General features: G+C 64.9%; 413 protein-coding genes, 3 tRNA genes and 3 pseudogenes (1 of these 419 running past the window's edge). 216 read left to right on the forward strand and 203 right to left on the reverse strand.

The annotated features are described in order from the left end of the window. The 5 genes from AC51GR_RS08665 to AC51GR_RS08685 form a co-directional block, all read right to left on the reverse strand. Positions 1-267: the 5' portion of a carboxymuconolactone decarboxylase family protein gene (locus tag AC51GR_RS08665; protein WP_496324229.1), read on the reverse strand. It extends 78 nt beyond the left edge of the window; only the first 267 of its 345 coding nucleotides appear in the window; it begins with the start codon at positions 265-267; the stop codon falls past the left edge of the window. A 126-nt stretch (positions 268-393) separates the two neighbouring features. Further along, entirely contained in the window at positions 394-1,599 is a 1,206-nt protein-coding gene (locus tag AC51GR_RS08670; protein WP_496324230.1) for a sensor histidine kinase, read from the reverse strand. 30 nt (positions 1,600-1,629) lie between these two features. Further along, entirely contained in the window at positions 1,630-1,926 is a 297-nt protein-coding gene (locus AC51GR_RS08675; protein ID WP_496324231.1) for a hypothetical protein, read from the reverse strand. Positions 1,927-1,976: 50 nt separating this feature from the next. Beyond that, positions 1,977-2,564, reverse strand: coding sequence for a TIGR03086 family metal-binding protein (locus AC51GR_RS08680; RefSeq protein WP_496324232.1), 588 nt, complete (start codon positions 2,562-2,564; stop codon positions 1,977-1,979). Positions 2,565-2,630: 66 nt separating this feature from the next. Then, on the reverse strand, positions 2,631-3,467 hold the full coding sequence (locus AC51GR_RS08685) for a helix-turn-helix transcriptional regulator (RefSeq protein ID WP_496324615.1): 837 nt from the start codon (positions 3,465-3,467) through the stop codon (positions 2,631-2,633). Positions 3,468-3,580: 113 nt separating this feature from the next. Here AC51GR_RS08685 and AC51GR_RS08690 point away from each other — a divergent pair, with 113 nt between their 5' ends. Next, positions 3,581-4,582: an aldo/keto reductase gene (locus AC51GR_RS08690; protein WP_496324233.1), complete on the forward strand. Its 1,002-nt coding sequence runs from the start codon at positions 3,581-3,583 to the stop codon at positions 4,580-4,582. A gap of 72 nt (positions 4,583-4,654) precedes the next feature. On the opposite strand, the gene AC51GR_RS08695 is transcribed toward AC51GR_RS08690, so the two are convergent. Then, entirely contained in the window at positions 4,655-6,250 is a 1,596-nt protein-coding gene (locus AC51GR_RS08695) for an HNH endonuclease signature motif containing protein (protein ID WP_496324234.1), read from the reverse strand. A gap of 147 nt (positions 6,251-6,397) precedes the next feature. Here AC51GR_RS08695 and AC51GR_RS08700 point away from each other — a divergent pair, with 147 nt between their 5' ends. Next, positions 6,398-7,888 (forward strand): phospholipase D-like domain-containing protein, encoded by a 1,491-nt coding sequence (locus tag AC51GR_RS08700; protein WP_496324235.1) that lies wholly within the window; start codon positions 6,398-6,400, stop codon positions 7,886-7,888. Between the two features lie 3 nt (positions 7,889-7,891). On the opposite strand, the gene AC51GR_RS08705 is transcribed toward AC51GR_RS08700, so the two are convergent. Further along, a complete protein-coding gene (locus tag AC51GR_RS08705) occupies positions 7,892-9,082 on the reverse strand; it encodes an acyl-CoA dehydrogenase family protein (RefSeq protein WP_496324236.1) in 1,191 nt (396 codons plus the stop codon). Continuing rightward, positions 9,083-10,321: a CoA transferase gene (locus AC51GR_RS08710; RefSeq protein WP_496324237.1), complete on the reverse strand. Its 1,239-nt coding sequence runs from the start codon at positions 10,319-10,321 to the stop codon at positions 9,083-9,085. Positions 10,322-10,395: 74 nt separating this feature from the next. Between AC51GR_RS08710 and AC51GR_RS08715 the strand changes: the two genes are divergently transcribed. Beyond that, on the forward strand, positions 10,396-11,604 hold the full coding sequence (locus tag AC51GR_RS08715) for an acetyl-CoA C-acetyltransferase (protein WP_496324238.1): 1,209 nt from the start codon (positions 10,396-10,398) through the stop codon (positions 11,602-11,604). A gap of 82 nt (positions 11,605-11,686) precedes the next feature. Here AC51GR_RS08715 and AC51GR_RS08720 read toward each other — a convergent pair whose 3' ends face one another. Continuing rightward, on the reverse strand, positions 11,687-12,535 hold the full coding sequence (locus AC51GR_RS08720; protein WP_496324239.1) for an SDR family oxidoreductase: 849 nt from the start codon (positions 12,533-12,535) through the stop codon (positions 11,687-11,689). A gap of 229 nt (positions 12,536-12,764) precedes the next feature. Here AC51GR_RS08720 and AC51GR_RS08725 point away from each other — a divergent pair, with 229 nt between their 5' ends. The 3 genes from AC51GR_RS08725 to gdhA all read left to right on the forward strand — a co-directional run bounded on the left by AC51GR_RS08725 (position 12,765) and on the right by gdhA (position 15,484). After that, the gene (locus AC51GR_RS08725; RefSeq protein ID WP_496324240.1) at positions 12,765-13,412 is read left to right on the forward strand and encodes a LysM peptidoglycan-binding domain-containing protein; all 648 of its coding nucleotides are present in this window, start codon (positions 12,765-12,767) and stop codon (positions 13,410-13,412) included. A gap of 78 nt (positions 13,413-13,490) precedes the next feature. Then, a complete protein-coding gene (locus tag AC51GR_RS08730) occupies positions 13,491-13,991 on the forward strand; it encodes a hypothetical protein (RefSeq protein WP_496324241.1) in 501 nt (166 codons plus the stop codon). A 149-nt stretch (positions 13,992-14,140) separates the two neighbouring features. Then, a complete protein-coding gene (gdhA, locus tag AC51GR_RS08735; RefSeq protein WP_496324242.1) occupies positions 14,141-15,484 on the forward strand; it encodes an NADP-specific glutamate dehydrogenase in 1,344 nt (447 codons plus the stop codon). 39 nt (positions 15,485-15,523) lie between these two features. Here gdhA and AC51GR_RS08740 read toward each other — a convergent pair whose 3' ends face one another. From AC51GR_RS08740 to AC51GR_RS08755, 4 genes are all read right to left on the reverse strand, one after another. Then, the gene (locus AC51GR_RS08740; protein WP_496324243.1) at positions 15,524-15,997 is read right to left on the reverse strand and encodes a TspO/MBR family protein; all 474 of its coding nucleotides are present in this window, start codon (positions 15,995-15,997) and stop codon (positions 15,524-15,526) included. 92 nt (positions 15,998-16,089) lie between these two features. Further along, the gene (locus AC51GR_RS08745) at positions 16,090-16,944 is read right to left on the reverse strand and encodes an oxygenase MpaB family protein (protein ID WP_496324244.1); all 855 of its coding nucleotides are present in this window, start codon (positions 16,942-16,944) and stop codon (positions 16,090-16,092) included. Between the two features lie 69 nt (positions 16,945-17,013). Beyond that, on the reverse strand, positions 17,014-18,093 hold the full coding sequence (locus AC51GR_RS08750) for an NAD(P)H-dependent amine dehydrogenase family protein (protein WP_496324245.1): 1,080 nt from the start codon (positions 18,091-18,093) through the stop codon (positions 17,014-17,016). 99 nt (positions 18,094-18,192) lie between these two features. Further along, entirely contained in the window at positions 18,193-18,885 is a 693-nt protein-coding gene (locus tag AC51GR_RS08755) for a TetR/AcrR family transcriptional regulator C-terminal domain-containing protein (RefSeq protein WP_496324246.1), read from the reverse strand. A gap of 111 nt (positions 18,886-18,996) precedes the next feature. On the opposite strand from AC51GR_RS08755, the gene AC51GR_RS08760 reads away from it, so the two are divergent. Both AC51GR_RS08760 and AC51GR_RS08765 read left to right on the forward strand, forming a co-directional pair. Beyond that, positions 18,997-19,662, forward strand: coding sequence for an O-methyltransferase (locus tag AC51GR_RS08760; protein ID WP_496324247.1), 666 nt, complete (start codon positions 18,997-18,999; stop codon positions 19,660-19,662). Positions 19,663-19,907: 245 nt separating this feature from the next. Next, on the forward strand, positions 19,908-20,363 hold the full coding sequence (locus AC51GR_RS08765) for a hypothetical protein (protein WP_496324248.1): 456 nt from the start codon (positions 19,908-19,910) through the stop codon (positions 20,361-20,363). A 97-nt stretch (positions 20,364-20,460) separates the two neighbouring features. Here AC51GR_RS08765 and AC51GR_RS08770 read toward each other — a convergent pair whose 3' ends face one another. Next, positions 20,461-21,321, reverse strand: a complete 861-nt coding sequence (locus AC51GR_RS08770; RefSeq protein WP_496324249.1) for an alpha/beta fold hydrolase — start codon at positions 21,319-21,321, stop codon at positions 20,461-20,463. A gap of 207 nt (positions 21,322-21,528) precedes the next feature. On the opposite strand from AC51GR_RS08770, the gene AC51GR_RS08775 reads away from it, so the two are divergent. Further along, a complete protein-coding gene (locus AC51GR_RS08775) occupies positions 21,529-22,032 on the forward strand; it encodes a flavin reductase family protein (RefSeq protein ID WP_496324250.1) in 504 nt (167 codons plus the stop codon). Between the two features lie 7 nt (positions 22,033-22,039). Here the strand turns inward: AC51GR_RS08775 and AC51GR_RS08780 are convergent, their stop codons facing one another. Continuing rightward, positions 22,040-22,528, reverse strand: coding sequence for a nuclear transport factor 2 family protein (locus AC51GR_RS08780; protein WP_496324251.1), 489 nt, complete (start codon positions 22,526-22,528; stop codon positions 22,040-22,042). Between the two features lie 243 nt (positions 22,529-22,771). Here AC51GR_RS08780 and AC51GR_RS08785 point away from each other — a divergent pair, with 243 nt between their 5' ends. The 4 genes from AC51GR_RS08785 to AC51GR_RS08800 all read left to right on the forward strand — a co-directional run bounded on the left by AC51GR_RS08785 (position 22,772) and on the right by AC51GR_RS08800 (position 26,642). Next, positions 22,772-23,944 carry an acyl-CoA dehydrogenase family protein gene (locus AC51GR_RS08785; RefSeq protein WP_496324252.1) on the forward strand — a complete coding sequence of 391 codons (1,173 nt, stop codon included), beginning with the start codon at positions 22,772-22,774 and terminating at the stop codon, positions 23,942-23,944. Between the two features lie 28 nt (positions 23,945-23,972). Then, a complete protein-coding gene (gene bphC, locus AC51GR_RS08790; RefSeq protein ID WP_496324253.1) occupies positions 23,973-24,884 on the forward strand; it encodes a biphenyl-2,3-diol 1,2-dioxygenase in 912 nt (303 codons plus the stop codon). 173 nt (positions 24,885-25,057) lie between these two features. Then, positions 25,058-25,711: an IclR family transcriptional regulator gene (locus tag AC51GR_RS08795; RefSeq protein WP_496324254.1), complete on the forward strand. Its 654-nt coding sequence runs from the start codon at positions 25,058-25,060 to the stop codon at positions 25,709-25,711. Between the two features lie 178 nt (positions 25,712-25,889). Then, positions 25,890-26,642, forward strand: a complete 753-nt coding sequence (locus AC51GR_RS08800; protein ID WP_496324255.1) for an IclR family transcriptional regulator — start codon at positions 25,890-25,892, stop codon at positions 26,640-26,642. A gap of 18 nt (positions 26,643-26,660) precedes the next feature. Here the strand turns inward: AC51GR_RS08800 and AC51GR_RS08805 are convergent, their stop codons facing one another. Next, the gene (locus AC51GR_RS08805; RefSeq protein ID WP_496324256.1) at positions 26,661-27,449 is read right to left on the reverse strand and encodes an SDR family NAD(P)-dependent oxidoreductase; all 789 of its coding nucleotides are present in this window, start codon (positions 27,447-27,449) and stop codon (positions 26,661-26,663) included. 113 nt (positions 27,450-27,562) lie between these two features. On the opposite strand from AC51GR_RS08805, the gene AC51GR_RS08810 reads away from it, so the two are divergent. Continuing rightward, positions 27,563-28,150 (forward strand): TetR/AcrR family transcriptional regulator, encoded by a 588-nt coding sequence (locus AC51GR_RS08810; protein ID WP_496324257.1) that lies wholly within the window; start codon positions 27,563-27,565, stop codon positions 28,148-28,150. 47 nt (positions 28,151-28,197) lie between these two features. Here the strand turns inward: AC51GR_RS08810 and AC51GR_RS08815 are convergent, their stop codons facing one another. The 3 genes from AC51GR_RS08815 to AC51GR_RS08825 all read right to left on the reverse strand — a co-directional run bounded on the left by AC51GR_RS08815 (position 28,198) and on the right by AC51GR_RS08825 (position 30,527). After that, entirely contained in the window at positions 28,198-29,334 is a 1,137-nt protein-coding gene (locus tag AC51GR_RS08815) for a 3-ketosteroid-9-alpha-monooxygenase, oxygenase component (RefSeq protein ID WP_496324258.1), read from the reverse strand. A 56-nt stretch (positions 29,335-29,390) separates the two neighbouring features. Further along, positions 29,391-29,633 (reverse strand): hypothetical protein, encoded by a 243-nt coding sequence (locus tag AC51GR_RS08820; RefSeq protein WP_496324259.1) that lies wholly within the window; start codon positions 29,631-29,633, stop codon positions 29,391-29,393. A gap of 177 nt (positions 29,634-29,810) precedes the next feature. Beyond that, complete coding sequence (locus AC51GR_RS08825; protein ID WP_496324260.1) at positions 29,811-30,527, reverse strand: DedA family protein; 717 nt, start codon at positions 30,525-30,527, stop codon at positions 29,811-29,813. 166 nt (positions 30,528-30,693) lie between these two features. On the opposite strand from AC51GR_RS08825, the gene AC51GR_RS08830 reads away from it, so the two are divergent. After that, positions 30,694-30,927 carry a type II toxin-antitoxin system Phd/YefM family antitoxin gene (locus AC51GR_RS08830; protein ID WP_496324261.1) on the forward strand — a complete coding sequence of 78 codons (234 nt, stop codon included), beginning with the start codon at positions 30,694-30,696 and terminating at the stop codon, positions 30,925-30,927. Beyond that, positions 30,924-31,328: a type II toxin-antitoxin system VapC family toxin gene (locus AC51GR_RS08835; protein WP_496324262.1), complete on the forward strand. Its 405-nt coding sequence runs from the start codon at positions 30,924-30,926 to the stop codon at positions 31,326-31,328. The genes AC51GR_RS08830 and AC51GR_RS08835 overlap by 4 nt, the downstream gene beginning before the upstream one ends. 125 nt (positions 31,329-31,453) lie before the next feature. On the opposite strand, the gene AC51GR_RS08840 is transcribed toward AC51GR_RS08835, so the two are convergent. Beyond that, complete coding sequence (locus AC51GR_RS08840; RefSeq protein ID WP_496324263.1) at positions 31,454-31,984, reverse strand: ester cyclase; 531 nt, start codon at positions 31,982-31,984, stop codon at positions 31,454-31,456. A 199-nt stretch (positions 31,985-32,183) separates the two neighbouring features. On the opposite strand from AC51GR_RS08840, the gene AC51GR_RS08845 reads away from it, so the two are divergent. Both AC51GR_RS08845 and AC51GR_RS08850 read left to right on the forward strand, forming a co-directional pair. After that, a complete protein-coding gene (locus AC51GR_RS08845) occupies positions 32,184-33,515 on the forward strand; it encodes a hypothetical protein (protein ID WP_496324264.1) in 1,332 nt (443 codons plus the stop codon). A 2-nt stretch (positions 33,516-33,517) separates the two neighbouring features. Then, a complete protein-coding gene (locus AC51GR_RS08850) occupies positions 33,518-34,894 on the forward strand; it encodes an outer membrane protein assembly factor BamB family protein (RefSeq protein WP_496324265.1) in 1,377 nt (458 codons plus the stop codon). Positions 34,895-34,903: 9 nt separating this feature from the next. Here AC51GR_RS08850 and AC51GR_RS08855 read toward each other — a convergent pair whose 3' ends face one another. From AC51GR_RS08855 to AC51GR_RS08870, 4 genes are all read right to left on the reverse strand, one after another. Then, on the reverse strand, positions 34,904-35,779 hold the full coding sequence (locus tag AC51GR_RS08855; RefSeq protein ID WP_496324266.1) for an alpha/beta hydrolase-fold protein: 876 nt from the start codon (positions 35,777-35,779) through the stop codon (positions 34,904-34,906). A 323-nt stretch (positions 35,780-36,102) separates the two neighbouring features. Then, entirely contained in the window at positions 36,103-37,635 is a 1,533-nt protein-coding gene (locus AC51GR_RS08860) for an HD domain-containing phosphohydrolase (RefSeq protein ID WP_496324267.1), read from the reverse strand. 108 nt (positions 37,636-37,743) lie between these two features. Further along, complete coding sequence (locus tag AC51GR_RS08865) at positions 37,744-38,163, reverse strand: nuclear transport factor 2 family protein (protein ID WP_496324268.1); 420 nt, start codon at positions 38,161-38,163, stop codon at positions 37,744-37,746. Between the two features lie 176 nt (positions 38,164-38,339). Next, a complete protein-coding gene (locus tag AC51GR_RS08870) occupies positions 38,340-39,812 on the reverse strand; it encodes an MFS transporter (RefSeq protein ID WP_496324269.1) in 1,473 nt (490 codons plus the stop codon). 117 nt (positions 39,813-39,929) lie between these two features. On the opposite strand from AC51GR_RS08870, the gene AC51GR_RS08875 reads away from it, so the two are divergent. Both AC51GR_RS08875 and AC51GR_RS08880 read left to right on the forward strand, forming a co-directional pair. Continuing rightward, positions 39,930-40,367, forward strand: a complete 438-nt coding sequence (locus AC51GR_RS08875; RefSeq protein WP_496324270.1) for a winged helix-turn-helix transcriptional regulator — start codon at positions 39,930-39,932, stop codon at positions 40,365-40,367. 101 nt (positions 40,368-40,468) lie between these two features. Further along, positions 40,469-40,633, forward strand: coding sequence for a hypothetical protein (locus AC51GR_RS08880; RefSeq protein WP_496324271.1), 165 nt, complete (start codon positions 40,469-40,471; stop codon positions 40,631-40,633). A 98-nt stretch (positions 40,634-40,731) separates the two neighbouring features. Here the strand turns inward: AC51GR_RS08880 and AC51GR_RS08885 are convergent, their stop codons facing one another. Beyond that, positions 40,732-40,920 (reverse strand): hypothetical protein, encoded by a 189-nt coding sequence (locus tag AC51GR_RS08885; protein ID WP_496324272.1) that lies wholly within the window; start codon positions 40,918-40,920, stop codon positions 40,732-40,734. Positions 40,921-41,137: 217 nt separating this feature from the next. Further along, positions 41,138-42,520 (reverse strand): replicative DNA helicase, encoded by a 1,383-nt coding sequence (gene dnaB, locus AC51GR_RS08890; RefSeq protein ID WP_496324273.1) that lies wholly within the window; start codon positions 42,518-42,520, stop codon positions 41,138-41,140. A gap of 504 nt (positions 42,521-43,024) precedes the next feature. Between dnaB and AC51GR_RS08895 the strand changes: the two genes are divergently transcribed. Beyond that, positions 43,025-43,588, forward strand: coding sequence for a hypothetical protein (locus AC51GR_RS08895; RefSeq protein ID WP_496324274.1), 564 nt, complete (start codon positions 43,025-43,027; stop codon positions 43,586-43,588). Positions 43,589-43,619: 31 nt separating this feature from the next. Here AC51GR_RS08895 and AC51GR_RS08900 read toward each other — a convergent pair whose 3' ends face one another. Next, a complete protein-coding gene (locus AC51GR_RS08900) occupies positions 43,620-44,063 on the reverse strand; it encodes a MarR family winged helix-turn-helix transcriptional regulator (protein ID WP_496324275.1) in 444 nt (147 codons plus the stop codon). 132 nt (positions 44,064-44,195) lie between these two features. On the opposite strand from AC51GR_RS08900, the gene AC51GR_RS08905 reads away from it, so the two are divergent. Both AC51GR_RS08905 and AC51GR_RS08910 read left to right on the forward strand, forming a co-directional pair. Beyond that, positions 44,196-46,331: an MMPL family transporter gene (locus AC51GR_RS08905; protein WP_496324276.1), complete on the forward strand. Its 2,136-nt coding sequence runs from the start codon at positions 44,196-44,198 to the stop codon at positions 46,329-46,331. A gap of 12 nt (positions 46,332-46,343) precedes the next feature. Beyond that, positions 46,344-46,961, forward strand: a complete 618-nt coding sequence (locus AC51GR_RS08910) for a lipocalin family protein (protein WP_496324277.1) — start codon at positions 46,344-46,346, stop codon at positions 46,959-46,961. Between the two features lie 76 nt (positions 46,962-47,037). On the opposite strand, the gene rplI is transcribed toward AC51GR_RS08910, so the two are convergent. From rplI to rpsF, 4 genes and pseudogenes are all read right to left on the reverse strand, one after another. Next, a complete protein-coding gene (gene rplI / locus AC51GR_RS08915) occupies positions 47,038-47,493 on the reverse strand; it encodes a 50S ribosomal protein L9 (protein WP_496324278.1) in 456 nt (151 codons plus the stop codon). A gap of 18 nt (positions 47,494-47,511) precedes the next feature. Beyond that, a complete protein-coding gene (gene rpsR, locus AC51GR_RS08920; protein ID WP_020106984.1) occupies positions 47,512-47,775 on the reverse strand; it encodes a 30S ribosomal protein S18 in 264 nt (87 codons plus the stop codon). Between the two features lie 67 nt (positions 47,776-47,842). After that, positions 47,843-48,376, reverse strand: coding sequence for a single-stranded DNA-binding protein (locus tag AC51GR_RS08925; protein ID WP_496324279.1), 534 nt, complete (start codon positions 48,374-48,376; stop codon positions 47,843-47,845). Positions 48,377-48,619: 243 nt separating this feature from the next. Then, positions 48,620-48,895 (reverse strand): annotated as a pseudogene (rpsF, locus tag AC51GR_RS08930) (30S ribosomal protein S6); the annotation flags it as partial. 172 nt (positions 48,896-49,067) lie between these two features. On the opposite strand from rpsF, the gene AC51GR_RS08935 reads away from it, so the two are divergent. Continuing rightward, entirely contained in the window at positions 49,068-50,525 is a 1,458-nt protein-coding gene (locus AC51GR_RS08935) for a hypothetical protein (protein ID WP_496324280.1), read from the forward strand. Next, positions 50,522-51,130, forward strand: coding sequence for a GNAT family N-acetyltransferase (locus AC51GR_RS08940; protein ID WP_496324281.1), 609 nt, complete (start codon positions 50,522-50,524; stop codon positions 51,128-51,130). Before AC51GR_RS08935 ends, AC51GR_RS08940 begins: the two co-directional genes overlap by 4 nt. An 11-nt stretch (positions 51,131-51,141) precedes the next feature. Here the strand turns inward: AC51GR_RS08940 and AC51GR_RS08945 are convergent, their stop codons facing one another. The 3 genes and pseudogenes from AC51GR_RS08945 to AC51GR_RS08955 all read right to left on the reverse strand — a co-directional run. Continuing rightward, positions 51,142-52,740, reverse strand: a complete 1,599-nt coding sequence (locus AC51GR_RS08945; RefSeq protein WP_496324616.1) for a glycosyltransferase family 87 protein — start codon at positions 52,738-52,740, stop codon at positions 51,142-51,144. A gap of 115 nt (positions 52,741-52,855) precedes the next feature. Then, positions 52,856-55,015: a transglycosylase domain-containing protein gene (locus tag AC51GR_RS08950; protein ID WP_496324282.1), complete on the reverse strand. Its 2,160-nt coding sequence runs from the start codon at positions 55,013-55,015 to the stop codon at positions 52,856-52,858. Positions 55,016-55,206: 191 nt separating this feature from the next. Continuing rightward, positions 55,207-55,596, reverse strand: a pseudogene (locus AC51GR_RS08955) (DUF5318 family protein); the annotation flags it as partial. A 308-nt stretch (positions 55,597-55,904) separates the two neighbouring features. Between AC51GR_RS08955 and AC51GR_RS08960 the strand changes: the two are divergent. Both AC51GR_RS08960 and AC51GR_RS08965 read left to right on the forward strand, forming a co-directional pair. Next, positions 55,905-56,546, forward strand: coding sequence for a PadR family transcriptional regulator (locus AC51GR_RS08960; protein ID WP_496324283.1), 642 nt, complete (start codon positions 55,905-55,907; stop codon positions 56,544-56,546). Further along, a complete protein-coding gene (locus AC51GR_RS08965) occupies positions 56,539-57,636 on the forward strand; it encodes an inositol-3-phosphate synthase (RefSeq protein ID WP_496324284.1) in 1,098 nt (365 codons plus the stop codon). The genes AC51GR_RS08960 and AC51GR_RS08965 overlap by 8 nt, the downstream gene beginning before the upstream one ends. A gap of 138 nt (positions 57,637-57,774) precedes the next feature. Here the strand turns inward: AC51GR_RS08965 and AC51GR_RS08970 are convergent, their stop codons facing one another. Beyond that, positions 57,775-59,076: a TrpB-like pyridoxal phosphate-dependent enzyme gene (locus AC51GR_RS08970; protein WP_496324285.1), complete on the reverse strand. Its 1,302-nt coding sequence runs from the start codon at positions 59,074-59,076 to the stop codon at positions 57,775-57,777. A 93-nt stretch (positions 59,077-59,169) separates the two neighbouring features. On the opposite strand from AC51GR_RS08970, the gene AC51GR_RS08975 reads away from it, so the two are divergent. The 3 genes from AC51GR_RS08975 (at position 59,170) to AC51GR_RS08985 (ending at position 62,093) form a co-directional block, all read left to right on the forward strand. Then, positions 59,170-60,090 carry an alpha/beta hydrolase gene (locus tag AC51GR_RS08975; protein WP_496324286.1) on the forward strand — a complete coding sequence of 307 codons (921 nt, stop codon included), beginning with the start codon at positions 59,170-59,172 and terminating at the stop codon, positions 60,088-60,090. Between the two features lie 192 nt (positions 60,091-60,282). Continuing rightward, the gene (locus AC51GR_RS08980; protein ID WP_496324617.1) at positions 60,283-61,416 is read left to right on the forward strand and encodes an ABC transporter permease; all 1,134 of its coding nucleotides are present in this window, start codon (positions 60,283-60,285) and stop codon (positions 61,414-61,416) included. Next, entirely contained in the window at positions 61,413-62,093 is a 681-nt protein-coding gene (locus AC51GR_RS08985) for an ABC transporter ATP-binding protein (protein WP_496324287.1), read from the forward strand. Before AC51GR_RS08980 ends, AC51GR_RS08985 begins: the two co-directional genes overlap by 4 nt. Before the next feature lie 17 nt (positions 62,094-62,110). On the opposite strand, the gene AC51GR_RS08990 is transcribed toward AC51GR_RS08985, so the two are convergent. The 3 genes from AC51GR_RS08990 to AC51GR_RS09000 form a co-directional block, all read right to left on the reverse strand. After that, complete coding sequence (locus AC51GR_RS08990; RefSeq protein ID WP_496324288.1) at positions 62,111-63,655, reverse strand: hypothetical protein; 1,545 nt, start codon at positions 63,653-63,655, stop codon at positions 62,111-62,113. Positions 63,656-63,794: 139 nt separating this feature from the next. Further along, positions 63,795-64,589 (reverse strand): LLM class F420-dependent oxidoreductase, encoded by a 795-nt coding sequence (locus AC51GR_RS08995; protein WP_496324289.1) that lies wholly within the window; start codon positions 64,587-64,589, stop codon positions 63,795-63,797. Positions 64,590-64,603: 14 nt separating this feature from the next. Further along, positions 64,604-66,040 (reverse strand): phytoene desaturase family protein, encoded by a 1,437-nt coding sequence (locus AC51GR_RS09000; protein ID WP_496324290.1) that lies wholly within the window; start codon positions 66,038-66,040, stop codon positions 64,604-64,606. A gap of 127 nt (positions 66,041-66,167) precedes the next feature. On the opposite strand from AC51GR_RS09000, the gene AC51GR_RS09005 reads away from it, so the two are divergent. Further along, entirely contained in the window at positions 66,168-68,249 is a 2,082-nt protein-coding gene (locus tag AC51GR_RS09005) for a PhoX family protein (protein ID WP_496324291.1), read from the forward strand. Between the two features lie 223 nt (positions 68,250-68,472). After that, positions 68,473-68,646, forward strand: a complete 174-nt coding sequence (locus AC51GR_RS09010) for a hypothetical protein (RefSeq protein WP_496324292.1) — start codon at positions 68,473-68,475, stop codon at positions 68,644-68,646. Here AC51GR_RS09010 and AC51GR_RS09015 read toward each other — a convergent pair. From AC51GR_RS09015 to ggh, 3 genes are all read right to left on the reverse strand, one after another. Beyond that, a complete protein-coding gene (locus AC51GR_RS09015; protein WP_496324293.1) occupies positions 68,643-69,263 on the reverse strand; it encodes a TetR/AcrR family transcriptional regulator in 621 nt (206 codons plus the stop codon). The genes AC51GR_RS09010 and AC51GR_RS09015 overlap by 4 nt on opposite strands. 76 nt (positions 69,264-69,339) lie before the next feature. Further along, positions 69,340-70,284, reverse strand: a complete 945-nt coding sequence (locus AC51GR_RS09020; protein WP_496324294.1) for an alpha/beta hydrolase — start codon at positions 70,282-70,284, stop codon at positions 69,340-69,342. 53 nt (positions 70,285-70,337) lie between these two features. Continuing rightward, complete coding sequence (ggh, locus tag AC51GR_RS09025; RefSeq protein WP_496324618.1) at positions 70,338-71,678, reverse strand: glucosylglycerate hydrolase; 1,341 nt, start codon at positions 71,676-71,678, stop codon at positions 70,338-70,340. Positions 71,679-71,769: 91 nt separating this feature from the next. On the opposite strand from ggh, the gene AC51GR_RS09030 reads away from it, so the two are divergent. Then, positions 71,770-72,450, forward strand: coding sequence for an SDR family oxidoreductase (locus AC51GR_RS09030; RefSeq protein ID WP_496324295.1), 681 nt, complete (start codon positions 71,770-71,772; stop codon positions 72,448-72,450). A gap of 9 nt (positions 72,451-72,459) precedes the next feature. Here AC51GR_RS09030 and AC51GR_RS09035 read toward each other — a convergent pair whose 3' ends face one another. Both AC51GR_RS09035 and AC51GR_RS09040 read right to left on the reverse strand, forming a co-directional pair. Next, positions 72,460-74,265 (reverse strand): penicillin-binding transpeptidase domain-containing protein, encoded by a 1,806-nt coding sequence (locus AC51GR_RS09035; RefSeq protein WP_496324296.1) that lies wholly within the window; start codon positions 74,263-74,265, stop codon positions 72,460-72,462. 74 nt (positions 74,266-74,339) lie between these two features. Further along, positions 74,340-74,819: a MerR family transcriptional regulator gene (locus tag AC51GR_RS09040; RefSeq protein ID WP_496324297.1), complete on the reverse strand. Its 480-nt coding sequence runs from the start codon at positions 74,817-74,819 to the stop codon at positions 74,340-74,342. A 135-nt stretch (positions 74,820-74,954) separates the two neighbouring features. Here AC51GR_RS09040 and AC51GR_RS09045 point away from each other — a divergent pair, with 135 nt between their 5' ends. Then, on the forward strand, positions 74,955-75,680 hold the full coding sequence (locus AC51GR_RS09045) for an SDR family oxidoreductase (protein ID WP_496324298.1): 726 nt from the start codon (positions 74,955-74,957) through the stop codon (positions 75,678-75,680). 34 nt (positions 75,681-75,714) lie between these two features. On the opposite strand, the gene AC51GR_RS09050 is transcribed toward AC51GR_RS09045, so the two are convergent. Then, entirely contained in the window at positions 75,715-76,626 is a 912-nt protein-coding gene (locus tag AC51GR_RS09050; RefSeq protein WP_496324299.1) for a serine hydrolase, read from the reverse strand. Next, positions 76,623-77,501, reverse strand: coding sequence for a LysR family transcriptional regulator (locus AC51GR_RS09055; RefSeq protein ID WP_496324300.1), 879 nt, complete (start codon positions 77,499-77,501; stop codon positions 76,623-76,625). Before AC51GR_RS09055 ends, AC51GR_RS09050 begins: the two co-directional genes overlap by 4 nt. Positions 77,502-77,625: 124 nt before the next feature. On the opposite strand from AC51GR_RS09055, the gene AC51GR_RS09060 reads away from it, so the two are divergent. Together AC51GR_RS09060 and fmdA are read left to right on the forward strand one after the other, a co-directional pair. Beyond that, positions 77,626-77,922, forward strand: a complete 297-nt coding sequence (locus AC51GR_RS09060) for an FmdB family zinc ribbon protein (protein ID WP_496324301.1) — start codon at positions 77,626-77,628, stop codon at positions 77,920-77,922. A 12-nt stretch (positions 77,923-77,934) separates the two neighbouring features. Next, entirely contained in the window at positions 77,935-79,194 is a 1,260-nt protein-coding gene (fmdA, locus tag AC51GR_RS09065) for a formamidase (protein ID WP_496324302.1), read from the forward strand. Positions 79,195-79,207: 13 nt separating this feature from the next. Here the strand turns inward: fmdA and AC51GR_RS09070 are convergent, their stop codons facing one another. From AC51GR_RS09070 to AC51GR_RS09080, 3 genes are all read right to left on the reverse strand, one after another. Continuing rightward, a complete protein-coding gene (locus AC51GR_RS09070) occupies positions 79,208-80,179 on the reverse strand; it encodes an alpha/beta fold hydrolase (RefSeq protein ID WP_496324303.1) in 972 nt (323 codons plus the stop codon). A 4-nt stretch (positions 80,180-80,183) separates the two neighbouring features. Then, positions 80,184-80,558, reverse strand: a complete 375-nt coding sequence (locus AC51GR_RS09075; protein ID WP_496324304.1) for a nuclear transport factor 2 family protein — start codon at positions 80,556-80,558, stop codon at positions 80,184-80,186. A gap of 110 nt (positions 80,559-80,668) precedes the next feature. After that, positions 80,669-81,208, reverse strand: coding sequence for a Dps family protein (locus AC51GR_RS09080; protein WP_496324305.1), 540 nt, complete (start codon positions 81,206-81,208; stop codon positions 80,669-80,671). A 167-nt stretch (positions 81,209-81,375) separates the two neighbouring features. Between AC51GR_RS09080 and AC51GR_RS09085 the strand changes: the two genes are divergently transcribed. Continuing rightward, complete coding sequence (locus tag AC51GR_RS09085; protein ID WP_496324306.1) at positions 81,376-82,365, forward strand: hypothetical protein; 990 nt, start codon at positions 81,376-81,378, stop codon at positions 82,363-82,365. A 120-nt stretch (positions 82,366-82,485) separates the two neighbouring features. On the opposite strand, the gene AC51GR_RS09090 is transcribed toward AC51GR_RS09085, so the two are convergent. Then, the gene (locus AC51GR_RS09090; protein WP_496324307.1) at positions 82,486-83,757 is read right to left on the reverse strand and encodes an MFS transporter; all 1,272 of its coding nucleotides are present in this window, start codon (positions 83,755-83,757) and stop codon (positions 82,486-82,488) included. A 328-nt stretch (positions 83,758-84,085) separates the two neighbouring features. Here AC51GR_RS09090 and msrB point away from each other — a divergent pair, with 328 nt between their 5' ends. From msrB to AC51GR_RS09110, 4 genes are all read left to right on the forward strand, one after another. Next, positions 84,086-84,544, forward strand: coding sequence for a peptide-methionine (R)-S-oxide reductase MsrB (gene msrB / locus AC51GR_RS09095; protein ID WP_496324308.1), 459 nt, complete (start codon positions 84,086-84,088; stop codon positions 84,542-84,544). Then, positions 84,545-85,054 (forward strand): peptide-methionine (S)-S-oxide reductase MsrA, encoded by a 510-nt coding sequence (gene msrA / locus AC51GR_RS09100; protein ID WP_496324309.1) that lies wholly within the window; start codon positions 84,545-84,547, stop codon positions 85,052-85,054. It abuts the gene before it with no gap. 107 nt (positions 85,055-85,161) lie between these two features. Then, positions 85,162-85,626 (forward strand): hypothetical protein, encoded by a 465-nt coding sequence (locus tag AC51GR_RS09105; protein WP_496324310.1) that lies wholly within the window; start codon positions 85,162-85,164, stop codon positions 85,624-85,626. Beyond that, positions 85,611-85,946 carry a transcriptional regulator gene (locus tag AC51GR_RS09110; protein WP_496324311.1) on the forward strand — a complete coding sequence of 112 codons (336 nt, stop codon included), beginning with the start codon at positions 85,611-85,613 and terminating at the stop codon, positions 85,944-85,946. Before AC51GR_RS09105 ends, AC51GR_RS09110 begins: the two co-directional genes overlap by 16 nt. Here AC51GR_RS09110 and AC51GR_RS09115 read toward each other — a convergent pair whose 3' ends face one another. Beyond that, positions 85,947-86,228: a hypothetical protein gene (locus tag AC51GR_RS09115; RefSeq protein WP_496324312.1), complete on the reverse strand. Its 282-nt coding sequence runs from the start codon at positions 86,226-86,228 to the stop codon at positions 85,947-85,949. A 132-nt stretch (positions 86,229-86,360) separates the two neighbouring features. Here AC51GR_RS09115 and AC51GR_RS09120 point away from each other — a divergent pair, with 132 nt between their 5' ends. Then, positions 86,361-87,011, forward strand: coding sequence for a hypothetical protein (locus AC51GR_RS09120; protein WP_496324313.1), 651 nt, complete (start codon positions 86,361-86,363; stop codon positions 87,009-87,011). An 11-nt stretch (positions 87,012-87,022) separates the two neighbouring features. Here AC51GR_RS09120 and AC51GR_RS09125 read toward each other — a convergent pair whose 3' ends face one another. Further along, positions 87,023-87,889: a DUF5995 family protein gene (locus tag AC51GR_RS09125; RefSeq protein ID WP_496324314.1), complete on the reverse strand. Its 867-nt coding sequence runs from the start codon at positions 87,887-87,889 to the stop codon at positions 87,023-87,025. A gap of 109 nt (positions 87,890-87,998) precedes the next feature. On the opposite strand from AC51GR_RS09125, the gene AC51GR_RS09130 reads away from it, so the two are divergent. The 8 genes from AC51GR_RS09130 (at position 87,999) to AC51GR_RS09165 (ending at position 97,035) form a co-directional block, all read left to right on the forward strand. Further along, positions 87,999-88,862: an LLM class flavin-dependent oxidoreductase gene (locus AC51GR_RS09130; protein ID WP_496324315.1), complete on the forward strand. Its 864-nt coding sequence runs from the start codon at positions 87,999-88,001 to the stop codon at positions 88,860-88,862. Between the two features lie 128 nt (positions 88,863-88,990). Further along, complete coding sequence (gene lon, locus AC51GR_RS09135) at positions 88,991-91,351, forward strand: endopeptidase La (protein WP_496324316.1); 2,361 nt, start codon at positions 88,991-88,993, stop codon at positions 91,349-91,351. A gap of 390 nt (positions 91,352-91,741) precedes the next feature. Next, positions 91,742-93,019, forward strand: coding sequence for an urea ABC transporter substrate-binding protein (gene urtA, locus AC51GR_RS09140; RefSeq protein WP_496324317.1), 1,278 nt, complete (start codon positions 91,742-91,744; stop codon positions 93,017-93,019). Positions 93,020-93,081: 62 nt separating this feature from the next. Beyond that, the gene (gene urtB / locus AC51GR_RS09145; protein WP_496324318.1) at positions 93,082-93,969 is read left to right on the forward strand and encodes an urea ABC transporter permease subunit UrtB; all 888 of its coding nucleotides are present in this window, start codon (positions 93,082-93,084) and stop codon (positions 93,967-93,969) included. Continuing rightward, entirely contained in the window at positions 93,966-95,084 is a 1,119-nt protein-coding gene (urtC, locus tag AC51GR_RS09150) for an urea ABC transporter permease subunit UrtC (protein WP_496324319.1), read from the forward strand. Before urtB ends, urtC begins: the two co-directional genes overlap by 4 nt. Then, positions 95,081-95,929, forward strand: coding sequence for an urea ABC transporter ATP-binding protein UrtD (urtD, locus tag AC51GR_RS09155; RefSeq protein ID WP_496324320.1), 849 nt, complete (start codon positions 95,081-95,083; stop codon positions 95,927-95,929). The genes urtC and urtD overlap by 4 nt, the downstream gene beginning before the upstream one ends. After that, on the forward strand, positions 95,929-96,621 hold the full coding sequence (gene urtE / locus AC51GR_RS09160) for an urea ABC transporter ATP-binding subunit UrtE (protein ID WP_496324321.1): 693 nt from the start codon (positions 95,929-95,931) through the stop codon (positions 96,619-96,621). The genes urtD and urtE overlap by 1 nt, the downstream gene beginning before the upstream one ends. A gap of 87 nt (positions 96,622-96,708) precedes the next feature. Continuing rightward, positions 96,709-97,035 carry a TfoX/Sxy family protein gene (locus AC51GR_RS09165; RefSeq protein ID WP_496324322.1) on the forward strand — a complete coding sequence of 109 codons (327 nt, stop codon included), beginning with the start codon at positions 96,709-96,711 and terminating at the stop codon, positions 97,033-97,035. 27 nt (positions 97,036-97,062) lie between these two features. On the opposite strand, the gene AC51GR_RS09170 is transcribed toward AC51GR_RS09165, so the two are convergent. Then, positions 97,063-99,021 carry an AfsR/SARP family transcriptional regulator gene (locus AC51GR_RS09170; RefSeq protein WP_496324323.1) on the reverse strand — a complete coding sequence of 653 codons (1,959 nt, stop codon included), beginning with the start codon at positions 99,019-99,021 and terminating at the stop codon, positions 97,063-97,065. Between the two features lie 72 nt (positions 99,022-99,093). Between AC51GR_RS09170 and AC51GR_RS09175 the strand changes: the two genes are divergently transcribed. Then, complete coding sequence (locus AC51GR_RS09175; protein ID WP_496324324.1) at positions 99,094-99,993, forward strand: alpha/beta fold hydrolase; 900 nt, start codon at positions 99,094-99,096, stop codon at positions 99,991-99,993. Between the two features lie 74 nt (positions 99,994-100,067). Then, a complete protein-coding gene (locus AC51GR_RS09180) occupies positions 100,068-100,337 on the forward strand; it encodes a DUF4235 domain-containing protein (RefSeq protein WP_496324325.1) in 270 nt (89 codons plus the stop codon). Positions 100,338-100,353: 16 nt separating this feature from the next. Here the strand turns inward: AC51GR_RS09180 and AC51GR_RS09185 are convergent, their stop codons facing one another. Next, on the reverse strand, positions 100,354-100,737 hold the full coding sequence (locus AC51GR_RS09185) for a DoxX family protein (protein ID WP_496324326.1): 384 nt from the start codon (positions 100,735-100,737) through the stop codon (positions 100,354-100,356). 81 nt (positions 100,738-100,818) lie between these two features. Between AC51GR_RS09185 and AC51GR_RS09190 the strand changes: the two genes are divergently transcribed. After that, positions 100,819-101,694: a sigma-70 family RNA polymerase sigma factor gene (locus AC51GR_RS09190; protein ID WP_496324327.1), complete on the forward strand. Its 876-nt coding sequence runs from the start codon at positions 100,819-100,821 to the stop codon at positions 101,692-101,694. On the opposite strand, the gene AC51GR_RS09195 is transcribed toward AC51GR_RS09190, so the two are convergent. Beyond that, entirely contained in the window at positions 101,688-102,326 is a 639-nt protein-coding gene (locus AC51GR_RS09195; RefSeq protein WP_496324328.1) for a maleylpyruvate isomerase family mycothiol-dependent enzyme, read from the reverse strand. The two genes, AC51GR_RS09190 and AC51GR_RS09195, sit on opposite strands and share 7 nt — an antisense overlap. 152 nt (positions 102,327-102,478) lie before the next feature. On the opposite strand from AC51GR_RS09195, the gene AC51GR_RS09200 reads away from it, so the two are divergent. Beyond that, entirely contained in the window at positions 102,479-103,372 is an 894-nt protein-coding gene (locus tag AC51GR_RS09200) for an LLM class flavin-dependent oxidoreductase (RefSeq protein WP_496324329.1), read from the forward strand. Here AC51GR_RS09200 and AC51GR_RS09205 read toward each other — a convergent pair. The 3 genes from AC51GR_RS09205 to AC51GR_RS09215 form a co-directional block, all read right to left on the reverse strand. Further along, entirely contained in the window at positions 103,358-105,130 is a 1,773-nt protein-coding gene (locus AC51GR_RS09205) for an ATP-binding cassette domain-containing protein (RefSeq protein WP_496324330.1), read from the reverse strand. The two genes, AC51GR_RS09200 and AC51GR_RS09205, sit on opposite strands and share 15 nt — an antisense overlap. 40 nt (positions 105,131-105,170) lie before the next feature. Then, on the reverse strand, positions 105,171-106,364 hold the full coding sequence (locus AC51GR_RS09210) for a type III polyketide synthase (protein WP_496324331.1): 1,194 nt from the start codon (positions 106,362-106,364) through the stop codon (positions 105,171-105,173). Between the two features lie 67 nt (positions 106,365-106,431). Beyond that, a complete protein-coding gene (locus tag AC51GR_RS09215; RefSeq protein ID WP_496324332.1) occupies positions 106,432-107,931 on the reverse strand; it encodes a cytochrome b5 domain-containing protein in 1,500 nt (499 codons plus the stop codon). Positions 107,932-108,090: 159 nt separating this feature from the next. Here AC51GR_RS09215 and AC51GR_RS09220 point away from each other — a divergent pair, with 159 nt between their 5' ends. Beyond that, the gene (locus tag AC51GR_RS09220; protein ID WP_496324333.1) at positions 108,091-108,888 is read left to right on the forward strand and encodes an LppX_LprAFG lipoprotein; all 798 of its coding nucleotides are present in this window, start codon (positions 108,091-108,093) and stop codon (positions 108,886-108,888) included. A gap of 56 nt (positions 108,889-108,944) precedes the next feature. Further along, complete coding sequence (locus tag AC51GR_RS09225) at positions 108,945-111,296, forward strand: FHA domain-containing protein (RefSeq protein WP_496324334.1); 2,352 nt, start codon at positions 108,945-108,947, stop codon at positions 111,294-111,296. 23 nt (positions 111,297-111,319) lie between these two features. Here the strand turns inward: AC51GR_RS09225 and AC51GR_RS09230 are convergent, their stop codons facing one another. The 3 genes from AC51GR_RS09230 to leuS form a co-directional block, all read right to left on the reverse strand. Continuing rightward, on the reverse strand, positions 111,320-112,348 hold the full coding sequence (locus tag AC51GR_RS09230) for an acyl-CoA dehydrogenase family protein (RefSeq protein WP_496324335.1): 1,029 nt from the start codon (positions 112,346-112,348) through the stop codon (positions 111,320-111,322). Beyond that, the gene (locus tag AC51GR_RS09235; protein ID WP_496324336.1) at positions 112,348-113,493 is read right to left on the reverse strand and encodes an acyl-CoA dehydrogenase family protein; all 1,146 of its coding nucleotides are present in this window, start codon (positions 113,491-113,493) and stop codon (positions 112,348-112,350) included. Before AC51GR_RS09235 ends, AC51GR_RS09230 begins: the two co-directional genes overlap by 1 nt. An 88-nt stretch (positions 113,494-113,581) precedes the next feature. Further along, the gene (gene leuS, locus AC51GR_RS09240; RefSeq protein ID WP_496324337.1) at positions 113,582-116,428 is read right to left on the reverse strand and encodes a leucine--tRNA ligase; all 2,847 of its coding nucleotides are present in this window, start codon (positions 116,426-116,428) and stop codon (positions 113,582-113,584) included. An 84-nt stretch (positions 116,429-116,512) separates the two neighbouring features. On the opposite strand from leuS, the gene AC51GR_RS09245 reads away from it, so the two are divergent. Both AC51GR_RS09245 and AC51GR_RS09250 read left to right on the forward strand, forming a co-directional pair. Beyond that, a complete protein-coding gene (locus AC51GR_RS09245) occupies positions 116,513-116,959 on the forward strand; it encodes an SdpI family protein (RefSeq protein ID WP_496324338.1) in 447 nt (148 codons plus the stop codon). Positions 116,960-117,014: 55 nt separating this feature from the next. Next, positions 117,015-117,950 carry a bile acid:sodium symporter family protein gene (locus AC51GR_RS09250; protein WP_496324619.1) on the forward strand — a complete coding sequence of 312 codons (936 nt, stop codon included), beginning with the start codon at positions 117,015-117,017 and terminating at the stop codon, positions 117,948-117,950. A 118-nt stretch (positions 117,951-118,068) separates the two neighbouring features. On the opposite strand, the gene AC51GR_RS09255 is transcribed toward AC51GR_RS09250, so the two are convergent. Further along, positions 118,069-120,102, reverse strand: a complete 2,034-nt coding sequence (locus AC51GR_RS09255) for a CocE/NonD family hydrolase (protein ID WP_496324339.1) — start codon at positions 120,100-120,102, stop codon at positions 118,069-118,071. A gap of 106 nt (positions 120,103-120,208) precedes the next feature. Continuing rightward, positions 120,209-120,793 (reverse strand): YqgE/AlgH family protein, encoded by a 585-nt coding sequence (locus AC51GR_RS09260; RefSeq protein WP_496324340.1) that lies wholly within the window; start codon positions 120,791-120,793, stop codon positions 120,209-120,211. Positions 120,794-120,895: 102 nt separating this feature from the next. On the opposite strand from AC51GR_RS09260, the gene AC51GR_RS09265 reads away from it, so the two are divergent. The 5 genes from AC51GR_RS09265 to AC51GR_RS09285 all read left to right on the forward strand — a co-directional run bounded on the left by AC51GR_RS09265 (position 120,896) and on the right by AC51GR_RS09285 (position 125,153). Further along, positions 120,896-122,278 carry an MFS transporter gene (locus tag AC51GR_RS09265; RefSeq protein WP_496324341.1) on the forward strand — a complete coding sequence of 461 codons (1,383 nt, stop codon included), beginning with the start codon at positions 120,896-120,898 and terminating at the stop codon, positions 122,276-122,278. A 45-nt stretch (positions 122,279-122,323) separates the two neighbouring features. After that, a complete protein-coding gene (locus tag AC51GR_RS09270) occupies positions 122,324-123,163 on the forward strand; it encodes an LLM class flavin-dependent oxidoreductase (protein ID WP_496324342.1) in 840 nt (279 codons plus the stop codon). 363 nt (positions 123,164-123,526) lie between these two features. Continuing rightward, a complete protein-coding gene (locus tag AC51GR_RS09275; RefSeq protein ID WP_495513899.1) occupies positions 123,527-123,940 on the forward strand; it encodes a hypothetical protein in 414 nt (137 codons plus the stop codon). Beyond that, positions 123,937-124,353, forward strand: coding sequence for a M78 family metallopeptidase domain-containing protein (locus AC51GR_RS09280; RefSeq protein WP_496324343.1), 417 nt, complete (start codon positions 123,937-123,939; stop codon positions 124,351-124,353). Before AC51GR_RS09275 ends, AC51GR_RS09280 begins: the two co-directional genes overlap by 4 nt. Continuing rightward, the gene (locus tag AC51GR_RS09285) at positions 124,350-125,153 is read left to right on the forward strand and encodes a hypothetical protein (RefSeq protein ID WP_496324344.1); all 804 of its coding nucleotides are present in this window, start codon (positions 124,350-124,352) and stop codon (positions 125,151-125,153) included. The genes AC51GR_RS09280 and AC51GR_RS09285 overlap by 4 nt, the downstream gene beginning before the upstream one ends. A gap of 69 nt (positions 125,154-125,222) precedes the next feature. Here the strand turns inward: AC51GR_RS09285 and AC51GR_RS09290 are convergent, their stop codons facing one another. Further along, positions 125,223-125,837 (reverse strand): hypothetical protein, encoded by a 615-nt coding sequence (locus AC51GR_RS09290; RefSeq protein ID WP_496324345.1) that lies wholly within the window; start codon positions 125,835-125,837, stop codon positions 125,223-125,225. 99 nt (positions 125,838-125,936) lie between these two features. Here AC51GR_RS09290 and AC51GR_RS09295 point away from each other — a divergent pair, with 99 nt between their 5' ends. Continuing rightward, on the forward strand, positions 125,937-127,028 hold the full coding sequence (locus tag AC51GR_RS09295; protein WP_496324346.1) for an aminotransferase class V-fold PLP-dependent enzyme: 1,092 nt from the start codon (positions 125,937-125,939) through the stop codon (positions 127,026-127,028). Here AC51GR_RS09295 and AC51GR_RS09300 read toward each other — a convergent pair. After that, positions 127,025-128,578, reverse strand: a complete 1,554-nt coding sequence (locus AC51GR_RS09300; RefSeq protein ID WP_496324347.1) for a glycerol-3-phosphate dehydrogenase/oxidase — start codon at positions 128,576-128,578, stop codon at positions 127,025-127,027. The two genes, AC51GR_RS09295 and AC51GR_RS09300, sit on opposite strands and share 4 nt — an antisense overlap. Further along, positions 128,575-129,213, reverse strand: a complete 639-nt coding sequence (locus AC51GR_RS09305; protein WP_496324348.1) for a TetR/AcrR family transcriptional regulator — start codon at positions 129,211-129,213, stop codon at positions 128,575-128,577. Before AC51GR_RS09305 ends, AC51GR_RS09300 begins: the two co-directional genes overlap by 4 nt. 62 nt (positions 129,214-129,275) lie before the next feature. Here AC51GR_RS09305 and AC51GR_RS09310 point away from each other — a divergent pair, with 62 nt between their 5' ends. The 3 genes from AC51GR_RS09310 to AC51GR_RS09320 are packed head-to-tail and all read left to right on the forward strand — an operon-like array spanning position 129,276 to position 132,631. Beyond that, entirely contained in the window at positions 129,276-130,853 is a 1,578-nt protein-coding gene (locus AC51GR_RS09310) for an FAD-binding oxidoreductase (RefSeq protein ID WP_496324620.1), read from the forward strand. After that, complete coding sequence (locus AC51GR_RS09315; RefSeq protein WP_496324349.1) at positions 130,850-131,773, forward strand: diacylglycerol kinase; 924 nt, start codon at positions 130,850-130,852, stop codon at positions 131,771-131,773. Before AC51GR_RS09310 ends, AC51GR_RS09315 begins: the two co-directional genes overlap by 4 nt. A 51-nt stretch (positions 131,774-131,824) precedes the next feature. After that, a complete protein-coding gene (locus AC51GR_RS09320; RefSeq protein WP_496324350.1) occupies positions 131,825-132,631 on the forward strand; it encodes a transglutaminase-like domain-containing protein in 807 nt (268 codons plus the stop codon). A 27-nt stretch (positions 132,632-132,658) separates the two neighbouring features. Here the strand turns inward: AC51GR_RS09320 and AC51GR_RS09325 are convergent, their stop codons facing one another. After that, positions 132,659-134,146, reverse strand: coding sequence for a CCA tRNA nucleotidyltransferase (locus AC51GR_RS09325; protein WP_496324351.1), 1,488 nt, complete (start codon positions 134,144-134,146; stop codon positions 132,659-132,661). Positions 134,147-134,270: 124 nt separating this feature from the next. Between AC51GR_RS09325 and AC51GR_RS09330 the strand changes: the two genes are divergently transcribed. The 4 genes from AC51GR_RS09330 (at position 134,271) to AC51GR_RS09345 (ending at position 142,484) form a co-directional block, all read left to right on the forward strand. Then, positions 134,271-135,335 carry an NUDIX hydrolase gene (locus AC51GR_RS09330; protein ID WP_496324352.1) on the forward strand — a complete coding sequence of 355 codons (1,065 nt, stop codon included), beginning with the start codon at positions 134,271-134,273 and terminating at the stop codon, positions 135,333-135,335. A gap of 11 nt (positions 135,336-135,346) precedes the next feature. Continuing rightward, entirely contained in the window at positions 135,347-137,923 is a 2,577-nt protein-coding gene (locus AC51GR_RS09335; protein ID WP_496324353.1) for a DUF6049 family protein, read from the forward strand. Positions 137,924-138,138: 215 nt separating this feature from the next. Further along, on the forward strand, positions 138,139-141,834 hold the full coding sequence (murJ, locus tag AC51GR_RS09340) for a murein biosynthesis integral membrane protein MurJ (protein ID WP_496324621.1): 3,696 nt from the start codon (positions 138,139-138,141) through the stop codon (positions 141,832-141,834). Between the two features lie 8 nt (positions 141,835-141,842). Continuing rightward, positions 141,843-142,484: a DNA-3-methyladenine glycosylase I gene (locus tag AC51GR_RS09345; RefSeq protein WP_496324354.1), complete on the forward strand. Its 642-nt coding sequence runs from the start codon at positions 141,843-141,845 to the stop codon at positions 142,482-142,484. Here the strand turns inward: AC51GR_RS09345 and AC51GR_RS09350 are convergent. Further along, on the reverse strand, positions 142,462-143,022 hold the full coding sequence (locus AC51GR_RS09350) for an NUDIX hydrolase (RefSeq protein WP_496324355.1): 561 nt from the start codon (positions 143,020-143,022) through the stop codon (positions 142,462-142,464). The two genes, AC51GR_RS09345 and AC51GR_RS09350, sit on opposite strands and share 23 nt — an antisense overlap. A 105-nt stretch (positions 143,023-143,127) precedes the next feature. Between AC51GR_RS09350 and AC51GR_RS09355 the strand changes: the two genes are divergently transcribed. Beyond that, positions 143,128-144,039: a phosphodiesterase gene (locus tag AC51GR_RS09355; RefSeq protein WP_496324356.1), complete on the forward strand. Its 912-nt coding sequence runs from the start codon at positions 143,128-143,130 to the stop codon at positions 144,037-144,039. Here AC51GR_RS09355 and AC51GR_RS09360 read toward each other — a convergent pair. From AC51GR_RS09360 to AC51GR_RS09370, 3 genes are all read right to left on the reverse strand, one after another. Continuing rightward, entirely contained in the window at positions 144,036-145,670 is a 1,635-nt protein-coding gene (locus AC51GR_RS09360) for a stealth family protein (protein WP_496324357.1), read from the reverse strand. The genes AC51GR_RS09355 and AC51GR_RS09360 overlap by 4 nt on opposite strands. A gap of 74 nt (positions 145,671-145,744) precedes the next feature. Continuing rightward, on the reverse strand, positions 145,745-146,473 hold the full coding sequence (locus AC51GR_RS09365) for a pyrimidine reductase family protein (RefSeq protein WP_496324358.1): 729 nt from the start codon (positions 146,471-146,473) through the stop codon (positions 145,745-145,747). Then, positions 146,470-146,979, reverse strand: a complete 510-nt coding sequence (locus tag AC51GR_RS09370; RefSeq protein ID WP_496324359.1) for a flavin reductase family protein — start codon at positions 146,977-146,979, stop codon at positions 146,470-146,472. Before AC51GR_RS09370 ends, AC51GR_RS09365 begins: the two co-directional genes overlap by 4 nt. 169 nt (positions 146,980-147,148) lie before the next feature. Between AC51GR_RS09370 and sigM the strand changes: the two genes are divergently transcribed. The 3 genes from sigM (at position 147,149) to AC51GR_RS09385 (ending at position 149,202) form a co-directional block, all read left to right on the forward strand. Further along, a complete protein-coding gene (sigM, locus tag AC51GR_RS09375; RefSeq protein ID WP_496324360.1) occupies positions 147,149-147,739 on the forward strand; it encodes an RNA polymerase sigma factor SigM in 591 nt (196 codons plus the stop codon). 60 nt (positions 147,740-147,799) lie between these two features. Next, the gene (locus AC51GR_RS09380) at positions 147,800-148,366 is read left to right on the forward strand and encodes a mismatch-specific DNA-glycosylase (protein WP_496324361.1); all 567 of its coding nucleotides are present in this window, start codon (positions 147,800-147,802) and stop codon (positions 148,364-148,366) included. Between the two features lie 71 nt (positions 148,367-148,437). After that, positions 148,438-149,202, forward strand: coding sequence for an RsmA family anti-sigma factor (locus AC51GR_RS09385; RefSeq protein ID WP_496324362.1), 765 nt, complete (start codon positions 148,438-148,440; stop codon positions 149,200-149,202). A 171-nt stretch (positions 149,203-149,373) separates the two neighbouring features. On the opposite strand, the pseudogene AC51GR_RS09390 reads toward AC51GR_RS09385, so the two are convergent. Continuing rightward, positions 149,374-149,973: pseudogene (locus tag AC51GR_RS09390) on the reverse strand (phosphatase PAP2 family protein); the annotation flags it as partial. A 117-nt stretch (positions 149,974-150,090) separates the two neighbouring features. Between AC51GR_RS09390 and trxB the strand changes: the two are divergent. The 3 genes from trxB (at position 150,091) to AC51GR_RS09405 (ending at position 152,856) form a co-directional block, all read left to right on the forward strand. Further along, positions 150,091-151,092, forward strand: coding sequence for a thioredoxin-disulfide reductase (trxB, locus tag AC51GR_RS09395; RefSeq protein ID WP_496324363.1), 1,002 nt, complete (start codon positions 150,091-150,093; stop codon positions 151,090-151,092). A 69-nt stretch (positions 151,093-151,161) separates the two neighbouring features. Next, entirely contained in the window at positions 151,162-151,494 is a 333-nt protein-coding gene (gene trxA, locus AC51GR_RS09400) for a thioredoxin (RefSeq protein ID WP_496324364.1), read from the forward strand. Between the two features lie 183 nt (positions 151,495-151,677). Then, complete coding sequence (locus tag AC51GR_RS09405; RefSeq protein ID WP_496324365.1) at positions 151,678-152,856, forward strand: N-acetylmuramoyl-L-alanine amidase; 1,179 nt, start codon at positions 151,678-151,680, stop codon at positions 152,854-152,856. 34 nt (positions 152,857-152,890) lie between these two features. Here the strand turns inward: AC51GR_RS09405 and AC51GR_RS09410 are convergent, their stop codons facing one another. The 9 genes from AC51GR_RS09410 to rpmH form a co-directional block, all read right to left on the reverse strand. Next, complete coding sequence (locus AC51GR_RS09410) at positions 152,891-153,610, reverse strand: hypothetical protein (RefSeq protein WP_496324366.1); 720 nt, start codon at positions 153,608-153,610, stop codon at positions 152,891-152,893. A gap of 220 nt (positions 153,611-153,830) precedes the next feature. Further along, on the reverse strand, positions 153,831-154,871 hold the full coding sequence (locus tag AC51GR_RS09415) for a ParB/RepB/Spo0J family partition protein (RefSeq protein WP_496324622.1): 1,041 nt from the start codon (positions 154,869-154,871) through the stop codon (positions 153,831-153,833). 107 nt (positions 154,872-154,978) lie between these two features. Further along, positions 154,979-155,974, reverse strand: coding sequence for a ParA family protein (locus AC51GR_RS09420; protein WP_496324623.1), 996 nt, complete (start codon positions 155,972-155,974; stop codon positions 154,979-154,981). Positions 155,975-155,985: 11 nt separating this feature from the next. Next, positions 155,986-156,651, reverse strand: coding sequence for a 16S rRNA (guanine(527)-N(7))-methyltransferase RsmG (gene rsmG / locus AC51GR_RS09425; RefSeq protein WP_496324367.1), 666 nt, complete (start codon positions 156,649-156,651; stop codon positions 155,986-155,988). 299 nt (positions 156,652-156,950) lie between these two features. Continuing rightward, the gene (locus AC51GR_RS09430; protein WP_496324368.1) at positions 156,951-157,517 is read right to left on the reverse strand and encodes a Jag family protein; all 567 of its coding nucleotides are present in this window, start codon (positions 157,515-157,517) and stop codon (positions 156,951-156,953) included. A gap of 48 nt (positions 157,518-157,565) precedes the next feature. After that, positions 157,566-158,762, reverse strand: a complete 1,197-nt coding sequence (gene yidC, locus AC51GR_RS09435; RefSeq protein WP_496324369.1) for a membrane protein insertase YidC — start codon at positions 158,760-158,762, stop codon at positions 157,566-157,568. An 18-nt stretch (positions 158,763-158,780) separates the two neighbouring features. Beyond that, entirely contained in the window at positions 158,781-159,134 is a 354-nt protein-coding gene (gene yidD / locus AC51GR_RS09440) for a membrane protein insertion efficiency factor YidD (protein WP_496324624.1), read from the reverse strand. Further along, entirely contained in the window at positions 159,134-159,502 is a 369-nt protein-coding gene (rnpA, locus tag AC51GR_RS09445; RefSeq protein WP_496324370.1) for a ribonuclease P protein component, read from the reverse strand. The genes yidD and rnpA overlap by 1 nt, the downstream gene beginning before the upstream one ends. A gap of 43 nt (positions 159,503-159,545) precedes the next feature. Beyond that, positions 159,546-159,689 carry a 50S ribosomal protein L34 gene (gene rpmH, locus AC51GR_RS09450; RefSeq protein WP_495513869.1) on the reverse strand — a complete coding sequence of 48 codons (144 nt, stop codon included), beginning with the start codon at positions 159,687-159,689 and terminating at the stop codon, positions 159,546-159,548. Between the two features lie 442 nt (positions 159,690-160,131). On the opposite strand from rpmH, the gene dnaA reads away from it, so the two are divergent. The 11 genes from dnaA to AC51GR_RS09505 all read left to right on the forward strand — a co-directional run bounded on the left by dnaA (position 160,132) and on the right by AC51GR_RS09505 (position 174,175). Continuing rightward, positions 160,132-161,748, forward strand: coding sequence for a chromosomal replication initiator protein DnaA (gene dnaA / locus AC51GR_RS09455; RefSeq protein ID WP_496324371.1), 1,617 nt, complete (start codon positions 160,132-160,134; stop codon positions 161,746-161,748). A gap of 655 nt (positions 161,749-162,403) precedes the next feature. After that, on the forward strand, positions 162,404-163,573 hold the full coding sequence (gene dnaN, locus AC51GR_RS09460; protein WP_496324372.1) for a DNA polymerase III subunit beta: 1,170 nt from the start codon (positions 162,404-162,406) through the stop codon (positions 163,571-163,573). Positions 163,574-163,728: 155 nt separating this feature from the next. Then, on the forward strand, positions 163,729-164,622 hold the full coding sequence (gene gnd, locus AC51GR_RS09465; RefSeq protein ID WP_496324373.1) for a phosphogluconate dehydrogenase (NAD(+)-dependent, decarboxylating): 894 nt from the start codon (positions 163,729-163,731) through the stop codon (positions 164,620-164,622). Positions 164,623-164,642: 20 nt separating this feature from the next. Then, positions 164,643-165,818 carry a DNA replication/repair protein RecF gene (gene recF / locus AC51GR_RS09470; protein WP_496324374.1) on the forward strand — a complete coding sequence of 392 codons (1,176 nt, stop codon included), beginning with the start codon at positions 164,643-164,645 and terminating at the stop codon, positions 165,816-165,818. Next, complete coding sequence (locus tag AC51GR_RS09475) at positions 165,815-166,411, forward strand: DUF721 family protein (RefSeq protein ID WP_496324375.1); 597 nt, start codon at positions 165,815-165,817, stop codon at positions 166,409-166,411. Before recF ends, AC51GR_RS09475 begins: the two co-directional genes overlap by 4 nt. 291 nt (positions 166,412-166,702) lie before the next feature. Continuing rightward, positions 166,703-168,856, forward strand: a complete 2,154-nt coding sequence (gene gyrB / locus AC51GR_RS09480; RefSeq protein WP_496324376.1) for a DNA topoisomerase (ATP-hydrolyzing) subunit B — start codon at positions 166,703-166,705, stop codon at positions 168,854-168,856. 45 nt (positions 168,857-168,901) lie between these two features. Next, entirely contained in the window at positions 168,902-171,412 is a 2,511-nt protein-coding gene (gyrA, locus tag AC51GR_RS09485; RefSeq protein WP_496324377.1) for a DNA gyrase subunit A, read from the forward strand. 75 nt (positions 171,413-171,487) lie between these two features. Further along, positions 171,488-172,636 carry a DUF3566 domain-containing protein gene (locus tag AC51GR_RS09490; RefSeq protein ID WP_496324378.1) on the forward strand — a complete coding sequence of 383 codons (1,149 nt, stop codon included), beginning with the start codon at positions 171,488-171,490 and terminating at the stop codon, positions 172,634-172,636. A gap of 67 nt (positions 172,637-172,703) precedes the next feature. After that, a tRNA-Ile gene (locus AC51GR_RS09495) sits at positions 172,704-172,777 on the forward strand. A 170-nt stretch (positions 172,778-172,947) separates the two neighbouring features. Beyond that, positions 172,948-173,020: transfer RNA gene (locus AC51GR_RS09500), tRNA-Ala, on the forward strand. A gap of 228 nt (positions 173,021-173,248) precedes the next feature. Then, positions 173,249-174,175 (forward strand): LLM class F420-dependent oxidoreductase, encoded by a 927-nt coding sequence (locus AC51GR_RS09505; protein WP_496324379.1) that lies wholly within the window; start codon positions 173,249-173,251, stop codon positions 174,173-174,175. 94 nt (positions 174,176-174,269) lie between these two features. On the opposite strand, the gene AC51GR_RS09510 is transcribed toward AC51GR_RS09505, so the two are convergent. After that, positions 174,270-175,028, reverse strand: coding sequence for a DUF4190 domain-containing protein (locus tag AC51GR_RS09510; protein ID WP_496324380.1), 759 nt, complete (start codon positions 175,026-175,028; stop codon positions 174,270-174,272). A 28-nt stretch (positions 175,029-175,056) separates the two neighbouring features. Further along, a complete protein-coding gene (locus AC51GR_RS09515; protein WP_496324381.1) occupies positions 175,057-175,683 on the reverse strand; it encodes a hypothetical protein in 627 nt (208 codons plus the stop codon). A gap of 104 nt (positions 175,684-175,787) precedes the next feature. On the opposite strand from AC51GR_RS09515, the gene AC51GR_RS09520 reads away from it, so the two are divergent. Beyond that, positions 175,788-176,324 (forward strand): peptidylprolyl isomerase, encoded by a 537-nt coding sequence (locus AC51GR_RS09520; protein ID WP_496324382.1) that lies wholly within the window; start codon positions 175,788-175,790, stop codon positions 176,322-176,324. Positions 176,325-176,384: 60 nt separating this feature from the next. After that, positions 176,385-177,218: a rhomboid family intramembrane serine protease gene (locus tag AC51GR_RS09525; RefSeq protein ID WP_496324383.1), complete on the forward strand. Its 834-nt coding sequence runs from the start codon at positions 176,385-176,387 to the stop codon at positions 177,216-177,218. Between the two features lie 21 nt (positions 177,219-177,239). On the opposite strand, the gene AC51GR_RS09530 is transcribed toward AC51GR_RS09525, so the two are convergent. Together AC51GR_RS09530 and crgA are read right to left on the reverse strand one after the other, a co-directional pair. Next, positions 177,240-177,701 (reverse strand): PH domain-containing protein, encoded by a 462-nt coding sequence (locus AC51GR_RS09530; RefSeq protein ID WP_496324384.1) that lies wholly within the window; start codon positions 177,699-177,701, stop codon positions 177,240-177,242. A 161-nt stretch (positions 177,702-177,862) separates the two neighbouring features. After that, positions 177,863-178,153, reverse strand: coding sequence for a cell division protein CrgA (gene crgA, locus AC51GR_RS09535; protein ID WP_496324385.1), 291 nt, complete (start codon positions 178,151-178,153; stop codon positions 177,863-177,865). Positions 178,154-178,297: 144 nt separating this feature from the next. On the opposite strand from crgA, the gene AC51GR_RS09540 reads away from it, so the two are divergent. Continuing rightward, positions 178,298-178,939: an aminodeoxychorismate/anthranilate synthase component II gene (locus AC51GR_RS09540; RefSeq protein WP_496324625.1), complete on the forward strand. Its 642-nt coding sequence runs from the start codon at positions 178,298-178,300 to the stop codon at positions 178,937-178,939. A 24-nt stretch (positions 178,940-178,963) separates the two neighbouring features. Here AC51GR_RS09540 and AC51GR_RS09545 read toward each other — a convergent pair whose 3' ends face one another. The 6 genes from AC51GR_RS09545 to AC51GR_RS09570 form a co-directional block, all read right to left on the reverse strand. Then, on the reverse strand, positions 178,964-179,476 hold the full coding sequence (locus AC51GR_RS09545; protein ID WP_496324386.1) for an FCD domain-containing protein: 513 nt from the start codon (positions 179,474-179,476) through the stop codon (positions 178,964-178,966). An 83-nt stretch (positions 179,477-179,559) separates the two neighbouring features. Then, on the reverse strand, positions 179,560-180,747 hold the full coding sequence (locus AC51GR_RS09550; protein ID WP_496324387.1) for a MaoC family dehydratase: 1,188 nt from the start codon (positions 180,745-180,747) through the stop codon (positions 179,560-179,562). Then, positions 180,744-181,358 carry a carboxymuconolactone decarboxylase family protein gene (locus AC51GR_RS09555; RefSeq protein ID WP_496324388.1) on the reverse strand — a complete coding sequence of 205 codons (615 nt, stop codon included), beginning with the start codon at positions 181,356-181,358 and terminating at the stop codon, positions 180,744-180,746. The genes AC51GR_RS09550 and AC51GR_RS09555 overlap by 4 nt, the downstream gene beginning before the upstream one ends. Before the next feature lie 11 nt (positions 181,359-181,369). Beyond that, entirely contained in the window at positions 181,370-182,113 is a 744-nt protein-coding gene (locus tag AC51GR_RS09560; protein ID WP_496324389.1) for an SDR family NAD(P)-dependent oxidoreductase, read from the reverse strand. A 126-nt stretch (positions 182,114-182,239) separates the two neighbouring features. Further along, positions 182,240-183,940 carry a thiamine pyrophosphate-binding protein gene (locus AC51GR_RS09565; protein ID WP_496324390.1) on the reverse strand — a complete coding sequence of 567 codons (1,701 nt, stop codon included), beginning with the start codon at positions 183,938-183,940 and terminating at the stop codon, positions 182,240-182,242. A gap of 63 nt (positions 183,941-184,003) precedes the next feature. Further along, positions 184,004-184,837 carry an SDR family NAD(P)-dependent oxidoreductase gene (locus tag AC51GR_RS09570; protein ID WP_496324626.1) on the reverse strand — a complete coding sequence of 278 codons (834 nt, stop codon included), beginning with the start codon at positions 184,835-184,837 and terminating at the stop codon, positions 184,004-184,006. Positions 184,838-185,585: 748 nt separating this feature from the next. Here AC51GR_RS09570 and AC51GR_RS09575 point away from each other — a divergent pair. Genes AC51GR_RS09575 through AC51GR_RS09595 form a run of 5 tightly spaced genes read left to right on the forward strand, consistent with a single transcriptional unit; the run spans position 185,586 to position 191,041 of the window. Beyond that, positions 185,586-187,010: an ABC transporter substrate-binding protein gene (locus AC51GR_RS09575; RefSeq protein WP_496324391.1), complete on the forward strand. Its 1,425-nt coding sequence runs from the start codon at positions 185,586-185,588 to the stop codon at positions 187,008-187,010. 30 nt (positions 187,011-187,040) lie between these two features. Next, positions 187,041-188,003, forward strand: a complete 963-nt coding sequence (locus AC51GR_RS09580; RefSeq protein ID WP_496324392.1) for an ABC transporter permease — start codon at positions 187,041-187,043, stop codon at positions 188,001-188,003. Further along, on the forward strand, positions 188,000-188,899 hold the full coding sequence (locus tag AC51GR_RS09585) for an ABC transporter permease (RefSeq protein ID WP_496324393.1): 900 nt from the start codon (positions 188,000-188,002) through the stop codon (positions 188,897-188,899). Before AC51GR_RS09580 ends, AC51GR_RS09585 begins: the two co-directional genes overlap by 4 nt. Further along, positions 188,896-190,008: an ABC transporter ATP-binding protein gene (locus AC51GR_RS09590; protein WP_496324394.1), complete on the forward strand. Its 1,113-nt coding sequence runs from the start codon at positions 188,896-188,898 to the stop codon at positions 190,006-190,008. The genes AC51GR_RS09585 and AC51GR_RS09590 overlap by 4 nt, the downstream gene beginning before the upstream one ends. A gap of 1 nt (position 190,009) precedes the next feature. Beyond that, positions 190,010-191,041: an ABC transporter ATP-binding protein gene (locus tag AC51GR_RS09595; protein ID WP_496324395.1), complete on the forward strand. Its 1,032-nt coding sequence runs from the start codon at positions 190,010-190,012 to the stop codon at positions 191,039-191,041. Here the strand turns inward: AC51GR_RS09595 and AC51GR_RS09600 are convergent, their stop codons facing one another. The 4 genes from AC51GR_RS09600 to AC51GR_RS09615 form a co-directional block, all read right to left on the reverse strand. Continuing rightward, on the reverse strand, positions 191,042-191,485 hold the full coding sequence (locus AC51GR_RS09600; RefSeq protein ID WP_496324396.1) for a helix-turn-helix domain-containing protein: 444 nt from the start codon (positions 191,483-191,485) through the stop codon (positions 191,042-191,044). It abuts the gene before it with no gap. Positions 191,486-191,872: 387 nt separating this feature from the next. Continuing rightward, positions 191,873-192,283: a hypothetical protein gene (locus AC51GR_RS09605; protein ID WP_496324397.1), complete on the reverse strand. Its 411-nt coding sequence runs from the start codon at positions 192,281-192,283 to the stop codon at positions 191,873-191,875. Between the two features lie 449 nt (positions 192,284-192,732). Further along, the gene (locus tag AC51GR_RS09610) at positions 192,733-194,727 is read right to left on the reverse strand and encodes an oxidoreductase (protein ID WP_496324398.1); all 1,995 of its coding nucleotides are present in this window, start codon (positions 194,725-194,727) and stop codon (positions 192,733-192,735) included. Between the two features lie 42 nt (positions 194,728-194,769). Further along, positions 194,770-195,525 (reverse strand): maleate cis-trans isomerase family protein, encoded by a 756-nt coding sequence (locus AC51GR_RS09615; protein ID WP_496324399.1) that lies wholly within the window; start codon positions 195,523-195,525, stop codon positions 194,770-194,772. 181 nt (positions 195,526-195,706) lie between these two features. On the opposite strand from AC51GR_RS09615, the gene AC51GR_RS09620 reads away from it, so the two are divergent. Together AC51GR_RS09620 and AC51GR_RS09625 are read left to right on the forward strand one after the other, a co-directional pair. After that, entirely contained in the window at positions 195,707-196,534 is an 828-nt protein-coding gene (locus AC51GR_RS09620) for a TauD/TfdA dioxygenase family protein (protein ID WP_496324400.1), read from the forward strand. Positions 196,535-196,580: 46 nt separating this feature from the next. Continuing rightward, the gene (locus AC51GR_RS09625; RefSeq protein WP_496324401.1) at positions 196,581-197,369 is read left to right on the forward strand and encodes an SDR family NAD(P)-dependent oxidoreductase; all 789 of its coding nucleotides are present in this window, start codon (positions 196,581-196,583) and stop codon (positions 197,367-197,369) included. A 37-nt stretch (positions 197,370-197,406) separates the two neighbouring features. Here AC51GR_RS09625 and AC51GR_RS09630 read toward each other — a convergent pair whose 3' ends face one another. Beyond that, positions 197,407-198,882, reverse strand: coding sequence for an MFS transporter (locus AC51GR_RS09630; protein WP_496324402.1), 1,476 nt, complete (start codon positions 198,880-198,882; stop codon positions 197,407-197,409). A gap of 249 nt (positions 198,883-199,131) precedes the next feature. On the opposite strand from AC51GR_RS09630, the gene AC51GR_RS09635 reads away from it, so the two are divergent. Then, entirely contained in the window at positions 199,132-199,782 is a 651-nt protein-coding gene (locus tag AC51GR_RS09635; protein WP_496324403.1) for a TetR/AcrR family transcriptional regulator, read from the forward strand. Between the two features lie 65 nt (positions 199,783-199,847). Here AC51GR_RS09635 and AC51GR_RS09640 read toward each other — a convergent pair whose 3' ends face one another. From AC51GR_RS09640 to AC51GR_RS09675, 8 genes are all read right to left on the reverse strand, one after another. Beyond that, on the reverse strand, positions 199,848-200,363 hold the full coding sequence (locus AC51GR_RS09640; RefSeq protein WP_496324404.1) for a DoxX family protein: 516 nt from the start codon (positions 200,361-200,363) through the stop codon (positions 199,848-199,850). A gap of 105 nt (positions 200,364-200,468) precedes the next feature. Beyond that, complete coding sequence (gene pknB / locus AC51GR_RS09645; RefSeq protein WP_496324405.1) at positions 200,469-202,370, reverse strand: Stk1 family PASTA domain-containing Ser/Thr kinase; 1,902 nt, start codon at positions 202,368-202,370, stop codon at positions 200,469-200,471. Further along, entirely contained in the window at positions 202,370-203,764 is a 1,395-nt protein-coding gene (locus tag AC51GR_RS09650; RefSeq protein ID WP_496324406.1) for a protein kinase domain-containing protein, read from the reverse strand. The genes pknB and AC51GR_RS09650 overlap by 1 nt, the downstream gene beginning before the upstream one ends. Before the next feature lie 4 nt (positions 203,765-203,768). Then, a complete protein-coding gene (locus tag AC51GR_RS09655) occupies positions 203,769-205,268 on the reverse strand; it encodes a peptidoglycan D,D-transpeptidase FtsI family protein (RefSeq protein ID WP_496324407.1) in 1,500 nt (499 codons plus the stop codon). After that, positions 205,265-206,695 (reverse strand): FtsW/RodA/SpoVE family cell cycle protein, encoded by a 1,431-nt coding sequence (locus AC51GR_RS09660; RefSeq protein ID WP_496324408.1) that lies wholly within the window; start codon positions 206,693-206,695, stop codon positions 205,265-205,267. The genes AC51GR_RS09655 and AC51GR_RS09660 overlap by 4 nt, the downstream gene beginning before the upstream one ends. Then, positions 206,695-208,164, reverse strand: a complete 1,470-nt coding sequence (locus AC51GR_RS09665; protein WP_496324409.1) for a PP2C family protein-serine/threonine phosphatase — start codon at positions 208,162-208,164, stop codon at positions 206,695-206,697. Before AC51GR_RS09665 ends, AC51GR_RS09660 begins: the two co-directional genes overlap by 1 nt. Beyond that, entirely contained in the window at positions 208,161-208,622 is a 462-nt protein-coding gene (locus AC51GR_RS09670) for an FHA domain-containing protein FhaB/FipA (protein ID WP_495513842.1), read from the reverse strand. The genes AC51GR_RS09665 and AC51GR_RS09670 overlap by 4 nt, the downstream gene beginning before the upstream one ends. A gap of 155 nt (positions 208,623-208,777) precedes the next feature. Then, positions 208,778-210,157 carry an FHA domain-containing protein gene (locus AC51GR_RS09675; RefSeq protein WP_496324410.1) on the reverse strand — a complete coding sequence of 460 codons (1,380 nt, stop codon included), beginning with the start codon at positions 210,155-210,157 and terminating at the stop codon, positions 208,778-208,780. A gap of 355 nt (positions 210,158-210,512) precedes the next feature. On the opposite strand from AC51GR_RS09675, the gene AC51GR_RS09680 reads away from it, so the two are divergent. The 4 genes from AC51GR_RS09680 to AC51GR_RS09695 are packed head-to-tail and all read left to right on the forward strand — an operon-like array spanning position 210,513 to position 215,909. After that, positions 210,513-212,504 carry a glycosyltransferase gene (locus AC51GR_RS09680; protein ID WP_496324411.1) on the forward strand — a complete coding sequence of 664 codons (1,992 nt, stop codon included), beginning with the start codon at positions 210,513-210,515 and terminating at the stop codon, positions 212,502-212,504. Further along, positions 212,501-214,759: a hypothetical protein gene (locus AC51GR_RS09685; protein ID WP_496324412.1), complete on the forward strand. Its 2,259-nt coding sequence runs from the start codon at positions 212,501-212,503 to the stop codon at positions 214,757-214,759. The genes AC51GR_RS09680 and AC51GR_RS09685 overlap by 4 nt, the downstream gene beginning before the upstream one ends. Beyond that, on the forward strand, positions 214,756-214,950 hold the full coding sequence (locus tag AC51GR_RS09690; protein ID WP_496324413.1) for a hypothetical protein: 195 nt from the start codon (positions 214,756-214,758) through the stop codon (positions 214,948-214,950). The genes AC51GR_RS09685 and AC51GR_RS09690 overlap by 4 nt, the downstream gene beginning before the upstream one ends. Beyond that, the gene (locus tag AC51GR_RS09695) at positions 214,947-215,909 is read left to right on the forward strand and encodes a glycoside hydrolase family 16 protein (RefSeq protein ID WP_496324414.1); all 963 of its coding nucleotides are present in this window, start codon (positions 214,947-214,949) and stop codon (positions 215,907-215,909) included. The genes AC51GR_RS09690 and AC51GR_RS09695 overlap by 4 nt, the downstream gene beginning before the upstream one ends. A 32-nt stretch (positions 215,910-215,941) precedes the next feature. Here AC51GR_RS09695 and AC51GR_RS09700 read toward each other — a convergent pair whose 3' ends face one another. Next, on the reverse strand, positions 215,942-217,252 hold the full coding sequence (locus AC51GR_RS09700) for a lipopolysaccharide biosynthesis protein (protein ID WP_496324415.1): 1,311 nt from the start codon (positions 217,250-217,252) through the stop codon (positions 215,942-215,944). Next, on the reverse strand, positions 217,249-218,079 hold the full coding sequence (locus tag AC51GR_RS09705; protein WP_496324627.1) for a glycosyltransferase family 2 protein: 831 nt from the start codon (positions 218,077-218,079) through the stop codon (positions 217,249-217,251). Before AC51GR_RS09705 ends, AC51GR_RS09700 begins: the two co-directional genes overlap by 4 nt. Before the next feature lie 170 nt (positions 218,080-218,249). Here AC51GR_RS09705 and AC51GR_RS09710 point away from each other — a divergent pair, with 170 nt between their 5' ends. Further along, complete coding sequence (locus AC51GR_RS09710) at positions 218,250-219,434, forward strand: 4-hydroxybenzoate 3-monooxygenase (protein WP_496324416.1); 1,185 nt, start codon at positions 218,250-218,252, stop codon at positions 219,432-219,434. Here AC51GR_RS09710 and AC51GR_RS09715 read toward each other — a convergent pair. Then, entirely contained in the window at positions 219,431-220,261 is an 831-nt protein-coding gene (locus tag AC51GR_RS09715) for an arylamine N-acetyltransferase family protein (protein WP_496324417.1), read from the reverse strand. The two genes, AC51GR_RS09710 and AC51GR_RS09715, sit on opposite strands and share 4 nt — an antisense overlap. Positions 220,262-220,335: 74 nt before the next feature. Here AC51GR_RS09715 and AC51GR_RS09720 point away from each other — a divergent pair, with 74 nt between their 5' ends. The 6 genes from AC51GR_RS09720 (at position 220,336) to AC51GR_RS09745 (ending at position 228,299) form a co-directional block, all read left to right on the forward strand. After that, complete coding sequence (locus AC51GR_RS09720) at positions 220,336-221,187, forward strand: 2-amino-3,7-dideoxy-D-threo-hept-6-ulosonate synthase (RefSeq protein WP_496324418.1); 852 nt, start codon at positions 220,336-220,338, stop codon at positions 221,185-221,187. A gap of 69 nt (positions 221,188-221,256) precedes the next feature. Beyond that, on the forward strand, positions 221,257-222,441 hold the full coding sequence (locus AC51GR_RS09725) for a 3-dehydroquinate synthase II family protein (RefSeq protein ID WP_496324419.1): 1,185 nt from the start codon (positions 221,257-221,259) through the stop codon (positions 222,439-222,441). Continuing rightward, the gene (locus tag AC51GR_RS09730) at positions 222,438-223,610 is read left to right on the forward strand and encodes an LLM class flavin-dependent oxidoreductase (RefSeq protein WP_496324420.1); all 1,173 of its coding nucleotides are present in this window, start codon (positions 222,438-222,440) and stop codon (positions 223,608-223,610) included. Before AC51GR_RS09725 ends, AC51GR_RS09730 begins: the two co-directional genes overlap by 4 nt. Beyond that, entirely contained in the window at positions 223,607-226,090 is a 2,484-nt protein-coding gene (locus AC51GR_RS09735; RefSeq protein WP_496324421.1) for an alpha/beta fold hydrolase, read from the forward strand. Before AC51GR_RS09730 ends, AC51GR_RS09735 begins: the two co-directional genes overlap by 4 nt. Beyond that, on the forward strand, positions 226,087-226,971 hold the full coding sequence (locus AC51GR_RS09740) for a beta-1,6-N-acetylglucosaminyltransferase (protein WP_496324422.1): 885 nt from the start codon (positions 226,087-226,089) through the stop codon (positions 226,969-226,971). Before AC51GR_RS09735 ends, AC51GR_RS09740 begins: the two co-directional genes overlap by 4 nt. Beyond that, positions 226,968-228,299 (forward strand): lipopolysaccharide biosynthesis protein, encoded by a 1,332-nt coding sequence (locus tag AC51GR_RS09745; RefSeq protein ID WP_496324423.1) that lies wholly within the window; start codon positions 226,968-226,970, stop codon positions 228,297-228,299. The genes AC51GR_RS09740 and AC51GR_RS09745 overlap by 4 nt, the downstream gene beginning before the upstream one ends. Here AC51GR_RS09745 and AC51GR_RS09750 read toward each other — a convergent pair. Together AC51GR_RS09750 and AC51GR_RS09755 are read right to left on the reverse strand one after the other, a co-directional pair. Beyond that, positions 228,254-229,168, reverse strand: a complete 915-nt coding sequence (locus AC51GR_RS09750; RefSeq protein ID WP_496324424.1) for a glycosyltransferase family 2 protein — start codon at positions 229,166-229,168, stop codon at positions 228,254-228,256. The two genes, AC51GR_RS09745 and AC51GR_RS09750, sit on opposite strands and share 46 nt — an antisense overlap. Continuing rightward, on the reverse strand, positions 229,165-230,160 hold the full coding sequence (locus AC51GR_RS09755) for a glycosyltransferase family 2 protein (RefSeq protein ID WP_496324425.1): 996 nt from the start codon (positions 230,158-230,160) through the stop codon (positions 229,165-229,167). The genes AC51GR_RS09750 and AC51GR_RS09755 overlap by 4 nt, the downstream gene beginning before the upstream one ends. A 195-nt stretch (positions 230,161-230,355) precedes the next feature. Between AC51GR_RS09755 and AC51GR_RS09760 the strand changes: the two genes are divergently transcribed. Beyond that, entirely contained in the window at positions 230,356-231,714 is a 1,359-nt protein-coding gene (locus AC51GR_RS09760) for a ricin-type beta-trefoil lectin domain protein (protein WP_496324426.1), read from the forward strand. A gap of 9 nt (positions 231,715-231,723) precedes the next feature. Here AC51GR_RS09760 and AC51GR_RS09765 read toward each other — a convergent pair whose 3' ends face one another. Next, entirely contained in the window at positions 231,724-232,971 is a 1,248-nt protein-coding gene (locus tag AC51GR_RS09765; RefSeq protein ID WP_496324427.1) for a hypothetical protein, read from the reverse strand. Positions 232,972-233,117: 146 nt separating this feature from the next. Here AC51GR_RS09765 and AC51GR_RS09770 point away from each other — a divergent pair. After that, positions 233,118-233,200, forward strand: a tRNA-Leu gene (locus tag AC51GR_RS09770). Positions 233,201-233,605: 405 nt separating this feature from the next. Here the strand turns inward: AC51GR_RS09770 and AC51GR_RS09775 are convergent. Both AC51GR_RS09775 and AC51GR_RS09780 read right to left on the reverse strand, forming a co-directional pair. Beyond that, positions 233,606-234,094 carry an FBP domain-containing protein gene (locus tag AC51GR_RS09775; protein ID WP_496324428.1) on the reverse strand — a complete coding sequence of 163 codons (489 nt, stop codon included), beginning with the start codon at positions 234,092-234,094 and terminating at the stop codon, positions 233,606-233,608. Between the two features lie 320 nt (positions 234,095-234,414). Continuing rightward, positions 234,415-235,185 carry an IclR family transcriptional regulator gene (locus AC51GR_RS09780; RefSeq protein ID WP_496324429.1) on the reverse strand — a complete coding sequence of 257 codons (771 nt, stop codon included), beginning with the start codon at positions 235,183-235,185 and terminating at the stop codon, positions 234,415-234,417. Positions 235,186-235,333: 148 nt separating this feature from the next. Between AC51GR_RS09780 and AC51GR_RS09785 the strand changes: the two genes are divergently transcribed. From AC51GR_RS09785 to AC51GR_RS09855, 15 genes are all read left to right on the forward strand, one after another. Next, positions 235,334-235,693: a Dabb family protein gene (locus tag AC51GR_RS09785; RefSeq protein WP_496324430.1), complete on the forward strand. Its 360-nt coding sequence runs from the start codon at positions 235,334-235,336 to the stop codon at positions 235,691-235,693. Then, the gene (locus AC51GR_RS09790) at positions 235,693-236,361 is read left to right on the forward strand and encodes an isochorismatase family protein (RefSeq protein WP_496324431.1); all 669 of its coding nucleotides are present in this window, start codon (positions 235,693-235,695) and stop codon (positions 236,359-236,361) included. Before AC51GR_RS09785 ends, AC51GR_RS09790 begins: the two co-directional genes overlap by 1 nt. Positions 236,362-236,717: 356 nt before the next feature. Continuing rightward, positions 236,718-237,788 carry a class I SAM-dependent methyltransferase gene (locus AC51GR_RS09795; RefSeq protein WP_496324432.1) on the forward strand — a complete coding sequence of 357 codons (1,071 nt, stop codon included), beginning with the start codon at positions 236,718-236,720 and terminating at the stop codon, positions 237,786-237,788. Continuing rightward, entirely contained in the window at positions 237,785-238,099 is a 315-nt protein-coding gene (locus AC51GR_RS09800) for a hypothetical protein (protein WP_496324433.1), read from the forward strand. Before AC51GR_RS09795 ends, AC51GR_RS09800 begins: the two co-directional genes overlap by 4 nt. Positions 238,100-238,193: 94 nt before the next feature. Further along, a complete protein-coding gene (locus tag AC51GR_RS09805) occupies positions 238,194-239,753 on the forward strand; it encodes an ABC transporter substrate-binding protein (RefSeq protein ID WP_496324434.1) in 1,560 nt (519 codons plus the stop codon). Between the two features lie 38 nt (positions 239,754-239,791). After that, positions 239,792-240,850, forward strand: coding sequence for a class I SAM-dependent methyltransferase (locus AC51GR_RS09810; protein WP_496324435.1), 1,059 nt, complete (start codon positions 239,792-239,794; stop codon positions 240,848-240,850). After that, positions 240,847-241,926, forward strand: a complete 1,080-nt coding sequence (locus AC51GR_RS09815; protein WP_496324436.1) for an ABC transporter ATP-binding protein — start codon at positions 240,847-240,849, stop codon at positions 241,924-241,926. The genes AC51GR_RS09810 and AC51GR_RS09815 overlap by 4 nt, the downstream gene beginning before the upstream one ends. Continuing rightward, entirely contained in the window at positions 241,923-243,017 is a 1,095-nt protein-coding gene (locus AC51GR_RS09820; RefSeq protein ID WP_496324437.1) for an ABC transporter ATP-binding protein, read from the forward strand. Before AC51GR_RS09815 ends, AC51GR_RS09820 begins: the two co-directional genes overlap by 4 nt. An 11-nt stretch (positions 243,018-243,028) precedes the next feature. Next, the gene (locus AC51GR_RS09825) at positions 243,029-243,313 is read left to right on the forward strand and encodes a hypothetical protein (protein WP_496324438.1); all 285 of its coding nucleotides are present in this window, start codon (positions 243,029-243,031) and stop codon (positions 243,311-243,313) included. Then, entirely contained in the window at positions 243,310-244,242 is a 933-nt protein-coding gene (locus AC51GR_RS09830; RefSeq protein ID WP_496324439.1) for an ABC transporter permease, read from the forward strand. Before AC51GR_RS09825 ends, AC51GR_RS09830 begins: the two co-directional genes overlap by 4 nt. Continuing rightward, a complete protein-coding gene (locus AC51GR_RS09835; protein WP_496324440.1) occupies positions 244,239-245,153 on the forward strand; it encodes an ABC transporter permease in 915 nt (304 codons plus the stop codon). Before AC51GR_RS09830 ends, AC51GR_RS09835 begins: the two co-directional genes overlap by 4 nt. Further along, positions 245,150-246,634 carry an aldehyde dehydrogenase family protein gene (locus AC51GR_RS09840; protein WP_496324441.1) on the forward strand — a complete coding sequence of 495 codons (1,485 nt, stop codon included), beginning with the start codon at positions 245,150-245,152 and terminating at the stop codon, positions 246,632-246,634. Before AC51GR_RS09835 ends, AC51GR_RS09840 begins: the two co-directional genes overlap by 4 nt. 73 nt (positions 246,635-246,707) lie before the next feature. Further along, a complete protein-coding gene (locus AC51GR_RS09845; RefSeq protein ID WP_496324442.1) occupies positions 246,708-248,444 on the forward strand; it encodes a nitrilase-related carbon-nitrogen hydrolase in 1,737 nt (578 codons plus the stop codon). Positions 248,445-248,452: 8 nt separating this feature from the next. Further along, the gene (locus AC51GR_RS09850; protein WP_496324443.1) at positions 248,453-250,624 is read left to right on the forward strand and encodes an FAD-dependent monooxygenase; all 2,172 of its coding nucleotides are present in this window, start codon (positions 248,453-248,455) and stop codon (positions 250,622-250,624) included. Next, positions 250,600-251,355, forward strand: coding sequence for a maleate cis-trans isomerase family protein (locus AC51GR_RS09855; protein WP_496324444.1), 756 nt, complete (start codon positions 250,600-250,602; stop codon positions 251,353-251,355). Before AC51GR_RS09850 ends, AC51GR_RS09855 begins: the two co-directional genes overlap by 25 nt. Positions 251,356-251,377: 22 nt before the next feature. Here AC51GR_RS09855 and AC51GR_RS09860 read toward each other — a convergent pair whose 3' ends face one another. After that, positions 251,378-253,162, reverse strand: a complete 1,785-nt coding sequence (locus AC51GR_RS09860) for an HNH endonuclease signature motif containing protein (RefSeq protein WP_496324445.1) — start codon at positions 253,160-253,162, stop codon at positions 251,378-251,380. A 125-nt stretch (positions 253,163-253,287) separates the two neighbouring features. Further along, positions 253,288-254,052: an alpha/beta hydrolase gene (locus tag AC51GR_RS09865; protein ID WP_496324446.1), complete on the reverse strand. Its 765-nt coding sequence runs from the start codon at positions 254,050-254,052 to the stop codon at positions 253,288-253,290. Between the two features lie 31 nt (positions 254,053-254,083). Between AC51GR_RS09865 and AC51GR_RS09870 the strand changes: the two genes are divergently transcribed. Further along, positions 254,084-254,368 carry a hypothetical protein gene (locus tag AC51GR_RS09870; protein ID WP_496324447.1) on the forward strand — a complete coding sequence of 95 codons (285 nt, stop codon included), beginning with the start codon at positions 254,084-254,086 and terminating at the stop codon, positions 254,366-254,368. A 282-nt stretch (positions 254,369-254,650) separates the two neighbouring features. Here the strand turns inward: AC51GR_RS09870 and AC51GR_RS09875 are convergent, their stop codons facing one another. From AC51GR_RS09875 to AC51GR_RS09885, 3 genes are read right to left on the reverse strand one after another with little or no spacing between them, the layout of a single operon-like run. Next, positions 254,651-255,457 (reverse strand): cytochrome c oxidase assembly protein, encoded by an 807-nt coding sequence (locus tag AC51GR_RS09875; RefSeq protein WP_496324448.1) that lies wholly within the window; start codon positions 255,455-255,457, stop codon positions 254,651-254,653. After that, positions 255,454-256,002, reverse strand: coding sequence for a DUF2243 domain-containing protein (locus tag AC51GR_RS09880; RefSeq protein WP_496324449.1), 549 nt, complete (start codon positions 256,000-256,002; stop codon positions 255,454-255,456). Before AC51GR_RS09880 ends, AC51GR_RS09875 begins: the two co-directional genes overlap by 4 nt. Before the next feature lie 58 nt (positions 256,003-256,060). After that, positions 256,061-256,432: a nuclear transport factor 2 family protein gene (locus AC51GR_RS09885; RefSeq protein WP_496324450.1), complete on the reverse strand. Its 372-nt coding sequence runs from the start codon at positions 256,430-256,432 to the stop codon at positions 256,061-256,063. 82 nt (positions 256,433-256,514) lie between these two features. Here AC51GR_RS09885 and AC51GR_RS09890 point away from each other — a divergent pair, with 82 nt between their 5' ends. From AC51GR_RS09890 to AC51GR_RS09900, 3 genes are all read left to right on the forward strand, one after another. Further along, the gene (locus AC51GR_RS09890) at positions 256,515-257,024 is read left to right on the forward strand and encodes a winged helix-turn-helix transcriptional regulator (RefSeq protein WP_496324451.1); all 510 of its coding nucleotides are present in this window, start codon (positions 256,515-256,517) and stop codon (positions 257,022-257,024) included. A 174-nt stretch (positions 257,025-257,198) separates the two neighbouring features. After that, positions 257,199-257,720 (forward strand): NADPH-dependent FMN reductase, encoded by a 522-nt coding sequence (locus AC51GR_RS09895; protein ID WP_496324452.1) that lies wholly within the window; start codon positions 257,199-257,201, stop codon positions 257,718-257,720. After that, positions 257,717-258,265: a flavin reductase family protein gene (locus AC51GR_RS09900; protein ID WP_496324453.1), complete on the forward strand. Its 549-nt coding sequence runs from the start codon at positions 257,717-257,719 to the stop codon at positions 258,263-258,265. The genes AC51GR_RS09895 and AC51GR_RS09900 overlap by 4 nt, the downstream gene beginning before the upstream one ends. 163 nt (positions 258,266-258,428) lie before the next feature. On the opposite strand, the gene AC51GR_RS09905 is transcribed toward AC51GR_RS09900, so the two are convergent. After that, on the reverse strand, positions 258,429-259,724 hold the full coding sequence (locus tag AC51GR_RS09905; RefSeq protein ID WP_496324628.1) for a lipase family protein: 1,296 nt from the start codon (positions 259,722-259,724) through the stop codon (positions 258,429-258,431). Between the two features lie 29 nt (positions 259,725-259,753). Then, the gene (locus AC51GR_RS09910) at positions 259,754-261,025 is read right to left on the reverse strand and encodes a hypothetical protein (RefSeq protein ID WP_496324629.1); all 1,272 of its coding nucleotides are present in this window, start codon (positions 261,023-261,025) and stop codon (positions 259,754-259,756) included. A 211-nt stretch (positions 261,026-261,236) separates the two neighbouring features. Here AC51GR_RS09910 and AC51GR_RS09915 point away from each other — a divergent pair, with 211 nt between their 5' ends. After that, positions 261,237-261,929: a hypothetical protein gene (locus AC51GR_RS09915; RefSeq protein WP_496324454.1), complete on the forward strand. Its 693-nt coding sequence runs from the start codon at positions 261,237-261,239 to the stop codon at positions 261,927-261,929. Positions 261,930-261,957: 28 nt separating this feature from the next. Here the strand turns inward: AC51GR_RS09915 and AC51GR_RS09920 are convergent, their stop codons facing one another. From AC51GR_RS09920 to AC51GR_RS09940, 5 genes are all read right to left on the reverse strand, one after another. Then, a complete protein-coding gene (locus tag AC51GR_RS09920) occupies positions 261,958-263,403 on the reverse strand; it encodes a fatty acid desaturase family protein (RefSeq protein WP_496324455.1) in 1,446 nt (481 codons plus the stop codon). Positions 263,404-263,417: 14 nt separating this feature from the next. Continuing rightward, on the reverse strand, positions 263,418-264,515 hold the full coding sequence (locus tag AC51GR_RS09925; RefSeq protein WP_496324456.1) for a ferredoxin reductase: 1,098 nt from the start codon (positions 264,513-264,515) through the stop codon (positions 263,418-263,420). A gap of 181 nt (positions 264,516-264,696) precedes the next feature. Further along, on the reverse strand, positions 264,697-265,620 hold the full coding sequence (locus tag AC51GR_RS09930; RefSeq protein WP_496324457.1) for an SDR family oxidoreductase: 924 nt from the start codon (positions 265,618-265,620) through the stop codon (positions 264,697-264,699). A 113-nt stretch (positions 265,621-265,733) separates the two neighbouring features. Next, positions 265,734-267,101 (reverse strand): MFS transporter, encoded by a 1,368-nt coding sequence (locus AC51GR_RS09935; protein WP_496324458.1) that lies wholly within the window; start codon positions 267,099-267,101, stop codon positions 265,734-265,736. Between the two features lie 25 nt (positions 267,102-267,126). Next, positions 267,127-268,029, reverse strand: coding sequence for an alpha/beta fold hydrolase (locus tag AC51GR_RS09940; protein WP_496324459.1), 903 nt, complete (start codon positions 268,027-268,029; stop codon positions 267,127-267,129). Positions 268,030-268,158: 129 nt separating this feature from the next. On the opposite strand from AC51GR_RS09940, the gene AC51GR_RS09945 reads away from it, so the two are divergent. Beyond that, complete coding sequence (locus tag AC51GR_RS09945) at positions 268,159-268,653, forward strand: DUF6328 family protein (protein WP_496324460.1); 495 nt, start codon at positions 268,159-268,161, stop codon at positions 268,651-268,653. A 16-nt stretch (positions 268,654-268,669) separates the two neighbouring features. On the opposite strand, the gene AC51GR_RS09950 is transcribed toward AC51GR_RS09945, so the two are convergent. After that, on the reverse strand, positions 268,670-268,822 hold the full coding sequence (locus AC51GR_RS09950; RefSeq protein WP_496324461.1) for a hypothetical protein: 153 nt from the start codon (positions 268,820-268,822) through the stop codon (positions 268,670-268,672). 45 nt (positions 268,823-268,867) lie between these two features. On the opposite strand from AC51GR_RS09950, the gene AC51GR_RS09955 reads away from it, so the two are divergent. Next, positions 268,868-269,737: an SCO6745 family protein gene (locus AC51GR_RS09955; RefSeq protein WP_496324462.1), complete on the forward strand. Its 870-nt coding sequence runs from the start codon at positions 268,868-268,870 to the stop codon at positions 269,735-269,737. Between the two features lie 165 nt (positions 269,738-269,902). Here AC51GR_RS09955 and AC51GR_RS09960 read toward each other — a convergent pair whose 3' ends face one another. Further along, positions 269,903-270,316: a YccF domain-containing protein gene (locus AC51GR_RS09960; protein ID WP_496324463.1), complete on the reverse strand. Its 414-nt coding sequence runs from the start codon at positions 270,314-270,316 to the stop codon at positions 269,903-269,905. 63 nt (positions 270,317-270,379) lie between these two features. On the opposite strand from AC51GR_RS09960, the gene AC51GR_RS09965 reads away from it, so the two are divergent. Beyond that, positions 270,380-270,595: a hypothetical protein gene (locus tag AC51GR_RS09965; protein WP_496324464.1), complete on the forward strand. Its 216-nt coding sequence runs from the start codon at positions 270,380-270,382 to the stop codon at positions 270,593-270,595. Between the two features lie 3 nt (positions 270,596-270,598). On the opposite strand, the gene AC51GR_RS09970 is transcribed toward AC51GR_RS09965, so the two are convergent. Both AC51GR_RS09970 and AC51GR_RS09975 read right to left on the reverse strand, forming a co-directional pair. Beyond that, positions 270,599-271,243: a response regulator gene (locus AC51GR_RS09970; protein WP_496324465.1), complete on the reverse strand. Its 645-nt coding sequence runs from the start codon at positions 271,241-271,243 to the stop codon at positions 270,599-270,601. Further along, the gene (locus tag AC51GR_RS09975) at positions 271,231-272,376 is read right to left on the reverse strand and encodes a sensor histidine kinase (RefSeq protein WP_496324466.1); all 1,146 of its coding nucleotides are present in this window, start codon (positions 272,374-272,376) and stop codon (positions 271,231-271,233) included. Before AC51GR_RS09975 ends, AC51GR_RS09970 begins: the two co-directional genes overlap by 13 nt. 221 nt (positions 272,377-272,597) lie before the next feature. On the opposite strand from AC51GR_RS09975, the gene AC51GR_RS09980 reads away from it, so the two are divergent. From AC51GR_RS09980 to AC51GR_RS09995, 4 genes are all read left to right on the forward strand, one after another. After that, positions 272,598-274,748 (forward strand): MMPL family transporter, encoded by a 2,151-nt coding sequence (locus tag AC51GR_RS09980; RefSeq protein WP_496324467.1) that lies wholly within the window; start codon positions 272,598-272,600, stop codon positions 274,746-274,748. A 52-nt stretch (positions 274,749-274,800) separates the two neighbouring features. Continuing rightward, positions 274,801-276,120, forward strand: a complete 1,320-nt coding sequence (locus AC51GR_RS09985; RefSeq protein ID WP_496324468.1) for a sigma-54-dependent transcriptional regulator family protein — start codon at positions 274,801-274,803, stop codon at positions 276,118-276,120. A 106-nt stretch (positions 276,121-276,226) separates the two neighbouring features. Beyond that, on the forward strand, positions 276,227-277,000 hold the full coding sequence (locus AC51GR_RS09990; RefSeq protein WP_496324469.1) for an SDR family NAD(P)-dependent oxidoreductase: 774 nt from the start codon (positions 276,227-276,229) through the stop codon (positions 276,998-277,000). 23 nt (positions 277,001-277,023) lie between these two features. After that, positions 277,024-277,377, forward strand: a complete 354-nt coding sequence (locus AC51GR_RS09995; protein WP_496324470.1) for a Fe-S protein — start codon at positions 277,024-277,026, stop codon at positions 277,375-277,377. Here the strand turns inward: AC51GR_RS09995 and AC51GR_RS10000 are convergent. Both AC51GR_RS10000 and AC51GR_RS10005 read right to left on the reverse strand, forming a co-directional pair. Then, positions 277,367-278,029, reverse strand: coding sequence for an alpha/beta hydrolase family protein (locus AC51GR_RS10000; protein WP_496324471.1), 663 nt, complete (start codon positions 278,027-278,029; stop codon positions 277,367-277,369). The two genes, AC51GR_RS09995 and AC51GR_RS10000, sit on opposite strands and share 11 nt — an antisense overlap. A 74-nt stretch (positions 278,030-278,103) precedes the next feature. Further along, positions 278,104-278,685 carry a TetR/AcrR family transcriptional regulator gene (locus tag AC51GR_RS10005; RefSeq protein WP_496324472.1) on the reverse strand — a complete coding sequence of 194 codons (582 nt, stop codon included), beginning with the start codon at positions 278,683-278,685 and terminating at the stop codon, positions 278,104-278,106. 186 nt (positions 278,686-278,871) lie between these two features. On the opposite strand from AC51GR_RS10005, the gene AC51GR_RS10010 reads away from it, so the two are divergent. After that, positions 278,872-280,053, forward strand: coding sequence for an RHO alpha subunit C-terminal catalytic domain-containing protein (locus tag AC51GR_RS10010; RefSeq protein WP_496324473.1), 1,182 nt, complete (start codon positions 278,872-278,874; stop codon positions 280,051-280,053). A 21-nt stretch (positions 280,054-280,074) separates the two neighbouring features. Further along, on the forward strand, positions 280,075-280,404 hold the full coding sequence (locus tag AC51GR_RS10015) for a hypothetical protein (RefSeq protein WP_496324474.1): 330 nt from the start codon (positions 280,075-280,077) through the stop codon (positions 280,402-280,404). A gap of 85 nt (positions 280,405-280,489) precedes the next feature. Here the strand turns inward: AC51GR_RS10015 and AC51GR_RS10020 are convergent, their stop codons facing one another. The 3 genes from AC51GR_RS10020 to AC51GR_RS10030 are packed head-to-tail and all read right to left on the reverse strand — an operon-like array spanning position 280,490 to position 283,209. Next, positions 280,490-281,290 (reverse strand): UbiA family prenyltransferase, encoded by an 801-nt coding sequence (locus AC51GR_RS10020; protein WP_496324475.1) that lies wholly within the window; start codon positions 281,288-281,290, stop codon positions 280,490-280,492. A gap of 18 nt (positions 281,291-281,308) precedes the next feature. Next, entirely contained in the window at positions 281,309-282,487 is a 1,179-nt protein-coding gene (locus AC51GR_RS10025; RefSeq protein WP_496324476.1) for an alkaline phosphatase family protein, read from the reverse strand. 53 nt (positions 282,488-282,540) lie between these two features. Then, positions 282,541-283,209 carry a hypothetical protein gene (locus AC51GR_RS10030; protein WP_496324477.1) on the reverse strand — a complete coding sequence of 223 codons (669 nt, stop codon included), beginning with the start codon at positions 283,207-283,209 and terminating at the stop codon, positions 282,541-282,543. A 166-nt stretch (positions 283,210-283,375) separates the two neighbouring features. Here AC51GR_RS10030 and exaC point away from each other — a divergent pair, with 166 nt between their 5' ends. The 4 genes from exaC to AC51GR_RS10050 all read left to right on the forward strand — a co-directional run bounded on the left by exaC (position 283,376) and on the right by AC51GR_RS10050 (position 287,929). Continuing rightward, positions 283,376-284,899, forward strand: coding sequence for an acetaldehyde dehydrogenase ExaC (exaC, locus tag AC51GR_RS10035; RefSeq protein WP_496324478.1), 1,524 nt, complete (start codon positions 283,376-283,378; stop codon positions 284,897-284,899). Between the two features lie 53 nt (positions 284,900-284,952). Next, positions 284,953-285,363, forward strand: a complete 411-nt coding sequence (locus AC51GR_RS10040) for a DUF779 domain-containing protein (protein WP_496324479.1) — start codon at positions 284,953-284,955, stop codon at positions 285,361-285,363. 50 nt (positions 285,364-285,413) lie between these two features. Next, on the forward strand, positions 285,414-286,643 hold the full coding sequence (locus AC51GR_RS10045) for a glucose-1-phosphate adenylyltransferase family protein (RefSeq protein WP_496324480.1): 1,230 nt from the start codon (positions 285,414-285,416) through the stop codon (positions 286,641-286,643). Positions 286,644-286,777: 134 nt separating this feature from the next. Then, a complete protein-coding gene (locus AC51GR_RS10050; RefSeq protein WP_496324481.1) occupies positions 286,778-287,929 on the forward strand; it encodes an HPP family protein in 1,152 nt (383 codons plus the stop codon). Here the strand turns inward: AC51GR_RS10050 and AC51GR_RS10055 are convergent. Continuing rightward, positions 287,865-289,109 (reverse strand): MFS transporter, encoded by a 1,245-nt coding sequence (locus tag AC51GR_RS10055; RefSeq protein ID WP_496324482.1) that lies wholly within the window; start codon positions 289,107-289,109, stop codon positions 287,865-287,867. The genes AC51GR_RS10050 and AC51GR_RS10055 overlap by 65 nt on opposite strands. Positions 289,110-289,194: 85 nt before the next feature. On the opposite strand from AC51GR_RS10055, the gene AC51GR_RS10060 reads away from it, so the two are divergent. Then, the gene (locus AC51GR_RS10060; protein WP_496324483.1) at positions 289,195-290,079 is read left to right on the forward strand and encodes a LysR family transcriptional regulator; all 885 of its coding nucleotides are present in this window, start codon (positions 289,195-289,197) and stop codon (positions 290,077-290,079) included. Positions 290,080-290,216: 137 nt separating this feature from the next. On the opposite strand, the gene AC51GR_RS10065 is transcribed toward AC51GR_RS10060, so the two are convergent. Beyond that, positions 290,217-291,029, reverse strand: a complete 813-nt coding sequence (locus AC51GR_RS10065; RefSeq protein WP_496324484.1) for an SDR family oxidoreductase — start codon at positions 291,027-291,029, stop codon at positions 290,217-290,219. A 984-nt stretch (positions 291,030-292,013) separates the two neighbouring features. Here AC51GR_RS10065 and AC51GR_RS10070 point away from each other — a divergent pair. Further along, entirely contained in the window at positions 292,014-293,225 is a 1,212-nt protein-coding gene (locus AC51GR_RS10070) for an HNH endonuclease (protein ID WP_496324485.1), read from the forward strand. Between the two features lie 154 nt (positions 293,226-293,379). Here AC51GR_RS10070 and AC51GR_RS10075 read toward each other — a convergent pair whose 3' ends face one another. Then, entirely contained in the window at positions 293,380-294,333 is a 954-nt protein-coding gene (locus AC51GR_RS10075) for an alpha/beta hydrolase family protein (protein ID WP_496324486.1), read from the reverse strand. Positions 294,334-294,509: 176 nt separating this feature from the next. Here AC51GR_RS10075 and AC51GR_RS10080 point away from each other — a divergent pair, with 176 nt between their 5' ends. The 9 genes from AC51GR_RS10080 to AC51GR_RS10120 all read left to right on the forward strand — a co-directional run bounded on the left by AC51GR_RS10080 (position 294,510) and on the right by AC51GR_RS10120 (position 306,257). Next, on the forward strand, positions 294,510-295,433 hold the full coding sequence (locus AC51GR_RS10080) for an ABC transporter ATP-binding protein (RefSeq protein WP_496324487.1): 924 nt from the start codon (positions 294,510-294,512) through the stop codon (positions 295,431-295,433). Beyond that, the gene (locus AC51GR_RS10085; protein WP_496324488.1) at positions 295,430-296,218 is read left to right on the forward strand and encodes an ABC transporter permease; all 789 of its coding nucleotides are present in this window, start codon (positions 295,430-295,432) and stop codon (positions 296,216-296,218) included. Before AC51GR_RS10080 ends, AC51GR_RS10085 begins: the two co-directional genes overlap by 4 nt. Positions 296,219-296,279: 61 nt before the next feature. Next, entirely contained in the window at positions 296,280-296,576 is a 297-nt protein-coding gene (locus tag AC51GR_RS10090; protein ID WP_482136657.1) for a putative quinol monooxygenase, read from the forward strand. A gap of 104 nt (positions 296,577-296,680) precedes the next feature. Next, positions 296,681-297,811, forward strand: coding sequence for a sensor histidine kinase (locus AC51GR_RS10095; RefSeq protein WP_496324489.1), 1,131 nt, complete (start codon positions 296,681-296,683; stop codon positions 297,809-297,811). Beyond that, positions 297,808-298,419, forward strand: coding sequence for a response regulator transcription factor (locus AC51GR_RS10100; protein ID WP_496324490.1), 612 nt, complete (start codon positions 297,808-297,810; stop codon positions 298,417-298,419). Before AC51GR_RS10095 ends, AC51GR_RS10100 begins: the two co-directional genes overlap by 4 nt. Positions 298,420-298,774: 355 nt before the next feature. Further along, on the forward strand, positions 298,775-303,358 hold the full coding sequence (gene gltB, locus AC51GR_RS10105; RefSeq protein ID WP_496324491.1) for a glutamate synthase large subunit: 4,584 nt from the start codon (positions 298,775-298,777) through the stop codon (positions 303,356-303,358). Beyond that, the gene (locus AC51GR_RS10110) at positions 303,351-304,817 is read left to right on the forward strand and encodes a glutamate synthase subunit beta (protein WP_496324492.1); all 1,467 of its coding nucleotides are present in this window, start codon (positions 303,351-303,353) and stop codon (positions 304,815-304,817) included. The genes gltB and AC51GR_RS10110 overlap by 8 nt, the downstream gene beginning before the upstream one ends. 100 nt (positions 304,818-304,917) lie before the next feature. Continuing rightward, on the forward strand, positions 304,918-305,826 hold the full coding sequence (locus tag AC51GR_RS10115) for a cutinase family protein (RefSeq protein WP_496324493.1): 909 nt from the start codon (positions 304,918-304,920) through the stop codon (positions 305,824-305,826). Positions 305,827-306,089: 263 nt separating this feature from the next. Continuing rightward, positions 306,090-306,257, forward strand: coding sequence for a hypothetical protein (locus AC51GR_RS10120; protein ID WP_496324494.1), 168 nt, complete (start codon positions 306,090-306,092; stop codon positions 306,255-306,257). A gap of 9 nt (positions 306,258-306,266) precedes the next feature. On the opposite strand, the gene AC51GR_RS10125 is transcribed toward AC51GR_RS10120, so the two are convergent. From AC51GR_RS10125 to lysX, 6 genes are all read right to left on the reverse strand, one after another. Further along, on the reverse strand, positions 306,267-307,136 hold the full coding sequence (locus AC51GR_RS10125) for an alpha/beta fold hydrolase (protein WP_496324495.1): 870 nt from the start codon (positions 307,134-307,136) through the stop codon (positions 306,267-306,269). 9 nt (positions 307,137-307,145) lie between these two features. After that, positions 307,146-308,069: a hypothetical protein gene (locus AC51GR_RS10130; RefSeq protein WP_496324496.1), complete on the reverse strand. Its 924-nt coding sequence runs from the start codon at positions 308,067-308,069 to the stop codon at positions 307,146-307,148. A gap of 236 nt (positions 308,070-308,305) precedes the next feature. Further along, positions 308,306-309,736, reverse strand: coding sequence for a sensor histidine kinase (locus tag AC51GR_RS10135; protein ID WP_496324497.1), 1,431 nt, complete (start codon positions 309,734-309,736; stop codon positions 308,306-308,308). Next, positions 309,733-310,452, reverse strand: a complete 720-nt coding sequence (locus AC51GR_RS10140) for a response regulator transcription factor (protein ID WP_496324498.1) — start codon at positions 310,450-310,452, stop codon at positions 309,733-309,735. Before AC51GR_RS10140 ends, AC51GR_RS10135 begins: the two co-directional genes overlap by 4 nt. Positions 310,453-310,464: 12 nt before the next feature. Beyond that, positions 310,465-311,199: a hypothetical protein gene (locus AC51GR_RS10145; protein WP_496324499.1), complete on the reverse strand. Its 735-nt coding sequence runs from the start codon at positions 311,197-311,199 to the stop codon at positions 310,465-310,467. A 17-nt stretch (positions 311,200-311,216) separates the two neighbouring features. After that, complete coding sequence (gene lysX, locus AC51GR_RS10150) at positions 311,217-314,567, reverse strand: bifunctional lysylphosphatidylglycerol synthetase/lysine--tRNA ligase LysX (protein ID WP_496324500.1); 3,351 nt, start codon at positions 314,565-314,567, stop codon at positions 311,217-311,219. 63 nt (positions 314,568-314,630) lie between these two features. Here lysX and AC51GR_RS10155 point away from each other — a divergent pair, with 63 nt between their 5' ends. The 3 genes from AC51GR_RS10155 to AC51GR_RS10165 are packed head-to-tail and all read left to right on the forward strand — an operon-like array spanning position 314,631 to position 316,955. Then, positions 314,631-314,852 (forward strand): RNA-binding S4 domain-containing protein, encoded by a 222-nt coding sequence (locus AC51GR_RS10155; RefSeq protein WP_110259450.1) that lies wholly within the window; start codon positions 314,631-314,633, stop codon positions 314,850-314,852. A 49-nt stretch (positions 314,853-314,901) separates the two neighbouring features. Continuing rightward, complete coding sequence (gene rraA, locus AC51GR_RS10160; RefSeq protein ID WP_496324501.1) at positions 314,902-315,390, forward strand: ribonuclease E activity regulator RraA; 489 nt, start codon at positions 314,902-314,904, stop codon at positions 315,388-315,390. A gap of 11 nt (positions 315,391-315,401) precedes the next feature. Next, complete coding sequence (locus AC51GR_RS10165; RefSeq protein ID WP_496324502.1) at positions 315,402-316,955, forward strand: succinic semialdehyde dehydrogenase; 1,554 nt, start codon at positions 315,402-315,404, stop codon at positions 316,953-316,955. A 32-nt stretch (positions 316,956-316,987) separates the two neighbouring features. Here AC51GR_RS10165 and AC51GR_RS10170 read toward each other — a convergent pair whose 3' ends face one another. The 6 genes from AC51GR_RS10170 to AC51GR_RS10195 form a co-directional block, all read right to left on the reverse strand. Beyond that, positions 316,988-317,533, reverse strand: a complete 546-nt coding sequence (locus AC51GR_RS10170) for a hypothetical protein (protein ID WP_496324503.1) — start codon at positions 317,531-317,533, stop codon at positions 316,988-316,990. A gap of 115 nt (positions 317,534-317,648) precedes the next feature. Continuing rightward, positions 317,649-318,572 (reverse strand): CopD family protein, encoded by a 924-nt coding sequence (locus AC51GR_RS10175; RefSeq protein WP_496324504.1) that lies wholly within the window; start codon positions 318,570-318,572, stop codon positions 317,649-317,651. A 4-nt stretch (positions 318,573-318,576) separates the two neighbouring features. Continuing rightward, positions 318,577-319,089 carry a copper resistance CopC family protein gene (locus tag AC51GR_RS10180; protein ID WP_496324505.1) on the reverse strand — a complete coding sequence of 171 codons (513 nt, stop codon included), beginning with the start codon at positions 319,087-319,089 and terminating at the stop codon, positions 318,577-318,579. Then, positions 319,086-319,772, reverse strand: a complete 687-nt coding sequence (locus AC51GR_RS10185; RefSeq protein WP_496324506.1) for a YcnI family copper-binding membrane protein — start codon at positions 319,770-319,772, stop codon at positions 319,086-319,088. Before AC51GR_RS10185 ends, AC51GR_RS10180 begins: the two co-directional genes overlap by 4 nt. A gap of 73 nt (positions 319,773-319,845) precedes the next feature. Then, positions 319,846-320,229: a hypothetical protein gene (locus tag AC51GR_RS10190; protein WP_496324507.1), complete on the reverse strand. Its 384-nt coding sequence runs from the start codon at positions 320,227-320,229 to the stop codon at positions 319,846-319,848. A 98-nt stretch (positions 320,230-320,327) separates the two neighbouring features. Next, the gene (locus AC51GR_RS10195) at positions 320,328-321,023 is read right to left on the reverse strand and encodes a DUF6474 family protein (RefSeq protein ID WP_496324508.1); all 696 of its coding nucleotides are present in this window, start codon (positions 321,021-321,023) and stop codon (positions 320,328-320,330) included. Between the two features lie 141 nt (positions 321,024-321,164). On the opposite strand from AC51GR_RS10195, the gene AC51GR_RS10200 reads away from it, so the two are divergent. Beyond that, positions 321,165-322,802 (forward strand): TM0106 family RecB-like putative nuclease, encoded by a 1,638-nt coding sequence (locus AC51GR_RS10200; RefSeq protein WP_496324509.1) that lies wholly within the window; start codon positions 321,165-321,167, stop codon positions 322,800-322,802. Between the two features lie 48 nt (positions 322,803-322,850). Here AC51GR_RS10200 and AC51GR_RS10205 read toward each other — a convergent pair whose 3' ends face one another. Continuing rightward, positions 322,851-323,546 carry a hypothetical protein gene (locus AC51GR_RS10205; RefSeq protein WP_496324510.1) on the reverse strand — a complete coding sequence of 232 codons (696 nt, stop codon included), beginning with the start codon at positions 323,544-323,546 and terminating at the stop codon, positions 322,851-322,853. Positions 323,547-323,908: 362 nt separating this feature from the next. Between AC51GR_RS10205 and AC51GR_RS10210 the strand changes: the two genes are divergently transcribed. The 3 genes from AC51GR_RS10210 to AC51GR_RS10220 are packed head-to-tail and all read left to right on the forward strand — an operon-like array spanning position 323,909 to position 326,126. Beyond that, a complete protein-coding gene (locus tag AC51GR_RS10210) occupies positions 323,909-324,442 on the forward strand; it encodes a helix-turn-helix domain-containing protein (RefSeq protein ID WP_496324511.1) in 534 nt (177 codons plus the stop codon). Between the two features lie 29 nt (positions 324,443-324,471). Then, positions 324,472-324,999: a hypothetical protein gene (locus tag AC51GR_RS10215; RefSeq protein WP_496324512.1), complete on the forward strand. Its 528-nt coding sequence runs from the start codon at positions 324,472-324,474 to the stop codon at positions 324,997-324,999. Next, positions 324,990-326,126: an MAB_1171c family putative transporter gene (locus AC51GR_RS10220; protein ID WP_496324513.1), complete on the forward strand. Its 1,137-nt coding sequence runs from the start codon at positions 324,990-324,992 to the stop codon at positions 326,124-326,126. Before AC51GR_RS10215 ends, AC51GR_RS10220 begins: the two co-directional genes overlap by 10 nt. Before the next feature lie 80 nt (positions 326,127-326,206). Here AC51GR_RS10220 and AC51GR_RS10225 read toward each other — a convergent pair whose 3' ends face one another. From AC51GR_RS10225 to AC51GR_RS10250, 6 genes are all read right to left on the reverse strand, one after another. Further along, positions 326,207-327,226 carry a zinc-dependent alcohol dehydrogenase family protein gene (locus AC51GR_RS10225; protein WP_496324514.1) on the reverse strand — a complete coding sequence of 340 codons (1,020 nt, stop codon included), beginning with the start codon at positions 327,224-327,226 and terminating at the stop codon, positions 326,207-326,209. Positions 327,227-327,404: 178 nt separating this feature from the next. Continuing rightward, entirely contained in the window at positions 327,405-328,166 is a 762-nt protein-coding gene (locus AC51GR_RS10230; RefSeq protein WP_496324515.1) for an SDR family NAD(P)-dependent oxidoreductase, read from the reverse strand. A 63-nt stretch (positions 328,167-328,229) separates the two neighbouring features. Further along, positions 328,230-328,958, reverse strand: a complete 729-nt coding sequence (locus AC51GR_RS10235; protein WP_496324516.1) for a TMEM165/GDT1 family protein — start codon at positions 328,956-328,958, stop codon at positions 328,230-328,232. Between the two features lie 182 nt (positions 328,959-329,140). Further along, positions 329,141-329,698, reverse strand: coding sequence for a peptidase (locus AC51GR_RS10240; protein WP_496324517.1), 558 nt, complete (start codon positions 329,696-329,698; stop codon positions 329,141-329,143). A gap of 273 nt (positions 329,699-329,971) precedes the next feature. Then, positions 329,972-330,574 carry a superoxide dismutase gene (locus AC51GR_RS10245; protein WP_496324518.1) on the reverse strand — a complete coding sequence of 201 codons (603 nt, stop codon included), beginning with the start codon at positions 330,572-330,574 and terminating at the stop codon, positions 329,972-329,974. 201 nt (positions 330,575-330,775) lie between these two features. Then, a complete protein-coding gene (locus AC51GR_RS10250; RefSeq protein ID WP_496324519.1) occupies positions 330,776-330,940 on the reverse strand; it encodes a hypothetical protein in 165 nt (54 codons plus the stop codon). 171 nt (positions 330,941-331,111) lie between these two features. Between AC51GR_RS10250 and AC51GR_RS10255 the strand changes: the two genes are divergently transcribed. The 5 genes from AC51GR_RS10255 (at position 331,112) to AC51GR_RS10275 (ending at position 339,301) form a co-directional block, all read left to right on the forward strand. Continuing rightward, a complete protein-coding gene (locus AC51GR_RS10255; RefSeq protein WP_496324520.1) occupies positions 331,112-332,272 on the forward strand; it encodes an iron-containing alcohol dehydrogenase in 1,161 nt (386 codons plus the stop codon). Positions 332,273-332,396: 124 nt separating this feature from the next. After that, positions 332,397-333,947: a DUF3375 domain-containing protein gene (locus tag AC51GR_RS10260; protein ID WP_496324521.1), complete on the forward strand. Its 1,551-nt coding sequence runs from the start codon at positions 332,397-332,399 to the stop codon at positions 333,945-333,947. Further along, positions 333,944-334,744 (forward strand): DUF4194 domain-containing protein, encoded by an 801-nt coding sequence (locus tag AC51GR_RS10265; protein ID WP_496324522.1) that lies wholly within the window; start codon positions 333,944-333,946, stop codon positions 334,742-334,744. Before AC51GR_RS10260 ends, AC51GR_RS10265 begins: the two co-directional genes overlap by 4 nt. Continuing rightward, entirely contained in the window at positions 334,741-338,205 is a 3,465-nt protein-coding gene (locus tag AC51GR_RS10270) for an ATP-binding protein (RefSeq protein WP_496324523.1), read from the forward strand. Before AC51GR_RS10265 ends, AC51GR_RS10270 begins: the two co-directional genes overlap by 4 nt. A 13-nt stretch (positions 338,206-338,218) precedes the next feature. Beyond that, entirely contained in the window at positions 338,219-339,301 is a 1,083-nt protein-coding gene (locus AC51GR_RS10275; protein WP_496324524.1) for a winged helix DNA-binding domain-containing protein, read from the forward strand. Positions 339,302-339,306: 5 nt separating this feature from the next. Here AC51GR_RS10275 and AC51GR_RS10280 read toward each other — a convergent pair whose 3' ends face one another. The 5 genes from AC51GR_RS10280 to AC51GR_RS10300 all read right to left on the reverse strand — a co-directional run bounded on the left by AC51GR_RS10280 (position 339,307) and on the right by AC51GR_RS10300 (position 343,178). Beyond that, a complete protein-coding gene (locus tag AC51GR_RS10280; RefSeq protein WP_496324525.1) occupies positions 339,307-339,786 on the reverse strand; it encodes a hypothetical protein in 480 nt (159 codons plus the stop codon). A 107-nt stretch (positions 339,787-339,893) separates the two neighbouring features. Next, positions 339,894-340,703 (reverse strand): MerR family transcriptional regulator, encoded by an 810-nt coding sequence (locus AC51GR_RS10285; RefSeq protein ID WP_496324526.1) that lies wholly within the window; start codon positions 340,701-340,703, stop codon positions 339,894-339,896. Positions 340,704-340,718: 15 nt separating this feature from the next. Further along, a complete protein-coding gene (locus tag AC51GR_RS10290) occupies positions 340,719-341,480 on the reverse strand; it encodes an ABC transporter permease (RefSeq protein WP_496324527.1) in 762 nt (253 codons plus the stop codon). Between the two features lie 9 nt (positions 341,481-341,489). Next, on the reverse strand, positions 341,490-342,284 hold the full coding sequence (locus AC51GR_RS10295) for an ABC transporter ATP-binding protein (protein WP_496324528.1): 795 nt from the start codon (positions 342,282-342,284) through the stop codon (positions 341,490-341,492). 150 nt (positions 342,285-342,434) lie between these two features. Then, positions 342,435-343,178, reverse strand: coding sequence for a VOC family protein (locus AC51GR_RS10300; protein ID WP_496324529.1), 744 nt, complete (start codon positions 343,176-343,178; stop codon positions 342,435-342,437). Positions 343,179-343,251: 73 nt separating this feature from the next. Here AC51GR_RS10300 and AC51GR_RS10305 point away from each other — a divergent pair, with 73 nt between their 5' ends. The 5 genes from AC51GR_RS10305 to AC51GR_RS10325 all read left to right on the forward strand — a co-directional run bounded on the left by AC51GR_RS10305 (position 343,252) and on the right by AC51GR_RS10325 (position 347,672). Then, positions 343,252-344,121, forward strand: a complete 870-nt coding sequence (locus AC51GR_RS10305; RefSeq protein ID WP_496324530.1) for a S49 family peptidase — start codon at positions 343,252-343,254, stop codon at positions 344,119-344,121. 409 nt (positions 344,122-344,530) lie between these two features. Continuing rightward, positions 344,531-344,893: a rhodanese-like domain-containing protein gene (locus AC51GR_RS10310; protein ID WP_496324630.1), complete on the forward strand. Its 363-nt coding sequence runs from the start codon at positions 344,531-344,533 to the stop codon at positions 344,891-344,893. After that, complete coding sequence (locus AC51GR_RS10315) at positions 344,890-345,966, forward strand: DUF4328 domain-containing protein (protein ID WP_496324531.1); 1,077 nt, start codon at positions 344,890-344,892, stop codon at positions 345,964-345,966. Before AC51GR_RS10310 ends, AC51GR_RS10315 begins: the two co-directional genes overlap by 4 nt. After that, positions 345,963-346,748, forward strand: coding sequence for a glycerophosphodiester phosphodiesterase (locus AC51GR_RS10320; protein WP_496324532.1), 786 nt, complete (start codon positions 345,963-345,965; stop codon positions 346,746-346,748). The genes AC51GR_RS10315 and AC51GR_RS10320 overlap by 4 nt, the downstream gene beginning before the upstream one ends. A gap of 9 nt (positions 346,749-346,757) precedes the next feature. Next, positions 346,758-347,672, forward strand: coding sequence for a DUF5926 family protein (locus tag AC51GR_RS10325; protein ID WP_496324533.1), 915 nt, complete (start codon positions 346,758-346,760; stop codon positions 347,670-347,672). Between the two features lie 82 nt (positions 347,673-347,754). Here the strand turns inward: AC51GR_RS10325 and AC51GR_RS10330 are convergent, their stop codons facing one another. From AC51GR_RS10330 to AC51GR_RS10340, 3 genes are all read right to left on the reverse strand, one after another. Continuing rightward, the gene (locus AC51GR_RS10330) at positions 347,755-348,294 is read right to left on the reverse strand and encodes a ferritin (RefSeq protein ID WP_496324534.1); all 540 of its coding nucleotides are present in this window, start codon (positions 348,292-348,294) and stop codon (positions 347,755-347,757) included. A 358-nt stretch (positions 348,295-348,652) separates the two neighbouring features. After that, the gene (locus AC51GR_RS10335) at positions 348,653-350,071 is read right to left on the reverse strand and encodes an MFS transporter (protein ID WP_496324535.1); all 1,419 of its coding nucleotides are present in this window, start codon (positions 350,069-350,071) and stop codon (positions 348,653-348,655) included. Beyond that, on the reverse strand, positions 350,055-350,483 hold the full coding sequence (locus AC51GR_RS10340) for a MarR family winged helix-turn-helix transcriptional regulator (protein ID WP_496324536.1): 429 nt from the start codon (positions 350,481-350,483) through the stop codon (positions 350,055-350,057). Before AC51GR_RS10340 ends, AC51GR_RS10335 begins: the two co-directional genes overlap by 17 nt. Before the next feature lie 182 nt (positions 350,484-350,665). On the opposite strand from AC51GR_RS10340, the gene AC51GR_RS10345 reads away from it, so the two are divergent. Next, the gene (locus AC51GR_RS10345) at positions 350,666-352,159 is read left to right on the forward strand and encodes an alanine/glycine:cation symporter family protein (protein ID WP_496324537.1); all 1,494 of its coding nucleotides are present in this window, start codon (positions 350,666-350,668) and stop codon (positions 352,157-352,159) included. A gap of 4 nt (positions 352,160-352,163) precedes the next feature. Here AC51GR_RS10345 and AC51GR_RS10350 read toward each other — a convergent pair whose 3' ends face one another. From AC51GR_RS10350 to AC51GR_RS10360, 3 genes are all read right to left on the reverse strand, one after another. Further along, a complete protein-coding gene (locus AC51GR_RS10350; RefSeq protein ID WP_496324538.1) occupies positions 352,164-353,198 on the reverse strand; it encodes an LCP family protein in 1,035 nt (344 codons plus the stop codon). A 376-nt stretch (positions 353,199-353,574) separates the two neighbouring features. Next, positions 353,575-354,381 (reverse strand): CPBP family intramembrane glutamic endopeptidase, encoded by an 807-nt coding sequence (locus AC51GR_RS10355; RefSeq protein ID WP_496324539.1) that lies wholly within the window; start codon positions 354,379-354,381, stop codon positions 353,575-353,577. A gap of 36 nt (positions 354,382-354,417) precedes the next feature. After that, positions 354,418-355,182: a DUF2470 domain-containing protein gene (locus AC51GR_RS10360; protein WP_496324540.1), complete on the reverse strand. Its 765-nt coding sequence runs from the start codon at positions 355,180-355,182 to the stop codon at positions 354,418-354,420. Between the two features lie 111 nt (positions 355,183-355,293). On the opposite strand from AC51GR_RS10360, the gene pheA reads away from it, so the two are divergent. Both pheA and AC51GR_RS10370 read left to right on the forward strand, forming a co-directional pair. Beyond that, positions 355,294-356,211 (forward strand): prephenate dehydratase, encoded by a 918-nt coding sequence (pheA, locus tag AC51GR_RS10365; RefSeq protein ID WP_496324541.1) that lies wholly within the window; start codon positions 355,294-355,296, stop codon positions 356,209-356,211. Continuing rightward, the gene (locus tag AC51GR_RS10370; protein WP_496324542.1) at positions 356,208-356,870 is read left to right on the forward strand and encodes a histidine phosphatase family protein; all 663 of its coding nucleotides are present in this window, start codon (positions 356,208-356,210) and stop codon (positions 356,868-356,870) included. Before pheA ends, AC51GR_RS10370 begins: the two co-directional genes overlap by 4 nt. 36 nt (positions 356,871-356,906) lie before the next feature. Here the strand turns inward: AC51GR_RS10370 and AC51GR_RS10375 are convergent, their stop codons facing one another. Continuing rightward, positions 356,907-357,257: a metallopeptidase family protein gene (locus AC51GR_RS10375; RefSeq protein WP_496324543.1), complete on the reverse strand. Its 351-nt coding sequence runs from the start codon at positions 357,255-357,257 to the stop codon at positions 356,907-356,909. Positions 357,258-357,260: 3 nt separating this feature from the next. Further along, on the reverse strand, positions 357,261-358,433 hold the full coding sequence (locus tag AC51GR_RS10380; protein ID WP_496324544.1) for a septum formation family protein: 1,173 nt from the start codon (positions 358,431-358,433) through the stop codon (positions 357,261-357,263). 183 nt (positions 358,434-358,616) lie between these two features. Between AC51GR_RS10380 and AC51GR_RS10385 the strand changes: the two genes are divergently transcribed. Beyond that, on the forward strand, positions 358,617-358,958 hold the full coding sequence (locus AC51GR_RS10385) for an ankyrin repeat domain-containing protein (protein WP_496324631.1): 342 nt from the start codon (positions 358,617-358,619) through the stop codon (positions 358,956-358,958). Positions 358,959-358,968: 10 nt separating this feature from the next. Continuing rightward, on the forward strand, positions 358,969-360,225 hold the full coding sequence (gene serS / locus AC51GR_RS10390) for a serine--tRNA ligase (RefSeq protein WP_496324545.1): 1,257 nt from the start codon (positions 358,969-358,971) through the stop codon (positions 360,223-360,225). A 4-nt stretch (positions 360,226-360,229) separates the two neighbouring features. Here the strand turns inward: serS and AC51GR_RS10395 are convergent, their stop codons facing one another. Then, positions 360,230-360,655, reverse strand: coding sequence for a MerR family transcriptional regulator (locus AC51GR_RS10395; RefSeq protein WP_496324546.1), 426 nt, complete (start codon positions 360,653-360,655; stop codon positions 360,230-360,232). A 26-nt stretch (positions 360,656-360,681) separates the two neighbouring features. On the opposite strand from AC51GR_RS10395, the gene AC51GR_RS10400 reads away from it, so the two are divergent. The 3 genes from AC51GR_RS10400 to AC51GR_RS10410 all read left to right on the forward strand — a co-directional run bounded on the left by AC51GR_RS10400 (position 360,682) and on the right by AC51GR_RS10410 (position 362,806). Beyond that, positions 360,682-361,302, forward strand: a complete 621-nt coding sequence (locus AC51GR_RS10400) for an NAD(P)H-dependent oxidoreductase (RefSeq protein WP_496324547.1) — start codon at positions 360,682-360,684, stop codon at positions 361,300-361,302. 89 nt (positions 361,303-361,391) lie between these two features. Then, positions 361,392-362,303 (forward strand): DMT family transporter, encoded by a 912-nt coding sequence (locus tag AC51GR_RS10405; RefSeq protein WP_496324548.1) that lies wholly within the window; start codon positions 361,392-361,394, stop codon positions 362,301-362,303. After that, a complete protein-coding gene (locus AC51GR_RS10410) occupies positions 362,300-362,806 on the forward strand; it encodes a hypothetical protein (protein ID WP_496324549.1) in 507 nt (168 codons plus the stop codon). Before AC51GR_RS10405 ends, AC51GR_RS10410 begins: the two co-directional genes overlap by 4 nt. A 20-nt stretch (positions 362,807-362,826) precedes the next feature. Here the strand turns inward: AC51GR_RS10410 and AC51GR_RS10415 are convergent, their stop codons facing one another. After that, a complete protein-coding gene (locus tag AC51GR_RS10415) occupies positions 362,827-363,468 on the reverse strand; it encodes an endonuclease (RefSeq protein WP_496324550.1) in 642 nt (213 codons plus the stop codon). A 126-nt stretch (positions 363,469-363,594) separates the two neighbouring features. On the opposite strand from AC51GR_RS10415, the gene AC51GR_RS10420 reads away from it, so the two are divergent. Together AC51GR_RS10420 and AC51GR_RS10425 are read left to right on the forward strand one after the other, a co-directional pair. After that, a complete protein-coding gene (locus AC51GR_RS10420) occupies positions 363,595-364,014 on the forward strand; it encodes a ChaB family protein (protein WP_496324551.1) in 420 nt (139 codons plus the stop codon). A gap of 74 nt (positions 364,015-364,088) precedes the next feature. Then, on the forward strand, positions 364,089-364,481 hold the full coding sequence (locus AC51GR_RS10425) for an HNH endonuclease (protein ID WP_496324552.1): 393 nt from the start codon (positions 364,089-364,091) through the stop codon (positions 364,479-364,481). Here AC51GR_RS10425 and AC51GR_RS10430 read toward each other — a convergent pair. After that, positions 364,459-365,637, reverse strand: a complete 1,179-nt coding sequence (locus AC51GR_RS10430) for a zinc-dependent alcohol dehydrogenase (RefSeq protein ID WP_496324553.1) — start codon at positions 365,635-365,637, stop codon at positions 364,459-364,461. The genes AC51GR_RS10425 and AC51GR_RS10430 overlap by 23 nt on opposite strands. Before the next feature lie 234 nt (positions 365,638-365,871). Between AC51GR_RS10430 and AC51GR_RS10435 the strand changes: the two genes are divergently transcribed. Together AC51GR_RS10435 and AC51GR_RS10440 are read left to right on the forward strand one after the other, a co-directional pair. After that, positions 365,872-366,627 carry a SigB/SigF/SigG family RNA polymerase sigma factor gene (locus AC51GR_RS10435; RefSeq protein ID WP_496324554.1) on the forward strand — a complete coding sequence of 252 codons (756 nt, stop codon included), beginning with the start codon at positions 365,872-365,874 and terminating at the stop codon, positions 366,625-366,627. A gap of 153 nt (positions 366,628-366,780) precedes the next feature. Further along, positions 366,781-367,170, forward strand: coding sequence for an ATP-binding protein (locus AC51GR_RS10440; protein ID WP_496324632.1), 390 nt, complete (start codon positions 366,781-366,783; stop codon positions 367,168-367,170). Between the two features lie 22 nt (positions 367,171-367,192). On the opposite strand, the gene AC51GR_RS10445 is transcribed toward AC51GR_RS10440, so the two are convergent. Then, a complete protein-coding gene (locus AC51GR_RS10445) occupies positions 367,193-368,686 on the reverse strand; it encodes an FAD-dependent oxidoreductase (protein WP_496324555.1) in 1,494 nt (497 codons plus the stop codon). 88 nt (positions 368,687-368,774) lie between these two features. Next, a complete protein-coding gene (locus AC51GR_RS10450) occupies positions 368,775-370,337 on the reverse strand; it encodes a Rieske 2Fe-2S domain-containing protein (protein ID WP_496324556.1) in 1,563 nt (520 codons plus the stop codon). 94 nt (positions 370,338-370,431) lie between these two features. Between AC51GR_RS10450 and AC51GR_RS10455 the strand changes: the two genes are divergently transcribed. Beyond that, positions 370,432-371,202 carry a lysophospholipid acyltransferase family protein gene (locus AC51GR_RS10455; RefSeq protein WP_496324557.1) on the forward strand — a complete coding sequence of 257 codons (771 nt, stop codon included), beginning with the start codon at positions 370,432-370,434 and terminating at the stop codon, positions 371,200-371,202. On the opposite strand, the gene AC51GR_RS10460 is transcribed toward AC51GR_RS10455, so the two are convergent. Both AC51GR_RS10460 and AC51GR_RS10465 read right to left on the reverse strand, forming a co-directional pair. Then, the gene (locus AC51GR_RS10460) at positions 371,190-371,639 is read right to left on the reverse strand and encodes an ATP-binding protein (RefSeq protein WP_496324558.1); all 450 of its coding nucleotides are present in this window, start codon (positions 371,637-371,639) and stop codon (positions 371,190-371,192) included. The genes AC51GR_RS10455 and AC51GR_RS10460 overlap by 13 nt on opposite strands. 47 nt (positions 371,640-371,686) lie before the next feature. Beyond that, positions 371,687-372,115: an STAS domain-containing protein gene (locus AC51GR_RS10465; RefSeq protein WP_496324559.1), complete on the reverse strand. Its 429-nt coding sequence runs from the start codon at positions 372,113-372,115 to the stop codon at positions 371,687-371,689. Between the two features lie 352 nt (positions 372,116-372,467). Between AC51GR_RS10465 and AC51GR_RS10470 the strand changes: the two genes are divergently transcribed. After that, positions 372,468-373,298 carry an HAD family hydrolase gene (locus AC51GR_RS10470; protein ID WP_496324560.1) on the forward strand — a complete coding sequence of 277 codons (831 nt, stop codon included), beginning with the start codon at positions 372,468-372,470 and terminating at the stop codon, positions 373,296-373,298. A gap of 84 nt (positions 373,299-373,382) precedes the next feature. Here the strand turns inward: AC51GR_RS10470 and AC51GR_RS10475 are convergent, their stop codons facing one another. Continuing rightward, a complete protein-coding gene (locus tag AC51GR_RS10475; protein WP_496324561.1) occupies positions 373,383-375,467 on the reverse strand; it encodes an N-acetylmuramoyl-L-alanine amidase in 2,085 nt (694 codons plus the stop codon). Positions 375,468-375,840: 373 nt separating this feature from the next. On the opposite strand from AC51GR_RS10475, the gene AC51GR_RS10480 reads away from it, so the two are divergent. Both AC51GR_RS10480 and thiD read left to right on the forward strand, forming a co-directional pair. Then, positions 375,841-377,367 carry a SpoIID/LytB domain-containing protein gene (locus AC51GR_RS10480; RefSeq protein WP_496324633.1) on the forward strand — a complete coding sequence of 509 codons (1,527 nt, stop codon included), beginning with the start codon at positions 375,841-375,843 and terminating at the stop codon, positions 377,365-377,367. A gap of 209 nt (positions 377,368-377,576) precedes the next feature. After that, positions 377,577-378,389 (forward strand): bifunctional hydroxymethylpyrimidine kinase/phosphomethylpyrimidine kinase, encoded by an 813-nt coding sequence (thiD, locus tag AC51GR_RS10485; RefSeq protein ID WP_496324562.1) that lies wholly within the window; start codon positions 377,577-377,579, stop codon positions 378,387-378,389. 20 nt (positions 378,390-378,409) lie between these two features. On the opposite strand, the gene AC51GR_RS10490 is transcribed toward thiD, so the two are convergent. From AC51GR_RS10490 to AC51GR_RS10510, 5 genes are all read right to left on the reverse strand, one after another. Further along, complete coding sequence (locus AC51GR_RS10490; protein ID WP_496324563.1) at positions 378,410-379,381, reverse strand: FUSC family protein; 972 nt, start codon at positions 379,379-379,381, stop codon at positions 378,410-378,412. A gap of 85 nt (positions 379,382-379,466) precedes the next feature. Further along, positions 379,467-381,473 carry an Hsp70 family protein gene (locus AC51GR_RS10495; RefSeq protein ID WP_496324564.1) on the reverse strand — a complete coding sequence of 669 codons (2,007 nt, stop codon included), beginning with the start codon at positions 381,471-381,473 and terminating at the stop codon, positions 379,467-379,469. Positions 381,474-381,661: 188 nt separating this feature from the next. Further along, positions 381,662-382,066: a hypothetical protein gene (locus AC51GR_RS10500; protein ID WP_496324565.1), complete on the reverse strand. Its 405-nt coding sequence runs from the start codon at positions 382,064-382,066 to the stop codon at positions 381,662-381,664. A 198-nt stretch (positions 382,067-382,264) separates the two neighbouring features. Next, positions 382,265-382,621, reverse strand: coding sequence for a VOC family protein (locus tag AC51GR_RS10505; protein WP_496324566.1), 357 nt, complete (start codon positions 382,619-382,621; stop codon positions 382,265-382,267). A 33-nt stretch (positions 382,622-382,654) separates the two neighbouring features. Continuing rightward, positions 382,655-383,701 carry an aldo/keto reductase gene (locus tag AC51GR_RS10510; RefSeq protein WP_496324567.1) on the reverse strand — a complete coding sequence of 349 codons (1,047 nt, stop codon included), beginning with the start codon at positions 383,699-383,701 and terminating at the stop codon, positions 382,655-382,657. Between the two features lie 70 nt (positions 383,702-383,771). Here AC51GR_RS10510 and AC51GR_RS10515 point away from each other — a divergent pair, with 70 nt between their 5' ends. Beyond that, entirely contained in the window at positions 383,772-384,347 is a 576-nt protein-coding gene (locus AC51GR_RS10515) for a TetR/AcrR family transcriptional regulator (protein WP_496324568.1), read from the forward strand. A gap of 123 nt (positions 384,348-384,470) precedes the next feature. Here AC51GR_RS10515 and AC51GR_RS10520 read toward each other — a convergent pair whose 3' ends face one another. Genes AC51GR_RS10520 through AC51GR_RS10550 form a run of 7 tightly spaced genes read right to left on the reverse strand, consistent with a single transcriptional unit; the run spans position 384,471 to position 392,387 of the window. Then, on the reverse strand, positions 384,471-385,220 hold the full coding sequence (locus tag AC51GR_RS10520; RefSeq protein WP_496324569.1) for a maleylpyruvate isomerase N-terminal domain-containing protein: 750 nt from the start codon (positions 385,218-385,220) through the stop codon (positions 384,471-384,473). A gap of 31 nt (positions 385,221-385,251) precedes the next feature. Beyond that, on the reverse strand, positions 385,252-386,628 hold the full coding sequence (locus tag AC51GR_RS10525) for an LLM class flavin-dependent oxidoreductase (RefSeq protein ID WP_496324570.1): 1,377 nt from the start codon (positions 386,626-386,628) through the stop codon (positions 385,252-385,254). Next, complete coding sequence (locus AC51GR_RS10530) at positions 386,625-387,752, reverse strand: acyl-CoA dehydrogenase family protein (protein WP_496324571.1); 1,128 nt, start codon at positions 387,750-387,752, stop codon at positions 386,625-386,627. The genes AC51GR_RS10525 and AC51GR_RS10530 overlap by 4 nt, the downstream gene beginning before the upstream one ends. Then, positions 387,749-388,705: an ABC transporter permease gene (locus AC51GR_RS10535; RefSeq protein WP_496324572.1), complete on the reverse strand. Its 957-nt coding sequence runs from the start codon at positions 388,703-388,705 to the stop codon at positions 387,749-387,751. Before AC51GR_RS10535 ends, AC51GR_RS10530 begins: the two co-directional genes overlap by 4 nt. Next, entirely contained in the window at positions 388,702-389,799 is a 1,098-nt protein-coding gene (locus tag AC51GR_RS10540; RefSeq protein WP_496324573.1) for an ABC transporter permease, read from the reverse strand. The genes AC51GR_RS10535 and AC51GR_RS10540 overlap by 4 nt, the downstream gene beginning before the upstream one ends. Continuing rightward, positions 389,792-391,327 (reverse strand): ABC transporter ATP-binding protein, encoded by a 1,536-nt coding sequence (locus AC51GR_RS10545; RefSeq protein ID WP_496324574.1) that lies wholly within the window; start codon positions 391,325-391,327, stop codon positions 389,792-389,794. Before AC51GR_RS10545 ends, AC51GR_RS10540 begins: the two co-directional genes overlap by 8 nt. Positions 391,328-391,373: 46 nt before the next feature. Further along, positions 391,374-392,387 (reverse strand): BMP family ABC transporter substrate-binding protein, encoded by a 1,014-nt coding sequence (locus tag AC51GR_RS10550; RefSeq protein WP_496324575.1) that lies wholly within the window; start codon positions 392,385-392,387, stop codon positions 391,374-391,376. Positions 392,388-392,793: 406 nt separating this feature from the next. On the opposite strand from AC51GR_RS10550, the gene add reads away from it, so the two are divergent. Continuing rightward, complete coding sequence (add, locus tag AC51GR_RS10555; RefSeq protein ID WP_496324576.1) at positions 392,794-393,903, forward strand: adenosine deaminase; 1,110 nt, start codon at positions 392,794-392,796, stop codon at positions 393,901-393,903. Between the two features lie 23 nt (positions 393,904-393,926). Further along, on the forward strand, positions 393,927-394,685 hold the full coding sequence (locus AC51GR_RS10560; protein WP_496324577.1) for a GntR family transcriptional regulator: 759 nt from the start codon (positions 393,927-393,929) through the stop codon (positions 394,683-394,685). A gap of 81 nt (positions 394,686-394,766) precedes the next feature. Here the strand turns inward: AC51GR_RS10560 and AC51GR_RS10565 are convergent, their stop codons facing one another. Further along, complete coding sequence (locus AC51GR_RS10565; RefSeq protein ID WP_496324578.1) at positions 394,767-396,263, reverse strand: MFS transporter; 1,497 nt, start codon at positions 396,261-396,263, stop codon at positions 394,767-394,769. 91 nt (positions 396,264-396,354) lie between these two features. Between AC51GR_RS10565 and AC51GR_RS10570 the strand changes: the two genes are divergently transcribed. Next, positions 396,355-397,056, forward strand: a complete 702-nt coding sequence (locus AC51GR_RS10570) for a TetR/AcrR family transcriptional regulator (protein WP_496324579.1) — start codon at positions 396,355-396,357, stop codon at positions 397,054-397,056. A gap of 7 nt (positions 397,057-397,063) precedes the next feature. Here AC51GR_RS10570 and AC51GR_RS10575 read toward each other — a convergent pair whose 3' ends face one another. Together AC51GR_RS10575 and AC51GR_RS10580 are read right to left on the reverse strand one after the other, a co-directional pair. Continuing rightward, positions 397,064-398,497 carry a dynamin family protein gene (locus tag AC51GR_RS10575; RefSeq protein ID WP_496324580.1) on the reverse strand — a complete coding sequence of 478 codons (1,434 nt, stop codon included), beginning with the start codon at positions 398,495-398,497 and terminating at the stop codon, positions 397,064-397,066. Next, a complete protein-coding gene (locus AC51GR_RS10580; RefSeq protein WP_496324581.1) occupies positions 398,494-400,326 on the reverse strand; it encodes a dynamin family protein in 1,833 nt (610 codons plus the stop codon). The genes AC51GR_RS10575 and AC51GR_RS10580 overlap by 4 nt, the downstream gene beginning before the upstream one ends. Positions 400,327-400,431: 105 nt before the next feature. Between AC51GR_RS10580 and AC51GR_RS10585 the strand changes: the two genes are divergently transcribed. Then, positions 400,432-400,950 carry an RNA polymerase sigma factor gene (locus AC51GR_RS10585; RefSeq protein ID WP_496324582.1) on the forward strand — a complete coding sequence of 173 codons (519 nt, stop codon included), beginning with the start codon at positions 400,432-400,434 and terminating at the stop codon, positions 400,948-400,950. A gap of 92 nt (positions 400,951-401,042) precedes the next feature. Here AC51GR_RS10585 and AC51GR_RS10590 read toward each other — a convergent pair whose 3' ends face one another. After that, positions 401,043-401,348, reverse strand: coding sequence for a hypothetical protein (locus AC51GR_RS10590; RefSeq protein WP_496324583.1), 306 nt, complete (start codon positions 401,346-401,348; stop codon positions 401,043-401,045). Between the two features lie 169 nt (positions 401,349-401,517). On the opposite strand from AC51GR_RS10590, the gene glf reads away from it, so the two are divergent. The 13 genes from glf (at position 401,518) to AC51GR_RS10655 (ending at position 423,377) form a co-directional block, all read left to right on the forward strand. After that, on the forward strand, positions 401,518-402,738 hold the full coding sequence (gene glf, locus AC51GR_RS10595; RefSeq protein ID WP_496324584.1) for a UDP-galactopyranose mutase: 1,221 nt from the start codon (positions 401,518-401,520) through the stop codon (positions 402,736-402,738). A 20-nt stretch (positions 402,739-402,758) separates the two neighbouring features. Continuing rightward, positions 402,759-404,687 carry a glycosyltransferase gene (locus AC51GR_RS10600; RefSeq protein ID WP_496324634.1) on the forward strand — a complete coding sequence of 643 codons (1,929 nt, stop codon included), beginning with the start codon at positions 402,759-402,761 and terminating at the stop codon, positions 404,685-404,687. Then, on the forward strand, positions 404,668-405,261 hold the full coding sequence (locus tag AC51GR_RS10605; protein WP_496324585.1) for a phosphatase PAP2 family protein: 594 nt from the start codon (positions 404,668-404,670) through the stop codon (positions 405,259-405,261). Before AC51GR_RS10600 ends, AC51GR_RS10605 begins: the two co-directional genes overlap by 20 nt. Further along, the gene (locus tag AC51GR_RS10610) at positions 405,258-406,184 is read left to right on the forward strand and encodes a decaprenyl-phosphate phosphoribosyltransferase (RefSeq protein ID WP_496324586.1); all 927 of its coding nucleotides are present in this window, start codon (positions 405,258-405,260) and stop codon (positions 406,182-406,184) included. Before AC51GR_RS10605 ends, AC51GR_RS10610 begins: the two co-directional genes overlap by 4 nt. After that, complete coding sequence (locus tag AC51GR_RS10615) at positions 406,171-408,111, forward strand: arabinofuranosyltransferase AftB family protein (protein WP_496324587.1); 1,941 nt, start codon at positions 406,171-406,173, stop codon at positions 408,109-408,111. Before AC51GR_RS10610 ends, AC51GR_RS10615 begins: the two co-directional genes overlap by 14 nt. 395 nt (positions 408,112-408,506) lie before the next feature. Next, positions 408,507-409,481, forward strand: coding sequence for an alpha/beta hydrolase (locus tag AC51GR_RS10620; protein ID WP_496324588.1), 975 nt, complete (start codon positions 408,507-408,509; stop codon positions 409,479-409,481). A gap of 207 nt (positions 409,482-409,688) precedes the next feature. Next, positions 409,689-411,542, forward strand: a complete 1,854-nt coding sequence (locus AC51GR_RS10625; protein ID WP_496324589.1) for an alpha/beta hydrolase-fold protein — start codon at positions 409,689-409,691, stop codon at positions 411,540-411,542. Positions 411,543-411,636: 94 nt separating this feature from the next. After that, entirely contained in the window at positions 411,637-412,176 is a 540-nt protein-coding gene (locus AC51GR_RS10630; RefSeq protein ID WP_496324590.1) for a DUF732 domain-containing protein, read from the forward strand. A gap of 13 nt (positions 412,177-412,189) precedes the next feature. Next, entirely contained in the window at positions 412,190-413,164 is a 975-nt protein-coding gene (locus AC51GR_RS10635; RefSeq protein ID WP_496324591.1) for a cutinase family protein, read from the forward strand. 142 nt (positions 413,165-413,306) lie between these two features. Next, complete coding sequence (locus AC51GR_RS10640) at positions 413,307-414,302, forward strand: LLM class F420-dependent oxidoreductase (RefSeq protein ID WP_496324592.1); 996 nt, start codon at positions 413,307-413,309, stop codon at positions 414,300-414,302. Between the two features lie 289 nt (positions 414,303-414,591). Further along, on the forward strand, positions 414,592-416,490 hold the full coding sequence (gene fadD32 / locus AC51GR_RS10645) for a long-chain-fatty-acid--AMP ligase FadD32 (protein ID WP_496324593.1): 1,899 nt from the start codon (positions 414,592-414,594) through the stop codon (positions 416,488-416,490). 13 nt (positions 416,491-416,503) lie between these two features. Beyond that, positions 416,504-421,834: a polyketide synthase Pks13 gene (gene pks13 / locus AC51GR_RS10650; protein WP_496324594.1), complete on the forward strand. Its 5,331-nt coding sequence runs from the start codon at positions 416,504-416,506 to the stop codon at positions 421,832-421,834. Beyond that, complete coding sequence (locus tag AC51GR_RS10655; protein WP_496324595.1) at positions 421,827-423,377, forward strand: acyl-CoA carboxylase subunit beta; 1,551 nt, start codon at positions 421,827-421,829, stop codon at positions 423,375-423,377. The genes pks13 and AC51GR_RS10655 overlap by 8 nt, the downstream gene beginning before the upstream one ends. 105 nt (positions 423,378-423,482) lie before the next feature. Here the strand turns inward: AC51GR_RS10655 and AC51GR_RS10660 are convergent, their stop codons facing one another. The 3 genes from AC51GR_RS10660 to AC51GR_RS10670 form a co-directional block, all read right to left on the reverse strand. After that, entirely contained in the window at positions 423,483-423,881 is a 399-nt protein-coding gene (locus AC51GR_RS10660) for a VOC family protein (protein WP_496324596.1), read from the reverse strand. A gap of 119 nt (positions 423,882-424,000) precedes the next feature. Further along, entirely contained in the window at positions 424,001-424,648 is a 648-nt protein-coding gene (locus AC51GR_RS10665; RefSeq protein WP_496324597.1) for an FMN-dependent NADH-azoreductase, read from the reverse strand. Between the two features lie 41 nt (positions 424,649-424,689). Further along, positions 424,690-425,199, reverse strand: a complete 510-nt coding sequence (locus AC51GR_RS10670) for a YceI family protein (RefSeq protein ID WP_496324598.1) — start codon at positions 425,197-425,199, stop codon at positions 424,690-424,692. A gap of 122 nt (positions 425,200-425,321) precedes the next feature. On the opposite strand from AC51GR_RS10670, the gene AC51GR_RS10675 reads away from it, so the two are divergent. The 3 genes from AC51GR_RS10675 to AC51GR_RS10685 all read left to right on the forward strand — a co-directional run bounded on the left by AC51GR_RS10675 (position 425,322) and on the right by AC51GR_RS10685 (position 428,224). Continuing rightward, positions 425,322-425,843, forward strand: coding sequence for a MarR family winged helix-turn-helix transcriptional regulator (locus AC51GR_RS10675; RefSeq protein ID WP_496324599.1), 522 nt, complete (start codon positions 425,322-425,324; stop codon positions 425,841-425,843). Positions 425,844-426,011: 168 nt separating this feature from the next. Further along, positions 426,012-427,292, forward strand: coding sequence for an HNH endonuclease signature motif containing protein (locus AC51GR_RS10680; RefSeq protein ID WP_496324600.1), 1,281 nt, complete (start codon positions 426,012-426,014; stop codon positions 427,290-427,292). Positions 427,293-427,720: 428 nt separating this feature from the next. Beyond that, a complete protein-coding gene (locus tag AC51GR_RS10685) occupies positions 427,721-428,224 on the forward strand; it encodes an alpha/beta fold hydrolase (protein WP_496324601.1) in 504 nt (167 codons plus the stop codon). A 31-nt stretch (positions 428,225-428,255) separates the two neighbouring features. Here AC51GR_RS10685 and AC51GR_RS10690 read toward each other — a convergent pair whose 3' ends face one another. Genes AC51GR_RS10690 through AC51GR_RS10700 form a run of 3 tightly spaced genes read right to left on the reverse strand, consistent with a single transcriptional unit; the run spans position 428,256 to position 430,140 of the window. Next, a complete protein-coding gene (locus AC51GR_RS10690; RefSeq protein ID WP_496324602.1) occupies positions 428,256-428,864 on the reverse strand; it encodes an energy-coupling factor transporter transmembrane component T family protein in 609 nt (202 codons plus the stop codon). Continuing rightward, the gene (locus AC51GR_RS10695; protein ID WP_496324603.1) at positions 428,861-429,541 is read right to left on the reverse strand and encodes an energy-coupling factor ABC transporter ATP-binding protein; all 681 of its coding nucleotides are present in this window, start codon (positions 429,539-429,541) and stop codon (positions 428,861-428,863) included. The genes AC51GR_RS10690 and AC51GR_RS10695 overlap by 4 nt, the downstream gene beginning before the upstream one ends. Next, positions 429,541-430,140 (reverse strand): biotin transporter BioY, encoded by a 600-nt coding sequence (locus AC51GR_RS10700; protein ID WP_496324635.1) that lies wholly within the window; start codon positions 430,138-430,140, stop codon positions 429,541-429,543. Before AC51GR_RS10700 ends, AC51GR_RS10695 begins: the two co-directional genes overlap by 1 nt. Before the next feature lie 179 nt (positions 430,141-430,319). Here AC51GR_RS10700 and AC51GR_RS10705 point away from each other — a divergent pair, with 179 nt between their 5' ends. Beyond that, a complete protein-coding gene (locus AC51GR_RS10705) occupies positions 430,320-430,679 on the forward strand; it encodes an Rv2640c family ArsR-like transcriptional regulator (protein ID WP_496324604.1) in 360 nt (119 codons plus the stop codon). A gap of 33 nt (positions 430,680-430,712) precedes the next feature. Here the strand turns inward: AC51GR_RS10705 and AC51GR_RS10710 are convergent, their stop codons facing one another. Beyond that, positions 430,713-431,198 (reverse strand): Lrp/AsnC family transcriptional regulator, encoded by a 486-nt coding sequence (locus AC51GR_RS10710; protein ID WP_496324605.1) that lies wholly within the window; start codon positions 431,196-431,198, stop codon positions 430,713-430,715. Positions 431,199-431,322: 124 nt separating this feature from the next. Between AC51GR_RS10710 and AC51GR_RS10715 the strand changes: the two genes are divergently transcribed. After that, positions 431,323-433,620, forward strand: a complete 2,298-nt coding sequence (locus AC51GR_RS10715; RefSeq protein ID WP_496324636.1) for a thiamine pyrophosphate-binding protein — start codon at positions 431,323-431,325, stop codon at positions 433,618-433,620. A gap of 87 nt (positions 433,621-433,707) precedes the next feature. Here AC51GR_RS10715 and AC51GR_RS10720 read toward each other — a convergent pair whose 3' ends face one another. The 3 genes from AC51GR_RS10720 to AC51GR_RS10730 form a co-directional block, all read right to left on the reverse strand. Then, positions 433,708-436,998 (reverse strand): arabinosyltransferase domain-containing protein, encoded by a 3,291-nt coding sequence (locus tag AC51GR_RS10720; RefSeq protein ID WP_496324606.1) that lies wholly within the window; start codon positions 436,996-436,998, stop codon positions 433,708-433,710. After that, positions 436,991-440,323, reverse strand: coding sequence for an arabinosyltransferase domain-containing protein (locus tag AC51GR_RS10725; RefSeq protein ID WP_496324607.1), 3,333 nt, complete (start codon positions 440,321-440,323; stop codon positions 436,991-436,993). Before AC51GR_RS10725 ends, AC51GR_RS10720 begins: the two co-directional genes overlap by 8 nt. 95 nt (positions 440,324-440,418) lie before the next feature. After that, positions 440,419-443,748, reverse strand: a complete 3,330-nt coding sequence (locus AC51GR_RS10730; protein WP_496324608.1) for an arabinosyltransferase domain-containing protein — start codon at positions 443,746-443,748, stop codon at positions 440,419-440,421. 72 nt (positions 443,749-443,820) lie between these two features. Between AC51GR_RS10730 and aroQ the strand changes: the two genes are divergently transcribed. The 3 genes from aroQ (at position 443,821) to AC51GR_RS10745 (ending at position 447,114) form a co-directional block, all read left to right on the forward strand. Then, the gene (aroQ, locus tag AC51GR_RS10735; protein WP_496324609.1) at positions 443,821-444,264 is read left to right on the forward strand and encodes a type II 3-dehydroquinate dehydratase; all 444 of its coding nucleotides are present in this window, start codon (positions 443,821-443,823) and stop codon (positions 444,262-444,264) included. Positions 444,265-444,583: 319 nt separating this feature from the next. Continuing rightward, positions 444,584-445,537, forward strand: a complete 954-nt coding sequence (locus tag AC51GR_RS10740; protein WP_496324610.1) for a phosphatase PAP2 family protein — start codon at positions 444,584-444,586, stop codon at positions 445,535-445,537. Continuing rightward, positions 445,534-447,114, forward strand: coding sequence for a hypothetical protein (locus AC51GR_RS10745; RefSeq protein ID WP_496324611.1), 1,581 nt, complete (start codon positions 445,534-445,536; stop codon positions 447,112-447,114). The genes AC51GR_RS10740 and AC51GR_RS10745 overlap by 4 nt, the downstream gene beginning before the upstream one ends. A gap of 128 nt (positions 447,115-447,242) precedes the next feature. Here AC51GR_RS10745 and AC51GR_RS10750 read toward each other — a convergent pair whose 3' ends face one another. Both AC51GR_RS10750 and AC51GR_RS10755 read right to left on the reverse strand, forming a co-directional pair. Further along, positions 447,243-448,139 (reverse strand): transposase, encoded by an 897-nt coding sequence (locus AC51GR_RS10750; protein WP_496324072.1) that lies wholly within the window; start codon positions 448,137-448,139, stop codon positions 447,243-447,245. 122 nt (positions 448,140-448,261) lie between these two features. Then, positions 448,262-448,657, reverse strand: coding sequence for a hypothetical protein (locus tag AC51GR_RS10755; protein WP_496324071.1), 396 nt, complete (start codon positions 448,655-448,657; stop codon positions 448,262-448,264). Between the last annotated feature and the right edge of the window lie 48 nt (positions 448,658-448,705).

Below are 448,705 nucleotides of genomic sequence, written 5' to 3' on the forward strand. Positions count from 1 at the left end.
GAGGGATGCATTGATGTGGACGTCGAGCTGCGGCTCGCATCCGCCGAGCGCTGTGAGCATCCCGAGGGTGACGAGCTGGCGGTCGCGCGGTTCGAGACCGGGTCGCGAGTAGATGTCGCCGAACCCCCATGCCACGACCTGGTGTGCGAGCTCTGGCGCAACATCTTTCAGCGAATCGATCACGTTCACACCGGCTTCTCCATCGATCGCGTCGAGCACCGATCGTCCATGGTCGTACCGTTGTTCGCGCGTGGTGGCGTCATTCATGGGTGTCTCCTGCATCGTTGTCGTTGCGGTCACCGGACGCGGCGGCCAGGTCATCACCGTCTTTCTTCATAGAACGCAGCGTAAGAGTTGGAGCACACTCGAAGTCAACCCCTGATGGTGCGCAATTCAGACCGAGATGCCCGGCCGGAACTTGGGTACCCGCATGCTCACCTTGGTTCCGGCACCGGGTGCGGTCTCGACCACCAGTCCGTAGTCATTGCCGAACGCCGCGCGCAACCGGTCGTCGACGTTGGCCAGGCCCACGTGCGCGTTCTCGGTGGCGCTGGGTCCGCCGGACCCGGTGACAATCGCATCGAGATCGCCGGAGCGCAGGAGTTCCGGATCCATACCGATGCCGTCGTCTTCGACGCTGATCACGCAATCCGTACCCTCGTCGGCCGCGATGATGGTCACCGTTCCGCCCTCGGGTTTGCTCGAAATGCCGTGCCGGACCGCATTTTCCACCAGCGGCTGCAACGCGAGGAAAGGCAGTACCACGTTGAGGACCTCGGGGGAGACCTGCAGCTTGACCGACAGTGAACCGCCGAATCTGGCCCGTTCCAACGTCAGATAGCGATCGATGTTGCGCAGTTCGTCGGCGAGTAGTGTGTACTCACCCGCCGCGCGAAACGAATAGCGGGTGAAGTCGGCGAACTCGAGGATGAGCTCACGGGCCTGATCGGGATCGGTCCGCACGAACGACGCCACGGTACCCAACGCGTTGTAGATGAAATGGGGACTGATCTGCGCCCGTAGTGCGCGGACCTCCGCGCGGTCCAGACGGGCACGAGCGGCATCGAGATCGGCCAGTTCGATCTGATTGCCCGCATAGTGCGCCACCTCGGTGATCGCCGACAGCATGCCCGGTCCCGGCTGGTTCCTGGTGACCACACCGATCACACCCACCGATCCTGTGCCGTCGGCAGGCATCGGTTGCACGATCAGTGCGCGGACACCGGGCTCGTCGAGTTCAGAGGCCTTGATGAGGATCCGGCGCCCTTCGGCCGCAGCTCGAACCGCGGCTTTCGCGAACTCTGTCGCGAGCCGTTCGTGGGACCCGGTCCAGGTCAGAACCACCCCGTCGGCGTCGGCGATGCCCAAGGCGTCGGCAGCGGTCAGACTCTGCAGATGCGGCGCGGCCTGCGCGGCCGAGTCGGCATTCAGACCTCGGCGCAAGGGCCGGGCCGCGAGTGAGGCGGTGTGCAGGGTCGCGTGAACCGCACGCTCGGCTGGTGTTGTCAGAGTCGGGCGGGTCCGAACCCGCAGTGCCACAACGGCAATCACCACCACCAATACCGCGATGACAACAACGGTGATCGTGATGCCCGACATCAGCGGCCGATCACGTTGTCGTGGGTCTGCTCAGCGATCGGCGACAGCGTATGCCGCGCCGGCGGCCGCTGTGGTCACGGCGAACACCGACGGCCAGGCCCCGACCTTCTTGGCCAGCGGATGCGACGCGCCGAATGCGACGAGATATCCGGCAAGCAGGGATCCGGCCACGACCGGGCCTTTCTCCTGGTACCACCGGGTGGCGCACCAGCCACCGGCCGCGGCAAGTACTACCCCGCCGAGTTCGCGACGTCCGCTGTATCGAGCGGTGGCATATCCGCCGACGAGTCCGGCGGCAACAACTGGTGCAGTCAAGGGGGTACTCACCCTCAGGACTCTACCGCCGCCGGCGACACCGGGTCCCCGGACTCACCCGCTCAGCGCGGTGGTTGCCACGCGGGGTCGCGGCCCGAGAGTCCCAGTAACCGCTCGAGGTCCGAGGCATCCTCGGCAGTCGGCACGCGCGGCCCGAACGTCTTACCCGGCCCTTGGTAGTCCGGGGTCAGCATGTTGGGGGCAAATCTCACCGACGCTACCGCCGCTTCGGGTGCGGGGTCCCAGACCTGGCCGGTGGCCACCGCGAGATCCCAGCCGTGGACCACGTACTCCCACAGGATCATCGACATCGCCATGTCGCCGGGCATCGGGCTCTCCCCGAGATACAGCGGACGCTGGTCTGCGCCGGCGCGCACCGCCGCATCCAGTTGATCTGCGGCTGAACGGATCACCTCGGCAGCCGGCCCCGCCGCCTGCGGGACCTCGGCACCACCCGCCGGTGCCCGTCCATCGGGATCGGCGAACCCGGACGCAAAGGTGGCCAGCCAGCCCGCGACATGGTTACGCAGCTGTGCGACATCGAGTTCGGTGCATGGCGTCGGTGCGTGGTCGTGGCCGCCGGTGTTGGCGACGACGACCGCGAGATCGGACAGGACCGGTCGCAGTAGGTCAACAGTTGTGGTGGTCATGCCGTCGAGTCTTCTCCCCATCACCGGCCCGCGCTTGAAAAAACGCGACAGTCCGCGGCGGCATCTTCAGGCCATGGACTGAGTGCCGATGACCGACAGCAGGTCGAGACGCTCGCGGGCGGGCGTGCCCGGCTGTGGGAAATACACAAGGAGGTGCTGGTCCTCATTCTGGGTGACCAACGTTTCGCACTGCAGGGCGATCTCGCCGACCTCGGGGTGGATGAACCTTTTCAGGGCACTGACCCGGGTTGCCACCCGATGCTCCGACCACAACTCGACGAACTCTTCGCTGCCGGCCTGCAACCCTCCCACCAATTCCGTCACCACCGCATCGTCGCCTCGTTTGGCCGCGATCGCGCGTAGGTCGTTGACGTGCTTGCGACTCATCCTCGGGATGTCCTCCGGATTGAAACGGCGGCGGACCTCCGGATCGGTGAACCAGCGCCAGGTGACGAAACGATCCAGTCCGGTCACAGCCGATTGGTCGCCGAAGAGCAGCATGTTCAGCCGGTTCTGCGCCAACGTCTCGCCGAGTTCTGAGATCACGCAGGCCGGGATGTCATCGAGCTTGTCGAGTAGATACAGCAGACCAGGCCCGACATGGGAGTCACCACCGATGCGAGGCGGTGGCGCATGTCCACACAGCAGATAGAGGTGGTCGCGTTCGTCGTCGGTGAGCCGGAGGGCGCGCGCCATGGATGCGACGATCTGCGTCAACGGGTGTGGGCCGCGCGATTGCTCGAGCCGGGTGTAGTAGTCGGTCGACATCCCGGCCAGGACGGCCACCTCGTCACGACGGAGTCCCGGTGTGCGACGGCGAACGCCTTCGGGCAGCCCCACGTCGCGGGGCACAAGAGCCGCGCGACGACGACGTAGGAAGTCGGCCAGCTCTTCGCGGTCCATGCGTGTGCTCACGCCAACCAGTGTGCTCGTCGGCGGTCATACCGGCCAGGGACCGGCGGTCCCCCGATAACCGGTCTCTGCCATGCACCATCCGACCCGGCCACGCTGAGTCCATGAACATTCAACAGGTAACCCTCGGAAAGACAGGACCTTCGGTCTCGCGAATCGGTCTCGGCGCGATGGGTATGTCCAGCATGTACGGTCCCAGCGACGACAGCGCGTCGATCGCCACGATCCATGCCGCGCTCGATGCCGGCGTGAACCTCATCGACACGGGCGATTTCTACGGAGGTGGCCACAACGAGACGCTGATCGGCCGGGCGCTACGCGAACGGCGTCGTGACAACGTGCAGCTCAGCGTGAAGTTCGGCGGACTCCGTTCTCCGGACGGCGGATTCGTCGGGTTTGATACCCGCCCGGCCGCGATGAAGAACTTCCTCACATACTCGCTGACCCGCCTCGGCGTGGATCACATCGACATCTACCGTCCGGCCCGACTCGACCCGGCAGTGCCGATCGAGGAGACCGTCGGCGCCATCGCGGAAATGGTCGACGCCGGCTATGTCCGCCACATCGGCCTGTCGGAGATGGGTAGCGATACGATCCGCCGCGCTGCGGCAGTCCATCCCATCGTCGACCTTCAGATCGAATACTCACTGATCTCTCGCGGTATCGAGTCCGGAATCCTGTCGACCGCCCGTGAACTCGGGATCGGGATCACCGCCTACGGCGTCCTGTCGCGCGGCCTGCTCAGCAACGCAGTGGGGGCCGGGACCACCTTCGCGCCCAACGACTATCGAACGCACACCCCACGTTTTCAGGGCGACAACCTGCGCAAGAATCTCGAGCTCGTGGACGCACTCGCCACGATCGCCGATCAGCGCGGCATCAGTGTCGCGCAGCTCGCCATCGCGTGGGTGCTGGCTCAGGGTGACGACATCATCCCGATCGTTGGCACCCAAAAGGTTTCACGGCTGCAGGATTCGCTTGGCTCCCTTGACATCAAGCTATCGGATGCGGAACTCGACACCATCGAGGCCACTGTCCCGGCCGGCGCCGCTGCCGGCGCTCGCTACGCCGAGGACCATATGGCGATGCTGGACAGCGAACGCTGAGAACTTCTTTGGTGCCTGCCCGGGTGGCGGTACCGTCAAATGAGTGACGACGATGTCGACAAGTCGCATTCCTTACTCATACTGATCAGGCGCATCTGAGCCGGAGCGGGTTGGCGGGTCGGTTTGGGTTGGCGGGTCGGTTTGGGTTGGCGGGTCGGATTCACGGGTGGACAACTCCTGCATGGTTGCGGCCAATGCCGCACGGCGATCGGCCAGAACCTTTTCCCAGGCTGCTGCCAAGGTTTCGTTGACATGCTGGGCCCGGTTGACCCGCGGTTTTCTTTCCGGATCCACCGACGCCGGCGGTATCCACCCGACCCGACCCGCGTCGGGGCCTTCGGTGATCATGATCGTTTGCCACTGATGCGGTCCGTCACCGATGAGTTTGTGGTGCGGCGGGCACGCTGATCCCATCATGTCGATGTCGGTCAAACCACCATTGATCCAGGCAAGTAAGTGATGGGCCTCGACCCAGGTCGCCGGATTGGTACAACCAGGATGCGAGCAACCGCGATCCCGGACGAACAACGCAAGCCGCTGGCCTTTTTGGGCGGTCCGTTTGGTCCGAGCGAGATACAACACCTCAGCGGAGTGGTCAGCGAACACGGCCAGATATTTGTCCGACCGGGCTGCCAGATCCAGGGCCTCGTTGACCGGAATATCGACTCCCGACGCCGTTCTGGCGATCCCGGCGCACTCGTCGAGCTGCTGCTTGGTCATCGTGATGATCAACTGGGCCGGCAAACCCCGATGCGACTTGCCCAGCAGGTTGCACTCCAAAATCGTTTTCAGGATCGCCTTGAGCGCGTCGTGGAATTGTTGGCCCTTCGAGCGGGTATCGCGTTCGGCCGCAGCTCTGATCAGCTCTTTGTCCTGTTTCGGGTCATCACTGGCTCCGGTCGGCGAGTTGGGGTCGGCCGGGTTGTTCATCCCTGGCGCCGCCCACACGTCCATCACTGTCCTCAACAGGGCGAGGGTTTCGGGGTCGAGGGTGCCGGTGATCTTGGCCATCAGATCCACCCCCTGATCCCCGATACCCATCGACCGTTTGCGGGCCCGATCCGAATCATCGGTCAACCGGCCATCGGGGTCGACCCGGGCCAAGACCGCACGACCGGCGGCGATCAGCTGGGTGGGATCTTGGCCGACGGCCTCTTCGGTCATCCAATGATCGACCACGTCATACACTGCCGGGTCCGAGGCCGATGGGATCTGTTTGCGCACATCCAACATGACATCCATATGCGCCGCCCCGATCAAACCGCGTGACCACGCCTGCTCGGCGGCAGGGCATTTCGGCGCCAACACCTCACCCTGCAACGTATGGAATCGGCCGACCGCCTCCAGGGCCCGGATCCGGGACATGGTTTGCCCTTTGCTCAGCCGCAACTCGCTACGGGTGAAACCGAACAGTGACGAATACCCGGCTTCGGTAAACGATGACCGATCCGAGACCCGCAACAGGTGACGCAACCCGGTGAACTCGACCTTACGGGCGATCCGTTCATGCACCCGCACAAGCTCATTGACTTCCGCGCCAGACATATCGGAATCAGCGCAGTCCGCGATATCGGCAACGAGCAACTCCAACTCGAGGTACTTGCGCACCAGTACCGGAACCGGCGAGGAATCAACCGAAGAGTCAACAGGTGGATCGTCAGACATCATGCCCCCCAGCACATCTGATCAGAACGCTTTCAATCAGCATACCCGGAGAAGCATTCGTTGTCGAATGTTTGTTCGACTGAGCAAGGCGTGGCGTCGCTCGTGCTACTTTCTAGAACGCTAATCCGCCAAAGAAGCCGAGGGTCCCCCGTGAGCAGTGACAAGCCGGTGCTTGTACCCGATGAGACCTGCTGGAAGATCGCCGAGGCCGATCGACTCGCTGTGATCATCGACGCGGCCGACTACTTCAGGCATGCAAAGGCCGCGATGTTGCAGGCACGCAGCCGGATCATTCTTATCGGGTGGGATTTTGATACCCGGATCCAGTTCGAGCCCGAGGGCCAGACCCTCGACGGACCCAATGCACTCGGCGATTTCCTGAAGTGGTTGCCGCAGAACCGACCCGGGCTCAATATCAACCTCCTCAAGTGGAACTTGGGGTTGGGTGCGATCAATAGGGGGATGGCGCCGGTTTTCATTCAGAACTGGCTCACCGACCCCGCTCTGCAGTTCGAGAACGATCTGGTTCACCCGGTTGGCGCGGCACACCATCAAAAGATCCTGGTGATCGATGATCAGATCGCGTTCTGTGGCGGCATCGACATGACCGTCGACCGGTGGGACACCTCCGACCACCTCGATCAGAACGATCGACGCACCAAGCCCAACGGCAAGACATATGGGCCCTGGCACGATGCGACCACCGCTGTTGACGGAGACGCGGCCCGGGTAGTCGGCGAGATGGCGCGGGCCCGGTGGCTGGCAGCAACCGGTCGCACCCTCGAGCAGATCACCGGCGGCGGGGACACTTATTGGCCCGACACACTGGTTCCGACCATGAAATCGGTCAACGTGGCCGTGGCGCGGACACTGCCAGAAATCCCGGGCCGGGACGAGGTGCGGGAGATCGAATCTCTCTACCTCTCAGCCATCGCCGCCGCTCGGGACTACCTCTACATCGAAAGTCAATACCTCGCGTCCCGGACCATCGCCGAGGCCCTGGCCAGACGTCTGCGCGAAAGCGGAGGACCCGAGATCGTGATCGTCCTGCCCCGGCATGCCGACAGCTGGCTCGAACAGCAGGCGATGGACGGTGCCCGCCACCGCCTCCTCCAGTTCCTATGGCAGGCCGACACCGAAAAGCGTTTCCGCGCATACCATCCGGTGACCGCAGACGGGGAACCGGTATACGTGCACGCCAAGGTCTTGGTGATGGATGACCGTCTCCTGCGCGTGGGGTCATCCAATCTCAACAACCGGTCGATGGGCTTCGACAGCGAATGTGACCTCGCCGTCGAGATCGATCCCGACCTCCCAGGATCGAATGAGAACCGCATTGCGATCCGCGGAGTCAGAAATCGTTTGCTGAGTGAACACCTCGACGTCGACGCTGACGAACTTCAAGCTGTGATCAACCATTCCGGACTCGTCGCCGCCATCGACGCAATGTGCGGTGGCGGCAGGACCCTTGTCGAGTTCGATCACGACATCGTCGACGGCGAGGACAGCCCCCTCGCCGAGAACGAACTGATGGACCCCGAGCGGACCCGATCCTCGTTGTTGGAGAAGACGTATCGGCTGGTTGTGGGTCGACGACAGATCCGGGCGGCAGCCCACCGAGAGCTCGCTGGTACGCACTGACCCCTATAACGCGTAGCTGCGCATCACACCTTTACTGATGATCGTCTTCTGGATCTCACTGGTGCCTTCACCGATCAGCAGGAACGGCGCCTCGCGCATGAGGCGTTCGATCTCGTACTCTTTCGAGTACCCATAGCCGCCGTGGATACGGAAGCTGGCCTGTGTGACCTCGGAGCAGTACTCACTCGTCAGGTACTTCGCCATACCCGCGGCCACGTCGTTGCGTTCACCGGAGTCCTTCAGCCGGGCCGCGTTGACCATCATCAGATGTGCCGCCTCGACTTTGGTGGCCATTTCCGCGAGGGAGAACGATATCGCCTGATGCTGGGCGATGGGCTTCCCGAACGTGCTGCGCTGCTGGGCATATCGCGCAGCCAACTCGAACGCCCGGATCGCCACACCGCAGGCACGGGCCGAGACATTGACACGTCCGACCTCGACACCGTCCATCATCTGATAGAAGCCCCGACCAGGCTTGTCTCCGAGGACCATATCCGACGAGATCCCGTAGTTGTCGAACAACAACTCCGTGGTGTCGATCCCCTTGTACCCCATCTTGTCGATCTTGCCGGGAATTGTCAGACCCGGTGCCACCTCACCGAATCCGGCCGGCTTCTCGATCAGAAAGGTGGTGAGGTTCTCATGCGGCTTGGCCGCACCCTCATCGGTGCGGACCAGGGCTGCGACCAAGGTGGAACTGCCACCGTTGGTGAGCCACATCTTCTGACCGTTGATGACATAGTCGTCTCCGGATCGCTGGGCCCGGGTTCGGATCGCCGCGACGTCTGACCCCAGCTCGGGTTCAGACATCGAAAAGGCCCCGCGCACTTCACCGGTCGCCATTCGCGGAAGAAAATGCGCCTTCTGTTCCGGGGTCCCGTGCTGGCGGATCATGTAGGCCACGATGAAGTGGGTGTTGATCACACCCGACACACTCATCCAGCCGCGGGCCAACTCCTCGACACACAGCGCATACGTCAGCAGCGACTCCCCCAGTCCGCCATACTCTTCCGGGATCATCAGCCCGAACAGACCCATCTCGCGCATCGTGTCGACGATTGCCTGCGGGTAGGTGTCTGACTGTTCGAGGGCCTGCGCGTTCGGAATGATGTCGCGATCGACGAAGTTGCGAACGGTGGACAAGATGTCGATCTGAACCTCGGTCAGGTCGTGCGTCTGCGCCAGGCGCGTCATCTACTCTCCTTCTCGGGTGGCCGGCGTCGATACCCGAATGGCCCCGCGGGCCTCGAGATCGGCAATTTCCTTCTCGCTCAAGCCCAGGCACTCGCGGAGGACAGTGGCACTGTCATCACCGTTCGCGGGCGCGGGCCGCGGAGCCGGATACTGTCCGTCGATCGACATCGGCGTGGTCGGCGCAAGATAGGAGCCGATTCGCGGCTGATCGACCGGCTGGAACATCGGATTGTCTGTGACGCGCGGATCGGTGGCGATCTGTTTGAAGGTCCGATAGCGCTCGTAGACAACAGCTGTCGTACTGAGCTCCTTCTCCACCTCGTCGATGGTCCGGTCACGGAACCAGATCGAGAACAATCCGCTCAAGACGTCGCAGTGGCGAAAGCGATCTCCGTCGTTGCTGAAGTCAACGCCCAGTGCGATTTCCAATGCAGCCACGGCGTCGGCGGTACCGGTGACGGCGGCGAGGTCGCGGAAGTGTCGCGGCGTGACCGCGACGACCATGATCGTTTCTCCGTCAGCGGTGCGGAAATCGCTTCCGTAGGTGCCATATACGAAATTGCCGACCCGGGGCCGGTCGGGTCCACCGAGCTGCACTTCGGCGAGGTAGCCGAGGTGACCGATCGTCGCCAACGCGACATCCTCGAGGGGCAACACGATTTGCGCCCCTTCCCCGGTGCTCGCCCGGCGGTGCACCGCAGCCGTCACCGACAGGGCCGCATACAACCCGCAGGCCACGTCCCATGCCGGGAGCACATGGTTGACCGGTGCTCCCAGGGTGGTCGGGCCGGTGACGAGAGGAAATCCCATCGCAGCGTTGACGGTGTAGTCGACCGCACCGCGCCCATCCGCGCGGCCGAGCACCTGGACGTGGATCAGGTCGGGCCGGTCTTTGACGAGGTTGTCGTATTCGAGCCACTCCCGTCCGGCCGCGTTGGTGACGACAATTCCCGCTTCGAGGATGAGTTCACGGATCAGCGCGGTGGCTTCCGGATCACGAAAGTTCGCGGCCAGAGACCGCTTTCCCTGATTCAGATTCGCCCAGTAGATCGACTCGCCGTCCGCGGTGACCGGCCAGCGTTTGTAATCCGCGGCGCCCCCGATCGGATCGACGCGGATCACTTCGGCGCCAAGCGATCCCAGGGTCATTCCGGCAAGGGGTGCTGCGACGAAACTGGATACCTCTATGATTCGTAAACCCGCCAACGGTAACGCCTGGGGTTTGCTCTCCGAACTCATCGGACGGTGGGCACAGTGCGAAAGGTCATGGGTCCACCTTGCATTATGGGCCTATAAAGGGGAAGGGAAACCCTATGCGCGAGGTTGTCATCTGTGAACCGATTCGCACTCCGATCGGCCGTTACGGCGGAATGTTCAAGTCGCTCACCGCAGTCGATCTCGGTGTCGCTGCGATGAAGGGGCTGCTCGAACGGACCGGAATCGCACCGGACGAGATCAACGACGTCATCCTCGGTCATTGCAACGGCAACAGTGAGGCACCGGCAATCGGCCGGGTGGTGGCGCTCGACGCCGGACTACCGGTGACCGTCCCGGGTATGCACATCGACCGCCGCTGTGGATCGGGCCTGCAGGCAGTCATCCAGGCGGCCTTCCAGGTCGGCAACGGTGACAATGAACTGGTTGTGGCCGGTGGTACCGAATCGATGAGCAACGCCTCGTTCTATTCCGTCGACATGCGATGGGGCGGCGCCCGCTCCGGCATCCAGATGCACGACAGCCTGGTCCGGGCCCGATCCACCGCAGGTGGACAGTTCTATCCGGTACCCGGCGGCATGATCGAGACGGCAGAGAACCTACGCCGTGAGTACGGCATCAGCCGGCTCGAGCAGGACGAACTCGCCGTCGCCTCCCACGCCCGGGCCGTGGCCGCCCAGCAGGCCGGGATCCTGGCCGAAGAGATCGTGCCGGTGACCGTCCCGTCCCGCTCCGGTGACCAGGTGATCGACACCGACGAGCACCCGCGGGCCGACACCACGGTCGAGTCGCTCGGGAAATTGCGACCCATCATGGGCAAGCAGGATCCCGACGCCACCGTGACCGCGGGTAACGCCAGCGGTCAGAACGACGCCGCGTCACTGAGCATCGTGACCACCGCCGAGAAGGCCGCCGAACTGGGCCTGACCCCCTTGGTCAAGCTCGTGTCATGGGGTGTGGCCGGCGTGGAACCCAGGGTGATGGGCATCGGGCCGGTCCCGGCCACCGAGAAGGCACTCGCCAAGGCCGGACTCGGACTCTCCGACGTCGACCTCATCGAACTCAACGAGGCATTTGCCGCGCAGGCGCTCGCCGTGATGCGGGAGTGGAAGTTCACCGCCGACGATCATCAGCGCACCAATGTGCATGGTTCCGGTATCTCGCTGGGCCATCCGGTCGGCGCAACCGGTGGCCGGATGCTGGCCACGCTGGCCCGGGAGATGCAGCGACGCGACGCCCGGTACGGGTTGGAGACCATGTGCATCGGCGGCGGTCAGGGTCTGGCCGCGATCTTCGAAAAGGTCTGAGGCGAGATCTACTGGTCGAGCGGACGGATTTGATCGAGGTCGATCCGGACCTGTCGTTGAGCTGATCCAACCCCTCGGCGGTTCAGGCGTCGATGTAGAAGTCGAGGTCGAGGGGTTCGGTACCGCCGTACGTGGACAGGTCGGTGACACCGGCGTTCTTGAGGACGTCGGCGTCGATCAGAACCTCACCGGTGGCCGAGGACGGCCGCGCCAAGATCAGTGTGGCGGCGTCGGCCATGACCTCGGGCTCACGCGCATGCAAGGCGGCCTCGGGGTCGGCCTGCAGGTTCTTCACGGCAGCGGTGGCGATGGTCGTCTCCGGCCACAGACAGTTGCTGGCGATGTTCTGGTCTGCGAACTCGGCCGCGAAACCGAGGGCCAAGACCGTCATCCCGTACTTCGAAAGTGTGTAGGCCGGGAACTTGCCCAGCCAGTGCGGCGACATGTTGAGCGGGGGCGCGATGGACAGGATCTGCGCATTCGGCGATTTCGCCAGATGCGGCAGCGCTGCCTGGGTCAGCGAGAACATGCCCCGGACGTTGACACCCTGCATCAGGTCGTAGCGCTTGAGTGGCAGGTCGGCGGTCCCGGCCTCGTTGATGACGCTGGCGTTGTGGATGAGGATGTCGATGCCGCCGAAGGTCTCGACAGCGGTCGCGACCGCCCGCTGTACGTCGTCGTCGACACGCACATCACCGACCACACCGACGGCCTTACCGCCCGCCGCGGTGATCTCGTCGACTGCCGTGTGAATCGTGCCCGGCAGTTTCGGATGCGGCACGTCGGTCTTGGCCAGGAGCACGATGTTGGCGCCCCGCTTGGCCAGCGCGATCAGGATGGCGAGCCCGATACCGCGACTGCCGCCGGACATGAGCACGGTGCGGTTCTCGAAAGCATTGGGAGCCAACGACTCCAGCTGATTGTCCGACATGGTTCGACCAGAGCCCTTCGACGATGTGATGCGCGATTCCTGCAGGTTACCAGAACGTCATTCTCATTTGCGAGAGGCGCCCTCTACCGACTACTCCGGCGGCGGCCGCGCCACTGCTCGAAACCGGGTACGCGGATACGCATGACACACGGAGTCCTCACGACGAGAGTTGTCCTCGGGCCCATCGGAGAGCCCCGAAAGCCACGACACGTCTACGAGCGAGGAAACGATGAAGACCTACAACGTCCAGCCCGGCGACACCCTCTTCACAATTGCGCAGCGCGAGTACGGCGACGGCACCCTGTATCCGGTGATCGCGCGCCAGAATCACCTCGCCGATCCCAACGTGATCAGCATCGGACAGCAACTCCAGGTTCCGTATGTGACCTTTCGCCACAAGTTCTCGACACCGGACAGCTCCGCGGCCCGGCAGGCGATCACGCAGCATTATTACGGCACCACCGACACCGCGACCCAATTGATCTGGGAGCTGATCAACGGCGTCGCCCAACGTCCGATTCAACCGGGTTCATGGCTACTCATTCCCGACCTCGCCAACCCCGGTCACCACACCGTCGTCACCGGGGACAATCTGCACGAACTGGCCTTCCGCTGGTACGGCGATGACCATCTGCGCATCATGCTCGCGCACGCAAATCAACTGCCGCACAATGGAACCCTCACTCTTGGTCAAGTCCTGATCATCCCCGGCCTGAATCGACGCGCCCACGTTGCCGGCGACACACTTCATACGCTCTGCCACGCCGAATACGGCAACGATAATCTCGATACCTGGCTCGGGGTCGTCGCGGCGGCCAACCATATTTCTGCCCCCGATTCCCTGTTCTCCAATCAGGTGGTCCATTTCCCGAGATAAGCGAATTGATCCCGGCTGTAACACAACAGAGTCACCCTTTCGATAGGCGGAGAAAGCCGACCACCAAAGGGAGAAATCATGCGCATTGCGAAACGAATATCGGTATTGGCGGGCGCGATGCTCGCCGCCGCAGGATTGGCCGTGGCCGGGGCCCCCGTCGCATCAGCCGCACCCATCGGCCCAACCCTCACCGCCGCGCCGGTATCCGTCTACCAGGTGCCGGCACTCGGCCTGCAGATCAGCGGACTGGCAGTTCCCTGGCCGCTGTTCGTCTCGGTCGATGCATCTTCACCGGCGCCGGGCCGGACCACCTTCACGGCTCCCGGCAGCCCGACGACCTGCTCGACCAGTGCGGCCAGCGCCCTGATCCGGATCAACTATCTCAACCTCGGCACCGGTGCCGCAGGAGCCACCACAGTCAAACTGTGCCCGTACTACCTTGACCCGGCACCCACCGCGTCGACCGTGGCCACCGGCTCTGGACCGGTGGCCATCACCGTCTCCATCGACGGTTCCCAGGCCTATCCCAATGCAGGTCAGCCGTCACTTCCGGGCGTCGGGGGCTTCGTCGCGCCCTGACCCGGGAGTTGTCTGATCCGTCACCGGTGAGCCGGGGCGTACCTGTCGGTCGATAGGCTGGCTGGCGGTGCCGTCTGCCGTTGACGGCCACTGACACCGCGGGCGAGCATCTCGCGGTGCTCGGAGCACGAAGGAGCCAGACGAATCCGATGATCGACGCGAAGCTGCAAGACCTCTACGACGAAGTGATCGCCCGCAACCCGGGTGAACTCGAATTTCACCAAGCAGTCAAAGAGGTACTCGACAGTCTCGGCCCCGTGGTCGAGAGGCACCCGCAGTACACCGACTCCGCGATCATCAAGCGTCTGTGCGAGCCCGAACGTCAGATCATCTTCCGCGTGCCCTGGACCGACGACGACGGGCAGGTGCAGATCAACCGCGGTTTCCGGGTCGAGTTCAACTCCGCGCTCGGCCCGTACAAGGGTGGCCTGCGGTTCCACCCCAGCGTCTACCTGGGCATCGTCAAGTTCTTGGGCTTCGAGCAGATCTTCAAGAACGCCCTCACCGGCCTACCGATCGGCGGCGGCAAAGGTGGCTCCGACTTCGACCCGAAGGGCCGTTCGGACGCCGAGGTCATGCGTTTCTGCCAGTCGTTCATGACGGAGCTCTATCGACACATCGGCGAGCACACCGACGTCCCCGCCGGTGACATCGGCGTCGGCGGCCGCGAGATCGGCTACCTCTTCGGCCAGTACAAGCGGATCACCAACCGATACGAATCGGGAGTGCTGACCGGCAAGGGCTTGTCGTGGGGCGGTTCACAGGTGCGCACCGAGGCCACCGGATACGGCGTGGTGTTCTTCGTCGGCGAGATGCTGAAGGCGGCCGGCGAGTCCTTCGACGGGAAACGCGTTGCGGTATCCGGGTCGGGCAACGTCGCCATCTATGCCATCGAGAAGATCCACCAGCTCGGCGGTACCGTCGTCGCATGCTCGGATTCGAGCGGATATGTCGTCGACGACAACGGCATCGACCTCGAACTCCTCAAAGAGATCAAGCAGACCCGCCGCGGACGTATTGCCGAATACGCCGAAGCCCGTGGCGGCAAGGTGGCATTCAGCAGCAGCGGCACGATCTGGAACGTGCCGGTCGACATCGCCCTGCCTTGTGCGACCCAGAATGAACTCGACGCCGACGACGCGAAGGCGCTCATCGCGGGCGGTTGTTCCATCGTCGCCGAGGGCGCGAACATGCCCACCACACCCGAGGCGACGCGCCTGTTTGCCGATTCCGGCGTACGGTTCGCGCCGGGCAAGGCCGCCAATGCCGGTGGCGTGTCGACCAGCGCGCTCGAGATGCAGCAGAACGCGTCACGGGACTCGTGGTCGTTCGAACACACCGAAGCGCGTCTCGCCGCGATCATGCGCAACATCCATGACACGTGCCTGCACACCGCCGACGACTACGGAGTTCCCGGCAACTACGCGACCGGCGCGAACATCGCGGGCTTCACCCACGTTGCCGACGCGATGATCGCGCAAGGTCTCATCTGAGTCGTCTTTCCGGACCGGCGCGCGCTCGACCCCGTCACCTCAGCGATTGCGGCGCCAGATCGCAGCCGACAACAGCGTCGCGAAGCTGCACCAGCCCGCGTAGGGCACCAACGCGGCGGCCGCGGTCGACGACGCCGGCGCGGCGCGACGAACCAGGTCGGCACTGCTCGCCGCGAGCGCCGCGGCGGTCACGGTGGCGGCGCCGGTACGGTGCGCTTTGAAGAACACCCAGGTCCAGGCACCGTTCAGGATCAGATTTGCGGCCAACGCACGCTCGAAAGCTGCCGCGTCGATGTGACGCATGTCGTCATTCAGTGCATCGATCGTTGCCGCCGAACTGATCGCGACGTCGGCGTACAACGCTGTCCACACGATCGGGAACACTGCTGCCGGTGGCTGAAACGCCGGCTTCGACAACCGTCGATACCACTTGGAGTCGGTGTCTTTCGACGCGATCGAGCCGACCACAGCTGTGATGGTGACCGCGCTGGCGGTTCTGACAATCGAACGCATACCGGCACTCCCGTCGGATGTGGAACAGTCTCACCGCCAACGTACTCCCGGTGACCGGACCGCCCACCTCATCTCCGGGAGAAGCCCTGCCCCTAGACCAGCGGACGCCCGAGGCGGGACCGCAGGCGTGCGTCCCAGAGAAGCAGACGAAAGCCCAACTGGGACAGCCACAACGACTTCCGCCGCTCACGCTCGACGAGATCGGCCACATAGCCGTCGAACCACTCCTGGTCCGCCGTCGTCCACGGAACCCGCAACGCCTCCCGGAACGGGGGCGGCAGATAACCGATGGTCCGTCGGTATTTGACCGGGCCATAACGTTTTTTGATCACCGGATGCGCGTAGTCGAAGTTCGCGATGCCGAGAAGGAACTCACGGATCTCGTCCGATATCGAGATCTCAGCCGCCTGCCGATCCCAGTATTGTCCGAACTCCGCCCGCGTGGGTGGCCACGCCTCCGCCGGCATCTGCAACGTGGTGCCACAGACCTTGCCCTGCCGGTAGAACGTCTCCCGGTCCTCACCCGCCAAGGGGCCGTGAACCCTCTCGTAGATGTCCTCCCACCCGAGATACAGGCAGGCCGCAACCCACAGTTGCAGATCGACGTTCATTGCGTCGTAGTCGACCGGACTGGTCTCGTCGGAGCGAACCTGCACGTGCTGACGATTCACGGCCTTCCGAAAGTTCTTGCGGTCGTTGGCATTTCCCATGACGGCCACCGCCAGGTACGCCCCGGTGGTGCGCGCCCGCTTGACCGGATGCAGATCGAGCCGGCCGCTCTCGACCTTGCTGCGGGCCACGCCGTAACCCACGGCAGGATTGGCCAGTTGCATGATCACGTTGGCCGTGCTCATCGTCCGCCCCATCGACAGCAGCGACTTGGCGAAGAAGCTGCTGTCGATCCGATCCATCTCGTCGCGCGACATCCGGCCGCCACTGTTTCCCATCGGCCCCCCATCATCTGATCACCTTTGTTTTCAGAATAGGGCAGGGACCCCCGGGCCCGCCGGATCTGTTCAGGCGGTGACGTTGCGCGGCACCACACCGCGGGCCAGGGTCAGCGGAAGGTCGTTGTACGTGGCGATTCCGGGAGCGGCGCCGATCACGGCAGAGATTGCGTGAATGGGCGGCAACGCGGTCATGATGTGGCCGAGCTTGAGGAAGTCGGCCATGGTTTCCGCCTCGTAGTAAGGCGGAGGAAGGAATCCGATACTCATGTTCACCGTCGGGCGGCCGTCGATGGTGATCTTCCAGCTCTCGGCTCCGATCTGCCAGTCCGGTTCGAGGGTCTGCCCCTTGCGCCATCGAACATTCACGTCGATGAGCGTCGTATTACCCACGCGTCCTTGCCAACTCACATACACACCGGCAACACATCCCGCCGGAATCATCCACGAACCCAGATCCACGTCGGCCGTTGTCTGCGCATACTCGGCCTCACAGACGATTTCGTCGAGTTCGACGCCGAGTGAATCGGCGACAAGCCGGACCGCCTCGGCGAAAACCGCGGTTCCGGTGGCGGCCATCGGAGCCAGATTCGGGTCGTCGATCGGAGTACCGAATCCGACCGGCCGTTCCGTGTCCGGCGAGTCGTAGAAGGTTGTGTCCGCCGCTTCGGCGATCGTGACCTTGTCGACCCGGTCGCACGCATTCGTCGCGACGATGGCCAAGAGTTCGGCGAAGCCCGGACTCACACCGGAACCGAAGATCGTCGATCCACCGACCTCGCAGGCCTGCAGGATCCGGTCACGGCCCTCCCCGAGATTGTGGCCGGTGATGAAGGACGCCGAGGTCACGACGTTGGCGCCCGACGACAGGATCGTGACCAGTTCGTCGACATCGATCCACATGGGGTTGTAGACCACCACGTCAGGTTTCAGCGCCAACAGCGCGTCGACGTCGTTGGTTGCCGTGACGCCCAACGGCTCGATGCCGCAGAGTTCACCGACGTCGCGACCCACCTTGTCCGGAGACCAGGCGAAACAACCGATCAGGTCGAGCGTGGGATTGGCGGCGATCGCCTTTGCGGCTTCGACTCCGACATTTCCGGTGGTCCACTGGACCACGCGGTACGGGGTGGCGTTCTTCTGTGGCATAGCTGCCTCGATTCGAGTCCGGGTTTCCCCTATGACTACACGGCAGCGCACGTGCCGATACGCACTTTCGGAATCTTTTTCCCGACCGGGGAAAAGAGTTCAGATGGAAGGTGACATCAGCGCCCGACGCCGTTCCAGACCCGCGATGATCACATCCAGATCGAACTCGAGTTGTCCGTCGTCGGAGCCTGCGTTCTGTCTCACCGCGACCAGGCTGCGGAGCACGGGAAAGTCGGTATCCGGTGCGTTCAGCAAGGTGCGGGCCACATCGGGTACGTCGGGATGGATCCTGCTGTCGGTGGCCTGGACCGTGTCCCGACCGGTCGAGTAGGCCACCTCGGTCAACAACGCGAGGATCCGGCCCGCCTCGTCGACACCGAAACCGGCGTCGACCAGGCTCTGCAGCACCCGCTCGACCGGGGCCAGGGTTCGCACGCCCCCGGCGCCGGGCAGCCGGATGTACATCGACAGGGCCCCCACCGTGACAACCGCATCCCGCGTCGCGCCGGCATACCGGCGGATCACCTCACGCCAGTCGGCGCCGGCCGGTAGATCCACCCGACTCAACGCGGACTCGAACACGTCGAGGGCGACCAGCTCACGCAAGCCGTTGAGATCGTTCACGTGATAGCTGAGGGCTTTGCGGTCGACACCCAACACATCGGCCACCGCCTGCATCGTCATGGCGTCCGGCGGCAGGGCGCGGGCAGCTCGGACGATGCCCTCACGACTGATCCGGGCAGGGCGCCCCCGGCGCGCAGCAACCGGATTCTCACTTGCCGACTCCGACAACGCGCACCTCCCTGGGGCTCGTGGCCAACACTAGTTCAGGGACCGGTGCAGCCAGGCGCAGTCTGACCAGAAGTATGGGCAAGCCTTTCGGGAAGCGGCACACTGAAAAACATGACCGAGAACTGGGCCGCCGCCGACAGGTACTTGAGTGATGTCCTGATCGGTGATGATCCCGCGCTCGACGCCGTCATCACCGCCAACGCCGAAGCGCAGCTACCGGCGATCGATGTCGCACCCGTTCAAGGCAAGTTCCTGCACCTGCTGGCACGAGCGATCGGCGCGCGACGGATCCTCGAGATCGGCACACTCGGCGGATACAGCACCGTGTGGTTGGCGCGGGCAGTCGGGGGCGACGGTCGCGTCATCACGCTCGAATACGAACCCCACCATGCCGAGGTGGCCCGGGCGAACGTCGACCGCGCACTGGTCGGTGAACGCGTCGAGATCAAGGTCGGTGCGGCGTTGGACATCCTGCCGACCCTGCCCGCGGATGCCCCGTTCGATCTGGTCTTCATCGACGCCGACAAGCCGAACAACAGCAACTACGTACGCGCTGCGCTGCGACTGTCGCGGCCGGGCACCGTCATCGTCGTCGACAACGTCGCCCGCGACGGCGCGATCGCCGACCCCGCCCAGGACGACGAACGCGTGGTGGCCTCCCGTGAGGTACTCGAGCTTCTCGCCACCGACCCCCGACTCGATGCCACCGCCCTGCAAACAGTCGGGGTAAAGGGCTGGGACGGATTCGCAATTGCACTTGTTCAGGACGTCGGCTAGATCTACACCCCCCCGGGGGGCGACGAACCCGGATTGCACTCACCCCAGCAGCCGGCCCTTTCGGGCACTCCCGAAAGGGCAGACCTCAGTACTCACTGAGATGAAATGCGCTGTGCCCAGCGATAATAGGAGCGGTCACGGAACTGAGGTAGTCGACTACTCACGGCTTCGGGAAGCTCCACCCCGAGCCTTGACGTACTGCGAATCAATCGACCGCAGAACGACTACCGAGAGGTGTGACGATCATGTCAACGGACAATGCTGCTACCGCAGCACAATTGAAGGAACAATCCACCCGACTACGCAATGCCTGGATCAGTGTCGCTGCGATAGGGGTCGCCGTCGGTGGCCTGGCCCTGGCCGCGCCGAGCGCGCAAGCCGAAGTGCAGGGGATCAGCGTCGCCCCGGGTCCGAGCTTCCTGACATCGGCGCAGCACGGTTCTGGCTGCACCTACAAGGTCACGATCGACGCCAACATCAGCAAAGGTCCCATCTACTTTTGGGACAGCGCCCCGGCGGCGTTCGGTCAGCTCTCCCCGGTGCCGGCGGCGAACTCTGTGTCGGTCATGTGGACGCCCCTGGGTACCGGCCCACACAAGATCACGGCGTGGCAGTCCGGTGGTGGCGAGAAGTCGACGGTTCAGTTCGACGTGGCAGTCGGCCACGATTTCGGATCGTCCTGCTGGGCACTTCCGTTTTGAGCACCGGCAGCACCCCCCCGGGTGCAAACGCGGCCACCCCTGACCGATGGTTCGATCAGGGGTGGCTGCACCAGGTTTCGGCACCTAGGACGAATGCCTACGCCCGCGTCAGGAAGGCCAGCACCGCAGAGAGCCATGCCTCTCGTGCCTCGATCATCGTCCAGTGCCCGCAGTTCGGGAACACATGGAGTTCGGCGTTCGGGATGTCGCGCATCGGCAGGAGGGCCAGGTCCACCGGACTGACCCGGTCGTCGCGGCCCCAGGTCAGGAGCGTCGGCGACTTCACCTTTTGCAGCTGAGCCCAGTAGGGCACCGCGTCGGCGGAATTGTTCGCCGCGATCGTCGCGGCAAATGCCTTGCTGCTGTACATGCGTCGGGCGATCTCCAGCGTGGTGGGCTCGGTGGCCAGCTCCCAACGCTCGTCGATCAGTTCCTCGGTGACCAGGGCGCGATCGTGGACCATCGACAGGAGCCAGCGGATCAGGCCCTCCCGGGTGGGGTTGTCGGTGAACTCCATCAGCAACTTGATGCCCTCGCTGGGTCCCGAGGAGAAGATGTTCTTGCCCATACCGCCGATGGTGACGAGCTTTCCGACCCGTTCGGGCTCGGCGATCGCAACCTTCGTGGCGACAATGCCACCCATGGAGTTGCCGATGATGTCGACGGGCCCGAGCCCCAGCCCGTCGAGGAACACCCCGACGGCGGACTCTGCCATCACCATCGGATGCCCGTCGACCGGGTCACTCACGCCGAAGCCGGGGAATTCCAGTACCAGGCAACGGAATTGTTCAGAGAGTTCGGATAGCACCCCACGATAGTTACGCCATCCGGTGACCCCTGGACCCGATCCGTGGAGCAGCAGCAACGGCGGTCCGTCGCCGGCCTCGTGATAGCGCAGCACCCCGAGGCTCGTCTCGAGTTCTCGCCGGGTCTGCTCGTAGCTCACGTCTGCGGTCATGGTCCATGACGTTGCCAGCGCGGGCCGTCGGCCACAGCAGGGATTCCGCTGAACGAGACGGGCCGAATGAGGCAGACACCAACACAACTGCTGCCCACCAACGGCTTCCACTGAGCGAAACCCGGCTGTGAACACCCGGCCGTCCCCCTTACGCTCACCGCAACCCGTCGAATCCTCGACGACACAACGGAATCGGAGGTGGATCAGATGTCGATCGAAACGATGTCACAGGCTCAGATGCGCAAAGCATTGGGCCAATTCGCAAGTGGCGTGACCGTCGTGACGAGCATGGACGACGAGGGCCCGATCGGGTTCGCCTGCCAGTCGTTCGCGTCGGTGTCGCTCGAACCGCCACTGATCCTGTTCTGCGCCGATCACCGCGGCCGGTCCTGGCCTCGAATCCGTGACACCGGACGATTCAGCATCAATGTCTTGCACGAGGCCCAGACCGACCTGTGCGCCCGCTTCGGCGGTCGCGCCGGCCGTAAGTTCGACGGTCTCGATTGGGAGTTGTCGAAGTGGTCCACGCCGTCGCTGCCCGGCGTACTGATGCGGGCGCACGCGGAGATTCACGACGTCCACACCGCCGGCGATCACGACGTGGTGATCGGCCGGGTCCTCGAACTCGAGTCGGTGACCGAGGAGCGTCCGATGATCTTCTTCCGTGGGGCATTCGGGATCGAGCCGTCCCCGACCCTGCTCGACGCCTGAGCCGCGCTCAGCCCTGCGACGCGCGACCCAGCAACTCGCGGGCGCCGGCACTGCCATCGAGCAACCGGGCGGTGCGGCGACGGATCAGCCACCGACCATCGATTCGACCGAGATCAAATCGGTTGGCGGTGACGCGCCAGACCCGGAACGAATCCTCGTCGACATTGCGGCGCAGGAGCAGCGAGTGGCAGGTCGCAACCGCGGTGTCACCGTCGACGCGGATGTGGACCGGGTCCAGCAGGTGCCCGCAGCCCTCGTTGATGTAGTCCTGATGGGGCGCAGTGCGCACCATCTCGGTGATCGCGTCGCGCCCTTCCATCACCCGGATGTCGATGTCGTAGACGGCGTCATCCGCCCACAGCCGCCCCACCGCATCGGCGTCACCGGCGTCGACGGCCGGTCCGTAGGCGGTCAGCAGTTCGTGGATGGCGGCCTTGTCCTCGAGGATCTGAACGCGCTCGAGCAGAGAAGCCACCAGGTCAGCGGTGTCGGTCATATCGCTCCTTCGGGAAGATGCAGGCACCCACAGGTGATGCCGGTCCATCCTGTTCTACCGGGATCGACCCGGCACCACCCCAGGCGTCCCGCTCAACGGAAACCTAGGTGCACCATCACTGGCGCGCTGGGAATGTTGGTCACACCACACCTGCACATCACGTGCAGGCCTTGTCAGTTCCGTGGAGAAATACCCACGCAGTCCCCGGCTCGTCACGGGCCGAATTCCAGGAAGAGTCACGCCATGGGCCAGGTATTGGACAGAATCATGCAGCACGCGGACCAGATCCGCGCGGACGCAGCCGAAGGCGAGTCGTTGATGCGACTCACCGACACGACCGCGAAGAACCTGCGTGAGTCCGGCATCATCCGCACCTTCCAGCCGAAGGAGTACGGCGGCTTCGAAGGTCATCCCCGTGAGGCTGCCGAAACCATCATGGCGCTCGGCGCGCTCGACGGTGCCACAGGGTGGGTCGCCGGCATCGTCGGCGTCCACCCGTGGGAACTCGCATTCTTCGATCCCAAAGCCCAGGAAGAGATCTGGGGCGAGGACAACGACATGTGGATGGCGTCGCCGTACGCGCCGATGGGTGTCGCGGTCCCGGTCGACGGTGGTTACATCCTCAACGGTCGCTGGTCGTTCTCGTCCGGCACCGACCACTGCGGCTGGGTGATGATCGGTGCAGCTGTCGGCGACAAGGACGGCAACCGGACCGGCAAGGTGCTACACGTCGTGCTCCCGCGCTCGGATTACGAGATCGACCAGGACAGCTGGAATGTCATCGGTCTTCGTGGCACCGGCTCGAAGGACCTGATCGTCAAAGATGCGTTCCTCCCCGAGCACCGCACACTCGACGCCGACATCGTGCTCAGCGGTAACGGCTGGCGTCACGCCGGACGCGACGAGACGCTGTACCGCTTCCCGTTCTCCTGCATCTTCCCGCTGGGCATCACCTCCTCGCTGATCGGTATGACCGAAGGTGCGCTGGCCTGCTACGTCGCCGCCCAGAAGGAGCGCGTGCAGGTCACCGGCGTCCCCATCAAGGAGGACCCGTACGTCCTGTTCGCGATCAGCGAGGCGGCTGCGGAGATCAACGCTTCCCGATTGGCATTGCTGGAAACCGTGGACCGCTTCTGGGACAAGACCGATCGCGGTATCGAGATCGGCTTCGAAGAGCGGGCGGCCGGCCGTCGCACCCAGATTTCGTCCGCGTGGCGGGCCGTCCGTGCGATGGACGAGATCTTCGCGCGTGCCGGCGGCGCCGCGGTCCACACCAAGACCCCGATGCAGCGGTTCTGGCGTGATGCCCATGTCGGTCTGACGCATGCCATCCACGTGCCCGGCATGATCTATCACTCCGCCGCCCTCGCGCAGCTCGGCGGTGACCCGCAGGGCGCATACCGCGCAATGATCTGACCCTCTTCGCATTTCAAGGAAAGAAGCCATGACAGAACTTCGGGGTCTCGGTTACCTCAGAATCCAGACGCAAGACGTCGCGCGTTGGCGCGAACTGCTCATCGACGGTCTCGGTATGGCCGTCGGCAGCGGTCCCGAGCCGGACGCGCTGTACGCCCGCGTCGACGAACGCCGCTCACGCATCGCGGTGCTCCCGGGCGATTCCGACAAGGCACTGGCCGTCGGCTGGGAGGTACGCGACGAGTTCGCACTCCAACGAGTGCGGGAGGCCGTCGAGAAGTCCGGGCGCGCCGTTGAGGTGTTGTCGCGCAAGGAAAGCTCGTATATCGATGCCGAAGCGGCCATCGCGTTCGACGATCCGACCGGGACCCGCCTCGAGGTGTTCTACGGACCGGTTCTGGACCACAGCCCGGTGGTGACGCCGTTCGCCGGTCGCTGGGTGACCGGCGGGCACGGCTTGGGACATGTGGTGCTGCCGACCGCGAAGTTCGATGAGTCGTACGAGTTCTACACGCAGGTACTCGGCTTCCTTCCGCGCGGTTCGATCCGGCTGGACGAAGAGGGTGCCATGCGAGTTCGCTTCCTCGGGATCAACCAGCGGCACCACAGCCTGGCGCTGTGCCCGGCGCCGCCGACCGAGGCACCCGGCCTTGTCCACCTGATGACCGAGGTCGACACACTCGACGCAGTCGGCCAGGCACTCGATCGGGTCAACAAGCAGAAGTTCTCGATCTCGTCGACGCTCGGACGGCACACCAACGACAAGATGATCTCGTTCTACGTTCGGGCTCCCGGCGGGTGGGACCTCGAATTCGGCACCGAGGGCATGCTCGTCGACGAGCGGCACTACACGTCGGAAGAGATCACCGCCGACGCCTACTGGGGCCATGACCAGTCCGGATCTGAACCGCTCAAGGCGTTCATCCCGGCGGCCGGCTGACCGCTCGAACCGCAGGTCAGAGCACTTCCCCCGGAAAAGCACCGCGACATTTCGTCGCGGTGCTTTTCTGTGTCCGCTCCCATTCCCTTCGCAAGTCGAACGATGCTGCAGTACGATCCACTCATTGATTGGATGATCAATCAATGACTCACCACATCGCTTTCGGAGTGCCCGTGACCCTCACAGACGACGAACGACCCCAGACCGTCATGGGACGGGTACTACTGCTGCTCGAACCGTTCCGCGATTCCGACAATCTGACGCTCACCGAACTGGCCGAGCGAACCGGCTTTCCCCGGTCGTCGACCCATCGCATGCTCCTGCAACTCGTCGAGGTCGGCTGGATACACCGGACCGGGACCACCTACCACCTCGGCCCGAAGCTGGCGGAACTCGGATCCCTTGCACAGAGTCACGATCGGATTCATCAAGCCGCCCTCGCGAGCATGTACCAACTGCACAAGCGCACCCGGATGGCGGTGCATCTGGCGGTTCTCGACGGCGACGACCTGCTCTACCTCGAAAAGGTCGGCGGACGTTGGGCCGCAGCACTTCCCACCCACGTCGGACAGCGGCGTCCCGCCCATGAAACCGTCGAGGGTGCCGCCCTACTGGCCCATCGCGACGGCCAAGTGCCCGGCGCTGCCGAGCGCGTTCTCGACGGCGCCGCCGGCGAGCAGGTGAGTTGCGTCGCCATCGCCTTTGCCGCACACAACGGCGAGATCGCCGCACTCTCGCTAACCGGACCGGCAGGACGGACACCAGAAGGTGCCCACCGCGACCTGGTCCAGGCCACCGACCTGGTGGCATCGAAGCTCTCTGCCTGAGCGTCACCCACTGTGATCCGACCGGAAATCTCCGGGCCCGAGACCCACGTCACGATTCCGGTTTGACCTACGTCACAGTCCTGCTATCGTCATATCAATATTGATTGAGCGCTTGATCAATACGATCCTCAAGCGCTCGCAGGCCACGGCCCCGGCCTGCTGACCGATGGAGGTTTACGTGAGAAACGGCGACGACTTTTCCCCGGCCGTCATCGACCGGGTCGCTGGTCTGCTCGATGAGTTCCGTGACGGCAACGAACTCACCCTGTCCCAGTTGTCCTGTCGCACCGGACTACCGCGTTCGTCGGCCCACCGACTGCTCTCGCAACTCGTCGAGTTCGGTTGGGTGAGCAGGCACGGCCAGTCGTACGGGTTGAGCCGCACCATGTTCGAGTGGGGCGCGCTCGCCCAACAGCACGACAGCCTGCACCGGGCCGCGCATCCGGTGTTGCACGAGCTCCACGCCACGACCGGATTGGTGGTCCACCTAGCGGTTCTCGACGGCAACGACGTCCGCTACCTGGACAAAGTCGGATGCAGTCCGGTCGCGCTACCCTCACGGATCGGCGGGCGCCAACCGGCCTTGCGGACCGCGCTCGGCAAAGCGCTCATCGCACACTCCGGGGTCGATCCGATGCGCAACCGCTCGGCAGTGGCGTCCTTGAAGTCCGTGGGTGACAACGACGGGCTACGCCACGAGATCGCCCACATCCGCCAGCGCAACGTGGCGTACGAATGCGAGGACTCCGTGCCCGGTGTCGCGTGCGTGGCCGCCCCGATCGGCAACACCCGCACCTGCGTCGGCGCCCTGTCGGTCACCGGGCCGGCCGGCAGCGTCGACACCGTCACCTTGGCGATGCCCCTGCGGGCCGCGGCCAGGGCGATCTGGCAATCCCTGGGCGACAGCGGATCCGCCCGCCGAGCCGGATGACCCGGTGGGCGCTGCAACCTAGCGGACGAGCGCCTGCCCACCGTCGACGGCCAGTGTGTGTCCGGTGATGTACCGGGCGGCATCGCTGCACAGGAAGACCGCGGCGGGACCGATGTCGGCCTCCGGATCTCCCAGGCGCCCCAGGGGAACCGTGCGGAGATACTCCGAGGCAGCTTCGGGCTCGTGTTCGGCCCACTGTTCCATCGTCTTCGAATTGGCCAGCGGCAGAATCGCATTGACTCGTATTCCGTCGGCCGCCCATTCGCATGCAGCAGTTCGGGTCAACACCCTGACAGCTTCTTTTGCCGCCGCGTAGCCGCCGGTGCCCGAAGGGTTCCAACGGATGCCGGCCGCCGACCCGAGATTCACGATCGATCCGCCATCCTTCAAATACTCATGACAGACCCGCATCATGCGCCATGTTGCGGTGGGGCCCGATTCCATGCCTTCCCGATAGGTGGCCTCGTCGAGTTCGAGCAGCAATCCCGGTGCCGCGGTCTGGGCATTGTTGACCAGCACCGTGATTCCGCCGAACTCGGCTACGATCGCCGGCACCAGCACCTCAACCGCACCGCCGTCGGTCACATCGCAGACAAATGGCACCGCACGACCACCGCGGGCGACGATCTCCTCGGCCACGGCACCGATGGTCGCCTCGGTCCGGCCGACGACCGCCACCTGCGCGCCGGCCGCCGCCAACGCCAGGGCGATACCGCGTCCGATCCCCTGCCCGGCGCCGGTGACGATGGCGGAGTGGCCGTTCAGCGCGCCTGCTTGGAAAGAAGGATCGGGGCCGGGGGCAGTCATGCATACTCCTTTGGGAACGTGAACTTTCGGACCCATTGATCATTTGATCAACGGATGTGGCACAATCAGCAGCGCGTGGGCACCCAATGCCCGCATCCGACAGGGGTATTGCCGTGGATCCGCAAGAACGCAGGAAGTTGATCCTGGATCGCTCAGCTGAGATTTTTGCTCGAAAAGGCGTGTCTGCAACCACTATTCGCGAGATCGCTGAAGCGGTGGGCGTCTATTCCGGCGCGCTCTACCACTACTTCCCGTCCAAGGAAGCGATCGTCACCGAACTCATCCGCGAGTACATCGAAGATCTGTCGGCCCGGTGCAACGACGTGTTGGCGCGGGAGCTGCCACCTGTTGAACGCCTGGTGGCGCTTGGTGAGGTCGCGCTGGAGACGAGCGAGCAGTACCACGGGGCCACCTCGATCTGGCGGCGCGAGGGCGACTACATGCGTGAACGTGTGGTCGAGGCCGATATGGCGGCGACCGCCGACACCATGGAGATTGCCTGGCGCGACGCCATCACCGAAGGCGTTGCCGCCGGCGACCTGCGCACCGACGTCGACCCCAAGCTCTTTCAAGAACTTCTCTACGACTCGTTCTGGCACGCCTCACGTTGGTTCCGGCCGAGCCCCGAGCAGACTTTTGCCGATCTGGCCCGCACCGTGATCAACGTGTTCGTCGACGGGATGCGCCACCGCAACACCTGACCTCTCGACCCTGCACCATCGGAGTGGCAGGGCCGAGAGGCACGGCATCACTCCTGGGGAGCTGCGAGGTTTTCCTCGACCTCTTTGTGCCAGTTCTCGAGGGCACGGGTGGTGTCGACCTCGAACTCGAACCGCTGGGTCATGTCCGGGGTGACATCCTCGACGTCGACGTAGAACTGGCTGTACCAGCGACGGAGCTGGTAGACGGGGCCGTCCTCTTCGGTCAGGAGCGGGTTCTCGATGCGAGACTTGTGCTTCCAGATCTCGATGTCCTGCGCGAACTGCTCTTCGAGTCCGTCGGTGAAAAGCGTTGCCATATCGGCCATCTGCTGATCGGTCATGCCATCGATCTTCTTGACGATCGTGCCGAACTGCAGCACGAACGAGTTCGAGTCGATCGGGTAGTGGCAGTTGATCAGCTTGGACTCGATGGTCGAACCGTCGGCCACGGTGTAGATCGTGTCGAGCATGAACGAGGGGCCGTAGTAGAACGCATCCGAGATCGTCTGGGCTTCGGGAAGATCCATCTGCACGCCGGTCTTGATGTCGTCGCGTCCGTACGAGCGCATGTGCTGACCGGCCACGTGGCCGTCAAAGACGTTCTTGAAGTATTCCGGCATCTGGTAATGCACGTAGAAGAAGTGGGCCATGTCGACGACGTTGTCGACGATCTCACGGCAGTGCGATCCCTCGACGTGAATCGTCGTCCACGTCCAGTCACTCCACTGTCCGTCTTCGTAGCCCTCGATCTCCGGAATCGCAAGCTCTGGAGTCGGTTCGGTCCCCTGCGGGCAGTTCCACACCAGCAGGACGCCGTTGCGCTCCATCGTGGTCCAGGTCTTCGTGCGGGCCACCTTGGGGGTGCGGCGGGCATAGGGAACCGATTCGCAGCGGCCCTTGCCGTTCCAGCGCCAGTCGTGGAACGGGCAGGCGATCGTGTCGCCCTTGATCTCGCCCCGGGCGAGGTTGCCGCCCATGTGCCGGCAGAAGGCGTCGAGCACGTTGATCTTGCCGGTCGAGTCGGCGAACACAACCAGCTCGGTGTTGAAGACGCGGACCTGATGCGGCTTACCGTCACGGAAGTTCTTTGCCAAACCGATGCAGTGCCAGCCACGCGCGAAACGTGTTGGATTGGTGCCGGTGTCGATGTTTCGGATCTCGATGCGCTCTTGCTCGACGGTCATGGGGTTCTCCAGATGGGGTGGGTAGGGAGGTCAAACAGGCTGAAAGTAAACGGCGATCACCGGGAGGCGGTGAAGACTTCTTCTGCGGCAAGGGGCCGGACGGCCGGCTCAGAACGAGTGGTCATCGGAATCTTGCCGTCTTTCACCGCTTCATCGACCGTGCGATCGAGCGCTTCACAGCGCAGCAGGTAGCCACCGCAATCGACGGCAGCGGCCGCAGCCATCTCCCGGCACGTCTGGGAGGCCTCGGCGGTCCATTGGATGCTCGTGTGAGCGGGGCTGTACTTCGCGACGGACACGCGAGCGTCACAGGTGTGGCAAGCGAGAGACTGCAATTTTCCGGATCCCTTCCTCGGATAGACCGAGACTAGGAACCGGGATGTGGCGGGGACCACATGAATTCAGCCCAACGGAACAGATGCGGCACATTCACCACCACCGACGGCGGCAATGTTTCACGTGCAACAACTCTCTGGTCAGCTGACGCCCTTTTCGGGCTCCCCCGAGTCGGGGTCCACAACCGCAGCCTCCCGCACCGCGTGGAACCTCTTCATCGCGCGATCGAGCAGAACGCCCAATACCAGAGCGACAACGATGGAGACGCCCGCACCGATCAGTGGTTGATCGTCGAAGAAATCACCGACGAACCGTCCCATCAGGGCCCCGTACAGCGCCCAGGTGACACCCGCGACGATGGTGAGGGGCACGAACTTTCTTCGTGGGTAGTGCGTGGCACCGGCAGTCATGTTGACGGCGACCCGGCCGATCGGGATGTAGCGCGCCGTCAGGATGATCACCACGCCGCGTTTGTCGAGCCCGTGGCGTGCCCGGGTGAGCGCCTCACGTGCCTTGGGTTTGCGCATCCACGCGAAGCGATCTGCGCCCACTCTTCGCCCGATCTCGTAGGCGATGTTGTCCCCGACGATCGCACCCAGCGCCGAGACCAGAATGAGCACCGAAAGATATGGCCGACCCGTCGATCCGGACAGCGACGCCAAGGTCATCAGGACCGACTCGCTCGGCAGCGGCGGGAAGAACCCGTCGATGGCGCACAACGCGAACAGCACCGGGTAGACCCACAGCGCGCCGGCCTGGGCGGTGACGAATTCGTTGATCACGTCCATCTGCGCTGCCGAACTCCTGCCGTTTGCCGATATCGAGTTTGCCTCGGACGCCGGGTCGAATAGTGGCATACCAGCAATTCAATTCCTGCCCGTTGACTCCCGATCCTCCCCTACGGGTCAACGGAGTCTGGCTCAGACAGTTGCACTTTCTGCGACGCGTGGAACCTCCTGGCGCGATCGATGACAAGGCCTATTTGGACTATTCGCACTAGTTTCACTGGTGTAAATTGGTTCCATGAAGATGATCACCAGCACAGAGGCCAAAACGCGCCTCAACGCAGTTCTGGCTGAGGTCGAAAGGTCCGGCATCTCGGTGACGATCACCAATCATGGCCGGCCGGTGGCCGTACTCTCCCCCGTCCATGCCACTCCACGAACATTCGGACAGCTGCCGCATCTCGTCATTCCGGACTCGTTCGATGAACCACTGCCGGAGTCTGAACTGTCGGCTTGGGACGACGCCCGGTGACGTCGATTCTGCTCGACACCAACGCGCTGTTGTGGCTGGTGACAGCCCCCGAGAGAATCGCATCACCCGCTCGCGATCTGTTGTCCGATAGGTCCAACGAGCTCTTCGTGTCGGCGGCATCTACGTGGGAGATCGCAATCAAAACCCGTATCGGCCGCTTCGATGGCGACGCGCTCCTGTCGGTCTGGGACGACACACTGGCGGCCATGGGCGCTACCGGCCTGTCGATCGATTCGGCGGACGCGGCCACCGCCGGCCGCCTGCCCTGGGATCACAAAGACCCATTCGACCGAATGATCGTCGCCCAGGCTGCGCGCCGGGGATTCACGATCGCCACAAGTGACCGACTCCTGATCGACGGCGCGCTCACCCCGGTGATCAACACACGACTGTCCAAATGAACTGCCGGAACCTAGATCAGTAGCAGCTCGCGTAGCTCTAGTAGCCCGAATCGTCATTGGACTTCGAGACAACACGTCCGTTGACACCGGGTTCATCGATAGCCGCCCGGCGATCAGCGCTTCTGTCAGCGCAGGCGAACCCTCCCCGCGACACGGGTTTTGACGTTGAAGGCAGCTTTCATTGCGCGATCCGCATTCGACCCATCCGGGGGCAGCATCTTGATCTGACGCGCAAACTCCATCTGGTCATAGCGCACCGTGTTGGTGACGACTTTCCGATCCGCGATGACGAAGTGGTCGAAACCATCGAGGGCGATCGGCCGTCCGGTTCCGGCCACCCCGACGAAAGTACCGGCATGCCGACCGGTCAGATGCCAGTGGACCAGAACGTCTTTGCCGGACCCGGCGACCGACACGACCTCCATGTCGAAGTCGTGCACAGCCGCGAAGACCTCCTCGAAGTAAGCGGCGATGGCGTCGGCTCCACGGCATGTCCCGGTTGGGAAATCGACGATCGTGTCGGCGGTCCAGAACCTGCGCAGACCGGTGATGTCCCGGGCGTTGAGGCGACCCAATGCCCAGCGGACGAGTTCAGCGTTGGAGACGTCGTCCTTCGGCGGGGCTGTGGTGGTCGAACTTTTGCGGGGATCAGTCATCGCTCCTCCATGGATTGTTTGTGCGGCACGTTCGCCGATACCGCAATGGCCGCGTCCTTTCCAGACTGACACCGCACACCACCGAAAGGGCGTGTATTCGACTACTCGACTGACGGTCCGACTGAATCCTGCTTCGCGTAACGAACTTGCTGGTCGTGACGACATGGCTTCTGTAGCGGCCACGATCAGGGGGAGACCGATGGACGATCACATCTCGTCGCGCAAGAAAGAAGCGTGGACCTTCGCGCTGGTCATCATCTCCGTCCTCGCGCTCGGGGTCGTGATGGCGGGACTCCTACAATCTGAGCCCGAACCGGAACTGACGACGGCTCCAACGTCGTCGACCGCGGAGCCAGAACCCGCTGCGCCCGAAGACTTCGACATGGTGGAAGAACCTGTCGACCTGACCGCTGACATTCCCGGATGCGACGTCATCGAGCAACCTGACGAGTTCGGTGGCTACAGTGCGATCTCGGTCATGACAGGCAGCCAGCAAACCTACGACAACCCCAAATTTCCCTGGTTCAACGGCTCCAAAGCAACCGCAATGTCGCAGGCAGTAGCCGAAACATTGCCTGGCAGTGCCGAGATCGAGTTCGCGAGTCCAGAACGCTCGCTGATCTTTCAACCGATCACCGACTTCGGCGACTCCGACTCGGCGCCGGACGGATATACATCGGCGTCGGGTTCCGTGGTCAACGGGAAAGCAAAGGGGAGTTTGTACATCGGCGTACAACAGAAGTCCGCACCGATTCCACCGTGCGTCGCAGGGCATCTCGACGAGCGTCGCACCCTGGCCGACGGCACGGTGGTCGATGTGCACGACACCTGGCGGGAAGTGAACGGCGTTCGCACCCTCAGCAGGTCGGCACAGGCATACGTGGCCGACGGATCCTGGATCAGCGCAAGCGCCAGCGACAGTTTCGGGGCCACGCGGCAGGAGAACAGCGGTGAAATACCCTTGACCGTTGATGATCTGGTGCGCATCGTCGCAGATCCACGGCTCCGCGTCACCACGGCCGTTCCAGCTGGGACCCCGCCCCCGCCGGAAGAGTGTTATGGCTACTCCGAGACCAACGGCCCGGCCGTCTCTCGTGAGCAGGCACGTAAGCTCGACGCGGTCCTCGCGACAGTTGATCTCGGCGGTCCGAAGCTGAAACCCTTGCAACTCGGGGGAAACCAGACGCTGTGCACCGGGATTTCGGATGTACAAGCAGGTGTGGATCTGAATATTTCGATCACCGGGGGTCAGGCCCTTCCCGCCCCGGAACGCCCGGAACCGGGTTCGGGTGGACAGAAGACGCTCCGCACACTCGAGGACGGGACCGTCGTGCAGACCGAGCGGTCCTTTTACTCGTCCTTCCCGATGAACAAGCCAGAAGAATCCACAACACAGATGTCGAACTCCGTCGTCGTGACGCGGCCCGCCGGGACGAGGATCTCCGTCAGCTCCAGCGCAGCAAGCGCCGATCAGATTCTCCCGCTCGATGAACTCGAATCAATCGCGCTCACACCCGGATTGGAACTGTAGACGTGCCCGACAAGAGCACCTGGCAACTCGTCGCCGCCGCGGCAGCTGCCGTTGTGACCCTCACCGCGGCGGGATTTATATTGGTGAACCACCATTCTCAGACACCGGTCAAGAAGATCACCGCGACCACTGCGGAAGCTCCCGGACTCGCCTGGTCCCTCGATGCCGCCGAGTATCTCGACCGTCCGTTCGCTGATTTCTCCGACCCGCGCGGGGGGTCCTCCTACAACTCCGGTTTCCCTGGATTCATCCTTGTGGATGACACCCTGATGACCATTGCCGGCATCCCCAACGACGGTTACACCCTCGACGACGCCGTCATGATCGGCATCGATCCCGACGATGGGACGGTCCGCTGGCAGGCTCCCGCGACCGATCTCCAGCAATGCAGCGAGGAACCGCTCGACGGCAAGATCTATTGCTACGCAATGAATGAAGGCTATGAGCTCGTCCGTTATGACATCGAATCGGGGGAGGTCGAACGGCGGACGGTCGACGAGTCGGTCTTTGGTATCACCACCACCTCGGACACCCTCTACACCGCCGAAGGCAATCCCGAAGACAACGACGTCCGAGTCCATTCGGGCAACTACGACGACATCTCGGCCAACTGGTCGCAGAGCTTCGACATCGGCGCCGGATGGGATTCGGTGTTCAACAGCGAGGTACTGACCGTGACGGACGGCGTCGGTGCCGTTCAGACGGGGATCGAGATGGCGCAATTCGATGCCGAGTCCGGTGCTGAGCTGTGGAACACCGGCGACGAGTGCATCTACGCCGCGAGTCTGGAATCCGGTGGTGTTGTGGCGCAGTCTAATACCGATTGCGAGACATACAACGCAGTCTCCGAGCAGTTGCTCCGAGGCCCTGACGGCAAGGTGCTCGCAACAGTGAAGAGCGCCGCAGTGCAGCGGCCGGCGCTCGATCAGCTGTCGGGCACCGACGCACCCATTTTGATGGGAGATTCCGCATACGACCGCACCACCGGCGATCGACTCTGGACCAACATCGACCTCGTGACCGGCGACAACGGGACACAGGGAGCCGTGACAGCCATCACTGGCGACATAATCTATCTGCGCGACGGGGCGAATGAGACCGGCATCGACCTTTGGACAGGAAAACAGCTGTGGCACAATGACACAGCTGAGACGATGACGCCGGCAGCGGCCGGCGACAACGTGCTCGTCGGCACCGACGGGATCGCGTTGACCGCATTAGATGTCAAGACCGGCCGGGTGGTGTGGACGGCACCATTCCTTGCCATCGACTCCGATCCCGAAACCTTCGCCTCAGGTGGCGCGACCATACGGCACGACGACGGGTGGATCTTCTCGTCGGACCGCCGGATGATCGGTCTCAAACCGCTGCCGCGATGACCGGTGTGGTCATGGGCACAGGCGATCGATCCCGTCAAGGATTGCGTGGCGATACCACGCGTAATCGTGTCCACCGGAATAGGTTTCGAAGTGCACCTGCGCCCCGGCAGCCGTCGCCGCGTCCGCGAACCACCGCGACTGATCGACCATCGCACCCTCCAGGCTTCCGACCTGTACCACAACACGATTGGTGAGAGTCCGGGCTCCGGACAAACGCTCGAGTGACCGGGTCAGCGTCCCCGGTCGCTCATAGTCGCGCGTCTCGCTCTCTTCGTCGAACCAGAAAGACCCCGACTGGACGATCGCAGCGTCGATGAGGTCGGGCAGGTCGATGAGAAGGCCGGCCGCCGCCAGACCGCCGTAGCTTTGTCCGGCGACGATGATCCCCTTCCACCTGATTCCCACTCGTTCGAGTGCCGGAAGTACATCCCGCGTCAACAATTGCGTCATCAACGGTCTGTTGTCGAGTATCTGCCGGTCGGGTGTGCTGACGAGAATGGCAGTCGGCGATGGACCGGTTGCATCCTTGTTGCGCTGGGTCATTGCGCTGCGATAGCCGAAGTCGGCGTCGGCCCACAGATCTCCGTCGAACATCACCAAGAGCGGTCCGTCCGCATCACCAGGAAGAATCGTCAGCGTACGACCTGATTCGAGTATGGCATAGGACGATTCACCCTCGGATGTGGCATCCTGGTCAGGGTCCGGCCACGCCGGGTGTGTCCGCGCGCCCGGCAATTCCAACACCGACGACCAGCCGCGCATACCGAACGGACGGCGAATCACATCAGGATTGGCTGGGTCGGAGACGAGATTGTCGAGGACCGGGTAGATCGAAAATTCTTGTTGCGCTTCAACGGATTCGAAGACCAAGAAGCCATAACTCACACATGCGTCGTCCGGAAGTCGCACCGTCGTCGCATAAACACCCGGCTCGGTGAGCGTCAGCCCGATGCCGCCATGGATGGTGGTGCGGGATAACCGGTCAGATGAAGCGAGACGACCACAGGAACCTCGCTGTACCAACGAAAGTTGACATCGGTGTACCCGGCGGACGGATCTGGCGCAGTGACCGTCATCAGTTCGACTACCTCCTACAAATTATCGACACCCAGGATGGCACAGACCGCTTGCTCCCACGTCATCGAAGTTTCGGTCCCGGCATCAGGGCCTCACTGCGTGCATCAGGGTGCGCACGGCCACGCAGTGGGTCACGGAAGCAAGTCGTGTTCCATCGCGAACACCGCAACACCGGCCCGGGTGCGCCGGCCGACCTTGTCGTAAATGTGGGAAAGATGGTGTCCCACCGTCCGACCCGAAATTCCGAGCTCCTCCCCGATCTCGCGGTTGTTCAGCCCTCGTGCGGCCAGGCAGAGCACCTCCACCTCTCGTTCGGTCAGTCCCGCAGGCAGTTTCGATCGAGGCCGAGGCCGACCTGCCGCTTCGATCACCACCGCACACGCCTGTCGGTCCAGCCCGCCGGTCTCGACCTCCCGCATCAGTATCCCCACGGCAGCCTCGACCGTGTAGGCCGCACGGTACGGACGCGGTTCGGTGAGCCCGACAAATCTGTCCGCTGCCGCCAAGATTCGGGCGGAGAATGTCAGTTGCAGGGAGGAAACACCGCGGTGGTAACCGCCGCCATCTACCCGCTCATGGTGCGCTGAAGCGATCGGGGCGATTGCCGCCAGTGCCGGTACACGATCCAGGATGCGATGAGTCCAATACGGATGCATTCGAACACGTTCCATCTCAGCCAGCCCGAGAGGACCTGGACGATCCCAGGTGCTACTCGAAACCCCCACTCGGCCGAGGTCATGCAACAGTCCGGCACAACGTAATTCGGTTGCGGCCGCAGAATCGAAGCCGGCAAGTCTGCCTGCAGCTTCTGCCAGTGCCGCAACATGTTCGCTATGGCCGAGGAACCACGTGCTCTTCAAGTCCACCAGTCTGGCCAGCACAGCGCACAGCTGCGGCAGTGACCCGAAGGGAAAGGTCACGTGGGGTAACAGCTCGACGTCGAGCACCGCCTGGATCGCATCCGGCTCGTCCAGAGGGGCCATCGCGACCTGCGAATTCGCAACAAATGCCTCGGCCAGTTGGGGATCGAGGTGACCACCACCGCGGCGACGGACCTCGCTCACCGCAGCGGGCAACCCGCCCACCGCATGCGCGAGAACTGCCTGTTCGGCAAGGTGGACAACTCGCACAGCCAGAGATAGTTGTTCCCCTTGGCGGCTGCCCGGGATGCCGCGTCCATCCCATCGCTCGTACACATGGTCAAGGGCTTCGATTGACTCCGACCGCAAACCCAGGCCGGCGCCCAACGAGCGGCTGGCCTCGCAGCCACTGCGCATGGCATCCACACCGACTGTTTGGAAGACCTCCACGGGAGGCGCGGCAAGTCCCGAACCACCGATACCGTTCTGATCGCTGAGGGTGCTCAACTGGGAAGCGAACTTCTCCTCGTCGCCGGGCTCGAACGTCTTCAACGCCGCTTGGAAGGCAACGTCGTCCCCAAAGATCGCAGCGAGTTCCGGTGCGAACGAGGTACAACCGACCGAGCGCAGCAGCGCCGTCTCGAAGATGGTCCGCAGTGTAACCGCATCGACACCGAGCACTTCGTCGGCGAACACCGAGGCGACCACGCATGTGCGAAGCCCTTTTTCAAAAGGGACCCCGGCAGCGAGATCGGTGGTCAGAGACAGCGCGGAAAGTACTTCTGCTACTCGAATCTCAGGCACCGCCGAACAGTAGCATTCGGTCCGTCCACGCAACCGGTGCCGGCGCGGAGGCCTATCGGACGCTCAATTTTCAACCGGAAGAACACTTCTCAGAAGAGCTGCCCACATCTACGACATCGCCGCGACCATGGTGTGCGTGTCCGGGATGGTCTCGAAAGTGACCGGCACACCATCGGTGAATCGCCATACGTGTGCAAAACGTGCACGCATGGTCTTGCCTGTCTCACGGCGCTTGCCGGCATAGTGACCGAGTGCGATCACCACATTCCCGACGCCGAAGACCTCGTCCCAGTCAACCTCGAAATCCTCCCAGTCGGTGACGAAGCGGGAAAAGACGTTGTTCAGCACTGCTTCTCGGCCGTGGTAGGTACCGCCGTAGGACAAACCCGGTGGCACCGTCCACGCGATCTCTTCACTCAGCGCCATCAAGACCGCTTCGCCGTTGCCCTGCCTCAGGTCGTTGTACATCCCGACCACCACGGCCTTGTGCTGTGACTCCTGCTGCTCTGCACTCAGATTCGTATTCATCCCGACTTCGCCTTCCAGTTGTGTTGCTGCGGATCTGACATCGTCCGCATAGCTGCGACACCAATGATCACAATCAGCCGCTCGGATCGCATCGGCCAAATGACCTATCGGCCAACAGCGACGGCCCACCGAACCTGAAACGCGAAGTCGCTGCGAGGCAACCGATCACCGATGCTCTAGATCGTTTGTCGCTCACCCTTGGAACTGGGACGGCGACTGATTTCCGCCTCGGGTCCGGCGACCGCGACGCGGCGGAGGTCGAACGCCGTGATGCAGGCAGCGAGACCGGCGGCGGCGAGTGGCACGAGCAAGGCTGCTCGGTAGCCGTCGAGCATTTGTTCGGGCGACCCGCCGCTACCAGCAGCCAGGACGTATACGACGGTGACTGCCGAGAGGCCGAGCGCGGCTCCGAACTGGAACGAGGTGTACAGCAGTCCGCCGGCGAGACCTTGCTCGTCTTCCTTGATGCCTTCAGTAGCTGCGATGGTGAGAGGTCCGTACACCAGGGCGAAGGCGAGCCCCAAGACAATCATGGTCGGGAACATCGCCAGGTAGGTCGAGTCCATACCGATCGGTAAGAACATGACGTAGGCGAGAACCGCTATCAGCAGACCACCGAAGACCACCCGTGGGTAGCCGAACCGATCGACGAGCTTAGGTGTGAGGGTCGGCGCCAACAGCGCATCGATGCCGACTGCCAGGAGAGCGAAACTCGTTGCCAGCGTGGACCAGTCTCGTAGTTCCTGGAGGTACAGAACAACGATGAACTGAAACCCGAAGAAGCCTGCGGCGAACAGCAGTGCAGCAAGGTTCGTGCGCACGAGCGACCCCGATCCGAAGATGCCAAGGCGGACCAGCGGTGCCGACGACTTTCGTTCGATCACCACGAACGAGACGAACAACAGGGCACTGATCGCAAGGGTGGCAAGTGTCCAGATCACCTCCGCATGCGTGGCCCGCTCGACTGTGAAGACCAGCAGGAGGATCGCTCCCGCGATGCTGACGGCCCCGGCGACGTCGACGCTTTGACCCTTGCGGTCCGGGCGCGGGGACTTCGGCACGAGCGGGAAAGCCGCGAGCAGGATCACCAGCGACACGGCTACCGGGACGAAGAACACCAACCGCCAGTCGACCGCCGCGAGAAGGCCGCCGATGACCAACCCGAGGGAAAAGCCCCCTGATGCCGTTCCCGAGTAGATCAGGAGGGCCTTGTTGCGCTGGGGACCTTCGGCGAAGCTCGTCGTGACGATGGAAAGCCCGGCGGGGGTCATGAACGCGGCAGCAACGCCGGTCACGAACCGGGCGACGATGAGCATCCACCCTTCGGTGGCCAGACCACCCAGGCCGGAGAAGAGAAGGAACACCACAAGGGGGACCAGGAACATCTGCCGTCGCCCGAAGAGGTCGGCTGCGCGCCCTCCCAAAAGCATGAAACCGCCGTACCCCAGCACGTAGGCGCTCATGACCCACTGCAGTTCACCGGTGGACAGCCCGAGATCGGCCCGGATCGACGGCAACGCCACGTTCAGCATGGCCACGTCGATCCCTTCCAGGAAGATCGCACCGCAGAGCACGAACAGCACGCCCCGGGTGCGCCAGCCGAGGCGACCGGGGCGGTCACCGGGGATCGAAGCCTGTGATGGGGTCATGATCGGCAACTCCTTTGTGGATGAAGCAGCGGAGGCCTGGGTGAATCGAGACAGTTCCCTTTGGGCCATACAGTTACTTCTTGTAACTGACCTCATCTTCAGGCACCATTGCTGACCATGGAAGAAGGCACTTCAAAGATCCCCGGTTACTGCGGGGATACCGAAGATGACTACGGCGCCCGGCAATGGGACACCCGGGAGGATTGCGAAGTCCGCCAGATACTCGACCGCATCGCGGACAAGTGGTCGCTGCTGGCCATCTCGCTACTCGAGCGACGCACCCTGCGTTTCACCGAACTGAGCCGCGAGATCGGCGGGATCAGCCAGCGCATGCTGACTCGGACCCTGCGCCAACTGGAGCGCGACGGCCTCGTTCGCCGAACCGTGTACCCCGTCGTGCCCCCTCGGGTCGAGTACGCGCTCACGCCACTGGGCGTGACCCTGCTCGACACCATTCAGTCCTTGGTGCGATGGACCGAACAGCACCAGAACGAGGTCGCCGGCGCTCGCACCGACTACGACACCAGGACGGAACTCAACGTCGTCGGAGAATGAATTCGATTCGTGCTCAACGCAGATCGGTGCATGCGGGCACACCGGCAGTCGTCCACAAATCGTGACCGCTGCGTTTACGACACGCTCCCAATTGCGATGGTGTGGTTGCTGATATCACGAACACCGGGGAGGTGACCGGTGCGCCGCGCGATGGTCAGTGCGGCCTCGAGGAGTTCCCTGTCGCCGGTGGGCATCTGTTCAAGTGCGAGTCCGGCGGCCCCTTCAATTGCGTGTACTTCGACGTCGACGAGTTCCGCCTCGAGTAATTCGCGCTCGAGTTCAGCGGCGGTATGGAAGTGCCCGCTGCCCTCCAGACACGGTTACGCGGGCAGCCTCCCGCAATGCGGTGAGTCGATCGGAACGGTCATGGAGGTGGTAGAGCGGCCCGAACGTCGAGGATCCGCGAGTTGGGGGCGATCCGCGCGCCGATGATCTCCTGCACCCGGATGAACTCAAGTGCACTCTGGCCTGATCTGGTGGTCAGGCGGGCACCTTCATCGAACTGATCGGTGTAGTACCGCTGGATCGCCGCGTCGGTCATCGCCTGGTTCATGTTTCGAGACCAGAGAAGCAATGACTACGCAATCACTGCCACGAGTATCAGCACTGCCAGAATCATCGACATCGACAGCGCGAATTTGAGCCAGAAACCCTTGCTCGATTTCCGATCGGGATTCGGATGCCACTGGTGAAGGCTCACTGTTCATCTCCGCAACATGTTCCGCAAGCGAAATCCAACCGCGAATCCGCAATGCCGATCGCGGCAACGATCAGCCGCGGGCCATGTCCACGAACTTGCTCAAATGTAGTTGGTGCGCAACGGTGATCGTGGCGGTCGGACCGTTACGGTGTTTGCCGACAATGATGTCTGCTTCGCCGGCACGTGGGTCGTCGCGTTCGAAGGCGTCGGGGCGGTGCAGCAGGATGACCATGTCGGCGTCCTGCTCCAGCGATCCCGATTCACGAAGGTCGGAGACCTGGGGACGCTTGTCGGTACGTTGCTCGGGACCACGGTTCAGCTGGCTGATCGCGACCACCGGAACTTCGATCTCCTTCGCCAAAAGCTTGATGCTTCGCGAGAATTCGGAGACTTCCTGCTGGCGGGATTCGACTTTCTTACCCGACGACATCAGCTGCATGTAGTCGATCACCACAAGCTTGAGGTCGTGCTTCTGCTTCATCCGCCGAGCCTTGGCGCGGATTTCCATCATCGTCAGGTTGGGCGAGTCGTCGATGAACAGTGGCGCCTCGGAGATCTCACCCATCCGGCGAGCGAGCCGTGTCCAGTCGTCATCGCTCATCCGTCCGGCGCGCATGTCGCCGAGCTTGATCTTGGCCTCGGCGGAGAGCAACCGCATGACGATCTCGGTTTTGCTCATTTCCAGGGAGAACATGGCACTGGCTTTGCCGTGCTTGATCGAGCACGACCGCAGGAAGTCCATGGCAAGGGTCGATTTACCGACACCGGGTCGCGCCGCGACGATGATCATCTGGCCGGGATGAAGTCCGTTGGTGAGTTCGTCGAGATCGTGGAAGCCAGTCGGCACGCCCTTGGACATTCCGCCGGCCGAGGCGATGGAGTCGATCTCGTCCATCGTCGGCTGCAGCAGCTCTTCCAACGGCACATAGTCTTCGGTGGTGCGACGCTCGGTGACCTCGTAGATCTCGGCCTGCGCGCGGTCGACGACTTCGGCAACGTCCTGGCCGTCGGCGCCGTAACCGAACTGCACGATGCGGGTACCCGCCTCGACGAGACGGCGCAGAATCGACTTCTCGGCAACGATCTCGGCGTAGTAGCCGGCATTGGCAGCGGTCGGAACGGTAGAGATCAGCGTGTGTAGATAGGGAGCACCACCGACCCGGCGCAGCTCACCCATGCGGTCCAGCTGGCCCGCCACGGTGACGGCGTCGGCAGGTTCGCCCTTGCCGTAGAGATCCAGAATGGCGTCGTACACAGACTGATGCGCGGGCTTGTAGAAGTCGCCGGGGCGCAGCTTCTCGAGAACGTCGGCGATGGCGTCCTTCGAGAGCATCATGCCGCCCAGAACCGACTGTTCTGCAGCCATGTCTTGAGGGGGTTGACGACCGAAATCCTCGCTCGGTGGGGCCTGATCCTGAGGTTCAGCATGCCCGCGATCATCAACGACGGCCAAGACGCCACCCCTTCGATAGTTTGTTCGGTTCAAGTCTCGCAGGCCTGTCCGACATCTCCGATCTGCCATGCCGGAGCCAACCCGAATCGACACACTCCGGCAGACACTAAGGGGTGGTGCCGATCCGGCCAAATGCACCTGTGGATCACCCTGTTAACCATCTGTGCACCAGGCGACCCATCTTGTTAGCGCCCTGTGGGGAACTTGTGGATAACTGAGATCACATTTGCGATCATCGCAGCTCAGAGGCTGTTCAAGACTTTTAGTTACTGTGGATAGCGTTCTGGCGGCGTGTCCCAAGATGTCCGATTTCGGGCGTGTTCGGTTTAGCTCATGATGAATCCCGGGTGGCGCGCAGGCTTTCACGCCGCAAACACGCGACTTACTTTGCGAGCTGTCAAAAGTGATCTTCGCGATCCTTTTTGATGCTCATCTCCGGGAGTCCACGTGATGATGCCAATTCAGGTGCAATGATGTGACGGGGACCATTCGGGGGAGGCGTTCGTGCGGAAGTTGGTCGGGACGATCATCGTGGGTACCGCCGTGGCGGCGCTGCTGACAACGGGCGCGACGGCGCCGGCCGCACCATCGCCGAACCATCAACAGATGCCCGACCTATCCGGATATGCGGCGATCGACCCATCTCCCTACCGCTCCCCCGACCACGCCGACAACGGGCGCACTTTCTTTGTCACGCCCGGAGGTCGCACGTGCGCGCTGGGCCCCGGATACGGCTTCAACGGCTGCAGCGGCCATCCCAGGACCGCACCGCCAGGCACCGTCGGGGTGGCCATCTCCGGCGGACAAAACGGTCCGTATTGGGTTCCGGCCGACACCGGGTACCGAACGACCCCACGGGGTTGGTTCCGCGCACCACTCCTCGACATCGGCCAGTCGATCACCGTCGACGGATCAACCTGCGCCGTGAGCCCCGACGGCGTCACCTGCGCCGCCGGCCCACGGGCGTTCACCGTTACCCAGACCTGGTTCAAGTTCGTCTATCCCGCAGGGGACAACCGCCATGACAAGAACGCCGATCCTCGGTTCCCACCCGCCGACCAAGGCTGACGCCAGATTCTCGAACCTCAACCGCGGTCGCCTATTTCGGGTCGCCGAGCTCTTCTTGATAGGCCTGCATGGCGCCGACCATCGCGGTGAACACCCGGTGCGCGGCCTCGAGATCGTCGTCGGGCAAGTCTGCGAACGCATCGCGCATGTGGCGGCCGAGTGGCGCAAAGAATTCCCGCGCAACGGCCATGCCGTGGTCGTCGTAATGAAGCATCACCTTCCGGCGATCACGCTCATGCGATGCGCGCCGGATGTGTCGGGTCGCGATCATCCTCTCGACCAGATGCGTCACCGCACCCCCGGACACCTGCATCCGCTTGCCCAGGGCGCCCGCGGTCAGCGGCTCACCTTCGGCGTCGGCGACCATCACGTGCAGCAGTGCCCGGAAGTCGTTGGCGCTCAGATCGTTCTGCCCCGCGAAAACCCTCGTGATCCGATCCGATGCGGCGTTGAGCAGCCGCAGGTCAGAGGACATCTGGGATTCCAGCGCAGCGCGCGGGTCCACAGATGGCGGTTGCTCGGACACAGGGTTCCTTCTTCCGGTCAAAGCATCTCGATCCGAGATACTTTAGTTGCTCAATAGTTGAACATATGAGACGGTTTTGCAATGGCGACTATCGACAAGTCCATCCATTCTGGCACCCGTTGGGACCGCTTCGCCGATCTCGTGACGGGTCGGCGGTCGTGGGTGGTCGCATTGGTCATACTGATACTCGCGGGCGCCGCGATGGGGTTGATCGGCGGCAATGATTCGGCCGAAGAGGCCCCCACCTCGCTACCGAGCTCCGCCGATTCGGCGCAGGTCAAAGACATTCTGGAGGAGTTCCCCGACTCCAACGTCGCCCCCGCGGTACTGGTGACCGTGCGCGCGGACGGCGCTGCGCTCACCCCTGCGGATCAGGAAGCCGTGGCCGCGGCACACCAGCGCATGCTTGCCGTCGACCGATCGGTACCTGCCGACACCCCGCCCGGCCCACCGGTCGTCACATCGCCGGACGGCGTGGCCGCGATCTCGATCGTGCCGGTGAACACCGATCTGAGCGGCTTCAAACTCACCGACCTCGTCGATGACCTCCGCAGCGCCGCCGACGACGGCCTGCCCACCGACCTGAAGACCTATGTCACCGGGGGGCCGGCGTTCGGCGCGGATACCGCGAACGCGTTCTCCGGCGCCAACATCACCCTGCTCGCCGTGACCGCCCTGGTCGTCGCGATTCTGCTCATCGTGACCTACCGCTCGCCGATCCTGTGGTTGATCCCGCTGATCGTCGTGGCGTTCGCCGATCGCGTCGCCAACTCGATCGGCACCGGATTGGCCGAACTCACCGGCCTGTCGTTCGACGGTTCCACTGCCGGGATCACCAGCGTGCTCGTCTTCGGTGCCGGTACCAACTACGCCCTGCTGTTGATCTCCCGATACCGCGAGGAACTCCGCACCGAATCCGATCACCGGTTGGCGCTGCGCCAGGCCGTGCGGCACGCCGGCCCGGCAATCCTGGCATCCAACGCCACGGTGGTGCTGGCCCTGCTGACCCTGCTCTTCGCAGCCCTGCCGAGCACCCGCAGTCTCGGCGCCCTGGCCGCCGCCGGCCTGGTGGTCGCCGTGCTGTTCGCGCTCCTGGTTCTGCCACCGCTGTTGGCGCTCTGCGGAACTCGGCTGTTCTGGCCGTTCATCCCGAAGGTCGGGGATCCGATCCCGACCGAAGGTGGTCTGTGGTTCCGAATCGCCGGCGGCGTCTCCCGTCATCCGGTGCGCGTTCTGTCGATCGCGCTGACCGTGCTCATCGCCTGTTCACTAGGCTTGGTCGGAACCCAGATCGGCCTGTCACAGACCGAACAGTTCCGGGTCAGCGCCGACTCCGTCGAGGGTTTCGACGTTCTGGCGCAACACTTCCCGGCCGGCGAAGCAGACCCGACGACGGTCGTCGCGAAAACCGATACCGCACCGCAGGTTCAAAAAGCCCTGGACGGCACCGAGGGTGTCGAGTCGGCGACCGAAGCAGGACAGTCCGACACCGGATGGACCAAGTGGTCGGTGGTGATCGACGCGGACCCGGCCTCTCAGCAGGCCTTCGACATCATCGACGATCTGCGCACGGCGACCGGCGACATCCCCGGCTCCGACGCCCTGGTCGGCGGCTCGGACGCGCAGGCACTCGACACCCGCAACGCCGCGGAAAGCGACCGCTTCCTGATCATTCCGCTGATCCTGGCGGTGGTGTTCGTCATCCTCATCGTGTTCCTGCGAGCACTCGTGGCGCCGGTGGTCCTGGTGGCCACCACGGTGCTGAGCACCGTCGCCGCCATCGGACTGGGCAGCTTGATCAGTGAGCACGTCTTCGGCTTCGGAGCCCTCGACGACAACGTGCCGCTGTACTCGTTCCTCTTCCTGGTCGCGCTCGGCATCGACTACACGATGTTCCTGGTGATCCGAGCCCGCGAGGAAACCCCCGGACACGGAACCCGCGACGCCATCATCCGCGCCGTGGCCTCCACCGGAGCTGTGATCACAAGCGCCGGAATCGTTTTGGCTGCCGTCTTCTGTGTGCTCGGCATCCTCCCGCTGATCACCCTGACCCAGCTCGGCATCATCGTCGGCATCGGCATCCTGCTCGATACCTTCCTCGTCCGCACCGTGGTCATCCCGGCGCTCTTCAGTCTGATCGGGCCCCGAATCTGGTGGCCCGGCAATGTGGATACACAAGCGTGTCCACAACCTGTGTCATCAACGCAACCGAAGTAGGAGACGACCACCATGACGTTCTCGACTCGTCGCATCACCCAACTCGTGACCGGTGCCCTGGCGGTGGGATTCGCCCTGGCCTTCGCCGCACCGGCCTCCGCCGACATCAGCTCTGCCCCGCCGCCGTTGAAGCCCGTGGCCAAACTCGACACGAATCGTTACCTCGGGACCTGGAACCAGGTCGCCGCCCTGCCGCAGCCGTTCAATCTCATCTGCGCCCGCGACACCAAGGCCAACTATCAGCAGATCGACGCAGCGAACATCCGGGTCGAGAACACCTGCATCACCTGGACGGGCGGGGACAACCGGATCCTCGGCAACGCCCGCGTCAACGACACCGTCACCGGCGCGCAACTGCATGTCAGCTTCCCGGGCGTCCCGACGCAGGAGTCCAAGAGCGGACCGACCAACTACGTGGTCTCCCACATCGCCGACGACTACTCGTGGGCGTTTGTCGGCAACCCGTCGCGCACGTCGGCCTTCGTCCTGTCCCGGGAACCGAACATCAGCGCCGAGGGCTGGAAGGAGATCCGTAAGGTCGCCGAGGACGACGGCTACAACGCCTGCCTGATCCTCACCTCCCCGACCGCCGGTGGCTCGAACGAGATCCGCCCGCTCTGCACCGTCTGATCTCCCAGCCGCGGTACCCCGCATACAACAAACCCCCGACCCAAAGGGCCGGGGGTTTGTCGTAGACAGAAGCTGACTACTCGGCAGCAGCCACGGTCAGGTCGAACTTCGCAACGATGTCGTTGTGAAGGCTGACCACCACCGGGTACTTACCGGTGGCCTTGATGTGCCCCTTGGGCAGGTTGATGCTCCGCTTGTCGAGCGAGGGTCCACCGGCGGTCTTGATGGCGCCGACGACATCGTTGGCGGTCACCGAACCGAACAGCTTGCCGGAGTCGTGGGTCTTGACGCCCAGCTTGACCTCGGAGAGTCCTTCGATGGCCTGCTTGATCTCGTTGGCGTGTTCGACGCCACGGACTTCGCGGGCAGCCCGTGAACGACGGATGCCTTCGACCTGCTTCTCTGCGCCCTTGGTGGCAACAATCGCCAGTCCACGCGGGAGCAGGAAGTTACGGCCGTAGCCATCCTTGACCTCGACGGTGTCGCCGGGCGTGCCCAGGTTCTCAACCTCTGCGGTGAGGATCAGTTTCATATTCTTGGTCCTTTCCGCTTATCGAGAGGTCGAAGTGAAGGGCAGCAAGGCAACTTCACGCGAGTTCTTCACCGCGATGGCCACGTCACGCTGGTGCTGGACGCAGTTACCGGTGACCCGACGCGAGCGGATCTTGCCACGGTCCGACAGGAAACGACGCAGCAGCGCGGTGTCCTTGTAGTCGATCAGTAGGTTCTTCTCTTTGCAGAAGGTGCAGGCCTTGGCCTTGACAACCTTTTCTGCGCCACGGACCTTCCGTCCGCCTTTAGCTTTTCCAGCCATGTGTACTTACTCCAAAAAATGTTCAGACGGTTCGGGTTTCATCCCGATCGGTGTCTGGAAATGTTCGTCAGAACGGTGGTTCGTCGTCCCCGCCACCAAACGATCCGCTCGCGGGAGCACTGCCCCACGGATCGTCGTTCGATGCAGCTGCACTCGAGTTACCTCCGCCGCCGCCACGGTTTCCACCGCCGCCGCCGGACCCGAAGTTGCCGCCACCTCCGCCTGTTCCGCCGCCGCGTGAGGCCCGATTGACCTTTGCGGTGGCGTAGCGAAGTGAGGGACCGATCTCGTCGACCTCTAGTTCCACTATCGTCCGCTTCTCGCCCTCACGGGTTTCGTACGACCGCTGCTTGAGCCGGCCGGACACGATCACCCGCGAACCCTTGGTGAGAGACTCGGCAACATTTTCCGCGGCATCGCGCCAAATGTTGCACCGCATGAACAGCGCTTCGCCGTCTTTCCAGTCATTGGTCTGCCGGTCAAACGTCCGCGGCGTCGAAGCCACGGTGAAGTTCGCGACAGCGGCACCGGACGGTGTGAACCGTAGTTCCGGATCGGCTGTCAGGTTTCCAACGACGGTGATGACGGTATCGCCAGCCATGTGTATCTCCCGAGATCAGTTGCGGTTGCGCAGTGGTTTGGGGTCGATGTGCACCGAGCGAGGCCCCCTGCCTGAGAGGAAGCCTAGAACTCGGCACCGACACGCACTAGGACGTTCGCGGAGAGCCTTTGGTTCTCCGAGAACACCGGGTAGCTACTTGGCTACCTTCGGCGGCTTGGCCGCAGCCTTGGCAGCGAACTTGGCAGCAATCTTCGCCCGTCGCACCTTGGCCTTCTCGTCCACGCGCATCACCTTGGTGCGAAGCACCGATTCGTTCAGCTTGAGCTGACGATCGAGCTCGGTGACCGTGGCCGGTTCCGCGTTCAGATCGACGACTGCGTAGATACCCTCGGTGTGCTTGAGGATTTCGTAAGCAAGACGACGCTTGCCCCAGACATCGACGCCCGCAACATTTCCGCCATCCTGGCGAATCACATTGAGGAAAGTATCCAACGAAGGAGCAACAGTTCGCTCATCCAGGTTGGGGTCAAGGATGACCATCAATTCGTAATGACGCATAAGACCTCATCACCTCCTATGGACTAGGTAGGCCACGGACGTTCCGTGGCAGGAGGGTCGCCTGCGTCGGCAACCGAGCCAGGGTACCCCAGATGACCCTGACCAGCGAAATCCTGACCGCCCCCATGGGTGGCAACGGCCACGCGACACCCCATCTCCTACCCTGTAGCCCATGCCTTCGCCGCCGGTCCCTTCAACGTGGGAGCTGACGACCTCCGAAAAACCGTCCTGGCGCCTGCGCCTGAGTTCCGGTCGCGGCGAACTGGTTTTGATCCTGCTGATCTCGCTGGTGATCAGTTCGCTGTTCATGTGGCTCGGCTATCTGGGCAAGGCCACCTGCGGCGGAGCACCGTTCGACGCGTCCGGCCGCAGCGCCCACTGGCCCGTCGGGACCGGCGAGATCCTGATGCCGTGTTACTCGGACCTGCAGTTCCTCTGGATCGGCCGCGACATCAACAACCACGTGTTCCCGTTCATCCACGGCGGCATCACCGAGAACGGCGTGTTGTACGGCGGCGTGGTCGAGTACCCGGTGCTCTCGGGTCTGTTGATGTACCTCGGCGCCAGCGGCGCCCACACCGACAGCGACTTCCTCTTCCAGTCGGCTCTGCTGATCGCACCGTTCGGTGTCCTGATCGTCATCCTGCTGGCCCTGCTGGCGCGGTGGTGGGTCCTGCTGTGGGCCGCAACACCCGCACTGATTCTCTATGCGTTCCACAACTGGGAGCTGCCGGTCGTCGCGACGACCGTGGTCGCGGTGGCGATCATGATCTTCGGCGCCCGCATCAACCCCCGCACCGGATTGCCGTGGTTGTCGCTGCGGACCAGCGCCTTCTGGACGTCGTTTGTCCTGTCGATCGGGTTCTGTCTCAAGATCTATCCGGGCCTGTTCGTCCTGCCGCTGGCCATCTTCGTCCTGACCCGCGCCGCTCGCGGGGCGCGGGCCTCGAAATCCGATCTGGACTGGAAGGGCGCCGGCGGTGTGGTCGGGATCGCGATCGCAACGGTCGTCGCCGTCCAGTTGCCGTTCATGGTCGCGGGTTTCGAAGGCTGGAAGGCCTCCCTGTCGTTCCAGGGCAAACGCAAGGCCGACGTCGACACCAACTCCATCTGGTACTGGGGCCTTCGGCATCTCACCGGCGACGGACCCCATGACCCGGACAGTCTCTACAACTCGCTCGTCGGGGTGGCCTCACCGCTGTTGATCATCGTCGGCATGGCCGCGGCGGTCTGGTTCGGTGTCCGGCATTGGCAGCGGGGCAACGTCTTCCCGTGGATCGGGACCAGCGCTGCGATGCTGGCCGCCTTCATGCTCTTCCACAAAGTGCACTCACCGCAGTACACGTTGTGGATCCTGCCCTTCTTCGTGCTGCTCGCCGTCGACTGGCGGATCATCGCGGCATATCTGATCGGCGACGTCGCACTCGATCTCACCATCTTCCGGATGTTCGGCATCCTGACCCGCGGTGACGACATGACCTGGTGGGTGATGGGCGGCGTCCAGCTCGGCGTCTGGTCGCATGCGCTGTGTCTGCTGATCCTCATCTATCACTTCGTCGGGGCACCCCTGCGGGTACCGCCGAAAACCGCTTCACCCGAGAAGGTCCCGGAGACTACCGTTCCGGCATGAGCTGGTTCACCGCGCCTGTCCTGACCGGAGCCCGGGTCACCCTGCGCCCGTTGGAATTGTCCGACGCCCCCGAGCTGTCCGCGGCGGTCGATCGCCCGGACGCCTACCGATGGACCACGGTTCCGACCGACGCGGACAGCGCTGTTCGGTACATCCAGACCGCACTCGACACCCCGGATCGGGTGGCGTTCGCCGTGATCGACCGCGACTCCGATCGGATCGTCGGATCCACCAGCTACTACGACATCGATCCGGCGAGCTGGACGGTGGCCATCGGCCACACCTGGTATTCGACCGCAGTACAGGGCACCACGGTCAACCCGGACGCCAAACTCCTGTTGCTGCACCGCGCCTTCGAACAGCTCGGTGCAGTACGGGTCATCTGGCATACAGACGAACGAAATGCCCAGTCGCGGGCCGGGATCACCAAGCTGGGCGCGACGTTCGAGGGACTCCTCCGCAAACACCGCCCACTGCCCGGACCCACCGAGGAGACCTCGAACGGACCGCGACCGTCGTTGTGGCGCACCACGGCCCAATACGCGATGACCGACGAGGATTGGCCGACGGCGAAGAAGGTCCTGGAGCAGCGCGTCCGGCGATGACGTCGTCGCGGTCAGGCCCGCGAACCGACCTCGAACGCCTCGGTGGGCTGATCACTGTCCCGGAGTGCAGCTTTGGTCGACCGGCGCGGCCACGGCATCCGGTCTTCGGCTCGGTCCAGAACACCGCCACCGGGATCGTCGACGACGATGCTGCGCCACCCGCGGCCACGTCGGACGAGGTCGGAGGTGGGGTGATAGATCTGCCAGATCACCATCGCGCAGAGCGCGAGCACGGCAACGTCGCGGATCACCACCGCCGACAGGAACCACTGTTCGGGCAGCCCGTCGTCGGTTTCCTTGTACAGGTACCACATCATCCGGGGCACCCAGACCAGAGCGTCGATCAACATCCAGGACAACAAGATTCGGGTGTGCGGCAGTGCCAGCACCGCCAGCGGCACCAACCACAGGGAGTACTGCGGACTCCACACCTTGTTCACGAGCAGGAATCCGGCCACGGTCAGGAACATCAACTGTGCCAGGCGCGGGCGCATCGGGGCCTGGAACCCGATGAACACCACCACCAGGGCGACCAGGATGAACAATCCCATGCTGATGGCGTTGAGCAGCGTCGGTGGCTGGCCCGGCTGATTGCCCCACTGGTAACCGGTGATCGCGGAGATGACGTTGAACAGGGTGTCGGGGTCGGTGCCCCGATCCGAGTTGTACCGGAAGAACTCGGTCCAGCCGCGGAAATGGGTGACCATGATCGGCAGGTTGATCAGCAGCCAGGTAGCGGCCGTCAGCGCCGCGGTCACCAGGAAGTCGCGCACCTTGCCCGCACGCAGACACAGCACCAGCAACGGGATCAGCAACAACGCCGGATACAGCTTGGCCGACATGCCGATACCCAGGAAAATGCCGGTGAGCCAAGGGTTTCGACGCGACCACGCGAGCATGGCCACCGAGAGCGCTGCGATGGCGATGGCATCGAAGTTGGTGAAGATGTGCACGATCACCAGCGGTGAGGCCGCGGCCAGCGCCGCCGCCCACACCCGTCGCGAAGCGGTCAGGGCCGTCGCCCAGATGGTCACCAACCAGCACAGGGCCAGACCCAGCGCGACCAGATTGAAGAACAGGACGACATCCAATGCCGCCGGGACGCCCCAGTTCTCATGCGCCCATTCCCAGCCGTGCGCGGTCTGCGCCGCCGCGTACATGAACATTCCGGTCAGGACCGGGTACTCCATGAACCGCTGCTGCTGCCCGCCCGTCCCGTCGTCCTCATACCAGGACGATTTGTACGGGAACGCGCCCACATCGAGCCGCTCGGCGCTGTACAGCGGAATCGTGTCGGCATAACACATTGCGGTGTATTGCCGATGGTTGTCCCAGTCCAGGCCCATGACCCCGGTCTCGGCATCGGGGGCCTGTTGCAGGCAGCCGGCTTTGGCGTACCAACCGAGTGCCAGGAACACCAGCGCGATCAGCATCAGCACCCGAACCGGGGTCCAGGTGCGGCTGCGGCCGACAACCGCGTGCAGGCCGATCGGGCCACCGATCACCATGCTGCCCGGTGCGACGATCGGGTCGGTGCGGCTGGGCAGCTCGCGGGTGGTCACCTCACGGCGATCCGATGCCGGCTCCGCAGGCGTGTCGAACAAGTTCAACGCGTCGGACTCGTCCGTGTCGCTCGCGTGTCGGGCGTCGGTGTCCTGGTCCGGCCCTTGATGTTCCGTCGGCACCGCAGAGCCCCCCGGATCGCCGTCGGTGGCCACGACCCGCCTACGGATTCCTGGTGGGCGGGCCGGCCTCTTCAGATGGCAACTCCGGATCGGCCTCTGATTCGGGTTCGGGCTCGGTCTCGGTCTCTTCGCCTGCCTCACCGCCACCGGGCAGCGGGATCACGATGCCCGGCGCCAACGTCACACCGGGTCGGGACGTCGCCGTCTCCTCCGGTTCGGTGGTCGTCGGGGCCGCAGTGCGGGTGGAGGTGGCCGTGGACGTCGGCGGTGCCTCGTACGGGATGCCCGAGATACCGCCCACTGCAGCCGGCTTCGGGAAGTCCTCGATCGGTTGGCCGTCGAGCGCCGCGTTCATGGCGGTCCGCCAGATCTGCGCGGGCAGCCCGGAACCGTAGATCGTGGAGCCGTTGTAGTTGACCAGTTCGGTGCCGTTGTCGGTACCGACCCAGACCGCGGTGGACAGTTGCGGCGTGTAACCCACCATCCAGGCGTCCTTGTTCATACCGGTGTCGCCGAGCTGCGTGGTGCCGGTCTTGGCAGCCGACGGCCGCGAACCACCATCGAGCGCATTGCCGTTGGAGTATGCGGCGATGGGTTCGAGTGCGGCGGTGGTGTTGTCGGCGACCTCGGCGGGGAGCCGGCGTTCGCCCTGGTTGTCGGTGCGCTCGAAAAGCACCTCACCCTGCGAGTTCTCGACCTTCTGCACGAAGTGGGGCGTGTGATAGGTGCCCGAGGCTGCCAGGGTCGCGTATGCCGACGCCATGTCGATCACGCGGGAGTCGTACTGTCCCAGCACCACACCGCCTTCGACGCCACTGCCGTCCTGGTTCTCCAGCGTCGGGGTGCCGTCGGCCCGGGTCTCCGGGATACCGGCGCGGTGAGCCGCATCGGCGACCGCGGTGGGTCCACCGTTGAGGTCCATCATCAGCCGGTAGAAGACCGTGTTGAGCGACATCTTCATCGCGGTGGCCAGGTTGCAGCTACCGCATGAGGTGCCATCAGAGTTGTTGATGGTGACACCGCCGGATTCGAAGGGCGCCGAACTATAGGTCTTCGACAGCGCGATGCCCTGCTCGAGCGCGGCCACCATCGCGAACACCTTGAACGATGAACCGGTCTGCAAATCGGCCTGTGCGTAGTCGAAACCGTTGCCGTCGTTGCCACCGAAGTAGCCCCTCACAGCACCGGTCTTGGGATCGACCGATACCACTGCGGTCCGCAGATCCTTCGGTTCACCGTCGAGCGAGTTGTTGGCCGCCGAGACATTGGCGCTCTGGACCTGCGGATCGATGGTCGTGGTGATCCTCAGTCCGCCGGTACGGATCTCGTCCTCGGAGATGTCGAGGCCGCCCAGTTCGGCGAGCACCTGGCGCTTGATCAGGCCGTTCGGCCCGTCACTGGCCGGATCGCCGGTCTGTGCCTGCTGATCGACCACGGTCGGGTACTGCTGCGCGGCAGCTTCCTCCTCGGTGATCGCCTTGGTGGTGACCATGCCGTCGAGCACGTACTGCCAGCGGACCTGCGCTGCTTCGAGATTGGTCGCCGGGTCGTAGTAGGAAGGGGACCGGATCGAGCTGGCGAGCACTGCCGACTCCGACAAGGTGATGTCGCGGATGTCCTTGTTGAAGTACGCCTTCGATGCTGCGGCGACGCCGTAGGCGCCCCGGCCGAAGTAGATGGTGTTGAGGTAGGCGGCCATGATCTCCGGCTTGGACCACTCGTTGGCCATCTTGGTGGAGATCGCCAACTCACGGAACTTGCGCTGGTAGCTGGCCTCGTCGCCGGTGAGCACGTTCTTCACGTACTGCTGGGTGATGGTCGAGCCACCGCCGGCGCTCTCGTTGCCGGTGATCTTGCCGAGCGCGGCGCGCCCGTATCCGCTGATGGAGAAGCCCGCGTTCTCTTCGAACTCACGATCCTCGGCGGCGATGACGGCCTGCTGGAGTACCAGCGGGATGTCCTCGATCGCGACGTCGGTGCGGTTGCCCTCCGGCGGGATGATCCTGGCGATCTCACCCCCGTTGGTGTCGACCACCGTCGCGACCTGACTCTGCTTGATGTCACCGGGGGCCGGGACCGCCACATCGGAGTAGGTGAACAGGAACACCGCTGCCATCACCAGGACGAAGCCGGGCAACAGGGCGCCACCGAGGCCGAGGACCCAGGCCAGCGCCTTCTGCCACGCACGCTTCTTCTGCACCGGATTCCGACCGGGGGACGCAGATTGCCTGGTGCCACCGCTGCCGGCGTTCCATCCAGATCGGTTCGGTCCGTCAGGGCCGTTGCTCACAGATACTTCTCCATACCTTCAGTGCCCATTCCTGCTGGGCCTTTATCGGCGTCCGCCTTCGCGGGATCACCGGTAGTCGTGTTCTTCGATGCCCGTCCGCCGGCAACCCGGCGGGTCCGGCGTACGGGCGGTCGCGGTGGCAATCCCGACACGTACGACTGGACCAGATGGTTCCAGCTGCACGTGCGGCACACCTCCACCACGTGTACCGAAAATTCCTCCTGGCTCGCCGCCAGGCGCTGAATCTCTTCATTTGTACGGGCCGAACCCGAAACCTGTCCAAGCTTCTCGCCGAACACCCAAGAAACGATCGTGACCTGCTCTTTTCGGCAGATCGGGCATCGTTCTGAGCTGGTCAGACCGTGAAACTTGGCCGCCCGCAGCAGATAGGGGCTGGCATCGCAGACCTCGGCCACACCGGTACGCCCGGCGTAGACCTCGGCCAGCCGGGACTTCCGCTGTAGCGCGTAGTCCACCACCTGTCGCTGCATTGGCACTCGTCAAGAGTACGTGGCTCCGACCAGCAGGCGTTCGTGGTTGTCCGGCGATGTCGCTCCGGATGCGGTATATCCCCCGCCCGCCGAGCGTGCCGAAATGACCGTCGACCGTGCCGAACTTGTCCGTTTCGGCGGCAATTTCGGCCCGCTCGACGGTGTTTTCGGCCCGCTCGGCGGAGGGGCGGGCGGGATCAGCGCAGGTCAAGGCGGTATGGGGTACCGGTTATATCGGCGCGATACATACGTGTGTAGCATCAGGCTTACAGGTTTCTGAAACACGTCGGATGGAGGTGTGACCGAATATGCTCGAACTCGCAGTACTCGGCTTGCTCCTCGAGTCTCCGATGCACGGCTACGAGCTGCGTAAGCGGCTCACCGGCCTGCTCGGTGCATTCCGCGCGTTTTCGTATGGATCGCTGTACCCGTCACTGCGCCGAATGCAGGCAGACGGTTTGATCGCTGAGGATTCGGGCACACCCGGGACTTTGAAGCGACGCGCTCGCCGCGTCTACGCATTGACCCCGAAGGGACGGGAGCGGTTCGCCGAACTGCTCGCAGACACCGGCCCGCAGAACTACACCGACGATGGCTTCGGAGTGCATCTCGCATTCTTCAGCCGGACTCCCGCCGAGGCGCGCATGCGCATCCTCGAGGGTCGGCGCCGGCAAGTGGAAGAACGCCGCGAGGGTCTCCGAGAGGCTGTCGGTCGCTCGAACCGCACAGTCGATCGCTACACCAAGCAGCTCCATCAGTTGAGTCTCGAGTCGAGCGAACGAGAAGTCCGCTGGCTCAACGAGCTCATCGCCGCCGAGAACTCGGAACGGACCGAGGATTCGACGGACACGTCGAGAAATCCCGGACCGTTGCCCTCGGAAACGGTCTTTGCAGAACCCGAAACAACCTCAGTAACACCACACAAAGAAGGGGAACCCGACCATGGGTGACAACAGTTCAATTCGCGTGGCGATTGTTGGCGTGGGAAACTGCGCCTCATCCCTGGTCCAGGGCGTGCAGTACTACAAGGATGCCGACGAGAACGCCAGCGTTCCCGGCCTCATGCACGTGAAGTTCGGTAAGTACCACGTCCGCGACGTCAACTTTGTCGCCGCGTTCGATGTGGACGCCAAGAAGGTCGGATTCGACCTCTCGGACGCCATCTTCTCCAGCGAGAACAACACCATCAAGATCGCTGACGTGCCGCCGACCGGCGTCAACGTCCTGCGCGGCCACACCCTGGACGGCCTCGGCAAGTACTACCGCGAGACCATCACCGAGGCCGACGGCGACGGCGTCGACGTGGTCCAGGTGCTCAAGGACAACAAGGTCGACGTCCTCGTCTCGTACCTGCCCGTCGGATCCGAACAGGCCGACAAGTTCTACGCACAGTGCTGCATCGACGCCAACGTCGCGTTCGTCAACGCACTGCCCGTCTTCATCGCCAGCGACCCGGTCTGGGCCAAGAAGTTCACCGACGCCGGTGTTCCGATCGTCGGCGACGACATCAAGAGCCAGGTCGGTGCCACCATCACCCACCGCGTCATGGCGAAGCTGTTCGAAGATCGTGGCGTCACGCTCGATCGCACGTACCAGCTGAACGTCGGCGGCAACATGGACTTCAAGAACATGCTCGAGCGTGAGCGCCTGGAGTCCAAGAAGGTCTCGAAGACGCAGGCTGTGACCTCGAACCTGACCGGTGCGCTGGCCAACAAGATCGAGGACAAGAACGTCCACATCGGACCTTCGGACCACGTCGCATGGCTCGATGACCGCAAGTGGGCCTACGTCCGCCTCGAAGGCCGCGCCTTCGGTGACGTGCCGCTGAGCCTCGAGTACAAGCTCGAGGTCTGGGACTCCCCCAACTCGGCAGGCATCATCATCGACGCCGTGCGCGCCGCCAAGATCGCCAAGGACCGCGGCATCGGTGGACCGATCCTCCCGGCTTCGGCCTACCTGATGAAGAGCCCGCCCGAGCAGCTCGCCGACGACGTCGCGCGCGACCAGCTCGAAGCCTTCATCATCGGTGCAGACGCCTGATCCAGCTCGACAACTGACACAACCAAAGAGCCGCACACCTTTCGAGGTGTGCGGCTCTTGGCGTCGAACCCGATGATGTGGCCTTTTGGCGATCAAAAGCCCAGGTGGGCAACGCCATAAGGCCACATCATCGGGGTGCTACATCGTTCCGTTGAGGAACGCCGAGTAGGCGGGCAGGTCGAGTTGGCCGTGTCCGCTCAGGCCGATGACGATCACTTCTTCGGCGTCGGAATCACGGACGCGGTCGACGGCTGCGGCGATCGCGTGGGTCGATTCCGGCGCCGGGACGATGCCTTGCGTCCGAGCGAAGAGCACACCGGCGGCAAACGCGTCCTTCTGCTCGATCGCAACACCGGAGACGTATCCGAGTTCCACGGTGTGGCTCAACGCCGGTGACATGCCGTGGTAGCGCAGGCCGCCGGCGTGAATTGGATCGGGCACGAAATCCATACCCAGCGTGTGCATCTTGAGCAGCGGTGTCAGGCCGGCGACATCGCCGTGGTCGTAACGGTATTCACCCTTCGTGATCGAGGGGCACGCGGCCGGCTCGGCGGCGACGATCTTCGGGTTCGACCGGCCGTGGATCTGCTCGCGGATGAACGGGAACGCCAGGCCGGCGAGGTTGGAACCGCCACCGGCACAACCGAAAACGTAATCGGCGCCACCGGACTCCACCAGCGCGAGCTGGTCGACGGCTTCCACTCCGATCACACTCTGATGCAGCACAACGTGATTGAGCACGCTGCCGAGTGCATACCGCGCACCGGGATCCTTCACCGCCGCCTCGACGGCCTCGCTGACGGCCATCCCGAGGCTGCCGGTGGTGTCCGGTGTCTCCTTCAGGATCGCGCGGCCGGCCTCGGTCAACTCCGAGGGGCTCGAATGCAATGTGCCGCCGTATGTCTCGATGAGGTAGCCGCGGTAGGGCTTGGACTCGTAGGAGGCCCGCACCTGCCATACCTCGACATCGATGCCGAACAACGCGCCGGCAAAAGCCAGTGCACTACCCCACTGACCGGCGCCGGTCTCGGTGGTCAGGCGGGTCACGCCGTCGACCGAGTTGTAGTAGGCCTGCGCCACTGCCGAGTTGGTCTTGTGGCTGCCGACCGGGCTGACCCCCTCGTACTTCACGTAGATCCGCGCCTTGGTGTTCAGCGCCTCCTCGAAGCGGCGGGCCCGGATCAGCGGCGAGGGCCGCCACATCTTGTAGACCTCACGGACCGGTTCGGGGATCTCGATGTAGGGCTCGGTCGACACCTCCTGCGCGATGAGGCCCGACGGGAACAGCGGCGCGAGATCGTCAGGGCCGACCGGTTCCCTGGTGCCGGGATGCAGATGCGGCGGGATCGGCTCGGGCAACTCCGCTGCCAGGTTGTACCAGTGGGTCGGGACATCCACACTGATCAGGTCACGACTGGCTACGGGGGTGTCAATGGTCATGCACACGACTTTAGGCGTACCCCCGTCCACGGTCACGGGGGTTACCCCGAAACCCAGACGGCCGGCGGCGTTACCCGGCTAGCATCCGACGTGATGATCAACCGCATCCGAAATCGCCGGGCATTCCACCCTGACCTGCGCCTGTATTCGCTGTTCATCCCGCAGCGACTGGTCGGACCCAGGACCGTGCCGGTGATCCGGTCGCTGACCAAACTGATCCGCGGCAGTTCCGCCGCCACGGTCCATCAGGTCGCTCCCGGCGTGAGTGTCCGGTTGTTCCGTCCCACCAAACCGGCCACCGTCCCGGGGCCCGCGGTCCTGTGGATCCACGGCGGCGGCATGGTGATCGGCACCGCGGCGCAGGATGACGCCACCTGCAAGCATTTTGCCGACGCACTCGGCGCCACCGTGGCCTCTGTGGAGTACCGGCTCGCCCCGGAACACCCCTATCCCGTCCCCGCGGAGGACTGCTATGCCGCGCTGCGCTGGCTTGCCGAACGGCCGGAGGTCGACGTCGACCGGATCGTGGTCGGCGGTGCCAGCGCAGGCGGCGGACTGGCCGCGACGGTCGCGGCCTTTGCCCACGACCGCGGCCAGATCACCCCGATCCTGCAGTTGCTGATCTATCCGATGCTCGACGATCGCTCGGTCACGCCCGACAAGAACCACCGGTTGTGGAACGCGGCGAGCAACCGGTTCGGCTGGGAGAGCTACCTCGGTGATACCTCGCCCGACGTCGCGGTTCCGGCCCGTCGCACCGATCTGACCGGTCTGGCCCCGGCCTGGATCGGAGTCGGATCACTGGACCTGTTCTTCGAAGAGGACCGGACCTACGCCGCGCGGCTGGAGGCAGCGGGAGTGCCCTGCACGTTGGAGGTCGTGTCCGGGGCTTTCCACGGTTTCGACGCGGTCGGCCACCGTGCGCCCGTCGTCCGCGAATTCTTGGCTGCCCAGACCGACGCCATGCGTCACGCACTCCGCACGGACGGGCGGCCGAGACTGCCCGACCAGTGACCGGCAGAGCCGGCCCGAACAACTACTACTTGCCGTAGTAGGGTTACCCGGCGGAACAATCCGGACGCGATCTCGGATCGGCAAGGCGGGAACATGCCCCCGGCCGGACTGCTCCCGAGTACCCCTGTCACCCCCCTGGTCGACGGTGAGCACAGCGTTCTTCTGCCCGCGCTCATCGGCAAGGAGTTTCGGATGTTCCTGGCAGTTCGCGAGCTGATCTACGCGCGCACACGTTTCCTGTTGATGGGGGCGGTCGTCGCGTTGATCTCGGTCCTCATGGTGATTCTCTCCGGATTGTCCACCGGCCTCGTCGACGACGGTGTCTCCGGCCTTCAGCGCAGTCCGGTACAGGCATTCGCATTCGCCGAGGGCACCAAGACCGACTCGGCATTCTCCCGGTCGGTGGTCACCCAAACGCAGGCCGAAACGTGGGCGCAGCAACCCGACGTCGAGCACGCCGAACTGATGGGCAACTCGATCGTCAACGCGCACAACAGTGATGGCACGCCCGTTGACCTGACACTGTTCGGCGTGACCCCTGGTTCATTTCTCGAACCCGAGGCCGCCGAAGGCACCGCCATCGCCGGACCAAACGACATCATCGTCAGTTCGACTGCCCGCGACGAGGGTGTGGAGATCGGCGACCGGATCACGATCGATCGCATCGGCACCGAACTCAACGTTGTCGGATTCACTTCGGACAAGCGCACATTCGGCCACGTCGACATCGCCTATGTCCCACTGACCACCTGGCAGGAGATCAACAGCGGCGGCGCCGACAGCGACGGTTCCTTCGACCCACGGATCTACGATGAGGCCAGCGTGGTCGCGATCGAAGGAACCTCGAACCAGCTGCCCGAACTGACATCCGGTGATGCCGCGGCCGGCACATCGTCGAAGAGCCTCGAGGACTCGTTCGATTCCTCACCCGGATACGCGGCGGAGACGATGACCATGTCGATGATCACCGCGTTCCTGTACGCGATCTCGGCACTGGTGGTCGGGGCCTTCTTCACGATCTGGACCGTGCAACGTACGCGAGAACTTGCACTCCTACGCGCACTCGGTGCCTCGACGCCTTACCTGCTCAGGGACAGCATCCTGCAGGCAACATTCGTCCTTCTCGGCTCCGTCGCCGTGGGAGTCGGCATCGGCGTCGGGTTCGGATCCGGGCTCAGCGGAACCGGGATGCCCTTCTCCATGCAAGCCGGGCCCATTCTCCGGGGCGCGGTCCTGCTGATCGTCCTGGGACTACTCGGCGCGGCTGTCGCGGTGATCCGAGTCGCCCGCATCAATCCACTGACCGCCCTGGGGGAGAACCGATGACCACCACCGGAACCGCAGGCCTCGAACTCCGCGACGTCACACTGACCTTCGGGGACGGCGACAGTTCGATCACCGCCCTGGACAACGTTAACCTGCAGGTCACCCCCGGCGAGCTGGTCGCCATTGTCGGACCTTCCGGGTCTGGCAAGTCGACCCTGCTCGCGGTTGCCGGCGGGCTGACCGTCCCCACCACAGGCTCGGTTCACCTGGCCGGGACCGACCTGAGCGGGGTTACGGCGAAGAAGCTGACGAAGATCCGCCGCGACCACATCGGGTTCGTGTTCCAGACCGCCAACCTGGTGCCGTCGCTGACCACACTCGATCAGCTGCGCCTGATGCCGACGATCACCGGGCGCCGGGGGCGCGATCCCCTCCCGCTGCTGGAGGCCGTCGGTATGGGTCACCGCCTCGACAAGAGGCCCGGTCAGCTGTCCGGTGGAGAACGACAGCGGGTGGGTATCGCCAGGGCCCTGGTCACCGAGCCGTCGTTGCTGCTCGTCGACGAACCGACCGCCGCGCTCGACCGCAAGCGCAGCCACGAGGTGGTGCAGGTGCTCGCCGAAGAGACCCACCGCGCAAACGTTGCCACCATCATGGTGACCCACGATCACGATGTCCTTTCCCACTGCGATCGGGTGGTCGAGATGATCGACGGACGCCTCACACCGGTGCGTTGACGGTCCCGGGGGCCTGCCTAATAGATCGCGACCCGATCGGGGTCGAAGTAGTGCCCGACGCGCCGGGCGTCGAGCTGCCGGAAGATCTCACCGGCCGCCGTCGGCCAGGCCGACGTGGTCACCGATTCGCTGGCCCGCAGGACCGTCACCGTGATCAGCGCGACGCGGCCCAGCGGGGTGTCGAAACCGCTTGGCGCGCCCCACCCCTTGTTGCCCAGAAGGACACCGGCGGTGCCGTTCACCAGCCATTCCCGGGGACCGGCCAGGCCCGGTAGTTCCACGTACACCGCCTCGGGTGCGGCCGTGATCGAGCGAACGAAATCCGAACCGTCGGTGGCCGCCCGTTCCGCAACTGCCGAGAGCACCCCGAAAAGCCAATGCTCGCGGACACTCTCATCGGCCCGCAGTCCCGGATCGACCGACTCCAGGAAGAACTCCGCTCCCACACCGACCATCGAGCCACCCGGCACCGGACCGTACACGGTGCTGGTTCCACCGCCGGTCAGGCTCGGTGCCGACATCCCGTCGGTGGCGAGCAGCGTGGTCCGAACGCGTCGCACCACCCGGTACGCCCGGGTCCCGCCCGGCCAGAGCACGCCGTCGGCGTCCAGCGGCGGGAGCAGCGGTTCGTACACCTGTCCGACGCTGCGCCACAGGTTGTCCCGGGCCGTTTGGGCCTCGCGCGCTCCCGGTACGTCGGCGGTCGACTCCGGCTCCCCGCGGGTCGCGACCGCAACACCGCCGTACTGCACCGGGGCCGGAGCTGACGGCAGCCGGCTCGCCTGATGCGCGCGCTGGAATGCACGCTGGGTGAACGCCAACTCGTTCGCGTCGGGAGTCATTGCCGGGGCGGGAATTTCGACAACACCGTCGTCGGCGACCAGAAAGATCAACCGCATCTGACCACCGGCGCGCGACGGGTCGGCCGGCGCGCGGGTGAACACCCGCCAACCGGCCTGTATGCGTTGTGCGGTCAGGGAATACAGATTGTGCCCGGCGAAGTCCACCCGGCGCACGCGGATGAAGTCCAGTGCGATGGCCACGGCCGACGCCGGATCGGTGGCGCGCGAGGGCACCGAACCCGGGCCCGGAAACGGAAAATATGTACCAGAGAGCAACTGCGCCAGCGGAATCCCACCGACGTAGTCGATCAGCCATTGCGGCGCGGTTCGTGGATACCGGAGCAGGTCGTCCCGGTAGGAGTCCGGGTCGAAGATCAGTCCCGGGTCGATGGGTCCCATCTCGCCATGGTCGTATCGCACCACCGGCGGGGCGGCACTCAGTGTCATCTCCACGGAGAGCGCCGCATCGAGCCCGGCCTGATAGCGCCCGACCCGCAGGTCTCTGGCCAGTTCCAGCGCGACCGGCGGCGCCGGCACCGGAGTGGGCGGCACCTGCCCGAAGTAGGCCAGTGTGTACCGGGTCGCGGTCCCGGCGAAACCGAAACAGATCTTCGCGCCGACGGCCCCGGGCGGCGCCACCGCCGCGGCGGACTGCCCGATGGCGGCGATGAACTCGGCTTCGGACAACAGGCGGGACTGCGACGTCGACCAGTAGGTCACCGCAACTCACCTCGTCACCTGTCTCGCCGAGCCCATCGCCCGCCGCGGGCGACATACCCACCGGACGTTTGCCGACCATTATCGCCGACGTACACCCGCCGCACGTCTGTGTGGGTGATCGCCCTCTCGGAGGGGGTCGTTACGCGCTGTTGCGCCGGTCGCGCCACGCACACAGCTCGGTGACCAGCGACATGTTGTAACTCGGGCCGTTCAGACCGACGGTGAACAGGGTCACGCCCTCGTCGGCCAGGCCGTCGGCCATCGTCACGGCGGCGGCGGGGGTCTCGGCCTCGGACAGTTCGGTCGACCGGACGATCTCGTTCGGATCGCGGCCGACCGCGGCGCAGTGATCGGCCAGGACCTGCGCCTTGTGACGGTAGGTCTGGACGTCGACAAAGGAATGCCAGATGTTGGCGTGCTGGGCCACGTACTTCAGCGTCTTCTTCTCACCGCCACCGCCGATCAGGATCGGGATCTCGCGGGTCGGCGCCGGGTTGAGTTTCGCGAACCGGTCCTTGATCCGGGGCAGCGCCTCACCGAGCGCATCGAGCCGGCCACCCGCGGTCCCGAACTCGTACCCGTACTCGGTGTAGTCGCGCTCGAACCAACCTGATCCGATGCCCAGGATCAGCCGTCCATCCGAGATGTGGTCGACCGTGCGGGCCATATCGGCGAGCAGGTCCGGATTCCGGTAACTGTTGCAGGTGACCAGCGCGCCGATCTGGATGTTCGACGTCTGTTCCGCCCACGCTCCGAGCATCGTCCAACACTCGAAGTGCTCCCCGTCGCGCTCTCCGTAGAGCGGGAAGAAGTGATCCCAGTTGAACGCGATGTCGACCCCGGCATCCTCTGCCCGCAGAACGGCGTCGCGGATGTCGGAGTACCGGGCATGTTGCGGTTGCAGCTGAACAGCGATCTGAATGGGTGCAGTCATGAATTCAGTCTGCCTCAGTTCCGTCCCGAATTCTCCTGAGTGATCGCGGCTTCGGCGGCGTACATGCCACACATCCCGTGCACACCACCGCCGGGAGGGGTGGACGACGAACACAGGAACACACCCCGCACCGGCGTCGCGTAGGGCACCCGGGCCGCGACCGGCCTGGTGAACTGCTGACGGAGATCCGAAATGCCCGAATTGATGTCGCCACCTACGTAATTCGGGTTGTACACGGAATACTGCTTCGCCGTCATGGCGTGCCGCGCGAGCACGACGTCCCGAAAACCCGGTGCACACCGCTCGATCTCCGCCTCCACGGCAGCCGTCAGGTCGACGTCGCAACCATGCGGCACGTGGCAGTATGCCCAGGCCACGTGCTTGCCGGCGGGAGCCCTCGTCGGGTCCAGCACGGTCGGCGTGCCACCGATCAGGTTCGGACGCTGCGGTATCCGGCCGGCCTGCACGTCTTTCTCGTTGGCGCGGATCTGTTGTTCGTTCTCGGCCAGATGGAACGTGACCGCGGATCCGGTATGCGGGTCGGTCCATGGGATCGGTTCGGACAAGGCGAAGTCGACCTTGAAGGTGCCCGGGCCGAACCGGAACTTCGCGAGCCGGCGACGATAGCGGGCCGGCAGTCGGTGGCCCATGATGGTGGCGAACTGCCGGGGGTCGATGTCGAAGAGCTTGAGCGGGGCATCCGGCAAATCGTCGAACTTGTGGACGGGATGGTCGGTCTCGATGTGCCCACCATGCTCGCGGAGTGCACCGGCAAGTGAATCGGCAACCGCCTGACTACCCCCTTGCGCCAGTGGCCACCCGCCGGAATGCACCAGCATCGCGAGGAGCAGTCCCACCGCGGCCGTCGCGATCTCATCGGGCGGCCGGACCACATGGGTGGCGATCGAGGAGAACACCGTGCGCGTCCGTGGGTCCCGAAACATGATCTTGTTGAACGCATCTGCACTGAGCAGGGCCAGCGGACCGAAATGTGCGGCGGCCAGCGGGTGCCGGGGTACACGGAAGGGGCCGAAGAAATCGGCGATCAGATCCGCCGAGTGCGCCGCGGCGTAACCCACGGTGGCCGACCAGGCCCGGGCGTCGCGACCGAGGAACTCCTTGCTCCGGGCGAGGTCGGTGTACAGCGGCAGAGCGGTGCCGTCACCGAACACGTGCGACACACCGATCTCGGGCACCAGCCACTGCAGGCCGTGCCGGGTCAGGTCCATCGAATTGAACGCCGGGGAGGCCATACCGGTCGGATGCACCACCGAACACACATCGTGACGAAAGCCCGGCTCGGTCAGTTCGGCGGTCCGTGTCCCGCCACCGATCGAGGGATGCGACTCCAGTACGAGCACCTTGCGGCCCGTCTTGGCCAAGGTGACGGCCGCGGACAGCCCGTTCGGACCCGATCCCACAACCACTGCGTCGTACCCGTCTGCTCCCATGCCCATCAACGGTAGACCCCAAATGCCAAGACTTAACCACCGATTCACCCCGGGTTCGGGCGCCGGTTGTTTGCGCCGCCTAACGTTCGACCGGTTGCTCGACGTCTGACTACCGAGGGGACATGCGGTGCGAATTCCGCTCACCATCACCACCAAGCACGAAGAAGCGTCTGCCCGTTCTCTGGTGACCTGCCATTACAAGTGCGGTGACGCCTGCTGGCATGAACCCCCCAACAGCAGCAACAACACCTACTTTCGGGACATCGCCCGCGGAGCCATCTCACGGCGTTCGGTCCTGCGTGGCTCGGCCGCCGCAGTGGTGGCGGTCGGCGCCACCTCGGCCCTGGCCGCCTGCGGTGACAACACCACGTCGACAGCCACGAGCAGCACCGCCGCCGGAACCGGTGTCGGAGCTGCGGCCCGGACCGGAACCACCGGGATGAACTTCGTCCCGGTCGCACCGAATGTCGAAGACGCCCTGGTGATCCCGCCGGGCTACGAACAGGCGGTGGTCATCAAATGGGGCGATCCGGTGTTGCCCGGTGCCCCCGACTTCGATTTCGACAATCAGACCGCCGCCGCCCAGGAGAAGCAGTTCGGCTTCAACAACGACTTCGCCGGGCTGATCCCCATCGACGGTCGGGCCGGGCACTTCTACCTGGTGGTCAATCAGGAGTACACGACCGAAGAATTCATGTTCTCCGGCTACCGGCCCAAAGAGCCCACCGAGCAACAGGCCCGGATCTCGATGGCAGCGCACGGGATCACGGTTGTCGAGGTCCGGGGTGAGAGTGGTTCCGGCAAGCTCACGCCCGTGGTCGGCGACCGCAATCGGCGGTTGACGGCGATGAGCCCGTTCACCCTGACCGGTCCGGCGGCCGGCAGCGAGTTCGTGAAGACTTCCGCTGATCCCGGCGGGACAACGATTCTCGGCACCATCGGCAACTGTTCCGGGGGCCTGACCCCGTGGGGCACGATGGTCTCCGGGGAAGAGAACTTCAACAACTACTTCACCGGCGCCGCATCGGTCACCGAACCGGTCGCCAAAGAGCGTCTCGAGCGCTACGGATTCGACGACGAAGACGACTACCACCAGTGGGGCCGCTACGAGACCCGGTTCGATCTGGCCCGAGAGCCCAACGAGGGCAACCGGTTCGGCTATATCGTGGAGGTCAACCCGCACGATCCGGAATCCACGCCGGTCAAGCATTCGTCCATGGGCCGGCTCAAGCACGAAGGCGCCAACATCTTCGTCACCGGCGACGGCACCGTGGTGGCCTACACAGGCGACGACCAGAAGTTCGAGTACATCTACAAGTTCGTGTCGGACAAGAAGGTTCAGCCCGGGCTCGGCGCCGCGGCGATGCGCCACAACATGAGCATCCTGTCGACCGGCACCCTGTACGTCGCCCAGTTGACGGGCGACGAACCCACATCGATCGACGGCAGCGGCGCACTGCCGTCGTCTGGGTCGTTCGCCGGTACCGGCACCTGGTTTCCCCTGTTGACGGTGACCGACGACGGCGCCCGCTCACGCGTCGCCGGCATGAGCGCCGAAGAGGTCGCAGTGTTCACCCGTCAAGCCGCAGACAAGGTCAACCCCACGAAAATGGATCGCCCCGAGGACATCGAGGCGCATCCGGTCACCGGCAAGGTCTACTGCGCGCTGACGAACAACAGCGATCGCGGCACCGCCGATGAGGCCGCGGCCGATGCACCAAACCCCCGCAACAAGAACAAGAACGGCCAGATCATCGAGATCACCGACGATCACGCGGGTACCACCTTCACCTGGGATCTACTGCTGGTCTGCGGCGATCCGGCGGCCGCCGACACCTATTACGGCGGCTTCGACAAAACTCGGGTCAGCCCGATCTCCTGCCCCGACAACGTGGCCTTCGATCCGCACGGCAACCTGTGGGTCTCGACCGACGGCAATGCCCTTGGCAACAACGACGGCCTGTTCGCGGTAGCGCTGTCAGGTGAGAACCGGGGCGAGACAAAGCAATTCCTCACCGTCCCGCGCAGCGCCGAGACCTGCGGCCCGATCATCGGGACCGACCGGGTCATCGTGTGCGTCCAGCATCCGGGTGAGGAGGACGGATACTCCGCCGACAAGCCGTATTCACACTGGCCCGACGGTGGTGACAGCCAACCCCGTCCGGCCGTGGTGTCGGTCTGGAAGACCGATGGTCAGATCGGCACCTGACGCCGCACCGTGGGGCCGGGACACCGGGCATCCTTCAAAAAAGCCGTCGCGAAAGCCTATCCACGCGGGCGTGGATGGGTTACGTTTCCATGGATCCGACGGGGAGGGATCTACGGGGTGGGAGCGTGTGTCCGGTGTGTGTCGACCGGGGCAGGGTTCGACGCGTGAATCGTCGCCCCGCACCGGGTCACACCATTGCCGACCAACCACGGAGCGAACCAACGTGTCAGAACAAGCGCAGGAACCCACCCGCATTCAGAAAATTCTCGGGGCGATCTTCATCAAGGCCTACCAGCTGAAGCAGAAGATCAAACCAGCCCCCACGCCGCCGGCCACACCCCCGGTCGAACCCGGCGCCACGCCTACGCCAAACCCCGAGACCACGACCAACCCCTAGGTGAAGAGTTTGGCCATCACGTCGCTCACCTGTGCGGCCAGGTAGTCCCCGGCAGAATCGTCGCCGCCCAGCCATCGGAACAGCGCCTGCTGAAACAAACCGTCGATCAGCGCGTAGGCCTGGGGTGGCTGCAGCGCCGGGGCTGCCTGGGCCAACTCTCCGTAGCGGGTGACCACCCGCCACGTCATGTCTTCGAGGCCCTGTTCGATCTCTCCGACCGCGGACCGGAAGCGCTCGTCGAACAAGCTCTGCGCCCGCATGTCGTACCAGAGCCGATGCATCGACGCGTCCACGATCACGGTGTCCTTCAGCGCCGCGGCGAACCGGACGGACAGGTCGGCCGCACTGGTGGCCGCTTCGACGGCCGCGTCATATCGGGTCACGCATTCGACCTTGTATTCGCGGACGACAAAGATCATCAGTTCGTTCTTGTCCGCGAAATAGTAGTGCAGGACGCCGTGCGTGAAATCCGAATCATTTGCGATGTCGCGCAGACTCGTGTTGGCGTAACCACGTCGGGCAAGTGTCGCCAGAGCAGATTTCGCCAGTTCCCGGCGGCGGTCCCCGAACTTGTCCGGATGCCGATCACCGCGCGGTTTCCTCGTTGGCGTACTCATCACCCGGGATTCTATGACCGCCGGACCCCGGCAATCAATTGTTCATCCGCCGGTCAAACAATTCACGATAAATCCTTCACGTGTCGTGGCGGAGATATTCGATGATCAACTCCCCCACCTCCACGGGCTTCTCGAGATGCAGGAAGTGACCGGCATCCGGCACGACGCGGACTCGACCACCCGGCACCAGGACCTTGCCGGCACGGTCGGCGAACCCGGCCTGCATGCACCCGTCGTCGGCGCCATGCAGATACAGCAGTGGTGTGAGCGGCTTGCCGAAAGCGGCCGCCTGCATGCGGCGATACCGATCGGCGCTGCGCCCCGGTCGCAGCGTCGCCCGGTAATAGCCGAGCACTGCGGCGCGATGCTCCCGATTCGGTAGGGCGGCAAAGACCTGCGGCAGATCTTCACCGGCGTCGTAGCCCGGTGACCAGCGACGCCACAGCAGCGGGATCAGCCGATCGAGGCTGCGCTCCGACAGCCGCGGCAACTGGACGAACATCATGTACCAGCTCATGAACAGCTGGCGGCCGAGCAGCTTCATCAGCCCGGCGGTGTCGCCGGACGGCGACGTGAAGGCGCCGACCGGCGGCACCGACATCGACACCACCGCCGCGAACGGGGAATCCCCGTATGCGGCAAGACCGTTGGAGGTGAGTGCGCCCCAGTCGTGGCCGATGACCACCGCGCGGTTGTCCGCCTCGAGAAGGCGATGGATCTCGACCGCATCGGACATCAGCGCACCCACGTGGTAATCACCGTCCGCCGCGACCGTCGACGGCGCATAGCCCCTGGTGAAAGGCGCCACGACCCGGTATCCCTCGGCCGCCAACCGTGGACCGAGATGTCGCCAACTGTAGGCGGTGTCCGGAAAACCGTGCAGGCACAGTGCAAGTGGACCGTCGGGCGGCCCCCAGGCAAAGGCGGTGAGCGTGACCGCCGGCAACTCGAGGGTGATCACGTCGGCGCCGGCGGGAGCGGTCACCCGTGAGGGCGACGGCGGGTCGACTTGAGAGGCCATCGGATCACTCAATCGGACAACGGCCGTGGTGTCCAGACCCACCAGGCAATTTTTCAGTCGAGCCAGTCCAGGACCGCGGCCGCCGTCCACGACTGCTGCATGCTGCCCAGCGGCGCACCGGTGAACGGCTCGTAATACTCGGCGAAAGATCCGTCCTGTGTCTGCCGCAGCCCTTCTTCGCGAAGACGTGCCGACCGCTCGGGCCAGCCGCGCTGGGCAAAAGCCCACGAGAACAGCCACGTGATCACCGGCCAGACCGGCCCGCGCCAGTACTCCCGCGGTTTGAAGTCCACCGAAATCGGTGACGTGGACGGCGGCACCGCATATTTCAGATCCGGATGACCACAGAAGCGCGGGCCCTCGAACAGACGCAACAGGGCCCGTTCACGATCCCGCGGCAGACCACCACAGAGCAACGGCGCGAACATGGCGATGGTCTCGGTATTGATCCAGCGGTCCGCACGGATGTCGAAATCCCGTGCCGCGCCGTTGCGTTCCGACGTCGAGGCGGCCACACCGGAACGGAAGCGGTCGGACCAGGCCCGCAGGTCGCGGACGTCGGCGAGCGGTTTGGAATAGTCCTCGCCGATCGTGGCCAGGACGTCGCAGGCGACCGCAAAGATTGCGCTGACGAACACGTCCTCGATCGCGAAACTCATCACCTCGGGCAGAATCGCGTCGTCGTAGTTGGCGCGCTTCATCTGTTCGACCAGCCACAGATACCGGTCGTATTCGATGTCGGTGGGACGCATCGACGCGTCGGCGCCGTGCGACAGGTCCGCCCGCGTATACGGCGGGAGATCCACCCCCGGAAGCACATTGTTGTAGGCCGCATCCCACCGCGGGGAATTGTCCATCCCCGACTCCCAGCCGTGATAGAGGGTGATCCGGCCGCGCCCCTTCGGATCCCGTGCGTGCGCCAGCCACCGATGCCAGCGCACCAGGTCACCCCAGCGCCGGTCGAGGAACTCTTCGGCCACCGACCGGGTGGTGCGGCCCTGCCGCCGCGAATGATCGAGGATCCGCTGGACCGCGATCGCATGCACCGGCGGCTGCGTGATGCCGGACGTGTGCGGCGCCCGCGGCGCATTGAACGCCAGTTCGGAGCATTCCCAGCGGGCGGGCCCGGGGAAGTAACCATCGCGCCCGTTGGCGAACACGATGTGCGGGATCATCCCGTTGCCCCATTGCGCCGAGAGCAGGGTGTCCATCTCGACCACCGCCCGCTCGACACTCAGCGGAGCCAGACCCACCGTGACAAAGGCGGCATCCCAGCTCCACATGTGCGGGTAGAGGCGCGGCGCCGCGCTGGTCATCGTCCCCAGATCATTGCCGCGCAGAAGGTACGCCGCGCGGGCGGACAGCTGTGTGTTCGTGAAGCCGGAGTATCCCACGCTGAACATTCTGGCCCCCCACCTCCATTCGCGCCCGGTCTGGTCGCCCGACCCCTCGGGCGCCCGGCCCGTCGGCACTAAGGTTGAGGTCATGCCAACCGCGTTGATCACCGGCGCCAGCCGCGGGCTGGGAGCGGCCATCGCCCGCCAACTCGCCCCCACCCATGACCTGCTGCTCGGCGGCCGGCCTTCCACCGAACTGGACGACATGGCGTTGTCACTGGACGGTGCGAGCACCTGGCCGGTCGAGCTGACCGATCCCGACGAGATCGCTGCCGCCACCGAGGCGATCAGCTCGCTCGACGTGCTGGTGCACAACGCGGGGGTGATCAGCTGGGGCACCGTCGAGGAATCACCCGCCGACGAGTGGCGCCGGGTCCTCGAGGTCAACCTCATCGCCGCCGCCGAACTCACCCGGCAGCTGCTGCCCGCCCTGCGCAACGCCGGCGGTCATGTGGTGTTCATCAATTCCGGTGCCGGTCAGCGGGTCAACCCGGGCTGGGGCGTCTACGCGGCCAGCAAGTTCGGCCTGCGCGCACTGGCCGACGCGGTCCGGATCGAAGAACCCGCCCTGCGGGTGACATCGATCTTCCCGGGCCGGATCGACACCGACATGCAGGCCGAGCTGGTGGCCATGGAGGGCGGCATCGACTACGACGGGACCCGCTACCTACGCCCCGAAACCGTGGCCGCGGCGGTGGTCGCCGCCATCCACACCCCGGTCGACGCCCACCCGCAGGAGATCGTGCTCAAGCCCACCGGTCGTCGCTGACGCGGGGTCTCAGCCCTCGGCGGCCGGCCGCAGGAAGTCGCCGGCCACCGCCACCGCCGGACCCGAGCTGTCTCCACCGACCACCAGCGAGGCGAAGGCGATGTCACCGCGGATGCCCGCGAACCAGCCGTGCGCGTCGGTGTTGTCGCCGTACTCCGCGGTGCCGGTCTTACCGCCGAGCCCGTCGATGTCGGCCAGCGACGATGCGGTGCCCGACGTCACGGTTTCCCGCATCATCGCCCGCAACGCCGTGACCACATCGGGGTCGAGCGGCGGTGGCGTCTTGTCCGAGGTGGTCTGCTCACCGGCCACCAGGCCCGGCGCCACCAGCGACCCATTGCCCAGGCTCGCTTCGGCCACCGCCAGACCGAACGGCGAGACGGTGACACCGCCCTGCCCGATCCCGTTCTCCACCCTGCGCGCCGGCGTATCCGCGGCGCCGACCTTCCCGGTGACCGTGGTGATACCGGGAACCACGAAGTCCACACCGATCCCGAACTGTTCGGCAGCGGCCGGCAACGCACCGGCACCCAGCCGGTTCGACAGCGTGGCCATCGTGGTGTTGCACGAGCGGGAGAAGGCTGTGCTGAGCGGGACCGAACCCAGATCGAACTCGTCTTCGTTCGGGATGGTCCGTCCCTCGATGGTCGCGCGGCCCGGACAGGGCAGTTGCGTCTGCGGCGTCACCGCACCCGACGTCAACGCGGCCGCCGTCGTCACGGTCTTGAACGTCGAGCCGGGCGGGTACAGCCCGGTCAGCGCGATCGGACCCTCCTTGTTCGCCGCATCGTTCTGTGCCACCGCGAGTATCCCTCCGGTCGACGGCGAGATAGCCACCAGCACCGCCGGTTTGGTCTGCGACGACACGGCCTGCTGGGCAAGCATCTGCAATCGCAGGTCCAGTGTCAGCCCGATCGGTTCGACCTGTTGCGGGAGAACACTCTTGAGTTGATCGACGCTGTTGCCGTCACCGTCGACGATCCGGACCGACCACCCGGCCCCGGCCGAGATCCGCTCATTCCAGATCTCTTCCATCCCGGCCAGCACGGGCGAGCGCAGTCCACGTTCGACGGTGAGCAGTTTCCCCTGCTCCGCGACCTCGACACCGTTGATCGAATCAAGCTGTTCGCGAACCCTTTCCAGATCATCTGCCCGCAGCGTCGCGACGGTGACGGTCGGTCCGCCCTGGCCCTTTGCCACGGTCCGGATCGACGCATCGGTGATCGACGGGTCGATCCCGCCCAGCACCCGCGCCAGCGCTGCCGAACCCTCACCGAGTGCCGCCTGATCCAACGTGATCACACCGACCGTCTGCCAGGTCATCAACTCAGCGCCGGATCGGTCGACGACCGGGGTGAGCAACTCCTTGTCGTCGGAGTACTGGAAGTATGTTCCGGGTCGTAAGTTGCTGTGCAACAGGGCCGGTGACCACTCCAGCCGCCTGCCGTCGTCGGTCTCCACCGATCGGCCGATGGTCTCATACGTCAGATCTCTACCCGGCCCGAATGTCCACGTCATGGTCAGTCGGCCGTCCCCACCGTCGGATTCCACGTCTCCGACCGCAACATCGACCTCGGCCTCGTCCCCGAGGCGGCTGTACATGTCCCCGATCGCCACCCTGGCGGTCGCCGGATCGGTGGTCTGATCAGCCGCCTCGGCCACATCCTTCTTCTCCAGCGCCGACGCGAAGGCCTCGAAGCTGCTCTCCGGATCGTCCCCGGACTGACCGCAGGCCGCCACCACCAGCGCCACGACCAGCACCACCGCTGCTGTCATCCATCGTTTACCCGGCCGAGTGCGCTCATCAATACTCATTGCCCGCGAACTCAACCATCCCGGCGCATCGCCCACAAGGTCGCAACACTCCGCCGGGCGATAGCGTTCTGCTATCACCGCAGTTCGGCCCCACCCCTGGCGTCGTCAAGGACCACTGGCCGCGCCCGATCCGGGAGCTGGACAACGGTGGTGGCGCCGGCAGCGTCGTATGGCAACCAAGGGGTCTCGCGGAGGGCGGGGCAATGTTCAGGGGTTGGGTTGTGCGCGATATCGATCATCCGGTCGAGGGCATCGCGTGCGGCAGCCAGATCTGCCATCGCGGCGCTGATGCGGTCGCGTTCTGCGGCGAGGAGCTCGAAGCCCTCGGGGGAGGCCTGGCCGGTGTCGACACAGGGCAGCAGCTGCAGGATCGTTCGACTCGACAGACCGGCGGTAAAGAACTGCTGGATCAACTTCACCCGCTCGACGGCTGACTCCGGATATGTGCGCTGGCCACTGGAAGTACGTTCAGAAGCAAGAAGACCCTGCTCCTCGTAGTAACGGAGAGCTCTCGTGCTGACTCCTGTGCGGCGTGCGACATCGCCTATCCGCATCCCGTGCGCCTCCTCTGAAATGGGCTATCCCGTTCGCCGACTTGCCCTTCACGTCAACGTCAGGTTTTAGAGTAGCCGAAGTCGGGCCGGATACGACCCGATGACCACACCGATCTCCCAGAAAGCAAGGCCCCCATGGACATCACTGATCAGATCGCCCTCGTCACCGGAGCCAATCGTGGCATCGGCCGGCAATTCGTGCTCGAGTTGCTCGACCGTGGCGTGAGCAAGGTGTACGCGACGGCCCGCAGCACGGCGACCCTCGATTTCGACGACAAGCGGGTGGTGCAGTTGCGACTCGACCTGACCGACCATCAGTCCGTCGCCGCGGCCGCCGCCGCCGCGCCGGATGTAACCCTCCTGGTCAATAACGCCGGCATCGCGACCGGCGCGCCGCTGGTCACGGGCGACCTGTCCGAGATTCGCCGGGAGATGGACACACATTTTTGGGGAACACTCGGCGTGATCCGGGAATTCGCCCCGGTCCTCGCCGCACACGGTGGTGGTGCGATCGTGAACGTACTGTCTGCCCTGTCCTGGTTCGCCGCCCCCGGCACCGGTTCGTATTCCGCTGCCAAAGCAGCTGAATGGAACATGACCAACGGCGTGCGCCTCGAGCTCGCCGCTGCGGGCACTCTCGTACAGGGGGTCCTCCTCGGTGCTGCCGACACGGACATCTCGGCCGGCTACGACGGGCCCAAGATCGATCCCCGCGACGTGCCCCGTCGCTCACTCGAAGGCCTGGTCGACGGCTCGATCGAGGTGATCGTCGACGACTGGACCGCGATGGTGAAGGCGTCACTGGCCGGAGACCCTGCCGCGTTCTACGAGCAGATGACCGAACTCCTCACCGCGAGCTGACCAGCGCAGCAGGCACTTCGCCTCGCAGTGACAGTCAGACAAGTGGGCTCCGGACCTCCGTCACCGCGATCCTGGCGGCCCGTCCGATCGCGGCCTCCACCGTCGGGAGTGACATCTCCGATCGGGCGGCATGGGTGAACACGGCGACCGCGATCGGATGCTCGCCGGGGTATTCGACCACCGCAACCTCATTGCGGATGGCACCGAGTGTTCCGGTCTTGCCCGCAATGGTTGCCACCCCCAGCGGGAATCCCGACGAGATGCGTTGCTGCCACGCCTGTTTACGCATGGTCTTGCGGATCAGGTCGCACATCGCCGGCGAGGCCACCCGGTCGTCCCAGATCAATTCGAGTAGTCGGGTGGCCTCACGTGGTGTGGTGGCACTGGCCAACGCTGGGTCGTACGCGCTGATGGTGTCGTCACGGTCGATGTTCGCCAACGCCGAAAAGGCCTCGGAGACCGTGTCCGCCCCGGTCTCGGCCACGAGTTGTTGCTGCAACTGAGCCATTCCGCCGACCACTCGGGTCCCCTCCAGGCCGACCGACTCGAGTACCTCCCGAACCGCGGCCAGTCCGACCTCGGCGAGGATCACGTCGGCGGCAGCGTTGTCCGAGACCACCATCATCTGCACGGCCAGGTCACGCCAACTCAACGTGATCGGATCGTGCAGCGCCGCAATGCCGGTCGGTCCGGCCGCACAACTGCGCGGATCCACGGTGACGGTCGCGGCCAGGTCGAGCTCACCGCGGTCCGATTTCCGACACAGTGCCACCATCAGCGGCAGTTTGTACACCGACGCCATCACCACCGGATCGTCTGCATCCCAGACGAACTCACGGGAAGGCGCCCGACCGATGGTCCGGGCGTGCACCCAGCCCGCGCAGCCGGCGTCGGCGAAGGTCTCCCCGATCCGGGACCGGGCCGTCGCGACATCCTGCGCGGTCACCGGGAGAGTTTCCACAACGCCGATTCGACCGCGTCGATCGCCACCTGATCGGCTCCCGGACGCCGCACGACCAGCAGTCGCAGGGGAACGTCCTCCCGGATCATCGGCACCAGCCTGATGCCGGCGATGTGCTGGAGGTGATCTTCATCCACCGCCAGCGCGAAGGCCTGACCGCCCGCCACGGCCGCGATGGCCTCACCCGCGGTCCGGACAGGCAGGACGTCGACGTCGAGCCCGCGGACATGGAGTGTGTCGAGGAGCAGGTCGACGGCGGGCGGGTTCGCGGCCCGGGGCACATGCGCCAACGCCAGCGAAGCGAGCATGCGCACCGAAGGCCGCGTCGCCGTCGTCACCGGATGACCTTGCGGAACCATGAATGTCCGATCGATGCGGACCGCGGAACCCGCCTCCAGATCGTCACGGACACAAGGATGCTCGACCACGGCGAAATCGAGCAGGCCCTTCCGCACGTCCGCGACCAGTTCCGCGACCGTGCCGGTGACCATCCGATGTCCCCGATCGGGTCCCAGTCCGGCGAGGGCCATCGAACAGCGAGCCGCGATCGCCGGGTCCAGGTCGGAGGGCAATCCGCATCGCAGGACGTCCCGGTGCTCGCGTAATCGCCGGGCTTCCCCGGCAAATCGTTCGGCGTCATCGACCAATACCCGGGCACGGGGCAGGAGTTCACGTCCGGCACCGGTGAGCACAGCTCCCTGTGGTCCCCGGCGGATGAGTTCGACACCGAGTTCCTTCTCCAGGCGTCGCAACCCCTGGGACACCGGGGGTTGTGTCATCTCCAGGCGTGCGGCCGCATGGCCGAAATGTCCCTCTTCGGCCACCGCCACGAAGAACCTCAGGTGTCGGACCAGATCCATACCCACCACTGTGACATCTTTCGGCGACCACAGGCATTTGCACGGTCGAGCCCCGGCGAGGAGTGCGATCTGCGTGTAATGATGGTCCGGCAGCCGTTTCACCCCCGAGTGACGGGAGGGCAGTATGCCCACGTATCAATTTCGCTGCCAGTCCTGCGGCGACTTCGACCGCCACTATTCCCTCGCCGATCTACCCGCCGAGTCATCTTGTCCCCGCTGCGAATCGACGTCGCGGCGGATGATCACCACAGTCGGCCTCACCTCCGGCAGATCCCCGTCGATGCGTGTCCTGGATGCGACGAAACGCAGTGCCTCCGAACCGACTGTCGTGAACGGTCCGCTTCCCTCGCCCCGGCAACCTGCGCCACGGCGTCGAGCCGTGTCCACCGACCCCCGGCATTCCACCCTGCCCCGACCCTAGGGAGATCAGCTCATGCCTGACGTGGTGTTTCCGCTCGACTCCACCAAGAAGTTCACCGAACAGCAGTTGTTGGGCCACAACCGTTGGCATCACGCGATCCCGCCCGCGGTCACCGTCAAACCGGGTGAGAGCTTTCGCGTCCATTGCCGGGAATGGTTCGACGGGGCCATCGAGAACAACGACTCGGCCGAAGACATCCTCAACGCACCACTGACCACGGTCCACACCTTGAGTGGACCCATCGCGGTCGAGGGTGCCAAGCCCGGGGATCTGCTGATCGTCGACATCCTCGACCTCGGCCCCATCCCGCAAGAGGATTCGGGACCGCTGGCCGGCCAGGGCTGGGGTTACACCGGGATATTCCCAACCGACAACGGTGGCGGCTTCCTCACCGAACAGTTCCCCGATGCGTACAAGGCGGTCTGGGACTTCTCCGGCCAGACCGCCACCTCACGTCACATCCCGGGTGTCGGCTTCACCGGCATCGTTCATCCCGGGCTGATGGGAACCGCGCCCTCGAAAGAACTCCTGGGAACCTGGAACACCCGCGAAGCAGCCCTGATCGCAACCGATCCCGACCGGGTGCCACCGCTGGCACTGCCACCGGAACCCCGAGATGCCATTCTCGGAAGCCTGACCGGCGATGAATTCGCCTCTGCGGCAGCCGAAGCCGCGCGAACCGCACCACCCCGGGAGAACGGCGGCAATCAGGACATCAAAAACCTCACCAAGGGCACCCGCGTCTTCTATCCCGTCTTCGTGGACGGCGGCAACCTTTCCGTCGGTGACCTGCATTTCAGCCAGGGAGACGGTGAGATCACCTTCTGTGGCGCCATCGAGATGGGTGGTTTCATCGATCTCCGCGTCGACATCCTCCGCAATGGCATGACCACCTACGGGGTGGGCGAGAACGCAATCTTCATGCCCGGCAACACCGACCCGCAGTATTCACAGTGGCTGGCGTTCTCGGGCACCTCGGTCACCCTCGACGGTCAGCAGCGTTACCTGGACTCACATCTGTCGTATCAGCGCGCCTGCCTGCACGCGATCGACTACCTGACCAAGTTCGGGTATGCGCCCGAACAGGCCTATCTGCTCCTCGGCGCCGCACCCATCGAAGGACGGTTGTCCGGTGTGGTCGACATACCCAATGCCTGCGCCACCGTGTACCTCCCGACCGCGATCTTCGACTTCGACATCACACCCGGGCCCAACGGCCCGACCCAGATCGATCCCGGCATCGGTGCACCCCACGCGAGTCGCGACGGGTGAGGGTGTCGCGGACTCACCAGTCGAGGTCGACAGCGAACTCGACCAGCGCGGCGCTGACCTCCTGGGCGCATTCCATCTGGATGAAATGCCCGGCGCCCTGATAGATTTCGACCCGCTGCAGCCGAGGCATCATCTCCCGCATTCGGGTGATGGCCTTCGTTCCTGTCATCGTCAGCACGGGATCGTTGCCGCCACAGAGAAACATCGCGGGCACATCGAGACTGCGCGGCCGCATGGCCTGTTGCTCCCAATTGAGGTCGGCGGCACGGTACCAATTCAATCCACCGGTGAAACCTGCTTCGCCATAAGCACTTTCGTAGATGTCCACGTCAGTGGCCGTCAGCCACGCCCACGGCAGTGGCGGCGCCTGCGGTAACGCGTCGAGATATCCGACCCTGGTGCCCCCGCGACCACTCGGGTGCTGCCAGATGTCGAGGTAGCGATAGGCCCCCGAGAGGGCGTGATGGATGCGGTGCAGAAACTCTCGGGGTGCCGCATCGAGTTCGGCATCGGCGAGTCCGGGCTGCAGGAAGTACTCGAAATGGAAGAAGTGGTTCTGCGCCATGGCGGTGAACGCATCGGACGGCTTTATCGGAAGCCGGTCCGGTGAGTACGGCATCGCCATCAGGACCAGTCCCGCAATGCGCAAGGGATGTGTGAGCGCCAGGGTCCACGCCGTGGGTGCCCCGAAATCGTGGCCGACCACCACCGCGCGATCGACGTCCAACGCGTCGAGCAGACCGATCAAGCGCCGACCGACCGACGTATACGTGTACTCACCGATCGTCGCCGGCGCGGTGGTTGCGCCGTATCCGGGCATGTCCGGGGCGATCACCTGGAACCCGGCGCTCACCAGCGGCTCGACCTGGTGACGCCAGCTGTACGCCAGACCCGGAAAACCGTGGCAGAGCAGGATCACCGGCCCGGAACCCTCATCGATGAGGTTCCAGTCGAAACCGGCGACCGTCACTCGTCGATAGCGCACGAAACTAGAGTTGCTGCAGGTCCTCGGGCCGCCAGACCGCTCGCATCGTCTTGATCTTGCCGTCGTCGTCGAACACCATGATGTCGACCGGGGTGATCTTGAACGACATTCCCGCGGTCTCGGTGATCAACGTGAACTCGAAGACCGCGGTGTCCCCCGCGATCTTGGTCCAATGCAGTTCTGCGGTGGCCTTGTCCATCGCCGCGATCACGCCGTAGAACTCGATCAGCGACTCACGGGTGTTCCGGATGTCGGCGCCGATCGGATCCTCGACGGATGCGCCGTCGGCGTAGAGATCTGCGACCTGTTCCGGCGTTCCGTTCGCAACCAGGTCGACATACGATTCGACAACCTTTTGCAACTCCTCGACACTCGCCATCTGGCGTCTCCCCTCGAATTAGTAGAACGTGTTCTAGTTCGAGGCAGCACAATACCCCGCCGGCAACCTGTGCCGACGGGGTATTGGAGAGTCCGGTCTCAAGTGGCCGGTCAGCGACTCTGGTCAGCGGCAGCAGCGTTGGTCTTTGCGCCGGCATTGGCCAACTCGCCCGCAGCGTTCTCGAGGTGCGCCCGGACGAACCACTGGAACTTCTCGAGTTCAGCGGTCTGGCCGATCAGGATGTCCTCGGTGATCGGGTCGATCTCACTGGCGACCTTGATCGCCTCGCGATGCGAGGTGATGAAACCGACGTACACCAGGTCGAGCGCACCGAGATGGGCCTGGACGGTGTCGCGACCGACGGAGTAGTCCTTCCAGGAGCGGTCTTCCTCGATCGCCTTGGCGGTGCCGTTGGGCGATCCGCCCATCGTCGCGATTCTCTCGGCGAGTGTGTCCGCGTAGCCGCGCACGAGGTCGACCTGCGGGTCGATCATCTCGTGAACGCCGATGAAGTTCGGTCCGACCACGTTCCAGTGAATGTGCTTGAGAGTCAGGTGCAGGTCGTTGAATGCGCTGAGGCGTTCCTGCATGACTGCGATCAATTTCTTTGTGGCCTCATCCGAGAGACCCGGTGCTGTGAATGTAGTCATGACCATGGTGTGCCCAGCAGACGTAACTTTCAAACGTCGGGGCGAACCGCTCGACTCACCACACGCCGGTCAACCGAGTCCCGATGTCCTTGACACCCCATACCCATTGGGATTGGGTCAACTGAACACTTAGTGCCCAAGTCCGATAGACATCGAAGGATTGCGAAATGACGCAGAACCCACCCCCGCCCGGAGACGAACCCGGCGTTCCTCTCGGGAAGAATCCGGGGCAGCCCGAACCGCCGCAGGGCGGTCAATACCCACCACAGGGCGGCTATCAGTCCCCGCAAGGCGGCCAGTACCCGGCGCCCGGCAGTTACCAGCCTCCGCAGGGCGGCCAGTACCCGCCGCAAGGTGGATATCAGCCCCCGCAGGGCGGCCAGTCCTATCCACCGCCCCCGGCAGGTGGGCACTACCCGCCGCCGCAGGGTGGTTACCAGTCTGCGGGTGGCTTTCCGCCACCACCTCCGGTGGGCCAGTACGCACCGCAGGGTGGCGGATACCCCGCGAGTGGCGGCTTCGGGCCGCCGCAGCTGTCCGTCGGTGCGGCGATCAACTACGGCTGGGAAAAGTTCAAGGCCAACGCCGGCCCCTGGATCGCGATCTGCCTGCTGGCGTTCGTCGTCAGCCTCGTCGTCCAGTTCGCATTCTCCGGCTTCAGTTTCAACACCGACTCGTGGCTCCTGAGCCTGCTCGGTAGCCTGGCCTCGTTTGTCGTCACCACGATCTTCAAGGCCGCCGTCACCAACGGCGCCCTGGCCGAACTCGATGGTCAGCGCCCCAACATCAACGCGTTCTTCAACTTCAGGAACCTGGGCGTGGTGTTCATCGTCGCCATCGTCGTGGGCATCATCACCTGGATCGGCTTCATCCTGCTCATCATCCCGGGCCTGATCATCATGTTCCTGACCTGGTACGCGCTGACTTTCGCAATCGACCGCGACATGGACGCGATGACCGCGATCAAGGCGAGCTTCGAACTGACCTCCAAGAATGTCGGTCCGCTGTTCCTGCTGGCACTTGCCTGCGTCGGCCTGAACATCGTGGGCGCCCTGCTGTGTGGCCTGGGGTTGCTCGTCACCGTCCCGCTCACGCTCATCGCGAGCACCTACGCCTATCGCGTCCTGACCGGAGGCGTTGTCTCACCCGCAGGCTAGTTACGGTGAGGCGGGCCCACCCGTGGTTCGCACCAGCCCGATATCGGCGCAATTCTGCGCCGGTATCGGGCTTTTTGGTCCCGGGACCCCGGACTGCTCGACGTCGAAGTGATAGAACCGTCAGTTGGTTGGCGGCGCAGCGGTGGGCGCGGGCACCGAGATCTCCATCGTGCGCGCGGCTGCTTCCCGGCGCGCCCGCCCGCGATAGACCAGGACACCCCCCATCGCGAAGATCCAGACGGCGAACTGCACGGTCCACGCGACCCGGAACGAGTCGAACGAGTAGCCGCCCATCGCGCCGATGATGCTGCCCATCACCTGCATCACCACCATCGACACCAGGAACCCACCCATGTTGACCAGGCCCTGCGCGGTGCCCAGCACCGCGCCCGGGTTCGAGGTCCGGGCGAAGTCGAAGCCGATCACCGATCCGGGGCCGCCGACCGAGATGACCACCACCAACAGCATCAGCAACCACATCGGCGCCCGGGTCGGGAGCAGTAACACCGCCGCCCAGACCACCGCATTGCTGCCCATGATCACGAGCACCAGATCCGACCGCCGCTTCGGATAGCGTCCGGAGTACACCCCGATCAGGATTCCGGCGACGATGATGACACCGACCGAGACCGTCAGGATTCCGCCTGCGGTCTCCTTCGAGAGCCCCTGAGCAGCGGTCAGATACGGGATGCCCCACATCAGCGAGAACACCGTGATCGAGAACTGGGTCCCCATGTGGGTGAAGAATCCCAGTTTGGTCCCGGACCGCGACCACACCGTCTTGACGCCCGCCAACGTCACGCGCAGCGAGGTCCGCGGCACGGCCGTCTCGGTTCCGGCCGGGGCGTTTCGGACGACCGCCACCGTCAACACCACCGAAAGCACCCCGAGGGCCGCGGCCGACATGTACGCCCGTGTCCAGCCCTGGGCATCGAGCAGCATCAGGAATGGCACCGCGGACAACACCTGCCCGAACTGTCCGCAGATCCCGGTGAACTGGGTGACCAGCGGTACCCGGCGCGGGGTGAACCACCGCGGGACCAACCGCAGTACCGAGATGAACGTGAACGCGTCGCCGATCCCGACCAGGACCCGAGCCGCGATGGCGACCGGCAGGTCGTCGGTCAGCGCCATCGTCATCTGTCCGGTGACCAGGATCAGCCCACCGGTCGCGAGCATCGCCCGCGACCCGAAGCGGTCCAGCAACAGGCCGGCGGGCACCTGCGCGAGCGCGTAGACCGTGAGCTGCAACACCACGAACGTCGAGAGCACACCGGGTGCCGCCGAAAACCGGTCGGCAGCATCGAGCCCGGACACACCGAGGGTGGTGCGGGCGAGGATGGCCACCACATAGGCGAATACACCTGTCGCCCAGACCACCCATGAGCGCACAGATATCCCTTTCCCACGTTCGGTCCCGGCTTTCAAGCATGGTCCCATTCGAATCGGCCCCGACATCCGGCCCGAGCGGCCGCGCGCACGAAGGCCCATGAGTGATGATGGAGGAACTGCCCGGCCCTTTCCCATCTGGGTGCTGATCGTGGCGCTCACCGGTTTTTCGGTGTTCCCGGTTGTCCTGGGTCTGCAAACACGCTGACGCGGCGCCCGGGGGCGAAGGAACACCCCGCCCTCACCCGTCGTTGTACGTACAGAACTCCGCCGAATCCTGCCGATGTCAGACGCCGGCAGCCGGCTGTGAGAAATACAAAGGAGAGTCCACGTGTCGCATGAATACCGCAAAGATCCCGACGCCGTTGCGCGCCTGAACCCGGCGCAGTTCGCCGTCACGCAGGAATCGGCCACCGAGCCGGCCTTCCGCAACGAATTCTGGGACAACCACGAAGCCGGCCTCTACGTCGACATCGTCTCGGGCGAACCCCTGTTCACCTCGACCCAGAAGTTCGACAGCGGCTGCGGCTGGCCCAGTTTCACCACCCCGATCGAGCCGGCAAACGTCGTAGAGAAGAGTGACACCACCCATGGGATGGTCCGCACCGAGGTGCGTTCGGCCCATGGCGACAGCCACCTCGGCCACGTCTTCAACGACGGACCCATCGCCGAAGGCGGTCTGCGTTACTGCATCAACTCGGCCGCGCTTCGCTTCATCCAGGTCGCCGACCTGGAGAAGGAAGGCTACGGCGAGTATCTCGAGCTGTTCACCACCGAGGAGGCGAAGTAGATGAGCGAAAAGGCGATACTGGCCGGCGGATGCTTCTGGGGCGTGCAGGACCTGGTCCGCAAACTGCCCGGCGTTCTCTCGACGCGGGTCGGATACACCGGCGGCGATGTCCCGAACGCGACGTACCGGAACCACGGCACGCATGCCGAGGCCCTGGAGATCGAGTTCGATCCGGAACAGATCAGCTACCGCGATCTGCTCGAGTTCTTCTTCCAGATCCATGACCCGTCGACCAAGAACCGACAGGGCAACGACGTCGGGGCCAGCTACCGGTCGGCGATCTTCTACACCGACGACGAGCAGAAGCAGGTGGCGCTGGACACGATTGCCGACGTCGACGCGTCGGGACTGTGGCCGGGCAAGGTCGTCACCGAGGTGACCCCGGCCGGCGACTTCTGGGAGGCAGAGCCCGAACACCAGGACTACCTCCAGCGGATCCCCAACGGCTACACCTGTCACTACGTCCGACCGGGTTGGAAACTGCCCCGTCGAGCACAGACCACCAGCTAGATCGCAGACTCACCAAAGCCCTCGCCCGACTCCGGTCGTGCGGGGGCTTTGACTTTCCCAACAGGAAAGTAGATACTACTTTCCCAATAGGAAAGTGAGTTCCCATCATGGCCGATATCGATCCGGAAGAAGCCCGCCGCGAACTGGAGTCCGCCGACCGCGCGCGGCGCCAGGTGAGCGAGGAAGTGGGACTACCCGTCCAATACTGGTGGGGCATGGCGGCCGGCTGGCTGGTGTTGGGAGTTCTTGCCACCTTCACCCCGTGGTGGCTGGCCGCGGCGGGGACGATCCTGTTCGGGGCGGGTCATGCCGTCCTGGCCTCGCAGTTCTTGAGCGGCCGGCGCCGCACCTCCCGCATCCAGGTCAGCCACGAGGTGACCGGCGTCAAGAACGCGATCATGGTGGTCGGGATACTGCTGATACTGGTCGCCCTGACGATCTCGTTCGCACTGGTTCTCGACGCCCAGGACGTCGGGATGCCCGCGCTGTGGTCGGCACTGGTCGTCGCCGTGATCACCGGGGTCGGCGGACCCGAGATACTCAAGACGGTGCGCAGATGGGCGCGTGTGTGAGCCCGACCGACGGTTTCGATGAACTCATCCACCCCAGCACCCGGTTGTCACTGGTAGCCACCCTGGCGGCCGCCGACTGGGCCGAGTTCTCATTCCTGAAAGAACGCCTCGCCTTATCCGATTCGGCGCTGTCCAAGCAGTTGTCGACCCTCGAAGGGGCCGGGTACCTGATCACCGAACGTGCACCCGCCGGCCGCAGACGGACGGTCCGGGTCAGACTCACCGCCGTGGGCAGGCAGGCGTTCAAAGGCCACATCGCCGCGTTGCAGGCGATCGTCGACAGCGCCGCCCCCGGTGACCCGGTCACCGACGGTTCTTAGCTAGAAGCCCAGGCCCATCCAGTCGGTGGCGGTGAACTCCTTCTCCAGGTGCGCGGCCTCGACCTCGACCTCATCGGGATCGGGATCGAGACCGTCGCCGGCGAGGGCCCGCAGAGCGGCGACGACCCCGGCCTCGTAGGTTTCGAATCCGCCGATGACCACGCTGTCCGCCCGCCACCACACCAACAGGTGCGAGCCGCTCGGGGACGGGCAGAAGCCGATCACCCGGCCGTCCCGGGCCAGCGTCGGGCAGTCGTCGGGGTAGCCGTCGGTTTCGCTCATGGGAGCACTGTATTCGTTGCCCCCGACGTACCCGCTGACCAGCGGTGATGGGCGTCGCATGGGCGCCGCGGTGTTTGCCGCCGCGGTGCGCGGGGTAGTCCGTGAGCACCATCGACATGTCTGGAGCTGATCGTGAACACCGTTGTCTGGATCGTCATAGCCGTTGTTGTCGTACTTGTCCTGATCGCCCTGATCGCCCTCCTGATGCGGAGGCGCCGCGCACAGCGGCGGGTCGAAGCCGGACAAATCCGTCAAGCGGCATCGCAGCGCGTGAACGAGGTTCAGCGAAACGAGGCCATCGCCGAAGAGTCGGCAGCAAAGGCACGCCGCGCCCAGGCGGACGCGGAGGCCAAGGCCGCCGAGGCCAAGCGTTTGAAGCACGAGGCGTCGACCCACGAAGATGTCGCAGCATCAGCGCGTGAGGAGCTCGACGCCCAGCTCCGGCACGCCGACAAGATCGATCCCGATGTCCCGCACGCCGGTCGGCACGAGCGCGATGCGGACGCCGGCGACCAGCCTGTCGCCGAGGGCAACCGGCAAGCACCAGGAGCCGCTCCGGCCGCGCCGGGAACCCATCCGGCCGCACCGGTGGGCAACCAGCAGGCGCAGGGGCACGGGGCGAATCCGGCCGCACCCGGAGCCAATCAATTCGCACCCGGGGCCAACCAGCCGGCGCCCGGCGTCGATCGTTCAGCTCCCTCGGCCAACCCGGTACGCCGCGGTGGCGACCCGGCGCCCATCGATGGTGCTCAGGCCCCTGGCGAAAGGCACACCCAGCAGTAGGTGTTCGACGATCAGATGAGGCCGGTCACCTCGAGGCCGTCGAGGGCGATGTTGGCGGTGCCGAGCAGCAGGTTCATCTCGGCGACCGTCGCATCGCGCGTGGCCGGATTCTGCAGGCCGGCGCTGTTGACCAGGGCAACGGTCCGAACGGCTTGGAACATCAGCGTGGTGGCCAGTTCATCGCCGAAGATGTCCCCGGCGAACCAGCCCGTGAACAGCCCTTCGAGGTCCGCCCCGTAGGTCTTCTCGAAGTCGGCAATGATCCCCGGCGTCGCGTCCACGAGTGCACCGCCGAATGTGTAGAAGTCCCTGGTGTTGTCCGCGGTGGTGCCGATGTTGACCAGCGCCTTGGGGAAATCGATGACCAGGTGCGCGAAGATCGCGCCCGTGACGACCCGTCCGGGGCTCCGGCCACAATCCCCGGTCAACGCCAACGCGTCGGCCCAGTGCGGTGACGGCGTCCCGCCGATGACGTATTCGTGCAGGTCCGCCAGGTACAGCCGGACCACTTCCACTGCGAGATCGGCGGCCCAGACCGGGTCGTCGTACGTCCCCGAATCGATACTCGGACCGACCAGATCGAGAATCTCATCGAAGGCCAGCGGGAAGGTTCCCCGGTAGTCGTCGGAGTGGGTCAGTTCGGCGCGCACCGCGGAGATCCGATCTCGGGCCTGCGGGAAGGTCTCGATACCGGCCGGGTCGGTCAGTGCCGCGAGGGCGGCCTCCGATTCCGGGGTGGACGCGGGCACACAGGCCGACGAGGCCGGTGCGGCGATGCCGACGGGGGCGGCGGTGGCGGTGGGTGCGGTCAATGTCGCGGATCCGAGGATCAACGCGATCGTACCGATGGCTGCTCGGGTCGTCTTCTTCAGAATCACGGCGGAACACTAACGTGCGCCGTGGTCGGTACGCCGCTTCGGGTCTGTGGGCGTCCTCGCCGCCGCGCGCCACCGAAGGCCGCGGCGGTCTGCGGTTTAGGCTGATGAGATGCGGTATGGGATCTCAATACTTCCGGATCAGCCATGGCATCAAGCGCGGCCCAAATGGGAGCGCGTCGAAAGCATGGGCTTCGACCACGGGTGGTTCTTCGACCATTTGGTGTGGGGCGGCCTCCCGGACTCCCAGTGGTTCTCCTGCATTCCCACGATGACGGCGGCCGCCGCGGTGACACCGATCAAACTCGGGACATTCGTGGCCACCCCGAACTTTCGGCATCCGGTCTCTTTCTCCCGCGAAATAGAGACGCTCCTCGATATCGCCGGTGACCGGATCCTGCTGGGACTAGGTGCCGGCGGTACCCCCGACGACGGCCTGGAAGGTACAGCGCCGCTGACCGCCAAGCAGAAGGTCGACCGGTTCCAGGAGTTCACACTGTTGCTCGAACGGCTTTTCAGCGAAGACCACGTCACCGCGGACGGTGAGTACTACCAGGCCCGGAACATGCGTCTCGTGGGCGGACCGGTGCGAGATGAGATCCCACTCATATTGGCGGGCAACGGTCCCCGTTCGATCCGCTTCGCCGCACAACACGGTGACGCCTGGATGACCACCGGCGCCAAGGTCGAGACCCTCGATGAGTGGTTCACCGGAATAGCCGCTAGTTGCGGACTCCTCGAGGAGACACTGGTCGAGAGCGATCGGGATCCGGGCGGCTTCGATCGCTACCTCAACCTCGACGCCTCGCCACAATTCTCGCTGGAGAGCGTCGGCGTCTTCGACGACATGGTCGGCCAGGCAGCAGAACTCGGGTTCACCGATGTGATCACCCATTGGCCACGTGAGACCGACCCCTTCCGTGGATCCGTCTCGGTCTTGGAATCGTTGACAGAACGCGGATTCAACAACCCCTAGTCAAGAACCGGCCCGGGGTGTGGTGTGTGAACCGAGGTCGGATTCTGCTGTCGATGAACATCGACACCTGCGGGAACAACGCTTCTGAATTCGAAGTTGAGCCGAATGAACTTAACTTTGGAGGAAGCATGACCGAACTCAATCGCTTGCCGGTGCTGTTCCTGACCGAGCCCGTTCTCCTGCCCGGCATGGTTGTGCCGGTCGAGCTGGACGACGCCGCTCGAGCTGCGGTCGACGCTGCGAAAGCCGGCGATCCGGAGACGAAAGCGAAGCCGGAACCCCACCACTACGCAGGCAAATTACTGGTCGCCCCACGACTGGATGACCGCTATCCCGCCTACGGCGTCGTTGCCTCGATCGTGCAGCTCGGCCGGATGGCCGACGGCCGATCGGGCGCCGTGCTGAGGGGCGAATCCCGCGCGCACATCGGCTCGGGTACCACCGGCCCCGGCGCTGCGCTCTGGGTCGAGGTGGAGCCTGTTGACGAACCCGACGTCACCGACGACGTCCGTGAACTGGCCACCGAATACAAACAACTGGTGCTCGCGATGCTGCAGCGCCGCGAGGCCTGGCAGGTCATCGATTCGGTCAACAAGCTGACCGATCCGTCGGCACTCGCCGACACCGCGGGCTACGCGTCATATCTGACCGACGTCCAGAAGCGTGAACTGCTGGAGACCCCCGACGTGGGGAGCCGCCTGCGTACCCTGATCACCTGGACCCGCGACCACCTGGCCGAGGTGGAGGTCAACGACAAGATCGCCGGCGAAGTCCGCGACGGCATGGAGAAGACGCAGAAGGAATTCCTGCTGCGGCAGCAACTGGCCGCCATCCGCAAGGAACTCGGCGAGGATGAGCCGGACGGCAGCGACGATTACCGCGCCCGTGTCGAATCCGCACAATTGCCCGACAACGTCCGCGAAGCCGCGTTGCGCGAAGTCGGGAAACTCGAACGAGCCAGCGACCAGAGTCCCGAATCAGGTTGGATCCGTACGTGGTTGGATACCGTCCTCGATCTGCCCTGGAACATCACCACCACTGATTCCACCGACATCAAGGGCGCTCGGGCGATCCTCGACGCCGATCACCACGGTCTGGACGACGTGAAAGACCGCATCGTCGAGTACCTCGCGGTACGGGCCCGCCGGACCGAACGTGGCTTGCAGGTCGTCGGCGGGCGCGGTTCCGGAGCCGTGATGGTGTTGGCCGGACCTCCCGGGGTCGGCAAGACGTCGCTGGGCGAGAGTGTCGCACGGGCGCTGGGCCGCAAGTTCGTTCGTGTCGCCCTCGGTGGCGTCCGCGATGAGGCCGAGATCCGCGGCCACCGGCGTACCTACGTCGGCGCACTGCCGGGCCGTATCGTCCGGGCCATCGGTGAGGCGGGATCGATGAATCCCGTTGTACTGCTGGATGAAATCGACAAGGTCGGCGCCGACTACCGCGGCGACCCCAGCGCGGCCCTGCTCGAGGTGCTCGATCCGGCGCAGAACCACACGTTCCGTGACCACTACCTCGACCTGGACCTCGACCTGTCCGACGTGGTGTTCCTGGCCACGGCCAACGTCATCGAACAGATCCCGTCGGCGCTGCTCGACCGGATGGAGCTGGTGACCATCGACGGCTACACCGAGGACGACAAAGTCGTCATCGCGCGTGACTACCTGCTGCCCCGGCAACAGGACCGCGCCGCCATCACCGACGACGAGGTGGAGGTCACCGACGCCGCGCTCCGCAAGATCGCGGCCGACTACACCCGGGAACCGGGAGTCCGCCAGTTCGAGCGCCTCCTCGCCAAGCTGCTGCGCAAAGTGACGACGGAACTCACCGCCGTCGGCAACACCGACAAGGTCCTGGTGGACGAGCCCGATTTGGTCGGGTACCTCGGACGGCCCCGGTTCACCCCGGACGCCGAGGAACGCACCGCGGTGCCCGGAGTGGCGACCGGACTCGCGGTCACCGGACTCGGCGGTGACGTCCTCTATATCGAGGCCGGATCCACCGACGGTGAAGGTCTCGTCCTCACCGGACAACTGGGCGACGTGATGAAGGAGTCCGCCCAGATCGCGCTGAGCTACGTCCGTTCGCACGCAGCCGAGTTCGGTATCGATCCGGCGACATTGGAACGGAGTATCCATGTACACGTGCCTGCAGGTGCCACTCCCAAGGATGGACCGTCTGCGGGTGTGACGATGGTGACTGCGCTGGTGTCGATGGCAACGGGCCGCAATGTTCGCGCAGACGTCGCGATGACCGGTGAGGTCACACTCAACGGCCGGGTCCTGCCGATCGGCGGGGTGAAGCAGAAGCTTCTCGCTGCGGCCCGCTCGGGAATGAGCACCGTATTCATCCCGCAACGCAACGAGCCCGATCTCGACGACGTGCCGACCGAAGTTCTCGAAGCACTGACGGTGCTCCCGATGACCGATGTGGCACAGATAGTTGCCCAGGCACTCGAGCCGGTCTCCGAAGGCGCGATCGCCGCAGCCTGACCCACCCGATCTGAAGCCCACCCGCAACCTGGTTGCGGGTGGGCTTCTTTGTGTCCGGGGCATCTCCCATTGTTTAGCGTAGCTACAGACTTTGGCCGAAAAGAATTGCTGCCTACCTGCTTTCGCAAAGCATCTACAGCACAGCGCATTCCAACTGCAAACACGTAGTGACTCGCATCACAACAGCGGCTCCCAGCACCGTCAACGCGCAAATTTCGTAAATCGGAAATCGGTTTGTCACGTCAGGTCACGTCGATGAAACAAAACCTACCTATTTTTATGCGGGTACACGGAACCGCATACGCGCAGTTCTGGGTCGGAGCGCTGCTTGCCGACCTCCCCCTTTTCGGTGCAACTTCTCGTGCAACGCAACACAAGTGAAAGGCCGATATGCCGCAATCCGATGTTCCCCAGAGGTCCCGGTTCCGCCGGTCCGCCCTCGTCGCCCCTGCCGCACTCGCAGCGGTTGCCCTGGCACTGAGTGCCTGTGGCAGCTCGGCCAGTGACGAGGCCACCTCGTCGGCCACGTCGTGCGTCGACACCTCGGGCAGCACGATCAAGGTCGGCTCGCTCAACTCACTGTCGGGCACGATGGCGATTTCCGAAGTCACCGTTCGCGATTCGATCGCACTCGCGGTCGATGAGATCAACGCTTCCGGTGGTGTGCTGGGCAAGCAGATCCAGCTCGTCGGGGAAGACGGCGCCTCAGAGCCGACAATCTTCGCCGAGAAGGCCGAGAAACTGATCAGCAGCGACTGTGTTGCAACAGTTTTCGGCGGCTGGACATCATCGAGCCGCAAGGCGATGCTCCCGGTGTTCGAAGACAACAACGCATTGCTCTACTACCCGGTGCAGTACGAGGGCCTCGAATCCTCGCCCAACATCTTCTACACCGGTGCCACCACCAACCAGCAGATCGTCCCCGCGCTGGATTACCTGAAGGAAAAGGGCGTCAAGTCCCTCTACCTCGTCGGCAGTGACTACGTCTTCCCGCAGACCGCCAACCGCATCATCAAGGCATATGCGGAGGCCAACGGCATGGAGATCAAGGGCGAGGACTACACACCCCTGGGCTCCACCGACTTCTCGACCATCGTCAACAAGGTTCGCAGCGCTGACGCCGACGCCGTCTTCAACACCCTCAACGGTGACTCCAACGTGGCGTTCTTCCGCGAGTACAACAACGTTGGCCTGACCGCCGCGGACATGCCGGTCGTCTCTGTCTCGATCGCCGAGGAAGAGGTCGGCGGTATCGGTGTACAGAACATCGACGGTCAGTTGACGGCGTGGAACTACTACCAGACCATCGACACCCCGGTGAACAACGCATTTGTGGCCGCATACAAGGCCAAGTACGGCGCAAACAAGCCCACCTCCGATCCGATGGAAGCCGCGTACGTCTCGGTCTACCTGTGGAAGAACACCGTCGAGAAGGCGGATTCCTTTGAGGTGGCAGCGATTCAGGAAGCTGCCGGCGGTGTCACGTTCGAAGCACCCGAGGGTCTGGTCACCATCGACGGCGAGAACAACCACATCACCAAGACCGCTCGCATCGGTGAAATCCGTTCCGACGGCCTGATCTACACGATCTGGGAGTCATCGGCACCCATCGAGCCCGACCCGTACCTCGAGGGGTACCCGTGGGCTGAGGGCCTGGGTAGCAAGTAGCCCTCGGAGTTCGACAGCGACGACGGAAGCCGACAAGAAGTGATCGGGAAGGAACAGCCCACGTGGATGTGCTGATAGGACAGACGTTTACCGGACTCAGTCTGGGGTCGATCCTGCTACTGGCAGCGTTGGGACTCTCACTGACCTTTGGTCAGATGGGCGTCATCAACATGGCTCATGGTGCATTCATCATGACCGGTTCGTACACCGCCTATGTGGTGCAGGAACACCTGGTATCCAATACCAATGTCTCCCTGATCGTTTCACTTCTTGTCGGCTTCCTCGTCGGAGGCCTGATGGGTGTACTCCTCGAAGTCACGCTCATCCAGCGCATGTACCACCGGCCGCTGGACACCCTGCTGGTCACGTTCGGTGTGGGCCTGGTTCTGCAACAGGCTGCCCGCGACATCTTCGGTGCACCCGCGGTCAACGTGGTCGGTCCCGAATGGCTCAGCGGCGGTGTCGACATCTTCGGCGCAGTGGTGCCCAAGAGCCGGATCTTCATCATGATCCTGGCCGTCGTCTGTGTGGTGGCACTGGCGGCGACCATGAAGTACACGCCCATGGGCCGGCGGATCCGGGCGGTGGTGCAACACCGCGAACTCGCCGAGACCAGTGGAATCTCAAGTCGCAAAACAGATATCACCACATTCTTCATCGGATCCGGCCTGGCGGGCATCGCCGGCGTGGCGTTGACCCTCATCGGCTCCACCAGTTCCAACACCGGAACCACCTACCTGATCGATGCGTTCCTGGTGGTGGTGATCGGCGGCCTCGGGCAGATCAAGGGCGCGGTCATCGCAGCCGTGTCACTCGGACTGCTCAACTCATTCATCGAATACAACACCACCGCATCGGTGGCCAAGGTGATCGTCTTCGTCATCATCGTGGTCGTCCTGCAGATCCGGCCGCAGGGACTGTTCACCGTCAAGACGAGGAGCCTGGTATGAAACAGTTCTTTTCTTCACGCTGGCAGGCATACTCCGGCTTCGCGATCGCGGCCATCATCCTCTTCGCCGTCGCCCCGGCCGTACTCAGCGACTTCCGACTCAATCTGCTCGGCAAGTTCCTCTGCTTCGGCATGGTGGCCGTCGGCATCGGATTGGCCTGGGGCCGTGGCGGAATGCTCGTCCTGGGTCAAGGCGTGTTCTTCGGTCTCGGCGCGTACATCATGGCCATGCACCTCAAGATCTCGGACGCAGAACTCCGCGGCGACGACGTCCCCGACTTCATGCAGATCGCCGGCACGACCGAACTGCCCGCCTACTGGCAGCCGTTCGCCTCACCGGTGGTCACCGTCCTGGGCATTCTGTTCATCCCGGCCGGGGTGGCACTGATCCTGGGTCTGGGAATCTTCAAACGCCGGGTCAAGGGCGCATACTTCGCCATCTTGTCCCAGGCCCTCGCGGCTGCGTTCGCCATCCTGCTCATCGGTCAGCAGAGCACCGGCGGCAGCAACGGACTCAATCGTTTCCGTAGCTTCTTCGGTCTGGCACTGAATGATCCGGCGAACAAGCGGCTGCTGTTCTTCATCGCCGCAGCAACCCTGCTGATCATCGTCGCGATCACCCGGCAACTAATGAACAGCCGTTACGGCGAACTGCTGGTCGCCGTCCGCGATCAGGAAGAACGCGTCCGCTTCCTCGGCTACGACCCCGCCAACATCAAACTGGTGGCCTACACCGTGGCTGCGCTGTTCGCGAGTGTCGCAGGCGCACTGTTCGTTCCGATCGTCGGCATCATCTCCCCCGCGGACGTCGGCATCGTTCCGTCGATCGCCTTCCTGATCGGTGTCGCCATCGGTGGCCGCACCACGCTGCTCGGTCCGGTACTCGGTGCCATCGGCGTCGCCTGGGCACAGACCAACCTCTCGGAGAACTTCCCCTCCGGATGGGTCTACGCCCAGGGCCTGCTGTTCATCGTCGTGGTCGGCTTCTTCCCCGCCGGACTCGCCGGGCTCGGCGCGCTGGCCAAGTGGCGCCGCAAGAAGGTCGAACCCGACCCACCCGAATCTGATCCCGATCCGGACAAGGCGGACGTCACACCAGTGGGAGCTTCCTCATGAGCACAAACGAAACCCCGGTCGTCGACAAGGCACCCACCCTCGGTGGCAACGCCGGGATGTCCAGCGACTATCTCCAGGTCCGCGGACTGACGGTCAGCTTCGACGGCTTCAAAGCCGTCAGCGACGTGGATCTCACTCTGCTGCAGGGTGATCTGCGATTCCTGATCGGCCCCAACGGTGCCGGTAAGACCACCGTCATCGACGCCATCACCGGCCTGGTCCCGGCGACCGGATCGATCCAGAAGTCCGGTGTCGAGCTGGTCGGCAAGAAGGTGCACCGCATCGCACGCCTGGGTGTGGGCCGAACCTTCCAGACCGCCAGCGTCTTCGAAGAACTCACCGTCTTGCAGAACCTCGACATCGCCGCCGGCGCCGGACGCGGTCCCCTGACGTTGTTGCGTCGCCGGTCCGGCATCCTGCCCGAGATCGAGGAAGCACTCGAGACCATCGGACTGCAACACCTCAAGGACTCCCCCGCCGGGATCCTGGCACACGGCCAGAAGCAGTGGCTCGAGATCGGGATGTTGCTGGTGCAGAACGCCTCTGTCCTGCTTCTCGATGAGCCGGTCGCCGGCATGAGCCACGAGGAGCGCGAGGAAACCGGACAACTGTTACGCCGCATCGGTGGGCAGCGCACGGTGGTGGTGGTCGAACACGATATGGAATTCATGCGCTCGTTCGCCACGTCGGTGACCGTGCTCGCCCGGGGCAAGGTCATCGCCGAGGGATCGGTCGCGGAGGTACAGGCCAACCCACAGGTGCAGGAGGTCTATCTCGGTACCGCAGCGGGCGGCACCGAGATCGAAGAAGTCGCCGCCGCCGTACAATCCGAAGGGACCGCCTGATGCTCGAATTGATCGACGTCCGTACCGGTTACGGCCGCACCGAGGTCGTCCACGGTGCCAGTATCGAAGTACCCACCGATGGTGTTGCCGCGGTGATGGGCCACAACGGTGCGGGCAAGACCACCCTGCTGCGGGCCGCGGTGGGCCTGCTGAAGGTCACCAAGGGCACCATCAAGTTCGACGGTGCCGACATCACGTCACTGCGCCCGAGCGCGCGGGTGGCCCGGGGACTGGCCTACGTCCCGCAGGGCCAGCAGAGCTTCGGTTACCTGACCACTGCGGAGAATCTGCAGGTTGTCGCCGACGGTCGCAAACGGGGCAAAGAGCTTGTCGCCGAGGCGCTGGACCTGTTCCCGGCACTGACCGAACTGCTGACCCGCCGGGCCGGTCTGCTCTCCGGTGGCCAGCGCCAGCAGTTGGCCATCGCGCGCGCCCTGATCACCGAACCGAAGATGCTCATCCTCGACGAACCCACCGAAGGCATTCAACCGTCGGTGGTGGCCGAGATCGAGAACACCATCACTGCCCTCACCCAACGCGGTGACATGGGAGTCCTGTTGGTGGAACAGCAGATCGGCTTCGCCCTCGAAGCCGCCGATCGCTACTACATCCTCGAAGGTGGCCGCATCACCTCGAGCGGTGCCGGCGGCGCGGAGGCCGAGGCCGGTGTCCGTGAGGCGATGACCATCTGACCCCACCCCCCGCCGAGCGGGCCGAAATCACCGTCGACCGTGCCGAAAACACCACCGAGCGTGCCGTTGTCGTCGCACACTGGGGTGATGGCATACGACGAACATCTTGCCGGTCGGATCCGGGAACTGCTCGGGCCGCAGCGCGGTGTGTCGGAGAAGCGCATGTTCGGTGGTCTGGCGTTCCTCGTCAACGGTCACATGGCCATCGCGGTCAGCAGGGATGGTGGGATCCTGGTGCGGGTCGCTGCTGATGAATGCGCGGTGTTGCTGCGCGGCAAGTACGTCTCGCCGATGGTGATGCGGAACCGCGAGACCCGTGGCTGGCTCCGGGTCGACGCCGAGGGCGTCAAGACGAAGGGGCAACTACAGACCTGGATCGCCCGAGGTGTCGGGCAGGCGCATCTGGCAACCTGATCCAGTTCGCGATCCGGTCGGGCTCGCTCACCCCGTTGGCACGACAACAGGGAGTTGCGCCGGATCACCGAGGGTGAACATTCCGGTTTCGGAGCCGATGGGATAGGGCAGGTGCCTGATCCGACCGTCCGCGGTCGACGCGATTGTGTTGTCACCCAGCTGATGTGCCGCGATCGACAGGAGCGCCCACCTCGTGGTCGCGAGGTGATCGGGCGGTGGTGCCGGTGCCTGCCCCAGCGCTGTCAACGCTCGTCGGTGATCGCCGGCGGCATAGGCCGTGATGGGGGTCGTCCACGGCGCATTCGGTCCGAAGTCGACGTCGTCGAAGGTGCTGATGGCCGAGCCCGCTCTCAACGCACGGACCAGCCCGATCAGCGGGGCGAGCCCACGGGTGATGCCCGGCATCCCACAGGAAGGGAGCAGCGACAGCGCGATGTCGTAGTGCCGCTGTATCTCGGCGGGCGGATCACCGGTCATATCCGCGCGGATCGCGCGGTACCAGGTGGTGAAGAACCCCGCGAGACTGCGCTCGTGATAGTCACCGAGTCGGTCGACGGTGGCTGCGTGGTGGTCGGCCTGGCCGAGATCGCCTGTACTGGTGCTGGTTTGAATACCGATCAGGTGCCCGAGAATCTGATGGGTCGGCAGGTCGTGGTCGGTTCCGAGCGCGATCAATTCTCCACCGATCGCGTTCCGCCGGTCGGTGGCATCGAGCGTGTGGAACGACTGCAGAAACGCGGCGTTGAGTGCAACGCACAGCACGGTGGGGTCCCCCAGCTCGCGGGCCATCGCGACGGCGCGATTCGCGGCCTCGGCGCCGGCCGGACCACGCGTACCCCGTGATTCGATGCCGATGAGCGCCAGCAGGCGGGCACGTTGCGCCGGGGCCAGGGCACCGTCGAGGATGTCGAGGCATCGTCGGGAAGCCGCGACGATCCGGGCGGATCGTGCCGGGTCGTCGGAAATGGTCCAGATGCCCGGGATCTCGAGGCGGGTGAGAAAGTCAGCGGCGAGGCGCGGATCGTCGCGGTTGGCGAGTTCCGTTGCACCCGTTGACCGTTCTGATTGTGCGGTCATCAGACCGTCTGCGCCACTGACGGCAAGGTCACGCAGGAGAACCGCAGAGCTGAGCACCCTGGACCGGCCGCCCTTGGGCATGAGCGCGGTTGCCGGCCACGGCCACGACTGCCCGACCGGTGCGGGCGGTCCGTCGCCCCGGAGCAGATCTTGCTGCACTCGATCCAGCTCCGCCGACGGGTCCAAACCGAACCGTTCCACCAGCCGGGTGCGTGCGCGGGCCAGGACCGAGAGGCCTTCTTCTGTGCGTCCGGTGGAGTGCAGTGCTGACGCCAGAAGGATCCAAGCGCGTTGCCGACCCGGGTGCCGGTCGAGATGCGATTGCAGCTCCGGGATGGCGAGATCGCCGCGGCCTGAATGGATCTGCGCCTGCGCGAGTGCTTCGACCGTCCGGGCGTGTAGTTCTTCGAGTCGGGCATGCTCTGCTTCGACCCCCGGCAGATGGCGGTGGTCGCCGAACGGCGTGCCACCCCACAGATCATTCAGAGCGTCGGGCAGCCTGCTGAGCCGCTGTGCCCACGGCATCCCGCCCACCGATGCGGCGATCTCGGCGAACTCCCAGGCGTCGACGCGTGCCGAGTGGGCCAGACGATAGGAACGGCCGTCGGTCACCACATATGCCGACGGCAGATAGCGCGGCCGCTGTGGTTCGAGACGGCGTCGGATGTCGGCAACAAACGTGCGGATCGCCGCGATCGGGTCTTTCGGACGCTCCGCCGGCCACAGTGCGGTGACCAGATCGTCGGCGGAGACGGTTGTGCCCCGCGCGGCCACCAACCGGCACAGGAGTTGCGCCTGCCGCCGGCCGCCGAGCTCGATCCGGTCACCGGCCGGTGTTCGACCGCCGACAAATCCCAGGACGCACACCATCTCGGCGGCGACCACGGGCGCGGCACGGGCAGGACTCATCGGTTACTCATCCGCTCCGCACAGACTCGACCCGAACGACATCACCACTCAACTGTAGGAGACCGGATCGCCATGACCACACCATCCATCGACGGATTCGAATATCACCGTGTCCAGGTCGCACCCGAGGTCGCCCTGAACGTCGCCGTCGCAGGTCAGGGCACGCCCGTCGTACTGCTCCACGGGTTCCCGCAGACCCACCTGTGCTGGCGTCACGTCGCGCCCGCCCTGGCGGGCGACCACACCGTGATCGTTCCGGACCTGCGTGGGTACGGCGACAGCGACAAGCCGGCGGAGACGGGTCCGGGGGTCTACAGCAAGAGGACCATGGCAGACGACGTCGTCGCGCTGACCGCACACTTCGGCTTCGACAGGTTCGCACTCGTCGGCCATGACCGCGGCGCACTCGTGGCCGTCCGCGCCGGACTCGACCACCCGGACCGGATCACCCATCTGGCCTGCCTCGATGTCCTGCCCACACTGGACATGTGGGACGTCATGCACGGGGTCTCCGCCGCTGTCGGCTTCCATCTCTATCTGATGGCTCAGCCGGCCGGGTTGCCAGAGGCGATGATCCGCGGCAGCGCCGACACCTTCTTCGGCTACTTCCTCGATGCCTGGGGCGCCGATGGTCGGGTGATTCCCGCCGACATCAGGGCGCGGTACCTGCAGGCAAGTGCCGACGCCATCGATTCGATCGTCGCCGACTATCGCGCGTCCGCAGGCATCGATCTCGAGCACGATCAGCGGGATCGTGCCGCCGGGACCTCGCTGACCATGCCTGTCACCGTCATCCAGCAGGACTGGGGGATGCAGATGGGTTTTGACGGCGAGCAGATCTGGAAGAGCTGGGCGGCCGATCTCGATCACCGCCTCCGGGACTACGGCCACTTCATGGCCGAACAGTCGCCCGCCGAGGTCGTCTCGGCCATCACCGACCTCCTGAACCGTCAGTCGCGGACAGACCGTTAGCCGCGAAAAGGTTTCAACTTGCCACCGGTCGGTACTCTCTGGTCGTCAGATCCGCGTTCGAAGAAGGGAAGCGCATGAGCGTCAAATCCAAGGCCATGTACAAGCCATTGTCGATCGCTACCAGCGTGCTGGGTGGACTGGCAGCTTCGGCCGCCTTCGGACAGGTGTGGAAGCGGTTGGGCAATGACCCGGAGGTCCCGGACCCGAAGGATCTGCAGAAGAGCAACACCGAGGTACTGGTCGCGGCCGCCCTCCAGGGCCTGGTCTTCGGTCTGGTGCGGGCAGCCGTGGATCGCGCCGGTGCCCGTAGCTACAAGGCCATGACCCACGAGGACCCGACCTGAGTTCGCGCCCAACAGATCACGTGAAGGGCTCGAGCGCAAACCGGCCCCACGCCAAGAATGCGAACAGGGCCAGGAACATCACGTCCCCGGCCAGGTAGCCCCATTCGCTGCGCCGGAATCTCGTTGTCGACGCCCCGGCCATGAAGAGCATCAGGCCGGAGGCGGCCAACGGGACCAACTCCGGCGCGATGTCGCCCACCGCGGGCAGCACCAAACCCACGGCTCCGGCGATCTTTATGGTTCCGATCGCCTTGAGGTGTCCGGGGCCGAAGTCGTCGACCCAGTGCTGACTCGCGCCGAGTGACCGATATTTTTCTTTGGGCATCAGTACCTGCGCCGCGCCGCCGACCAGGAAAGCGACTGACAGCACACCGGCAAGGATCCACAGTGCGGTGTTCACAATTCCTCCTTCATCGTGTTACCTCGGCCCTTGAGGGCTCGTCATACCTGTGACGGATATCGGCGACAGAAGGTAACGACCATGAACCCCGATGTTGATCTGGCCGGGGCATTCGAGGACGAGCGGGAACGCCTGGTGGCGATGGCCTACCGGATGCTCGCCTCGCGCGCCGACGCCGAGGACGCAGTGCAGGAGGCATGGCTACGTCTGGCGCGTCAGGATCCCGACTCACTCGCGAATGTCTCGGGCTGGCTGACCACCGTGGTGGGCCGCGTCTGCATCGATATGTTGCGCTCACGCAAGACCAAGCCGGGGCCGCTGTATGACGACGGATTCCTGGACCTCGTTGTCACCGAAGACGTCGACACACCGGAGGACAGCGCGGTACTCGCGGAATCTGTCGGGCTGGCTCTGCTGGTCGTACTGGGGTCTCTGAACCCCGATGAGCGACTGGCTTTTGTGTTGCACGACATGTTCGGCGTGCCGTTCGCAGAGATCGGCGAAATCATCGGCAAGACCGGGGACGCGACCAAGATGCTCGCCAGTCGCGCCCGCCACAAGGTCAAGGGCGCGCCCCGCCCCTCGGCCGGGCGTCGGCAGCAACGCGAGGTCGTCGATGCGTTCCTCGCGGCGACGAGGAACGGAGACTTCGACGAGCTTCTGCGTTTACTCGATCCGCACGTCACGTGGCGCACCTACACTCCGCGCGGGGTGACGGTGAGACTGGGCAGCTCCGAGGTGCTCGACGCGCTCAAGGGTGGCGCTCGCACAGCCGTGGTTGCGCGCCGGGTCCTGGTGAACGGAGAGCCGGGGATCCTGGTGTGGGGACCGAATGGCAAGCCCATCAGTGTCATGGCGTGCACCGTGGTCGATGGTCGGATGGCCCAGGTCGTTGCCGTGCTCGACCCGACCCGCCTCGCAGCGATCGATCTCCCCGGCCCCGACAACACTCAATGACCGGTCAGCTCTCCTGCCGCAGTACCGGTCAACGCACCGGGCGGCACCACCCGGCCCGACACCGCCAGCAGCAGATCGATCGCCCGGCCGCGAACCTCGTTCCCGGAATCGACACCGTCGGCGTACTCCGCGTCGACCGCGATCAGGCGCAACCCGGCGACCCGCTCACGCCCACCACCGAAGCCAACCGCGGTCTTCACCTGATATCGCAGGGCGTCAACCACGTATTCGACCGGGTAGGTCGAATCGAGGCCCAGCGGACGACGAATATCCTTGCCGTGGACGAAGGCCTCGACGAGACGCGTGGCCGGATTCGCCGGCGGTGTCCTGGTGGACCCCACCACTGCGGACAGCGCCTCGAGCGTTTCGGCGGGGCGATCCCGCCTCTGCCGGGTGATACCGGTGGCATTGTCACGATCGAAGTCGAAGCGTGCCAGTAACATTCGTCGAGCGAAGCCGACTCTGGTGGTCATCGCCGAATCGACCAGGTGGGCGAGGACATCGTGCACGTCCCAACCCGGACACAATGAGGGCGTCGACCACGCATCAGCGGGTATGCCGTACAGGTCGTCGACCAGCTGGGTTCGCTCGGCATGCACCACCGGCCACACATCCGAGAACTCGATATTCATGCACCAACAGACCAGCGGCCGTCAGAAAACTCATCGGTCCCTGGCACATTCTCGCCTGCGCAGCACCGAGAAAACAGCGGGAACGGAATAAACGGGCCGTAGTCCGCTTTGTACCGTGCATCAAGTACCTGCCGGCAACATGGAGGACCACGATGCCCGATTACGGACACAGCTTGCAGTTCGGTTCGTTCCTGACCCCAACCACCACAAATCCCGAACATGTCGTAGAACTGGCGGTGTTGGCGGAATCGAGCGGACTCGACCTCGTCACATTCCAAGACCATCCTTATCAACCGAAGTTGCTCGACGCATGGACGTTGATGACATGGGTCGCCGCGAAGACCACGGAGATTCGAATTGCGGGGAACGTCATGAACGTCCCGCTGCGTTTGCCGTCAGTTCTGGCGCGTCAGGCGGCGGCACTGGACTTGCTGTCAGGTGGCCGCGTGGCACTCGCATTGGGGGCCGGTGCGTTCTGGGACGCCATCGAAGCCATGGGGGTCACGAAACTGACTCCGGGCGAGAGCGTGGCCGCCCTCGGGGAGGCGGTTCAGGTCATTCGCGGGATCCTCGACACAAGCGAGCACTCTCTGCTGCGTGTAGAAGGTGACTTTTACAGTGTCAGCGGCGCGAAGCGTGGCCCAGCGCTGGACCACGACTTACCAATTTGGATCGGTGCACTGAAGCCGCGACTCTTGCGACTCATCGGTCGGCAGGCCGATGGTTGGCTACCGTCCCAGGCGTATCTGAAAGACGGGGACCTGGCTCTCGGAAACTCAGTGATCGATCAGTCTGCGCTTGCTGCAGATCGCGATCCGCGTGAGATCGTCCGTCTTCTCAATGTTCACGCTGCAGCCGGTGTCGACGAACTGGTCGAACTAGCCCTTGACCAAGGGATCAGCGCGTTCATCGTGGCGTCAGACAGTCCGAAAGTCATCGAGGACTTCGGGACGAAGGTCGCACCGGCGGTGCGGGCCCAGGTCGCCCGGGCTCGCGTCACTCACTCCGCCTCTGAGACGCAGCGCATTCGATCATCGTCGCGGTAGATGCAGTTGCCCCCGGGCTCGTCCTCTCAGCGGAAGCCCCGTCGTCGAACTCTCGGTGGCCAACCGCCCGAAGTCAAGCTTGACCAGCTGGTCGGCGAGGTCGAAGTAGCGGTCATCGTGGGTGATCACCACAACCGTTTTCCCGGCCTCCTTGAGGTCGTTCAGGATTCGGCGGTAGAAGAACTCCCGGAACTGCGGTTCCTGGTCGGCTGCCCACTCATCGAAGACATAGATCGGACGATCCTCGAGTAGCGCCGTCACCAGGCTGAGCCGTTTGCGTTGACCCTGAGACAGATTGATCGTCGACAACCTACCGTCGGCCACGGTCACCTTGTGCGCGATCTGCAGCTGATGCAGGTAACCGCGTACCTCATCGTCGATGCCGGGACGATCGAACCCGAGGTAGTCCTCGAACAGGTGGAAGTCGGTGAAGACCGCCGAGGTGTTCTGCCGGTACCACTCCACGTTGTCATGGCCGATGGGCTCGCCGTTGAGCAACACCTGCCCGCGATGGGGCGCATACAAACCCGTGATCAGTTTGGCCAGAGTCGATTTGCCGCTGCCGTTTCCGCCGACGATGAAGGTGACCTGCCCCGGATCGAGCGTCAGATCGATGGGTCCGAGTGCGAACCCCGGACCTTCGTCGGGGCCACCCGGGGGCGGGCCGGACGGATGCTGCCGGTGCTTCTTGCCTGGCTTCTCGGGACCGGACGGCGGGGGAGGCGGGGAGCCGGTGGGCTGCTCACCGGGATAGGCATATCCTAGGCCTCGCAGCTCGATTCGCGCACTGGAGACCGCCGGGCGGTCGGTGTACGGCAGGGCTGATTCATCGTTGACCGACGCCATCGTCAGATTCATGTCCTGGATCTTCGCCAGGGCGACGTCGCCGCGCAGGATGTCCGGGATCAGATGCATCATGTTCTGCATCGGCATCGACAGGAACGTGGTGATCAGGACGTAACCGATCATGTGCTCGCGCGGGATGTCCAGCAGCAGGGCCAATCCGAACAGGATGAACGCCATGGTGGCCAGCTGGCACAACTGTCCGAACCCCTGGGCCATCGAGAACTTGACTCCGGCAGACACATTCGCGGCCCGCAGATCTTCGGCGGTACCGAGCAGGTGACGATCCATGAAATCCCGGCGACGACCACGGTGCAGTTTGAGTTCCTTGATGCCGAAGGTGACCGACTGGAAGGAACGCAGCAAGTCGTCCTCGCGCTCGCGGGCATGTTGATAGATCGCGCGAACCCGCCGCAGCACGGTCTCCACGCACATGATCGCCAACAGGGTCGATCCGACGGTGATCGCGAAGATGGGGCCGGAGAGCATCGCAAGGAACACCAGGCAACCGACGATGGTCGCGGCGTCGATGCAGATGCTGGGAATCGCCGAGACCGCCATCGACAACGCCCGCACGTCCTCGGTGAGGGTGGCGATCAATCGGTGCATCCCGAGCCGTTCGAGGTGTTCGAGCGGGGCGGACACGACGCCGGCACTGAGCTTGGCCCGAAGTCGGTAGACCGCGTTCTGCGCCAACCCGATCAGCACGATCTGCGAGAGCAGCCCGGTGACCAGGACCACCGCCGCTGTGATCGCGAACCGCGCAATCATGTCGTCGGGACGCGGTCCCGGCGACACCACGGCGTTGATCTGCGTGACCAGATAGGCGTTGGCAGCACCGCCGATCAGGCCGGCGATGACCGCGAACGTGATGCCCTTCCAGGACACCGAGATCAAAAATCTGATGAGCTGCATGATGTTTGACTTCCTGTTCCGTTGTCGGCCTGTTGTCAGGTCAGCTACGGACGATGTCGAAGAGGAGTCCCTCGAGGGTGACTCCGGGGGCGAAGGAGAAGGCGACACCGGTGGTGAAGTCCTCATCGCGGTCCTGCGCGCTGCGCTGGGCCATCTGCTCGAGTACGAAGATCAGCGAGACGCTGAGCATGTTCCCGTAGCGGGCCAGGATGTCCCAGCTGACGTCGGCGCGCTCGGGGTCGATACCGAGCGAGCGCGCCGATGAGTTGATGATCTTGGGTCCACCGGGGTGGATCGCCCACAGGTCGATGTCGGATTTGCCCAGCCCGTGCGAGCCCAGCACCCGATCGATGACCGACTCGACCCCACGGTAGATGTACTCGGGGAGTTCCTCGGAGAGCTCGCAGGTGATCCCGTTGTCGTTGACGCCCAGAACGATTCCGTCTTCGGCGGCGTCGAACAGATGGCTGAACGTCTCCCTGATGACAATTCTTCCGGCCGGGATCGGTTGGCGCGCTTCACTGGCACCGACGACCACTGCACCACATCCGTCGCCGAAGAGGCTGTGGGTGATGATCTCGTTGATGTCGTCGGCGAACACGGCGTTGACCGACGACACCTCCAGGCTGATCACCAGCGCCTTTTTGTCCGGGTTGGCGCGGGCGAAGTCGGCGGCGATTCGAATGCCGTTCATCGCCGCGGCGCAGCCCATGAAGTTCACGACCACGCGGTTGGTGGTGCGGGGCAACCCGAGCTCCTTGATGACGGCGACGTCGACGCCCGGAGCGATGAAACCGGTGCTGGTGACGAATACCAGGAGACCGACCTCGACGTGTCCGGGGATACTGCCCAGCGCCCGGCGCGCCACGTCGATCGCCAGGGGTGCAGCATGTTCGAGGTAGAGATCCATGCGGTCCCTGATGGTGCCCCGCCGCTCGCCGAACTCGCGGAACCCGGGGTCGGTGGGGTCGATCGCCAAGTGGCGCTCGTTGATTCGTGTCTTCTCATAGATCCGGCGGATCCGTTCCTGCTGAATCGGATCGGTGAACAGCGCGGCGACCTCGTCGGCGGCATCGGTTTGAGAGAAGGTCTGTTCCGGCGCCCCGGTGGCGATGCCCTCGATGACCGCGACGGTGGTCGGGGGAGCGGGCGGCAGGTGCGGGCGGATGTGCGGACCGCGGCCCACAAACGCGGGGTGTGATGCGGTGACCGGTTGGTCGGAGATGACGGACATGGGGGAGGGGTTCCTTTCAGGAGGGTATTGAAGTGTTTCGTGGAGAGATGATTTCGATCGATCCGGCTCAGACGGTGCCGATACCGGTGAAACCCTTGATGGTGTAGTCGGCGCACGTCTTGAGTGCGGCAGGGGAGAAGTGCTCCCGAACGAAGCCCCACCCGTTGTCCTGGGCCGGTCGCGACCGCGAACCCAGGTAGACGCGGCACTGTTTGGGCAGGCGATCGGTGACAAAACTCTTCGCCGGCAACCATTCGACACCGAAATCCGCCGCTTCCTCACGCACCACGTCCTCGGTGGCGATATTGGCAAAACCGCTGCGCTGGAAGGGAAGCACGTGGTGAACGCGGTGAGAAGCGAGTCCGGCGGACAAGAAGCAGTCGGCGTAGCGGTTCCCGATGATCTTGAGGTCATAGGCCTTCTCCAGCTGATCAACGGCCCAGTCATCGGTCTCGACCTCAGGCAGGTCGTGGCTGTCGACATCGAAGTCATGACTGGCGACCACCAGGAACGTGCTGAACCAGAGGACCGCCACGAACTGTGCCAGCCAGGCCCGGAAGTCGCCCATCGCACTGAAGATCACGAGTTCGGAGATCAGTAGAACTCGCAGACCGAAGGCACCGATGAAATGCGGCAGTCCACCGCGCAGCGACCCGTACATGTCGGAGACCCCGACCTGCCGGGTCAGCTTGCAGATCTCCAGGAGCCGGATGACCATGCCGGTGGTGGCGTGCCCGAACTTGTGGAGCGTGTGGATCGGGATCCGGAAGGCGCGGGGCAGATCCATCATGAAGGTGAAGACATTCTTCTTGATGTCGACCTCACTCTGCGTGTGGGGATGATGCAGCAGCGCATGGCCATCCGCGGTGACAAACGACAGAGCAACGTAGTTGATGTCGAAGGCACTGACCAACGCTTTGTTCGCACCCTTCTGTGCTCGGTGTATCGCGTAATGACCGTAACCGGCAATCCCACTGCGCAACAGGACCATTGCGATCACGAAGACCGGCAGTGGCATCCACTCGGTGTCGTACAGACGCAGTCCCTGAACGGCGAAGTAGGCGAGGACCAGCATGACGACCACGACGTTGAAGATCGTGTCCATGCGCTTGATCCGGGCCGCGAGTTCCGGTTCACGAAGGCGGCGCTTGATCCGGTGCAGCAGGTCGTTCTTGTCGTCGAACCGGAAGTGCGGGGTGTCTCGCCAGCTGTCGAAGCCGTCCTTGAACAGGAAGTCGGGCGCGTTGGCCTTCGGATGGATGTCCTCGACCTCGGCGTCGCGGTCGAGGGCGTACTTCTCGAGGATTTTCTCGACCCGCTCAGGGTTCTTGTGATACGACCCGATGATCGAGGTGATGTCGCGGTTCTTGGTCCGTCCGATGAAGAACTCCCCGCCGGGATGCTTCGAGATCCAGTCCGTCAGGTCATAGGCCCGGCCCCGGTAGATCCACACATTCGCCAGCCGCGGGCCGCCGTCGGGTCCGGGCTCGCGGCCGAGGTCGTGATCGTCCGCCGGCCCCTGATCGACGACGGCATCCGTCTCGTCGTCGGTCTGCAATTCGGTCATCCGATTCCTCCGTGTCGGCTGCCGGAATCAGGTGACGGCAGCGGGCTTGGTTTGGCCATAGGAGTACGCGGGGGCGGCCGATGTTCCCGGACGGGGAAACCGATTACGGTCATTTGAACGACTTTTGACGGTCGACGCGGGCCTATACCGTCCCTGAGCATGCCAAATCAACCACGTAGCAACCCGCGAATCACGCGCTCGAAATCAAACCTGTTCGCGGCCGCGGTCGCGCTGTCGGTCTCCGGTGTCCTGCTGACCGCATGTGGCGGTGGTGGCTCCAACGATCCGGAACGAACTGTCTCCCAGTCGGTTCCGCCAGTACTGGAAACCTCTCGATCCACACAACCATCGGTGGTCCCCACTGATCCGGCCGCGGTGATCGAGCAGAGTTCCCAGACGACACGGCTGATGAATTCCGTGCACATCGCATTGATGGTGGACGAATCGATCGAGAGTCTCCCCATTCAACAGATCGACGGTGACGTCACCAATGCGCCGGTGGTCGGCGCTCAGGGTGCCGGCGAATTCCGGATCAACAACAACCTGACGGCGTCAGATTTCATCGTCGCGAACGGCAACCTCTACACCCGGGGCGAAGGCGCCGACGGTTATACCAATCTCGGTCCGGCCCAGCGGATCTACGACCCGGCCATCATCCTCGACAAGGACAAGGGCTTGGCCAACGTGATCTCCCAGGTGCACAACCCGACAGTCGCCGGCACCGAAGAGGTCAACGGGGTCGAGGCGGTCATGATCGAGGGCACCATCGCGAGCACCGAACTCAAGCCGATCCTCCCCGAGGTCGACAAGACCGGTACCGATCTGCCCATCACACTCTGGGTCACCGCCGAAGCCCCGTACAACCTGGTGCAGATCACGGCTGAGGTCTCGGGCGGTGAGGTGAACATCGTCACCTCGAAGTGGCAGGAACCAGTCACCGTCGCAAGCCCCGAATAGTCATCGTCGAAACCGGCAGCGCCCACCGAACACCCGACGTCAGGTAGCACCGAGCCATGACCACATCCATCCCCACCGAACTGCAGATATGGGTCGACGGAATCCAGGCTCCGCCGGTTCCCGGTACCACCCGGATCCAGATCGGGCGGGTGCCGGAGAACGACATCACCATCGACCATCCACTGATCTCCCGACGGCACGCGATGCTGACCTGGAACGGCGGATGGTCGATCACCGACAGCGGCAGCACCAACGGGATCTACGCCGGTGGTCAGCGGGTGCAGTCGGTGAACCTGTGCGGCACCCAGGACGTCCGCCTCGGTGGTCCCGACGCCGGACCGGTACTGCGGATCAGAATCTCAGAACCCACTCCGGCCCCGATCCGATCCCTGCAGAAACCGGCAGGTGCCGACGACCTGCCACACATGCAAGCCCTGCGGCAGAACATGTCGGCGGTGTACCGGAGCGCCGGGAATCAGCCGCCGCAACGTCAGTCGGTCGACATCGCCGGCGGATCAACCATTCGCATCGGCCGCACGCCCGACAACAACGTCGTGGTCAGTGACGTGCTCGCCTCTCGTCACCACGCCCAGATGATCAGCGGTCCAACAGGTTTGGTGATCGAAGACCTGCGCAGTGTGAACGGGACGTTTGTCAACGGGCGCCGGATCACCCGACAGGCGCTGACCGACGGTGACGTCGTCACCATCGGTAACAGCGACTTCGTGGTCTCCGACGGCCAGTTGATCCGCGGTCAGGCGCGGTCGGTCGTCTCCGGTGGGGTACAGGTGAGTTCGGTGAGCCTGACCATCGATGGCAAGCAACTCCTCGACGGCGTCGAGTTCACCGCCGCACCCGGGACACTGACGGCGATCATCGGCCCGTCGGGCGCCGGTAAATCGACTGTCTCCAAGATCATCTCGGGGTCACACCACCCTTCGGTGGGGACCGTGACGTTCGAAGGACACGGGGTTCATGACGAGTACGACGCCCTGCGAACCCGAATCGGGATGGTGCCGCAGGACGATGTACTGCACAGTCGGCTCACCCTGCGGCAGGCCCTGCGCTACGCCGCACAGCTGCGGCTACCACCGGACATGTCCCGCGGCGACCGGGATCTGGTGATCGACGGAGTGCTCGCCGAATTGCAACTGACCGAGCACGCCGGCACCCGCATCGACAAACTCTCTGGGGGACAGCGCAAACGGGCATCGGTCGCGATGGAGTTGTTGACCGGACCGGCGCTGCTGATCCTCGACGAGCCGACCTCGGGGTTGGACCCGGCGCTCGACCGGCAGGTGATGCAGACCCTGCGCCGGCTCGCCGACGCCGGACGGGTGGTCATCGTGGTGACCCACTCGGTGGCCCACCTGTCGATCTGCGATCAGGTGCTGCTGTTGGCGCCGGGCGGAAAAACCGCGTTCTGCGGCCCGCCCGGATCAGTGAAAACGGCAATGGGAACCGATGATTGGCCCGAGATCTTCGCCTACGTCGCGGCCCGGCCCGACGAGGCGTCGCGTCGCTACCGGGACAGCGTCCGCAGGCGGCCACCCCCACCGCCGCCGCAACCCGGCTCATCCCGGCCACGGTCACGTCAGGCCAGTGCACTCCGCCAGGTCAGCACCATTGCGCGCAGACAGTTCCGGCTCATCCTGGCCGACCGTGGATACCTGATATTCCTGCTGCTGCTGCCGATGGTCCTGGGAGCACTCACCATGGTGATCCCGGGATCGGCCGGCTTCGGGCTCAACGCACCCGGGACCACCGAAACCCTGCAGATCCTGGTGATCCTGGTGATCGGCGCGACGTTCATGGGGTCGGCGCTCACGGTCCGCGACCTGGTCGCCGAACGCTCCATCTTCGAGCGCGAACGTGCCGTCGGCCTACGCCCGGGCGCCTACCTCGCGGCGAAGGTACTCGTCTTCGCGGTCTTCGCGATCGCGCAATCGGTGATCATGCTGCTGGTCTGCCATGCCGGCCGAGGGACGCCCGGCAAGGGCGTATATCTGCCTGCCACAGTCGAACTCGGTATCGACCTCGCCCTCTTGACCTGCATCGGAGCCCTCATCGGCCTGGCCATCTCGGCGACGGTCCGAACCCCCGAACAGACGATGCCGCCTCTGGTGGTCGTGGTGATGATCCAACTGGTGTTCTGCGGCGGCCTCTTCGCCCTGCACGACCGGGTCGGACTGGAACAGATCGCCTGGCTCAGCCCCTCCCGATGGGGTTATGCCGCAGCGGCTTCCACCGTCGAGGTGCAATGGACGACCCCCGGTTCGGCCACCGAGGACGAACCCCTCTGGCAACACGACATGACCACCCTGGGCACCAGCTACGCGGTTCTCGGCGCGATGGCCGTGGTCCTGTTGCTGTTCATCTACAGCCGGTTGCGTTTGAAGCGGTCCTGAACCCCACCCCGATCGGGGCCGGCTCAGCCGGTGACCAGTGCCCAGAGACCGTCGCGGCCGGCAGCGGCAGCCACGCCGGCGATCTCGTTGTCCCAGTGGTGCACCGAGCCGTACTCCGAACGCCAGGCCAGGGCCGCTTGGGTGAACTCATGCAGGCGGTGTTCGCGGGTGGTGCCGATCGCACCGTGCACCTGGTGGGCGTTACGCACCACCACGGAGGCGGCATGTCCGGCGCAGGATCGCGCCACCGCGACCAGAAACCCGAGACCGGTTCCGGTCCAATCAGAGCGGACGGCCTCGCCCACTGCGGCTTCGACCGCCGCACGGGCGAGTGCGGTTTCCGCGGCCATGTCGGCGACAAGAATCTGCACCGCCTGGAACTTGGCCAATGAGCGTCCGAACTGAACTCGTTCGGAGGTGTGGGCGATCGACATCTCGAGGATGCGATCGAGCGCTGCGCTCACCTGCACGCCACGTACCAGGGCGCTGCGCATCACCAGTTGGTCGACAACGGCGTCGGGGACCGCGATCCCGGATTGATCGGTGATGTCGTATGTGACGGTGTCACGTGGCTCGTGTGCGAGGTTCGAACCGCCGGTGATGCTCACACCGGAAGCCTCGACATCAGCAACGCGGTACGTGTCCGCGTCGCGCCAGAGAACGACCACCCGATCTGCCGCAGACGCCCACGGCACCCCCGACGCGACGCCCCGATCGTCGAGCACGCAGACCGTCCGGCGGGCTTCGTCGACCGGGAGTCCGGCAGTCTCGAGGAGCCATCCGGCGAGCAGATCATGCTCGGCCAACGGGATACGTACGCCGTGGTGGGCGGCGGCATGGCTCAGTGCCGCCGCCTCGTGCCAACCCGCCCCGCTCCCGCCACTCTCTTCACTTCCGGTCAAGCGAACCAGTCCGAGTTCGGACAGCTGCTTCCATAGCTCCGTATCCCACTGTGCGACCTCGATATTCGGCCCATGATGCTCCCGATGGGCGGCGAAGACGTCGGACATCATCTCCAGCAGTGCCCGATCCACACCCGCAGATGCATTCATCAGCGCATCCCCAATCCCCGTGCGATCACACCACGCAACACCTCGTTGGTGCCGCCGCGCAGCGTGAAACCCGGACGTCCGGCGACGGCATCGGCGATCATCTCCGCGTAATCGATAGATGTGCCATCGGCCCCGAGGAGGTCGGCGAAGTCCGCGATGTCACCTTCTGTCGACGTCCCGAGGACTTTGACGACCGCTGCGGCGGTGTCGGCCGGCTCATGACGTTCCAGGGCGCCTGCCACGGCTGCCGACATCTGGTGCAGGCCCGCGATGCGGGCGACGTATCGGCCCAGGTCCGGGTGGGCGGGCAGTTCACCGGTGGCGGTCCGCTCCGCGATCTCGGCCAACAGCGGGAACGTCGACAGAAAGCGTTCGGGGCCACTGCGTTCGAAGCTCAGCTCGGAGGTCACCTGGTTCCATCCGTCGCCGATGGTCCCGAACACCATCGCGTCCGGCACGAAGACGTCGTCGAGGACCACTTCGTTGAAGTGATGTCGCCCGTTCATGCTGATGATCGGTCGGATGTCGACGCCCGGTGAGGTCAGGTCGACGATGAACTGGCTCAGGCCGTCGTGTCGATGAGCGGGATCGACCGCGGCGGTCCGGGCCAGGCAGATGAAGGCGTTCGCGAGGTGTGCACCGGACGTCCACACCTTGGTGCCGGTGATCGTCCAGCCCCCCTCGACGGGCGTGGCCTTCGTCCGCACACTGGCCAGGTCGGAGCCGGAATCCGGTTCGCTCATGCCGATCCCGAAGTAGCACTCGCCCTGCGCGATACGCGGTAGGTACGTTCGCTTCTGGGTCTGGGTGCCGTACTTCAGCAGCGACGGCACGATCTGCCGATCGGCGATCCAATGCGCCGCCACCGGTGCCCCGGCAGCCAGCAATTCCTCGGTGACCACAAATCTCTCGAGGTGTGTGCGCCCGTGCCCGCCGTACTCCTCGGGGACGGTCATGCCCAGCCAACCGCGGGCGGCCAACGCCCGGGAGAAGTCCTCGTCCCAGCCGGTCAGCCAGTTGTCCACCTGCCCGCTCATCCGTCCGGCAGCGCGTTGTTCGGCGACGAATTCCCGGACCTGCGAACGCAGCCCATCGAGTGCGTGTGGATCGTCCGGAACCGGTGGAACCAACCTCAGATCCGTCATGCTCCTGATGCCTCCCACAGTGATGGGTGTTGGTGAGTGCCACTGCGCGTCGCTCACCATAACCCACCACTTCCGGGGGTTCGAGGGTTTACGGAATGATGTTGACCATTCGGCCGGGCACCACGATCACCTTGCGGGGCTCACCCTCGAGCAACGGGATGATCTTCTCGTCCGCGAGCGCCGTCGCGCGCAACGTCGCCTCGTCTGCGTCGGCCGCCACCGTCATCCGGCTGCGTACCTTGCCCTTGACCTGGATCGGGATCTCGATGGTGTCGTCGACGAGCCACTGCTCCTGCGCCACCGGGAACGGCCCGTGGGCCAGCGACGCGGTGTTGCCCAGACGCTCCCACAGTTCTTCGGCCGCGTGCGGTGCCACCGGCGCCAGCATGAGCACCAACGGCGTGACCGCGTCACGGGGCGCACCGTCGGGGTACTGCTTGGTCAGGTGGTTGGTCAGCTCGATCAGCTTCGCCACTGCGGTGTTGTCCCGCAGGTTCGAATAGTCCTCGCGCACACCGTCGATCGTCTTGTGCAGCAGACGATTGGTGTCATCGGTCAGGTCCACGTCGACCACCCGGGTCTTGCCCGTGACCTCATCGACGACCAGACGCCAGGCGCGCTGCAGGAATCGCTGCGCACCGACGACGTCCTTGGTCGCCCAGGCCCGCGAGGTGTCCAGCGGTCCCATCGACATCTCGTAGACACGCAAGGTGTCGGCACCGTAGTCACGGCAGATGTCGTCCGGCGCAACGGAGTTCTTCAGGGACTTGCCCATCTTGCCGTATTCCCGATTGACCTCTTGGCCGTTGTAGAAGAACTTGCCGCCCTCTTCGACGACCTCTTCGGCAGGCACATAGACACCACGCGAATCGGTGTACGCGTACGCCTGGATCATGCCCTGGTTGTACAGACGCCGGTACGGCTCGGCCGAGCTGACGTGCCCGAGGTCGAACAGCACCTTGTGCCAGAAGCGCGAGTACAGCAGGTGCAGCACCGCGTGCTCGACACCACCGACGTACAGATCGAGCCCGCCGGGATCATTCTCGCCGTGGACCTCGGGCCGCGGGCCCATCCAGTACGCCTCGTTCTCCTTGGCGCACAACTCATCCGGGTTGGTGGGGTCGATGTAACGCAGCTGGTACCAGGAGCTGCCGGCCCACTGCGGCATCACGTTGGTGTCGCGGGTGTAGTGCTTGAGTCCGTCACCGAGGTCGAGCTCGACGTTCACCCAGTCGGTGGCCTTCGCCAACGGGGGAGACGGTTCACTGTTCGGATCGTCGGGGTCGAACGAGATCGGCGCGTAGTCGATGACGTCCGGAAGTGCCACGGGCAGCATCGAATCCGGGATCGCGTGCGGCGCACCGGACTCGTCGTAGACGATGGGGAACGGTTCACCCCAGTAGCGCTGACGCGCAAAGAGCCAGTCGCGCAGCTTGTATTGGACGGTGCCGCTGCCGGTACCGTCGGCCTCGAGGCGCTCGATGGTTGCCGATTTCGCCTCGTCGACCCGCATCCCGTTCAGGAATCCGGAGTTCACGAGCGGCCCGTCACCGGTGTAGGCCTCGTCGGCCACACCCTGCTCCGAACCGATGACCTCGATGATCGGCAGTCCGAAAGCCGTCGCGAACTCGTGGTCGCGGGTGTCGTGGGCCGGGACGGCCATGATGGCGCCGGTCCCGTAGCCGAGCAGCACGTAGTCGGCGATGAACACCGGGACCTGCGCCCCGTTGAGCGGATTGACGGCGTAGGAGCCGGTGAAGACACCGGTCTTCTCCTTGTTCTCCTGCCGCTCGAGGTCCGACTTGGCCGCGATCGTGTTGCGGTAGGCCGCAATGGCTTCCGCCGGGGTGGCCGCGCCACCGGTCCACAGTGGGTTGACATCGGCCGGCCACTGCGCCGCGATCAGCGGATCGACGAGCTCGTGTTCGGGGGCGAGCACCATGTACGTCGCGCCGAAAAGGGTGTCGGGGCGGGTGGTGAACACCTCGATGGGTCCGGCGGGCGAGCTGAACGCGACCTGCGCGCCGCGGGATCGGCCGATCCAGTTGCGCTGCATGGTCTTGACCTTCTCGGGCCAGTCCAGCAGGTCCAGGTCGTCGAGCAACCGGTCGCTGTACGCGGTGATCCGCATCATCCACTGCCGCAGGTGTTTACGGAACACCGGGAAGTTGCCGCGGTCGCTGCGACCGTCGGCGGTGACCTCTTCGTTGGCCAGCACGGTACCCAGACCGGGGCACCAGTTGACCAGCGAATCGCTCTGGTAGACCAGCCGGTAGTCGTCGATCACCTCGGCCCTGGCGGCCTCGTCCAGATCCGCCCAGTTGCGGCCGTCGGCGAGAGTGCGCGCACCGGAATCGAATTCGGCGATCAACTCGGGGATGCGACGGGCCTTGCCGGCATCACCGTCGAACCAGGCGTTGTAGATCTGCAGAAAGATCCACTGGGTCCAGTGATAGAAGTCGACGTCGGTGGTGGCCACCCGGCGACGTTCGTCGTGACCCAGGCCCAACCGGCGGATCTGTTCCAGATACCGCTCGATGTTGGCCTCGGTGGTGGTGCGCGGATGGGTTCCGGTCTGCACCGCGTACTGCTCGGCCGGCAGCCCGAACGAGTCGAAGCCCATCGTGTGCAGAACGTTGCGACCGTTCATCCGGTGGAAGCGCGCGTAGACATCGGTGGCGATGAAACCGAGAGGATGCCCGACGTGCAGTCCGGCACCCGAGGGGTACGGGAACATGTCCTGGACGAAGAGCTTGGCGTCGGGACCGTCGAACACCGACAGATCACCTGCCAGGTCTCCCACCGGGTTGGGCGCCTCAAAAGTGCGCCGCTCGGTCCAGTTCTGCTGCCATCGCGCCTCGATCTGCCCGGCCAGCTCTGCCGTGTAGCGGTGCTGCGGGGATTCGTCGGGGGCTGAAGTCGTCGGGCCAGTCACTTGACCAGCGTAAAGCCTGGCTCATCCGGGCTGCAGGCAGGCCTGGGTGACCATTGATTTTCCCAGGCCTCGTATTGTATGGGCGTGACCGTCGCAGCAAACATCCTCGCCGTCGTCGCCCTGGCGCTGGCGCTGGTCTTCGGAGTACCCGGTGTCCTGGGCACCACGAGGCGTCTTCCCCGCAACAGGTGGCTCGGTGTACGGTCCGTCGAGACCATGGGCAGCGACGAGAAGTTCCAGCTGGCCAACCGCGTCGCCGGGCCCGGTCTGATCTGCGCGGCTGCGGTCCTCCTGATGGGCGCGGTCCTGGCGATCTTGCTGGGTGGCACCGTCGGCGTGATCATCGCCGCCGCCGCCATCGCGGTCGGTATCGGCCTGGCCGGAGTCATCGGTTCACTCGGTGTCCGCGCGGCTGCAGCGATGCCCGATCCGGCCTCCGACTGCGGCGTCAGCGGTGGCTGCACGAGCTGTTCCCTGCAGAGCATGTGCACCACCGACAGCGCCGCAGGTGGCGCAACCCCGTCCGACTAAAGGCGTGGCGCGCTCGCCGCTGGCCTTCCTGCAGCGCTTCAACATCGATGGCTTCATGGTGGCCATCATCGCGGCGGTTCTGGTCGCCACGGTGCTACCGGCCCGCGGCGTAGCCGACGACATCCTCGACTGGGTCGTCAAGATCGGCGTCGGTCTGCTGTTCTTCCTCTACGGCACCCGCCTGCATCCCCGGGATGCCCTCACCGGCCTGACCCACTGGCGTCTGCACCTGACCATCCTCGGATTCACCTTCGTGGTGTTCCCCTTGCTCGGCCTGGCGCTCTGGCCGCTGCTCCCGCACCTCGTCGGCGACGATCTCGCCACCGGTGTGCTCTACCTCTGCCTGGTCCCGTCCACGGTCCAGTCGTCGATCAACTTCACCTCGATTGCCCGCGGCAACATTGCCGGCGCCATCGTCAGCGCCTCGGCGTCGAACCTGCTCGGTGTGTTCCTCACCCCGATGCTCGTGGTGTTGCTGATGAACTCCTCGGGTGAGATCTCGTTCTCGGCCTCGTCCGTCGTGACGATCGTCCTGCAGTTGCTCGTGCCGTTCGTCGCCGGGCAGTTGCTCAGGCCGCTGGTTGGCCGGCGGATCGCGGCACACACGAGCCTCACGAAGTTCTTCGACCGCGGCATCATCGTGCTCGTGGTGTACGCCGCGTTCGGCGACGGCGTGCGCGATGGCATCTGGAGTCAGGTCAGCTGGTGGCAGGTGGTGATCCTCGTCGTGCTGGCCGTGGTGCTGGTTGCCGTCATGCTGTGGCTGACCCGCACGGGATCGCGGCGGCTCGGCTTCGACCGGGCCGATTCCATCGCCATCCAGTTCTGCGGCACCAAGAAGTCGCTGACCACCGGTCTGCCGATGGCCGCTGTCCTGTTCGAGGGACGCACCATCGGCCTGATCGTCCTGCCGTTGATGATCTTCCACCAGGTTCAGCTGATGATCTGCGCCTGGCTTGCCGCGCGATACAGCCGCCAGTCCGAGGTCTAGCCCGAAATTCGCGCCACGTCGGCTGCCCGCCTTCCGAAATTCGCGCCACTTACTCGCGAACGCGCCGGTTGCAACCGGCGCAGACGCAGGCAGGTGGCGCGAATTTGATGAAGGGAAATCAGCGCACCGGCCGGGACACCGGGATGTTGACGTAGCTCGGGGCATTCGGGTCGAGTTGGATGTGCTGCGGCCTCAGCTGCGAATCATTCAGCAACGGCCGCAACGGTAGACCTCGGGGGAAGTTCGCCGCGAACACGTCGACGCGCAACCGATGTCCGGGTTTGATCAGGGCATCGGTGGCCAGCAGACCGACATCGAGCTGCACGGCCCGGCCCGGGACCACCGGCGCACGGGTGGCCAGGGTCAGGGTCTGCACCGGATCGACGACGTCACCGTTCGGTCCGTACCCGGTTGCGTCCTCGTCCAGCGCCCGCAACGAGGCCATCAGCTGGCCCGAGGTCAGCACCGTCGAGGTGCCGTCGGGAGCAACATCATTCAGCGTTGCCGTCCAGTAGCCGTCGGCCGCGTCCATGACGGTGTTCAGGTGCAGGTTGATCGGACCACTCAGGCTGGTCGCCTCGGCGAACGGCGCAGTGGTGAACGTCAATGCGCTCGACTCGGCGATCCGCGAATCGTCCGCACAGAAGGAGAACACCGCGAGGAGACCCGCGGTCTGCTGTGCGGCATCACGCGAACACAGTGTGGCCAAAGCCGGTGCGACCGTGAGCCTGCCGCGGCTGTCCGAGGATGCCGCCGACAACGATCCGTCGCGCACCGCGTGCGGTGCGGTGCCGCTCGCACTGTCGGAGAGGTAGAGCCGCTGGTGGTTCATCCCCGGTCGCGGGAAGTCCTCGGCGGTGGTCCAACCGTTACCCTGCTGGTACAGGGTGGCCGGTCCATAATTTTCGATGCCGTTGTCTATTCCCTTGAGCCACTTGTCGAACCAGGCGCGTTGCAGGACGTCGAGCCGCGGCGGATAGCCGGGATCCCCGAATCGGGAACCGCCGGTGACGTGATAGGTCGGGCCCATGATCAGCTGCTTTTTGCCATCTGCGAGCGGGATCTTGTCGAACATCCGCCACTGACTGTTGGTGAACAGGTCGTACCAGCCGCCGTAGATCATCGTCGGTGTGGTGATGTTCTCGGCGTAATCCAGCCAGTTGGTGCGTTCGGACGAGCTCTCGTCGAGCAGGCTCTGGGTACGCGGCGGCACCGACTCCACGGTGGGGGAGAGCAGCGCGTCCAACAGTTGCGGGGCGAAGACCGCCGGATCGGAAAGCCTCGACCCCAACCACTTCCAGTCGAAGGTGCCGTTGAACATCGATTGCACATCGGGCACGAACTTGAGTCCGTTGACCAGCGCGAGCCAGGCCGGCAGGAAGCCCACACCCAGCGCACCTCCGGGGGCGACGATGTCCCGGATCAGGTCGCCGCCGGGCTCGACCGGGAAGATCGCCTCGAGCGGTTCGGGATTCTTGTTGGCCGCCTGGATCTGATTGATCCCCGAGTACGACGCCCCGCTCATGCCGACCTTGCCGTCGGACCAGCTCTGCCGGGCGGCCCAGTTGATCACCTCGACGGTGTCCTGCTGCTCACGGGCCTGGAAGACATCCCAGACTCCTTGCGAGAAGCCGGTCCCGCGCACGTCCACCACAACCTGGGTATACCCGGAACGGATGAGTTCGGGATCGACGCTGAAGGTCTGGGCGAAGCCACTTTTGAGGGTCTGCACCAGATCGGACAGGCCGTCGAACGGGGTGCCGGAGAAGTTCAGCAGATCGGCGAGCTGCAGGGCCAGCGGCGCCAGCACCGGGTTCGACAACGCCGCATCGGCCACCGCACTGACCAGCTTCGTGTACGGCGTCATGTTCACGATCACGGGCATCTTGGTGGCGACCGGCCTGTTCGCACCATCGGCAGGCCGGTAGATGTTGGCCTTGAGGACCGTGCCGTCACTCATCGTGATCGGCACATCCCACCGGACGTTGATGCCGGGATACCGCGACGCACCGTCGTGTTGCGCGGTCCACCGCGCCCCATCGGCACCACCTGTCGGATCAGCCAGCGCTGCAACAGGATTGCTGAATCCGGCAACCAGAACCACTGAAACCAGGCCGGCCACCACGCCCGCACCTCGACCCCACAAACCCATCGGACCCCCTCCGCGTTCCCCGACCCCCGAGCGAGCATCCGTTGAGACGCCGCTCACATCAGGGGTGACACTAACAGATTGCTGAAGCCAAATCGACGATCAGCGATCAGTTGCGCTCGAGTTCGATCGGGTGGGTCGAGAGCATGGGAAGCGGCCACGGCTGACGTCGCAAGACCTGCGACCAGAGATCGACCTCGGCGGGGGCGATGACGTCTTCCGGAATCGACGGTGCCACGATCCAACTACCCGTGCGCAATTCGTCACCGAGTTGTCCGATACCCCATCCGGCATATCCGGCAAAGATCCGGACCCCGACCAAGAGGTGACCGAGTTCGTCGGCATCGGCATCGAGATCGACCAGGACCACGCGGCCGGCAACCGATCGCAGGGCGGGCACGCCCTCGATGCCGACACCGGGTTTGATCACGCCCAGACACAGCGCCGAGTCCTGCTTGACCGGACCGCCCACGTATACCGCCTTCGGCCGGGCGGCGGTATCGGTCCATGCCGGCAACAGGTTGTGCACCGCGGTCTGGCTCATCCGGTTCAGGACAACGCCCAGACTGCCGGCGTCGTTGTGTTCGATGACGTAGATGACCGTGCGCCGGAATGTCGGCTCCGCAAGATCGGTGGACGCCATCAACAAGCTGCCGGCGGAAATCGCCTCGATACCAGATGACACCCCGAACATGATGCCACGCCCGTGGCTCCAACAGGCTACGACGAACAGGCGGAAGTACCCGGTCTTCGGATCGCCGGAGCACCCGATCGTGAATTCGTTTGTACGCTGATGATGATGAACGTCCAACCACCCGTCGCGGACCCGGTGCCGCATGTCCGCGCCGGCCATCAGCGGTTGCCGTTGCGCGATTTCACGCGGTCGTTCCAGAAGTCACCGGGCCTGTCCCGGCTCCTGACGGTTCGGTTCGGAAGCCAGTTCACCGACGGCCTCTTCCAGGCCGCGCTCGGCGGTGCGATCCTCTTCAACCCCGAGCGCCACGCCGATCCGATGGCGATCGCGGCCGGGATGGCTGTCCTGCTTCTTCCCTACTCCCTCGTCGGCCCGTTCGCCGGCGCGCTCCTCGACCATTGGGATCGACGGTTGGTTCTCGTCTGGGCCAACGTCCTGCGGGCGATCCTCGTCTCGATCGTGTCGGTGGTGGTCGCGACCGGAGCCGGCGACACCGGCGTACTCGTCGCCGCGCTGGCGGTCACCGGTGCCAGCCGGTTCGTCGCGTCGGGCCTGTCGGCGTCGCTGCCCCACGTGGTCTCGCGCGATCTGCTGGTCGGCATGAACTCGTTCTTCACCACCGCCGGCTCCGGAATTCTGGCCCTCGGCGCCGGTGCCGCTTTCACCCTGCGGGAGATCTTCGGCTCCGACAACACCGGCAGCGCCCTGACCCTGCTCGGCGCGGTCGTGATGGCGTTGATCACCGCGGGCATCGCCCGCCGGTTCAAGCCGCTGCAGCTGGGTCCGGATCATCCGGACTTCGTCGGTCATCCGACCCCCGGCCATCCGGAGGGCAGCGCCCTGCGCGCGGTCGCGGTGGGTCTGGGTCATGGCGCCCGGGCGGTGTGGAGCTCGCCGCCGGCCGCCGCGGCACTGTCCGGCGTGGGCGCGCACCGCATCGTGTTCGGCATGAACACGCTCCTACTGCTCGTCCTGACCAAACAGTCGGCACTCGGTGGCGGCCTGACCGGCTTCGGGCTGGTCGCCGGCCTGACCGCGGTGGGTATGTTGCTCGCCGCGGTGCTCACCCCGTTTGCGGTCGCCCGATTCGGGCGTCAGCGAGCGGTGGTCTCGGCGCTGGCCATCGGCACGGTGGCCCAGCTGGCGCTGCTGACCTTCAACGGTGTGGTCATCTGCTTCGCCGCGGTCGTTCTGGGCCTGATCGGCCAGGTGTGCAAGTTGTGCGGTGACGCAGCCATGCAAATGGACGTCGACGACGCCCGCCGTGGACAGGCGTTCTCGTTCCAGGATGCGCTGTTCAACGTCGCGTTCGTGGCTGCGGTCACCGCTGCCGCGTTCGCCATCCCCACCGACGGCAAATCCATGGTCCTGGTCGTGGCCGGTTCAGTGCTCTACGCCCTGGCCATCATTTCGGTCACGCTGATCCACCATCGTGACGTCCCCGTCTGTCCTCCACCGTCCGCGCCGCTGGCGACCACTGCCTGACCCCGGTGACAGCTGCCGGTCAGGTCCACTCTCACAGGAGGCACCGTGCAGTACGGGATCGTTTTCCCCAAGGGTGACAGCGCCGATTTCGCGGAGATGGCGGTGGCCGCCGAGGAAGCTGGCTGGGACGCGGTGTTCGGCTGGGAAGCGCTGTGGGGCGTCGACCCCTGGATCTCGTTGACCGCCGCGGCCATGCGCACCGATCGGATCAAACTCGGCACCATGCTCACGCCCCTGCCCCGGCGCAAGCCGTGGGACCTGGCGTCGACCACCGCGACCCTCGATCGACTCAGTGGTGGTCGGGTGATTCTCGGCGTCGGTTTGGGTGCGCTGCACCCGGGCTGGCTGGCCTTCGAGCCCGATCAGGGACGCAAGGTGCGTGCCGAACTCCTCGACGAAGGGCTCGACGTGTTGTTCGGGCTATGGGGCGGCCAGCCCTTCTCGTACGACGGTAAGCATTACCGCGTGCAGCCCACCGACTTCGAGTTGCCCGACCCACCGGTCCAGCAACCCCGGATCACCACCTGGTGCGTTGGGTTGGAGGGTTCTCGCAAGTCGATGTCGCGGGCGGCGCGGTGCGACGGATTGATCCCCAACTTCGCCGGCGTCGAAGGCCCGCAGCCGCAGCCGTTGGAGCGGTGGGCAGGTGTGGCCCGCGAGGTCCGGGAGCTACGCGAGGAACTCGGATGCACCGGAAGCTACGACGTCGTCTATGAGGCCACCGCCGATTTGAAAGACCCCGCCGGCGAACGCGAACGGGCGGCGGCGCTGGCCGATGCCGGCATCACCTGGTGGCTGGATTCCGATTGGGGCGCCACCCCCGACGATCCCATCGCCTACCAACTCGAACGGATCAACGCCGGACCGCCCGCCGGCGACAAGTGAGAATGTTCGGCTCGCGAAATATGCCGTCGCGCGTCCCGAATTGTTTCCGCTCCCCAGCCAGGGGATTCGTCGACTCGGCGGTCGCTCCAGCCGAACCGCTCGCGCAGTACCCCATAAATGGGGTGTCTGTGGTGGTCAGCGACATATCCGCCAGTCCGACACCGATTTACGAACATTGATCGTAACCTTTGCGAAAGAATGCCGAGACGATGTCTGGGTCTGATCGTTTATGCAGGTCAGCGCCATGATCTATCCGCGGGCGCAGACGTCGGGATACAACTTGCCCGATGGAGTGAGGAGAAAATATCGGCAATTAGCCTGATCAAGGCGACAAAACCGGGAATCACCTGGCACTATTGGCGCATGCGCAATCGTGACGAGGTATCTGAGTTCGCCATTGAACTCAATAGGCTCTGTGCTACTCGCTGGCCAGGTGGGTCGCGCACTGCAAATGCAGAGATTGCCGACTGGGTGACGGCCGAAACAGGTCGTAACATCGATCGGCAATTTGTATGGCGGATCCGCAAGGGCCGCGTAATGAAGGTGGACGGCGCGGTACGCGACGCCATCTGTTCATTTTTCGGGGTCTCGAAAGAACATTTCTCGTTCAGCCCCCGCACTCTCGGTCAAGAGGTGCAGGCTGCGATCGAGGAAACAGGACTTCAGGTAGCCGGTCTCCGCGCCGATCAGTTGTCGTCGACCGGGCGGGCCGAACTCGCCTCCCTACTGCGAGAGGTGAGTCGGGTCCTCGAAGCCGAGAAGAGCGTCGGACAATGATGACCCGGCAGAAGATGTTCCGCCTCGCCGCGGCCATCACGCCGATGAGTGGATGGGACTGGGACGATTTCGAATCCCGTCTCGGCGAGCAACTGGAATGCGAGGTCCGGTGCATCACGTCGGAGTCTTTCGACTCCGGCGAGATCACCGGCGCCGCATTGCGGACCAGCCGTGGGACCGCGATCATCGTTTCTCCTGCCAACGTCTCTGATGCGCACCGAATCCACATTGCGGCTCACGAGGCCTGGCATCTATTGGCCGGTCACGAAGGTTGCGATCAGAACGCACGTCGTGAAGCGCAAGCCGAGGCATTTGCCACCACCGTCGGCACGCTCGCCGAAGGCCGGGGTAGCGAACCCCGCAACAACCGCGCTTTGACTGCAGCGTTCGGAGCTGTTGGCATAGTCGCATGAGTCAAGCTCTGGGCGCCCTCGCCTGGATTGGGGTCGCCCTGGGAGCGATGCTCGCCGTCCGAGGGGCCCTGTACCGCCAAACTGCGACCACCGCCTTCGGCGTATGTGTCGGTTTTTATTGCCTGACCGGGGAGACCTACACCTCCCTGGTTCCCGAGCACGGTGTCCGCGAGGTGTTGAACACCTCCGAACGCATCTGGGGGGCCACTTCGGCCGTGATCGCGGGCTGCGCACTGGTCGCCACCCTGATGGCGATCCGCCGCGGCAACGCCAACCCGGACGCCGACATCCACAGCGATTCCGATCTCAACCAGCGGATAGTGCTGCTCGTGGTGGCCGCGGCAGGGTCGATAGCAGTGCTCAACCTGTCGCTCGTCCACAGCACGCTCGCACCATCGGCGAACTTCCTCTCCGAGTACGGCCACATGTACCAGGTGGCGGTGTATCAGGTGATATTCGCGGTCTGGATCGGATTCCCGGCCGGCTATTTCGGGTGGACAGTGGTCCGGTCCGAGCTCGGGCCCCTGCGTTACATCGTCGGGATCGGCGGTATCTGCGGTGTGCTCTGGGCGATCTGGAAGATCATCGTCACCGCGACGATCTGGATCGGCGGCATCGACATCGCCGAGAACAGCCCGGTCAGCGTGACCCTCGGATTCCTGGCGTTGGCGTTCTGCGTGATGGGGGCGCTGCTACTGGGGATGACCGCGTCCTATTCCGCATGGCAAAACGGGCGGATCTACCGGAACGCACGCGCGATCGAAGACAGACGACTACGGCACCACAACAAGGCCGCCTGACGTCGCGCTGCATGCGGTTGTCCGACTTCGGGACAGCCGGCCTTCGGTTGCATTGCACAATCTGAGTTATCAGGGTCCGAACCCGGGCTGGTGCGGCAACATCACCGCGTCGGCCGTCCCGTCGAGATCATGGTCGACGAACAACTGGTCGAACGCTTGATCTCCGTCGGTATCGAAATACACGCGCCCGCCCGAGCGCACCACCACGATCTCGCCGCGGCCGTCGTCGTCGCGGTCGTAGAGCAGGTCGGCGGCCTCCCCGTCGCCGACGAAATCGACCAGCGCCCGCGAACCCCCGGGATCGGTCTCTGCGGTCGCGGTCTGCTGCGCTCCGTCCAGCGAGGTCCAGGTGAGATGGATGTCCGTGGGCTCGGGGACCGCGACCTGGGGGCCGGCGGTCGGATTGCTGCCCCGCGGATCGGGCTCTGGATGCCCCCATACGCCAGAGCCGTTGTCCGAGAACCAATTGTCGACCGCACCGTCGTCGTCGAGGTCGAGACCGCTGAGATCGGCCCGACCGTCACCGTTGCGGTCCCACAACACGTCGTCGACTCTGCCGTCCCCATCGAAATCGAGTGGAATCGCATCTGCCGCACCCCCACCGAGCACCACACCGGCCGGCGACGTCCACGTGGTGGTCGATCCGTCGCCGATCCCAAAGACGTACTCGATGACCGGCTCCATGGGTACTTGGACGGACTGGACCCGTGCACCGGTTCCCGATCGTCCGGAAGCGGTAGCGTGTGATGCACACCATGTCCCGGCGTCGAGGAGGATCTTCGGATGTATGTGAGCGAGCTCGGCGATCTGTGGCATCGCGGTCGTACCGAGCCGATGAGCATCCATCTCGATTCCGCGGCGGCGTCACGCTCCTCCACCAAGGTCATCGAGACGATCACCGCACACCTGTGGCGTGAATCCGAACGCGGCGCCTATGTCGCGCAGGAACAGATGAGCGAGGCCCTGGACCGGTGCCGTCACGACATCGCCGCGCTCGTCGGACACCAGGCCCATGAACTCGCGTTCCGCGAATCGGCGAAGGCCGCGTTGCGCGCGCTGCTCACCTACTGGAACCTCCCGATATCCGCGACCGTCTGGGTGGCCAAGAACGAGTTCGGCCCCAACCTCGACGAATTCGAACGGCGTGGCTACGCCGTCCACACCATCCCTTCCGGGGATGTGTACGGACATGTCGACACCGACGCGCTCGAGAACATGCTGCAGTTCGACCAGCCCGACTTCATCCACATCTGCCATATCGGCTCACAGAGCGGTGTCGTCCAGCCGGTCGGCAAGATCGTCGAACTCGCCCGGGTCGCCGGTGTGCCGGTCGTCGTCGACGTCGCACAGTCATTCGGCCAGCGCGATTGCGCATCCGGTGCCGACGTCGTCTACGGCACCAGCCGCAAGTGGCTCGCCGGCCCACGCGGCGTCGGATTCCTCGCCGTCCGTTCGGATTCCGTGCGTCCGGTGGAGATCGAGAGTTCGGAGGCCTTTGTCGCCGGCCGTCTCGGCCTCGGCGTGGCGATCCAGGAACTGCAGAGTTTCGGACCCGAGCGGGTCAACCGTGAACTGGCCGCCATCGGCCGCTTCACCCGTGAGCGTCTGCACGGCATCGGCAGCTGGGAGGTGCTCGAACCGATCGACGAACCCTCGGCGATCGTCACCCTGGCACCGCCACCGGGCTGGGGCCCGTCGGATGTGTTGGCCGCCCGCGACAAACTGCGATCGATCGGAATCCTGGTGACGTGCGCCGACTCGTGGCGGGCGCCACTGAATTCGGAGCAGTCGGTTCTGCGGATCAGCCCACACCTCGACGTCCAGCGGTCCCATCTCGACCTGCTGGCCGGTGAACTCCGCGGGATGGGTTACTAGTCCGGCGTCTGGTCCATCATGTCGCTGACCGCGGCCCGCGCCAGGTCGGCGTCCTTCTGTACCAAGGAGATCCGGGTCCGGCGGGCCAGGATGTCATCCACCGTGAGGGCACCTTCGTGTGTGATGGCGAACTCGATCTCGGCCCGGGTCACATCGATTCCGGGTGCGATCGGCGCCGCCGGATCCGATACCCGGGCGACCTCCAGCACGTGAGCGGCCTCCGCACCGAAACGGGCGATCAGCGAACTCGGCAGATCTGAGCGGTCCGGTGTTCCGGTCGCCCCGATCAGCGGCAGCTCAGTGGTAGGGCACGGCCGGGCGACCAGACCCGACCGACCGACGGCCTCGTCGACGGCCTGCTCGGCCATCGCACGGTATGTGGTGAGCTTGCCGCCCACGACTGTGATCAGACCGTCGTCCCTCACCGCCACAAGGTGTTTGCGCGAGAGGTCCGCCGTACTGAGCGGCACACCGTGATCCACCTCGTCGACCAGTGGACGCAACCCGGAGAACACTCCGCGGACATCGTCGATGGTCAGTGGACGTGCCAGCGCCTTGTTGATGGTCTCGAGCAGCAGCCTGATCTCGGCATCGGTCGGCTTCGGCTCGTCCGGGATGGGACCGGGTGCATCCTCGTCGGTCAATCCGATATAGGTGCGACCGAGCTGCTGCGGCAATGCGAACACATACCGGCTGATGCTGTCGCCCAACGGAACCGTGAGTGCGCCGGTCGGATTGCCCAGCGCTGCAGAATCGACCACCAGATGGGTTCCCCGGCTCGGCCGCAGCTTGACGCTCTCGTCGACCTCGCCGGCCCAGACACCGGTCGCGTTGATGACGGCGTGCGCCCGGACCCCGAACGAGGCACCGGTCCGGACATCGGTCAGGGTCGCACCCCGCCCGGTGACATCGGTGGCACGGGTATAGGTGCTGATGATCGCGCCATGGGCCGCAGCGGTTCTGGCCAGGGCCACCACGAACCGGGCATCGTCGATGAGCTGTCCGTCATGGGCCACCACCGCACCTCGCAGCCCGTCGGTACGGATCGCCGGACACAGTGCCGTGGCCTCGTCCGCGGACACCCGCCGTGACCGCGCCAACACTGCGGTGGGCGTCTTGGCGTTGTGCCGCAACACATCCCCGGCCAACATCCCCAACCGTGCGGCCAGCGTCCCCTTCACCGGACTGCCGTCGAAGACCGGGATCACCTGCGGCAGTGAGCCAACCAGATGCGGGGCGATCACCGTCATGATCCGGTGCCGCTCGAGCGCCGACTCCTGAGCGATCGACACGTCAAGGCTCGCCAGATACCTCAGACCGCCGTGGATCAACTTGCTGCTCCAGCGACTGGTGCCGAAAGCCAGGTCATGGGCCTCGACCAGCGCGACCGACAGGCCGCGGCCTGCGGCATCCAATGCGACGCCGGCTCCGGTGACGCCCCCGCCGATCACCAGGACATCCAAAGGTGTTGTTCGCGAGCGCAATCGATCCAGGTTCGCACGGCGCGATGCCGAGTTGAGCGCTCCGGCCGGGAACTGTTCGAAGGTCACGACTGCACGCGCAGGTACGAGTACAGCGCGTACCGCAATTCCACGGTCCACCGATCGGCCAGGATCGGCTGCACGATCGCGTGCGACTGGATGGCCGACTGGCAGATCAACAACACCATCGCGGCCATCTCCTCGGGGGCCCCGTCGCGGACGTCGCCGCGACGCTGACCGTCGGCGATCGCACGCTGCAAGATCGCCAGGGCGGCGTGCTGGCTGCGCCCGAGCCTGACGAAGACGTAGGGCGCCAGCGCGGTGGAGGGTTCGCGCCAGAGCATTTCGAGGAGATCGTTGTCGCGGATCGCCTCGGCGACGGCCACCAGGCGATCAACCTTGTCATCGAGCGTGTCGCCGCGTGCCGGGATGTCGGCGATCGTGCCGATCAGCTCCCGGGTGACGAGGTCGGTGGTCAGCGTTCGCACGTCCGGCCACCGGCGATAGACGGTCGGCCGGCTGACGCCGGCTTCCCGCGCCACCTCCGCCAGGGTGATCTTGCGTCCCTCAGCACGAACGAGCACCGTCCGGGTCGCGTCGAGCACCCGGTCGGTGATGTTGTCGCCCATCGCTGAGGCCACCGGGTCCGACGTCCGGTCATCGAGGTGTCCAACCAGGGCCGATTTATCGTTACGGAGTGACATGTTGTGTAAAACTGTAACTCATGACAGCCGATTTTCCTCAGCATTCCCTGCCACTGCCCCCGATGCGCTGGGACGGCTGGGGGTCTGCAGAGGCCGCCACCGACCTCTCCGACGCGATCCGGGGCCTGCTCTCACAGGTGCTCGGCGTGACCGGCGACCGGGTCCCGGCTCCGGCGGCCACCGACATCGAACTCTCACCGGTCCGCCTCACCGACGCGGACCTGCAGGCCCTACGCGGCATCGTCGGTGCGGTGTCGACGGCCGACGGCGATCGACTGACCCGTGCCGGCGGGAAGTCGACCCTTGACCTCCTGCGCCGCAGGACCCGCAGTCAGGACGCACCGGATGCGGTGCTCGAACCTGCCACCGAACAGGAGATCGTCGATCTCCTCGGCTGGTGCGCCACCTCCCGGATCGCGGTGGTGCCGTTCGGTGGTGGCACCAGCGTGGTCGGTGGTCTCGACCCGCAGGCCGGTTCGTTGCGGGCGGCGGTCAGCCTCGATCTTCGGCGTTTCGATCAACTCCTGTCGATCGACACCATCTCCGGCGAAGCGGTGCTGGGCGCCGGCGTCACCGGCCCACAGGCCGAGAAGCTCTTGGCCGCACACGGATTCACCCTCGGCCATTTCCCCCAGAGCTTCCAGTTCGCCACCATCGGCGGGTTCGCGGCGACCCGATCATCAGGACAGGCCTCTGCCGGATACGGCCGGTTCGATGACATGGTCACCGGCCTGCGAGTGGTCACACCCACCGGCATCGTCGACTTGGGTGGGGCTCCGAAGACCGCCGCCGGACCCGATCTGCGCCAGCTGTTCCTCGGCTCAGAAGGCACCCTCGGTGTGATCACCGCGGTCGCCCTGCGCGTGCGCCGCATCGCGCCGGTGACCCTCCACGACACCTGGCATTTCACCGACTTCAGCTCCGGCGCAGCGGCTTTGCGGGCCGTGGCACAGCAGGGTGTCGGACCCACCGTCATGCGGTTGTCCGACGAGGCGGAAACCGGAGTGAACCTGACCAGCCCGGACAAGATCGGCGCCGACACCGATGGCGTCTCCGGTGGCTGCCTGGCGGTCACCACCTTCGAGGGAACCGAGCCGGTGGCCCGAGCTCGGCAGGAGTTGACCGGACTGTTGTTCGCCGAGGCCGGTGGCACCTCACTCGGCGCCGACCGGGCACAGGCCTGGGAACACGGCCGCTTCAACGCCCCCTATCTACGAGACGCACTGCTGGACATCGGGGTCGGTTGCGAGACGCTGGAGACGGCCACCACCTGGTCGAACCTGACCGCGCTCAAGACCGCTGTCACCCGTGGCCTGACCGAGGCCATCGGGCTGTCCGGCTCCCCCGCGCTGGTGCTCTGCCACATCTCCCACACCTATCCGACCGGCGCCTCGCTCTACTTCACGGTCGTCTACCGCTGCGGCGACGACCCGGTCACCGAATGGTCGGCCGTCAAAGCGGTTGTCACCGAATCGATCGTGCAGGCGGGAGGCACGATCAGCCACCACCACGCCGTGGGTACCGACCACCGTCCCTGGCTGGCGGATGAGATCGGTGACGTCGGCGCCCGGGTCTTGCGTGCGGTCAAATCCACACTCGATCCCACCGGGATCCTGAACCCGGGCAAACTCATTCCATGACCATCCGTCGAGTTGCCGCGCTCATCAATCCGGCCGCACGTCACGGCCTTGCCGGTGCGGCGGTCGCCGCCGCCGTCAAAGCACTGGTGGCGACCGGACTCGAGGTCACCGCACTGACCGGGTCGAGCGCCGACGAAGCCCTCGAGTTCGCCCGCGGGGTGCGGTCCCCTGAACATGACGCCCTGGTGGTCGTCGGGGGAGATGGGACGATCCGACTGGCGTTGCAGGCCGCGTACGAGGCGGGTGCAGACGCCGTACCCATCGGTTTGATGCCGGCCGGCACCGGTAACGACACGGCCCGGACACTGGGTATACCGACCGATGATCCTGCCGCAGCGGCCGCGATCATCTCTCGCGGTGCCCGCCGGATCTGCGACACCGCCACGATCACGCTGTCCGATGGCAGCGTCCACGCGTTCGGCACCGTCGCGGCCAGCGGTCTCGACGCCCTGGTCACCGAACGGGCCAACACCCTGTCCTGGCCGAAAGGCCAACTGCGATACCCGATTGCGGCCCTGATCGAGCTGTCCCGGATGAAGCCGTTTCCGTATCGGATCACCGTGGACGGCCAGGCTCTGGACCGAGATCTGGTACTGGCATCGGTGGGGAACACCGCAACCTACGGCGGTGGGATGCAGATCACTCCGTCGGCCGTCATCGACGACGGCGAACTGGACATCACCCTGGTGCATCACGGGTCCCGCCTGAAACTGATGGGGTTGTTCCCAACGATCTACAGCGGCAAGCATATTCACCGCAAAGAGGTGGAGCAGCTGCGGGGGAAGAGCATCGAGCTCACCAGTTCGAGGCGGACACCGATCTACGCCGACGGGGACCGGATCGGTGAACTACCGGCAACCATCGAAGTCCGCCGGGGTGCGGTATCGTTTCTCTCGTCGGCAGCACCCGGGGGTGTATGAGAGTTCTCCTGTCCGATCCAGGTTCCGCATTGATCAACACAGGAGTTCTGCGTGCAAAAGCGCGATGTATCAGCCCATCTCGACGTCGACATCACCGGCGAGACCGACCTCGAGTTCCAGATCGCCGTGGCACCACATCCGGGCGCCGAGGTGTCCGAAACCCTGTCATTCCTTCTCGACGGACAGCCCGTGGAGGCCCGGGAGGTCGCCGGACCCCACGGCAACCGGATCCATCTGCTGCATGCCGGTGTCGGCAAACTGAAGGTCGCGTACAAGGCCACCGTCGTCGGCAACACCGCACCCGCCACGGCCACCGACTACGACCGGTCGCTTTATCTGCGGCCCAGTCGGTACTCCGAGGCCGACAAGTTCTTCGGTTGGGCCGCAAAGCAATTCGATACCAGCGCCGAACCGGCCAAACTCCTCGAAACCGTTGCGGCCTGGGTGGGCAACCACCTCGACTACACACCCGGCGCCAGCGGTCCGACCGACGGGGCCACCGACACCCTGCTCGCCGGGGCCGGCGTGTGCCGGGACTACTCACATCTCGTCGTCGCAGCCCTTCGTGCGCTGAACGTGCCGGCCCGGCTCGTCGCCGTCTATGCACCCGGGTGTGACCCGATGGACTTCCACGCCGTTGCCGAAGCACTCGTCGACGGGCAATGGCGGGTGGTCGATGCGACCCGCCTCGCGCCCCGTCAGACCCTCGTGCGGATCTCCACCGGGCGCGATGCCGCCGACACCGCATTCCTCGACAACCATGGTGGCGCAATCACTTTGAACTATGCGTCGGTGACCGCGGTGGTCGACGGCGCGCTCCCCTCCGACGACATCGGTGACCTGATCTCGATCACCTGACCCTCCCCGCCGGGACCGCCGGGGGGCCTAGCCCTGCTGCTGTTCCGCCCACCACCGGCGCAAGGCCTGTTCGGCCTCCTCATGGGACATCGGGCCACGATCGAGCCGGAGTTCCTTGAGGTAGCGCCAGGCCTTACCGACCTGGGGGCCGGGCGGCAGACCGAGCAATTCCATGATCGCGTTGCCGTCGAGGTCGGGGCGCACCCGCGCCAGATCCTCCTGCTCGGCGATCTTCGCGATCCGCTCTTCGAGGTTGTCGTAGTTCTGCTGCAGCCGGCGGGCCCGGCGTTTGTTGCGGGTGGTGCAGTCGGCGCGAACCAGTTTGTTCAGGCGGGGGAGTAGGTCACCGGCGTCGGTGACGTATCGGCGGACCGCGGAATCGGTCCACTGGCTGTCGCCGTAACCGTGGAACCGCAGATGCAGGAACACCAGATTCGCGATGTCCTCGATCACGGCCTTCGGATACTTCAGTGCACGCAGCCGCCTGCGGACCATCTTCGCACCGACCACCTCGTGGTGGTGGAAGCTGACTCCGCCGTTGGGCTCATGCCTGCGGGTGTCCGGTTTCCCGATGTCGTGCAGGATGGCGGCCCACCGCAACACCAGATCGGGATCGCCGTCTTCGAGGTCCATCGCCTGGGCCAGCACCGTCAACGAGTGGGTGTAGACGTCCTTGTGCTGATGGTGTTCGTCGATCGCGAGCTTCATCGCCGGGATCTCCGGGATCACCCGCTGCGCCAGACCCGTCTCGCAGAGCATGTCGATCCCTTCGACCGCGTGCTCGCCGAGGATCAGCTTGTCCAATTCGGCGGCGACCCGTTCGACGGTGATCCGGTCGATCTGGTCGGCCATCGTCGTGATCGCCTCGAACACCCGCGGGCTCAGGGAGAAACCCAGCTGGGACACGAACCGCACCGCCCGCAACATGCGCAGGGGATCGTCGTTGAAGGAGTCCTCGGGGGCGGCGGGGGTGTCGATGACACCGGCGAGCAACGACTCGAGCCCACCGAGTGGATCGACGAACTCCTGGCTGCCGTCCGCCCCGATCTTCACCGCCATCGCGTTCATCGAGAAGTCCCGGCGCACCAGATCGTCTTCGAGCGTGTCCCCGAACCGGACCTGCGGATTGCGGCCGACCCGGTCGTAGCTGTCGGCACGGAACGTGGTGATCTCGATCTGGTGCCCGGACTTGGCCGCGCTGATCGTCCCGAAGTCGATACCGGTGTCCCAGATCGCCTCGGCCCAGCCGCGTAGCAATTCCTGCACATCCTGCGGACGGGCATCGGTGGTGAAATCCAGATCGTTCGTCAGACGTCCGAGGACGGCGTCGCGCACCGAGCCGCCGACCAGGTAGAGCTGGAATCCGGCGGCGGCGAATTTGGCGCCGAGCGGATCGAGGACGTCGGAGAGCTCCCGCAGCGACACCGCGGCAGCGGCCAGGAGCCGCGTGCGTCGTTCCTCTGCGCCTGCGGAATCGGCGGCAGAGGAATCGTCGGCAGAAGGGGGAGTTGTCACGAAACGCCAGACTAGTCGAGCGGGAGGGGCCGAGGAGTTCACGGGCCACCACCAGGTGTGAGTTCGGGGCCTGATCGGCCACGCTGGCGGAAACAGCCGGTTACCGACGACTAGCATCTATTGAGTGTCAGCCGAACCCACAGAGCCGAGTAGGGACGTCACCCGGCGTCCTCGGCGTCGGCGCGGCAGTCGCCGCGGGGGCGGCGCTGGTCAGACCACCGATCCCCGGCCACCCGCAGCGGTGTCCGATTCACCGGCGCCCAACGACGCGCCGACGGCCGACAAGCCGGCGGCCGGCGGATCCTCCCGCCGCTCGCGTCGCGGTCGGCGGCGCAAGCCGTCCCGTCCGGTCGACAACACCGTCGACGCCGCCCGCAGCGAATCGACGGGTGTCGCGGGCACCAAGGCCCTGGAGGGTCGGACTGCGCAGGTCAAGCCCTCGGACGTCGGCAAATCGAAGTTGCCCACGAAGGTTCCGGCGAACCTTGCGAAGCAACGGTTGCGTACCGTCCGGGAGACCTCGGCCGGTGGTCTGATGGTCTCCGGTCTCGACGGTCCTGACGACGAACGGTGTGCAGCTCTGATCGGCCGGGTCGACCGCCGTGGCCGCATGATGTGGTCGTTGCCCAAGGGCCACATCGAAACCGGTGAGACCGCCGAGCAGACCGCCATCCGTGAGGTCGCCGAGGAGACCGGCATCGAGGGCAACGTCGTCGCGCCCCTGGGCAAGATCGACTACTGGTTCGTCAGCGAGGGCAAACGTATCCACAAGACGGTGCACCACTATCTGATGCGGTTCACCGGGGGTGAGCTGTCCGACGCCGACTACGAGGTCGCCGAGGTGGCCTGGGTGCCGTTGGCCGACCTGCCCCGCCGGCTCACGTACTCCGACGAGCGGCGCCTGGCCCGCGTGGCGGAAGACGTCATCGCCGAACTGACCGCCGATCCCGATCGGATGGCCGAATCCGAGGCCCTGGGCACCCGCAGCGAACCCAACGCCTATGAGAAGGCCGCCGCAGCGCGCAACCAGAAACGTAACGAGCCCCCGGCGCCGGTCCAGAAGCCCCGACGGCGCCGAAGGCGCGGTCGACGCGGTTCCGGGCGTGGCGGCGACGGTTCGACGGGTAAAGGCGGGGGATCGACCACGCACCACCCGATCGGCGACTCCGGCCCATCAGAAGCCACGTGAAGGGCGGTTCGATGGGGGAACGGGGGAACGTCCGCCTGCGGCGGTTCCTGGTTGTCCGGCGACTCCTGATCATCCTGGGCGCGATGCTGCTGGTGGCGGTGTCGCCGGCCCCCGCGGCACTCGCGGCGCCCGGCGATGTGCGGGATACGTCCGACCGGTTCCTGCAGATCTCCCTGGAGTCGATCGACCCGTCGACCGTCTCGACGACCAGCACCGGCACCGTCACCGCGCGCGGCACGCTGGACAACATCGGTGACCGCCCGGTGCGCAACATCGCGATGCGCATGCAGCGCGGTGACGTGATCACCACCAGCGCCGGACTCGGGGACTCCCTGGCCGACGACCCGAACAGTTTCGAGATCGTCGGCAACTTCGTCGATGTGACCGGTGAGCTCGAACCCGGCGAATCCGTACCGTTCACCCTGCGGATGCCGTTGTCGGCGGACGATTCCGGCCGGCCCAGCCTCGACATCGACACGCCCGGCGTCTATCCGATCCTGATCAACGTCAACGGCACGCCCGAGTACGGCGATGCGGCCAGGCTCGACGATTCCCGAACCCTGTTGCCGGTGATGGGTCTGCCCGACGACGAGACCCGCGCACAGACCCAGGGTTCTGCCGGCTCCGACTCCACCCTGTCCAGGGAGCTCCCGGTGGCCCCGGACGGGTCCATCGCCCCGGACACCTCCCAGCCGGTGGGACTGACGCTGCTGTGGCCGATCGCCGCACCCGCCTCACTTGCGCCGGGCGTGACCGGCGGCGGCGACGAAACCGTCCGGCTGATGGACAACGGATTACGCCGGTCGCTCGAGCCCGGTGGACGACTCGACACCCTCCTGGCCGCGATGGAGCAGACCCACGAGCAAGAGGCCAACACCCCGCTCACCCAGAGCCTGTGCCTGGCCGTCGACCCCGATCTGCTCGTCAGCGTCCAGGCCATGACCGGCCCCTACCTGGTCAGCACCGACCCCGGCGATCCGACCGGACCCGCGTTCGAGGGCACCGGATCGGAGGTCGCCAAGTCCTGGCTGGCCCGGTTACAGGCACTGGCACCGACCATGTGCGTCGTGGCGACCCCGTTCGCCCACGTGGACACGAACGCACTTGCTCAGGTGGACGACTCCGGGCTCTCCGAGGCCGCGCTGGCCACCCCGGCCGACATCGTCGACACCATCCTCAAGGTGAAGAGCGTGCGGGGACTCACGCTTCCCACCTCCGGTGTTCTCGACGACGAGGCCGCCGCCCTGGTGAAGGACAACGGCGCGGTCGGCACGCTTCTGTCCGCCTCCGCGGTCCGGACCACCACACCCACCTCCACCCACGGTGAATATCCCCTCGGCAACGACCTCGCCGTGCAGACATTCGATCCCGCGATGGCCAGTGCGCTGGCCGCGATGGGCCAGACCCCCCGGTCCGCCCAGGTCACCCCGACCGATCAGCGCGACGGCTGGTTGCGCGGCAGCGAGCAGGGCCGGCGGCAGACCGCACTCGGGGCGATGATGTTCCCCGCACTGACGCCGTCGACATCGTCCGCGGCGGCCGCCCCCCTCGGGCGGGCCCGGTCCGATGACCCGATCGCCGAGACGGTCGGCCGGGGGCAGGTCCTCATGCCGCCGCCCACGTGGTCGGCCACCGCCGACGACGCCAAGACCGTGTTGTCCACGATGACCCAGTTGCTGGCATCCAATCTGGCCGTCCCGCGACCATTGGAGGCAGTGCGTACCGACCTCACGGCCACCGCCACCGCACCGGCCGGGGCCGACCTGATCGCGCCGACAGGGACCGAGATCACCGGTCCGTCGGTGCAGACGATCACCGCCGTCGGGTCGGACACCACCCAGACCTGGGATCTCCAGGAATCGATGGTCGCGCAGCCCGATGTCCCCATCACGCCGCAGGCATACATGGCTCCGCTGCGGGAAGATCTGCTCCGGGCGATGGCGTCGGTCTCACCGCAGGACCAGCAGGCCGCCGCGGAGGCAGGCAGGATGCGGACCTCGGCGGTGGCGATCACCGTCGCCGGAATCCGGGGTGGTGTCGGCATCCTCGATCCCGGCGGCCGTTTCACCCTGGCCTCCGAACGGAGCCCGTTGCTGCTGGTCATCCGCAACGATCTCCCCGTCGCGATGCGGGTCCGTCTCTCCATCACGGCCCCGGCGGACATGACGGTCGGGAATCTCGGCACCATCGAGATCCCGGCGCAGGGAACCCGGCAACTCCAGATCCCGACCCGGTCCGACCGCTCCAAATCCATGACCGTCCAGATCGGTTTGGTCACATCCAGTGGTGTCCCGTTGGGTAGTCCGATCGAATTGTCAGTACATTCCAACGCATATGGACAACCGCTATTCATCATCACGATCTGTGCCGGAGTGCTACTCGTGCTCCTCGCCGGCCGACGGCTCTGGCACCGATTCCGCGGCGAACCAGACCCCGCTGACCTCGACCGACCCGAACCAGACGAACATGAGCGTCTGATGGCGGACAGTCGCGCCCTGCACAGCGGCGCCATCGGCACGTGGGCTTCGCCGGAGCCCGGGCACCGGCCCGGCCACAACCCCGAGCCGCATGACGGGGATCTCCGATGACCGATCAGCCACCACCTCCGCCGCCCCGGCGCCGCCCGCCGCCCGGACCGATACCGGGTCGGGGGTCGGCTCCCCGGCCGCCATCGGGTGCTCCGCAGGGATTTCGGCCCGCACCGCAGGGACGTCCGGCACCGCAGGGGCGTCCCACTCCACAGTCACGGCCCCCGTACGACGACCGGCCGCCGCCCGGTGCGCCGGCTCTGAACCGCGCGCGGATGAACCGTGCCGCCCCGGCGTCGATCACGGTCGACCCCAAGCCCGGCGAACCCGAACCCGACGAGCCGACCGGTAACACACCGCGACAGCCGTCCGACGACAGTGTGATGCGGACCAGTGGTTCCATCGCGCTCGCCACCCTCGTCTCCCGGATCACCGGTTTCGTCCGCACGGTCCTGGTGCTGGCGATGCTCGGTGCCGCGGTCGCGTCGTCGTTCCAGGCCGCCTACGTGCTGCCGAACATGATCGCCGAGGTCGTCCTCGGCGCGGTGCTGACCGCGATCGTCATCCCTGTCCTGGTCCGTGCCGAACGCGAAGACGCCGATGGGGGAGCCGGTTTCATCAACCGGATCTTCACCCTCACGGTCGTCCTGCTCGGGGCCGCCACGCTGATCGCGGTGATCGCGGCGCCGCTGCTGACCACCCTGAATCTCGGTGACGGCAAGGTCAACCGGGATCTGGCGACCGCGCTGGCATACCTGCTGTTACCGGCGATCCTGTTCTATGGCCTATCAGCCCTGTTCATCGCGGTCCTGAACATGAAGGGCCTGTTCAAACCGGGCGCTTGGGCACCGGTGCTGAACAACATCGTGCAGATCGTCACGCTGATCGCCTACGCCGCCAGCCCGGGTGAGATCTCCCTGAACCCGGTGCGGATGGGCGACACCAAACTGCTCATCCTCGGCATCGGCACCACTCTCGGTGTGGTCGCGCAGACGCTCGTCCTGGTCCCGGCCATCCGCCGCAGCGGCGTGAAACTGCGTCTGCAGTGGGGTCTGGACGCCCGGCTCCGCAAGTTCGGCAACATGGCCGTGGCGATCGTCCTGTACGTGGCGGTGTTGCAGATCGGTCTGATCGTCACCTATCGCATCGCGTCGGCCGCGAGCGCGGACGGCGTCAGTGTGTACGCCACGCAATGGCAGTTGCTGCAGTTGCCGTACGGCGTGCTGGGCGTGACCATCCTGACCGCGATCATGCCGCGGCTGTCCCGCAACGCCGCCGCCGACGACACCCACGCGGTGATCGACGACCTCTCGCTCGCCACCCGCCTGACGATGGTCTCGCTCGTCCCGGTGATCGCGTTCATGACGTTCTTCGGTCCGGCGATCGGTGTGGCCGTCTTCAACTTCGGAAAGTTCAACGCCGATACCGCCTCCCAATTGGGCAGTGTGCTGTCGTGGGGCGCGTTCACGATGATCCCGTACGCGATGACACTCGTGCAGCTACGGGTGTTCTACGCCCGCGAAGACGCCTGGACCCCGACGTACATGGTCGTCGGGATCACCGCGGTCAAGGTCGCCGCGTCGTACCTGGGCCCGGTGCTGTTCGACAACCCGGACGACATCATCCGCTGGCTTGCCCTGTCGAACGGTCTGGGCTATCTGGTCGGTGCCGTTGTCGGGCACTATCTGTTGCGCAGCCGCCTCGATGGCGCGCGGATGACCAACGTCGGCCGCACCGTGTCGTGGACCCTGGTCGTGTCCGTCGGATGCAGCGCGCTGGTGTGGGCGCTCGCCGAGCTCTCCGGGCTGGACCAGTTGTCCACCGATCACGGCAAGGTGGGGTCGCTCGCCTACCTCGCCCTGGTCGGCATCGTGACGATCTCACTGATCTACATCGTGCTGACTTTGCTGCGCGTGCCCGATGTGCTGACCGTGGTGGTCGTGGTCCGACGTCTGCTCGGCCGATTCATCCCGGCCATCGCCCCGGCGCCGCAACCCGAGACCGAGGGTGCGGCGACGATGACCATCCAGTTCCCGCGGATCTCGGGCGAGGAATCTGTTCCGTATTCTGGTCAGGTCGAAGTTATCCGACGCTTCGACCGGGGTACGTCGAGCTGGCAGGCCTACGCGGTCACGAGCGGCGGCGCTGCCGGAACCGAATTCCGTCAGCCACAAGACCTGCGGTATCGAAGGAAAGGAGTGGGTGCTTTGGGTAAACAGGATGCCGACAGCAAGCCGGTCGAGGCGCCCACGTCGGCACGCCCGTCAGCGGGCACGCCGGCTGCCGACGAGACCGCGCAGATGAATCTCGCGGACGTGGCAGCAGCAGGCAAGGCCACACCCGAAGCCCCTACCGGAGCCCGTCCACCGGCACCGGCCCCCGCCAGGCCACGGGTTCGCCGGGGCCCCAGGCTCGTTCCCGGAGCCGCCGTCGCCGGCGGCCGGTACCGGCTCCTGCAACATCACGGTGGGGCACGCGGGCTGCAGTTCTGGCAGGCCCGCGACATCAACCTCGACCGCGACGTGGCACTGACATTCGTCGACGCCGAACAGACCGCTCCGCCCCCGGAACCCGGTGTCCGGATCGATCCCCGCGCCGAGGGTCCGCAGGCAGTGTTGTCACGGACGCTTCGCCTCGGCCGGATCAACTCGCCCGGCATCGCGCGGGTCCTGGACGTCGTCCGCGGTTCATCGGGCGGAATTGTTGTCGCCGAGTGGATCCCGAGCTCGTCGCTGGCCGATGTCGCCAAGTCGAATCCGTCGCCGGTCGGTGCTGCTCGCGCAGTCCGCGCACTGGCCGGCGCCGCCGAGGCAGCCCACCGCAACGGCGGCGCGCTGTCCATCGACCATCCCGAACGCGTCCGGATCAGCCAGGAGGGCAATGCATTCCTGGCGTTCCCCGGTACGCTCGCCGACTCCGACAAGTCCTCGGACGTCCGTGGCCTGGGCGCGGTTCTCTATGCACTCCTGCTGGCGCACTGGCCGCTCGATGCCGAGACCGGGATCGAACTCGCCACCAGCCGGCAATCAGCCGAACCGATCGGTGGTCTGCCGCCGGCCGCCCCCGGTAACGACGGTCTGCCGCGTGAACCCCGGGCGCAGCGTCCTGACATCCCGTTCGAGATCTCCGCGGTCGCGGCTCGGGCGCTGGAGGGCAACAGCGGGATCCGCACCGCGGCCACCGTCCAGCATGTCCTCGACCAGGCGACGGTTCTCGATCAGCAGACCGACCTGATCGCTCAGGTCGGGGCCGACGGTAAACCGGTGAACGCCGCGCCGCGGGCGACCCCGAGAATGCTCGGTGGGGGCGACGACCACGAGACGAAGAAGCCTCGTTCGGTGCGCACCATGGCGATCCTGGCCGGTGCCGGATTGTTCATCCTGTTCCTGGTGATCGCCGTGGTCGTCTGGGCCACCAACGCTTTCGGCGGCGACGACGACACCCCCGACATCGACTCGATCTTCTCCACCTCCGCGGGCCCGTCCGGCGATGCGGCCACACAGGCCCCCGCTCCGGCTCCGGCTCCCGCGGGACCGGTCGGCCTGACGGCGGTCACGATGCTCGACTACTCGGATCAGGTTCCCGACGGCCGTACCAATCTGAACAACGTGATCACCGGGCAGGCACCGGCATGGAAGACCGACGAGTATCGCGGTGGCGCGAAGTTCGGCAACCTCAAACCCGGTCTCGGCCTGATGTTCACGCTCGATCGGGACGCGACCCTCTCCGAGGTCGTCGTGCGGTCACCGACGCCGGGCATGCAGCTCGAGATCCGCACCGCGAACTCGGTCCAGACGGCATTCGAAGACACCACCCTCGTGGGTGCCGCCACCCTCGAGGGCGCGGAAACCCGCATCCCGATCAGCGGCGCCGGACCGTCGAAGTACGTTCTGGTGTGGCTGACGTCCCTGCCCCGCAACGACAGTGGGCGCTACCAGGGTGCGGTCGGTCAAGTGTCGATGACGGGCTAGTACGGCCGGTGAGCGACGATCTGCCGGCGGGCGCGGTGCGCTGTGAAGACGGGTTGATCCGTCCGGCGTGGGCCGCGCAGTCGGGTCTGATGCGCGACTACTACGACACCGAGTGGGGTATGCCGGTGTCGGGGGAGAACGCCCACTTCGAACGTCTTGCGCTGGAGGGATTTCAGGCCGGATTGTCGTGGGCGACGATCCTGCGCAAACGGCCGGCGTTCCGGGAGGTCTTCGCCGACTTCGATGTCGACACCGTGGCCGGCTACGGCGAGGTCGAGGTGGCCCGGATGCTCACCGATGCCCGGATCATCCGGCACCGCGGCAAGATCGAGGCGACCATCGGCAACGCCCGCGCCGCCCAGAACCTGCGCGCCGAGGGTGGTCTGGTCGACTTCCTGTGGTCCTACAAACCGGCGTCCACCCCACGTCCGCAGACCATTGCCGACGTACCGACCACGTCGCCGGAGTCGGTCGCGATGTCCAAGGCCTTGCGGTCAAAAGGTTTTCGATTTGTGGGCCCGACCACCATGTATGCGCTGATGGAGGCCATCGGGATCGTCGACACCCACCTGATGACCTCGTTCCGGCGGGGGAGTTCGGGTGTCTGGACCGACACCGACCAGTCGGCTACCGCGGATCCGGCGGACTGAGGCGCCGGACGAGTTCGGCGAGGTTCGTCGGGAAGATCAATTCGGTGCTCGACTCCAGGTCCGCGGGCGACCACCAGCGGTGGTCCAGGATCGTCATCCGCTCGAGGTCGGTCCAGCCGACCGAATGCGGCTCGAAAGCCGGTACGTAGGCCACGAAATAGACCTCGACCTGGTGGATCGGCTCGCCGGCGAAGTCGACGTCGAACTCTCGACGCAGCACCGGACCCGACATCGCCTCCACCAGGTGACCGGTCTCTTCGTAGACCTCACGCCGGGCCGTCTGCTCGTCGGTCTCGTCGCCTTCGCGCCCGCCGCCGGGGGTGAACCACCATGTCGGGCCGGAGGAGTTCATCGGATCGACCCCGCGGAACAGCAGTGTCCGGCCGAGCTCATCGATCAGGATCATGCGCGCTGCCAGTCGGCGGCGCCGTACCGATTCCATCACCGGACCCCTTTCCGTTCCATCACCCTGCCAGATCCGCGACCGGATCTGGCAGCAGGTCACACCATTGGCCCCGGGGTAGGGGGTGATGGTCACGCTCGCACAGTGCGTTTGGCTAGTGTGGTTGTTGGCTACGGATGGCAGCCCGGGCGTCCGCCCGGCACACCGGAGTGCACGGCCGATCGGAAGCGAGTGGGCTCGATGATGGCTCGAACGGCCGAATATCCCAGACCGAACCACTGTCTCGTGCACATCAGTGACACCCATCTGATCCACGGTGACGGCGACCTCTACGGCGGTGTGGACAGCACGGCGCGACTGCGCCAGATCCTCGACGAACTCGCCGCTTCCGAGGCCGCGATCGATGCACTGGTCTTCACCGGCGACCTGACCGACAAGGGCGACGCCCGCGCCTATGCCACGTTGCGCGGCATGGTCGAGCCGATCGCCGAGGGGCTCGGGGCCGAAGTCATCTGGGCCATGGGCAATCACGATGACCGCGCCGTCTTCCGCACCGAACTGCTCGACGAGCCGCCGCTGACCGGGTCCATCGACATGGTGCACGACATCGGCGGGCTCCGGATCATCACGCTCGACTCGACTGTCCCCGGCTTTCACCACGGCGAGCTCAGTGATGCCCAACTCGGTTGGCTCAGTCGACATTTGGCGACACCCGCCGAATACGGCACCATCCTCGCGATGCACCATCCACCGGTGCCGTGTGTGCTCGACCTGGCCGTGACCGTCGAACTACACGATCAGCAGCGACTGGCAAATGTGTTGCAGGGCAGCGATGTCCGCTCCATCATCGCCGGACACCTGCACTATTCGACCACCGCGATGTTCGCCGGGATACCGGTCTCGGTGGCCGCCGCCACCTGCTACAACCAGGATCTCAACGTCCCGGCCGGGGCGATGCGCGGCCGGGACGGGGGACAGGGTTTCAACCTGATCCACGTCTACGACTCCACCGTGGTCCACTCGGCCGTACCCATCGGCACGTATGCGACTGTGGGTGAATATGTTTCACCGGACGAGACGGCACGGCGGCTGGCCGCGGCCAACATCCGCATCGCCGAGAGCACCCGGCGCAGCGCGGCGGCCCGGAACTAGGCCGACGCCGCCTCCGCGACGGTCTCCCACGGTGCGGCGATGGGGAAGTAGCGGTCGAGGAACCCGGTCACCGTCTGGGTTCGCAATTCCAGATCGACCTCGGGCGTGCTGCCGTCGTTGAGGCAGAAGAAGTCGACGGCCCGGCGTGGCAACATCTTCTCCATCGCCTTGAGTCCCGCCACGGCCGTGGTGTCGATGTACTTCACCTTGGCCTCTTTCTGAACGACCGCGCGGCCGGTCATCAGCGCGTAATAGTGGTACAGCGAATTGGTCACCGAGATGTTGGTACTGGTGCGGAAAGCACTGGCGGCGGTGGCCGCGAACTCCTCGGGAAACTCATCTTCCATTTCCTGTAACACGCTCTTGCGCAACGGTGTTGCAGCATGTTCGAGATGCCGTGTCGTCATCAGTCCGAACCGGTTCTGCAGCAGTCGCCGGTTGACCCTGGCGGCGTTCTCGAAGCCGCTGCGGTCGGCGTCGCTGTATCCGAGTCCGATCCGCGTGGTCGCCTCGATGAACATGCTCACGCCACCGGAGGAGAAGAACGCCTGCGGTCCGACCGGCCGGCCGAAGAACATGTCGTCGTTGGAGTACAGGAAATGCTCGGACAGCCCGGGGATGTGGTGGAGCTGGCTCTCGACGGCCTGCGAGTTGTGGGTCGGCAGCACCGACGTATCGACGAAGAACTCCTCGCTGCGGACGAAGGTCACCCGGGGATCGTCGGCGAGCCACGCCGGACGCGGCGAGTCGGTGGCGACAAAGATGCGGCGAATCCAGGGTGCGTACATGTGGATCGACCGCAACGCGTACTTCAGCTCGTCGATCTGCCGGTATCGTGCCGCCGACGCATCCCCTTCTCCGACAATGTAATTCTGCATTCGCTTGGCTCGCTGCGCCTGGAACTCTGCCGACGACCCGTCGACCCAGGAGAACACGATGTCGATGTCGAAGTTCACGTCGGAGGCGTGCCCGGCGAACATGTTCTCGATGGTCGGCCAGGTCAGACCGTAGCGCTCGACGGTCCCGCGCACGGCCTCGTCCGTCGGGATGGTCCGCCGGGTCAACGAGTTCTCGATCGGCAGGGTGATCTCGGTGTCTGCGAACGACCACAGCTCGATCTGAACCGCGGTCGCAACACCATAATGCAGACCGCTCGTCGGTTCGACCCGCGGTCGGTAGAGCCGGAAGATCCTGGCCTTGGGGGACTGTGAGAGCTTCCCGTCACCCACCAACACTGCCTTACCGCGTTCTGCATCAACGGTTTTGGAGTAGAACGGCTCACGCTCACAGGCCTCGACCATGGCGGTCCTGAACGCGGCGCGATCGGACCACGCGATCGCGATCACCGGCCGTTCGTCATTGCCCCGGACCAGGAGATACTCGATCTCGGTCGCATCGAGGACACCCCGGATGAACAGCAGATCCTCGACCATCGCCTGCTGCGGTGTGGTCGACGAGATGGCCAGCGCGTACCGGCCCTCGAAACCGACGACATTCGGCTGCTCTCGCAGGCGGGCCACCGACGCGGCCGACTCCCGGACCACTGGCTCCGGGATCTCCGGCTCGGGCGGGACGAGGTAGATCTCATGGGGCGCTGGGGGTGTGATGGCAATTCCTTCCGGGGACGGCATACGGCCGAGAGATCCCCGGAACGCCTCCAGTGTAGATGGTCTGCTGCGGCCCGGGCCCGTCACCGGTCGACCCCTCAGCGGGCATATCTCAGGAACAGGAAATCGTCGTGGGCGAGGGCGTGTGCCAGCGTCAGACCACGTGGCTCGACGAGGGGTCTGGCCGGCCGCGCCCGCGGGGTGTGTTCCTGCAGCCCGGCGAACTTCGGCGCCACCGTCAGACACAGTTCGTCGATCAGATCGGCACCGACCAGCGCGTCCAGCAACGTCGGACCACCTTCGCACAGAATATGTTTCAGCCCACGGTCTTCGAGCGCGGCGATCGCCGCGGGGAGGTCGACGGTGTCGTCACCGACAGCGATGACGTCGACGCCGTAATCCTCGACCCGGCTGCGCGCACGCGTGGTCGTGACGATGATCGGCGGGGGTGTGGCGCCCATCAGTCGAGAGGTCTGCGGCAGAACACCGGAATTGGTGACCACCGCGACCGGTGGTGGGGTCATCTGTCCACGCAGCTCACGTGCTCGGCGGTATGAGTCCTTCAGCACCACCGGGCCGTAGTTCTCCGCGCGAACGGTCCCGGCACCGACGAGGACCACGTCGGCGAAGATCCTCAGGGCCTTGAGCAGAGCCTGGTCGGTGGCACCCGAGATCTGACGTACCCGTCCGTCGAACGCCGCTTCGCCGTCCAGGCTCATGACCATGTTCGCCCGGATGCCGACGGGCGGATCCGCGTACCATTCGACGGCCAGTGCCGTCGTGTCCACCTCACCCGAGGGCAACAACCGCACCTGTGAATCGCTCATGCGTCGTGCCCGGGTTCGAGGTCGCGGACATCGGAGAAGCTCACCAGTTCCTCGGCGGCCGCGGGCGTCACCTCACCGTCGAACGGTTCCAGGAGTATGCCCTGGTGGTCACCGGCGTCGATCCGGCGGATGATCCGCCCGGCGAACCAGGCGGCGGCATCGTCGAGGATCGGCAACCCCTGCGGTCCCTCATGCCACCGGCATCGCTCGAACTTGTCCACCTCATCACCGGTTTCCGTCCCGAACAGGCGGGCGACGTCGATGTCCTTACGAGCGAGCACATGCACGGCCAGGTACTCCGCATCCTGTGCCACCCCGAAGGTGTGGTTGCTCTTGGACACCCCGACGAAGAACCGGGACGGATTGATGCTGGCCTGACTCGCGAAGCCGACCAGGCAACCCGAACGTCGATCTGCAGCACGGGTCGTCACCACGAACATCGGGTAATTCAACTGGCCCACCAGCTGCTCGAAAGCGGGTTCAGAGGATTCCTTTTCATTCACCACTTGCTCATCCTTCGTCCCACTGATCACAACCGTTCTCGGACACGTTCCGCTTTCAGTGTCTCCCGTGGAGTAGAACGCAAACCTCACGGTTCATTTGCCCCGCCCACCAGGGGATACGGATTTCGCTTCTACCGTCGCGTGGAGCGTTGGCCTCCACTAGTCTCCATCCATGGCCGAGTGGGGGGAGGTCTGTGGGGATGATGCGCGGACCGATGAGGAATTGCTTGCCGCACATGTGGAGGGGGACTCCGATGCTTTCGGGATACTGATCACGCGGCTGCAGGGTCATTTGTGGGCGGTGGCACGCCGGACCTCGCATTCGGACGAGGACGCGGCGGATGCCTTGCAGGAGGCGCTGCTCAAAGCGCACCGCATGGCCGACGGATTTCGGGCCGACGCCAAGGTGAGCTCGTGGATGCACCGCATCGTGGTCAACGCCTGCCTCGACCGGATCCGCCAAAACAAGGCCCGGCCGACGGTGCCGCTGCCCGAGTTCGACATCACCGAGTTGGCCGATCCTCATGACCAGCATGGTGAGGTCGACCTTTCGGTGTCGGTGGGCCGGGCCCTCGACGCCCTGCCGGCCGATCAGCGCGCTGCGATCGTGGCGATCGACATAGAGGGGTACTCGGTGTCCGAGGCGTCGGCGCTCCTCGGTGTGCCCACCGGGACGATCAAGAGTCGTTGCGCACGCGGACGGGCCAGACTTGCTGTGGCGCTGGGGCATCTGCGGTCACCGGCCGAAGAAGCCAATTCCTAGTCGGTTCATCGGGGGCACCCCACGACGATCTGGTCGGTGGCAACGCGGTCTACTGGTGGGATGGGTTTCACGCGCGCAGAACTCGAGTCATATCGTGATGCGGTCATCCCGGACCTGGTCGGACCCGACTGCCGGCTGTTGTTCGTCGGTATCAATCCGGGCCTGTGGACGGCCGCGACCGGTGCCCACTTCGCCCGTCCGGGCAACCGGTTCTATCCGGCCCTCGCCCGCGCCGGGATCGTCGACCGGGTGATCGACGCATCGAAGGGATACCGCGAAGAAGACCGACAGCTGTTGCTGGACAGCGGCATCGGCATCACCAACCTCGTTCCGAGAGCAACGGCTCGGGCCGATGAGCTCACGCCCGAGGAACTGCAGACCGGTGGCGAACGATTGGTGGAGACCGTCGCCGCGGTGTCCCCGAAGGTGATCGCCGTCGCCGGAATCACGGCATACCGCAGCGCATTCGGGGAACGAAAGGCGGTGTCCGGCCGTCAGGAACGGACCATCGCGGGCGTCCCGGTGTGGGTGGTGCCCAACCCCAGCGGTCTCAACGCCCATGCCAATGTGGACTCGCTGGGCATTGCCTACCGTGAGCCTGCCAGGGCCGCCGGCATCGTCCGATGATGACCCGGTTCACCGATTCGGATGTCGAGGGAACCGACCGAACCCGGCCGACGTCCTAGCTGGGTATCGAGATGACTGGCCATCGAGATGACAGGGAAGCAGGGGTCCGCGCGATGTTCGGTATCGGCAACCGAGTCCAACCACACCCGGACCTTCTCGAACCGCCTTATCGCGTGGATGTGATCGCCGATCTTCACGCCGGTGTCTACCCGGACGATTTCGCGCAGGTACTCAGGCCCCGGGTGCTTGCCGATCCGGACGGCGCCGCCATCTGGAGGGCGCTGGAGGCGACCACCGCCCAGCTGGCCGAACTACCCCCCTCACCGGTCCCGGTACCGCCCTTCGTACAGGAGCGGATCGACCAGACCATGACGGCGATTGCCGACGACAATCGCGACAAAGCGCAGGTCACCTGGTTGTCACGCCGGCGCGGTGCAGTCGCGGTGTCGCTGGCGGCGGCGGCCGCGGTGGTCGGGATCGCGGTGGGGGCCACCTTCGCCTTCACCGCCGATTCGAGCGACTCCGATCGGGTGCCGGTGGCCACGGCGACCGCCCCGGCCGTGCCGTCGACCGCCACCCTTCTCAGCGTCCTCGGCAGCACCGAGAGCACCGGATTCGTGGACCGGGCAGCACAGGATCGGTGTCTGCTCGCCAATCAGATTCCGCCCTCGACCCCGGTCCTCGGCGCCGGGTCAATCGACAACGCCGGCGGCCGTGCCGTGGTGATCCTGCTGGCCACCGGCACGATCGGTACGTTCGACGCGCTGGTCGTCGGCACCGACTGCACCACGGGCAACCCGGCGACGATCAGCCGGACCACCATCGGCGACAAGTGAGGCGATCGCCACTGCGGCGATCACCCCCACCGGGACGACCGCGAGGTGTCCGGTTACCACGGCCCACACCAGCGGCCCGAGCGCAGCCACCACCGCGGTGATCGCGCCGACGAGCAGGCGGTTGCCACCCTGACGACGTCCTCTCGCGGTCGATCCGGGCACCAGATGCATGAGTGCGGCCGCCAGCAGAACCGAGCCGATGAGATCGCTGGGGCGGTGCCAACCCCAGACCATCAGATCCTGGGAGACAAGCGTCAACCACCCGACGCCGGCGACCGCGGCGATCGGCCCGAGCGAACGTGGTGCGGCCCGCACGATCGCTGCGACGCACCCCGCGGCAGCTGCCGCATGACCGCTGGGGAACGTGTTGGTCACCCACCCGAGTCCCTCGAAGTCGGGACGGGTCAGCAGGTCATCGCGCAGCAACTGCGTGAGTACGATCCCGATCACCGGAAGCACAAGCAGCACAACGATACTCAGTCGCCTGCGGGCCAGCAGGCCCAAACCGATGATCGCCACGGCCGAGACCACCCACAACCTCAGATCGGTGACCGAGCCCAACCCGACGATGTGGGGGAGATCAGCGGTGGCACCGGTCCCACGCAGGGACAGAAAGGCCCGCTCATCGGCGCGCTGACCGGCCGCGGTGTGGACTGCGAGCAGATACACCGCGATCATCGCGGCCGCCGGTGATACGACCCACAACGCCGACGACAGCGACAGCTGTACGCGCGACGAACGAAGCGGGGACGATCGATACATACGCTCCATGGTGCCGGACAACCCTGTGAGTCCTCTCAGCCGCTGCGTCGCGCCGATGCCCGGGAACAGATGCCCTTAGGCTGATGTTGTTCAAGGCGTTACCCAGTGAAGGAAAGTGGAGCATCGATGACCTCAGCAGGTACCGACACCGTCTACGACGTGATCATCATCGGATCAGGTCCGGCCGGCTACACGGCAGCCGTTTACGCAGCTCGTGCAGATCTGTCGCCCGTCGTATTCGAGGGCACCCAGTTCGGCGGCGCGTTGATGACCACCACTGAGGTCGAGAACTTCCCGGGTTTCCAGAAGGGCATCCAGGGTCCCGAGCTGATGGAAGAAATGCGTGAGCAGGCGCTTCGTTTCGGTGCCGATCTGCGCATGGAAGACGTCGACGCGGTCCGCCTGACCGGCGACATCAAGGAGATCGACGCCGGCGGCGAGACCTTCCGCGCCAAGGCCGTCATCCTCGCCATGGGAGCAGCGGCCCGTTACCTCGACGTGCCCGGCGAGCAGGAATTGCTCGGACGCGGCGTGTCCGCCTGCGCCACCTGCGACGGTTTCTTCTTCCGCGACCAGGACATCGCCGTCATCGGCGGCGGCGACTCGGCGATGGAGGAGGCGACATTCCTCACCAAGTTCGCCCGGTCGGTCACCGTGATCCACCGTCGCGAGGAATTCCGGGCGTCGAAGATCATGCTCGACCGCGCCCGGGCGAACGACAAGATCCGCTTTGTGACCAACACTACGATCGGCCGCGTCCTCGGCGAGACGTCCGTGACCGGGCTCGAACTGGTCAACACCGTCACCGGCGAGACCTCGAAGCTGGACGTGACCGGCATGTTCGTCGCGATCGGACACGATCCGCGCAGTGGCCTGGTCAAGGGGCAGGTCGACCTGGACGCCGACGGCTACGTGCGGGTCGAGGGCCGCACGACCTACACCTCGCTGCCCGGCGTCTTCGCCTCCGGCGATCTCGTCGACCACACCTATCAACAGGCGATCACCGCCGCCGGTTCCGGCTGTGCCGCGGCCATCGACGCCGAGCGCTGGCTGGCCGATCAGGCAGATTCGACCGGACCCGACGTACCGGAGGCAGTCGGGGCAGCAGCGGCTGCGGCCGGGGCCTGAACCACCGACAAACCGCATGATCCGTTCGTCTGAACGGACTGCAACCCAAGCTGTGAAAAGGAGAACACCATGGGAGCAAACACCGTCGTCGTCACCGATGCCACGTTCAAGGAACAGGTACTCGGAGCGGACAAGCCGGTCCTCGTAGACTTCTGGGCCACCTGGTGCGGACCGTGCAAGATGGTCGCCCCGGTCCTCGAAGAGATCGCCGGCGAGAACTCGGAGAAGATCACCGTCGCCAAACTCGACGTTGACCAGAACCCCAACGTGGCCAGGGACTTTCAGATCATGTCGATTCCGACCATGATTCTTTTCGAAGATGGAAAGCCCACCAAGACCATCGTCGGCGCCAAGGGCAAGGCAGCTCTGCTGCGCGAGCTCGACGGAGTGATCGGTAAGTAATATCGTCTCGGGTCGGTAACGGCCAGTCATCAGCAGTGTGACCGTAAAGGTCCCGGACTGGTGCCTGGCCGTATTGGCTCTGTCAGGGGATTGCTGAGACACTGGCTAGCGAGTTCGTGTCCTGGCTCAACGAGCTCCGTGCGGTCGCTCGTCCGTGTTGTCGTTAGAAGGAAGGCCACTCAGATGCCGTTGTTCCGGTTGGGGGATCACGGATCCGCTGTCGCCGAAATACGGGCAATCCTGACGAATCAGGGTCTGCTGGCCGACACCGTTCCCTTGCTGGGAAGGGCTACCGATAGCAACGGCTGGGCGCCACCCGAAGCAGTCTTCGACGCCGAGACCGACCAGGCCGTTCGTGCGTTTCAGCAACAGCGTGGACTGCTCGTCGACGGTGTTGTCGGTCCGGCCACCTTCGGAGCGCTTCATGAGGCCTCTTACCGTCTCGGTGCGCGCGTGCTGTTCTATCAGCTCTCGGCGCCCATGCACGGCGACGACGTCGCAACGCTGCAATCCCGGCTGCAGAACCTCGGTTACTACACCGGTCTGGTCGACGGCCATTTCGGCGGCGACACCTATACCGCGTTGTGCAATTACCAGAGCGAGTTCGGGCTGAGCGCCGACGGCATCTGCGGTCCGGCCACGCTGCGGTCCCTGGAGCTGCTCGGAACCCGCGTCACCGGCGGATCCCCGCACGCGATTCGCGAAGAAGAACACGTCCGTCGTCTCGGGCCGCAGTTGTCAGGCAAACGCATTGTCATCGATCCCGGTTCCGGTGGTGACCATCCCGGTGCCGATCCGGCTGAATCGGCTCTCGAAGCCGAAATCCTCTGGGATCTCGCACGCCGTCTCGAAGGTCGGATGATCGCCGCCGGCATGGAGACCTTCCTGTCGCATTCCGAGGATCAGAACCCGACCGACAAGGAACGCGCCGAGATCGCGAATTCCATCGGCGGCGACCTACTCATCGCACTGCGCTGTGCCCACTACCCGAACAGTAGCGCCAGTGGTGTGGCGTGCTTCCACTTCGGAACCTCCCACGGATCGACGTCGACGATCGGCCGATCGCTGTCGGGCTTCATCCAGCGCGAGATCGTCGCCAGAACCGAACTGCGAGACTGCCGTTCGCATGAGCGCACGTGGGACATCTTGCGGCGCAGCCGGATGCCCGCGGTCCAGCTGGACATCGGTTACATCAGCAATCGTCACGACGCCACCGAGCTGAGCAAGCCAGAGGTACGTGACACGATCGCCGAGGCGATTCTCGTCGCCGTCAAGCGCCTATATCTACTGGAGCGGGACGACCAGCCCACCGGCACGTACACATTCGCCGGATTGCTGGCCTCCGAACAGATTCCGCGCTAGAACGCCTGCCGGCTCGGGGGATACCCGAGCCTCATCACGGCTGTGGCGTGTTGCGTTGTCCGACGGTCACAGCAGTTCGTTCTCGACCGGCCACATCGATGGCGGCCATCACAACCAACTTCTCGAGCGCACTCTCGACGCCGGCCTTCCAGCCGAGGTCGGTATCCAGTTCCAGTCGCAGCCGCGGAAAGCGGTGGTGCGCCGACACCACGTCGAAACCGGATTCTTTGAGGAACTCCGCGTCGATCATGCAGCGAGGACAAATGGTTTCGTCACCGACGATCTCGCCGTCACCCTGTTCGGCACTCAGGTCGGCTCGCTCCGACCGCACGATCCCGAATGCCTCGATGGCACGGACTCCACGGCGGGTGAGATCGACGACCACCGCCCGCACCAGATCCTCGGCGGCATTGTCGTGACCGGGATCCACCCACATCGATGAGAGGATCACCGCATCCGCAGATACCGGGGAAGTGGGGAAGAGGGTCGCGCGGGGGACACTGCGCGGGGGACCGTAGAACGCGGCCCCGACAACTTTGCCGGTCTGGCTATTGACCGCAACCTGTGCGCACGTGCCCCACTCGAGCAGAAGCATGGAGACCCATGCCTCTTTGTCGAACTCGCTCTCGAATGGTGCTCCGCCCACCATGTCGGGGATCAGGTCTGGCTCCATCTCCCAGAACACACAGCGCCGACCGTGTACGGGCAGTGTCTCGAACCCGTCCATGGTGAGCGGCGTTATCGTTACCGACACGGACCCGCCGCCTCCTGAACACACCTGATTGGACCAATTTCTCCGAAGAACACATCTCAGCATATGCGATGAGGGAATCGGAGTCGCAACGAGCGAGGGTGAACGCCAATGCCGTTGTGTAAAAGGACCTTTGGGTCAAAAATCCGAAGGTTCTACACATTGTTGTCACAGTGACGTTTCACCTGCACCCACCGGTACCTGGGATTTCGGGGTGAATTTTCTACCCTTGCGCGATGATGTCCACCAGCCGCTCGAGGTCGCCCACCGATCCGAATTCGACCGTGATCTTGCCCTTGCGCTTGCCCATTGCGACCGTCACGCGGGTGTCGAGCTTGTCCGACAGCCGCTCGGCCACGTCCTGCAGGCCGGGCATCTGGATCGGCTTGCGCTTCGCGGCAGGTGTCGTCTTGCCGTCGTCCCGGTTGGCCAGTGTCACCGCTTCTTCGGTGGCACGCACCGACATGCCCTCGGCGACAATCCGGGCTGCGAGGACTTCCTGCGCGTCTGCGCCGGCCTCGAGGGAGAGCAGTGCGCGGGCGTGACCTGCCGACAGGACACCTGCGGCAACCCGGCGCTGGACCGGGATGGGGAGACGGAGCAGCCGGATCATGTTGGTGATCACGGGGCGTGAACGGCCCAACCGGCTCGCCAGTTCATCGTGGGTGACACCGAACTCTTCGAGTAATTGTTGATAGGCCGCCGCCTCTTCCAGAGGATTCAGTTGCACGCGGTGGATGTTCTCCAGCAGCGCATCACGCAGCATGTCGCCGTCGGCGGTCTCCCGGATGATCGCCGGGATCTTCTCCAGACCGGCTTCCTGGCTCGCTCGCCAGCGGCGCTCACCCATGACGAGTTGGTACTCGGCGGTGCCCTCCGGCTCCGCCAGGCGACGCACCACGATCGGCTGCATGAGCCCGAACTCGCGGATGGAGTGGACGAGTTCGGCCAGCGCCTCTTCGTCGAACGCCGTGCGAGGCTGCTGCGGGTTGGGCTGGATGCGACCCGGTTCGATCTCCTGGTAGATCGCACCCACGTCATCGATCCCGGCCGGGTCGGTGATGGATGGGGGAGTGGGCACCGGCGCACTCGCGGAGTTGGTGTCCGTTGCCTTCGCCGGTTTGCCCGTGCCACCGCCGTCCACGATGGTGTCGGGGGCGTCAGCAGTGCTCGATGTCGGCGCGGTGCGGCCGCTGCCGAACATGACGTCGGTGGCAGCTGAACCCATCTTCGGGCCACCGTCGGCAGGACCGGTGGGGATCAACGCGGCGAGACCACGTCCAAGACCGCCCTTGCGGGGCGCTGCCTTCGCCGGCTTGCCTGCTCCCGGGGCTTTCGTAGGAGTCGCTTTCGAAGAGTTCTTGTCGTCGGTCACTGCCGGCCCTCCACATCATCTTGAACGGATCGCATTGCCAATTCACGACCGGCGTCCAGGTAGCTCATCGCTCCACGGGAACCCGGGTCGTACTCAATGATTGTGCTGCCGTATCCCGGGGCCTCAGAGACCTTCACGCTGCGCGGAATGATCGTGTTGAGGACTCGGTCACCGAAGTGCGCGCGGACGCTCTCAGCGACCTGGTCGGCGAGTTTTGTCCGGCCGTCATACATCGTCAGAACAACGGTCGACACGTGCAGTGCGGGGTTGAGGTGGGCCTGCACCAGGTTGATGTTCGAGAGCAATTGGCTCACGCCCTCGAGCGCGTAGTACTCACACTGGATCGGGATCAACACCTCTTGGGCAGCCACCATCGCGTTGATGGTCAGCAAGCCCAGTGACGGCGGGCAATCGATGAGGATGAAGTCGAAGTCATACCGATCGAGGGTCTCCCGGTCGAGTGCGTTGCGTAGACGGTTCTCCCGCGCCACCATCGAGACCAGCTCGATCTCCGCGCCTGCCAGATCCAACGTCGCCGGGACACAGAAGAGGTTCTCGTAAGACGAGCTCTGGACGATCGTGTCAGCGAACGCGACCTCGCCGATCAAGAGTTCGTAGACCGACGGAACGCCGGAACGGTGATCCACACCCAGCGCTGTGCTCGCGTTGCCCTGGGGGTCCAGGTCTATCACCAGAACCCGAAGCTGATGTACGGCCAGTGCGGCGGCAAGGTTGACCGCCGTGGTGGTCTTACCGACGCCGCCCTTCTGATTGGCGATTGTCATGATCCGGGTGCGCGGGGGGCGGGGGAGTGAACCCGACCCTCCCGGGGTCAGCACCCGGCTCGCACGCTCTGCCGCCGCAGCGATAGGGGTGTCGTAATGGGTTTGGGGTCTGGCCTCATATCCGGTGGTTTCACGTGAAACTGTTTCACGTGAAACATACGGTTCATTGGACACGCTTTCGCTCCTTCGGCTACGCCTACCGAACATTCTGCGCTCTGTCACCGACGTCCACCAATTCGAGTGGCAACAACGACTGTTGTCGGCGTTTCGAGTATCTCAGAACCGCACGTTTCAACATGAAGGTTCGACAGTCCAATCCGGCCCAGCGTTCCCTGATGCTCAGAGATCTCGTCCGCAGCGGACGATCCTTTGATCGCCAGCAGCCGGCCCCCGGGCCGCAGTAGGGGAACACACCACTTGGCCAAGCGGTCCAGTGGGGCGACCGCACGCGACGTCACGACATCGGCACCGCCGACTGTCTTCTTGACTTCCTTTTCCTCGGCCCGCCCACGGACAACCCGCACATCGAGCTCGAGCTCCGCGACGACTTCTTCCAAGAAGGTCGCTCGGCGCAAGAGGGGCTCCACCAACGTCATCCGCACGGACGGCTTCGCGATGGCCACGGCAATGCCAGGCAGTCCGGCTCCGCTGCCGATATCGACCACATTCTCGCCGTCGGCGAGGAGGTCTCCCATCACGGCGCAATTCAACACGTGACGTATCCAGAGGCGGTCCACTTCCCGCGGTCCGATCAGCCCTCGCTCGACTCCCGCGCCGGCCAGACTCGACCAATACCGTTCCGCGAGCGGCAACCGCTCACCGAACACTGCCCGGGTGGCCGCCAGTGTCTTCTCACCCTCGGGACCCTCGAACTCTGCTGACAACGTTCATCCTCCGTTTCACGTGAAACATCACCGCGTTCTGGTGCGGAGCACCGAACCGCGGACAAGCAAACTACATCGGTGTAACTAATGGTGCGAGTCTAAAGTCTCCCGACCATCGCCCGGGGAGCGATGGTCGGCACAGTGAACAGTGGGGGAGAGCGAGACCATTCCGGTCCTGGTCGCCCAGCCGCCGAACACCGAGACGGCGCGAGCACTTCCGTCCACCCAACACCAAGTATCAACAACGCAATGGGCCCCGGCGAAACCGCCGGGGCCCATTGCAGTCGAACACTGGAAGATCAGGACTTGAGGACTACAACACGGCGGTTGGGCTCGGTGCCTTCGCTCTCGGAGTACACACCCTCGACAGCGGCGACCGCGTCGTGGACGATCTTGCGCTCGAAGGGGGACATCGGATCCAGCGTCTCGCGCTCACCATTCTCGAGGACGCGCTCGGCGACCTCGGTACCCAGCTTGGCCAACCGCTCCCGACGATCGGCACGCCACCGTGCCACGTCCAGCATGAGCCGACTGCGATCTCCGGTGGTGCGCTGCACCGCCAGCCGCGTCAGCTCCTGGAGTGCATCGAGGATCTCACCGTTCTTGCCGACCAGCTTCCCGAGATCGGAGCCACCGTCGATGCTGACGATTGCACGATCTCCGTCGACGTCGAGATCGATGTCTCCGTCGAAGTCGAGGACGTCGAGCAGTTGCTCGAGGTAGTCGCCGGCGATCTCGCCTTCTTCTACCAACCGCTCCTCGTCGGACATCTCCGACTCATCCGACGCCAACTCGGCAGCGGTGTCGTCGGCCGTAGTCTCTTCGTTCACGTCTTCGACAGCGACGTCTTTGGCCTCTGCACTCATCGCATTACCTCGCTTTGTACTGTTCCGGGGAGCTGACCGCGCATCGTGTCAGCGCCTTTTCTTACGTCGTGGCTGGTTGCCGCTCGGGCGTCCACCGGCAGGCTTCTTCGCATTATTCGAAGCGGGGGAGCCGGCGGCCTTGGACTTGTCCGGGGTCTGCTTCACCACCGGGGAATCCTTGGACCCGGTCGTGCCGTCGGCTGCGGCGGCGTCCACTGCGGTGGCGTCGGCGTCTGACTTCCCCTTGGACAGATCGACAGCATCGGCCTTCGTGGTGTCGACGGCCTTGCCCTTGACCGGCTTTGCACCCGGCTTCGGCTTGCCGGACACACCCGGCTTGGCGCCTGGCTTGGGGGCATTCTGTGAGCGCTTCTCCAGCTTTGCAGCCTTCTCTTCTTCTTCTTCTTTCTCGATACGACCGAAGACGAGGTGCTGCTGACCGTAGGTCCAGAGGTTGTTCGAGACCCAGTACAGGAGGATCGCGACGGGGAAGAAGGCGCCGGACACCAGGATGCCCAGGGGGAAGACGTAGAGCGCGAGGTTGTTCATGATCCGCGTCTGCGGGTTCTCCAGGGCCGCTTCGCTCTGACGAGCCACCGAGGCCCGCGAGTTCATGTGCGTCGCGATGGAGGAGACGATCACCAGCGGGATCACCAGCCAGATGATGTTCGCGCGGGTGAAGTCGACGACGCCGGTAGGGCTGAATGCCACCCATTCGGTTTCCGGCTGGCTGATCGCTGCCGACAGGGGCACACCGAACAACCGGGCGTCGAGGAAGTTCTGAACGAGCTCAGGACTGAAGATGTAGTTGGAGGTGTTCCGGGTCTCTTCGGCCGTCATGCCCAGCTGACCGAAACCGGTACCCATCCGGTTGAACGACCGCAGCACGTGGAACAGACCGATGAACACCGGGATCTGCGCGAGCATCGGCAGGCAGCCGAGGAGTGGGTTGAACCCGTGCTCCTTCTGGAGCTTCTGCATCTCCTCGGTCATCTTGACCCGGTCTTTGCCGTACTTCTTGCGGATCGCCTGCATCTGCGGCTGGATCTCTTGCATCTTCCGCGTGGTGCGGATCTGCTTCACAAACGGCTTGTACAGAATCGCGCGGAGAGTGAAGACCAGGAAGATGACGGACAGTGCCCAGGCAATTCCGTCCCAGCCCGAGCTATCCGGCAGGACTTTGCTGAACAGCCAATGCCATACCCACATGATCGCCGAAACCGGCCAGTAAATGAAATCGAGCACGTCGTCAGTTCCTCACTGTTACAACACAATCGGCTCTACAGCCGAAGAAGTTTGAGCCGGATCCCGCGGGCTGCCCGATGTCGCATAATCATCGGGTTCAGCCTGGCGCCGACAGCGGCGCTCGGGGATCGGGTCGTAGCCCGGTTTGTGCCAGGGTCCACATTTGGCGAGCCGCACGATGGACAACAGCCCGCCTCGGAAGAATCCGAATTCGGTCAGTGCCTCGACGGCGTAGGTACTGCAGCTGGGTTCAAAACGGCAGGTCGGTAGCCGCATGGGGGAGACCCACGTGCGGTAGAGCTCGATCAAGAAGATGACAGCCCGGCGCGGCCACATCGCCACCGCGTGACGAAGACCCGCTACCGAGCTCATCACGCCGTCGATTCGATGCGGCGTTGCGCCTTGCTCAATGCACCGACAAGTTGCTGTTCCAACTCTGACTCCGAACAGGTGGCACTGCCGGGCAACGCCCGGACAACCACCATTGTGGACGGCTCACACTGGGCAAGCAACGGCCGAGAGGCCGCACGCAGCCGGCGTGACACCGCGTGGCGGGTCACGGAATTGCCCACCGACTTGCCCACGATCAATCCGATCCGTGGTCCGCCGGTGGTGACAAAGTCCGGGTGCGACGGCCTGTAGACATGCGCAACCACATCACGCCGACCAACCCGCACCCCATTTTTCAGAGTGCGGGTGAAGTCCGATCGCCGGGTGATCCGGTTGGGCGGAGCCAACACGAGTTGCTGCGGCCTGCTACGCGGGCTGCGGTGCCGTGCCGACTCAGGCCGTCAAGCTCGAGCGTCCCTTGCCACGACGTGCGTTGACGATCGCGCGTCCAGCGCGGGTCCGCATGCGCAGGCGGAAGCCATGCACACGTGAACGACGACGGTTGTTCGGTTGGAAAGTCCGCTTGCCCTTGGCCACGGCCAAATCTCCTCATGGTGATGGGCTCGCTTACACAATTTGAGCCCAGCTTGTTAATCGGTGGTCTGTTCGCTACCTCGAAGCATCGGATGCTGAGCAACCTTTGTACAGGTTTACTCACCGCGGCCGGAATCGACGTTTGGCGACCGTTCGAGACTACTGACGACGGGCGGGCGGGTCAAACCGCCGCTGAAAGTACGAACCGCCCCCGACCTGCGACATCGACCATCGACACGCCTCACGGCATCGGATTCTTGCCTTTACCTGCAACATGTGGTTTTCGGTTGTGACCCCTGACCAATGTCTGTTAACTTCACCGAAGCTATCCACCCGGGGCGGAATCGCGATCACCCATCTGGGGTTCGCTGTTGTCTCGCTGTTGTTCCACACCTGTGGATAACGGTGTGGACAATAGGTGACGAACCCACCAGGAGGGATGACCATGCCAGCCGATTCCGATCACGATTCTTTCACAGTGATCTGGAACAAAGTCGTAACCGAGCTCAACGATGACAGCACCGGGAACCGACTTCCACTCTCAAAACAGCAGAAGGCCTGGCTCTCACTCGTCCGCCCGCTGACGCTTGCCGAGGGCTTCGCACTGCTGACCGTTCCCACCCAGCGTGTGCAGGAACAGATCGAACGCGGACTCCGTGAACCGATCGTCACCGCGCTGAGCCGGCATCTGGGCTATTCGGTCGATCTCGGTGTGCGGATCGATCCGATCGCCGCCGCCGACACACTCTTCGATCCGTACGAGGCAGATCGGGCGAAATCGGAGCGGGCCGAGAACAAAAAGGCTCCTGTCGGGCAACCGGCAGTCGGGCCCGGCCCCGGCCAGGTGCCGACCGACCCCGCCGGCTCCGGAGTCGCGCGCCCGGAAGAGGGTGACAGCAGATACCTACATTCCGTTCCGCCGCTGCCGCCCGAGACCTTCGCCTCCCGCGACCGTGATCTCGGTCGCACCGGGGCCGCCGAGTGGTCCGGATACTTCTCCGCGGCATCGTCGAAGTCGGATTCGAGTGGCGACTCGAGCCTGAACTCGAAGTACACCTTCGACACCTTTGTCATCGGTGCCTCGAACCGTTTTGCCCATGCCGCGGCCGTGGCCATCGCCGAAGCGCCGGCACGTGCATACAACCCGCTCTTCATCTGGGGTGAGTCAGGACTGGGCAAGACCCACCTGCTCCACGCGGCCGGTCATTACGCGCAGCGACTGTTCCCCGGAATGCGGGTGAAGTACGTCTCCACCGAAGAGTTCACCAACGACTTCATCAACTCGCTCCGTGATGACCGCCGGGTGGCCTTCAAGCGCCGGTACCGCGACATGGACGTGCTCCTCGTCGACGACATCCAGTTCCTGGAGGGCAAGGAAGGTATCCAGGAAGAGTTCTTCCACACCTTCAATACCCTTCACAACGCGAACAAACAGATTGTCGTCTCGTCCGATCGTCCTCCCAAACAGCTTGCAACGCTTGAGGATCGGCTTCGCACCCGCTTCGAATGGGGTCTGATCACCGATGTCCAGCCGCCGGAGCTCGAAACCCGCATCGCCATTTTGCGCAAGAAGGCGCAGATGGATCAGATCCGGGTACCCGACGATGTGCTCGAGCTGATCGCGTCGAAGATCGAGCGGAACATCCGCGAACTCGAAGGTGCGCTCATCCGCGTGACCGCGTTCGCGTCGCTGAACCACTCCGAGCTCGACACCGCGCTCGCCGACGTGGTGCTCCAGGCCCTGCTCCCGGACTCGGCAAGCCTGGAGATCACCGCAGCGACGATCCTGGCCGTCAACGCCGAGTACTTCGACATCAGCATCGAGGAACTGCGTGGGCCGGGTAAGACCCGATCAATCGCACAGGCCCGCCAGATCGCCATGTACCTGTGTCGGGAACTCACGGACCTCTCCTTGCCGAAGATCGGTGAGACGTTCGATCGTGACCACACGACGGTGATGTACGCCGACAAGAAGATCCGTAAGGAAATGGCCGAGCGTAGACGCGTCTACGACCAGGTCCAGGAGCTGACCGCACGGATCAAGCAGCGCTCACGCCGCTAGCGGCGCAGCACCACCGATAGAACCCCCCACAGCGGGCGGCCTGATGGCCGCCCGCTGTTTTGTCATTGCCTGCGTGGCGCTGTGTCAACGCCGGCCGAAACCACATCCAGAGCTGCCCGCCGAAGCTGTTCGTCGGCCCCCGATCAGCTCGGACCGAAGCCACTCTCAACCTCACATCGAGACTTCGCCGGTCGTGTCGTCTCACAAAAAGAGGGTGACCTCGGCGCCGCGAGCCTGTGTACAACTCAGTGGATAACTCCGATTTTCTGTGGATAACCACTGAACGTTCCGGCAAACACCGAGGACTGTTCACATGCCGGCCATGTTGTTCCACGAATGGCCAAGAATTCGCTACCAACCCCTCAGGGGGTCCTACCTGGCAAATTTGGTAGCTGTCCACAAATTCACAGTGCCTACTACTACTACGAATTTATCCATCAACAAATCTCTTTAAAAGTGGGGCTGTGCACAAGTTGCTCCACACACGATCCCGGCGATCGACCGTTCGATGGCACTGGGCACCCCCATCGGCACCGAATACTTGGGATCGGCCCTAGAGTGGAGACCCTGACGCCTGCGCTCGTCTGATGTTCTGCGTCCGCAGGCAATCTGTTGCGCATCGGAAAGTTCAATCAAGAAGGGCAAGCTGGAGACTATGAAGTTTCGGGTGACTCGTGACGAGTTTGCAGATTCGGTCGCGTGGGTTGCGCGCAGTCTGCCCAGCCGACCGCCGGTACCGGTGCTAGGTGGCGTCCTGCTGACGGTCACAGATGCGGGTTTGTCCGTATCAGGATTCGATTTCGAAGTATCTGCGCAGGTCAACGTCTCGGCAGAAGTTGCTGATGAGGGTCAGGTCCTGGTCTCGGGCAAGTTGCTGGCCGATATCACCCGCGCCCTGCCTGCCAAGCCCGTCGATGTCCAGCTCGACGGCACCCGCGTAGCCATCGTCTGCGGCAGTGCGAAGTTCTCGCTGCCCACCATGCCGGTCGAGGACTACCCCCAGCTCCCTGATGTTCCTGACAAAACCGGCTCCATCCCGGCCGATGTGTTCTCCGAGGCGATCACGCAGGTTGCCATCGCAGCCGGGCGCGACGACACCTTGCCGATGCTCACCGGAATCCGGCTCGAGATCGATGGCACCACCGTGGTCCTGGCCGCGACCGACCGGTTCCGGCTGGCCGTTCGCGAGCTCACCTGGACCCCTGAGGTGCCTGACACGACCTCCGCGGTCCTCGTCCCGGCCAAAACCTTGTCGGAAGCGGCAAAAACTGCGGGTGCCGACGGCAGCTCGGCTGTCGGACTGGCGTTCGGTTCCGGTGGCAGCATCGGCGCCGATGGGCTTCTGGGCATCGTCGGTTCCGGCCGCCGGACCACCACCCGTCTGCTCGATGCCGAGTTCCCCAAGTTCCGGCAGTTGCTCCCGGCCACCCACACCTCCGTGGCCTCGATCGAGATCGCGCCGCTCACCGAGGCCATCAAACGTGTCGCCCTGGTCGCTGAGCGTGGCGCCCAGGTGCGTCTGGAGTTCGGTGAGGATTCCGTGCTGCTGACCGCCGGCGGCGATGATGCCGGCCGCGCCGAGGAGCAGGTCGACGTGAAGTTCTACGGCGAACCGCTGACCATCGCCTTCAATCCGGGATATCTGCTCGATGGGCTGAGTTCGCTGCACTCGTCATCGGTCGACTTCGGATTCACCACCCCCTCACGGCCTGCCGTGCTGCGTCCGGGGTCCGAAAATGAGCCGTCTCCTGACGGCAACGGTGCCTACGCTGCACCGAACAGTGAGTACACCTATCTGCTGATGCCGGTTCGTCTGCCCGGCTGAGTTGCCTGACCTGCGGTGCCCGGGCGGCGAGCTGCGCATATCTGATCGGTCTCGATGAGAATGAGGGAGGCGCCGGAGGGTCGGGTGAGACCTCGACGTCCCCCCGACCGGGATTGACTGCGAGCACCGTGATCGGCACGAAGATGGGGACGACCATGCAATTGGGTTTGGTGGGACTGGGAAAAATGGGTGGCTTCATGCGCACCCGGCTCCGGGACGCCGGCATCGAGGTGGTGGGTTACGATCCGAGACCGGACGTGACGGATGTGACCTCGCTCGCCGAGCTCGCAAGCGCGCTTGCCACGCCGCGGATCGTCTGGGTGATGGTGCCCTCGGGTGAGGCCACCCGATCGACCGTACGTGTGCTCGCCGACACCCTGTCCCCCGGAGATCTGGTCATCGACGGTGGGAACTCGAAATACACCGATGATGCCGTGAACGCAGAACTGTTGGCGGCCAACGGAATCAATTACATCGACTGTGGTGTGTCCGGCGGTGTGTGGGGCCTGGAAAACGGTTACGGATTGATGTGCGGCGGCGCCAAGGACGACGTCGAGCGGGCGATGCCGATCTTCGACGCCCTGCGCCCGCCGGGCGAACGCGCCGATGGATTCGTCCACGCCGGCCCGGTCGGCGCAGGTCACTACGCCAAGATGGTGCACAACGGGATCGAATACGGACTGATGCACGCCTATGGTGAGGGCTACGAAATCCTCGACGCCGAACCACTGATCGAAGACGTCACCGGAACGCTGCGGGCCTGGACCAACGGCACCGTCGTGCGCTCCTGGCTGCTCGAACTGTTGGTGAAGGCCCTACAAGAAGATCCGGGACTTTCCGAAATCTCCCATTACACAACCGATTCCGGTGAAGGACGCTGGACCGTCGAGGAAGCGGTCAAGCATTCGGTACCGGCCAACGTGATCTCTGCAGCACTGTTCGCCCGCTTCGCCTCCCGTCAAGAGGGTGGCTCGCCTGCCCTCAAGGCGGTGTCCGCACTGCGGCAACAATTCGGTGGACACTCGGTGGTCCAGAAGTCGACGACATGACCGGGAGTTGATCCGACGAGGTGTATGTCCGTAATCTGACGCTGCACGATTTCCGTTCCTGGGAGCAGGTGTCCGTCGAATTGACCCCTGGAACAACGCTTTTCGTCGGCAGGAATGGCTTCGGCAAGACGAATCTACTCGAGGCCCTGTATTACTTGTCGGGCCTGCGCTCGCATCGGGTCAGCACCGATGCGCCGTTGATCAGGTCTGGTGCGGAGCAGGCGAGGTTGTCGGCGACCGTGGAAAACGACGGGCGTGAACTGACCGTCGATCTGCTGATCGTCGCGGCCAAGGCCAACAAGGCGGCGATCAACGGTGCACCGCGCCGTCGTCCGCGGGACATCCTCGGGATCCTGCGGACCGTGATGTTCGCGCCCGAAGACCTGTCGCTGGTCCGTGGCGATCCGGGGGAGCGACGACGCTTTGCCGACGAACTGACCGCCGGGCGCGGTCCGCGATGGGCCGCGGCCAAGGCCGACTACGACCGGGTGCTGCGCCAACGGGCGGCACTGCTCAAGACCGCGTCGGCGGCACTGCGGCGTGGCGGGGGTGAGGCCGATTCGGTGATCAGCACCCTCGACGTCTGGGACGCTCAGCTCGCCGAATACGGGTCGCAGGTGACCGCGGCCCGGATCGATCTGGTGGCTGAGCTCGAACCCCATGTCCGCCAGGCATATTCGACCATCGCACCACAATCACGACCGGCATCGCTGTTGTACCGTTCGTCGGTGTCGGAGAATGTGATCCCGGCGGCCGGGGAGAAGGCCGACGTCGAATACATCGAAGCGGTGATGCTCAATGATCTGGCGATGCTGCGTAAGAAAGAGATCGAACGGGGTGTGTGCCTGGTCGGTCCGCATCGAGACGACATCGATCTGATGTTGGGCAACGAACCCGCCAAGGGCTTCGCCAGTCACGGGGAATCGTGGTCGATGGCGCTCTCGCTGCGGCTGGGGTCGGTCGAATTGGCCCGGGCAGATGGGGTCGAACCGGTGCTCATGCTCGACGATGTGTTCGCCGAACTCGACGCCAAACGCCGGGAGAAGTTGGTCGAGGTGGCCGAAGGTGCCGAACAGGTCCTGGTGACCGCAGCGGTGGCCGACGACATCCCCGCGCAGATCGGTGGCCGCACCGTCGCGGTCAACATTGTCGAATCCGAAGGTGTTCGGACCTCAGAGTTGGTGGTACAGGGATGACCGAGAGCGATTCGAATCGAACAACCGGTGGTGCCGACACGCCGCAGGACGGCGAACCGGGCAACAAAAATCCGGGCCCGAGTGGCTATGACATGGCCCGCAAGGCGCTCGAGGATGCCCGCGCGGCAGCCCGGGCGGCCGGGAAATCGGTAGGTCAGGGCCGGGCCTCGCCGGCCGCCCGCAAGCCAGGATCACGTCGCCCGGCCCGTCGCACCTGGACCGGTGCGGGCCCGGATCAGTACGACCCGCAGCCGTTCGGGCGGCTCGTGGGCGGTCTGGCGGGGCGCCGCGGCTGGAGTGACAAGATCAGCGAAGGTACCGTCTTCGGATCCTGGGACCGCATCGTCGGTGAAGAGATCTCTTCGCACGCTCAACCGAAAGCACTGCAGGACAAGGTTTTACACGTGACCGCCGAGTCAACGGCGTGGGCTACCCAATTACGGTTGGTCCAGGCCCAGATCATCGCGAAGATCGCTGCGGTGGTGGGCGACAACGTGGTGACCAGCCTGCGGATCACCGGTCCGCAGGCCCCGTCCTGGCGTAAGGGTGAACGCCACGTCCGCGGTCGCGGACCGCGGGACACCTACGGATAGAACCGCCGGCGGGGTCCGATGTCGGCAAAAGGGCGAGAAAGCCGTCGCAATGAACGTTGGACCCCGAAGTTGTCGGTCAGACTAGGTCTGCGTCGAAAAAATCCGCCAGAAGAGACGTGAGGGGTGCGGCAGGGCTATCTCTTGTCGCCTCACCCAGTAGTATGTGGAGAGTTGCCCCGAACCGGGGTAGACCCGCCGCGTGGAGAACCCCCGGAACAGGCAGAGATTGTGACTGCCGGGTGGCGTCCTGCGTGGTGTGACTCAATGGCGATGTAAGGAGCGGACGCACTCGTGGCCGACAGCACCGAACCCCAAGAACCGGCAGCCTCGGAACCGGCGAAGACCCCGGAACCGGCAAAGAAAGCCCCGGCAAAAAAGAAGGGGAACAGCGAATACGGTGCAGACTCGATCAGCATCCTCGAGGGTCTCGAGGCGGTCCGGAAGCGGCCCGGTATGTATATCGGATCCACCGGGGAACGCGGACTCCACCATCTGATCTGGGAAGTTGTCGACAACTCTGTCGATGAGGCGATGGCCGGCTACGCCACGCGTGTCGATGTCACCCTGCGGGCCGATGGCGCCGTTCAGGTCGTTGATGACGGCCGTGGAATTCCGGTGGAGATGCACAAGACCGGCGTCCCGACCGTCGAGGTCGTCATGACGCAGCTCCATGCCGGTGGCAAGTTCGACTCCGACTCCTACGCCGTCTCCGGCGGTCTGCACGGTGTCGGTATCTCGGTGGTCAACGCCCTGTCGACCAGGGTCGAACTCGAGATCGCGCGGGACGGCTTCAACTGGTCCCAGACCTACAAGAAGGCAGTTCCAGAGCCGCTGGTCAAGGGCGCGCCCACAAAGAAGACCGGCACCCTGGTCCGGTACTGGGCCGATGACTCGATCTTCGAGACGACCGCCTACAACTTCGACACCATCGCGCGGCGACTGCAGGAAATGGCCTTTCTCAACAAGGGCCTGACCATCACACTGACCGATGAGCGCCCGGCCACCGTTGCGGTCGGGGACGCCGACGATGTCGAGATCGCCGAAGCACCCAAGTCCGAAGACGAACTGGCCGAAGAGGCAGAGAACACCGAGCTCGCCGACGACATGGTCGTCGATGCCGAGGGCAAGCCCGAGGTCCACAGCAAGAAGAAGCGCACCCGCACCTACCACTACCCGGGTGGTCTGGAAGATTTTGTGGCCCACCTGAACCGGACCAAGCAGGCGGTCCACCAGTCGATCGTGAGCTTCACCGCGAAAGGCCCGGGCCACGAGCTCGAGGTGGCCATGCAGTGGAACAACGGTTATGCCGAATCGGTGCACACCTTCGCCAACACCATCAACACCCATGAGGGTGGTACGCACGAAGAGGGTTTCCGCGCGGCGCTGACAACCACCGTCAACCGCTACGCGCTCGACAAGAAGCTGGTCAAAGAAAAAGACGGCAAACTCACCGGTGATGACATCCGCGAGGGTTTGGCCGCGGTCATCTCGGTGAAGGTCGCCGAACCCCAGTTCGAGGGTCAGACCAAGACCAAACTCGGTAACACCGAGGTCAAGAGCTTTGTGCAGAAGGTGAGCAACGAACACCTCTCACACTGGTTCGAGGCGAATCCGGCCGAGGCCAAGATCATCATCAAGAAGGCGCTCGACTCCGCACAGGCCCGCCTGGCCGCCCGAAAAGCGCGAGAGTTGGTGCGCCGCAAGAGCGCAACCGACATCGGCGGTCTGCCGGGCAAACTCGCTGATTGCCGTAGCAAGGACCCCAGCAAGTGTGAGGTCTACATCGTGGAGGGCGACTCGGCCGGTGGTAGCGCCAAATCCGGTCGCGACTCGATGTACCAGGCGATTTTGCCGCTTCGCGGAAAGATCATCAACGTCGAGAAGGCGCGGATCGACCGGGTTCTCAAGAACACCGAGGTCCAGTCGATCATCACGGCGTTCGGCACCGGTATCCACGACGAGTTCGACATCTCCAAGCTGCGGTACCACAAGATCGTGTTGATGGCCGACGCAGACGTTGACGGACAACACATCTCGACGTTGCTGATGACCCTGCTGTTCCGTTTCATGCGGCCGTTGGTCGAGCACGGTCACGTCTATCTGGCCCAGCCCCCGTTGTACAAGCTCAAGTGGCAGAAGGGCGCCGCACCGGAGTTCGCCTATTCCGACCGGGAACGTGACGGACTGTTGCAGGCGGGCGCCGAGGCCGGCAAGAAGATCAACAAAGAAGACGGTATCCAGCGTTACAAAGGTCTGGGCGAGATGAATGCCAAGGAGCTGTGGGAGACGACCATGGATCCTGCGGTCCGCATCCTCCGTCAGGTGACGCTCGACGACGCCGCAGCCGCCGATGAGCTGTTCAGTGTGTTGATGGGTGAGGACGTGGTCGCGCGCCGCAGCTTCATCGCGCGCAACGCGAAAGACGTTCGCTTCCTGGACGTCTGACCCGCCGTCACCGACCCATCAACCTGATACGACGAAAGCGAAACGATGACCGACACCACCTTGCCGCCCGACAGTGGCGAAGGCGACCGCATCGAACCGGTAGACATTCAGCAGGAAATGCAGCGCAGCTACATCGATTACGCGATGAGCGTCATCGTGGGCCGCGCCCTGCCCGAGGTTCGCGACGGCCTCAAGCCGGTTCACCGCCGGCTGCTCTATGCGATGAACGACGCCGGCTTCCGCCCGGACCGCAGCTACGTCAAGTCGGCCAAGCCGGTTGCCGAGACGATGGGTAATTACCACCCCCATGGTGACACCGCGATCTACGACGCCCTGGTCCGCCTGGCCCAGCCGTGGTCGATGCGTTACCCGCTGGTTGACGGTCAGGGCAACTTCGGTTCGCGTGGCAACGACGGCGCCGCCGCCATGCGTTACACCGAGGCACGGCTGACGCCGCTCGCCATGGAGATGCTGCGCGACATCACCGAGGAGACAGTCGATTTCACGCCGAACTACGACGGCAAGACGCAGGAACCGACGGTATTGCCGTCGCGTATCCCCAATCTGCTGATCAACGGTTCGAGCGGTATCGCGGTCGGTATGGCCACTAACATCCCGCCGCACAACCTCGGTGAAGTTGCCAATGCCATCTTCTGGGCCCTGGACAATTACGAAGCCGACGAGGAAACCACCCTCGCCGCGTGTATGGAAGCCATCAAGGGACCGGACTTTCCCACCGCGGGACTCATCGTGGGCGGACAGGGTATCCGGGATGCCTACACCACCGGACGCGGCAGTGTGCGCATGCGCGGTGTCGTGGAGATCGAAGAGAACAAGGGTGCGACCACCCTGGTGATCACCGAACTCCCGTATCAGGTGAACCCGGACAACATGATCCTCTCGATCGCCGAGCAGGTGAACGAAGGAAAACTCAAGGGCATCAGCAAGATTGATGACGAGTCCTCGGATCGTGTGGGTATGCGCATCGTGGTCACCCTGCGTCGTGACGCGGTGGCCAAGGTTGTCCTGAACAACCTCTACAAGCACAGTCAGCTGCAGACCAGCTTCGGTGTGAACATGCTGTCCATCGTCGATGGCGTGCCGCGAACCCTGCGGTTGGACAGGATGATTCGGCTCTACGTGGCCCATCAGATCGAGGTCATCGTCCGGCGGACCAGGTACCGCCTGCGCAAGGCCGAAGAGCGGGCCCACATCCTGCGTGGTCTGGTCAAAGCCCTTGATGCACTTGATGAAGTGATCGCACTCATCCGGCGTTCGCAGACGGTTGATCTGGCCCGTACCGGGTTGATCGACCTGCTCGACGTCGACGAGATCCAGGCCGACGCGATCCTGGCGATGCAGTTGCGCCGCCTCGCTGCCCTGGAGCGACAGAAGATCGTCGACGAGTTGGCGGAGATCGAAGTCGAGATCGCCGATTACCAGGACATTCTCGCCAGGCCCGAGCGCCAGCGCGCCATCGTGCGTGACGAATTGGCCGAGATCGTCGAGAAGTTCGCCGACGAACGTCGCACGAAGATCATTGCCGCAGACGGAGATGTCTCGGATGAAGATCTGATCGCCCGGGAAGACGTGGTGGTCACGATCACCGAGACCGGCTATGCCAAGCGCACCAAGACCGACCTGTACCGCAGCCAGAAGCGCGGCGGCAAGGGCGTGCAGGGTGCGGGTCTCAAGCAGGACGACATCGTCCGGCACTTCTTTGTGTGCTCCACGCACGACTGGATCCTGTTCTTCACCACCAAGGGCCGGGTCTACCGGGCCAAGGCATATGAACTGCCCGAGGCCAACCGGACGGCCCGTGGACAGCACGTCGCCAACCTGCTGGCCTTCCAGCCGGAGGAGCGCATCGCCCAGGTCATCCAGATCCAGAGCTACGAGGATGCGCCCTACCTGGTTCTCGCAACCGTCAACGGACTGGTCAAGAAGTCCCGGCTGGTCGACTTCGACTCGAATCGTTCCGGGGGCATCTTCGCGATCAACCTGCGCGGCGAGGACGAACTCGTCGGAGCACAGCTGTGCAGCGCCGACGACGATCTGCTGCTGGTCTCGAAGAAGGGGCAGTCGATCCGGTTCTCCGCGACCGACGACGCGCTTCGCCCGATGGGCAGGCAGACCTCGGGTGTCCAGGGCATGCGGTTCAACGACGACGACCAGTTGTTGTCGCTGAACGTTGTCCGTGAGGGCACCTATCTGCTGGTGGCGACCTCCGGTGGCTATGCCAAACGCACCGCGATGGACGACTACCCGGTCCAGGGCCGTGGCGGCAAGGGTGTGTTGACGATCCAGTACGACAAGCGTCGTGGTGCCTTGGTCGGCGCACTGATCGTCGACGATGACAGCGAGCTCTACGCGATCACGTCGGGTGGTGGTGTGATCCGCACCGCGGCCCGCCAGGTTCGCAAGGCCGGGCGCCAAACCAAGGGCGTCCGCCTGATGAACCTCGACGAAGGAACTACTCTCTTGGCTATTGCCCGTAACGCTGACGAGCCGGACGAACCGGTGGAGCAGCAGACCGGGCCTGCTGGCAAGAAGTAGGCCGGCAGAGCAGTAGCACCGAACGGTCGGAGCAGGCGAGCGCTCCGCGAGACGAAGCCGAAGGCAAAGGAACGCATGAGCACACCCAACGAGCCCACGGACCCGAAGACCTCAGGCGACTCGGCCGAGAGCCCTGGGCCAGTGCAGAAGCCGTCCTCGTCGAGCGGAGCGGGCGCGGCGTCGTCGAACGGTGTGGGCGCTACGCCGCCCGCGGCCGGGACCAACGGTGTGCGCCCGGCGGTCTCGGTGCAGGATCAGCCGGCGCGGGGTGCCGACACGGGCCCCAACAAGGTGCAGACGGGTGGCGACGAGACCAAGGCAAATCCGGTCGTGTCGCCACCGTCGGCCCCGTCGGCTTCGGCCCCGGTTCAGGGCCGACCGGCCGGTACCGGCCCCGGCGGTGTGCCGCCGTGGCAGCGTGGCGGGGGTGGGGCACCCGGCCCGGGTCAGCAGCCACCCCAGGGTCAGCAACCGCTACCGGGACAGGCCCCTCTGCAGGGTCCGGCCGGTGGACCCGGTCAGCCGCCTTCCGCCACCGGCAGTCAGCCGCTTCCGGGAGCAGCCGGACAGCAGCACCCCGGTGTTCCCACCCAGGGTCGCGGTCCGGCCGGACCGCCTCCCGGTCGTCCGTCCTCGGGTTCGGGCGCTCCGGGGCAGGGAAGTGGTCCGCAGACCGTCAAACGTCCGGTGATCACCGGCACGGCGGCTCCGAAATTGCTCGACGGTCCCACCCGGAACATCGATCGCCGGGATCTGGTCCAGGAGGAGCTCCCGGACCTCGATGCCATCCACCATCCAGAAGCCGCTCCGGCGCCGATACAGGCGATCTCAGCGGTCCCGACGCACGGTCCGGTTGGCGCGGCCCTCCGCGCGTCGGTGCAGCTGCGCCGGATAGACCCGTGGGCGGCGTTCAAGGTGTCGGCCGTGTTGTCGGTGGCCTCGTTCTTCGTCTGGATGATCGCGATCGGCGTGCTGTATCTCATTCTCGACGGGATGGGTGTCTGGGATCAGGTCAACAACTCCTTCGGAACCCTGGTGTCGAGCGACACCGAGACCGAGTCGTCGTTTGAGATCAGCGCTGGTGGTGTGTTCGGGATCGCAGCTTTGATCGGCGCGGTGAACGTGGTGTTGTTCACAGCTTTGGCGACGGTTGGTTCGTTCATCTACAACCTGTCGTCCGATCTGGTCGGTGGCCTCGAGGTCACACTCGCAGATCGCGACTAAACAGGGCGTTTGACCAGCCGTTTTGTTGTGTGGGGCCGACGTCGGGTAATCTCTGATTTCGGTTCAAGGGCCTATAGCTCAGGCGGTTAGAGCGCTTCGCTGATAACGAAGAGGTCGGAGGTTCAAGTCCTCCTAGGCCCACTGTGACCATGAGTCCACACCGCGGACGAAAACCCGAAAGGGACGTGATGAAGTTCGTTTTGATCACCGCCGCGGCACTGGCACTCGTGGTCGCCGGTCTGCTTGCCGAATCTCGCCGCAAGATGGAGATTTGGCACGGGCTGCCCGAATAGTCAGTGAGAACTGGCGCCGGGGCCTTAGCTCAGTTGGTAGAGCGCTGCCTTTGCAAGGCAGATGTCAGGAGTTCGAATCTCCTAGGCTCCACAGAAAAATGACCACCTTCCCGATCCGGGGAGGTGGTCATTTTTGCGTTGACGGGTCTTTCGAAATCGCCGCCGTGCGAACAAATCACACAAATGTGATTGTTTCCCGTGAAACATGACGGCGTGGACGCTGCACAACCTCTCAGCGCCCGTGTGAGCGCGCGGGAAGGCCGACCCCGGCTGCCCCCCGAGTTGGCGGACCCAGGCCCCTCCGACAAGAGTGAGGGGCATGGAATTACGTGTCTTCGTCGAACCACAGCAGGGTGCCACCTACCGCGATCAGCTGGCGGTGGCCCAGACCGCAGAGGCAGCGGGATACGGGGCCTTCTTCCGCTCCGACCACTACCTCGCGATGAATGCCGAAGGGCTGCCCGGGCCGACGGACGCCTGGACCACACTCGCCGGCATCGCCAGGGAGACGTCCACGATCCGACTGGGCACGTTGGTCACGTCTGCGACGTTCCGGTATCCGGGGCCGTTGGCGATCACCGTCGCGCAGGTCGACGAGATGTCGGGTGGCCGGGTGGACTTCGGGTACGGCGCCGGTTGGTTCGAGGCCGAGCACAACGCTTATGCCATCCCGTTCCCACCGCTCGGTCAGCGGTTCGACCGCCTCGAGGAGTCGCTGGCGATCATCACCGGCCTGTGGACGACCCCGGTGGGGGAGACGTTCTCGTATACCGGTGAGCAGTACACGGTGACCGATTCCCCGGGACTGCCGAAACCCGTCCAGAGTCCGACGCCGCCGATCCTGCTCGGTGGCCAGGGCAAGAAGCGCACCCCGGCGTTGGCCGCGCAGTACGCCAGTGAGTTCAACGTCCCGTTCGTGTCGGCTCAGACGGCCCAGGAGGCGTTCGATCGCGTCCGGCGGGCCTGTACCGACCGGGGCCGCTCACCCGACGACCTGGTCTACTCCGCCGCTTTGGTCGTGTGCGCGGGTGCCGACGACGCCGAGGTCGCCCGCCGGGCAGCAAAGATCGGCCGGGACGTCGACGAACTCAAGACCAACGGACTGGCCGGATCCCCGGCCGAGATCGTCGACAAGATCGGCACCTTCGCAGAAACCGGCGCGTCGCGGATCTATCTCCAGGTGCTCGACATGACCGACCTGGCGCACATCGAGTTCATCGCCGAGAAGGTCATGCCCCAACTCTGATGGTCGGCATCTGCTCCACAAACAACGATCCGCTCCACTTGCAGCGCACTGCAACTGGAGCGGATCGCGAAAGGTGGAGCGGGTGTGGCCTGCGTCAGCTACCGGTACCGACGATGTAGAGATAGCCGCCGAGAACGAGCACGGAGGCCGCCAGATACAGGTAACCGACCCAGAGCGCGGCGATGGCAAAAACGTCGCCCTGCTCGCGGGTCTGGCGGATCTGCGCGCGGGCCATGTGGCCGCAGATGATCCCGGCGATGAAGGTCACGCCGATCACGGACAAGACCAACGCCGCGATCGAGAGGCGATTGGTCGTGTTTGCCCGCGAAGTGGGTGCGGGGGTCATCTGTGCTCCGGAGTCGTGACCCTCGATGGGGTCGGCGAGATGGTCGGCGGAATAGCTGTCGTAATTGTCGTTGCGACGATCCGCCGGGTCGGTGGTCTGTGAATAAGCGTTGCCGGCGTCGGTGACGGGGACGCCGATGCCGGCGGCCGGTCCGCTCAGGGGAGCCGGTGATGCAGGCGGCGGTGGTCGCCGTTGGGGTGGTTGCTGTGGGGGTGGTTGCTGCGGTGGCCGCTGCTGCCGGCCGGGCTGTCCCGGTCCGGGCCAACCGGGAGCCGGCCGGTAGGGCTCACCCCGTGGCGGACCGGATCCCGGTACGGGCGGTGCGACGCGGTTCGGTGTCTGATCGACAGGCGGTGGTCCCGGGCGCACACCCTGCGGGGTAGGCCCCGTGCCCTCACGCGGGGGCTGCCGATAGCCGGGAGGCGGCGCACCCGCAGGTCCTCGCTGCTCCCATGCGGGCACCGGCGCACTGCGCCGCCGGTCTGGGTCCCCGTTCTCAACACTCACGAATCACACGGTACCTGTCTGCCCGGTTTCAGCTTTCCGTCTGTCCGTTCGATGACGGTGACGACGCGGGAGACGAGGATGCGGGGACCGGTGTCACCTCATCGGCGACCGGAACATCGGTCAGCCGCGGGGGAGCAGCGGCCACCGACGGCGGTTGCGGACGGCGACGACGCGAGACCGCGAAAACGGCCGCACCGGTCGCCAGGGCACCGGCTGCGATGAGCGCGATCTTCAGACGTCGTCGTGAGGGTTTGATCGTTGCGATCTGTTCGGGCAACGCGTCCGCCAGGCCGGTTCGCTGCAGACTCGAGACCACGACCGGATTGCTGATCTGCACGGGGAAGGTGTCGGCTGCGCGATGCAGATATTCGTCGGTCCGGCGACGGGCGTCCGCGGCGAGTTCGGCCTCTTTCGAATATGCCTGGGCACCAAGCTTTTTTGCACCCGACCAGGCCGCTGCGCCGGTGGCGCGGGTGGCAAGGGCCGCGGAGTCGAAGGTCTTGCGGATGCCGACACCGCTCAAGCCGAGCGATCCTCGGGTCACGTTCGACAGGCCGGCCAGGCTCTGGTGGGTGCCGAGTCGCAGGCGCTGACCGGAGGACAGGGAGACCGCCTTGTCTCGCACTGCTTTCAGATCGGATTCGAGCGTGCTCATGAAAAACCTCCTCGGGTAGAACCAGCGGGATCGACTCCACACTAGTGCCACCGGCGACGCGATCTGGGCGGTTGTGTCCGGGGTGCCACGGGCGAAGTGGCACCATGGTGGGCGTGACCACAGCATTGAAAACCGCAACCGCGACCCTGCACACCAATAAAGGTGACATCAAGATCGCCCTGTTCGGTAACCACGCACCCAAGACGGTTGCGAACTTCGTCGGCCTGGCAGACGGCTCCAAGGACTACTCGACGGCAAACGCCTCGGGTGGCGACAGCGGACCGTTCTACGATGGCGCCGTCTTCCACCGGATCATCGCCGGCTTCATGCTCCAGGGTGGTGACCCCACCGGAACCGGCATGGGTGGCCCCGGCTACCAGTTCGAGGACGAGTTCCACCCGGAGCTCACCTTCAACGAGCCGTACCTGCTGGCGATGGCCAACGCCGGACCGGGCACCAATGGTTCGCAGTTCTTCATCACCGTCGGCCCGACCCCGCACCTGAACCGCAAGCACACGATCTTCGGTGTCGTCGAGGACGACGAGTCGAAGAAGGTTGTCGACGCGATCGAGAAGGTTGCCACCGATCGTCGTGACCGGCCCCTGGAAGACGTTGTGATCGAGCGGATCACGATTTCCTGACCTGTTGTGACATACCAGCCCCCGTCTTCTCAATCGCCGTCGCCGCCGACCCAGGTGTGCGTGCGGCATCCTGATCGAGCGACGGGACTGGCATGCAGCCGGTGCGGGCGTCCGGCCTGCGCTGATTGTCTGACCCCGGCCGCAGTCGGCCAACACTGTGTCGACTGCGTCCGGGCTTCCGGTCGTCAGGTTCCCCGGGCCCGCACCATCGGTGCCAAGGTCGCCTGGGCCACCTACGCCCTGATGGCGATCAACATCGCCCTGTTCGTGATCGTCGCCGCTCAGGCGAAGAGCCTCACCGACGTCGTGGCGTCGTCGCAGGTGTTCGCCGAAGGAGCGCTCTGGGGGCCGTTCATGGCTTCCGGCGAATACTGGCGGTTGCTCACCGCCGGCTTCTTACATTTCTCGCTGATCCACGTCGCGATCAACATGTTCTCCCTGTACATCCTGGGTCGCGACGTCGAGTTGACCCTGGGTACCGCCCGTTTCCTCGGGATCTACCTGACCTCGTTGCTCGGCGGCAGTGCCGCGGTGATGCTGTTCGGCGATTCGCTGGCGATCAATGCCGGTGCCTCGGGAGCGATCTTCGGTTTGATGGGTGCCACGCTGGTCGTGGTGCTCAAGGCCAAACTCCCCGCCACCGGTCTGTACGGCATCATCGCCCTGAACGTCGTGCTCTCGTTCACGATCCCGAACATCTCCATCTGGGCCCATTTCGGCGGCCTGGCATTCGGCGCCGCGGCGGCCGCAGGCATCGTCTACGGACCTGAGTTGCTGCCCGCCCGATCACGTAATCCCCGCAACGCGGCGGCGGTCGGCTTCCTCGCGATGGGTCTGCTCATCATGGCGGCGCTGGTCATCGGAATCGCGAAGGCCCAGACGCTCACGTTCTGACGGTGGTTCGCCGCCCTCCTGCTATTTGCGCTCTTCCACGGTCAGTCCGGCCGCACGCAGTGCATCGGCCACATCGAGTGGGTTGGTGCCCAGATCCCAGCGTCCGTAGATGACCAGACGTTCCCCGTCGTGGGCCTGCTCATCGTCGAGATCCAGTTCCAGATGCGGTACCCGGCGTCCGAACCGCGGGTACGTGAGCACCTGTGCGCGCCGAACGTCATCGAACGAATAACCACACGTCCCCCGAAAGAGCGTGCGGACGTGTAATTCGCGGCCCTCGATGGCCAGCCTGGGACGAACCCACAGACTCTGCCCGCCGATCAGCAGCAGCAACACCGCGGCGAGGAGCATCAGCGCCATGCCCGCCGCGTCGGTACCCGAGAACAGGCCCGCGGCACCGAGTGCGATCCCACCGACCACCATCAGCGCGCCCATGGGTGCTGGTGTGGCCCATTCCGAACGGGCGTTTTGAAGGTTATCCACAGGCCTTATCCACATTGAGGATGAATTACACACATGTTGTTCCACAGCTGTGGATGAATGAACGTGCTGCTCACCGCCACTTCACTCCACAGGAGTTATCCACACTGGGGATGAATTACACACATGGTGTTCCACAGGCTGTGAATTGTTGAAATCGCTGTTCAACGCCACTTCATCGTCATGACCAGACCAGCGACCATGAACCCGAATCCGATCAGGAAGTTCCAGGAACCCAGCTCGTACATCCAGTTGAGGATCTTGCCGGGGGCACCGAGGGATTCGGGTGTGGCGACAAGGTAGAAAACCATCAGCCAGGCGAGGCCCAGCAGCATCAGGCCGAGCATCACCGAAACGAAGACGGTGCCCGACGGGCCTGCCTTCACTTTCACCGGTGTGCGGCTGGCAGGGTTGATCGTGTAATCGGTCTTCTTGCGGACCTTTGACTTGGGCATGATTTCCTCGGTTCGCGGGTACAAACGTTTCCCTATAACCTAACGCACCCGTCGTCGGTGACAGTGATATGCGGCCACGGCGAAAGTGGGATGAGCTCGCCGCATCGACCCAGGTAGCCTGTCGACGTGAACCCTGGCGCCCCTGTGCAGATCCTGGTTGTCGACAACTACGACAGCTTCGTCTACAACCTCGTCCAATACCTCGGACAACTGGGTGTGCATGCCCAGGTCTGGCGTAACGACGACGAGCGGCTCGCAGACCCGGCGGCCGCGGTGACGCAGTTCGACGGTGTGCTGCTCTCACCCGGCCCGGGGACACCGCAGCGCGCCGGCGCGACGATGCCCCTGGTGGGTGCCGCCGCTGCTGCCGGCACACCCTTGCTCGGGGTCTGCCTCGGCCACCAGGCCATCGGCGCCGCCTTCGGTGCCACGGTCGATCGGGCACCCGAACTCCTGCACGGCAAGACCTCACTGGTGACCCACAGCGACGAGGGTGTCCTGGCCGGTCTGCCCAACCCGTTCACCGCCACCAGATACCACTCGCTGACGGTGTTGCCGGAGACCATCCCGACCGAATTGGTCGTCACCGCCCGCACCGCCACCGGCATCGTGATGGCGATGCGGCACCGCGAGCTTCCCATCCATGGCGTCCAGTTCCATCCGGAGAGCGTGCTCACCCAGGGTGGGCACCGGATGCTGGCCAACTGGCTGACGGTCTGCGGCATGGCGGTGCCCGACGGTCAGGTCAACACCCTCGAAGCGCAGGTCGCCGCAGCGCTGGGCTGAGCCCCGGATCTAAGACCGGCGACGTCACATCCGCGAGCGCCGGCCCGAGCCGATCGCCTGGCGCGACATGGCCGCCGATGCGTTGACGATCTGATCGCCGAAGCGCTCGAGTACAAACGCCTGCGTGGCGGCCAGATGGGCTCGGGCCAGTCGCTCGGCCTCGTCGGCATGTCCGGCGGCGATCTCGTCGACGAGGCGGCGGTGGGCGTGGACCGCACCTTCCGCTTCGTGGCCGGAGGGATATTCGCCGTACCGGGTGCGGGCCTCGGCCCAGGCCTCTTCCTGGGCGGACCACAGTGCGACGTAGCTGCCGATGGCGAATCGAATGGTGGCGTTGGGTGTGAACGAGACGACCAGGTCGTGAAAATCGCGGGCGGAGTGGGTGAATGCCACACCGCTGGTGAGGTGATGGGTGGAGGCGTCGATGGCCTCGTTGAGAGCGGGGACCACGACGTCGAGGATCTGGTCGCGGATCTGGGCGGCAACGGTTTCTGCGATGCGGCGCTGCGGAACTCTTCTGCTTCGTGCACTGGTCACGCGCACCGCATTTCATTCATGGGCATCGACCCTGTTGCAGATCAGCACCCCGTCGCCGACCAGGGAATCTCACCACCGTGCCGCTACCGCGGCAACTCGACCTCGGCGGTACATGACACCAGGGTGGTGCCGTCCTGGCTGGTGAGCTTGAGCTTGATCTGCACGAGCGGTACGCCCCACTCGGATTCGGTGATCTTGTCGACCACCTCGGCGTCGAAGTACGTGACGTCGCCTTCGAAGGCGGGGCCGCGGAAGTCGGCCTTGGTGTGCCGGACCATGCCCTCGTGCCCGGCCCAGTTGGCCAGGAAATCGGTGCACCAGGCACCCATCGTCGCGCCGTAACCGTAGGCGCGAGCCATGCCGACCTCACTGGCCTTGTCGGCGTCGATGTGACCGCGTGACGGTCCGACGTACAAGCCGTCCCGTTTACGCGGATCGATCTTGGCGCCCTCCTCGTCGTAGCCGAAACCGTCCGTCCAGCCCGGATCCTGGTAGATCCACGGATCGTCGACACCTTCGGGCGCAACCCACTGCGAGGTCCCCCAGATGTTGAAGACGAAGGCACGGTATTCGGTGGTGAAGCTCGCGATGCTGTGCGGGCCGATGACGCGGCGGGGTAGGGCGTCACCGATATTCACCTCGTCGAACCGTGGCGAGACGCCGAGACGATTGGACATCAGCCAATCGTGTCGCAGCTTCTCGACCTCGATCAGTTCGTCGTTGGTCCACTTCTTGAGTGAACCGATCTGGTTGTCGTACATCCCGCGTTTGGTGGCTTCGGCCGACAGATACCGGATGGCCGTGGACCGCTCTTTGGCGACGAGGGAACCGTGCTGGTTCTTGTGGATGGTGTCTCCGTGCGAGAACATGGTCGGCCCGGCGAACTTCGTGTCGACCACCTTGTATCCATGGAATCGCCTGTCCTGGAACAACTTGTCACCCGGGCGAACGGGTGTCCCGTAAAACCACCACTCCTCGCCCCCGAAGATCAGATGGCTGTCCGGGATGTATCCGACGCAGGCCGGCTGGGCGCCGTGGCCGAAATCGAGACCGACCGCGATGGACTGTGGTGCGACAAGCCCGCCGAACCTGGTGTTGCGCGCGAATTCTTCGTCCCAGTGCAAGGGGTTCGGATTGTCCATCGCCATCACCCACCGCCGGATGTCGGAGGCGCTGCAGGGATCCCATAGCTGGCCACCGCCGACGAGTTGCCCCACCCGATGGTCGACGTCGCTCAGATCTAGTGTCACGGTATCGATGGGGTCGGTCATGGGATGCTCCTGCCGGACAGGGAGGCGTTCAGGCGAACGTCACCGTTGGGGAAGTGGATCAGCAGATCGTCGTCGAGTTCGACGCCGAACGACCGCAGGGCCATCGCCACCATCGCGTAGGTCCCGACGGTGAAGACCACGTCCATCAGCTGCTTCTCGTCCAATTCTGCGGAGAGGATCTCCCAGGTGCCATCGCTGATGATGCCGTTGTCGAGGAGCTGATCGACCGTGTCGAGCAGCGCCGCCTCGAACTGTGACCAGCCGGGTGCGGCAGATCCGACGGCGATGTGGTCGATCTCGGTGTCGGTCACCCCGGCGTCGCGCGCCAGCAGAACATGCTGGGCGTGCTCGTATGCGCAGGCCCGCCGGCTCGCCACCCGCAGGATGAGGATCTCTCTGTGCCGTGTCGACAACGAAGAACCCGAGAGCAGATGCTGGTTGAAGGAGATGAAGGGTTTGGCCAGGCCGGGGTGCCGCGCCAGGGTACCGAGTAGGTTGGCGCCCTTGGGCTTTGCCGTGTTCTGACTTGCCACATTGGAGCGGAAGTCCGCGAAGAATTCGGTGAGATCGGGCGACCAGTCGTCGACCGCGAGCGGTGGGATTCGTGTCATGTCATGCTCTCCTAGGTGTTTCGGCCGCCGTTGACACCGATCACTTGTCCGGTGATGTAGCTCGCGTCGTCGCCGACCAAGAACGAACAGGCCCCGGCGATGTCCTGTGCTGTCCCGACGCGGCCGACCGGGGTGCGCTCGATCTGCTGGTCCACCGAGATCAGTCCCTGACTCTCGTGGTCGCGCATCATCGGGGTGTCGATGAAGCCCGGTGGGATCGCGTTGACGGTGATGCCGTGCTTGGCGAACTCGAGGGCGAGCACTTTGGTCAGGCCGTTCACGGCGGACTTCGACGACACGTACGCCGCCATCTGCGCGACGCCACCATGGGTGCTCGAGGACGAAATGTTCACGATCCGGCCCCAGCCGGCCTCGATCATGTGCGGGAGGACGGCCTGGCAGCAGTCGAAGGTGCCGGTGAGGTTGATGGCGTGCACCAGATCCCACAGGTCCCTGGTCACGTCGAGGGTCGGACCCGCGACGGTCTTCCCGGCACTGTTCACCAGGATCTGCGGGGCGCCGAGCCGGCTCTTCACCTCATCGATTCCGGCGTCTATCGCGCTGCGGTCGGTGACGTCGACCTCGATCCCGATCGCGGTACCACCGCCTGACTCGATCTGTGCCGCTGCCTCTTTCGCCGAGGCGCCGTCGCGATCGAACAATGCGACAGCATTGCCGTCGGTGGCGAGACGTTGTGCGATCGCCAGTCCGATCCCGGAACCTGCGCCCGTGACGACCGCAACCCGCGGGCTCATTCGGAGGCTCCGGTCCGGTCTCGGTCGATCCTGATGTCGAACTTCACGAACTCACGCATGGTTGAGGTCCTCTCGGGGGTTCTGTGGTGAGGGGTTGGGGAAATCGTTTGAAGGGCAACACCATTGCTATCCCTCGGAGGCCCAGGTGGCGTACTCGGAATAGTTGGGCATCTCTTCCGAGTTGGCCTTCGGGTCGATGACGACGTGGATCACCCCGGGTCGGCCGCTGGCATAGGCCCGGTTGATTGCCGGGCCGATCTCGATCTCTTTCTCGACGTACTCGCCATAGCAGCCAAAACCCTCGGCAACCCGGTCGAGCCGGGTGCTCTCGCTCCAGTGCCCGCCGGTCTCACGGGATCCTGGCCCGAAGGTGCGTTTGTAGACGCCGACCTCGAGACCCCAGGAATAGTCGACCCCCACGACGCAGACCAGCGGAAGGTTCAGTCTCGACGCAGTTTCGAGTTCGGCGATGTGGAACAGGAAGGCGGAGTCGCCGGTCACCAACATGACGGGTCGCTTTCCACCGTCGGCGACCGATGCCCCGATCGCGTAGGGCAGACCGGTACCGAGGTGACCGAAGTTCTGATTCCAGATCACGTCATGCGGCTTGGCCTGCGAGTATGTCCACCCGAAAATCGTGGTTGCACCACCGTCGCGGACCATGATGCCTTCCGGTGGGAACGCTTTGGTGGCCTCTACGGCCAGACGTGCCGGATGTATCGGACTCTGTCCGGCCGGGGCGGACTCGGCAACTTCGGCGAGGTGCGCCTTCTCGTCGGAGATCAAGTGTGCGAGTTCGCCGGTGGGCTTCCGCGGAGTGTCCGCGAGGGCCTCGACGAGCTGTGGGACGATCGCTCGCAGGTCGCCGACGAGGGGTACGTCGATCGGCCGGTTGACACCGATCGCGGTCGGATCCTGTTCGACCAGGACCCATTTACGGGTGGCGTCGTTCGACGCCCAGTGGCGTCCGCGACCGAAGTGCACCGGTTCGCCGAGTTCGGTACCGAGGGCCACGCACAGATCCGACTTCTCGACGGCTTCGACCGAGGAAGGGGAGAAGCCATACGCGAAGGTGCGGTCTTCCAGACCCTCGATATATGAGGTGCCCCCGGAGGTTTGGATCACCGGGCAGGCCATCAGTTCGGCGAGTGCGCGCACCGGTTCGGCGGTCCGCGCCGTGTGGACGCCGTGACCGACCAGGAGGACCGGGTGCTGGGCAGTCCGGATCAATTCGGCGGCCCGGGTGATCGATTCGGCGCCCGCCGCCTGGCCGACGATGCGATAGCGTTCGGGCGGCAGGGGAGGCAGCACATCGAGTTCTTCGAGGATCACATTTGACGGGTATTCGATGTAGACCGGGCCAGGGGTCCCGGAGACCGCCTTGCGCAGGCCTTCTCGGATGATCTCGTCGGTTTGGTCGGCGTATTCGATGCTGGCCGAATACTTGACGGAGGGTTCGAACAGTGCGGATTGCTGGACGAATTGGATACGCCCGCGGCGGACCCGCTGCTCGGTGATCCGGGCCCGCTGACCGCCGATGAACATCACCGGGGAGTTCTCGACCTTCGCGCACATCATGGCCCCGGCCAGGTTGGCCACGCCGGGACCGAGTGTGCCGATACAGACGGCGGGCTGACCTGTCATGCGGGAGACCGCTTCGGCCATGAACCCCGCCGCCTCTTCGTGGTGAGGCGCCACGACCTGCCAACCGCGTTCGTCGGCGAGATGGAACATATGGACGAAGTTGGGGTCCGGAATACCGAACAGTGTCTTGATGCCCTCTGCCTCAAGGAGATCGAGGATTCGTTCATACACCTTGACTGTCATTGATGATCCTTTGTGTATCGGGGTATCCGGAACCTTCACTGCGTTGTCTGGGGTTGGGATGGATCAACGGGTGATGGCAGCCCGGAACGACTCGTCCTTGAGGAACAGGGAGATGTTGTCGGCATCGAGGTGGTTCCACTTGAGGTTGAGCCCCCCGTCGACGAGCAACGTCTGCCCGGTGACGTAGGAGGCGAGGTCCGACAGCAGGAACAACGCTGCGCCGGCCTGCTCGTCAGGCCGGGCGCGGCGTCCCATCGTGATCGCCCGCCGGTCGCGATCGACGTCTTTGTCGACGTAGGTGCCGGACGACGGGGTTTCCGTGACCCCTGGTGCGATCGCGTTGACCCGGATTTCGTCCTGCGCGAGCTCGACCGCCATCGTGCGCGTGGCGGCGACGATCGCGGCTTTCGCAGTGCCATAGGCGATATGGAAGGGGGCAGAGTTCATCCCGCTGATCGACGACGTCGACACGATCGAACCCGGACGCCCTTGCCTGCGGAGTTCGGCTGCAACCGCCTGGCTCATGAAGAACATCGTTTCGAGGTTCTGGGCAAACAGCTCCCGCCAGGTCTCCCGGGTGACCCGCGTGGCCCGCATCCAGGTCTCCGGCGCAGCGCCGCCGGCAATGTTGACGAGGCCATAGAGGTGGCCCTGGGTGGCGGCCACCCGATCCATCACGGTTGCGATGCCGTCGTCGGTGCCGACATCGGCGGATACCGGGATCACCGAAAAGCCCTCCGTCACCAGAGGTTCGATGTGGGTGCCGAGCTTTTCCTCGGACCGGCTCACCGCGAGGACGGTGGCGCCGGCGCGGGCCACTGCGCGGGTGACCGCCGTGCCGATTCCACCACCGGCTGCGCCGGCGACGATGACTATCCGGCCGGTCAGGTCGATCATGTTCTCGCTCACGGGCGGTCTCACTTTCCCGGGGGCACGGATCTGCTTTCGCTCGCGCTAGGCGGGGTGCTCCCTGCGATCGTACGAACGCGCGGGGATCGCGGTTCGATGTCAGGCGTAAAGGGTTGCCGCACTGGACAAAGGAAGCCAGTGGGAACCGGCGTGCGTGGATCAGGGCGAGGAGAACGCCCGGTCCGGATCGTGCGCGTCTCGGCGGGAGCGCTCAGTGCCCTTTCGTGACCATATGCAATCCTCGCAAGGATTGCAATGCTTGCTAATTATGAGCCAGAAGTGCATCATTGCTGTGATGGCGATCACCATCGAGGGTTCGGGTGGGGGTGCCGGCGTACTTCGGCGGACTGCGCACACCGCCCGGGTCTCGCCGTTGCCGGGTATGACCACCTGGCTAACTGGATTCACTTGCAACAAAAAACTTTTCGGTTGATCGAATGCGTATACGAGCTGTCCCGTTGATAATTCATCCGAGTTGGGGTCGATTGCCGACGCCGGGCAGAACCGTTGTGCACCTGCTGGATTCGATCCCCGATACGTGAAGTGACCGTCGTGGTCGATCGACGGAGATGTGAGATGACGGGAGAAATCGTTGAAGGTAACCGGACGAACGAGGGCAGCGGGCCGCACCACAATCGCACTGGCTGCAGTGGGATTGGTTGTCGCCGCCTGCGGTGGACCATCGGACGCGAACCAAAGCGCAGGAGGCACGCCCCAGCGGGGTGGTGAGATCGTCATGGCGATCAACACCGAGGGCCAGAGCATGGACCCCGCCTGGTGTGCGTTGATGGCGCCCGACAGGTGCGCACCGGTGTTCGGGACCCTGCTCGAGTACGACCCGGAGTCAGGCGAACTCGGTGCCGGCATGGCCGAATCCTTCGAGTCGGCGGACGGCAGTGCCTGGACACTCAAGCTTCGCGACGGCATGACGTTCTCCGACGGGACGCCGTTCGACGCCGAAGCGGTCGCTTTCAACTGGAACCGGCTCAAGGATCCGGCGACATTGTCGTCCTCACTTCCGTACCTCACCCCGCTCACGTGGCAGGTGGTCGACCCGTTGACCCTCGAGGTCACCTCCGAACAGCCGAACTTCAACCTTCCGTCCCTGATGGCGGCGCCGCTGGGAATGATCGCCTCTCCCACCGCGATCACGGAGAAGGGGCCGGACTTCGGGAACCAGCCGGTCGGTGCCGGTCCGTTCATCCTGGAGAGCTGGACACGTAACGCGGAAGCGAAATTCACGGCCAATCCCGACTATTGGGGCGAGGGGCCGTTCATCGACAGCTTCGTCCTCAAGGTCATCTCGCAGGATGACCAGCGGATGAACACCCTGCGTTCGGGTGAGATCGACATCGCCTGGTCACTGCAGTCCAAGAATGCACAGGCTGCGGAGGCCGAAGGATTCACCGTGTATGACATCCCGCTGGTCGGCGGAACGGGAGTGAACTTCAACCTCACCGATCCGACCATGCAGGACAGCGGGCTGCGTTCGGCACTTCTCCACGCCATCGACAACAAGCAGATCGTTGCCGCCGTGTGGCCGGCCGACAAGCCGGCCGATGCATTCCTGTTCCCGGACAGCCCCTATCGAGATGATGCGCTCGGGATGTATCCCGAGAAGAACGTCGAGGAGGCACAGAAGCAGTTCGACGCGTACCTGAAGAAGACCGGCAAGTCCGACGTGACGGTGACGCTGAGTACGTATGCCGGCATCCCCGACCTCGATCTCGTCGGTCAGCTCCTGCAGTCGCAGCTTCAGGAGATCGACGGCCTCACCGTCAAGATCGACGCCATGGATTTCGCCACCCTCGAAGGCCAACGCCATTCCGGGACCTACCAGATGGCCTTGGGTGCTCAGCTCTCCGATGACATCGACATGATGTACGAGGTCTTTCACACCGACGGTGCCAGGAACTTCACCAACTACTCGAACCCCGAAGTCGACGCGGCCCTCGAGACGACGCGAACCTCCAAAGATGCTGCTGAGATCGAGAAGGCATATGCAAAGGTCAACGGCCTGGTGTCGCAGCAGGCTCCGATGCTGACCTTCCGGTACCAGAACGGCTACATCTTCACCTCGGACAAGGTGAACGACCTGAACGTCGTCGGCTCGTCGGGTGGTGCTGGAGTACGTCTCGACCGCGCCTGGATCGCACAGTAACGGCGTTTCACGCCAACGAGGGAGTGCAACGTGCGTGGACAAGCAATCCGTTGGATGGTCGCGGTCGGTAATTTCCTGCTCCTGCTCGCGGCGGTGACCATCGCGGTATTCCTTCTGCTGGAACTGATCCCCGGTGATCCGGTGGACGGGCTGGTTCCTGCGGGAGCCAGTGAGGAAATGCGTCAACAGGCGCGGCAGATGTACGGCCTCGACCAGCCGCTCGTCGAGCGTTATCTGTCGTGGCTGGGCGGAATCATGCAGGGAGACTTCGGCAGGTCGTATACGACCCGGATGCCGGTCATGACCGCTGTGGGTGAACGTGCCCCGGTGTCACTGGAACTCGCCGCGCTGGCGATGATCGTGGCCCTGGTGATCTCGATACCGGTGGCGGTGTGGTCGGCATACCGGCCGCGGGGTGTCGTAGACCGCATCGCGACAGCGGTGACCTCCGCGACGCTGGCCATCCCGTCGTTCGTACTCGGCATCCTGCTGGTGTACGTCTTCGCGGTCGAGATGGGCGTGCTGCCGGTCCTCGGCTGGGTGTCCTTTGCCGAGGATCCGGTCAAGCACTTCGAGTATCTGATCCTGCCGGTGATGACCTTGGCGGCCGGAGAATGTGTGTTGTTCACCCGACTTCTCAAGGGCGACATGATGGCAACCCTGCAGCAGGATCATGTCCTGTCTGCGCGGGCCCGCGGTCTGCCGACCTGGCGCATCCTCATCCGGCATGCACTCAAGCAGTCGTCCTTCTCGCTGGTCACAGTCTCCGGGGTGGTGATCGGGCGCCTCATCGGGGGCACCGTGATCGTCGAATCGATCTTTGCGATACCAGGTTTGGGCACGCTTGTGGTCACCTCGATCCAATCCCGCGACTTCATCGTCGTCCAGGCCATCGTGTTGCTGAGCGCCCTGCTGTTCCTGACCCTCAACGCACTTGTCGATGTCACGTATCCGTGGCTCGACCCCAGAGTGAGAAAGGTGCGCACCTCATGACCGAGACCATCAGGCAGTCCTCGGGCGCAGAGGCGATTCTGGCCGCCTCCGGTCCGGAACGGATGTTCCTGCCCAAACGGCGCCGACGCCGTGCCGTCGGGGCGCTCGTGGGCGCCATCTGGCTGGGGCTGATGATGTTTGCCGCGATCACCGCCTCATGGCTACCGCTACCGGATCCGGGCGAGATCAGCGACGACTTCAGTGCGTCGCCGTTCTCCTCGTGGGAGCACGTCCTGGGCACCGATTCGCTGGGCCGGGATGTATTGTCCCGCTGCATCTACGGTGCGCGGGTGTCACTGATCGTGGCCATCGGCAGCACATTGATCGCTCTGGTCATCGGCGTGAGCTGTGGACTGGTCGCCGGCTACTTCCGCGGTGCAGCGGACCGGGTCCTGTCCCTGTTCATCAACTTTCTGCTGTCCTTCCCGGCGCTCATATTCCTGATCGCGCTCGTCGCCGCCATGGGCCCGAGCCTGACCACGTTGCTGATCGGTCTGTCCCTGCTGGGCATCCCGAACTTCGCACGGGTGGCGCGGGCCAACACGATTGCTTTCTCCGACCGCGAGTTCGTGACCGCTGCGAAAGCCCTCGGCGCGGGTCCATTGCGGGTGCTGCGCCGAGAACTGCTCGCAAATGTCATGTTGCCGGTGATGTCGCTGGCCTTGGTCGTCATGGCGACCCTGGTCGTCGCGGAGGGAAGTTTGAGCTTCCTCGGACTCGGGATACCGCCCCCGACACCGAGTTGGGGCGGGATGCTCGCGGCCGGTCGGGAGTCGCTGGCCGCCGACCCCTACCTGGTGCTGGTTCCGGCAGTGTTCTTCTTCCTCACGGTGTATTCGTTCAATGTCCTCGGTGACTGGGTGCGGGGCCGGATCGGAAGAGAGTCAGCACTATGAGCACCGAGATCGCGACAACTGAAGTCGGCGAAAACATTCCGGTGGCCGGCTCACCACTGCTCGAAGTGCGGGATCTGCATGTCTGGTTCGACACCCCACGTGGCGCTGTCCGCGCGGTCGGTGGCGTCGACCTCGACGTCGCGGCCGGACGCACCGTCGGCGTCGTGGGGGAGTCGGGATCGGGAAAGTCGGTGCTCTGCCGCGCGATGATGCGAATCCTCGCCCCCAACGCGCACATCATGCCCGGCAGCGAGATCCGTTTCGACGGCAAGAACCTGGCGACCGTCTCCCCGAAGAAACACAAGCACCTGTGGGGTGTGGATGTCGCGATGGTGTTCCAGGACCCGATGACATCGCTGACCCCGGTGCTGACAATAGGCAGCCAACTCACCGAGACCCTGCGTTACCACCGGGGTTTGAGCAAAGACGCCGCGAAGGAGACGGCGATTCGTCTGCTCACCTCGGTGGGGATCCCGGAGCCGGCGACCCGGTTCGATCAGTACCCGCACAACTTGTCCGGAGGCATGCGTCAGCGGGTGACCATCGCCCTGGCGATCTCGTGTTCACCGAAACTGCTCATCGCAGACGAGCCCACCACGGCGCTCGATGTCACCGTGCAACAGCAGATCCTCGACCTCCTCTCGGATCTGCAGCGGGAATCGGGCATGGGATTGGTGCTGGTCACCCACGACCTCGGCGTCGTTGCCGGCCGGGCCGACACCGTTGTTGTCATGTACGCCGGGAAGATTGTCGAAAAGGCGCCGACTGTCGAGCTTTTCGAACGGATGCGCCATCCGTACACGCGGGCGTTGATCGACGCGATCCCCCGGCTCTCGCAACCGAGCCACACCCATCTGCCGGCGATCCCGGGACGTCCTCCGGTCGTGATCGACCCGCCGCCGGGATGTGCATTCGCGCCGCGTTGCCCATCGGCACAGGCGAGATGTCTCACCGAGACGCCGGTATTGGAAACCACACCCGGGCAGGCGCATTCGGTGGCCTGCTTCTTTCCGCTCGGCACACCGGCCGGTCGCGAGGCGCGGGAGGCGAATGCGGTTGCGGGCCATACCGCGGCCGGCACCATCTTCGAGAAGAAGGATGTGATCTGACATGGCCGGCAGTGGAACCGCCCATCTCCGGACCGACGACGACGTGCTGCTCGGTGTCCGGAACCTCACGGTCGAATACCGCGGCAAGGGTAACGAACGCGTCCATGCGGTTTCGGACGTCAGTTTCGATGCCCGACGAGGTGAGACCGTCGGGTTGGTCGGGGAGTCCGGCTGCGGCAAATCCAGTGCGGCCAAATCGATCATGCAGCTTCCCCCGCCGACCTCCGGTTCGGTGACCCTTGACGGGGTGGAGATCGTCGGGCTCGGTGGCAGCGACATGCGCCGCCAGCGCGGCAAGTTGCAGATGATCTTCCAGGACCCCATCTCATCGCTCAACCCACTGAGGCGGGTCGAGGACATCGTCGCCGAGGGCCTGCGGATCCAGGGCAATCTGACCAAGTCGGAGATCATCGCGCGGACCCGGGCGATGATCGAGCGGGTCGGCCTCGATCCGGACACCGCCTCCGACCGACGCCCCCACGAGTTCTCCGGCGGTCAGTGCCAACGCATCTCGATCGCGCGGGCCATGGTCCTGGACCCGGAGATCGTCATCTGCGACGAACCGGTGTCCGCTCTCGACGTCCTGGTGCAGGCCCAGATCATCAACCTCCTCAAAGAGATGAGGGACCGGTATCAGCTCACGTTGGTGTTCATCGCGCATGATCTGGCGGTGGTCAAGAACCTCAGTGACCGCGTTGTGGTGATGTACCTCGGCAAGGTGTGCGAGGTCGCGGCCACCGAAGAACTGTTCTCGTCGCCGGTACACCCCTATACGCGCGCCCTGATCAACTCGGTCCCCGAACCAGACCCGACTGCGCCGGTGTCGCAGGCACAGCTGCAGGGCGATCTGCCATCACCGATGAACCCGCCCAGTGGCTGTCGCTTCCGGACGCGTTGTCCTTCGGTGCAAGATCGTTGTGCAACAGACGAACCGGAGATCAGGGAGATCCGTCCCGGGCACTTCGCGGCTTGTCACTACCCGCACGTCGACGGTCAACCGGTCAAGACGCTCGGGTCCGCTTCGGGGGGGTGATCAGTCCGGTTCGCCGGCGGTGGGGTTTGCGTCGGTGATGGTGTGTTGAAGCTCGGCGTTGATTCGGTGGGCCTCGGCGAGTTGGTCTTCGAGGATGATGATGCGGCACGCGGCCTCTAGGGGTGTGCCGTGATCGATGAGTTCACGGGCGCGAGAAGCGATGCGTAGCTGGTAGCGCGAGTAGCGGCGGTGTCCGCCTTCTGAGCGCTGTGGAGCCAAAAGTTTGGCGGCGTCGAGGCTGCGTAGGAAAGCTTGCGTGACGCCGAGGATTTCGGCAGCGTGACCCATGCTGTACGCCGGGTAATCTTCGTCGTCAAGCTTGTTGGACGGGTGGTCGCCGGCCGATTCTTGCGAAATGGGGACTTCTCTCTGTCGATGAACAGGGCCCCCGGCGCAGGGGGTTGCGCCGGGGGCCGGGATGAACTCACTGACATCACTGCACATGTCGACTTTGCTGGACTCGCCTAGATGTCCAGGTCAGCCAACGTAGGGGGCGCCCAGGCACGACCATCAAACACAAACTTCGCCTGGGCACGACCCCTGTCTTGCGGTACTGCTTGCGGGTAGTTCGTCTCTCCCGCGCCTCGTGATTCTTCCTTTGTTACGAAAAGAAGCTTACAACAGACAGTCCCGGATGTCTACACCCAGTACTGCAGATTTTCTGTATGTGCGAAATCAACCCGTTCGCGGACTGTACTGGTCGAACACTGATCCACCCTGCAGAGCTGCGGCCCCAGCCCGCCGCCCGGGTCTTGTTTCTCAAACCCCGCCGAGCACGATCAGGAATTACGCTGACCCTTGCCGGTCTTTCCCGTTCCAGCTACTCGGATTTCAGTGACCGGTGGCGGAATCGGGGGCGGTGTTGCCGGTGCGCTCAGGATCGCGGGTGTAGTTGTCGGTGTGCTCGTGGTCGTCGCCCTCGATCTCCTTGGCAAGTAAGCCTGAGCCGATGGCCCAGACCGCCGCTCCGATCATGCCCACCCACACTCCGATATCAGTGTTGAGGTCGTCGCCGCGCTCGAGACCTCCCATGGGCTCGATTCCGAAGGCGAGACACTGGACGGTAGCGGCGATACCGACAGCCATCGATACCAGGGTCAGGCCACGGTGTTGGCCACGCCGTGCCCGCTTGTATGCGTAGACCATGGCAATCAGCAGACCGACGCCCAGGTAGGCGATGAACGGGACCAGAGAATCGGTCTCGTATCCGGTGCGCGGGTTCGAATCTCCTTCAACGTCCACCCAGTTCAAAAACGGGGCAACGTTGAAAACAACCACGCCAACTGCGGTGACGATCAAACCCGTGCTTGTGGCATGGCGGATTCCCGTGCGCGATGCCCTCATGTTGGTGGTGCGATCGGTGTTCGGACTAGACATGAGAATTCCCCTCGTGGAAGACAAACGAACTCTGGAGTCGACAGCGTGGTGTCAGTGCTTCGACGGGTGCTGGTTCGGCACCGGTGCATTCCCCACTGACACCCCGTGGGTCGAAAGTCCAGATGAGCTTCCAAAAGGTATGCGGAGAGCAGCGCCGGTGACACCGCCAACAAAGTTCCCCAGATCGGTGAGTGCAAACATCCTCTTCGTCGGTACGGTGAGCCAGGTGACCGGTCGACGGTTCGTTGCTGACCGGTTCTTCTTTTCCACAACGGGCGGCCACCGATAGCGGTGGCCGGCAGGCCGGCGAGGGATCAGAGCCTTCGGGCGGCCTGTTCGCCTTCCCAGATGGCGTTGAAGATCCGTCGGGGTGCGTGTGCGTCGCCGACCACCTGGACGTCCATCCCGCTGCCGTGGAGGTCGCGGGCCAGCGCATCGTCGGCGGTGTTGCCGAGTACGAGTACGACGGTATCGACGTCCGTGAGTATCGAAACGTCTTGCGTGTAAACGTCTTTCAGTGTAACGGTGTCACCGTCGATCGCGGTGACCTCTGTTCCGGCCGCGAATGTCGCTCCCGCCCTGCGTAGTTGTCCGAACGCGAAGGGAAGGTCGTGAGCATCGGCAAAGGCGTGTCCGAGTTGGGGGTACTGGGAGACGATGTGTACCGGGTGGCGTCGGCTGAGGAGATATTCGGCGGTGACAAAGGCCTGGCGGTCACCGGTGTCGTCGACGATCAGGACCCGATGGGGTATTTCCGCGCGGCCGCCCAGGATCTGCGCCGGCGTAAAGACGTTCCACTGGTCGGAGCCGGGCAGGACCTCCGCGCCCGCCCAGCGCTCGGGATGACGCGATGTCCAACCGTGCCGGATCGGTGTCGAACCGGTGGCTATCACCACCGCGTCATAGTGCCCGATCAGATCATCCGCGCCGGCGCGGTGCCCGAGCGCGATCTTGACGTTGCTGTCGGTGAGTTGTGTTGCCAGCCAATCGGTGACGCCCGACCACTCACCGTACGAGTCCGCCATCGAGATCAATCCGACCTGCCCGCCGAGCGTCGATTCCTGCTCGAACAGTGTCACCTCGTGGCCGAGTTCGGAGGCCGTCAGGGCCGCCCGCAGTCCCGCCGGGCCGCCGCCGACGACCGCGACGGTGCGGGCTCGGCGGGCCCTGCCATCGTCGAGCGTGAATGCCCGCTCCCGACCGACCTTCGGGTTGTGGATGCAGGCGAGCGGGCCGCGCGCGAACGAGGCGACACACCAGTTCGAACCGACACAGGGCCGGATGGTGCCCGGGCGTCCCCGCTGCGCCTTCTCCGCCCACCGGGGGTCGGCGATCAGCTGACGCGCCATCCCGACGAATTGTGCTCTGCCGGTGGAGAGTATGTCCTCGGCCATCTCCGGGGTGGTGATGCGTCCGACCGCGACAACGGGAACCGAGACCGCCCGGGTGATGGCGGCGGTGTCGGAAACCTCGTATCCGGCAGGTCGGGCAGCCGACGTTCCGTAGATCTGCATCCGGTCCAGGTAGGTGCCCTGGCTGGTCGAGATGTAGTCGACGGCGCCCCAGCGATCGATCTCGGTGGCGATCTGGACCCAGTCGGAGTTGGTCAGGCCCGCGGTGGCATCGCCGTCGCTGCTGTTGAGCCGGATCCCCAGGATCCGATCGGACGGGACGATTCGTCGTACATCGTCGACGATCCGCCGAACGATCCGCATCCGGTTCTCGAACGAGCCACCGTAATCGTCACTGCGATGATTGGTTGCCGGAGAAAGGAATTGGCCGAGCAGGTAACCATGGGCCAGGCCATGGACCTCGATACCGTCGACCCCACCCTCGATCGCGTACTCGGCCGCCCGCACGTAATGTGCCACCAGCTCGTCGATCTCGCCCGGTGTCATCTCGTGGGGGATCTCTCGATACACCGTGTCGGGCACAGCGCTCGGCGCCCACGTCGGCAGCCGGCTGATGATCCCGTCGGTCTGCCGTCCGCGGTGCCACAGTTGTGCCAGCAGAAGAGTTCCGTGCGGATGTACGGCGTCGGCCACCGTGCGGTAGCTCTCGACCACGGCGCGATCGTAGGCGAGGATCACCCCGCGCCGCGGTTGGCTCGTGGGATGAACTGCCATGGCCTCCATGGTGATGACGGCGACACCCCCGCGAGCGCGCTCGGCGTAATAGTCCGCGCTGGCATCGGCGAACGTACCGTCGGTGGAGAACTCGGTGGCATGGGCGGTCATCCAGACCCGGTTGCGGGCCGTGCGGGGCCCGAGCTCGATCGGAGAGAACAACGTCGGGTACGCGTGGGGCATGTCTGGCTCCAATACCTGGCCATCGGTGAAGGTCGTGGGCGGTCAGTGGTCCGACAACAGCTGTCCGAAACCTGCCATCTGATCCGTTATCCCGTTGCTGCGCAGTGCATGCCAGTACGTGATGGTGTTGACGGCCAACACCGGTAGGCCGAGTCGCGCTTCGGCCTCGGCCGCGATGCGGCCGGCACACATGTTGGCACCGAACTGGACGATGGCACGTGGGCGGGTCTGCGCGAGGCGGTCGAATCCTTCTTGGATGGTTTCCCTGGTGGTGTGCGCGATCTGTACTGCGCTGGGGGCGCGTAGATGGATGGCGTCGTGCAGTTGGTAACCGCTCTTCTCGACGAAGGTGCGCAGATGTCCTTCCGACACCGGTTGGTAGGGCGTGAGCAGCGCGATCGGGCCATCGCTCACGCCGACCGCGCGCAGGGCGGCGGGTATCGCGTCGCCCGCATGGACGAGCCGCAGATCATCGCCGAACTTGGCTCGAAGTCGTTGCTGGATACCGGCGCCGGCTTCGGGGTCGCCGTATACGGCCTCGATGGACACGCCGAGGACGATGCAGTCCGGTTCACAGGTCAGAACCCGCTCGACCGCGTCGTCGAGGCCGCGATCGATGTCGCGGACCAACAATTCGAAGTCATCGTCGTTGTTGGTGATCCGGTTGGGGATGTGAATGCGTCCGATGTGGTTGGTGACACCGGTCGGCCGCATGTCGTCGTATTCGGGCTGTACGACGGTGTTCACCGACGGTGTCACAACCCCCAATTTCAGTCGCCAACCCAACGCATCGGCCATGAGCGATCTCCCTCTGGTGGTAGGGACCTGAGTTGCCGAAAGGCAAACGGTGCCTTTATTGCATACACCTTTGATTGCAATCCTAGCAAGGATTGAAATAGTTATGAGGAAGACCTACATTGCATACACATCCATTCATGCGGTCGCGGTTTTCTTGCCGCAATGATGAAAAGGGGAGCAGATGGCCACACTCACCACGCGCAAATTGACCGACGTCGTCGGAGCCGAGCTGGTCGATGTCGACATCGATCGACTTCGCAACGACGAGGAATTGCCCGCCGCGTGTATGGCCGCACTGGAAGAACACGGGGTTCTGTTGCTGCGTGGCCTGCCCATCGATGATGAGGTACAGGTCGAGTTCTGCCGGAAACTCGGTGATCTCGTGCAATTCCCCAACTATCCGAACCCGGACGTGATGGAGATCAGTTTCGATCCGTCGAATCCGAATGTGCGCTATTTCTCGAGCAACGACCATTGGCACTTCGACGGATCGATGGACGAAACGCCCGCGAAGGCTGTCGCGCTCACGGCGCATGTGCTGGCGAGTGAGGGCGGTGAGACGGAATTCAGCAGCACCTATGCGGCCTATGACGTACTGACCGAAGAAGAAAAACAGCGATACGCGGATCTGCGGGTATTGCATACGTTCGAGGCCATCCAGCGTCGCAGCCATCCGGAACCGACTCCGGAACAACTGGCGGACTGGGCGACTTGGCCTGAACGGGAACATCCCCTGGTGTGGGAGCACCGATCCGGGCGCCGATCATTGGTGTTCGGCCACAGCGCTTCTCACGTCGTTGGGATGGATGTCGACGAAGGTCGCGCCTTGCTGGCGGACCTGGAGAGGCGTGCCACGTCACCCGAGCGGGTGTTGCGGCACGAGTGGCAGGTGGGGGACATGGTCATCTGGGACAACCTCGGACTGTTGCATCGCGCCTGCCCTTTCGATCGGACCGAGGCGCGCCGGATGCACCGCACCACCCTGGCCGGAACCGAGCAGATCATCTGAAGACCCCGACAGATCCCCGAGGCCACGAGAATACAAAGGACCACACATGCAACTGAAGGACAAGGTCGCGGTTGTCACCGGTGCCGGATCAGGTATCGGCAAGTCGATCGCACATCTGTTTGCCGCCGAGGGCGCAAAGGTGGTGTGCGCGAGCGTAACCGGGCGGGCCCTCGATGTGGCCGCGGACATCGGTGAGGCGGCGGTGGGCGTGAAGGCGGACATCAGCGTCGAAGAGGATGTCCAACGCATGATCGCGACCGCGGAGGAATCGTTCGGCCGGGTCGACATCCTGGTCAACAACGCCGGGTTCGGCGGCAGCATGATGCCGCTGCATCTGCAGAGCACCGAGGACTGGGACCGGATTCACGACGTGAACCTGCGCGGGGTCTTCCTGTGCATGAAGTACGGGGTCCGCTCGATGCTGAAGTCCGGCGGTGGATCCATTGTGAACATCTCCTCGATGACCGCGATGGTCGGCTTCAAACATCACGGCGTCTACGGCGCGGCGAAGGCCGGCGTCAATCAGCTGACCCGAACCGGGGCGCTCGACTACGTCGACGACAACATCCGGGTCAACGCGGTCTGCCCCGGGACGGTGTGGACCGGACTGGTCGCGATGTCCAAGGATCATCCGACGCCGCCTCCGGAAGCCAGTCGGGTGCCGGGCATCCCGATGGATCGCTGGGGGATGCCTGACGAAATAGCCTCGGCAGCCTTGTTTTTCGCCGGTGACGCCTCGTCGTACATCACCGGGGTGCTGATGCCGGCCGACGGCGGCTACTCGGTCGGGTTCTCCGGCATGGGTGCCGAGAAGTCGGGGCGGACGCCCCACTGAACCCGGGAAGTCCGCTTCTGCGAGGACGGAACTCTGGTCAGCGGACCGAGGGCACCGGCAGGCTGTTCTCGCCTGCCGTGTTCACCTCGAGTTCGGGGCCGGCCGTGACGAACTTGGGGATGAACCAGGCGATCCCGAAGGCAAGGAGCGCGGCGGCACCGCCACAGGCCATGACGATGCGGAATGCGTTCTCGGTCGGAACGTCCGTCGACCCCAGGGTCATCGTCATCTGTGCCAGGATCACCCCGGCGATGGCGCTGGCGAAAGATGTTCCGAGAGAGCGCATCAACGTGTTGAAGCTGTTCGCCGCGCCGGTTTCGGTCGCCGGCACCGCACCCATGATCAGCGCCGGCATGGCGCCGTAGGCCAAACCGATGCCGAAGCCGATGATGATCGAGATGAGCACCATCTGCCAGACCGAGTGCATGAACATCACGCCGGTCCCGTAGGCGATGGCCACGGCGACCGCACCACACATCAGCGTGGTCTTGGGGCCTCGGGTGGTGGTGATGTGCGCGGACAGTGGAGAGACCAGCATCATCATCAACCCGGAGGGTGCCATCACGACGCCCGCGACCAGCATCGACTGTCCGAGGCCGTAGCCGGTGGCGGTCGGCAACTGCAAGACCTGCGGAAAGACCAGACTCATCGAGAACATGGCGAACCCCAGGACGATCGAGGCCATGTTGGTGAAGAGCACCTGGGGTCGGACACTGACCCGCAGATCGACCAGCGGGTGCCGTACCCGTAGTTCCCACCAGGCCCACAGGACAAAGGAAATCGCGGCCAGGATCGCCAGGCCGATGGTCGTCGGTGAGGTCCAACCCCAGTCGCCGCCCTTGGAGATCGCGAGCAGCATGGAGACCAGGGCGACCGACAGCGACAGTGCCCCACCGAAATCGAAGCGTCCTCCGGTTCGGATGTTCGTCTCGGGGACGACGATGATCACCAGCACGGCGGCGATGACACCGAGGGCGGCCCCGGTCCAGAACAGGACGTGCCAGTTGGAGAACTCGGCGATCAGGGCGGCGATGGGCAGACCCAGTGCGCTGCCGACGCCGAGAGATGAGCTCATGGTCGCGACGGCACCGGGAAGCTTCTTGACCGGCAGCATGTCGCGCATGACGCTGATGCCGAGGGGGATGACACCGGCCGCCATGCCCTGCAGTGACCGTCCCACGATGAGCGTGACGACATCGGTGGCCAGGGCGCTGACCATGGAACCGGCGATCAGGAGTGAGAAGCAGATCAGCAGTATGCGGCGTTTGCCGAACATGTCGCCGAGACGGCCCATCATCGGGACGGAGACACCGGCGGCCAGGAGCGTGGCGGTGATCGCCCAGGCGGTGTTGGACGCCGACGCGTTCAACAGTCCCGGCAACAGGGGTATGACCGGAATGATCATGGTGTGCGTCAGGGCGGCGACCACCCCGGAGAACGCCAGGACAGCGACGATCGCCGTCGGTTTGGCATCGGTCTGCGGTTCGGGGCCGGAGCGTTCGGCGGTCGACATCGGCAGACTCCATCAGGCGCGCGTTCGAGTACATCAGTCAATTGACTTAGGTAAAACTAGATCCAGATTGTGGTTTAGTCAACTAACAGTCCTCGGACGTGACCTACGTCATCGATGCCCAAATTTGGACATTGTGAATCACTGCTAAAGCAGCTGATTGACCATGTGCCCGAATGGCGGTTGAATGGCCTCAGGAACAGGGCTCATCCTGTGGGTCCTGGTCTCCAATCACAACTCGGAAGTGAGTCGATGACTGCGACGGCTGGATCAAAATCGACGCGTGCAGCGGCGACGCGAGAGCTCATCCTCACCGCTGCCGAACGGCTCTTCGCCGAAGAGGGTGTCTTTGCGATTTCGAATCGTCAGGTGAGCGAGGCGGCGGGACAAGGCAACAATGCGGCCGTCGGCTATCACTTCGGTACCAAGACCGATCTGGTCCTGGCGATTGTCAACAAGCACTCGTTGCAGGTCGAGGAGGCCCGCGCGCGAATGTTGGAATCGACCGAGGGGTTGACCGACATCCGCGCGTGGATCTCGTGTCTGGTCCTGCCGTCGACCCAACACATGGCGCAGCTCGGGACCCCGAGCTGGTACGCCCGGTTCAACGCACAGGTGCAGACCGATCCGTCGCTCCGCGTGCTGGCGTACCAGGAGACCGAACGGGTCTCCCCATCGTTGACCACCCTGGTACAGGGCCTTGGTTCGGCCGTCGAACATCTGCCGCCGGAGACCCGCAAGGCGCGCGCCACCATGGGCCGGCACCTGATGACCCACATGACCGCCGAACGCGAACTCCAGCTCGCCTCCGACGACAATGCCGATGCGGCGAGCTGGGACGATTTCGGAACAGAACTGATCGATGCGATCGCGGGTATCTGGAATGCACCTGTGACCCGCTGACCGCCTCACACGACACAGGCCGGCCACCCGATGACGGGTCGCCGGCCTGTGTTCTTGTGTCTGGATTACTTGGCGACCGGCCGATGGAATGCGGCCAGCTGCGCGCCGGCTGCCACCAGTCCGACGCCCGCGGCCAGGGCCGCACCCTGGTTCGGGCTGAGCTTGCCGTCCAACCCGAGGGCGCGGTCGACGCTGAAGCGGCCGGGTCCGATGGCCGCCAGGGCCACAGCGGCCGCAGCCAGGTTGGCGACGTACTCCCAGCCCTCAGAGGTGATGAAGAAACCGTTCGGCTGATGCACCGACCGGGCGGCCACCGCCATGGTGCCGACCACGGCGGCCGCGGCGAGCGGAGTGCCGGCTCCGGCGACGATCGCCGTTCCGGCCCCGACCTCCACCACGGCAGAGGCCTGCGCCTGCAGTTTCGGCTGACGGAAACCGATCGAACCGAACCAGCCGGCAGTGCCGTCCAGGCTGCGGCCGTGCTTGAGGCCATGGGCGATCATGGTCCCGCCGATGGCGGCACGAAGCAGCAACTGCACGGCGGTGTGGTCGGATTTCGGTGCGCGGAACAGGCTTGTCATCGGTGCGGGGACCCTTCGTTCGGTACGTGTGCGTCAAATCTCACTAATGAAGGGTGTACCACCTCGTCACACCTGGCGGCCCGGGAGGGGCCGAACGCGCTGGTCCTACGGCAGTAGTGCGGCTCGGCCGACCGTGATCGTGACCGCTCCATCCTTCCGTGCCAAGGTGCCTGGTGACGGGGTCTGATCGAGGATCTTGCCGTCGTCGGAACTGCCCAGCGGGACGTTGCGCGGGACCGTCGTGACGGTGCCGCGTTCCCACCCGGCCGTCGTCAGCTGTGTCTCTGCCTGGGCGGCGGTACGTCCACGCAGATCGGGCACCACGTACATGTTGCCGCGACTGACCGTCACCTGGATGACGCTGCCCTCCTCGACCTCTTCACCGGCGTTCGGTGAGGTGCTGATGACCGTGCCCTGGGGCAGTTCGGAATCGGCCTCGATCGGTGAGATCTCCAGGTCCAGCTGCGTCAGGTTGGTCCGCGCCTGCTCCAGTCGCTGCCCGGTGAGGTCCGGCACGGTGACAAGGCGGGGACCGGTACCGACCTGGATGGTGATCAGCGTGGTGACGGGCTGGGTGCTGCGGGCGGCCGGATTGGTCCCGACCACCTTGCCCGTGAGGTCGGCGGTGGAGTTGATCTCGACCGATCTGACGTTCCCGAACCCGAGATTGTTCAGTTCGGCGGTCGCCGCCTCGAGGGTGCGTCCCCGAAGATCGGGCACCTGCTGACGTTGCGGGCCGGCCGAGACGTACAGCGTGACCGTCGACCCCTTGTCGGCCGACACGCCCTCACCCGGTGTGGTCCGGGTCGGATTCCCTTCGGGCACGCTGTCGCTCGGTTCGTCCCGCTGATTGACGCGGAAGCCGAGTGTCTCCAGTTCGGCGCGCGCATCGGCGGCGGACATGTCCGTGACCCGTGGGATGGAGATCTGTGGCGTCTCATCCGACGCCCAGGGCTGGATCAACAGCAAGGTGACGGCCACGACCGCCAGTAACGCAAGTGCGCTCGTCGCCGCATATTTCAGGGCCTTGCGGCTCTTCGGCGGCGGGTCGTCATCGTCGCGGCCATGTGAGCCGGTCGCGCCGACCCGGGCAACGCGGGCGCGCGGCCCGGTGTCGATCAGCGAGGTCCGGTCCTCGTCGCTCATCACCATCGGTGCACTCGGCTTGCCGCCGGCGAGCACCTTGATCAGATCCGACCGCATCTCGGCGGCCGACTGGTATCGGTTGGCCGGGTTCTTGCTCATGGCCTTGAGCACGATCGAGTCGAGTTCGGGTGGGATACCCGGACGCACCGCCGACGGGATGGGCGGATCCTCCCGGACGTGCTGGTACGCCACGGCCACGGGGGAGTCACCGGTGAACGGCGGCTCTCCGGTGAGCAGCTCGAAGAGCACACAGCCCAGCGAGTACACGTCGCTGCGGGCGTCGACACTCTCTCCGCGGGCTTGTTCCGGCGACAGGTACTGTGCGGTGCCGATGACCGCAGCCGTCTGGGTCATCGAGTTACCGGTGTCCGACATCGCTCGGGCGATACCGAAGTCCATCACCTTGACCGCGCCGGACTTGTCGATCATGATGTTCGCCGGCTTCACGTCGCGGTGGACGATGCCGTTCTGGTGCGAGAAGTGCAGGGCGGCAGCAACATCGGCGATCCAGGTCATCGCCTGGCGGGGACTGACATGGCCTTCGGCCCGCAGCACGTCGCGCAGGGTTTCGCCGTCGACGAACTCCATCACGATGAAGGGCAGGGGCCCCTCGGGTGTCTCGGCCTCGCCGGTGTCGAACACCGACACGATGGTCGGGTGATTCAGCGCCGCCGCGTTCTGCGCCTCCCGCCGGAAGCGGAGGTAGAAGGTGGGGTCGCGCGCGAGGTCGGCGCGCAGCACCTTGATCGCGACGTCGCGATGCAGCAGCAGGTCGCGGGCGAGGTGCACCTCGGACATGCCACCGAAACCGAGCGTCTCGCCCAGCTCATAGCGTTCTGAAACCTGCCTCGGGACAGCCATCAACCACCGTTCCCTGAATCAGGACGCGTGGTCGTGGTCGTGGACGCGTCGTCGTCTGGCTCGGAATCGCTCTCTTCACGGGCCGGCAACCCCGGGATCGAGATGGTCGGCAGGGTGAAGATCGGGCTTCGTTCCGTGGTCGTCGTGGTGGTCGGCTCCGGCGTGGTGGTGGTCGTGGTGTCCTCGGTGGTCGTCGTGGTGGTCGTGGTGGTGGTCCGCGTGGTGGTGGTGGTCGTTTCCTCGGTGGTCGGTGCCACGGTGGTGGTCGTCGTGGTCCGGGGCCGCGACGAACTCGGTGTCGGGGTGTCAGAGTCGTCGTTGGACGACATCAGCAGGAAACCGACCGCGATGAGCGCGCCGAGGAGCAGCAGCACGGCGACGGCGGCCAGCGCTTTCTGTCCGCCCGACCAGCCGTCCTGCGACCCGGGCGGCGGCGTTACCGGCCCATTCGGGGGCGGGGTGGCGCGAACGGCGCTGGTGGTGGCCGGCGGAGCCATTGCCGCGGTGGCGGGGCGGGACACGGCCGCTGCTGCCGCTGCCGACCCGGGCGGCGGTGGACGACGGCCGGCACGTACGGCTGCGACGGCGTTGGCGAACTCGCCGCCGTCGGCGTATCGCTGATGGGGGTCCTTGGCCATCGTGATCTCGATGAGTTCACGGACATTGGCAGGCAGATCCGTCGGCAGCGGGGGCGCTTCCTCGCGGATGTGCTTCATCGCCACGGTGATGGCGCCGTCCCCGAGGAACGGCCGACGACCGGAGATCGCCTCGTAGCCGACAACTCCGAGCGAGTACACGTCCGAGGCCGCGGTCGCGTCTTCACCGAGGGCCTGCTCGGGAGAGATGTACTGCGCGGTGCCCATCACCATGCCGGTCTGGGTGACCGGTGCGGCGTCGACGGCCTTGGCGATGCCGAAGTCGGTGATCTTCACCTGCCCGGTGGGGGTGATCAGGATGTTGCCGGGTTTGACGTCGCGGTGCACCAGGCCGGCATCGTGCGCGGCCTTGAGAGCCCGGCCGGTCTGCTCGAGCATGTCCAGGGCGTTGTGCAACGACAGGCGTCCGACGCGGGACAGCACCGCATTGAGCGGCTCACCGTTGACCAGTTCCATCACCAGGTAGGCGACGGACCCGGCACCCGGGTCCTGCGCCTCGCCGTAGTCGAAGACGTTGGCGATGCCCGGATGATTCAGCTGGGCGGTGGTGCGGGCCTCGGTGCGGAAACGCTCGAGGAACTCGGGGTCGTCGGAGAACTCTGCCTTGAGCACCTTCACGGCGACGCGCCGGCCCAGCCTGGTGTCCATGGTTTCCCACACCTGGCCCATACCGCCGGTCGCGATCAACCGCATCAGCCGATAGCGGCCGGCGATGGTCGTCCCACCTTGCAAACTCACGCGGTCACCCTTCACCTACGAGCGCGTTGATGACCGCGCGCCCGATTGGAGCGGCCGAGGAGCCGCCCGTTGCCTGTAGTCCCCCGTCGCCGTTCTCGACGATCACCGCAACCGCGACCTTGGCATTGCTCGACGGCCCGAACGCGATGTACCAGGCGTACGGGGTCTCGTCGGCGCCCTGGGTGTCGGAGTGTTCGGCGGTGCCGGTCTTCGATGCGATCGGCACCGGTCCGCCGGCACCCGTGGTGTTGCGCTCGGAATCGATCATCATCTCGGTCAGCGTGGCCGCTGTCTGTGCGGAGATCGGTTCGTTGAGCGCGTTCGGTCGGGTGGTGTGCAGTGTCTTGAGGTCGGGAGCCTGGAGTTTATCCACGAGATACGGCTGCATGCGAACTCCACCGTTGGCGATCGTTGCCGCGATCATCGCATTCTGGATCGGGGTGAACCGGACATCACGCTGGCCGATGGAGCTCTGGCCGAGTGCGGCGAGGTCGGGGATCGGGCCGACGGTCGACTCGGCGACCGGGAGCGGCGTGTCGGGCAGCTTGGCGTCGACGCCGAAGGCATTGGCCTGCTTCTTGACCGTCTCGACCGGATTCTGGAGCTTCGAGGTCGACAGGTCGACGAACGCCGTGTTGCACGAATACTCCAGCGCCTGGTGCATCGTGACGGTGCCGCCACTGGAGGCGGGGCAGGTCTGGTTGCCGTAGTTGGTCAGCGAGGTCTGCGTGTTCGGCAGGACGATGCTGTTGTCGGCGGTCAGCCGGGTGCTCTCGTCGATGCCCTCCTCGAGCGCGGCTGCCGCGGTGATCACCTTGAACGTCGAACCGGGTGGGTAGGTCTCGTTCAGTGCGCGGTTTAGCATCGGCTGGTATCCGGTGGCATCGCCCGGATTCCACGCGGCCCAGGCGTCTTCCCGCACGGTCGCGTCGTGGCTGGCCAGCAGGTTCGGGTTGTAGCTGGGGGTGGAGACCATCGCCAGGATCGCGCCGGTGCTGGGATCGAGGGCGACCACGGCCCCGCGACAACCCCCGTTGCAGCCTGCCGACATCTGGTCGTAGGCGACCTGCTGAGCCCGCGGGTTGATGGTGGTGATCACATTGCCGCCGCGCGGGTCGCGCCCGGAGAACATGTCGGCGAACCGTTGCCCGAACAGCCGGTCGTCGTTGCCGTTGAGGAATGAATCCTCGGCTTGTTCGAGACCGGAACTGCCGTACTGGAACGAGTAATAGCCGGTGACCGGCGCATATGCGTCTGCCCACGGGTTCGGGTAGGTGCGCAGGTACTGCAGTCGGTCGTCGGTGGGGACGGACTGGGCGATGACGTCGTTGCCCGCGGTGATCTGACCCCGCTGGCGGGAGTACTCGTCGAGCAGCACCCGCTGGTTGCGGGGATCGGCGCGGAGGTCGTCGGCCTTGAAGACCTGGACATAGGTGGCGTTGATCAGCAGCGCGAGGATGATCACCATGACTGCCGTCACCACACGACGGATGGGGATGTTCATGGGCGTTTCACCATTTGCGTGGGTGCATCTGCGATCGGAGTCGGTTTCTTCTTGGTCGGGTCGGGTTCACGCGCGGCGTTGGACACGCGGAGCAGCAGCGCCACCAGGATGTAGTTCGCCAGCAGCGACGAACCGCCGTACGACATGAACGGCGTGGTCAGACCGGTCAGCGGAATCAGTTTGGTGACACCACCGACCACCACGAAGATCTGCATCACCAGGGTGAACGACAGGCCGGTGGCGAGCAGTTTGCCGAAGCTGTCGCGGACCATGATCCCGGTTCGCAGACCGCGGGTGATCAGGATGAGGAAGAGCATCAGGATCGCGGCCAGCCCGACCAGACCGAGTTCCTCGCCGATCGTCGCGATGATGAAGTCGGTGTTGGCGAACGGCACGATGTTCGGCCGGCCCGAACCGAGCCCGGTCCCGAAAACCCCGCCGGTGGCCAGGCCGAACAGTCCCTGGCCGACCTGATATCCCTGACCGTAGAAGTCGTTGAACGGGTCCTGCCAGATGCTGACCCGCACCTGCAGATGCGAGAACAGCTGGTAGGCGAAGATCGCCCCGAGCGAGAACAGACTGATGCCGATGATGAGCCAGCTGACCCGTTCGGTCGCCACGTAGAGCATCACCAACATCGTCGTGAAGACGAGCAGTGACGTGCCCAGGTCGCGCTCGAACGCGAGGACCCCGATCGAGATGACCCAGGCGGCCAGCAGCGGACCGAGGTCGCGGGCGCGGGGCAGGTCCATGCCGAGGAAATGCTTGCCCGCGGTGGTGAACAGGTCGCGCTTCGAGACGAGCAGGGACGCGGTGAAGATGATGATCAGGATCTTCGAGAACTCACCGGGCTGGATGTTGAACAGCGGCGTGCGGATCCAGATCTTGGAACCGTTGATCTCCGACATCGACGACGGCAGGATCGCCGGGATGGCCAGGAAGATCAGGCCGCCCAGGCCGAGGATGTAGCTGTACCGCGACAATGTGCGGTGGTCGCGGATCAGGATCAGGACCGCGACGAACGCGATGATGCCCAAGACCGCCCACAGCACCTGCTGATCGGCGTCGTGGGTGCGGTCGATGGGACTGGCGGTCTCGCCGTTCTGTCCGGTGCCGAGGTCGAGGCGATGGATGATCACCAGGCCCAGCCCGTTCAGGGTCGCCACCAAGGGCAGGATCACCGGGTCGGCGTACGGCGCGAACCGGCGGACCACCAGGTGCGCGAACCCGAAGAGCAGCATATAGGCGCCGATGTATTTGGCGATATCCCAAGTGACGCTTTGGGATTGGGCAACCTGCACCAGGATCAACGCGGCGAAGACGATGACGGTGGACAGGCCGAGCAGGGCGAGCTCGAAATTACGTCCGGTGTAGGGGCGGGCGGGCCCCGCTGCCGGTGGCTGTTGGGTGACGGCGGCCTGTGACATCAGCGGCCCCGACAGTTCCCCGGCGGTGTTGCCGGTGTCGTCGACAGCGGCGGCATCGTGCCGGCCGTGCCGGATTGCGGAGCGACGGTGGAGGGTGCGGTCGACTCACCGGGCCGCGGTGAACCGGTTTGCGGCGCCGGTGTCTGTGGTTGCGGGGTGACCGCTTCGGTGGAGGCCGATGCTTCTTCCGGGCACAACGGCAGCAGGTTGTCCATCAGGGCGCGGACCTGTGCTTCGGCGTCCCCGAGTGACACCGGGTCGCGGCCGTCGAGGGAGGCCGGCGCCGTGCCGGTCAGGTCGGAGACCTCCAGGGGCACGCAGTCGTCGGGCCGGTTGTCGTAATCGGCCAGGGTGACTGTGGGGTTGTCGGTGTCCATGTCATGGGTGCAGGTGATCTTGCTCAGCTCGTGCAGGCTCATCCCGAGGACCGAGCCCTGCAGTCCCCGGTAGACCACGACCTGACTGTCGGATTGGCCCACATAGTAGTTCGAGCGGACGATCGCCCGGCCGATGAACAGTCCGCCGATCAGCAGGGCGATGATCGCCACGGCGATGCCGGCCAGGATCCATTTACGACGGGGGTGCGCCGGGCGCGGCTCGGGGTCGGGGGTGCCGATCGTCGGGCGACGCGGGGACTGCGCGGGCGGGCGCAACGCCGCTGCCCGTCCGGCCGAGGTGCTCGGATCGGGGACGTACTCCTGGTCGTCGCCACCGGCGGCGCCACCGACGATCGGCCGGCTCTCGCCGTAGTCGACGTCGACGACATCGGCGACGACCACGGTGACGTTGTCGGGACCGCCGCCGCGCAGCGCGAGTTCGATGAGCCGATCGGCGCACTCGCGGTGGTTCTCGACCGACGACATGGTGTCCCGGATCGTCTCTTCGCTGACCACGTCGGACAGGCCGTCGCTGCAGAGCAGATAACGGTCGCCGGCCCGGGCTTCGCGCACGGTCAGCGTCGGTTCGACCTCGGTGCCGGTCAGGGCCCGCATGATCAGTGAGCGTTGTGGATGCGTGTGGGCTTCCTCGGCCGTGATCCGGCCTTCTTCGACGAGGGTCTGCACAAACGTGTCGTCGCGGGTGATCTGGGTGAGCTGGCCGTCGCGCAGCAGATACCCGCGGGAATCACCGATGTGGCAGAGCCCCAGCCGGGAGCCGGCGAACAGGATCGCGGTCAGTGTGGTCCCCATGCCGTCGAGCTCGGGGGCCTCGGCGACCTGGTCGGCGATCGCCTGATTGCCGCGCCTGGTGGCGGCGTCGAGTTTGGCGAGCAGGTCCCCACCGGGCTCGTCGTCGTCGAGGGGACGCAGCGCCTGGATCACCAGCTGGCTGGCGACCTCACCGGCCGCGTGACCGCCCATGCCGTCGGCGAGGGCGAGTAGTCGGGCACCGGCGTAAACCGAATCTTCGTTGTTGGCGCGGACCAGGCCACGGTCGCTCCGCGCGATATAGCGCAAAACCAGTGTCACGGGCGCAACTCAATCACGGTTTTGCCCACGCGTACCGGAGTTGCGAGGGGCACCCGCACGGCGGTGGTCACTTTTGACCGGTCGAGGTACGTGCCGTTGGTGGATCCGAGGTCTTCGACGTACCAGTCGTCGCCGCGGCGGATCAGGCGTGCGTGACGCTCGGAGGCGTATTCGTCGGTGAGGACGAGGGTGGAGTCGTCGGCCCGTCCGAGCAGGACGGGCTGGGTGCCCAGCGTGATGCGGGTGTTGGCCAGCGCACCATGGGTGACCACCAGATATCGGGCGGCGCCTTTGACCCGGGCAGGGGAGCCCTGGGTGCGCCGTTCGAACCGGGTCGGCGGTCGTTGGCCCGTCGCGGCATAGACATCGCTGCGGATCACCCGGAGGACAGCCCAGATCATCAGCCACAACAGCAGCAGGAAACCGACACGCGTCAGCTGCAGCACTATGCCTTGCACGTTTTCTCACCTCCTGGGCCAGCCATCAAAGTCCAATGCATCTTATGGCCCAGTGGCCTCTATGTAGGTAGTCGGACGTGCCAACGCGCGAAGAAAGTGGGTCGGGTCATGACGGGATCGGTGGCCGGAGCCCCCGCGCCCGTCGGGTGATGCGGCTACTGGAAGCGAACGGTGATGTCCGAATGCCCGACGCGGATGCGGTCGCCGTCGGCCAGTTCCCAGCTGCTGACCTGGACATCGTTGACCGTGGTGCCGTTGGTGGAGTTCAGGTCGTTGAGCAGCGCGCTCGACCCGTCCCACCGGATTTCCACGTGTCGACGCGAGACGCCGGTGTCCGGGAGCCGGAACTGGGCGTCCTGTCCGCGGCCGATGACATTGGAACCGTTACGCAATTGAAAGGTGCGGTTGCTGCCGTCTTCGAGCAGCAAGGTGATGGAGCTGGGCGCGTACCCGGCCTGCGGTGCGTAACCCTGTCCGGCGTAGCCGCCCTGCTGATCCGGAGCCGGGTAGCCCTGCTGGTCCCCGTAGCCCTGGTCGTAGCCGCCCTGCTGGTAACCCTGGTCGTATCCGGGCTGTGCGTAGCCGCCCTGCTGACCGTAGGCGGGCTGCTGGGCGTAGCCGCCCTGCTGGAACCCTTGGTCGTAGGCGGGCTGCTGTGGGTAGCCCTGGTCATATCCCTGGTCGTAGCCGCGCTGGTCGTATCCCTGCTGGTCCGGTGCACCGGCACCGGGCTGTTCGGCGGGGTAGCCCTGGTCGTAACCGCCCTGCGGGTAGCCCTGGTCGTAGCCGGGCTGCTGTGCGGCGTAGCCACCCTGGTCATAGCCGGGCTGCTGGGCATAGCCGCCGCCCTGCTGGTAGCCCTGGTCGTAGCCGCGCTGGTCATAACCCTGCGGGTCGTAACCTTCCTGGCGGCTGTACGCCGGGGCATCGGCGTTCTGGTCATCGGGCTGATAGGGCTGCTGACCGTAACCGGGAGGTGGATAGGAGCCCTGTTCGTAACCTCCGCGCTGGTCGTATCCGGAGTTCTTGGTCATGGGAACGGCTCCTACTTGTGGGATTCGGTTTGGTCCTGCGGGTTGCGGCCCAGCCTGTGGACGGGGCGGGGGCGGCCCGGGTGGGCCTACCTGTTGGTCACCCGGTGAGGGTACGGGCATCGGGCGGGCATCGGGGTTGACAGCACCGCGTGCCCGGAATTGACCCGTGTGCAAGGTGGGCGACTGGGCGAACTCGACAACCACTTCGCCGTACGTCTGCCACCCGTTGTCCCGGATGAAGTTCTCGAGGTGCTTGGAGAAGGTCTTGCGATTGAGCTCGTACTCGGCCGCCATCTCCTGATGGTCCGTCGAACTGACCACCAGGGTGTAGGCGTTGGGGGCCAGTTTGCTGCCGTCCCCGAGGTCTTCGAGACGGTCTTCGGCCTCGCGAAAAAGCGCGTTCTCGACCTCTTGAGGTGCTACTTTGCCGCCGAAGACCCGGGCGAAGCCGTCATCTACCGCACCTTCGAGCTTGCGTTCGATTCTTTGCAGAATCCCCATCACCGACGACCTCCTTCCGCAATGTCAGCGTGTCGGCGTGCCAATCGTGCTTTTTGATGATAGCGACTCAACTGTCGCATGGGCACTCCAGGGAGAACATCTGCACCGTCCGCCACAGATGCCCCATGTTTGTCCCCCAATACTGCCGTCATCTCGACGCGATGTCGCGGGCGCGTGGTGCGGGCGAGTCGACACCGCGAGATTCGCGCAGGTCATGGACTTTTTGGCGGCGCCGAGGTCACCGCGGACTTGGGCGGGAAAGTAAACGTAGCCTAAGCTTCGAATGCCTTGTACTCGAAGGTGTGTAGCGCGTCGCCCCAGCTGATCGAACACCCGGAGTTCTGTAGTGACATCGATGGACACGTCTGCCCTGAGACTTTCAGTGGTCATCTGTTGCTTTGCGGATGAACGGCTCTCCGGACTGATCGGGGCCATCGACGCCGCCACCGTGCAGTTGATGCCGGATGATGAGGTCATTGTTGTCGTCGATCACAACAGCGGGCTGCATGCGGAGTTGACGAAGCGATACGACTCCACACCCGGCTCCACACCCCGGGTCGTGGAGAACGCCGGCCCGCAGGGGTTGTCGGGCGCCCGGAACACCGGCGCCGCACTGGCCGACGGCGAGGTGATCGTCTTCCTCGACGACGATGCCCGACTGCGCGCGGGTTCGCTGGCCGCGGCCCGCCAGGCCTTCGCCGCACCGGACGTCGTGTGCATCGGCGGCCGGGTGGTCGCGGATTGGGAGTGCGGCCGGCCGGGCTGGTTCCCCGACGAGTTCGGCTGGGTTGTCGGCTGCGATTACCGAGGCCTGCCGGCCGATGGCGGATCGATCCGTAATCCGATCGGTGCGGCGATGGCGGTCCGCAGGGCAGCACTGACCGCGGCCGGCGGATTCAGCAACCGGCTCGGGCGGGTCGGCGCGGTGCCGGCCGGGTGCGAAGAGACCTTGATGGGCATCGAACTGCAGCGGCAGGATCCGGCCGCCCGGATCATCCGCCACGAGGGCCTGGCCGTCGACCATCTGGTGACCGCCCGACGGAGCACGGTGCGCTACTTCTTGTCCCGCTGCCTGCATGAGGGGCGTTCGAAGGCCGTGCTCGCCTCGATGGTGGGCTCGGGACGCGGCCTTGCCTCCGAGCGCTCCTACGTCCTGCGGACCCTGTCCTCGGGGATCTGGAATCAGTTCAGGGCCGTGCTCGGCGGAGATGTACACGGCTTGGCCCGGGCCCTGATGATGGTCGTCGGGTTGATTGTCACCGCAGCCGCGACGCTGACGTCCTCGCTGGTGGCCAAGATCGGCGCTGTCGGGACCGAACCCGAAGGGCGCCAAGATGTTCCGACCGCCGCGCTGGGCCCCGACGAACTGGTGACCGTGGTGATCCCCACCGTCGGACGCGAATCGCTGCGGCGGACCGTGTCGGCGCTGCTCGATCAGGATCACGACCGGATCGAGATCCTGGTCGTCAACAACCGGCCGGGTCGATCCGACGTGGCGGCACTGCTCGCCGATGTCGCCGATCCCCGGATCCGGATCGTCGACGAAGCGGTACCCGGCGTGTCCGCGGCCCGTAACCGGGGCACCGAGGCCGCCGCCGGTCGGGTGGTGGCGTTCACCGACGACGACGCACTGCCCGATCCCGGGTGGGTGGGGTCGATCCTGGAGAGCTTCCGGGCCGACCCGACCGGGCGGGTGGGTGCGGTCACCGGCCGGGTTCTGTCGACGGAGTCCCCGACCCAGCTGCAGAGCTGGTTCGAGGAGGCGGGCGTCTTCGACAAGGGTCCAGAGCCGGTGGTGTGGGCGCTGCGCCACGATCCGGAGCTCGACGTCCTCGGCGACTTCGGCCCCCACAACATCTTCTTTCCCTTCACCGCCGGTGAATGCGGGAGCGGCAACAACATGGCGTTCCGCCCCGAGGCCCTCAAGCTGATCAACGGCTTCGATCTGCGCCTGGGAACCGGTACACCGGCCCGCGGGGGTGAGGACCTCGACGCGTTCCGCTCACTGCTCCTGCAGGGTGGTGTCATCGCCTACAACCCGAAAGCTGTTGTCTACCATTACCACCGGGACAACATCCCGGATCTTCGTGATCAGAGTTACGGATACGGGACCGGCATGGCGGCGTCGCTGACAAAGCTGGCGCTGAGCCGTTCGGGCCCGGCGATCCTGATCCGGATCCCGGTGGGTCTGCACCGGTTGCTGGCGCCGAACTCGGTGAAGAACAAGGACGTCCCGGCCGAATGGCCGTTGCAGTTACGGCTGATCGAGGTGTGGGGATATCTGACCGGTCCGGTGCTGTTCGTACGCAGTCATTTCCGTCATCGCAAAGCCGGCCGTCAACGATGACCGCGCAGCTCGACCGACCCGCATCCCGGCAACCGGGACCGGGTCCGGCAGACGCGTCGTCGACCGTGCAGGGCCGGTATCCGTGGAATCCCCGGCGGGGTCTGCAGTCGGCCGCCGCCCTGGCGCTGGTTCTGTTGCTGCAGAACCTGCTGGTCGCCACCTCTTCCGAGGACGTGATCCCGGCGCCCGTCCGGATGCTGCTGGTGCTGGTGGGCATGGGTGTGCTGCCCGGATTACCCGTGATCACGATGCTCCGGATCCCGGCACGCTCGATCTCGATCGCGTTGGTGATCGGTGTCTCCTTCGCGGTGAACATCCTGGTGTCGCAGGCGCTCATGGTGGCGCAGTGGTGGAATCCGCTCTGGACCCAATTCGGCCTGGTCGCCGGTGGTCTCGCGTTGTGCGTCGTGGCCGGTGCGGTGGTCCCGCGCGATGCGGCAAGTGTGAACAATCGGATCTTCGCCCCGACATCGTGGTCACGCCGGCGATGGGGACACCTGGCCGCACTGGCGATCTCGTCCGGCCTGTTCGTGCTGGCGGCTGTGCGCACCGACATCGACGAGGCCGGACATTTCGGGATCATCAGCGCCATCAGTCCCGCCTTCGTCGTCGGGCTGGCGGTTTTGGCCGCAAGTCTGGCCTCGTCGCTGCTGGCCCGGCGGATCGACCATCTGACGATGGCGCTGGGCACCGTGCTGCTCATCGGCTACAACACGATGCTGGTGGGCGCGGCGACCGGACAGACCTCGGTACCCACGGCTTTTGTGCACAGCGGTTTCATCGACGTGATCGTCGCCGGTGGCGAGTTACCGCAACAGGTGGATGCGCGGTTCAGCTGGGCCGGAATGTTCTCGGCGTCAGCCCATCTGGTGGAGGTGGCCGGGACCGCGGGGGTCGAAGGACTACTCGTCTGGGCTCCGTTGGTCACCGGCGCCCTGTTCATGGTCCCGCTCTATGCCATCGCGATCCTCATCACCGGGCGGGTTCGTCTGGCCTGGACGGCGGTGGTCCTCTACCAGCTCTTCAACTGGTATCAGCAGGATTACTTTGCACCGCAGTCGATTGCGATGTTCTTCTACGGCACCGTGGTGGCGACCCTGCTCTGGCAACTGCGCTGCGCGCCGCTGCCTGCGCTGGGCCGACCCGGTCTGCGCGCCGGTCGGGCGATCGTGCGCCGCACCCCGGGTCGGGTACCGGGATTCGGCCCGCTCCGGACGGCGGCCGTCGGTGGGGTGCTGCTGGTCTTGATCAGCGCGAACACGGTCACCCATCAGATCACGCCGATCCTGCTGATCGTGGCGCTCGCCTGGTTCTCGCTGCTCGGAGCCACCCGGTACCGAACCCTTTGGCTGGCCGCGGGTTTGATCTTCGCCGCCTGGTTCAGCTACGGGGCCTCGGATTTTTGGCTCGGCCACCTGCAGTCCCTGTTCGACGAGATCGGACAGGTGGGGAACTCGGTCAATCGCGGTGTCGGCCAGCGACTGAGCGGCGATCCGACGTACAAGCAGATGCAATATCTGCGCATCGGTGCCTCGGGATTGTTCGTGTTGGTCGCGTTCGCCGGGTGGCTGTGCTTCCGCCGCAAGCGGACCTGGCTGGTCGGTGGCGCCCTCTGTGGTTCCCCGTTCTTGCTGGTCGCGTTGCAGAGCTATGGCGGCGAGATGCTGATCCGCTGTTTCCTGCTGGCCTCGCCGGTGCTGGCCCCGTTCGCGGCGATGGCGATCGCGGTGGTGTTCGGCCGGGTACGAGCCCTGACGTGGTTCGGTTCCCTGCGCAGGCCCGGAATCGTCGGGGTGATCGCAGCCGCGGCACTGTTGTTGGTGTTCGGATTGATCGGGACGACCAATCGCGGGCTGAACACCGCATTCGAGGCCTCGACCGACGAGGACGTCTCGGTGACACACGCCTTCATCTCCGAGGTCGGGGACAACGCCACGGTCATGTCGTGGAGCTATGCGCCACATACCGTCGGCGTCCGCCGCACCCTGGATCCGGCCGGACCGAAACTCGGTTTCATCGACAGCTTCCCGTGCCTGAACAACCTTTCGGGATGTGCGCTCGAGCGCAACCCCGACTACATCTACGTCACCGAGCAGGGCAAGGGAATGTTGGAGTTGCAGTACGGATTCGACGAGGCCGAATTGGATCGTCAGATCACGATGATGTTGGACAGCGGACGATTCGTCGAAGATGTGCGTGACGGCAGTGTGCTGATCATGCGGAATGTCGATGCCCCGGAGGTCGGTACCAGATGAGTGCAGTGATCTGTTTTGTCGTCGCCGGAGTCCTGATCATCGCCGGTGTGGTTCTGCGGGAGCTCGAGGTGCCCGCGTTCGGGTCGATCGGTCGCGGTAAGCGGGGCCGGTTGCTGAGCGCGGCGATCACCGTGGCGGCCGTCGGCGCTGCGGCTTTCACACTCCAGCGGTTGATCGTGATGGCACTGTGAGGCCACTGCGTCGCGGGTGGCGCCGGCTCGGAACGCTTGCGGTGGCCGCGCTCATGGTGGCCGGTTGTGCGGGCGATGTCAGCAGCGATGTACCCGATGCGGACACCGTGTTGGCAGACGGGACCGCAGCGGGCGCCGACGGGGCATCGGATTCGTGTGTGGCACAGGACCCTCCGGGCGGACTGGGAGTTCCGGACCGGGACGAGAAAGGGTGGATCCTGCGGTTCACCGACGACTTCAATCGGTGTGAGCTGGGCGAGAACTGGAGCACCTACACGGGCCAACCCGGTGGGAATCCGAACAGCCGCTGGGACGATTCGATGGTCGCACTGGGGAATGGGGTGCTTGACCTCAAGGCCGCGCAGCAGTCCGACGGTTGGGTCACCGGCGGTGTCTCGAACTATCCGGTGACTCAGCTCTACGGGCGGTGGCTGGTTCGGATGCGGGCCGACCCGAGTGCCGACATCTCGTATCACATGCTGTTGTGGCCACAGAACGAAACCTGGCCTCCCGAAATCGATTTCGCCGAGAGCGTCAGTGGTGACCGGTCGGAGATGTCGGCGTTCCTGCACTGGGTCGGCGCCGACGGTGAGAACGCGAAGACCAATGCCGAGATCAACGGGGACTTCTCGCAGTGGCATACCGTGGGCGTCGAATGGGGGCCGGGCATCATCCGTTACCTGCTCGACGGAAAGGTCTGGGCGCAGGCCGATTCCGAGATCATGGTTCCGGACATCCCGATGTGGCTGGCATTGCAGGCCGAGGCCGGCGCCTGTGAGCGCCGCATCGACTGGGGCATGACGCCGTGTACCGGTGTCGGTGACCTGCACCCCGACGAGCTGTCGGTCGAGATCGACTGGGTGGCGGTCTATGAAGCCGATCTGCCGACGCTCGAGACGATGTATGGGCAAGGCGAGTTCGATCGGGAGTCGACCACCGCCGAGTTGACCGAACGCTGAGCACCGGGTCGCAACTGCGAACCCGGGATTCCTCAGGCCTCCGACATCGACTGTCGGACCCGGCGGATCGCGAGGGCCAGTGGAATGATCACCAGCAGAGCGGTGGTCACTTCGGCGGTGATGAAGGCGTACGCCAGTCCGCGGAGTCCGTCGACATCCACCCAGGCAACGCCGAGCCCGAGCATGAGCGCTGCGTTGACGCACTGGGCGGCCACGGCATAACGAAGCCTGCCGAGCAGTCGGGAGATGGCCGAGTAGGCATATCCGAACAGTGCCGGCACGATGCCGAGTGCGGCCAACTGGAGCAGCGGACCACCGAACTCGCGGTACTGCGGGCCGACGAGTGAGAGCAGTGCCGGGCCGGCGAGGCCGAGGAACGCTGCGCCGCCCCCGCCGACGATTCCCATGATCAGCAGGAAGCGCCGGGTCAGTCGGTAGGCATTTGCCGAATCGGCGGCCGCGGCAGCGATATACGGGCCCATCAGGATCGTCAGCAGCACCACCAGCGCGGTCACCAGCGACCATGCGATCGCGAAGTAGGCGTTGAGTTCGGTACCGAGGTGGGCGACGACGATCAGTGGCAGCAGTAACGGCGCCAGCGCGCCGACGACATAGAGCAGGTACGTTCCGGCCAGGTAGCCGCCGAGCTCCCTTGTCGGGGGGAGGGTTTCGCCACCGGCCAACGCGGGTTCCGTGCGGATCCGGCGGATCACCACCACGCCGAGGACCGCCGACAGCACAACCGCCGGGCCAACCCAGGTCCAGACGATCGTCGCCCGCGTGGCCACCGCGGCGCAGGCCAGCACGAGCACGCATTTGATGACCGCGTGGGAGATGTTCTTCTGAGCCGCCCAGGTGCCCCGCCGCAGGCCGACAGCGGTGTGATCGAGGAGTGCGAATACCGAGAAGGACACCACCACAACCGGGAACAGGGCCCGGTCGAGCCACCCGGTGAACAGACTGTCGGTGGGTCCGATCCAGAGAAAGCCGACAGCGAGCAGCGCGCCGGCAACGGCGCCGGTCACGAATCCGGTCCGGACCAGCGCCGGGAGTTTGCGCCCGGCCACGGGAACGAACCGCTCGAACAATGCGCCGAAGGACAGGTTCCCGAAGGCCGACAGCATCGTCGCGGTGGTGATGATCGCCGCGGCGGCACCGACTTCTCGGGCCGGGTACATCCGTCCGATCAGGGCCCAGTACACCAGGCCCAGGACCCCGGTGACCGCTGCAGAGATCGCGAGCGCCAGCGAGTTCCGGCCCAGACCCGGCTCATCGGACCGATCCGCCTCGACCCGATCCGCTTTGATGCCGAGCGCGGTCGGGGCGGGTTCGGAGGTTGTCACACGGGCGAATTGGTGACCACCGGAGTGGTCGACACACTGGTGACCGAGGCCGCCACCGACTTGGGACGTGCGCGCCAGTGCTTCCATTCCTGGTTGATGGTCCGTAGGACCCGCATGCCGTCGCTGTAGGCGTTGAGGTTGCTACGTCCGTGCAGGCGGGGGCCCTCGAAGCTGCCGACCTCGGTGATGGCGAGATCGCAGGTGGCCAGGCGGACGTTGATCACGGTCTCGATCTCGAAGCCGTCGCCCCACTGGGCGCGTTGGTATTCGACGGGCGCGAGCTCGAGCGCCACCGCATGCCGGGCCCAGAATGCGTTGTAGCCGTAGCAGAGATCGGTGAACTCGGTCTTGAAGATGAGATTGACCAGACCGTTGAGACCCTTGTTGCCGATCCGGCGGAGCGTGGTGATGTCGGTGCTGCCACCGGCCCCGACGAACCGGCTGCCCTTGGCCAGGTCGGCCCCTGCCACGAGTGCTTCGACGAACAGCGGGATCTCAGCGGGGTCGGTGGACCCATCGGCGTCGATGGTGACGATGATGTCGCCCGTCGAAGCGGCAATACCGCAGGCCAGCGCGTTGCCCTTACCCTTGCGGGTCTGGGTGATGAATGTGGCCTCCGGCCAGAGCTTTTCGGCGACGGCGACGGTGTCGTCGGCGGAATTGCCGTCGACGAACACGATCTGGTCGACGCCTTCGGGCATCCGCGAAGCCACGTAGGGAAGATTCTTCGCCTCGTTCATGGCCGGGATGATCACCGATACCGTTGGGCGTGAGGGATTCTGGTCGCCGTCGGGCGTCGGCGGCAGTGTTGCCGGTGGATGACCCACGTCGCTGTTCGGGGTTGAAACGTACACCGCTGGCCACTCCGCTCTAATGATTACTTAAGGTTTACATTAGAAGGCAGGCAAGCCTAAGCAAAGTCCGCGTAGTCCATTGTGTCGAGCGTCACACTGTTTGTGATCTTCTGTCGCAACCATCTCGAACCAGGAGCAATTTCGTGCGTACCCAGGTGGCCATCGTCGGTGCCGGCCCGGCCGGTTTGACCCTTGCCAAATTGCTCGAGCTACAGGGTGTCGACTGCGTCGTTCTGGAGCAGCGCGGCCGTGACTACATCGAACAGCGCACGCGTGCAGGAATTCTGGAACAGCCGACCGTCGATCTGATGGTCGACATCGGTCTGGCGGACCGCGTCCTGGCCGAGGGCATCAAGCACGACGGCTTCTACCTCACCTTCGATCAGACCACTCACCACCTCGATTTCAACGCGTTGGTCGGCGGCCACGCCACCGTCTACGCCCAGCAGGAGCTCGTCAAGGATCTCGTCGCCGATCGCGTGGGTAGGGGCCTGCCTCTGTTGTTCGACGCCGATGTGACGGCGATCGACAACCGTGTCGACGGGGCGCGGGTGACGGTCCGGCAGGCGGGCAGAACGTTCGAGGTGGACGCAGATTTCGTCGCCTGTTGCGATGGTTTTCACGGTGTCGGCCGGGAGGCGATCCCGGCGGCCGATCGGGTCGAGATCGAACAGACCTACCCGGTGGCGTGGTTGGGGATCCTCGCGCGCACAACGCCGGTCACGCCCGAGGGGATGTACTGCGCGCACGAGAACGGGTTGTCCGTCCACAGTATGCGTGGCGCGCGGATCACCCGGCAGTATCTCCAGGTCCCCGCCGGCACCGACCTGGCGGACTGGTCCGATGACCGGATCTGGGACGAACTGGCCATCCGTAGTGCCGGTGCCGGTGGACTCGAACGCGGTGAGATCTTCGACCGCTCGATCGCGCCGTTGCGCAGTTATGTCAACGAGACGATGCAGCACCGGCGGGTCTTCCTGCTCGGCGACGCCGCGCATATCGTGCCGCCCACCGGCGCAAAGGGTCTCAACCTGGCGGTATCGGACGCAACGGTCCTCGCCCACGCACTGGCCGCCCACTTTCTCGGTGGAGAGCGCCGGTGGCTGGACGACTACTCGGCAACCTGCCTGCCGAGAATCTGGCAGGCCCAGCTGTTTTCGGCCACGCTGACGACCACCCTGCACACACTCACCGATGACCCGTTGCAGTGGCGGCTCAATCGCGCCCGACTGCAGAGCTGGATCTCCTCAGAAGCGCAGCAGCGGGCCCTGGGCGAGGTCTACCTGGGTCTTCCGTTCCCGGTCGGCTGGCAGTACGCGCGGAACTAGTCGAACTCCGCAATGCCCGGTGGGGCCTGGAGGGAGATCCCGAACCGGTTGGCGAAGGTTGCGCACACCGCATCGTCGGAGACGGTGCTCCGGTCTCGCTCGCCGGTGGCCAGATCCGTTCGGGTCAGCACGAATTGCTCGCCCGGGCCCCGCGACATCGTGATCCGGTGGGTGTCGTCGGTGATCGAGCAGATGATCGACCCGGTGAACCGGGATGCCGGACTGGTGCTGTGCCAGCGCGCGATATCGGCGAAGTCGGTCGGCCGGTGGGCCATACCGTCGGTGCGATAGCGGCCGGTGGCGGTCCGGACGTCGATGGGCCGGCCGATCTGATCGGCGGAGATGGGCATCAGTACCGACGATCCACCGAAACCGGTGTCCACCAGCCAATGCCGGTTGTCGCGGGTGGCGACCACGGCCACATGCGCCAGCGCAGGTCCGAACTCGCCGGAATCACGTGCGACGGCCGCTCCGACCAGATGAACGGTGAACCCCAGGTCTTGCAGGGCGCGGGCGAGCAGGCCGTTGACCTCGTAACAGATGCCTCCGCGTTTGTCGCCGAGAATCTTTCGCGTGATCGCGAGCGGGTCGACGTCGACGATCTGCCCGGCATGGATCATCAGATTCTCGAACGGGACGGTTGCCGACTGGGCCCGGACAACTCGTTCGAGAACGAGCTGATCGTCAAGATCAGGATCGAAGACGTCCGCGCGGCTCAGTCCGATCCGGTTGAGATACGCATCGACAAAGGCCAGATCAGAGCCATCAACACCGGATGGCCGATGCTCGGCCGGCCGCCTGTCAGATCGGTCACCCAGCGTTCGCATATTGACAAAGCTTACCCTAAGCTAAGCAGAGCTCCCCGCCGAAGAAGTGCGGTCGGCGCATGATTGGAGATCCGATGTCCGACGATTCGCGATACTTCCGTGGTTGCCGCGGCGGCAAAAGCGTGCGGCTGTCCCGTATCTCGAACATCGCCACCGGTCATGCACTCATCGTGCCGATGGATCACTCGGTGACGATCGGCCCACTCGGCTCGGTCGACCGCGTCGCGAATGTGCTGCAGTCCATCGCCCGGGCCGGTGCCGACGCGGTGGTCCTGCACCGCGGACGCGCGACGCAGGCCGACGCCGGAGCATTCGCCCGGATGGGCTTGATCGTGCACCTCTCGGCAGGCACCAACCGCAGTCTGGACACCGATGCAAAAGTCATGGTGGGCGGTGTCGAGGACGCACTGCGGGTCGGCGCCGACGCGGTCAGCATCCACGTGAACATCGGATCGACCACCGAACATCGTCAGCTCGAAGACTTCTGGGCCGTGTCCCGTGAATGCGAGATCCTCGGTGTTCCGTTGCTGGCCATGATGTACAGCCGTGGCCCACTGCGGCCTGCCGGTGCGGAAGACGCGGATGAAGTGGCCCACCTCGCGGCCATCGCCACCGACCTCGGCGCGGATCTGGTGAAGGTCAACTACACCGGCGACCCCGAGTCGATGCGCACGGTGGTCGACAGCTGCCCGATACCCATCTATGTCGCCGGCGGGAGCCGGGAAGGCAGCGACGACGACGCCGTGTCGCTCGGGGCCGAGATCATGAGTGGCGGGGTGGCCGGACTGAGCTTCGGCCGCAATATCTTTGCGGCCACCAACCCGTACGCGGTGACCGCGCAGCTGGCCCAGATCGTCCACGGCGCCCGTGGTGAGGCCGAGCGCGAGGCGTTCGGGCATCCGGCCCCGGCCCTGGAATCCGCCTGAGGCGAGGCCTTCTGCTGCCGGGCGATACCCGGCCTGTGACAAATGCTTGAGAACGAGTTGAGGAAGACCATGGAAAACACAATCGTCACCGACCACATCATCCCGGCTGCCGGGGCGGGCACCGACGGACGGCGCACCCCGGAAAGCCGCGCCGGACATTTCGCGTGGGTCGATGTCCGCAACGTCGCCGCCGGCCTGAGCGCGGCCATCGTGCAGGCCGCCATCCATCAGGGTGTCGACGGCATCGTCAGCGACCGGATTGATGTCCTCGAGGCGCTGCCCCCGACGATGCGTCGTATCCTCGCTGCCTCGCAAACCCTTTCGGGTGACGACGACCTCAGCTCGGTCGACCTGCTGATCGCCGCGGACCGCGAGGTGCTGGCGTCGGTGCCGGAGGGCGCGAACCTCGAACTCGGTGTTCATGTGACGGTCTCGGACGCACCTTCGCTGCAGACCGCCTGTGAGGTCGTCCGCGAGGTGCCCTGGACCGCACTGACATTCACCGACCCGACCAAGATCCCGCTTGAGATCGTGATCGCCGCGGCCGAGAACTCGGGTAACCACATCGTCACCACGGTCAGCGACATCGAAGACGCCGAGATCGTCAAACTGGTTCTCGAACACGGCTCGGACGGTCTGCTCCTCGCGCCCCGTAGCGCCGACGACGTGCTTAAGCTGGCCGCCATCGTTCGTCCGCAGTCCGAGAGCATGCAGCTCTCGGAGATCGTTGTCGAGCGCGTGGAGCACATCGGCATGGGCGATCGTGCCTGCATCGACACCACGTCGCTGCTGGAGAAGGACGAAGGCTGCCTGATCGGATCCTTCTCCACCGGACTCTTCCTGTCCTGCAGCGAGACCCACCCGCTGCCGTACATGCCCACCCGCCCGTTCCGCTGGAACGCCGGCGCGGTCCACTCGTACGTCCTCGGACCCGACAACCGTACCCGGTACGTCAGCGAGCTGCAGGCCGGATTCCCGATCCTGGCCGTACGGTCCGACGGTTCGGTCCGTGAGGTCCGGATCGGGAGGGTCAAGATCGAGAAGCGACCGCTGATCTCCATCACCGCGATCGCACCGAACGGTGCCACCATGAACCTGATCGCACAGGACGATTGGCATGTGCGACTCCTCGGGCCCGGTGGCAGCGTCAACAACGTGACCGAGCTCAAGCCCGGTGACAAGCTGCTCGGCTACGTGCCGACCGAGGCCCGTCACGTCGGCCTGCCGATCACAGAATTCTGCGACGAGCGGTGACCGAGGGGCCATCCGCCCCGAACATCCTGTGGTACATCGGGGCAGTTGACGGCGAAGTGCCCTGGGATCCGAGGCACGGCCGGTCGGCGTCTTTCGATGAGCTGCGCGCCCAGGCGCAGAATCTCGACGATCTCGGCTACTTCGGCGCGCTGACCACGGCGCGTGAGCCGATCGCGTTGATCGGCGACACCAAGCATTTGCGGTTCGTGGTGCCGGAGTACCCGGGCATCAAACCGCCTGCCCTGCTCGCCGAGCAGGCGCAGGTCTTCGACAGCTACTCCGGTGGGCGGTTGATCTTCAATCAGGTCAACGGTGCCGACCCGGTCCTTGCGCGGTACGGCCGCTTCGAATCGAAAGACGAGCGTTACGAACTCTCCAAAGAGTATTGGCGGCAGGTCAAGTCGCTGTACCTCGACGACACCGAGGGCCACGACGGCACGTTCCTGAAATATGGCCCGCGCTTCAAACCGCCGATCGCGGGTGATCGCCAGCCCACGGGGGTGCCGGTGTGGGGGACCGGCGCCTCGGCAGCCGGCATCGACCACGCTGCCGCCGTGCTGGACGTCTATCTGTCGTTCCTCGGTCCGATCGAGACCACCGCGGAGCTGTTCGGTCGGGTCCGGCAGGCGGCTGGTGCCGCAGGCAAGGAACTACAGTTCGGTGTGCTGACCAGTGTCATCGTGCGCGAGACCGAGCAGGAGGCGTGGGACCACTTCGAGTGGCAGCTGGCCAACACGTCACCACAGGCGGTGCTGGCAACCGCCGACCGAAACCTCCGGAGCTTCGGCTTCCCGCCGCTGGCCGAGCTCACCTCACCGGATCCGCAGGTGCAGAGCAGAATCGACGCACTTCGCGCCGGCCGGTTGCCCAGCCGGGACGAACTCGAGTTCGCGCCCAACATGGCAGCCGGGCTGACCACCTGGACCGGCGCCGAACCCCCCTTTGACATCGCGGGCAAGGGGACCGGCACCTACCTGGTCGGGAGCGCCGAGAATGTGGCGGCCCGGATGCAGGAGATGGCCCGGATCGCCGGCATCGACTACTGGCTGCTGTCCGGATGGCCGCTGGTGAGTGAGGCGGCGATCACCGCCGAACTCCTGTTCCCGCAGTTGGGTTTCGAGTTCCCGCCGGCGCTCTCGAGTAGGTCGCGGACCGGCAGCCCGAGATGACCCGCGAAGCAGATCTGCGCGGCACCGGTGTGCCGGACCGCTTCGAGGAGATCGCGGCACGCCACGGGGATTCGATCGCAGTGGTGTGTGGCGGTACATCGCTGACCTACCGCGACCTGCAGGCCCAGGTTGCGGACCGGGGTGCGGCGTTGGCCGCGGCCACCGGCGGCGACCGCACGCCGGTGGCCCTGGAGATGGAATGCACGGCAGGTGCGATCGCCTCGGTCATGGCCGTCTTCCGGTCCGGACGCCCGTTGATCCTGCTCGATCAACAACTGCCCGAGGAGCGTCGCGCGCAGATCGTGGCGCGGACCGGTGCGACGCGCCTGACCTCCCGAGACGTGAGCGAACTTGCCGCGGCACCGACTCATGAGCTGCCGAGTCTGGATGAGAACGACTGTGCGGTACTGCTCTTCACCTCCGGCTCGACCGGGGAACCGAAGGCGGTCCGGCACAGTCACCGGCTCTGGCTCAACCAGGGCTCCGAACTGGCCGAGGTTCTCGGTCTGCGGACAGGGGACCGGATGGCGGCAATCCTGCCGATGAGTTTCGGTGGCGGCCTCGACATGCTGGTCACCGCGCTGCTGTGTGGTGCCGAGCTCCACGTGACCGATCCACGTGTGTCCGGCATCGACGCGTTGCCGGCGTGGCTCGCGGACACCCGGCCCACCTCCTTGCACGCCACACCCTCTCTGCTCCGCGCCGCAGTGGAGGCGTGTGCAGCCGGGGAGCTGATGGATCTGCGACTGGTCACCACATGTGGAGAGGCCGTGCACGGCAGCCAGATCCGGGAGCTGCGACGCAAACTCGGGCCGTCCGCGAGCTACTGCAATCTGTCGGGTTCCTCGGAGACCGGAAACCTGGCTTTCAACATGATCTCCGCCGCCGACGAGATCCCTTCGGGAAACCTGCCCGCCGGCCGGGTGTCCGACCGTAAGACCGTGCACCTCCTCGACGAGGCGGGTCGACCGGTCCCGGCCGGCGAGATCGGTTCGATCGTTGTCGAGTCGGCGTACATCGCCTCCGGCTACCACTGCGACGCCGCCGGAGTCGTATTGGGCGATCACAAGGCTTTTGGTCTCACCGACGCCGGTGTCCCGTTGTTCCGGATGGGGGATCTGGGCCGGTTCGGCCCGGACGGCGAACTCCATCTTGTCGGTCGCCGCGACGATGCGTTGAAGATCCGTGGCTACCTGGTGGAACCCGCCGAGGTCACCTCCGCACTGCTGAACCTGCCCGGGATCGACGATGCGGTGACGATGGCCGTGCGGCCCGGCGGAACCACGATGCTGGTCGCATTCGCCGCTGTCGGCCCGAACGGCCCGGATGCCACGACCATCCGAAACGAGCTGCGCACGACGTTGCCCGATTGGATGGTGCCCACCCAGGTGGTGGTCCTGCCGGCGCTGCCCCGCAACGAGCGCGGCAAGGTCGACCGCAGCGCGCTGGCCGGATCGGTGACCCGGCCGTCGTACGAAAAGCCGCAGAGCGCAACCGAAACCGCGCTTGCTGCCCTGTGGACCGAGATCCTCGGGTTGGAAGCAGTGGGGCGGGACGACGACTTCATCGCCCTCGGTGGGGATTCGCTGCAGGTGCAGCAGATGTTGGCGCAGGTGACCGTCACCTTCGGCGCCGGCCTGTCGACCACAGATCTGATGCTGCAACCGACGATTCGGGCTTTGGCCGCTCACATCGACAACACCGGTCGGCAACGATTCTCGCGTCGTCCGGGGGTGATGGTGCCGTTGCAGAACGGTGGCGGCCGGCAACCGGTTTTCATGTTCTCCGGCGCCGGATCCCCGGCGATGTCGATGGCCCCGCTGGCTCGCGCGCTGGGTGCGGATCGGCCCGTCCACGGCCTGCAGGCGCACGGTCTGGAACGACGTGGATTCCCCGACTGGACGATCTCTCGGGCCGCCCGCCGCAGTCTCCGGGAGATCCGGAAGGTCCAGAAGACCGGCCCCTACGCCTTTGTCGGACACTCGCTGGGCGGATTGATCGCGATGGAGACCGCGCGTCTGCTCGAAGAGCAGGGTGAAACCGTCTCGGCTGTCGTCTGTCTCGACACCATCCTGACCGGACCGCTGTCGGCGGGTGGGCCGACGCTGTGGACTGCCGATGATCATCCCACCGGCCCGGCTGCCACCGTGGCCCCGGTGGACAAGAAGAAGCTCTGGCGGACCCGGGCCATGCTGGTCACCGCCGGTCTGTGGCGCTATCCGACCCAGACCCAATGGGATCTGTTCCATGACTTGGGCCGACGGGTGGCGCTCATGCATCGCCTTCGGCCGTGGGAGGGGCCACTTCACCTGGTCATGGCGCAGGACAACCCCGACGATCCCGACTGGTGGCCGGCGGTGGCACCCTCGCTGCGGTCGATCACCCGCGTCGAGGGCGACCACAACGGGATTCTGCAGCCACCCCATGTCAGCTGGACCGCAGAGATCGTTCAGGGCGTGCTGGACGAGGTGCATCCGTGACCACCCGGGCCGCTGTTCTGATCCTGGAACACCAACAGCCGCAACGACTGGCCACACTGCTCCGATCACTCGAGCATCCCGACATCGATGTCTACGTCCACATCGATGCGCGGGTCTCGCGGGCGCCCTTCGAGGTCCTCGCACCACCCGGACCTCAGCTGACCTATCTCGGCGAGGACGACCGTGGTCCGGTGTCGTGGGGTGATCTCAGTCTGGTCGATGCGAGCCTGGCGACGCTGCGCGTGGCACTCGCCTCGGAGCGGCACTACGGCCGCTATGCACTGCTCTCCGGTGCCGACCTGCGGATCGCACCCCTGGACGAGATTCTCGCCGGCTGGTCGAGTGCCGCCGAGTTCCTGAGGATCGACCGTGCGCTGACCGGCCCTGATCGACGACCGAATTGGCGAGTGCGGCGTCGCCACTTCCGGCGGGACACCGGACTCATCGGCCGGGTGTTGTCCGGACGAATTCCCCGGGCCGTCGACGAGACGATGGACCTGTATCAGGGTTCGCAGTGGTGGGCGCTGACCGAGGGCGCCGCGCGGCACGTGTGCGAGTTCATCGACCGCCATCCCGGCTGGCTCCGCTTCCACCGGCACAGCTTCGGGCCGGACGAGATCGTCGTACAGTCCATCATCGCGAATTCGCCGTATGCGCAGGCGATCACACAGAACTTCGCGGACGCGGGTCCCGACACCGACCCTCGGCTCCACGGCATGCACTACATCGACTGGTCGGATCCGACGGCGTCGAGCCCCCGGGTGCTGTCGATCGGGGATCAGATGGATCTCCGGGAGTCCCCGGCGTTCTTCGCCCGCAAGATCGGTCCCGATTCGGCGGAACTGGTTGCGGCGTTCGGGCGGGACCTGGCCGGGCGATGAGCAAACACAGGCGCAAGGGCGGTTCGGCCCTCGAGTCCAACGCGTTGGCACTGATGCTCTCGTCGGTGGTCACCGGTGTTCTCGGATTGGTCTATTGGGCGGCCGCCGAACGTTTCTTCCCCACCGAAGACGTGGGCCGGGCCGCGGCGGTCATCAACTCCGCGATCGTGCTGGCCGCCTTGTCATGTCTGTCCCTGGGTGGGGCCTACCAGCGTTTCCTGCCGGTGGCCGGGCGCCTGTCGGCTCGCCTCATCATCGCCGGGATCGGTGTGGTGTCGGTGGCCGGACTTGTACTGGGAGCGGGGTTTGCGTTCTTCGGGCCGTCGGTCGACCGGCTGTTCCACTCCACCACCGAACAGGTTGCCTTCCCGCTTGTGGTGACCGCGCTTGCGGTGTACGCCCTGTCGGATCCGATCCTCACCGGACTCCGGATGGCGTGGGGTGTGGCGGCCAAGAACATCGCGCTGTCGGTCCTGAAGATCGTTGCGGTACTGGTGGTTGCCGGGTCCGGCGGTGCCATCATCCTGGTCGGGTCGTGGGGTGTGCTGGCGGTGGCCGTGACCATCGCAGCGATCGGCTACGCACTGCGCCGCACCATCATCACCCGCCGGGACATCACGCCCGAACTGCCGGCGGTCAGGGAGCTGTGGGCGTTTCAGGGTGTCTTCTTCGCCATGTCGGTGGTGCTGATCCTGACCCCACTGACGTTGCCGTTGATCGTCGTCAACACGATGGGCGCCGCCGACAACGCGTATTTCAACCTGGCCTGGACGATGTGCTCGGCGTTGGGGCTGCTGCGGGGTGCGGTCGGATCGTCGTTCATCGTCGAGGCCTCACGCTCCGATTCCGACCGGCCTGCACTGCTGCGCAGGCTGATCCGGATGATGGTGGTCGTCACGTCGGTTTCTGCTGTCGGTCTGGCGGTGTGCGGACCGATCGTCCTGGCAGTGGTCGGCGCGGATTACGTCTCGGCGGCCTGGCAGCTGGTCCTGGTGATGGCCGTCGACACGGTGGTCGGCTCGGTGGTCGTCGTCTACTTCCTGCTGGCGCAGATCGTGCGGCGACTACGGCTGATGTTCGCGGTTCAGTGCCTCATCGTGCTGATCACCATTGTCGGAGCCTCGATCCTGGTACCGCAGATCGGCTTGACCGGTATCGGCTTGGCGGTCCTGACCGCCAACACGGTGGCCCTGCTGATTCTCCTTCGCCCCTTGCGCCGGTTGGCGATCGAGTTCAAGACGCGGTCGTCAGAACCGGATGTCACCGTTGCCGCGGTGCCCGATCAGGCGTTGGCCGGGCTCAGGGCGGCTGACACCGTCGACTCGTAGACCTTCCGGCCGACGAACCGGAAGGTTTCCAGACCCGGCGCCCGCGCTGCAGTGGCGACGGCGGGCCGGACCGCCCGGGTGAACGCCTTGACCGCGGCGATGGGGCGCGGACCGGACGGCCGCGGTGACCAGAGCAGAGCTGCCAGAACATCATCGGGCAGCGGCCGCCGGTTTTGTGCGGCGGCATGTTCGCGGGCGATCCGCAGGTGATTGCGCCGTTGCTGCTCCGAATGCATCGAACTGACCTGCGAGGGGTGAATCCGGTAGCGGTACCCCATGATCGGAAGATTGCGCAGACGGCCATGGGCCGAGAGTTCGACGATCATCCGGTAATCCTCGGCATGAGCATATTCGGGCCGAAAGCGGATCCGGTTCCGTTCGAGGACGTCCCGACGGATCATCAGGGATGCGCCGCAGTGGCAGGTGGCGATCAGTAGTCGCTGCCGGCATGCCTTGTCGCCGGCCGGCATTCGAACGCGACCGGTCATCGCACCGAACATCTCGTAGTCGGTGCCGCACGCGACCAGCCCGGGATCGTCGTTCATGGCGGTCACCTGGGCGCGCAGACGTCCCGGTGGCATCAGGTCGTCGGCGTCCATGCGCGCGATGTAGGTGCCGCGGGCATGGTCCAGACCGGTGTTGAGTGCCCCGACCAGCCCGGTGTTCTCCTGGTGGATCACCCGCAGGCGCGGATCGTCGACAGCGGCCAACCGCTGTGCGGTGTCATCCGTGGACCCATCGTCCACGACCAACAGTTCGAAGTCGGAGAAGTCTTGGCGCAGGACCGTTTCGAGCGCCTCACCGACGTGCTCGCCGACGTTGTAGGCGGGGACCAGGACCGTCACGAGCGGGATTCGTGGGTTTGTCACCGGTACCTCAGGATCGCGGAGTAGAGCCCGGGCGCGGTCTTGACGAGGACGGCAAAGACGGCTTCGCGGAGGAATCCGGTGCGCAACAACGCCGGCACCTCGGACAGTCGGATCGATGTCCGCACGCGGGCGATCGCGGTGTCGTACAGGGCCGGTCGCGGCGTCGTGGACTGGTCGGCTCGCATCGCGACATGAGCGACCGAGGTGAGGATCTCGCGGTATCGGAAGCCCCGGAGATCGGGTTGCCAGGCCGTGTCGAGGTCGTGGGCGGCCACTTCCGTCAGCACGTCATCACCCACCTTGAACAGGTCAAAGGTGTGAGTGCTGAAGTGGGTCGAGATCGATCCCGGTCGGTAGAGGTACCAGTAGAGCGGCTCGTCGATGAGGGCCACCCGATCGGCGCGCAACCCGAGGCGTACCAGCGGTGCGAAGTCCTCGTAACTCTGGCCCTCTTCCCAGGGCCGACTGCCGAGTATCTCCCGCCGAAAAATCTTGTTGCAGGCGTAGGCTTTTGCGCCACCTTTGATCAAAAGGTGCGCGAAATCCCGACCGGACATCCGTGGGGTGCCGTAGAGGGGTTCGTCCACCCCGAGGTCGTTGTTGTCCTCGTCCACCCGCCGCGTCCGGGTGCAGGCGAAATCGGCGTCGTGGTTCACGAGCGCGGTGACGAGCAGCTCGATGAAGTCGGGGTCGGCTCGGTCGTCGCTGTCGAGAAACCAGATCAGGTCGCCGGTGGCCGCTTCCAGACCGGAGTTCCGGGCGTAACCGAGCCCACGGTTCTCCGTGTGCGCGACCACGATGTGCGGGGCGCCTCGTGCGGTGAGGTGATCGCAGGCGAAGGCGATCGAGTCGTCCTGACCGCAATCATCCACCAGCACAATCTGATCAGCCTTGCGGGTCTGCGCGAGCAAGGAGTCGAGGCAGGCTGCGAGGTAAGCGCGACTGTTGTAGATCGGGATGACCACACTGACCGTGGCGGGGGTGGTGCGCACCGAGAGGAACTCCTGTGACCAGCGAATGTGAGGTGACCCTAACAATACGACATCGGAGCATCCGGCACCAATTCCACCCCCGTCCCCACCAATTCACGGGCGCCGGTTTCCATCGAACAACGGGACGAAATCGAATGCAGCGGGATAAACTTCGGCACAGACGTTCCAAATGTTGTGTTGGTTCAACAGAGATCGATGTCGATTAGAAATCGAGGAATTGTGCCCGGCTTCCGCAGTTATGGACTTCGCACCAGGACGATTGTTCTCGCAACAATTGTTTTCACCCTGGCCGCGGTTGTTCCGGGTCTGGTGACCTCACCGGTTTCGGCCGCGGCTGTCGGCTACGTCAAGGCGGTCGGTGGCCGGTGCCTCGACAACGCGAACTCGGCGACCGCCAACAACAATCCCGTGGTCCTCTGGTCGTGTCACGGGGCTGCGAACCAGACCTGGACACAGGAAGATGACGGAACCGTGCGCACGCAGGGCAAGTGCCTGCAACCGCAGGGCGGGACCATCGCATCGGGGCGGACGGCGACCATCGCGACGTGTACGGGCAGCGCAGCCCAGCGCTGGACCCGCGACGGGTCGACCATCCGGGTCGGGACGTTGTGCCTGGAGAACACGGGAAACCGGAACGTCGACAACAACCCGGTGCGCGTGGCCTCCTGCTCCGGGGCCCAGGCGCAGCAGTGGGATCTGGTGGGGGCGCCCTCGACGCCGCCGACGACAACCAACCCGCCCGTGCCGACCCCGCCGCCGACCACGCCCCCGCCGACCACGCCCCCGCCGACCACGCCCCCGGTCACCTCGCCGTCAGGCCAGGCGGTGCCGAAGACGAACCTGCCGGGCTGGCGCAACATCTTCTGGGATGACTTCACGAAGAATGCCGCGGTGGGGTCGTGGGGCAGCGAATGCGACGCGAACAAGATCGTCTACACCGGCGCCCAAGGACAGCGGTGGCGGGCATATCCGAAGTGTTATCGCGATTCCTACAACGCGCGGCCCTACCGGTCGGACGCGGTGCTCAGCGTGAAGAATGGGGCACTGAATTTCAATCTCCACAATGTCGACGGGGTTCCCGCCGGAGCCAATCCGTCACCGGTTCTGGTCGGTGACAGCCAGAATCAGTTGTACGGACGCTATTCGGCAAGAATGAAGGCCGACAGCCCGAATCTGAGCCAGTATTACGTCGCCTGGTTGTTGTGGCCACAATCGGAAGTGTGGCCCCGGGATGGCGAATTCGATTTTCCGGAGGGGGAATTGAGCGGGACTCCCAAGGGCTACCACCACTACGCCGGGGCCGCGGCCTGCCCGGCCTGCCAGGAGGCAGCGACCAACCTGCCGGCACGGTTCACCGACTGGCACACCTACACGATCGAGTGGAGTCCCGGACGGATCCGGTTCCTGCTCGATGGCGCGGTGGTACTCGACAGTCCGCGGAACGTGGCGGACACGCCGATGCGGTGGCAACTGCAGACCGAGACGAAGGGGACCGGTCCGGCATCGGGCAATCTGCTGGTCGACTGGGTCTCCGTGTGGGCGTACGCGCCGTAGCCGGTCCGCCTAGGTGTGATTGCGGAGCAGCGCAATGGTGTCGCCGACGGCGAGATTCAGCGCCGCTGCCACCGATTGCGGTTCGTACACGGTGTCGTAGAAGGTTGCCGTGAACGTCATGTCGCCGTCCGCCATCGCCGAGGTCACGGTGATCGACGTGGCCGCCGCGGGGTCGCTGGCGACGAGGAACTGGGCCGGGGCGGTGTCGTCCCAGGGGATCGCGGCGGTTCGCGGAACAGTGTTCAGGCTCGAATAGAGCAGGGACACACGATGTTCGGCGGCATCTGCTGACGAAGGAATCGGGCGGGTTCGTCCGGCCCGGCGACCCGCCCTGACCTTGAGGCTCGACACCACGAGGTTGGCGACCGGCCGGCCGATGGTGAACGCTTCGGTGATCGCGGCCTGTAGCGATTGCGGAGTGACCCCGGGGCCGCAGTCGAAATCGAGGCCGGCCGCGAAGTTGGCGAGGGTGTGCGTGTTCTTCGGCAGATAGACCCGCGCATCAAAGGGAAGCGTCACCCGATCGGTGGGTTCGATACCGGCCTTCTCGAATGCCGCGCGCAACGCGAACACGATCAACGCCACCACGGAGACGCCCGGCTGATGCTCGTCCCGCCACGCTCGGAGCCCCTGCACGCTCCCGGCCGGGATACGGGCGATCGCAGTGGCCGGGATGGCCTCGCCGGACTGCGGCAGGACGTGGGCGGTATCGCCCTGATGTGAGGTGAGAGGTGGCGCCAGGTCGCGGTTGCGGCGGTACCAGGCAGCCATCCGGAACAGACGGAGCGGGTTGGCGTAGGTGCGCGCGGTCGCGGTGAGGAGCGGTGGCAGTGCGGTGCGGCGCCACAGATCGGGATCCTGCGGGTCGACGCCGGCGAGGATGACCTCGATGAACCGGGACAACAGGGCGATGTCGCCGACGCCGTGGTTGTAGTCGATCAGCAGGTACTGGCCGGAGACTCCGACGCGGGTGCGCGTGATGCCGGGCTCGCGGAAGGAGGTCAGCAGGGCCTGGGGATCGTCCGAGGGCGGGAGGACGACAACCCGGTCCGCGACCTCTGTCGAGCACTTCCAGCGGTTGTCCGAGGTCGCCCAGAGGCCGACCCGGGCAGCCGGCCCGACGCGGGCAAGCCGGGTGTACCGGTCGAGCACCACCTGTGGGTCCAGGCCTGCGATGGGGCCGATGGCTATCGTGGATCGACTGCTGCAATGCATCAGATCCAGTGCCGATGCGCGCGCGGTCGATACCTGTTCCATGGTTCGCTAAGGGTACCCATAGAACGCCCGGGAGGGTGGGCCCGGACCAGCAAATCAGGCGAACTGAACAGCGGATTTCTGTCCGGGTGGGCAATCGTGTTAACGTCTCATAGTCCTTTTCGGAGAGTTCCGAGGGGGGCAGCCACGGGCGAGTGGCGGAATGGCAGACGCGCTGGCTTCAGGTGCCAGTGTCCTTCGGGACGTGGGGGTTCAAGTCCCCCTTCGCCCACAAAGAGCAGTTCAGCTCATATGCGGGACCAAGGTCAGGTTGCAGAAATGCAGCCTGACCTTTCTTGTATGTGGACGACGCCACAACGTGGGGGGATCGGTTCCCTGCACGCTGCACGCAGTCCTGGCAGTCGACCAGCGGAATGACGTGCCATTAGCGGCGCGTGATTGTGTGTTCCGGGTCAATTGCGGTTCGGGGTCAGTGGCGCTGCGAGCACCGGTTACGCGACCGTACGGCGTCGCTCGACGGAAGGGCCAGTATCGCCCTGGTGGGCTCGTCTCTGGCAAATGCGTCGTCCGCGGCCTTGGCCGGTCAGCGGCGCTGAGCAGGTCATGACCCAGCCGGCACCCGTCGACGCACATCACATGCGCCGACGGCACCAGTTCGCCGAAGTGCCCGAGGTTTTCAGCCGGTGAGCACGTTGGCAACAAATGTCTCGACGCGATGACGTAGTCCCGCTACTGATTCGGCTCGCAGCGCATCGAGATCAGTGTCTTTGTGGAAAGCCGGCGGGAGCCGGCGGGCGTTACGTGGACAGCTGAAGTCCTCGCAAACAAGAACACCGATCGTGTCGCCGCGGCGGCCCGCAGGCCCGGCCCGGCGAGCGGAGAACAATACCGCTGCACTCGACAGGTTGACATCACGGCACCAAACACACATCGCGCGGCGCTTCGACACGGCAGCAGCCCGCGTCAACAGCAGTGTGACGAGTTCACCGTTGTGGGGCACACAGATGTAGCCCCGATGCGGGATCTTCGAATCCCGCCATCCGTAGAAGTCGAGTGGGTCGAAGTTGGTGTCGTCAAAGTCAATCGGGAAGGTGACGCGCTTGAGTTCGCTGCGCGTCGCGCCTCGAAACGAGTCGATGATCTGCTGGCGGGTGAGGGTTTGCAACGTGAATCCATTCCGGCAAGGCACATGGCTATGCGTGGTACCTGCCATTGGAGGGCCGCGCCTGCGACGCGGTGGGTCGAATCCCGGAAGGCCCGGGGTGAGGGCATGACTGCGCAGCCGACCGTGATGGTCAGCTGCGGGGCACAGTCATCTTGCAGCGGCGCACGCAGCGCCGGCACCTGCCTCGTCTCGATGGATCACCAAGCCACCGTACAGCGCAGCAACGGTCGCTGCATCTCAATTGATCTGTCGTGGTGCGTGCTTGAACATCAGAAATGGCGCTTGCGTCCTACAGTCGGTTTCGTGACGAGCTCGCCCGATCAGGTACCGGTGAGAACCGCGGATATCTCCTGGCCGGCTTCGCGGATCAGCGTGATGATCCTCGTCCGGCGTTGGGCATCGGTGCGGAAGATCGGGGCCGCCGTGCCGATCGATGCGACGACCTTGCCGTGTGAGGTGATGGCTGCCGCGGTACCCCAGATCCCGTCGTCGACCTCTTCGTAGCTCTCGGTCCATCCCTCGGCGCGGACTGCGTCGAGCGACTCGTGGCCGAGGAGGCTGACCGCCGCCGGATCCAGGGTGGGCAAGACCTTGGCGAGGTGTTCGTCGCGTTCGCGAGGCGTCATGGCCGCCAGCAACACTCGGGCCATCGATCCACGATGCAACGACATCGCCTGTCCGCGGTCGAACTGAAGTCGAACGGGCCGACGGGATTCGACGCGATCGACACAGTAGACGGCGTCGCCGCTGCGGCGCGCGATCAGGACGGTCTCATCGATCTCGTCGCGGATGCGGGTGATGTACGGGAGGGCGATGTCCATCAGCGGAGGCCGGGCGGCCTCGCATGCCGCGGCCAGGCCGATGACCCTGTCTGTGACGCGGTACGCGCTGTCGGGCGCTCCCTCGAGTAGTCCGACCTCGCGCAACAACGCGACATAACGATAGGTGGACGTGGCGGAGAGGTCGAGTTGGCTGGACAGCTCTGCGACCGTCCAGGTCGGGCGCTGCTCGGTGAAGCACAACAACGTGTTGAGTAGCTTTCGACTGCTACCGGCACCTGAGACGCGATGTTCTGACGAACCGTTGACCATCTGGCGGCATTCTCCTCAAGGATCGGGGCTCGGTATGACTTCCCCACGTCGGTTCCCAGTTCCCACATTATGCAGACGTCCATGACGCGGAGTGGGTTAAAGACAGCAATTTAACATTTCTACAATATGGTGGCGCTAGAGTCGCAATTTGGTAATCAGTCCGCCGAGCTTCGGCGCAGAAGAAAGTGGGACCGGCATGTTCGTGCACCAGGGCACCCTCACACTACGTAGTGATGTCACCGCCGCGCAGATCGACGACATCGTCGGCGGACTGCTCGACCTCCCGAACTCGATTCCCGAAGTCGCCGCTGCCCAGGTCGCGCGAGATGCCGGACTCTCTGAGGGCAACGCGCACTTGACGTTTCGGATGAGTTTTGTCGACGCGGCCGCGTGGCAGGCCTATCGGGTCCATCCCGCACACGTTGCGGTGATCAAGGACTTCATCGCTCCGGTCCTGGAATCCAAAGCCTTTGTCCAGTACGACGAAGCGGCCATGGTCACCTCCTGATGAACACGCCTGCGCAGCAGCACCTCGGAGGTAACGCCGGCGCCGACGGCGAATTGGGCAGATCCACCTCGGGTTTCGGGGGCAGCCTGCCGTTGGGAAATCGGCCGGCCCTGATCATCATCGACCCGGCCAAGGCCTATACCGAGCCGACATCACCACTGTTCGCCGGGGTGGGCACCGCGGTGGAGGCGATGATCGCGTTGCGCGCCCGTGCGGCCGATGCCGGCATCCCCGTCGTGTTCACCCGGGTCCACTATGCCGACGAGACTGGGGCTCTGGGCGGTCGCTTCTACCAGAAGGTGCCGTCGCTGCGGTGTTTTGTGGAAGGTAACCCGCTGGGCGACTTCATCTCCGGCCTCGAGCCGCGCGATGGTGACGTGGTGGTCACCAAGCACTATCCCAGTGCGTTCTTCGGAACGGACCTGGCTGCGGCTCTACACGTCCGTGGAATCGACACCTTGCTGATCGCGGGACTGTCGACGAGCGGTTGCGTGCGGGCGAGCACCATCGATGCCATGCAGTACGGGTTCGTGCCCGTCGTCGTCCGTGAGGCGGTCGGCGACCCGAATCCGGATGCCCACCTCTCCAACTTGCGGGACATCGCCACCAAGTGCGGGGAGGTCCGATCGCTCGCTGAGATTTCCCACTATCTGGACGATTTGGCCTGACGTCGCCAGTCGGCGGTTTCCAGATAGTGGGAATAGGCAGCGAATTCTGGCGCCGAAGACTTGATTTACGTAAAGGTTACAGAAGGCATGATGCAGATCGTTCGCGCCCGCATCCGAGCGTTTCGCGGACCGGAACGCCACTGAAAGCGCTGGTCACAGGCGCCCGGGGCACCACTTCGGTTCGGCCCGAGTCCTTCTGCGCCGCAGCTTGTTCACACGTACGAAACATACGGTCGGTCATTCCCGCATAGTGGATGATTAGCGACGTTCAGGGTATTGACGTTGTTAATCCAGCCACATAATCTCCTCGGTATCCACTATGTGGCGGAACCGTTTCCGCATTGCGATAGGAACCTATGAACGTCGAGTTGAGCCAACAGGCACGAGCGAGCCTCCAGTTCCTCGGCGCTGTCCAGGAGTTCGCAGGCGGGACCCTGCAGAAGCGGGCGGCCGAAGAATATGAGCGGGCCGTTCCGAATCCGCCGACGGGGCTCGACGATCAGCGCGAATCTGTGTATGCGGCACTTGAGAATTCGTCTGCATGGGCCTTCGACAGGTTGCTGACCCGGTGGGTCGCCGAAGAGATCTACGTGCGCGCACTCCCGGCCATCGAGACGATCCGGCCGCAGACCGAGCAGTTCCTCGACGTGACGACTCCGAGCGGATCCCTGACGCTCGACGCCGATCTGGTGCCGCCGGCCTACTGGGCGCACGGCTTCCATCTCACGCCCGGCGGGTGGGACGGACACGATCTGATGGGACCCGCGATCTCCGAGCTCGCCTTTGCGTACGTGCTCAGCCCCGGCGGGGTCGGGGCGGTACGTACCGGCGAGAACTTGAACGACCAGCGCACCATGGTCGCCGCCGAGGCCCCGCGCGAGACGTATCGCCACATCGTCGAATTGGGTGCCAGCGGTGGGCGATACACCTTCAAGCTGCGCAACGCCTACCCGTCCGCTGCGATCACGGCCATCGAATTGTCCGAGACCGCCTTGCGGTTCGCCTATGCGCAGGCGTCGGTGGTCGATGCCGGGATCGACTGGGTACAGGCTGCCGCCGAGAACACCGGGCTGCCGGATGGCTGCGCCGATCTGGTCACCAGCTACACCCTCATGCATGAGGTCCCCGAAGAGGTGAACCGCCAGATCGTCGCCGAGGCCTTCCGCGTTCTCGAACCCGGTGGCGACCTGGTCATCAGTGAGATCGCGCCATACGAACACCATTCGGCGTTCCGGGCCGTGGTGCTCGACTGGGAGACCGAGAACAGAGGCGAACCGTACTGGCGTGAGGTGATGGCGATGGACCTCCCGGCCGCGCTCGCCGACGCCGGATTCGTCGACATCGAAGCCTATGGCGTCGGTGGCGGGATCTATCCCTGGATCACCCGGGCACGAAAGCCCCTGACCACGAACGGAACCGCCAAATGAGCACCGTTGACACCCCGGCCGGCGAGCAGGCGGTCCGTCCCGACTATCTCGGCGACACCAAGACCGACGACCTGGCCCGGATGCTGTTGGAACTGACCTCTGAGGTCTGGGCCCTGCGGGACCGCAACGTGGTTCTCGAGCGGCTCCTGACCGAACACGGGGTGCTGTCGGCAGGTGAGGTCGATGCCTATCAGCCCGACGAACAGCTGGCCTCGGACCTGTTGGCGCAGCGACGTTCTCTTGCTCGCCGGGTACTCGGTGCGGTGCTGCCCTCCGAAGAGCGCACCGCTGCCGCCCTGCGCGATCACTGACCGTTTTCACGGTTCTTCCACTCGTTCGGATCCGCCCAGGTAGGGCGGACCGTCGCCATCCTCATCACCCATCACACCCACCAGGAGTAGCCACATGTCGCTGCATTCTTCATATTTCGGGATCTCGCGGGGCGCGAGCACCCGCCATCGCCTGCGCCGGCTCGGCACCGCGGGCATCGGCGTCATCGTCGCGACCGGACTGGTCAGCGCCTGTGCCCCCGACGAGTCGGCCGGTACGAGTAGCGACAGCATCGTGATCGGTACCTCGACCTCGATCAACCCGCTGACCGGCTTGAACTCGTCGTACCAGACCTACCAGTACAACGCATTCGATTCGCTGGTGCGCTGGCTCGCCGATGACGAAGAGGCCCAGCCCCGTATCGCGAGCGAGTGGACCAACGTCGATCCCCTCACCACCGACTTCACCATCCGTGATGGCGTCAAATTCCATGATGGCACGACACTGACGGCACGCGATGTGGCGTTCTCGTTCAATGAGATCATCGCCGAGAAGTTCGTAACGGCATCCAACCTCGCGAACATCGAAAGCGTCACGGCGCTGGATGATTCGACTGTTCGGATCGTCACCAAGACCCCGGAACCGCTGCTGCTCAACATCGTTGCGCAGGTCTTCATCGTGCCGGAGGCCGCCTGGGAGGCGGCCGGTGGCGCGGACGGGTTCGCCGCCAACCCGATCGGCAGCGGACCGTACGAGATCACCGAGTTCGACATCGAGAACTCGGTCACCTTCGAGGCTTTCGACGAGTTCTGGGGTGAGGCGCCGGCGACCGACACCGTCGAACTGCGGTACTTCTCTGATTCCAGCGCGCTGGCCTCGGCTTTCGAATCCGGACAGCTGACGGTGGCGCACGAACTTCCGGGCGCATCGCTGCAGACGCTCAAGGGTGATGACCGCTACGAGGTCACCGCATCGTTCAGCGGTAGCCAGAACATGTTCCAGTTCAACACCAACAAGGCGCCCTTCGACAACGAAAAAGTCCGTCGGGCAGCCAATCTGGCGATCGATGCGCCCGCTCTCATCGACGCGCTGACCTATGGGGCAGGCACACTCGAGGACGGCCAGTTGCCGATCGAGGGCGTCTTCGGCCACACCGACACCATCTCCCGTCCGGAATACAACCCCGACGAGGCCCGCACCCTGCTGAAGCAGGCCGGCGCCGAGGGAACCCCGATCACCATTTCCGGGATGTCTCTCTACCGGCCCCTGCTCGAGGCGGTCGGCGGACAGCTGGCCGAGGCCGGCTTCAAGCCGACGATCGAGGCAAACGAGACCGCCGTGTGGTTGCAGCAGTTCCGTTCGGGCACCAATGCCGACATCTTCTTCCGGGGCACCTCGTACACCGGCGTCTTCGACGCAGATCGCCCGTTCTCGTTCATCTCGCAGGGCGAGCGTCCGTTGGTGACCGACCCGAAGTGGACCGAGCTGTACCAGGCCACCAAGACCGAGATGGACCGGGGTGCGCGGGAACAGAAGCTGATTGCCGCCAGCCAGTACCTGCTCGACAAGAACTATGTGCTCTACACCTACGGTCGTCCGTCGGTCGGAGCCGTTGTCGCCGGAACCTCCGGCGTCGACTTCGGCACCGGCATCATGTTGCAGTTCGACACCGTGTCGACCTCGTCCGATAGCTGACCCGACCAGCCGAAGTTGACCCGAGAACGAAGGTGAACATGAACACCACCACCCTTCCCGCAGGCGAGTTGATCGATCAGCGCGGTCGCGCCGAACTGGAGTTCCTGCAGGCGTTGCGCGTCGGACTTGCGCCGTTGCGCAACCGGATCCGGGCGACGGTCCAGGACTCCGGGGCACTCGAGGCGCCGTTCGTGGGCATCGAGGATCTGCGGGAACGGGTGGATGGTGTTCTGGCCGACAACGCCGATCATCGGATCGTCGGGGCCGTCCTCCGGTGGAGTCGCCAGGCGGCGACTCCCCGGGCGGTCGCGGCATTCGAACGTCGCCGGGAGGTCCTGGCACCTCTGGCGGCTCCGGCCGGCACCGTGGTCGACACCGGCGCGAACCCGCCGCGGTACTGGGACTACGAGTTCCACGCCACGGCGGGTGGCTGGGATGGGCACCCGGACATGGGCTTTGTGCACCACGAGATGATCTATCACTTCTTGCTCAAGAAGATCTATCCAGGTGACCTGTTCGCCCAACGTCGTCAGGTGGCCGCCGCGGCGCCCCGGGACGACTACCGACGCATCGTGGATATGGGTTGTGGCACCGGCCAATACACGCTGCAGCTGGCGCAGGAGTATCCAGAGGCCGCGATCACGGCTGTCGACCTGTCGCGGACGCAGGTTCGCTACGCGCTGCGGCGGGCCGAGGACGCCGGCACGGCGATCACGGCCGTCCACGCCAACGTCGAGTCCACGGGCCTCCCGGACGGATGTGCAGACCTGGTGACGGCATTCATCCTGCACCACGAAATGCCACCACACGCGACGCGGAACACGTTCGTTGAAGCGTTCCGTCTGCTCGAACCCGGCGGGCACGTGCACTTCTCGGACGTGGCGCCCTACGCACACCGATCTCCGTACCAGGCCTGGCTCGACGACTGGGATGCCGAGCACGGAAATGAACCATGGTGGCGTACCGCCGCCACCCTCGACCTCGAAGCGGCGGCCCGCGCCGCCGGATTCGTCGATGTCCAACAGCAGGCATTGGGCGCCGACGCCTATCCCTGGGTCATCACCGCCACCAAGCCCGCACAGGAGCAACTGTCGTGAATCCCGCGCCCACCGTGGATGTTTCGAAGCAGCAGACCGGCGCCGACATCGCGCTGTCGATGCGCGAGCTCACCGTCGCACTGCCACGCAGCGGCAGTGCAGATCTGCAGATCCTGCACGGAGTCGACCTGGAGGTTCCGGCCGGCCAGGTGGTCGCGCTGGCCGGCGAGTCCGGGTCGGGCAAGTCGACGGCAATGTTGTCGGCGTTGCGACTGCTGCCCTGGGGTGCTCGGATCGGTGGCCACATCGAGGCCGGCGGCGTCGACGTGGTCGCGATGTCGAAGCGAGAGCTGCGAGATTTCCGGGCCCGCCACGCCCGCGTCGTACTCCAGGATCCGTGGAGCTCCCTGCATCCCATGCACACGATCGGTTCCCAGCTCATCGAATCGGCGCGCTCGGGTGAACCGGGACTGTCGAAGTCGGCGGCCAGGGAACTCGCGGTCGACACCCTGACAAGGGTCGGTATCGCCGACCCCGAGGCGCGGATGAAGACGTATCCGCACCAGATGTCGGGTGGCCAGTTGCAGCGGGTGGTGATTGCGATGGCCTTGGTCGCCAAACCGACCCTGCTCTTCTGTGACGAGCCGACCACTGCTCTTGACGTCACCACACAGGCACAGATCCTCGAACTGCTCCGCACCCTCAATCGTGAGACCGGGCTGACGATCGTGATCGCGAGCCATGACCTCGACGTCATCGCGGGTATCGCGGATCGGCTGGTCGTGATGTATGCCGGGGCGGTCGTCGAGCAGGGGCCGGTCGAGGAATTGATGACCAAACCGCAGCACCCGTACACGTGGGCGTTGCTGCAGACGGCCCCGGAACACAACCGGGGCAGGCGGTTACGAACGATCGAAGGCCGTCCGCCGGCGCTGGACAACCTGCCGCCCGGGTGTGCGTTCGCGCAGCGTTGTGACTTCGCGATCGACGACTGCATCAAAACCCGTCCGCGCCTGCTCCCATTGCTGTCCGCACCCGAGCACGCCACCGCGTGCCTGCGGGTGCAGCACGAAATGTCGTCCGGGGTCCAGGAGGACACCGCGGCGGCCCTCTCCGGAAAGAGCCTGACATCGTGAGCGAATCGAAGACAGACCCCGGTGTCGGCCCGGTGCTGGACATCCAAGATCTCGTGCAACATTTCCCGGGCCCCGGCGGTACCACCGTCCGCGCGGTCGACGGCGTCTCGCTGCAGGTGCGGCGGGGCGAGACCGTCGGGCTCGTCGGCGAATCCGGTAGTGGCAAAACCACTGTCGGTCGGGCCGCCCTGCGGTTGTACAAGCCGACCGACGGGAAGATCCTGTTCGAGGGCACCGACGTCACCCGGCTCAAAGGGCGGACACTGACCCGGGCACTGCGGCAACGCAGCGCCATGGTCTTTCAGAACCCGTCGACCTCGCTCAATCCGTTTCTGCGGATCGAGGACGCGCTGGCCGAACCACTCGTCGTCCATCGGGTCGGAGACCGCGACGAACGTCGACGCCGCGTGGTCGAGACACTCGACCTGGTCGGGCTCGGCGGCGAGATGGGTTCGCGCTACCCGCACGAGCTCTCCGGGGGACAACGCCAGCGGGTCGGGATCGCGCGCGCGCTGATGCTCGATCCGGCGCTGATCGTCGCCGACGAGCCGACCGCATCGCTGGACGTCTCGGTGCAGGCGCAGGTCGTCAATCTGTTGCAGGACATCCAGGCCGAACGCGAGCTCGGATACCTGTTCATCAGTCATGACCTCGCGCTGGTCCGGCACCTCAGCCACCGGATCGCCGTGATGTATCTCGGTCGCATCGTCGAAACCGGCACCGCAGCTGAGGTATTCGATGATCCGCTGCACCCGTATGCGGCATCGCTGGCCTCGATGCAACTCGCCCCCGACCTGCGCATCGTGCCCGAAGGCGATCTGCCGTCGCCCAGCAATCCGCCGTCCGGCTGCCCCTTCCATCCGCGGTGCCCGATCGCACGCGACATCTGCGCCGTGGAGCGCCCCGCGCTGGTCCCGGCCGATGACGTGCGCACCGAACGGCAGGTCGCCTGCCACTTCCCCGGTGAACTCACCCTCGCCGAGAAACCGGACCACGCCACCGCTCCGGCGGCACCACTTCCCACGTCGATGCGCACCTCCCGCGCGGCCGGCTCGCCGGCTTCGTCAGCGCTCACCGCGACCAGCAGTTAGGACCTCCACCAATGCCCGGATTTGCCCGCGAGGATGCCCCGTACCTCACCGCGAACGGTGACACCGACGCCCTGATGCGCATGATGCTCGAACTCGCGTCCGAGACGTGGGTTCTGCGCGACCGGTTGACGGTCATCGAGCACACCTTGGCCGGAGCAGGCATCGACCTGTCAGCCGTCGATCAGCCGGTGACCGACCCGGAACTCGCCGGCCTGCTCGCCGAACAACGCAACCTGCTCACCGAGCGGCTGATGGCGGCGGCCAGCGGGGCATCCCTGGCAGTGGTCCGGCCATGAAAGTCGCGAGCTATCTGATCCGCAAACTACTGCTGCTGGCGACCGTGATCGTCGGCGTGACCACGTTCATCTTCATCCTCGTCCGGATGTCGGGCGATGCCGCCGAACTGATGTCACCGCCCGAGGCCAGCGAGGCCACGGTCGAGGCGACGCGAGTCCGACTCGGTCTCGACGCTCCGGTCCTGGTGCAGTACCTCGATTCGCTGCGCGGCGCCTTCACCATGGACTTCGGCACCTCGTTCGTCTCCAAGCTCGATTCCGGCTCGCAGGCCTGGTCTCGGTTGGGACCCAGTCTGTCGCTGGTCATCCCGGCGCTGCTGCTGTCGGTGTTGCTGGCCGCGGTGGTCGGTGGATACGCCGCACTACACCAGGCCCAGTCCCGGGGCCGGCTGCTGATGGCGGTCGCTTTCGTTCTGGACGGCATTCCCTACTTCATCACCGCGTTGCTGCTCGTACTCGTCTTCGCCATCAACCTGGGCTGGTTGCCGGCGACCGGGGCCGGGGGCACGATCGGTCTGGTCCTGCCGATCATCGTCCTGACCATCCAGGGCTTCTCCACCCTGTCGCGGTTGGTCCGCGGACAACTCATCGATGCGCTCGCACAGGGCCCGGTGACCATGGCGAAGTCCAAGGGCCTCGCACCGAGGACCGTTCTGGTCAAACACGCATTCCCGCTGGCCATTCCGCCGATCGTCGCGTATCTCGGCATCCTCTTCTCGCTGTTGATCGGATCGCTGTTGATCCTGGAACCGATGCTCAACTACGCCGGGCTCGGACAACTGCTGGTGCGTAGCGTCTCGGCGCGAGACTTTCCGACGGTGCAGGCCTGCGTGTTCGTCATCGCGGTCCTGATCACCGTGATGAACATTGCAATGGATGCCATCGTGCATCTCCTCGATCCCCGACTCCGAGCGAAGGCGTCCTCATGAGCGCGACGACGACCACCACACCGCGCCGGTCACAGGGCCGGGTCCGCGAAATCATGGGCAAGGCCTGGTCGAATCCGGCCGGAAAGATCGGCTTCGGCCTGCTGGCCGTGCTGGTGATCCTGTCGGTGTTCGCACCGCTGATCGCGCCGCACGATCCGACCGCGCAGATCCTTGCCGACGCCGACACCCCGCCGATGTGGATGGGGGGAGAGGGCGGCTACCTTCTCGGCACCGACTCCCTCGGGCGAGATGTGTTCAGCCGCGTGCTCTATGGGCTGCGGCTGAGCCTGACCATCGGCGTGGTCACGGCCACCATCAGCGCGTTGCTCGGACTCCTCCTGGGCGTACTGGCCGGATACTTCGAACGATTCATCGGTCCCGCCCTGCTGCGGTTGGCCGACATCCAGTTCGCGATTCCCTTCATCGCAGTGGGCATCGCCCTGACCGCGGTCCTCGGGCCCGGCATCGTCACCCTGGTGGTCGTGCTGTCGGTGTGGTCGTGGACGATCTACGCCCGCACGATCGTGCGTTCGGTGTCCCAGGTGCGTCGCCTCGATTTCGTGGTCGCGGCCCGCACGCTCGGAGCGTCGACCTCGCGAATCATGCTGCGTCACATCGTGCCCAGCGTGATCGGACCGGTCATCGTGTTGTGGTCGGTCAGCGTGGGCGTGACCGTGTTGGCCGAGAGCGGATTGAGTCTGCTCGGGTTGGGCGTGCAGGCGCCCGGGTTCTCATTGGGGTCGATGTTGGGTGACGGTCAGACCGCGTTGCGTCTGGCCTGGTGGTCGATCGCGTTCCCGGGTGTGGCATTGCTCCTGATCGTCCTGTCCTTCAACATGATCGGCGACGCGGTCCGCGATGCCCTCAACCCCGGCGCCCATGCCAAACCGCAGAACCCGGAATTGACATGAGCCAGAGCGCGCCACAAGCCCCTGACCTCGACGAGCTGTACGGCCAGACCCCCGATGACGTCGGGGGATGGATCGAAGGACTCGGTCTCGAACAGACCGTTGCCGGAACCGGTGTGCCGGCGAGCACCCGGCAGCCGGTACCTTTCCCGGCCACCGAAGAGATCATCGCGTTGGCGCCGTTCGCCGACCCGGATGTGGTCGACACCGCTGTCGCGGCGGCAAGCGCCGCAGCCGCCGGTTGGCAGGCGATCTCGTGGGCACAGCGGCGGGCCGGACTGTATCTGTTCGCCGGAGCGCTCGAAGAGGATGTCCGGACGTTGTCGACCCTGCTCGTCGCCGAGACCGGTCGCCCGCTGCGGCGTTGCGTCAGCGAGGTGCTCAGTGCCGCCCGCTTCGTCCGCACGATCGCCGACACCGCTCAGATGGACACGGACATGGTCCATCCCGGAAAATCGGTCCGGCTGACCGGACGCCCCCTGGGAGTCGTCGGAGCGATCGCGCCGTGGAACTCCCCGGTCTTGCTCGCGGTGGTGAAGGTCGCGAACGCCCTGATGGCCGGAAATACGATGGTGCTCAAGAGTTCACCGTTCACACCGCTGTCGGGTCTACGTTTCGGAATGCTGGCCCGGGAGATCTTCCCTGCAGGCGTCCTCAACGTGATCAACGGGGGCCACGAGGTCGGGGCGGCCATGGTCGCCCACCGCGGCGTGGCCAAGATCTCGTTCACCGGATCAACGGCGACCGGCAAGGTGATCGCAAGGGCCGCTGCAGATCAGCTCAAACGGGTCACGCTCGAGCTCGGCGGCAACGATGCCGCGATCGTCATGGCGGATGCCGACCTCGGGCGGTTCGTCGAAACGGCATCCCAGGTGGGTCTGCTCAACTGCGGTGCCTTCTGTGCGGGCGTCAAACGGATCTACGTCCACGGCAGCCGGATCGACGAGATGCTCGACCTCTTCGACAGTCGTTTGCGGCCAGTGCAACTCGGCGATCCGTTCGACATCACCACCGAGATGGGGCCGATGCAGAATCGGCCCCAGTACGAAAGGGTGCTGGGGCTGAAGGCCGCCGCAAGAGAAGCGGGCGGCCGGGTTCACGGACATCAGGGATCGGTTCCGGACCGGGGTCTGTTCATCGCGCCGACCGTGGTGTCGGGTCTGACATCCGGGCATCGGCTCGTGGTCGAAGAACAGTTCGGTCCGGTGCTCCCGATCATCGCGTTCGATTCGGTGGATGATGCTGTGGCCCAGGCAAATGCGAGCGAGTACGGACTCGGCGGTTCGGTGTGGGGCGCCGATGTGGAGGCCGCCGAGGCGGTTGCCACGCGGCTCGACGTCGGCTCGGCCTGGGTGAACCAACACGGCGCGTTCGACGCCGCGATCCCGATGCCGTTTGCCGGCCAATCCGGAATCGGTATCGACTACGGCGGTTTCGGCGTATACGAGCACAGTCAGCGCACGGTGGTGAACGTCGCGCGGTGAAACATCCCGCATGGTGACGGTGCCGCTCGCAGCGGTATTGTTAACCATATATTGGAAAGGCGATAACCACAATATGGAAATCACAACATTGGACTCATTTGAGTCCCGCGGCGCGGACACGGTCCGGGTAGCTGCCGCACAATTCTTCTCCGGAACCGACGTCGCTGCGAACACCGAACTGTGTGCCGCCTACATCCGGGCCGCGGCAGCGGCCGGCGCCCAGCTGGTCGTGTTGCCCGAGAACAGTAATCGGCTTCGGAACTACAGCGGCCGCGAAGAGTGCCACGAGCTCTCCGAGACACTCGAGGGTGAGTTCGTCGCCGGTCTCAAGCGGGCCTGTCGTGATGCCGGTATCCATGCCGTTGTCGGCGTGGATGTGCGAGGTGCCACGGCACCGGATGTCTACATCGCATCACTGCTGATCGGCCCGTCGGGGGACCTGCTGTACGTCCACCACAAGACGGTGTTCTGGGACTACGAGTACACGCTGTTCACCCCGGGCAGCAAGGAACTCGAAGTCATGGACACCGAGGTCGGCCGTCTCGGGCTGCTGATGTGTGCCGACGGAATCGTTCCCGACGTACCCCGCGTGCTGGGAACCATTGGTGCGCAGGTGTTCTGCAACTCCCTCAACTCGCGTGGCCCGGACGAACTCCGGGTCCATGTGCCCCTGCGGGCCATGGAAAATCACGTGTGGCACATCGCGGCGAACACTGTCGGAGGCCCGGCGGACGCCTGGCCATGGATGGGCGGGTCGCAGATCGTCAGTCCTACAGGCGAAACACTCGCCTGCGCCGGTGAAGAAGACGAAGGCCTGATCTGGGCCGACATCACTCCCGGCACTGCCGACGACAAGGATGTCCCGGGGTTCGCCGACGTCCTCGGTTGGCGCCGACCGGATCTCTACGGTGACCTGATGAGCGACCATGCCTCGCTGCCCGTCGCCTCGATGCTCGGTCCGGTGGATCCGGATCGGCCGTCACAGTTCCTCGATGTCGCAACGCTGCAGGTGTCCTACTTCCACAACCAGGAGTGGACGATCACCCGTGCGGTGGGGCAGATCGCCCACGCCGCAGCGCAGGGTGCGACCCTCGGTGTGCTGCCGGAGCTGTTCTGTTTCAAGCCCGGTGAGGTGGCCGCGGACCCGGCCGCCGCCGCGGTGGTATCGGAGCGGGTTCTCGAGACCATTTGTTCCGCGGCCAAGGAACATTCGCTGTGGGTGGTGGTCAACCTGGTCGAAGAATCCGACGGAGGGGCACACCACAGCACCGCGTATCTGATCGATCACAGCGGCACGGTCGTCTTCCGATACCGCAAGACCCACCTCGACCACGCAGATCTGCAGTGGGCGAGCCCCGGTGACGACATCGAGGTCGCCCATACCGAGATCGGGGCGATCGGGATGATGATCGGCTCAGAGGTGTGGGTACCGGAGGTGATGCGGTTGCTGACCCTGCGCGGCGCCGAAGTGGTTGTGCATCCGGCGAACTGGGATCGCCGAGAGGCGCCTGAGATGGCGGCCACGGAGCGCACCGAAGAGAACCGCGTGCACCTCGTGTCGGTGAACCGGCTCGACAGCCCGGCCGTCATCGGGAGCCAGATCGTCCGCGCTGATCCGTTCATTCCCGGCCAGCCGATTGCGCTCATGCGGTATCCGTCCGCGCAGTGGACCAGGCACGGCTTTGAAGAGCAGCTGATCGTCCGGCTGGATCTGCGTGAATCGCACAACAAGATGATGGGGTACCACCTGGACCCCGTCGGTAGCCGTCAACCGCAGTTGTACGGGCCCCTGCTTGCCGAGAAGAGCTGAGACAGAACATGTCTGTGAACACAGAACGCGCCATGGAGACGGTTGTCGTGGCCGGCATGGGCCCGGTGGGTATGGTCGCGGCCCTGAAGCTGGCCCAACTGGGCCACCAGGTACTGGTTCTCGAGGCGGGCGACCGCCTGTCCGATGAATCGCGGGCGTCCACCTTTCATCCGTCGACACTCGAATTGCTCGAAGAGCTCGGTGTTGTCGACGACCTGCTCGCGGTCGGCCTGGAAGCCCCGGTCTTTCAATACCGGGAGCGCGACGGCACGGTCCTCTCCGAGATGGACATGGGTCTGCTCAAGGGAGAGACCAAGTACCCGTACCGGATTCAGAGCGAACAGGACAATCTGACCCGCATCATCCACCAGGTCCTGGTCATGATGCCCAATGTGACCTTGCGGTTCTCGAGTCCGGTGGTCCGGGTCGAACAGGGACATGATCACACCCGGATCTTCCTGCCCGACACCGACCGTGATCATCCGATCCTGACCCGATGGCTGATCGCCGCCGATGGCGCACAGTCGGCGATCCGCAAATCGCTCGGGGTCTCGTTCGAAGGCCGGACCTACGACGAGCGCTTCCTGGTCATCTCGACCACGCACGAATTCCGCGACGACTTCCCCGATCTCGCGTACGTCTCGTACATTTCCGATCCCGAGGACTGGGGTGTGCTGCTGCGTACCCCCAACCACTGGCGGGCACTGTTCCCGATCCGCGACGCCGAGTCCGACGAGCAGGCTCTCGAGCCGGCCGCCTTGGAGGCCCGACTGCAGGGCATCGCGGCTCAGCCGACGGCGTACGACATCCCGCACGCCTCCATCTACAAGGTGAACATGCGTGCGGCCGCGACGTTCTCGGTCGGCCACACCCTGCTGGTCGGAGACGCCGCGCACGTCAACAACCCGCTCGGTGGCATGGGTATGAACAGCGGTATCCACGACGCGTGGGCCGCGGCACTCTGTGTCGACGCGGCACTGACCGACACCGACGACACCCACGCGGCGACGTTGTACAGCGAATTGCGTCGTGACGCCGCACTCAACCACGTGCAGGCCCAGGCGCAGAAGAACTACGACTCGATGCGCTCCGACGACGACGAGGCCCGGGCCGCCCGCGCCGATGAACTCTCGGAGATGGACATCGAGCTGCTCGACAAGCGGGCCCACCTGCGTGCCTCGGCGATGTTCACGTCGTTGCGGATCACGCTGGGACGCTTGGCCCGCGAGCTTCATGCGGTGCCGAAGACGGCTCGTCCCGCCGGACGTATCCTGTCGGAGCGGCTCTGCTACGGCCCGGTGATCGCTCCGGGTGTGTATGACGGGGTCACGGCACGCTCCGCGGCCGATGCCGGTTTCGCTGTCGCGTATGTCTCGGGGGCCGCCGTATCGGCGACTGCGCTGGGCCGTCCCGACCTCGGATACCTGGGGCTGGCCGAGATGACCGAACAGGTCAGGCGCATGACCGCGGTGAGCGACCTGGCGTTGATCGTCGACGGGGACACCGGCTATGGCGGCGTCCTGCAGGTCGGCGAGGCCGTCGAACGTCTCGAGCGGGCCGGTGCTGCGGCCATCCAGTTCGAAGATCAGTTGGCACCCAAGCGATGTGGGCATCTCGACGGCAAGGAACTGATCCCGGTCGAGGAGATGACGGCCAAGGTGGCGATGGCCGTGCGGAGTAGGCGCAGCGCGCTGGTGATCGCCCGGACCGATGCGCTGGCGGTCGACGGTGAGGACGCCGCGCTGGCGAGAATACGAGCGTATGCCGCTGCCGGCGCCGACCTGATCCTTGTCGAGGGTGCCTATGCGGAGGCGCAATTGCGCCGGGTCCGCGATGCGGTGCCCGGCGTGCCGCTGATGGTGAACCTGTCGGAGGCCGGCGACCACTCGGCGCTTCCACCTACGCGGGTTCTGGCCGAATGCGGTGTCGCCCTGATGATCTACCCGGTGGGCCCGCTGTTGTCTGCGGCCGGGGCGGTCGCGCAGACGTACCGGTCGATTCGTCGGACCGGTGTCTCGGGCCGGTCCCAGCAGGATTGGCGAGGTTTCACGGATTTGCTTGGGGTCGGTGCTGAGCTGGCAGCCGACGCCGAGGTCGGCCGGTGGGCGAAGGCCCACCTGGCCGCGCCCACCACTTCAATCGAGAGGGACACACAATGGCAGGAACCGGTACATCAGTGATCACCAAGGGCAAGAAGTTCGGGCTGATCGTTCCCTCGACGAATACATCGGTGGAGCGCGAGTTCCACCGGATCCGGTTGCAGGACTCGTCCTGGCACACCGGACGGATCATGATCAAGGCCGTGGCCCTGGATTCAGCCGACGCGTTCGGGCTGTTCCGGGAGAACCTGAACGAGGCACTACCCGCAGCGCTGGAGACGGTGATGACCGCCGACCCTGATTACATCGTGATGGGGATGTCTGCGGAGACCTTCTGGGGCGGCGTGGCGGGCAACGCCGAGTTCGAGGCCAACGTTCGCCGACTGACCGGGTTGGGAGTGTCCACCGGGGCCACCGCTGCCGGTGAGGCACTGAAAGCGTTCGGGGCGCGCCGAATCGGCGTCATGACCCCCTACCAGCCGGTCGGCGACGAGCAGGTGCGTAAGTACTTCACCGAGCTCGGTTTTGACGTGGCCGGCGTGCACGGCCTGAAGTCGGCGTCGGCCACTTCGATCGCGGACGAGACCCCGGAAACCATCCGGGCGGGCTTCCTGGCCGTCGACGGACCTGACGTCGACGCATTGATCCAGTGCGGAACGAACCTGGAGGCGATGGATGTCGCTGCCGACCTCGAGCGTGAACTGGGCAAGCCGGTGATCGCCATCAACCTCGCCACAATCTGGCATGCGTTGCGGGCGAATGGGATCAACGATCAGGTCGAGGGCTTCGGCTCGTTGCTCGCCAAGTTCTGAGGAGTCTGCGACATCCACACCGTCAGAACGTCGGTGGCGGTTCGTTCCTTCCTCGCTCTTCGCGGCGTTGCCGGTTGAGTTGCTCTGCCAGTTCGCGTTGCCGGCGGTTGGCGAGTCGTTCTTGTTGCCGGCGCGCGTGTCTGGCAGGGGTACGCGGCTGCGATCTTGGCGGGGATGTTCTCGGTGAGCCGCGTTGGTTGTCGAAGACGATGAACCTCAGTGTCGGGAACAGGTCGTCGCCGGTCCATCCCGGACCGTGATAGTGCCGGCGTTCGGGTGTGGTGAAGACAAGCCGGGTCCGCCCGGTCTCAGGATCGGGGTACTGATCATCAAGCCAGTCGGAGTAGGTCTTGAGCAGATGATGAAAACGGCACAGCGTCTTCATCTCTGATGGATGGGTGCAGCCACCGGCCTCGGGATCGTTGTGGTTGTACTCGCACGTGTGGTCCAGATCCGCGCCCCAGGCCTTGTGCTCACAGCCGGGCCACATGCAGTAGACGTCGCGGATCCGGAGGAAACTGTCGAGCACAGCTGACGGCCGGTACTGGTCACCGGGTTGGGTGGCCGGCAGTGGAATCACCTGCGGGAACGGCGCTGTGACTATGCCGCCCGCGGCTGGTGGGTTCTGCGGTCGGCGCATGTTCGCGTTCGGCCGCTTGGGTTTTGGCGTCTCCTGCTCGGGCCCTGATTCCGGCTGCTCGGCTGCTGGTTGCGCCGGGTCTGTCTCCGGCTGCGGCTGTCCGGGCTCGGGCTGAGGCTCGGGCGGTGTGGATTCCTGTTGTGCATATGCAGATGCAGGCTCTGGCTGCGCGGGTGCAGGTTTGTTGCCCATCGGCCGCTGGACTGTCTCGGGGCGGGCAGCGATATCACGGACGTGATCGCCGGAGATGACACCGTGCCCATCCATGAAGCCTGGATTCTCGGCGCGACCATCGACGGTGGCCTGATCAGCGATCACATGCAGCACGATCTTCACATCCACCCCTGAAACCACCTGTCCGGCAGGAACGGTGACGATCTCGGCGGTGCACGGATGCTTCGGGTCATTCGGGCACTGGCAATAGAACTCGCGGGCCATCACCGTGGCGAAGAGCGCATCGGCCATCCGATCAGAACGCTTACGCGGATCAGCCTTACAGGTGGCCATCGCCAGCTTCTCCAGCCGCGCCATGATCAACGTCAATTCCTCAGCCGTGGAATGCGCGTCCAGGACCGCCATGCCGTGGTCGGTGTTGTTGGCCCACACCCCACGGTTGTTTTTCGCGTCCTCTCGGTTCTTACGGACGAGGTCCGGGTCGCGGCGGAAGATGATCGCATCGACCATGTCCCGCATCCGACCCTTCGACCACGACCCCCGCCGACCCAGCGCCTCGGCAATCCCCCGATCGATATCGGCCATATGGGCCGAGCCCTCGATCAACTCGGTGCGGGCGATGATGTCAGGAATATGGTGCGCAGCGATTAGGCCGGCTTTCAAGAGTGCATTGACCGCAGGCAAGCGATCGCGCAAAGCCACCCCACGGTTGATCTGTAGCTCCGCGGTCCGCTGCGTCAGACCTTGTGCGGCAGATAATCTCGCCGCGCACTGCGCGAACGGATCAAGGGCGCGCATCTCCGCCTCAGACCCGGCAGTGGGCTCGACGAGATGTCGGTGCAGCATCGCCGCAGCGGCGTACCGTTCCCACTCCATCCGCGACTGCTGAGCCATCGCGAGCTCGGTGTTACGCAACAACTCGTTGACACCCGCTGATTCGACAGGGCCGATTTCATCGTCCCCACCTGCATCTTCGAACTCCCCCTCGAACATACATTTGATTCTAAACGAGGGGTACGACAATCGATTGCGAAGTCGCGGGAGCAGTTCGACAAACGGGCGGGCTCACCGAGAACAATTGTCCCGGTGAGCCCGCCCGTTGATGATGTGCCAGGCGTCTAGAGACCCAGGCCCGCCTTGATCGTCGGCCATGCCTTCGGCAGTTGGTCCTTCCAATACGGCCAATTGTGTATCCCGACCGGCTCGTACGTCACCGTCGAAGGAATACGGAGGCTGTTCAGGCGATTCTCCAGCGTCCGGGTGCAGTGGTTCGCGCCCGCCTCGATTGCACCGCCGACGATCACTCTGTTCAGGTAGTCGTCATCATTCGGATCTTCATGCGGGCCGGTCAAGCCGCTCCCGGCCGACATGTAGATGTGCATGCCGCGCAACGCTTCTGCATTGCGGACGGAGTCGTGTGCCTTCCACGCTTCGTTGCCGAACTCACCCCAGACATTGGCAGGGTCGCCCTTCTGGTGTGAAGCGGTGAGCTGGATGGAAAGACGGCCCACCGGATCAGTGGTCGAGTAACACCCACTGAACGCGGCGACCCCGTCGTAGACATCCGGGTTCCTGTGGGCCAGCATCATTGCACCTTGCGCACCCATGGAGTTTCCGGCGATCACGTTGACGCCATTGGTGTTGAGAGCGTTGTCGATCAGTGGTGGCAACTCTTTCGCGGTGAAGGTTTCCCACCTGTTCAGACCGAGGACCGGATCTTCCTTCTCCCAGTCGGTGTACACACTCGACCGACCGCCATTGAGCATCACCACATTGACGTCTTTGTCGGCGAAGAAGCCCTTGGCATCAGCCTGGTACATCCAGCCGCTGGCGTTGTCCCCGGCGCTCACCCCGTCGAGCATGTACAGCGTCGGACGCTTCACCGAATTATCCGTGGGCACCAGGACATCGAGTGTGACCGCACGGCGAAGTGCCGGTGATTCCACCCTGTACCGAACGTGGTTTCCGGACTGGCTGATCTTTTCGATCGCCGGAGCGAGGATGTCGTCGCGGAGCACCGGCGGCGGGCCGGGGTCCTCTTGGAACGCGTCCGGTACCGTCGATCCGGAACCGACGCTGCCACTGCCTGAGCTGCCCAAGCTCGGTGCCGCGCCGGAGACCCCACTGAACATCAGTGTTGCAGCAGCGGCGACCGCTCCCACCGTGCCGAAGCAGGCGATGCGTCGCGATCGTGAATGAGCAGTTCGGACTGCTTGGCCCATCGGGTAACCCCCAGGTAATGACTCGGTAAAGGATCAACCGAACATACCGCACTCAGAATTGAGCGCCGCTCAGATATGGACTGCGCAATAGGATTGAGACCAAATCGATTCGAATAGGCCGGGAATCATCGTTTGCAATAGAGTTGTTCGGATTAGTTCCTTTGGGGGACAACGATATGAACGTTTGTACTTCTACTATGATCGGTAAACCAAAGCGGCCTTTTTTGCACCGGTCCTTGTGAATTTGACGGTCGACCAACTACGTCTGACCTTGCAGTTTGCGAATAACGGCCGGAGTTCTCCGCGTCCGGTGGTCGGGTTTCCATGTGAGAAGTAGGGCGAGTGCCAAAAGAAGTTCGGCGATGTCGCCCCAGTAGTACATGAGGGTTCCGCCATCCTGCAGTTCACTGGCCGGTGCGGGGACCTGCACGTAGAGGCCGGCGTAGAGCAGTTGTGAGATCACGGCGTGGCCGGTGATGGCAACACCGAGAACGACCAGACGCATCGGCACCGTCGGGCGGTCCGGTCCGGGGTCTGGACCGGCGATCATCCACGCGAACAGATAACCGGCGATGAAGAAATGGACGTGGATCAGGCTGTGCAGCGCGGGATTGGCGTCTGCGAGTTCGAACAGTGGGGTGAAGTACAGCAGCGCCAATCCGCCGATGTTGGCGACGAGTAGAACTATCGGATTGGTGATCAGGCGTGCGGGTTTCGACCGCAGCAGGTGCACCAGGGTGCGTCCATGCCGGGGTGGGATGGACCTCAAAACCAGCGTCATCGGTGCCGCCATAACCAACGCGAGCGGCGCGAACATGCCGATGAGCAGATGCCCGAGCATGTGATTGCCGAAACTGTCGGAGACCGACGGGCGCAGTGCGATCAGAAGTATCGCCACTCCGATCAAGAAACTCGCAGTACGCCAATGGTTCCAACCGCGGGCTTCGCGTGATCGCAGTACGGCGAAGACAACGTACGCGGTGGCGACGGCGGCCAGCGACGTATATGCGACCATCTGCGTCCAGTCGACGCCGTGCTGCGCTGATCCGTGCGCCAGTTGCGTCATACCGGGCCGTCGACTCTCACGCGCGCGAAATCAAGCGGCCGAGCTGAGCGCTGCAGTAGCCAACCCGCTATCACGAGCAGTGCTCCGAGCGCCAAAAAGCCGATGTCCCAGAGAGTTTGATAATCGCCGCTCCGGACGTGATGGATGGCGAGGATGTGATGATCGATGACGCCCTCGACGAGGTTGAACGCGCCCCAACCCACCAGGACCCATCCCCAGAGCGCCCGGGATGTCCAAAGGCGACGACGGTCGTGTGTGACCTGCGAGTACAGCAGTCCCAGGCCGAGCAGTACTGCGAGCCAGGTGAACGTGTGGAAGAACCCATCCCACATCGTGTTCATCTCCAGCCCGTGCACAGTGTTGGCGGGGTAGTACTTCACGCCGATGTTGTCGTCGTTGGTCCCGGTGAGCATGTGGTGCCACTGCAGAATCTGATGCAGCAGGATTCCGTCGACGAAGCCCCCGAGTCCGATGCCCAGGATCACGCCGGGGAGGGCCAACGATCGAGATGTCTTCTCCACGGCGGGGTCTGCGGATGTACTCATTGTGGCCTTTCCGAAGTGGGTTTCCTCGGAAGTACCCCTGGTGGCCGAATGCGTAACGTCAGGCCGTTCCGGGTTGATCAGCGCTTGGCGCGATCGTCAGGCGTGTCAGTCGGCCGGTGGTATCGAGTCGGAAGCGGTAGTCGACGTCGACGAGTCCACCGGGAAAGTTGCCTTCGAGTCGGATTCGGATCGAGGTCTTGTCGGTCGCCTCGTTCTGCACGGCTGTCGGTGTCGCGGTGTACGTGTATTCGCCCGCGACCCGATCGAGCCAGGTCCTGATCTCGGAGACGCCGCGATAGTCGTGCCCATCGTCGGTCACTTGGGCGTCCTCGGTGAACAGTGCCACGGCTGCGGGACGATCATCGCCTTGGCTGAGAGTCATGTATGCGCGGACGGCATCTGGGCAGTCGGCGACCAGCGGGTTTGTCACGGTGTTCTCCTCGGTTGTCACTGCTAAGTTAGAAGTGACTGTTACTGCTAAGTTAGCAGTAAGTCGACGAGGGAGCGTCCGGATGGTGAGCAAGATCAGACTCGAGGACCGGGAGTGCCCGTTGTCGACAACGCTGGGCGTGGTCGGCGAGTGGTGGACGGTGCTCATCCTGCATGACTGTTTCGACGGCTACTCGCGCTTCGACGAGTTCCAGTCCAACATCGGTCTCTCGTCCAGCATGCTGACGAGCCGACTGAAAGCCCTCGTCGAGGCCGGCATTCTCGATCGACGGCGCTATCAGGAACGTCCGGATCGTTACGAATACTTACTCACCGACCTGGGTCGGTCGCTACGCCCCGTGCTTGTCGCGATGGCGGCATGGCGTAATGCGCAGCTGGCACCGGAGGAGCGGTCGATGATCCTGGTCGACGCGCAGACGGGTCGCGAAATCGAGCCCGTTGTCGTCGATGCAGCCACCGGTGAGCGCATTGACGGCTCCGGGTACGTCTATGCCGCCGGCCCGGCTGCCGGCGAGGTCATGCAGAAGCGATATGAGGCACTGCGTCCAGAACGCAAAGACATGCCGGAGTGACGTCGTGCATGCATAATTGGGAGGCGCCGTAAGCCGGCGCCATCCGCTCGAGACACAAGACCTCGGTGGCACCACAGGCCAATATCTGTGCGGCGGAGTCATTCGCATTGCACGCAGGCACATTCGTGCTTGGTCCTGGCCTGCCCAAGCATCGTTACGACACTGGAGGCAGTCTTGAAGATCAGCGTTGTTGTAGGGAATCCGAAGGCCGGATCCCGCACCCTTGCCCTCGCCCGGCTACTCGCCGCGGCCATCGCCACCGACGAGGACACGATCGCGACGGTGGACCTCGCCGAGCACACCGCCGAGATCTTCGTCTGGCCGTCGGACCAGATGGCCGCCCTGAACGAGTCGGTCGCGGCCAGTGATCTGGTGATCGTCGGTTCCCCGACCTACAAGGCCACCTACACCGGTCTTCTGAAGAGCTTCCTGGACCGATACCCGAACCTCGGGCTCAAGAATGTCTGCGCCATCCCGTTGATGACCGGCGCCGACAAGGGCCACTCGATGGCTCCCGAGGTCAACCTGCGGCCGCTTCTCGTGGAACTCGGTGCGCTGGTGCCGACGGCGGGGTTCTATTTCGAGACACCGCAGATGGATCGGGCCGATGAGATCATCGAGGGTTGGGTGACCGCGAACGCGGTGGCGCTGCACCAGGTCCGCGCGGCCGCCGAACTGAAGGTCGGTGCCCGGTGAGCACCGTCGAGGCCCACCGCCGGTTCGGGGATCACGTCGGCTCGATGGCCCCGGCGATCGCCGACTCCGCGGAAGTTCGCGCCGTCTTCAACGGATTCCCGGCCGCGGTCGCAGCCTTGTGCGCCGTTGTGGACGGGGAACCGCAGGGGATGGTTGCAACCTCACTGGCCGTCGGTGTCTCCTATGACCCACCGATGGTGATGTTCTCGGTCCGCAACGCGTCGTCGACGTGGCCGATCCTGAGACGGGCGAGCCGCATCGGGATCTCGATCCTTGCCGAGGACCAGAGTGCCGCCTGTCGACAGATCTCCGCGAAGGACGCCGACCGGTTCGCCGACCTGGACACATGGGTGAGCGACGAGGGAGCACTGTTCATCGACGGCGCAGTGACATGGATGGATTGCGAGATCTCCGGTGATCTTCCGGCCGGCGACCACACCGTCGTCACGTTCCTGGTCAACGAGGTCGGACATGCGCGAAACGCGGCCCCCTTGCTATTTCACAACGGCCGGTTCCCGCGGATCCATCACCAGGAGATCGCCTGAGTTCCACCGCCGAACGGCCGGCTTCCTGTAAGCGTTGATCATCGCCGCCGACATCACGATCCCAGCCACGAACCGCTGCCAAACACACACGCCGCCAACGAGAACGGCTCGCCAATCGGCGGGCGGTCGGTGTTCTACGGTGGCCGACGTGTGCCGTACGGTTTCACTCCTTCAGAGTGTTGGCCATCCAGTTCACGGTCTGCATCCCGAACAGGTCGGTGCCCCAGCCGTACAGGTTGGTCAGCGCGTTGAGCATGCTGCAGTCCGAGGGCTGATAGCTGACGTCGGTTCCCCCGGCCCGGTATTTCGCGGTCAGATCCCGGGCATCCTGCGCGGGTACCAACGACATCGGTGAATCATCGGCCGCACACGAGGTGATCAGCACCTTCGAATCCGGGCTCTTGGACCCGAGTAGGTTGTCGTCGTAGACGTGCTGGAACTCCGGGATGTCCGCCGGGTTCTGTCCGCTGGTGAACAGGGTTCGCAGTGGCAGGAACGGTGTCGCGAAGTAGGCCGGTGTCTGACACTGGGTCCGGAACACATCTGCCATCGCCTTACCGGCAGGAGTGAGTTTCTCGTCGATCTTCATCTCCGGGTAGCGCGGTTCCAGACCGAGCAGCGTGGCAAACGCGAACCCCGAGCCCACCGACCCGTCGGCGGTGCGGATGAAGTTGCGCTGGTTGACGACCATGCCCTCCAGGACCGTCGACTTCACGTTGAGTTCGGGTGCGTAGGTGGCGTGATTCTCGGCCGCGAACGCAGCGCCCACACCGCCGCCGGCGATACCGAAGATCGAGATCGGGGCGTCGGCGCTCAGACCGGCCTCGGGTAGGGCCAACGCGGCCCGCACGCCATCGAGATTCGCGTTGCCGCCGAACTTTCCGGCAAAGACGCCGTGTGGCAACGGATCACCGTCATTGCCGACGTCGGAGATCATCACTGCCAGGCCCTTGCCGAAGATCTGGCCCAGCGGGCCCAGCGCGGACCAGGAGGAGCCGTCCATCGGGGCGCCACCGGTCCACTGGGTGCTCGGATGGCAGTAGGCACCGACGCTGTCGTTGGCTTCTTGGTACGCGACGACTCCACGTTCGGAGTTCTTCTTACCGTCGCGGGGGATCATCAGGATGCCGGTACTGATCTCGGCGCTGCCGTCGAGGTCGGTGGTGACGTACATCAGCTTGTAGGCATCGATGTTGCCGGGCCGAAATCCGGTGAACTGCACCGCAACCGGTTTGGCCTTGAGGATGGTGCCCGGCTTCTCGTCCCCGCGGAGCCGTGGTTCGGCGTAGAACGGATCGTCGGCGGCCAGGCCCTGGAAGATCTCGTCGGGGCTCGCGATGCGGCCGTCGGCGAATGTGCCGATGACATAGCCGTTGAACACCTCGCCCAGGTCCGGGGTACGTACCGGTTCTGCCTGGGCGGCCGGCACATTCACCGACACTGCCACCAGGGCGACCATCAGGATCGACAGTGCTGTCGAGAGGCTTTTCACGACACACTCACCTTCGTGCCGGCCGCCGCGGCCTGCAGCAGCGACGGGATGCTCATGATCGGACGGTGTGTTTCGAGCTGGGTTTCGTAGGGTGTGCGCAAGATTCGCTCCAGGGACGGCCAGTCATGGTTCACCAGGTCCTTGTATTTCGGCAGTAGTTCGATGGTGATGTAGTCCCAGCGTGGTTCGTATTCCGCCCAATTCCACGACGGCAACGGGGTGGTCAGGGTCGCGGTGCGTCCATCGGCGAGACGGTTGCTGATCTCGATGGGCCGAAATGACCTCGGCGCGACGACGCCGGCCACCGACGGTGAGCCGCCCACGGTGCTCACATAAGTGATCGCTTCGCCGACATCACCCTTGTAAGCGCGGGTCCGGTCCCACTGTTCCTTGATGATCTGGCCTTGTTCGCGTTGCAGCAGAACGGCATTGCCCTCGGCGATCCGGTCCGCGTCGTTCGACGCGATATCGCGCCAGGCGTCGAGGATGTCATCACCGAAGAGGCCGGCCGCCCGCATCTCTTCGAGTGGGGCGAGCCCGCCGGCCACGTACGCGCGGTGCATGGGCATGAGGTCGCTGAAGATGTTCTTCTGCATCACCAGAATGTTCCCGAGGACGAAGTGCAGATCATCGGGCGTCACCGTGGATCCGACGCGTGCCAGTGCCCGCAGTCCGGTCGGAAGTTGCTCGACCAGACCGGCACCGGCCTGGTTTGCCTGCCCGACGATGGCGTTGGCGAAACCTTGGAGCCGGGTCCAGTCGTAGACGTTGGTGGCGAGTTCGAAATCGATCAGGCCACCGCCGAAGTCGGCGCCGACCTGACCTGCCATCCCGGCCCACTGGAGCTCGCGGTGATTCAGTTGGAGCTGTTCGTAGAAGGTGTACGACTTGATCAGGTTCTGCCGATTGGCCTCGACCCCGAGTCGGGGGTTCCAGGTGGCGAGATCGATTCCGGCGGCAGTGGTCGTCTCGACCAGCCAGTACTGGTACAGCAACGCCGCGTAGCGGGAGGGTGCCACCGCCTGACCGCGCGCCTGATCCAGGAGGGTGCGCAGTTCTGCCGGATCGGTGGGCAATGCGGAGTGCACACCGCCCGGCCCGCGGGAGGCGTCCCGATTGGTCAGGGGGAGATCGAGATAACGGTCCAGACCCGGTGCAGGCTCGGCCCGGGCCACGCTTCCGATGGTGCAGAGGGTGAAGAGGACGATAATCGCCGCAACCCCCCGTCGGAGGAGTGGTCGGCAAAAATGACCGTCACGATCAAACATCACACAGGCCCCATTTCGAGTCGCAATAACTCGCTGGGACGATATGGCAGAACCGTCCCAAGGGGTACCCGGACCGGGGGGCCGGCGTGGCATTGCCGCAGCTCAGAAGCGGGTGCCCTGAGGTATCTGTGACTCAACTCATAGTCAATCGCGTTCCGGTCCGGTCCGGCGAGGCATGCCGCGCAGGCGAAAACTCCGGCATGCTTGGGGGGTGGATGCGTTCTTCGAGTTCGTGGGCAGTTACTGGTGGCTGGTATTCGTGTTCGGCGGCGCGATCGGCGGCGGCCTGAAGACGATCGGTGCGGCCAACGAGCGTCGCGCAGAGCGCAGGCAGGAGCGCTATCGCCTCAAACAGCAGGCGAAGATCGCGGAGATCGAGGCCTCCGGGCAACGGCGGTCAGATGCCGAAGCCGTGAAGCGGGACATCGCGAAAACCCTCGACGAGCACAACCAGACCGATGCCCGCTGGTTCGCCTATGAACTCGATGCGGCCACCCTGCTCGACTTCCCGATGATGATCGATCTGCGGGACCCCCTCACGATCGATTTCCACCGCGCGAAGCGCAAGGCCGATCTGTTGCGGCCCGACAGCGGCGACGACCTCATCGAGGACAGCGAGCGCCGCCGGGAATACCGCGATGCGGTCCACGAGTACGCCACCGCGTTCGACGTGGCCGAAACCGAAGCGAAGCGGCGTCGTCGATCGGGATTCACCGAACCGGAGCAGGAGCGGTTGCGCCGTGGCCAGAGCCTGCTGCATCTGGCGCAGGACAGCGAGGCACCCCAGCACGAGCGACGCAGCGCCTATGACCGGGCGCGCAAGGAACTGGACGGGTTGATCGTGTTACCGGCCGCCACCACCCAACAGCTCGAACAGCGGGTGGCCGGTCAACTCGAGCGGTGACCGACCACCCGCCACCGAGCCGGACCGGTCAGTCCCGGGGCGGTGGGGCGACTGCGACACCGCCGGACTCGTGTTCGGGGCCGGCGTCCGGGTGTCCCTGGGGTACCCGGCTCCGGAACCGGGCGGCCTCGCTGGACCTTTCCGTGTCGACGGCGCTGTGCGGTGCCCGGTGGTAGGGGCCGGGCTTGGGTCGCGACTGGCCGCCGGGAAATGCCAGGCGGAAGATGGTCCGGTGCACCTGTCCCCATTGACGACCGAACGGACCTGAGTTGTACGGCAGTTCGTAGCGCTCGCAGATGTCCTTCACCTTGGGCGCGACCTCCGAGTAACGAGTACTCGGCATGTCGGGGTAGAGGTGGTGCTCGACCTGGTACCCCAGGTTCCCGCTGATCACGTGAAACAGCGGGCTGCCCTCGATGTTCGCTGATCCGAGCAACTGCCGGAGGTACCAACCGCCGCGGGTCTCGTCCGCGGTCTCCTCCTTGCTGAAGGTGTACGTCTGGTCGGGGAAGTGGCCGCAGAATATGATCGCGTGCGCCCAGACGTTGCGGATGATGTTGGCGGTGAAGTTCGCCGCCAGCGTCGCCAGGAACGTCTGCTCGACCCCGGGAAGCGTGCGATCCATCAGCTCGGCGGCAACGGTGGCGCGCTTGCCGGCCCCGGGCGCGCGACGCAGGCGCTTCGCCAACCGCGACTTCCTGGGTTGAGCGATGCGCCCGCCCGACCCGAGCTGAGTCAGGGCGAAAGCACCGGCACTGATCGCCGGCCACCCGATGTAATCCTTGATCACCTGTCGCCGCGCCTTGACGCCGATGCCTTTGAGGTCGTGCCAGAGTTCCGACATCGACTTCTCGCCCTTGCGAATGGCGTCGAGGTCGAGGTCGTGCAAGGCCACACCCCACTCGAAGAAGGCGGTCAGCAGCATGTTGTAGAACGGCTGCGCCAGGTACACCGGATTCCATGGCTGGTGCGGATCGATCCGCATGATCTCGTAGCCGAGATCCTTGTCCTTACCCCGGATGTTGGTGAAGGTGTGATGGATGTAGTTGTGCGAGTGTTTCCACGCCTCCGCGGTCGACGCGGTGTCCCAATCCCAGACCGAGGAATGGATGTCGGGGTCGTTCATCCAGTCCCACTGTCCGTGCATGACGTTGTGGCCGATCTCCATGTTCTCGAGGATCTTCGCCATACCCAGGCAGGCGGTGCCGGCGACCCAGGAGACCTTCGACCTCGATCCCAGCAGTAGCACCCGGCCGGCGACGGCCAGGTTCCGCTGGGTGGCGATCACCGTCTTGATGTACTGGCGGTCGCGTTCCCCGAGATCTCCGTAGACCTCGTCGTGGATGGCGTCGAACTCCTTGCCCAGCATTTCGATGGTTTCGTCGGACAGATGGGCGAGCGGACTCTGCCCGTCGTCGGCCCTGGCTCCGGTGGATCCGGGGCGGGTTCTGCCCTTGGCTTCGTCGATCGTCATGACTCTCCTTCGATCTACAAATCGATTTCGATGTCGCCTTCGGCGCTGTTCACGCAGATCCGCACCGAGGCGCCGGCCGGCTCGCTGACTTCACCGGTACGTAGGTCTCGTAGACTTCCCGATTTCAACGTGCCCACACACGTATGGCAGATGCCGATTCTGCAGCCGTACTTGAGTTCGAGCCCGGCATCTTCCCCTGCGGCCAGAATTGTCTGTCCCGGTTCGCATTTGGTATCGGTCTTGCTGCGGACGAACCGCACCGCGCCGCCCTCACCGGCACCGGCGGCACCGCCGATGATGGGCTGGAACCGCTCGAAATGGATGCGGTCCCCGACATCGTTGCGTTCCCAGTGTTCGACGAAGGTATCGAGCATTTCACCCGGTCCCGAGCACATGGCCTCACGTTCGCGCCAATCCGGGCACAATTCGTCGAGATCGTCGGTTCCGAACCGGCCGTTCTCGGCGGTGAGCCGGATGGTCAGGTGCATGCCGTCCTGGCGTCGATCCATCTCCCGCAGGTCGTCGTGGAACATCACCTGCGATTCGGTGCGGGCCGAGTGGATCACCACCACATCCTTCATGGCGTTGTTGTGGTCCAGACTGCGCAGCATGCTCATGATCGGTGTGATGCCGCTACCGGCGCTGATGAAGAGCATTTTCTCCGGACACGGATCGGGGAGTGTGAACACACCCTCGATTTCGCCGAGCCGGATGATCTCTCCCGGCCGGATCTTGCGCACGAGATACGGCGAGACCACACCGTTCTCGACGAGTTTGGGGGTCACTGCGATCAGCCCGTCCCGCGGTTCGGGGTCGGACGTCAACGAATAGGCCCGCCAGTGGAACACGCCATCGATCACCACACCGAGGCGCACGTACTGACCCGGCAGATGGCCCGGCCACTCGTACCCCGGCTTGATCCAGACGGTCGCGGCGTCAGAACCCTGCTGCTGGACCTCTTCGATGCGACCGCGCAGCTCCCGCGTGGTCCACAGCGGGTTGATCATCTCGAGGTAGTCGTCCGGCTGTAACGGGCTGAACAGATGGCTGATGGCTCGGAGCGCCTTTCGGCGCAAGGCCGGGACTTGCGGCTTGGCTCCGCGTTCAGCCACGGCTACCCCACATCGCCTCGGACAAGATCGTGCTCGATGGCATTTTCACCCCCGGGTCCGGCCGCGCATCCCGCGATGCACGGACATATCGGTCACCTGCTCGGCGGCTCCGCAGCCGGCGGCTGCAGACCTCAACCGGACAGGTCTCTGGTTTACCCCGCTGCCACGCTCCGAAACATCTTCAGGAATTGCCCGCCGGTTCCCTCGCCGAGTCGGTCGGTGCCGGTGGTACGACGCCCGTCGCCAGGTGGCGTGCGCTCGTGAAGCGTCCGAGCGCCGCGGCCTGCTGATCCATCAGCGGAAGGTCGGTCGATACCCGCTCGAGGACCCGACGATTGACCTTGGTCGACGAGAGCACCGGCTTGAGCCAGCGCGCCACGCCGACCCAGCGAGGTACGTACACATGGTTCTTGCGCCGCTCGATGCCGTTGACAAAGGCATCAACGCAGTCCTCGAGGGGCACCACCTTGCTCAGTGGCCGGGGTAGAACGTCTAGGAGATCGTTGAACGTGGGCACATCTTTTTGACCGTCGCGCACCATCGGGGTGTCGATCCACGACATGTGGGCGCTGCCCACCGCGACGCCGTGATGTGCGACCTCGAACCGCAGGGCATTGGCGAAATGCTCGATCCCGGCTTTGCTGGTGGTGTAGGCCGCCGACCCGGGAATCGCACCGTAAGCGGCCATCGACGACACCACCAGGACGTATCCGCGTCGCTCGATCAGATGAGGCAGAGCTGCGCGAACGGTATGGAACACTCCGGTGACGTTGATGTCGATGACGCGGCGGAACGTCGCCGGATCGACGTGCAACACCGACCCATAACTCGCGATACCGGCGCCGGCCACAACCACATCGATCCCACCGAAGGTGCTCACCCCGGACTCTGCGGCCGCCTCGACTGCGGCCAAATCGGTCACGTCCGCGATTGCGGAGACCGCGGCGTCGGGTCCGAGATCATCGGCGAGTTGGCGAAGGGCATCCGCCTCGACGTCGACGAGGATCACTTTTGCGCCCCGAGCGGCCAGCGCCCGGGCGGTTGCGGCGCCGATGCCGCTCGCCGCCCCGGTGATGAGAACCACCTTGTTGTCCGATGTCGCCATGGTTCGCCGTCCTTTACCGAGGGTGGGAGGTTCGCTCCCTTGCGGGCGCAGACAGCTTAAGAAGGCCGGCCCCCGGCGGCGCGAGTAGTGGACTACCCCAATCCCGAGCGGGTTCAGCCCGCCTGCGGGACGCGTTTGCTCAGGAGCCAGGCACCGATGCCCACCGCGGCAAACACCACGGACACCGTGATCAAGGTCAACGCGAACCCGCGGTCACCGCCGCCGTAGACGGCCATCAGGGCGACGCTCACCGCGCTGCCGACGGAGAACCCCAGGTATCGCAGCACCATGTTGAAAGCCATCGCGCTGCCGGTTTCTTCGCTCGGTACATGCGGAATGATCAGCACTGCGAGCGAAGAGAAACTGAACCCACTGCCCAGGCCGCCGACGGCCATCCAGAGCACCGCCCATGCGACATGGTCGTGAACAAGGGCCACGCCCACCGTGGAGCACATGAAGATCCCGCAACCCAACGGCAGCACCAGGTCTGGGCCGAACCTGTCCACGGCCGCCAACGACAGGCGACTGCCGACCACACTCATCAGCGAATACGGCGTCAGCATCAACCCGGCCACGGCCAGTGACTGGTCCAGTCCCCAGTCAGGGTTCTGGACGAGCACGATGACGAGCGTGAGTAGCGTGTACATCGCGATACCGGCGCCTGCGGCAACGAGGTTGGGCGCGGCCACCCCGGGCCGGACCGCCAGCCGGAGATCGACGAGCGGTTGTTCGCGGCGCAGTGTCCACACGATCCACAGCGCGAACGCGGCCACGCCGACGACGGAGAGAGCCAGCGTGCGTGGTGCCAGCCAACCCCAGCTGTCACCGTGGCTGACGGCGAGCAGGAACATGGCGGTACCGCTCGACAGAAGCACTGCGCCAAACCAATCCACGGACATCCGGGTGGAGGTGCGCGAGTCGGGTATGTACCGCACGGCCATGAGCAGCGTGATCAGGCTCAGGATGGCGCCCAACCAGTACGCCGCATGCAAACCCCACAGATGGGCCACGGTTGCGGTGATCGGGTAGCCCAGGCCGGCCCCGGCGATACCGGTCACCGACAGCAAAGAGATCGCCGACGCCAGCCGGCGCGGCGCAAATGATTCGCGGGCGACCGCCATCGCGAGGGGCACCAGCGCCAGACCGACCCCCTGCATCGTCCGGCCGATCACCAGCGCCTCGAAACCCAGTGGTAGAGCAGCAAGTACGGATCCGGCCGTCACGACGGCGAGGCCGACCAGAATCGTCGGACGTCGCCAGGAACCGCCGCCGAGCCGGCCCAGGACCGGCGTCGCGATGGCTGCCATCAGCATGGTGGCGGTGAGCGTCCACTGGGCCTGGGTGATCTCGACGTCGTAGTCGGTCGAGATCTTCGGCACCAGTGGTGCGCCGAGGCTGCTGACGATGGACGTGATGGTGGTAACGAGCCCCAGGGTGAACAGCAGGATGCCGTACCGGGGCGGGCCGCCTTTCGCGGTCATCAACGGGTGATGACCACTTCCACGATCACGGTCGCCGCTCGGATTCCCACTGCGCCAAGATGGTTCGAAGGATGCTCACCAGCGGTAGCGGCTGATCCATCATCGGGTGGTGTCCGGCGTCCGGGAGGTCGACCACGGTGGCCGGGTTGGCGAACAACCCGGCGATTTCCTGGGCCATCTCAGGACTGACCATGCCCAGCTCGCACCGGATGTACAGCGACGGGGTCACGATCTTGCCGAGCAGCTCACGAAGATTCACCAGGTGCCCGGCTTCGTGCCGTTTGCGGAACATCTCCGGATCGAACTTCCACATCCAGCCGGCCTCGGTCTGCGTCACCGATTCTTCGGCGACATGCCTGGCCACGTAGGGCAGCAGGACATCCTGCCTCGGCTCGGTCCGGAACCGGACGCAGATCTCGTCCCGGTCGGCATAGGCCTTCGGGACACGGGCCAGCTGCCGGATGATGATCTCCTCCGGCGGTTCGTCGAACAGAGGTGAGTCGATGATGACCAGGCCCGCGGCGGCATCGGTGTGCAACGCGCCGAGTACCGCGGTGACCCAGCCGCCCATGCTGTGGCCGACCACGTAGGGCTTGCCGGCGATGCCACCTGCCGTGGCTGCCGCCAGGACCTCGCTCGTCCAGCCGTCCATCGGGTACTGCTCACGGATCTCGCTGTCACCGTGTCCGGACAGGTCGACCGCGACCACCCGATGTGTCGACGCGAGGAGCGGAGCGATGTGATCCCACCAGCCCGAATGTGCCGATCCGCCATGGACCAGCACCACGCCGGGTCTGCCTTCGTCGCCCCAGCAGCGAAGGTGCACGCGGGCGCCGGAGATCTCGACGTCACGGTGTTCGGGTTTGTCTGCCAGCGCGGCGGCGAACCAACGCGGCTCCGTGACCGGGCGGGGGGTATCGGCCGTCATCGCTCACTCCTTTGCCACGCAAATATTCGCCCAGCCTATCGACCAGCGAGAACCGGTTGTTTGTCGGGACGCAACTTACGGTCCCGGCGAGGGGTTGCCCTGCATCGCAGGTGCGCCCAGGATTGGCCGATGACCAGTGGTCCCGACGACGAGGAGTGGTACCGCGAGGAACGGCAGGAGACCCCGACCCAACAGCTGGACCGCAACTGGTCGAACCTCCTGCAAGAATTACGGGTCGTTCAGACCGGGGTCCAAGTGCTCACAGGCTTTCTGCTGACCATCCCGTTTCAGGACCGCTTCTACGAAGAGGACGACTTCTTCAAATACCTTTACCTGGCCACGATGGCGGCCTCGGTGTCGGCAACCGTGCTGTTGTTGGCCCCGGCCTCCATGCACCGCATACTTTTTCGGAGGCATCGACTGCCGGAACTGGTGCAGTCCGGGCAACGATTCGCGCTCGGTGGGCTGATGCTGATCGGAGTCGCGATGACCGGGGTCGTGATGATGGTGTTCGAGCTGGTGGTGGGACGGACCGCCGGGATCGTGGCCGGCACCCTCGCGGCACTGGGATTCCTGTATTTCTGGTTCGTCTTCCCATGGCGGTATCGCGACCGCGAGCGGTGATCCGAACCGTGGTGACTCAGTCGTCCTTGGTGTCGTCGTCCTTGTGGACGAGCTCGGGTGCGACCTCCCGGGTGGCCATTCCGCCGGTGCCGCCCTCGTCGACAGGTCCGGGTCGTCCGCCTTTGGGTTCGTCGTGGGTGTGGTCCGAGGCCTTCTTTTTGTCGGTCATCGTTAAAGGGTAGGCGCTCGCACAGTGCGATGGCATGCTCCGTTCATGGCCATCGACCTTCCCACCGCTCGGCGACTGTGGCGACTACTCGAGCCCCTGCACGCCGTCACCTACTTCTCCGACGAGACCCGCGAGGCACTGTCGGCTGCCGGTTACCGGGGCTTCTGGATGGGCTACTTCGCTGCTCGGGCAGCGCCGCTGGGACCGGTCGGCCCGGAGATCGTCACGGCGCTGTTCTACAACTTCACGCCGTCGCACGTGGCCAGGGCGATCCCGGACGCCTGGGACTTCGCGCCCCCGGAAACCGCGCTGAAGGCCCGTCAGGACGCAGCGGCCGCGACGCTGAACCGCATGCTCGGCGACGAGGCCGCGGCCACCATCGACCGGGTGGTCGCGTTGCTGTACCCGGTCGCACAGAACGCAGACCTCGGCGGGCGGGCCCTGTTCGCCGCGAATGCGGCACTGCCCTGGCCGACGGACCGGGTCGGTGCCCTGTGGCATGCGGCAACCCTGTTGCGTGAGCACCGGGGTGACGGACATGTCGCCGCCCTGACCGCGGCCGGGATCAGTGGCCGGGAAGCCGGTGTCCTGCATGCCATCGCCACGGCGCTCCCACGTTCGGTGCTCGACGCCGGGCGTCGGTACACCGACGAGGAGTGGGAGTCGCTGACGGAGAGTTTGGCCGATCGGGGTCTGCTCGACCGCTCCGGCGCCATCACGCCTGCCGGCCGGGCACTCAAGGCCGACATCGAGAACACCACCGATCGGCTCGCCGCGCCCGCCTACGCGCGGCTGACCGCCGGTGCTGTCGACGACCTGACGACGTCACTGCTGGAACTGACCAAGGTGGTGGTGGCCACCGGGGAGATCCCGTCGGCCACCCCGATCGGACCTGACCTCGACAACGTGGGCTGAGCCGCGATTACACTCGGCCCCATGGGTTTCGACGAGGGCATCATTGCCGAGCGGGACCGGATCCACGCCGCGCAGGCATCGGTCATGCGGGCTCCGCCGATTACGAGAGGTAGACCACCCGCGTGATCCCGGTGATCGCACTGACCCCGGCCTCAGGCTCGGCGCCTACCAACGCGTTGTCGTCTGCGGCGGGACCAGCGCCCCGCGGTCGGTGTCGACGATCTCTGCGCCGAGCGGGAGCAGTGACACCGGGATCATCTTGAAGCTCGCGATTCCGAGCGGGATGCCAATGATGGTCAGGCACAACGCGATACCGGTGGCGATGTGACCCAAGGCCAACCAGATGCCGGCGAAGATCAGCCAGATGACATTGCCGATGGCCGACCCCACGCCGGCCGTGGGTTTGCGGATGACTGTCCGCCCGAAGGGCCAGAGCGCGTATGCCGCGATCCGGAACGACGCGATACCGAAAGGGATGGTGATGATGAGAATGCAGCAGATGATGCCGGCGGCGACGTATCCCAACGCCATCCAGAATCCACAGAGCACAAGCCAGATGACGTTCAGGATGGTCTTCACCGCACCCATTGTGCCAAAGTTGTCCAATTCAGTTCGGGCGAATGAATTTACGGGAGCGTATCGATGAGGTTGGGCCTGCGAGAGGTCGTGTGGTCGCTGGCGGTCGCCGTGATCCTGGTGGTCCGGCTGGTCACCACCCTCACCACTGCGCTGCTGATCATGGGCTGGATCGTCGTGGCATTCAGCTCGGGTCTGTGGAACGGCTGGTTCTGGCCCGCGGCGATATCGGGCGCGCTCCTGGCGCTCAGCACCTTCCTCTACAACCTTGCGAGGGGCTAGCGCTCACACCCCGAGATAGGCCAGAACCGCGAGCACCCGGCGGTTGTCGTCGGCCGACACGGGCAGGTCGAGTTTGGTGAAGATGCTGTTGGAGTGCTTGCTCACGGCCTTCTCCGAGACGAACATCGCCTCGGCGATCGCCGCGTTCGACCGCCCTTCGGCCATCAACGACAGGACTTCTCGTTCGCGGGTCGAGAGGCGGTCCAGCGGCCCGTCGGAGCGTTGTCCGGTCAACAGCTGGGACACCACCTCGGGGTCGAGAACCGTGCCGCCACCGGAGACCTGGCGGACGGCGTCGATGAATCCGGCGACGTTGGCCACCCGGTCCTTGAGCAGGTATCCGACTGCGCCTTCGCCGCTCTCGAGCAACTCCCGCGCGTAGAGCTGCTCCACATACTGCGAGAGCACCAGAACCGGGAAGCCGGGGCGTTGACGGCGGATCTTGATCGCCGCCTGCAGACCCTCGTCGGTGAAGGTCGGTGGCATCCGGACATCGAGTACGGCCAGATCGACGGTCGCGTCGGACAGTGCGGTGTCGAGTTCGGTTGCATTGTCGACGGCGGCGACCACGTCCATCTGATGGGCGGCCAGGATGCGCGACAAACCGTCACGCAACAGGGCGTGATCCTCGGCGATCACGACGCGCATGGAACCTCCATCGAGATGATCGTCGGACCACCGACCGGACTGTGGACATACAGCGAGCCGTCCATGGCCTTGAGTCGTTGGGTGACGCCGTGTAATCCCGATCCGGTGGCCACCGCACCGCCGATCCCGTCGTCACCGACCTCGACCCTGAGCACGCCCGCGAAGACACCCATCGAGATCCAGGCGTTGTGAGCGTGGGCGTGTTTACCGACGTTCGCCAGCGCCTCGGCCACCGCAAAGTAGACGGCATTCTCCATTGCGGCCGGAAGACGTTCCTTGACAGCGAGATTCAACGTCATCGGGATCGGCAGGTCGAGTGCCAGTGCCTCGACGGCCGGCCCGACCCCGCGGTCGGCGAGTATCGGTGGATGGATGCCACGGACCACCGAACGCAGATCACCCAGCGCTGCGGTCGCCGACGCGCGGGCCTCGGCCATCAGCTGTTTGGCGGCAATCGGGTCATTGTCGACCTGGCTTTCGGCCAAACCGATGGTCATGCCCAACGCGGCGAGGCGGGCCTGGGCCCCGTCATGCAGGTCCCGCTCCACACGTCGAAGCTCGGCGGCGGCCGAATCGACTGTCGCGGCACGGGATTCGGTGACCTCGTGGACCCGGGCCTCCAGCACCTCGTTGCGGCTGCGGTTCAACGCCATCAGGTCCATCACGGCCCGGGTCCTCATCAACGGCTCCACGAATGGGAGCAGTACCACCGTGGCGGAGAGGATCACGCCGACAAGCGAGATCACGAAACCGATCGTGGACGCCAACGCCAGCCATCCGAGATCCCGCCATCGCAAGGAGTCGGAACTCCAGACCATGAGCAGGTGGAAGATCTTGCGACTGTGCTGGGTCGGTTTGTAGTCGCCGGGGAGCCACCGGCGATCGAGGACGCCGGCCGCCATCCGGCGATGAAGGTCGCAAAAGGCGCCGGTGATCGGAACCTTGACCCACAGCACCAGGCCGCCCACGGTGATCAGAACAAGCGGGATCGCCACGACCTGCACGACGAACAGCACCAGTGCCACCGGCGCGAGCAGTGCGGTGGTGAGGGCGTACATCGCCGCCCGCAGCCACCGGACCACCAGAGTCGGGTGTTCGTCGAGATCCACTGCTTCCTCCCCGGTCGCGATCATCCGCCGCGCCCGTCCTGCATCGGTGCAAGAACTACATCCTGCCCGGTTCTGCGGTGAATGACAGTAGTGCTGGGCCCACCCTCCATGGTGGACAATTTCGCCGCGATTGGGGGGTTTATCGCTCCTGACCTGCTCGTCCGGGTCGACAAAGGTGGTAAATGCCCCGGTGTCCGCCGGGAAATCCATCCCGAGGCACCCGCCTCACAGCATCAGGAGCTCCCATGAGACAGATGACGCGAGGGCCGCAGGCCGTCGCCCGGTGGAGCGCGCACAATCCTTGGCGCGCAATCGGACTCTGGCTGGGGCTGGTGGTGGTAGCGGTCGCGTTCAGTGCGATGATCCCCACCCAGCAAACGGACGACGCCGACTACCGCACCGGCCAGTCCGGTACCGCGGACCAGATGATCCACGACGCCGGGCTCGCCGCACCCGACAGCGAGTTCGTCCTGATCACCGGTGATCAGGACGAGGCAGTGGCCGCGGCCGCCGAACTCCGCGAATACCTGACGGGTTCATCGGAGGTGCAGGAGATCTCGTTGCCGGCGCAGTCGCCCGACGGTTCGGTGCAGTTGGTCTCGATCTCCCTGCGCGCCCCGCCGGGAGACGAAGACCCCACCATCGCCGACATCAACGCGGCAGTGGCGGCGGCCGGCACCGATCATCCGAACCTGCAGTTCGGGCAGACCGGTGACGTGTCGCTCGATGAGGCGATCAATGAACGAGTCGCCGAAGACCTGACCTCGGCCGAGATCATCAGCATCCCGATCACGTTGGGCATCATGCTCTTTGCCTTCGGGGCCCTGATCGCCGCCGGCATCCCGGTGTTGCTGGCCATCACCTCGGTGGTCGCGACGATCGGCATCTACGCGCCGATCTCCCACTTCGTGCCGTCCGAGGACACCGCGTCGTCGATGGTGCTGTTGATCGGTATGGCTGTGGGCGTGGACTATTCGTTGTTCTACCTGAAACGAGAACGCGAGGAACGGCGCAAGGGCCACGGGAAGATCGATGCCGTCGAGATCGCGGCGGCCACGTCCGGCCATTCGATTCTGGTCTCCGGTGTTGCGGTGATCGCGTCACTGGCCGGTGTCTATGTACTCGGCAGCGCGACGTTCAATTCGCTTGCCACTGCAGCCATCATCGTGGTCGCGGTCGCGGTGATCGGTTCCCTGACGGTCCTGCCCGCGCTGCTGGTCAAGTTCGGCCGGTGGGTCGATCGTCCACGTGTGCCGCTGCTCTGGCGACTCAACCGACGGATCGGTGACGGTGGGATCAGCACGCGCATCATCGGACCGGTTGTCACCCGGCCGGTGATCGCACTGGTCGCCGGGCTGGCGGTCATGCTGGCACTGGCGATCCCAGCATTGACCATGACGCTGCGCAGCGCCGGTCTGGACACGCTGCCGCAGGACATCCCCGCGGTCGCGGTGGCGCAGCAACTCGATGCCGAGTTCCCCTCCGAAGGATCGTCGGCCAATGTCGTGGTCTCCGGCGGTGATCCGGCCGCGGTGAGCGCGGCGTTGACCGACGTGGGGGAGGCGGCGACCGAGAGTGGGGCCTGGACCGTCACCCAGGAGCCGGTGACCTCGTCGTCGGGAACCACCACCGAACTGCGGCTCGCCAGCACCTTCGAACAGGGTGCCACCGACGCCGAAGAAGCCATGCTCGACCTGCGGACCACCGTGGTGCCCGACCGGGTGGACGGTATCGGCGGAACCGAGTTCGCGGTCGGCGGTCAGATCGCCGAGCAATACGACAGCACCAAGGCATTGTCGGACGGATTGCCGATCGTGGTCGCGGTGATCCTGACCCTGACCATGCTGATGCTGGTGGCCACGTTCCGGAGCCCGGTGATCGCCCTGGTCTCCACGTTGCTGAACCTGATGTCGGTGGGTGCGGCGTTCGGCGTGCTCGCGCTGGTGTTCCAGCACAGCTGGGCCGAAGGGCTACTCGACTTCACGTCCAACGGCACGGTTGTCGAGTGGATTCCGATGTTCCTGCTCGCGGTGCTCGTCGGCTTGTCGATGGACTACCACGTGTTCGTACTCAGCCGGATCCGCGAGGGTATCGACAACGGCCTGCCTCCGAAGGTGGCGGTACGGGCCGGGGTCACCCAGACCGCGGGGGTGGTGACCAGTGCCGCGCTGGTGATGGTGTCGGTGTTCGCGCTGTTCGCCGCCCAGAGCATGGTCGAGATGAAGCAGATGGGTGTGGGTCTGGCGGTGGCCATCCTGATCGATGCAACCGTGGTGCGGTTGGTGCTGCTGCCCTCGATACTGGTGCTGCTCGGGAACCGGGCCTGGTGGCCGCGACGCACCCGGACCGACGAACCGGTGGTGCCGAATCGCCAGGTCGCGCCTGTGACGACGTGACGTGGTGCACACTTGAGGATGTCGGGGTTCGAGGCGAAACGGAGGCGACGCGGTGAGCGAGTTGCAGACACCTCCCCGCGACTTCTGGTCCGCACTGGAACCAGGTGAGGATCCGGCCGCTCGTCTGGAGCAGGTCCGCCGCGCCCATGAACTCTTCGTTCAGACCGGCACGATGTCCCCGGCCACCGGCCGCACCTCGGTGCGGTCGGTGGTTCGGGATTCCTGGATGAGATCGGTCAAAGGTGGCGTCAGCCCCTCCGGGATGACCGATGACAACAGCATGTCGTGGAACGACTTCGTCGAGTACCGCAACGGCCATCCGATGGCCACCGCATACCCGCTGGTCCGTTCACTCATGCTCGATGAGGTTTCCGATTCCGGCGTGGTGGTTGCACTCACCGATGACGTGGGTCGGTTGTTGTGGGTAGAGGGTGACCACAAAGCGAGAGACCAGGCCGGCGACATCAACTTTGTCGAAGGGGCGTTGTGGGCGGAGCAGGTCGCCGGCACCAACGCCCCAGGTCTGGCTCTTGAGGTCGACCACGGGGTACAGATTTTCGGGGCCGAACATTTTGCGGTGCGGGTGCAGGACTGGAACTGCGTCGCGGCGCCGGTGCACGACCCGGTGACCGGTGCGGTGATCGGGGTCATCGACGTGACGGGTGGCGAGCGGGTGGCCACCCCGTTCGCGTTGTCGATGGTGAAGTCGGTTGTCGCCGCGGTCGAAGGCGAGTTGCGGATCCGGTCGCTCACCGGCGAAGGGGCCCGATCGGAGCGCTCGGATGTTCCGCGTTTGACGGTGCTCGACGGCGATCGTTACCACTGGCGTCCGGCGGGTCGGCCGGCGATGCGCCTGTCGCGTCGGCATGCCGAGATCCTGGTATTGCTCGGGGAACATCCCGGGGGCCTGGGCACCGAACAGATCGCTTCCATGCTCGCCGACGACGGCGTCGACCCGGTGACGGTCCGCGCGGAGATCTCCCGGATGCGACGTGACCTGGGCCCCGATGTTGTTGCGTCCCGGCCATATCGGCTCACCGCACCCATCGACTCCGACCTCGGTCAGGTGCGCGGGATGCTGCGGACCGGCGACATCATCCGGGCGATCGAGACCTTCGGCCGCGGTGGACTGCTCAGTGTGTCCAGGGCACCCGGGATCGCCGACGTCTTCGAAGAACTCAGGGAAGATGTCCGTTCGGCCGTGTTGACGTCCGGGGACCCGAAGCTGTTGCGGGCCTGGACGGCCTCGGTCCACGGGCGTGAAGACCTGGCCGCGTGGCGACGGTGGGGCCAAACGCTGGCGCCGGGCCACCGGGATGAAGCGCTCATCCACGGTCGCGTACGTCTGCTCGACCGCCGTTTCGGAATCTGACCCGGCCGACCGGTTCTCTGTACTGATCGGCCCTGGTCAGAATCATACTCCCAATAATCAGAATGTTATTCTCGGCAGATCTGAGGACCGACTGTTGGGAGAGCATGTGACACACGCGGCGGAAGGCCTGGCCGGGCGACGGATCATCGTGACGGGCGGCGCCAGCGGGATGGGTGCGGGTTTGGTTCGCGCCCTGCCGTCGCTCGGCGCCTCGGTGGTCTCGCTCGACATGGCAGCGGAGGACGGTGGTGCCGTTGCCGCCGAAGCCGGTGCCCGGTTCATCGCCTGCGATGTCAGCAATCCGGCCGATGTGACCACCGCGGTATCGGCCGCCGTTGCACATCTCGGCGGGCTCGATGTGCTGGTTCATGCGGCCGGCATCGCCCCGGGCGCTGCGGCCGGCGAGATGCCCATCGAGCAGTGGAACCTGGCGATGGCGGTCAACGCGACCGGGACGTTCTTGATGAATCAGGCGGTCCTGCCGGCATTGATCGAAGCCGGTGGTGGACGGATCATCAACTTCGCTTCGGCGGCCGGGATCACGGGTTATCCCGGCAAGGCCGCCTACGCGGCATCGAAAGGGGCAGTGGTCGCCTGGACGCGCACGGTGGCGTTGGAATGGGCGACCCACGGGATCACGGTCAATGCCATCGCACCTGCCATCTGGACGCCGATGTACGACCGCACCCGGGCTTCGATGACGCCGGAGCAGCTTGCCGCGCATGACGCGAGCATGGCGAAAACCGTTCCGCTGGGCGGCCGTCTCGGCGATATCGACCGCGACCTGGTCCCGGTGGTGGCCTTCCTGGCTGGCCCCGGTTCGGGTTTCATGACGGGACAGATCTACTCGGTTGACGGCGGCAAATTGATGCTTCGTTGAGGAACCGTGGTTAAGCTGCCTCCATGGATCTACTACGCAACGTCGTAATACTTCTGCACATCGTCGGTTTCGCAGTCACCTTCGGTGCCTGGGTGGCCGAGGCGGCCGCTCGTCGATTCCGGACCACCCGGGTGATGGAGTACGGGATTCTGCTCTCACTCCTGACCGGTGTGGCACTGGCTGCGCCGTGGCCTGCGGGGATCGATCTGAACTACCCGAAAATCGGCGTCAAGCTGGTGATCCTGGTGGTGCTCGGTGCAGTTCTGGGGATCGGGAGCGCGCGCCAACGGCGTACCGGCGAGCCCGTCCCGCGGCCGCTGTTCTATGCCGTCGGGGCGTTGTCACTGCTGGCCGCGGGCATCGCCGTCATCTGGTGATCCACGCCGCGACCTCGGCGGCGTGAGCCAGCGACTCGGGATCGTCGGTTGCGACATAGCGATCGGCTGCGGCGTCATAGGCGGCGCCGGCGATCGACCCGTGATCGGCGTCGAGTTCGATCAGTTCGACGGGCCACCCCCACTTCTCGAGCCTGGCAGCGAACTCCTGGCTTGCGGCCGGCGGCACGGCGTCGTCGCGCATTCCGTGCAACAGGGTGAACGGCACCTGCTGTGCCGAAGCCGGGGGTTCTGTCGGTAAGTGCTCTCCGGTGATCGGATCCGTGGCCATGAACGCACCGGCCAGGCAGATCGTCCGAAGGATCCGGAGATCGAAGTCGCCGGCGTGGATGGTCAAACCCGCAGCCGCCAGGCCCCCGAGGGACCATCCGACCAGGATGAGGCCCTCGCTCCCTGCGCCGTGGTTCGCCGCGAAGTACGCGGAGGCGAGCAGATCCGCCCGGCCGTTGTCCGTGGCGTGCGAGTTCCAGTCGGGTGCGATGACATGAAAGCCGCGGTCCGCCACGAGTTCGGCAAGCGGCCGCACCGCAGCGCGGGCGTCGGTCTGCATTCCGTGCCAGAGCAATACTGCCTGGTTATCCGCTGTACCGAACACGTCGACCGACCGGCCCGGTGCGTACTCGATCGTCTCCATGCCTTAATGTCTGCCCGACTGCCGGGCGATTCAAACCTCGGACGCACAACACCGGGCACCATGCGTCTGGCAGATCAATCACCCTGTGCAACAACCGCGGCGACCAAGCTGTGGATTGCTGCCGCGAGCCGGCCGGTGTGATCGGTCCGAATATGTTCGAGGACGACATCGGGGTCGAGAGTGCTCAGCAGTACCCGCGCCAGGACCGGGGCATCGACGTCTGGTCTGGCCTCGGCGAGCAGCTGGGCGATGTGGCGATGCCAGAAGGCGTTGATCTCTTCCGCTTCGGAATGGGACGTCGCGTTGTCGTACGCGATCATGAGCTCGACGTTGTCCACGATCAGCGAGAACATGGCGTCGAAGAACGCCAGGAGCCGGTCGGCGGCGGGGGCGCCCGGACCCAGCGGGGGCGGCCCGTCGGTCACGGTCTGACGAAGAGTCTGGGCGCGCTCGACCACCAGTTCTCGCATCAGCCCCGCTCGGCTGCCGAAGCGATGGAAGATGGTGCCCTTTCCGACTCCCGCGGCCGCTGCGATCTGGTCGATGGAGAGGTTGGCGGCACCGTATTGGGCAAGTAGTCGGTCCGTCGTGTCCAGGATGGCGCGTCGATTGCGGGCGGCATCGCTTCGCTCGCGCCGCAAACCCTGCTGACTCATGTGTGCACCCTATTGGTTGACAAGTTGACCGCCGGTCCATATTCTACGGAAACCGTTAACTTGACCGCCGGTCATCTTATTGACAGTCCTTGGTGACGGACGGCCGAGCCTTGTTGTCGAGCTGATTTCGCCTGTTGCACAACAGATCCATCGTCATCTGGCGATGTCGGGAAGGACACCCCACGCATGGCACATTTTCCGAAACCGCCAGAGGGAAGCTGGACCGAGCACTTCGGTATCGACACCGGACCGATGTCGTATGACGACTCGATCAGTGCCGACTACTTCGAAATCGAGCGCGAGGCCGTCTTCGGTCATTCGTGGCTCAACGTCGGAAGGGTCGAGCAGGCGCAGACGGCCGGCTCGTATTTCACCAAGCCCATCGACGCGGTCCGCGCATCGGTTGTTGTCGTCCGTGGTGACGACGGGGGCCTGCGTGCCTGGAGATATGCGATAGGCGGGCAGTTCGCGTTTCTGCGGAATGCAGCCTTCGATCTGGAAAGCGTCGAAGATGGTTTGACCCCAGTGCAAGTCGGGATCTGGGAGGGCTTTGTCTTCGTCAACTTCGACGATGACGACACGCGGAACTTGGACGACTATCTCGGCAGGTTCGCTGCCGGCATGAAGGGATATCCCTTCGGCAAACTGACCCAGGTATACAAGTTCCGGTCGCATGTGCGGAGCAACTGGAAGCTGTACATCGATGCGTTCGCCGAGTTCTATCACGCGCCGGTACTGCACTCGAAACAGTATGTGTCCGACGAATCGAAGAAGCTGATGAGCTACGGATTCGAGGCGCTTCACTATGACATCGACGGCCCTCACGGCATGGTGTCATCGTGGGGCGGCATGGCGCCGCCGAAAGACCCGATGATGGTGAAGCCGACCGAACGTGTTCTGCGGAGCGGGAACTTCGGTCCATGGGACAAGCCTGACATCCCCGAACTCTCCTCGCTGCCAACAGGACTCAACCCGACGAAACATCGGTCCTGGGGTCTGGACTCCTACGTCTTCTTCCCGAACTTCATGATTGTCGTGTGGGAACCGGGTTGGTACCTGACCTATCACTACTGGCCGACCGCATACAACGAGCACATCTTCGAGGGCACGCTCTACATGGCACCGCCGGTCACGGCCTCGGACCGCATGCGTCAGGAGTTGGCGGCGGTCACGTTCAAGGAGTTCAGCCTGCAGGACTGCAACACCCTGGAAGCGACCCAGGCCATGCTCGAGACGCGAGCGGTGTCACGCTTTCCCCTCAACGATCAGGAAGTGCTTCTGCGACACCTGCATTCGTCGGCGCAGCGCTACGTCGAGGAAGTTCGCCGCCGCGCCGAGCCGGCACCTGCACCAGCGGTCCATCAGTAGCGATCTCAGGAGTCCGAAACCATGTCCGACACACTTCCCGCTGCCTTCGCCGATCTGGAGCCCTTTGCCGACTGGGCACTGCAATCCGAGGGTGACCGTTACGCAAAACGACTGTCGAGCACGATGGTCGAGCTCCAGGATTTCTATGACGCTGCGTTTCCGCGCCTCGGCGAGGCAGCCGAGTACCTCGACACCTTTCCCCTCGACGACCTGCCCGACGACGCGTATCGGCTTCTGCTGCTCACGTATTCGTTGATCAACGTGTCTTTCCCGATCGAGGCATGGCACCAACCCCGGGTACCGGACACCGGTGCGGCAAGCATGGACGCCGTCATCGAACCGGTTCCCTGACATGGGCGTGAGCACGGCTGTTGTCACCGGCGGGCGAAACATCCAGGGCTACCGCGGGTTCACTTCTTCTCGCCGTGGAATGCCGTCAGGCCAGCACCAGCATGACGACGTCGACTGCGGCGATGGCCATGGCGCCGTACAGCGGAACGCGGCCCGGTCCCCGCATCGTCGCCAGTGCCACGACAACCACCACCGCCAGGCCCGCCCACATCCACAGCAGCTGAGAATTCGCGATCACCGCGATGGCCGTTGCACCGACGAGCAGGGCCGCTGCGACGTACGGGATGCGTCGGGCGCCCAGGATGTGCGGAAGTCCCCGAACGCCGGTGGCGTCGTCGTCGCCGAGGTCGGGTGCGACGTTGAGCAGGTGGCCCCCGACCCCGAGCAGACCGCTGACCACGATCATCCACGGCGGCGGTAGCTCATTCGGATCCGCGGTCAACGTGACGATCACGGGCAGCGAACCGAAGGCGACGAAGTAGGGCAGCCATGACATCACCGTCGCCTTGAGTCCGAAGTTGTACGCAAGGGCGGAGCCGACACCGAAGACCAGGTGCACCGTTCCCGCCGCGAGACCGCATGCCATCGAGGCCACCACGCAGATGACGGCCGCGGCCGCCACGGCCGTCCTCGCGGTGGCCGGACTCAGATCGCCGGACACCAGCGGTTTCTCGGCCCGACCGACCTGCCGGTCCCGGTCGAGATCGATCAGATCGTTGCTCCAGCCGATCAGGAGCTGACCGCTGAACAGGGCCACCGTCAACACGGCCAGGGAACCGATGTCGAGACCGATGGCCACACCGAGCGCCGCGGTCAGCAACGTCACCGCTGCCGAGGGGACCACGTGCCCGGCCGCCAGCAGTGCGGCCGCCGGTTTCATCGCCATCGGCCTGCACCTCTCCGTCTATCGGCCGCGGCCTCGGATCACGATCGCGGGAACGAGTTGTTCGGCACTGTCCCACGAACCGTGGTTGCCGACAAGCTTGGACTCGAAAGGCTCGACCACCGAACGGATCATGGCGGTGTCGCCGCGGGCGGCCGCCACCACGTCACCGATCCGAACGCGGACATTGCCACGGACCGAGGAACCGAACCAGCCGGCATCGATCGCGTCGTCCCGGGTCAGCACGGTCGCCCGGTCGGCGAGCATGCTCTGCCAGGCGGTCTGGACATCGGCTGCGGCACCGGCTTCGGCATACACGTGGCGTACCCGGGCCTCGCCGGCGATGGCGGTGGTGCCCGCGGTGAGTTCGGGGTGCAGGTCGATGTCGAAACGCCCCTGCGTGGTGTTGATCATGCCGTGATCGCCGGTGATCACCAGGGCCCGGCCCGCCGGCAGCTGCTCGGCTAGCCGGCCGACCATGGTGTCGATCAGGCGCAGCTGTTCGCGCCAGGAATCCGAACCGGGACCGTCGATGTGTCCGGCCAGGTCGAGTCCGCCGTAGTAGGCGTAACCGAGGGTGGCTGCGGACGTGGACATCTCGGTGAGGATGGCGGCCCGCAGATCGGCGAGGTGCTCGGCCGCGATCATCTTGTCGGCCCCGCGGAGCGCTGCCCGCGACAACCCGGAGTCGATATGGATCGCGGGCACGATCTGCCGGGTGGTGAAACCCTGCGCCCGGCATTTCTCGAAGATCGTTGCGGTGGGCTGAAACTCCTCGGGTACGACCGTCTTCGTCAGTCCGTGGTCGTGGTGGCCGTGGACGCACCAGCGCAGGGAGTTGAGGATCGGCGCTTCCGGTTTGAGTCCACCGGCACCGGCGCGGAACGTGTACCCGAAGATGCCGTGTGTGCCCGCCGCGCGTCCGGTGGACAGGCTCGTCAGACTGACCGCGGTGGTGGCGGGAAACCCGGCCGCCACGGTGGTGGAGTTGTCCAGTGCTGCGGCGTTGAGGTGGGGCGCATCGCGTGGATGCGCGGCAACGAGTTCCGCACCGAGCCCGTCGATCAGCAACAGCGTCGCGGAGTGCGCGGGCACCATCTTGAGGTGGTTGTCGAGGTCGGCGGCACCGAGGGAGGCCGCCATCGATTCGAGGACGGCGGACAGGGGCGGCAGGCTGTGGCGCGGATCGAGATCACTCATCGTCGATCACGCTAACGTGTGCGCGATGATGCTGCGGGCGCGGCGTGGGGAGGTCACTGCGACGCCGGCGCTGTGCCTCGCGGCAGAGACGCTGTGCCTCGCGGCAGAGAGATGAGGGATGCGGCCAGGAAGCACAGGGCGCCGATGAAGGTGCCGCCCTGGTCGAGCAGTGGCTTGATCGGTTCACCGGAGGCGTCCACGTATGCACCGACCGCGGAGAAGCCGAACGCGACCGAGCCGACGGTGTTCAGGATCGTCGCCGACCAACCGGGTGCATCGGGTTCGTCGCGGCGCCGGTAGAGGCGAACAGCAAAGACCGCGAGCCCCGAGCTGACGAGGAAGGCGATAGAGCCGTAGACGTCCGGCCGCCAGACGTATCGGTCCATGTCGACGATCGAGTGCACCGCAAAGGCGGCGCCGGTACTGACGTTGAAGGCAACGGTGCCGGCCACCTGCACCGCCGCGGATGACCATTCGGAGATGTGGACGTCTCGTCCGGTCCGTTGCGACCCGCTGATGGGTTTCGCGGCACCGCGCAATCGCCCGCAGAGTTGCAGCTGGACGAACGCGGCGAACGTGAGGAACCACGAGCCGACGAAGAATGAGCTGTTGGTCACCGCCGACCCGGCCCACTCGGCGAATCCCGGTGCCGAGCCCACTGCGAAGAGTGTCGACCCGATCGCAAACCCCCAGCATTCGGTACGCGCTGAGTGGCGGATCACGGCATCACAGTAGCCCTGCCGAAGGAAAGGGGCTCTGAGCACCGAAGATCGTCGTTGCAACCCGGATGCAACGGAAGCACTCGTACCCTGTGTCTCAGGTCACATGGGTGGTCGAACGCCGCGCGTCTGGTCACCCATAGGCAACTAGGCGAATGAGGAGCTCAGCATGACCGTTTATGCCAACCCCGGAACACCCGGCGCCGTGATGAACTACGAATCACGGTACGAGAACTGGATCGGCGGCCAGTGGACGCCACCGGTCAAGGGGCAGTACTTCGAGAACCCGTCGCCGGTCACCGGCAAGACGTTCTGTGAGGTCGCCCGGTCGACATCCGAGGACATCGACCTCGCACTCGATGCCGCCCACAAGGCCGCTCCCGGCTGGGGCAAGACGTCGGTTGCCGAGCGTTCGCTGGCCCTGCTCCGCATCGCGGACCGCATGGAAGAGAACCTCGAGAAGATCGCCGTCGCCGAGTCGTGGGACAACGGTAAGGCCGTTCGCGAAACCCTTGCCGCCGACATTCCGCTGGCCATCGATCACTTCCGCTACTTCGCCGGCGCGTTGCGCGCTCAGCAGGGTTCGCTCTCCCAGATCGACGAAGACACCGTCGCCTATCACTTCCACGAGCCACTGGGCGTTGTCGGCCAGATCATCCCGTGGAACTTCCCGATCCTGATGGCCGTGTGGAAGCTGGCTCCGGCGCTGGCCGCGGGCAACGCGGTGGTCCTCAAGCCGGCCGAGCAGACGCCAGCCTCGATCCTGTTCCTCGTCGACCTGATCAAGGACCTGCTGCCCGCCGGTGTGCTGAACATCGTCAACGGATTCGGTGTGGAGGCGGGCAAGCCGCTGGCCTCGAGCAACCGCATCCGCAAGATCGCGTTCACCGGTGAGACCACCACCGGACGCCTGATCATGCAGTACGCCTCGGAGAACATCATCCCGGTGACCCTGGAGCTCGGCGGAAAGAGCCCCAACATCTTCTTCGCCGACGTGATGGCGCAGGACGACGGTTTCCGGAACCGCGCGCTGGAAGGCTTCACCATGTTCGCCCTCAACCAGGGCGAGGTGTGCACGTGCCCGAGCCGGGCGCTGATCCAGGAATCGATCTACGACGACTTCATCGACCTCGCGGTGGAGCGGACGAAGAAGATCAAGCAGGGCAACCCGCTCGACACCGACACCATGATGGGTGCGCAGGCCTCGAATGACCAGTTCGAGAAGATCGCCTCGTACCTGGCGATCGGCAAAGAAGAAGGCGCCGAGGTCTTGACCGGTGGTGAAACCGTCACGCTCGAAGGCGATCTCGCCGGCGGTTACTACATCCAGCCGACCATCTTCGCCGGAACAAACCGGATGCGGATCTTCCAGGAGGAGATCTTCGGTCCGGTGCTGTCGGTGACCAAGTTCTCCGACTACGCCGATGCGATGTCGATCGCCAACGACACGCTCTACGGTCTCGGTGCCGGTGTGTGGACACGCGACGGCGCCACCGCCTACCGTGCGGGACGCGAGATCCAGGCCGGTCGGGTGTGGACCAACACCTATCACGACTACCCGGCACACGCGGCGTTCGGCGGCTACAAGCAGTCCGGCATCGGCCGCGAGAATCACCTGATGATGCTCGAGCACTACCAGCAGACCAAGAACCTGCTGGTGGGTTACGCTCAGGATGCCAAGGGCTTCTTCTGACCCGTCAGGCATGACCAAGCGCGACAAGCAATTTCGTCAGAAAGTGATCTGTGATGACTCCTGCTGATCGAGTTGTCGCGACTGATTCCGCCGTGGAGCTGTTGACCAAGTTGTCGGAGCTCCACGGCGGCCTCATGATCCACCAGTCCGGTGGATGTTGTGACGGCAGTGCGCCCATGTGTTACCCGGCAGGGGAGTTTCGTGTCGGCAGTCGAGATGTGCTGCTGGGTGAGATCGAGCTCCCCGAACCGCTTCCGGCGGTGCGGGTCTGGATTCAGGGCGACCAGTACGAACTGTGGAAACACACCCAGCTGATCCTCGACGTGGTGCCCGGTCGCGGCGCCGGGTTCAGCCTGGAAGCACCGGAAGGTGTTCGTTTCCTGGCCCGCTCCCGGGTGTTCGACGAAGCCGAGAACACCTGGCTCGACGCCTGTCCGCCGCGGACGGGAGCCGACGTCACCTGATCGCCGGGGGCGGTGTGTCGGATTCGGGCAGTGTGGGCACACTGATCCGTATGAGCAGATCAGAAGTGGTGGCGATCGTGCAGGCCGGCGGCAAGGGCTCCCGGATGGATGTGCTGACCGAGAGCCGGGCCAAACCCGCACTGCCATTCGGCGGAAATTATCAGTTGATCGACTTCCCGCTGTCGACGTTGCACCGCAGCGGAATCGACGAAGTCTGGTTGTGCGTTCAGTACGAGGCACATTCGCTGCTCGATGAGGTTGCGGGCGGTCGCCCATGGGACCTCGACCGCACGTCCGGGGGACTCCGGTTCGTGCTCCCGCAACAGACGAGCGACGACGCCACCGAGGACGGTTTCGCCACCGGCAACGCCGACCTTCTCTATCGGATCCGCGGCCAGATCGCCGAGCGGGCGCCGGAAGAAGTGATCGTCATGAGTGCCGATCACGTCTACTCGTTCGATCTCGAAGATGCGCTGCACACCCATCGGGACGCCGGCGCGGAATGCACCGTTGTCACGACGACCTGCACGCGCGAAGAAGCCGGTGCGCATGCCACGGTGACCGCCCGCGCAGACGGCACGGTCACCGGGTTCGCGTACAAGCCCGACCGGCCCACGACCAGCGTCATCGCGGCCGAGATCTTCGTATACGACCCGAAGGTGCTCGTGGAAGCGTTGGAAGAGTTGATCTCTCGCACCAAAGAGGGGTCCGACGAGGGCGACACCGGTCTGGGAGACTTCGGCGAACACCTGGTTCCGTGGTTCGTCGATCGGGGCAAGACCGTCGTGCATCGGATGCCGGGATACTGGATCGACGCCGGCCGCCCCGAAACCTACATGCAGGCCCATCACGACCTCATCGACGGCACCATCGATCTGGCGGATGCGCGGTGGCCGATCCTGACCCGCCAGCCGCAACGCCCCGCCGCCCGGATCGCCGACGGCGCCGAGGTGGTCGACAGCATGATCAGCGGCGGGGCGAAGGTGTTCGGCGAGGTGCGGCGCAGTGTCATCGGGCCAGGAGTGGTGATCGAGCGGGGGGCGAAAGTGTTCGACTCGATCGTCTTCGCCGACAGCATCGTCAAAACAAACGCGACGGTCGACTGGTCGATCATTGATGAGCGGGTGGTCATCGGGGAGGGGGCTGCGGTCGGCGGACGCCCACGTAGCCGTCCCGTACCGAGTGAGAAGATCACCATCGTCGGCATGGACGTCAAAGTGGCCAAGAACGTACGGGTGGCACTGGGGGAGAGGGTGGCCCCTGGTCGCAGGCTCCGATGATCGCGATCTCCGGGGCGGGCGAACAGGTCTGAGGCCGGTCACATATTCTGCCGACGAAGGCGACGCCGTGGCGGCGCATGGCAAGGGTTGCACCCTGTTCGGGAGGAAGCTCGAGAGTGGGTACTGGTCGCTGCGTGGCAGGTCCCACATCCGCCGGTTTCCGTTCGGTGATCCGCGGTCTGGGCCCCGCCACTGCCACGGGACAGCCGCGCGAGATCTTTCGTGCGGGCTTCGGTGTCCTGACCGGCCTCGGTGTGGTCGGGTTGTTGCTCCTGATTCCGGGCGTCGATCCCGAACTCGGGCTCTACATGATCGCTCCGTTCGGTGCGACCGCGGTCCTGGTGTTCGCCGCCCCGAGCAGTCCACTGGCGCAACCGTGGTCAGCGGTGGTCGGGAACACGGTTTCGGCGATTGTCGGTGTGGCCGTGACGATGGTCGTGTCCGATGCGACGTTGCGGGTCGCTCTGTCTGTCGGCTTGGCCGTGGCCGCGATGGTCCTGGTACGTGCTGTGCATCCGCCCGCCGGTGCGGTCGCGATGACGGCCGCGTTGTCTCCGGATGCTGTTGAGGCGCTGGGTTTCCGGTTCGCCCTCGTGCCGGTGGCGGTCGGTACCGTCCTACTCGTGGTTCTCGCAGCCGCCTATGGACGCATGACCGGAAGGCACTATCCGCTGCGGCAGTTCGATGCCGCTCCACCTCCCGCGGAGCGACTCGGACTCAGCGAGGACGAACTGTCCGGGATCCTCCAGCACTACCGGCAGACCCTGAACCTCGGTGTCGCCGACCTGGCCCGGCTGATCGGTGCGGCGGAATTGCAGGCCGCGACGCACCGAACCGGACCATTGACGGCCGACGACGTGATGTCGCGGGACCTGGTGACGGTGCCGCCGGAGGCAACACTGGACGATCTGGCGGAACTGTTTCGGCTGCACGGGTTCACGTCACTTCCGGTCGTCGACGATCGCGGTGTGTTCCTCGGGGTCGTCTTTCAGATCCATTTGATCGTCCGCCTCCAGGATCCCGAGGCGCGCGGTGGATTCGGGAAGCCGACGTTGCGGTGGGCCGATCGCCGCGGAGAGGTCATCAGGGCGCGTGACCTCATGGCGGTCGAACCGGCCGTCGCCTCACCGACCACGCCGGTCGCTGCATTGCTGCCGATGCTGTCCGAAAGTGATTGCGCGGCAGTCCCGGTCCTCGACGGCAGGATGCTGGCGGGCATCGTCACCCAGACAGACCTGATCGCAGCTCTGGCACGGCAGACACTGATCGGACCAGCACCACTGTGAGGATGACGCCGACGAGTAGGAATGCGGCAACATATCCGGCCACACCCACCCATCCGGCGACGGTGTATGCGAGACCCCCGAGCGCGCCCACCACGGATGCCCCGAGGTAGTAGCCGAGTACATAGAGCGATGATGCTTCTGCGCGGTGTTGTGTGGCGCGCGCCCCGACCCAGCTGCTCGCCACCGAGTGCGCTGCGAAAAAGCCTGCTGTGAACAGGGATATGCCGACCAGGACGGTCGGCAACCAATCGGGCAGGCTCAGTGCCAGGCCGGTGATCATGACGCTGATGGCGACGATGAGCACCCGACGCCGACCCCAGGCGTCGGACATGCGGCCGGCGACGGCGGACGAGATCGTTCCAGACAGATACAGCATGAAGACCAGCCCGGCCAGGGTCACCGGCAGGTTGAAAGGGCCGGCGATCAACCGATATCCGAGGAAGTTGTAGATGGTGACGAATCCGCCCATCAGGACGAACGCCAGACCGAACAGGCAGAGCAGTGGTGTGTCACGCACGTGGCCGGCCAGGTTGCGTAGCGTTGTCCGGGGCGAAACACGTTGGGGAACAAAATTGCTCGATCCGGGTACCAATTTGATGAACGCCACCGCGAAGCCCAGGGCCACCAGAGACGTCAACTGGAGCGCCCACTGCCAGGCGGTGATGTCGATCGCCAGGGTGGGGATCATCCGTCCGGCCAAGCCGCCGATCGTGTTGCCTGCGACGTAGGTTCCCATCGCTGTGCCCAGTGACCGCCCGTCGATCTCCTCGGCGAGGTACGCCATCGCGACGGCGGGTACGCCCGCACACAGCAAACCCTGGATCGCCCGGCCGGCGAGCAAGACCTCGAAGGTGGGACTCCAGGGCAGCACGAGTCCGAGCAGGGCGGCGCTCACCGCTGATATCGACATCACCCGCACCCGTCCGAAGCGTTCGGACAACACACTGGCCGGAATGATGGCGACGGCCAGCAGGCCGGTGCAGACCGAGATGGCCAGAGCAGACGTGGCCGGTGAGACGCGGTAGTGCTCCGAGAAGATCGGGAGCAGCCCCTGCACGTAGTAGAGGGTCATGAAGGTCGCCATGCCGGCTGAGAAAAGGGCGAGCGAGGCTCGCCGATAACCCGGTTCGCCGAGGCGGTAGCCGGCGGACTGTGGGGCGAATGTGTCGGATGCGCTCACTGTGTCTACGGTTCCATGGGGTCGATCCAAATAGGAAATGAATCATATGATGTTCACTAATGCGCAAACTGCATAAGGAGCACCGATGACAGCGGACTGGTTCGTCACGCTCGCCGAGATGGAGAATGTCTCGGCCGCGGCCCGTCGACTCCATCTGGCCCAGCCGACACTGTCGCGCATGCTCGGCCGCCTCGAGCGTGAGGTCGGGGTGGCGCTGTTCGACCGGCATGCCAAACGGCTCCAACTCAATGCGTTCGGCGAGATCTACCTTCGCCATCTCCGTCGCGCGGTGGCCGAGATGGACACCGCACGGTATGAGATCGCCCAACTGGCCGACCCGGTCGAAGGGTCCATCGACCTGGCGTTTCTTCATTCGTTCGGAGTCTGGCTGGTACCGAGCCTGATTGGTGACTTCCGCCGCGAACGGTCGTCGAGGGTGTCATTCACTCTCACGCAGGGCGCCGCCGATCCGGTGATCGAGCGGGTGCTCACCGGGCCGGCGGACATGGCCATCGTGTCGCCGCGTCCGCTCACCACCGAAGTCGGGTGGTCGCCGATCATGCGCCAGCGGTTGGCGCTGGCGGTGCCCGCGGACCACCCGCTGGCGGTGCGCGACGAGATAGCCGTTGTGGAGGCGAGTGAGGAGTCGTTCATCACGGTGGCGCAGGGTTACGGGATGCGGCGGATTCTCGAAGAACTCTGCGCCGACGCAGATTTTCGGCCCGACATCACCTTCGAGACCACCGAGCTCGGGACAGTTGCCGGTTTGGTGGCCGCCGGGTTGGGGGTCTCGATCCTTCCGGTCGAGGGCAATCCGCAGCTGCCCCCGGGGGTGGTGCTCATCCCGTTCGTCGGTGAGGAGACATCCCGCGAGGTGGGGCTGATCTGGAAACGCGACAGCGCGATGAGTCCGGCGGCATCTCGATTCCGGGATTTCGTCACCGAGTGGGCCCGGTCGACAGACCCCTGAACCCCCCGTCGAGCGGGCCGAAATCACCGTCGAGCGGGCCGAAATGACCGTCGAGCGGGCCGAAAACTCGGCGGCTTGAGCATCTTTGGCACGGTCGACGGCAACTAGGGCACGGTCGGCGGAGGGACTGGCGGCTGCTACATCGACTTCACGGCTGCGACGGCGCCACCGTCGACGAGGAGGTCGATACCGCTGATGAATGTCGCCCCGGGGCCGAGCAGGAACGCGACGGCGGCAGCGATGTCGTCGGGGGTACCGAGCCGTTTGGTGGCCGAGAGGTCGACCATCATGCGCATACCAGCGCCGCTTTCGCCGGCGAGTTCCTGCTGACCCATGGCGGTGGAAATGACGCCGGGGCTGACTGAGTTGATGCGGGCTCCGCGTGCACCCCACTGTCCGCTCGCTGCCTGCACGCGAAGAGTGTTGGCGCGCTTGGCAATGGAGTAGTTCAGACCCGGATCCACATCGGTGCTGAGGAACGGAAGTTGCAAGAGCTCGGTGGTCGGGGTGCGGGCAAGAGCCTTCTCCTGCTCTCCGTCGAGGCCCCCGCCTCCGAGGTACCCGGCCATGCTCGAGATCACCACACCGGCACCACCGGGAGCGATGATCTGCCCGAAGGCGTCGAGCGACAGTGCGACGCCGAGGAGGTCCACTTTGAGGATGGACTCCGAATCCGCTTGTGTGGGTGAAAGTCCGGCGGTGTGGACCACCTCGGTGACGGACCCGAGTGAGGCTGCGGTGTCGGCCAGGGACGCCACCGATTCGGGCGTCCCGACGTCAACCTGCTGGGTGGTCACCGAGTGGCCTTCGTCTGTGAGGGTTCTGGCTGCGGCAGCAAGAGTTTCGGTGTTGAAGTCCGCGAGCAGGATGTGCTTGCCCGGGCCTTGTCTGCGGGCGACTGCCAGACCCATCCCGCCGACACCGATGATCACCAGCACGTTCTTGTCCATCACTGCGCTCCTGTGTACTCGTTGGTGGCCAGGCTGCCTACGCCTCTGACCTGTCGACGATCGACCGGACTGTCTGTGCGAACCAATCGCCGATGCTCTGCACGCTACTGCCTTGGTCGGGCATCCGCCATGCCCACTCGCCTGGATGCAACCGAAACTGACCCCGCGCTCGTGGGCCTGTTTCGAGCAAAAGTTGTTGTTGCACAACGAATCAGTGACGCGCAAGATCTCACAGTCGCACATCGTCTGCACCGCGAACCCTCGGCGCCGGCCACGATCTGATGATCTCCGAACCGGAGAAGGTGATCGAAATGCTGCTTCGGGTCACTTGGTCGCCAACTTCGTCCCCGGGAGTGGGCGTGGAGGGAGATCTTCCCTTGGTGGCCCATGTGGGGACCGAATGTGGGCGATGTTCTCGGGTGGGTACGCGAGTGAACCACTCCGTGATCGCCACCATCAACGCGGACGGGTCAGTCAGGGGCCGGGCTGTCCGCAGCGCGAGCAGGACTTGACCTGATTTCGCGCGTTCGGAATTGCTGCGCGCTTCGCTCGACGCCAAGTACTACTGGCCGGTGGTCTGTCGGTATGTGATTCCTGCGGCGGACGAGACGAACGGAACAGTTCAGATGCGGGCCAGTGCATATCGAATCGTCTCGGGACTGGATCGGGCCTTCGAAGGTGGCGTAGAGGATCGAATCGCCAAGTTTGTCCCGGGGGTAAGGCGTGGAGGGAAGTGTGCCCTCGGCGGCGTCTGTCGGGGATGAAGTTGGTTGATGTATCGGGGCCTGTATCCGGAACCTGGTGCGACGCACGATAACTCGTTCGTCGAACTTACTGGACCTCGAGAAGAAACCCTTGCGAACATGTATTCGAATGGGTACAGTGGAGTCAATCGGCCGCACGCATCACGTATCTGACGCCTTCCCCGCAGACACACCCCGGCCGACGTTCCCGGTTCGTGTTCCCGTTGGAAGGTGCTGTGCCATGCGACTACTCGAGATGGTCGACGATCTGGTTGACCTGCCGATACCCGACGACGCGGATGTCGTGCTGGGGGTGGTGAAAGATCTGATCACGCTGCGCAACGCCACTGAGCATCAACTTGCAGTGTGTGCGGCGGTGATCGACGAGTCGGGGATCGCCCGTAAGTCCGGGTCGACGACATCAAAGTTGCTGCAAGCCAACGGTGCAGCGCCGGCATCGGCGTACCGGTGGCTGCGGATCGGGCCGGGTTTGGCGGGTCTGGATCGCACGGCCGGGTATTCACGCGACGGATTCCTGTCCTCTGAGTACGTGGACGCGGTGGTCAAAGGTGTCGCGCATGTTGTCGGGCGGTCAGAAGATCCGGTCACCGCCGAGCAGCAGGTCGGGTTCGAGCGGAAACTGTTGAACCACGCCATCTCCGGAGCGGCACCTGCAGAGATCAGCGCCGCAGCCCGAGCGCTGGGCAACGAGGTCGCCAAGGACTCCGGTGGTCCGCCGCCGGCAGAAGACCGGTCGTTGAACAGCCTCGAATACAAAACCCGAGAGGGCCGTTGTGTCGGCACGTTCGATGTGGATGCGGTGATCGGGGAGAAGTTGCACTCGGCGTTGGATCGCTGGTCCCGGGCACATCCTGAACCCGACGGCTCGGATGATCCGCGGTCCCCGACCCAACGCCGCGCTGATGCGCTGCATCAATTGTTGGACTGCGGCGGTGGTGGACAGACGTTGGTGTCGGCGCCTCGCACCGAGGTGATGGTGACCGTGCCCGCAGATCATCCCGAGGCCGCCACCCTGCCGTGGATGGGTCCGGTCACCGAGGCGACTGCTGCTGCGTTGGCCTGTGATTCGGCGATCACCTCGATCACCCTCGATGGGCAGGACGTCCCGGTCGATCTGAGCCCACCGAAACGGTTGTTCACCGGTCTGGTCCGCAAAGCCATCATCATCCGCGACGTCTGCTGCGTGAAATGCGGCGGCCATGCCAGCTGGTCGGACTGCCACCACATCGTGCACTTCGTGGACGGCGGTCTGACCACGTTGGAGAACGGATGCCTGCTCTGCCGCACCTGCCACATGGCCGTCCACAACACCGGCTGGGACGTGATCATGGGCTCCGACGGACACCCCTGGATGATCCCGCCAGCTGACATCGACCCCCAACGAAGACCCCTACCGGCCTACAACCGACGCACCCTGACCCTGGCAGCCTGACCCGCCGCCTGACCTGAACTACTGACTTCCCTTGGTGCACCCGAGCTTCTCGCCGGGACCGCGCAGGTCCCTTTGACAACTCCACAGTGTGAAACGAGCGATATGCTGCCGCCCGGAGGGGCCGGGCGGCAGCACCATCGCACCGATTTCCGGTCTAGTCCGCGTATGACTCGTCGAGTTCGGCGATGGTCATCTCTGAGGAATCGGTGATGATATCGAGGATGTTGTCGTACTCCGGCGAATCGGAACTCACGATGGATACGTGGTCTTCGCCCTTCAGCAGGACCAGTTCGCCGATGCCGCCACGGCGGTCGACCTCTTCGATGTACCGCTCCGACAGGATCGGTGGCACGAGGGTGTCGGCTGTGCCGTGGACCGCGACCACCGGCATGGTGACGTCGATGTTCTGGATCGGGTCGACGGAGGCGTACCGATCGGGAACCTCTCGCGGCGTCCCGCCCAGTACGGTCACGATCCGGTCGTTGCCGTGGTTGGCTGCATAGACCATGTCGACCGGGCCGGCCAAGGACACCACCCTGGTCGGCCGAAACTTCGGACTGTGGCCGACCTCGTTGACGTTCAGCTGGTTTCGGGTACCTGCCCACGTCGCCAGTTGCGCGCCGGCACTGTGGCCGACCACGAGCTCGTCGTCGACGGTGATCTGCGGAAACTGTTTGTCGATGTTCGGCACGAAGTCGAGCGCGTTGGCGACATCGGTGAAGGTGGTGGGCCAACCGCCGCCGGAGCCGACGCGGCGGTATTCGATGTTGTAGACCGCCATGCCACGTTCTGCCAGGTCAAGGGCGTATGGGCGCATCGTCTGGGCGTCGAGCTGCGACTTCCACGAGCCGCCATGGATCAGTACGACAAGAGGTATCGAATCAACCGCCTGCTCGCCGGCCGGTAGATAGAGATCGCCCCAATTCTGGTCGGGATCGGCACTGGGTGAGTTGTCATATGCAATCCGGTGAACGGTGATGTCGCTGAGTAACTCCGCAGTAGAGGGGGGCGTGGAAGCGGGCGACGAATTCGCGTCGGAACACGCAACCGTCACGGCGACCACACCGATGAATCCAATGGCACCCGCGACCGTTCTGGATATCTTCATGCGAATAAGTAAATCGTGGACGGCCGGGGGAGCGCCAAGAAGGTCGCCGTTTTATAATCGCTAACAACAATAAATTGAAAAGATTCGGGAGTTGCTCTCGCGCAATGACATTTGTCATATCGGATTGGTGACATCGAACGGGTGAGGCCCCGCCGAAAGCGGCGGAGGATCAACTCATGAGCACAATAGCGATTGAATTGCGTGGACTGACAAAGTCCTTCACGTCTTCCGGCGGGCCAGTGCGAGCCGTCGATGGGGTTGATCTGCGGATCAATGCCGGGGAGGTGGTGGCTTTTCTCGGCCCCAATGGGGCGGGTAAAACCAGCACCATCGACATGATCCTCGGACTGTCCCGACCGCAGTCGGGTGACATCAGCATCTTCGGCCTCAAACCGTCCGTCGCCGCAGGCAGCGGACGAATTGCCGCGGTGATGCAAACCGGTGGGCTACTCCCCGATTTCACTGTTGCCGAAACCGTACGGGTTGTCGCAGCCTCTTTCGGTGTGAGCTCGTACAACCAGGTGATGGAACGGGCGGGGCTCACCGCTATTGCCGAGCGCAAGGTCTCTAAATGTTCTGGCGGTGAACAACAGCGATTGAAGTTCGCGTTGGCACTCTTGCCGGACCCGGATCTGATCGTTCTCGACGAGCCCACCGCCGGAATGGATGTCGAATCGCGCCGCACATTCTGGGCCACGATGCGAGCCGATGCCAAGAATGGGCGAACCGTGGTGTTTGCGACCCATTACCTCGAGGAAGCCGACGATTTCGCCGACCGCATCGTGATGATGGCCCACGGCCGGATTGTTGCCGACGGTTCTGCCGCGAGCATCCGGGCGCAGGCCAGTGGCCGTAGCGTTTCGGCGGTGCTCGGCACAGACGACATGGCCCGTACGCGGGCAGCATTTCCTGATGTGAGCGATGTTTCTGAGCGAGGGGGCCGAGTTTTCCTGCGTACCCAGGATTCTGATGTCCTCGCCCGATATCTCCTCACCGAAACCGGTGCGCGCGACGTCGAGATCAACTCACACAATCTCGAAGACGCCTTTGTGGCGCTCACCAGCGAAAACCCGCAGAACTCCGAGAGGATCAACAGATGACCACCCTCACTCCACCCGCCGGTGGAATCCTGCGCGGTTTTTCCCTGACCTACATAAGCCTCGACCTGCAGCGGCTACTGCGGAACCGGCGAGCGCTGATGTTCACCATCGCGATTCCGACTCTGATGTATGTGATCTTCGGTGCAACCTCCTCGGACAGCAGTGACAAGATCGGTAGCGCGAACACCGCCGCCTACGTGCTGATCCACATGGCGGTCTACGGTGCGATCCTGGCCACCACAACCACAGCTGCATCGGTTGCAATCGAGCAGCAGGCCGGGTGGACCCGAACACTGTTGATGACTCCGCTGACTTCGGCGGGCTACGTGCTGTCGAAGGTCATCGTTTCCCTGGCGGTGGCTGCGATGCCACTGGCTCTGCTCTCGGTGGTCGGTGTCTTCACCGGTGCCAAAGCGCCGGTGGGGCTGTGGATTCTCTCGATTCTGCTCGGTTGGCTCGGATCGTCGCTGTTCGCGGCTTTCGGTTTGGCCGTCGGATTTGCCTTGCGTAGCGACGCGGCAACTCAGGTGCTCGGTGGCGTCCTGACCCTGCTGGCCTTTGCGGGCGGACTGTTCCTCCCTGTCAAGGGTGCAATGCTCACGTTCGCGATGTTCACCCCGATGTTCGGGATCGGGACACTGGCGAACTATCCACTCACCGGCGGCGAGACCGCGGACGGCGATCACATCTCGTTGCTCGTGGTTTTCGCCAACATCGTGGTGTGGGCCGCTATCTTCGGATACGCCGCGATCCACTTCTACCGCAAAAGCACCACACGCCAATAGGTGCCAGTAGGTAAGTTCAAGTGGGCAACAATTACATCCATCAGAAAGCGGAGACATCAACATGTCATTGATCGCACTTCTCGATCTCAAGTTCAAGGCCGAATCCCTCGACGATGCCAGGACCGTGATGAAGCGAGTTCTAGCAGAAACCAGGGCATTCGAAGGATGCGAGGGCGTCGAGGTGCTGATCGATCAGGCCGACCCAGCTCACTTTCTGGCCGTTGAACGCTGGGCATCCGCCGAGCACGATGCGAAATACCGGGAGTTCCGGGCGGGCGAGGGTGCGATCACCGATCTCGGACCGTTGCTGGCAGGCCGTCCGGCTCTGACCGTCTACCAGGCCGACAGCGATATCTGAATACTGCCGCTGGGCTGAAGATCTGGTCTCTCGGTGCGGATGGTCTCGTTGACCGTCCGCACCGCGTCGGCCCGGCCAGATCGCTGTCTCGGTAGGACAATCCGATGTCGAGACTGACGAATGACTGGTTGCGGGCCTGGCGCGACGGGCGTTGGCCCTTCGCAGCCGTGTGGTTGTTGTTTCTGGCATATCCCATCGCGGAGATCGTGACGTCGTCATCGCTGAGTGTTGCCGAGCGGATCTACGGAATCGTCGCCCTGAGCGTCTTCGCGCTGGGCTATTTGTTGTCCTGCGTGTACGTCATCATCGACCTGGACCGCGCCGCCGGCACATGCCGTTGGGCCGCGCTCACCGGCTTCGTGGTGCTGGGCGCCATCGCGGGCACATTGACGACCATCCTGCACGAAGAGGTCTTTGCGCTGGCGCCCTATCTGATGGCGTTGGCGGCCTTCGCCTTTCCCCTGCCGGCCGCCGTCGCGATATGCGTACTACTGATGGGCGCCGCCGTGCTGGTGCCCGAAGTGCTCGGCGACTGGCAGATCGACACCGGAATCGTGTTGATGTTGTTGGTGATCGGCCCGGTGTTGCTGACGGTGCGGATGCTCCGAACCAGGGAAGAACTCCGGGGAGAAGCCGCCGCGGCTGCCCGTCGGCTCGACGAACAACTCGCCGTCATCGGGGAACGGGAACGGGTGGCGCGCGATGTCCACGACATACTCGGTCATTCGCTGACCGTCATGACGATCAAGGCCGAACTCGCCGGCCGGCTGGTCGATGTCGATCACGCTGCCGCCAAGGTCGAGATCGCCGACCTGCTCCGGATCTCACGCGAGGCGCTCGCCGCGGTTCGGACAACCGTGGGCGGCTTGCGTTCTCCCGACCTCGATTCCGAGTTACTCTCGGCGCGTACTGCTTTGACCGCCGCGCAGATCATCCCCGAACTCCCGGTGGACACCACCGTCGTCCACCTCGAGAACCGCACCCTGTTTGCCTGGGCGCTGCGTGAGGCCATCACCAACGTCGTCCGCCACTCGATGGCGACGTCATGTCGGGTCACCCTCTCGCCCACCATGATCTGCGTGGTCGACGACGGTGTCGGCCAGGCCGGGGGAGGTATCGGCAACGGTTTGCGTGGACTGAGGGAGCGGGTGGAGTCGGTCGGCGGTGTACTGGTCCTCGAAACCCGGGACGGCACGGCTGTGCGGGTGTCGGTCGAACGAGGAGGCTCCGATTGAGTGAGATCAGACTGCTGCTCGCCGACGATCAGGCTCTGGTGCGCGGAGCCCTGGCGGCACTGCTCAACCTGGAGTCGGATCTGACCGTGGTCGCCGAGGTGGGCCGGGGCGACGAAGTGCTCGAACAGGCCCGGGCCCACGCCTGCGACGTCTGCCTGCTCGACATCGAGATGCCCGGTATCGACGGAATCGAAGTGGCGAGCATCCTGCGGCGTGAACTGCCGAGCGTCCGAACCCTGATCGTGACGACGTTCGGCAGACCCGGATACCTGCGCCGAGCCGTCGAGGCCGGCGCCTCGGGGTTCGTCGTCAAAGACACCCCATCGGCGGACCTCGCCGATGCGGTCCGTCGGGTCCACGCCGGACTGCGGGTGATCGACCCGACGCTCGCTACCGAGAGTCTGACCGCGGGAGGCAACCCGCTGACCGGCCGGGAACGAGACGTGTTGCGGCTGGCGATGACAGGTGCGCCCGTCATCGAGATCGCCGCCCAGTTGCACCTGTCGGCGGGAACCGTGCGCAACTACCTCTCCAGCGCGATCGGCAAGACGGGCACCGGATCCAAGCTCCAGGCCGCCCAAGTTGCTCAGCAGCATGGATGGCTCTGATCCCCGGACAGCCTGCCGATAGTGATGTAGCCGACACCTGGGGGTTCGGCAACTGCGGGAATCGCCCCCGGAGGAGGGGATAGGGCGGGTTTTTGCCGGGAGCGATTTCAATCCGGCGAGGGTGGCGTGAGAAAATAATTCGATGTTTGTTGCCGGGGTGATCCTCCGTGCAATGATCAGCGATCATCTGTGGTCAGCAACGGCGCTGGCTAGAGCATGCGGGGTGGCCCAACAGGCACATAAGTGCAGGTGAACCGGGTCTTTAGGTTTACCTTATCTGGTTTGTCCGTCCCACGTGTGTAACCACTGCTGAAACGGTGCGCTCCGACTGAGCGCGATGTTAAGGGCGAAAAGTATGAAGCACGCTCCCGGCCCGATTGGGCTCTACGACCCGCAGAACGAGCACGACTCCTGCGGTGTCGCCTTTGTTGTCGACATGCATGGTCGGCGTAGCCGCGACATCGTCGACAAGGCGATCTCGGCCCTGGTGAACCTCGAACATCGTGGTGCCGCAGGCGCCGAGCCGAACACCGGTGACGGTGCCGGGATCATGATCCAGGTCCCGGACCGCTTCTTCCGTGCGGTTGTCGACTTCGAACTTCCTGACGAGGGCTCGTATGCCACGGGCATCGCCTTCCTTCCGCAGGGTTCGGCAGACGCCAAAGCCGCATGTGACGGTGTGGAGAAGATCGTCCAGTCCGAGGGTCTGACGGTTCTGGGCTGGCGCGATGTCCCCATCGATGAGGCTTCGCTGGGAGCGCTGGCGCGCGACGCCATGCCGACCTTCCGCCAGATCTTCATCGCGGGATGCAGCGGCGACAACCTGGAACGGCGCGCCTACGTGGTGCGCAAGCGGGTTGAGACCGAACTCGGCAACAAGGGTGCCGGCCAGGACGGACCCGGTCGCGAGACCGTGTACTTCCCAAGCCTCTCCGGTCGTACTTTTGTCTACAAGGGCATGCTGACCACACCTCAGCTACGTGGTTTCTACGTCGACCTGCAGGACGATCGCGTCGAGAGCGCACTGGGCCTGGTCCACTCGCGCTTCTCCACCAACACGTTCCCGAGCTGGCCGCTGGCCCACCCCTTCCGTCGCGTTGCCCACAACGGTGAGATCAACACCGCAACCGGCAACGAGAACTGGATGCGGGCCCGCGAGGCGCTCATCGACACCAGCGTTTTCGGTGAGGGCACCGCGGAGAAGATCTTCCCCGTGGTCACCGCGGGTGCTTCTGACACCGCGCGATTCGACGAGGTTCTGGAGCTGCTGCATCTCGGTGGTCGCAGCCTGCCGCACGCCGTTCTGATGATGATCCCGGAAGCCTGGGAACGTCACGAGTCGATGAAGCCGGAGCACCGGGCGTTCTACGAGTACCACTCGACGCTGATGGAGGCCTGGGACGGACCGGCATCGGTCTGCTTCACCGACGGCACCCTGATCGGTGCGGTCCTCGACCGCAACGGTCTACGCCCGAGCCGCATCTGGGTAACCAAGGACGGCCTGGTCGTCATGGCTTCGGAGGTCGGTGTCCTCGACATCGATCACGGAGATGTTGTCCAGAAGCTGCGCCTGCAGCCGGGCCGGATGTTCCTGGTGGACACCGCAGCCGGACGCATCGTCGACGACACCGAGATCAAGGACGAGCTCGCCGCCGCCCACCCGTACCAGCAATGGCTCGACGAGGGCATGAAGCACCTCGACGACCTGCCGGGTGAGCCGCACACCCACATGGCCCACGACCGGGTCAAGCTGCGCCAGCAGGTGTTCGGATACACCACCGAAGACATCAGCCTGCTGGTCGAGCCGATGGCCCGCACCGGTGCCGAGGCAATCGGATCGATGGGCACCGACACGCCCATCGCCGTGCTCTCCAAGCGCTCGCGGATGCTGTTCGACTACTTCCAGCAGATGTTCGCGCAGGTCACGAACCCGCCGTTGGACGCGATCCGCGAAGAGGTCGTCACCAGCATCGGTGGCACGATCGGTCGCGAGGCCGATCTGCTGAACCCGGGCCCCGAGTCCTGCCGGCAGATCGTGCTCCCGCAGCCGATCCTCGACAACGACAACCTGGCCAAGCTGGTTCGTCTCGGCGAGGACGAGCGTTTCGCCGACTACCGCAGCGTCCAGATCCGCGGTCTGTACCCGGTTGCCGAAGGTGGCGCCGGTTTGCGCAAGGCGCTCGACGACGTTCGCCGCCGGGTGTCCGAGGCGATCGCCGACGGCGCGCGTCTGGTGGTCCTCTCGGACCGCGAGTCCGACGAGACCTACGCCCCGATCCCGTCGCTGTTGCTGACCTCGGCTGTGCACCATCACCTGGTCCGGGAGAAGACCCGCACCCAGGTCGGCCTGCTGGTCGAGGCCGGTGACGCCCGCGAGGTGCACCACATGGCCGCACTCGTCGGCTTCGGTGCCGCCGCGATCAACCCGTACATGGCCCTCGAGACCATCGAAGATCTCGCTCTGCGCGGCGTTCTCGGTGGCCTGGATTACCAGACCGCCCAGAAGAACTACATCAAGGCCGCCGGCAAGGGCGTCCTCAAGGTGATGTCGAAGATGGGCATCTCCACGTTGGCGTCGTACACCGGAGCACAGCTGTTCCAGGTCATCGGCATCAACCAGGAAACCGTCGACGAGTACTTCACCGGTCTGCGGTCCCATCTCGGTGGCATCGGTCTCGACGAGATCGCCGACGAGGTCGCCGTCCGCCACGCCGTGGCCTTCACCGACCGTCCCGAGGAGCGCGCACACCGCGAGCTCGAGGTCGGCGGCGAATACCAGTGGCGTCGCGAAGGTGAATACCACCTGTTCAACCCGGACACCGTCTTCAAGCTGCAGCACTCCACCCGCACCGGCCAGTACTCGGTGTTCAAGGAGTACACGAAGCTCGTCGACGACCAGTCCAAGCAGATCGCCTCGCTGCGTGGTCTTTTCGACTTCAACTTCGGTGACCGGGATCCGATCCCGATCGATCGGGTCGAGCCGGCCAGCGAGATCGTCAAGCGCTTCTCGACCGGTGCGATGAGCTTCGGCTCCATCTCGGCCGAGGCGCACGAGACCCTCGCGATCGCGATGAACCGTCTCGGTGGTCGCTCCAACTCGGGTGAGGGCGGCGAGAACGTCGCCCGCTTCGAGCGCGAAGAGAACGGCGACTGGCGTCGCAGTGCCATCAAGCAGGTCGCGTCGGGACGTTTCGGCGTCAACTCGCACTACCTGACCAACTGCACCGACATCCAGATCAAGATGGCTCAGGGCGCGAAGCCCGGTGAAGGCGGCCAGCTTCCGCCGCACAAGGTGTACCCGTGGGTCGCCGAGGTCCGGGGTTCGACCCCCGGCGTCGGTCTGATCTCGCCGCCGCCGCATCACGACATCTACTCGATCGAGGATCTCGCCCAGCTGATCCACGACCTGAAGAACGCGAATCCGGAAGCTCGGATTCACGTGAAACTTGTCTCGGAAGTGGGCGTCGGAACGGTCGCTGCGGGTGTGTCGAAAGCACACGCCGACGTCGTCCTGATCTCCGGTCACGACGGCGGTACCGGTGCCACGCCACTGACGTCCGAGAAGCACGCCGGCGGACCCTGGGAACTCGGCCTGGCCGAGACCCAGCAGACGTTGCTGCTCAACGGACTTCGCGACCGCATCGTGGTGCAGGTCGACGGCCAGCTCAAGACCGGTCGCGACGTGGTTGTCGCCGCGCTGCTCGGTGGCGAGGAGTTCGGTTTCGCCACTGCACCATTGGTCGTCGCAGGCTGCGTGATGATGCGCGTCTGCCACCTCGACACCTGCCCGGTGGGTGTCGCGACGCAGAACCCGTTGCTGCGCGAGCGGTTCACCGGCAAGCCCGAGTTCATCGAGAACTTCTTCATGTACATCGCCGAAGAGGTCCGGGAACTGCTGGCCCGACTGGGCTTCCGCACCCTGCAGGACGCCGTCGGCCAGGTGCAGATGCTCGACACCACCAAGGCACTCGATCACTGGAAGTCGGCGAAGGCGGGCAAACTCGATCTGTCGCCGATCCTGGTGCAGCCGGATTCCCCGTTCATGAACCAGGACCTGTACTGCTCCGGCAGCCAGGACCACGCGCTGGACAAGGCCCTCGATCAGCAGTTGATCGCACAGGCCCGTCCCGCGATCGACAAGGGCGAGCGGGTGTCCTTCACGTCGAAGATCGCCAACGTCAACCGCACGGTCGGCACCATGCTCGGCCACGAGATCACCAAGAACTACGGTGCGAACGGACTGCCGGACGGCACCGTGATCATCGACTTCACGGGTTCGGCGGGCAACAGTTTCGGCGCGTTTGTGCCCAAGGGTGTGACGTTGCGCCTCAAGGGTGACGCCAACGACTTCGTCGGCAAGGGTCTCTCGGGTGGTCGCATCGTCGTCGCACCCGCGGACAACGCCCCCGATGGCTTTGTGGCAGAAGAGAACATCATCGCCGGCAACGTGATCGGATTCGGCGCCACCGGCGGCGAGATCCTGCTGCGCGGAGTGGTCGGCGAACGGTTCTGCGTGCGTAACTCCGGTGTCACCGCTGTGGTCGAGGGAGTCGGCGACCACGGCTGTGAGTACATGACCGGTGGACGGGTGGTGGTCCTCGGATCGACCGGACGCAACTTCGCGGCCGGCATGTCCGGCGGCATCGCGTACGTCTACGACCCGGCCGGCGCATTGGCGGCGAACCTGAACACCGAACTCGTTTCGCCCGAACCCCTCGAAGCCGACGACCTCGAGTTCCTCGAGGGCATCGTGAACAAGCATCGCAACGAGACCGGTTCCCCGGTCGCACAGGCGATCCTGGACGACTTTGCGAACAAAGCGCAGAACTTCGTCAAGGTGATGCCGCGCGATTACAAACGCGTGTTGCTGGCCATTGCGGCAGCGGAGAAGGACGGACGCAGCGTGGACGAGGCAGTTATGGAGGCCGCACGTGGCTGATCAGCGAGGTTTCATCAAGCACCCGGAACGGGAACTGCCGCAGCGCCGGCCGGTACCGCTGCGCCTGATGGACTGGAAAGAGGTCTACGAGGATTTCGACAAGGAAACCCTCAAGACCCAGGCCAGCCGTTGCATGGACTGCGGTATCCCGTTCTGCCACAACGGTTGCCCGTTGGCCAACCTCATTCCCGAATGGAATGACCTGGTCTACAAGGACCGTTGGGCCGACGGCATAGAGCGTCTGCACGCGACCAACAACTTTCCGGAGTTCACCGGACGGCTGTGCCCGGCGCCCTGCGAGGCGTCCTGCGTGCTGGGGATCAACCAGCCCGCGGTCACGATCAAGCAGGTCGAGGTCGAGCTGATCGACAACGCCTTCGACGAAGGCTGGGTCACCCCGATCCTGCCCTCGGTCAAGACCGGCAAGTCGGTGGCCGTGGTCGGATCGGGTCCGGCCGGACTCGCCGCCGCCCAGCAGCTCACCCGCGCAGGCCACGACGTCACCGTCTTCGAGCGGGCCGACCGCATCGGCGGACTGCTCCGCTACGGCATCCCCGAGTTCAAGATGGAGAAGTGGCACATCGACCGCCGTCTCGAGCAGATGGAGGCCGAGGGCACCACGTTCCGCACCGGTGTCAATGTCGGTGTGGACCTGACCGTCGAACAGCTTCGCGCAGACTTCGACTCGGTGATCCTGTGCAACGGGTCCACGGTGGGTCGCGATCTGCCGATCCCCGGCCGTGAACTCGACGGCATCCACCAGGCGATGGAGTTCCTGCCCTGGGCCAACCGGGTACAGCAGGGCGACGACGTCCTCGATGCCGACGGCCAGCCGCCGATCACCGCCAAGGGCAAGAAGGTCATCATCATCGGCGGCGGCGACACCGGTGCAGACTGCCTCGGTACCTCGCTGCGCCAGGGCGCCGAGATCGTGCATCAGTTCGAGATCATGCCGCGTCCCCCGGAGGAGCGAGCGGAGTCGACACCGTGGCCGACCTACCCGCTCATGTTCCGCGTCTCGTCGGCCCACGAAGAGGGCGGCGAGCGTGTCTTTTCCGTGAACACCGAGGAATTCCTCGGCGAAGACGGACGGGTCACCGGGTTGAAGGCGCATGAGGTCGTGATGAACGCCGGACGTTTCGAGAAGGTCGAGGGCAGCGAGTTCGAGCTCGAGGCCGATCTGGTCCTGCTGGCCATGGGCTTTGTCGGTCCCGAGCGTGGCGACTTCCTCGACAAGCTCGGTGTCGCCTACAACGAGCGCGGAAACGTCAAGCGTGGCAACAACTTCGAGTCGACCGTCCCGGGTGTGTTCGTGGCCGGCGACGCCGGCCGTGGCCAGTCGCTGATCGTCTGGGCGATCGCCGAGGGACGTTCGGCAGCAGCTGCCGCCGACACGTACCTCACCGGTTCCACACTGTTGCCGTCACCGATCGAGCCGACGCAGGCACCTCAGCGATAGCCGCTGCGGAATCCTCTGTGACCTGAGAGGATGTGCACGGGCGGGGGAGCGATATCAGATCGTTACCCGCTCGGGTTGTCGGATCAGCGGAGGAAGCAGCATGCGGTTGCGTCGATGGGTCAGTGCGTTCGCGGCGGGGGTACTGACAGCGGGAACGCTGACGGCTCTGGCCACTCCGGTGGCGGGAGCCGATCCCGCGGACTGTCCGGAGCTCTACGTGTTGGCGATCCCGGGTACCTGGGAGAAGTCGGCCGACGCTCAGATCCGGGGCATGCTCGCATATCCGACGACGGGTCTGGGTCCGGAAACGAAGACCCAGCTCGTCGGATACAACGCCACCGCTTTCCCCTGGGACGACGGCGGCAGCATCTACGGTGAGTCCAAGGCGCAGGCCGTGGCCAACGCCGAGGGTCTGGCGGTCGTGATGACCCAACGGTGCCCCGGGGCCAAGGTCGCTCTGATCGGCTACAGCCAGGGCGCGGACGCCGCGGGCGATGTGGCCGCCGACATCGGCACCGGACGGGGGGTCATCTCTCCGGCCAGGTTTGCCGGCGCCGTTCTGCTCTCCGATCCTCGGCGGTCCAAGCAGGATGCGCTGATCGGCCCGAAGCTCAGCGGCGAAGGTAACGGCGGCCCGCGACAGGGCGGATTCGGCTGGGTGAAGAACCGTACCTTCACCATCTGCGAGCCGAACGATCAGTACTGCAATGTGCCCCGCGACTACTACATCTCCCGGATCGTCGGCTACCTCGCCGAAACCAGTGACCCCAATCCGGATCAGGTCGCCCAGTACCAGCTCGAAGCCGCCGCGATCGTCGGCGAATTGATCACCCGGGGTGGTCCGGGCGCACTCGTCGACGAACTGAGCAACGAAAAGGCCCGAGCGCAGATCGTTGCCTTCGACAAGTTCTTGCAGTCGGGTTCCCACACCAGTTATGGCGACTTCGAGGTGCAACCCGGGGTGAGCGCACTGCAGTGGGCACGTAACTTCCTCGCCGGTCTCGCCTGAGTCCTGTCGCGTTACCCTTGTGACTGCTGGGGCAGATGTGACATTCCCGCGTGTTCCTCCGAAGGATCGCAAGTTGGCCGGCGTAATGTGACCTGGGCAACAACATGAAGGATCTCAGGGTGCTGACCTGCGGAGAGTAACGACGCGAAGGCCCGGCACGACACATGACACAGACGAATGGGACGTGCCCGGCGACCACCACCAGGGCTGTCCGCAGTATCATGAATACTGTCCGCTGTAGTAAAATCAGGATGTGATCCGTCGTGAAATTGGCGAATTCCCGCACTCGCCGCCGCAATCAACTCCTCGCGAAGACCCCTCACCTCTTCGGGTTGAACGGGCTGATCGCCCATCGTCGGCTGGCCCGGATGCTTCCCGAGGACGGCGAGCGTCTGGCGACGTCGGCCGACCTTCGCCGCTTCAATCTCTGACGACCCGATTCACTCCGTGATCATGCGGTCCGCGAACTCGGTGATCACCTCTGCGGTGAGTCCGGGTTGCTGCACCACGAAGTAGTGGCGCGCCGGGCTCAACGCCCGATAGTCGGCCCCCAGCATCGCCGCGTACCGGCGTTGCTTCCATTCCCAGTAAATCCTGACCGGGGTACGTCGACCCGAAACCGCTGACACGACCAGCGTCGGAGCGAGCAGTTCGGCGCTCGGACGCAATCTGATCAGTTCGGCGTTCAGCACCCCGAACGCCGTCTGCTCCACCAGGAGCGCGCGTGGATAGTTATCGCCGCCGAACACCTCGGCGATCCAGGATTTCTGTTCGTCGTCGAACCCATCCGGTGCTCCGGGGTACGTCGCGATCGCATGGCCGATGACACCGGCGGAGCGGGGCAGCGGCAGCTTGTTGATCAACGCGGCAGCCACGTGCGCGAATCGGTTGCTCCAGCTCGGGGGCACGACCTGTACCGGAAACACCACGTACGAACCGTCGAGCATGATCACGCCCGCAACACGATCGGGTCTGCTGCGCGCATACGCCTCGGCATACAGCGAGGCCAGCGAATGCCCGACCAGCAGAACCGGCTCGGTGATGCCGAGGGTGTCGAGAACTGCGTCGATACGTTCGACCTCGGCGGCGATCGACGGGACTTGCCCTTCGGGCAGCGGCTCGGAGAAACCATATCCGGGCCGGTCGTAGCGGATGACCGTCCATCGGTCCTCTAGCAGCTCGGTCACCTGCTCGAAGTCGAACCAGTTACCGCCCAGCGCCGCCAGATACAGCAGTGGTGGGCCCTGTCCATCGACCACCACATGGGTGCGCAGGCCCGCGATGGTCAGGAAACCCCCGGGCGGCTGCACCGGGCCAGTCTAGGTGGCGGCGACCTTGCCCGTCCTTCGCGCAGTTCCGGTGAACCCGGCGATCACGAAGAGGACGACCAGAGAGGCCAGGGCCCCGTATCCGATTGCCTTGGCCGTGGTCACCGCCGACGCTTCGGTGGCAGGTCCGGGCTGTTCGGGTTCTGCGGCCCGCGCCTCGTCCCCGGCCGGTGCCTCGGGCTCGTCGACCGTCAGCGACTCGGTTGCCCGCTTGAGATCGTCACCGATCGAGGTGAGGACACCACCGAGCTGGTCCACGCCATCGGTCACCTGCTCGGCGGCGGCCACCGCGTCGGTCCGGGCGCCGGACAGGGTCGCCAGACCGTCGCGGAGTTCGACCGCCGACGTGTACGCCGACGAGATGGCGCTGTTGGCCGAGGCCGCCGACGTCTGCACCGAGGAACCGAGATCGGTCAGGGAGGTCCGCAACCCGGCAACCGAATCGAGATCGGCCGAGAGGGCTCGCGCCGACGTCTGCATCGCCTGCAGACCGTCGCGTGTTTCTTTGGACCCCGGCGCCTTGACCGTGTCCAGGGTGGTCAGCAGCGGACTGATGAGCTGGTCGAATTGCGTGGCGACCGCGGACAGATTCTGTGCCTCGCCGACGGCGTCGCCTGCCGAGGTGCTCGCGGTCGCGATCTGATCGGCCGCGACCGTCAGATCGGGAGCAGAGCCGAGTGCCTGTACGAGTTGATCGGCACCGAGCCGCGCGGTGTCGATGGAGTCGAATATCTGCTGGGCGCTCGAGGTCACCGTGCTGATCCCGGAGGAGGCGCTGGTTGCCGCGCCCGACAGGAACCCGAACAGCAGTTGCGCTTCCTGCAGCGAGGTCCGCGCCGATTCGACCTTCTCCGATTCGACGTTCCCGGAGTCCGGTCCGGTGGGCGGAGCCGTCGGGGCCGGTGTGTATGTCATGGCGAAAACCAGTGTCCCGGTACATATGCCGATCAGGACGACCGTCAGGAATATGGGAGCGGACCCGAAAAGCCGGGTGGTCCAGCGTGAACCGGTTCGCCACAGCCGGACAACGGGGTCTGGGAGGTGCAACGGTCGTCCTTGTCGTCGGCGTGATACCTGCGGTGCCGATTGTTCGGCGGCACACGCGAGCACACCACGCCGACCTCGCCATCACCCCCCGCGGAAGCTGACGATCAGCTGACGGTTTCGTCGGCAACGGGAAGAACCACCGTCACGACGGTACCCACGCCCGGCGCGGACGTCACCGTGGTCGTCCCGTTGTGTGCCTCGACGATGGCCTTGACGATCGCGAGCCCCAGGCCCGAATGTCCCTGTGTCCGTGCGCCACCGGGTTCCGCCCGCCAGAAACGGTCGAACAGGTTCTCCAGTTGGTCGGGAGGGATCCCATCTCCGTGGTCGCGTACCTCGACTCGAATGTCGGGCCCGGTCGTGACCAGGACCTCGATCGGCCGGTCGGCCGGCGTGTGCTCCTGAGCATTGCCGATGATGTTGCCGAACACCTGCCGAAGACGATGCGGATCGCCGAGGACCGGGGCCGGGCCGGTGCAGCGGAAGAAGATCTCCCGTTCCGGGGTGACGACCCGGGCATCGGACACCACTTCGCGGACCAGATCGCCCACATCCATCCGGGTCAGGTCGAACGGCACCCCGGCATCGGTGCGGGCGAGCAAGGTCATCTCATCGAGCAGATGACGCATCCGCCCGGTCTCCGCCTCGAGCCGGGCCACCATCAGGTCGATGTCGTCGGCGCTGGTGAGGCCGCCCTGGAGATAGTGATCGATCCACGAACTCATCGTGGTCACCGGTGCCCGGAGTTCATGGGAGGCGTCCGCGACGAAGTTGCGCATGCGGTGCTCGGCGTCCTGACGGGCTACGAAGGCGGTCTCGAAAGCAGTTGCCAGAGCGACGATCTCGGCGCCCGAGTTTGATCGGGCCACCTGTGAGACGACCGTCTGCATGTCGTCCCCGTCGGGGGTGGCCGCAGCGTCGGCCATCACCTCCAACGGCCGCAGCCCGCGCCGCAACAGGTAGGCGCCGAAACCGCCGACCACGATCATCGACGCGAAGGCGCCGGCGACGGTATACCAGAGCAGGCGCTCGACGAGCAGATCGTTGTCGCGTTGGTCGAGGCCGATGATCAGATCCGTGACCTCCACGGTCGAGGCGTTGTCGACGATGACGATCCCGGGTGCCGGAATGCGGGTGACGGCGTAATTCTCGGATCCCACGGTGATCCGCTTGGCCTGGCCGGCTGCGAGATCCGCTGTCGCGCGCACGAACGTGGCCCGCTCGGCCGATGTCAGATCGCTGCCGGCCGATCCGATCATGTGGCCTTGGCCCGCGGAATCGACGACGACGAACACGGCGAGAGAAGGGAGTAGGGCCGCAACCTGCTGCGCCGGGACCTCGATGGGTGAGACCGCGGACAGTGCGGCCTCGATGCGATCCGACGTGTTGATCAGTTGCGCGTTGGCGCGGTCCTCGAGGTAGTCGCGGACCAGGACCACACTGAGCAGTGGCGCGACCAGAGTGATGACGACGGTCAGCAGTCCCAGGGTCACGCCGAGGCGGAAACGGAGGGTCCGCGGGGTCCGACTGCTCACCGGGACGCGTCCATCGTGTATCCGAATCCGCGGACCGTGTGGAGTAACCGCGGATGGTCGGGGTCGTCGATCTTGCGCCTGATGTTGGACACGAACCGTTCGACGACGTTCCCGTCCCGGCCGAAATCGTAGCCCCAGACCTGATCCATGATCTGCGATTTGGACATGACGTGTCCGGCGTTCACCATCAGATACTCCACCAAACGGAACTCCGTGGCCGACAACGAGATCGGCGCGTCACCGCGGGTCAGCCGCCGGGCGCCGCGATCCATCCGGAGATCACCCACCTGCAGAACATCCTGGGGCGGACCGCCCGAACCGGCGCGCCGGATCAACGCGTCGATGCGGGCCAGCAACTCGGCCATGCTGAACGGCTTTGTCAGGTAGTCGTCCCCACCGAGCCGCAGGCCGCGAACCCGGTCCTCGATTGCGCTCCGAGCGGTCAGGAACAACACCGGGGTGTGTTCGTCGCGGCGGCGGATCAGCTGCACGACTTCGAAACCGTCGAGGCCGGGCAGCATCACGTCGAGGATGACCACATCGAACGGCTCCGCCAACGCCTTCATCGCGTCGGTCCCGGTGGGCGCGGACACCACCTGGTAACCGCTGAACTCGAGCGATGAGGTGACGATCTCGGTCAGCTCCGGATCGTCGTCGATCATCAGGACCCGTGGCGCCGGGTCCTGATCATCGCCTGTCGTGTCGCGCTGGCCCATCGCGATCGGAGCCTACCTGCGCCCGCCCACCAGGTCTCGCATCTGTTCCCGGCGATCGACGTACTTCCCGTAGCGCCGGCGGGCCCGGTCGATCTTTGTCGGCGAGTAGAAGCGCCTGGCCCAGTACGAATCAGGATGGGCCAGGCGGATCGAGCCGAAGAACCCGAGCAGTGGTACCGGCAGACCGATCAGACCGGTGGCAACCTTGCCCTTGAGCAAGCAGATGACCGTATAGAGCAGGTGGGCCACCACGCCCGCCGCGACGAGGGTGCCGCCCAGGGCATTCGAGTGCGGTTCGTTCTCCCCGATGGGAGAGGTGGCGATGAGCATGGCCAGCCCCACCACGGCAGCGATCATCACCGCGTCGATCGACTTGCGGCCCTCCTCGGTCCAATAGACGTCCTCCAGGTGCAGCCACAGCGCGAACTCGTCGAGGGCCAGCGCCGCCCCGATTCCGAACAGGGCGGCCAGCACCTCGAGCCATGGCGCTTCCGGCCGGAACCTGAACTCGAGCAGCGCACTGACAAGAACCAGCAGGATGCCCCACACCTGATGATGGATGTGGACGCCACCGATGTAGATGTCGTTCACCGGGCCCGAGCCGAGGTCGTTGTCGGGGTTGTTCTTGCGGGCCTTGATGGACAGTGTCACCCGCCGGGTGATCCCGTACGCGATGATGAAGCCGATCAAGGCCGCCAGTGCGGCCGAGCGGCCGGTCTCGACCACATGTGTGTGAAACCAGTTCACGAGCTCTAACCGCCGCTCTACTTGGGTTTCGCGAGGGGGAATGCGAGCGTCTCGCGGATCGACTGCCCGGTCAGTAGCATGACGATCCGGTCCACGCCGATGCCCAGACCGCCGGTCGGCATCATCCCGTGTTCGAGGGCCTGCAAGAAGTCCTCGTCGAGTTCCATGGCCTCGGGATCACCGCCGGCCGCGAGCAACGACTGCTCGGTGAGGCGTTTGCGTTGCTCCACCGGATCGGTGAGTTCGGTGTAGGCGGTGCCCAATTCGACGCCCCAGGCGACCAGGTCCCAGCGTTCGGTGACACCCGGAATGGTCCGGTGCTGGCGGGTCAGCGGTGACACCGACGTCGGGAAGTCCTTGTAGAACGTCGGGAACGTCGTCTGGTCTTCGACGAGGTGCTCGTACATCTCGAGCGCCACCTGGCCGGCATCCCAGTCGTTGCGGTACGCGATGTCGTGCTTGTCGCACAGCTCTTTGAGGTACTCGACCTCCGAGTACGGGGTGACCTCTTCGCCGATCGCCTCGGACACCGCGCCGTGCAGTGTCTTCACCGGCCATTCACCGGAGATGTCGACCTTCTCGATCTCGCCACCGGGGCCTTCGATGAAGACCACCTGCTCGCCATGTGCGGCGATGGCGGCGTTCTGGATCATCTGCCTGGTCAGGTGCAACATCCGGTCGTAATCGCTGTGTGCCTCATAGGCTTCCAGGCTGGTGAACTCCGGGTTGTGTTTGAAGTCCACACCCTCGTTGCGGAAGTTGCGGCCCATCTCGAACACCCGCTCCATGCCGCCGACACAGAGCCGTTTGAGGTAGAGCTCGGGAGCGATGCGCAGGTAGAGATCGAGATCGTAGGCGTTGATGTGGGTGCGGAACGGTGCTGCGTTGGCGCCGCCGTGGATCTGCTGCAGGATCGGTGTCTCCACCTCCAGGTAGTCCCGGCCGGAGAGGAAGTCACGCATCGACTTCACGATCGCGCTGTGGACCCGCATCAGCTCACGGGCCCGCGGATTGACGGTGAGGTCCACATATCGTTGGCGAACCCGGGCTTCGGGGTCGGTGAGCCCACTCCACTTGTCCGGCAACGGATGCAGGCACTTGCCGAGCATCCGCCAATCCTTGGCCAGCAGCGACAACTCGCCCTTGCGACTACGTCCGACGGTACCGCTGACCTCGATGAGATCGCCGAGATCGACGATGCCCGCGAGATCGAGCGCGTCGGGCTTGAGTGCACTCGAATCCACCAGTACCTGCATGTCGCCGCTCCAGTCGCGCACATCGCAGAACACCACCTTGCCGAAGTCGCGCATCCGGATCACGCGTCCGGCGATGCGGCCGGTGGTGCCCTCGGGCGCGGCCACCGCCTCGGCGATGGTGTGGGTGGGCGGATAAGCCGGTGGGTACGGATCGATCCCGGCGGCGGTCAGCTCGTCGAGCTTGGCCAGCCGCACCCGGACCTGCTCGGGGCGGCGCGGGCCGCGATGCTCTGCCTCGCCTTCGCTTTCGATCTGTTCGGCGATCTGCTCGATGTCCACGCCCGGCGGGATCGACGACGAACCACCGGTGAAGTCGCCACCCCTGTCGAACTTGGGCAGCTTCACGAAACCTTCGTTGACCACCGCCGCGAGACCGACGCGCGGAACCGTTCGGGCGTCCTCGAAGCAGAGGAAGCGTGGCACCCACTCGGGCTGGTACTTGGCGTTCGACTTGTAGAGCGACTCCATCTGCACGTACTTCGAGGCAAAGGTCAGCGCGCCGTACATCGCTCGCATGATCGGGCCGGCGCCGATGGTGCCGCCTTCTTCGAAGACCGCGCGGAAGGCCGCGAAGTTCATCGAGATGTAAAGGATCCCGAATGCCTCGGCATTCTCGGCGAACTCGGTCACCATCGTCTCGGTCAGGCCGTTGATCGAATCGTGGTCGCGCCGCATCACATCGAGCGAGGCGCCGGTGGCGCCCCACGGTACGAACGAGAGCATGCCGACGACCTTCTCGTCATTCGTCCCGGCATCCTGAACGGCTTCGACGAGGATCGAACGACCGTCCTCGGGGTCGCCGAGACGGCCGAGGGCCATCGAGAAGCCGCGCTCCTCGTCGGTGTCCCGCCAGGCGTCGGCGCGAGCGATCATGGCGGACATCTGTTCTGGCGTCAGGTCCTCGTGCCGGCAGATCCGGACGGTGATCCCGGCGCGCTTGGTCCGCGCCACCGACTGCCGAACCGCTTTCATGTCAGGCCCGTTGAGGTTGTAGCCGCGGGCGTGGATGATCGCCTCGTCGCCGATGTTGAGTGTTTTGAGTCCGGCGGCGGCCCAGTGTTCGGCGCCGGTGACACTGACCCCGATCGCGCCCGGATGCCAGCCGTACCGGTCGCAGACCTTGAGGAATTCGGCGATCGCGTCCGGCCAATATTTCTTGTCGCCGACCGGATCTCCGCCCGCCATCGCGGTGCCGACCTCCACGCGGTAGGTGATCGCCGCCAATCCGTTGGGGGCGAACACCACTGCCTTGTCGTGCCGCGTCGAGAAGTAGGCCAGTGAATCGTCGCCGCTGTATCCCTTGATCAACAGGCGGATCAGGCGTTCGTCGTCCGGCGTCATCGAGTTGTCCGAGCGCTGCGAACGGAACAGGATCAGCGCCGCGGCGATGAGCGCAAGCGCACCGAGGACGCCGAGCAGGGTGTCGATCGGCTGATACGAGTGGTACTTGTCGTAGTCGGTCGAGATGTCGACAGATCCAAACGTCACAACATGATTGATCGCATATGGCAAACGGTGGGGCTGCGGAAGTGTGTTCGGCCAGATCTCGACGAGCGCCCACCCGATGAGTGATGCGGCGACCAGGCCGGCGACCAGGACCCCGAGGGCGCGCCAGACCGCGCCGCGGCGGACCTTTGTATAGAACTGCTGGTAGCTGGCAACGAGATACGCCAGGGCGAGCAACTGGAGCGCGAGTCCGATGAAGATGTTGATCCGGACCACGGTGTTCACACCGTTCTCGGACGCCAACGGTTCGAACAGGTAGACAACGTTGGCCGTACCGAACACCAGGATGTAGGCGACGGTCAGCCACCATGCGATGCGCTTGCGGGAGGCGAGCGCAAAAGCCAAGAGCGCCAGCACAAGAGCCCATGCCAGGCTGGTGTCCGGCGCCGAGACGATGTAGTTGTCGATGTACTCGCGCGGTACTTCGGTGAGGCGCCGGAACTGGTACGAAAGGCTGCTGAGCAGGGAGATCGCGGCCAGAACGCCGACAAGCCGGCTGGTGTGGCGAGGAGCATTCCGGAACCATCCCGCAGGCGGTGTCAATCTCGATGGTTTGGCAATGGGTGAGCTTGTCTCGGTGATGATTTCGGGTGTTTCGACGCTCACAGGTGGGTGCCTTTCCGCAGCTGGTCCGTAACAACGTTAACGTGCGGGTGAGAGGATTGGATCGTGAGCCGACAAACAGTTCCCATCCGTGATGACTCGATCCGTCTGGGCCAGTTCCTGAAACTGGCCAATCTCATCGAATCCGGGGCCGAGGCCAAGGAGGTGATCGCCGACGGCCTGGTGAGTGTCAACGGTGAGGTGGAGACCCGACGTGGACGGCAGCTCGTCGTCGGCGACGTCGTGGAGATCGGTGGCTTCGAAGCCGCCGTGGGGCCGCCCGAGTGATCGGCACCGTTATTACCCGCCGGTAGGAAGTGTCGTTAGGCTGGGGCCCATGAGCGAAACGACGTTTGTACCAACCGCCGACCTCGTCGATGAGATCGGCCCGGATGTCCGCAGCTGTGATGTCCAGTTCACCCAGTACGGCGGCACCCGGGAGTTCGTCGGACCGGTCACCACCGTCAAGTGCTTCCAGGACAACGCGCTCCTGAAGTCGATCCTCTCCGAACCCGGCAACGGGGGCGTCCTGGTGATCGACGGGGCGAACTCGTTGCACACCGCGCTGGTCGGCGACGTGATCGCCGAGCTCGGCCGCAGCAACGGATGGTCGGGGATCATCATCAACGGGGCGATCCGGGACTCCAAGATGATCGGTGGGATGGAGATCGGCGTCAAGGCGCTCGGAACCAACCCGCGCAAGTCGACCAAGAGCGGCGTCGGCGAACGCGATGTCCCGATCGAGCTCGGTGGTGTCACATTCAATCCAGGCGACCTCGCCTACAGCGATGACGACGGCATCGTCCTCGTCGCGCCTGCGGAGTAGGGGTGAGCACCATGGCAAAACCTGATCAGAGCACGTTCGACCGGCTTCGCGAGCTGGTCGCGATTGACGATGTCGAGCACCGGCCGACCCGGCCGGTGCTCGAGGCATTCAGTGGCACCGAGATGACGACGATCCCGGTGGGTACCGCAGACGACGTCACGGCCGCCTTCGAGAAGGCACGGATCGCGCAGGCGGAGTGGTCGAAGCTCTGGCCCCGGGAGCGGGCCCGGGTCCTGACCGATTTTGCCGACCTGGTGATGAAGAACCGGGCCGCGCTGGCCGACATGGCGCAGGCCGAGACCGGCAAGGCCCGCGGATACGCCCAGGAGGAAGTGCTGGATGTGGCGATGACCGCCCGGCACTACGCCAAGACCGGCCCCAGGCTGCTGGCTGCGGGCAGGGTCAAGGGAATGCTCCCCGTCGTGACCGACACCCGGGTGCGATACCAGGCAAAAGGCGTGGTCGGGGTGATCTCGCCGTGGAACTACCCGATGACACTGGCGGTGTCCGACGGTCTGGCCGCGCTGATGGCCGGCAACGCGGTGGTCCTCAAGCCCGACAGCCAGACGCCCTACTGCGCACTCGCGGTGGTCGAACTGCTCTATCGGGCCGGTCTGCCCCGGGAACTGTTCGCGGTGGTGCCCGGACCGGGATCGGTGGTGGGCCAGGCGATCGTCGCCCACGCCGACTATCTGATGTTCACCGGCTCCTCGGCCACCGGCGCCCAGCTCGCCGAACAGGCCGGACGCCGGCTCATCGGATTCTCCGCCGAGCTCGGCGGCAAGAACCCGATGATCGTCACCAAAACCGCCGACATCGACAAAGCGGTCGAGGGGGCGGTGCGCGCGTCCTACTCCAATTCGGGACAGCTCTGCATCTCGATCGAACGGATCTACGTCGAGAACTCCGCGGCCGCCGACTTCGCGGCGAAGTTCGCCCGCCGGGTTGCCGCCATGACCATCGGCGACGCCTACGACTTCTCCACCGAGATGGGATCGCTGGCGTCGGCGGCGCAGGTCGACACGATCGAAGCGCACGTCGAAGACGCCAAGGCCAAGGGCGCCACCGTCCTTGCCGGAGGCAGGCGGCGTCCCGATCTCGGCCCGTTCTTCTATGAGCCGACGGTGCTGGCCGGTGTGGAAGAGGGCATGGACTGCTACGCCGCCGAGACCTTCGGTCCGCTGGTGTCGATCTATCCGGTCGAGTCGGTCGATGAGGCGATCGAACGGGCCAACGACACCGAATACGGTTTGAACGCAAGCGTTTTTGCCGGGTCGTCCGAAGAGGCCAGAAAGATCGCCGCAGAACTACGCGCCGGAACCGTCAACATCAACGAGGGTTACGCGGCGGCCTGGGGATCGACCGCTGCCCCGATGGGTGGCATGGGCCGATCCGGTGTGGGGCGTCGCCACGGTGTCGAGGGACTGCTCAAATACACCGAACCGCAGACCGTCGCCGAGCAACGCATCATCGGTCTCGGCGGCATCAAGGGCGTCCCGCGTTCGCTGTTCATGCGGATCGTTCCGGTGTTCGTCAAGTCGCTGAAGTTCCTGCCCGGCCGCTGATCCGTCCGCGACCGGGCTGGAACGACAGATCGTCAGGAGCCCGGTCGACGGCGGCGGACGACCACCACGATGGCGACGGCCAGCAGCGCTGCGACCAGCCAGCCGAGCTCCTTGCGTGGCGACGGTCGGGTGGCGGTCAGCGGAGTCGGCTCGGTCTGCTTGAGGGCGGTGAATCGAGACGGCTGTTCGGGGTTGGCTGCGGCCGGAGTCCCGGTCGGTTCGGCCGCCGGTTCGGTGCTTGCGACCGGTGTGGGCGGCACCGTTGCGGGCGGCTCGGCCGGTCCGTTGGCGGCCACCGCCTGGGCCGGGGTGGACTTCGGCGGCGCCGTGTTGCGCGGCTTGTCGGGTCCGCGCCGGACCGGGGGCTTCTGGGAGCCGGTCTTTTTGGCCGCAGTCTTCTTGGCCGGTGCTTTCTTGGCCGGGATCTTCTTTGCGGGTGCCTTTTCGGCGGCCGGTTTCTTGGCGGCGGCCTTCTTGGCGGGAGCTTTTTTCGGCGGCGTCTTCTCGGGCTCCGGCGGGCGTCCGGGCGTACCGTCCGGTTGCGGCTCGGATGCGGGCTGTGGGTCCGGGTCTGCCATGCGGTGCTCGCTTCTTCGCGGGATCAGACGAACAGGGGGGTTTCGGCGGGGGCGGACCCCCTACTGCGTCGGCGGGTGCGTGCAGACAATCATGCCTGTCCCGAGCGCGGGCGGCTCAGTTGGGTGCGGTCGATCCCAGGCCGGCGGCCAGTCCGATCACCACGGCCATGACCAGTACCTCGGCGACAGCCAAACGGAGAGAGGACGTTTCGGGGAAGCGGTGTCCGGCGGCCGCCGGTACCCAGCGTTTGCGCAGATAGACGGCGCAGATCAGCAGCATTGCCAGTCCGGCCGCCTTCGCCAGGAGGATCCGCCCGTACCCGGTCGTCCACAGCTCCGACAGCGAACCGAGCTGCAGGACTGCGGCGACCACACCGCTGCACACCAGTGCGAGTACGCACCACTGGGCGTGACGAGAAAACCGCGGTAGTCCCCGCGCCCACGCCTTGCGGCCGCGGGCGGTCAGGGCCAGCGCGATCAGGGCCCCGCACCACCAGGCGGCGGCGAGGACATGGACCGCGAGCACTGCCACCCCGCCGGTCTGTCGGCTCAGATGTCCGGTGATCGGCACGATGACCAGCCCGAGGGCCGCCAACGCGGCCGCGGCCTCCGGCGCCACCAGGTTCGGCCGGCGCATCCAGACGATGGCCGCGATGCAGATCCCGACCGCACAACCGGCGCTGATGATCGCCGGAGTGGCACCGCCTGCTTCGACGAAGTCGCGGACCCCGAGCGCGGTGGGGGACTGCCCGACCCGCTCGGCGGCATGTAGCCAGGCCGCCAGCACTGCGGCGACGGCCCACAGCCCCGCCGCCCCGGACATGAGCCGCAGTGCAGTCGGGTCGGCGGGGTCACCACCGAGGTGTCGAAGTCCGGTCAGTCCGAGGACGGTCATCGCGGCGACGAAGGCGACCGCCTGGGCAAGAGCATCGGGCTCGGGTCCGGCCGGGTGCGCGACCAACGCGGCCAGCGCGGCCCCGACACATGCCGCGGGTACGGCACCGAGCAACCACTCGCGCCGTGCCGTACCCGCAGTCATGTGGCTACTTCTTGCGCTGCGGCCGGAGCGCAAATGCCAGGCCGCCGGCGAACAGCACCACCGCGCCGACGATGAACGGCCACACCGGAACTCCCGACGACGCCGAATCACCGTCGTCGACCGCTTCACCGGGCGTGCCCTGGCCCTCGGTGGTCAGCGTGAACGTCAGCCGGCCCTCCACCGGGTGGCCGTCGGCCGAGGTCACCCGGTAGTTGATGGTGTAGACGCCCGTGGGCCCCAACTCGGAGACCGGTGCACTCATCGTGCGGCCGGTGACCGTGGCTTCGCCGGATTGCCAGTAGTGCTCGTCCGGTCCGACCACGGTCAGGCTCGGAAAGCTCTCCTGCATCGGCTCGTTGAAGGTCAGTGTCACCTTGGACGGTCCGACCGCCAGCGACGCGCCGTCGGCGGGATCCGAGCTGATCAGCGCTGCATGTGCCGACGCGATCGGGGTATTGGCAATACCCGCCAACACCGCGAAGACCACCGCGCCCAGCGTGAGGACGATGCGCCTCATCGGCGTGAGCGCAGCAGTGCGCCGATACCGATACCGATACCCAGTGCGCCCAAGGCGATTCCGATGCCGCCGAGCCAGCGCGCGGTGTTGTCTTCGGAATGCTCATCTGCGTCGGAGTGGGCATCCTCGCTCGCCGAATCGCCGCCGTGGCCGTGACCGTCGGCGGACTCCGCACCCAGCGTCACGGTCGGGGCGGGCTTGTCGGGCTCGGGCTCACCTTCGCTGGTGGGCTGATCCCAGTTGACGACCTCTCCGTCGGAGTAGGTCTGCACTGCCGGGAACTCGACGGTCTCCTGCTTGGGCAGCGGACCGGCCGAGAGCGGGAACTGCATGAACTCGCCGGGCTGAATGCCCGGATTGCCCTCGACCGCAGTCCAGGTCACCGACGTCGCCTCCTCGGTGGTGGCGTCCCTGGTGATCTCGGCGGTCCATCCCGGAATGGGCTCGGTGCGAGCGGATTTCAGGTTCGGCAGGGTCACGCTCACCGAGATGGTGCCGGCAGTGTCCGATTCGTTCGGAACCCGGAAGTTGATGACGCCGTAGCCGCCCTGGGTGAGGTTTTCGCCGACGGCGCTCACGTGCGCCGAAGCCGAACCCACACCGAGCAGTGTGCCGGACCCGACGAGGGCGGTGGTGGCGATGCCGGCGCCGATGAGCCGGACCCGCCGCGAGAATGAAGACATGCGTGATTCCTTTGGTAGAGAAGAGGTGTCATCACCCGACCAGGTTGCCGGGTGGTGAATGTGGCGAGTGGAATCAGCTCGCCGGTGGACCTCGAACCCCGATGCCTCCGGGGGCGATCAGGGTGATGAGCGGTTCCGGGGCCGGGGTTTGTGGTGTACCCGGCCGATTGCGGTCCGTGATCGGTACGCCGATCAGGAATCCGAGCCCCCGCAGGACCGAGGTGATCACCTGGTACAGGCGGTCGGCACCGGAGATCAGCAAGGCGCATATCGGAATTGCGATGAAGTGCGTGATCAGCATCGCGGCGGTGTTGCTCTGGTGCGCCATCGCCATCGGCTCGGCGACCGCCGTGAGAGACACGTGCGCGGCAACCTGGGTGCCGGTCAGCAGGACCAGGAATCCGGCCGCGGTCATCAGGTGCCTACTCAGGGCTCCGGCGGCCACACCGAGCAACATCAGCAGGAGCAGCCCCGGGGTGCCCGGGAGATGGCCCGACGCCGCACCGTGGGCGGCAACCGCCAGCGCCGGTGCGGTGAGAGCAACTGCCAGTGGGGTCAGGGACGTACTCCGAGTCGTGCCAGCAGATCGGCGTCGATGGCCTCGAGTTCCCGAGAAATGGCCGCGTGCGCGCTACGACGTCGTGCGGCGGGCATCGTCTCGGCGGCGGCCACCGCTGTCGACAGGTCGGACAGACGCTGATTCATGATCGTCGTGAAGGTCTTGGTCTCGGCGTCCGCGGGGTGCTTGGCGGCCAAGGTCTGCAGCGACTCGTTGGCGCCGGCGATCCGGGCCGACAGCGCCGCGCCGTGGCCGCTGTATTTGTTCAGTTCGGCAACCGGCACCCCGGCGCGATCGGCCTGGATGCGGCTGATCTGTTCCCGCGCGGCGGTACTGGCGCGGTAGGCGAGCGGCACGAGGACCGGGGACAGCACCTTGGCAACCGACAGGTAACGCTTTACGCGCGTGGGCGAGAGCACTTTGCCGTCGGCGACGGCCTTGGCATTCGCCTGGGCGATCTTCAGGTTGGTCGAGTTGGTCGCCTTGGTGAGCTTGGCGGCGTTCTTCTCGGACTTCGCCTGCGACTTCTGCGCCTTTTTGGCGAGCTTGCGCTGTTGCTTGAGTCCGGCCTTGGCGAACTTGCGCCCGGACTTGTCTCCGAGGCGCGCTTCGAGCTTGGCTTTCGCCTTGAGTGCCTTGGCCTGGGCTTTACGCTCCGCCCGACTGATGCGTCCCGACTTGAACAGACCCATACGGTTCAGACCCTCTCGTAGTGACCACCCGCCTCGCGCCATCTCAGGCGGCCTGCACAATTGTCGTGCAGTTGCGGTACAAGCATTACATAGCGTGGGTCCGGCGCATGCACCGCTGACGCACACGAGAGGATGGTGGTGATGGCAATTCGTTCATCGGTGCCATCCGGCCCGAAAAGACCCCCGTTGCTCAGTCCTCGCGATCTGAGTGGATGCGAGCATCGGCTCGCCCGCGATTCCCTGTTTCCCAAGGTGGAGTCGGTTCCCGACGACCCGTCGGTCGTGTTGCGCAAGGAAGCGGCCGCCGCGCACCGCGAGCGCGTCCGGGACATGCTGCACGGACTGCACGCCGCAGAGCTGCACCGCTGGGCCGACGTCAGTTCGGGCCGGACGATGCGGGCGCGGATGAAGGCGACCGTCTCTGCGATGAACGCGGGCGCCAAGTGGATCTGGGGCGCCACCCTGCCCGACGATCCCGAGGCCGGTCGCCGCGGCTGGGCAGAGCTGCTGATCAGGGTGGATTCCGGCTTCGTGCCCGTCATCGTGGTGAATCACAAATCGTTCGATCCCGGTTCGGGCGCAGTGACCAGCCCGGTTTGGGGATGGGTGCCGGCACTGGACGAGACGCGCAAGGTGCGCAGCAATGCCCGCGACACCATCCGTCTGGCACACCTGTACCGGCTGTTGCAGACCCTCGGCATGGCCGCGGCCACACCGGCCGGTGGCGTCATCGGCCTCGACCCGACCGCGATGGTCGTCCATGACCTCAGCGACACACTCGTCCGCTACGACGAGCTGCTGACCCGCCGACTGGCGATCGCCCGCGGCAGGGTGGCGACCGCGCCGTCGCGGATCGGCGAGTGCCGCAATTGCGTCTGGTGGAGCGCCTGCGGGCCCGAACTCGAGCAGGCCCACGACGTGAGCCTGGTGGTCAATGGCAATCTCACCCAGATGCTCGCCACGGTCGGGGTGCGGACCATCGACCAGCTCGCGGCGTACGACGGCCCGCTTCCGGAGGGACTCTCCAGTCTCGAGGATCCGATCCTGCTGGCCCGGGCCTATCTCGCCGATGTGAAGCTGATCCGCCGGATGCCCGACGTCGAGGTGGCCCGCGCCGATGTCGAGGTCGACATCGACATGGAGAGCTACCAGGACGACGGCGCGTATCTGTGGGGCACGCTCCTGACCGACAACACCGATCCGTCGCGCCCGGTGCGGTACATCCCGTTCGTCACCTGGACACCGTTGCCGACCGTGGACGAGGCACGATCCTTCGCCGAGTTCTGGGGCTGGCTGATGACGGAACTGCAGACGGCCATTGCTGATGGCAAATCATTCGCGGCCTATTGCTATTCGCAACAGGCCGAGAACAGATGGCTGCTCGGTTCGGCCGATCGATTCGCCGGATATCCGGGGATCCCCACCCGCGACGAGGTCACCGCGTTCATCAATTCTGAGCACTGGGTCGACATCTACGAAGCGGTGAGCCGCAATTTCCTCAGTCCCGAAGGAAAAGGCCTGAAAAAGATCGCACCCCATGCGGGCTTCCGGTGGCGGGATGACGAGGCCGGCGGTGAGGCGTCGATGCAGTGGTATCGCCGGGCGGTCGGACTCGACGGCGACGAGGTCGACCACACCCAGCGCGTGCGGTTGCTCGAATACAACGAGGACGACGTCCGGGCCACCAAGGCGTTGCGGGAGTGGATGGACGGCGGGGGAGCGCAGCACATCCCGCTCGGATCAGAGCTGCCGGCGCCGGACCTCGCATCCGACCACTGACTCCCCCCGCGGGCGGTGTGGTCGTCGGTCCGGATGCCAGTGGTGCCGTCAACTCCGAAGTGCGCCACGCAGTGATTCGAGGAACGAGCCACTGCCCAGGAGTGCGAGCGCCCCGAGGATGAGCAAGCCCGCAGGCGCGAGATCGCGTGCGGTGTCCGCGCCGGCACAGCCACCCGAATCCGTGGTCCCCACAAGGCATTGCGCGGAGGACGATACCGGATCGATGGCTGTGCTGACGGGTACGAGGGTCGTGTCCAACGGTTTCTGCAACGGTGGACTCCGGCGGGTCGCTGCCGTCGGGGCGGGCGCACTCGTCGCGGGTTCGACCGTCGGGACGGACTCGACGGCGATACCGCCACCGTTGGTGCCGCCACCACCTCCCGGACCGCCGCCGGTCGGCGCGACCGGCGCGAGGCCGGCGTCCCGATCCTCGGGTGTTGTCGGGGTGTTCTGCTTCGGTGGCTGTCCGGGCGGCCTGGTCGCGGTCTGCTGCGAGTTGTTGCCGGAAGACGTCGATGTGGCGCCCCCGCCGGTCGGCGGGTCATAAGTCGGAGCCGGCGGCCGGGCCGGTGCCGTCGGGGTGTTCGTGGGTGACTCCGGATCGACAGGGATTTCGATGCCGGTGGTCGGACTCGTCTCGGTGGCCGATGTGGTTTCGGTAGCGCCGGCCGGCGTTGTCGTGGGGTGATCCTCGCAGTTCGACCATGCCGGATTGCAGTGTGCGGACGCGACAGAATTGGTCACCAGCAGGCAAACGCCGCCAATGAGCAAAGCTAAGGTTCCGAGGAATACCGACCACTGCAGGGTGCTGACCCGACACGCACGGTGCTCCGGCATCGATCCTCCAGGTCGGCTTCCACAAATCAGCTATTGAAATTTTCGTCTGTACACGGTTTATTCAGGTGGGCAAGTCAGCGTCGACTCCGCCCGAACCGGAAAAATCATGCATCCCCCGGAGCGCCTGAGCGTGACCGGTAGCTAATTTGCAGTAAGCTACCATATGGCAAACAGGGCATACGGCGTAGTGAATTTTCCGAACTGCTAGCCGTTCGTGCTGCGGCGATCGGCCTCACAGAGGGACATCTTTGATGCGTGTGGAGCATGGAATGACTGACAATGTGGAACCGGTGGATCCCGAGACCACCACATTCGACCCGGGTCTGTTCGCCCGGCGACTCGAAGAGCTCTTCCGGACGGTACCCGGCCCCAACGGTCGCGCTTACAGCGCCAAGGCCATCGCCAACCGGTCCACCGAACTCGGTTTCCGTCTCGGGGAGTCGTACTTGAGCCAACTGCGGTCCGGTAAGGCGAAGTCGCCTTCCTTCCGCACGGTCGAGGGCATCTCGGCGGCGTTCGGGGTGGACGTTCACTACTTCCTCGAAGACCGCGCCGCCCAGCGCACCCGCGACCAGATCGACCTCATGCGCCTGCAGGCCGACACCAACGTGCAGCTGGCGGCGTTTCGTCTCGCCGGACTGTCGAGCGATTCGGTGACGGTCGTCAACGAGTTGATCAAGGTGCTTCGCGTTCAGCAGGGCCTTCCCGCGGATCCGCCGGATCTCCTGAAGTCGTCGGAACCCGAACTCGGCCACGGCCACTCCGGGCTGCGTGTCGTCGAGAAACACGAAGCAGCCGACTAGTTCGACCGGGGGCGGTACCGGACGGGGTGATGCGGTCCGAAAGAGCTCTGCGGACGCTGTGTCGCCGCGAGCTCGCCGATCTGTTGCTCGATCTGCCGCTCGATGCCGAACAACTGTGTCGGCTCTACGGCGAGAAGCGCGGACGGGCCATCAAGATCATTGCGCATCCTCTTCCGGCGGGGATGCCCAACGGCGTCTGGATGATGGCGCAGGACGCCGATTACTTTTTCTACCAGGCCAGCACCACGAAACTTCACCGGGATCAGATCGTCATCCACGAGTTCGGACATCTGATTGCAGGCCATCAGATCCTCGGTTCTGATCCCTCGACGCTTGCCGGCGGTGCCGGCGCGGCCGTCGGGGGAAACGAGCAGTCCGTACAGGATGCGCTGGGCCGGACCTGTTATTCCGATGAGCGTGAGTGGGAAGCCGAGATGTTGGCGACGATCATCAGGGAATGGGCGGTCAGGGCTGCGCAAGGTGTAGGCCGATCGGCCGGGCACGGGGGATTGCGTGGTATTCAGCGCGTCCTCGGGGGGCATTCGGGATGGTTGTAGGTCTGGTCAACGCTGCTGCGATGGTGCTCTTCGCCGTTGCACTGTGCTGGCGTCTCGAGCAGATCCGGCGAGAGCGTGCCGGGCTTCAACCGCTGGCCTTGACGGTGGCCGTCGCCGCGTTGACATTGGCATTTGTCGACACCAACACCCAGGTGCGGGCGTGGCTGGACACAATGCTGTTCACCGGGGCCGGCCGGCTGCTGTTCTACTGCCTGCTGGCCATCGGGGTCGCCGCCCTGGTGGTCGTCTTCTTCTTCGGGACCACCGAGAGCGGTCGCCGGCGTCGCGCCGGGATGGAAGCGGTGCCACTGGTCATCGCGATGATCGGGCTCAACGCCGCGATGCTGGCAACCCCGACCCCGGTGCGGACCAGGGACGTGTCGGACTGGACCGTGCAGCACATCGGTTTCGCGGTGTTCTTCGTCATCGCCGGCAGCTATCTCGTCTACGCGCTGGGCGCCTGCGTGGTGTCGATCGCGCGTTACGTGGGTCTGGCAGAAGGGTATCTGCGGCATTCGCTGATCACTCTGCTGACCGGGTTGACGATGGTCGGCGTCGGTTCGCTCATCCAGACATTGTTTGTGGTCGGCGCCGGGCTGGATTTGTTCAGCCTTCCGGTCCTGCTGAAGGTCGCGGGCGTGATGTCATCGACCGGTGCGGTGTTGTTCCTGGTGGGGGTGTCTTATCCGATGGTGCGGGCGCGCTGGATGAAGATGCGTCATGACATCCGCCATCGAAGGCACCATCGAGAACTCGAAACCCTATGGGAATTGACCACTTCGGCGCTTCCCGAGGTGGTTTTGCCGCCACGAACCGGCCGCCGCGTCGAGGGTTCGATCAACCTGATGTACCAGCGTCGGGTCATCGAGATCCGGGACGCGGTTCTGCAACTCAGTCCGTACTTGCCGGAAGACTTCGACAGTCGGCCGATCGCGGAGCAGGCCGGCGCCATATATGCGGCCGTCGACACCTATCGGGAGGCCGGTGGTTCGTCCGGTGCGGTCCGTGAGGTGCTCGCCGGGGCCGCCGACGACCTCGACTCCGACGCCAGGCCGCTACGACGACTCTCGCGAGAGTTGGGTCGCGTGGCCCCCGGCACCACCCGGGCACGACACCGGGCGGCCTAGACCGGTGCGCGCCAAACGCGACTCCCTCTGGTGAATGCGTTGCCGGACTTCGGGTTTCATTCGTCGCGGTCGAGTCCGCGTCAGACGGTCAGCAAGACCTTCGTGGCTCGACGCTCGCTCATGGCCCGGTAACCTTCGGCGGCCTGTTCGAGCGGCAAGGTGAGATCGAAGACCTTGCCGGGATCGATGGTGCGGTTCCAGATGAGGTCGATCAGGTCAGGTAGGAAGCGGCGTACCGGTGCCGGTCCGCCGTGCAGATGGATCTCGGCGAAGAACAGATCCAGTCCGGGGAGTTCGACGTCGTGGGAGACACCGACGTACCCGACATGGCCTCCGGGCCGGGTGGAACCGATGGCCTGCATCATCGATTGTTGTGTGCCCACTGCCTCGACGACGGAGTGCGCACCCAGACCGCCGGTGAGCTCCTTGATCTTGGCGACGCCGTCGTCCCCGCGCTCTTCGACGATGTCGGTGGCGCCGAACTCCCGGGCCAGGGCCTGGCGGTCGGCATGCCGGCTCATGGCGATGATCCGGTCGGCCCCGAGCTCTCTGGCGGCGAGCACCGCGAGCAGGCCGACGGCGCCGTCACCGACAACCGCGACGGTTTTACCCGGTCCGGCCTCGGCGGCCACGGCGCCGAACCATCCGGTGCCCAGGACGTCGGAGGCCGCGAGCAGCGAGGGGATCAGATCCGGGTCGGGTTGACCGGGTGTGGCCACGAGTGTTCCGTCGGCAAGCGGGATACGGGCGTACTGGGCCTGGGTGCCGATCACGCCCATCGGGATTGCGTTCACGCACCGGGATTGGTAGCCGGCCCGGCAGATCTCGCAGGTGTTGTCCGAGGCGAAGAACGATCCGACGACGAAATCACCGACCGAGAGATCTTTCACGGCGTTGCCGATGTGGGTGACCGTACCGACGTACTCGTGTCCCATGGGCATGTGGTCGGCGGGGTCATCACCGCGGTAGGGCCACAGGTCCGATCCGCAGACGCAGGTCGCCGCGAGACGAATGATCGCGTCGGTCGGTTCGACGATCACCGGGTCCGGACGTTCTTCGACCTGTACGTCACCGGGCTGGTTCAGAATGACTCCACGCATCAGGTGTCTCCTCCATCGGGGGTGATACCTCCACACAACCAGCATCCGGTTGGCGAGGGGGAGTCCGGCGGGAAAAGGTGTGGCGACTTGTGATGGGTATTCGCGTGGCGGCCGGGCAAAACGCAAAAGCCGGGCCCTGTGAAGAGCCCGGCTTCTGCGATCGACCTGAGGTGGCCCGCTAGCGCGGAGCCATCCGCAGCGCGCCATCCATGCGGATGGTCTCGCCGTTGAGGTAGTCGTGGTCGACGATGAACGCGGCCAGCTTCGCGTAATCCTGGGGATCGCCAAGACGCTTCGGGAACGGGATGCCCGCTTCGAGGGTCTTCTTGAACTCCGGGGTGATGCCGTCGAGCATCGGGGTGTTGATGGTGCCGGGCGCGATGGTGCACACGCGCACACCGACCTGGGCGAGGTCGCGGGCCGCGGTGATGGTCATCGCGTGCACGCCGCCCTTGGAGGCGGTGTAGGCGATCTGACCGATCTGGCCTTCGAAGGCAGCCACGGACGCGGTGTTGATGATGACGCCGCGCTGGTCGTTCTCGTCGACCGGTTCCTGGCTCTGCATGCGGTTGGCGGCCAGTCGCATCACGTTGAACGTGCCGAGCAGGTTGATCTCGATGATCTTGCGGAAGAGTTCGAGCTCGTGTGGACCCTTCTTGGTCAGGATGCGGCTGGCCCAGCCGACACCGGCGCAATTCACGGCAACGCGCAGGGGGGCGCCGGAGGCTGCGATGGTGTCGAGGGCGGCCTCGACATCGGCTTCACTGGTGACGTCGGCGGCCAGGAGGGTTACACCCGGGGCCGGCTCGGCCTTGTCGATCGACGGCTGCAGATCCAGCCCGAAGACGATTGCGCCCGCGTCGGCGAAACGCTTGGCGGTGGCTGCGCCCAGACCTGAGGCTCCACCGGTGACCAATACTGCTGATCCTGAGATCTCCACGACTTGATGCCGTCCCTTCGATGAGTGTCCACGGGGAACGTCCTAGACCCCGCGTCATACACCCTAGTCAGCGACTTTCGCGGCAGCCCGGTCGGCTGCTCCCTCGAAGGTTCCGGCCGCCGCCGCGGCTTCCTCGCGGCGGGCCTTGATCAGCCAGACGCCGACCACCGTGATGATCGCGACCAGGCTCATCGTCGCAACGGTGATGCCGAGATCGTCGGCACTGATCAGTCCGTCGATGGTGAGCCACGCGGCGAAGACGAAGAAGAGGGTCGCCGCCCCCACGGCGATCGTCTTCTCCGGAAGACGACGACCGAGCATCGCGCCGACGCCGATGGCCAGCGCGTCGGCGGCGACCATGCCGATGGTCGAGCCGATCCACACCCCGAGCCAGTTGTTGTCGGTCGAGAGTGTGATCGTGGCGAGCATTGTCTTGTCGCCGAGTTCGGCGAGGAAGAACGACGCGATCACGGCGAACAGGACGGACTTGGTGACGCGGTCGGCCTTGACCGACTCGTCGTCGTCGAGGTTGTCGCCGCGGATGGTCCAGAAACCGAAGACCAGCATCGCCAGGCCGCCGACGATCGTGAGCAGATCGGAGGGGATGGACAGTCCGAGGAAGTGGCCCACGCCCACCGAGAACGCGTGTACCAGGGTGGTCGCGATGGTGATGCCTGCGAGTACCACCCACCAGCGGTACTTCAGCGCATACGTCATCGCCATCAGCTGTGACTTGTCGCCGAGCTCGGCCACGAAGATCACGCCGAAGCTGACCAGGAATGCGGTAATCACTCAGCCAACGTAAACGGCGTTCTCATAATTGCGCAACAAATTGACCACCCGCATCCACGCAGGTGGGGTGCCCTTTCCGGAAAGTTAGGGTAACCGAAACTTAGGTTTCCCTAACCCGTGAATCCCGGCACGGTCCTCCGTGCGGGTCCTGACGTGCGAGGACCCCCCGGAGAGCGAGCGGATCAGGCGGCGAGCAACATCGCCAGAACGGCGGTGTCGGGGTCGGTGGCCAGGTCCACGCCGATCTGATTTCGCATCGTGACGACTGTGCCGTCTGCCTCTGCCTCGGCCCACCCGGCGCGATGGTCGAGACCGAGTTCAGGGAGCCCCGGAAGCAGTACGCAACCCGACGCGACATCGGAACACTCTGGCAGGGACGGCCTGGTCTCCGAAGGCGGATGCAGCATCAGCAGTGCCGGTGGCGGAGTCGTGAAGTGGCCGGATTCGGCGAAGCTGTTGTCGAAGACACTGCCCACCGCCAGCATCAGACCGACCGTGTCCGGATCGCAGGCTTCGGGCCGATCCTCGATGACGCTGAAAACTGTGGTGGTCCGCAGGAATCCCGGTCGGCACGCGATGCGGACCGAAGCGACCAGCGTCTGTGTCCATTCCAGGGTGGTATCCGGCCAGCGGCCGGAGATCAGGATGCCGCGCAGCTCACCCTCCTGGTGAAAGGGCGTCAGGCCGATCGGTTTGAGTCCGGACCGCGGTGTGTGGTGTCCGGTGGCGTCCTCGTTCATGGTGACCTCCTGTTGCCGGAAGTGAATGTCACTGCTGTGGGTCGCCTTTGACCGCGTCGCGGCGTGGCCGCGGGTGTTGCGAAGCTGTCTGTTTTGCGGGGCTGTATCGGAAGCATGCCCGGTAAACGGTTGGCACACAAGCCGACTCGACTGCCAAACGGGCGGGTGGACCCGAGGTTCGGCCCCCGAACGCCAAACGGCGACCATCCCCCGGCTCGGGGAGGTCGCCGTTCGAGTAGAACTGCAGTGCAGTTGCCTGCCGCAGCTACGAGATCAAGCAGTCGCCTTGGCGAAACGCTCGGCGGCGTCGGCCCAGTTGACGATGTTCCACCAAGCCTTGATGTATTCGGGCTTGACGTTCTGGTAATCCAGGTAGAAGGCGTGCTCCCACATGTCGAGCAGCACGATGGGGGTCTGGTTCGGCGGGATGTTGCCGCTCTGATCGGTGAGCTGCAGGATCACGAGCTGGCCGATGACCGCGTCGTACGCCAGCATGGCCCAACCGCTGCCCTGCAGGGTGGCCGCGGCTGCGGTGAAGTGGGCGCGGAACTTGTCGAAGCTGCCGAACTGATCGTCGATGGCCGCGGCCAGCTCGCCTTCGGGCTTGTCTCCACCGTTGGGCGACAGGTTCTTCCAGAAGATGGAGTGGTTGGTGTGGCCACCGAGGTGGAAGGCCAGCGTCTTGCTCAGGCCTGCGACCTTGTCTGCGATCGTGCCGTCTTCGCGTGCCTCGGCCAGTTTGCCGAGCGTGGCATTGAGACCGGCAACGTAGGTGGCATGGTGCTTGCTGTGATGCAGCTCCATGATCCTGCCGGAGATGTGCGGCTCGAGAGCCGCGTAGTCGTAGTCGAGTTCCGGCAAGGTGTAGTCAGACACGATGTTCCTCTCACTATCTGGGGACCGGTCGTCCCCGCTTGGTAGTCGGCGCGCCGGGTATTTGAGGGCTTACCCAATTGAACGCAGTTCTACCCTTCCGTAGGCGGTTGGGATGTGCAATACCGCACGACGAATGCACCTCAAGCCCAGTTGAGGTTTGAGGTGTCCGATTGCGGGGGCCTACGAAGCGTGGACCACCTGTTATGCGAAAAAGATCAGGACCAGGAGCAGCGCCAGCAGGCCGACAATGCTGATGCCGGTGGTGATACACCGAGTCGCGATATTGATCGGTTCGGATCCCGGCCATGCAGGTCTGCGACGCTCGAAACGTCGGGCGCCGGCGCCGGAGCCGGTCGAGGATGCCACCCGATCTCCTGCCTGCAGCAATCAGCGTTTTCGACCCGAAGTGACTGGGGTCACAGGGGCTTGGTGTCGCACAGCTAAACACGTCTGCCAACGGGACTCAACCCGAACCGGAAATTCGGCACCCATGTTGTTACCGCGACCCCCGATCGAGGGGGTGGTTAGGATTGCCCGATGATCAGCTCCATCGCACTGCCGCGAGAGATCCGCATCGGAGCCGGGGCGATCGATCAGCTGGCCGATGTGGTCAGCGGTCTCGGGGCCCGTCGACCCCTACTCATCACCGACACCTTCCTGTCCTCGCAGGGTGCGCCCGAACGAGTGGTGCGCGCGCTGGTGGCCGCCGGTCTGGACGCCGACTATTTCGACGGAACCGTTCCCGACCCGACCACGGCGTCGCTGCAGTCCGGGCTGCGGGCGGTCCGCGACCACGGCGCCGACCTGCTGATCGGTTTCGGTGGCGGCAGTCCGATGGACACGGCGAAGGCGCTGGCGCTGCTCGCGGTCCGCGACGGAACGATGCGCGACTACAAGGCGCCGCTGCGCAACGACGCGCCGGGACTTCCGGTGGTGGCCGTGCCGACCACCGCGGGGAGCGGTTCCGAGGCCACCCAGTTCACGATCATCACCGACAGCGAGAGCGACGAGAAGATGCTTTGCATCGGGCGCGCGTTCCTGCCCGTGGCGGCGATCGTCGACTACGAGCTGACGCTGTCGATGCCGGCCCGGCTCACCGCCGACACCGGGATCGATGCGCTCACCCATGCGGTGGAGGCGTACGTCAGCCGGAAGAACAACCCGTTCTCCGACGACTTCTGCCTGCGTGCGATCGCGGCGATCGGCGCGAACCTGCGCCGGGTGTATGCCGACGGTTCGGACCGGGACGCCCGTTCGGCGATGATGCAGGCGGCGCTGCACGCCGGGATCGCGTTCTCGAACTCGTCGGTGGCACTGGTCCACGGCATGAGCCGGCCGATCGGTGCGCACTTCCACCTCGCGCATGGTCTGTCCAACGCCATGTTGTTCCCCGCCGTGACCAGATTCTCACTGGACCGCGCCACCGAGCGTTACGCGGACTGCGCGCGGGCATTGGGCTGTGCCGCGGCGACCGACTCCGACGAACGCGCGGCGGGCCTGCTGGTCGACGAGCTCACCCGGCTGTCCGTCGAGCTGGCGGTCCCGACGCCGCAGCTCAGCGGGATCACGCGGGAGCGGTGGGACGAGCTGATCCCGCTGATGGCCCGCCAGGCGATCGAATCGGGCTCGCCGGGCAACAACCCGCGGATACCGTCGGCCGACGAGATCGAAAAGATCTACGCGGAGATCTACAGCTGATACGCGAGGTCTTGGACGCCGCGAAGCGGCAACTATCATCGCCTGCGGGCAACCTGCGAGAGCGCTCGCGCGTCCAAACCTGGACGACCCGGACATATGACGTGAAAAGAACCGAGGGGGACACATGGCACGGCCGACTGCCGCGCAACTGTATGCCGCCTACGGTGACAATGCCGACAGCGACGTCACGCTACGGCTCCTGCGTTCCCGCAACGCGGTGCCGTACCTGGCGATCATGGCGGCGCGCCTGGCCGATGGACAGGTCGACGGCGACCATCTCGCGGCGGGTATCGAGAAAGACCTCGACGACCTGGCCGGGCACTGGACCGATCGTGGCTGGGAACTGCCCACGGCCGAAGATCTCCTCGACCGCTGGGTGCGGGCCGGATATCTGGCGCGCACACTCCAGAACAATTCCGCGATCGAGCGTTACCAACTGACCCGCGGCGCCACCCAGGCCATCGCGCAGGTGCAGGCAGTTCGGCAGAACCGCACGGTGGCCACCGAGACGGTGCTCGAACTCGTGATGTCGCGGTTGTCCAACATCGCGGTGTCGATCGATCCCGACCCGGGCGAGCACATCCGCGACATCGATCGTAAGATCACCGAATTGTCCAGGCGTCGTGAGGAATTGGCTGCCGGTGCGGTGCCGGTCGTGGATACCCGCCGGGTGCTCGACGACATCCGGATGGTCAGTTCGCTCGCCGAGCGCATGCCGGCCGACATCATCGGGTACGGCGAGAAGATGCGCGAGAACTCGCGGGCCCTGTTGACCACGGGCATCGATGCCGAGCAAGGATCGCATGCCGATGTGCTCAACCGGATGTTCGACGGGCATGACGCGCTGGCCGACTCCGACGAGGGCAAGGCCTTCGACACCTTCTACACACTGATCGCCGATCACCGCCTGCGGGAGGATCTGGAGTCGAGCATCGCGCGGATCGCCACCGGGCTGCCGAATCTGCCGCCCGATCTCCTCGACACCCTGACCGGCTTCATCGACCGGATGTGGGATGAGGTCCAGGCGGTCGACGAGGTCCGCGGGCAGGTCTATCGACGGATCAACACCTTCGTCAAGGACGGTGACTTCCTGCACTACCGCGCGTTGCGTGCCCAGATCGCCGATGCCCAGCGGGCCGCCCTGGCCGCCTTCGTCGAGGCCGGCCCGGGCCGGGACATGGGGATCGAGGTCCCGATGAGTGCTGCGTTCACCAATTCCGTTGGCGCACTGGTGTTCCACGACGGGATCGTCGATTCGCCGGGTGCGGTGGCCGACACGGCGGGCGAGATCAGTATCAACCCCGTGGACCTGGTGGGTGTGGAGTCGATCGACTGGCATTCGCTGACCGATGCGGTCAACGAGGCGCTCGATGGAGGCCCGGCCGGAATCGACGAGGTGCTGGCCCGGTTGCCGAAAGCCCGGACCGGTGACGTCGTCGGCATCTGGTCGCTGGCTCAGCGCCATGGTGCCACCGACAACGACAGTACCGTGACCGTGCTCGCCCACACTGCTCGCGGCCTGCGTGAAATCCACTTGCCCGCAGTGCATTTCACCAGTGCTCTACCCGACCCGATCACGGCGTTGCCGCATGAGGTGATGCACTTGCTCGATGAACCAGACGCCGAAGCCGTCCCCGGTGCATCCGCCCCCAGTTCTACCAGGAGAGGTCGATGACCACATCGGAAGATCAAGTCCCCGAACAGGCGGACGCAGTACCAACTCCGGCGCAGCAAGACGGCGATGACCTGTTCGTCGACACGCCCGGGGCTTTCGACGCGCCGCCGGTCGACCTGTCTCACTTCGCATTCGACGGATCGGTGCCGGTCGGGAGCATCAGCGAGGCGCGGGTCGACGCACGCTTCGAGGGTGACACCTCGGCGCTGCCCGCACCGGTCTGCTACGCCCTGCAGGAACTTGTTGCCGCAGCACATGTCTCGGTTCGATCGCGCAACTGGAAGACAATCGAGATCCACGAGGAGATCATCCGGTCGAGGCTGTCGGAACTGAACCTGCAGCTCGAGATCAACCGGGAACACAAGTACGCGTTCACCAAGCAGGTCTCGGAGAACGATCCGAGGCAGCGCAACATTCTGCGGGCGCAGACGCTGACGCTGGCGGCGTCGGTGCTGGCCCTGTTCCTGCGCCAGAAGTACCTGACCAGTGCCGATGAGTCGGTGGTGGTCGAACGCGGCGAGATCATCGACCACATGCTCACCTACAAGCCGGTATCGGACACGGATGAGGCGGGCTTCGTCAAACGTATCGACGCCGCGATCAATCAACTCGAGTCCCGCAAGATCATCCGGGCACTTCCGGGCACCGACCGCTACGTGGTGCTGGGGGTGATCGCCTCCCTGCTCGGGCCCGAGCAGGTGGCTGCCTACACGGAGGCGTACCGACGCCTGGCCGGTGACTACGAGGAGGCCGGTACCGACCTGGCCGAACTCGATGACCAGGAGCGCACATCATGACCGAGATCCTGGAGCAAGACGAAGCCGCAGGCGGAGCTCGCCCGGTTGAACGCGAGGAGGCCGGAAACAAGACCCGGCCGACCGAACTGGCCGGCAAGCGCACGATCAACATCGGGCAATTCCGTTTGACCAGAATTCAGATGGTCAACTGGGGCACCTTCGACGGATACAAGGACTATCCGATCGACGAGCGCGGCGTGATGCTCACCGGGCCGTCCGGGTCGGGTAAGTCGTCGATGATGGACGGTCACTCGGTGGTCCTGCTACCGACCTATGATCAGGTCTTCAACGCCTCGGCCGACCTCACCGCCAAGGGAGCCAAGAAGGCTGCCCGTTCGATGGCCGACTACGTGCGGGGCGCATGGGCCGAGAACGACGACCGCTACAACCAGTCGCAGGTGCAGTACCTGCGGGCCGACGGTGCCACCTGGTCGGCGATCGCGGCCACCTACGACAACGGTGCCGGGTCGGCGACCACGGCGGTCGCGATCAAGTGGTTCCCCGGTTCGGGGACCGACGGCAGTTCGCTGCGATCCTGGTACCAGCTGCACGACGGGCACTGGGATCTGTTGTCGCTCAACGCCTGGGCCCAGAGCGGCTTCGACATCAGGCGGTTCCGGACCAACAATCCGACGGTCGAGTGTTTCGATGTGCAGAGCGCCTACCAGGAGGCGTTGCGCCGGCGGGTGGGCATCGGCCAGTCGTCGGCCGCGTTGTCGCTGATGGGCAAGGCCAAGGCGATGAAGAACGTCGGTGACCTCAACCTGTTCATCCGGACCTACATGCTCGACCGCCCGGAGACGTACGCGAAGGCCGAGCGGTTGGTGGAGAACTTCACCCAACTCGACGAGGCCTATCAGGCCGCCGCGCGCGCGAATGCGCAGGAACAGGTGTTGCGACCGATCCCGGAGGCGTGGAAAACCTATTGCAGCGCAGAGGAATCCACCACCAGGGCCGGAACGCTGCTGGGTCCGCCGATGCGTGGCTTCATGCGCGAACATCGGATGACGTTGCTACAGGAGCGACTCGATCGCATCGACGCCGACCGGTTGCGCCTGGACAACGAGGTCGCCAATTGGGAGAACCTGGCCGACGAACGCGAAGAGCGCCACGGGTCCCTGCGTGATCAGCTGATGTCCGAAAAGGGTGAGCTGACCACCCTGGAATCAGAATTGAAGTCGTTCGAGCAGCAGGTGACGGCACGTAACCGGGCCTATGAGCGCTACTCCGCGTTGGTCGGCGGACTCGGCGAACAAACACCGGAGACCCAGGACGAGTTCGCGGCCCTGAGGTTGCGCGCACCGGAGATCGCCCGGGCAGCAAGGGAATCGGCGGATCGCCTCGCGACGTCGGCCCACTCGTTCTTTGCCGCCGAGACCGATGCGCGCCGTGCATACGAGGGTGCGGTCGAAGAGCTGTCGAGCCTCAACACCCGTCGGTCGCTGCTGCCCCGTGAGGTACTCGGGCAACGCGACGGGATCGCGCAGGCCACCGGTGTGCCGGCCGACGAGCTGCCGTTCGCCGCCGAGCTGATCGATGTGGACCCCGACGAGAAGGAACGTTGGGCCGGTGCCGCCGAACGGGTGCTCCGTGGCCTGGGTATGACGATGCTCGTCCCGGAGACCCACCGGCGCACCATCGGTGATTTCGTCAACCGGACAAACCTCGGTGGTGTCCTCGAATACCGTGTCTACCAAGAGAATGCGCCGGCGCCGAGCGTCCCGGTCCCGGGATCACTCGCGGAGAAGCTCCTCGTCGACCAGCGCCACCCCGCCGGGGCATGGCTGGCGAACGTGGTGGCGCACAGCGCCGAACACATCTGCGTCGAGCTGCCTGCGCAACTCGAGAACCACCCGTTGGCGGTGACACCGCAGGGCCTGGTGAAGTCCGGTCGTGATCGCTTCCGCAAGGACGACCGCCGGTCCGTGTCGGACCGTACCCAGTGGATCCTAGGGTCGAACACCGACGGCAAAAGAGCCGCCCTCGAAGAGTCCCGGGATCATCTCGAAGCGGTGTACCGGGAGGCCCGGCAGGCCGCGCAGGACAAGCGAGATCTGTTGGAGCAGAACCGGGAACGCGCGAAGAACGCCGACGCGCTGGCCGGGTACGCCTCGTGGGCCGAGCTCAACTGGTGGTCGTCCCGCCGCGATGCCGACGAGCTGAACGCCCGGATCGATCGCGTTCGCGAGAACCGGGTCGACCTCGCCGAACTCGAAGAGCAGGTGGAGATCGCCCGCGCCGACTGGCGTGAGGCGGTGGCGCGCGTGGGTGCCCTCGGTGATCAGCTGGGCCACATCGGATCTGACTGGGACCGCTGGTTCGCCGAGTTCGAGCAGGTCAAGGCCGAGAACTTCAAGATCGACGACGACGACCGCGAGTACCTTGCGGGCGTGCTCGCCGAGACCTTGGCCGCGGGCGGCAAGACGCTGACCCTGGACAACTACGGCGAGGTGCGTTCGGACCTGCGCAATGCACTCGAAGCGATTGTCGGCAAGGCGAATGCCGAGCGCGATGGCGCGGAGAACAAGGTCGTGCGGGCGGCGGAGGCCTTCTTGCGGGAATGGCCCGAGGCGTCGGCGAACCTCAGTGCCACCGTCGAGTTCGCCCCCGATCTGGTGTCCATCCACACCAGCCTGGTCGAGCACGGTCTGGCCTCCACGCAACAACGATTCCGGCAGCTGATCACCACTGATATCAGCCATTCGGTCTCGAATCTGTACAAGGAGATCGCCGACACCAACAAGCGCATCACCCGCGGTATCGCCGAGGTCAACCTCGGACTGCGCCGCGTGGACTTCAACGAGGGCACGTATCTGCAGATCGCGCAGCTGCACAATCCGACTGATGAGTCCCGGGAGTTCGCCAAGATCGTCGATGCGATGATCCGTGATGCCCCCGCCGCCAAGGGCGGCGACGGAGCGGTGCTGGCGCGGCAGTTCTATCGGATCCGCGATCTGGTGGCCCGGCTCACCGGGACCGATGCCGAGAGCCGTCGCTGGTGTGACAACGTCCTGGACGTCCGCAACAGTTACACGTTCTACGGCAAGGAGCTCGCGGCCGGTGCGCCCGCGGACGATCCACCGGTGCACACCTACCGCAACACCGCATCGAACTCCGGTGGCGAGCAGGAGAAGCTGGTGGCGTTCTGTCTGGCCGCGGCGCTGAGCTTTTCGCTCTCGCACGGGGAGGACCACAGGCCCGGCTTCGCGCCGTTGATGCTCGATGAGGCGTTCAGCAAGTCCGACGAGACCTTCAGCTCGCAGTCGTTGCGGGCGTTCGAACAATTCGGATTCCAGCTGATCATCGCCGCCCCGATCCGGATGGTCGGTATCGTCGAACCCTTCATCGGCCAGGTCATCCTGGTGGACAAGCAGGTCGGTGAGACCGGGGCTCGCTCCGATGCCCGGGCCGCCACATTCGGCGAGTTGGCCGACGCGCGGACCTCGGGTGGTCGTAAATAGAAACGGGTGAGCCATGACCGGGCCGATCAGCTTGCGGCAGTGGAACCGGACGCTGTTGCAGCGGCAGCACCTCCTCGAGCGGGTTGATGAGGACGTGCTCGACGTCATCGATCGCTGCGTGGGATTGCAATCCCAGGACCCGAAGGTGGCGTTTTACGGATTGTGGTCCCGGATGGCCGATTTCGACCCGGCGGACCTCGATGAGCTGATGACCGGTCGCGAGGTGGTGCGGATGGCATTGCTGCGCAGCACCGTGTTCCTGATGGACGCCGAAGACGCCCGGTGGGTGCGACCCCTCGCTCAGGCGAGCATGGACCGGGAGATGCGGAACAACCACGTCAAGCATCTGGCCGGCGCCGATCCCGACGACGTGGCCCGGTACGGACGTGAGTTGCTCAGCGGCACAGAGCTTTCGGTGAAAGATCTCACCGCCGCCCTGGCGCAGCGTTGGCCGGAAGCCGTTGCGGCGTCTTTGGCAACCGTGGTCCGCTGCCTGGTGCCGCTGGTCCAGGTACCGCCGCGGGGGACGTGGGCGGGTTCGGCGACGACCACCTACCGCCTCTACGACGACTGGTGTGGACCGGGCGAGTCGGCGGTGACCGGGGACGAGGCGGTCAAAGACCTCATCCGGCTGTATCTGCGCGGCTTCGGCCCCGTCACGATCAAGGGGATTCAGAGCTGGGCGGGTATGACGCGACTACGTCCCGTCGTCGAGGCGATGGAAGCCGACTGGGAGCTGGACAAGGTGACCGGCCCGGACGGCGAGGAACTGTTCGACCTCGCAGGCATGGGCCTTGCCGACGAAACACTGCCCGCACCGGCTCGTTTGGTGGCGCCCTTCGACAACATCGTCGTCGCGCAGGGCACCGATCGCCGGCGGGTGGTTGATGACGAAGTGTTCCAGAAGCTGGTCACCCCCAATGGAAGGTCGCCGGGATTCGTGCTGGTCGATGGCCGCGTGGCCGGGACCTGGAAGCCGGTGAAAGACGGCAAGAAGACCACCGTCGACATCGAGTACCTGGTCAGGGTGCCCGCGTCGGAGAAACGCGGTGTGGAGTCGGAACGCGAACGCCTCACCGCGTTCTGCAACGCCTGACTGCGCTACCGGACCTGCATGGTTCCCGAGCACGACGTCGTGGGGATGGCCCACAGGGCGTTGCTGTTGACCGCGGAGAAGGTGAAGTCGATGGTGCCCGCGCCGGTGTTGAGATCGAAGCGGGGGCCTCCGCCGAAGCCATCGATGCGGTCGTGGTCGAAGGCGGTCCCGGCGCGCCCGGTGCTGCGGTTCCGCCAGTCCAGGCGGCCCGCCGAGTCATAGCCGCCATTGCGGATGAGGGCTCCCCACGGGGTAGAGACGTCCTGCACGGCGGCGTCCACGCGCCCGGGACCTTTCTCGGTTACGAAAAGCCGAGCGGGACTGAAGGGCTGATCGATGATGTAGGGGCTCAGACCCCAACAGCGGGTCATCGGGACAACAGTCTCCGCGGAGGCCTGTCCGGCACCGATGGTGCCGATTCCGATCGTGGTGGCAAGTGCGAACAAAGCCGCAGCGGCATTGCGCCGGATGTTGTGGTGAGCCATGGTGCCTGTCTCCTATGTGTCGAGGTGAAGCCCGGTCGAGCTCGAAACGTGCGTGAATGTTCGGTGTATCGCCGGTCCCGCCGAAACTGTTTCGGCCGGACCGACATTCATTCACCTGAATGACCGGTGCGTGGCGATGCATCGGTGTTCAGTCGGTCGGCCGGGACGCGTTCCATCCGGGTCCAGCCCTTCAACCCACGCGCCTCCAGCGCCGCCAGGAGCCCCTTCACGGCCGGCGCGGCTTCGAATGTGGTCGCGTCCAGCAACTTGATGAGTGGATCGTCCAGGCCCTCGAAGTCGGCCTCGCCGGCCTCCTCCGCCAGTGTCATCTGTCGCTCGATGATGTCGGCGACCTCGTCGATCCGTGGATCGTCGGCAGGCCAGTCGAATGCACCGTTCAGCAGGCTGTAGAGGCGCATCACGTCGGGGTGGTCCAACTGTTTGTGCTTCCCGGCGATGGCGCCGTCGATCTGGTCCGGTACCTGGGCGGCGATCATGATCCAGGCATCTCGCTCAAGCTCGATGTAGCGCTCCTCGACGCCGAGACCGCGTAACCGGTCGAGATAGTCCACGACACTCTGCGGCAGCGCCAGGTGTTCGCCGCCAGCGAGCCTGGTGAGCCGCTTGCGGGTCTCTTGCAACCGGTGGATCTCGGCGCGCAGCTTTGTGTCGATCTCCCCGAGACCCGCTGCGAACTCCGCAGAGTCGGCGTCGAGCAGTTCTTCCACCCGGGCCAGCGGTACACCGGCATCGGCCAGCGTGTGGATTCGGATCAGTGTCACCACCGCGTCGGCGTCGTACGTCCGATATCCGGAGTGGTCGCGTTCGGGCTCCGGCAGCAGCCCGATCTTGTGGTAGTGGCGGATGGCCCGAACCGTCACTCCCGCGTAGGTCGCCAATTGGCTGATGGTGAGCATGGTTTTCAGCCTGCCTCAGCTGATCTTCCGGCGGTAGGTGATGTTTGCGAACACATATGCCATCACACCGATCCCGACGCACCAGGCCACTGCGACCCACATGTCGCCCCCGACGGACCCGCCGGCCAACAGATCACGGAGCGTGTTGACGATCGACGTCACCGGTTGATTCTCGGCGAACCAGCGCACCGGTCCGGGCATGGTCTCGGTCGGCGCAAACGCCGAGCTGACGAACGGCAGGAAGATGAGCGGGTAGGCGAACACGCTCGCACCCTCCACCGTCGTCGCGGCGAGGCCGGGGATCACCGCGATCCAGGTCAGCGCGAGGGTGAACAGCAGCAGGATGGCAATCACCCCGAGCCAGGCCAGAATGCCTGCGTCTGAGCGGAACCCCATCAGTAGGGCCACGCCCACCACGATCACCAACGAGATCACGTTGGCGACGAGTGAGGTCAGAACATGTGCCCACAGCACACCCGACCGGGCGATCGGCATGGATCGGAAGCGTTCGAAGATTCCACCCTGGACGTCCTGGAAGAGCCGGAATGCGGTGTAGGAGATACCCGAGGCGACCGTGATCAGCAGGATCCCGGGCAGCATGTAGTCGATGTACTCGACCGAACCGGTGTCGATTGCACCGCCGAATACGTAGACGAACATCAGCATCAAGGCGACCGGCATGAGTGCGGTGGTGATGATGGTGTCGATGCTGCGCGTGACGTGACGCAAGGTGCGTCCGGTGAGGACGGCGGTGTCGGCGATGGACTGGGTGACCATTGATCTTCCTTACCGGGACGTCGAGTGGTTGCGGGCTTCATCGCCGACGACCGCGAAGAAGACGTCTTCGAGCGTCGGCTGCTTCTCGACGTACTCGACCTTGGTGGGCGGCAGCAGAGCCTTGAGTTCGGCGAGGGTGCCGTCGACGATGATCCGCCCCTGATGCAGGATCGCGATCCGGTCGGCGAGATGCTCGGCCTCTTCCAAATGCTGCGTTGTGAGCAGAACCGTCGTGCCGCGCCCGGCGAGGCTCTTCACCGTGTCCCACACCTCGATACGCGCCTCCGGGTCGAGCCCGGTTGTCGGCTCGTCCAGGAAGATCACCGGCGGATCACCGATCAGGCTCATCGCGATGTCCAGGCGGCGTCGCATACCACCCGAATACGTGGAGACCTTTCGCCCGGCCGCTCCGGACAGCGAAAAGCGTTGCAGGAGTGCTTCTGTCGTTGCACCTGGGTCCTCGAGGTGGCGAAGCTTCGCGATCAGGACCAGGTTCTCCCGACCGGTCAGGATCTCGTCGACCGCCGCGAACTGACCCGTGAGACTGATCGACTTGCGCACATCATCGGCCTGCGACGCGGTATCGAAGCCGTTGACGTGGGCCGTCCCCGCGTCGGCCGCCAGCAGTGTCGACAGGATCTTCACGACGGTCGTCTTGCCCGCCCCGTTCGAGCCGAGCAGCGCGAGGATACTGCCCCCCGCCACCTCGAAGTCGACGCCCTTCAGGACCTCGAGCTTCCCGAATGACTTCGCGAGCCCGTGCACGCGAATCGCCGCACCGGTCACCGTCGCTGCTGAGACCACCGTCTATCTCCTTTCGTAGGAGCAGATTCCGTCGGTATGGGAGCTCCTACGGCAAGCATGGAGGGTTGACCCTGCGTCAGGGTCAAGCGGAAATGCAGACGGCTCGCGTTGTTCGATCGTGGATGGGGGAGAAGACGTCGCCGGCGTGCGTCACTGCGCCAGGTTTCCCGACCGCGGATTACGATGGGTGATGCAGTAACGCCGTCCGATCGGGTCTTCCATCACGGTCCAGAAACGATGGTGCTCAATGACTTTGGCGCCCCATCCCTCGTGACGGGCGACCTCTTCCTCTGGGTGTGTGCTCGCCAGATCCAGATGACCGCCGGTGTGGGGCGATTCCACGCGCTGCAACATGATGCGCAGTGGCATGTCATCGGGGCGCCGTAGGTTGCGGAACTCCGGCAGCAACCCCTGTCGCCACGGCCAGGCGGTCAGCGCCGCCCAGAAGTCGCATTCGGTGTCGTAGTCGGCAGCCGGGATGTCGATACAGAGTTGGTCGATGATGCTGATCGTGTCGCCCGGCCAGCGGATCGGCCGGGAGCGGCGGCTCTCGCCCTGCCAGGAGACCAGGCAGAAACCGAAACCGCCCGGCGATCGCAGGACCACCACATCGGAGTTCTTCGAGACCACGGTGGCGCCGAGCGCCCTCGCCTGGTCGATCGATTCGCGCAGATCGTCGACGTGGAGGTCGAGGTGGACGCCGCCGTCGCCGGATTCGAGCCGTTGGACCCGCAGGTGTGGGTCACCGTTGAAAGGTTCGAGTGAGGCGAACTCCCGGTGGGCGCCACGCGCCGGGGACACGGTACTGCCGGCGATCGCCCGCCAGAACGTCACTTCGTCGCTGAAACTGTCCCGCGGGAAGTCGAGGAGGGCGGAAAGCCATCGGACCGTCATACAGGTCAGTGTGGGGGCTCGGGGCCGTCGCTGCCCGGGCATTCCATCGGACGAGTCCGCATAGTGTGGACTGATGGGTCCGTTGAAGAAGATCGCACGCATGGTGGCAAAGGCGCACGCCGACAAGGTTGCAGTGGTGCGCCTCGAGGGAATCATCGGCGGGATCGGGCCCGGCCGCAGTGGGCTGACCGCTGAGAACCTCGAATCGAACCTGACGCGGGCATTCGAGACAGAACGTCTCAAAGCAGTTGTTCTGGTCATCAATTCGCCCGGGGGATCGCCGACGCAGTCGGAGTACATCGCGGAGCGGATCAGACAGTTGTCGTCGGAGAAGGGTGTGCGTGTCCTGGCATTCTGCGAGGACGTCGCGGCCTCGGGTGGTTACTGGATCGCCTGCGCCGCCGACGAGATCTATGCCGCGCACACTTCGATCGTCGGTTCGATCGGCGTGGTCTCGTCCGGTTTCGGGTTGCAGGACCTGATCAGCCGCGTCGGGGTGGAACGTCGCGTCCACACCGCGGGTGAGAACAAGTCCCGGCTCGACCCCTTTATTCCGGAGAAGTCCGAGGATGTGGCGTGGTTGCGCGGTCTGCAGGATGACCTCCACGCTGCGTTCATCACCTGGGTGCGGCAGCGGCGCGGGACAAAACTCGTGGGGCCGGACGCGGACCTGTTCAACGGTGACGTCTGGGTCGGTCGTGCGGCGGTCGATGTCGGACTGGTCGACGGTATCGGAGTACTGCGGTCGGTGATGGCCGAGCGATTCCCGGATGCCGAACTGGAGATCATCGCCTCGCCCAAGCCGCTGCTGGCCCGGCTCGCCGGGGGTGTCGCAGCGGACACCACCGTGGCCGGTGTGAGCGCCGAGGCGGTCGACGGATTCGTGGGCGGCACCATTTCGGCGGTCGAGCGCCGGGCGCAATGGATGCGGTTCGGGCTCTAGATCGCTCCCTGATCCGGCGCCAGAATGCAAACCCGCTGGTGGTGCAGAAGTGACTGGTGGGGTTGTGGATAAGTGGGCCGTCGCCGGAGATCGCCTGTGAGTAGCCGATGGACTCAGACCGAAAGTTATCCACAGGCACCTTCTAATGTGCTGGTTCAGGGCGCGCGGACAAACACTCAACCTGTGGATGAGGCTGTGGAAACTGTGGAGAAGTTATCCACAATGCCCTCCGGGGAGTGACTCGGGTCACACTTTCAGTTGAAGTTGGTGACATAACATGTCAGATGCTCAATCGTTGACTGGGATTCGTCACGGAATTGAACAAAATAAAGGCCCTGTGGATAACTTGTTCATAAGTCCCAGCTGGTGCCGTTCGGGGGCAGTGCATGCCACCATGGTCAACGTGAGTATGTCGGAAATCCCTTCGGTACCCGTGACCGAGCTGCCGGCCGATTTCGTCGGCGAGACCAACGCGATTCTGCTGGACGTCCGTGAGCCCGACGAGTGGGCGGAGGGCCATGTGCCGGGTGCCCTTCACATCCCACTCGGGGACGTGCCCGCCCGCATCGACGAAATCGACCCTGATGCCCACCTGTATGTCATCTGTCATGCCGGTGGTCGGTCGGAGCGGGCACTGCGTTATCTGATGCAGCGCGGATACGAGGGAGCGAACGTCATCGGCGGCATGATGTCCTGGGCGCAGGCCGGTCGACCGCTCGAATACGGATCGGGGGCAGGGGGAGCAGGCCCGGTCCCGGGGAATTCCCCGTGAGCCGACCACCTGGCGCACCACCGGCCCGGGACTACTGCCCGAACTGCCGCATCGCGGGGCCGCACGATCCCGGTCGGCCCCAGTGTCCGCGGTGTGGGGGTCCACTGACCCCGCTGGATGCCTACGGCCGGATCGCCCATCCGGGTTCGGCTCCCGGTCCGCAGGCGGGTGCGCCGCTGACTCCCGGCCCTCCGATGACGCAGGCCGAGCGCAATCACACCTACGTCCCGCCCCGGACAACCGGGGTCCGGGTCCCCCGTCCGGCGCAGCGGCCCCAGCGGCCAGTGAGATGGGTGGCGACGATTCCGGCGGCGGCGCGAGCGGCCGGTCCACGCCGGCGGGTCGCGACGGAACCGACACCGACGCCGCACTACGACCACAACCCGGGTTGGGGTCTGGTGGACACTCCTCTCACCGATCAGGCCGAGCCGGAGAAGACGTTCATCGAGCGGATGGCGGCGAAGCTGCCGCGGCTGCTCATCGGGTCCGCGGGGGTGCTCACGCTCGCCGCAATCGCCCAGACCTGGTTGTACGTCCTGCTCGTGATCAACCTGGACGCCCCGATCGGTTACGCGATGGTCGTGAGCGCGCGGACCGCGGTCATCGCCACCGGGGTGGCCGCCGTCGGCATGATGGTGGCGTGCCTGTTCGCCCTGGCCGGCTGGCTGATGGAGGAGCGTCGTGCGGCCTATGCCCGGCACGATCAGCGCGATCCCCGCTCGCCCGAAGAGATCATGTTGGGCTGTTGGATCCCCGTCCTCAACCTGGTCAAGCCCCTGGCGTTCTTCCGTGAACTCCTCGACCGCCGCGATGACCTGCTGCCCGACTACACCGGCAAACGCCTGTGGTGGCTGTGGGCGGGTTGGCTGGTTGTCAATGGACTGGTCGCGACCGGCGTCGGCATCCGCATCTTCGCCGACACGCTGGTGTGGCAGTCGAACGCACTGCTGCTGGTGATCGTCACCAACCTGCTCAGCGCCGGCTTCGCGGTGGCACTGTGGTGGACGATCACCCGACTCCTGGCGCGGGAGGCGCCGGCAACGCTTCCGAAGCGGTTCGTGGTCGCGGCATGAGTGACACGGCGAGGGTGGTCCGGCAGGAGAGACCCGCGGTCGTCGCGCACCGGGGTGCCTCGGGTCATCGGCCCGAACACACCCTCGCGGCGTACGAACTCGCTTTGGAACAGGGCGCGGACGGACTCGAATGCGACGTTCGGCTCACCGCCGACCACGAATTGGTCTGCGTCCACGACCGCACGATCGATCGCACCTCGGACGGTTCCGGTGTGGTCAGCGAACTCACCCTTGCCCAGCTCCGGGAGTACGACTTCGGTGCGCGGCACAGCTCTGGTCAGCACGCGCAGATCCTCACCCTGACCGAGTTGCTGTCGCTCACCCTCGACTGGAAGCGGCCGGTGCGACTGTTCATCGAGACCAAACACCCGGTGCGTTTCGGCGGGCTGGTCGAGCAGTTGTTGCTGGCCGAGCTGCAGCGATTCGGTGTCGCGAGTCCGGCGTCGGCCGACCACAGCCGGGCGGTGGTGATCTCGTTCTCCACCGCTGGTGTCTGGCGGATCCGCCGTAACGCCCCGATGCTGCCCACGGTTCTGCTGGGCGACACCGCACGCTTTCTCGGTGGCAGTGCGGCGACGGCGGTCGGTGCCACCGCCATCGGGCCGTCGATCTCCACGCTGCGGGAACATCCCGACGCCGTCGACCGTGCCGCCGCCGCGGGTCGCGCGACCTACTGCTGGACGGTCGACGAACGCCGCGACGCCACATTCTGCGCCGATCTGGGCGTCGGATGGATCGCAACCAACTACCCCGACCGGGTCCGGGGTTGGCTCGCTGCGTAAGTTCGGGGCGTGGCAAAGAAGAGTAAACGTGGCAGTGGACCACGCCCCGGAAGTAATCGCGCCGAGCGGGTGGCAGCCCGGAAAGAGCGGCTGGCCGAGGCGGTCGCGCAGGTCCCCCGTCCGTTCGCCGGCCTCGCCGCCGAATGCGACCTGGTGGCCCTGCGGTCGTTCGTGGCCTCGGCAACTGCTGACCTGCCCCTGATCGCCCCGGGCGCCAACCCGGTCCGGCTGGTCACGGTGCTGCCCGGAGCCGGACCCGCACTGGTACGCGAAGAGGATTCGGCGACTGTCGGCCTGGTCGCGTTGCAAACCCAGCCCGAACCCGAAGAACCTGGCCATGCCCTCGCCGCCGCTATTCAGTGGGCGACCGAAAGTGCTGCCGGAGAATCGCTTTCGCAGGTCGATCCCGCTGACTCCAAGCCGCTGACCGAGGTGCTCGATCCGGCCGGATCGCTGACGGTCACCGTTCACGACAACTTCAACTGGTGGATCGAAGGGCAGGCCGATCCGGCCCCGCAGATCAAGGCCATGATCGAACAGGCCAACGAGGCGATCATGCCGACCGCGCGTCTGGAAGGCGATTTCGTCGGCGCACCGTGGTGGGTCGACGCCGGTGAGCGTGCCCATCTGCGCTGGGTGCGGCCCGAGGACGAAGACGAGATGATGGCCGCCCTGGCCCGCGTTCATGCCGCCGGCGGCCTGACCCTGGGTGAGGGGTCGCGCTTCGCCGGCTCGTTCCGCACCCATGGACTACTCGTCCCGGTGTTCGACCTCGACCGCGAACTGCATGCCCAGGAATGGACCGCGGGCGCCGAGCGGTTCAACGAGCTGCTCAACGAGGCCCTGGCCACCGACGCCGAGCTGACCAGCGAGCAGCGTCGGTCGCGCGACGGGATCCGGGCACGTCAGGTCACGTTGCGCTGATAGGCGCGACACCGTAGAGCTGACATGACAAAGCGGGCCCGACCGGATCAGATCCGGTCGGGCCCGCTTTGTGGTGGAGGAACTAGAGGCTGCCACCGGCAACCGCCGGTGCGGTCACGTCGGGACTTGCGGCCGACGAGATCTCCCTGGCGATGAAGTTCTCGAGGTCGAACAGGTTGCCCTCGCAACGCTGCGCGACGGTCTGAAGGGTGCGCATGGTGGCGACCTCTTCGAGCTGTTCCTTGAGGAACCACTGCATGAACTGCTCGCCGAGGTAGTCGCCCTCTTCTCGGGCGGCCTTGGCCAATTCGACGATCTGGTCGGTGACACGCTGTTCCTGTGCCAGTGCCAGCTTGATCGGCGCGCGGTAGTCGGCGAACGTGTTCTCCGGCTGATCGATGCCCGGAGTATGGACGGCCATGTCGCGGTCGAGGAAGTACTGCATGATCATCATCGCGTGGTTGCGCTCTTCGACGGCCTGGCCGTAGAAGTGCTTGGCAAGCTGCGGAAGGTCTTCGTTGTCGTAGTACGTGGCGACTGCGATGTACTGCTGCGCCGACGAGAACTCATTGCGGATCTGGTCGTGCAGGAGCTCGTGGAAATGCGTACGTTTGGTGCTCATGGCACCGAGCGTAGGTACAGGTCAAAGCCCTTGTCATCCAAGCTCATCCTTACTTAGGGTGGCTTATCCAAAGTCTTCGGAGGGAAGGATAACCTTGGCTGCCAGCGGTTTACGCGATCGAAGTCGACCAGGTCATCCACACCCGGTTTGACGGTTGCGGCCTGGAGTGTGAGCAGGATCGGGCGCGGACTTCACCGAAACCCATTGCCCTGATTGATATTACGGCACCTCACAAAGCGGGTGCATTGGTTGAGGATGGAACGCGCATCTTGTGAGAACGTCATTCTGTGTGCCCCGTCACCCATCTGAAACGTGTTCTCGCTCAGGGTTCGACAACCACCGCGGTGTGGCCGGGATCTCAGTTCCCGCGTGCAGTGGACATGACGTGGTTGATGACCAGCGCGGCGAGCATGGCGACCGATCCGATGGCGCCGATTCCGAGGGCCAACTGGAGTCCGTGGCCGGTCGGACGCAGATCGGGGCCCATGTGTGCGGCCAGGACTGCGCCGGACAGAGCGCTGCCGAAAGCGCCGCCGACGGTGCGGAGTACCTGATTGAAACTCACCGCACTGCCAAGTTCGGTCTGCGCGACGCTGCGGGCGATGAGGGACGGCATGGCCGCGTAGGTCATGCCTGTCCCGACGCCGAATCCGAAGGTGCCGATCAGGATTTCCCACAGGGAGTTGTGATCGAGGCTCAGGTGCACGCTGGAAAGTGTGAACAGTCCGGCACCGACCAGCAGGAGCGTGCGCATTCGGATGCGATGGGCGATCCTGCGTACCAGGCGATTTGCGCCAAAGCTGCCGACCGACAGCGGTAACAATACGAATCCGGCCCAGAACAGCGGCATCGCGATTCCGTACGACGTGGACGTCGGCGCCTGGGCGATGAGGCTGACGATCGACAAGCCGATGTACATGACTGCGCCGAGTCCGATGGCGGTGCCATTGGCGACGAGGACTTCGGCGTTGCGAAGGACGCGCAGGTTGACCAGGGGGTGCGCGGTCTTGAGTTCGGCGACCGACCACACCGACAGCACAACCGCTGCGGCGCAGAAGAATCCGATCGTCCACGGCGAGGCCCAGCCCCACTTGGCGCCTTCGCTGATGGCCAGCAACAGGCAGGACAACCCGAGGCCGATGAGCATCGCGCCGGTGAAGTCGAAGGGCATGTGCGGCGCTCGGGTATCGGGGCCGGCGGGCACGATCCGCCAGACCACCGCGAGTGCGACCACCAGGAACAACACGGCGAACCAGAAGGCAAAACGGAAGTTCAGGGTCGAGGCGAGGATTCCGGTCAGTGGATAGCCGACACCCAAACCGGTTGACACCGTGACGGACAGGCTCGAGATCCCCGCGCGGACATTGCTTTCGGCGAGATAGCGCCGGGCCAGGGCGATGGTCACCGGAACGATCCCGTAACTCAACCCCTGCAGCGCCCGGCCGAGCAGGAAGACGGCGAAGTTCGGTGCGGTGGCAGCCAGGACCGAACCGACGAGAATGCAGGCGAGAGAGGCGAGGAGAAGCCGCTTTTTGTGAGGGCCATCGCTGAGCCGGCCCATGATCGGTGTCGAGATCGCGCCGACCAGGAGATTGATCGTGAGCATCCACTGTGCGGTGCTCACCTCGACCTCGAACTCGTGCGCGATGGTGGGGACCAGCAACATGCCCAGCGAACTCACCACGGCGGTGGTCAGAGCGGCAAAAACCAACGCCGGCAACAGTCTTGGGTGGACCGAGGTTTCGGTGGACGGCGTCGGTTCAGTTGACACGATCATCGGCCACCAACTTGTGGAGTATCGGGATCAGGGCCTCCAGGGTCTTCTCCTCCTCGCTGGTCAGGCGCGCTGCGATCGCCTCCTGTAACCAGTCCGCGCCGATTGCGCGCTCTTTGGCGAGTCGGGCGCGACCGGTGTCGGTGAGTTCGATCCAGATCCGGCGGCGATCGCTGTCATCCGGGGTGCGGGCGACGAGTCCGAGCCCTTCCATCTCCCGTACGGCTGTCGTGATCGCCTGGGGGGTCACCTTTTCGGCTGCGGACAATGTGGATGCCGTGGTCGGGCCGTGTTTGGCGAGATATCCGAGGATGCCCAGTTTGCCGACCGAGATCGTCCGGTCGGCGGTGAGTCTGCGCCAGAGCGGATGTAGTGCTGCGCGCAGTTGCTGGGCAGTGGACCGGGTGGAAGACACGCCAAAAATTCTACAACCAGATTGATCAATCTAGTTGATCAATTTTGGTTGTGTTCGTCACTGGCGGGGGTTTTGCCGACTCGACCTCACGCGGGTTGCAACTGGTCGATCTGGTTTAGTGTTCGTCAACCAAACAACAAGAATGCGCGCAGTACCGGCATGTGCGCGGCAGGAGGCGGCGCGTGACCGACATGCTCGACACGATCAGCAGCTGGGTGTGGAGTCCGGTACTCGTCTACTTGTGTCTGGCGGTGGGTGTCTACTTCACGATCCGCACCCGGCTGGTGCAGGTCAGGCAGATCCCGGAGATGCTACGGCTGATGTTTCAAGGGGAGAAGTCGCCGTCGGGTGTCTCGTCGTTCCAGGCACTCTCGCTCTCCCTCGCCGGTCGGGTGGGCACCGGGAACATCGCCGGGGTGGCAACGGCGATCGCGTTCGGTGGTCCGGGCGCGGTGTTCTGGATGTGGACCGTTGCGTTTCTGGGGGCCTCGACCTCCTACATCGAGTGCACGCTGGGCCAGATCTACAAGGAGAAGGACGCGGCCGGGATGTACCGCGGTGGTCCGGCCTACTACATCGAGAAGTGCATGAAACAGAAGTGGTATGCACTGCTGTTCGCCGCCGTCACCGTCATGGCGACCGGATTGTTGATGCCGGGCATCCAGTCGAACGGCATCACCGCCTCGATGGGCAATGCCTGGGGTGTCTCGAAATGGGTTGTCGCCCTCGGCATCAGCATTCTCTTGGCAGTCATCGTCGTCGGTGGCATCAGGCGGATCGCGTCCTTTGCCGGCATCGTCGTGCCGTTCATGGCGGCGGCCTACATCCTGATCGCCCTGGTTGTGGTGGTGGTGAACATCGGTGAGGTCCCCGAGGTGATCCGCCTGATCTTCGCCAGTGCCTTCGGCCTCGAGGCAGGCTTCGGTGCGGTGGTCGGTCTCGCTGTCGAGTGGGGCGTCAAACGCGGCATCTACAGCAACGAGGCCGGGCAGGGAACGGGCCCGCACGCCGCGGCCGCCGCCGAGGTGTCACACCCGGCCAAGCAGGGTCTGGTGCAGGCGTTCTCGGTCTACATCGACACGCTGTTCGTCTGTACCGCAACCGCTTTCCTGATCCTGTCGACCGGCATGTACACGGTCTGGGAGGGCGGCTCGACCGACGGCGAGGTCATCACCGACGGATTCGGGCAGGGGGCCGAACCCGAGTCCGGGCCAGGTTTTGCCCAGGCTGCATTCGACACGCTGTGGTCCGGTGCGGGCGCGAGCTTCATCGCGATCTCCTTGGCGTTCTTCGCCTTCACCACCATCGTCGCCTACTACTACATGGCTGAAACGAACATCAACTATCTGCTGCGCGGCGTCCGCAACAAGTCGGTACTGCCCGTCGCGACGCGGGTGTTACAGCTGGTGTTCCTGGTCGCCACCGCGTACGGCGCGGTCTCGACGGCCGAGGGGGCCTGGATGCTCGGCGACATCGGTGTCGGGATGATGGCCTGGCTCAACATCATCGCCATCCTGATCATCCAGAAACCAGCGCTGATCGCACTGGTCGACTACGAACGGCAGAAGAAGTCCGGCCTCGATCCACAGTTCGATCCGATCGCGCTCGACATCAAGGGTGCGACCTACTGGGAGAAGCGAAACGAACGCCAGGCCGCCGACGTGGGTATCGGCTAGCCGCTCAGCTCGTCTGAAGCAGTTCTGGCGGCACCTTGTCGCCGTCGGCGATGGCCTTGAAGAACTGGGTTGTGTTGTCGCCCCAGGCCAGTGAATCGCCGTCGTCGGTGAAGACCGATCCGGCATTCGGGGTGGTGACGGTGATCGGATCGCTGCGTAGCGCCCAGGCGAGCCGCGCCAGATGCCAGAGGTGATCGCCCTTGTCGACGGTCAGTGAGTCCACGACACCGTTGACCAGAGGCCAGAAGCGGAACGGGTTCAGGATCGTCGAGGCGCTGGTCGCCTTCTGCATCAGCGCGGCCATGAACTTCCGCTGATTCACCACGCGGGTGAGGTCGGCGTTGGCAAATGCGCGGGTGCGGACGAAGCCCAGTGCCTCACGTCCGTTGAGGGTTTGGCAGCCGGCCTGCAGGTTGATCCCTGCCAGCGGGTCGTTGATCGGTGCGTCCAGGCACATTTCGATGCCACCGACGGCGTCGACGATCTTGTCGAAGCCGCCGAACCCGATTTCCGCGTAGTGGTCGATCCGCAATCCGGTGTTGGTTTCGATGGTCTGCACCAACAACTGTGGTCCGCCGATGGAGAAGGCGGCGTTGATCTTGTGTGCACCGTTGTCGGGGATGTCGACGTAGAGGTCGCGGGGGATGGAGATGATCATCGGTTTCCCGCCTGACCCGTAATGCACCAGCATGATCGTGTCGGTCCGGGAACCCTCGCTGTCACCGGTGGACAGGGCGGCGCGCTCGGCGTCGGTCAGTCCTTCACGTGAGTCGGATCCGACCAACAGCCAGGTGGTTCCGGCGCTGCTCGCGACCCGGCCGCCGTAATTGGACAACGCGTCCACCCGGTTGAGCTTGGTGTCGAAGTAGACCAGCAGCCCGACCGTGCCGAGCACCATCACGAGCAGCAGGATCATCAACGTGCGCAGGATCGGGAGCCGCCGACGTCGCCGCTTGCGAGCCGGCGGGACCGGTGGTCCCGGATCGACCCGGCGCGGTGGTCCCGCCGGCGGCTTGGGAGGTTGACGGTTGTAGGCCATGACCGGCGGCGGGGGGCGCTGTGCCGGTCGGGCGGTCCGCGGTTCCGGACTGTCGGCCTGGGACCAGGCCCGTGGGGGCTGGTAGCCGGGGCCCGCTGCCGGAGGCGGGGCCTGCGGCGATCTGACAGGCGCCGGAGGCGGGGCCTGTGGCGATCTGACAGGCGCCGGTTGTGGTGGCCCCTGGTGCGGCGGACGCCCACCGGCGGGTTGGCCGGGCGCCCGTTGCGGAGGCGGACCGGCCGGGCCGGGCATCATGCGCCGCGTTCGGCCGTTTGCCGCGGGGGAGGCGGGCGGTGGGACCGGACCCTGATCGGGACGTCTCGCACCGCCGCGGCGGCGGATGAAGGGCTCGTCCTGGTCGGTCATTGCACAGACTCTAGTCAAGCCAGCTGAGATGGTCTCTCAGGACTGCGTACCCGACAAAGGCGACGGTGTCGATCAATGCGTGTCCGATGATCAGTGGCCACACCCGTCCGGTGCGCTGGAAGACCCGGCCGTAGACCAGGCCCATCAGCACGTTCCCGAATCCGGCGCCCAGTCCCTGGTACAGGTGATAGCCGCCGCGCAGAACCGCTGAGAACACCAGGCTGCGATTCTCGGTCCAGCCGAGTTGGCGCAGGCGGGTGATGATGTACGCCACCACGAGCAGTTCTTCTGCCGCCGAGTTCGCCATGGCCGAGAACACCAGCATCGGCAGGCGCCAGAAGGTCTCGTTGAGATCCGAGGGAACCACTTGGATATTGAGATCCATCGCGCGGGCCACGACGTACAGGCCCAGGCCCGGAATGCCGATCAGGGCGGCGAGACCCATGCCCAGCGGGACGTCGAACTTTGCTCGAAGTGCCGGTAACCCGATGCGCGCCAACGGAACCCCGGCTCGCCAGATGAGGTACACGGCCAGTGCGGCGATACCGAAGAGCTTGGTGGCAGAGAGTAGTTGCCGGAAGAAGTCGATGACGCCGAGGTCGGTTGAGCTGGCGTTCAGGGCCACGGAGCTGCCGCTGATACCGGGCTCTGACATCGCGTCCTCGATCAGGGAAAGGATCGACGACGCCGCGGACAATCCGAACGTCAGAACCAGGACGATGGTGATCTCGATCCCGATCGCGCGTCGCTCGGTCGGGTCGGTGACGATCTCCGGCTGCGCCGGACGTGCCGGTTGCAGCCACGGGCGCAGGTTCACCCGGTTGAGGTTACTGACGGTCGAACAGGAGGGGCCTCAGGCTTGGCCGGGCAGGCTGTTCAGGAAGGGGCAGCCGGCGAGCGCCCGGATCGCCCGGGACAACTCGGGCAGGTCACTGACCGGTCGAGGGAATGACAGTCGAACGTCGGAGTCACTCTCGCAGCCCTCGACGCGAAAGCTGATGCCGAAACGGTCGATTCCGAGGGGGCGGACCCGGCCGTCGCGCAGTTCCACCGGTAGCCGGTTGCTCAGCGCGGTGATCATGTCGGCGTGATCGCTGTCCATGTGTGCGACCCAGTCGCTTTCGAACTCCCAGAAAGGGTCGGGATCAGCGGTGGCGAGCTCGGAGGACGTCACCGAGGCGGCACCGGAGCTGTTGGCCAGGACTGCGGAGGTCAGGCCGAGGCGGAGCAATGAGTAACCGTGGCCGATGTCGAGGAGGCCGGGCGACGGATGATCGGTGGCGATCTCGCAGGCCAGGTCGCGTTCGAGGTCCGACGGAACCGAATGAAGTGTGCCGTTGAGCCAGATGAGGGAGCGAACCTGCTCTCGCAGCTCGATGGGGGCCATGTCGGTGACCTCCACCATGGCGGGGAGCCCGCCGCTGCCCGCCTGCCAGGCCAATGCGCAGGCGGCGCTGTCGGAGGGGACCAGGACGAACGCCTGCGAGTCGTACAGATGCACCATCGTGACCGGTGCCGGCTCGCTGCCCTCGATCGCGAGCATCGCGTCCGTCACGTGCATACATGCGGTCCGGATGAACTCGGCATCGGTGGGGCGGTCGATCGCTGTTTTTGTCATCTGCGGTCCTCGGCGACTCGGTTCACGCTGTGTAGGTAAAGCTACCCTAACCATGCGCCACGATCGAAGGCAAGCCTCAATTTGCTTCAGCTCCTGCCGTAACCTCGGAACGTGCCTGCGATCGCCTACTTCGGCCCATCCGGAACGTTCACCGAGATGGCCCTTGACCGTCTGTTGATCGAGAACCCGTGGCTCACCGCCGAGGGTGACCTGGATCGGATCAGTGCCAACAGCCCCGGTGCAACCCTGGGTCTGGTCCGCGAGGGGCAGGCCCGATACGGGTGTGTGCCCATCGAGAGCTCCATCGAGGGTTCGGTGCCGGCCACGCTCGACGCACTGATCAAGGGCAGTCGATTGCAGATCTTTGCCGAGACGGTCCTCGACATCGCGTTCACCCTGGCCGCCCGAGATGCGATGGCACCCGAGAAGATCAAGACGATCGGGGCTTATCCGGTGGCCGCGGCGCAGGTCCGGGAAACACTGGCCGCACGGTTCCCCGGCGCTCAGCTGGTGACGAGCGCCTCGAACGCGGCCGCGGCCCAGGACGCGGCGGACGGTGTCGTCGACGCCGCCGTGACCACGCCGGTCGCGGCCCGCCTGCACGGTCTTCACGACATCGCCACCGGAATGGTCGACTCCGACGAGGCCGCCACCCGGTTCGTCCTCGTCGGCAAGCCGGGCCCGGTGCCCATGCGAACCGGACAGGATCGCACCTCGGTCACGTTGGATCTGCCGAATGTGCCCGGCTCGTTGATGTCGGCGATGTATGAGTTCGCATCTCGGGGAATCGATCTCACCCGGATCGAATCGCGGCCGCGGCATACCGGGGGTTTCTACTTCAACCTCGATGTGGTCGGGCATCTCGATGATTCACCCATCGCCGAGGCGCTGGGGGCGTTGTACCGCCGGGTTCCGGTCCTGCACTTCCTGGGTTCGTGGCCGTCCGCACGACCCAATGGGACGCCGCCGCCCCGCCACGCGGCGAGTGACCGTTGGCTCGAATCCATTCGGTTGGGTCTGGAGCCATGAGCCGGCTGTACCTGGTCCGTCACGGTGAGACCACGTCAAATGTGCTGCAGCGCTTGGATACTGCGTTGCCGGGCGCCAATCTGACCGATTTCGGTGCGCGGCAGGCCGTGCGCTACGCGCTCGAACGTCCGGAACCCGAGGCGCCGGTCCTCATCTCGTCGGTGGCCTCCCGGGCGCAACAGACGGCCGAACTGATCGGGTCGGTGTGGTCGGTTCAGAATCAGGTGCGCGACGGGCTCTTCGAGGTCCAGGTCGGTGATCTGGAGGACCAGACCTCCGAGGAGTCGCATCAGGTCTTCGCCAAGACCGTGCGCAGTTGGTTCGAGGGGCAGACGGGGGTCCGGATCCCCGGGGGTGAATCACTCGACGACGTGTATGCGCGGTATCTGCCGGTCATCGACGAGATCGCCGACCAGTACCTGCTCGACCCGGAGGCTCCGGACGTCCACGTGGTCAGCCACGGTGCGGCGATCCGGCTCATCGCGGCGCGCCTGGTGAACATGCCTGCCGAGTTCGCCCTCAAACATCACCTGAAGAACACCGGCTCAATCGAATTGGAGCGCACGCCGGACGGCTGGACGTGTACGCGGTGGGGCCTGGAACTGCCGCCGTTCCACACGACCGACCCCGCCGAACTCGCCCGCGACCCGATGGGCTGATGTCCGAACGACGGCCTGTCGCCGGTCGGGAAGTGGTCAGCCCCAGCCGTTGGCGTGCAGCCAATCGTCGGAAATGCCGAAGTGGTGCGCGATTTCATGCACAACCGTGATCGCCACCTCGGAGATCACCTGCTCTTCGTTCTCGCACATGGCGAGGATCGGATCGCGATAGATCGTGATGGTGTCCGGCAGGGTGCCGCCGTAGTGGCTGTCCCGTTCGGTCAGCGCAATGCCGAAATACAGCCCGAGCAGGTCGGGTTCCTCGTCGTTGAAGGGCTCCACGAGGATCACCACGTTGTTCATCGCGGCTGCAAGATCTTCGGGGATGGTGTCGAGGGCGTCTGAGACAAGGTTCTCGAAGTCCTTGTGGGTCATCGCAACCGGCATCGATCACCCGCCGCCGGCCGGGGCCGGGATCTCGAGGGTCGGGTTGACCTCCACGCCCGGCGGTAATGGCACCGGGGTCGGGACGATGCGGCCGTCGGGATTGTCGGCGGTCGGCGCCGGGACCTGACCGTTGATCAACAGATCTCCTCTGGCGTCGCCGACGAGGGTCGCAAAACCGCCTGAGTCGGGCAATCCGATGTAGCACACGGAGGTTCGGCTCCCGGCCATCCAGCTCGTCTCCGCCAAGGTCGACCACTGCAGGTTGAGTGTGGTCTGGGCAAGACGTTCCGCGCTACCGAGGAACTGATCGGTCAGCCCCGGGCAGGTCGCCTTCAGGTAGTCGTTCTGTGCCTCGATACTCGGCCAGGGCCGGCCCGAGAGGGCGTCTCCGAACTCGACACCGAGGTCGACGACACCGGTGACCTGAAATGCATGGGGCTCGGAGCAATCCACCGGATCGGTGGGTTTGCGGGTGGCGGGATCGATCCCGACACAGGTGCCCACCGGCCACTGCTGGGCCTGGTCGAGGTCGCGGACGAAACCGGTGAACGGCGTAAGTGTGCCGGTGGTGCCCGACAACTGCAGGCCACACCGCAGGCTGCGTTCACCGGCGTTCCACTGTTCTTCCGAGGGATACATCAGATTGACCGTGAAGCGGCCCGCCGGATCGAGCTTGCCGCCGAGATAGTTGTTGACGACCGTGGGGCAGTACTCGTCCCGGATCGTGTTGAACTGGTCGGGGCCGGGCCAGGGGGCGTCCTCACCGAATTGCACACCCGGGTACACGGCGGTGTCGACGGCGCCGGCCACCTCGAACATGTGCTCGGTGGTGCAGTCGACCAGGGACTGTTTGCCCGGTTCGGCCAGTGGCCAGGTGAGGCAATCGCCGGCCTGCGATTCGGAGAACGGCGTGGACTTCGGCGTCGGCTCCGTGGCCCCGACCTCATCGCGCTGGACCTTGCCGGCGTCATCGAAACCACCGAACAACCCGACCACTGCCGCACAGACCAGCGCACCCACGAGGATCGCCGCGAGCAGAACTCTGATGGGGTGCTCGTGCATCAGCTGCCCGAACCGACCTCGCCGGTTCTCCACGGTGGAATCGTCGCCTCCCTGCGAGGTGGAACCGTCACCCTCATGCGAGGCGGAATCGTCACCTTCTTGCCTGTCAACCATCGCTGTCCATCATGCCCTTGTCGGCGGGCGCCGTGGCGGGATGGGGCGGACAGCCGGGCGCCGGGGGTTCACCGAGGGCGCTATCGTCGGCCCATGGACCCGAATGTGCACGGCGAATCGGCCGATCCGAAAAACCTTGACAACACCGAGCCACCGGCCGACGTGGCCGAGCTGGCCGGTCGGATGTTCGAGATGGCGCGCGCCGGCGACCTGGCGATGTTGCAGTACATCGATGCGGGTGTGCCGGTGAACCTGACCAACCAGTCCGGCGACACGGTGCTGATGCTCGCGGCCTATCACGGCAACGCAGCACTGGTGAAGGGCCTGGTGGAGCGGGGTGCCGACGTGAATCGTCCCAATGACAAAAACCAGACCCCGTTGGCGGGCGCGGTGTTCAAGTCCCACGACGAGGTGGTCCGGGCGTTGATCGACGCCGGCGCCGATCCGGATGCCGGCACTCCCACCGCCCGAGACGCAGCCCACATGTTCGGCCGCGAAGATTACCTCAGTTTGCTCGGCAAGTAGGGTTTCACACGTGATCGACCTGAAAATTCTGCGTGAGCATCCTGATGTTGTCCGGGCTTCCCAGCGCACGCGCGGTCAGGACCCGGCCTTGGTCGACGTGCTGCTCGACGCCGACACCCAACGCCGCGCCGCCATCGTGGAGGCCGATCAGCTGCGTTCCGAGCAGAAAGACCTCGGAAAGCTGATCGGTAAGGCACCCGCCGAGGAGAAGCAGGCGCTGCTGGCCAAGGGCAAGGAGCTGGCCGAGAGGGTCAAGGCGGCGCACGCCCGCGAAGCAGCCGCGAACGAGAAGATGGTCGCTGCGCACCGCGCGATCAACAACATCGTCGCCCCGCAGGCTCCGGCCGGTGGTGAACAGGACTTCGTCCTGCTGGAGACCGTCGGCGAGATCCCGGAAATCGAGAACCCGAAGGATCACCTCGAACTCGGGGAGAACCTGGGTCTGATCGACATGGAGCGCGGTGCGAAGGTCTCTGGTTCGCGCTTCTACTTCCTCACCGGTGCGGGCGCGATGCTGCAGCTCGGCCTCTTGCAGCTCGCCGCGCAGAAGGCGACGGCCAACGGTTTCACGATGATGATCCCGCCGGTCCTGGTTCGCCCGGAGGTCATGGAGGGCACCGGATTCCTCGGCGAGCACTCGGCAGAGGTCTACCACCTCCCGGACGACGATCTGTTCCTGGTCGGAACCTCTGAGGTGCCGATGGCCGGCTATCACATGAACGAGATCCTCGACCTGTCCGACGGTCCCAAGCGGTACGCCGGGTGGTCGAGCTGTTTCCGTCGGGAGGCCGGGAGCTACGGCAAGGACACCCGCGGCATCATCCGGGTCCACCAGTTCGACAAGGTGGAGGGGTTCATCTACTGCCGCCCCGAAGAAGCCGAGGCCGAGCACGAAAAGATCCTGGGCTGGCAGAAGGAAATGCTGGCCGCCATCGAGGTGCCGTACCGGGTGATCGATGTCGCCGGTGGTGATCTCGGTTCGTCCGCGGCCCGCAAGTTCGACTGCGAGGCCTGGGTTCCCACCCAGAACACCTATCGCGAACTGACCTCGACATCGAACTGCACCACGTACCAGGCCCGCCGGCTGCAGGTGCGGTACCGCGGCGAGAACGGCAAACCGCAGATCGCCGCGACGCTCAACGGCACCCTGGCCACCACCCGCTGGATCGTCGCCATCCTCGAGAACCACCAGCAACCAGACGGCAGCGTGCGTGTCCCGGAAGCGCTGGTGCCCTTTGTCGGCACCGACCTGTTGACCCCTCGCTAGCGGATCACGCCCCGACCGCGGACTGCCCGTCCTCGACGATTTCCGTGCGCAACTCGTCGAGGCGGTCCCGGTATTCGACGAGTTGGTCGATCCGGGCCGACAGTTGGTCCCGGCGGTTACCGATCAGCAGCAGCGCCGCGGCGCGATCGGCGTCGTCGACCTGAGCCGGCTCAGCGCAGATGGCCTCGATGATCTGCGCGGATTCGGTCAGGGTGAGTCCGGCGGCGAGCAGGCAGCGGACGTCCTCGACGGTGCGGACGTCTTCCTCGTCGTAGATCCGGTACCGATTTGCCATGCGCTGCGGTTTGAGCACCCCGGCGCGTTCGTAGTGCCGGACCATCCGCGGCGTCGCGCCGGTCCGGGCGCAGAGCTCGCCGATGCGAAGCGCCTTGCGCTCAGGTGACCCGGGTGTCGGTGTTGACATTGACATTGATGTCAGACATTACCGTCGGACGCATGACTTCGACAGTGCTGATCGTGACCACCCATCCGGATCGCTCGTCGGAAACCTGGCGGCTCACGGAGTCGTTGGCGGCCGGTGTCACCGAGGCCGGTGGCAATCCCCGTATCCACGACCTGTGGCGAACCGGCTTCCAGCCGACATTCGGTCCTGCCGACCTCGCAGCATTTCGTCGCCAGAGTCCACCGCCGCAGGACGTGCTCGCCGAGCAACGACTCATCGAAGCGGCGGATGCCGTCGTTGCGGTGTTCCCGGTCTACTGGTGGTCGGTCCCGGCTCTGCTCGCCGGTTGGATCGAGCGGGTGTTCACCGGTGGGTGGGCCTATGAGGACTCCGAAGATGTGGTCGATTTCCGCACCGCGGTACCCGATCTGCATTTCGTGGGGGTCGCGGGCGTCAACGAGGACACGTTCGTCCGCCGCGGCTACCACGATTCGCTCACCACGCGCCTGCTCGGTGGTCTCGCAGACTATTCGGGGATCACCACCGCGAGTGTGACCCTCCTTTATGACAGCCACGCCGAACAATCCGAGGTTCACGCGCGCCGGCTCCGGGAGGCTCGTGAGACGGGTCTGAAGATCACCGCCGCGATCACTCCTTGCCCACAGCACGCGTAACGCGTGGAAGCGGAGGTGAATTCGGGCCGATCCCCGACTTCGTGCGTGGGTAGAGGCAGATCAGGTTCTTTGCCGCCATACTGCTGAGCATGATCATCGGAGTTCTGGCGGCGCTGTTCGCCTGCGTGGCCTACGGCGTCTCGTCTGTGATGCAGGCGTACGGCGCGCGCCAGTCCAAGCAGAAGGCCGTCGCCGACGGGCTGGAGGGCTTCGAGACCGGATCCGGCGCGCCGTCGATGAAGTCGACCATCGCCGCGGCATTGACGCTGGCGTTCATCGTCGGAACCTGTTTGGACGTCTTCGGTTTCATCGGTGGCGCGGTCTCGGCCCGATTGGTCCCGCTGTTCCTGTCGCAGACGATCATCAGTGCCAATCTGGTGGTGACCGCGGTCCTGGGAATCTTCGTGCTGGGTATCAGCCTGCATCGCCGTGACTGGATCGCGATCACCGTCGTGATCCTGGCCCTGCTGGCACTGGGCTTCTCGGCCGAACCCGAGGGCACCGGTCACGACTCCGAATGGTTCCATTGGGGTCTGCTGGTGATCACGGTGGCCCTGATGGCCAGCTCGGTCGGGCTGGTCCGGTGGCTCGGGTCCAGAGCTGCCGTTGCCGCGGGCCTCTGTGCCGGAACGATGTTCGGTGTGGTGGCGATCTCGGTGCGTGTGATGGACGGCATCTCCGACTTCGACCTCGGTGCGATCCTGGCCGATCCGGCCGCGTACGCGCTGGTGATCTCGGGTGTCGGCGGCTTCTACCTGCATACCGTTGCGCTGCAATTGGGTTCGGTCAACGGTGCCACCGCGGCCCTGGTGGTCGGCGAGACGGTGATTCCGGGGTTGGTCGGTATCATCTGGCTCGGCGACAATGCCCTTCCGGGCCGAACCTGGTTGGCTGTCCTCGGTTTCGTCTTTGCGGTTGTCGGGGCTGTTGCGGTCGCCTGGTCCGGGGCGGTGGAGGCCAGTGCAGAAGCAGAGCGAGGCGGAGAGAAGGCAATGGCATGAGTACGTCGGTATATGAGCGATCAACACAGATGGTGCGATTCGACCAACTGTCGATGGCGATGACAGAAGCGCTCGCGAAGCACGCCGAGAGTGAGCAGTTGGTGCTCGCCGACGACATGCCCGCGTGGCTGACCCACAGCGTGAACAGGCCGTCCACATCATTGCTGGGAAAGCTGTTCGGGCGCAGGGCGGATGCGACCGACAAGGACACCGAACACCAGGTGCTGGTGGTACTGCACACCACCCACATGGTGGTGGTGACCTCCGGCCGGGATCGTGGCACCGACGCGATTTCCGTACCGCTGACGCAAGCATCGGTCCGGGTCGGCGGTGCCCTGGAGGATTCCTTTTCCGCAGTGGAGGATTCCGGTGTCACCGTTGGCGGGTTCCCCGGCGACCACGGCCAGGCCGGCACGTTCTACATCGGTCTCGGGCCGGAACCGGCCGGTGCCGAGTGTGCGGAGGCGATCCGCGCGGCGATCACCGACGCCAAGAATCCCTGAAGACGTACCGGGGCCACTGCTCACGCGGACAGAGATTCTCGCAGATCCTTGTCGAGGGAAGCCCGGACCAGCGCCGCGGCGAATTGGGCAGTGGAGCCGGGGGCGAGTTCGGCCAATGCGCCGGGATCATCCGGTAGCCCGAGATCCTCGGTGACCCCCCGTGCCTTCTTGTCGAAGTACGGGGCCGCCCACGGCCACACGTCCTGGACCTCGCGGAGGAAGATGTCGGAACCGACCGGCCCCAGCCCGTTGAATTCCTGCAACAGTTCCCGGGTCCGGGCGACATCGTTCTCGGCGACCTCCGCGAGTTTGCGTAGATCGCCGCCGTAGGTGTCGATCAACCTGTGCGACAACTCGTTCAGCCTCGTCGCGGTGCTCTCGTCGTAGCGCACGTAGTGTCCGCGGCCGAGTGCCTTGATGATGTCGGCCCGGTCGGCCTCGATCATGGCCTTCGGGCTGCGCAGTCCGGCACCGAACAGCTCACGGGCGGCGGCAACGGCGATATCGGCCGATATGCGGGCACTCAACAACATCGTCAGCACGAGTAGTTCGAAGAGTGGCGAAGGCGCGTCACGCAGTTTTATGCCGGCCTCTTCGGCGTAGGTCGGTCCGGCCCGTTCACCGAGTTCGGCAGCTATGGCGCGTTGTCGTTTGCTGGTCACCGCGGGTTCCCCTTCCTATCCGAGGGCCGGATACCCGGTCGACGGGATGCCTGAACATCGGGTTTGTGCAGCGTCTGCAGCGGGTATTCGCCGGGGGACCGTGCTGTCGACACGAGGGGGCAGACGATGCCGAAAACGACCAAGTTCGGTGGGGCCAAGAAGAGCGAACTCCCGAGCACACTCAAGAAGTCGGATGCCAAGGCCCAGCGGACATTCGCCAAGTCTTACGACTCTGCGATGGACGAGTATCACGACGAGGAACGCGCACACCGGGTTGCGTATTCGGCGCTCAAGCACGCCTTCGAAAAGGTCGGGGATCGCTGGGAACCGAAGAAGAAGAAGGGGCCCTCTGACTCTCGGGCCAAGAGCGGAGGCCCCGACGCCGGTGGCGAAACGGCCGAAGGTGTCGATGCCTCAGCCGGCAAGAAGCACCTGATGGATGTGGCCCGTCGCCTGGACATCTCGGGTCGCTCGACGATGAACAAGAACGAACTGGTCTCGGCGATCAAGAAGGAGAACCGGAATCAGACGGCCCGGAACCGGTAGGCCGCCGGCGGCCGACACCGCCGAACGTGCGCGCCCCGGGGCATCGGTGCGGCGACCACATTAGGATCGACCCCGTGCCGGTCAATCGAAGTCGCAAGGCCAGACATGCGCGAAAGCGCAAGCGGCGGATGGATGCCGTCGAGCATGACCTGAGCCCCGAGCAGTGGGCCGAGTTGAAGGACGCATGGGGCGGCTGGGCCTATTGCGGTGCGACCGACAAGCCGCTGCAACGCGATTGCGTCCTGCCGATATCGAGGGGCGGGCGCTACACGATCGACAACATCGCGCCGGCCTGCGGCTCCTGCAATGCCAGTAAATGCAACGACGAGGTCACCGGCTGGTTGCGGCGTAAGAAGCTCGACGAACGAGCATTTCTGGTGCGATACGCCGAGGTCAACGCGGCGCGACGACGTGCCGCGTTGACCACCTCCGGGCTGCCGCAGGTCACGGCTTCAGAAGAATCTTGACGGCTCCATCCTGCTTCTTCTGGAAGATCTCGTAGGCGTGCGGCGCCTCTTCCAGAGATAGCTCGTGTGTGGCAAAGGTGTCCACGCCCAAAGGATCGTCGTCGGTGAGGAGCGGCATGATGTCGTCCACCCACCGCTTGACGTTGGCCTGTCCCATCCGCATCGTGATCTGCTTATCGAACATTGTTCCGAGCGGGAGTGGGTCCATATCGCCTCCGTAGACCCCGATCAGTGAAACGGTGCCGCCACGCCGCACCGCGTCGAGGGCGGTGTAGACCGCGCTGAGACGGTCCACGCCGGCAGTCTTGAACAGCGGCTGGGCGATGGCGTCCGGCAGCATGCCGGTCATCGCCTGGATCACCTTGGCCCCCAGCGCACCGTGTGCTTCCGCACCGACCGCGTCGATGACGGAATCGGTTCCCCGGCCATCGGTCCGATCACGGATGATCTCGGCGATGTTGTCATTCTCTGAAAGATCGATGGTGTCGATACCGCGTGCCCTGGCCCGTTCGAGGCGCTCGGGAACGAGGTCGACCGCGGTGACCTGGTAGCCCTTGTGGGCTGCCACTCGGGCCGCCATGTCACCGATCGGACCGAGGCCCAGGACTGTGACCGAGCCACCGTCGGGGATGTTGGCGTACTCAACCGATTGCCACGCGGTGGGCAATACGTCGGAGAGATACACGAACCGCGAATCCGACGGACCTTCCGGCACCTTGATGTGCGTGAAATCCGCATGCGGGACACGAAGGTATTCCGCCTGGGCGCCGGGCACCTGACCATAGAGCTTGGAGAAGCCGAACAGGGCCGCCCCCCGCCCCTGAGAGGTCACCTGTGTGGTCTCGCACTGGGTGGGTAGTTGATGGTTGCACATGTGGCAAGTGCCACAGGCGATCTGGAATGGGATGACGACCCGATCCCCGACGGACAGGTTCTTCACCGCTGAGCCGACCTCGACCACCTCTCCCATCGGTTCGTGCCCGAGGATGTCTCCGGGGGTCATGAACGGTCCGAAGATCTCATAGAGATGAAGATCTGATCCACAGATATTGGTCGTCGTCAGCGAAATGATGACGTCCGTCGGTTCTTCGATCTTCGGATCCGGCACGGTCTCGACGCGCACATCGCGCTTGCCTTGCCATGTCACTGCTCTCATATTGGCTCCTTCTCGGCGAACTCCAGGTCATCCGCCCCCGCTCGGCAGGTACCCCTCGAGCGCCTGGCGCAATCACGATGTCGATGTCGGCGCCAGGGATGGCAGAGTGGTGTTTGAGACTCACTCTCACCGGGTAAGCCCGGCGAGTGAGAAGACGATTGTGTGGATGGGACAGTATTGGACCGATCTGAATCAAAGGCCCGCGCTTCAGACGACTATTCGGATGTTGTCGGCATGATCGAGCAGCTCCGAGCGGGTGATTCTGACGCCCCTGAGACCAGCCGTCTCCGCGACGACGTGATCACACGTTGTCTGCCGTTGGCCGAGAACATCGCACGTCGCTTCGGTGGACGCGGCGAAAATCACGATGACCTCGTGCAGGTTGCCCGTCTGGGTCTGGTGAACGCGGTTGATCGCTTCAACCCGGAACACGGCTCGGAGTTCGTCTCGTTCGCCGTGCCGACGATCATGGGCGAAGTGCGTAGGCACTTTCGCGATGCGGCCTGGGCGACACGAGTTCCGCGGCGCCTCAAAGAACTTCACAAGTCGATCAACGACGCGTCGGAAGATTTGTCGCACAGGCTGGGTCGCTCACCGTCGGCCAGTGAGATCGCGGCCGAACTCGGGATCGACGCTGCCGAGGTGACGGAAGGGTTGCTCGCCAGGGGTGCGTATCAAGCACTTTCGACCGATTCCGGCGCGGCGGACGACGAGATCGGTGCGCCCCTACTCGAGACGATCGGCGAGGAGGACCCGGAGTACTCTCACGTCGAGAGTTACGTCATGATCCGGCCTGCCCTGGCCAAACTCACGGAACGGGAACGCCGAATTCTGGTGCTCCGGTTCTTCGGTTCTCAAACGCAGACCGAGATCGCCAAACAAATGGGGATATCGCAGATGCATGTCTCGCGAATCCTGTCGAGCACGTTGAAGAAGCTCCGCGAAGAGCTGGGGTCCAGCGAGACCGACATCGGTTCGCTGCTGGGTTGAGCGCGGTTGGGATGGGCGCAGTGATTGGCATTCAACGTCATGGGTACACGTGCATTGAAGTGACGGAAGGGTTGTCGCAGTGTTGAAACGGATACATCAAGCCGCGCGGGGTAACCTGCCTGGCAAAGGGGGACAAACGTAGTGGGTGACGTTATGGACATCGACGGGATCGCCGTGACTCCGGTGAGTATCCGGGTCAGAGCCGATGAGTCCCAGGTGCCGATGGTACGAGCCATCGCCGAGACCTTGGCCGTGCTCGCGGATTTCTCGCTCGACGAGGTGGCCGACATCAAGCTGGCGGTCGATGAGGCGGCGTCGTCGATCATCGGCTGTGCCGCACCGGAAGCCGAACTCACTGTGGGGTTCACCACTTCCCAGCGGGAATTCCGTGCGGTGGTGCAGTCGTGGGTGCCGGCGGCGAAAACCTTGCCGCAAACGGGCTTCGGATGGCATGTCCTCCAGACCCTCACCAACTTCGTCACCGTTCACGAAGGTCCCGTCGACAACGGCGGACGTCTGGTTGCGATCGAACTCTCGAAATAGCCCCCCGGCCTCGGCGCGACGTTCAGTCGAGTCGACGCAGAGGTGAGGTGGCGGGTCCTTCGATGATCTCGCCGTCATGACGGAAACGTGATCCGTGAAGCGGGCAATCCCAGGACGATTCGGCATCGTTCCACTTCAAGATCCCGTGCAGATGCGGACAGATGGCCGACACGCGGTGTTGGCGCCCGCCCACGGTGCAGACCCCGACCGGATGTGTTCCTTCCCGGCGAATTTCTCCCGTGCCCTCGGCGGCCGGATCCGGCGGCCCCGGTGAACCTGCCATAGCGGCACCTGCCCACCCCTTGACCATGTGCACGCCGACGGCTCCGTTGATCATCGCGGCGGTGGGGATTCCTGAAAGCTGTTGGTACCGAGAAGAATTCAACGCATTCGCCCACGGCTTCCGGTCTCCATGGAAGATGCCGGACAACATGAGTGCGGCCGCGATACCGTTAGACATCCCCCATTTGGCGTAACCCGTGGCCACCATGATGTTGTCGTTCCCGGGGACAAGTGGTCCCACATAGGGAAGTTCGTCGATGGAGACGTAATCCTGTGCCGACCAACGAGCTCGGAGCCGAGCGGTCGGGAATGATCGCGTGGTCCATTCGATGAGTTCGTCCACCAGCGCTTGTTCGGATCGGGTTCGGCCGACGGTATGGCCCGCCCCGCCGGTGAGCAACACCTCGCCGTCGGCCGTCGGAACGGAACGGACCGACCGCGACGGCTGGTCGGCAGAGAGATACATTCCGGTGGGGATCTCCTCGGACACGTCGAAGGCAGCAGCGTAGGACCGTTCGGGATGCAGGCGTGCGAAGTAACCACCGCGATCAAGAATCGGTATACCCGTTGCCAATATGACCGTGCCCGCCCGGACATCGCCCTGCTCGGTGTCCAAGACCTGGTCATCACGGTCGGTGCGCACCGACCGCACCCGGACGCCCTCGAAGATGTCGGTACCGTGCGATCGGGCTTCGCCGGCGAGGAGCGCCACCACATCCATCGGGTCGAACTGGGCCTGATCCTTCAGGACCACGGCCGACAATGCCGGGAACGCCGTGTCGAGTCTGTCCACACGTTGGACCGGAAGGCCCGCTCTGCGCGCCACCCGGAACTCGGTTTCGACGGCCTCGATGCCCTTGTCGGTCTGGGCGTAGGTGTATGCGTCCCTGAGCTGGAACGGAACGCCCTTGTCCTGCATCAGGTCGAGCAGCCATCGCTGTGCATCGAGATTGGCGTGCACGTAGTGCCTGACGGCATCGGTGGTGTGTTTGTCCGAGATGCTCGAGAGCCTGGTGCCCTGCAGCACGCTGAGTTTCGCGGTGGTGTTACCCGTGGCACCGAAACCCAGATATCGGGCTTCCAGCACCGCTACCGATGAACCCGCCTGCGACAGCAGGAGTGCAGTGGCCAGGCCGGTGATCCCGCCACCGACAACGACGTACTCGTAGCGGGTATCCGTGACCGCTGTCGAGGGCGTCTGGACATCGATTCGGTCACGCCAGAATGAGGACACCCGATCGCCATACCCCGATGTCGAGTCGATCAAACACCCTGCGGGTCGTCTCAGAACCAGAGTTCCCCGGCGTTGTCGGAGCTGCCGGCTACTCGACCTTGCTGCTGCGGATTTCGTGACCCTTGGAGGTCAGGCAGCGGCCACTGCGCAGATCCCACGACCAGCCGTGCAGGTTGCAGGTCAGCTTCTCGCCCTCGATGACGCCGAACTTGCTCAGGTCTGCCTTGAGGTGGGGGCAGCGTCGCTGAATCTCCCAGCCTTCCTTCACAATCGACGATGAGTCGTCGTGCGCCTCGGCAAACCACCCATCCGCGTATGCGATTCGCTCGTCGGTCAGGCACTTGAAGAACGTGTAGAGGTATTCGTTGTACCCACCGATGCGCCATGCGGTGAAGCGGGTCGAGAGGAAGATCGTGTTCACCCAGTCGGGTTCGTTGTCGCGCAGGACGGTTCGGACCAACTCGGGCGCGATCCGGAAGCCGTACCGGTACTTGCCCTCGTTCTCCTTGGGCTCACGGACCGTGCGGTTGGGGAAGTCCAGGACGACGGTCTCATCGCCCATGACGAGTCCGACCGGATAGCCGATCCCGTCGCAGATCTGATCGCTCTGCGCCATGATCGGCTCGAACAGCGACTTGAGCGGCGCGAGCAGCGGGTCGCCCTCGGCCGGCGCCCAGGTGGCCTTCTGCGCGGCGATGACCGGGGCGAACTTCACCGCCATCTTGTCGAGGTAGGAGGCCTTGTTCTTGCCGAAGACCTGCTCCGGCGGGTACGGATGACTGATCTCATCGAGCTGCGAACCGGTGAACTCGGCGGTGGACCCGGAGACCATCATCAGCCCGCGGTGTTTGACGCCGTCGTCGGTGCCGTGTTCCTTCATCTGGTCGAGGAAGGTTTCCTGATCGGGGAAGATGCTGGTCGGGTCGTTCTCGATGTCGTTGAGGTATCGCAGTTCCTCGTCCAGGAACATCGGGGGGCCCGCGGAGGGAATGACCCAGGTCGCGTCGACCTGCTCGATGTACGAGCGCGCCCGGTCCATCCCGCGCTGTCGCTTCTGGGCCGCGAAGTTGGCCTTCGAACGCTTCGGGATGTCGTAGACCATCGGGTACCAGATGGCGCCCGAGTACTGCAGCATGTGGACGTCGATGTGGCCGAACTGCTCGGTGATGACGTCCAGGTCGATCGGCCGGGCATCGTTCATGTTGAACACGGTGGTCTGGCCGTCGGAGACGATGATCCCGCTGTCGCCGATCGGGCCGTCCGCAGGTGCGCGCAGCGCCACGATCATGATGTCGAGGCTGCCCTTGTCATTGGTGACGGTGGTCTTCACCGAGTCCTCGGTCTCCACGAACTTGTGGAAGCCGAGTTCTTCCAGCGCCCGTCGCAGATCGGGCACCGGGTAATCGGGGAGCAGGACGGTTGCGTCCTTGTTCACGTTGTCGCGCAGGTTCTGCTCGTCGAAGTGGTCTTTGTGCAGATGGCTGACGTACAGGTAGTCGCAGTCGCCGAGCGCCTTCCAGTCCAGCTCACTGTTGTCCGGAAATGGGATCCACGACGCAAAGTATGTGGGGTTGACCCATGGATCACACAGGATGGAACCCGCTGTCGTCTGGATGTGGAATCCTGCGTGTCCAATGCTTGTGACCTGCACGTACTGCCTCCAAAATTGTGGTGCTCTTGCTGCGGTCCCCAGGGTAACGACCGGATGGGGTGGACCGCCTGCCGGCCAACGCTAAGCTCGCGGGATGGAACCGGTCTACGACACAGTCATCGCCCTGGCCCGTTCGCTCTGGGCGGCCGAAGGCCTGACGTTCACGGTAACCGGAGTCGAGAATGTGCCAAAAACCGGCGGCGCCGTGATCGCGATCAATCACACGGGCTACCTCGACTTCACCTACGCCGGACTCCCCGCTTTCCTGCAGGGCAAGCGCAAGGTCCGGTTCATGGCCAAGAAAGAAGTCTTCGACAACAAGATCAGTGGACCGATCATGCGTAGTCTGCGCCACATCCCGGTCGATCGTGGCGCCGGCGCCGAAAGCTATCGGCTCGCGGTCGATTATCTGCGCGACGGGGAACTGGTCGGTGTGTACCCCGAGGCCACCATCAGCCGCAGTTTCGAGATCAAGGCATTGAAGTCGGGCGCGGCCCGGATGGCGCACGAGGCAGGCGTCCCGATCGTGCCGACCGTTGTCTGGGGAGCTCAACGGGTCTGGACCAAGGGGCATCCCAAGCGGCTGGGCCGGACCAACATCCCCATCTCGATCGGGGTGGGCAAGCCCATCGACGCCGAAGGTGATCCGGTGGCGGTCACCGCAGAACTGCACCGGGTGATGAGCGAACTGCTGCTGGAAATCCAAGACTCGTACGGTCCTCATCCGCAGGGCGAGTTCTGGGTTCCGGCCCGTCTCGGTGGCGGTGCCCCGACGCTGGAGGAAGCCAACCGGATGGACGCCGATGAGCAGGCCGAGAAGGCTGCCAAACGAGCTGCGCGGACCGAGGCCGGTTACGGAGGCTGAGGTCGCGAAGAGTCGCGTCCGACATTCCATTCCAGGATGACGGTGGTGCCGAACGCGGTCGGGTTGATCCGAGGGTGATCGGAGAGGGCCTGCATCAGGGGGATTCCTCGCCCGCGTAACCCCGCGGTCGACGATGCCATGGCTTCCTGCCATTGGCCGTGGTCCTGGACCGTGACGCTGAGCAGGTAGTCATACCGGTTGTAGGTGGCGCGCAAATTCATCGTGCCCGGTTGGGCGGCGTCGACATACGCGTGCTCGACGGCATTGGCCAGGGCTTCGTAGACCGCCAGGGTGATCGCGTCGGCGTGGTCTTGCGCTTCCGGCACCTCGGCGTGCAACCAGCTCGCCAGGTGTTGACGAAGGCGGGTTGCCGACGCCGGATCCGCAGTCACGTCGGTGAACGCGAGCTGCGGATCCTCGATCGGCAGATTTGTCATGGTTCGGTCACCATCCACCCTTCGGTGTTACCCAGGGCGGAAGTGTTCTATGCGGTATAGGGATCGTTGCGGCGTTCTTCACCCAATTGGGCTACCGCTTCGTCGACAGTGGCGTAGATGGTCACGGTCTCGTCCAGCCCGACCAGATGAATGGGCCGGGCGGTCGCAGGTCCGTCGGCGACGACGGCCAGACGTCCGGTGGGTGCGATGTTCTCGTGTGCTGCGACCAGTGCGGTCATGCCTGCAGAGGAAAGGAAGTCGACGGCCGAGATGTCGATGATGAGCCCGGTGGGGACCCCGCTGATCGCTTCGCCGACGGCGTCGGACAACTGTGGGGCCGTGAGTATGTCGATGCTCCCACGCACGGTGAGGACAACCAGTCCGCCGTTGCGGTCGGCGGCGATGGTCAGTCCGGTGCCTGCGGGTAGATCGTTGTCTACGCGGGTGTGATTCGACTGTCGGTCGATCGAGTCCATCGAAACCCCTTGGTGCGGTGTGTCAGCTGAGCATGGCGGCTCCTCCTGAACCGACCTTGTTCATATTTGCACAGTTGATGTCCGCGGCGCGGACGTCCCGTGGGGATGCCGCTGTAGTGCCGAACACACGATGGATCAGGTGCGCGACGTCGCGCGAATCGGGCACGTATTCGGGGCGCTGAATCAGGCTGTCCGCCACGGAACCGGTATTTCGAGCGCTCGAAACAGCCGCCAAATCGCTGGTCAAAGTGCAGGGGTTGCAGCTCGATTTCGTCGGACCGGACAAGGTGCCCGCGCGCGGTGGGTGGTGCCGACGCTGCCGACCGGTCGGCGAAAAGGCAAAATGGATCAAATGCCGTCCCCGGAGTTCGTAGGCCCGCCCACACTGATCGCCAGCGATGTCGATGGCACGCTCATCGACGACAACAACCTGGTACCCGAACTGGTGCGTTCGATGATCAACAAGGCGACGTCCGCCGGGGCCACCTTCGTGATCGCAACCGGCCGTCCGCCCCGATGGATCGCCGAGATCACCGATCAGCTCGACGTCGAACCGTATGCGGTGTGCGCCAACGGTGCGATCGTCTACGACGTCGCGACCGACCGGATCCTGCACTCGCAGACTCTCGGTGCGCCCGTGCTCGAGAAGTTGGCCGAATTGGCCTATCAGCAGATTCCCGGATGTGGACTGGCGGTGGAGAGGGTCGGCAAGAGTGCTCACGACGCCGCCACGCCACCGTTCGTGGCGACGGCCGGTTATCAGCACGCCTGGCTCAATCCCGATCACATCGAGATGAGTGAAGCCGATGTGCTGTCGCAGGATGCGGTCAAGATGCTGGTGCGTCGTCCGGAGATGACCAGCGACGAGATGGCCCGCCGGATGGCAGCGGTCGTCGGCGATCTCGCGGACGTCACGTACTCCACCGACAACGGCTTGATCGAACTCGCGGCGCCCGGGGTCAGCAAGGCCAGTGGTCTCCAGATACTCGCGCGCCTTCGCGATCTACCGGTGGACGCCTCGATCGCATTCGGCGACATGCCCAACGACATCGAGATGCTGCGCTGGGCGACACGGGGTTTCGCGATGGTCGACGGACATCAGGCGGCGATCGATGCGGCCGATGAGATCGCGCCGGACAACAACCTGGGTGGCGTGGGCCAGGTGCTGTCCCGCTGGTTCTGAGCAAAAAGGAAATCCGCGCCACCTGCCTGCGTACGCACCGGTTGCAACCGGCGCGCACGAAGGCAGATGGCGCGGATTCTCGGATCAGGCAGGCGGTGCGGTGGTCGCCAGGCCGCGCTGCTCGTTGTAACTGTTGTTGAACTCGTCGATGTAGACGCGCAGGACCTCGACGATGCCGGTGATCAGGTTGAAGATCAGCGTGCCGCCCTGGAACGTCTGGCTGATGCCCTGCGGTCCGGATGTCTCACCGGAGGTCGGGAGTCCCAGGGATCCGGTCTCGAATCCCAGTGCCGCCCAAGCCGTCGCGATGGCGCCCTTGATCACCTGTGCGCCGGTGTCCGGCGACCAGTAGATCTTGCCGTTCTCGAAGTCGACGTACTTGGCGGTGCCGTCCGGGGTGGTCTGCTCGGTGGTTGTCGCGTTGCCGAGCTCACCGGTGGGACCACCGGTTGTCATCCACTGCTGGGCGATGGCGCCGGTGTCGGTGGTCGACAGGACCTCCGGATTGGCGGTCGGCAGCTGCCCGTTGCCGGCTGCGATCGCGCGGATCTGCGGCAGCGCGTCGTAGCCGAACTGGCCGGGGCAATCGGTGTTGTAGAAGTCGCGGTGGCCGGAGATCATCGGCACCGTTGCCGTTTCACCTGCGGCGTACAGGCCACCGGGGAATCCGATGGAGACCAGCGAACTCTGTCCGTTCGGATCGAGTCCGGCCAGTCGCAGCTTCCATCCGAGGAAGGTTCCGGCCGCGTTGATCATCTCGGCGCTCGGTTGCACCTCGTTGAGGTTGCCCATCAGCGACAGTCCCATGGTGTTCTCGTTGAACCCGCCGGCGTGGACGCCCTGGACGTTTTTGTCGAGTCCGCCTGCCGTGCCCTCGAAGGTCTGGCCGTATTTGTCGACGAGCACGTTGTACCCGATGTCGCACCAGCCCAACGTCTGCGCGTGGTAGGCGTAGATGCCGCGGACGATCTCTGCGGACTGCTCGGGCGTGTAGTCGTTCGAGCCGGCCGTGTGGTGGACGATCGTGTCCTTCAGTGCGTCGTCGTAGGTCGGCTCCGAGCAACGCAGCGATTCGTCGGCACCCCACTGGGCGCGGGAGATCACCTGCGGGACACCGGGAAGCACCGGCGCGGCCGGGGGCACGATTGCGGCGGCCGGGGTCTGGCCGTCGGTGGCCGGCGCGGTTGTCCCGGGTGAGATCAACGCTGCACTGATCGACGACAGGGCTTGCTGCAGCAGGTCCTGCTGCGGTGCTCCGGTGGTGGTCAACAGTGGCTGTTCCTCGGGCGTGAACACGCGGGGCGCGATCTCGCCGGGGGCGACGGTCGACGTCGGGATCGAGGTGTCGGTTCGCTGCGGTACCGGTGGTGTGGTGAATGTGGAGGTCGCCGACGGCTCGGTTCCGGATGGTCCGGCAGCAGGGTCGGCCGGTGCGGCGCCGGGTGCGGCGACGCCGTTGTTCGTGACGGCGACCTGGATGACGTTCGCCTTGCCGATCCAGATCGGTTCGGTGCCCTGCTTTTCGGGATCCTTGTCGCTGATGCCGTCGATCTTGTCGGCGGACAGCCATGGGCCCCAGGACCCGTCGGGCTGCTTTGCGCGGATGAATGCGGTGGTCTCGGCCAGTCCCTCCCAGGTCAGTCCGACCATGGAGAAGGGCTCGTCTTGGCTGATCTCCTTGACGAGCGCGCCCTCGGGGACGGCCGGTTCGGCGGGTGCGCCACCGGGGGGCGTGGTGCCCTCGGGGCCCGTGGTGGTCTCGGGCACCGCGCTGCCGGGCACCGTGGTGGCGGGAGCGGTGGTCGACGGGAGGAGGTCGGTCGGGATCATGCCGCCCGGGATCTCCAGCGGGATGTCCGGCAGGTCGATCCCGGAGATGTCGATCGGCGGGAGCGTTACGCCCACATCCGCCAGGCCCGACTTCACCAGGTTGAGAACGAGTGTCGGGACATCGTTCAGGCTGACCTGGTTGATGGTTGTCGGCGTGACCGACTGGGCGACGGGCGCATCACCGGGATCAACGGTGAGGCTCGGCGCACTGCCTCCGACCAGGATGGCGACCGGGCTCGCGACGACGACGGCGGCAACAGTGCCCAGGACGATCGAGGGTTTGGGGCGGCGATAGCGCACGTAGTTCTCCTTGTTTGTCGCACTGGTCGAGCTGGTCATCACCGACGTGTGTGTAGGCACGCCAAAGCGGGCGTCCGGCGCAACGTCGACTTCCCCTTCGACTTGTTAGACCGGCAAATCGTGTCTTTTGTGCGGCCCGAAGTCCACGACCTCGCTCGGCGTGGCGTGAAACTCGTGATGCTGTTGTTATCTCCTGTGACTTTTGTGGCTCGGCGATAGCAACTACTGTCACATCTGTCCCACTAGTCACATTGCGTGCTGATGCGTGTGTGTGAAGCCGCAGTGGGCGGAACTGTTTGAAGGGACAGCCATGCCGCGTATCCCAGGCCTGTACACCACTCGACCCATTGGGGGCCGGGCTGCGTACGGTGCCCGGTTGCGGCGGCCGGCAGTGGCCGGGGTGGCCCTGCTGATGGCCGTCGGAGCCGCCGGATGGGTGGTTCCACGGGCTGTCGAAGCAGATGTTTCGCTTGCGGTCGGTGGCGAGGTGACGTTGGTCGGGCACGGAAACGGGCACGGCCGCGGCATGGGCCAGTGGGGCGCGTTTGGTTATGCCAAACAGGGTTGGACCTCGACCCAGATCTTGGGTCACTATTACGGCGGCACCACCGCGGGGAAGGTGGACAACGTCGACGTCTCGGTAATTCTCACAGGCGAGTCGTCGGTCAATGTCTTCGCGGACGCCGGAATGAGGGTTGGTGATGTGGTGGTGGCACCCGGGCAGGCCGTGAGTCTGTCGGGTTCCACCGCCACCATCACCACCGGCTGTGGTGGTCCAGTGGTCCAGTCCATCGAACTCCCTCGATCCCTGGTCTCGCCGGTCACCCCCGGCCCGGGACGCCCGCTACCGGAACTGCTCCGGATGTGCGGTTCTGATCAGACTTTCCGTGGCTCGCTCGGCCTCGACGGCGGCAACGTGATCAACGTTGTCTCCCTTGATGATTACGTCAAAGGTGTGGTGCCGGAGGAGAGCATCGTGGCCTGGGCCGATGAGGGCGGCGCCGAGGCGCTCAAGGCCCAAGCCGTCGCCGCCCGTACCTATGCACTGGCCTCGATGGACATCAGCAAACCGATCGACGACACGATGAACTCCCAGGTCTACGGCGGATACGCGGCCGAAGACCCACGCTCCAACATCGCGGTCGATGCCACCGCCGGAGAGATCCTGCTCAAGGACGGAAAGCCGGCCTTCACCGAGTTCTCCTCGTCCACCGGTGGCGCCACCGACGGACGCGACTTCCCGGCCGTGAACGACGAGGGTGACGCGATCTCACCGCACCACGAATGGACCGCATCGGTCAGCTCGTCAAGCATCGCAAGCGAATTCGGTGTCGGTTCCCTGACCGGCTTCGACGTGATCGAGGCCTACGGCATGGGCGCGGAGAACGGCCGCGCCGCCACCGTCCGGATCACCGGTACCGGAGGCAGTGTCGATGTTCCGGCGCAGGAGGTGCGCACCAGGCTGCAGCTGAAGTCCTCGTTCTTTTCCGTGCAGGGTCAGGCGAACCCGCCGGCGATCATCGCGCCACCTTCGGGTGTCGGTGTCGGTGCCGGTGCGGTCGCGCCCGCGATACCGGTCATCCCCACGTTGCCGACGACGCCTGGCATCCCTGACAACACCGGGTCGGGCGAACTGCTCGGTCAGTTGCTGGCTCTGGCAGAGGCCGCCATCGGGACGAAGTTCTCCGAATTGGGCGGCGCTGCAGGACTACTCGGGACAGCCCTCGGACCGGTCGAACCCACCGTCACGGGAACCGGTGCGATTCAGCAGTTCCAGAACGGCGCAGTGTTCTTCAGTCCGGAAAGCGGCGCGCACGCCCTCACCGGTGTGGCCTTGGTGGACTACCTGATCCAGGGCGGCGAAACCGCTCTGGGATTGCCGGTCGAGGATGCGCTGAACACCCTGGCCGGAGAAATCGTCCGCACTTCGTCCCCGTAGGTGAACACCGAGGGAAGTCTTCCCTCGGCGGCCCTTCTCGGGACGGTTTCAGGCCACCGGGCCGGGGATACTGGGCGCGTGAGCGAACCAGGTCCGGACTCCTCATCGGCCTGGTGATCGCCGCGGTGATCGCCCGCTGACGGCGGGGTCGGCGCGACTGAGAGCTCCTGGGACAATGGTCGACGTACCACGAACAAGGAGATGACCCCATGCGTCCAGAAGCTGACGGAACGGCGCCGCATATTTCATACGTGATCGCGGGGTCGGAGGCCACCGGCGGTGCCGGGCTGCAGGCTGATCTGCGCACCTTCCGGCAACTCGACACGTACGGTGTCGGGACCATCACCTGCATCGTCTCGTTCGACCCGAAGTCCGGTTGGGCGCATCGCTTCGTTCCGGTGGATCCCGAGGTCATCGCCGATCAGATCGAGGCCGCCACCGGCGCCCATGATCTCGACGTGGTGAAGATCGGCATGCTCGGCACGCCGCAGACGATCGCCGTGGTGGCCAATGCGCTCCAGCAGCAGAGCTGGCGGCACATCGTGGTCGATCCGGTCCTGATCTGCAAGGGGCAGGAACCAGGTGCCGCCCTCGACACCGACAACGGCCTGCGCAGCGAGATCCTGCCCTTGGCCACCGTGGTCACACCGAACCTGTTCGAGGCGCGCACCCTGGCCGGCATGGAGCACATCGAGAACGTGGACGGCCTCAAAGAGGCGGCCCGGCGTATCGCCGACCTCGGACCCCGATATGTCGTGGTCAAGGGTGGAATGGAACTACCGGGCCCCGATGCCGTCGACATCGTTTTCGACGGCACCGAGTTCACCGAGCTCCGGGCGCCGAAGATCGGCGAGCAGCGAGTTGCCGGTGCCGGGTGTACTTTTGCGGCCGCGATCACGGCCGAACTCGCCAAGGGATCCGACGTGCTCGACGCGGTCCGGGTGGCGAAGGAGTTCACCAGGGCCGGGATCATGGGCCGGATCGCCACCAACATGCCACAACCGTCGATCGGGATCGCGTGATCATTCGGCCGATTCGGCTGTCATCCTGATCGTTTGCCGCCCGGTGCCCGAATCAACACCGGCAGCAGGATTCCGAAGAACAGCGCGATCGCCACACCGAGTGCGGTTTCGCCGATCCGTTCGAACAGCCGGGAGGATGCATTGTCAGGATTGGAGAATCCCAACAGCATGATCACGAAGAACGTCGTGAACGCCGGCAGGATGTAGAACCTCGAGCCGACGGTGCCTGCCGCCAGGGTGAGCGCCAGCCCGAAGGCGACGGCGTAAACCACCGTGGGTGGTGAGGTTTCGATCAGCAGCACGGCCAGTGCGCCGCCGGCGATCACCGACGCCACACGTCCGAACATCCGCGACATCTGCAGTTCCCGGGCAGGTCGCATCACCATCAGGGCTGCGGCGCAGGCCCATCCGACATGGTCGAAGTCGAGGGCGAAGCCGATCGCCGCCGCGACCGCACCGGCCGCGCCCAATCGCAGCCCGTATCCCATTCCCGGTCCTGCGGGCGGAGCGTCCCGGGCCTGCGGTTCCCGCTGCGGCAGCACGAGGCAGATCAGCCAGACAAAGGCCGATCCGGCCAGGAAAAGCGCTGTCAGTCTTCCTGATTCGCCGACAGTGTCGTAGCTCAGGCCGACGCCGACCATCGGCACCGCGAGGGTCATCATCAGTAGTCCGAGCCGGGCGAAACGAGCGGTCCCGGCCAGGAGCACCGCGCCCAGCGCAAGCCCGAAGATCACCGGCACCGCCACAATCGGATACGGCGCCACCAGTGAACCGGCCATCATCGGCACACCGATGAGCAGTCCGGAGATCAACAGAACGATGCGTTGCCGTCGTCGCGGTGGTATCCCGACCACGGCGGCCGGAAGTACACCTACGCCCAGCGCTGCCGCCGCGGCGATGTCGGAGAACGCGACCGCAACGGCGGGAACGGCCGCGACCGCGCCGACGGCAGCACCGGTGCCGCTCCAGGCGAAGAGCGGTTTACCGGGCATGGGCCACAACGCCTTTCGTGGCTGGTGCGGGTCTGGGTATCGGCGCGACCCGATGTGCTCTGTCGGAACGCTAGCAGGATCCGGTTCAGCAGAGGCAGATCTCGGCTGATCGCAACCACGAGGCGAACGCCTCTTGATCGGTGCTGTCGGTGAGCCACCACGTGATGGTCCCGTTCGCTTCCGAGTAGATGATGTAGGCGACGGTGTTGTCGTCGAAGGTGTCGAAGTAGGCGTACACCGGTTCGCCGTCGATGATCTGCGTGAACAACTCGGAAGTATTACCGGCGGCGTACTCGGCGTCGGCGATGGCCTTGATGTCCGAGGTCCCTGCGTCGAAGAGGCCGATGGCGCTCGGTGGGGCGCCGGTGGTGCCTTCGGTGAGCACTCCGGCGGCCGGGGCGCACATGATTCCGGCGATGGCATAGTCCGGACGGTCCATCGCCTGGCAGGTGTCGGCGTCGAACAGATCTGGATTGGCGTCGACCAGGCCCTGGTCGTCTGCGTCCAGTACCCCGGCGGCCGTTGATGTCTTCGTCGTGGGTTCAGGGGGTTTGGTGGTCGACGACCTGGTTGAGGTCGACGTCGAGGTGGATGTGGACGACGTGGGAATCGGCTCGGCCTTGGGGCCGTCGTCACCGCTGGAACTGGCGATCGCCACCCCGAGAATGGCGGCGACCAGCACCACCACGACCGCGGCGATCGCACCGATCGTGAGATTGCGCTTGCGGTTCGGATTCGGGCCGGGCTGCCCGGGAGGCAGACCGTAAGCGGAGGCGTGACTCGGTGGTCCGTCCGAACCGTAGGGGGGCGGCTCCGAGCCGTACTGCGCGGGAGAACCGTACTGCGGGTTCGATCCATATTGCGGGATCGTGCTGTATTGGGCGGTGGGCACATATCCGCCGCTCGGCGCCGGGGTCTCGGGGGAGTCCCAGCCGGGTGTGCCCCAGCTCGGTGCGGTCGGCGGTGGCGGTAGTGGTGCGGGCCCGGACCCGGCGGAATCGGACTCTGCGACAAGCGCTTCGAGAGCGCCGAGTGCGACCACGGTCTTGGGGTTGTCCAGTGTTGCCACCGTGCCGAGCTCACCGAGACGCTGTTGGACCAGCGGCACCCGTGAAGAACCACCGGTCAGATAGATCTGGACGTCGCCGCCGGCCCCGGCCCGGGCCAAAGTCCGTCGGGTGAGGTCGACGACCGAGTCGACGTTGGCGGCGATGAGCTGTTCGAATTCTCCGCGGGTCAATTCGAGGATGGCCTCCCGCCCGCCTCCGCTGATGTTGATGACCGCTCGCGGCGATTCCGACAACAGTTCCTTGGCGCGGCGGATGTTGTCGTCGACGGCGCGCTTGGTCGACAGATTCGCCTCCGTCCGCAGGTACTCCAGGAGTTCGGGGGCGCGTGAGGTGAGCTGTTTGTCGACCCACCGCCGGATCATGGCATCGAGGTTCTTCCCACCGAGACCGTTGCTGCCGTCGTGGGCGATCAGGTCGATCGAACCGGGCGTGGAGGTGACATCACCGATCTTGACGACGGCGACATCGCAGGTACCGCCCCCGTAGTCGACCACTGCGATCGTCCGGCCGGCGGCCTCTCCCGGTGGGATGGCCCTGGTGTAGTGCGCGATCGCGGCGCGGGGCTCGGAGATCAGGGTGATCGCAGACCTGTCGAATCCGATCAATTCGGCCGCGCGGGTCAGCACGTCGACCTCCTCGGGTGACCAGGCTGCGGGGTGCGTGAGGATCAACCGGTCGGGCCGGGTGCCGCCGCGCCGTTCCACCGCCCGGTACATGGCCGAATTCAGCACGGCCGCAATGAGATTCTCCAGCGGAAGGTCGAGGTTCCCGACCGGGACCGTGCCGGCGTTGATATGCCGCTTCGGGTGTGTGATGAAGGCGGCGGGATTGCCGGCCGCCGCGTTGACGGCGGCATCACCGACCAGCACATTGCGGTAGGAGTCGGCGTACACCGACGACGACATGATGTCGCTGTTGTGGGAGAGCGGCACCACCGACGGTGCGCCCGAACCGGGTTCGTATGCGGCCGCGGCGGTATTCGACGTACCGAAGTCGATCGCCAGCCACCATTGGTTCGCCATCGGTGGGAGTTCCTTTCGAAGTGAGTGGCCATCGGAGTCGGCCACCGCCAACGTAAGGCATCGGGGCGTTGGCGGCAGCCGATTGTCCTGTGGGTGAATGTCCTACTGCCAGACGACGGTTGACACCGTGACAGGCAATCGAATATCGAATATGTCCGGTATGCCGCTATTCGTCGCGATCAGCCGGTTCAGAGGGCGCTGGTGTCAGGGGCTTCGACACTGGAGGGGTTGACCTCGGTCCACTCGTCGGTGCCCGCTTCGTGGACGTAGGCGCTGTCGATCTCGCCGTCCTGATCATCATCGACGAACGCGATGTCGTGTTGGCCGTCGGCGTTCTCGTCGACGAACACGGTGTCGGCGACACCGTCGGAGTCGGAGTCGGAGATGGCGGTCTCGAAGTGCTCGTCGCCGTCGGTGTCGAAGGCCAGGGTTTCCGCGGTGCCGTCCTGGTCGTAGTCCTGGACCATGACGTCGCCGATACCGTCTCCATCGACGTCCACGAGGGCGGATTCGGTGACGCCGTCTCCGTCGACGTCGAAGACCTCGAGGACGGTGGCATCTTCGCTGATCTCGGGCATGCTGTTGTCGGACATCGGGTTCTCCTTGTTGGTGAGGGCTCGCGATGGGTCTCGCTTGCGGTGTTGTCGATAGGAGTGTCCGCAGGTGCCGAATGTTCCGACGACGTCGGAAATGTCGACGTCGACTACTCGGGAGAATTTCGAACCCAGTGACCGGAAGAGCGCTGCCACAAGCGAAATCGAGCGCCTCGTAACTACAGGACGAGGCTCCGCTCACCCCGCGATGAGATCGAACTCGTTGCCTTCGGGGTCGGCGAGAGTGGTCCAACGCAAACTGCCTGCGCTTTGCTCGGCAAGGATGGTCGCTCCGAGGGTGAGTATGCGTTTCAGTTCCTCGTCGTACTCGGTCGATGCGAGGTCGATGTGGAGGCGGTTCTTGACCGTCTTGCCCTCGGGAACCTGGAGGAAGGTGATGCGGGGTCCGCTGGTGGCGGGTTCGGCAGCCAGAAGGGTGGCGTGCATGGGGGAGGCGCCATTGGCGACCTCACGTCCGAGGACGGCGGCCCAGAACCGGGCGATGCGTCCGGCGTCGTGGGCGTCGTACGTGATGCCGATGAAGGTGGTGGTCATGATGTCCTGGGATCGGGTGTTGGGTGTTCGGGTTCAGATGACGGGGATGGGCAGGAGTTCGAGCAAGCCACGGTCCCCGTCGAATCCATTGCTCAGCGCTGCTGAGACATCGTCATGTGGGGTGCCGTATCGGGGCGCGCTGACCTCGTCGAGGTGTCGATGGTGCTGCTCGTCGAGTTCCATGTCGAGGGACTTCAGGTAGGCCTCGAGATGTGCGAGGGAGGAGGGTCCAACAATGGGGATCATGGCTGTGGTCGTCGGCGCGATGCGGTGACGTAACCATGCCAGTGAAACTTGGAGGGGGTCACTGTTGATCTCTTCCGCGATGCGGAGCACCGCATCGACCACCGAGGTCTTTTGCGGGCTTCCCTCGACCGCGCCTCCGCGAAGTGCCAACCGACCGGTCTGACCCTGGCGATATTTGCCGGTGAGCAGTCCGCCGGCGAGCGGGGAGTAGAGCATCACTCCCAAACCATGCGCTTGAGCCATCGGTAAAAGCTCTCTGTCCGCGGATCGTTCGGCGAGGCTGTACTCGGTTTGTATGCCAACGAGCGGAGCAAGGCCCTGTAGGTCCGCTCGCACGGCGGCACCGGCGGTCCGCCAGGCCGGGAAATTCGACAAACCGCCGTGCAGCATCTTTCCGGAGCGCACAAGGTCATCGAAACCGCCCAGGATCTCCTCCAGCGGAGTGGTGCCGTCCGGGAAATGCGGCATGAACACGTCCACATAGTCGGTGCCCAGCCGCCGCAGGCTCTCCTCCAACGAGCGAACCATGGTCTTGCGACTGTTCCCGGTCGTGCCGGGGCGCGGCTGATCCCGACGAGTGCCGCTGTACTTGGTGATGACCACGAAATCGTCGCGATCCTTGCCCAGGAGCGACCCGAGCATGGTTTCGGCCTCCCCTGCTTGGTACAGGTTGGACGTATCGAATGTGGTGCCCCCGGCAGCTACGAAGGAATCGAAGATCTGGCGGGAGACTTCAGGGCCGGCGCTGGTGCTCGTGGTGCCGAAGTTCGCGGTTCCGAGCGCGTATTCAGAGACCCGAAGTCCTGTCTTGCGTCCGAAGGTCTGGTAACGCATGAGTGCTCCTGAGGTACTTGCGGGCGTATGCTCCGTGGAGCGTATCAAATAAAACGAAGGATCATTCTTTATGCCAAAGGTAGCCCAAGAGCACCTCGACGCGCGGCGTCAACAGATCGTGGAGGCCGCGCGCAACCGGTTCGCCGATCAGGGATTCGCCGGTACCTCGATGGCCGACATCGTCGCCGAGGCGGGACTTTCGATCGGCGCAATCTATCGCTATTTCCGCAGCAAGGATGAGGTTGTCATCGCAGTCTGCGAGCAGGGCAGCAACGCGTTCCCCGAAGCCCTGACAGCCGCCGCCATCCATGACTTCCTCGAGCACACCCGAACCCTGGCCCGGGAGACCGGGCATGCTCGACTCGTGTCGCAGATCTACGCCGAGGCCGCGCTGTCTCCGGCGTTGGCTGAGGTCGTCCAACAACAACTTGCAGCCCTACGCGACAAAGTCGTGGCCCTCCTACCCGGAGGCCGGGGTGCTCGCACAGAACAGGTCGCCGAAGCGTTTGTGGCCATCTGTGTCGGCTACAGCCAGCAGCTCGCCGTTTGCGGAGATGTCGACTCCGCACCCTTCAGTGGGGCCTTGCTGACGCTGATCCGCAGTGTGGATGACCAGAATGACAACCTCCCTGGGAAGAACGACTGACCCGGTCAACGGCATCATGCCGGAGCTGATCCCACCTGCTGACCCACGCGCCACCGACTGTCGACGGCCGCGATTTTCTGTCAGTTTCCTGTCAGCGGCAATTCGACTGCGGCCCAGGCGATGTCAGAACGCTGTGCGCGCGAGCCAGGTCTCCCAGATCTGATGATCGCCGAGCACCTCGACGTTTGCCTCGGTTGCCGACAGACGACGGGTCAGTGCGAGTAGGAGATCCATTGCGCGACCACGTGCCGCTGCTCCGGCCTTGGTGTGACTGTTGTCCCAGGCGATCGCATCATCGCCACGACTGACCGACCATTCACCGGCGCTGCCGAGGGTGTCCTCGAAGGCGTGCAGGTGCAACGTGGACCCCGACTCGAGGGGAGCCGGCCTGCCTGAGCCGGGCTGGGAGAGGAGGTCGAGCCACTCGGAGATGCCGTCGGCGGCAAGGGCCGGGCTCAGCTCATAGGGAAGACCCAGCGCCAATGCGGCATCTGCTCGATGGACCGTCGCCTCGTGGAGGCGACGGCGGATCCACCAGGCCGCGGGACGGGGCCCGAGGAACGTCCAGACCGGGGTATCGGGGCCGGTGCCGGCGACCGCGTCGATCAACTTCTGGGCTCCGTCGTGCAGCCAGTCGATCGCCTGATCCGGATCGGCGGGCGGCTTCCCTCCGGCGACCGTTCGTGGATCGAGGGGTGAATCCCGCTGTTCGGCAACGATCGTAGCGGCCCAGCGGTCACCACGTCCGACATGGCGAAACAGTTGCTGGACGGTCCATTCCGGACACGTCGGCACCGGATGAGCCGGATCTGCCTGCCGGATCAGCGCGCCGAACAGACGGTTCTCTTCCACAAGCGCATTGGAGTAGTCCACCTTCGGACAGTACCGCTTCGGTCGGAGGAGGTCATCCACCAAACGCTGAGCGCCGGAACTGCCGGGCCCGATGTTCGTAGGGCAGGTAGGGGCCCTTGCCGGGGAAGATCTTCTCGCGCAGTGTGCCCGGGGAGTAGCTCTCCTGCATGATCCCGCGTTTGCGCAGTACCGGCGACACGTGTTCAACGAAGTCCTCGAAGGAACCCGGCGACACGACGTACTGCACGTTCATGCCGTCGACTCCGGCATCCTGCCAGGCCTCGATGCGGTCGGCGATCTGCTCGGGTGTGCCGACCTCACGCAGGTTGCCGAACCAGCGGACCAATTCACCGATGGTCATCGACTGACGCGGTGCCATCGAGATCAGCTTCGCGACAATACCTTCCCGTCCTTCCGGGCGTTTGGCGATTTCCCCGATGGGTTCGTGCGGGTCGAGTTGTCCGAAGTCGTATCCGAGGAAGACACTCTGTTTGGCGAGATTTGCTTCGATGCTCTGGAAGTCGGTGATCTCGTCCTGCAGCCGATGGGCCTCTTCCTCGGTACTGCCCACGACGAAACCGAGGATCCCGAGCAGTTTCACGTCGCCGGGATTGCGTCCGTGCCGCCGGGCGGCCGCCCGTACATCTGAGACGATCGGTGCTGCTTCGTCGGGGTTGAGCGCATTGATGAACAGCCCCTCCGCATTTCGGCCTGCGAAGTCGCGCCCACGTGGAGAGACACCGGCCTGGATGAGGAACGGTGTCCGCTGCGGTGAAGGCTCGCACAAGTGTGGCCCGACGACGTCGTAGAACGGTCCGACGTGGTTGATCTCGTGGACCTTGGCCGGATCGGCATACTGCTGGGTGGCGATGTCGCGGATCACCGCATCGTCCTCCCAGCTGGCCTCCCACAGTTTGTAGACGACCTCGACGAAGTCGTCGGCGCGGCCGTATCGGTCCTCGTGTTCGGGAAGTCCGGACAACCCCAGATTGCGGCCGGCGCCGGCCAGGAACGTAGTCACGATGTTCCAACCGATGCGGCCCCGCGTGAGGTGATCGAGGGTCGACATCTTGCGGGCGAAGGAATACGGCGGCTCCTGCAGGATATTCTGGGTGAGAACAAATCCGAGCTCATCGGTGGCGTACGCGAGCGCCGGGATGAGTTCGCCGGGATCGTTGATGGGAAACTGCATGCCACTGCGAACCGCGGTCTCGCGCGACCCGGAGAACGACTCGTAGGGCGCGAGCACGTCGGCGAAGAAGAGGGTGTCGAAGTAGCCGCGCTCGAGAAGTTTGGCGCACTCGACCCAGTAATCGATCGAGTTGTAGTCGAGCTGCTTGCTGCCCGGCCAGGCCCACATCCCCTGATCGTGGTGGGAGACGGAAAAGATGTTGAACGCGTTGAAGATCATCCGCGGTCGATGCGTCATTGTGACTGTTCCTCTTTCACCCCGAGCACCTCGCGGCCGACGAGTCCGGCAAGGACCTCGGTCGAGTACGCCATCAACTGACCGGCCTGGGCGTCACGCAGGTGACGCTGGATCGGCGACTTCTTGAGATAGCCGGTGGCACCGCCGATCCGGACCGCGAGCTGCGCCACATCCACCGCGACCTTGTTGGCCAGGTACTTGGCGCGGGTGAGGTCGCCGAAGAACGCGGGATCGCCGTTGTCCGCTTCCTGCAGGCCTCGTTCGTAGAGCGCATGCGCGCCTTCGAGCCGGACATGGGCGTCGGCGACCTCATGCTGAACCCACTGCTGATGGGAGAGAGGCTTGTTCAGGATCACGCGGGACGATGCGTGTTCGACGATCGCTGCCAGTGCCGCATCGGCGATACCCAGGGAGATGGCGGGCAGCCCGGCCGGAATGATCGCGAAGTCACCGAATCCGGGAGCGCGGCCACGGTACTCCTGGCGCATCAGGGTGTTCTCGAACGAGAGCAGCTGACTTCGGGTGGCTCGCAGCCCGAGTGTGTCCCAGATCGGGATGATGGTGACCGTGTCGTCCGGGATCACGCCGAAGAACGTGGGGGCACCCTCGACCAACGCATTGACCAGTAGGTAGTCGGCGATCTCGCTACCTGAGACAAACCGCTTTGCGCCGTTGAGGATCCAGCCACCGGGTGCTGCCTCGGCTTCCTGCGTGGGATTGAGGAAGCGGTTTCCGCTGGTGGGTTCGGACAAAGCGTTGGCAAATCTCTTACCTGCCAAGAACTCGTCGGCGAAGAATGAGCCGGCGACCTCTCGGGTGAGCTCGGACAAACCGACACCGGCACCCGAGTGCATCGTCCAGATCGTTGCGGTCGACGGGTCGGCCTTGGCCAGCAGTCGCACGATCTTGCCGAAGCCCAGGTAGCTCAGGCCCGATCCGCCCAGATGCTGGGGAAGGACTGCCGTGTTCAATCCGGCCGCGTGCAGCGCGTCGAGATTGCCGACCGCGATTTCGGCGCGGTCGTCGTAGTCGGGCGCCGTCTTTGCGAAACCGGTTGCCAGTTCGGCGATCGACTCGATCAACGCGCGTTCTTCTTCACGCGCGGACAGTTGCGGGGTGGTCATCGGACTCCTTCTTTCGGACGGATTGTTGCCGGAGCGTCGGCCGCTCGCGGTGTTCGGCCACGTCCGAGGTGTATGCGGCGCGACACCACACACAGAACGGCGAACGTGGCCAGATACGGAAGGGACTGGAACAGTTCGACGGGCAGGCCGAGGTTACGGGTCTGGGCGAGTAGGGCCAGGCTGTTGAAGAAAGAGAACAGCAGGGCCCCGGCCACCAGGCCAAAAGGGTTCCGGCGTCCAATGATCACCACGGCCAGTGCGATGAATCCCGCGCCGCCGGTCATCCCCGGCGAGAAGATACCGATGCTCGACAGGGACACCACAGCCCCGCCGAGTCCGGCGAACGCGCCGGCGATCACGGCTGCGGTGAGTCGGTAACGGGCCGGTGAGATGCCGCGGATGATCGCCACAGCCGGGTCGTCGCCCACCGAGCGCAGGCGTAGCCCGAATCGCGTCCGGGTCAGCACAAACCAGGACACCACGACCAGGACCAAGGTCAGGTAGAAGAACACCCCGGCTTCGGCGAGTCCGGTTCCGATCAACGGGATCCCATCCAGGAGTGAGATATTCAGTTCTGGCTGGGTGTCGACCGCGGTATTGGTGGAACCGGCGGGGTTGATCGACTGGTATAGGAAGATACTCAGACCTGAACCGATGAGCCCGATGGCGATTCCGACGATGATGATGTCGGCTCCGGCCATCGACGAGGCAAGGCCGAGTAGTAAACCCGACAGCGCACCGAGGGAAATTCCGGACAGTACGCCGAACCAGACACCGCCGACACTTGATCCGAGGACACCGAAGACCGCGCCGATCAACATCATTCCCTCGATGCCAACGTTGAAGCCGCCGGTTCGTTCGAGGAAGATCTCACCGATTCCGGCAAGGATGATCGGTGAGCACAGTGCCAGTGCTCCTGCGATGACGATTGTCCAGAAGTCGATGGTGTTCATCCGGCGGCCACCTCGACCTTCTGTGAGTCGGTGCGGGGTTCTGGTGCAGATGTACGCGGCAACAGTTTGATCGCTGCCAGGGCGAGCGCCGCGGTCAACAGCAGAATGCCCTGGCTGACGGTGCCAATGGCGGTCGGAGTGGTCCCGGTGGCCATCTGCACACCTGCCGCGCCGGTGCCCAACGCTGCGTAAACCACTGCTGCCAGCGCGATTCCGACCGGATTTCCCCGCCCGAGCACGGCCACCGCCAGACCCGCGAAACCGATACCGCCTGCGACGTTCGGTTCCAGTCGGGTGGTGACACCGGCGACCTGCATCCAACCGGCCATACCGGCGAACAGCCCGGAGATCAGCATCGCGGAGAGGACGGCGCGCATCGGGGTCAGACCCAGCCGGGATGCCAGGAGGGGCCGTTTGCCGTAGACATCGAACAGGAAGGCCGACGGTGTCCGCGTCCACCACCAGGCGGCCAGAAGGATGATGACAACGATCACGATGCCGACGTGGATTCGGCCATCGACCGGAAGTTGGGGGACCAGAGACGGTTTCGGAAGTACCGCGCTCTGGGGGCTGGCCGCGGTCTGTTCGTCGCGCAGTTGGTTGCGCAACAAATAGGTCAGCAGGAAAGCGGCCAGATAGTTCGCCAGCAGCGTGGACAGGATCTCGTTGACACCCCAACGCACCTTGGCGATGGCCGGGATCAACGACCACAACGCGCCGCCGATTCCGCCCGCGATGGCGCCGAGTGTCAACGCCACCGGCGACGGCACCGATGTTCCCAGCGCAAAGGCGACCGCCGCCGAGAGGGTGGCACCGAGGATCAACTGGCCCTCCGCGCCGACCGTGATGATCCCCGCGCGGAGTGCGATCGACGCACCGAGGGCAACCAATGCCAACGGCGTCGCATCGGACAGCGTCTGAGTGAGGTTGTAGCCGCCGCCGAATGCGCCGGTGAACCAACCGGATAGCGCAACATCCAATCTGCCGCCCGTACTCGCGATCATCACCGCGACGATGGCGAGTCCGGCAAACAGATAGAGCCCGGCGAGCACCAGTCCGCGGGTACCTGCGAACCGGCGTAGGAGATCAGGCATTGATCTGACCCCCGCTGGTGAGACCGGCTGCCGCGCGGCCGAAACGCCCGATGTCGAAGTCGGCAGTGTCGAACTGATCGACGATCCGGCCCTTGGCCATCACCAGGATTCGATGAGACAGTTCGCGGACTTCGTCGAGATCTGCCGACACCAGCAGGATCGCCGTGCCCTTGGCCGCGGCTTTGCGTATCTCTCCGCGAATTGCGGCCGCAGCACCCAGATCAAGGCCCTGGGTGGGGCCGTGCAATACGGCCACGGCCGGGGCATCGGTGGGCTGATGCCCGTCGAGTTCCCGCCCGACCAGCAACTTCTGCTGGTTTCCGCCGGACAGTGCACCCGCGTGGACACCGACGTCGAGCGGTCGGACGTCGTGGCGCTTGCAGAGGTCGAATGCAAACGCCCGGATGGACCTGGCGTCCATCATCCCGAAACGACGAAATGGCTTGGGACCACCGAGGTTGCCACCGAGCCTGCGCAACACCGCGGAATGGGTGATGGGGGAGTCGGGCAGCAGGAAGTCGGCACGAACCTCGGGGACGTAGGCGACGTCGGCTTCGTGTGCACGGCGCGGGTGACCGGCGATGTCGATGCCGTCGACGGTGATCGAACCGCCGGCGAGGGGAACCATGCCGACTGCCGCGGCGGCGAGCAAGCTCTGGCCGTTGCCTGCGACACCCAGTACACCGACGATCTCGCCTCGCCGGACGGTGAAGCTGACCGAGTCCAGGGAGACCTGATCGGGTGAGTTGATGCTGACCCGATCGAGGATCAGTCGTTGCTCGCCGCCGCCAAACGGACTCGGCACGATCACCTCTGGCGCCGCCCCGACCATCGCGGTGACGAGATCGTCGTCGGTGGTAGCGGACATGGATGCGGCAAGGGTGACGCGGCCACGCGAGAGTGCGGTGACATCGTCGGCGACAGAGCGCGCATCGGCCAAGCGATGGGTGATCAGGAGGACCGAGACACCATTTTCCGCAAGAAGTTTGAGTCGCGCGAAAAGAGTATCCGTCTCGTTGGGGCCCAGTGCAGAGGTGGGTTCGTCGAGCAGGAGGATGTCGGCGCCCTGGGCCAGAGCGATCGCCAGCTCGCCGAGTTGGCGTTGCGCGAAACCCAGATTGCGGACCGGGGTGTTGGTCCGGAGTACCAGGCCGGCCTCGGTGGCCACCCGGTCGAGCGCTCTGGAGGCCCGAGTGCGGGAGGCGATGCGCTCGGACTGATTCAAGATCAGGTTCTCGGCCAGTGTCAGTTCCGGATTGAGGCTGAGTTGCTGTGCGACCAAACCGATTCCGGCGCGGATCGCTGCGGTCCGGTTCGGGAGCACAATCGATTGACCGTCTCGAACAACCGACCCGGAGGTCGGTTGTTCGAGACCGGCCAAGATCTTCAGTGCCGTCGACTTACCGGCGCCGTTTTCACCGATGAGAGCATGGATGGTTCCGGGGGCGATGGTGAGGTCCACGTGGTCGAGCGCGCGGGCGGCGCCGAAGCTCTTGGAAACACCGTGCAACGAAAGTTGTTTCACCATCTACCGATTCCCGTGCCGTCTCGTTGATCGATCTGTGCCTGTCAGGTCAGCTGATCGGCGGGATCGTGACCGCACCCGAGGCAAGCTGTGCAGCAAGCTCATTGACCTGCTCGGCGATGTCATCGGGCAGGTTGGGCGCAGCCGCCGGCTTGTTGCCATCGGCGTAGATCAGGCCCTTGTTGGCGATGGTGGAGGTGTACGCGTGGTCGCCGAAGGTTTTGTTGTTCAGCTGCGCCACGATCTCCCGCAGCGTGGGGGTGAAGTCGAGCTTCACCAGCCCGATGTTGACGGCCTGTGCGTCCGATGACGATGCACTCGATGCGCCCAGTGTGGCCACGTTCGCTGCCTTGGCCGCCGACAGCACGCCCGGTGTGTACGCCTCGGCCCCGGTGACGATGAGCTTTGCGCCGGAAGCGATCTGGGCCTTCGTCGCCTGGTTGGCCAGAGAGGTGTCGGTCCAGCTGCCGGTGAAGATCGGGGGCAATTCGACGGCTGCCGGACTTGTCACGTCGAGACCGACGCTGACCGCCTTGTGGGTGATCTCGTTGAACGGGGCGAGCTGTCCTTCGACAACGCCGATCGGCGACAGACCGGTCTTTCCGGCGATCCACCCGGTGAGGTATCCCTGCTGGTCACTGGCGTATGTCCAGGTTTCGACGTTGGGTGTGGCCTTTTCGAGTATGTCGGCCGAACCAGTGGCCACAAAATGAGCGTCGGGGAGTTCCGAGGCGACGGTGAAGATGGAGTTCGCGAAGTCCAGACCCCATCCGATGATGAGGTCGTAACCCTGCGAGGCGTATTGGCGGAAGGCAGCTTCGGCATCGGAAGAGGTGGTGACCGACTCGCGGATCTGCAGCGAGATCGCGCCCTCGTCCTGGAGTGTGTTGCCGGCATCCGCGGCGTACTGGCTGAAGCCGCCGTCATTTGCCAAGCCGCCGAGCACGATTGCGACCTTGGGTTTGCCCGAATCGGCGTCGGCATCGGAGTCGGATGAGCAGGCGGCAAACGCGGCCACCAGGGGTATGGCGAGCAGGACGGCAAGGCTCTTGCGAAGTTTCATGATGCGGCTTTCTTGGCGGAAGGACCCAGTGTTGAGAGCTGCGCTCAACTTGTTGATAAGTATCTTCATGCGACCCGCCCCACGAAAGAAACAAAACCGCGGCGCGTAAAACCGGTCTTGCGTTTGACGGGGCGGGCTCCGGGTGATACGGAGCGTCACTGCACCACGACTCTGTGGTGATTCACTAAATCGGTTTGTTATCAATCTATTTCGCACATAGGCGAGTAACTGTGGTGCAGTGGTCCGGGTTACGGACGTGCGGTCGTGACGAAGTGGTCGTGCGCCGGTTGTGGAGCTTCGCGACCGAGGTGGTGATAACTTATCAACAAGATCCCGCCGCTGCAGTGCAGTGTGAATGCCCTCGGTGGGGCATACCTCCTCAAAACTTCTAAGGAATGTGTGTCACATGAGTGTCGAATCCGTCTCTGCCTCCGCGCCACGTATCGACGAGGGCTGGATCCGATCGTTGCCCAAGGCAGAAGTGCACGTTCACCTCGAAGGCGGCTTTGAACTCGTCGACCTGATGGATCTGGTGAAGGCCGCCGGTGAGTCGTTGCCACGTCCGGCGGCAACCCTTCTGCAGAAGATCGGGGAGGGTTTCGACGCAGGCGGCGGCACCCCTGCGGCCGAGGCCGGACTGACGCCGTTTCTGCAGTTTCTCGACTGGGGTTGCGGATTGATCCGGACGCCCGAACAGGCGGCCCGACATGCCTATCGGTTCGCGGCGCGGCAGACCGCATCCGGGATCGCATACTCCGACGTCATCATCAACCCCTGCCACTGGAGTGCCTGGCGGGACCGCCTGCCCGAGTTGTTCGACGCGTTCGCGGCCGGCCTCGACGAGGCGCATCAGGACGGACTCGCCCAGATTCGCCTGTGTGTCTCATTGCTGCGTTCACAATCGGCAACCGATGCTGTCGAGCTTGTCGAGTGGATCGCCCATTCGCGGCCGAGACATGTCCTGGCGATCTCGGTCGACGGTGACGAACGGAGATCGGGACGGGTCAGCGCAAAGTTCGCCGACGCCTTCGCTCTCGCGGGCCGCTCCGGGCTCCGTCGCACCGTGCATGCAGGCGAATCGAGTGGGCCGGAAGGTGTGTGGGATGCGGTGAACCTCCTGCAGACCGAGCGAGTTGATCACGGTGTCCGGGCCATCGAGGACCAGCGGCTGGTCGAGCATCTGATCCAGACGCAGATCCCGCTTGGCATCTGTCCTCGATCCAATGTCATCCTGGGCATCTACGACGATTGGTCGCAGCATCCGTTGATCCGACTTCGGGACGCGGGTGTGAATGTCACCATCAACACCGACGATCCGGGTTTGCTGGGTTCGACGCTGGAGGGGGACTGGGCCGTATGCGCGGCGACGTTTGGTCTCGACGAGTCGGATCTGATCGGGTTCGCCAGGGCGTCCGTGGCTGCGTCCTTCGCCGATGACGACACCAAAACCGCTCTGGTTCAACAGATCGACCAATTCGAGCTTGCGCAGGGTTTCTCACCCCTGCCGTCCATGTAACTGCCATCCAGACAGGAGACGCGATGAACCGCAGCCACGGACCCGGCGGATTCACGGTGACCGGAGAGACCGAGGATGCGCGCGTCAACCGCGAGCTGTTGCGTTATGTACGGGAGGCGTCGGCAGCGGACAATCCGTTGCCGGGCGAGTTGGATCTGATCGCGCGCTTGAACTGTACCCGCCAGCAGCTGCGGCGGGCGCTATCCGAACTCGAACGCCAGGGCGTGCTGCGACGGCGGCAGGGTGCGGCCACCACTGTCGACCCGGTGGGACTCCGGATGAACGTGCGCCTCGAGGACCAGTTCGAGCACACCGAGTTGCTGAAACTCATGGGTTATCGATCAGAGGTCGAGGTCAGGGTCTCGCGACTCGAACCATTGCCCGAGAACGTCGCAACGCTGCTCGATGCGGAACCCGGCGCACCGGCGCTGAAGATGGTCAAGCGCTGGCGGGCCGACGGCAAGCCGGCGATGCTGGCATCCGGATATCTGCTCATGCCCGACGCGTCGGAGCGTGAACTCGACGACTCGGTCTTCACCGCGGTCACCGAGGCCTGGGGCGAATCGCTGGTCTGGGAGGTTGCGACACCGGGTGCGGTGGCCCTCGACGAAGAACTGGCCGATCTGCTGGAGATGCCGGTCGGATCAGCCGTCATGACACTGGAACTCATCGGCGTCGGCGCCAGTGGCCGCCGCTTGTTCTACGCCTTCGAGCATCACCATCCCGAGTTCGTGACCTATTCGCTGCTCCGCACCGTCCGTCCGCCGTGGGCGGCCGGATGACATCCTGGGCCCACTGATGACAGAAACCGCCGGACCCGATGAACTCGGATCCGGCGGCTTTGTTGTCGGTCTGTCAGCGCATCAGTGCGCGATGACGGGTTCGGCGTTCGGGTCGATCTCGGGGATCTTGTTGGGGTAGATCACCCCGGCGATCACCGCACCAAGGGCGAAGAACCCTGCAGCCCACCAGAATGCGGTGTGGTAGCTGGCCATCGAGGCGCCTTCCATGATGGCCTGCATGCCATCTGGGCCGGAGGGGCTGTGGTCGCTGACGTAGTTCTCGGCCGAGGTGGCGGCAAAGCTGCTCAGCAGTGCCACGCCGATGGATCCACCGACCTGCTGCGCGGTGTTGACCGCCGCCGACGCAACTCCGGAATCGCTCGCCGCGACGCCAAAGGTCGACAGGCTGATGGCGTTGGCGAAGACGGTGCCCATCCCGATGCCGATCATGATCAGGCTGGGGACCACAGTGCTGAGGTAAGAACTGTCGACCTCGATCCTGGTCAAGAGGGCCATGCCCACCGCAGCAACGGTCAGGCCGACGGCCACCATCACCTTGGGGCTCAACCGGGTGATGAGCACCGAACCGGAGACCGCCGCGGTGATACCGATCGACAGCACCATCGGCAGGAATGCCAGACCGGTTTCGACCGGACTGAATCCCAGGGTCTTCTGTAGGTAGAAGGTCAAGAACAGGAACACCGCGAACATGCCGATCGAGGAGATGAGCATGACGAGGTAGGACGCGCCGCGCATCCGGTCGAGCAGGATTCGCAGGGGCAGCAGTGGATGAGCAACCTTGGTCTGCACCCAGCCGAACACGCCGAGGAGCACGAGTCCGATGACTAGCGGGAACAATGTCATGCTGTCGGTCCACCCCTTGGTCTCGGAATTGGCGAATCCGTAGACGATGAGGAACAGGCCGACGGTGACCAGGATGGTCCCGGCCCAGTCGATCGGGGTCCTGGTGCCGGCCTTGATGTGCTTGGGGAGCAACATGATTGCGCCGACCAGGGCGGCCAGCGCGAAGATCACGTTGACGTACAGGCACCAATTCCACGAGATGTACTCGGTGAGAACGCCTCCCAGCAGGAGACCGATGCCGGCACCGGCGCCGGCGACGGCACCGAAGATACCGAAGGCCTTGCCGCGATCCGGTGATCCGGCGAACGTCACGGCGAGCAGCGAGAGCGCTGCGGGTGCGAGCAGGGCACCGAAGACGCCCTGCAGTGCACGGGCGGCGACCAGGATCTCGAAGCTCGGTCCCCAGCCACCGAGTGCCGAGGCCGCTGCGAAGCCGATCAGGCCGATGATGAAGGAGTTCTTGCGACCGAACAGGTCATTGATCCGGCCGCCGATCAACAGCAGGCTGCCGAAAGCGAGCGAGTAAGCAGTGATCACCCATTGCCGATCACCATCGCTGAAACCCAGGTCTTGCTGGGCTTCGGGGAGCGCGATGTTCACGATGGTGGCGTCCAGGACGACCATGAGCTGGGCGACCGCGAGCACGGCAAGGATCAGCCAGCGATGTTTGGAGCCGGTCGATTCTCGCGACGGCGAAGTTTGGGTTGTAGACATGTTCTCTTTCAACTACGGAAGCGGAATAGGTGATTCCGATTGAGGGTACCAGAGCGGAATCGGTGATTCCACTTAGCGCTATGCTGTAGCCATGGCGCAGACAGGAGACACGTCCGACGTGCTGCGGGCCGATGCGAGGGAGAACCACCAACGCATCCTCGTGGCTGCTCGGGAGGTGTTCGCGGCCCAGGGCCTCGGCGCGAAACTGGCCGATGTGGCCAGCCACGCCGGTGTGGGCGTCGGCACGATCTATCGGCGATTCGAGAGCAAAGAAGCGCTCATCGAGGAGCTCTATGCAGAGCGACTCGGGGATGTTGCGGCCATGGTCGGTGATGCCGAGGCGCTCGCCGATCCATGGGAGGGTCTACTCCGGTTCCTTTATTCCAGCGCGACGATGATGGCCGACGATCGGGTCATGAGGGACCTGGTGTTCGCCGGTGCACCGTCGATTCCACAGACGACAGGTGCCAGCCTCGAACTGGCCGAACACATCACCGCGGCCCAGGCCACAATCAACGAGGCCGCTGATCGCCTTGTGTTGCGGGCGAAAGAATCCGGTGAGCTCCGCGCCGATTTTGAGGCGACCGACCTCCCGGTGCTGGCCTTCTCGATCCAGGCCACCGCTCAGTTCGCGAGATCGCACAACCCGGACCTGTGGCGCCGGACGATGGGCATGATCATCGACGGTATCCGGGCATCACGAACCAGCCTGACGCCGTTGGAGAGTCCGGCGCTGACGGAGGCGCAGTTGTCAGAGATATTTGCTGCCCATCAGATCGGAAAGTCCATCTGAGGTTCATCTAGACCGCGCGGCGCATCATCGAATAGGTGTGCAGCAGAACAGCAACGGCCTCCTCTTCGGCCGCCGAACCGCCGAGCAGTCCGGCGGCGTGCACCCGCCGCAGCCGCCGGTCGAGTTCGGCGACGATCGCGCTGCGGTCGGCGTGGGGCGGCAGCCCGACACGGCCACCGATCCCCGAGCCGACCAAGACCTGTCGGAGTTCGCTCACCCAGGGTGATTCGGGATCGGTCTGCGTCAGAGAACCCAGCGCCTTGAACTCCGCCATCGTGTGGGCCTGAGGACTTCGGCGCACCTGGCGCAGGATCGACCTGATCTGTCCGTCGGCCGGATGGGACAGGGCCAGATGCTCGATCTCGGTGCAGGCCGCCACCGCCCGGGTGATCAGAATCGAACGGGTCAGGTTGACGTCGATGTTGGCGCGCAGCTCGTCGACCCGCGAATGTTGTTGCAACCAGGCGTTGACGGCGTGCGCGCCCCGGACGGCGACGCCACGCGCGTGCCGAAGGCCATACTCGCCCAACAGATCCAGCAATCGGTCGCGTTGTGCGTCGGTGCCGATCGCTGGCGTCGGGGATTCGAGCCAGCGCTCCAGCTGTAGATCGGAGAGTCCGGCGAGTGCGGCCAGCGCATCGGCGTCGGCTTCGGTGAACTGACCGGTGTGCGCGGTCTGGGCCAGCAGGCCCGCCACCGGTTGGACGGTGAGGAGACCGGCCGCCAACGACGCCGCGATGGCACCGGACCGCTTTTGCGCTTCCTCGATCGGATCGATATCGCCAAAAGCGCCCTCGCCGAGGGTATCCGCCTTGGCCAGCACCCCGATCGTGTTGACCGCCGAGAAACCGAGGTCATGCAAGAACTGCACCTCGTCGGCCCGGGGAGTGGCATCGAACAGAAAGATTGCCGCATCGGCGTTGACCGACGCCTCGCGGGTTTGTCCGAAGCCGTCGATCAACGCCCGGCGGGTGGCCTGTTCGTTGCCGGTCGTGATGGTTGCCAGACCCGGGGTGTCGATCAGGACCATGCTCTGCAACAACCGGCTGGGCAGGTAGCGGTTCAGGTATGCGATGTCCTCGGTCCGGACGCCCAGTTCGCCGACGCGGCCGTCGGTCAGCGGGGCACCATGGCGATCACCTGCGATGGTCACCACCTCGGCGCGTGCGGGGGCTCCATCCTGATAGACCGCAACAACTTTGGTGCACTCGGTGGCGCCGGTGTCGGCGACCCGGTCGCCGATCAGCGCGTTGACCAGTGTCGACTTTCCGGCTTTGACCCGTCCGACGACCACCACCCGGGGCGGAGCCCACAGGTCATCCCGGATGCGAGCGGTGGCCTGAGCGAGGGGGCGGTCGATCTGTGCGATGTGGGCGAGAGCACCGGTCAATTGGTCGCGGAGGGCATGTGGCCGGGTGCGGCGGGCCGGTGGCCGGGTCACAGTGGTGTGCTCGCCTTCTCGAGTCCGGCGATCGCGGCATCGAGTTGTTCGATGAGCGAGACGATCTCGGTCTGCCGACGCGTCAAAGCACGTACGCGCTTGTCCCTGGTCGCCTTGTCTTCCTTGGCGGCCTCGGCGCCGGCGTTGATCTGCTCGCTGATCTCCTCGGTCTGGGCCCGCAGGTGTCGGCGATAAGCCACCACGATCTGCGCGCGCGCGGTCGCGACCGTGCGGTCGATCACCCGCAGCGTCGATTTACTAGTGAGCCCCAACGTCTCCCGCAACCAGGTGATCAGGTGCGCGCGGCCGTTGCGCATCGCGCGGTATCCCAGGTTGACCGACAACCAGGCACCGCCGGCCACCAACCCGATCGGCAACACCATGGCCATCGCCAGACTCCCGAAGATCGCACCGCCGACCATGCCGCCGGTCAACAGGTTGGCACCCATGAATCCCATCATCATCGCTCCGGGGTCCACCACGTCCTTCCATTTCTTCTGTACCTCAGGGGAATTGATGTCCTCGGCCACCAACGTTGCGGCCACCGAGTCCATGATGGCCTCCCATTGCTCGTCATTGCCGAACAGTTGCGCCACCACGTCGTGCAACGCCGAGGCGAAGGTGTCGAAGGACCGGGCACTGGCGGCCTGTAGGTCGGAGGTGATCGCTGCGGTGAACACCTGGGGTTGCTTGCGCAGCATCCCCCAGCCCTCACCGTTGATGCGTCCGGTCCAGTCTTCTTTGAGCCGGTTCAGGTCACCGTCCAACTGGGCGGTCGCCCGTTGCCGGGCCAGTGTGATGTCGCGCGACAGATGCTGGTCCCACTCGGTGCCGTGGTCGCGCAGGTCCTTCAGCCGGGCCTTCTTCTTGTTCAGGTCGTCGAGCGCCGACGAATCACCCTGGACCACTGCGATTTCCGTGTCGAGACGGGTCTTCATCCGGTGCATACCGCTGCGGCATACCTGCAACCCGTCGAGCATCGGAGAGATTTCCCCGTACGCCAGCAGTCCGTTGATCGCATCGCGGAGATCTTCGATCCCGGACGCGGCGAGTATCTCCTCGCGGTGCTCGGGGTCCTGGTCGAGCGCCGCCAGCGCCCGAGTGCCCGACACCCCGATCACGCTCGCGGTCCGGCCCAGCCGGCTGCGCACGATCGCGCGATTCTCGTCGGCGATGGTCCGCCAATTGCGGCGGTTCTTGTCGATCTTGGTCATCGCCACCACCACCGACCCGGAGGTCTCCGTGGCAGTCCGCAAGAACTCGACCTCGGGCGCGGTCAACGGCGCGGCGCTGTCGCAGACCATCACGATGGCCCCGGCCCGGCGGGCGGCGGTCAGGGCCAGGCGCGCGTGCCGGGGATCGAGACCGCCGGCACCGGGGGTGTCGACCAGTGTCAGCCCGGGTAGATGCAATGGATCGACGGCCACGACGGCTTCGGTGGGCAGGGCCTCGATGGTGGGGTCCTGCACGTGCTTGCCGCCCATCGTCACCCAGTCGGGCAGCTCGATCAGTGGGATCACTCGGTTCGAGTCCGGGAAATCCAGTCGCGCAGACCCGGCCGCCAGGGTCTCGTCCGGCGGTGCGAACCAGACGCTGGCGCTGGTGGTGATGTCGACACCGACCGGAGCCAGGGATCGTCCGAGCAATGCGTTGACCAGAGTGCTCTTGCCCCGCTTGACCTCGCCGACGAACACCACTGCACCCCCGGAGTCGGCGGCGTGAAAACGGGTCCGGGCAAGGTCGGCGGCCTTGGGTTGTCCGTATCTGCGCAGCGCCTCGGTGGCGGCGTCCAGCGCTTCGACCGCGTCGGTGTCGGCACGAGCGGTCACGATCACTCCCGGGTCATCGAGGGGCAGGGGTCGGGGGTCAGTCGAAGGGAGGGTTTCTCCACTGATGACTCTGCCGCATCCACCCTGGTCTGCGACATTGATCAAGTGACTGACACGAGCGAGCGCGACCTGGTTTTGCGCAGCCAAGACGGCGATCAAGCGGCCTTTGGTGAGCTGGTCACCCGGAACCGGGATCAGATCTGGGCGGTATGCCTGCGGATCACCGCCAACAAATACGACGCCGAGGATGCGCTGCAGGACGCGCTGATCGCCGGCTGGCAGAACATCGGCAAATTCCGTGGCGATTCGAAGTTCACCAGCTGGATGTACCGGATCGCTGCCAACGCGGCGCTGGCCGTCATCCGCAAGCGGCTCGACACCTCGGCCGACGGCCCGCCGGAGTTCGAATCCCTGGCACCGCGGGTCGATGCCCAGGTCGCCGATGTCGACCGCGTGCGGGCAGCCCTGGCGCTGCTACCGCTGGAGTTCCGCGAGGCCATCGTCCTGCGTGAGTTCGGTGATCTGACCTATCAGGAGATCGCCGACCAGCAAGGTGTCGGTGTGCAAACCGTCAAGAGCCGCATCAACCGGGCTCGGGCCAAGCTCCTCGAAACCCTCTCCTGACGGCCCCCCCACCCCCGATGATGTGCCCTTTTGGCGGGTCCCACCTGGGCTTTTGGTCGCCAAAAGGGCACATCATCGGGGGGCGGGCGGGGTCAGGCGAGGAGGTCGTCCCCCGGGGTGTGGTCGTCAGCGGGGAGGGGATCTGTGTGGTCGGACGGGTCGGTGTCGGGATCGTCACTGCCGAAGTCATCGGTGGTATCGCCGACAAAGAGGTCGTCCACGGGGTCGTCTGGATCGTCCGGGAGTGTGCTCTCGGTCTCTGGAATCAGGTCCTCGAAGCCGGGGCCGGTGTGGTCGAATGCTGCTTCGAGGGTCTGGTCGAAGACCGCCGGATCAACCTGGTCCTGTGCCGCGATCTGGGAGAAGATCCCGTCGAGCTGGTCATCTGGGCTGGTCACGGTACTTCTCCTGGGTCGTGGGGGTGTCCGCCGAAAAGAAGGGTCGCCGGTTTGTCAGTGATGGGAGTCGGGCCGACCCCGAAATGTTCCCGCACGGTCATGACATGTTTGTGGGCGTACCTGCCCGGCGAATCGGAGTAGCTCGACGGTTCGGTTACCCTGAACACCCGTGACCCCCCTCAAAACCAGCCCAGATGCCGCGTCCGGCTACGACCTCTTCGTGGTCGGATCGGGATTTTACGGACTGACTGTTGCAGAACGGGTGGCCACCGAGCTCGGCAAACGTGTCCTGGTCATCGACCGGCGTCACCATCTCGGCGGCAATGCGTATTCCGAACCCGAACCCACCACCGGGATCGAGATCCACAAGTACGGCGCCCACCTGTTTCACACCTCGAACAAGAAGGTGTGGGACTACGTCAACAAGTTCACCGACTTCACCGGGTACCAGCATCGCGTCTTCGCCATGTACCAGGGGCAGGCCTATCAGTTCCCGATGGGCCTGGGTCTGGTCTCGCAGTTCTTCGGCCGCTACTTCACACCGGACGAGGCCCGCGCGCTGATCGCCGAGCAGTCCAGTGAGATCGAAACCGCCAAGGCGGCGAACCTCGAAGAGAAGGCCATCAGCCTGATCGGCCGCCCTCTCTATGAGGCGTTCGTGAAGCATTACACGGCCAAGCAGTGGCAGACCGACCCGAAGGAGCTGCCGGCGGCGAACATCGCCCGGCTCCCGGTGCGATACACCTTTGACAACCGCTACTTCAACGACACCTACGAGGGCCTGCCGACGGACGGTTACACCGCCTGGCTCGAGAACATGGCAGCGAGCGACCTCATCGATGTGCGTCTGGAGACCGACTGGTTCGACGTCCGCGACGAGTTGCGGGCCCAGAGTCCCGACGCCCCGGTGGTCTACACCGGACCCCTCGACCGCTACTTCGACTACGCCGACGGCGAACTCGGCTGGCGAACACTCGACTTCGAGACCGAGGTACTCGACACCGGCGATTTCCAGGGAACGCCGGTGATGAACTACAACGATGCGGACGTCCCGTACACCCGCATCCACGAGTTCCGGCACTTCCATCCCGAGCGCGATTACCCGACCGACAAGACGGTCATCATGCGCGAGTACAGCCGCTTCGCCGAGAACGACGACGAGCCGTACTACCCGATCAACACACCTGAGGATCGCGAGAAGCTCAATGCTTATCGCGCGCGGGCGAATGCCGAGACGGCTTCGTCGAAGGTGCTGTTCGGTGGCCGTTTGGGCACCTATCAGTACCTCGACATGCACATGGCAATCGCCAGCGCCCTGACGATGTACGAGAACACGCTTGCGCCGCACCTGAAGTCCGGTGCGCCACTGGCGACAGAGGTGGAACAGTGACCGGGACAACAACAACGACAGTGACAACGGAAGCCGAGCAGTCACAGAGCCCGCAGACACACGACGCGGCAAAAACCTTGCTGCAACGCGTGATTCTCCCGCGACAGGGTGAACCGCTGGACGTCCGGTCGCTCTACCTGGTGGAGTCCGAGAACAACGCTCGACGCGCACATGCGCCGACCCGAACCTCGGTGCTGCTCGGTGCCGAGTCCGAGGTGAGCTTCCTGACCTACTTCAATGCTTTCGCAGCGTCGTACTGGCGCCGTTGGAGCATCCTGAAGTCCGTTGTGTTGCGGATCGAGGTGACCGGCGCCTGCCGCGTCGACGTTTATCGGTCGAAGATCGATGGATCCCGTATCGCGGTCGACGGCAACCTGGTTCCGATCGATGAAAACGGTGACGGTGTCATCGAATTCGAGGTCGGCCTCGAGCCGTTCGAAGACGGTGGCTGGATCTGGTTCGACATCACCACCGACACCGATGTCGAGGTGCGCGCCGCCGGTTGGTACGCCCCGATCGACGCACCGACCGGTCCGGAGACCAAGCGGGTGACCATCGGTATCCCGACGTTCAACCGTCCCACCGATGCGGTGAATGCGCTGCGCGCCTTGACTTCTGACCCTTTGGTCGACGAGGTCATCGACGCGGTGATGATGCCCGATCAGGGCACCAAGGCGGTCAAGGACGAGCCCGGATACGCCGAGGCCGCTGCTGCGCTCGGTGACCGGTTGCACATGTTCAAGCAGGGCAATCTCGGTGGCTCGGGCGGTTATTCGCGCATCATGTACGAGGCGCTCAAGCAGACCGACAGCCCGTACGTGCTCTACATGGACGACGACATCAGCATCGAGCCGGATTCGATCCTGCGGGCGCTGGCGCTGTCGCGATTCGCAAAGTCGCCGATGCTCGTCGGCGGCCAGATGCTCAACCTGCAGGACCGCAGTCACCTGCACTGCATGGGTGAGGTCATCGACCACAGCAACTTCATGTGGACCAGTGCGCCGTACGTCGAGTACGACCACGACTTCGCCGAGTACCCCTTGCGGGACCGGGAGAATTCCAAGAATCTGCACCGGCGCATCGACGTCGACGGCAACGGCTGGTGGATGTGCATGATCCCGCGGGAGACCGCGGAGAAGATCGGCCTGCCGATGCCGCTGTTCATCAAGTGGGACGACTGGGAATACGCACTGCGCGCAGCCAAGGCCGGCTATCCGACCGCCACCATTCCGGGTATTGCCATCTGGCACATGGCCTGGAGTGACAAGGACGACGCCATCGACTGGCAGGCGTACTTCCATCTGCGGAACCGACTGGTGGTCGCTTCGATCCACCACGAGGGTTCGATCTCCGGGATCCTTAAGTCGATGGCAAAGGCCACCGCCAAACATCTTCTGTGCCTTGAGTATTCGACGGTGGCAATCCAGAACGAAGCCATCCGTGACTTCCTGGCCGGGCCGGAACACGTCCGCGACCTGCTACCCACCGCGCTGCCGAAGATCGCGGCGATGCGCAAGCAGTACCCCGATGCGGTGGTCCTGCCCTCTGCCACCGAGTTGCCTCGGACCACCGGCGAGGCAACAGGTTTCGGGATGAGCATTCCGACGAATCCGATCACCAAGATCCGGTCGCTCAGTGCCAGCGTGGTGAACAACCTACGTCCGGCCGATCCGCGTCATCACGAGGTCCCGCAAGCCAATTACCCTCCGCTGCAGGCGCGTTGGTTCAGCCTCGGCCGCGTCGACGGGGTCACTGTGACCACCGCCGACGGTCGCGGAGTGGTCTACCGTCAGCGGGACCGGGACAAGATGATCGCCCTGGCCAAAGAGTCAGCTGCCCTGATCAAGGAACTCCGCGCTCGCTTCCCCGAGATGCGGGAAACCTACCGATCCGCGCATGCGGACCTGACCAGTAAAGAAAGCTGGGAGCGTGTCTTCGGAATCGATTGAGGTCGAGTGCAGTCCCATCGGTGCAGTGCGTGGCGAGACCAAGATTCTGGTCGGGATCCAGCGTGCGCTGATCAACAAACCGGGAGCGGTGAGCGCGGCTCGGGGGCTCTCGCATTTCGGTGAGCACTCGCTGGGCTGGCTGGCGATTGCCGGTGCGGGGGTGGCTGTTTCGGCTGCGCGCGGTGACATCGAGGGCCGCAACCGATGGGCGATCGCCGGAGTGGGCGCCTTTGGTGCGCACGCCGCGTCGGTGGTCATCAAACGTGTCGTCCGCCGGAAGCGTCCACATCACCCCGACATCAAGATCGGTGTGTCGACACCGAGCAAACTGAGCTTTCCGTCCTCGCACGCCACCTCGACCACCGCCGCGGCGATCCTCATCGGACGGGCGGCCGGACTGAACCGGACTGTGCTGCCCGCGGTCATCGTGCCGCCGATGTTGATGTCACGACTGGTCCTGGGCGTGCATTACCCGACCGATGTGATCGGTGGAGCGCTGATCGGTGCCACCTGTGCGGCCGCGCTGACCACAGGTGAAAGACTGATCCGAACCGAGAACCGAGGAGTGCAGTGAGCGAGGAGCCGATCGAGCACGGCGCGTTGCGTGGCCCGCCGAAGAATCTGGCAACCGGCCTGGTCAAGGCCGTCAGGCCACGGCAATGGGTGAAGAACCTTCTGGTGTTGGCCGCACCGCTGGCCGCGGGGGCGGTCGACGAGGGTGATGTCCTGGCGCGGACCGCGATCGCGTTTGTCGCGTTCTGTCTGGTGGCGTCGTGTGTCTACCTGATCAACGACGCACTCGACGTCGAGGCGGATCGCAATCATCCGACCAAGCGGTTCCGTCCGATCGCGGCCGGAGTGGTTCCGGTGCCGCTGGCCTTCGCGCTGGCGGCCGTCCTGGGTGCGGTATCCATCGGCATCTCGTTCCTGGCGAACTGGCAGCTCGCGGTTGTCATCGGCGTCTACCTGGTGATCCAGCTCGGCTATTGCTTCGGACTCAAGCACGAACCGGTCATCGACATCTGCATCGTCTCGTCCGGCTTCCTGCTGCGCGCCATCGCCGGTGGCGTGGCGGCGGAACTGCCCGAGGGTCTGTCGAAGTGGTTCCTGTTGGTCATGACGTTCGGGTCGCTCTTCATGGCGGCGGGCAAGCGGTACGCCGAGCTCCAGTTGGTCGAACGCACCGGCGCCAAGATCCGTAAGAGCCTCGAGTACTACACAACGACGTACCTGCGATTCGTGTGGACGCTGTCGGCGACCGCCGTCGTTCTCTGTTACGGCATGTGGGCGTTCGACGCCGACAGCGGACATGACGACAACGTTTGGTATGCCCTGTCGATGGTGCCTTTCACCATCGCAATCCTTCGCTACGCCGTGGATGTTGACGGTGGTCAAGCGGGCGAACCCGAAGAAATCGCGCTCGGCGACCGTGTTCTCCAGCTGCTGGCCATTGCCTGGTTAGTATGCGTGGGTGTCGCGGTCTATGCCATCAGTTGAACCAACGGTTTTGGGCCGCAGGATCAATCCGGCCACGATCTCACTGTCCATCAGTGCGGTCGTGGTCGGCGTCATATTCGGTTACGGAGCATGGCAGCGTCGCTGGATCGCCGACGACGGACTGATCGTCCTCCGGACGGTTCGCAACCTGCTGGCCGGCAATGGGCCGGTCTTCAACAAGGGTGAGCGGGTCGAGGCGAACACCTCGACGCTGTGGACCTACCTGATCTGGTTCTGGAGTTGGGTGACCGACGCCCGCACCGAGTACGTGGTGTTGTGGATCGCGCTCGTTCTCTCGGTCGTGGCCGTCCCGTTGGCGATGTACGGAACCGGGCGGCTGTACCGCATCGACAAGGGCCATGGCGCGGTCAATCGCGGCGCGATGTTGCTGCTCCCGCTCGGGGCGCTTGTCTACATCGCCCTGCCGCCGGCCCGCGACTTCGCCACCAGTGGTCTCGAGACCTCGCTCTGCATCTTCTGGGCCGCCCTGTTGTGGTGCCAGCTGGTGGCGTGGAGTCAGCGACAGACCCCGTCCGGACGCCTCGACCGGAAACAGACCAGCACCACACTGGTCCTCGGATTCACGGCCGGCCTGGCACCGCTGATCCGGCCGGAGCTGACGCTTGTCGGTGGCTGCGCGCTGTTGCTGGTGGTCTGCGCACCGATGACGTGGCGGATGCGGCTGGCGTTCGCAGCGGTGGCCGGCCTGCTCCCGGTGGCCTACCAGATCTTCCGGATGGGCTACTACGGCCTGCTGGTCCCCAACACTGCGGTGGCCAAAGACGCCAGCGGCTCGAAGTTCGAACAGGGCTTCCGCTACCTCGGCAACATGTTCACCCCTTATCTGTTGCTGCTGCCGCTCATCGTCGCGGTGATCGCGGCCGCGGTGGCCTGGTTCCTGCGCAGTCGGCAGGTCGATTCCACCGCCGATCGCGACCGCGAGGACCAGGACCGAGGATGGCGGGCGCGGACCGCGATGGTCAGCCGCAGTCTTCAGACCCCGACCGCCGTCGTCGCCCTGATCATCGTCACCGGATTGGTCGAGGCGCTCTACTGGGTTCGCCAGGGTGGCGACTTCATGCACGCGAGGGTGCTGCTCGTTCCGCTGTTCTTGCTGATGCTCCCGGTGATGGTGATCCCGATCGTCATCCCGACCGCGTTGGGTCGCGACCAGATCGTCGGCTGGGTCGGTGCCGGGGTGATGACCGGTCTGTGGGTGACGACCGTGGCGTGGGCCGTTTCCACCTCGTACGTCGCCGGTATGACGAACGGCACGGAGATCGGCCGTGGTGGCATCGTCGATGAGCGGCGCTATTACATCCAGAACATCGGTGTCGAGCACCCGATCACGGCCGAGGACTACCTGGGCTATCCGAGGGTCCGGGCGATGGTCGAATCGATCGCCGAGCACCAGGACACCGGTGGAGTGCTGCTGCCTTCTCCGAACTACAACGAGTGGTACTTCGATCCGCTGCCGGTGCCGCCCCCGGACAATGTGGTCAAGCAGCTCACCGTGTACTACCTCAACCTGGGTATGACCAGCATGAATGCGCCACTCGACGTCCGGGTCATCGACCAGATGGGTCTGGCATACCCGATTGCTGCCCATTCGGATCGACTCCCGGATGGACGGATCGGTCATGACAAGGATCTGGACCCGGAGTGGGTGGTCGCCGAATCCGGCGCGTATCCGCGATACCCGGTATTGCCGCCGTTCATCAGTCAGGACGGGGTCAGGCAGGCTCAGGTGGCGCTCACCTGTAAGCCCACCGAGGATCTGATCGCCTCGTACTCGGCGCCGTGGACGTTCGAGCGATTCCGGCACAACGTGCGGCAGGCGGCAGGCTTCACGTCGTACCGAATCGACCGCAACCCGCTGTACGAACTGCAGCGGTGCAACCTGCCGATCCCACCCCCCGTTTCCTGATCGTGACAATCAGAATCTGTGGGCTCGCCCAATCGTTACCTGAAAGTTATCTGTGAATGTGAGCGTCAGGGCAGGTGGGGCGACTGAGCTGGGAATGTGACCCAAAGCAAGGTCTCGGAACTGTAACGCCGGGTTTTACAGGCACGATAGTCATCGAGAACCTGAATTTGGGCAGGTCGCAAGGTCGTTCCGGGCGTGATGAATCCAGTCGTAGGGTTTGTCAGGCAAGGGCCTATCCAATAGGCTCCCTTCGTTGCCGGAGTGCGGGACCCATGTGTCGCCGGCTGTGTAACAGCTGAGGGACCTTGGTCCACCGGAGAGTCCTCGTGGCCGATTGTTTTCCAAGGCACCCCAGCCATTGGCTGCGGTGCTGGACAGAAAGAGAGTTTCATTCGATGCGCGTACGCAGACCTTTCGGGCGAGCGGGATTCGGCAAGCGACTTGTCGCTGCCTTCGCCGCACTGGCGACCATCTCCGGAGTCGGTGTGGTTGCCGGTACCGGTACCGCCGGCGCCTGGGGCTCCTACAGCGGTTTCCAGGAGTTCCGAGTCGATGGCTGTGGGATGCCCGGGGGAGTGAAGGTCCGTTCGTGGACCAAGCCCGGCAACTACAAGACAGTTGTCCTGCTCGACGGCCTGCGTGCAACGAATGACGTCAGCGGCTGGGAACACGAGACCAACGTGCAGAGCATGGTCGACCGCGGCGTCAACGTGGTCATGCCTGTCGGTGGTGCCGCGAGCTTCTACAGCGACTGGAATGCACCGAGCAATTTCAACGGTCAGACCTTCACGTACAAGTGGAACTGCGTCATCTCGGACACCCTGCCCCGGGCCTTGGCCAACCGCGGCATGATCCCGTCCGGAAAGCTCGCCATCGCCGGCATCTCGATGGGTGGTAACGCTGCCCTCGTTGTCGCCGCGAACAACAAGAACTGGTACTCGCACGCCTTCTCTTTGTCCGGTTACCTGAACCTGTCGGCTCCGGGCATGAAGTCGGCCATCCGCGTGGCTCTTCTCGACGCCGACGGCGGACCGTGGAATGTCGACAGCATGTGGGGCGCACCATGGAGCACCCGCTGGTACGACAACGACCCGTTCGTGCAGATCACCAAGATGCATGGCCTGAATGTTCGCGTCGGCTCCGGTACCGGTATCCCGGGTGCGCACAACGTCAACGAGAATTTGGTCAGTATCGTGCAGGGCGTACCGCTCGAAACACTTTCGCTGGCGCAGACCCGTGCCTTCGAGGTCCAGGCCTTCGTCAACCGCGTCAAGCTCACCACCGATTACCCGCTCCAGGGCACTCACGCGTGGGGCTACTGGCAGGACATGATGTGGCGCGCACTGCAGCAGGGATGGTTCCACGGATAGTTCGACCGTGACCCTCTGGTCACAAAAATCACACCAGTAACAGGTGTGGCAACCTCAAAACCGAACGCCCTACGTGTATGAAACACGTAGGGCGTTCTGTTTTTTGTTGATGTACGGAGCGGAGTTCGACCCGGATGTGCGAAGAAACGGCGCAACGGAGTTCGGCCAGAGATCTGGTTTTGATCGTGACTTGAGGAGTAGAGGTACATGCGGCAGAGATTTGTGCGCGGTGCATTGGGACTGATCGCCGGCGCGGTGGCAGTGTCCGCAGTGCTGGGAACGTCGACCGCGGCCGCCGCGCCTCTGCATGCGGCCCCCGGGCCGGTGTACAGCGCACCCGCAGCCGAGGTTCCGGGCGTCAAGATCACCAACACCTTCTGGTACTCCGACCGCCGGGTCGCGATGTGGGTCTACTCGCCGGCGATGGGCACCAACATCCAGGTGCAGTTGCTGCTGGCGAGGGACTGGAATTATCGGCCGTCGAACACCTTCCCGCAGATGTACATGCTGGACGGTCTGCGCGCGCAGGAAGACCAGAGCGGCTGGATCATCAACACCAACGTCGAGGACTTCTACAAGGACAAGAACGTCAACGTCGTCATGCCCATCGGCGGCGAGTCGAGCTTCTACGCCGATTGGAAAGCGCCGAACAACGGCAAGAACTACCAGTGGGAGACCTTCCTGACGAAGGAGCTGCCGCCGATCCTCGAGAAGCAGTGGCGCTCGACGGACGTCAGGGGCGTCGAGGGCCTGTCGATGGGCGGTTCCGCGGCGATGATGCTCGCCGCACGTAACCCCGGCTTCTTCAAGTTCGCCGCGTCGTTCTCCGGCATCCTCCAGCTCAGCTCGTTCGGTATGCCGCAGGCCATCCAGTTCGCGGTCAACGATGCCGGTGGCTACGACGCCTCCAAGATGTTCGGGCCGCCGACCGATCCGGCCTGGAAAGAACACGACCCGTACGTGATGGCGGAGAAGCTGGCCGACACCAGCCTCTACGTCTCGTCGGGTAACGGCCTCGTCGGCCAGTACGACACCCTCTCGACCATCCCGGGTCTGGCCACCAACTACGCCGGTGTGGGACTCGAGGTGCTCTCTCGGGTGACCTCGCAGCAGTTCGCGAGCCGGCTGAATCAACTCGGTATCCGTGCGCAGGCCGTGTACCGCGACTCCGGAACCCATACCTGGCCGTACTGGCAGTTCGAGATGGAACAGGCGTGGCCGCAGGCGGCCGGAGCCCTCGGGCTCGCCGCCGACCGCCCGGCATGCAGCACCAGTGGCGCGATCGCGCCGGTGTACAAGGCCGCCAAGTCCTCGCTCGGTGAATGCCTGACCCCCGAATACGACGTCCCCGGTGGTCGCGCCCAGGACTTCCGTGGTGGTCGGATCATCTGGTCGGCCAAGACCGGAGCCCAGGTGGTGGGCGGCGGCATCGGTGGCGCCTACGTGGCCGCCGGTGGTCCCGGCGGTTGGCTCGGATTCCCGACCAGCGGCGAGTTGGCCACACCCGACAAGGTGGGTCGCTTCAACCGCTTCCAGAACGGCAACATCTACTGGACCCGCACGACCGGTGCCCATCCGGTCGGCGGCGCAATCCTGGCCGACTGGGGCAAGAGTGGTTACGAACGCGGACCGCTGAAGTACCCGACCGGTGACGAGATCGACACCCCCGGTGGCAAGGGCCGCGTCCAGGCCTTCCAGATCGGCGCCTACTACTGGAATCCCGCCAACGGCGCGCATTCGGTGCAGGGCATGATCCTCGAGAAGTACAGCAAGCTCGGAAACGAATCCGGCTGGCTGGGCTTCCCCACCACCAATGAGATCAGTCTCAAGGCCGGCGGCAAGCTGAACGCATTCGACGGCGGCAACATCTACTGGACCCCGGCGAAGGGTGCCTTCGCGATCGCACCCGGACCGATCTTCGAGGCGTGGGGCAAGGCCGGCTACGAGAACGGCAAGCTCGGCTACCCCATCAGTGACGATGAGCCGATAACCGGCGGAACCCGGGTGCGTTTCGAGGGTGGTTCCATCGAAAACGTCAACGGCGTTGTCACGGTCAAATAATTTCCTCAGATCGTTTCGGTAGCCTGGCGGAGGCCTTCGGGCACCTGACCGCACAGACGACGCTCCCAGCGAGGGCGCCGGAGAAGGAAGTGACATGACAGGCAACATCATTCGGGCCGTGACCGTGGGCGCAGCGCTGCTGGTGACGGCAGCGCTGGCCACCGGGTGTGGTGACGACGACTCGACCGCTTCGGCGCCCACCAGCGCGGTGAGCACCTCCAGCGTCGCGGTCAGCGCCACCAACAGCGCGGAGCCCTCACCGAGTGAGAGCGCCCCGTCTTCGGCCGTCACGTCGACGAAGGTGACCAGCAAGGCGCAGCCGGACGACACCGAGGGACTGCCGGCCACCGGTCCGGCCTCCGCGCAGGCCCCGGCCGGCGTCGATCCCGACGACAAGATGCAGGCGTACCTGGCCGAGCTGAAGAAGCAGGGCGTCACGATCCCGAACGACCCCGACAACGCGCTGGCGATCAGTGCGGGCCAGACCGTCTGTGAGGGCAAGAAGCAGGGGACCCCGTCCGCCAGCATCAAGATCTTCGTGGTGCCGATCGTCGGATCGGGGACCACTGACGAGGCCAAGGCCGCCTCGGACGCCGACAAGGTGATCAAGGCCGCCGAGTCGAAGCTCTGCTGACCGGCCGACTTCGATGACACCCAAGAAACGCAAGCGGGGCAAACTGCTGCTCTTCGCCATCCTCGGTCTGGCGATACTGAGCATCATCGCGGTCATCCTCGTGGTGATCCTGATCATCAACCTGCTCAAGCCGGAACCCGTTGGGCCGGAAGGCCCGTCGCAGACGCCGTCGACCTCGGTGCCGCGCCCCACGGCGCAGCCCGCCGATTGTCCCGATGTGCAGGTGATCTCGGTTCCCGGTACCTGGGAGTCGTCCAGCAACGACGACCCCTACAACCCGACCGCGAATCCGGAGTCCTTGATGCTCAAGGTTTCTGGCCCGCTGTCGAATGAGTTCGACGCCTCGCGGGCGGACGTCTACACCGTTCCCTACGTCGCGCAGTTCCGGAATCCGACCAATCTGCAGGACCGGCAGACCGACTACAACGTCTCCCGTGCCGAGGGCACCGAGAAGACCCGGGCGAAGATCGCCGAGGTCAATGCGCAGTGCCCGCTGACCAGCTTCGTGCTGATGGGCTTTTCGCAGGGCGCGGTGATCGTGGGTGACATCGCCGGCGAGATCGGCAACGGCAACGGGCCCGTCTCCCAGGACCTGGTTCTGGGTGTCGGCCTGATCGCCGATGGGCGCAGGCAGCCGAACCAGGCGGAGAACGCCGGCCCCGATCCCAGTGGTGTCGGCGCGGAGATCGCCCTCGACATCCTGCCGATCCCCGGCATCGACCTGACCGGTCCGCGACCCGGCGGTTTCGGTGAACTCACCGATCGCACGTATTCGCTGTGCGCGCCCGGTGATCTGATCTGTGATGCACCGACGATCTCCAACCCCCTCGAAGGCATCAACAAACTGATGGGGGCCATCAACAATCCGGTGCACGCGATGTACAACACAACGAAGTACTGGAGTGACGACGGTCAGCCCGCGACGGTCTGGATGACCGACTGGGCACGCAGCGTCATCGACGAAGCGCCGTTCCCCAAGCACGAATAGCCCGGTTGGCCGGCACCGGTATTCCGGTGCCGGCACCGCCTATTTTGCGCCGCCTGGCCGCGGAAGTAACGTGTGACGCCGAACCGCACGGCGTCGGGTGAGCCGATGGACCGCGGGCCATGCGTATCAGGTAGGAGAAGAGATGACTTCAGCTGCGGCGGACTCCGGTCTGCGCAAGTTCCGATTCGGAGCAGGCGGCGAGGGCAACCGTGACGAGGGTGGTGCCCGCAAGTTCGTCAAACTCGCGCAGACCGCCGAAGAGTACGGTTTCGACACCTTCGCGGTGCCCGATCACCTCGGCAACCAGGTCGGTCCGCTGGCGGCACTGGGTGCGCTGAGCCAGGCCACCGACCGGATTCGGCTCGCGACCTCGGTCCTGGCCAACGGCTACCGTCATCCCGCCCTGCTGGCGAAGGAAGCCACCACCATCGACGTGCTGTCGAAGGGACGCCTCGAACTCGGTATCGGGGCCGGGTGGATGAAAGAGGAGTTCGACAAGGCAGGCATCGAGTTCGAGTCGCCGGGCGTACGGATCCGTCGCCTGGACGAGTCGTTGACCATCCTCGACGGGTTGTTGCGCGGCGAAGAGGTCAACTTCTCAGGTGAGTTCTACAACATCAAGGGACTCGTCGGCAGCCCCCGGCCACGGCAGGGACCACGGCCTCCGATCGCCGTCGGCGGTGGTGGTCCGAAGATGCTGGCACTGGCCGCCAAGCACGCCGACATCATTTCTGTGGCCACCGGCACCACCGCCGACGGCAAGCTCCGCCTCTCGGACATGACGATGAAGAAGACGGTCGAGCGGGTGGACCGTATCCGGCAGGCGGCCGGCGAGCGTTTCGACGAGATCGAACTGAACTGGACGATCGCCACCATCGTCATCACCGATGACCGCGAGGCGACCGCAGAAATGGCGCTGGCCGCCCTTGACCAGGGATATCCGCCTAACATCGAGATGGATGTGAAGCTCTCGGTCGAGGACATCCTGGAGTCGCCGTACCTGGCGTTCGGCTCGTTCGAGCAGATCGCCGAGCAGATCCGTGAGGTACGCCGTCGCACCACGATGTCGTACGTCGGCGTATTCCCGACCCAGATGGACGCGTTCGCCCCCATCATCCCGCTTCTCAAAGGAGAGTAGACACGGCCCGCGCGTTCGTGGCGTAGGTTGTCTTTCGGCCACCGCCGAAGGCGGGTGTCCCGGTGGGTGATGCTCAGGAGTTGGACACGGCCGCCGGTAGTATGTTGAGGGTTTGGCTCGGGCCGCCATGGCTGCGAGTCCTATTTGGCTTGACATGAAAAGTAGGGAACCCTGTTGAAGACGAATCCGAAGGTGATGCTCGGCCGTTCGGCCGACATGACACCCGCGGTGAAGCGCGACAGCGGTGACCCGATTCGGGCCGGCGCCCCGGCCGCTATCAGGAGTGCGAATGAACAACGAGTTTGACCAGTTTTTGGACGAGAACGGCAACCTGTTCTTCACCGAGGACGCGACTCTGGTCGACTACGTGGAGCGCAATGTCGTCGAGCAGGCCGATACCTTGGCGTATCGGTTCATGGACTACAGCCGCGAACGCGACGGCGAAGCCATCGACCTGACCTGGGCACAGTTCGGCAAGCGCCTGCGTGCGATCGCAGCGCGACTGCAGCAGGTCACCAAGCCCGGTGACCGGGTGGCGATCCTTGCCCCGCAGTCGCTCGAGTACGTGATCGGTTTCTTCGGTTCGCTCTACGCCGGCAACATCGCCGTCCCGCTGTTCTCCCCGGATGAACCCGGCCACACCGACCGGTTGACCGCCGTGCTGGCCGACTGCAAGCCGTCCGCGATCCTGACCTCGACGAAGTCGGCCGAAGCGGTGCGCGATTTCTTCAAGCCGCTGCCTGCCAAGGACCGTCCTCGCGTCATCGCCATCGACGCCGTCCCCGATTCGGTCGGGGAGACCTGGGTGCGTCCCACCCCCAAGCTCCATGACACCGCATACCTGCAGTACACGTCGGGTTCGACCCGGGTGCCGGCCGGTGTCGTCATCACGTACGAGTCCGTCGCCGCGAATGCGCTGCAGATGATCGATGCGATCGAGTTCGACCACAATTCGCGTGGTGTGACCTGGCTGCCGATGTTCCACGACATGGGCCTGTTGACGGTGATCCTGCCGGCGCTGGGCGGCAAATACATCACGATCATGAGCCCGCAGGCTTTTGTGCGCCGGCCGGGCCGGTGGATCCAGGAGCTCGCCGCGATGGCGGACCGCGCGGACACCTTCGCCGCAGCCCCCAACTTCGCCTTCGAGCACGCCGCCATGCGTGGCGTGCCGAAGGACGGCGAGAAGATCGACCTGAGCAACGTCATCGGTCTGATCAACGGCAGCGAGCCGGTCACGGTCAGTTCGATGAAGAAGTTCAACGACGCGTTCGGGCCGTACGGACTCCCGAAGACCGCCATCAAGCCGTCGTACGGCATGGCGGAGGCCACTCTGTTCGTTTCGTCGACCAAGCGCGACAACGAGGCGAAGATCATCTACGTCGATCGCGATGAACTCAATCGCGGTCAGTTCAAACTGGTCGACCAGGACGCGCCGGGTGCAGTGGCGCAGGTGTCGTGTGGGCAGGTCTCGGTGAGCCAGTGGGCCGTGATCGCCGATTCGGAGACCGCCACCGAGCGTCCCGACGGACACGTCGGTGAGATCTGGTTGCACGGGATGAACATCGGCCACGGCTACTGGGGTCGTCCGGAGGAAACCGAAGAGACCTTCAACAACACCCTGAAGAACCCGTTGCCGGTGGGCAGCCACAGTGAAGGCGCCCCGGCGGGTGCCAAGTGGATGAAGACCGGCGACTACGGCGTCTGGTACGACAACGAGCTCTACATCACCGGTCGCGTCAAGGACCTGGTGATCGTCGACGGCCGCAACCACTACCCGCAGGACCTCGAGTTCTCGGCCCAGGAGGCCAGCCCCGCGCTGCGTCCCGGGTTTGTGGCGGCCTTTGCGGTGCCGGCCAACGAATTGCCCGAGGTCGTCTTCCAGAACTCGGCCAGCGGCCTGAAGTTCGACCCCGATGATGCCTCGGAGCAGTTGGTCATCGTCGGCGAGCGTGGCCCGGGCAAGAAGGTCGATCCCCAGGAAGTGGCGGATACCGTCCGCGCTGCGATCGCACAGCGGCACGGCGTGATGGCGCGCGATGTGCTGATGGTTCCGGCCGGCTCGATCCCGCGAACCTCCAGTGGCAAGATCGCCCGACGGGCATGTAAGGCGGCGTACATCGACGGGAGCCTGCGCGGTGGTTACCAGCAGACCGCGTTCCCCGATGCGCCGATCGAGAACCAATAGTTTGGAAACCCCGATGCCTGAACTGAATAACGAGCCTGACGCTCTGACCTCGGATGACAAATTGCCGGGCTCCAGTTTCGGGCCGGGAGACGGAACGGATCCGGACGGCGACGTGGATGTGTCGCCGGTGGGGTCGGACACCGACTCCGGTGTAGAACTGCACGACGACGAGAAGGCCGGGGACATGACGGTCTCGGAGCTGAGGGAGTGGCTGCGGGGCTGGGTCTCGGAGACCACCGGCCTCCCGCTCGATCAGGTCTCGGATGACCGTCCGATGGAAGAGTTCGGTCTCTCGTCGCGCGATGCCGTGGCGTTGTCCGGCGACATCGAGGACAAGACCGGTGTGATCCTGACGGCCACCGTCGCTTATCAGCATCCGACGATCGCATCGTTGGCGAAGCGGGTCATCGAGGGCGACCCCGATGAGGGCATCGAGGACGACGATGACGCCGAGCGTTATCAGCGGGTGCGCGGCGCCGACGACGACATCGCGATTGTCGGTGTGGCAACACGTTTTCCGAAGGCCGGGCACACGCCGGAGTCCACCTGGGATCTGCTGATCAACGGCCGCGAGGGTGTCAGTGATCTGCCCGAGGACCGCTGGACCGAGTTCAAGTCCGATCCGCGGATCGCCAAGGTGCTGGCAGAGGCGAACCTGAACGGTGGTTACCTCGACGACGTCAAGGGCTTCGACGCCGACTTCTTCCAGATGTCGCCGCGTGAGGTCGAGATGGTCGATCCGCAGCAGCGCCTGGCGCTGGAGTTGACGTGGGAAGCGTTGGAGCACGCCCACATCCCGGCCAGTGACCTCAAGGGTGGCCAGGTCGGTGTCTTCATCGGCAGTTCCACCAATGACTATCAGATGCTTGCCGTCTCCGATCCGGAGGGCGCGGGGGAGACTGCCGCTTATGCGTTGACCGGAACCTCCACTTCCATTGTCGCAGGCCGCGTTTCGTACTACTTCGATTTCCGGGGGCCGTCGATCGCCCTCGACACCGCATGTTCCTCGTCGCTGGTCGCGGTCCACCAGGCCGTGCGGAGCCTGCGCTCCGGCGAGTCGGATGTGGCGCTTGCCGGCGGTGTGAACATGCTCATCACCCCCGCTGCGACACTCGGTTTCGATTCGTTGGGTGTGCAGTCGAAAGATGGCCGTATCAAGGCCTTTTCGTCGGATGCCGATGGCATGATCCGCGCCGAGGGTGGCGGACTGGTCGTCCTCAAGCGGCTTTCCGACGCCCGCCGCGACGGCGACAAGGTGCTGGCCGTGGTCGCCGGTTCGGCGGTCAACTCCGACGGACGCTCCAACGGACTGCCCGCCCCGAACCCCGAAGCCCAGGTTCAGGTGCTGCGCACGGCCTACACCGATGCGGCCATCAACCCCCGGGACGTCGACTACGTCGAAGCCCACGGCACCGGCACCATTCTCGGTGACCCGATCGAGGCCGACGCGCTCGGGCGCGTGGTGGGTAAGGGCCGCGAGGCCGACAAGCCGGTTCTGCTCGGTTCGGCGAAGACCAACTTCGGTCACCTCGAAGCCGCTGCCGGTGCTGCCGGACTCATCAAAGTTGTTCTCGCGCTTGGCGAGAACAAGCTGCCGCCGTCACTGAACTACGCCGGCCCCAACCCGTACATCCAATTCGATTCGCTGCACCTGAACGTCATCGACGAGGCCACCGACTGGCCGCGGTATTCGGGGCGTGCGGTGGCCGGCGTCTCCGGTTTCGGATTCGGTGGCACCAACGCGCATGTCGTGGTCCGGGAGGTCACCCCCGAAGACCTCGCCGAGTCGGTCGTCGCAGACGCCGAACCGGTTGCCGCGCAGGCCGTTGTCGATGATTTCCTCGACGACGATGACGACGATGAGTTCATGACCGAGGCCGAGCGTGCTGCGCTCGGCCAGCTGGCCGCGGCTCCGAAACCCGCCGAGACGGCAGTGGCCGAGGTCGATCCGACCGAGGGCTTTGCCCCCTGCGCGGTCGAGGGTTCAGTTGTCCCGCTTGTCGTTTCAGGATTCGTGCCGTCCCGCCGGCGCAAGGCCGCAGCCGATCTGGCCGATTGGCTGGAGACCGACGAGGCCAAGGCCACGCCACTGGCGGACATCGGCCGTGCGCTGGCCCACCGCAACCACGGACGTACGCGCTCGGTGGTGATGGCACGCAGCCACGAGGATGCCCTCAAGGGCATGCAGGCGATCGCCGACAACAAGAACTCGCCGATCGTGTACACCTGCGACGCACCGGATCCGGCGTCGCCGGTGTGGCTGCTGTCCGGTTTCGGCTCGCAGCATCGCAAGATGGCCAAACAGCTTTACACCGAGAACCCGATCTTCGCCGCGGCGGTCGACAAAGTCGACAAGCTCATCGAAGACGAGCTCGGCTACTCGATCGTGGAGCAGTTCCTCGACGATTCGGTCACCTACGAGATCGAGACCTCGCAGGTCGGCATCTTCACCATCCAGATCGGCCTGGCCGAATTGCTTCGTCATCACGGAGCCGATGCCGGTGTCGTCGTCGGACATTCGATGGGTGAAGCGGCCGGCGCCTACATCACCGGCGGACTGTCGCTCGGTGATGCCGTGCGCGTCATCTGCCAGCGTTCGCGACTGATGGGTGAGGCCGAGGCCACGCTGACCGGCGACGACATTCGCCTGATGGCACTGGTGGAGTACAGCGCCGACGACATCACCGACGTGCTCGCCGACTACCCCGATCTCGAGATCTGTGTGTACGCCGCGCCGACCCACACCGTCATCGGTGGGCCGGAGCCCCAGGTGGACGCCATCGTCGCCCGGGCCGAGAGCGAAGGAAAGCTCGGCCGCAAGCTGGCGACCAAGGGAGCGAGCCACACGTCCCAGACCGACCCGCTGCTCGGCGAACTCGCCTACGAGCTCACCGGTATCGAGCCGCGCTCGCCGAAGATCGGCTTCTACAGCTCGGTCGACCGCGAGGAGTTCTACCGCCCGGGTAGCGACCCCGTCCACGCTGTCGAGTACTGGACCAAGGGTCTGCGGCACAGCGTCTGGTTCTCGCAGGCGGTGTCGAAGGCCGTCGAGAACGGCCACACCACGTTTGTGGAGCTGGCGCCCAACCCGGCAGTGCTGATCTCCGTGGCCGCCGTGACGTTCGGGGCGGGCATCCATGACGCCGAACTGATCGAAACGCTGCGCCGCAAGGAAGACGAGAGCTACGGCGTGATCAATGCGCTGATGAAGCTCTACGTACACGGACATCCGGTGGACGTCGGAAGCCTGTTCGGTCAAGGTGATTTCGCTGCGATCCCGCGGACCCGTTTCGAGCGCAAGCCGTACTGGCTGACCGCATCGATCTCGGGTGGTTCGGGCGACAGCAAGATCCCGGGCTCACACGTTGCTCTGCCTGACGGCCGCCACGTGTGGCAGGTCTCGGCATCGGCCGTGACGGATCTGACCGCACTGGTGAAAGCCGCTGCCCAGCAGGTACTTTCCGATGTTCAGGTCACCGCGGTGGTGCCGTACGGCGAGCCGGTCGGGGCAACCACCCTGACCACCACGCTGGCACCCCATCCCGGTGGTGCCGGACTGCAGGTGCATGCGGCCGAAGGGAATTCGTTCCGGTTACTTCTCGATGCGGTGGTCACCGCCGGTGCGCCGGTCGCCGCGCCGGTGCCTGCGCTGTCGAATGCCGCGCAGGCGGCACAGAACTCCGGCTTCGTCGACAACACCGTTGTCACCGACCCGGAGGTCAGTGACGAGATCGGGGCCCGCTGGGATCCGAACTCCGGTGAGAGCATCGACGATCGGATGGCCCATATCGTGGCCGAGTCGATGGGTTACGAGGCAGAGGATCTACCCCGCGAGATCCCGCTGATCGAGCTGGGTCTCGATTCGCTGATGGCGATGCGGATCAAGAACCGCGCCGAGTGGGAGTTCGACATCCCGCAGCTGCAGTTGCAGGCGATGCGTGAGGCCAACCTGCAAGACGTGGTCAAGTTCGTCACCTACGCCGTCGAACACCGCGAAGAAGTGCAGGCGCTCGCCGCTCAGGCCGAAGGCCAGGGCGAACTCGACACCGCCGCACTGGCCGAGCTCATCAACTCCGACACCTCGGAGACCCAAACCGAGCCCGAATCCCAGCCAGAGCCGAAGCCGGAGGTTGCCCCGGTCGAGGCTGCTCCGGCTGAGGCTGCTCCGGCTGAGGTCGCTGCGGTGGAGGTCGCCGAACCCGCCGCACGGGTCGCCACCCCGGCCAACCTGAAGAGTCAGGCCGAGGTTGCGGCCGCAGCCGGCGCCGACGTGCCGCCGCGAGATGCCGCCGAGCGGTTGACGTTTGGTGTGTGGGCTGTGGTGACGGGCAAGTCGGCCGGCGGAATCTTCAATCCGCTGCCGGTGCTCGACGACGAGACCGCCGAGAAGTTGACCGCGCGTCTGTCCGAACGGGCCGGTGGTGAGCTCGATGTCGAGGACATCATCGACGCAGACAACATCGAGACGATGTCGAACTACGTGCGCGAGCACCTCGAAGGTGGTCTGGTCGATGGGTTCGTCCGGTATCTGCGGACTCCCGAGAAGACCGACCGGAAGCCGGTTCTGGTGTTCCACCCGGCCGGTGGGTCGACCGCGGCTTACGAGCAGTTGCTCAAGAAGTTGCCCGAGGATGTGCCCGTGATCGGTTTCGATCGCGTCGAGGGCAGCATCGAAGAGCGGGTCAAGCAGTACTACCCGAAGCTCAAAGAGATTCAGCCCGAAGGGCCGTACACGCTCGTGGGCTGGTCGCTCGGTGGTGCGCTGGCCTACGGTTGCGCGCAGATGCTGACCGACAACGGTGACGAGGTTTCGTTTGTCGGCCTGATCGACGTGGTCCGCCCGTCCGAGCCGATCCTCGACACCCCGGAAGCCAAGCGTGCCCGGCTGGAGCGCTACTACGACTTCGCCAAGCGCACATACGGTCTCGATGATGCGCCGCTGCCGATGGACCGCCTGGTGGAAGCCGACGATGAGGGCCAGTTCCGCATCATCATGGAGATGTTGGCGATGAGTGACGCCAAGATCCCCGGTGGCATCATCGAACATCAGCGCACCAGCTTCCTCGACAACCGTGCCCTGACAACCGTGGAGCCGACACGTTTCGACGGCAAGGTTGTGCTCTACCGCGCCGACCGGATGCACGAGGGTGCAATCGATCTCGAGCCGCAGTGGGCGCATATCGACGAGGACGGCCGATGGGGCGAGGTCGTGGACGACCTCGAGATCATCCACGTCGGCGGTGACCACCTCTCGATCGTGGATGAGCCCTACATTGGAAGAATCGGTGCCGATCTGACCGCTCGGTTGGACGAGATCTCGCAGGAAAGTGACAAGAGTGACTGACACGACCGCCGGCAAACTCAAAGAACTCCGCGAGAAGCTCGAGGCAGCAAAAGAACCCGGTGGTGAGCGGGCTGTCGCGAAGCGTGCGGCGAAGGGCATCGGTTCGCCGCGTGAGCGGCTGAACATGCTGTTCGATCCGGGCACGTTCGTGGAGATGGGACAGCTGGCCAAGATGCCGGGTGCCGCCGAGAGTGGCTACGGCGACGGTGTTGTCACCGGTCACGGACTGGTCAACGGCCGTCCGGTGGCGGCCTTTTCGCACGATCAGGCCGTGTTCGGTGGAACCGTCGGTGAGATGTTCGGCCGTAAGGTTGCGGCGATCATGGAGTGGGCGGCCAAGATCGGTTGCCCCATGGTCGGTATCAACGACTCGGCCGGTGCCCGTATTCAGGACGCGGTCACCTCGCTGGCCTGGTATGCCGAGATGGGCCGTCGTAGCGATCTGCTCTCCGGCATGGCCCCGCAGGTCTCAGTCATCCTCGGAAAGTGCGCCGGCGGTGCGGTTTACAGCCCGGCCAACACCGACATCCTGGTGGGTGTCAAAGACCAGAGCTACATGTTCGTCACCGGTCCGGACGTACTCAAGCAGGTGACGGGCGAAGACGTTTCCCCTGAAGACCTCGGTGGCTCGTACAACCAGGCGGCGTGGGGCAACATCCATCACCTGGCCGATGACGAGAAGGCCGCCTTCGACTGGGTCCGTGAGTACCTCGAATACATGCCTTCGACCTGTTACGAGCGCGCGCCGATCATCAATCCGGGTCTGGAGCCGGAGATCACCGAAAGCGATCTGTCGCTCAACGCCTTCCTTCCCGACAGCGACAACGCCGGCTACGACATGCGCGACATCATCATGCGGGTGTTCGACGACGGCGCGTTCCACGAGGTCGCCGAACTGTTCGCGCCCAATATCCTCACGGGTTTCGCCAGGATCGACGGGACGTCGGTCGGCGTCGTCGCCAACCAGCCCAGTGTGTTGTCCGGTGTGCTGGATACGGATTCGTCGGAGAAGGCCGCCCGCTTCGTGCGGATCTGCAACGCCTACAACATTCCGCTGATCTTCCTGGTGGATACACCCGGCATCCTGCCCGGTCTGGAAGAGGAGCGTAAGGGCACGATCCGCCGGTCGGGCCGGTTCCTCTATGCCTACGTCGAAGCCGACGTCCCGAAGATCACCGTGGTGCTGCGCAAGGCCTACGGCGGCGCGTACGCGGTGATGGGCAGCAAGCAGCTCGGCGCCGACCTCAACTTCGCCTGGCCCACGGCCAAGATCGCGGTGATGGGTGCGGAGTCGGCGGCTGCGGTCCTGACCCGCAAGCAGACCGAGAACGCCACGCCGGAAGACGCCGCGAAAATCCGCAAGGATTTCATCGACTTCTACAACACCGCGATGGCCACGCCGTACCTGGCCGCCGAACGCGGATACATCGACGCCGTCATCGAACCGGCCAACACCCGGTTGGAACTCCGTCGGGCGTTGGCGCAGCTCAAGGACAAGCAGGTTCTGCGGACCCCGCGCAAGCACTTCCTGATGCCGATCTGACCTCTCGGATCGCGCCTGCGGCCCAAACGAGCCACTTATACGAAGACGAGCCACAAACATGTGGCTCGTCTTCGTATTTCTGGCTCGTTTGGTGATGTGGCGGGCTCAGTCGACCGCTTCGTCCGGCTGGACCCACTGCACCAGTTGCCAGATGATCCCGTTGGGATCGATGAACTGGCAGTACCTCTCGCCCCATGGCTCGGTTTCGGGGGCGGTGACGACGCGTGCGCCGGCAGTTTCGATCCGGGCGTATTCCGTGTCGATGTCTTCGACCTCGAACACCACCAACGTGCCCTGACCAGCGGCGCCTGCGATCGATTCCGGTTTGAACGTCTTGAGACCCGTCTGCAGGAAAACGACATTGAATCCGGCGTCAGGATGGGCCAGCGAGACGAAGCCGTCGGCGGACATCGCCTCCGTGAAGCCGAAGTGCATCTCGGCGAACGAGGCGGAGGCTTTGGGGTCGGCGACGTTGAGAGACAAAGCAGTGCCGGTGATTCTCACGGTGAGCCTTTCATTTGAGCGGGCAGGTAACCTCGTATGGTGTACGAGGTTACCAGAATCGTTGGATTCCGATCGCGGAAATGACGGTGGCCCGGACCATCGGACCCGGCGACGGCTCGTCAGACACCTACTCCCGCCAGGCCTTGTCCGTGGGTGCGAGCGAGCTGCTCGGCGTCGGTCCGCAGGCTCGCGGCTATGTCTTTGAACTCGTCGAGTGCCGGGTTCTCGCCGACGAGGGTGAATGCAGATTCGACGACTCGCAGATCCAGATTCCAGACGTCGGCAAGTATTCGGCGCATCCAATCAGTGGCGTGGTTCCAACCCTCACGTGGTGTACCGGGCGCGTAATAGCCGCCTTGGACACTCACCAGGACGGCCGGCCGACCGGCGATCGCGGGAGGCTCGGCGGGATTGAAACGGGGGTCGGTGATGACGGTGTCCACCCAGCTCTTGAAGTGCTGCGAGACCCCGAAGTTGTACAGCGGCACCGCAAAGAGAAACGTGTCGGCGGCGATCAATTCATCGGCGAGCCCGGCTGCGATGGTGAGCGCTTCGGTTTGCTGTGGTGAGCGCTGATCCTCGGGCGTGTAGGCGGCATAGGCTGCGGTTCCCCACGTGGTCGCGGGTAGGGGATCGGTGCCGACGTCGCGCCGGATGATCTCGTCGTGGGGGTGAGCGGCTCGCCACTGTTGTTCGACGATGTCGCCGAGTGCGCGACTATGAGATCCCTCGACACGGATGCTGGCGTCAAGACGAAAAAGAGACATGGGAAAACTCCTTGAGGATGGGAAGGGCTGGGGACTGGACATCAGCCGCGGCTGAAATGGGCCTCGACAGTGACCTTGTTCTTCGTGGTGCGAAGATTCTGGATGTGTAGGTGACGGTCGTCGATCAGCATCGAGGTCGTCAGGATCACCGATCGCGGTCCGGCGTCAATGGCAGCGACCATCGTCAAGGGCGAGGTCTTACCTCGAACTTCGACCAGGCCGGTCAGCTCGGCCCTGTTCTGCCCGATGAGAACGCTGTCGGCAATGGTCGCCCTGATCGCCGGATGGTTCTCCGCGTCGAGGAAGTCGGGCTCTCGTAGATGCTGATCTCGCTTGGCTATGCGCGAACTGATCGAGGCCGGGTCGAGATCGAAGCGTCCGGAAATCAATCCCTCGGTGCCGATCGCGGCGTGGCCCCCCGTCGCGCGCAGGGTGGATCTGGCAAACGGGATTCCGAACATGCGCGTGCGAACGGTTATTGTCGTGCGCTCGGTGTCGAGTTGCCAGGTGCCGACCAAACTGTGCAGGTCGGCGTCGGTCTGAATGATCACGAAGTCTCCTAGCGATCTTTACCGGCAACGATTGGTGCGGTCACCGGCAGGGGTGAACTTGAACATGCAAGTTCGAGCGTAAGCCCCTGAAGTTGAATGTTCAAGTCCGTTACACTGGGGCGGTGACCGATGACGCAGATATGCCCGACGGTGGGTGGCTCACGCCGGAACAGCAACGCGATTGGGCGTCCTTGATCTCGGTGCTGATGATCCTTCCTGGCAAGCTCGACGCCCAGCTGAAGCGGGCGGCGGGGATCAATCTGTTCGAGTACAGCGTCTTGGTGGCATTGTCCGAGATGCCCGGACATACCCGGGTGATGAGTGATCTCGCCGGACAGACCCGGGCGTCGTTGTCGCGGTTGTCGCACGCGGTGACGCGGCTCGAGAGCGCGGGGTGGGTCGAGCGCCGTTCGTGCGGCGGGGCCGGCCGACGGACCGAAGCACTACTGACCGACGCGGGATGGCAAGAGCTCCAACGGATTGCGCCCGGACATGTCAGTGAGGTACGGCGACTCGTCGTCGACGCGATGAGTGCCGAACAACTCCAGTGTCTTGGTTCTGCTGCCCGCCTCATCGTCGCCGCGACCGACCCGGCGGCCGCCGAAGCGCTCACCTCCGCGATCGACCGCTCACAAGCTATTTGATTTGTGTCTGTGCAGGGGTGCCGGAGGGGGCGCGATTCGCCTTCGTGTCGGACCTCCTCGCTATGATGCCCGGTTGGCGCAGTTGAAGTAGTGGAATATGTTGTGCAACAGTAGAATTACTCGTTTAGAACACTTGTGCGAATGCTGTTGGCCGGGTAATGTTGGGCCATGGACTTCGGGGAGATGTTCGCCAGAATCTCAGATCTGGCAGGGGGTGCGGCTGTGGTCGCGGGTGATGACACCGAGTTGTCGTCGCGGGTGGTGACGGTGATACGTCTCAATCATGTTGTGGAGCAAGTTCTTCTCCGTGTGGTGGGTGAGGTCGATCGGCGTCGGATCGCGCAGAAGAAGGGTGCGGGGTCCACGGCCAAGCTATTACGGGACGCCGGTATGGCGCCGGCAGTCGCGCACCGGTATGTGCGAGTGGGTAAGGCGCTCAGCCAGATTCCGTCGATTGCCGAATACGGAACTGACGGACAACTATCCGGTGAGCATGTGGATGCGATTGTGAAGGGTCTCCATCATATTGAGCGTCGCAATCCTGACCTCCCGGCCACTGACCGGTCCGATTGTGAACGTGGGCTACTGATCGAAGCGTTGATGGGGACGCCGGCGGCGGTGGCGGTGCGGGCACGGCACATGGCCCTGGTGCTGTCGCCACCAGACAAAGAGATCCCGGATGCGGAAAACAGTGACCTGAACGAGTTGTCGTTCGGGACCGGTGATGATGGCCGCACCCACGGCACCCTGGACTTGGACAGCCTGCTCGGCGAGAAACTGGCGGTGGCACTGGATCCGCTGTGCAGGCCGGTACCCGAACCCGACGGGTCGCCGGATCCGCGGAGCGCAGGTCAGATCCGTGCCGATGCGCTGGAACGATTGCTCGATTCGTATTTCGATCAGGAAGACCGGCCCACCCGGGGTGGGGCGAAACCACATGTGACGGTGACAGTCTCACCCGAACATCTACAACAATTGCAGCTGCGCGGCATCCCGGGTGCCACACCGCCGGCCATGGCGCCGAAGTTCGAATGGACCGGACCTGCATCAGCACCGACCGCCCAGATGGTGGCGTGTGATTCGGTGATCACAAGAATCCTGCTCGACAACAACTCGGTGCCACTCGATGTCGGCCGCGACCAACGCACCGTCACTCCCGCGATCCGTAAAGCGTTGATCGCCCGCGACCAGGGCTGCGCCTTCCCGGGATGCGGCTGCGCCGCGGTGTACACAGATGCCCATCACATCGACTTCTGGCGCAACGGCGGCACCACCAGCCTGAGCAACATGGTCTTGCTGTGCCGGCGACACCACCGCTACATCCACCATCAGGGCTGGACGGTGTTCATCGGCCACGACGGGCATCCCTGGTTCCTCGCGCCCGGCAGCGCCACCGAACTGCGGTCTCATGCCCGCCGCACCCTGACCTCTGAACTCACCGCCGCATAAAGGCCAAGGACACCGAACCGCAAGACTGAGCAACACAGCACAACCTGTGTACTGCATGACCTTTGACAACTTCATAGTGTGACGGCGGTGCTGTCGATCGCCAGAAAGCGGGTGCCGCGAGACGTGATCCACGTACCATGTGGGGCACATCGATACGCGAATCGAGGTGCGACTCATGGCAACCATACATGCCGCTCTTGTCACGTCGTTCGATGAACCACGGCATTATCGGAGTTCGAGGTTCCGGCGATTCCTGGGCCGGAACATCAGCTTGTTGACGTCCTCGCTGGTGGACTGCATCCGCGAGTACGGTCGGGCGCTTCCGGAGAGCATTACACCAACACCGGCCAGGGTCGAAAGTGCTTGGACACATGAAGATTCCAGAGAAATTCGGACTGTTCTGATCCCATGAGGAGTTGATTGCGGCGATGTGGCTTCGTTTCATCCACGGTGCAGGCGGCTATTTCGATGATCGCGAACTGGCGGAGGGTCTCGGTGTGGCAGTCGGCGCCGCTGTCGACATGCCACACATCCCCGAAGACGACATGTCGTTCGAGGCGTGGGCGGCCCCGGTCCGGCGCATGGTTGCCGCGATGAGTCCGGACGATCTCGTGTTCGCCCATTCCTTCGGCGCGTCGGTCTTGCTGCGGGTGCTTGCCGAGGAACCACGTCCGGTTCCGGCGAGTGCGGTGCTGTTGGCGATGCCGGACTGGGGTCCGCGGGGCGGGGACATCGCCGAGTACGCGTTCGAGGGACCTGAGCCGGTTCAATCGATTTCGCTGCACCACTGCCGTGACGACGAAGTGGTGCCGTTCCGTCATCTCGCGCTCAATTCGGCGCTACTACCCTCTGCCCGGGTCCACGAGCATCCGTCGGGCGGCCACCAGTTCAACGGGTTGGTCGAGACGATAGCCGCGGACGCACTCGGTTGACGCTCGGTCATCAGCTCGGCAACGGTTGGAGTCAGGCATCGAGCCCCCGGGCCAACAACGCATCAGCGAAGTGGTCGGCGGTGTGGAGTGCACCCAAAACCACTGGCACGGCAAGCCGGTGGGGCATGAATTTCAAACCCCGGGCGCGACGGGCCTCATCGACCTGGGTGACGAGTTCGACCATGAGGGGAATCGATCGAATGGCAAGGGCCAGAACCAGAGCCATCCGATCGGGGCGAAAACCGAATCGTTGCAGTGGCGTGAACATGCGGGTCAAGGCGGCCAGCATGTCCATGGTGCGGGTGGTCAGTGAGACCGCGATGGCCAGGGCGACCGACAGGATCATGACGCCACAGACCACGAGTGCGCGCTCCCAGCTGGCAAAAATAAGCTGAAATGCGAAGATCATCAACACTACCCAGAACAGGGGCCGTAGCGAGGCCACCACAACGCGCATCCGCAACCGGGCGACCACAAAGACCGCGGCCACAACGATGATCCCGAACGGGAGTCGCTCCGGGGTGTTGACCAATGCGGTCATCGCGATCACCACAACACCGAGAGCAAGGAGTTTGAAGCCTGCAGGCAGGCGGTGGATAGGCGAGTTCCCCGGTTGGTAGACGCCGAGCGCGTTGCTCATGCCATCAGCGTCCGGTAGTGGCCGATGGTTTCTTCCGGAAGGCCGTCGGCGACAACACGACCGTCGTCGATCACGATCACCCGGTCGAAATCAGACAACAATTCGAGGTCGTGACTCACCACGATCAATTGCTGTTCCAGTTCGGCGAAGACTCCGCGGATCATCGCGCTGTTGCGAAGGTCGAGCAGCGTGGTGGGCTCGTCGGCCACGATGATCGACGGTTCGGTCACCAGGATCGACGCCAACGCCAGCAACTGCTTCTGGCCGCCGGAGAGCTTCTGCGCGGGATGGTCGGCGTGCCCGGCCAACCCGAATCGGGCGAGCACCTCGCCGACCCGTTCCTCGACCTGCGCCTTCGACAGTTTCCCCCGTGAGAGTGAGAGCGCCACATCTTCGCCGACGGTCGGCATGATGATCTGACGATCCGGATCGGTGAAGACGAATCCGACCTCTTTTCGGACCGCGCGGGTTTTGCGTTTAGTGTCGAGGCCGTTCACCTCGACGGTGCCAGTGTCGGGGACGACCAGCCCGTTGATCATCCGGGCGAGTGTCGACTTGCCGCTGCCGTTGGACCCGACGATCCCGATCCGTCGCTGCGTCAGCTCGAGGTCGACGTCGCGAAGGACCGCTCGATCTGCGTAGGAGTGGCCGACGCCCCGGAAGGTTATCCCCGCCATCACCGTCGTTTCAGACGCAGCGGGGTGATCAGTCCCGGATACCCGCGGTGAACCTGGCGGGCGACGAGCGCGGTGGCTGCAGCCTTGGCGAGGTCGCCGACCACGTAGATGCCGTTGGTGCTCAGCGCCGCCCACCACGTCATGTCGGCGCGGATCATCAATCCGGCGGTGCCGAAGAGATAGATGACGCCGAGTCCGCCGATGACGTTGATGACGAATCCGGGGATCACCCGGTACTTGGGCATCATCGCGGCGGTCAGCAGGCCGATGACGATGACCGCCGGTAGCCAGCCGATGAAGAATCCTGCGGTCGGGGAGGTCAGCGAGACCAGGCCGGTCCGGCCACCGGCCAGGATGGGCAGTCCGCAGATGGCGAGGGCGCTGAAGATGAGGACCGCCAGGGCACCCTTGCGCCAACCCAGGATGGCGCCGGCAAGCATCACCCCGAGGGTCTGCAGCGTGATCGGTACGCCGCTGCTGCCCAGCGTGATCGTGCCGGGCAGGCCCAACGCCGCGATGAGGGCGGCGAACACGGCGGCCTGCGCGAGATCACGCACGGTCAGGCCGACAGCGATCCGGCGCGGACGCTCGACGGGCATGGTCATATCTGATGTCACGGTGATACCTCGCGCTGTAGGACGCCGGATGCTGCATCCGGGGTACGTCAGCTCCGAATGGATGCGATTTCGGTGGTGATACTACGGATCGGTGTGGTGTCCGGTTCCCGGAGCGCCACCTTTTAGACATAAGTCACGAATCTTGGGCTACTGTGGAAAACATGCCCAAGGCGCTACCGGTCATCGACACCACCTCGCCGATCTGCTGCGCGCCGGTGTCCGCGGCCCCGGTGAGCGATGCCGACGCACTCGAGATCGCGTTGCGCCTCAAAGCTCTGGCCGACCCCGTCCGGATCAAGCTGATGTCGATCCTGCTGACCGCCGACAGTGGTGAGGCGTGCACCTCGGACCTCGCCGCGCTGCTCGGCCTGTCAGAGGCGACGGTCAGTCACCACCTCGGTCAGCTCAAGAAAGCGGGTATGGCGCAATCGTCGCGGCGGGGCATGAACGTCTTCTACGCCGCGCATCCCGATGCGCTGAACGCCCTGCGCGGCGTGCTCGATCCCGACTGCTGCCGCTGACCACAGCGTGTGGCCGCAGATGACGTCGCGGACTCAACCGTCGGTGGTCTCGAAACGTCGTAGGAGCGGGTCCAGGCGATAGTCCACGAGTCGGCGCATCACCAGAGACGTCATCGTTCGCTCGACACCTTCGATGTCGAGGACCTGGCCGGCGATCCGATAGAGATCGTCGGCGTCGCGGGCGACCACCTGAACCAGTAGGTCCGTCGCGCCGCTGAGGCCGTGAACCTCGAGGACCTCGGGTATGGCGTCCAACGACTCCGCGACTGCAGTCAATTCGCGCTGCACCACGGTGGTGACGATGAACGCGGACATCGGATAACCCAGTGCCGCCGGATCGATGCGCCGCTCGACCGAGCGCAGTGCACCGCTCGATTCGAGCTTCGCCAACCGGGACTGGACCGTGTTGCGCGACAACCCGGTCTGCTCCGCAAGCGACAGAACAGTGGCCCGGGGCTCGGCGACGAGGGCGCGGAGCACCTTCGCGTCGATCGGGTCGGCCTGGTGACCGCTGCTCATTCTGCCTCCGCTGGGAACCGTCGAAACCACGATGGTGTGCAAAATGCATACTCTCACGGCGATTGGTTGCGCAGAAAGTCTGTGCGTGATGCAGTCGAGCTACATCTATGAATCGGAGAAATTGATGGACGAGCGGGACCTCGGATCGCTGGCGGACGTCGAGCAGCGGGTGCTGTGGCTTGCGACGTCGATGATTCACCATGCCAATCGGGTTCGGCCGAACACCTCGGGTCTCAAGGTCGGTGGCCATCAGGCGTCGTGCGCATCGATGGTGTCGATCATGACCACGCTCTGGTTCGACCAGTTGCGTCCCGGGGATCGGGTCTCCGTCAAACCTCATGCCTCTCCTGTTCTGCATGCCATCAATTACCTGCTGGGTGAGCTCGACGAGTCGTACCTGACCCGGCTCCGCGAGTTCGGCGGATTGCAGAGCTACCCGAGCCGCACGAAGGACCCCGATCCGGTGGATTACTCGACCGGATCCGTCGGAATCGGTGCGACCGCACCCATCTGGGGTGCAGTGGCCCGGCGCTATGTCGAGACCACCTTCGGCGGTGCCGGCACCGGGAGGCAGTACTCGCTGGTGGGCGATGCCGAACTCGACGAGGGCGCCGTTTGGGAGGCGATTCTCGATCCGTCGGTCGCCGAACTCGGTGAGGTCGTCTGGATCGTCGACCTCAATCGACAGTCCCTGGACCGGGTTGTCCCGAACATCGCCGCCGATCGCCTGGAGAAGATGTTCGGCGCGGCCGGCTGGCAGGTGATCACCGTCAGGTTCGGTGCGCTGCTCGAGGAACTGTTCACGCGGCCGGGTGGGCAGGCGCTGCGCGCCCGCATCCTGCAGATGCCCAACCCCGAATACCAGCGCCTGCTGCGCTGTCAGGCAGATGAACTGCGGACCCGCCTGCCCGGTGAGGGACCCGAGGCGCAGGCGGTGGCCGACCTGATCGCCGGACTCGACGACGACACCCTGACCCGGGCGATCCGCAACCTCGGCGGGCACGATCTCGATGCACTGCGCAAGGCATACAGCGAGATCGACGACACCAGGCCGACGATCATCATCGCCTACACGATCAAGGGTCACGCGCTGCCGACCGAAGGGCATCCGCAGAACCACTCGTCGCTGCTGACCGTCCCGCAATACGACGAGCTCGCCACCGGTCTGGGTATGGACCCGGCCAACCCGTGGACCCGCTTCGACGACAACACCGCCGCGGGCCGGCTGTGCCGCGACACCGCCGCCGCCCTGCACCGCGACAACACCGCCCCGAACCTGCCGCCGCAGGTGCCCACCGACTTCGGGCGCACCCCGTCGGGAACCTCCACCACCCAGGCCGCCCTGGGCCGTACGCTGCTCGACCTCAGTCGTGAATCCCCTGACGCCGCACAGCGTGTGGTGACCGTGAGCCCCGACGTCAGTTCCACCACCAACCTCGCCGGGTGGCTCAACAAGGTGGGCGTGTGGTCTCCGGGCGAACGTCGGAACTGGTTCGACGACGACTCCGAGACGATCATGCACTGGCGGGAACGGCCGACCGGACAACATATGGAACTCGGTATCGCCGAGACGAACCTCGTCGGCCTGATGGGCGAGCTCGGTGCCACCTGGAGTCGTTGGGGTCAGCCACTTTTCCCGATCGGCGTGATGTACGACCCGTTTGTGGAACGGGCACTCGAGCCGTGGTCGTACGGAATCTATGCCGGTGGACAGTCGATCCTGGTGGGTACCCCCTCCGGTGTCACCCTGGCGGCCGAAGGCGGCGCCCATCAGTCGATCAAGACGCCGTCGATCGGACTGGAACAGCCCGGTTGTGTCAGCTACGAGCCGGCGTTCGCGATCGATGTGGAATGGATCCTGTTGTCCTGCATCGGTCGCCTGGGCCGGCCCGACGGAAGCTCGTCGTACCTACGACTGTCGACCCGTCCTGGCGATCAGCGCCTGGCCGCGGTGCCCGTCGATCCGGCGGCCCGGGAACGTCGTCGCCGGCAGGTGGTGGCCGGTGCCTACACCGCGCGCCACACGCCCGATCCCCAGGTGACCCTGGTCGCAATGGGTGCCATGCTCACCGAAACACTCACCGCGGCAGATCGACTCGCCGATCAGGGCATCGCCGCCGAGGTGGTGTGTGTGACCAGTCCCGGACTCCTCTTCGAAGCCCTGCAGGCCCGCCGCGGGCACGGTGACGCCCCGACCTGGATCCTCGATCAGGTCTTCCCGGCCGATCGGGCCGCGCCGATGGTGTCCGTCCTCGACGGACATCCGCACACGCTGGCGTTCCTGCAGACCATCAACCAGGTCCGCGGAATTTCCCTCGGCGTCAGCCGATTCGGTCAGGTCGGCACCCTCGACGATGTGTACCGCTACCACGGCATCGACACCGACAGCATCGTCCGCGCCGCCCTCGACCTGACCCCCTGAACCCGATGATGTGGCCTTTTGGCGATCAAAAGCCCAGGTGGGCAACGCCATAAGGCCACATCATCGGGGTGCGGCGGTCGATTTGGGCTAGTAGCGGGCGCCGCGCATCGGGGCCGGGTCGTACAGCCCCGAATGGGTGGTCGACCCGATCTCGAGCTTCGCGGGCTTCGCCTCCACTATGGGGGTGAACTTCTGCAGCGAACCCCAATCCCGGCCCCAGTTGTTCCGCATGTACGACGGAATGATGGTGGGCCGCAACATCGACTGGGTGATGCCAAGCGGTCCACCGGCATCGCCGGACATCCAGGTCTGGGTGCTCTGGCGAGTTGCCTCGGCGTCGGGCAGGATGCGCCACTTCGGCACCTCGATCACGCCGTACTTCACGGCCATCGGCTGCTGGCACGGGAACGCCAGGGCCGGCAGCCAGTCGATGAGCACCGGATCGTCGTGGCCGACGAGCTTGTCGAGCGTCTCCATCTTCGTGATGCGAGGAGGGGTGAGTGCCAGCCACTGATCGGGGGCCGCAGAGGTGTCCGAGGCGATCACGCGCACCACGGAGGCCCCGGCGGGGGCATCGCTCAGCGGGAACCGCAGGTTCCGCCAGATCGGCTGCTCGCCGGTGTCGATCGGACCCATCTGGGCAAGCGGCTCAACGGTGTTGCCGGTTCCGGGACGACCGAACTCGACGACCAGCTTCTGCCCCGACTCGACGATGCCGTCACCGTCGACGGCTTCGATGCGGCCGGACGCCGACAACGTCAGCAGCGGTGAATCCGGATTCGGCTCGGGCATCTGGTACCACGCCGAGGTCAGCGATCCGCCGGACGAGCCGTAGCTGCCCAGGACCGGGGTGGTCGCCGGGTCGAGACCGAACGGCAACCGCACCGTCGAGCCGTTCACGCCCAGAGCGCCTTGGCCGCCGCCGGTTCCGGCTTCATCGGTGTCGTCGGTCTCGTTGGCACCGGCACCGGTCTGTGCCGTGTTCAAGGCCGCGGCCTCGGTCGACTCGGTGGCGTCCACCGACAAGTCGTTGGGTACGCCGTTCGGAGTGAAGCCGGTCATGGCGGCGCCGGCGAGTGCTTCTCCCGGGGTCAGATCGACCTGACCGGCAACAGATGCCGGCTGCAGAAGTCCGGTGTTCGGATTGGGCTCGACCAGGATGTCGTCGGCCATGGCACAGATGTCACCCTGCAACGCAGCCACATTCGAGTTGAGCCACGAGTAGCTGTCGCGCTGTTCGTATGCGGCCTTGGCAAACGACAGCAGCATGAACAGGACAACCAGTCCGGAGATGACGGGCATGGGAGAGAACGCGAATCGATGCCAGAACTTCGAGCCCTCGGTGCGCTGTTCAGCGTTGACGTAGTCGTCGCGGAAATGCTGGTACAGGCCCACCAGGGTCGTGGCGACGGCGATTGCGAGGATGATCCAGGCGACCCGGACCCCGGCGATGGCCGGCGGCCGATCCCACCACGGGATGCCGTAACTGCCGACAAACCACCAGCCGTTGGTCCCGGCAAACGACAGCGCGGTCACATATAACACGGCAGCGGCGAAGAACGTGCGATTTCGCCTGCGCCGCAGGATCGCCGGGGCCATCATCGCGCCGGCGGCCGCGGCGAGCGCCGCGCCGATACCCGCGTAGACACCGAGGTGATGGGTCCACTTGGTCGGTGTGAAGGCGAGGAAGAAGATGAAGCCGAAGACACCGGCGACCAGACGCCAGGTGGGGCCCTTGGGGATACCCATCGGGGTCCGGCGACGCAACAGCATCAGCAGCACGACCATCAGGCACAGGAACGCCATCAGGATGCCGAACCGCCGGGACAGGGTGCCGTCGGCGGTCGGCAGCATCAGGTAGTAGTACCGAACCGGTTCCTGCCACCATTCGAGTGTCGGTCCGACCTCGGAGGCGACCTCCGACGAGGTCAGGATCGTGGCCAACGTCTGGTCGGCAAAGATGTTGTACAACACCGCGGTACCGGCCGCCAGGATCGGCATCAGCAGGGGCAGCAACCCATCTCGGCTCCGGCGCGCCATGATGCGGCGCAGCAGCGGTCGGATGCCGGCCAGGAGCAGCGCGACGGCCATCAGACCACCGGGCGCCAACGCGAGCGTGAACGCCGCGATGATCGTCGCGACCGCCAGCGGCAACAGTCGTCCGGTCGCGATGGAGCGGTCGACCGAACACCAGGTGAGCAGGGCGCCGACCGCCAGTGCCGGTTCGGGGCGCAGGCCGTTGTTGAACGGCATCCAGATCGCGAGGAACACAAACGCCGCCGACCAGAGGGCCGGGGTGGAGTGTCGTACCGTGCGACCCAGGCGTGGGATCACCTCGCGGGAGATCAACCACCAGCCGAGGAGCCCGAGGAGGAAGGCGGGCAGGCGCATCCACGGCGTCGCCAGACTCACCTCGGTCATGGCCGAGATCACTTGATAGTGCCAACCGAACGGATCCTGCGGCACACCGAAGTAGCGGTAATAGTTGTCGACGTACCCGGCTTCGTCGGCGATTCTGCCGACCGTGAAGTTGTAGCCGTCGTCAGAAGTGTTGGCGCCCATCAACCACCACAGGGCCAACGTCGCGAACACGACCACGTCGGAGACCCGGATAGTCCACCAGCGCCGCGGCAGGAACCGGTGGTGCCCGCGGCCGTCACGGGCGTCGAGCAGCGCCAGCGCGATGAGTGACAGGACGGTCATCACGATGCCGATCACCATCGCCGCGAACTTCAGGTTGGTCGGGGTGGTGACGAACCGGGTGTCGATGGTGGCCGAGAACTCCAGACCCTGCGGCGAAACGCTCTGTGGCAGTCCGGTGAACACACCGACGATCTGCGGGCGCAGGTTCGGGTCGGGGACGTCGAAGGAGAGCTGCCCTTCGGTTCCGCCGTTGACGATCTCACCGTGGGCACGCTCGCCGTCGGCGTTGAAGGTGATCCGGCAATCCGGATCGGACTGCGCTGCAGCGCGATCCGCGGTCAGCAGCACCACGTCACGGTCGGTGACGGTGATGCGGTCGGACGTGGCGCGGATGAACAGGCCTCGAGACGTCGCGTCCTGTCCACCGGCAGGCAGGGTCGAGAGCAGCACCCCACCATCGGCGGGGAGATCGGCGGCCGTGGTGCACGGTACGGACACCCGCATGTCGATCGGCACAAAAGAGACCAGCGGCGCCGAGACGTTGGTGACCTGATTGTCCTGTGGCCAGTTGAGTTGCGCGGTGGTCTGATTCACCGGCATCAGGGGGCTCAGGCAGGCCAGGAGGAAGCCGATCAGGCCCGCGACCACGGCAACTATCTTGACGTTCCGGTATCCGGGGCCGGCAAATCTGCTCACTGACCCGTTTTTGCTGATGATGCTCGCCTTTTCACTCATTTTCTTGCGGCACCACTCTCAGCGGACCGGTCCGCGACCAGCCCCATTTCGTTTCGGTACCGGTGATGATGTTCGCTTGCGGGGCGTCGGGCACCAGCGGGATCAGGACCTCGAGAGATCCCCATGCGCGGTACCAGTCGTCGTCGAGATACGTCGCAACCGTGTCGGCCCGGGTGACGGCCTCGCTGACACCGAGCGCGCCGCCGTCCTCGGCCGCCTGCCAGGTCTTCGACTGCGAGGCTGCGGTGGTGCGGTCCGGCAGGATCCGCCATTGCGGGATCTCGGCGACCCCGTCGGTGATGGAGAACGGACGCTGGCACGGGAACTGGCTCGCCACACTGAAGTCGATCAGCGTCGGGGCCTTGGAACCGACGACCTCTTGCAGCGTCTCGAGCACAGGTGCCCGGGGCGGGGTGATCGCCAGCCACTGCTTGTTGTTGACGTTGTTGTCCTTGGCGATGATCCGCATCCCGGTCGCCTCGGCGGGCACCTGATCCATCGGGATCACGAGATTGCGCCACGGCCGGTTCGGCTTGTCCGGACCCGGGTCGATCGGGCGGATCTGCGATCCGACATCGATGAACGTGCCGTCCGCCTCTTCGATGCCGAACTGGATCAGCAGTTGCTGTCCGAATGTCATGACGCCCTCTTCGTTGAGCGTGAGGACCGGTCCGGCTGCGCTGAACGCGAGTATCGGTGACGCATCACGGGCCGGCAACTGATACCAGTCGGTCATCAGTGTGGCCTCACCCGAGTCGTATCCGTAGCTTCCGAGCACCGGCGTGGTGGCCGGGTCGAGTCCGAACGGCAGGACGACCCGGGAGCCGTTGACGGTCTCGGCGCCGTATCCACCGGCGATACCCGCACCTGACCCGGAGATCACGAAGGGCTTGTTGAAGCTGGCCGAGACATTCATCTGGCCGGGACGGGCCGACCCGGCCTCGGGTGTGAGGCTCTCGGCGACCCCGTTGGGTGTGAACCCGACCGGGTCCTCGCCGGCGAGGGCATCGGAGACCGATACCCCGTCGGCGGGTGTCAGCATGCCCTTGTTGGGGTCCCGCTCGACCAGGACGGCGTCGGCCATCGCGCAACTGTCACCGGCCAGCGTGGACACGTTCGCATCGAGGACCGTGTACGCGGGGTAGCGGGACAGCGCACCCTTCGCGAAGACCGCCAGCATGCAGATCACCATGAAGCCGGCGATCAGTGCGATGGGGGAGGAGGCCAGGGTGAGTCGGCGACGGTCGGCCTTTTTGGCGGCCTCGTCGTCGTCGCCGGTGTGGACCAGGCCCTTGTTCTGCACGAAGTCGTGCCGCAGGTGCTGCCAGACGGCCACCGCGGCCGCGACGACGGCAAGGATCAGGAAGATCGTCGAGACCTCGCGGCCGGCCAGGACGGGTGCCTTGTCGAACCACGAGATGCCGAAGTTGTAGGCGAACGGCCAGGAGTTCTCACCGGCCATGGCCGCGGCCAGGGCGAACATCAGTCCGGCGACGAACACCGAGAGGTTGCGGGTGGACCGGGCCGCCGACTGCGCGACGGCGACGGTGGCCGTGGCCGCCAGCGCGGCCGCGAATCCGGCGAAGATCCCGAAGTGGATCGTCCACTTGGTCGGGGTGAACATCAGCAGCAACAGGGTGATCAGGGTGGCGCCGAGGACGCGCCAGACCGGACCCGGGTCGACGGCGCGGATCTTGTCGCGCCGCAACATCACGGCCAGTGTCACGAATACCGATGCCAACAGCAGGAGCAGTGGGACACGACGGGTCAGCGCGCCGTCCGGTGTGGTCACGGTGATGAAGTAGTAGCGCAGATATTCCTGCCACCACGAGATGGTGGGGCCGACGATGTAGCGCGTCCGGACCGCGTCGAACACCGTTGCCAGCGTTTGGTCGCGGAAGACCACCAGCACCACCAGGGATGCGGCGGCGGCGGACGGTGCGGCGAGGGCGGCCAGGTTGATCCAGCGACCACGGGTGGTGGTGGCCGATTCGCGGCTGCGCTCGATCACGATCCGCAGCATCGGACGGGCGCCGACGATCAGGACGGCGATCGCGATGACACCCTGTGGGGCCAGCGCCAACGTGAGACCGGCCACCATGGCCGCCAGGGCGGCGGGCAGCAGCCGCCTGGTGGCGATGGCCTGCTCGACGGCCCACCAGGTGAGCAGTGAACCGAGGATGATGATCGACTCGCTGCGCAGGCCGCTGGCGTAGGGCATCCAGAACGCGGTGAACACCGTGGCTGCCGCCCAGACGGCCCAGGTGCTGCGACGTACCCCGGCGCCCAGTCGCGGCAGGAGCACCCGCGAGAGGATGAACCAGGAGGCCAGGCCGGCCAGCAGCGACGGGATCCGCATCCACAGACCGGACGCCGACACCTCCGACCAGGCCGCGAGGAACGAGTAGTACCAGTCGAACGGGGCTTCGGCGATGCCGTAATAGCGGTAGTAGTTGGCCAGGTGGCCGGCCGATTCCGAGGCGCGGCCCATATTGAGGATGTAGCCGTCGTCGGGCGATCCGGCGCCGAGGAAATGCCAGATCAGCAGGACCGCGGTGACGGCGAGGTCGCTGGCCCGCGGGCGCAGCAGGCGCTTCGGGGACCATTTCCCGATGCGACGGTGGTAGCCGTCGATCCGGTCCAGTAGCGCCAGGCACACCAGTGAGATCACGATGGCGATCAGGCCGAGGACCAGGACGATGGCCTTGATCGCGGTCGGGGAGCTGTCGAACCGGTTGTCGACGGTGGTGATCGCCGAAAGTCCTTGTGCAGCAGCGGCTTCCACGTCACCGGTGGACAGGTCGGTGAACACGCCGTCGAACTGGGGACGCGAGTCGATCCCGAGCAGGCCGGCCGGGCCGAGCCCGACGAACTCTGCGCCGGCGGCGCTCGGCGTCGACCAGACGTGGAGCTCACGGCACTGCGTGGTGCCGATGTCGGCGCGGGTGGCGGAGGTCGCCAGTTCGTTCCGGAAGACCACCGAGACCGAGTCCGCCGACGCGTTGACCACGAGGGCGTTCTGGTCGTAGCGCTCGGCGCCCGGCGGCATGGTCGCCAGGACCAGTCCGCCGTTCTCGGGGAGCGTCTCGATCAACGAGCAGGGGATCGTCGCATCGAAGGCCTGCGGGGTCTGCGCGATCAGTGGCGCGGTGACCGATGCGGTCTCGTCAGAAAGCTGCTGGCCGGTGGGCCATTCGATGGTCGCGGTGGACTGCTTGACGGGCAGCAGGGGAGAGATCGCGCAGAACGCGATCCCCACGAGGCCGGCGACGATTGCGACCCAACGGACTGTCCCCGCACTGGGGAGGTGAGAGGACACAGGCACGAGAGACGATGGTATTGCACTGACCTGAGAACCCGAACCTGCCCCGTGAGCAGGGCAAGGTCCGGGTCTTTCTCAGGATCGGCCCGTTCTGTGTCTCAGTAGCGGATCGGGGCCGGGCTCCACAGACCGGAGCGGGTGGCGGTTCCCAGATCGAGTTTCGCCACCGTCGCCGGCTCACCGAACGGCTCGTAGCGCACCAGCGAACCCCAGTCGCGGCCGATGTCACCCTCCAGGTACGAGGGCACCGTGGTCTTGTCCAGGGACACCTCGATCCACCCCAGCGGTCCGCCGCCGAACGCATCCGACCATGCGCCGACCGCCGCCGCCAGGTCGGCACCCGGAGCGATCCGCCACTTCGGGATCTCGGCGACGCCGTACTTGTGGTCGAACGGACGCTGGCAGGGGAAGGCCAGACCGTTGGTCCAGTCGATCTGTACCGGATCGGTGCTGCCGACCATCTGCTGCAGCGTCTGCAGATGGGGTACCCGCGGTGGGGTCACCGCGATGAAATTGTCCTGTGCGAGGTTCTCATCCTTGGCAACGATCCGGATGGCGGTGGTCTCGGCCGGGAACGAACTGCGATAGGTACGCAGGTCGCGCCACGACGGCCGCGGGCCCGGATCGATCATGTCGACCTCGCCTGCGGTCCGGAAGTCCTCGTCGCGGTCACCTGAATCGGTCGAGTACTCCATCTTCAGGTTCTCGATGTCGAACTGGCCGGCCACGGCCATCGACACCAGCGGGGTGTCGGCACTGCGCGCGGGCAGCCGGTACCACGAGGAGGTCAGGTAGGAGGGGAACTGCTCGTTCTGCGAGTAGCTGCCCAGGACGGGGGTCTTCTGCGGATCGAGCCCGAACGGCAACTTGGCCGTGCTGCCGTTGATGCCGGCCTGATCGGCCTCCCCGCCCCCGGTGCCACCGGCGTTGGAGTTCAGGACGTCCGGCGATGCCGCGACATTGGCACCGAGGACACCGAGGCTGCCCGCGCTCGCGGTCGAGTTCAGTGTCAGCGGCAGACCGTTGGGCGTGAACCCGGACGTCGGCGGCGGGACACTGCCCGGCTGCTGGGTGCCGGTCAGTCCGCCGACGATGTTGCCGTCGACGGGTTCGAGCAGATCCGCCGAGGGGTCCGGTTCGACGAGAACCTTGTCGGCCATCCCGCAGACATCACCGGACAGGGCGTCCACGTTCGACGAGGGCACCGAGAACGACCCGCTCTGCTGCACTCCGGAGAATATGGAGGTACAGATCAGGAAGACGACCACGAACATGCCGGCAACGGCCAGCGGGGATGCGGCCAACATCCCGATCCACCGGCGACGGCCCGTGGCGGCGGGGTTCTTCGCCGGCTTCGATCGTTCGAACGGTTCCCGGAAGTGGAACCAGAACGCGACCAGCAGCGCGAGTACGCAGAGGAACAGCAGCAGGCTGCCGAGCGCGACCCCCATGCGGACGGGCAGGACACCCCACGGCATCCCCCAGTTGGAGACATAGAACGAGGCGTTCGGCGCGGTGAACGACAACCCGGTGATGAACAGGACCAGTGCGATGAACAGCATGCGGTTACGTCGGGCGTGCATGGCCTCGGCGCTCACCGCGATGGCCGCGATGGCCGCCAGTGCAGCAGCCAGACCCGCGAAGACACCGAACTGGTGTGTCCACTTGGTGGGCGTGAACATCAGGAAGATCAGGGACGCGAAGGTGATCCCGACGATGCGCCGGGACGGTCCGAGCGCGGTGCCGGGGATCCGGCTCTTCCGGATCAGCATCGCGCCGGAGATCACCAGGCCGACCAGCATGGCCAGGACTGCGAACCGTCGGCCCACCGAGCCGTTTGCCGAGAATTCGAACAGCGCGGTGTAGCGGTCGAACTCGTTGTACCAGTTCAGGGAGGGGCCCAGGGCAGTCTTCATGCTGGTCGACTGGGTGAAGGCGGCCAGTGTCAGGTCGGAGAACACCACGAAGATCACGAAGACCCCGGCCGCGCCGACCGGTGCGAGCAGCGCCAGATAGCTCGTCAGGCCCCCTCCGATCGCCTTGGCCCTCTTGATGAGCGACATCACCATCGGTCGGGCCCCGGCGATCAACGCCGCCACCGCCATCAGGCCGGTCGGGCCGGCCGCGAGGCTGAACGCGCCGATGGTGCAGGCCACCGCGGCCGGAAGGGTCCGGCCGGTGGCGATCGCACGTTCGACCGAACACCAGGTCAGGAGAGCACCGAGGCAGATGATCGGTTCGGGGCGCAGGCCGTTGTTGAACGGGAACCACGACGCCATGAACACGAACGCGGCAGTCCACGGGACGACCCGGTTGGTCACGGCCGCGCGTCCGAGTCGTGGCAACACCTCGTGGGAGATGATGAGCCACACCAGGATGCCGCAGGCCAGTGCCGGTAGGCGCATCCACGGGCTGGCGGTTGTGACGTGCGCCAGCCAGCCGAAGACCTGGTAGTACCAGCCGAACGGGGCCTCAGGCGCGCCGTACCAGCGGTAGTAGTTGGCCGTATATCCCGCGTCGTCGGCCACCCGCGACATCGTCAGGATGTACCCGTCGTCGGACGTGTTGACGCCGACGATGTGCCAGATGAGCAGTCCGCCGATGACCACGGCGTCGCGCGCGTTGAACCGCCACCAGTTCTGCGGCAGGAACCGGCGGTGTCTGCGGCCGTCGGTTCCGTCGAGGACGGCGAGCGCGCCGAGTGAGATCAGGGTCAGCACCACTCCGACCGCGATGGCGATCCACTTGAGGGCCGTCGGCGCGGTCGTATAGCGGTCGTCGATGGTCGCGTGCGCGCTCAGGCCGGGAACGGTATCGGCCGCACCGGTGAGGTCGGTGTAGAGACCGGTGAGTTGGGGACGCTGATCCCCGTCGGTCGTCTCCCCGACGAGCGGTTCGCCTTCGGCATTGGTCATCCCGACGAACTCGGCCCGTACCGACTCGTACGTGGCGGTGACGTCGATGCTCTGGCAATCCTGCGATCGGATCTGGGCGAGGGTGGCCGAGGCGACCGGTGTGTTCCTGACCACGACCTCGACGACCTGCCGGTCCAGTGCATCGGTGGCCTGGCCCGCCTTGCGGATGAACAAGCCCCGCGCGACCGACTTCTCCGCCTCTTTCGGCAGGGTCGAGACCAGGACGGTCTGTCCGGGTTCGGTCAGCTGGTCGATGGCCGTGCAGGGCACCGAGATCTCGAGGTCGACCGGTACGTAGGACACCAATGGGGCGAGTACCGACTCGAGCTTGTTCTGCTGCGGCCAGTTCAGGTCTGCCGTCGTCTGGGTGACCGGTAGCAGCGGTGTGACCAGCGCCAGGAAGATTCCGGCGAGGCCGGTGATGATCGCGGTGATCTTCGCGATGCGGACCCGGTCCCTGCCGGGGCTGCCGACAGATGGCGGCGTGTTGACTGTCTCGACGGCATCTGGCACAAGGTCAGATGCTATCGGTCCTTGCGTGTCGGATTGACCAACGGTGGCGTGGCGCGCAATACACTCGGCCTGATGAGCGAAAAGCTGCCTGTCCTGTTGCTGAACGGGCCCAATCTCAACACGCTCGGAACCCGTCAGCCCGAGGTCTACGGCTCCGATTCACTCGACGACGTGGTGGCGCTGGCGACGTCGACCGCCGCCGAGTACGGGTTCGGCGTCGATGCCCGGCAGACGAACCATGAGGGCGAGATGCTCGAGTGGATCCAGCAGTCCCGCGGGCAGATCAGTGCCATCGTGATCAATCCGGGCGCCTGGACGCACACCTCCATCGCGCTCCGGGATGCCCTGGTCATACCGGAGGTTCCGATCATCGAGGTGCACATCAGCAACGTCCACGCCCGCGAAGAATTCCGACACAAGTCGTACGTGTCCGGGATCGCATCAGGGGTGATCGCCGGGTTCGGAATTCGTGGATATGAGTTCGCGATCCGCCGCATCATCGACCTGATCGGCTGAGCCGGGTCCACCGCTCGACCGACAAGTTGTGGCGAGGGTCACACCACATGGTGAACAATGGCCCCAGCACGGGGGTCGCACCGAGGAGTGGCCGTTTTCGCCCAGTTCAGTGACTCGCGCGTGGTGCGATGGAAGGATCTGTCGGACTCCTCGGTTATGATCCAGCAGAGCTATTGCGCCCTCGAGGGCGCTGGATGTGTACGGAGTGGTGTCGTGCCGTGATGTGAGCGCGGTAGTTTCGCGTTCGTCCCCTTCGAAGTGGGACACGCGTTTTCTGGGTTGTCCAAGTGTGTGGAGGTTCTATGCGGGAGTTGTGCGTATGACGCTCCGCGATGACCGCCGAGCCGTCGCCGCCGATTCGAAGAGCGGTGTGGTTGACGCCCCGGACTACGAGTCCGCGGAGTTCGACTCCTCCGGGTTCGACTCCTCCGAGTTCGATGTGGCGGAGTTCGACACCTATGAGTCCGAACTCAGGCAAACCGGCTTCCGGGCGGTCGTCACGCGGGTCAACCGCTATCTGGCCCGACCACGTTGGTGGTTCGAAGTTCTCATGCTCGGATCCCTGTACGCGGTCTATTCGCTGATCCGCAACAGCGTCGGGGACGTCGCCGACCAGGCCTACCGCAATGCCAACAGCATCCTTCGTTTCGAAGACGCCTGGCATATCGCGCTCGAGCGGCCGCTGAACGAGCTGGTCCACACCACCGGGTGGCTGGCGAACCTCGTTGCCCTGCAGTACGCGACCTTGCACTTCTGGGTCACCCCGGTCGTTTTGATCTGGTTGATGTTCCGGCGCAAGGAGCATTACCGCAAGGTCAGCGGCATCCTGATCCTCACCACGGGTCTGGCTCTGATCGGCTTCTACAGCATGCCCACGGCACCGCCGCGTCTGCTTGCCAGGGAAGGTTTCGTCGACATCATGGCGCAGACTGCGTCGTGGGGATGGTGGCCCGCGTCCGGTGCGCCCGGAAGTGACGCGATCTCGAACCAGTTCGCGGCCATGCCGTCGCTGCACTGTGCCTGGGCGACGTGGTGCGGAATCGTCCTGTTCTGCTTCGCGAAGTGGAACTGGCTGCGAATCGTCGGGGTTCTCTACCCGCTGACCACCTACTTCGTCGTGATGGGGTCGGGCAACCACTTCATCCTCGATGTCATCGCCGGTGTGGCCCTGCTCGCCGTTGCTGCGTTGATCATCTACGCACCTGCCCTGTTGCGTTGGTGGCGCTGCCGATCGGCGGTCGCGCCGACCAGGTCCGGAGTGCCGCTCGGATGAGTCTTCCGGTGGCCACGCCACTGTTGCGCTGGCGCCCCCTGTGGCCGATGGCGTTGGCGCTGGCGGCAATCGTGGCACTGTGGCTTGCCCACCCGACGGTCGGCGACCTGCAGGCGGCCATCGCTCGTGAAGAGGCAGCCCGCTCGGGCGTCGGCCTCGGCTACTGGTTCGGCTGGTACGGGGGTGTGTCCCCGGGGAGCTATTCACTCATCGTCCCGGCCCTGTCGACTCTGACCGGGTCGCTGCTCCTGCTGTGCATTGCGACCGCGATCATCGCGTTGCTGTCGATCCCGCTCTCCAAAGGCGGGTCTCACCCCACGGTGCTGATGTGGGCGATCACGGCCGCTGCCGTTCTCAACATGTTGTCGGGACGGGTCGCATTCTCTGTGGGTACGGCGATAGCGCTGGCCGCGATCATCGCCTTCCGGCGAAATCTTTTGCCGCTGGCGGCCGTCGGCCTGCTGGTGGCGGGTCTGGCGAGTCCACTGGCCCCGGCGTTCGTCGGTCTGGCGGCGTTGCCGTTCGCGCTCGGCAAGGATGCCAAGGCGCGCAAGGTCTGGTGGATTCTGGGTGGGGCGGGACTCGGGGTCGTGGTGCCGTTTGTGATGTTCGGTGCTCCTGGCGCACAGGGTTTTCCGGCCACCACCTTGTTCTGGATGGCATTGATCGCGATCGGTGCAGCCTTGGCACTGACCATTCCGCCGGCCCGGTGGATCGTGCCACTCGCGAGCGCGGTGGCGATCTTCATGTTCCTCGTGCCGACCGGTATCGGTTCCAACCTGAGCCGGTTCTTTTGCCTTGTGCTGCCGTGTATCTGCTTGTTCTATTCGAAGAAGTCGCTGAAGTTCCTGGCGATAGCCCTGGCGCCGGCGTTGGTCTACGCCGTGTTCGTGGCGACGGCCGACCAGGTGGTCGGTGCCGATTCCGGCAAGAGTGAGACCTCGTACACGCCGTTGCAGTCGTTGTTGCTCGCGCAGCCGGAGATCGACAACCATCGGGTGGAACTCGTCGACGCGCAGACCCACGCGGGGGCGCACAAACTCGGCCTGGACATCAAACTCGCGCGCGGCTGGGAGAATCAGTCGGACTCCCGGTACAACCCGATCTTCTATGAAGAGGGCGCGCTGACGCCGGATTCGTACCGGGGCTGGCTGGCCGAGAATGCTGTCGCCTTCGTCGCGGTCTCCGCAGATCCGTTGCGGCAGTTGAAGGACGAGGCTGCGCTGGTGACCGACGGTCTGCCGTATCTGGACCGCATCTGGGGTAACGACGATTGGACGCTCTACCGCGTCGCAGATCCCCAGCCGATCGTGCCGCAGCCACTCACGGTGGTCGAATCGTCGCCGTCCCAGCTCGTCCTCGACGTGCCGAACGCGGATGCGCATCCGATCCAGTTGCGCTACAACAAGTATCTCGTCGCTCGCAGCAGCGTCGACGATTCCGTGTACGCGTGCATCGAGGAGACCGAGGACAGCTGGATCACCCTGACGGCTGCGGTACCCGGCCAGTACACCCTCGAAGGACTTCTCTCGGTCCGTGGTGTGGTCGGTGCCCAGCCCGCCGATTGTGGTGCGTAGAAAGACTCCCCGCCCCTCGAGCGTGCCGAACCGACCGTCGAGCGTGCCAAACCGACCGTCGAGCGTGCCAAACCGACCGTCGAGCGTGCCGAAACTGCTTTCAGCGGTAGATGTCAACCTGTGTGGAGTCATTTTGTGGCGGGTTGGGGTCCGGTGGAGTTGATTCCTGACCAGTTCGGGGCGGGTGGGGCGGTTGGTGGTTGGCGGAATCGGTCTGGGTGTTCGGTGTAGTAGGCGTCGAGTGCTTGTTGCCGGCGGCGGTGGGTTTCTCGCCAGGATCCGTCGTGGACGTCGTTGGGTGTGTAGAGGCTGATGCCGCTGTGGCGGTGGTGGTTGTTGTACCAGTCGGTGTAGGTGGTGACGTAGTCGCGGGCGTCGTTGAGGGTTTCGAAGATGCCGGGGAAATGTTTGCGGTGTTTGAGGGTTCGGAACTCTGACTCGGAGTACGGGTTGTCGTTAGAGACGCTGGGACGTGAGTGCGATTCGTTGATCTTGTTGTTGCCGAGCATGGTTTTCATGGCATCGGAGCGCATCGCTGATCCTGAATCTGCGTGTACCCATTGGGGTTTGGTTCCTTCTGTGGTGAATGCGGTTTCGAACATTTCCACTGCCATGTAGTCGAGTTCACGGTTTTCGACGCGGTTGGCGATGATCTTGCGGGAGAAGATGTCGATGATTGAGTACACCTTGAATGCTTGTCCGCGGTAAGGGGCTTTGAAGTCGGTGATATCCCAGGACCAGATTTGGTTCGGTCCGGTGGCCAGCAGTACAGGTTTTTCGCGGGGCCCGGTTTTGGTGCGGTGGGTTTTGACTGGTCGCTGTGATTGTTCCAAGGCTGCGGCGTAGCGCCACCAGGTGCGGCGTGAGCCGACTGTTATGCCCTGGTCCCAGGCGGTGGCGTAGGCCTGGTCGACGGAGTCGCCGCGCGTCCAGGCCCGTAGTACGTGCTCCTCGATCGTGGTGATCTCGGTCAGATTCAGTGCGTGTGGTTGGTGGCGTTGGGGGTGTGAGATCGGGTTGCTCACCCGGTTTCGGGGGCGTTGGCGGTATTGCCAGGTTGACCGTGAAATATTCAGTACGGCAAGGGCTTTGCGTTGGCTCATCCCGGGTAACTGTGCAAGTAGGGTGACCAGCATGTTTTCGGAGGTCAGGAACTGGGTGGCTCGGGTGGAGTGGGGGTGTCGTCGGGCGTGTGCTCGCTCCACTTGTGCATGAGCCCGATAGCTTTTCCCAACGCGTCGTTGGCCGCTCGTAAGGAGGAGTTTTCCTCGTGGAGTTCGGCCAGTTGCGCGTCGTGTTCGCGTTGTTGTTGGGTCAGGAGTTTTTCCAGATCCTCAAGTCGAGCAGGGTGGCTGGTCATTCCTCGAGTCTTGCGAGGTACGAGGTCGCGGTCAAGGTCGCCGTGGAGATAGGCGCTGCGCCAGCGTGCTAACTGTCGGAGGCTGAACGGTTTGTCCTGCAGCCAGGCGGTCTTGCTGCCGTGGCGCTGTTGCAGGTAATCGAGGACGAACTCTCGTTTCTCATCGGTGGTGAAGGCGAGCATCGGGCTTCCTCTCGGTGCGGTGACTCACCTTGAGGCTGACACGGAGGG

Source organism: Williamsia sp. z71, assembly GCF_059553375.1.

Excerpts from the sequence above, each read along its gene's own strand:
- AC51GR_RS08670 (WP_496324230.1), bottom strand. The coding sequence starts at position 1,599 with ATGTCGGGCATCACGATCACCGTTGTTGTCATCGCGGTATTGGTGGTG.
- AC51GR_RS08680 (WP_496324232.1), bottom strand. The coding sequence starts at position 2,564 with ATGACCACCACAACTGTTGACCTACTGCGACCGGTCCTGTCCGATCTC.
- AC51GR_RS08685 (WP_496324615.1), bottom strand. The coding sequence starts at position 3,467 with ATGGACCGCGAAGAGCTGGCCGACTTCCTACGTCGTCGTCGCGCGGCT.
- AC51GR_RS08690 (WP_496324233.1), top strand. The coding sequence starts at position 3,581 with ATGAACATTCAACAGGTAACCCTCGGAAAGACAGGACCTTCGGTCTCG.
- AC51GR_RS08695 (WP_496324234.1), bottom strand. The coding sequence starts at position 6,250 with ATGATGTCTGACGATCCACCTGTTGACTCTTCGGTTGATTCCTCGCCG.
- AC51GR_RS08705 (WP_496324236.1), bottom strand. The coding sequence starts at position 9,082 with ATGACGCGCCTGGCGCAGACGCACGACCTGACCGAGGTTCAGATCGAC.
- AC51GR_RS08710 (WP_496324237.1), bottom strand. The coding sequence starts at position 10,321 with ATGAGTTCGGAGAGCAAACCCCAGGCGTTACCGTTGGCGGGTTTACGA.
- AC51GR_RS08715 (WP_496324238.1), top strand. The coding sequence starts at position 10,396 with ATGCGCGAGGTTGTCATCTGTGAACCGATTCGCACTCCGATCGGCCGT.
- AC51GR_RS08720 (WP_496324239.1), bottom strand. The coding sequence starts at position 12,535 with ATGTCGGACAATCAGCTGGAGTCGTTGGCTCCCAATGCTTTCGAGAAC.
- AC51GR_RS08725 (WP_496324240.1), top strand. The coding sequence starts at position 12,765 with ATGAAGACCTACAACGTCCAGCCCGGCGACACCCTCTTCACAATTGCG.
- AC51GR_RS08730 (WP_496324241.1), top strand. The coding sequence starts at position 13,491 with ATGCGCATTGCGAAACGAATATCGGTATTGGCGGGCGCGATGCTCGCC.
- gdhA (WP_496324242.1), top strand. The coding sequence starts at position 14,141 with ATGATCGACGCGAAGCTGCAAGACCTCTACGACGAAGTGATCGCCCGC.
- AC51GR_RS08740 (WP_496324243.1), bottom strand. The coding sequence starts at position 15,997 with ATGCGTTCGATTGTCAGAACCGCCAGCGCGGTCACCATCACAGCTGTG.
- AC51GR_RS08745 (WP_496324244.1), bottom strand. The coding sequence starts at position 16,944 with ATGGGAAACAGTGGCGGCCGGATGTCGCGCGACGAGATGGATCGGATC.
- AC51GR_RS08750 (WP_496324245.1), bottom strand. The coding sequence starts at position 18,093 with ATGCCACAGAAGAACGCCACCCCGTACCGCGTGGTCCAGTGGACCACC.
- AC51GR_RS08760 (WP_496324247.1), top strand. The coding sequence starts at position 18,997 with ATGACCGAGAACTGGGCCGCCGCCGACAGGTACTTGAGTGATGTCCTG.
- AC51GR_RS08765 (WP_496324248.1), top strand. The coding sequence starts at position 19,908 with ATGTCAACGGACAATGCTGCTACCGCAGCACAATTGAAGGAACAATCC.
- AC51GR_RS08770 (WP_496324249.1), bottom strand. The coding sequence starts at position 21,321 with ATGACCGCAGACGTGAGCTACGAGCAGACCCGGCGAGAACTCGAGACG.
- AC51GR_RS08775 (WP_496324250.1), top strand. The coding sequence starts at position 21,529 with ATGTCGATCGAAACGATGTCACAGGCTCAGATGCGCAAAGCATTGGGC.
- AC51GR_RS08780 (WP_496324251.1), bottom strand. The coding sequence starts at position 22,528 with ATGACCGACACCGCTGACCTGGTGGCTTCTCTGCTCGAGCGCGTTCAG.
- AC51GR_RS08785 (WP_496324252.1), top strand. The coding sequence starts at position 22,772 with ATGGGCCAGGTATTGGACAGAATCATGCAGCACGCGGACCAGATCCGC.
- bphC (WP_496324253.1), top strand. The coding sequence starts at position 23,973 with ATGACAGAACTTCGGGGTCTCGGTTACCTCAGAATCCAGACGCAAGAC.
- AC51GR_RS08805 (WP_496324256.1), bottom strand. The coding sequence starts at position 27,449 with ATGACTGCCCCCGGCCCCGATCCTTCTTTCCAAGCAGGCGCGCTGAAC.
- AC51GR_RS08815 (WP_496324258.1), bottom strand. The coding sequence starts at position 29,334 with ATGACCGTCGAGCAAGAGCGCATCGAGATCCGAAACATCGACACCGGC.
- AC51GR_RS08825 (WP_496324260.1), bottom strand. The coding sequence starts at position 30,527 with ATGCCACTATTCGACCCGGCGTCCGAGGCAAACTCGATATCGGCAAAC.
- AC51GR_RS08830 (WP_496324261.1), top strand. The coding sequence starts at position 30,694 with ATGAAGATGATCACCAGCACAGAGGCCAAAACGCGCCTCAACGCAGTT.
- AC51GR_RS08840 (WP_496324263.1), bottom strand. The coding sequence starts at position 31,984 with ATGACTGATCCCCGCAAAAGTTCGACCACCACAGCCCCGCCGAAGGAC.
- AC51GR_RS08845 (WP_496324264.1), top strand. The coding sequence starts at position 32,184 with ATGGACGATCACATCTCGTCGCGCAAGAAAGAAGCGTGGACCTTCGCG.
- AC51GR_RS08865 (WP_496324268.1), bottom strand. The coding sequence starts at position 38,163 with ATGAATACGAATCTGAGTGCAGAGCAGCAGGAGTCACAGCACAAGGCC.
- AC51GR_RS08870 (WP_496324269.1), bottom strand. The coding sequence starts at position 39,812 with ATGACCCCATCACAGGCTTCGATCCCCGGTGACCGCCCCGGTCGCCTC.
- AC51GR_RS08875 (WP_496324270.1), top strand. The coding sequence starts at position 39,930 with ATGGAAGAAGGCACTTCAAAGATCCCCGGTTACTGCGGGGATACCGAA.
- AC51GR_RS08885 (WP_496324272.1), bottom strand. The coding sequence starts at position 40,920 with ATGAACCAGGCGATGACCGACGCGGCGATCCAGCGGTACTACACCGAT.
- AC51GR_RS08900 (WP_496324275.1), bottom strand. The coding sequence starts at position 44,063 with ATGTCCTCTGACCTGCGGCTGCTCAACGCCGCATCGGATCGGATCACG.
- AC51GR_RS08905 (WP_496324276.1), top strand. The coding sequence starts at position 44,196 with ATGGCGACTATCGACAAGTCCATCCATTCTGGCACCCGTTGGGACCGC.
- AC51GR_RS08910 (WP_496324277.1), top strand. The coding sequence starts at position 46,344 with ATGACGTTCTCGACTCGTCGCATCACCCAACTCGTGACCGGTGCCCTG.
- rplI (WP_496324278.1), bottom strand. The coding sequence starts at position 47,493 with ATGAAACTGATCCTCACCGCAGAGGTTGAGAACCTGGGCACGCCCGGC.
- rpsR (WP_020106984.1), bottom strand. The coding sequence starts at position 47,775 with ATGGCTGGAAAAGCTAAAGGCGGACGGAAGGTCCGTGGCGCAGAAAAG.
- AC51GR_RS08925 (WP_496324279.1), bottom strand. The coding sequence starts at position 48,376 with ATGGCTGGCGATACCGTCATCACCGTCGTTGGAAACCTGACAGCCGAT.
- AC51GR_RS08935 (WP_496324280.1), top strand. The coding sequence starts at position 49,068 with ATGCCTTCGCCGCCGGTCCCTTCAACGTGGGAGCTGACGACCTCCGAA.
- AC51GR_RS08940 (WP_496324281.1), top strand. The coding sequence starts at position 50,522 with ATGAGCTGGTTCACCGCGCCTGTCCTGACCGGAGCCCGGGTCACCCTG.
- AC51GR_RS08960 (WP_496324283.1), top strand. The coding sequence starts at position 55,905 with ATGCTCGAACTCGCAGTACTCGGCTTGCTCCTCGAGTCTCCGATGCAC.
- AC51GR_RS08965 (WP_496324284.1), top strand. The coding sequence starts at position 56,539 with ATGGGTGACAACAGTTCAATTCGCGTGGCGATTGTTGGCGTGGGAAAC.
- AC51GR_RS08970 (WP_496324285.1), bottom strand. The coding sequence starts at position 59,076 with ATGACCATTGACACCCCCGTAGCCAGTCGTGACCTGATCAGTGTGGAT.
- AC51GR_RS08975 (WP_496324286.1), top strand. The coding sequence starts at position 59,170 with ATGATCAACCGCATCCGAAATCGCCGGGCATTCCACCCTGACCTGCGC.
- AC51GR_RS08980 (WP_496324617.1), top strand. The coding sequence starts at position 60,283 with ATGTTCCTGGCAGTTCGCGAGCTGATCTACGCGCGCACACGTTTCCTG.
- AC51GR_RS08985 (WP_496324287.1), top strand. The coding sequence starts at position 61,413 with ATGACCACCACCGGAACCGCAGGCCTCGAACTCCGCGACGTCACACTG.
- AC51GR_RS08995 (WP_496324289.1), bottom strand. The coding sequence starts at position 64,589 with ATGACTGCACCCATTCAGATCGCTGTTCAGCTGCAACCGCAACATGCC.
- AC51GR_RS09000 (WP_496324290.1), bottom strand. The coding sequence starts at position 66,040 with ATGGGAGCAGACGGGTACGACGCAGTGGTTGTGGGATCGGGTCCGAAC.
- AC51GR_RS09015 (WP_496324293.1), bottom strand. The coding sequence starts at position 69,263 with ATGAGTACGCCAACGAGGAAACCGCGCGGTGATCGGCATCCGGACAAG.
- AC51GR_RS09020 (WP_496324294.1), bottom strand. The coding sequence starts at position 70,284 with ATGGCCTCTCAAGTCGACCCGCCGTCGCCCTCACGGGTGACCGCTCCC.
- AC51GR_RS09030 (WP_496324295.1), top strand. The coding sequence starts at position 71,770 with ATGCCAACCGCGTTGATCACCGGCGCCAGCCGCGGGCTGGGAGCGGCC.
- AC51GR_RS09035 (WP_496324296.1), bottom strand. The coding sequence starts at position 74,265 with ATGAGTATTGATGAGCGCACTCGGCCGGGTAAACGATGGATGACAGCA.
- AC51GR_RS09040 (WP_496324297.1), bottom strand. The coding sequence starts at position 74,819 with ATGCGGATAGGCGATGTCGCACGCCGCACAGGAGTCAGCACGAGAGCT.
- AC51GR_RS09045 (WP_496324298.1), top strand. The coding sequence starts at position 74,955 with ATGGACATCACTGATCAGATCGCCCTCGTCACCGGAGCCAATCGTGGC.
- AC51GR_RS09055 (WP_496324300.1), bottom strand. The coding sequence starts at position 77,501 with ATGGATCTGGTCCGACACCTGAGGTTCTTCGTGGCGGTGGCCGAAGAG.
- AC51GR_RS09060 (WP_496324301.1), top strand. The coding sequence starts at position 77,626 with ATGCCCACGTATCAATTTCGCTGCCAGTCCTGCGGCGACTTCGACCGC.
- fmdA (WP_496324302.1), top strand. The coding sequence starts at position 77,935 with ATGCCTGACGTGGTGTTTCCGCTCGACTCCACCAAGAAGTTCACCGAA.
- AC51GR_RS09075 (WP_496324304.1), bottom strand. The coding sequence starts at position 80,558 with ATGGCGAGTGTCGAGGAGTTGCAAAAGGTTGTCGAATCGTATGTCGAC.
- AC51GR_RS09080 (WP_496324305.1), bottom strand. The coding sequence starts at position 81,208 with ATGACTACATTCACAGCACCGGGTCTCTCGGATGAGGCCACAAAGAAA.
- AC51GR_RS09085 (WP_496324306.1), top strand. The coding sequence starts at position 81,376 with ATGACGCAGAACCCACCCCCGCCCGGAGACGAACCCGGCGTTCCTCTC.
- msrA (WP_496324309.1), top strand. The coding sequence starts at position 84,545 with ATGAGCGAAAAGGCGATACTGGCCGGCGGATGCTTCTGGGGCGTGCAG.
- AC51GR_RS09105 (WP_496324310.1), top strand. The coding sequence starts at position 85,162 with ATGGCCGATATCGATCCGGAAGAAGCCCGCCGCGAACTGGAGTCCGCC.
- AC51GR_RS09110 (WP_496324311.1), top strand. The coding sequence starts at position 85,611 with ATGGGCGCGTGTGTGAGCCCGACCGACGGTTTCGATGAACTCATCCAC.
- AC51GR_RS09115 (WP_496324312.1), bottom strand. The coding sequence starts at position 86,228 with ATGAGCGAAACCGACGGCTACCCCGACGACTGCCCGACGCTGGCCCGG.
- AC51GR_RS09130 (WP_496324315.1), top strand. The coding sequence starts at position 87,999 with ATGCGGTATGGGATCTCAATACTTCCGGATCAGCCATGGCATCAAGCG.
- lon (WP_496324316.1), top strand. The coding sequence starts at position 88,991 with ATGACCGAACTCAATCGCTTGCCGGTGCTGTTCCTGACCGAGCCCGTT.
- urtA (WP_496324317.1), top strand. The coding sequence starts at position 91,742 with ATGCCGCAATCCGATGTTCCCCAGAGGTCCCGGTTCCGCCGGTCCGCC.
- urtC (WP_496324319.1), top strand. The coding sequence starts at position 93,966 with ATGAAACAGTTCTTTTCTTCACGCTGGCAGGCATACTCCGGCTTCGCG.
- urtD (WP_496324320.1), top strand. The coding sequence starts at position 95,081 with ATGAGCACAAACGAAACCCCGGTCGTCGACAAGGCACCCACCCTCGGT.
- urtE (WP_496324321.1), top strand. The coding sequence starts at position 95,929 with ATGCTCGAATTGATCGACGTCCGTACCGGTTACGGCCGCACCGAGGTC.
- AC51GR_RS09165 (WP_496324322.1), top strand. The coding sequence starts at position 96,709 with ATGGCATACGACGAACATCTTGCCGGTCGGATCCGGGAACTGCTCGGG.
- AC51GR_RS09170 (WP_496324323.1), bottom strand. The coding sequence starts at position 99,021 with ATGAGTCCTGCCCGTGCCGCGCCCGTGGTCGCCGCCGAGATGGTGTGC.
- AC51GR_RS09175 (WP_496324324.1), top strand. The coding sequence starts at position 99,094 with ATGACCACACCATCCATCGACGGATTCGAATATCACCGTGTCCAGGTC.
- AC51GR_RS09180 (WP_496324325.1), top strand. The coding sequence starts at position 100,068 with ATGAGCGTCAAATCCAAGGCCATGTACAAGCCATTGTCGATCGCTACC.
- AC51GR_RS09190 (WP_496324327.1), top strand. The coding sequence starts at position 100,819 with ATGAACCCCGATGTTGATCTGGCCGGGGCATTCGAGGACGAGCGGGAA.
- AC51GR_RS09195 (WP_496324328.1), bottom strand. The coding sequence starts at position 102,326 with ATGAATATCGAGTTCTCGGATGTGTGGCCGGTGGTGCATGCCGAGCGA.
- AC51GR_RS09200 (WP_496324329.1), top strand. The coding sequence starts at position 102,479 with ATGCCCGATTACGGACACAGCTTGCAGTTCGGTTCGTTCCTGACCCCA.
- AC51GR_RS09205 (WP_496324330.1), bottom strand. The coding sequence starts at position 105,130 with ATGCAGCTCATCAGATTTTTGATCTCGGTGTCCTGGAAGGGCATCACG.
- AC51GR_RS09210 (WP_496324331.1), bottom strand. The coding sequence starts at position 106,364 with ATGTCCGTCATCTCCGACCAACCGGTCACCGCATCACACCCCGCGTTT.
- AC51GR_RS09215 (WP_496324332.1), bottom strand. The coding sequence starts at position 107,931 with ATGACCGAATTGCAGACCGACGACGAGACGGATGCCGTCGTCGATCAG.
- AC51GR_RS09220 (WP_496324333.1), top strand. The coding sequence starts at position 108,091 with ATGCCAAATCAACCACGTAGCAACCCGCGAATCACGCGCTCGAAATCA.
- AC51GR_RS09225 (WP_496324334.1), top strand. The coding sequence starts at position 108,945 with ATGACCACATCCATCCCCACCGAACTGCAGATATGGGTCGACGGAATC.
- AC51GR_RS09230 (WP_496324335.1), bottom strand. The coding sequence starts at position 112,348 with ATGAATGCATCTGCGGGTGTGGATCGGGCACTGCTGGAGATGATGTCC.
- AC51GR_RS09235 (WP_496324336.1), bottom strand. The coding sequence starts at position 113,493 with ATGACGGATCTGAGGTTGGTTCCACCGGTTCCGGACGATCCACACGCA.
- AC51GR_RS09250 (WP_496324619.1), top strand. The coding sequence starts at position 117,015 with ATGGTGGCCATCATCGCGGCGGTTCTGGTCGCCACGGTGCTACCGGCC.
- AC51GR_RS09255 (WP_496324339.1), bottom strand. The coding sequence starts at position 120,102 with ATGGGTTTGTGGGGTCGAGGTGCGGGCGTGGTGGCCGGCCTGGTTTCA.
- AC51GR_RS09260 (WP_496324340.1), bottom strand. The coding sequence starts at position 120,793 with ATGTTCGGGGTGTCATCTGGTATCGAGGCGATTTCCGCCGGCAGCTTG.
- AC51GR_RS09265 (WP_496324341.1), top strand. The coding sequence starts at position 120,896 with ATGATGAACGTCCAACCACCCGTCGCGGACCCGGTGCCGCATGTCCGC.
- AC51GR_RS09275 (WP_495513899.1), top strand. The coding sequence starts at position 123,527 with ATGCGCAATCGTGACGAGGTATCTGAGTTCGCCATTGAACTCAATAGG.
- AC51GR_RS09280 (WP_496324343.1), top strand. The coding sequence starts at position 123,937 with ATGATGACCCGGCAGAAGATGTTCCGCCTCGCCGCGGCCATCACGCCG.
- AC51GR_RS09285 (WP_496324344.1), top strand. The coding sequence starts at position 124,350 with ATGAGTCAAGCTCTGGGCGCCCTCGCCTGGATTGGGGTCGCCCTGGGA.
- AC51GR_RS09290 (WP_496324345.1), bottom strand. The coding sequence starts at position 125,837 with ATGGAGCCGGTCATCGAGTACGTCTTTGGGATCGGCGACGGATCGACC.
- AC51GR_RS09295 (WP_496324346.1), top strand. The coding sequence starts at position 125,937 with ATGTATGTGAGCGAGCTCGGCGATCTGTGGCATCGCGGTCGTACCGAG.
- AC51GR_RS09305 (WP_496324348.1), bottom strand. The coding sequence starts at position 129,213 with ATGTCACTCCGTAACGATAAATCGGCCCTGGTTGGACACCTCGATGAC.
- AC51GR_RS09310 (WP_496324620.1), top strand. The coding sequence starts at position 129,276 with ATGCGCTGGGACGGCTGGGGGTCTGCAGAGGCCGCCACCGACCTCTCC.
- AC51GR_RS09315 (WP_496324349.1), top strand. The coding sequence starts at position 130,850 with ATGACCATCCGTCGAGTTGCCGCGCTCATCAATCCGGCCGCACGTCAC.
- AC51GR_RS09335 (WP_496324353.1), top strand. The coding sequence starts at position 135,347 with ATGGGGGAACGGGGGAACGTCCGCCTGCGGCGGTTCCTGGTTGTCCGG.
- murJ (WP_496324621.1), top strand. The coding sequence starts at position 138,139 with ATGAACCGTGCCGCCCCGGCGTCGATCACGGTCGACCCCAAGCCCGGC.
- AC51GR_RS09355 (WP_496324356.1), top strand. The coding sequence starts at position 143,128 with ATGATGGCTCGAACGGCCGAATATCCCAGACCGAACCACTGTCTCGTG.
- AC51GR_RS09360 (WP_496324357.1), bottom strand. The coding sequence starts at position 145,670 with ATGCCGTCCCCGGAAGGAATTGCCATCACACCCCCAGCGCCCCATGAG.
- AC51GR_RS09365 (WP_496324358.1), bottom strand. The coding sequence starts at position 146,473 with ATGAGCGATTCACAGGTGCGGTTGTTGCCCTCGGGTGAGGTGGACACG.
- sigM (WP_496324360.1), top strand. The coding sequence starts at position 147,149 with ATGGCCGAGTGGGGGGAGGTCTGTGGGGATGATGCGCGGACCGATGAG.
- AC51GR_RS09380 (WP_496324361.1), top strand. The coding sequence starts at position 147,800 with ATGGGTTTCACGCGCGCAGAACTCGAGTCATATCGTGATGCGGTCATC.
- AC51GR_RS09385 (WP_496324362.1), top strand. The coding sequence starts at position 148,438 with ATGACTGGCCATCGAGATGACAGGGAAGCAGGGGTCCGCGCGATGTTC.
- trxB (WP_496324363.1), top strand. The coding sequence starts at position 150,091 with ATGACCTCAGCAGGTACCGACACCGTCTACGACGTGATCATCATCGGA.
- trxA (WP_496324364.1), top strand. The coding sequence starts at position 151,162 with ATGGGAGCAAACACCGTCGTCGTCACCGATGCCACGTTCAAGGAACAG.
- AC51GR_RS09405 (WP_496324365.1), top strand. The coding sequence starts at position 151,678 with ATGCCGTTGTTCCGGTTGGGGGATCACGGATCCGCTGTCGCCGAAATA.
- AC51GR_RS09420 (WP_496324623.1), bottom strand. The coding sequence starts at position 155,974 with ATGTTCGGTAGGCGTAGCCGAAGGAGCGAAAGCGTGTCCAATGAACCG.
- AC51GR_RS09430 (WP_496324368.1), bottom strand. The coding sequence starts at position 157,517 with ATGAGTGCAGAGGCCAAAGACGTCGCTGTCGAAGACGTGAACGAAGAG.
- yidD (WP_496324624.1), bottom strand. The coding sequence starts at position 159,134 with ATGAGCTCGGTAGCGGGTCTTCGTCACGCGGTGGCGATGTGGCCGCGC.
- dnaA (WP_496324371.1), top strand. The coding sequence starts at position 160,132 with ATGCCAGCCGATTCCGATCACGATTCTTTCACAGTGATCTGGAACAAA.
- dnaN (WP_496324372.1), top strand. The coding sequence starts at position 162,404 with ATGAAGTTTCGGGTGACTCGTGACGAGTTTGCAGATTCGGTCGCGTGG.
- gnd (WP_496324373.1), top strand. The coding sequence starts at position 163,729 with ATGCAATTGGGTTTGGTGGGACTGGGAAAAATGGGTGGCTTCATGCGC.
- AC51GR_RS09475 (WP_496324375.1), top strand. The coding sequence starts at position 165,815 with ATGACCGAGAGCGATTCGAATCGAACAACCGGTGGTGCCGACACGCCG.
- gyrA (WP_496324377.1), top strand. The coding sequence starts at position 168,902 with ATGACCGACACCACCTTGCCGCCCGACAGTGGCGAAGGCGACCGCATC.
- AC51GR_RS09490 (WP_496324378.1), top strand. The coding sequence starts at position 171,488 with ATGAGCACACCCAACGAGCCCACGGACCCGAAGACCTCAGGCGACTCG.
- AC51GR_RS09505 (WP_496324379.1), top strand. The coding sequence starts at position 173,249 with ATGGAATTACGTGTCTTCGTCGAACCACAGCAGGGTGCCACCTACCGC.
- AC51GR_RS09515 (WP_496324381.1), bottom strand. The coding sequence starts at position 175,683 with ATGAGCACGCTCGAATCCGATCTGAAAGCAGTGCGAGACAAGGCGGTC.
- AC51GR_RS09520 (WP_496324382.1), top strand. The coding sequence starts at position 175,788 with ATGGTGGGCGTGACCACAGCATTGAAAACCGCAACCGCGACCCTGCAC.
- crgA (WP_496324385.1), bottom strand. The coding sequence starts at position 178,153 with ATGCCCAAGTCAAAGGTCCGCAAGAAGACCGATTACACGATCAACCCT.
- AC51GR_RS09550 (WP_496324387.1), bottom strand. The coding sequence starts at position 180,747 with ATGACCGACCCCATCGATACCGTGACACTAGATCTGAGCGACGTCGAC.
- AC51GR_RS09555 (WP_496324388.1), bottom strand. The coding sequence starts at position 181,358 with ATGACACGAATCCCACCGCTCGCGGTCGACGACTGGTCGCCCGATCTC.
- AC51GR_RS09560 (WP_496324389.1), bottom strand. The coding sequence starts at position 182,113 with ATGAGCCCGCGGGTTGCGGTCGTCACGGGCGCAGGTTCCGGGATCGGA.
- AC51GR_RS09565 (WP_496324390.1), bottom strand. The coding sequence starts at position 183,940 with ATGACAGTCAAGGTGTATGAACGAATCCTCGATCTCCTTGAGGCAGAG.
- AC51GR_RS09570 (WP_496324626.1), bottom strand. The coding sequence starts at position 184,837 with ATGATCGACCTGACCGGCCGGATAGTCATCGTCGCCGGCGCAGCCGGT.
- AC51GR_RS09575 (WP_496324391.1), top strand. The coding sequence starts at position 185,586 with ATGGCGATCAACACCGAGGGCCAGAGCATGGACCCCGCCTGGTGTGCG.
- AC51GR_RS09585 (WP_496324393.1), top strand. The coding sequence starts at position 188,000 with ATGACCGAGACCATCAGGCAGTCCTCGGGCGCAGAGGCGATTCTGGCC.
- AC51GR_RS09590 (WP_496324394.1), top strand. The coding sequence starts at position 188,896 with ATGAGCACCGAGATCGCGACAACTGAAGTCGGCGAAAACATTCCGGTG.
- AC51GR_RS09595 (WP_496324395.1), top strand. The coding sequence starts at position 190,010 with ATGGCCGGCAGTGGAACCGCCCATCTCCGGACCGACGACGACGTGCTG.
- AC51GR_RS09600 (WP_496324396.1), bottom strand. The coding sequence starts at position 191,485 with ATGTGCAGTGATGTCAGTGAGTTCATCCCGGCCCCCGGCGCAACCCCC.
- AC51GR_RS09610 (WP_496324398.1), bottom strand. The coding sequence starts at position 194,727 with ATGCCCCACGCGTACCCGACGTTGTTCTCTCCGATCGAGCTCGGGCCC.
- AC51GR_RS09615 (WP_496324399.1), bottom strand. The coding sequence starts at position 195,525 with ATGGCCGATGCGTTGGGTTGGCGACTGAAATTGGGGGTTGTGACACCG.
- AC51GR_RS09620 (WP_496324400.1), top strand. The coding sequence starts at position 195,707 with ATGGCCACACTCACCACGCGCAAATTGACCGACGTCGTCGGAGCCGAG.
- AC51GR_RS09625 (WP_496324401.1), top strand. The coding sequence starts at position 196,581 with ATGCAACTGAAGGACAAGGTCGCGGTTGTCACCGGTGCCGGATCAGGT.
- AC51GR_RS09630 (WP_496324402.1), bottom strand. The coding sequence starts at position 198,882 with ATGTCGACCGCCGAACGCTCCGGCCCCGAACCGCAGACCGATGCCAAA.
- AC51GR_RS09635 (WP_496324403.1), top strand. The coding sequence starts at position 199,132 with ATGACTGCGACGGCTGGATCAAAATCGACGCGTGCAGCGGCGACGCGA.
- AC51GR_RS09640 (WP_496324404.1), bottom strand. The coding sequence starts at position 200,363 with ATGACAAGCCTGTTCCGCGCACCGAAATCCGACCACACCGCCGTGCAG.
- pknB (WP_496324405.1), bottom strand. The coding sequence starts at position 202,370 with ATGGCTGTCCCGAGGCAGGTTTCAGAACGCTATGAGCTGGGCGAGACG.
- AC51GR_RS09655 (WP_496324407.1), bottom strand. The coding sequence starts at position 205,268 with ATGAACATCCCCATCCGTCGTGTGGTGACGGCAGTCATGGTGATCATC.
- AC51GR_RS09660 (WP_496324408.1), bottom strand. The coding sequence starts at position 206,695 with ATGTCACAGGCCGCCGTCACCCAACAGCCACCGGCAGCGGGGCCCGCC.
- AC51GR_RS09675 (WP_496324410.1), bottom strand. The coding sequence starts at position 210,157 with ATGGGGATTCTGCAAAGAATCGAACGCAAGCTCGAAGGTGCGGTAGAT.
- AC51GR_RS09680 (WP_496324411.1), top strand. The coding sequence starts at position 210,513 with ATGGACACGTCTGCCCTGAGACTTTCAGTGGTCATCTGTTGCTTTGCG.
- AC51GR_RS09685 (WP_496324412.1), top strand. The coding sequence starts at position 212,501 with ATGACCGCGCAGCTCGACCGACCCGCATCCCGGCAACCGGGACCGGGT.
- AC51GR_RS09690 (WP_496324413.1), top strand. The coding sequence starts at position 214,756 with ATGAGTGCAGTGATCTGTTTTGTCGTCGCCGGAGTCCTGATCATCGCC.
- AC51GR_RS09715 (WP_496324417.1), bottom strand. The coding sequence starts at position 220,261 with ATGCGAACGCTGGGTGACCGATCTGACAGGCGGCCGGCCGAGCATCGG.
- AC51GR_RS09720 (WP_496324418.1), top strand. The coding sequence starts at position 220,336 with ATGTCCGACGATTCGCGATACTTCCGTGGTTGCCGCGGCGGCAAAAGC.
- AC51GR_RS09725 (WP_496324419.1), top strand. The coding sequence starts at position 221,257 with ATGGAAAACACAATCGTCACCGACCACATCATCCCGGCTGCCGGGGCG.
- AC51GR_RS09735 (WP_496324421.1), top strand. The coding sequence starts at position 223,607 with ATGACCCGCGAAGCAGATCTGCGCGGCACCGGTGTGCCGGACCGCTTC.
- AC51GR_RS09745 (WP_496324423.1), top strand. The coding sequence starts at position 226,968 with ATGAGCAAACACAGGCGCAAGGGCGGTTCGGCCCTCGAGTCCAACGCG.
- AC51GR_RS09760 (WP_496324426.1), top strand. The coding sequence starts at position 230,356 with ATGTCGATTAGAAATCGAGGAATTGTGCCCGGCTTCCGCAGTTATGGA.
- AC51GR_RS09765 (WP_496324427.1), bottom strand. The coding sequence starts at position 232,971 with ATGGAACAGGTATCGACCGCGCGCGCATCGGCACTGGATCTGATGCAT.
- AC51GR_RS09780 (WP_496324429.1), bottom strand. The coding sequence starts at position 235,185 with ATGGTCAACGGTTCGTCAGAACATCGCGTCTCAGGTGCCGGTAGCAGT.
- AC51GR_RS09790 (WP_496324431.1), top strand. The coding sequence starts at position 235,693 with ATGAACACGCCTGCGCAGCAGCACCTCGGAGGTAACGCCGGCGCCGAC.
- AC51GR_RS09795 (WP_496324432.1), top strand. The coding sequence starts at position 236,718 with ATGAACGTCGAGTTGAGCCAACAGGCACGAGCGAGCCTCCAGTTCCTC.
- AC51GR_RS09800 (WP_496324433.1), top strand. The coding sequence starts at position 237,785 with ATGAGCACCGTTGACACCCCGGCCGGCGAGCAGGCGGTCCGTCCCGAC.
- AC51GR_RS09805 (WP_496324434.1), top strand. The coding sequence starts at position 238,194 with ATGTCGCTGCATTCTTCATATTTCGGGATCTCGCGGGGCGCGAGCACC.
- AC51GR_RS09810 (WP_496324435.1), top strand. The coding sequence starts at position 239,792 with ATGAACACCACCACCCTTCCCGCAGGCGAGTTGATCGATCAGCGCGGT.
- AC51GR_RS09825 (WP_496324438.1), top strand. The coding sequence starts at position 243,029 with ATGCCCGGATTTGCCCGCGAGGATGCCCCGTACCTCACCGCGAACGGT.
- AC51GR_RS09830 (WP_496324439.1), top strand. The coding sequence starts at position 243,310 with ATGAAAGTCGCGAGCTATCTGATCCGCAAACTACTGCTGCTGGCGACC.
- AC51GR_RS09835 (WP_496324440.1), top strand. The coding sequence starts at position 244,239 with ATGAGCGCGACGACGACCACCACACCGCGCCGGTCACAGGGCCGGGTC.
- AC51GR_RS09840 (WP_496324441.1), top strand. The coding sequence starts at position 245,150 with ATGAGCCAGAGCGCGCCACAAGCCCCTGACCTCGACGAGCTGTACGGC.
- AC51GR_RS09845 (WP_496324442.1), top strand. The coding sequence starts at position 246,708 with ATGGAAATCACAACATTGGACTCATTTGAGTCCCGCGGCGCGGACACG.
- AC51GR_RS09850 (WP_496324443.1), top strand. The coding sequence starts at position 248,453 with ATGTCTGTGAACACAGAACGCGCCATGGAGACGGTTGTCGTGGCCGGC.
- AC51GR_RS09855 (WP_496324444.1), top strand. The coding sequence starts at position 250,600 with ATGGCAGGAACCGGTACATCAGTGATCACCAAGGGCAAGAAGTTCGGG.
- AC51GR_RS09860 (WP_496324445.1), bottom strand. The coding sequence starts at position 253,162 with ATGTTCGAGGGGGAGTTCGAAGATGCAGGTGGGGACGATGAAATCGGC.
- AC51GR_RS09875 (WP_496324448.1), bottom strand. The coding sequence starts at position 255,457 with ATGACGCAACTGGCGCACGGATCAGCGCAGCACGGCGTCGACTGGACG.
- AC51GR_RS09880 (WP_496324449.1), bottom strand. The coding sequence starts at position 256,002 with ATGAGTACATCCGCAGACCCCGCCGTGGAGAAGACATCTCGATCGTTG.
- AC51GR_RS09890 (WP_496324451.1), top strand. The coding sequence starts at position 256,515 with ATGGTGAGCAAGATCAGACTCGAGGACCGGGAGTGCCCGTTGTCGACA.
- AC51GR_RS09905 (WP_496324628.1), bottom strand. The coding sequence starts at position 259,724 with ATGGTCGCCCTGGTGGCAGTGTCGGTGAATGTGCCGGCCGCCCAGGCA.
- AC51GR_RS09910 (WP_496324629.1), bottom strand. The coding sequence starts at position 261,025 with ATGTTTGATCGTGACGGTCATTTTTGCCGACCACTCCTCCGACGGGGG.
- AC51GR_RS09920 (WP_496324455.1), bottom strand. The coding sequence starts at position 263,403 with ATGACGATCGACGAAGCCAAGGGCAGAACCCGCCCCGGATCCACCGGA.
- AC51GR_RS09930 (WP_496324457.1), bottom strand. The coding sequence starts at position 265,620 with ATGGCGACATCGGACAACAAGGTGGTTCTCATCACCGGGGCGGCGAGC.
- AC51GR_RS09935 (WP_496324458.1), bottom strand. The coding sequence starts at position 267,101 with ATGACCGCGAAAGGCGGCCCGCCCCGGTACGGCATCCTGCTGTTCACC.
- AC51GR_RS09940 (WP_496324459.1), bottom strand. The coding sequence starts at position 268,029 with ATGACGGCCGATACCCCCCGCCCGGTCACGGAGCCGCGTTGGTTCGCC.
- AC51GR_RS09945 (WP_496324460.1), top strand. The coding sequence starts at position 268,159 with ATGACCAGTGGTCCCGACGACGAGGAGTGGTACCGCGAGGAACGGCAG.
- AC51GR_RS09950 (WP_496324461.1), bottom strand. The coding sequence starts at position 268,822 with ATGACCGACAAAAAGAAGGCCTCGGACCACACCCACGACGAACCCAAA.
- AC51GR_RS09955 (WP_496324462.1), top strand. The coding sequence starts at position 268,868 with ATGGCCATCGACCTTCCCACCGCTCGGCGACTGTGGCGACTACTCGAG.
- AC51GR_RS09965 (WP_496324464.1), top strand. The coding sequence starts at position 270,380 with ATGAGGTTGGGCCTGCGAGAGGTCGTGTGGTCGCTGGCGGTCGCCGTG.
- AC51GR_RS09970 (WP_496324465.1), bottom strand. The coding sequence starts at position 271,243 with ATGCGCGTCGTGATCGCCGAGGATCACGCCCTGTTGCGTGACGGTTTG.
- AC51GR_RS09975 (WP_496324466.1), bottom strand. The coding sequence starts at position 272,376 with ATGATCGCGACCGGGGAGGAAGCAGTGGATCTCGACGAACACCCGACT.
- AC51GR_RS09980 (WP_496324467.1), top strand. The coding sequence starts at position 272,598 with ATGAGACAGATGACGCGAGGGCCGCAGGCCGTCGCCCGGTGGAGCGCG.
- AC51GR_RS09995 (WP_496324470.1), top strand. The coding sequence starts at position 277,024 with ATGGATCTACTACGCAACGTCGTAATACTTCTGCACATCGTCGGTTTC.
- AC51GR_RS10000 (WP_496324471.1), bottom strand. The coding sequence starts at position 278,029 with ATGGAGACGATCGAGTACGCACCGGGCCGGTCGGTCGACGTGTTCGGT.
- AC51GR_RS10005 (WP_496324472.1), bottom strand. The coding sequence starts at position 278,685 with ATGAGTCAGCAGGGTTTGCGGCGCGAGCGAAGCGATGCCGCCCGCAAT.
- AC51GR_RS10010 (WP_496324473.1), top strand. The coding sequence starts at position 278,872 with ATGGCACATTTTCCGAAACCGCCAGAGGGAAGCTGGACCGAGCACTTC.
- AC51GR_RS10015 (WP_496324474.1), top strand. The coding sequence starts at position 280,075 with ATGTCCGACACACTTCCCGCTGCCTTCGCCGATCTGGAGCCCTTTGCC.
- AC51GR_RS10020 (WP_496324475.1), bottom strand. The coding sequence starts at position 281,290 with ATGGCGATGAAACCGGCGGCCGCACTGCTGGCGGCCGGGCACGTGGTC.
- AC51GR_RS10025 (WP_496324476.1), bottom strand. The coding sequence starts at position 282,487 with ATGAGTGATCTCGATCCGCGCCACAGCCTGCCGCCCCTGTCCGCCGTC.
- exaC (WP_496324478.1), top strand. The coding sequence starts at position 283,376 with ATGACCGTTTATGCCAACCCCGGAACACCCGGCGCCGTGATGAACTAC.
- AC51GR_RS10040 (WP_496324479.1), top strand. The coding sequence starts at position 284,953 with ATGACTCCTGCTGATCGAGTTGTCGCGACTGATTCCGCCGTGGAGCTG.
- AC51GR_RS10045 (WP_496324480.1), top strand. The coding sequence starts at position 285,414 with ATGAGCAGATCAGAAGTGGTGGCGATCGTGCAGGCCGGCGGCAAGGGC.
- AC51GR_RS10060 (WP_496324483.1), top strand. The coding sequence starts at position 289,195 with ATGACAGCGGACTGGTTCGTCACGCTCGCCGAGATGGAGAATGTCTCG.
- AC51GR_RS10065 (WP_496324484.1), bottom strand. The coding sequence starts at position 291,029 with ATGGACAAGAACGTGCTGGTGATCATCGGTGTCGGCGGGATGGGTCTG.
- AC51GR_RS10070 (WP_496324485.1), top strand. The coding sequence starts at position 292,014 with ATGCGACTACTCGAGATGGTCGACGATCTGGTTGACCTGCCGATACCC.
- AC51GR_RS10075 (WP_496324486.1), bottom strand. The coding sequence starts at position 294,333 with ATGAAGATATCCAGAACGGTCGCGGGTGCCATTGGATTCATCGGTGTG.
- AC51GR_RS10080 (WP_496324487.1), top strand. The coding sequence starts at position 294,510 with ATGAGCACAATAGCGATTGAATTGCGTGGACTGACAAAGTCCTTCACG.
- AC51GR_RS10085 (WP_496324488.1), top strand. The coding sequence starts at position 295,430 with ATGACCACCCTCACTCCACCCGCCGGTGGAATCCTGCGCGGTTTTTCC.
- AC51GR_RS10090 (WP_482136657.1), top strand. The coding sequence starts at position 296,280 with ATGTCATTGATCGCACTTCTCGATCTCAAGTTCAAGGCCGAATCCCTC.
- AC51GR_RS10095 (WP_496324489.1), top strand. The coding sequence starts at position 296,681 with ATGTCGAGACTGACGAATGACTGGTTGCGGGCCTGGCGCGACGGGCGT.
- gltB (WP_496324491.1), top strand. The coding sequence starts at position 298,775 with ATGAAGCACGCTCCCGGCCCGATTGGGCTCTACGACCCGCAGAACGAG.
- AC51GR_RS10115 (WP_496324493.1), top strand. The coding sequence starts at position 304,918 with ATGCGGTTGCGTCGATGGGTCAGTGCGTTCGCGGCGGGGGTACTGACA.
- AC51GR_RS10130 (WP_496324496.1), bottom strand. The coding sequence starts at position 308,069 with ATGACATACACACCGGCCCCGACGGCTCCGCCCACCGGACCGGACTCC.
- AC51GR_RS10140 (WP_496324498.1), bottom strand. The coding sequence starts at position 310,452 with ATGGGCCAGCGCGACACGACAGGCGATGATCAGGACCCGGCGCCACGG.
- rraA (WP_496324501.1), top strand. The coding sequence starts at position 314,902 with ATGAGCGAAACGACGTTTGTACCAACCGCCGACCTCGTCGATGAGATC.
- AC51GR_RS10165 (WP_496324502.1), top strand. The coding sequence starts at position 315,402 with ATGGCAAAACCTGATCAGAGCACGTTCGACCGGCTTCGCGAGCTGGTC.
- AC51GR_RS10170 (WP_496324503.1), bottom strand. The coding sequence starts at position 317,533 with ATGGCAGACCCGGACCCACAGCCCGCATCCGAGCCGCAACCGGACGGT.
- AC51GR_RS10175 (WP_496324504.1), bottom strand. The coding sequence starts at position 318,572 with ATGACTGCGGGTACGGCACGGCGCGAGTGGTTGCTCGGTGCCGTACCC.
- AC51GR_RS10180 (WP_496324505.1), bottom strand. The coding sequence starts at position 319,089 with ATGAGGCGCATCGTCCTCACGCTGGGCGCGGTGGTCTTCGCGGTGTTG.
- AC51GR_RS10185 (WP_496324506.1), bottom strand. The coding sequence starts at position 319,772 with ATGTCTTCATTCTCGCGGCGGGTCCGGCTCATCGGCGCCGGCATCGCC.
- AC51GR_RS10190 (WP_496324507.1), bottom strand. The coding sequence starts at position 320,229 with ATGTTGCTCGGTGTGGCCGCCGGAGCCCTGAGTAGGCACCTGATGACC.
- AC51GR_RS10195 (WP_496324508.1), bottom strand. The coding sequence starts at position 321,023 with ATGGGTCTGTTCAAGTCGGGACGCATCAGTCGGGCGGAGCGTAAAGCC.
- AC51GR_RS10200 (WP_496324509.1), top strand. The coding sequence starts at position 321,165 with ATGGCAATTCGTTCATCGGTGCCATCCGGCCCGAAAAGACCCCCGTTG.
- AC51GR_RS10210 (WP_496324511.1), top strand. The coding sequence starts at position 323,909 with ATGACTGACAATGTGGAACCGGTGGATCCCGAGACCACCACATTCGAC.
- AC51GR_RS10215 (WP_496324512.1), top strand. The coding sequence starts at position 324,472 with ATGCGGTCCGAAAGAGCTCTGCGGACGCTGTGTCGCCGCGAGCTCGCC.
- AC51GR_RS10220 (WP_496324513.1), top strand. The coding sequence starts at position 324,990 with ATGGTTGTAGGTCTGGTCAACGCTGCTGCGATGGTGCTCTTCGCCGTT.
- AC51GR_RS10225 (WP_496324514.1), bottom strand. The coding sequence starts at position 327,226 with ATGCGTGGAGTCATTCTGAACCAGCCCGGTGACGTACAGGTCGAAGAA.
- AC51GR_RS10240 (WP_496324517.1), bottom strand. The coding sequence starts at position 329,698 with ATGAACGAGGACGCCACCGGACACCACACACCGCGGTCCGGACTCAAA.
- AC51GR_RS10255 (WP_496324520.1), top strand. The coding sequence starts at position 331,112 with ATGATCAGCTCCATCGCACTGCCGCGAGAGATCCGCATCGGAGCCGGG.
- AC51GR_RS10260 (WP_496324521.1), top strand. The coding sequence starts at position 332,397 with ATGGCACGGCCGACTGCCGCGCAACTGTATGCCGCCTACGGTGACAAT.
- AC51GR_RS10265 (WP_496324522.1), top strand. The coding sequence starts at position 333,944 with ATGACCACATCGGAAGATCAAGTCCCCGAACAGGCGGACGCAGTACCA.
- AC51GR_RS10270 (WP_496324523.1), top strand. The coding sequence starts at position 334,741 with ATGACCGAGATCCTGGAGCAAGACGAAGCCGCAGGCGGAGCTCGCCCG.
- AC51GR_RS10275 (WP_496324524.1), top strand. The coding sequence starts at position 338,219 with ATGACCGGGCCGATCAGCTTGCGGCAGTGGAACCGGACGCTGTTGCAG.
- AC51GR_RS10280 (WP_496324525.1), bottom strand. The coding sequence starts at position 339,786 with ATGGCTCACCACAACATCCGGCGCAATGCCGCTGCGGCTTTGTTCGCA.
- AC51GR_RS10285 (WP_496324526.1), bottom strand. The coding sequence starts at position 340,703 with ATGCTCACCATCAGCCAATTGGCGACCTACGCGGGAGTGACGGTTCGG.
- AC51GR_RS10290 (WP_496324527.1), bottom strand. The coding sequence starts at position 341,480 with ATGGTCACCCAGTCCATCGCCGACACCGCCGTCCTCACCGGACGCACC.
- AC51GR_RS10300 (WP_496324529.1), bottom strand. The coding sequence starts at position 343,178 with ATGACGGTCCGATGGCTTTCCGCCCTCCTCGACTTCCCGCGGGACAGT.
- AC51GR_RS10305 (WP_496324530.1), top strand. The coding sequence starts at position 343,252 with ATGGGTCCGTTGAAGAAGATCGCACGCATGGTGGCAAAGGCGCACGCC.
- AC51GR_RS10310 (WP_496324630.1), top strand. The coding sequence starts at position 344,531 with ATGTCGGAAATCCCTTCGGTACCCGTGACCGAGCTGCCGGCCGATTTC.
- AC51GR_RS10320 (WP_496324532.1), top strand. The coding sequence starts at position 345,963 with ATGAGTGACACGGCGAGGGTGGTCCGGCAGGAGAGACCCGCGGTCGTC.
- AC51GR_RS10330 (WP_496324534.1), bottom strand. The coding sequence starts at position 348,294 with ATGAGCACCAAACGTACGCATTTCCACGAGCTCCTGCACGACCAGATC.
- AC51GR_RS10335 (WP_496324535.1), bottom strand. The coding sequence starts at position 350,071 with ATGATCGTGTCAACTGAACCGACGCCGTCCACCGAAACCTCGGTCCAC.
- AC51GR_RS10350 (WP_496324538.1), bottom strand. The coding sequence starts at position 353,198 with ATGGCCTACAACCGTCAACCTCCCAAGCCGCCGGCGGGACCACCGCGC.
- AC51GR_RS10360 (WP_496324540.1), bottom strand. The coding sequence starts at position 355,182 with ATGACAAAAACAGCGATCGACCGCCCCACCGATGCCGAGTTCATCCGG.
- AC51GR_RS10370 (WP_496324542.1), top strand. The coding sequence starts at position 356,208 with ATGAGCCGGCTGTACCTGGTCCGTCACGGTGAGACCACGTCAAATGTG.
- AC51GR_RS10375 (WP_496324543.1), bottom strand. The coding sequence starts at position 357,257 with ATGCCGGTTGCGATGACCCACAAGGACTTCGAGAACCTTGTCTCAGAC.
- AC51GR_RS10380 (WP_496324544.1), bottom strand. The coding sequence starts at position 358,433 with ATGGTTGACAGGCAAGAAGGTGACGATTCCGCCTCGCATGAGGGTGAC.
- AC51GR_RS10385 (WP_496324631.1), top strand. The coding sequence starts at position 358,617 with ATGTTCGAGATGGCGCGCGCCGGCGACCTGGCGATGTTGCAGTACATC.
- AC51GR_RS10395 (WP_496324546.1), bottom strand. The coding sequence starts at position 360,655 with ATGTCAATGTCAACACCGACACCCGGGTCACCTGAGCGCAAGGCGCTT.
- AC51GR_RS10400 (WP_496324547.1), top strand. The coding sequence starts at position 360,682 with ATGACTTCGACAGTGCTGATCGTGACCACCCATCCGGATCGCTCGTCG.
- AC51GR_RS10405 (WP_496324548.1), top strand. The coding sequence starts at position 361,392 with ATGATCATCGGAGTTCTGGCGGCGCTGTTCGCCTGCGTGGCCTACGGC.
- AC51GR_RS10410 (WP_496324549.1), top strand. The coding sequence starts at position 362,300 with ATGAGTACGTCGGTATATGAGCGATCAACACAGATGGTGCGATTCGAC.
- AC51GR_RS10420 (WP_496324551.1), top strand. The coding sequence starts at position 363,595 with ATGCCGAAAACGACCAAGTTCGGTGGGGCCAAGAAGAGCGAACTCCCG.
- AC51GR_RS10430 (WP_496324553.1), bottom strand. The coding sequence starts at position 365,637 with ATGAGAGCAGTGACATGGCAAGGCAAGCGCGATGTGCGCGTCGAGACC.
- AC51GR_RS10435 (WP_496324554.1), top strand. The coding sequence starts at position 365,872 with ATGATCGAGCAGCTCCGAGCGGGTGATTCTGACGCCCCTGAGACCAGC.
- AC51GR_RS10440 (WP_496324632.1), top strand. The coding sequence starts at position 366,781 with ATGGACATCGACGGGATCGCCGTGACTCCGGTGAGTATCCGGGTCAGA.
- AC51GR_RS10455 (WP_496324557.1), top strand. The coding sequence starts at position 370,432 with ATGGAACCGGTCTACGACACAGTCATCGCCCTGGCCCGTTCGCTCTGG.
- AC51GR_RS10460 (WP_496324558.1), bottom strand. The coding sequence starts at position 371,639 with ATGACAAATCTGCCGATCGAGGATCCGCAGCTCGCGTTCACCGACGTG.
- AC51GR_RS10465 (WP_496324559.1), bottom strand. The coding sequence starts at position 372,115 with ATGGACTCGATCGACCGACAGTCGAATCACACCCGCGTAGACAACGAT.
- AC51GR_RS10470 (WP_496324560.1), top strand. The coding sequence starts at position 372,468 with ATGCCGTCCCCGGAGTTCGTAGGCCCGCCCACACTGATCGCCAGCGAT.
- AC51GR_RS10475 (WP_496324561.1), bottom strand. The coding sequence starts at position 375,467 with ATGACCAGCTCGACCAGTGCGACAAACAAGGAGAACTACGTGCGCTAT.
- AC51GR_RS10480 (WP_496324633.1), top strand. The coding sequence starts at position 375,841 with ATGGCCGTCGGAGCCGCCGGATGGGTGGTTCCACGGGCTGTCGAAGCA.
- thiD (WP_496324562.1), top strand. The coding sequence starts at position 377,577 with ATGCGTCCAGAAGCTGACGGAACGGCGCCGCATATTTCATACGTGATC.
- AC51GR_RS10490 (WP_496324563.1), bottom strand. The coding sequence starts at position 379,381 with ATGCCCGGTAAACCGCTCTTCGCCTGGAGCGGCACCGGTGCTGCCGTC.
- AC51GR_RS10495 (WP_496324564.1), bottom strand. The coding sequence starts at position 381,473 with ATGGCGAACCAATGGTGGCTGGCGATCGACTTCGGTACGTCGAATACC.
- AC51GR_RS10500 (WP_496324565.1), bottom strand. The coding sequence starts at position 382,066 with ATGTCCGACAACAGCATGCCCGAGATCAGCGAAGATGCCACCGTCCTC.
- AC51GR_RS10505 (WP_496324566.1), bottom strand. The coding sequence starts at position 382,621 with ATGACCACCACCTTCATCGGCATCACGTACGACGCCCACGACGCCGGA.
- AC51GR_RS10510 (WP_496324567.1), bottom strand. The coding sequence starts at position 383,701 with ATGCGTTACCAGACCTTCGGACGCAAGACAGGACTTCGGGTCTCTGAA.
- AC51GR_RS10515 (WP_496324568.1), top strand. The coding sequence starts at position 383,772 with ATGCCAAAGGTAGCCCAAGAGCACCTCGACGCGCGGCGTCAACAGATC.
- AC51GR_RS10525 (WP_496324570.1), bottom strand. The coding sequence starts at position 386,628 with ATGACGCATCGACCGCGGATGATCTTCAACGCGTTCAACATCTTTTCC.
- AC51GR_RS10530 (WP_496324571.1), bottom strand. The coding sequence starts at position 387,752 with ATGACCACCCCGCAACTGTCCGCGCGTGAAGAAGAACGCGCGTTGATC.
- AC51GR_RS10535 (WP_496324572.1), bottom strand. The coding sequence starts at position 388,705 with ATGAACACCATCGACTTCTGGACAATCGTCATCGCAGGAGCACTGGCA.
- AC51GR_RS10540 (WP_496324573.1), bottom strand. The coding sequence starts at position 389,799 with ATGCCTGATCTCCTACGCCGGTTCGCAGGTACCCGCGGACTGGTGCTC.
- AC51GR_RS10545 (WP_496324574.1), bottom strand. The coding sequence starts at position 391,327 with ATGGTGAAACAACTTTCGTTGCACGGTGTTTCCAAGAGCTTCGGCGCC.
- AC51GR_RS10550 (WP_496324575.1), bottom strand. The coding sequence starts at position 392,387 with ATGAAACTTCGCAAGAGCCTTGCCGTCCTGCTCGCCATACCCCTGGTG.
- add (WP_496324576.1), top strand. The coding sequence starts at position 392,794 with ATGAGTGTCGAATCCGTCTCTGCCTCCGCGCCACGTATCGACGAGGGC.
- AC51GR_RS10560 (WP_496324577.1), top strand. The coding sequence starts at position 393,927 with ATGAACCGCAGCCACGGACCCGGCGGATTCACGGTGACCGGAGAGACC.
- AC51GR_RS10565 (WP_496324578.1), bottom strand. The coding sequence starts at position 396,263 with ATGTCTACAACCCAAACTTCGCCGTCGCGAGAATCGACCGGCTCCAAA.
- AC51GR_RS10570 (WP_496324579.1), top strand. The coding sequence starts at position 396,355 with ATGGCGCAGACAGGAGACACGTCCGACGTGCTGCGGGCCGATGCGAGG.
- AC51GR_RS10615 (WP_496324587.1), top strand. The coding sequence starts at position 406,171 with ATGCCATCAGTTGAACCAACGGTTTTGGGCCGCAGGATCAATCCGGCC.
- AC51GR_RS10620 (WP_496324588.1), top strand. The coding sequence starts at position 408,507 with ATGCGCGTACGCAGACCTTTCGGGCGAGCGGGATTCGGCAAGCGACTT.
- AC51GR_RS10625 (WP_496324589.1), top strand. The coding sequence starts at position 409,689 with ATGCGGCAGAGATTTGTGCGCGGTGCATTGGGACTGATCGCCGGCGCG.
- AC51GR_RS10630 (WP_496324590.1), top strand. The coding sequence starts at position 411,637 with ATGACAGGCAACATCATTCGGGCCGTGACCGTGGGCGCAGCGCTGCTG.
- AC51GR_RS10635 (WP_496324591.1), top strand. The coding sequence starts at position 412,190 with ATGACACCCAAGAAACGCAAGCGGGGCAAACTGCTGCTCTTCGCCATC.
- AC51GR_RS10640 (WP_496324592.1), top strand. The coding sequence starts at position 413,307 with ATGACTTCAGCTGCGGCGGACTCCGGTCTGCGCAAGTTCCGATTCGGA.
- fadD32 (WP_496324593.1), top strand. The coding sequence starts at position 414,592 with ATGAACAACGAGTTTGACCAGTTTTTGGACGAGAACGGCAACCTGTTC.
- pks13 (WP_496324594.1), top strand. The coding sequence starts at position 416,504 with ATGCCTGAACTGAATAACGAGCCTGACGCTCTGACCTCGGATGACAAA.
- AC51GR_RS10665 (WP_496324597.1), bottom strand. The coding sequence starts at position 424,648 with ATGTCTCTTTTTCGTCTTGACGCCAGCATCCGTGTCGAGGGATCTCAT.
- AC51GR_RS10680 (WP_496324600.1), top strand. The coding sequence starts at position 426,012 with ATGGACTTCGGGGAGATGTTCGCCAGAATCTCAGATCTGGCAGGGGGT.
- AC51GR_RS10685 (WP_496324601.1), top strand. The coding sequence starts at position 427,721 with ATGTGGCTTCGTTTCATCCACGGTGCAGGCGGCTATTTCGATGATCGC.
- AC51GR_RS10690 (WP_496324602.1), bottom strand. The coding sequence starts at position 428,864 with ATGAGCAACGCGCTCGGCGTCTACCAACCGGGGAACTCGCCTATCCAC.
- AC51GR_RS10695 (WP_496324603.1), bottom strand. The coding sequence starts at position 429,541 with ATGGCGGGGATAACCTTCCGGGGCGTCGGCCACTCCTACGCAGATCGA.
- AC51GR_RS10700 (WP_496324635.1), bottom strand. The coding sequence starts at position 430,140 with ATGCCCGTCGAGCGTCCGCGCCGGATCGCTGTCGGCCTGACCGTGCGT.
- AC51GR_RS10705 (WP_496324604.1), top strand. The coding sequence starts at position 430,320 with ATGCCCAAGGCGCTACCGGTCATCGACACCACCTCGCCGATCTGCTGC.
- AC51GR_RS10710 (WP_496324605.1), bottom strand. The coding sequence starts at position 431,198 with ATGAGCAGCGGTCACCAGGCCGACCCGATCGACGCGAAGGTGCTCCGC.
- AC51GR_RS10715 (WP_496324636.1), top strand. The coding sequence starts at position 431,323 with ATGGACGAGCGGGACCTCGGATCGCTGGCGGACGTCGAGCAGCGGGTG.
- AC51GR_RS10720 (WP_496324606.1), bottom strand. The coding sequence starts at position 436,998 with ATGAGTGAAAAGGCGAGCATCATCAGCAAAAACGGGTCAGTGAGCAGA.
- aroQ (WP_496324609.1), top strand. The coding sequence starts at position 443,821 with ATGAGCGAAAAGCTGCCTGTCCTGTTGCTGAACGGGCCCAATCTCAAC.
- AC51GR_RS10740 (WP_496324610.1), top strand. The coding sequence starts at position 444,584 with ATGACGCTCCGCGATGACCGCCGAGCCGTCGCCGCCGATTCGAAGAGC.
- AC51GR_RS10745 (WP_496324611.1), top strand. The coding sequence starts at position 445,534 with ATGAGTCTTCCGGTGGCCACGCCACTGTTGCGCTGGCGCCCCCTGTGG.
- AC51GR_RS10755 (WP_496324071.1), bottom strand. The coding sequence starts at position 448,657 with ATGCTCGCCTTCACCACCGATGAGAAACGAGAGTTCGTCCTCGATTAC.